Origin of the sequence: Serratia entomophila, assembly GCF_021462285.1 — a bacterium.
GTDB lineage: Bacteria > Pseudomonadota > Gammaproteobacteria > Enterobacterales > Enterobacteriaceae > Serratia > Serratia entomophila.
Window position 1 is genome coordinate 4,373,938 of the sequence record NZ_CP082787.1, and the last position, 461,373, is coordinate 4,835,310.

Annotated in this window: 403 protein-coding genes, 14 tRNA genes, 7 rRNA genes, 2 other RNA genes, 5 pseudogenes and 2 riboswitches (2 of these 433 cut by a window edge); of the genes and pseudogenes, 159 read left to right on the forward strand and 272 right to left on the reverse strand. The window is 59.6% G+C overall.

The genetic code is table 11. The annotated features are described in order from the left end of the window. Together arcB and KHA73_RS24680 are read right to left on the reverse strand one after the other, a co-directional pair. Positions 1–2,083, reverse strand: the 5' portion of a protein-coding gene (gene arcB, locus KHA73_RS20980; RefSeq protein ID WP_234586435.1) for an aerobic respiration two-component sensor histidine kinase ArcB. It extends 257 nt beyond the left edge of the window; only the first 2,083 of its 2,340 coding nucleotides appear in the window; it begins with the start codon at positions 2,081–2,083; its stop codon lies beyond the left edge, outside the window. 104 nt (positions 2,084–2,187) lie between these two features. Next, positions 2,188–2,427 (reverse strand): hypothetical protein, encoded by a 240-nt coding sequence (locus KHA73_RS24680; RefSeq protein WP_380739414.1) that lies wholly within the window; start codon positions 2,425–2,427, stop codon positions 2,188–2,190. 670 nt (positions 2,428–3,097) lie between these two features. Between KHA73_RS24680 and gltB the strand changes: the two genes are divergently transcribed. The 3 genes from gltB to KHA73_RS21000 all read left to right on the forward strand — a co-directional run bounded on the left by gltB (position 3,098) and on the right by KHA73_RS21000 (position 9,639). Next, a complete protein-coding gene (gene gltB, locus KHA73_RS20990) occupies positions 3,098–7,558 on the forward strand; it encodes a glutamate synthase large subunit (RefSeq protein ID WP_234586436.1) in 4,461 nt (1,486 codons plus the stop codon). Positions 7,559–7,572: 14 nt separating this feature from the next. Further along, positions 7,573–8,991, forward strand: a complete 1,419-nt coding sequence (locus tag KHA73_RS20995; RefSeq protein WP_234586437.1) for a glutamate synthase small subunit — start codon at positions 7,573–7,575, stop codon at positions 8,989–8,991. A 168-nt stretch (positions 8,992–9,159) separates the two neighbouring features. Next, on the forward strand, positions 9,160–9,639 hold the full coding sequence (locus tag KHA73_RS21000) for a hypothetical protein (RefSeq protein WP_234586438.1): 480 nt from the start codon (positions 9,160–9,162) through the stop codon (positions 9,637–9,639). A gap of 65 nt (positions 9,640–9,704) precedes the next feature. Here KHA73_RS21000 and sspB read toward each other — a convergent pair whose 3' ends face one another. From sspB to zapE, 5 genes are all read right to left on the reverse strand, one after another. Beyond that, positions 9,705–10,202, reverse strand: a complete 498-nt coding sequence (gene sspB, locus KHA73_RS21005; RefSeq protein ID WP_234586439.1) for a ClpXP protease specificity-enhancing factor — start codon at positions 10,200–10,202, stop codon at positions 9,705–9,707. 5 nt (positions 10,203–10,207) lie between these two features. Next, positions 10,208–10,849, reverse strand: a complete 642-nt coding sequence (gene sspA / locus KHA73_RS21010) for a stringent starvation protein SspA (RefSeq protein WP_049198558.1) — start codon at positions 10,847–10,849, stop codon at positions 10,208–10,210. A gap of 444 nt (positions 10,850–11,293) precedes the next feature. Continuing rightward, complete coding sequence (gene rpsI, locus KHA73_RS21015) at positions 11,294–11,686, reverse strand: 30S ribosomal protein S9 (protein WP_004937080.1); 393 nt, start codon at positions 11,684–11,686, stop codon at positions 11,294–11,296. Between the two features lie 15 nt (positions 11,687–11,701). Next, positions 11,702–12,130: a 50S ribosomal protein L13 gene (rplM, locus tag KHA73_RS21020; protein WP_061797115.1), complete on the reverse strand. Its 429-nt coding sequence runs from the start codon at positions 12,128–12,130 to the stop codon at positions 11,702–11,704. A 264-nt stretch (positions 12,131–12,394) separates the two neighbouring features. Further along, a complete protein-coding gene (gene zapE, locus KHA73_RS21025) occupies positions 12,395–13,522 on the reverse strand; it encodes a cell division protein ZapE (RefSeq protein WP_234586440.1) in 1,128 nt (375 codons plus the stop codon). Positions 13,523–13,801: 279 nt separating this feature from the next. Between zapE and zapG the strand changes: the two genes are divergently transcribed. From zapG to degS, 3 genes are all read left to right on the forward strand, one after another. Further along, positions 13,802–14,203: a Z-ring associated protein ZapG gene (zapG, locus tag KHA73_RS21030; RefSeq protein WP_234586441.1), complete on the forward strand. Its 402-nt coding sequence runs from the start codon at positions 13,802–13,804 to the stop codon at positions 14,201–14,203. Positions 14,204–14,393: 190 nt separating this feature from the next. Further along, positions 14,394–15,767, forward strand: coding sequence for a serine endoprotease DegQ (gene degQ, locus KHA73_RS21035; protein WP_234586442.1), 1,374 nt, complete (start codon positions 14,394–14,396; stop codon positions 15,765–15,767). Positions 15,768–15,856: 89 nt separating this feature from the next. Further along, entirely contained in the window at positions 15,857–16,915 is a 1,059-nt protein-coding gene (degS, locus tag KHA73_RS21040; protein WP_234586443.1) for an outer membrane-stress sensor serine endopeptidase DegS, read from the forward strand. Between the two features lie 69 nt (positions 16,916–16,984). On the opposite strand, the gene murA is transcribed toward degS, so the two are convergent. The 7 genes from murA to mlaF form a co-directional block, all read right to left on the reverse strand. Next, positions 16,985–18,244: a UDP-N-acetylglucosamine 1-carboxyvinyltransferase gene (gene murA, locus KHA73_RS21045; RefSeq protein ID WP_234586444.1), complete on the reverse strand. Its 1,260-nt coding sequence runs from the start codon at positions 18,242–18,244 to the stop codon at positions 16,985–16,987. A gap of 55 nt (positions 18,245–18,299) precedes the next feature. Further along, entirely contained in the window at positions 18,300–18,554 is a 255-nt protein-coding gene (gene ibaG, locus KHA73_RS21050; protein WP_061797107.1) for a BolA family iron metabolism protein IbaG, read from the reverse strand. A gap of 140 nt (positions 18,555–18,694) precedes the next feature. Continuing rightward, entirely contained in the window at positions 18,695–18,997 is a 303-nt protein-coding gene (gene mlaB, locus KHA73_RS21055; RefSeq protein ID WP_234586445.1) for a lipid asymmetry maintenance protein MlaB, read from the reverse strand. Further along, the gene (gene mlaC / locus KHA73_RS21060) at positions 18,997–19,626 is read right to left on the reverse strand and encodes a phospholipid-binding protein MlaC (RefSeq protein WP_234586446.1); all 630 of its coding nucleotides are present in this window, start codon (positions 19,624–19,626) and stop codon (positions 18,997–18,999) included. The genes mlaB and mlaC overlap by 1 nt, the downstream gene beginning before the upstream one ends. A gap of 14 nt (positions 19,627–19,640) precedes the next feature. Continuing rightward, positions 19,641–20,192, reverse strand: coding sequence for an outer membrane lipid asymmetry maintenance protein MlaD (gene mlaD, locus KHA73_RS21065; RefSeq protein WP_234586448.1), 552 nt, complete (start codon positions 20,190–20,192; stop codon positions 19,641–19,643). A gap of 4 nt (positions 20,193–20,196) precedes the next feature. Beyond that, positions 20,197–20,979, reverse strand: coding sequence for a lipid asymmetry maintenance ABC transporter permease subunit MlaE (gene mlaE / locus KHA73_RS21070; RefSeq protein ID WP_234586450.1), 783 nt, complete (start codon positions 20,977–20,979; stop codon positions 20,197–20,199). 4 nt (positions 20,980–20,983) lie between these two features. After that, the gene (gene mlaF / locus KHA73_RS21075) at positions 20,984–21,799 is read right to left on the reverse strand and encodes a phospholipid ABC transporter ATP-binding protein MlaF (protein WP_234586451.1); all 816 of its coding nucleotides are present in this window, start codon (positions 21,797–21,799) and stop codon (positions 20,984–20,986) included. A 362-nt stretch (positions 21,800–22,161) separates the two neighbouring features. Between mlaF and KHA73_RS21080 the strand changes: the two genes are divergently transcribed. The 13 genes from KHA73_RS21080 (at position 22,162) to KHA73_RS21140 (ending at position 31,178) form a co-directional block, all read left to right on the forward strand. Beyond that, a complete protein-coding gene (locus KHA73_RS21080; RefSeq protein WP_234586452.1) occupies positions 22,162–23,139 on the forward strand; it encodes a calcium/sodium antiporter in 978 nt (325 codons plus the stop codon). A gap of 16 nt (positions 23,140–23,155) precedes the next feature. After that, on the forward strand, positions 23,156–24,142 hold the full coding sequence (gene kdsD, locus KHA73_RS21085; RefSeq protein ID WP_234586454.1) for an arabinose-5-phosphate isomerase KdsD: 987 nt from the start codon (positions 23,156–23,158) through the stop codon (positions 24,140–24,142). Positions 24,143–24,159: 17 nt separating this feature from the next. Then, on the forward strand, positions 24,160–24,714 hold the full coding sequence (gene kdsC, locus KHA73_RS21090; protein ID WP_234586456.1) for a 3-deoxy-manno-octulosonate-8-phosphatase KdsC: 555 nt from the start codon (positions 24,160–24,162) through the stop codon (positions 24,712–24,714). Then, positions 24,711–25,289, forward strand: coding sequence for an LPS export ABC transporter periplasmic protein LptC (gene lptC / locus KHA73_RS21095; RefSeq protein ID WP_234586458.1), 579 nt, complete (start codon positions 24,711–24,713; stop codon positions 25,287–25,289). Before kdsC ends, lptC begins: the two co-directional genes overlap by 4 nt. Continuing rightward, positions 25,258–25,797: a lipopolysaccharide ABC transporter substrate-binding protein LptA gene (gene lptA / locus KHA73_RS21100; protein ID WP_234586460.1), complete on the forward strand. Its 540-nt coding sequence runs from the start codon at positions 25,258–25,260 to the stop codon at positions 25,795–25,797. The genes lptC and lptA overlap by 32 nt, the downstream gene beginning before the upstream one ends. A 6-nt stretch (positions 25,798–25,803) precedes the next feature. Further along, on the forward strand, positions 25,804–26,529 hold the full coding sequence (gene lptB / locus KHA73_RS21105; protein ID WP_234586462.1) for an LPS export ABC transporter ATP-binding protein: 726 nt from the start codon (positions 25,804–25,806) through the stop codon (positions 26,527–26,529). A 50-nt stretch (positions 26,530–26,579) separates the two neighbouring features. Continuing rightward, positions 26,580–28,013: an RNA polymerase factor sigma-54 gene (gene rpoN, locus KHA73_RS21110; RefSeq protein ID WP_234586464.1), complete on the forward strand. Its 1,434-nt coding sequence runs from the start codon at positions 26,580–26,582 to the stop codon at positions 28,011–28,013. 23 nt (positions 28,014–28,036) lie between these two features. Then, complete coding sequence (hpf, locus tag KHA73_RS21115; protein ID WP_004937038.1) at positions 28,037–28,324, forward strand: ribosome hibernation promoting factor; 288 nt, start codon at positions 28,037–28,039, stop codon at positions 28,322–28,324. A 159-nt stretch (positions 28,325–28,483) separates the two neighbouring features. Next, complete coding sequence (gene ptsN, locus KHA73_RS21120; protein WP_234586466.1) at positions 28,484–28,945, forward strand: PTS IIA-like nitrogen regulatory protein PtsN; 462 nt, start codon at positions 28,484–28,486, stop codon at positions 28,943–28,945. 131 nt (positions 28,946–29,076) lie between these two features. Then, on the forward strand, positions 29,077–29,931 hold the full coding sequence (gene rapZ, locus KHA73_RS21125; RefSeq protein WP_234586468.1) for an RNase adapter RapZ: 855 nt from the start codon (positions 29,077–29,079) through the stop codon (positions 29,929–29,931). Beyond that, complete coding sequence (gene npr, locus KHA73_RS21130; protein ID WP_234586470.1) at positions 29,928–30,200, forward strand: PTS phosphocarrier protein NPr; 273 nt, start codon at positions 29,928–29,930, stop codon at positions 30,198–30,200. Before rapZ ends, npr begins: the two co-directional genes overlap by 4 nt. 247 nt (positions 30,201–30,447) lie before the next feature. Continuing rightward, positions 30,448–30,759 (forward strand): type II toxin-antitoxin system HigB family toxin, encoded by a 312-nt coding sequence (locus KHA73_RS21135; RefSeq protein WP_234591346.1) that lies wholly within the window; start codon positions 30,448–30,450, stop codon positions 30,757–30,759. Then, complete coding sequence (locus KHA73_RS21140) at positions 30,756–31,178, forward strand: helix-turn-helix domain-containing protein (RefSeq protein WP_234586471.1); 423 nt, start codon at positions 30,756–30,758, stop codon at positions 31,176–31,178. Before KHA73_RS21135 ends, KHA73_RS21140 begins: the two co-directional genes overlap by 4 nt. Before the next feature lie 82 nt (positions 31,179–31,260). Here KHA73_RS21140 and KHA73_RS21145 read toward each other — a convergent pair whose 3' ends face one another. From KHA73_RS21145 to KHA73_RS21200, 12 genes are all read right to left on the reverse strand, one after another. Beyond that, on the reverse strand, positions 31,261–31,656 hold the full coding sequence (locus tag KHA73_RS21145) for a hypothetical protein (RefSeq protein WP_095099419.1): 396 nt from the start codon (positions 31,654–31,656) through the stop codon (positions 31,261–31,263). A 21-nt stretch (positions 31,657–31,677) separates the two neighbouring features. Further along, positions 31,678–32,751: a hypothetical protein gene (locus KHA73_RS21150; protein ID WP_231922104.1), complete on the reverse strand. Its 1,074-nt coding sequence runs from the start codon at positions 32,749–32,751 to the stop codon at positions 31,678–31,680. Positions 32,752–32,813: 62 nt separating this feature from the next. Further along, positions 32,814–34,730 (reverse strand): BglG family transcription antiterminator, encoded by a 1,917-nt coding sequence (locus KHA73_RS21155; RefSeq protein WP_234586473.1) that lies wholly within the window; start codon positions 34,728–34,730, stop codon positions 32,814–32,816. Positions 34,731–34,780: 50 nt separating this feature from the next. Further along, a complete protein-coding gene (locus KHA73_RS21160; protein WP_234586475.1) occupies positions 34,781–35,995 on the reverse strand; it encodes a lactonase family protein in 1,215 nt (404 codons plus the stop codon). Positions 35,996–36,087: 92 nt separating this feature from the next. Continuing rightward, the gene (dagF, locus tag KHA73_RS21165; RefSeq protein WP_234586477.1) at positions 36,088–36,828 is read right to left on the reverse strand and encodes a 2-dehydro-3-deoxy-phosphogluconate aldolase; all 741 of its coding nucleotides are present in this window, start codon (positions 36,826–36,828) and stop codon (positions 36,088–36,090) included. Further along, positions 36,825–37,943, reverse strand: a complete 1,119-nt coding sequence (locus KHA73_RS21170; protein WP_234586479.1) for a DgaE family pyridoxal phosphate-dependent ammonia lyase — start codon at positions 37,941–37,943, stop codon at positions 36,825–36,827. Before KHA73_RS21170 ends, dagF begins: the two co-directional genes overlap by 4 nt. Beyond that, positions 37,927–39,066 (reverse strand): amidohydrolase/deacetylase family metallohydrolase, encoded by a 1,140-nt coding sequence (locus tag KHA73_RS21175; RefSeq protein WP_234586481.1) that lies wholly within the window; start codon positions 39,064–39,066, stop codon positions 37,927–37,929. Before KHA73_RS21175 ends, KHA73_RS21170 begins: the two co-directional genes overlap by 17 nt. A gap of 74 nt (positions 39,067–39,140) precedes the next feature. Next, the gene (locus KHA73_RS21180) at positions 39,141–39,791 is read right to left on the reverse strand and encodes a DUF4310 family protein (protein WP_234586482.1); all 651 of its coding nucleotides are present in this window, start codon (positions 39,789–39,791) and stop codon (positions 39,141–39,143) included. Between the two features lie 11 nt (positions 39,792–39,802). Beyond that, positions 39,803–40,579 (reverse strand): DUF4311 domain-containing protein, encoded by a 777-nt coding sequence (locus KHA73_RS21185; RefSeq protein ID WP_234586484.1) that lies wholly within the window; start codon positions 40,577–40,579, stop codon positions 39,803–39,805. Positions 40,580–40,609: 30 nt separating this feature from the next. Continuing rightward, positions 40,610–40,906 (reverse strand): DUF4312 family protein, encoded by a 297-nt coding sequence (locus tag KHA73_RS21190; RefSeq protein ID WP_234586486.1) that lies wholly within the window; start codon positions 40,904–40,906, stop codon positions 40,610–40,612. Further along, positions 40,906–41,271, reverse strand: a complete 366-nt coding sequence (locus KHA73_RS21195; protein WP_234586487.1) for a glycine-rich SFCGS family protein — start codon at positions 41,269–41,271, stop codon at positions 40,906–40,908. The genes KHA73_RS21190 and KHA73_RS21195 overlap by 1 nt, the downstream gene beginning before the upstream one ends. A gap of 27 nt (positions 41,272–41,298) precedes the next feature. After that, positions 41,299–41,607, reverse strand: coding sequence for a glycine dehydrogenase (locus tag KHA73_RS21200; RefSeq protein WP_380739411.1), 309 nt, complete (start codon positions 41,605–41,607; stop codon positions 41,299–41,301). 469 nt (positions 41,608–42,076) lie between these two features. On the opposite strand from KHA73_RS21200, the gene rnk reads away from it, so the two are divergent. After that, entirely contained in the window at positions 42,077–42,487 is a 411-nt protein-coding gene (rnk, locus tag KHA73_RS21205; RefSeq protein WP_234586490.1) for a nucleoside diphosphate kinase regulator, read from the forward strand. Positions 42,488–42,525: 38 nt separating this feature from the next. On the opposite strand, the gene KHA73_RS21210 is transcribed toward rnk, so the two are convergent. From KHA73_RS21210 to KHA73_RS21220, 3 genes are read right to left on the reverse strand one after another with little or no spacing between them, the layout of a single operon-like run. After that, positions 42,526–43,314 carry a sulfite exporter TauE/SafE family protein gene (locus KHA73_RS21210; RefSeq protein WP_234586492.1) on the reverse strand — a complete coding sequence of 263 codons (789 nt, stop codon included), beginning with the start codon at positions 43,312–43,314 and terminating at the stop codon, positions 42,526–42,528. Continuing rightward, positions 43,307–44,188 carry a formyltransferase family protein gene (locus tag KHA73_RS21215; protein ID WP_234586494.1) on the reverse strand — a complete coding sequence of 294 codons (882 nt, stop codon included), beginning with the start codon at positions 44,186–44,188 and terminating at the stop codon, positions 43,307–43,309. Before KHA73_RS21215 ends, KHA73_RS21210 begins: the two co-directional genes overlap by 8 nt. Beyond that, entirely contained in the window at positions 44,185–45,579 is a 1,395-nt protein-coding gene (locus KHA73_RS21220; RefSeq protein ID WP_234591349.1) for an FAD/NAD(P)-binding protein, read from the reverse strand. Before KHA73_RS21220 ends, KHA73_RS21215 begins: the two co-directional genes overlap by 4 nt. Here KHA73_RS21220 and KHA73_RS21225 point away from each other — a divergent pair. Together KHA73_RS21225 and KHA73_RS21230 are read left to right on the forward strand one after the other, a co-directional pair. Beyond that, complete coding sequence (locus tag KHA73_RS21225; protein WP_234591388.1) at positions 45,472–45,792, forward strand: hypothetical protein; 321 nt, start codon at positions 45,472–45,474, stop codon at positions 45,790–45,792. The two genes, KHA73_RS21220 and KHA73_RS21225, sit on opposite strands and share 108 nt — an antisense overlap. A 126-nt stretch (positions 45,793–45,918) precedes the next feature. Next, complete coding sequence (locus KHA73_RS21230; RefSeq protein ID WP_234586496.1) at positions 45,919–46,725, forward strand: AraC family transcriptional regulator; 807 nt, start codon at positions 45,919–45,921, stop codon at positions 46,723–46,725. Here KHA73_RS21230 and cybC read toward each other — a convergent pair. Together cybC and pmbA are read right to left on the reverse strand one after the other, a co-directional pair. Continuing rightward, the gene (gene cybC / locus KHA73_RS21235; protein ID WP_234586497.1) at positions 46,722–47,108 is read right to left on the reverse strand and encodes a cytochrome b562; all 387 of its coding nucleotides are present in this window, start codon (positions 47,106–47,108) and stop codon (positions 46,722–46,724) included. The genes KHA73_RS21230 and cybC overlap by 4 nt on opposite strands. Before the next feature lie 130 nt (positions 47,109–47,238). Further along, on the reverse strand, positions 47,239–48,579 hold the full coding sequence (gene pmbA, locus KHA73_RS21240; protein ID WP_234586499.1) for a metalloprotease PmbA: 1,341 nt from the start codon (positions 48,577–48,579) through the stop codon (positions 47,239–47,241). A 177-nt stretch (positions 48,580–48,756) separates the two neighbouring features. Between pmbA and yjgA the strand changes: the two genes are divergently transcribed. Next, positions 48,757–49,305 carry a ribosome biogenesis factor YjgA gene (gene yjgA, locus KHA73_RS21245; RefSeq protein WP_234586500.1) on the forward strand — a complete coding sequence of 183 codons (549 nt, stop codon included), beginning with the start codon at positions 48,757–48,759 and terminating at the stop codon, positions 49,303–49,305. A gap of 30 nt (positions 49,306–49,335) precedes the next feature. On the opposite strand, the gene KHA73_RS21250 is transcribed toward yjgA, so the two are convergent. The 5 genes from KHA73_RS21250 to aaeX form a co-directional block, all read right to left on the reverse strand. Beyond that, positions 49,336–49,635: a barstar family protein gene (locus KHA73_RS21250; protein WP_234586502.1), complete on the reverse strand. Its 300-nt coding sequence runs from the start codon at positions 49,633–49,635 to the stop codon at positions 49,336–49,338. A 5-nt stretch (positions 49,636–49,640) separates the two neighbouring features. Continuing rightward, complete coding sequence (locus KHA73_RS21255; RefSeq protein WP_234586503.1) at positions 49,641–50,099, reverse strand: ribonuclease; 459 nt, start codon at positions 50,097–50,099, stop codon at positions 49,641–49,643. 291 nt (positions 50,100–50,390) lie between these two features. Further along, positions 50,391–52,358: a p-hydroxybenzoic acid efflux pump subunit AaeB gene (gene aaeB / locus KHA73_RS21260; protein WP_234586505.1), complete on the reverse strand. Its 1,968-nt coding sequence runs from the start codon at positions 52,356–52,358 to the stop codon at positions 50,391–50,393. Then, the gene (aaeA, locus tag KHA73_RS21265) at positions 52,358–53,293 is read right to left on the reverse strand and encodes a p-hydroxybenzoic acid efflux pump subunit AaeA (RefSeq protein WP_234586507.1); all 936 of its coding nucleotides are present in this window, start codon (positions 53,291–53,293) and stop codon (positions 52,358–52,360) included. Before aaeA ends, aaeB begins: the two co-directional genes overlap by 1 nt. 7 nt (positions 53,294–53,300) lie before the next feature. Beyond that, the gene (gene aaeX / locus KHA73_RS21270) at positions 53,301–53,504 is read right to left on the reverse strand and encodes a p-hydroxybenzoic acid efflux pump operon protein AaeX (protein WP_234591351.1); all 204 of its coding nucleotides are present in this window, start codon (positions 53,502–53,504) and stop codon (positions 53,301–53,303) included. A gap of 307 nt (positions 53,505–53,811) precedes the next feature. Between aaeX and aaeR the strand changes: the two genes are divergently transcribed. Then, complete coding sequence (aaeR, locus tag KHA73_RS21275) at positions 53,812–54,723, forward strand: HTH-type transcriptional activator AaeR (protein ID WP_234586508.1); 912 nt, start codon at positions 53,812–53,814, stop codon at positions 54,721–54,723. Here the strand turns inward: aaeR and KHA73_RS21280 are convergent. After that, positions 54,714–54,998, reverse strand: coding sequence for a zinc ribbon domain-containing protein (locus KHA73_RS21280; protein ID WP_234586510.1), 285 nt, complete (start codon positions 54,996–54,998; stop codon positions 54,714–54,716). The two genes, aaeR and KHA73_RS21280, sit on opposite strands and share 10 nt — an antisense overlap. A 204-nt stretch (positions 54,999–55,202) precedes the next feature. Here KHA73_RS21280 and uriH point away from each other — a divergent pair, with 204 nt between their 5' ends. Together uriH and KHA73_RS21290 are read left to right on the forward strand one after the other, a co-directional pair. Beyond that, the gene (gene uriH / locus KHA73_RS21285; protein ID WP_234586512.1) at positions 55,203–56,144 is read left to right on the forward strand and encodes a uridine-preferring nucleoside hydrolase UriH; all 942 of its coding nucleotides are present in this window, start codon (positions 55,203–55,205) and stop codon (positions 56,142–56,144) included. Between the two features lie 578 nt (positions 56,145–56,722). Next, on the forward strand, positions 56,723–58,405 hold the full coding sequence (locus tag KHA73_RS21290; protein ID WP_234586514.1) for an O-antigen ligase family protein: 1,683 nt from the start codon (positions 56,723–56,725) through the stop codon (positions 58,403–58,405). 61 nt (positions 58,406–58,466) lie between these two features. On the opposite strand, the gene tldD is transcribed toward KHA73_RS21290, so the two are convergent. From tldD to csrD, 9 genes are all read right to left on the reverse strand, one after another. Beyond that, a complete protein-coding gene (gene tldD, locus KHA73_RS21295) occupies positions 58,467–59,912 on the reverse strand; it encodes a metalloprotease TldD (protein WP_234586516.1) in 1,446 nt (481 codons plus the stop codon). A 7-nt stretch (positions 59,913–59,919) separates the two neighbouring features. Beyond that, a complete protein-coding gene (gene nit1, locus KHA73_RS21300) occupies positions 59,920–60,780 on the reverse strand; it encodes a deaminated glutathione amidase (protein ID WP_234586518.1) in 861 nt (286 codons plus the stop codon). Next, on the reverse strand, positions 60,777–64,589 hold the full coding sequence (gene yhdP / locus KHA73_RS21305; protein ID WP_234586520.1) for an AsmA2 domain-containing protein YhdP: 3,813 nt from the start codon (positions 64,587–64,589) through the stop codon (positions 60,777–60,779). The genes nit1 and yhdP overlap by 4 nt, the downstream gene beginning before the upstream one ends. A gap of 88 nt (positions 64,590–64,677) precedes the next feature. After that, positions 64,678–66,147 (reverse strand): ribonuclease G, encoded by a 1,470-nt coding sequence (gene rng, locus KHA73_RS21310; protein ID WP_234586522.1) that lies wholly within the window; start codon positions 66,145–66,147, stop codon positions 64,678–64,680. A 38-nt stretch (positions 66,148–66,185) separates the two neighbouring features. After that, positions 66,186–66,776 (reverse strand): Maf family protein, encoded by a 591-nt coding sequence (locus KHA73_RS21315; protein WP_234586524.1) that lies wholly within the window; start codon positions 66,774–66,776, stop codon positions 66,186–66,188. Between the two features lie 212 nt (positions 66,777–66,988). Continuing rightward, positions 66,989–67,477: a rod shape-determining protein MreD gene (gene mreD, locus KHA73_RS21320; protein WP_234586526.1), complete on the reverse strand. Its 489-nt coding sequence runs from the start codon at positions 67,475–67,477 to the stop codon at positions 66,989–66,991. Further along, positions 67,474–68,487, reverse strand: a complete 1,014-nt coding sequence (gene mreC, locus KHA73_RS21325; RefSeq protein WP_234586528.1) for a rod shape-determining protein MreC — start codon at positions 68,485–68,487, stop codon at positions 67,474–67,476. The genes mreD and mreC overlap by 4 nt, the downstream gene beginning before the upstream one ends. 94 nt (positions 68,488–68,581) lie before the next feature. After that, positions 68,582–69,625: a rod shape-determining protein MreB gene (gene mreB, locus KHA73_RS21330; RefSeq protein WP_234586529.1), complete on the reverse strand. Its 1,044-nt coding sequence runs from the start codon at positions 69,623–69,625 to the stop codon at positions 68,582–68,584. 414 nt (positions 69,626–70,039) lie between these two features. Further along, positions 70,040–71,971, reverse strand: coding sequence for an RNase E specificity factor CsrD (gene csrD / locus KHA73_RS21335; RefSeq protein WP_234586531.1), 1,932 nt, complete (start codon positions 71,969–71,971; stop codon positions 70,040–70,042). 75 nt (positions 71,972–72,046) lie between these two features. Between csrD and KHA73_RS21340 the strand changes: the two genes are divergently transcribed. The 12 genes from KHA73_RS21340 to fis all read left to right on the forward strand — a co-directional run bounded on the left by KHA73_RS21340 (position 72,047) and on the right by fis (position 82,034). Further along, entirely contained in the window at positions 72,047–72,244 is a 198-nt protein-coding gene (locus KHA73_RS21340; protein ID WP_234586533.1) for a hypothetical protein, read from the forward strand. A 16-nt stretch (positions 72,245–72,260) separates the two neighbouring features. Next, a complete protein-coding gene (acuI, locus tag KHA73_RS21345; protein WP_234586534.1) occupies positions 72,261–73,238 on the forward strand; it encodes an acrylyl-CoA reductase (NADPH) in 978 nt (325 codons plus the stop codon). 121 nt (positions 73,239–73,359) lie between these two features. Further along, on the forward strand, positions 73,360–74,361 hold the full coding sequence (gene msrP / locus KHA73_RS21350) for a protein-methionine-sulfoxide reductase catalytic subunit MsrP (RefSeq protein WP_234586535.1): 1,002 nt from the start codon (positions 73,360–73,362) through the stop codon (positions 74,359–74,361). Further along, entirely contained in the window at positions 74,362–74,961 is a 600-nt protein-coding gene (msrQ, locus tag KHA73_RS21355) for a protein-methionine-sulfoxide reductase heme-binding subunit MsrQ (protein WP_234586537.1), read from the forward strand. Positions 74,962–75,247: 286 nt separating this feature from the next. After that, on the forward strand, positions 75,248–75,700 hold the full coding sequence (aroQ, locus tag KHA73_RS21360) for a type II 3-dehydroquinate dehydratase (RefSeq protein WP_234586539.1): 453 nt from the start codon (positions 75,248–75,250) through the stop codon (positions 75,698–75,700). Between the two features lie 32 nt (positions 75,701–75,732). After that, positions 75,733–76,200, forward strand: a complete 468-nt coding sequence (accB, locus tag KHA73_RS21365) for an acetyl-CoA carboxylase biotin carboxyl carrier protein (RefSeq protein ID WP_234586541.1) — start codon at positions 75,733–75,735, stop codon at positions 76,198–76,200. Positions 76,201–76,211: 11 nt separating this feature from the next. Next, positions 76,212–77,561: an acetyl-CoA carboxylase biotin carboxylase subunit gene (gene accC, locus KHA73_RS21370; protein WP_234586543.1), complete on the forward strand. Its 1,350-nt coding sequence runs from the start codon at positions 76,212–76,214 to the stop codon at positions 77,559–77,561. Between the two features lie 239 nt (positions 77,562–77,800). Then, positions 77,801–78,043 carry a YhdT family protein gene (locus tag KHA73_RS21375; protein ID WP_234586545.1) on the forward strand — a complete coding sequence of 81 codons (243 nt, stop codon included), beginning with the start codon at positions 77,801–77,803 and terminating at the stop codon, positions 78,041–78,043. After that, entirely contained in the window at positions 78,033–79,478 is a 1,446-nt protein-coding gene (panF, locus tag KHA73_RS21380; RefSeq protein WP_234586547.1) for a sodium/pantothenate symporter, read from the forward strand. The genes KHA73_RS21375 and panF overlap by 11 nt, the downstream gene beginning before the upstream one ends. Before the next feature lie 11 nt (positions 79,479–79,489). Beyond that, positions 79,490–80,371: a 50S ribosomal protein L11 methyltransferase gene (gene prmA / locus KHA73_RS21385; RefSeq protein WP_234586549.1), complete on the forward strand. Its 882-nt coding sequence runs from the start codon at positions 79,490–79,492 to the stop codon at positions 80,369–80,371. A gap of 379 nt (positions 80,372–80,750) precedes the next feature. After that, entirely contained in the window at positions 80,751–81,716 is a 966-nt protein-coding gene (dusB, locus tag KHA73_RS21390; protein WP_234591352.1) for a tRNA dihydrouridine synthase DusB, read from the forward strand. A 21-nt stretch (positions 81,717–81,737) separates the two neighbouring features. Next, positions 81,738–82,034, forward strand: a complete 297-nt coding sequence (gene fis, locus KHA73_RS21395) for a DNA-binding transcriptional regulator Fis (RefSeq protein ID WP_000462905.1) — start codon at positions 81,738–81,740, stop codon at positions 82,032–82,034. Positions 82,035–82,157: 123 nt separating this feature from the next. Here fis and KHA73_RS21400 read toward each other — a convergent pair whose 3' ends face one another. Then, positions 82,158–82,487: a hypothetical protein gene (locus KHA73_RS21400; RefSeq protein ID WP_234586551.1), complete on the reverse strand. Its 330-nt coding sequence runs from the start codon at positions 82,485–82,487 to the stop codon at positions 82,158–82,160. 255 nt (positions 82,488–82,742) lie between these two features. Here KHA73_RS21400 and lpxO point away from each other — a divergent pair, with 255 nt between their 5' ends. The 3 genes from lpxO (at position 82,743) to KHA73_RS21415 (ending at position 85,681) form a co-directional block, all read left to right on the forward strand. Beyond that, positions 82,743–83,648, forward strand: a complete 906-nt coding sequence (gene lpxO, locus KHA73_RS21405; RefSeq protein WP_234586552.1) for a lipid A hydroxylase LpxO — start codon at positions 82,743–82,745, stop codon at positions 83,646–83,648. Positions 83,649–83,942: 294 nt separating this feature from the next. Then, positions 83,943–84,863, forward strand: coding sequence for a kdo(2)-lipid IV(A) palmitoleoyltransferase (gene lpxP / locus KHA73_RS21410; RefSeq protein WP_234586554.1), 921 nt, complete (start codon positions 83,943–83,945; stop codon positions 84,861–84,863). A gap of 119 nt (positions 84,864–84,982) precedes the next feature. Beyond that, on the forward strand, positions 84,983–85,681 hold the full coding sequence (locus KHA73_RS21415) for a CTP synthase (RefSeq protein WP_449329059.1): 699 nt from the start codon (positions 84,983–84,985) through the stop codon (positions 85,679–85,681). A 40-nt stretch (positions 85,682–85,721) separates the two neighbouring features. Here the strand turns inward: KHA73_RS21415 and KHA73_RS21420 are convergent, their stop codons facing one another. Both KHA73_RS21420 and KHA73_RS21425 read right to left on the reverse strand, forming a co-directional pair. Continuing rightward, positions 85,722–86,411: an LrgB family protein gene (locus KHA73_RS21420; protein WP_234586556.1), complete on the reverse strand. Its 690-nt coding sequence runs from the start codon at positions 86,409–86,411 to the stop codon at positions 85,722–85,724. After that, positions 86,404–86,826 carry a CidA/LrgA family protein gene (locus KHA73_RS21425; RefSeq protein WP_234586557.1) on the reverse strand — a complete coding sequence of 141 codons (423 nt, stop codon included), beginning with the start codon at positions 86,824–86,826 and terminating at the stop codon, positions 86,404–86,406. The genes KHA73_RS21420 and KHA73_RS21425 overlap by 8 nt, the downstream gene beginning before the upstream one ends. Positions 86,827–86,964: 138 nt before the next feature. On the opposite strand from KHA73_RS21425, the gene KHA73_RS21430 reads away from it, so the two are divergent. Then, the gene (locus KHA73_RS21430) at positions 86,965–87,852 is read left to right on the forward strand and encodes a LysR family transcriptional regulator (protein ID WP_234586559.1); all 888 of its coding nucleotides are present in this window, start codon (positions 86,965–86,967) and stop codon (positions 87,850–87,852) included. A 39-nt stretch (positions 87,853–87,891) separates the two neighbouring features. On the opposite strand, the gene KHA73_RS21435 is transcribed toward KHA73_RS21430, so the two are convergent. From KHA73_RS21435 to KHA73_RS21455, 5 genes are all read right to left on the reverse strand, one after another. Beyond that, on the reverse strand, positions 87,892–89,541 hold the full coding sequence (locus KHA73_RS21435; protein ID WP_234586560.1) for a Na+/H+ antiporter: 1,650 nt from the start codon (positions 89,539–89,541) through the stop codon (positions 87,892–87,894). A gap of 187 nt (positions 89,542–89,728) precedes the next feature. Continuing rightward, the gene (locus KHA73_RS21440; RefSeq protein WP_234586561.1) at positions 89,729–91,090 is read right to left on the reverse strand and encodes an NCS2 family permease; all 1,362 of its coding nucleotides are present in this window, start codon (positions 91,088–91,090) and stop codon (positions 89,729–89,731) included. Between the two features lie 350 nt (positions 91,091–91,440). Next, positions 91,441–91,842 (reverse strand): VOC family protein, encoded by a 402-nt coding sequence (locus KHA73_RS21445; RefSeq protein WP_234586563.1) that lies wholly within the window; start codon positions 91,840–91,842, stop codon positions 91,441–91,443. A gap of 46 nt (positions 91,843–91,888) precedes the next feature. After that, positions 91,889–92,557, reverse strand: a complete 669-nt coding sequence (locus KHA73_RS21450) for a glutathione S-transferase family protein (protein ID WP_234586565.1) — start codon at positions 92,555–92,557, stop codon at positions 91,889–91,891. Further along, positions 92,554–92,997, reverse strand: coding sequence for a lipocalin-like domain-containing protein (locus KHA73_RS21455; protein WP_234586567.1), 444 nt, complete (start codon positions 92,995–92,997; stop codon positions 92,554–92,556). The genes KHA73_RS21450 and KHA73_RS21455 overlap by 4 nt, the downstream gene beginning before the upstream one ends. Before the next feature lie 207 nt (positions 92,998–93,204). Between KHA73_RS21455 and bhsA the strand changes: the two genes are divergently transcribed. After that, positions 93,205–93,465, forward strand: a complete 261-nt coding sequence (gene bhsA, locus KHA73_RS21460) for a multiple stress resistance protein BhsA (RefSeq protein WP_234586569.1) — start codon at positions 93,205–93,207, stop codon at positions 93,463–93,465. A 56-nt stretch (positions 93,466–93,521) separates the two neighbouring features. Here bhsA and KHA73_RS21465 read toward each other — a convergent pair whose 3' ends face one another. Next, complete coding sequence (locus KHA73_RS21465; RefSeq protein WP_234586570.1) at positions 93,522–94,439, reverse strand: LysR family transcriptional regulator; 918 nt, start codon at positions 94,437–94,439, stop codon at positions 93,522–93,524. Positions 94,440–94,567: 128 nt separating this feature from the next. On the opposite strand from KHA73_RS21465, the gene KHA73_RS21470 reads away from it, so the two are divergent. Next, entirely contained in the window at positions 94,568–95,317 is a 750-nt protein-coding gene (locus KHA73_RS21470; RefSeq protein ID WP_234586572.1) for a 3-oxoacyl-ACP reductase family protein, read from the forward strand. A 70-nt stretch (positions 95,318–95,387) separates the two neighbouring features. Here the strand turns inward: KHA73_RS21470 and ssb1 are convergent, their stop codons facing one another. Continuing rightward, positions 95,388–95,924, reverse strand: a complete 537-nt coding sequence (gene ssb1, locus KHA73_RS21475) for a single-stranded DNA-binding protein SSB1 (RefSeq protein WP_234586574.1) — start codon at positions 95,922–95,924, stop codon at positions 95,388–95,390. Positions 95,925–96,202: 278 nt separating this feature from the next. Between ssb1 and uvrA the strand changes: the two genes are divergently transcribed. Together uvrA and KHA73_RS21485 are read left to right on the forward strand one after the other, a co-directional pair. Next, a complete protein-coding gene (uvrA, locus tag KHA73_RS21480) occupies positions 96,203–99,031 on the forward strand; it encodes an excinuclease ABC subunit UvrA (protein WP_234586576.1) in 2,829 nt (942 codons plus the stop codon). Between the two features lie 228 nt (positions 99,032–99,259). Next, positions 99,260–100,312, forward strand: a complete 1,053-nt coding sequence (locus KHA73_RS21485) for an NAD(P)-dependent alcohol dehydrogenase (RefSeq protein WP_234586577.1) — start codon at positions 99,260–99,262, stop codon at positions 100,310–100,312. 33 nt (positions 100,313–100,345) lie between these two features. On the opposite strand, the gene maa is transcribed toward KHA73_RS21485, so the two are convergent. The 5 genes from maa to KHA73_RS21510 form a co-directional block, all read right to left on the reverse strand. Further along, positions 100,346–100,903 carry a maltose O-acetyltransferase gene (gene maa / locus KHA73_RS21490; RefSeq protein ID WP_272496161.1) on the reverse strand — a complete coding sequence of 186 codons (558 nt, stop codon included), beginning with the start codon at positions 100,901–100,903 and terminating at the stop codon, positions 100,346–100,348. A gap of 128 nt (positions 100,904–101,031) precedes the next feature. Further along, positions 101,032–101,385: an MmcQ/YjbR family DNA-binding protein gene (locus tag KHA73_RS21495; protein ID WP_234586579.1), complete on the reverse strand. Its 354-nt coding sequence runs from the start codon at positions 101,383–101,385 to the stop codon at positions 101,032–101,034. Positions 101,386–101,389: 4 nt separating this feature from the next. Next, positions 101,390–101,806 carry a secondary thiamine-phosphate synthase enzyme YjbQ gene (locus tag KHA73_RS21500; RefSeq protein ID WP_234586581.1) on the reverse strand — a complete coding sequence of 139 codons (417 nt, stop codon included), beginning with the start codon at positions 101,804–101,806 and terminating at the stop codon, positions 101,390–101,392. Positions 101,807–101,932: 126 nt separating this feature from the next. Next, complete coding sequence (locus KHA73_RS21505) at positions 101,933–103,126, reverse strand: amino acid aminotransferase (RefSeq protein ID WP_234586583.1); 1,194 nt, start codon at positions 103,124–103,126, stop codon at positions 101,933–101,935. A gap of 82 nt (positions 103,127–103,208) precedes the next feature. Beyond that, positions 103,209–103,676: an Lrp/AsnC family transcriptional regulator gene (locus KHA73_RS21510; protein WP_234586584.1), complete on the reverse strand. Its 468-nt coding sequence runs from the start codon at positions 103,674–103,676 to the stop codon at positions 103,209–103,211. 215 nt (positions 103,677–103,891) lie between these two features. Here KHA73_RS21510 and KHA73_RS21515 point away from each other — a divergent pair, with 215 nt between their 5' ends. Next, positions 103,892–104,659 carry a transporter substrate-binding domain-containing protein gene (locus KHA73_RS21515; RefSeq protein ID WP_234586586.1) on the forward strand — a complete coding sequence of 256 codons (768 nt, stop codon included), beginning with the start codon at positions 103,892–103,894 and terminating at the stop codon, positions 104,657–104,659. A gap of 44 nt (positions 104,660–104,703) precedes the next feature. Here KHA73_RS21515 and alr read toward each other — a convergent pair whose 3' ends face one another. Together alr and dnaB are read right to left on the reverse strand one after the other, a co-directional pair. Beyond that, positions 104,704–105,783 carry an alanine racemase gene (gene alr, locus KHA73_RS21520; RefSeq protein ID WP_234586588.1) on the reverse strand — a complete coding sequence of 360 codons (1,080 nt, stop codon included), beginning with the start codon at positions 105,781–105,783 and terminating at the stop codon, positions 104,704–104,706. A 17-nt stretch (positions 105,784–105,800) separates the two neighbouring features. After that, positions 105,801–107,225, reverse strand: coding sequence for a replicative DNA helicase (gene dnaB, locus KHA73_RS21525; protein WP_061799178.1), 1,425 nt, complete (start codon positions 107,223–107,225; stop codon positions 105,801–105,803). A gap of 180 nt (positions 107,226–107,405) precedes the next feature. On the opposite strand from dnaB, the gene KHA73_RS21530 reads away from it, so the two are divergent. Then, positions 107,406–108,389: a quinone oxidoreductase gene (locus tag KHA73_RS21530; protein WP_234586590.1), complete on the forward strand. Its 984-nt coding sequence runs from the start codon at positions 107,406–107,408 to the stop codon at positions 108,387–108,389. 301 nt (positions 108,390–108,690) lie between these two features. On the opposite strand, the gene pspG is transcribed toward KHA73_RS21530, so the two are convergent. Next, positions 108,691–108,909 carry an envelope stress response protein PspG gene (pspG, locus tag KHA73_RS21535; protein ID WP_234586591.1) on the reverse strand — a complete coding sequence of 73 codons (219 nt, stop codon included), beginning with the start codon at positions 108,907–108,909 and terminating at the stop codon, positions 108,691–108,693. 156 nt (positions 108,910–109,065) lie between these two features. After that, on the reverse strand, positions 109,066–110,076 hold the full coding sequence (gene dusA, locus KHA73_RS21540; protein WP_234586593.1) for a tRNA dihydrouridine(20/20a) synthase DusA: 1,011 nt from the start codon (positions 110,074–110,076) through the stop codon (positions 109,066–109,068). A gap of 199 nt (positions 110,077–110,275) precedes the next feature. Here dusA and KHA73_RS21545 point away from each other — a divergent pair, with 199 nt between their 5' ends. The 4 genes from KHA73_RS21545 to zur all read left to right on the forward strand — a co-directional run bounded on the left by KHA73_RS21545 (position 110,276) and on the right by zur (position 112,692). After that, the gene (locus KHA73_RS21545) at positions 110,276–110,809 is read left to right on the forward strand and encodes a tetratricopeptide repeat protein (RefSeq protein ID WP_234586595.1); all 534 of its coding nucleotides are present in this window, start codon (positions 110,276–110,278) and stop codon (positions 110,807–110,809) included. Between the two features lie 38 nt (positions 110,810–110,847). Continuing rightward, entirely contained in the window at positions 110,848–111,348 is a 501-nt protein-coding gene (locus KHA73_RS21550; RefSeq protein ID WP_314725584.1) for an RNA polymerase sigma factor, read from the forward strand. After that, entirely contained in the window at positions 111,345–112,094 is a 750-nt protein-coding gene (locus KHA73_RS21555) for an anti-sigma factor family protein (RefSeq protein WP_234586597.1), read from the forward strand. Before KHA73_RS21550 ends, KHA73_RS21555 begins: the two co-directional genes overlap by 4 nt. Before the next feature lie 85 nt (positions 112,095–112,179). Continuing rightward, positions 112,180–112,692 (forward strand): zinc uptake transcriptional repressor Zur, encoded by a 513-nt coding sequence (gene zur, locus KHA73_RS21560; RefSeq protein WP_234586599.1) that lies wholly within the window; start codon positions 112,180–112,182, stop codon positions 112,690–112,692. 101 nt (positions 112,693–112,793) lie between these two features. Here the strand turns inward: zur and KHA73_RS21565 are convergent, their stop codons facing one another. The 4 genes from KHA73_RS21565 to KHA73_RS21580 form a co-directional block, all read right to left on the reverse strand. After that, the gene (locus KHA73_RS21565) at positions 112,794–113,003 is read right to left on the reverse strand and encodes a CsbD family protein (RefSeq protein WP_234586601.1); all 210 of its coding nucleotides are present in this window, start codon (positions 113,001–113,003) and stop codon (positions 112,794–112,796) included. A gap of 316 nt (positions 113,004–113,319) precedes the next feature. Then, positions 113,320–114,657 carry an MATE family efflux transporter DinF gene (dinF, locus tag KHA73_RS21570; RefSeq protein ID WP_234586603.1) on the reverse strand — a complete coding sequence of 446 codons (1,338 nt, stop codon included), beginning with the start codon at positions 114,655–114,657 and terminating at the stop codon, positions 113,320–113,322. 151 nt (positions 114,658–114,808) lie between these two features. After that, positions 114,809–115,417, reverse strand: coding sequence for a transcriptional repressor LexA (lexA, locus tag KHA73_RS21575; protein ID WP_061799187.1), 609 nt, complete (start codon positions 115,415–115,417; stop codon positions 114,809–114,811). Between the two features lie 101 nt (positions 115,418–115,518). After that, the gene (locus KHA73_RS21580) at positions 115,519–115,887 is read right to left on the reverse strand and encodes a diacylglycerol kinase (RefSeq protein ID WP_234586604.1); all 369 of its coding nucleotides are present in this window, start codon (positions 115,885–115,887) and stop codon (positions 115,519–115,521) included. Positions 115,888–116,036: 149 nt separating this feature from the next. Between KHA73_RS21580 and plsB the strand changes: the two genes are divergently transcribed. After that, complete coding sequence (gene plsB, locus KHA73_RS21585; RefSeq protein ID WP_234586606.1) at positions 116,037–118,502, forward strand: glycerol-3-phosphate 1-O-acyltransferase PlsB; 2,466 nt, start codon at positions 116,037–116,039, stop codon at positions 118,500–118,502. Positions 118,503–118,562: 60 nt separating this feature from the next. Here the strand turns inward: plsB and ubiA are convergent, their stop codons facing one another. Further along, positions 118,563–119,435, reverse strand: a complete 873-nt coding sequence (gene ubiA / locus KHA73_RS21590) for a 4-hydroxybenzoate octaprenyltransferase (RefSeq protein WP_234586608.1) — start codon at positions 119,433–119,435, stop codon at positions 118,563–118,565. Positions 119,436–119,452: 17 nt separating this feature from the next. Beyond that, positions 119,453–119,968: a chorismate lyase gene (gene ubiC, locus KHA73_RS21595; protein WP_234586609.1), complete on the reverse strand. Its 516-nt coding sequence runs from the start codon at positions 119,966–119,968 to the stop codon at positions 119,453–119,455. Positions 119,969–120,338: 370 nt separating this feature from the next. Between ubiC and KHA73_RS21600 the strand changes: the two genes are divergently transcribed. From KHA73_RS21600 to KHA73_RS21610, 3 genes are read left to right on the forward strand one after another with little or no spacing between them, the layout of a single operon-like run. Next, the gene (locus KHA73_RS21600) at positions 120,339–121,721 is read left to right on the forward strand and encodes an MFS transporter (protein ID WP_234586610.1); all 1,383 of its coding nucleotides are present in this window, start codon (positions 120,339–120,341) and stop codon (positions 121,719–121,721) included. A 22-nt stretch (positions 121,722–121,743) separates the two neighbouring features. After that, positions 121,744–122,742, forward strand: a complete 999-nt coding sequence (locus tag KHA73_RS21605) for a LacI family DNA-binding transcriptional regulator (protein WP_234586612.1) — start codon at positions 121,744–121,746, stop codon at positions 122,740–122,742. Between the two features lie 20 nt (positions 122,743–122,762). After that, positions 122,763–123,746 (forward strand): nucleoside hydrolase, encoded by a 984-nt coding sequence (locus KHA73_RS21610; protein ID WP_234586614.1) that lies wholly within the window; start codon positions 122,763–122,765, stop codon positions 123,744–123,746. 55 nt (positions 123,747–123,801) lie between these two features. Here KHA73_RS21610 and malM read toward each other — a convergent pair whose 3' ends face one another. The 4 genes from malM to KHA73_RS21630 form a co-directional block, all read right to left on the reverse strand. After that, entirely contained in the window at positions 123,802–124,707 is a 906-nt protein-coding gene (gene malM / locus KHA73_RS21615) for a maltose operon protein MalM (RefSeq protein WP_234586615.1), read from the reverse strand. A 97-nt stretch (positions 124,708–124,804) separates the two neighbouring features. Beyond that, a complete protein-coding gene (locus KHA73_RS21620) occupies positions 124,805–126,097 on the reverse strand; it encodes a maltoporin (protein ID WP_234586617.1) in 1,293 nt (430 codons plus the stop codon). A gap of 30 nt (positions 126,098–126,127) precedes the next feature. After that, entirely contained in the window at positions 126,128–127,237 is a 1,110-nt protein-coding gene (gene malK, locus KHA73_RS21625) for a maltose/maltodextrin ABC transporter ATP-binding protein MalK (protein WP_234586619.1), read from the reverse strand. Beyond that, on the reverse strand, positions 127,230–128,201 hold the full coding sequence (locus tag KHA73_RS21630) for an alpha-amylase family glycosyl hydrolase (RefSeq protein ID WP_234586621.1): 972 nt from the start codon (positions 128,199–128,201) through the stop codon (positions 127,230–127,232). The genes malK and KHA73_RS21630 overlap by 8 nt, the downstream gene beginning before the upstream one ends. 358 nt (positions 128,202–128,559) lie before the next feature. Here KHA73_RS21630 and malE point away from each other — a divergent pair, with 358 nt between their 5' ends. From malE to malG, 3 genes are all read left to right on the forward strand, one after another. After that, positions 128,560–129,753 carry a maltose/maltodextrin ABC transporter substrate-binding protein MalE gene (gene malE, locus KHA73_RS21635; RefSeq protein WP_234586623.1) on the forward strand — a complete coding sequence of 398 codons (1,194 nt, stop codon included), beginning with the start codon at positions 128,560–128,562 and terminating at the stop codon, positions 129,751–129,753. Between the two features lie 181 nt (positions 129,754–129,934). Continuing rightward, complete coding sequence (gene malF / locus KHA73_RS21640; protein WP_234586624.1) at positions 129,935–131,512, forward strand: maltose ABC transporter permease MalF; 1,578 nt, start codon at positions 129,935–129,937, stop codon at positions 131,510–131,512. Between the two features lie 11 nt (positions 131,513–131,523). After that, positions 131,524–132,414 carry a maltose ABC transporter permease MalG gene (gene malG / locus KHA73_RS21645; RefSeq protein WP_234586626.1) on the forward strand — a complete coding sequence of 297 codons (891 nt, stop codon included), beginning with the start codon at positions 131,524–131,526 and terminating at the stop codon, positions 132,412–132,414. A gap of 130 nt (positions 132,415–132,544) precedes the next feature. Here malG and psiE read toward each other — a convergent pair whose 3' ends face one another. Beyond that, positions 132,545–132,952 carry a phosphate-starvation-inducible protein PsiE gene (psiE, locus tag KHA73_RS21650; RefSeq protein WP_234586628.1) on the reverse strand — a complete coding sequence of 136 codons (408 nt, stop codon included), beginning with the start codon at positions 132,950–132,952 and terminating at the stop codon, positions 132,545–132,547. Between the two features lie 223 nt (positions 132,953–133,175). Between psiE and KHA73_RS21655 the strand changes: the two genes are divergently transcribed. Further along, a complete protein-coding gene (locus KHA73_RS21655) occupies positions 133,176–134,612 on the forward strand; it encodes a capsule assembly Wzi family protein (protein WP_234586630.1) in 1,437 nt (478 codons plus the stop codon). A 61-nt stretch (positions 134,613–134,673) separates the two neighbouring features. Here KHA73_RS21655 and pgi read toward each other — a convergent pair whose 3' ends face one another. Next, on the reverse strand, positions 134,674–136,320 hold the full coding sequence (gene pgi, locus KHA73_RS21660) for a glucose-6-phosphate isomerase (RefSeq protein WP_234586632.1): 1,647 nt from the start codon (positions 136,318–136,320) through the stop codon (positions 134,674–134,676). 228 nt (positions 136,321–136,548) lie between these two features. Between pgi and KHA73_RS21665 the strand changes: the two genes are divergently transcribed. The 5 genes from KHA73_RS21665 to KHA73_RS21685 all read left to right on the forward strand — a co-directional run bounded on the left by KHA73_RS21665 (position 136,549) and on the right by KHA73_RS21685 (position 148,056). Then, positions 136,549–138,357, forward strand: a complete 1,809-nt coding sequence (locus KHA73_RS21665; RefSeq protein ID WP_234586634.1) for a cation:proton antiporter — start codon at positions 136,549–136,551, stop codon at positions 138,355–138,357. A gap of 52 nt (positions 138,358–138,409) precedes the next feature. Further along, positions 138,410–138,603: riboswitch (Lysine riboswitch) on the forward strand. Positions 138,604–138,712: 109 nt separating this feature from the next. Then, positions 138,713–140,080, forward strand: coding sequence for a lysine-sensitive aspartokinase 3 (gene lysC / locus KHA73_RS21670; protein WP_234586636.1), 1,368 nt, complete (start codon positions 138,713–138,715; stop codon positions 140,078–140,080). Positions 140,081–140,204: 124 nt separating this feature from the next. Continuing rightward, positions 140,205–141,122, forward strand: a complete 918-nt coding sequence (gene panS, locus KHA73_RS21675; RefSeq protein WP_234586638.1) for a ketopantoate/pantoate/pantothenate transporter PanS — start codon at positions 140,205–140,207, stop codon at positions 141,120–141,122. 386 nt (positions 141,123–141,508) lie between these two features. Then, positions 141,509–143,185 carry a ShlB/FhaC/HecB family hemolysin secretion/activation protein gene (locus KHA73_RS21680; protein WP_234586639.1) on the forward strand — a complete coding sequence of 559 codons (1,677 nt, stop codon included), beginning with the start codon at positions 141,509–141,511 and terminating at the stop codon, positions 143,183–143,185. Positions 143,186–143,229: 44 nt separating this feature from the next. Continuing rightward, positions 143,230–148,056, forward strand: a complete 4,827-nt coding sequence (locus KHA73_RS21685; RefSeq protein ID WP_234586641.1) for a hemagglutinin repeat-containing protein — start codon at positions 143,230–143,232, stop codon at positions 148,054–148,056. Between the two features lie 45 nt (positions 148,057–148,101). On the opposite strand, the gene KHA73_RS21690 is transcribed toward KHA73_RS21685, so the two are convergent. The 6 genes from KHA73_RS21690 to KHA73_RS21715 all read right to left on the reverse strand — a co-directional run bounded on the left by KHA73_RS21690 (position 148,102) and on the right by KHA73_RS21715 (position 154,400). Next, positions 148,102–149,751, reverse strand: coding sequence for a Na/Pi cotransporter family protein (locus tag KHA73_RS21690; protein ID WP_234586643.1), 1,650 nt, complete (start codon positions 149,749–149,751; stop codon positions 148,102–148,104). 130 nt (positions 149,752–149,881) lie between these two features. After that, positions 149,882–150,874 (reverse strand): ABC transporter ATP-binding protein, encoded by a 993-nt coding sequence (locus tag KHA73_RS21695; protein ID WP_234586645.1) that lies wholly within the window; start codon positions 150,872–150,874, stop codon positions 149,882–149,884. 4 nt (positions 150,875–150,878) lie between these two features. Next, positions 150,879–151,664, reverse strand: coding sequence for an ABC transporter permease (locus KHA73_RS21700; RefSeq protein WP_234586646.1), 786 nt, complete (start codon positions 151,662–151,664; stop codon positions 150,879–150,881). 17 nt (positions 151,665–151,681) lie between these two features. After that, a complete protein-coding gene (locus tag KHA73_RS21705) occupies positions 151,682–152,521 on the reverse strand; it encodes an ABC transporter permease (RefSeq protein WP_234586647.1) in 840 nt (279 codons plus the stop codon). Continuing rightward, complete coding sequence (locus tag KHA73_RS21710; protein ID WP_234586649.1) at positions 152,518–153,327, reverse strand: alkaline phosphatase family protein; 810 nt, start codon at positions 153,325–153,327, stop codon at positions 152,518–152,520. Before KHA73_RS21710 ends, KHA73_RS21705 begins: the two co-directional genes overlap by 4 nt. An 11-nt stretch (positions 153,328–153,338) precedes the next feature. After that, positions 153,339–154,400, reverse strand: coding sequence for an ABC transporter substrate-binding protein (locus KHA73_RS21715; protein WP_234586651.1), 1,062 nt, complete (start codon positions 154,398–154,400; stop codon positions 153,339–153,341). A gap of 193 nt (positions 154,401–154,593) precedes the next feature. On the opposite strand from KHA73_RS21715, the gene KHA73_RS21720 reads away from it, so the two are divergent. After that, positions 154,594–155,304: a UTRA domain-containing protein gene (locus tag KHA73_RS21720; RefSeq protein ID WP_234586653.1), complete on the forward strand. Its 711-nt coding sequence runs from the start codon at positions 154,594–154,596 to the stop codon at positions 155,302–155,304. Positions 155,305–155,348: 44 nt separating this feature from the next. On the opposite strand, the gene metH is transcribed toward KHA73_RS21720, so the two are convergent. Next, positions 155,349–159,059: a methionine synthase gene (metH, locus tag KHA73_RS21725; protein ID WP_234586655.1), complete on the reverse strand. Its 3,711-nt coding sequence runs from the start codon at positions 159,057–159,059 to the stop codon at positions 155,349–155,351. Between the two features lie 182 nt (positions 159,060–159,241). On the opposite strand from metH, the gene iclR reads away from it, so the two are divergent. From iclR to KHA73_RS21750, 5 genes are all read left to right on the forward strand, one after another. Further along, entirely contained in the window at positions 159,242–160,072 is an 831-nt protein-coding gene (gene iclR, locus KHA73_RS21730) for a glyoxylate bypass operon transcriptional repressor IclR (protein WP_234586656.1), read from the forward strand. A 226-nt stretch (positions 160,073–160,298) separates the two neighbouring features. After that, a complete protein-coding gene (gntK, locus tag KHA73_RS21735) occupies positions 160,299–160,838 on the forward strand; it encodes a gluconokinase (protein WP_234586658.1) in 540 nt (179 codons plus the stop codon). Beyond that, positions 160,835–162,172: a gluconate transporter gene (gntU, locus tag KHA73_RS21740; RefSeq protein WP_234586660.1), complete on the forward strand. Its 1,338-nt coding sequence runs from the start codon at positions 160,835–160,837 to the stop codon at positions 162,170–162,172. Before gntK ends, gntU begins: the two co-directional genes overlap by 4 nt. A gap of 112 nt (positions 162,173–162,284) precedes the next feature. Further along, a complete protein-coding gene (gene edd / locus KHA73_RS21745; RefSeq protein WP_234586662.1) occupies positions 162,285–164,099 on the forward strand; it encodes a phosphogluconate dehydratase in 1,815 nt (604 codons plus the stop codon). Positions 164,100–164,141: 42 nt separating this feature from the next. Further along, positions 164,142–164,786 (forward strand): bifunctional 4-hydroxy-2-oxoglutarate aldolase/2-dehydro-3-deoxy-phosphogluconate aldolase, encoded by a 645-nt coding sequence (locus KHA73_RS21750; protein WP_234586663.1) that lies wholly within the window; start codon positions 164,142–164,144, stop codon positions 164,784–164,786. 6 nt (positions 164,787–164,792) lie between these two features. Here KHA73_RS21750 and aceK read toward each other — a convergent pair whose 3' ends face one another. The 11 genes from aceK to KHA73_RS21805 all read right to left on the reverse strand — a co-directional run bounded on the left by aceK (position 164,793) and on the right by KHA73_RS21805 (position 176,542). Further along, positions 164,793–166,547 (reverse strand): bifunctional isocitrate dehydrogenase kinase/phosphatase, encoded by a 1,755-nt coding sequence (gene aceK / locus KHA73_RS21755; RefSeq protein ID WP_234586665.1) that lies wholly within the window; start codon positions 166,545–166,547, stop codon positions 164,793–164,795. Between the two features lie 69 nt (positions 166,548–166,616). Then, the gene (gene aceA, locus KHA73_RS21760; RefSeq protein ID WP_234586667.1) at positions 166,617–167,924 is read right to left on the reverse strand and encodes an isocitrate lyase; all 1,308 of its coding nucleotides are present in this window, start codon (positions 167,922–167,924) and stop codon (positions 166,617–166,619) included. Between the two features lie 47 nt (positions 167,925–167,971). Continuing rightward, positions 167,972–169,570, reverse strand: a complete 1,599-nt coding sequence (aceB, locus tag KHA73_RS21765; RefSeq protein WP_234586668.1) for a malate synthase A — start codon at positions 169,568–169,570, stop codon at positions 167,972–167,974. A gap of 365 nt (positions 169,571–169,935) precedes the next feature. Beyond that, entirely contained in the window at positions 169,936–170,865 is a 930-nt protein-coding gene (gene metA, locus KHA73_RS21770) for a homoserine O-acetyltransferase MetA (RefSeq protein WP_234586670.1), read from the reverse strand. Positions 170,866–171,049: 184 nt separating this feature from the next. Beyond that, positions 171,050–171,165, reverse strand: a 5S ribosomal RNA gene (gene rrf / locus KHA73_RS21775). A gap of 52 nt (positions 171,166–171,217) precedes the next feature. Continuing rightward, positions 171,218–171,293: transfer RNA gene (locus tag KHA73_RS21780), tRNA-Thr, on the reverse strand. Positions 171,294–171,306: 13 nt separating this feature from the next. Beyond that, a 5S ribosomal RNA gene (gene rrf, locus KHA73_RS21785) occupies positions 171,307–171,422 on the reverse strand. Between the two features lie 106 nt (positions 171,423–171,528). After that, positions 171,529–174,436 (reverse strand): 23S ribosomal RNA (locus KHA73_RS21790). Positions 174,437–174,643: 207 nt separating this feature from the next. Beyond that, positions 174,644–174,719: transfer RNA gene (locus KHA73_RS21795), tRNA-Ala, on the reverse strand. A gap of 130 nt (positions 174,720–174,849) precedes the next feature. Further along, positions 174,850–174,926 (reverse strand) — tRNA-Ile (locus KHA73_RS21800). Positions 174,927–175,001: 75 nt separating this feature from the next. Next, positions 175,002–176,542, reverse strand: a 16S ribosomal RNA gene (locus tag KHA73_RS21805). Together the 16S, 23S and 5S rRNA genes with 3 tRNA genes alongside form the textbook arrangement of a ribosomal RNA operon. Before the next feature lie 637 nt (positions 176,543–177,179). On the opposite strand from KHA73_RS21805, the gene purH reads away from it, so the two are divergent. Together purH and purD are read left to right on the forward strand one after the other, a co-directional pair. Continuing rightward, positions 177,180–178,769, forward strand: a complete 1,590-nt coding sequence (gene purH, locus KHA73_RS21810) for a bifunctional phosphoribosylaminoimidazolecarboxamide formyltransferase/IMP cyclohydrolase (protein ID WP_234586672.1) — start codon at positions 177,180–177,182, stop codon at positions 178,767–178,769. 49 nt (positions 178,770–178,818) lie between these two features. Further along, positions 178,819–180,102: a phosphoribosylamine--glycine ligase gene (gene purD / locus KHA73_RS21815; RefSeq protein WP_234586673.1), complete on the forward strand. Its 1,284-nt coding sequence runs from the start codon at positions 178,819–178,821 to the stop codon at positions 180,100–180,102. Positions 180,103–180,149: 47 nt separating this feature from the next. On the opposite strand, the gene KHA73_RS21820 is transcribed toward purD, so the two are convergent. The 6 genes from KHA73_RS21820 to nudC form a co-directional block, all read right to left on the reverse strand. Next, the gene (locus KHA73_RS21820) at positions 180,150–180,821 is read right to left on the reverse strand and encodes a DUF1481 domain-containing protein (RefSeq protein WP_234586675.1); all 672 of its coding nucleotides are present in this window, start codon (positions 180,819–180,821) and stop codon (positions 180,150–180,152) included. A gap of 36 nt (positions 180,822–180,857) precedes the next feature. Next, positions 180,858–181,130 (reverse strand): nucleoid-associated protein HU-alpha, encoded by a 273-nt coding sequence (hupA, locus tag KHA73_RS21825; RefSeq protein WP_004929874.1) that lies wholly within the window; start codon positions 181,128–181,130, stop codon positions 180,858–180,860. Between the two features lie 189 nt (positions 181,131–181,319). Further along, positions 181,320–181,910 carry a YjaG family protein gene (locus KHA73_RS21830; protein ID WP_234586677.1) on the reverse strand — a complete coding sequence of 197 codons (591 nt, stop codon included), beginning with the start codon at positions 181,908–181,910 and terminating at the stop codon, positions 181,320–181,322. A gap of 48 nt (positions 181,911–181,958) precedes the next feature. Then, a complete protein-coding gene (gene nfi / locus KHA73_RS21835; RefSeq protein ID WP_234586678.1) occupies positions 181,959–182,645 on the reverse strand; it encodes a deoxyribonuclease V in 687 nt (228 codons plus the stop codon). 9 nt (positions 182,646–182,654) lie between these two features. Continuing rightward, positions 182,655–183,719 carry a uroporphyrinogen decarboxylase gene (gene hemE, locus KHA73_RS21840; RefSeq protein ID WP_234586680.1) on the reverse strand — a complete coding sequence of 355 codons (1,065 nt, stop codon included), beginning with the start codon at positions 183,717–183,719 and terminating at the stop codon, positions 182,655–182,657. A 38-nt stretch (positions 183,720–183,757) separates the two neighbouring features. After that, positions 183,758–184,525: an NAD(+) diphosphatase gene (nudC, locus tag KHA73_RS21845; protein WP_234586682.1), complete on the reverse strand. Its 768-nt coding sequence runs from the start codon at positions 184,523–184,525 to the stop codon at positions 183,758–183,760. A gap of 99 nt (positions 184,526–184,624) precedes the next feature. Here nudC and rsd point away from each other — a divergent pair, with 99 nt between their 5' ends. From rsd to KHA73_RS21890, 9 genes are all read left to right on the forward strand, one after another. Further along, a complete protein-coding gene (gene rsd, locus KHA73_RS21850; RefSeq protein ID WP_234586684.1) occupies positions 184,625–185,128 on the forward strand; it encodes a sigma D regulator in 504 nt (167 codons plus the stop codon). A 39-nt stretch (positions 185,129–185,167) separates the two neighbouring features. After that, positions 185,168–185,292, forward strand: a riboswitch (TPP riboswitch). Between the two features lie 111 nt (positions 185,293–185,403). Further along, positions 185,404–187,347, forward strand: coding sequence for a phosphomethylpyrimidine synthase ThiC (gene thiC, locus KHA73_RS21855; protein WP_314725592.1), 1,944 nt, complete (start codon positions 185,404–185,406; stop codon positions 187,345–187,347). After that, entirely contained in the window at positions 187,340–187,978 is a 639-nt protein-coding gene (gene thiE / locus KHA73_RS21860; RefSeq protein WP_234586685.1) for a thiamine phosphate synthase, read from the forward strand. The genes thiC and thiE overlap by 8 nt, the downstream gene beginning before the upstream one ends. A 4-nt stretch (positions 187,979–187,982) precedes the next feature. Next, positions 187,983–188,732 carry a HesA/MoeB/ThiF family protein gene (locus KHA73_RS21865; RefSeq protein WP_234586687.1) on the forward strand — a complete coding sequence of 250 codons (750 nt, stop codon included), beginning with the start codon at positions 187,983–187,985 and terminating at the stop codon, positions 188,730–188,732. Next, positions 188,729–188,929: a sulfur carrier protein ThiS gene (gene thiS / locus KHA73_RS21870; RefSeq protein ID WP_234586688.1), complete on the forward strand. Its 201-nt coding sequence runs from the start codon at positions 188,729–188,731 to the stop codon at positions 188,927–188,929. Before KHA73_RS21865 ends, thiS begins: the two co-directional genes overlap by 4 nt. Position 188,930: 1 nt before the next feature. Beyond that, positions 188,931–189,710, forward strand: a complete 780-nt coding sequence (locus tag KHA73_RS21875; RefSeq protein ID WP_234586690.1) for a thiazole synthase — start codon at positions 188,931–188,933, stop codon at positions 189,708–189,710. Next, positions 189,710–190,843, forward strand: coding sequence for a 2-iminoacetate synthase ThiH (gene thiH / locus KHA73_RS21880; RefSeq protein ID WP_234591362.1), 1,134 nt, complete (start codon positions 189,710–189,712; stop codon positions 190,841–190,843). Before KHA73_RS21875 ends, thiH begins: the two co-directional genes overlap by 1 nt. A 304-nt stretch (positions 190,844–191,147) precedes the next feature. Beyond that, a complete protein-coding gene (locus tag KHA73_RS21885) occupies positions 191,148–191,621 on the forward strand; it encodes an acyl-CoA thioesterase (protein ID WP_234586691.1) in 474 nt (157 codons plus the stop codon). A 317-nt stretch (positions 191,622–191,938) separates the two neighbouring features. After that, positions 191,939–192,754, forward strand: coding sequence for a helix-turn-helix domain-containing protein (locus tag KHA73_RS21890; protein WP_234586693.1), 816 nt, complete (start codon positions 191,939–191,941; stop codon positions 192,752–192,754). On the opposite strand, the gene KHA73_RS21895 is transcribed toward KHA73_RS21890, so the two are convergent. The 17 genes from KHA73_RS21895 to KHA73_RS21975 all read right to left on the reverse strand — a co-directional run bounded on the left by KHA73_RS21895 (position 192,740) and on the right by KHA73_RS21975 (position 209,388). Beyond that, positions 192,740–194,014, reverse strand: a complete 1,275-nt coding sequence (locus KHA73_RS21895; protein ID WP_234586695.1) for a sensor histidine kinase — start codon at positions 194,012–194,014, stop codon at positions 192,740–192,742. The two genes, KHA73_RS21890 and KHA73_RS21895, sit on opposite strands and share 15 nt — an antisense overlap. Position 194,015: 1 nt before the next feature. Continuing rightward, positions 194,016–194,480, reverse strand: a complete 465-nt coding sequence (locus KHA73_RS21900) for a molybdopterin-dependent oxidoreductase (protein ID WP_234586697.1) — start codon at positions 194,478–194,480, stop codon at positions 194,016–194,018. Continuing rightward, on the reverse strand, positions 194,480–194,926 hold the full coding sequence (locus KHA73_RS21905) for a GNAT family N-acetyltransferase (RefSeq protein ID WP_234586698.1): 447 nt from the start codon (positions 194,924–194,926) through the stop codon (positions 194,480–194,482). Before KHA73_RS21905 ends, KHA73_RS21900 begins: the two co-directional genes overlap by 1 nt. A gap of 171 nt (positions 194,927–195,097) precedes the next feature. Further along, complete coding sequence (rpoC, locus tag KHA73_RS21910; RefSeq protein WP_234586700.1) at positions 195,098–199,321, reverse strand: DNA-directed RNA polymerase subunit beta'; 4,224 nt, start codon at positions 199,319–199,321, stop codon at positions 195,098–195,100. A gap of 118 nt (positions 199,322–199,439) precedes the next feature. Then, positions 199,440–203,468 (reverse strand): DNA-directed RNA polymerase subunit beta, encoded by a 4,029-nt coding sequence (gene rpoB, locus KHA73_RS21915; protein ID WP_234586702.1) that lies wholly within the window; start codon positions 203,466–203,468, stop codon positions 199,440–199,442. A gap of 333 nt (positions 203,469–203,801) precedes the next feature. After that, on the reverse strand, positions 203,802–204,167 hold the full coding sequence (rplL, locus tag KHA73_RS21920; RefSeq protein ID WP_021182158.1) for a 50S ribosomal protein L7/L12: 366 nt from the start codon (positions 204,165–204,167) through the stop codon (positions 203,802–203,804). A 65-nt stretch (positions 204,168–204,232) separates the two neighbouring features. Continuing rightward, positions 204,233–204,730, reverse strand: a complete 498-nt coding sequence (gene rplJ / locus KHA73_RS21925) for a 50S ribosomal protein L10 (RefSeq protein WP_020828745.1) — start codon at positions 204,728–204,730, stop codon at positions 204,233–204,235. A 338-nt stretch (positions 204,731–205,068) separates the two neighbouring features. Continuing rightward, complete coding sequence (rplA, locus tag KHA73_RS21930; RefSeq protein ID WP_234586704.1) at positions 205,069–205,773, reverse strand: 50S ribosomal protein L1; 705 nt, start codon at positions 205,771–205,773, stop codon at positions 205,069–205,071. A gap of 3 nt (positions 205,774–205,776) precedes the next feature. Then, a complete protein-coding gene (rplK, locus tag KHA73_RS21935; RefSeq protein ID WP_015376316.1) occupies positions 205,777–206,205 on the reverse strand; it encodes a 50S ribosomal protein L11 in 429 nt (142 codons plus the stop codon). Between the two features lie 164 nt (positions 206,206–206,369). Then, positions 206,370–206,915: a transcription termination/antitermination protein NusG gene (nusG, locus tag KHA73_RS21940; RefSeq protein WP_004929914.1), complete on the reverse strand. Its 546-nt coding sequence runs from the start codon at positions 206,913–206,915 to the stop codon at positions 206,370–206,372. Position 206,916: 1 nt separating this feature from the next. After that, the gene (gene secE, locus KHA73_RS21945) at positions 206,917–207,300 is read right to left on the reverse strand and encodes a preprotein translocase subunit SecE (RefSeq protein WP_004929916.1); all 384 of its coding nucleotides are present in this window, start codon (positions 207,298–207,300) and stop codon (positions 206,917–206,919) included. Positions 207,301–207,556: 256 nt separating this feature from the next. Beyond that, positions 207,557–208,741: an elongation factor Tu gene (gene tuf / locus KHA73_RS21950; protein ID WP_234586705.1), complete on the reverse strand. Its 1,185-nt coding sequence runs from the start codon at positions 208,739–208,741 to the stop codon at positions 207,557–207,559. 109 nt (positions 208,742–208,850) lie between these two features. Continuing rightward, a tRNA-Thr gene (locus KHA73_RS21955) sits at positions 208,851–208,926 on the reverse strand. 6 nt (positions 208,927–208,932) lie between these two features. Continuing rightward, positions 208,933–209,007 (reverse strand) — tRNA-Gly (locus tag KHA73_RS21960). A 36-nt stretch (positions 209,008–209,043) separates the two neighbouring features. Then, positions 209,044–209,159: non-coding RNA, RtT sRNA (locus tag KHA73_RS21965), on the reverse strand. A 44-nt stretch (positions 209,160–209,203) separates the two neighbouring features. After that, positions 209,204–209,288, reverse strand: a tRNA-Tyr gene (locus tag KHA73_RS21970). A gap of 24 nt (positions 209,289–209,312) precedes the next feature. Beyond that, positions 209,313–209,388, reverse strand: a tRNA-Thr gene (locus KHA73_RS21975). A gap of 398 nt (positions 209,389–209,786) precedes the next feature. Between KHA73_RS21975 and KHA73_RS21980 the strand changes: the two genes are divergently transcribed. Together KHA73_RS21980 and coaA are read left to right on the forward strand one after the other, a co-directional pair. After that, positions 209,787–210,335, forward strand: a complete 549-nt coding sequence (locus KHA73_RS21980) for a GNAT family N-acetyltransferase (protein ID WP_234586707.1) — start codon at positions 209,787–209,789, stop codon at positions 210,333–210,335. 220 nt (positions 210,336–210,555) lie between these two features. Further along, entirely contained in the window at positions 210,556–211,506 is a 951-nt protein-coding gene (gene coaA / locus KHA73_RS21985) for a type I pantothenate kinase (RefSeq protein WP_234586709.1), read from the forward strand. 42 nt (positions 211,507–211,548) lie between these two features. On the opposite strand, the gene birA is transcribed toward coaA, so the two are convergent. The 11 genes from birA to KHA73_RS22040 form a co-directional block, all read right to left on the reverse strand. After that, the gene (gene birA, locus KHA73_RS21990) at positions 211,549–212,511 is read right to left on the reverse strand and encodes a bifunctional biotin--[acetyl-CoA-carboxylase] ligase/biotin operon repressor BirA (protein ID WP_234586711.1); all 963 of its coding nucleotides are present in this window, start codon (positions 212,509–212,511) and stop codon (positions 211,549–211,551) included. Then, positions 212,508–213,545, reverse strand: a complete 1,038-nt coding sequence (gene murB, locus KHA73_RS21995; RefSeq protein ID WP_234586713.1) for a UDP-N-acetylmuramate dehydrogenase — start codon at positions 213,543–213,545, stop codon at positions 212,508–212,510. Before murB ends, birA begins: the two co-directional genes overlap by 4 nt. A 401-nt stretch (positions 213,546–213,946) precedes the next feature. Then, positions 213,947–214,062, reverse strand: a 5S ribosomal RNA gene (gene rrf, locus KHA73_RS22000). A 106-nt stretch (positions 214,063–214,168) separates the two neighbouring features. Then, a 23S ribosomal RNA gene (locus KHA73_RS22005) occupies positions 214,169–217,076 on the reverse strand. 234 nt (positions 217,077–217,310) lie between these two features. Then, positions 217,311–217,386: transfer RNA gene (locus tag KHA73_RS22010), tRNA-Glu, on the reverse strand. Between the two features lie 142 nt (positions 217,387–217,528). Beyond that, positions 217,529–219,070, reverse strand: a 16S ribosomal RNA gene (locus KHA73_RS22015). 398 nt (positions 219,071–219,468) lie between these two features. Continuing rightward, on the reverse strand, positions 219,469–219,999 hold the full coding sequence (gene hemG / locus KHA73_RS22020) for a menaquinone-dependent protoporphyrinogen IX dehydrogenase (protein ID WP_234586714.1): 531 nt from the start codon (positions 219,997–219,999) through the stop codon (positions 219,469–219,471). Between the two features lie 22 nt (positions 220,000–220,021). Beyond that, entirely contained in the window at positions 220,022–221,473 is a 1,452-nt protein-coding gene (gene trkH / locus KHA73_RS22025; RefSeq protein ID WP_234586716.1) for a Trk system potassium transporter TrkH, read from the reverse strand. A gap of 35 nt (positions 221,474–221,508) precedes the next feature. Continuing rightward, positions 221,509–222,123 carry an IMPACT family protein gene (locus tag KHA73_RS22030; protein ID WP_234586718.1) on the reverse strand — a complete coding sequence of 205 codons (615 nt, stop codon included), beginning with the start codon at positions 222,121–222,123 and terminating at the stop codon, positions 221,509–221,511. Then, positions 222,123–223,454 carry a Xaa-Pro dipeptidase gene (gene pepQ, locus KHA73_RS22035; RefSeq protein ID WP_234586720.1) on the reverse strand — a complete coding sequence of 444 codons (1,332 nt, stop codon included), beginning with the start codon at positions 223,452–223,454 and terminating at the stop codon, positions 222,123–222,125. The genes KHA73_RS22030 and pepQ overlap by 1 nt, the downstream gene beginning before the upstream one ends. 114 nt (positions 223,455–223,568) lie before the next feature. Continuing rightward, positions 223,569–224,765 (reverse strand): MFS transporter, encoded by a 1,197-nt coding sequence (locus KHA73_RS22040; protein WP_234586722.1) that lies wholly within the window; start codon positions 224,763–224,765, stop codon positions 223,569–223,571. Positions 224,766–224,998: 233 nt separating this feature from the next. Between KHA73_RS22040 and fadB the strand changes: the two genes are divergently transcribed. Both fadB and fadA read left to right on the forward strand, forming a co-directional pair. Next, the gene (gene fadB, locus KHA73_RS22045) at positions 224,999–227,188 is read left to right on the forward strand and encodes a fatty acid oxidation complex subunit alpha FadB (RefSeq protein ID WP_234586723.1); all 2,190 of its coding nucleotides are present in this window, start codon (positions 224,999–225,001) and stop codon (positions 227,186–227,188) included. A gap of 10 nt (positions 227,189–227,198) precedes the next feature. Then, the gene (gene fadA, locus KHA73_RS22050; RefSeq protein WP_234586725.1) at positions 227,199–228,362 is read left to right on the forward strand and encodes an acetyl-CoA C-acyltransferase FadA; all 1,164 of its coding nucleotides are present in this window, start codon (positions 227,199–227,201) and stop codon (positions 228,360–228,362) included. Positions 228,363–228,536: 174 nt separating this feature from the next. On the opposite strand, the gene fre is transcribed toward fadA, so the two are convergent. The 3 genes from fre to pepE all read right to left on the reverse strand — a co-directional run bounded on the left by fre (position 228,537) and on the right by pepE (position 231,597). Then, positions 228,537–229,238: an NAD(P)H-flavin reductase gene (gene fre / locus KHA73_RS22055; RefSeq protein WP_234586727.1), complete on the reverse strand. Its 702-nt coding sequence runs from the start codon at positions 229,236–229,238 to the stop codon at positions 228,537–228,539. Positions 229,239–229,288: 50 nt separating this feature from the next. Then, the gene (ubiD, locus tag KHA73_RS22060) at positions 229,289–230,785 is read right to left on the reverse strand and encodes a 4-hydroxy-3-polyprenylbenzoate decarboxylase (protein ID WP_234586729.1); all 1,497 of its coding nucleotides are present in this window, start codon (positions 230,783–230,785) and stop codon (positions 229,289–229,291) included. Positions 230,786–230,871: 86 nt separating this feature from the next. After that, the gene (gene pepE, locus KHA73_RS22065; RefSeq protein WP_234586731.1) at positions 230,872–231,597 is read right to left on the reverse strand and encodes a dipeptidase PepE; all 726 of its coding nucleotides are present in this window, start codon (positions 231,595–231,597) and stop codon (positions 230,872–230,874) included. A 244-nt stretch (positions 231,598–231,841) separates the two neighbouring features. Between pepE and rfaH the strand changes: the two genes are divergently transcribed. Beyond that, positions 231,842–232,330 (forward strand): transcription/translation regulatory transformer protein RfaH, encoded by a 489-nt coding sequence (rfaH, locus tag KHA73_RS22070; RefSeq protein WP_234586733.1) that lies wholly within the window; start codon positions 231,842–231,844, stop codon positions 232,328–232,330. Between the two features lie 40 nt (positions 232,331–232,370). On the opposite strand, the gene hemB is transcribed toward rfaH, so the two are convergent. The 12 genes from hemB to udp form a co-directional block, all read right to left on the reverse strand. Next, positions 232,371–233,393, reverse strand: a complete 1,023-nt coding sequence (gene hemB, locus KHA73_RS22075) for a porphobilinogen synthase (protein WP_234586735.1) — start codon at positions 233,391–233,393, stop codon at positions 232,371–232,373. A gap of 14 nt (positions 233,394–233,407) precedes the next feature. Beyond that, positions 233,408–234,190, reverse strand: coding sequence for a 3'-5' ssDNA/RNA exonuclease TatD (gene tatD, locus KHA73_RS22080; protein WP_234586736.1), 783 nt, complete (start codon positions 234,188–234,190; stop codon positions 233,408–233,410). Positions 234,191–234,244: 54 nt separating this feature from the next. After that, entirely contained in the window at positions 234,245–235,015 is a 771-nt protein-coding gene (gene tatC / locus KHA73_RS22085; protein WP_234586738.1) for a Sec-independent protein translocase subunit TatC, read from the reverse strand. Between the two features lie 3 nt (positions 235,016–235,018). Then, positions 235,019–235,582, reverse strand: coding sequence for a Sec-independent protein translocase protein TatB (tatB, locus tag KHA73_RS22090; protein WP_234586740.1), 564 nt, complete (start codon positions 235,580–235,582; stop codon positions 235,019–235,021). A gap of 3 nt (positions 235,583–235,585) precedes the next feature. Further along, positions 235,586–235,849, reverse strand: a complete 264-nt coding sequence (tatA, locus tag KHA73_RS22095; RefSeq protein WP_234586742.1) for a Sec-independent protein translocase subunit TatA — start codon at positions 235,847–235,849, stop codon at positions 235,586–235,588. A gap of 80 nt (positions 235,850–235,929) precedes the next feature. Continuing rightward, positions 235,930–237,561: a ubiquinone biosynthesis regulatory protein kinase UbiB gene (ubiB, locus tag KHA73_RS22100; RefSeq protein WP_234586744.1), complete on the reverse strand. Its 1,632-nt coding sequence runs from the start codon at positions 237,559–237,561 to the stop codon at positions 235,930–235,932. Next, a complete protein-coding gene (gene ubiJ, locus KHA73_RS22105; RefSeq protein WP_234591364.1) occupies positions 237,558–238,166 on the reverse strand; it encodes a ubiquinone biosynthesis protein UbiJ in 609 nt (202 codons plus the stop codon). The genes ubiB and ubiJ overlap by 4 nt, the downstream gene beginning before the upstream one ends. Positions 238,167–238,179: 13 nt before the next feature. Further along, positions 238,180–238,935: a bifunctional demethylmenaquinone methyltransferase/2-methoxy-6-polyprenyl-1,4-benzoquinol methylase UbiE gene (gene ubiE, locus KHA73_RS22110; protein WP_234586745.1), complete on the reverse strand. Its 756-nt coding sequence runs from the start codon at positions 238,933–238,935 to the stop codon at positions 238,180–238,182. Positions 238,936–239,014: 79 nt separating this feature from the next. Then, the gene (gene rmuC, locus KHA73_RS22115) at positions 239,015–240,568 is read right to left on the reverse strand and encodes a DNA recombination protein RmuC (RefSeq protein ID WP_234586747.1); all 1,554 of its coding nucleotides are present in this window, start codon (positions 240,566–240,568) and stop codon (positions 239,015–239,017) included. A gap of 140 nt (positions 240,569–240,708) precedes the next feature. After that, on the reverse strand, positions 240,709–241,239 hold the full coding sequence (locus KHA73_RS22120) for a DedA family protein (RefSeq protein ID WP_234586749.1): 531 nt from the start codon (positions 241,237–241,239) through the stop codon (positions 240,709–240,711). 88 nt (positions 241,240–241,327) lie between these two features. Next, positions 241,328–242,110 (reverse strand): tyrosine-protein phosphatase, encoded by a 783-nt coding sequence (locus KHA73_RS22125; RefSeq protein ID WP_234586750.1) that lies wholly within the window; start codon positions 242,108–242,110, stop codon positions 241,328–241,330. 158 nt (positions 242,111–242,268) lie between these two features. Next, complete coding sequence (udp, locus tag KHA73_RS22130) at positions 242,269–243,030, reverse strand: uridine phosphorylase (RefSeq protein WP_234586752.1); 762 nt, start codon at positions 243,028–243,030, stop codon at positions 242,269–242,271. Positions 243,031–243,516: 486 nt separating this feature from the next. Here udp and KHA73_RS22135 point away from each other — a divergent pair, with 486 nt between their 5' ends. Next, positions 243,517–244,353 carry a dienelactone hydrolase family protein gene (locus KHA73_RS22135; RefSeq protein ID WP_234586753.1) on the forward strand — a complete coding sequence of 279 codons (837 nt, stop codon included), beginning with the start codon at positions 243,517–243,519 and terminating at the stop codon, positions 244,351–244,353. 114 nt (positions 244,354–244,467) lie between these two features. On the opposite strand, the gene metE is transcribed toward KHA73_RS22135, so the two are convergent. Then, the gene (gene metE, locus KHA73_RS22140) at positions 244,468–246,753 is read right to left on the reverse strand and encodes a 5-methyltetrahydropteroyltriglutamate--homocysteine S-methyltransferase (protein ID WP_234586755.1); all 2,286 of its coding nucleotides are present in this window, start codon (positions 246,751–246,753) and stop codon (positions 244,468–244,470) included. 90 nt (positions 246,754–246,843) lie between these two features. Here metE and metR point away from each other — a divergent pair, with 90 nt between their 5' ends. After that, positions 246,844–247,794, forward strand: a complete 951-nt coding sequence (metR, locus tag KHA73_RS22145) for an HTH-type transcriptional regulator MetR (protein WP_234586757.1) — start codon at positions 246,844–246,846, stop codon at positions 247,792–247,794. 39 nt (positions 247,795–247,833) lie between these two features. On the opposite strand, the gene KHA73_RS22150 is transcribed toward metR, so the two are convergent. Next, on the reverse strand, positions 247,834–248,694 hold the full coding sequence (locus KHA73_RS22150) for a carboxylate/amino acid/amine transporter (protein ID WP_234586759.1): 861 nt from the start codon (positions 248,692–248,694) through the stop codon (positions 247,834–247,836). Between the two features lie 151 nt (positions 248,695–248,845). Here KHA73_RS22150 and KHA73_RS22155 point away from each other — a divergent pair, with 151 nt between their 5' ends. Beyond that, positions 248,846–249,175: a hypothetical protein gene (locus tag KHA73_RS22155; RefSeq protein WP_234586760.1), complete on the forward strand. Its 330-nt coding sequence runs from the start codon at positions 248,846–248,848 to the stop codon at positions 249,173–249,175. A gap of 36 nt (positions 249,176–249,211) precedes the next feature. On the opposite strand, the gene ugpQ is transcribed toward KHA73_RS22155, so the two are convergent. The 11 genes from ugpQ to KHA73_RS22210 all read right to left on the reverse strand — a co-directional run bounded on the left by ugpQ (position 249,212) and on the right by KHA73_RS22210 (position 260,982). Then, the gene (ugpQ, locus tag KHA73_RS22160; RefSeq protein ID WP_234586762.1) at positions 249,212–249,949 is read right to left on the reverse strand and encodes a glycerophosphodiester phosphodiesterase; all 738 of its coding nucleotides are present in this window, start codon (positions 249,947–249,949) and stop codon (positions 249,212–249,214) included. Beyond that, the gene (locus tag KHA73_RS22165) at positions 249,949–251,022 is read right to left on the reverse strand and encodes a sn-glycerol-3-phosphate import ATP-binding protein UgpC (protein ID WP_234586764.1); all 1,074 of its coding nucleotides are present in this window, start codon (positions 251,020–251,022) and stop codon (positions 249,949–249,951) included. Before KHA73_RS22165 ends, ugpQ begins: the two co-directional genes overlap by 1 nt. Positions 251,023–251,037: 15 nt before the next feature. Beyond that, entirely contained in the window at positions 251,038–251,883 is an 846-nt protein-coding gene (gene ugpE / locus KHA73_RS22170; RefSeq protein ID WP_234586765.1) for a sn-glycerol-3-phosphate ABC transporter permease UgpE, read from the reverse strand. Next, positions 251,880–252,767 carry a sn-glycerol-3-phosphate ABC transporter permease UgpA gene (gene ugpA, locus KHA73_RS22175; RefSeq protein ID WP_234586767.1) on the reverse strand — a complete coding sequence of 296 codons (888 nt, stop codon included), beginning with the start codon at positions 252,765–252,767 and terminating at the stop codon, positions 251,880–251,882. Before ugpA ends, ugpE begins: the two co-directional genes overlap by 4 nt. A 148-nt stretch (positions 252,768–252,915) precedes the next feature. After that, positions 252,916–254,235 carry a sn-glycerol-3-phosphate ABC transporter substrate-binding protein UgpB gene (gene ugpB, locus KHA73_RS22180; protein WP_234586769.1) on the reverse strand — a complete coding sequence of 440 codons (1,320 nt, stop codon included), beginning with the start codon at positions 254,233–254,235 and terminating at the stop codon, positions 252,916–252,918. Between the two features lie 248 nt (positions 254,236–254,483). Beyond that, positions 254,484–255,671 carry an aminotransferase-like domain-containing protein gene (locus tag KHA73_RS22185; protein WP_234586771.1) on the reverse strand — a complete coding sequence of 396 codons (1,188 nt, stop codon included), beginning with the start codon at positions 255,669–255,671 and terminating at the stop codon, positions 254,484–254,486. Positions 255,672–255,806: 135 nt separating this feature from the next. Further along, positions 255,807–256,508 carry a high-affinity branched-chain amino acid ABC transporter ATP-binding protein LivF gene (gene livF, locus KHA73_RS22190; RefSeq protein WP_234586773.1) on the reverse strand — a complete coding sequence of 234 codons (702 nt, stop codon included), beginning with the start codon at positions 256,506–256,508 and terminating at the stop codon, positions 255,807–255,809. A 269-nt stretch (positions 256,509–256,777) separates the two neighbouring features. Then, complete coding sequence (gene livG, locus KHA73_RS22195) at positions 256,778–257,548, reverse strand: high-affinity branched-chain amino acid ABC transporter ATP-binding protein LivG (protein ID WP_234586775.1); 771 nt, start codon at positions 257,546–257,548, stop codon at positions 256,778–256,780. Further along, entirely contained in the window at positions 257,545–258,828 is a 1,284-nt protein-coding gene (locus KHA73_RS22200; protein ID WP_234586776.1) for a high-affinity branched-chain amino acid ABC transporter permease LivM, read from the reverse strand. The genes livG and KHA73_RS22200 overlap by 4 nt, the downstream gene beginning before the upstream one ends. Beyond that, a complete protein-coding gene (gene livH / locus KHA73_RS22205; protein WP_234586777.1) occupies positions 258,825–259,751 on the reverse strand; it encodes a high-affinity branched-chain amino acid ABC transporter permease LivH in 927 nt (308 codons plus the stop codon). The genes KHA73_RS22200 and livH overlap by 4 nt, the downstream gene beginning before the upstream one ends. Before the next feature lie 115 nt (positions 259,752–259,866). After that, positions 259,867–260,982, reverse strand: a complete 1,116-nt coding sequence (locus tag KHA73_RS22210; protein WP_234586779.1) for a branched-chain amino acid ABC transporter substrate-binding protein — start codon at positions 260,980–260,982, stop codon at positions 259,867–259,869. A gap of 407 nt (positions 260,983–261,389) precedes the next feature. Here KHA73_RS22210 and panM point away from each other — a divergent pair, with 407 nt between their 5' ends. The 3 genes from panM to KHA73_RS22225 are packed head-to-tail and all read left to right on the forward strand — an operon-like array spanning position 261,390 to position 265,055. Continuing rightward, on the forward strand, positions 261,390–261,782 hold the full coding sequence (gene panM / locus KHA73_RS22215) for an aspartate 1-decarboxylase autocleavage activator PanM (protein ID WP_234586781.1): 393 nt from the start codon (positions 261,390–261,392) through the stop codon (positions 261,780–261,782). Then, positions 261,779–262,996 carry a DUF3142 domain-containing protein gene (locus KHA73_RS22220; protein WP_234586783.1) on the forward strand — a complete coding sequence of 406 codons (1,218 nt, stop codon included), beginning with the start codon at positions 261,779–261,781 and terminating at the stop codon, positions 262,994–262,996. Before panM ends, KHA73_RS22220 begins: the two co-directional genes overlap by 4 nt. A 1-nt stretch (position 262,997) precedes the next feature. Beyond that, on the forward strand, positions 262,998–265,055 hold the full coding sequence (locus tag KHA73_RS22225) for a hypothetical protein (protein WP_234591366.1): 2,058 nt from the start codon (positions 262,998–263,000) through the stop codon (positions 265,053–265,055). A gap of 59 nt (positions 265,056–265,114) precedes the next feature. Here the strand turns inward: KHA73_RS22225 and rpoH are convergent, their stop codons facing one another. The 4 genes from rpoH to ftsY all read right to left on the reverse strand — a co-directional run bounded on the left by rpoH (position 265,115) and on the right by ftsY (position 269,476). Then, on the reverse strand, positions 265,115–265,972 hold the full coding sequence (gene rpoH / locus KHA73_RS22230) for an RNA polymerase sigma factor RpoH (protein WP_061798778.1): 858 nt from the start codon (positions 265,970–265,972) through the stop codon (positions 265,115–265,117). A 318-nt stretch (positions 265,973–266,290) separates the two neighbouring features. Next, positions 266,291–267,244 carry a permease-like cell division protein FtsX gene (gene ftsX, locus KHA73_RS22235; RefSeq protein WP_234586785.1) on the reverse strand — a complete coding sequence of 318 codons (954 nt, stop codon included), beginning with the start codon at positions 267,242–267,244 and terminating at the stop codon, positions 266,291–266,293. Then, positions 267,234–267,905 (reverse strand): cell division ATP-binding protein FtsE, encoded by a 672-nt coding sequence (gene ftsE / locus KHA73_RS22240; protein WP_061798780.1) that lies wholly within the window; start codon positions 267,903–267,905, stop codon positions 267,234–267,236. The genes ftsX and ftsE overlap by 11 nt, the downstream gene beginning before the upstream one ends. A 5-nt stretch (positions 267,906–267,910) precedes the next feature. Continuing rightward, positions 267,911–269,476, reverse strand: coding sequence for a signal recognition particle-docking protein FtsY (gene ftsY, locus KHA73_RS22245; RefSeq protein ID WP_234586786.1), 1,566 nt, complete (start codon positions 269,474–269,476; stop codon positions 267,911–267,913). A 221-nt stretch (positions 269,477–269,697) separates the two neighbouring features. Between ftsY and rsmD the strand changes: the two genes are divergently transcribed. Further along, positions 269,698–270,318 (forward strand): 16S rRNA (guanine(966)-N(2))-methyltransferase, encoded by a 621-nt coding sequence (gene rsmD / locus KHA73_RS22250; protein WP_234586788.1) that lies wholly within the window; start codon positions 269,698–269,700, stop codon positions 270,316–270,318. After that, positions 270,308–270,580, forward strand: a complete 273-nt coding sequence (locus KHA73_RS22255) for a DUF1145 family protein (protein ID WP_061798784.1) — start codon at positions 270,308–270,310, stop codon at positions 270,578–270,580. The genes rsmD and KHA73_RS22255 overlap by 11 nt, the downstream gene beginning before the upstream one ends. Before the next feature lies 1 nt (position 270,581). Here the strand turns inward: KHA73_RS22255 and KHA73_RS22260 are convergent, their stop codons facing one another. Then, positions 270,582–270,947, reverse strand: a complete 366-nt coding sequence (locus KHA73_RS22260) for a DUF2500 domain-containing protein (protein WP_234586790.1) — start codon at positions 270,945–270,947, stop codon at positions 270,582–270,584. Between the two features lie 160 nt (positions 270,948–271,107). Between KHA73_RS22260 and KHA73_RS22265 the strand changes: the two genes are divergently transcribed. After that, a complete protein-coding gene (locus KHA73_RS22265; RefSeq protein ID WP_234586792.1) occupies positions 271,108–271,734 on the forward strand; it encodes a lysoplasmalogenase in 627 nt (208 codons plus the stop codon). Positions 271,735–271,770: 36 nt separating this feature from the next. Here KHA73_RS22265 and KHA73_RS22270 read toward each other — a convergent pair whose 3' ends face one another. Then, positions 271,771–272,148 (reverse strand): AprI/Inh family metalloprotease inhibitor, encoded by a 378-nt coding sequence (locus KHA73_RS22270; protein ID WP_234586794.1) that lies wholly within the window; start codon positions 272,146–272,148, stop codon positions 271,771–271,773. 56 nt (positions 272,149–272,204) lie between these two features. Beyond that, positions 272,205–273,668: a serralysin family metalloprotease gene (locus KHA73_RS22275; protein WP_234586796.1), complete on the reverse strand. Its 1,464-nt coding sequence runs from the start codon at positions 273,666–273,668 to the stop codon at positions 272,205–272,207. Between the two features lie 679 nt (positions 273,669–274,347). Between KHA73_RS22275 and KHA73_RS22280 the strand changes: the two genes are divergently transcribed. After that, the gene (locus tag KHA73_RS22280; RefSeq protein ID WP_234586797.1) at positions 274,348–276,669 is read left to right on the forward strand and encodes a zinc/cadmium/mercury/lead-transporting ATPase; all 2,322 of its coding nucleotides are present in this window, start codon (positions 274,348–274,350) and stop codon (positions 276,667–276,669) included. A gap of 51 nt (positions 276,670–276,720) precedes the next feature. On the opposite strand, the gene tusA is transcribed toward KHA73_RS22280, so the two are convergent. Continuing rightward, the gene (gene tusA, locus KHA73_RS22285; RefSeq protein ID WP_025304890.1) at positions 276,721–276,966 is read right to left on the reverse strand and encodes a sulfurtransferase TusA; all 246 of its coding nucleotides are present in this window, start codon (positions 276,964–276,966) and stop codon (positions 276,721–276,723) included. A 291-nt stretch (positions 276,967–277,257) separates the two neighbouring features. Between tusA and KHA73_RS22290 the strand changes: the two genes are divergently transcribed. From KHA73_RS22290 to KHA73_RS22300, 3 genes and pseudogenes are all read left to right on the forward strand, one after another. Beyond that, on the forward strand, positions 277,258–277,917 hold the full coding sequence (locus KHA73_RS22290) for a 7-cyano-7-deazaguanine/7-aminomethyl-7-deazaguanine transporter (protein ID WP_061798800.1): 660 nt from the start codon (positions 277,258–277,260) through the stop codon (positions 277,915–277,917). Positions 277,918–278,036: 119 nt separating this feature from the next. Further along, positions 278,037–278,252, forward strand: a pseudogene (locus KHA73_RS22295) (GNAT family N-acetyltransferase); the annotation flags it as partial. 80 nt (positions 278,253–278,332) lie between these two features. Then, positions 278,333–278,896, forward strand: a complete 564-nt coding sequence (locus KHA73_RS22300) for a DcrB family lipoprotein (RefSeq protein WP_234586799.1) — start codon at positions 278,333–278,335, stop codon at positions 278,894–278,896. 28 nt (positions 278,897–278,924) lie between these two features. Here KHA73_RS22300 and glpC read toward each other — a convergent pair whose 3' ends face one another. Genes glpC through glpA form a run of 3 tightly spaced genes read right to left on the reverse strand, consistent with a single transcriptional unit; the run spans position 278,925 to position 283,033 of the window. Then, positions 278,925–280,130 (reverse strand): anaerobic glycerol-3-phosphate dehydrogenase subunit GlpC, encoded by a 1,206-nt coding sequence (gene glpC, locus KHA73_RS22305; RefSeq protein WP_234586801.1) that lies wholly within the window; start codon positions 280,128–280,130, stop codon positions 278,925–278,927. After that, positions 280,117–281,394 carry a glycerol-3-phosphate dehydrogenase subunit GlpB gene (glpB, locus tag KHA73_RS22310; protein ID WP_234591368.1) on the reverse strand — a complete coding sequence of 426 codons (1,278 nt, stop codon included), beginning with the start codon at positions 281,392–281,394 and terminating at the stop codon, positions 280,117–280,119. Before glpB ends, glpC begins: the two co-directional genes overlap by 14 nt. Continuing rightward, positions 281,384–283,033, reverse strand: coding sequence for an anaerobic glycerol-3-phosphate dehydrogenase subunit A (gene glpA, locus KHA73_RS22315; RefSeq protein ID WP_234586802.1), 1,650 nt, complete (start codon positions 283,031–283,033; stop codon positions 281,384–281,386). Before glpA ends, glpB begins: the two co-directional genes overlap by 11 nt. Before the next feature lie 364 nt (positions 283,034–283,397). Here glpA and glpT point away from each other — a divergent pair, with 364 nt between their 5' ends. Both glpT and glpQ read left to right on the forward strand, forming a co-directional pair. Next, a complete protein-coding gene (gene glpT / locus KHA73_RS22320; RefSeq protein ID WP_234586803.1) occupies positions 283,398–284,753 on the forward strand; it encodes a glycerol-3-phosphate transporter in 1,356 nt (451 codons plus the stop codon). Positions 284,754–284,952: 199 nt separating this feature from the next. Continuing rightward, entirely contained in the window at positions 284,953–286,035 is a 1,083-nt protein-coding gene (gene glpQ / locus KHA73_RS22325; protein ID WP_234586805.1) for a glycerophosphodiester phosphodiesterase, read from the forward strand. A 32-nt stretch (positions 286,036–286,067) separates the two neighbouring features. On the opposite strand, the gene yigL is transcribed toward glpQ, so the two are convergent. After that, a complete protein-coding gene (yigL, locus tag KHA73_RS22330) occupies positions 286,068–286,865 on the reverse strand; it encodes a sugar/pyridoxal phosphate phosphatase YigL (RefSeq protein ID WP_234586807.1) in 798 nt (265 codons plus the stop codon). Between the two features lie 11 nt (positions 286,866–286,876). Further along, the gene (gene pldB / locus KHA73_RS22335) at positions 286,877–287,914 is read right to left on the reverse strand and encodes a lysophospholipase L2 (protein ID WP_234586808.1); all 1,038 of its coding nucleotides are present in this window, start codon (positions 287,912–287,914) and stop codon (positions 286,877–286,879) included. 145 nt (positions 287,915–288,059) lie between these two features. Here pldB and rhtB point away from each other — a divergent pair, with 145 nt between their 5' ends. Next, positions 288,060–288,680: a homoserine/homoserine lactone efflux protein gene (gene rhtB, locus KHA73_RS22340; protein ID WP_234586810.1), complete on the forward strand. Its 621-nt coding sequence runs from the start codon at positions 288,060–288,062 to the stop codon at positions 288,678–288,680. A 46-nt stretch (positions 288,681–288,726) separates the two neighbouring features. Here the strand turns inward: rhtB and rhtC are convergent, their stop codons facing one another. The 3 genes from rhtC to pldA all read right to left on the reverse strand — a co-directional run bounded on the left by rhtC (position 288,727) and on the right by pldA (position 292,158). After that, the gene (gene rhtC / locus KHA73_RS22345) at positions 288,727–289,353 is read right to left on the reverse strand and encodes a threonine export protein RhtC (protein ID WP_234586812.1); all 627 of its coding nucleotides are present in this window, start codon (positions 289,351–289,353) and stop codon (positions 288,727–288,729) included. A gap of 12 nt (positions 289,354–289,365) precedes the next feature. Next, positions 289,366–291,198: an ATP-dependent DNA helicase RecQ gene (gene recQ / locus KHA73_RS22350; protein ID WP_234586814.1), complete on the reverse strand. Its 1,833-nt coding sequence runs from the start codon at positions 291,196–291,198 to the stop codon at positions 289,366–289,368. Positions 291,199–291,276: 78 nt separating this feature from the next. Next, positions 291,277–292,158 (reverse strand): phospholipase A, encoded by an 882-nt coding sequence (gene pldA, locus KHA73_RS22355; RefSeq protein ID WP_234586816.1) that lies wholly within the window; start codon positions 292,156–292,158, stop codon positions 291,277–291,279. 205 nt (positions 292,159–292,363) lie between these two features. Between pldA and KHA73_RS22360 the strand changes: the two genes are divergently transcribed. Both KHA73_RS22360 and rarD read left to right on the forward strand, forming a co-directional pair. Further along, positions 292,364–292,834: a thioesterase family protein gene (locus tag KHA73_RS22360; protein ID WP_234586817.1), complete on the forward strand. Its 471-nt coding sequence runs from the start codon at positions 292,364–292,366 to the stop codon at positions 292,832–292,834. Between the two features lie 63 nt (positions 292,835–292,897). Then, positions 292,898–293,785 carry an EamA family transporter RarD gene (gene rarD, locus KHA73_RS22365; RefSeq protein ID WP_234586819.1) on the forward strand — a complete coding sequence of 296 codons (888 nt, stop codon included), beginning with the start codon at positions 292,898–292,900 and terminating at the stop codon, positions 293,783–293,785. Here rarD and KHA73_RS22370 read toward each other — a convergent pair. Next, on the reverse strand, positions 293,777–294,835 hold the full coding sequence (locus tag KHA73_RS22370) for an AbrB family transcriptional regulator (RefSeq protein WP_234586821.1): 1,059 nt from the start codon (positions 294,833–294,835) through the stop codon (positions 293,777–293,779). The genes rarD and KHA73_RS22370 overlap by 9 nt on opposite strands. Positions 294,836–294,904: 69 nt before the next feature. Beyond that, positions 294,905–295,855 carry a magnesium/cobalt transporter CorA gene (gene corA, locus KHA73_RS22375; RefSeq protein WP_061798827.1) on the reverse strand — a complete coding sequence of 317 codons (951 nt, stop codon included), beginning with the start codon at positions 295,853–295,855 and terminating at the stop codon, positions 294,905–294,907. Positions 295,856–296,308: 453 nt separating this feature from the next. On the opposite strand from corA, the gene KHA73_RS22380 reads away from it, so the two are divergent. Further along, a complete protein-coding gene (locus KHA73_RS22380) occupies positions 296,309–296,797 on the forward strand; it encodes a WbuC family cupin fold metalloprotein (RefSeq protein WP_234586823.1) in 489 nt (162 codons plus the stop codon). A 141-nt stretch (positions 296,798–296,938) separates the two neighbouring features. Here the strand turns inward: KHA73_RS22380 and uvrD are convergent, their stop codons facing one another. The 6 genes from uvrD to lptM form a co-directional block, all read right to left on the reverse strand. Continuing rightward, positions 296,939–299,101 (reverse strand): DNA helicase II, encoded by a 2,163-nt coding sequence (gene uvrD, locus KHA73_RS22385; protein ID WP_234586824.1) that lies wholly within the window; start codon positions 299,099–299,101, stop codon positions 296,939–296,941. 186 nt (positions 299,102–299,287) lie between these two features. After that, positions 299,288–300,019: a 5-amino-6-(5-phospho-D-ribitylamino)uracil phosphatase YigB gene (gene yigB, locus KHA73_RS22390; protein ID WP_234586826.1), complete on the reverse strand. Its 732-nt coding sequence runs from the start codon at positions 300,017–300,019 to the stop codon at positions 299,288–299,290. Continuing rightward, positions 300,019–300,930, reverse strand: coding sequence for a tyrosine recombinase XerC (xerC, locus tag KHA73_RS22395; protein ID WP_234586828.1), 912 nt, complete (start codon positions 300,928–300,930; stop codon positions 300,019–300,021). Before xerC ends, yigB begins: the two co-directional genes overlap by 1 nt. Further along, positions 300,927–301,631, reverse strand: coding sequence for a DUF484 domain-containing protein (locus KHA73_RS22400; RefSeq protein ID WP_234586830.1), 705 nt, complete (start codon positions 301,629–301,631; stop codon positions 300,927–300,929). The genes xerC and KHA73_RS22400 overlap by 4 nt, the downstream gene beginning before the upstream one ends. Then, entirely contained in the window at positions 301,628–302,452 is an 825-nt protein-coding gene (gene dapF, locus KHA73_RS22405; RefSeq protein WP_234586831.1) for a diaminopimelate epimerase, read from the reverse strand. The genes KHA73_RS22400 and dapF overlap by 4 nt, the downstream gene beginning before the upstream one ends. Positions 302,453–302,523: 71 nt before the next feature. Continuing rightward, the gene (lptM, locus tag KHA73_RS22410; RefSeq protein ID WP_314725589.1) at positions 302,524–302,730 is read right to left on the reverse strand and encodes an LPS translocon maturation chaperone LptM; all 207 of its coding nucleotides are present in this window, start codon (positions 302,728–302,730) and stop codon (positions 302,524–302,526) included. Positions 302,731–302,808: 78 nt separating this feature from the next. On the opposite strand from lptM, the gene cyaY reads away from it, so the two are divergent. Then, the gene (gene cyaY, locus KHA73_RS22415) at positions 302,809–303,129 is read left to right on the forward strand and encodes an iron donor protein CyaY (RefSeq protein ID WP_234586835.1); all 321 of its coding nucleotides are present in this window, start codon (positions 302,809–302,811) and stop codon (positions 303,127–303,129) included. A 31-nt stretch (positions 303,130–303,160) separates the two neighbouring features. Here cyaY and KHA73_RS22420 read toward each other — a convergent pair whose 3' ends face one another. Then, positions 303,161–305,713 carry a class I adenylate cyclase gene (locus KHA73_RS22420; RefSeq protein ID WP_234586836.1) on the reverse strand — a complete coding sequence of 851 codons (2,553 nt, stop codon included), beginning with the start codon at positions 305,711–305,713 and terminating at the stop codon, positions 303,161–303,163. Positions 305,714–306,029: 316 nt separating this feature from the next. Here KHA73_RS22420 and hemC point away from each other — a divergent pair, with 316 nt between their 5' ends. The 4 genes from hemC to hemY are packed head-to-tail and all read left to right on the forward strand — an operon-like array spanning position 306,030 to position 310,056. Further along, positions 306,030–306,971 carry a hydroxymethylbilane synthase gene (gene hemC / locus KHA73_RS22425; RefSeq protein ID WP_234586838.1) on the forward strand — a complete coding sequence of 314 codons (942 nt, stop codon included), beginning with the start codon at positions 306,030–306,032 and terminating at the stop codon, positions 306,969–306,971. Continuing rightward, positions 306,968–307,708 (forward strand): uroporphyrinogen-III synthase, encoded by a 741-nt coding sequence (gene hemD, locus KHA73_RS22430; protein WP_234586840.1) that lies wholly within the window; start codon positions 306,968–306,970, stop codon positions 307,706–307,708. The genes hemC and hemD overlap by 4 nt, the downstream gene beginning before the upstream one ends. A 23-nt stretch (positions 307,709–307,731) precedes the next feature. Then, complete coding sequence (gene hemX, locus KHA73_RS22435; protein ID WP_234586842.1) at positions 307,732–308,859, forward strand: uroporphyrinogen-III C-methyltransferase; 1,128 nt, start codon at positions 307,732–307,734, stop codon at positions 308,857–308,859. A 3-nt stretch (positions 308,860–308,862) separates the two neighbouring features. Next, on the forward strand, positions 308,863–310,056 hold the full coding sequence (gene hemY, locus KHA73_RS22440) for a protoheme IX biogenesis protein HemY (RefSeq protein ID WP_234586844.1): 1,194 nt from the start codon (positions 308,863–308,865) through the stop codon (positions 310,054–310,056). Between the two features lie 825 nt (positions 310,057–310,881). On the opposite strand, the gene KHA73_RS22445 is transcribed toward hemY, so the two are convergent. The 18 genes from KHA73_RS22445 to trxA all read right to left on the reverse strand — a co-directional run bounded on the left by KHA73_RS22445 (position 310,882) and on the right by trxA (position 326,759). Then, positions 310,882–311,010, reverse strand: a non-coding RNA gene (locus tag KHA73_RS22445) — RtT sRNA. A 32-nt stretch (positions 311,011–311,042) separates the two neighbouring features. Beyond that, positions 311,043–311,119: transfer RNA gene (locus KHA73_RS22450), tRNA-Pro, on the reverse strand. 76 nt (positions 311,120–311,195) lie between these two features. Next, positions 311,196–311,282: transfer RNA gene (locus KHA73_RS22455), tRNA-Leu, on the reverse strand. 43 nt (positions 311,283–311,325) lie between these two features. Next, positions 311,326–311,401, reverse strand: a tRNA-His gene (locus KHA73_RS22460). A 59-nt stretch (positions 311,402–311,460) separates the two neighbouring features. Continuing rightward, positions 311,461–311,537 (reverse strand) — tRNA-Arg (locus KHA73_RS22465). Between the two features lie 135 nt (positions 311,538–311,672). After that, positions 311,673–313,076: a bifunctional threonine/serine APC transporter ThrP gene (gene thrP / locus KHA73_RS22470; protein WP_234586846.1), complete on the reverse strand. Its 1,404-nt coding sequence runs from the start codon at positions 313,074–313,076 to the stop codon at positions 311,673–311,675. A 368-nt stretch (positions 313,077–313,444) separates the two neighbouring features. Then, positions 313,445–314,185: a lipopolysaccharide N-acetylmannosaminouronosyltransferase gene (gene wecG, locus KHA73_RS22475; protein WP_234586848.1), complete on the reverse strand. Its 741-nt coding sequence runs from the start codon at positions 314,183–314,185 to the stop codon at positions 313,445–313,447. 14 nt (positions 314,186–314,199) lie between these two features. After that, entirely contained in the window at positions 314,200–315,570 is a 1,371-nt protein-coding gene (gene wzyE / locus KHA73_RS22480; protein WP_234586850.1) for an ECA oligosaccharide polymerase, read from the reverse strand. Beyond that, positions 315,567–316,652 (reverse strand): TDP-N-acetylfucosamine:lipid II N-acetylfucosaminyltransferase, encoded by a 1,086-nt coding sequence (locus KHA73_RS22485; protein WP_234586852.1) that lies wholly within the window; start codon positions 316,650–316,652, stop codon positions 315,567–315,569. Before KHA73_RS22485 ends, wzyE begins: the two co-directional genes overlap by 4 nt. Beyond that, complete coding sequence (gene wzxE / locus KHA73_RS22490) at positions 316,649–317,899, reverse strand: lipid III flippase WzxE (RefSeq protein WP_234586853.1); 1,251 nt, start codon at positions 317,897–317,899, stop codon at positions 316,649–316,651. Before wzxE ends, KHA73_RS22485 begins: the two co-directional genes overlap by 4 nt. A gap of 1 nt (position 317,900) precedes the next feature. Continuing rightward, positions 317,901–319,031, reverse strand: a complete 1,131-nt coding sequence (gene rffA, locus KHA73_RS22495) for a dTDP-4-amino-4,6-dideoxygalactose transaminase (protein ID WP_234586855.1) — start codon at positions 319,029–319,031, stop codon at positions 317,901–317,903. Next, the gene (rffC, locus tag KHA73_RS22500) at positions 319,018–319,749 is read right to left on the reverse strand and encodes a dTDP-4-amino-4,6-dideoxy-D-galactose acyltransferase (RefSeq protein WP_234586857.1); all 732 of its coding nucleotides are present in this window, start codon (positions 319,747–319,749) and stop codon (positions 319,018–319,020) included. Before rffC ends, rffA begins: the two co-directional genes overlap by 14 nt. A gap of 82 nt (positions 319,750–319,831) precedes the next feature. Continuing rightward, positions 319,832–321,094: a UDP-N-acetyl-D-mannosamine dehydrogenase gene (wecC, locus tag KHA73_RS22505; RefSeq protein WP_234586859.1), complete on the reverse strand. Its 1,263-nt coding sequence runs from the start codon at positions 321,092–321,094 to the stop codon at positions 319,832–319,834. Continuing rightward, positions 321,091–322,221 carry a non-hydrolyzing UDP-N-acetylglucosamine 2-epimerase gene (wecB, locus tag KHA73_RS22510; RefSeq protein ID WP_234586860.1) on the reverse strand — a complete coding sequence of 377 codons (1,131 nt, stop codon included), beginning with the start codon at positions 322,219–322,221 and terminating at the stop codon, positions 321,091–321,093. Before wecB ends, wecC begins: the two co-directional genes overlap by 4 nt. A gap of 85 nt (positions 322,222–322,306) precedes the next feature. Next, on the reverse strand, positions 322,307–323,359 hold the full coding sequence (gene wzzE / locus KHA73_RS22515; protein WP_234586862.1) for an ECA polysaccharide chain length modulation protein: 1,053 nt from the start codon (positions 323,357–323,359) through the stop codon (positions 322,307–322,309). A 20-nt stretch (positions 323,360–323,379) separates the two neighbouring features. Further along, positions 323,380–324,477 carry a UDP-N-acetylglucosamine--undecaprenyl-phosphate N-acetylglucosaminephosphotransferase gene (gene wecA / locus KHA73_RS22520; protein WP_234586864.1) on the reverse strand — a complete coding sequence of 366 codons (1,098 nt, stop codon included), beginning with the start codon at positions 324,475–324,477 and terminating at the stop codon, positions 323,380–323,382. 298 nt (positions 324,478–324,775) lie between these two features. Further along, positions 324,776–326,035: a transcription termination factor Rho gene (gene rho / locus KHA73_RS22525; protein WP_037422810.1), complete on the reverse strand. Its 1,260-nt coding sequence runs from the start codon at positions 326,033–326,035 to the stop codon at positions 324,776–324,778. A gap of 397 nt (positions 326,036–326,432) precedes the next feature. Continuing rightward, positions 326,433–326,759, reverse strand: a complete 327-nt coding sequence (gene trxA / locus KHA73_RS22530) for a thioredoxin TrxA (RefSeq protein WP_234586865.1) — start codon at positions 326,757–326,759, stop codon at positions 326,433–326,435. A 131-nt stretch (positions 326,760–326,890) separates the two neighbouring features. On the opposite strand from trxA, the gene rhlB reads away from it, so the two are divergent. Next, positions 326,891–328,177 carry an ATP-dependent RNA helicase RhlB gene (rhlB, locus tag KHA73_RS22535; RefSeq protein WP_234586867.1) on the forward strand — a complete coding sequence of 429 codons (1,287 nt, stop codon included), beginning with the start codon at positions 326,891–326,893 and terminating at the stop codon, positions 328,175–328,177. A 4-nt stretch (positions 328,178–328,181) separates the two neighbouring features. Further along, the gene (ppx, locus tag KHA73_RS22540; protein ID WP_234586869.1) at positions 328,182–329,678 is read left to right on the forward strand and encodes an exopolyphosphatase; all 1,497 of its coding nucleotides are present in this window, start codon (positions 328,182–328,184) and stop codon (positions 329,676–329,678) included. Between the two features lie 34 nt (positions 329,679–329,712). Here ppx and rep read toward each other — a convergent pair whose 3' ends face one another. Continuing rightward, positions 329,713–331,737 carry a DNA helicase Rep gene (gene rep / locus KHA73_RS22545; RefSeq protein ID WP_234586870.1) on the reverse strand — a complete coding sequence of 675 codons (2,025 nt, stop codon included), beginning with the start codon at positions 331,735–331,737 and terminating at the stop codon, positions 329,713–329,715. Positions 331,738–331,845: 108 nt separating this feature from the next. On the opposite strand from rep, the gene ppiC reads away from it, so the two are divergent. After that, the gene (gene ppiC / locus KHA73_RS22550) at positions 331,846–332,127 is read left to right on the forward strand and encodes a peptidylprolyl isomerase PpiC (protein ID WP_234586872.1); all 282 of its coding nucleotides are present in this window, start codon (positions 331,846–331,848) and stop codon (positions 332,125–332,127) included. A gap of 24 nt (positions 332,128–332,151) precedes the next feature. On the opposite strand, the gene KHA73_RS22555 is transcribed toward ppiC, so the two are convergent. From KHA73_RS22555 to KHA73_RS22630, 16 genes are all read right to left on the reverse strand, one after another. Further along, positions 332,152–333,651, reverse strand: a complete 1,500-nt coding sequence (locus KHA73_RS22555; RefSeq protein ID WP_234586874.1) for a M16 family metallopeptidase — start codon at positions 333,649–333,651, stop codon at positions 332,152–332,154. 260 nt (positions 333,652–333,911) lie between these two features. Then, the gene (locus KHA73_RS22560) at positions 333,912–335,198 is read right to left on the reverse strand and encodes a dicarboxylate/amino acid:cation symporter (RefSeq protein WP_234586876.1); all 1,287 of its coding nucleotides are present in this window, start codon (positions 335,196–335,198) and stop codon (positions 333,912–333,914) included. A gap of 336 nt (positions 335,199–335,534) precedes the next feature. Next, the gene (gene hmsP, locus KHA73_RS22565) at positions 335,535–337,541 is read right to left on the reverse strand and encodes a biofilm formation regulator HmsP (RefSeq protein WP_234586878.1); all 2,007 of its coding nucleotides are present in this window, start codon (positions 337,539–337,541) and stop codon (positions 335,535–335,537) included. A gap of 363 nt (positions 337,542–337,904) precedes the next feature. Next, positions 337,905–338,894, reverse strand: coding sequence for a dipeptide ABC transporter ATP-binding subunit DppF (dppF, locus tag KHA73_RS22570; protein WP_234586880.1), 990 nt, complete (start codon positions 338,892–338,894; stop codon positions 337,905–337,907). Next, entirely contained in the window at positions 338,891–339,871 is a 981-nt protein-coding gene (dppD, locus tag KHA73_RS22575) for a dipeptide ABC transporter ATP-binding protein (RefSeq protein ID WP_234586882.1), read from the reverse strand. Before dppD ends, dppF begins: the two co-directional genes overlap by 4 nt. A 15-nt stretch (positions 339,872–339,886) precedes the next feature. Beyond that, positions 339,887–340,789, reverse strand: coding sequence for a dipeptide ABC transporter permease DppC (gene dppC, locus KHA73_RS22580; RefSeq protein ID WP_234586883.1), 903 nt, complete (start codon positions 340,787–340,789; stop codon positions 339,887–339,889). Between the two features lie 11 nt (positions 340,790–340,800). Further along, positions 340,801–341,820 (reverse strand): dipeptide ABC transporter permease DppB, encoded by a 1,020-nt coding sequence (gene dppB / locus KHA73_RS22585; protein ID WP_234586885.1) that lies wholly within the window; start codon positions 341,818–341,820, stop codon positions 340,801–340,803. Positions 341,821–341,988: 168 nt separating this feature from the next. After that, on the reverse strand, positions 341,989–343,596 hold the full coding sequence (gene dppA / locus KHA73_RS22590) for a dipeptide ABC transporter periplasmic-binding protein DppA (RefSeq protein ID WP_234586887.1): 1,608 nt from the start codon (positions 343,594–343,596) through the stop codon (positions 341,989–341,991). Between the two features lie 632 nt (positions 343,597–344,228). Next, a complete protein-coding gene (locus KHA73_RS22595) occupies positions 344,229–345,920 on the reverse strand; it encodes a glycosyl hydrolase family 18 protein (RefSeq protein WP_234586889.1) in 1,692 nt (563 codons plus the stop codon). Positions 345,921–346,403: 483 nt separating this feature from the next. Then, positions 346,404–346,480 (reverse strand) — tRNA-Pro (locus tag KHA73_RS22600). 119 nt (positions 346,481–346,599) lie between these two features. After that, positions 346,600–347,931, reverse strand: coding sequence for an MFS transporter (uhpC, locus tag KHA73_RS22605; protein WP_234586891.1), 1,332 nt, complete (start codon positions 347,929–347,931; stop codon positions 346,600–346,602). Between the two features lie 94 nt (positions 347,932–348,025). Beyond that, positions 348,026–349,567, reverse strand: a complete 1,542-nt coding sequence (uhpB, locus tag KHA73_RS22610; RefSeq protein ID WP_234591369.1) for a signal transduction histidine-protein kinase/phosphatase UhpB — start codon at positions 349,565–349,567, stop codon at positions 348,026–348,028. After that, a complete protein-coding gene (gene uhpA / locus KHA73_RS22615; protein ID WP_234586893.1) occupies positions 349,567–350,157 on the reverse strand; it encodes a transcriptional regulator UhpA in 591 nt (196 codons plus the stop codon). The genes uhpB and uhpA overlap by 1 nt, the downstream gene beginning before the upstream one ends. Positions 350,158–350,279: 122 nt before the next feature. Further along, a complete protein-coding gene (gene eptB / locus KHA73_RS22620; RefSeq protein WP_234586895.1) occupies positions 350,280–351,974 on the reverse strand; it encodes a kdo(2)-lipid A phosphoethanolamine 7''-transferase in 1,695 nt (564 codons plus the stop codon). A gap of 226 nt (positions 351,975–352,200) precedes the next feature. Beyond that, positions 352,201–352,626: an organic hydroperoxide resistance protein gene (locus KHA73_RS22625; RefSeq protein WP_004934114.1), complete on the reverse strand. Its 426-nt coding sequence runs from the start codon at positions 352,624–352,626 to the stop codon at positions 352,201–352,203. A 159-nt stretch (positions 352,627–352,785) separates the two neighbouring features. Then, complete coding sequence (locus tag KHA73_RS22630) at positions 352,786–353,250, reverse strand: MarR family winged helix-turn-helix transcriptional regulator (RefSeq protein ID WP_234586897.1); 465 nt, start codon at positions 353,248–353,250, stop codon at positions 352,786–352,788. Positions 353,251–353,362: 112 nt separating this feature from the next. On the opposite strand from KHA73_RS22630, the gene KHA73_RS22635 reads away from it, so the two are divergent. Further along, entirely contained in the window at positions 353,363–353,962 is a 600-nt protein-coding gene (locus KHA73_RS22635; RefSeq protein ID WP_234586898.1) for an HD domain-containing protein, read from the forward strand. Here KHA73_RS22635 and KHA73_RS22640 read toward each other — a convergent pair. From KHA73_RS22640 to KHA73_RS22655, 4 genes are all read right to left on the reverse strand, one after another. Further along, complete coding sequence (locus tag KHA73_RS22640; RefSeq protein ID WP_234586900.1) at positions 353,959–355,353, reverse strand: carbohydrate porin; 1,395 nt, start codon at positions 355,351–355,353, stop codon at positions 353,959–353,961. The two genes, KHA73_RS22635 and KHA73_RS22640, sit on opposite strands and share 4 nt — an antisense overlap. A 125-nt stretch (positions 355,354–355,478) precedes the next feature. Further along, complete coding sequence (locus KHA73_RS22645) at positions 355,479–356,882, reverse strand: glycoside hydrolase family 1 protein (RefSeq protein ID WP_234586901.1); 1,404 nt, start codon at positions 356,880–356,882, stop codon at positions 355,479–355,481. A 14-nt stretch (positions 356,883–356,896) separates the two neighbouring features. Beyond that, complete coding sequence (gene bglF / locus KHA73_RS22650; RefSeq protein ID WP_234586903.1) at positions 356,897–358,756, reverse strand: PTS beta-glucoside transporter subunit IIABC; 1,860 nt, start codon at positions 358,754–358,756, stop codon at positions 356,897–356,899. Positions 358,757–359,015: 259 nt separating this feature from the next. Then, the gene (locus KHA73_RS22655; RefSeq protein WP_234586904.1) at positions 359,016–359,774 is read right to left on the reverse strand and encodes an SDR family NAD(P)-dependent oxidoreductase; all 759 of its coding nucleotides are present in this window, start codon (positions 359,772–359,774) and stop codon (positions 359,016–359,018) included. A gap of 114 nt (positions 359,775–359,888) precedes the next feature. On the opposite strand from KHA73_RS22655, the gene KHA73_RS22660 reads away from it, so the two are divergent. Further along, positions 359,889–360,752 (forward strand): LysR family transcriptional regulator, encoded by an 864-nt coding sequence (locus KHA73_RS22660; protein WP_234586906.1) that lies wholly within the window; start codon positions 359,889–359,891, stop codon positions 360,750–360,752. Positions 360,753–360,845: 93 nt separating this feature from the next. Next, complete coding sequence (locus KHA73_RS22665; protein ID WP_234586907.1) at positions 360,846–361,595, forward strand: NAD-dependent epimerase/dehydratase family protein; 750 nt, start codon at positions 360,846–360,848, stop codon at positions 361,593–361,595. 58 nt (positions 361,596–361,653) lie between these two features. On the opposite strand, the gene KHA73_RS22670 is transcribed toward KHA73_RS22665, so the two are convergent. Continuing rightward, a complete protein-coding gene (locus KHA73_RS22670; protein WP_234586909.1) occupies positions 361,654–361,890 on the reverse strand; it encodes a DUF4282 domain-containing protein in 237 nt (78 codons plus the stop codon). A gap of 142 nt (positions 361,891–362,032) precedes the next feature. Between KHA73_RS22670 and KHA73_RS22675 the strand changes: the two genes are divergently transcribed. Beyond that, positions 362,033–362,620 carry a histidine phosphatase family protein gene (locus KHA73_RS22675; RefSeq protein ID WP_261144029.1) on the forward strand — a complete coding sequence of 196 codons (588 nt, stop codon included), beginning with the start codon at positions 362,033–362,035 and terminating at the stop codon, positions 362,618–362,620. Between the two features lie 88 nt (positions 362,621–362,708). On the opposite strand, the gene KHA73_RS22680 is transcribed toward KHA73_RS22675, so the two are convergent. After that, a complete protein-coding gene (locus KHA73_RS22680) occupies positions 362,709–363,221 on the reverse strand; it encodes an Mpo1 family 2-hydroxy fatty acid dioxygenase (RefSeq protein WP_234586912.1) in 513 nt (170 codons plus the stop codon). A 36-nt stretch (positions 363,222–363,257) separates the two neighbouring features. Then, positions 363,258–363,468: pseudogene (locus KHA73_RS22685) on the reverse strand (hypothetical protein); the annotation flags it as partial. Positions 363,469–363,856: 388 nt separating this feature from the next. On the opposite strand from KHA73_RS22685, the gene KHA73_RS22690 reads away from it, so the two are divergent. Next, entirely contained in the window at positions 363,857–364,183 is a 327-nt protein-coding gene (locus KHA73_RS22690; RefSeq protein WP_234586914.1) for a hypothetical protein, read from the forward strand. Positions 364,184–364,839: 656 nt separating this feature from the next. On the opposite strand, the gene KHA73_RS22695 is transcribed toward KHA73_RS22690, so the two are convergent. The 7 genes from KHA73_RS22695 to KHA73_RS22725 form a co-directional block, all read right to left on the reverse strand. Further along, a complete protein-coding gene (locus KHA73_RS22695) occupies positions 364,840–365,310 on the reverse strand; it encodes a FidL-like protein (RefSeq protein ID WP_234586916.1) in 471 nt (156 codons plus the stop codon). Further along, positions 365,307–366,128 carry a winged helix-turn-helix domain-containing protein gene (locus tag KHA73_RS22700; protein ID WP_234586918.1) on the reverse strand — a complete coding sequence of 274 codons (822 nt, stop codon included), beginning with the start codon at positions 366,126–366,128 and terminating at the stop codon, positions 365,307–365,309. The genes KHA73_RS22695 and KHA73_RS22700 overlap by 4 nt, the downstream gene beginning before the upstream one ends. Positions 366,129–366,517: 389 nt before the next feature. Further along, a complete protein-coding gene (locus tag KHA73_RS22705) occupies positions 366,518–367,192 on the reverse strand; it encodes a LuxR C-terminal-related transcriptional regulator (RefSeq protein ID WP_234586920.1) in 675 nt (224 codons plus the stop codon). A gap of 76 nt (positions 367,193–367,268) precedes the next feature. Beyond that, on the reverse strand, positions 367,269–368,648 hold the full coding sequence (locus KHA73_RS22710; RefSeq protein ID WP_234586314.1) for a TolC family outer membrane protein: 1,380 nt from the start codon (positions 368,646–368,648) through the stop codon (positions 367,269–367,271). Positions 368,649–368,650: 2 nt separating this feature from the next. Then, on the reverse strand, positions 368,651–369,982 hold the full coding sequence (locus tag KHA73_RS22715) for an HlyD family type I secretion periplasmic adaptor subunit (RefSeq protein WP_234586922.1): 1,332 nt from the start codon (positions 369,980–369,982) through the stop codon (positions 368,651–368,653). Positions 369,983–370,030: 48 nt separating this feature from the next. Then, entirely contained in the window at positions 370,031–371,800 is a 1,770-nt protein-coding gene (locus tag KHA73_RS22720) for a type I secretion system permease/ATPase (RefSeq protein WP_234586924.1), read from the reverse strand. Positions 371,801–371,924: 124 nt separating this feature from the next. Continuing rightward, positions 371,925–374,936 carry a DUF4214 domain-containing protein gene (locus KHA73_RS22725; protein ID WP_234586925.1) on the reverse strand — a complete coding sequence of 1,004 codons (3,012 nt, stop codon included), beginning with the start codon at positions 374,934–374,936 and terminating at the stop codon, positions 371,925–371,927. A gap of 1,096 nt (positions 374,937–376,032) precedes the next feature. Here KHA73_RS22725 and KHA73_RS22730 point away from each other — a divergent pair. The 4 genes and pseudogenes from KHA73_RS22730 to KHA73_RS22740 all read left to right on the forward strand — a co-directional run. Next, positions 376,033–376,272, forward strand: coding sequence for a hypothetical protein (locus KHA73_RS22730; protein ID WP_234586927.1), 240 nt, complete (start codon positions 376,033–376,035; stop codon positions 376,270–376,272). Positions 376,273–376,530: 258 nt separating this feature from the next. Beyond that, positions 376,531–376,674: a hypothetical protein gene (locus KHA73_RS22735; protein ID WP_234586929.1), complete on the forward strand. Its 144-nt coding sequence runs from the start codon at positions 376,531–376,533 to the stop codon at positions 376,672–376,674. Between the two features lie 114 nt (positions 376,675–376,788). After that, a pseudogene (locus KHA73_RS24685) lies at positions 376,789–377,054 on the forward strand (glycosyltransferase family 39 protein); the annotation flags it as partial. Next, positions 377,046–377,243: pseudogene (locus KHA73_RS22740) on the forward strand (integrase core domain-containing protein); the annotation flags it as partial. The pseudogenes KHA73_RS24685 and KHA73_RS22740, both read left to right, overlap by 9 nt. 15 nt (positions 377,244–377,258) lie before the next feature. Here KHA73_RS22740 and KHA73_RS22745 read toward each other — a convergent pair. The 4 genes and pseudogenes from KHA73_RS22745 to KHA73_RS22760 all read right to left on the reverse strand — a co-directional run. Next, positions 377,259–377,552: pseudogene (locus tag KHA73_RS22745) on the reverse strand (Arm DNA-binding domain-containing protein); the annotation flags it as partial. Positions 377,553–377,727: 175 nt separating this feature from the next. Then, a tRNA-Sec gene (locus KHA73_RS22750) sits at positions 377,728–377,822 on the reverse strand. Positions 377,823–377,919: 97 nt separating this feature from the next. Continuing rightward, positions 377,920–379,263 carry an esterase-like activity of phytase family protein gene (locus KHA73_RS22755; RefSeq protein ID WP_234586931.1) on the reverse strand — a complete coding sequence of 448 codons (1,344 nt, stop codon included), beginning with the start codon at positions 379,261–379,263 and terminating at the stop codon, positions 377,920–377,922. Between the two features lie 76 nt (positions 379,264–379,339). Further along, complete coding sequence (locus tag KHA73_RS22760) at positions 379,340–380,539, reverse strand: cyanate transporter (RefSeq protein ID WP_314725590.1); 1,200 nt, start codon at positions 380,537–380,539, stop codon at positions 379,340–379,342. Positions 380,540–380,665: 126 nt separating this feature from the next. On the opposite strand from KHA73_RS22760, the gene KHA73_RS22765 reads away from it, so the two are divergent. From KHA73_RS22765 to KHA73_RS22785, 5 genes are all read left to right on the forward strand, one after another. Continuing rightward, positions 380,666–381,520 (forward strand): LysR family transcriptional regulator, encoded by an 855-nt coding sequence (locus tag KHA73_RS22765; RefSeq protein ID WP_234586933.1) that lies wholly within the window; start codon positions 380,666–380,668, stop codon positions 381,518–381,520. Between the two features lie 126 nt (positions 381,521–381,646). Next, complete coding sequence (gene xylB / locus KHA73_RS22770) at positions 381,647–383,125, forward strand: xylulokinase (RefSeq protein ID WP_234586934.1); 1,479 nt, start codon at positions 381,647–381,649, stop codon at positions 383,123–383,125. A gap of 93 nt (positions 383,126–383,218) precedes the next feature. Next, positions 383,219–384,607: an amidohydrolase family protein gene (locus KHA73_RS22775; RefSeq protein WP_234586936.1), complete on the forward strand. Its 1,389-nt coding sequence runs from the start codon at positions 383,219–383,221 to the stop codon at positions 384,605–384,607. A 100-nt stretch (positions 384,608–384,707) separates the two neighbouring features. Continuing rightward, a complete protein-coding gene (locus KHA73_RS22780) occupies positions 384,708–385,259 on the forward strand; it encodes a cysteine hydrolase family protein (RefSeq protein ID WP_234586938.1) in 552 nt (183 codons plus the stop codon). Between the two features lie 2 nt (positions 385,260–385,261). Beyond that, on the forward strand, positions 385,262–386,185 hold the full coding sequence (locus KHA73_RS22785; protein WP_234586940.1) for a GlxA family transcriptional regulator: 924 nt from the start codon (positions 385,262–385,264) through the stop codon (positions 386,183–386,185). Here KHA73_RS22785 and KHA73_RS22790 read toward each other — a convergent pair. Next, complete coding sequence (locus KHA73_RS22790; RefSeq protein WP_234586941.1) at positions 386,180–387,172, reverse strand: acyltransferase; 993 nt, start codon at positions 387,170–387,172, stop codon at positions 386,180–386,182. The two genes, KHA73_RS22785 and KHA73_RS22790, sit on opposite strands and share 6 nt — an antisense overlap. A 343-nt stretch (positions 387,173–387,515) precedes the next feature. Between KHA73_RS22790 and KHA73_RS22795 the strand changes: the two genes are divergently transcribed. After that, entirely contained in the window at positions 387,516–388,763 is a 1,248-nt protein-coding gene (locus KHA73_RS22795; protein ID WP_234586943.1) for an MFS transporter, read from the forward strand. A 47-nt stretch (positions 388,764–388,810) separates the two neighbouring features. Here the strand turns inward: KHA73_RS22795 and selB are convergent, their stop codons facing one another. The 8 genes from selB to fdnG form a co-directional block, all read right to left on the reverse strand. Continuing rightward, positions 388,811–390,652, reverse strand: a complete 1,842-nt coding sequence (gene selB / locus KHA73_RS22800; RefSeq protein ID WP_234586945.1) for a selenocysteine-specific translation elongation factor — start codon at positions 390,650–390,652, stop codon at positions 388,811–388,813. Beyond that, complete coding sequence (gene selA, locus KHA73_RS22805) at positions 390,649–392,040, reverse strand: L-seryl-tRNA(Sec) selenium transferase (RefSeq protein WP_234586946.1); 1,392 nt, start codon at positions 392,038–392,040, stop codon at positions 390,649–390,651. Before selA ends, selB begins: the two co-directional genes overlap by 4 nt. 69 nt (positions 392,041–392,109) lie before the next feature. Continuing rightward, complete coding sequence (locus KHA73_RS22810; RefSeq protein ID WP_234586948.1) at positions 392,110–392,715, reverse strand: glutathione S-transferase; 606 nt, start codon at positions 392,713–392,715, stop codon at positions 392,110–392,112. Between the two features lie 46 nt (positions 392,716–392,761). Further along, entirely contained in the window at positions 392,762–393,409 is a 648-nt protein-coding gene (locus KHA73_RS22815; RefSeq protein WP_234586950.1) for a DcrB/PsbP domain-containing protein, read from the reverse strand. Between the two features lie 117 nt (positions 393,410–393,526). After that, on the reverse strand, positions 393,527–394,456 hold the full coding sequence (gene fdhE, locus KHA73_RS22820; RefSeq protein ID WP_234586952.1) for a formate dehydrogenase accessory protein FdhE: 930 nt from the start codon (positions 394,454–394,456) through the stop codon (positions 393,527–393,529). Beyond that, positions 394,456–395,091, reverse strand: coding sequence for a formate dehydrogenase cytochrome b556 subunit (fdoI, locus tag KHA73_RS22825; protein WP_234586953.1), 636 nt, complete (start codon positions 395,089–395,091; stop codon positions 394,456–394,458). The genes fdhE and fdoI overlap by 1 nt, the downstream gene beginning before the upstream one ends. Further along, entirely contained in the window at positions 395,088–395,987 is a 900-nt protein-coding gene (gene fdxH / locus KHA73_RS22830) for a formate dehydrogenase subunit beta (protein ID WP_234586955.1), read from the reverse strand. The genes fdoI and fdxH overlap by 4 nt, the downstream gene beginning before the upstream one ends. Before the next feature lie 12 nt (positions 395,988–395,999). Next, on the reverse strand, positions 396,000–399,047 hold the full coding sequence (gene fdnG, locus KHA73_RS22835) for a formate dehydrogenase-N subunit alpha (RefSeq protein WP_234586957.1): 3,048 nt from the start codon (positions 399,045–399,047) through the stop codon (positions 396,000–396,002). Positions 399,048–399,498: 451 nt separating this feature from the next. On the opposite strand from fdnG, the gene sodA reads away from it, so the two are divergent. From sodA to KHA73_RS22855, 4 genes are all read left to right on the forward strand, one after another. After that, a complete protein-coding gene (gene sodA / locus KHA73_RS22840; protein ID WP_234586959.1) occupies positions 399,499–400,119 on the forward strand; it encodes a superoxide dismutase [Mn] in 621 nt (206 codons plus the stop codon). A 123-nt stretch (positions 400,120–400,242) separates the two neighbouring features. Then, positions 400,243–402,171: a methyl-accepting chemotaxis protein gene (locus KHA73_RS22845; RefSeq protein ID WP_234586960.1), complete on the forward strand. Its 1,929-nt coding sequence runs from the start codon at positions 400,243–400,245 to the stop codon at positions 402,169–402,171. Between the two features lie 96 nt (positions 402,172–402,267). Continuing rightward, positions 402,268–402,939 carry a 6-hydroxyaminopurine reductase gene (yiiM, locus tag KHA73_RS22850; RefSeq protein ID WP_234586962.1) on the forward strand — a complete coding sequence of 224 codons (672 nt, stop codon included), beginning with the start codon at positions 402,268–402,270 and terminating at the stop codon, positions 402,937–402,939. 58 nt (positions 402,940–402,997) lie between these two features. Further along, on the forward strand, positions 402,998–403,777 hold the full coding sequence (locus KHA73_RS22855) for a class I SAM-dependent methyltransferase (protein ID WP_234586964.1): 780 nt from the start codon (positions 402,998–403,000) through the stop codon (positions 403,775–403,777). Positions 403,778–403,808: 31 nt separating this feature from the next. On the opposite strand, the gene KHA73_RS22860 is transcribed toward KHA73_RS22855, so the two are convergent. Next, positions 403,809–404,171: a YibL family ribosome-associated protein gene (locus tag KHA73_RS22860; RefSeq protein ID WP_234586965.1), complete on the reverse strand. Its 363-nt coding sequence runs from the start codon at positions 404,169–404,171 to the stop codon at positions 403,809–403,811. A gap of 73 nt (positions 404,172–404,244) precedes the next feature. Continuing rightward, complete coding sequence (locus KHA73_RS22865; protein ID WP_234586967.1) at positions 404,245–405,711, reverse strand: aminotransferase-like domain-containing protein; 1,467 nt, start codon at positions 405,709–405,711, stop codon at positions 404,245–404,247. Positions 405,712–405,850: 139 nt separating this feature from the next. Between KHA73_RS22865 and KHA73_RS22870 the strand changes: the two genes are divergently transcribed. After that, positions 405,851–406,459, forward strand: a complete 609-nt coding sequence (locus KHA73_RS22870; protein ID WP_234586969.1) for a LysE family translocator — start codon at positions 405,851–405,853, stop codon at positions 406,457–406,459. On the opposite strand, the gene KHA73_RS22875 is transcribed toward KHA73_RS22870, so the two are convergent. The 6 genes from KHA73_RS22875 to glyQ all read right to left on the reverse strand — a co-directional run bounded on the left by KHA73_RS22875 (position 406,456) and on the right by glyQ (position 414,785). Then, positions 406,456–407,007: an MltR family transcriptional regulator gene (locus tag KHA73_RS22875; protein WP_061797859.1), complete on the reverse strand. Its 552-nt coding sequence runs from the start codon at positions 407,005–407,007 to the stop codon at positions 406,456–406,458. The genes KHA73_RS22870 and KHA73_RS22875 overlap by 4 nt on opposite strands. Positions 407,008–407,101: 94 nt before the next feature. Continuing rightward, entirely contained in the window at positions 407,102–408,253 is a 1,152-nt protein-coding gene (locus KHA73_RS22880) for a mannitol-1-phosphate 5-dehydrogenase (protein WP_234586971.1), read from the reverse strand. Positions 408,254–408,313: 60 nt separating this feature from the next. Further along, positions 408,314–410,230 carry a PTS mannitol transporter subunit IICBA gene (locus KHA73_RS22885; RefSeq protein ID WP_234586972.1) on the reverse strand — a complete coding sequence of 639 codons (1,917 nt, stop codon included), beginning with the start codon at positions 410,228–410,230 and terminating at the stop codon, positions 408,314–408,316. Between the two features lie 544 nt (positions 410,231–410,774). Continuing rightward, positions 410,775–411,494 (reverse strand): DUF3053 domain-containing protein, encoded by a 720-nt coding sequence (locus KHA73_RS22890; protein WP_234586974.1) that lies wholly within the window; start codon positions 411,492–411,494, stop codon positions 410,775–410,777. Between the two features lie 297 nt (positions 411,495–411,791). Further along, positions 411,792–413,861 carry a glycine--tRNA ligase subunit beta gene (gene glyS, locus KHA73_RS22895; RefSeq protein ID WP_234586976.1) on the reverse strand — a complete coding sequence of 690 codons (2,070 nt, stop codon included), beginning with the start codon at positions 413,859–413,861 and terminating at the stop codon, positions 411,792–411,794. A 9-nt stretch (positions 413,862–413,870) separates the two neighbouring features. Then, positions 413,871–414,785: a glycine--tRNA ligase subunit alpha gene (gene glyQ, locus KHA73_RS22900; protein ID WP_234586978.1), complete on the reverse strand. Its 915-nt coding sequence runs from the start codon at positions 414,783–414,785 to the stop codon at positions 413,871–413,873. Between the two features lie 263 nt (positions 414,786–415,048). On the opposite strand from glyQ, the gene KHA73_RS22905 reads away from it, so the two are divergent. Both KHA73_RS22905 and KHA73_RS22910 read left to right on the forward strand, forming a co-directional pair. Then, entirely contained in the window at positions 415,049–416,389 is a 1,341-nt protein-coding gene (locus KHA73_RS22905; protein WP_234586980.1) for an MFS transporter, read from the forward strand. A 272-nt stretch (positions 416,390–416,661) separates the two neighbouring features. Next, the gene (locus tag KHA73_RS22910; protein ID WP_234586982.1) at positions 416,662–417,336 is read left to right on the forward strand and encodes an acyl-homoserine-lactone synthase; all 675 of its coding nucleotides are present in this window, start codon (positions 416,662–416,664) and stop codon (positions 417,334–417,336) included. On the opposite strand, the gene KHA73_RS22915 is transcribed toward KHA73_RS22910, so the two are convergent. Both KHA73_RS22915 and KHA73_RS22920 read right to left on the reverse strand, forming a co-directional pair. Then, positions 417,283–418,029 (reverse strand): helix-turn-helix transcriptional regulator, encoded by a 747-nt coding sequence (locus KHA73_RS22915; RefSeq protein ID WP_234586983.1) that lies wholly within the window; start codon positions 418,027–418,029, stop codon positions 417,283–417,285. The genes KHA73_RS22910 and KHA73_RS22915 overlap by 54 nt on opposite strands. Positions 418,030–418,661: 632 nt before the next feature. Continuing rightward, a complete protein-coding gene (locus tag KHA73_RS22920) occupies positions 418,662–420,650 on the reverse strand; it encodes an autotransporter outer membrane beta-barrel domain-containing protein (protein ID WP_234586985.1) in 1,989 nt (662 codons plus the stop codon). A 195-nt stretch (positions 420,651–420,845) separates the two neighbouring features. On the opposite strand from KHA73_RS22920, the gene KHA73_RS22925 reads away from it, so the two are divergent. From KHA73_RS22925 to ghrB, 8 genes are all read left to right on the forward strand, one after another. Then, positions 420,846–421,412, forward strand: a complete 567-nt coding sequence (locus KHA73_RS22925; RefSeq protein WP_234586987.1) for a DNA-3-methyladenine glycosylase I — start codon at positions 420,846–420,848, stop codon at positions 421,410–421,412. After that, positions 421,409–421,861 carry an N-acetyltransferase gene (locus tag KHA73_RS22930; protein ID WP_234591373.1) on the forward strand — a complete coding sequence of 151 codons (453 nt, stop codon included), beginning with the start codon at positions 421,409–421,411 and terminating at the stop codon, positions 421,859–421,861. The genes KHA73_RS22925 and KHA73_RS22930 overlap by 4 nt, the downstream gene beginning before the upstream one ends. Before the next feature lie 250 nt (positions 421,862–422,111). Beyond that, complete coding sequence (locus KHA73_RS22935) at positions 422,112–422,774, forward strand: OmpA family lipoprotein (RefSeq protein WP_234586989.1); 663 nt, start codon at positions 422,112–422,114, stop codon at positions 422,772–422,774. A 132-nt stretch (positions 422,775–422,906) separates the two neighbouring features. Further along, positions 422,907–423,923, forward strand: a complete 1,017-nt coding sequence (locus KHA73_RS22940; RefSeq protein ID WP_234591374.1) for a LacI family DNA-binding transcriptional regulator — start codon at positions 422,907–422,909, stop codon at positions 423,921–423,923. Between the two features lie 181 nt (positions 423,924–424,104). After that, positions 424,105–424,857, forward strand: a complete 753-nt coding sequence (locus KHA73_RS22945; protein ID WP_234586991.1) for a sugar phosphate isomerase/epimerase family protein — start codon at positions 424,105–424,107, stop codon at positions 424,855–424,857. 5 nt (positions 424,858–424,862) lie between these two features. Then, positions 424,863–425,822, forward strand: a complete 960-nt coding sequence (locus KHA73_RS22950) for a sugar kinase (protein WP_234591376.1) — start codon at positions 424,863–424,865, stop codon at positions 425,820–425,822. Positions 425,823–425,962: 140 nt separating this feature from the next. Beyond that, complete coding sequence (locus KHA73_RS22955) at positions 425,963–427,231, forward strand: MFS transporter (protein WP_234586993.1); 1,269 nt, start codon at positions 425,963–425,965, stop codon at positions 427,229–427,231. Between the two features lie 43 nt (positions 427,232–427,274). Beyond that, the gene (gene ghrB / locus KHA73_RS22960; protein ID WP_234586995.1) at positions 427,275–428,252 is read left to right on the forward strand and encodes a glyoxylate/hydroxypyruvate reductase GhrB; all 978 of its coding nucleotides are present in this window, start codon (positions 427,275–427,277) and stop codon (positions 428,250–428,252) included. A 1-nt stretch (position 428,253) separates the two neighbouring features. On the opposite strand, the gene KHA73_RS22965 is transcribed toward ghrB, so the two are convergent. After that, positions 428,254–428,418: a hypothetical protein gene (locus KHA73_RS22965; protein WP_234586996.1), complete on the reverse strand. Its 165-nt coding sequence runs from the start codon at positions 428,416–428,418 to the stop codon at positions 428,254–428,256. Positions 428,419–428,617: 199 nt separating this feature from the next. Here KHA73_RS22965 and KHA73_RS22970 point away from each other — a divergent pair, with 199 nt between their 5' ends. Both KHA73_RS22970 and KHA73_RS22975 read left to right on the forward strand, forming a co-directional pair. Continuing rightward, positions 428,618–430,684 carry an alpha-amylase gene (locus KHA73_RS22970; protein ID WP_234586997.1) on the forward strand — a complete coding sequence of 689 codons (2,067 nt, stop codon included), beginning with the start codon at positions 428,618–428,620 and terminating at the stop codon, positions 430,682–430,684. Positions 430,685–430,818: 134 nt separating this feature from the next. Continuing rightward, complete coding sequence (locus KHA73_RS22975) at positions 430,819–432,069, forward strand: valine--pyruvate transaminase (RefSeq protein WP_234586998.1); 1,251 nt, start codon at positions 430,819–430,821, stop codon at positions 432,067–432,069. Positions 432,070–432,171: 102 nt separating this feature from the next. On the opposite strand, the gene ibpB is transcribed toward KHA73_RS22975, so the two are convergent. After that, the gene (gene ibpB, locus KHA73_RS22980; RefSeq protein ID WP_234586999.1) at positions 432,172–432,600 is read right to left on the reverse strand and encodes a small heat shock chaperone IbpB; all 429 of its coding nucleotides are present in this window, start codon (positions 432,598–432,600) and stop codon (positions 432,172–432,174) included. Between the two features lie 108 nt (positions 432,601–432,708). Further along, on the reverse strand, positions 432,709–433,122 hold the full coding sequence (gene ibpA, locus KHA73_RS22985; protein WP_234587001.1) for a small heat shock chaperone IbpA: 414 nt from the start codon (positions 433,120–433,122) through the stop codon (positions 432,709–432,711). 308 nt (positions 433,123–433,430) lie between these two features. Between ibpA and KHA73_RS22990 the strand changes: the two genes are divergently transcribed. After that, entirely contained in the window at positions 433,431–433,775 is a 345-nt protein-coding gene (locus tag KHA73_RS22990; RefSeq protein ID WP_234587003.1) for a YceK/YidQ family lipoprotein, read from the forward strand. A 42-nt stretch (positions 433,776–433,817) separates the two neighbouring features. Here the strand turns inward: KHA73_RS22990 and KHA73_RS22995 are convergent, their stop codons facing one another. After that, on the reverse strand, positions 433,818–435,098 hold the full coding sequence (locus KHA73_RS22995) for a DUF3748 domain-containing protein (RefSeq protein WP_234587005.1): 1,281 nt from the start codon (positions 435,096–435,098) through the stop codon (positions 433,818–433,820). 88 nt (positions 435,099–435,186) lie between these two features. Continuing rightward, positions 435,187–435,921 carry an acid phosphatase gene (locus KHA73_RS23000; RefSeq protein WP_234587007.1) on the reverse strand — a complete coding sequence of 245 codons (735 nt, stop codon included), beginning with the start codon at positions 435,919–435,921 and terminating at the stop codon, positions 435,187–435,189. Positions 435,922–436,141: 220 nt separating this feature from the next. On the opposite strand from KHA73_RS23000, the gene KHA73_RS23005 reads away from it, so the two are divergent. Both KHA73_RS23005 and KHA73_RS23010 read left to right on the forward strand, forming a co-directional pair. Further along, entirely contained in the window at positions 436,142–437,110 is a 969-nt protein-coding gene (locus KHA73_RS23005) for a threonine/serine dehydratase (protein ID WP_234587008.1), read from the forward strand. Continuing rightward, complete coding sequence (locus KHA73_RS23010) at positions 437,097–438,038, forward strand: ornithine cyclodeaminase family protein (protein WP_234587010.1); 942 nt, start codon at positions 437,097–437,099, stop codon at positions 438,036–438,038. The genes KHA73_RS23005 and KHA73_RS23010 overlap by 14 nt, the downstream gene beginning before the upstream one ends. A 26-nt stretch (positions 438,039–438,064) precedes the next feature. Here KHA73_RS23010 and yidA read toward each other — a convergent pair whose 3' ends face one another. From yidA to dnaA, 5 genes are all read right to left on the reverse strand, one after another. Beyond that, a complete protein-coding gene (gene yidA, locus KHA73_RS23015; RefSeq protein WP_234587012.1) occupies positions 438,065–438,880 on the reverse strand; it encodes a sugar-phosphatase in 816 nt (271 codons plus the stop codon). Between the two features lie 173 nt (positions 438,881–439,053). After that, positions 439,054–441,468 carry a DNA topoisomerase (ATP-hydrolyzing) subunit B gene (gene gyrB / locus KHA73_RS23020; protein WP_234587014.1) on the reverse strand — a complete coding sequence of 805 codons (2,415 nt, stop codon included), beginning with the start codon at positions 441,466–441,468 and terminating at the stop codon, positions 439,054–439,056. 18 nt (positions 441,469–441,486) lie between these two features. Then, complete coding sequence (recF, locus tag KHA73_RS23025; protein ID WP_061797816.1) at positions 441,487–442,572, reverse strand: DNA replication/repair protein RecF; 1,086 nt, start codon at positions 442,570–442,572, stop codon at positions 441,487–441,489. Between the two features lie 145 nt (positions 442,573–442,717). Continuing rightward, positions 442,718–443,818 carry a DNA polymerase III subunit beta gene (gene dnaN / locus KHA73_RS23030; RefSeq protein ID WP_061797815.1) on the reverse strand — a complete coding sequence of 367 codons (1,101 nt, stop codon included), beginning with the start codon at positions 443,816–443,818 and terminating at the stop codon, positions 442,718–442,720. 4 nt (positions 443,819–443,822) lie between these two features. Next, the gene (gene dnaA, locus KHA73_RS23035; RefSeq protein ID WP_234587015.1) at positions 443,823–445,223 is read right to left on the reverse strand and encodes a chromosomal replication initiator protein DnaA; all 1,401 of its coding nucleotides are present in this window, start codon (positions 445,221–445,223) and stop codon (positions 443,823–443,825) included. Between the two features lie 685 nt (positions 445,224–445,908). On the opposite strand from dnaA, the gene rpmH reads away from it, so the two are divergent. The 9 genes from rpmH to KHA73_RS23080 all read left to right on the forward strand — a co-directional run bounded on the left by rpmH (position 445,909) and on the right by KHA73_RS23080 (position 453,869). After that, positions 445,909–446,049 carry a 50S ribosomal protein L34 gene (gene rpmH, locus KHA73_RS23040; RefSeq protein WP_003849659.1) on the forward strand — a complete coding sequence of 47 codons (141 nt, stop codon included), beginning with the start codon at positions 445,909–445,911 and terminating at the stop codon, positions 446,047–446,049. Positions 446,050–446,067: 18 nt separating this feature from the next. Continuing rightward, positions 446,068–446,427 (forward strand): ribonuclease P protein component, encoded by a 360-nt coding sequence (gene rnpA / locus KHA73_RS23045; protein ID WP_234587017.1) that lies wholly within the window; start codon positions 446,068–446,070, stop codon positions 446,425–446,427. Further along, the gene (gene yidD, locus KHA73_RS23050; protein WP_004933881.1) at positions 446,391–446,648 is read left to right on the forward strand and encodes a membrane protein insertion efficiency factor YidD; all 258 of its coding nucleotides are present in this window, start codon (positions 446,391–446,393) and stop codon (positions 446,646–446,648) included. The genes rnpA and yidD overlap by 37 nt, the downstream gene beginning before the upstream one ends. A gap of 2 nt (positions 446,649–446,650) precedes the next feature. Beyond that, positions 446,651–448,288 carry a membrane protein insertase YidC gene (yidC, locus tag KHA73_RS23055; protein WP_234587019.1) on the forward strand — a complete coding sequence of 546 codons (1,638 nt, stop codon included), beginning with the start codon at positions 446,651–446,653 and terminating at the stop codon, positions 448,286–448,288. A gap of 98 nt (positions 448,289–448,386) precedes the next feature. Continuing rightward, the gene (gene mnmE / locus KHA73_RS23060; protein ID WP_234587021.1) at positions 448,387–449,754 is read left to right on the forward strand and encodes a tRNA uridine-5-carboxymethylaminomethyl(34) synthesis GTPase MnmE; all 1,368 of its coding nucleotides are present in this window, start codon (positions 448,387–448,389) and stop codon (positions 449,752–449,754) included. A gap of 108 nt (positions 449,755–449,862) precedes the next feature. Further along, on the forward strand, positions 449,863–451,176 hold the full coding sequence (locus KHA73_RS23065; RefSeq protein WP_234587023.1) for a lysine N(6)-hydroxylase/L-ornithine N(5)-oxygenase family protein: 1,314 nt from the start codon (positions 449,863–449,865) through the stop codon (positions 451,174–451,176). Between the two features lie 92 nt (positions 451,177–451,268). Further along, the gene (locus tag KHA73_RS23070) at positions 451,269–451,994 is read left to right on the forward strand and encodes a 4'-phosphopantetheinyl transferase family protein (RefSeq protein ID WP_234587025.1); all 726 of its coding nucleotides are present in this window, start codon (positions 451,269–451,271) and stop codon (positions 451,992–451,994) included. 176 nt (positions 451,995–452,170) lie between these two features. Beyond that, positions 452,171–452,737 (forward strand): NADPH-dependent FMN reductase, encoded by a 567-nt coding sequence (locus KHA73_RS23075; protein WP_234587026.1) that lies wholly within the window; start codon positions 452,171–452,173, stop codon positions 452,735–452,737. Positions 452,738–452,816: 79 nt separating this feature from the next. After that, positions 452,817–453,869 carry a hypothetical protein gene (locus KHA73_RS23080; protein WP_234587028.1) on the forward strand — a complete coding sequence of 351 codons (1,053 nt, stop codon included), beginning with the start codon at positions 452,817–452,819 and terminating at the stop codon, positions 453,867–453,869. 35 nt (positions 453,870–453,904) lie between these two features. Here KHA73_RS23080 and KHA73_RS23085 read toward each other — a convergent pair whose 3' ends face one another. Next, positions 453,905–455,242 carry an NCS2 family permease gene (locus tag KHA73_RS23085; RefSeq protein WP_234587029.1) on the reverse strand — a complete coding sequence of 446 codons (1,338 nt, stop codon included), beginning with the start codon at positions 455,240–455,242 and terminating at the stop codon, positions 453,905–453,907. 223 nt (positions 455,243–455,465) lie between these two features. Between KHA73_RS23085 and yieH the strand changes: the two genes are divergently transcribed. Next, complete coding sequence (gene yieH / locus KHA73_RS23090; protein ID WP_234587030.1) at positions 455,466–456,134, forward strand: 6-phosphogluconate phosphatase; 669 nt, start codon at positions 455,466–455,468, stop codon at positions 456,132–456,134. On the opposite strand, the gene KHA73_RS23095 is transcribed toward yieH, so the two are convergent. The 7 genes from KHA73_RS23095 to pstC form a co-directional block, all read right to left on the reverse strand. After that, positions 456,131–456,871: an amino acid ABC transporter permease gene (locus tag KHA73_RS23095; RefSeq protein ID WP_234587032.1), complete on the reverse strand. Its 741-nt coding sequence runs from the start codon at positions 456,869–456,871 to the stop codon at positions 456,131–456,133. The genes yieH and KHA73_RS23095 overlap by 4 nt on opposite strands. A gap of 1 nt (position 456,872) precedes the next feature. Next, complete coding sequence (locus KHA73_RS23100) at positions 456,873–457,586, reverse strand: amino acid ABC transporter permease (RefSeq protein ID WP_234587033.1); 714 nt, start codon at positions 457,584–457,586, stop codon at positions 456,873–456,875. Positions 457,587–457,664: 78 nt separating this feature from the next. Continuing rightward, positions 457,665–458,504, reverse strand: coding sequence for an ABC transporter substrate-binding protein (locus tag KHA73_RS23105; protein WP_234587035.1), 840 nt, complete (start codon positions 458,502–458,504; stop codon positions 457,665–457,667). 168 nt (positions 458,505–458,672) lie between these two features. Next, a complete protein-coding gene (phoU, locus tag KHA73_RS23110; RefSeq protein ID WP_234587037.1) occupies positions 458,673–459,407 on the reverse strand; it encodes a phosphate signaling complex protein PhoU in 735 nt (244 codons plus the stop codon). An 11-nt stretch (positions 459,408–459,418) separates the two neighbouring features. Next, positions 459,419–460,189 carry a phosphate ABC transporter ATP-binding protein PstB gene (gene pstB, locus KHA73_RS23115; RefSeq protein ID WP_370671129.1) on the reverse strand — a complete coding sequence of 257 codons (771 nt, stop codon included), beginning with the start codon at positions 460,187–460,189 and terminating at the stop codon, positions 459,419–459,421. Between the two features lie 54 nt (positions 460,190–460,243). Next, positions 460,244–461,134: a phosphate ABC transporter permease PstA gene (gene pstA / locus KHA73_RS23120; protein ID WP_234587038.1), complete on the reverse strand. Its 891-nt coding sequence runs from the start codon at positions 461,132–461,134 to the stop codon at positions 460,244–460,246. A 1-nt stretch (position 461,135) separates the two neighbouring features. After that, positions 461,136–461,373: the final stretch of a phosphate ABC transporter permease PstC gene (gene pstC, locus KHA73_RS23125; RefSeq protein WP_234587039.1), read on the reverse strand. It continues 719 nt past the right edge of the window; 238 of the gene's 957 nt are visible here — the last part of the coding sequence; the start codon falls outside the window, past its right edge; it ends in the stop codon at positions 461,136–461,138.

Here is a 461,373-nt window from a genome sequence, read left to right on the forward strand (position 1 = left end):
GCATCATTTGCTCGAACATCTCCAGGCTTTGGTGGATCAGCTGCGGCCCGACCAAATCCATATACTGTTCCAACATTGCGGTATCGAGTAACGACTCATTAATCTGCATCGCCTTGTGCTCCGTTTTCTTTAAGGTGTGAGAAGGTTGATGATCCCAATAATGCTTGATGACCCGGGTCAACGCCGGCACCGACAGCGGCTTGCTCAGCACATCGTCCATGCCCGCATCGAGATACTCTTTTTTGTCTTTCAGCACGTTGGCGGTCAGGGCCACCAGCGGCGGCAACGCCTGCCCGGCATAGCGTTCGCGCAGCTCGCGGGCGATATCCAGCCCGGTCATGTCCGGCAGCTGGATATCCAGCAATACCAGATCGAACTCGTCCGGATCGAACATCGCCAGCGCGTCGTGGCCGTTCATCGCCACCTCCACGCTGTTGCCCAGTTTTTCCAACACCGAACGCGCCACGATCACGTTCAGCTCGATATCCTCCACCAGCAGGATATGCAGCGCCGGCAACGGCAGCTCTTCCTCGGTCCGCGCTTCGCTGACGGCTTCCTGCACCGCCGGCGCCTTGATGGTCAGCGTGAAGCAAGATCCCTGCCCCTGCACGCTGTGCACGCTGATGTCGCCGCCCATGCTCTGCGCCAGCCGTTTGGACACCGCCAGCCCGATGCCGGTACCGGTCGCCGGGCGGCCGCCGTGCTGATCCTTCACCTGATAATACATGGCGAAAATCTTGTCCTGCTCGTCCTGCGGAATGCCCATGCCCGAGTCTTCCACCTCGAACATCAGTTTTTCCTGCGCCTCGCGCCGCACCCGCACGACAATCTGCCCTTGCTGGGTGAACTTCACCGCGTTGCCGATCAGGTTCCACAGGATCTGCCGCAGGCGCGTGCCGTCGGTGATGATCTGCTGCGGCAGCGGCAGCTGCGGCTCCAGAACGAACTGCAGCCCCTTCGGCTGGGCCAGCAGGCCGGAGAGGTTCTCCAGGTCCGCCAGGAAGCCGGTGAAATCCACCGGTTGGTTATCCAGCTGCACCTTGCGCCGCTCGAGCTTGTCCATTTCAATAATGTCGTTGAAGATGTTGCCGAGAGTGATGGCGCTGACGTGAATGGTTTTCAGGTATTTCAGCTGTTCGTCGTTCAGTTCGGTATCGAGCAGGATACGGCTGAGGCCAACGATGCCGTTAAGCGGCGTACGCAGCTCGTGGCTGATCGTTGAGATGAAGGTGGTCTTGTCCCTGCTGGCGTTCTCCAGCGCGTCCTGGTAGCGCTTACGCTCGGTTATATCGCGCCCGAAGCCCATCAGCCCGTGGCGCTTGCCCACCCGATCATAAAACGGCACTTTGCGCAGTTCGAAACAGGCCTTGCGGCCGTCCGGATAGACCAGCCACTGCTCGTAGGTTAGCGAAACGTTGTGGCGGAACACTTTTTCGTCGGTCTCGATCACCTTCTCGGCGATCTCCTGGCCGTAAACGTCGTACGGCGTCAGGCCGATCAGCTGCTTTTCGCTTTTGCCGGTCAGCAGTTCCATCGCCCGGTTGCAGCCGGAAAATTCTTTGTCTTCGTTGCGGTAGTACACCAGATCCGGCGAGGCATCGAGGAAGGAACGCAGCAGCGCCGACTGTTGGCCCAGCTCAATTTGCGCCAGCTCGCGCTGTTCCATTTCTTCCGTCAGCTTTTCCATCACCTGCAGACGCTCTTCTTCCGCTTTGATGCGGTCGGCTATCTCCTGGTTCAGTTGGCTGATGTTGTTCTTGAGTTGCTGGTTCAATTCCAGGTCACGGTGGCGCATCTCTTCCAGTTTGTCCACCAGCCGCGCCAGCCGCTGCCGCGACTCCTCCAGCTGTTCGACCACCACCGACAGAAAGTAAACCGCCCAGGGAGTGATCAGCAGGCCGAAGAAGATCGAGCGCACCACGTCGATGCTTTCCACTTCGCCGCGCAGCAGCATGGTCACCGCCATCTGCACCACCATCGCCAGCACCACCAGCGCCGAAGCCAGCAGCAGCGAGAAACGCACCAGCCCCAGTTTCACCATTAAATCAACGTAGTACTGGGCTAATACCCGGATTTGCTTCATAGCGGCTCCCATCAGACACAATCTTTTGAATCATACCGTAAAACACCGGTGAGATAAGGCGGCAAACGTCGAAGTGTGGCAAAGATTGCAAATCAACGCGGGGTTCAGGGCCGATAGCGCAACTTTTCCTCCAGCGCGCTGCCCTGCCCGCCATGATGCCGCAGATAGCCGCCTACTGCCTGCATGCCGCTCCAGCGGTTCTCGCACCATAATGGTGCCAGCGCCGGCTGTTCGCCGTGCAGGCCGAGCTTATGGATCTTTTCGCCATAGCGCCGCTGGAGATCGGCGCCAAACATATTGACTAATTGCGGCAACTGCATAATCTTGATGTTCTCTGTGTTCAAAGCCCGTGATGCTAATAAGAAACGGCTTTTCCCGCGATGACAGAGATCAACGCCTTCCCCGCAAGGCGCCACCAGGCATAACTATTCATTATAAATGCAAATAAAATCACCAGGGCCGCGATGAATTTTTCTAATTCTCGCGCAACCGTTAACGCCTGTATGACAATGCGATGAAAAATAGTTACAAACGTCAACAAACATATATTTAATAGAATAAAACTCTGACATTCCCACCCGCACTAGCATGGTGCAGAGATTCAACGGTTGCACTATAGTGAGACAGCTCACATTTCTTCCGGGCCCGGCGCTTCTCACCGCATGCGTAAATTCACGTAAAAAACATTAATTATCAAATAAATAACCCCTGTTAATTCAATAAAAATCTCCCTTAAGCCCATATTTGACCTGCGTATTCTTTCTCGCTAAGTTGGAAGTCCGCTGGAAGCTTTCTGGACGGGCAAACGTCTCGTCATATTTATGCAGTAATTTAAGACTCCCTCTTAAAACAAGTCATATACCACTTGTGAGAACCGTCACGAGAGGCCATTAACGGAGGGCGGAAAAGCAGATTGGCGGGGTTAACTTGCCGATCGGACTTCTGCCTGAAGTTGGGAAGCCCCCTCGTAAGTAGGTTGTGAGAGTCACGCAGAGCCTGGGGAGGTTCACTGATATGTTGTACGATAAATCCCATGAGAGGGACAACTGTGGTTTCGGCCTGATCGCCCACATAGAAGGCGAACCTAGCCACAAGGTGGTGCGCACCGCCATTCACGCGCTAGCCCGCATGCAGCACCGTGGCGCCATTCTTGCCGACGGCAAGACCGGTGACGGTTGCGGCCTGTTACTGCAAAAACCCGATCGCTTTTTCCGCATGGTGGCGGAAGAGCGCGGCTGGCGTTTAGCCAAGAACTACGCCGTTGGCATGATGTTCCTCAGCCAGAATGAAGAGGAAGCTCGCGCCAGCCGCCGCATTGTAGAAGAAGAGCTGCAAAACGAAACGCTGTCGATCGTCGGCTGGCGTGAAGTGCCGACCAACCCGGACGTGCTGGGTGAGATCGCACTCTCTTCCCTGCCGCGCATCGAACAAATTTTCGTTAACGCCCCGGCCGGCTGGCGCCCGCGCGATATGGAACGCCGCCTGTTCGTGGCGCGCCGCCGTATCGAGAAACGCGTCCAGGACGACAGCTTCTACGTCTGCAGCTTCTCCAACCTGGTGACGATCTATAAAGGCCTGTGCATGCCTGCGGATCTGCCGCGCTTTTATCTCGACCTGGCGGACCTGCGTCTGGAATCGGCCATCTGCCTGTTCCACCAGCGCTTCTCCACCAACACCGTGCCGCGCTGGCCGCTGGCGCAGCCGTTCCGTTATCTGGCGCACAACGGTGAAATCAACACCATCACCGGCAACCGCCAATGGGCCCGCGCCCGTACCTATAAATTCCAGACGCCGCTGATCCCGGATCTGCAGGCCGCCGCGCCGTTCGTCAACGAAACCGGTTCCGACTCCAGCTCGCTGGACAACATGCTGGAGCTGCTGCTGGCGGGCGGTATGGACCTGATCCGCGCCATGCGCCTGCTGGTGCCGCCGGCCTGGCAGAACAACCCGGACATGGACACCGATCTGCGCGCCTTCTTCGATTTCAACTCGATGCACATGGAGCCGTGGGACGGCCCGGCCGGCATCGTGATGTCCGACGGCCGCTACGCCGCCTGTAACCTCGACCGCAACGGCCTGCGCCCGGCGCGCTATGTGATAACCAAAGACAAGCTGATCACCTGCGCCTCTGAAGTCGGCATTTGGGATTACCAGCCGGACGAAGTGGTGGAAAAAGGCCGCGTCGGCCCCGGCGAGCTGATGGTGATCGACACCCGCAGCGGCCGTATCCTGCATTCGGCGGAAACCGACAACGATCTGAAAAGCCGCCACCCGTATAAAGAGTGGATGGAAAAGAACGTCAAGCGCCTGGTGCCGTTCGAAGACCTGCCGGACGATCGGGTAGGCAGCCGCGAACTGGACGACGCACAGCTCGAAACCTACCAGAAGCAGTTCGGCTACAGCAGCGAAGAGCTGGATCAGGTGCTGCGCGTGCTGGGTGAAATCGGCCAGGAAGCCACCGGCTCCATGGGTGACGATACTCCGTTCGCCGTGCTCTCCAGCCGCCCGCGCATCGTCTATGACTATTTCCGCCAGCAGTTCGCGCAGGTGACCAACCCGCCGATCGATCCGCTGCGCGAAGCGCACGTGATGTCGCTGGGCACCAATATCGGCCGCGAAATGAACGTGTTTTGCGAAGCCGAGGGCCAGGCGCATCGCCTGAGCTTTAAATCGCCGATCCTGCTGTACTCCGACTTCCAGCAGCTCACCACGCTGGAAGGCGAATACTACCGCGCCGAAACGCTCGATCTGACCTTCGATCCGGCCGAGCAGGATCTGGAGCAGAAGATCCACGCCTTGTGCGACGAGGCGGAACAAAAAGCCCGCGACGGCGCAGTGCTGCTGGTGCTCTCCGATCGCGCCATTGCGCCGAACCGCTTGCCGGTACCGGCACCGATGGCGGTGGGTGCGGTGCAAACCCGCCTGGTGGAACAGAATCTGCGTTGCGACGCCAACATCATCGTAGAAACCGCCAGCGCCCGTGACCCGCACCACTTCGCCGTGCTGCTCGGCTTCGGCGCCACCGCCGTCTATCCGTACCTGGCCTATGAAACGCTGGCCAAGCTGGTCGACAGCCAGGCGATCGACAAACAGTACCGCGACGTGATGCTGAACTACCGCAACGGCATCAACAAAGGCCTGTACAAGATCATGTCCAAAATGGGCATCTCGACCATCGCCTCCTACCGCTGCGCCAAGCTGTTTGAAGCGGTCGGCCTGCATCGCTCCCTGTGCGACCTGTGCTTCCAGGGCGTGGTCAGCCGCATCGGCGGCGCCAGCTTCAGCGACTTCCAGCAGGATCTGCAAAACCTGTCCAAACGCGCCTGGCTGAAACGCAAACCGTTGGAACAGGGCGGCCTGTTGAAGTTTGTACACGGCGGCGAATACCACGCCTACAACCCGGACGTGGTCAGCACGCTGCAAAAAGCGGTGCACAGCGGCGATTACGGCGACTACCAGGCTTACGCCAAGCTGGTGAACGAACGCCCGGTCGCCATGCTGCGCGACCTGCTGGCCATCACGCCGCAGGGCGCGCCGATCCCGGTCGATCAGGTTGAACCGGCGGAATCGCTGTTCAAACGCTTCGACACCGCGGCGATGTCGATCGGTGCCCTGAGCCCGGAAGCGCACGAGTCGCTGGCTATCGCCATGAACAGCCTCGGCGGCTTCTCCAACTCCGGCGAAGGCGGCGAAGACCCGGCGCGTTACGGCACCAACAAAGTGTCGCGCATCAAGCAGGTGGCCTCCGGCCGCTTTGGCGTGACCCCGGCCTACCTGATCAACGCCGACGTCATCCAGATTAAAGTGGCGCAGGGCGCCAAGCCGGGCGAAGGCGGCCAGCTGCCGGGTGATAAAGTGACCCCTTATATCGCCAAGCTGCGTTACTCGGTGCCGGGCGTGACCCTGATCTCCCCGCCGCCGCACCACGATATCTATTCGATTGAAGACCTGGCGCAGTTGATCTTCGATCTGAAGCAGGTCAACCCGAAGGCGGTGATCTCGGTGAAACTGGTTTCCGAACCGGGCGTCGGCACCATCGCCACCGGCGTGGCGAAAGCCTATGCCGATCTGATCACCATTGCCGGCTACGACGGCGGCACCGGCGCCAGCCCGCTGTCTTCGGTGAAATACGCCGGCTGCCCGTGGGAACTCGGCCTGGTGGAAACCCAGCAGGCGCTGGTGGCCAACGGCCTGCGCCATAAAATCCGCCTGCAGGTGGACGGCGGCCTGAAAACCGGCGTGGATATCGTCAAAGCGGCGATCCTCGGCGCGGAAAGCTTCGGCTTCGGCACCGGCCCAATGGTGGCGCTGGGTTGTAAATATCTGCGCATTTGCCACCTGAACAACTGCGCCACCGGCGTAGCGACCCAGGACGACAAACTGCGCCGCGACCACTACCACGGCCTGCCGGAGCGCGTGACCAACTACTTCCAGTTCATCGCGCGCGAAACCCGCGAAATCATGGCGCAGCTGGGCGTCAGCCAGCTGGTTGACCTGATTGGCCGCACCGAGTTCCTGACCGAGCTGGACGGCATTTCCGCCAAGCAGAACAAGCTGGATCTGTCGCCGCTGCTGAAAACCGCCACCCCGCATCCGGGCAAGGCGCTGTACTGCACCGAAGGCAGCAACCCGCCGTTCGACAAGGGCCTGCTGAACAAAGAGCTGCTGGCGCAGGCGGAACCGCATATCGAAGCGAAGCACAGCAAAACCTTCTACTTCGATATCCGCAACACCGACCGCTCGGTGGGCGCCATGTTGTCCGGCGCTATCGCCACCGTGCATGGCGATCAGGGCATGGCGGCCGATCCTATCAAGGCGCACTTCTCCGGCACCGCCGGGCAGAGCTTTGGCGTGTGGAACGCCGGCGGCGTTGAGCTGACCCTGACCGGCGACGCCAACGACTATGTCGGCAAGGGCATGGCCGGCGGCAGCATCGCGGTGCGCCCGCCAATCGGCTCCGCATTCCGCAGCCATGAGGCCAGCATCATCGGCAACACCTGCCTGTATGGCGCCACCGGCGGCAAGCTGTTCGCCGCAGGCCGCGCCGGTGAACGCTTCGCGGTGCGCAACTCCGGCGCCATCACCGTGGTGGAAGGCATCGGCGACAACGGTTGTGAATACATGACCGGCGGCATCGTCTGCGTGTTGGGCAAAACCGGCATCAACTTTGGCGCGGGCATGACCGGCGGTTTCGCCTACGTGCTGGATGAAGACGGCGAGTTCCGCAAACGCGTGAACCCGGAGCTGGTGGAAGTGCTGGACGTCGATCAACTGGCGATCCACGAAGAACACCTGCGCGGCCTGATCACCGAGCACGTGCAGGCCACCGGCTCGTCGCGTGCGGAAGAGATCCTGGCCAACTGGCCTGAATGGGCGCCGAAGTTCGCCCTGGTCAAGCCGAAGTCCAGCGATGTCAAAGCATTGTTGGGTCACCGTAGTCGTTCCGCAGCCGAGCTGCGGGTTCAGGCGCAGTAAGAGGTAGGTCATCAATGAGTCAGAATGTTTATCAATTTATCGACCTGCAGCGCGTTGATCCGCCAAAAAAACCGCTGAAGATCCGTAAAATTGAGTTCGTAGAGATCTACGAACCCTTTTCGGAAACCCAGGCGAAAGCGCAGGCCGACCGCTGTTTGTCCTGCGGCAACCCTTATTGCGAATGGAAATGCCCGGTTCACAACTACATCCCGAACTGGCTGAAGCTGGCGAACGAAGGCCGCATCATGGAGGCGGCGGATCTGGCGCACCAGACCAACAGCCTGCCGGAAGTATGCGGCCGCGTTTGCCCGCAGGACCGCCTGTGCGAAGGTTCCTGCACGTTGAACGATGAGTTCGGCGCGGTGACCATCGGCAACATCGAGCGTTATATCAGCGATAAAGCGATCGAAATGGGTTGGAAACCGGACATGTCCCACGTGCAGCCGACCGGCAAGCGCGTAGCGGTCATCGGCGCCGGCCCGGCAGGTTTGGCCTGCGCCGACGTGCTGACCCGCAACGGCGTGAAAGCGGTGGTATACGATCGTCATCCGGAGATCGGCGGCCTGCTGACCTTCGGCATCCCGGCCTTCAAGCTGGAAAAAGAGGTGATGATCAAACGCCGCGGCATCTTCAGCGAGATGGGCATCGAGTTCCAGCTGAATACCGAAGTGGGCAAAGACGTCAGCATGGAAACGCTGCTGAACGAGTTCGATGCGGTGTTCCTGGGCGTCGGCACCTATCAGTCGATGCGCGGTGGCCTTGAGAACGAAGAGGCGCCGGGCGTTTACGACGCGCTGCCGTTCCTGATCGCCAACACCAAGCAGCTGATGGGCTATGAGGCCGAGCAGCATGAGCCGTACGTCAGCATGGAAGGCAAGCGCGTGCTGGTGCTGGGCGGGGGCGACACCGCGATGGACTGCGTGCGCACCTCGATCCGCCAGGGGGCCACCGAGGTGACCTGCGCCTACCGCCGCGACGAAGCCAACATGCCGGGCTCCAAGCGCGAAGTGAAAAACGCTCGCGAGGAAGGGGTAGAGTTCAAATTCAACCTGCAGCCGCTGAGCATTGAACTGAACGGCGCCGGCCGCGTGGCCGGGGTGAAAATGGTGCGCACTCAGCTGGGCGCGCCGGACGCCAACGGCCGCCAGGTGGCCGAGCAGGTGCCCGGCTCTGAACATGTGATCGACGCCGATGCGGTGGTGATGGCGTTCGGTTTCCGCCCGCACCGGATGGACTGGCTGGCGGCGCACGACGTGCAGCTCGACAAACAGGGCCGCATTCTGGCGCCGGAAAGCACCGACAACGCTTTCCAAACCAGCAACCCGAAAATCTTCGCCGGCGGTGACGCGGTGCGCGGTTCGGACCTGGTGGTAACGGCGATCGCCGAAGGCCGCAAGGCCGCCGACGGCATCATGAATTATCTGGAAGTGTAATCCAGCGCTCTCGCCACAGGGCCCGGCATGCCGGGCCCTGTGTTTTTCCGCCAGCCGCCACGCTTTGTAACAACCTCCCCCGCCATCCCCTCGCCAACGCGCTATAGTATTCAGTTAGCATCACTCAGGAGCGCGGCGGCGCCTGACATCTTGATAAGGATAGCCAACATGAAATGCTCAATTTCCTTGCTGGCCGGCGCTTTGCTGGCCGTCAGTTTCGCTTCCTCAGCGCGAGCGCTGGATTCTCAGGAGGTGGGTTACAACATCGAAGCGCGCGGCGCCGCGCCGGTGGTGGCGCAGTTAGCCAAGGCCGGCCAGCTGCAGGCGGTGGAAGACAGCATCAGGCTGGGCGACGACAGCTGGATTGCGCTGGCGCCCAAGCTGGCCAACGGCGGCAACGCCAGGTTCACCACCGGCATAAAGTCGGCCCTGTCTTCAGCCCTGGTCTACAACCCGGCGGCGGTGCTGCATGCGCTCAACAAGGGCAACAACCTGCCAATCAATGACATCTGCACCGCTCCGCCGGAGGTTCAGGGCGACACCGCCATCACCAGCTTCCGCCAGCGCGCCACCCACGCGCTCTCCATGGTGCGCGTCGGCGATCTCAGCGCGCCGCGCGACGCCTGCATTGCGGCGTTGAAAGGCTGATACGCCGGGTAGGGGCAATAAAAAAGGTCCCGCATGCGGGACCTTCTCATTTTGCTGCGGCAGGCTTATTTCACCACGCGCAGCGCCGGGCGGCCACCGCGCGGCGGCTGGGGCGGCTCGTCATCCGGATCCTGGTCATCGCCGATATCCGGGCGGTCGCCGTCAATCACCGACATCAGGCTTTCCGAAGGGAAAGTCTCACTGTCCAGCCCCTCAAAGGTGCCTTCCGCCTCGTAGGCGGCTTCCGGTTCGAACATGGTGCCTGCGCCGTTCTCACGGGCATAGATAGCCAGCACCGCGGCCATCGGCACCGAAACCTGACGCGGCACGCCGCCGAAGCGCGCATTGAAGTGCACTTCTTCGTTGCCCAGCTCCAGATTCCCGACCGCACGCGGCGCAATGTTCAGCACAATCTGGCCGTCGCGGGCGAACTCCATCGGCACCTGCACGTCAGGACGCGTGACGTCCACCACCAGGTGCGGCGTCAGCTGGTTATCAAGCAGCCAGTCATAGAAGGCCCGCAGCAGGTACGGACGGCGCGGAGTCATCTGAGACATGTCCATAATGCTTAGCCCCGGGTCTGCAGGCGCATTTCGCGCTCGGCTTCGGTCAGGGAGGCCAGGAACGCGTCGCGTTCGAACACGCGGGTCATATAGCCTTTCAGCTCTTTGGAGCCTGCGCCGCTCAGTTCAATGCCCAACTGCGGCAAACGCCACAGCAGCGGCGCCAGATAGCAATCCACCAGGCTGAACTCTTCGCTCATAAAGTACGGCGTCTGGCCGAAGATCGGGGCGATCGCCAGCAGCTCTTCGCGCAGTTGGCGACGAGCGGATTCCGCTTCCTGGCCGCTGCTCTGCTCGATCTTGTACATCAGCGAGTACCAGTTTTTCTCGATACGCAGCATCATCAGACGGCTCTCGCCACGGGCGACCGGGTAAACCGGCATCAGCGGCGGGTGCGGGAAACGCTCGTCCAGATATTCCATGATGATGCGGGACTCATACAGGGTCAGCTCGCGATCGACCAGCGTAGGCACCGTTTGGTAAGGATTGAGGTCAATAAGATCCTGCGGCAGGTTGTCCATCTCGACCTGCTCGATCTCGACGCTGACACCTTTCTCCGCCAGTACGATGCGTACTTGATGGCTAAAGATGTCGGTCGGGCCAGAAAACAGCGTCATTACCGAACGTTTGTTGGCAGCGACAGCCATGAAAACCTCCAAGTTATCTAGAAAATACTGCGAATAGCCAACTTCCCTTCTTCTTTCATGCCGCAGCGGTGTTGGCTTCCCTCTCTCACCCCGGTTACTTGGAAATCCAAGCTCCAGGGATGCGTTCGGTTGTCGCCCTGCTGCACCCTGAAATTTATCGGGTTACCAGGCTGCTATCCTGAGTGATCTTGCCGCATACCGGCAGTTAGCAATCAACCTGGGTCATAAAAACCGGCCTCGGAGGTAAACTGCACGGCAAACAGGCGCAAAAGTGGATGATAGTTTACCAGATTTTGCTTGTTTTGTGGGGACCCTGCGGTGATTTCGTATCGAATTGTCTGATATACCACAGATTTTAGTAGGGATATGGGGGATTTCAGGCATAAAAAAACCCGGTGAAGCACCGGGTTTTTTGCGTAAATCGCACTGCCGAAGCAGTAGAAATTAACGCTTGGAGAACTGCGGACGGCGACGTGCTTTACGCAGGCCGACTTTCTTACGTTCAACCTGACGAGCGTCACGAGTGACGAAGCCAGCTTTACGCAGTTCAGAACGCAGAGTCTCGTCGTACTCCATCAGTGCACGGGTGATACCGTGACGGATAGCGCCAGCTTGACCGGAGATACCACCACCTTTAACGGTGATGTACAGATCCAGTTTGCCAACCATGTCGACCAGTTCCAGCGGCTGACGAACTACCATGCGGGCAGTTTCGCGACCGAAGTACTGTTCCAGGCTGCGCTGGTTGATAACGATGTTACCGTTGCCCGGCTTGATGAAGACGCGAGCGGCGGAGCTTTTGCGGCGACCAGTGCCGTAGTATTGATTTTCAGCCATTGCCATTAATCCCGATTAAATGTCCAGAACTTGCGGTTGCTGTGCCGCGTGATTGTGCTCGGTGCCCGCGTAAACTTTCAGTTTACGGAACATAGCACGACCCAGCGGGCCCTTTGGCAGCATGCCTTTAACCGCGATTTCAATCACGCGCTCAGGACGGCGGGCAATCATCTCTTCAAAGGTCGCTTGCTTGATACCACCGATGTGGCCGGTGTGGTGATAGTACACTTTGTCAGTACGCTTGTTGCCGGTTACAGCAACTTTTTCTGCGTTCAGAACGATGATGTAATCACCGGTATCCACATGCGGGGTGTATTCCGCTTTATGCTTGCCGCGCAGGCGACGAGCCAGTTCAGTAGCGAGACGGCCTAAAGTTTTACCATCTGCATCAACAACGTACCAGTCGCGTTTTACGGTTTCTGGTTTAGCTGTAAAAGTTTTCATTAGAAAGCTTACCCAATAATTAGTTACACGTTGGTGAACACCCAAACGCTCGAAAACAGTTGAGGCTCACACGACCATACAAGTCCAGCAAACCTACCCCTTCGAATAGCCATTGCCGGCACTATAAAGTTTTTGGGAAAAAAAACTTTGTTGTAACGTGGGGTCGCAAGATTATAGAGAAGTCGTTCGCAAAGATCGAACGGTTTTTGAATGGAAAATCAATTTATCGCCGGCCGCGCGCCACCGGCGATCCAACGGCGGCCTTCAGGGCAGATGCGGCAGCTTGAGATACTCTTCGCTCTGCATCTCCTGCAGGCGCGACAGGCAGCGTTGGTACTCAAACTTCAGCCGCTCCCCCTGGTAGATCTCGAACATCGACGCCTCGGCGGCGATCACCAGCTTGACGTGACGCTCGTAGAATTCGTCCACCAGCGCCAGGAAGCGGCGCGCGGTGTTCTCTTTCAGCGGGCCCATCACCTGTACATTATACAGCATCACGCTGTGGTACAGGCGCGACAGAGCAATATAGTCGAGCTGGCTGCGCGCTTCTTCGCACAGGGTATGGAAATCTACCGCCAGCACGCCGTCCACAGCGCGTATTGCCTGCAGCGGCCGGTGATTGATCTGCAATACCGGCGCCTCTTCCCCGGCCTTGCCCGCCAATTTCAAGAACATCCGGTCCATGGTTTCTCGCGTCTGCTCATTGAGCGGCGTCAGATACAGGTGCGCCTGCGTTAAGGTGCGCAGGCGGTAGTCGATGCCGGCGTCGACGTTCATTACGTCGCAGTACTGGTTGATAAGATCGATAGCCGGCAGGAAGCGCGCACGCTGCAGGCCGTTGCGATACAAATCGTCCGGCGGAATGTTGGAGGTGGCCACCAGCGTAATGCCACGGGCGAACAGCGCCTGCAGCAAGGTAGCCAACAGCATGGCGTCGGTGATGTCGGAAACGAAGAACTCGTCGAAGCACAGCACGTCGGTTTGCGCTTTAAAACCGTCTGCGACGATCTCCAGCGGATTTTCCTGCCCCTGCAGCTCGGTCAGCTCTTCGTGCACCCGCAGCATAAAGCGGTGGAAATGCAGCCGCAGCTTGCGTTCCCCCGGCAGGCTGTGGACGAACAGGTCCATCAGCCAGGTTTTGCCGCGCCCGACGCCGCCCCACATATACAGCCCCTGCACCGGCCGCTGTTTAGGCGTTTCGCCGCCCTTGCCCAGCAGGCGGCTCAGTTTGCCGCGCAGGCCGACGCTCGGCGCGCTCGCGGCGGGCGCCTGCTGCAGCGCCTGATAAATGCGATCCAACTGCGTGACGGCCTGGCGTTGAACCTCATCGGCCTGATACTCCCCTGCAGCAAGCAGCCGCTGGTAGCGTGATAACGGTGATTGTGCCTGCATCTGTTCGATATTCCCTAAGAACGCTATCCCCTGCTTCTTTCAAACTGCCGCAGCTTGAAATCTATTGGGCATAAGAAATTATTTAACCAATTTTGGCGGCAAGTTGATGCCGTTTCGCACCGTTATCGCCTCAAATGTCCGCGCCGGACAATGCTGAAAAACCCCGTAAACATTAGGTAAAAGCTCATCAGGATTCCACTCGGACAAGGTTAACGGTTATAGTGGATATTATTAAGTGAAAAATCCCTGCGGAACAACGAAGTCAAAATAGGAGTCATCATGACCTGGGAGTATGCGCTGATTGGTTTGGTCGTCGGTATCGTCATTGGTGCGGTAGCGATGCGTTTTGGTAACCGTAAATTACGTCAACAACAAGTTTTGCAACACGAGCTGGATAAGAGCAAAACCGAGCTGGAAGAGTATCGTCAGGAGCTGGTCGGCCACTTTGCCCGCAGCGCCGAGCTGCTGGACAACATGGCGCGCGATTATCGCCAGCTGTACCAACACATGGCGAAAAGCTCCAATAACCTGCTGCCGGACCTGCCGCTCCAGGAAAACCCGTTCCGCTTTCGCCTGACCGAAGCCGAAGCGGACAACGATCAGGCGCCGGTAGAAATGCCGCGCGACTACTCCGAAGGCGCATCCGGCCTGCTGCGCGGCCAGGCGCCGCGCCGCGACTGACGCACCCGCCCGTGGGCCACGCCCACGGGTTCTCACTTTTTCGCTGCTGGTTTATCCCCTTCGCGCCGCGATCCGCCGCCGCAATGATTTACTGAACTTTTCACGCAAATTCACGGTCTTACCCTTCACTATGACGGCGCTGTTGCCTTATCATTCATATTTCATCGGCAGGTATTGAGAGAGCTAATCAATGAAGAAAAAGTCGTTAATTCTTAGTGCACTGGCAATGAGCATTGGCCTGACATTGGCCTCCGTACCGGCGGCCAGCGCCGCGATGCCGGTCGCCGTTCAGGGGCAGCCGCTGCCGAGCCTGGCGCCGATGCTGGAAAAAGTGTTGCCCGCAGTGGTCAGCGTACACGTTGAGGGCACCCAGGTGCAGCGTCAGCAGCAGCTGCCTGAGGAGCTCAAACGCTTCTTCGGCCCCAATTATCCTGGCCAGCAGCCGAGCGCTCGCCCGTTTGAAGGGCTGGGTTCCGGCGTCATCATCGACGCCGCCAAAGGCTACGTTCTGACTAACAACCACGTCATCAACAACGCCGATAAAATCCGCGTGCAGCTGAACGACGGCCGCGAGCTGGACGCCAAGCTGGTCGGCCGCGATGAACAATCCGATATCGCCCTGCTGCAGCTCAGCGACGTGAAAAACCTGACCGCCATTAAAATGGCCGATTCCGATCAGCTGCGCGTCGGCGACTTCGCCGTGGCGGTCGGTAACCCGTTTGGCCTCGGCCAGACCGCCACCTCCGGCATCATCTCGGCGTTGGGGCGCAGCGGCCTGAATCTGGAAGGGCTGGAAAACTTTATCCAGACCGACGCCTCGATCAACCGCGGCAACTCCGGCGGCGCGCTGGTTAACCTCAACGGCGAGCTGATCGGCATCAACACCGCCATTTTGGCGCCGAGCGGCGGCAACGTCGGCATCGGCTTCGCCATTCCAAGCAACATGGCGCAGAACCTCAGCCAGCAGCTGATCGAATTCGGCCAGGTGAAACGCGGCCTGCTGGGCATCAAGGGCAGCGAAATGACGCCGGACATGGCCAAGGCCTTCAATAGCGATGCCCAGCGCGGTGCCTTCGTCAGCGAAGTGCTGCCGAAATCCGCCGCCGCCAAGGCGGGCATCAAGGCCGGCGATATTTTAGTTTCCGTCGACGGTAAACCGGTCAGCAGCTTCGCCGAACTGCGCGCCAAGGTCGGCACCACTGCGCCGGGCAAAACCATCAAGGTCGGTCTGCTGCGCGACGGCAAGCCGCAGGAAGTGTCGGTCACGCTGGACAACAGCGAAAGCGCGTCCACCAATGCCGAAACCCTGTCCCCGGCGCTGCAGGGGGTTTCCCTCAGCAACGGCGCGCTGCCGAGCGGCGACAAGGGCGTGAAGGTCGATAACGTGGACAAAGGCTCAACCGCAGCACAGATCGGCCTGCAAAAAGGCGATGTGATTATTGGCGTTAACCGCCAGCGCGTTGACAGCATCACCGCCCTGCGCAAAGTGCTTGAAGCCAAACCACCGGTCATGGCGCTCAATGTGGTGCGCGGCAGCGAAACCATTTATCTGCTGCTGCGTTAATTTGTTTAAAAACCGGGCTCGGTAACATACTGCGCCCGGTTAACTCATGTTATCCTCCGAGCATCCTTAACCACACCCACTAAAACTCCATGTTTGCTAAGCTCTTGCGTTCCGTCGTTATAGGTCTCGTCGTTGCCGGTCTGCTGCTGGCCGCGCTGCCCATTTTGCGTTCCTCCAATAGTCTGTTCGCAGAAAAGCTTGAGAATACCAGCGACGAAACGCCGTTGAGCTTCAACAAAGCGGTGCGCCGCGCCGCGCCCGCCGTGGTGAATATCTACAACCGCAACCTCAACGGCACTCCTAACATACTGTCGCTGGGTTCCGGCGTGATCATGAACGAACGCGGTTATATCATCACCAACCGCCACGTGGTCAAGGACGCACAGCAGATTACCGTGGTGGTACAGGACGGCCGCCGCTATGAGGCGCTGCTGGTCGGCTCCGACAGCCTGACCGATCTGGCGGTGTTGAAGATCGATCCCGGCAATTTACCGGTGATCCCCATTAACAACGCCCGCACCGCCCACGTCGGCGACGTGGTGCTGGCGATAGGCAACCCGTATAACCTTGGGCAAACCGTCACCCAAGGCATTCTCAGCGCCACCGGCCGCATCAGTATGAGCACCACCGGCCGCCAGACCTTCCTGCAGACCGACGCTTCGATCAACCGCGGCAACTCCGGCGGCGCACTGGTCAACTCGCTGGGCGAACTGATCGGTATCAATACCCTGACCTACGATAAAATCACCGACGGCGAAACGCCTGAGGGCATCGGCTTCGCCATTCCGATCGAACTGGCCACCAAGATCATGGACAAGCTGATCCGCGACGGCCGCGTTATCCGCGGCTATTTCGGCATTCAAGGTAAAGAGATTATCCCGATTCGCTCGTCCAACTCCGGCATCGACCGGCTGCAGGGGATTATCGTCACCGAGGTCACGCCAAACGGCCCGGCGGGCAACGCCGGCTTCCAGATCAACGACATCATCATCAACGTGAATAGCAAGCCTGCGGTCTCTGTGCTCGAAACCATGGACCAGGTGGCCGAAATCCGGCCAGGCACGGAAATTCCGGTCGTGGTGCTGCGCAACGGCAAACGGATCACGCTGAAGATGACGGTGGGTGAATTCCCGGAAGACAATAATTAAAAAAAGGGCCCGGCAAGCCGGGCCTTTGATTCCGCATGCGCCGGCGTTTGCGCGCCGACGGTCAACCGCTTACTCGCCTTTCACACGCTCGATGTTCGCACCCATAGCGCGCAGCTTATCTTCGATACGATCATAACCGCGATCAATATGATAGATACGATCGACCACGGTCACGCCGTCGGCGATGCAGCCGGCGATCACCAGGCTGGCCGAAGCGCGCAGATCGGTCGCCATCACCTGAGCGCCGGAAAGCTGCTCAACGCCGTGGCAAATCACCGTATTGCTCTCGATCTCCGCGTGTGCGCCCATGCGGATCAGCTCCGGCACGTGCATGAAGCGGTTTTCGAAAATGGTCTCGGTGATCACGCCCGTACCTTCCGCCACCAGGTTCAGCAGGCTGAACTGGGCCTGCATGTCGGTCGGGAAGCCCGGGTGCGGCGCGGTGCGCACGGTGACCGCTTTCGGCCGTTTGCCGTGCATGTCCAGGCTGATCCAGTCTTCGCCCACTTCGATATCCGCACCGGCTTCGCGCAGCTTGGCCAGCACCGCATCCAGCGTGTCCGGGCGGGTATCGCGGCACACCACCTTGCCGCCGGAAACCGCTGCGGCAATCAGGAAGGTGCCGGTTTCGATGCGGTCAGGCAGCACGCGGTAGACGCCGCCGCCCAGGCGCTCGACGCCTTCGATGGTGATTTTGTCACTGCCGGCGCCGCTGATCTTCGCCCCCAGCGTGTTGAGGAAGTTGGCGGTATCGACAATTTCCGGCTCACGCGCGGCGTTCTCGATGATGGTGGTGCCGGTCGCCAGGGTAGCGGCGCTCATGATGGTCACGGTGGCGCCAACGCTCACCTTGTCCATCACTATGTGCGCGCCCTTCAGGCGGCCGTTAACCGACGCTTTTACGTAACCTTCTTCCAGTTTGATCTCGGCACCCAGCTGTTCCAGGCCGGTGATGTGCAGATCGACCGGGCGAGCGCCGATAGCGCAGCCGCCCGGCAGGGAAACCTGACCACGTCCGAAGCGCGCCACCAGCGGCCCCAACGCCCAGATAGACGCACGCATGGTCTTCACCAGATCGTAAGGCGCGCAGAACTCGTTCACGCCGCTGGCGTCAACGTAGACCGAACCGTTGCGTTCAATCTTGGTGCCTAACTGGCTGAGTAGCTTAATGGTGGTGTCGATGTCCTTCAGCTTGGGGACATTCTGCAGTTCGACCGGCTCTTCCGCCAACAGCGCGGCGAACAGGATCGGCAGGGCGGCGTTTTTGGCCCCGGAAATAGACACTTCACCGCTCAGGCGGGTCCGACCCTGCACACGAAATTTATCCATTTGACTACTCTCTGTTATCTAATCTGAAGCTGCCCGCCCCTGGGGGCAAACAGCCTTAAAATCCGTTGAGTTTGCGGTCTCGCTGCCACTCTTCAGGGGTGTACGCCTTGATCGACAAAGCGTGAATGCGGTTGTCCGCGATGTATTCCATCAGTGGCGCATAGACCGTCTGTTGTTTTTTGACGCGGCTCATGGCGGCGAACAGCTCGCCGACCACGATCACCTGGAAGTGACTGCCGTCGCCCGTCACATGCGCTTCGTCCAGTGCCAATGCCTGCATCAGCACGTCTTTAATCTCGTTGGTTTCCATAGTATCCAGTTCTGCAGCTAAAGGATCATAAACAGCCTAGTATCTTAGTGGAATACGACGTTTTCTTAAACTAAAGAAAAAGCCCCTGTTCAACAGGGGCTTTGTATGAATTCATCGCATTATGGCAGCGAAAAATGCGGCTAACCAGCGGTATCGACAGGCATTATTGCTTGCAGGTTGTACAGCGCGATCAGCGTTTTCAGCCGATCGGTGGCGCCGGAAATTTTTAACTCCACCCCACGCTGGCGCTGCTGCTCCCGCAGATGCACCAGCAGCGCCAGCCCGGAAGAATCCACCCGCTGCAGCTGCGCCACGTCGATAGCGGTTTTATCCGCCAGTAACTTCTCCCGCTGCTGCCACAGCGGCAGCAGCGTTTCCCGATCCAGCTCGCCGCGCAGGATCAGCGTTTGCTGCTGCGATTCAACGCTGAGCGCCGCCGGCATCAGTTTTTCTGATCCAGGGTAATCGGCTGCGCCGCCGCGCTTTGCAGCTGCTTGGTCAGGCCATCAATGCCCTGGGTACGCAACGTAGACGCCCACTCGTTTTGTTTGGTGGTGATCATGCTGACGCCTTCGGCAATCATGTCATACGCCTGCCAATAGCCGGTTTTGCTGTTTTTGCGCCACTGGAAGTCAAGACGCACCGGCGGGCGGCCGCCGTTGTCGATGATGGTCACGCGGATCGCCACGATATTGGCGTCGCCCAGCGGCTGCTCAGGCGCAATCTGGTAAGTCTGGCCGTGATACATCGCCAGCGCCTGGCCGTAGGCCTGTTCCAGATAAGACTGGAAGGCGGTGAAATAGGCTTCGCGCTGTGCCGGGGTCGCCTCTTTGTAATAGCGGCCCAACACCAGCGCACCGGCGTATTTGACCTGTACGAACGGCATCAGCTCCTGATGGACGATGGTGCGCAGGTAGTTGGGATCCTGCTTGATTTTCGGCTGTTCGGTCTTCAGACGGGTGAAGGTCTTCTGAGCCGCGTCTTGCATCAGGCTATACGGGTTGGTTTGATCCGCCGCGTTCGCCAACGGCGCAATCGCCAGCAGGGCCACCATCAATAAACGTTTAAACATGCAGGTTTCCTCTCTTAATGACTCGGTACAGCGGGTTGCGGTGCTGCTGCGCCGGCAGCCGGCTCGGCGGCCGCATCTCCCGGTTTGGCACTGTCCTGACCGCCGCTTTTATACAGGAACTGGCCGATCAGATCTTCCAGAACCATGGCTGATTTGGTGTCCTGAATGGTGCCGCCGTCCTTCAGAATGGCGGTGCCCATGTCCGGATCTTCAAAACCGACGTTTAACGCCAGATACTGCTCACCCAACAGGCCGGAAGTGCGAATGGCCAGCGAGCTGGTGTCCGGGATCTGGTTGTATTTATCCTGGATGTCCAGCGCGACGCGCGGCGTGTAGGTTTTAGGATCGAGCTCGATGCCGGCCACGCGGCCAATCACCACGCCGCCGATTTTCACCGGCGAGCGCGCCTTCAGGCCGCCGATATTATCGAACGTCGCATAGATGCGGTAGGTCGGCTCATTGCCGATCGACTTAATGTTCGCCACCTGCAGGCAGATAAACACGACGGCGCACAGCGCAATCAGCATAAATGCCCCAACCCAGATTTCACTCTTCTTCGTTTGCATCGAATCAATTCCCAAACATCAGTGCTGTCAGCACAAAGTCCAATCCCAACACCGCCAGTGACGAATGTACCACGGTACGGGTCGTTGCCCGGCTAATCCCCTCGGAGGTCGGAACGGCGTCATACCCGTTGAAGATAGCAATCCAGGTCACGGTAATGGCGAACACCACGCTTTTGATCACGCAGTTGAGCAGATCTTTCTTCCACTCTACGGCGCCCTGCATCGCCGACCAGAAGAAGCCGCTGTCGATGCCCTTCCAGTCCACGCCAACGATGGCGCCGCCCCAGATGCCGACCGCGACGAAGATAATCGTCAGCAACGGCATGCTGATCAACCCGGCCCAGAAGCGTGGCGCCACGATGCGCCGCAGCGGATCGACCGCCATCATTTCCAGGCTGGAAATTTGCTCCGTCGCCTTCATCAGGCCGATTTCCGCCGTGAGTGCGGAACCGGCGCGGCCGGCGAACAGCAGCGCGGTGACCACCGGCCCCAGTTCACGCAGCAACGACAGCGCCACCATCATGCCCAGGCTGGCCTCGGCGCTGTAGGTGGTGAGTACGATATACCCCTGCAGCCCCAGCACCATGCCGATAAACAGGCCGGATACCATGATAATCAGCAGCGACTGCACGCCGACGCTGTGCAGCTGTTTCAGCAACAGCGGCCACTGCTTGCGCGGTTCAGGCCGCCCGACCAGCGCGTTGAACAGCATCAGCCCGGCGCGGCCAAAGCTGGCGCTGGTGTCGATGCCACGGCGCCCTAACGACGCTAACGCCCGTAATAACATGAGCTTATTTACTCCCTAAGCCTAGCAGTTCGGCCTGATAATCACCGGCCGGATAACGGAACGGCACCGGCCCATCGGCAATACCATCCAGGAACTGGCGCACCCGCGCATCAGGATTGTTCTGTAATTGCGGCGTCGTGCCTTCGGCAATCACCCGGTGATCGGCGACGATATACGCGTAATCGGCGATGCTCAGCACCTCCGGCACGTCGTGCGACACCACGATGCAGGTAATGCCCAACGCATGGTTCAGCTCATCGATCAGCTTGACCAGCACGCCCATGGTGATCGGATCCTGGCCGACGAAAGGCTCGTCGAACATGATAAGCGCAGGGTCCAGCGCAATCGCCCGCGCCAGCGCCGCACGCCGCGCCATGCCGCCGGACAGCTCGTTGGGCATCAGCTCGGCCGCGCCGCGCAACCCTACCGCCTCCAGCTTCATCAGCACCGTGCTGCGCAGAATAGGCTCCGGCAGCTTGCTGTGCTCGCGCAGCGGGTAAGCCACGTTTTCGAACACCGTCAGATCGGTGAACAGCGCGCCGGACTGAAACAGCATGCTCATTTTCTTGCGCGCGTCGTACAGCTGGTGGCGAGACAGCGCCGGGATATTCTCGCCGTCAAACCAGATCTCGCCGCGGTCCGGCGTCAGCTGGCCGCCAATTAGGCGCAGCAACGTAGTTTTGCCGATGCCGGACGGCCCCATGATCGCCGTCACCTTGCCGCGGGGAACCGTCAGGTTGATGTCTTCGAATATCAGCCGATCGCCGCGCGAGAAGCTCATATCGCGCACTTCGACCAGATTCTCTGCCTTCTGGTGCATGTTATATAGATCCTTTACGGCTCATTTTTTGCTATGCCCTTCTACCTGAAGCTGCAGCGTTGTTGGCTGCAACCTCGCTCGTTTGGGTACAAATCTACCCGTGATGTTAAAGTAACGGGCGCAATCGGTGTCATCTTTACAAAAACTTACCGCCATTTCGCTACCAATGATGCCATTGGTTTTACTTTTCCGCCTCACCCGGTCAAAATTGGCGCCATAACGAAAAAAACGAAAGCGTTCATATATTAGCCGGGAAAACCCGTCGCTGCGGCTTTAGGCTGCGCGACGGAGGGCAAAGCAAGATAGCCGAATTGCGGCTTTTAACCAACGAACTGGGATAAATACCCGACAAAGGACCCTGCATGTTTCTCGCAATCGCATTATTAATCGTTGGTTTATTTTTACTGGTGTACGGTGCAGACCGCTTAGTTTACGGTGCTGCGGTGATTTCCCGCTCGCTCGGCGTACCGCCGTTGATTATCGGCATGACCATCGTCGGCATCGGCACCTCGCTGCCGGAGCTGATCGTCTCGACCACCGCCGCGCTGAACGGGCAGATAGATATGGCCGTGGGGAACGTATTGGGCTCCAACATCGCCAATATATTGTTGATCCTCGGGGTCGCCGCGCTGATCCATCCGCTGGCGGCGCGTTCGGAAGTGCTGCGGCGCGAACTGCCGCTGATGTTGGCGGTCACAGTATTGTGCGGTTTCGTGCTGATGGACGGCACCCTGAGCCGGCTGGACGGCGTATTGCTGCTGGCCGCCGCTGCCGGGTTCATTCTGCTGATGCTGAAAATCGCCCGGCTGGCGCAGCGCGAAGGCAGCGACAGCCTGACCGTGGAACAGATCGCCGAGCTGCCGCAGGACAGCAGCAATACCGTGGCGGTGCTGTGGCTGGTGCTGGCGTTTATCATTCTGCCGCTGTCGTCCAAGATGGTGGTCGATAACGCCACGGTGATCGCGCACTATTTCGGCATGAGCGAGCTGGTGGTCGGGCTGACCATCATCGCCATCGGCACCAGCCTGCCCGAACTGGCCACCTCGATCGCCGGTGCGCTCAAGGGCGAGGATGATATGGCGATTGGCAATATCATCGGCTCCAATATTTTTAACACGGTGATCGTGCTGGGCGTTCCCGCTCTGCTGTCGCCGGGCAGCGTCGACGCCGCCGCCTTCCAGCGCGATTACTGGGTGATGCTGGCCGCCAGCATCCTGCTCAGCGCCCTGTGCATCGGGCGCAAACATCGCATCGGCCATCTGGCCGGCGCTCTGTTATTATGTGGCTTTATTGCGTATCTTGCGGTGCTGTTCTTTAACCCTTTCAATACTTTCGGCTAAACCGACGGGAATGAGCATGTCGAATATTCAGTTGCAACCTGGCTTCGATTTTCAACAGGCCGGTAAAGAAGTGCTCCGGATCGAGCGTGAAGGGCTGGCTCAGCTCGACAACTACATCGATGCGAACTTTACCCGCGCCTGTGAAACCATCGCCGCCTGCTGCGGCAAAGTGGTGGTGATGGGTATGGGTAAATCCGGGCACATCGGCTGCAAGATCGCCGCCACCTTCGCCAGCACCGGCACCCCCTCGTTCTTCGTCCACCCGGCGGAAGCCAGCCACGGCGACCTCGGCATGGTCACTGCGCAGGACATCGTGCTCGCCATTTCCAATTCCGGCGAGTCCAACGAAATCCAGGCGCTGATCCCGGTGCTGAAACGCCAGCAAATCACGCTTATCTGCATGACCAACAACCCGGAAAGCTCGATGGGCAAGGCAGCGGATATCCACCTGTGCATCAAGGTTCCTCAGGAGGCCTGCCCGCTGGGACTGGCACCGACCACCAGCACCACCGCCACCTTGGTGATGGGCGATGCGCTGGCCGTTGCGTTGCTGAAGGCGCGCGGCTTCACCCCGGAAGATTTCGCGCTGTCGCACCCGGGTGGCGCGCTCGGCCGCCGGCTGTTGCTGCGGGTGAGCGACATCATGCACAGCGGCGACGAAATCCCGCACGTCAGCGCCGACGCTTCGCTGCGCGACGCGCTGCTGGAGATCACCCGCAAGAACCTGGGCATGACGGTCATCTGCAACGATCTGATGAAAATCGCCGGCATCTTCACCGACGGCGACCTGCGCCGGGTGTTCGATATGGGCATCAATCTCAACGACGCCAAGATAGCCGACGTCATGACGCTCGGCGGCGTGCGGGTGCGGCCGGGCATGTTGGCGGTCGATGCGCTGAACCTGATGCAGCAACGCCACATCACCGCGCTGCTGGTTGCCGATGGCGACCAGTTGCTGGGTGTGGTACATATGCATGACATGCTGCGCGCCGGCGTCGTTTAATTAAGGAATAGAACGGAATGAGTCTGGTAGACACCTGCTACGGGCCAGTAGAGCAAGACGTGATGGCGCGTGCCGGTAAAATCCGCCTGCTGATTTGTGACGTCGACGGCGTGCTGTCCGACGGCCTGATTTTCATGGGCAACAACGGCGAAGAATTAAAGGCGTTCAACGTACGCGACGGCTATGGGATCCGCTGCCTGAAGACCTCGGACATCGAAGTGGCGATCATCACCGGCCGCTCCGCCAAGCTGCTGGAAGACCGGGCTAACACCCTCGGCATCACCCATCTGTATCAGGGGCAGTCCGATAAGCTTTTGGCCTTCCGCGAACTGTTGGATACACTGTCGCTGACGGCGGATCAGGTGGCCTATATCGGCGATGACCTGATCGACTGGCCGGTGATGGCGCAGGTGGGTTTGGCGGTCGCGGTCGCGGACGCGCATCCATTGCTGACGCCAAGGGCCCATTACGTTACCCGCATTGCCGGCGGCCGCGGCGCGGTGCGCGAACTGTGCGACATTATTCTTTTGGCTCAGAATAAGCTGGAGGACGCCAAAGGGCTGTCGATATGAGCAAAATCAAACTTTGGATCACCCTCCTGCTGGCGGTGATCGCGTTGGCATTGATCGGTTGGAACATGACGGACTTCAGCGATGACGGCGCCCCGGCGCCGCTCAACGACCAGTCACCTACCTATCAGAGCCAGCATACGGTCACCGTGGTGTACAATCCGGCCGGCAAGCTGAGCTACAAGCTGGTGGCGGAAGACGTGAACTATTACACCACCGACGAGCTGAGCTGGTTTACCCAACCGGTGATGACGCTGTTTGATGAAAATGCGGTGGCAACCTGGTCAGTGCGCGCCGATCGCGCCAAACTGACTAAGGATCGGATGCTGTATCTTTACGGCCACGTCGAGGTGAATAGCCTGACCACCACGTCGCAGCTGGAAAAAATTAAAACGGACAATGCTCAGGTGAATCTGGTAACCCAGGATGTGTCTTCCGATGACGAAGTGACGCTCTTTGGGACGAACTTTACCTCTAACGGCATGAAAATGCGTGGGAACCTGCGGGCCAAAACCGCTGAGCTGATTGATAAGGTCAAGACCAACTATGAAATCCAGAACCAAAAAACCATTCCGTAATCTGTTGATCGGCAGCTTAGTTTTGGCCGCCAGCGCTCCCGCTTTGGCGCTGAAATCCGACTCTAACCAGCCGGTCAGCATCGACTCGCTGAAGCAGGCGCTGGACATGCAGAGCAACGTCAGCACCTTCACCGATAACGTGGTGATCAAACAGGGCACCATCGATATCCGTGCAGACAAGGTGGTCGTCACCCGTCCGGGTGGAGATCAGAATAAAACCTATATTGAAGCGTTCGGCAACCCGGTAACCTTCTACCAGATGCAGGACAGCGGCAAGCCGGTGAAAGGCCACGCGCAGAAAGTGCGTTACGACGTGGCGACGCAGCTGGTGACCCTGACGGGCAACGCCTATCTGGAACAGCTCGACAGCAACGTGAAAGGCGACCGCATCACCTATCTGGTGCAGCAGCAGCAAATGCAGGCGTTCAGCGATAAAGGCAAACGCGTGACCACGGTTCTGGTACCGTCGCAGCTGCAAGACAAAAACGGGCAACAGAAGAGTAACTAATCACCTATGGCTACACTCATCGCAGAAAACCTGGCGAAAGCCTACAAGGGCCGCAAAGTTGTTGAAGACGTCAGCCTGAAAGTGAAGTCCGGCGAGATAGTCGGCCTGCTGGGGCCGAACGGCGCCGGTAAAACCACCACCTTTTACATGGTGGTGGGCATCGTTCAGCGCGACGCCGGGCGCATCGTGATCGACGAAGAAGACATCAGCCTGCTGCCGCTGCACGCCCGCGCGCGCCGCGGCATCGGTTATCTGCCGCAGGAAGCGTCGATCTTCCGTCGCCTGAGCGTGTACGACAACCTGATGGCGGTGCTGGAGATCCGCGCCGATCTCACCAGCGAACAGCGCGAAGACCGCGCCAAAGAGCTGATGGAAGAATTCCATATCGGTCACCTGCGCGACAGCCTGGGCCAGGCGCTGTCCGGCGGTGAACGCCGCCGCGTCGAAATTGCCCGAGCGCTGGCGGCCAACCCGAAATTCATCCTGCTGGATGAACCCTTCGCCGGTGTTGACCCGATTTCCGTTATCGACATTAAAAAAATCATCGAGCACCTGCGTGACAGCGGCCTGGGCGTGCTGATCACCGACCACAACGTGCGCGAAACGCTGGACGTGTGTGAACGCGCCTATATCGTCAGCCAGGGCAAACTGATTGCCCACGGCACGCCGGATGCTATTCTGGCCGATGAACAGGTGAAACGCGTTTATCTGGGCGAAGAATTCCGCCTTTGAGTGCCAGCGCGTCCTGAAGGACGACGGTTAACGGAAGTAGACAGAAGATTATGAAGCAAGGTTTGCAACTCAGGCTCAGCCAACAGCTGGCCATGACTCCGCAGCTCCAGCAGGCCATTCGCCTGCTGCAGTTGTCCACGCTTGAGCTTCAGCAAGAAATACAGCTGGCGTTAGAGAGCAACCCCCTGCTTGAGCAGACCGATCTGCACGAAGAAATCGACGCCAAAGAGTCTACCGAGACCGAAGGCCTGGATACCCGCGAGGCGCTGGAGCAGAAGGACATGCCCGAAGAGCTGCCGCTGGACGCCACCTGGGACGAAATCTACACCGCCGGCACCCCGTCGGGCACCGGCACCGACTACAGCGATGACGAGCTGCCGGTGTATCAGGGCGAAACCACTCAGACGCTGCAGGATTACCTGATGTGGCAAGTGGATCTGACGCCGTTCTCCGACACCGACGCCGCCATCGCCACCTCAATCGTCGACGCGGTCGACGACACCGGCTACCTCACCGTGCCGCTGGAAGACATTCTGGAGAGCCTGGGTGACGAGAATGTGACCATGGACGAGGTCGAGGCGGTATTGAAACGCGTGCAGCATTTTGATCCGATCGGCGTCGCCGCGCGCGATCTGCGCGACTGCCTGTTGGTCCAGCTTTCCCAATACGCGAAAGACACGCCGTACCTGGCCGAAGCCCGCCTGATCATCAGCGAACACCTGGACCTGCTGGCCAATCACGACTTTCGCAGCCTGATGCGTTCAACCCGGCTAAAAGAAGATACACTGAAAGAAGCGATGGTGCTGATCCAGTCGCTCGACCCGCGCCCGGGGCAGTCGATCAATACCGGCGAGTCGGAATACGTCATTCCGGACGTCCTGGTGCGCAAGGTGCAGGATAAATGGACGGTTGAGCTCAACGCCGACAGCATTCCCCGCCTGAAGATCAACCAGCAGTACGCCGCGTTGGGCAACAGCGCGCGCAACGAAGCCGACGGCCAGTTTATCCGCAGCAACCTGCAGGAAGCCAAGTGGCTGATTAAAAGTCTGGAAAGCCGTAACGAGACCCTGTTGAAAGTGACCCGCTGCATCGTCAGCCAGCAGCAGGCGTTCTTTGAGCAGGGTGAGGAATTTATGAAGCCCATGGTGCTGGCGGATATCGCCCAGGCCGTGGAGATGCATGAATCGACGATTTCGCGCGTGACCACGCAGAAGTTTCTGCACAGCCCGCGCGGCATTTTCGAATTGAAGTATTTCTTCTCCAGCCACGTGAATACCGACAGCGGCGGCGAAGCCTCTTCAACGGCGATCCGCGCATTGGTGAAGAAATTGATTGCGGCGGAAAACCCCGCCAAACCGCTCAGCGACAGCAAGCTGGCCACCCTGCTCTCCGATCAGGGGATCATCGTGGCGCGGCGCACCGTCGCCAAGTACCGAGAGTCTTTGTCCATCCCGCCGTCGAACCAGCGTAAACAGTTGGTTTGACCTCTATTGAGAAGGAAGACACTATGCAGCTCAACATTACCGGACACCACATCGAAATCACCGATCCATTGCGCGAGTTCGTGAACAACAAGTTCGCCAAGCTCGAACAGTATTTTGACCGCATCAATCAGGTGTATGTTGTTTTAAGTGTGGAAAAAGTGCAGCAAATTGCGGAAGCAACGGTGCACGTGAATGGAGGCGAGTTGCACGCCACCTCGGAAGACGAGAATATGTATGCGGCAATTGATACGCTAATCGACAAACTGGCGCGTCAGTTGAACAAACATAAAGACAAACTGAAGCAACACTGACACTCTGACCCTCTTCCCGTCAGGGCGCTGCTCAACGCAGCCTCAGCTATCGGCGCGTTACCTGAATGGGTAACGCGCCGAAACGGTAATCAGGGTTAAAACAGGCGAAAAACCGCCTTGCCGGGTTCACCCGCCGGCGCGGTTTTAAGTGAAGATGAGATGAACAACGAATATATGCAATTAAGCTCGGTGTTAAACATCGAGTGCACCAGAAGCTCGGTACACTGCACCAGCAAGAAACGGGCTTTGGAAATTATCAGCGAACTGGCGGCTACTCAGCTTAACCTGCCTGCGCAGGTGGTGTTTGACGCGGTTCTCACCCGGGAGCGCATGGGCAGCACCGGTATCGGCAACGGTATCGCCATTCCCCACGGCAAACTGGAAGAGGACACACTGCGGGCCGTTGGCGTGTTTATCCGTCTCGACCAACCCATCGCCTTTGACGCCATCGACAACCAGCCGGTCGACCTGCTGTTCGCTCTGCTGGTGCCGGCCGATCAGTGTAAAACCCATTTGCATACCCTGTCGCTGGTCGCCAAGCGCCTGGCCGACAAAACCGTATGCCGCCGCCTGCGCGCCGCGCAGAGCGACGAAGAACTTTACCAAATCATCACCGAGTAACGCCCGGCTGGCGTGACTTCCAGCCAGGATAACGATACTGTTTCACCATGATGTATTCCGGCTGCGGCCGGAATAACGAAGTTTCTACCGGTGGCGATGAACGCCGCCGAGATGCCAGGGGGAGTTGCCACATGGTGCTGATGATTGTCAGCGGCCGTTCCGGTTCAGGGAAATCCGTCGCCTTGCGGGCGCTGGAAGACATGGGTTTTTACTGCGTTGATAACCTGCCCGTGGTGCTGCTGCCGCAGCTCGCCAATACGCTGGCGGAACGCAACATCTCCGCAGCGGTGAGCATCGACGTGCGCAACATGCCGGAATCGCCGGAAGTGTTTGAATATGCGATGACCCAGCTGCCGGAGAGCTTCTCGCCGCAGCTGCTGTTCCTCGATGCCGACCGCAATACGCTGATTCGCCGCTACAGTGACACCCGCCGCCTGCACCCGCTATCCAGCAAGAACCTGTCGCTGGAAAGCGCGATCGACGAAGAGAGCGACCTGCTCGAGCCGCTGCGCTCACGGGCCGATCTGATCATCGACACCTCGGAGATGTCGGTGCACGAACTGGCCGAAATGCTGCGTACCCGCCTGCTTGGCAAACGCGAGCGCGAGCTGACCATGGTGTTCGAGTCCTTCGGCTTCAAGCACGGCATCCCGATCGACGCCGACTATGTGTTCGACGTGCGCTTCCTGCCTAACCCGCACTGGGATCCCAAGCTGCGGCCGATGACCGGCCTGGACAAACCGGTGGCGTCGTTCCTCGATCGCCATACCGAGGTGCACAACTTCATCTACCAGACCCGCAGCTATCTGGAACAGTGGCTGCCGATGCTGGAGACCAACAACCGCAGCTACCTGACCGTAGCGATTGGCTGCACCGGCGGTAAGCACCGTTCGGTCTACGTGGCGGAGCAGCTGGCCGATTACTTCCGCTCGCGCGGCAAGAACGTGCAATCGCGCCACCGCACGCTGGAAAAACGCAAACAATGACGGTCAAGCAAACGGTTGAAATCAAAAACAAGCTGGGCATGCACGCCCGCCCGGCGATGAAGCTGTTCGAGCTGGTGCAGAGTTTTGACGCCGAGGTGATGCTGCGCAACGACAGCGGCACCGAGGCCGAAGCCAGCAGCGTCATCGCGCTGCTGATGCTCGACTCCGCCCAGGGGCGGCACATCGAAGTGGAGGCGACCGGCCCGGACGAGGTGAAAGCGCTGGCCGCGGTGGTCGAGCTGTTCAACTCCGGCTTTGACGAAGACTGAGCCGCAAAAAACCATGAACGCGTCGTCCTGACGCGTTCAGCATTCTAAGGCTTCCCCCTGCACAATTGCGTACCCTCTTCCAAACTTCACAGCAACTTAGGGTCCCAGCAAACTTACCCGGGTATAGTTTCCCCGCAGGCCTTACAAAAAACCTGCTATCTCGCCAGCCACAGCGCGGAAAATGAGTTTACAATTTGTAAACCTTATCCGCAGCGGCTACAATGCAACAGGATGGGAAGAGGGAGCGATGCATATTATCTCCAGGGAACCTTTTAACCATGCCGCTAAACAGTATCCCAACGAAGAAGCCGCTCTCGATGCAGTCTATAAGACGCTGCGGCGAGGCAGCTTCAACACCCCGGACGATTTAAAAGCCCTTTTTCCCAGTCTGGACCGCATGAAATATAGAGCTAAATGGTGGGTCATTGATATTGGGGGCAACAATCTGAGGATGCTGTTTTTTGCCAGTTTCGATACCCAGAAAATCTTTGTTAAACACATTGTCTGCCACGCTGAGTACGACAAGCTGATGCAGCTGTATCAAAGGAACCAGGAATGATTTCAGATGCCATCAAGGCCACTCAGGAGCTGCTGCGCGCCGTCCCGTTGCTGCGGGGCAGCACCTCGCAACAGGACTATCGGGAGGCGCTTGAATTGGTTGAGCACCTGCTTGAAACCGACGAACATAATCCGCTGATTGACCTGTTGGCGGCAAAAATTGCCGAGTTTGAAGAGAGCAGCCCCGACTTTGCCGAATTTAATCTGCGGCAGCGGCAGCTGCCGCAGGGCGTCGCCGCGTTGAGCGTGCTGATGGAGCAACACCAACTGAGTCAGCGCGATTTTGAAAACGAGATAGGCAAAAAATCACTGGTCAGCCAAATCCTGAACGGAAAGCGGTCTCTCACCATTCCCCATATCATGGCGCTGGCCAAGCGCTTTAATCTGCCTCCGGCCATTTTCCTGCCGGAAGCCCGCTGACCGAACCATCGCCGCTAAATCCTGCTCAGGCAGAGCCATAAGGCGCTATCGAGGTTATTTTGTTTAAAATTTCAATCTTGGTTTATGCCGTGATCTCAGCCACGCCCCCAACCAACATTGAAATGACTATCAACAACATCCAGACGAAATTGATGTAGTAGTAGTGGATTAGCCATCTCGTTTCTACGCCAGGCAACGATTGTAGAAATTCATAATGGGCTTTGGGTAGCCAAACGCGTTTGCCAGTTTTTATCGGTGTCCCCGCAAGCAATTTTTTAAAATGAGCGGTTATAAAAAAACTGCCAAAATACCCAAGATTGCTAAAAAACTGATACGAGGGATTCAGTGGCCAGCCTTGTGACTGATACTGCTTAACAACGCTTTCGTATTTTCTTTTATTTAGGCCAAAATAAATCACGCTGAAAATAATAATAAACGTCGATATAAAAAACATCACTGCGCCTACGGTCATCAGCATAGAAAAAATCTCATAATCCAGTTACTTGAGCAATAAGTCAGCCATGGAGTCACCAAATTTCTCCCCTCCAGAGCTACCTAGCAAACCGCCAGAAACGCCGCCAATCGTCGAACCAACAATAGCACATGCTAATCCCGCACTACCGGCCATCGGAGCACTAATAATACCCAACGCGACACAGAGACCACCTGCCGCCGCCGTCCCGGCAACCCCACCGGCAATACCTAACCCAGCTCCACCAAAGAAGCCGCCATACCCTTTCAATGCGACTCGAGTACATTCATTTTCGCGTCCGCTAGTACAGGCGTGATAAATATCGTTAGACGTGCTAACTCCGGCCGCTGCCAATCCTATCCATCCTGCTCCTTTCATAAACCTTACCGCCTTACCGGCACCGTCAAGATAAGTCGAGTAGCCTTTTATAGCCCCTACCCCCACCGTTGACCACTCATGAACGATTGAGCGACTCGACAAATTCAACGCACTTTTGATGCTCTCATACGGATGCAAATTCAGAATCTTACGCGCCAGCCGGCTAAGTATCGGTTTATCCAACAGAACCTTCAATTCATTAAACAGCCGCTGTCTTTCAACAAAAAATTGTTGGCCGATTAGAGTACCTTGGGTACGGAACTGGTTCTGGTAGCTCATTTCGATCTTTTTAAGAATCTCATCGATACGAGTGAAGTATTGCTTACCAGCATCACTCGCAATGCCCAACCCAGTGCTACTGCCATTCAGTATGGTTGCAATGGTGGCATAATGACGCTGAAGAAAATCTGCCTGATCGGTGCTGACAGCGTCCATTGCGTGATTGACCTTTCCCTTGGCCAGGCGCAATTGCTGTAACGATGCCTCCTGCTGAGAGTTATTGGGATCGGCGACAAGCAGTATTTGTCCCGGTTTAACCCACGGAGTATCGGCATTAATCTGCATAAAATAACGGGCGGCTTCGCTACGTGGATTGCGAAACAACATGTTTCCTTGGGAAGCCAGAGAACCCGGAGTATCAACAACGCAATACCCAGGTTCAATACGTTGGCGAGAGGGGAATATCATCTGAATGACTCCTGTCATTAAAAAATAAAAATCCATTATTGTCCGTCAATGCGCCCATCAAGTTACTGCAAACAGCATCGAACCACAAACCATCGCCGCTAGATCCTGCTCAGGCAGTCCAGCGCCACCGCCTTAAAGCTGTCGAAACTGTCGCTGCTCAGCAACCGGCTCATCGAACGTTCGCGCACGAAGGTGACGAACAGCTCGTAGATCGCCATCGCCTCTTCATAGTCGCTTTTACTGATCGCCAGCAGGAAGATCACGTGGGCGATTTCGCCCTCGCCCCAGGCCACACCCTGCGGCGCCAGCAGCGTCACCACCACGGTTTTCTTCGCCAGCAATCCCAGCGAATGCGGCAGCGCGATGCCCTCGCCCAGCAGCGTAGAAACTATCGCCTCGCGCTCGACCACCGAAGGATAGAAATCCGCCCCGACGTAACCTTCCCGTTCCAACTGGCCGCAGACCTTGCTGAACAACTCCGCCTGCGTCAGCGGTTCATTGATCACCATAAAATGGTCGGCGTCGAAAAACTTCTCCAGCATGTAGGGCTTGGTGCGATCCACCAACACCAGCTTGCCCAGCTGTTCCAGTTGGTATTCGGTCGGGAACGGCGACATCACCACCACCGGCTTGTTCTTTTCGCCGATGCGGGCGTTGGAAATCACGAAGTCTTCGTCGATATGCTCCAGCATCTCGTAGTCGCGCAGCGAGACGATGCGCGTCATCACCAGCTGCGGATATTTGCGCGCAATCTGCGCCTGGATCATCCGCACCGTGGAGTTGCCGGTGTCGCACACCAGCATCACCTGCGGGTGGCGCTCGTAGCCAATGTTGTAATGCCGCTCCAACCCCACGCCGATATGCAGCACCAGATAGCCGATTTCGTTTTCGCTCAGGGTATAAGGGGTGTACTTGCCCCAGCTGGAGACCGCCGCCAGCGTAACGTCGTAGGCCATCGGATAGTGCTGCTTAATGTTGGCCAACAGCGGGTTGGGAATGTTTATCTGATATTTCACCCGGGTAATCATCGTCTTGATGTGGGTGAGCAGATCGGCCCGCAGCTGCGCATCGCCCTGCAGGTTGTAGTTATAGTGGGCGTTGATGTAGGACAGGATGTAGTCCACCAGCGCCTCTTCGTCGTCGGCATTGATCTCGGTGGGCTGCACCTCCTGCACCCGGCGTGCGGCGATATTGACCCGCAGGTAGGCCTCTTCAGCCATCGAGATCTCTTTGCCGGAGGCCTTGCGCAACTCGCCCGCCAGCCAGGTGGAGGCTTTGCGCACCGCGTCGTCGCCGTCTTCCACCTCGAAGTCCGGCAGCGGATAGCCGTCGCCGATGCGCCGCAGCGCCACCGCGCAGTAGAAGATCAGATATTGCTCGCCTTCGTCGGTCAGGCGAATGGCGTACTGCGACAGCAGCGGATGCAGCAGCCCGGCGAAGGTGGCCACCTGCGGCTGCAGCAGGATCTCATTGTTGAGCAGCGGGTTTTCGGCGTCGGCCAGATGCAGCTGGAACAGCAGATCGGTCAGGCAGGCGCGGATCGCCATCTCCGAGCCGAACAGCTTCATGCCGTAACGCGGCTTGGTTTCAATGGTCAGTTGATAATGCGCCAGACGCTCCCTCACCTCAGCCATGTCATTCTGCAGCGTGCCGCGGCTGACAAACCACTCATCCGCCAGATCTTCCAGCTTCAGAGAAAAGGCTGAGGTCAAAAAACGCACCAGCAAATAGTGCACCCGCTCCTGCGCGCTGCGCGGGGTGGCGTGTTTGCGGCGTTCCTGATGCTGCAGGGCGCTGAACAACGCGGCATCCTCCACCTGCAGGCGATAACCGGCTCCGCGGCTGTGCACAAAGCGCGCGCCGTACTTTTCCAGAATATCGTTCAACGCGGTGATATCCGCCCGCACCGTGCGCGTAGAAACGGCAAAACGCTTGGCCAGCTCATCCTGCGGCAAGGTTTCAGACTGCAAAGCATCGAACAAGTAAGCCAAACGCGGGTAAGGGAATCGCACCATTCTGTTTCCGTCAATCAGGGTGCCCGCCCGAAAATCAGGCGGGCAGCGGGTTACTTCGCCGGCGGCAGGAACACCATTTGTGAAGGGCTGCCTACCGGCGTATAGCCTTCGGCAAAGCTGAGCTTGCCGTTGGCCGGATCCACGCTGAACCGGGTAACGTTATCGCTGCGCTGGTTCAACGCATACAGATAGCGCCCGTCCGGGCTCAGGGCCAGTGAACGCGGGTAGTCGCCGCGCGTCCAGGTTTCCGCCACCGGCTTCAGCTCGCCTTCAGCGCCGACGCTGAATTGTGCAATGCTGTTATGCAACCGGTTGGCGACATACAGATTGCCGCCGTCCTTGCTCAGCGCCAACCCCGCCGCGAAGTTGGTGCCCTTGTAGTCGGCGGGCAACGTAGAAACGGCATGCAACTGTTTCAGAGTACCTTTTTGGCTGTCAAAACGGTAGCTGGTGAGCGTCGAGGCCTCTTCATTCACCAGCAGCAGGGTTTTGCCGTCCGGATGGAATACGAAATGCCGCGGCCCGGCCCCGACGGAAGACGCGGCGATCCACGGCGGATCGTTCGGCGTCAATTGGCCGCCGGCGGCGTCAAACCGCCACTGATAGATGCGATCCAACCCCAGATCGGTAGAGAAGACGAACTTGCCGCTCGGATCGCTGGCGATCATATGCGCATGCGGGCCGTTATGATCGCTGATGGCGAAGCTGCCCTCCACCGCCGCGGCCGGTTTGCCTGCCCCCGCCGGCCCCTGTTGCTGCTGCACCGAACTGGCGGCGCCCAGGCTGCCGTCTGTCGCCACCGGGAACGCCGCCACGCTGCCGCTGACGTAGTTCGCCACCAGCAGGTGACGGCCAGCCGGCGTCAGCGCCAGGAATACCGGCCCCGCGCCCTGCGAGTCCACCTGGTTCAGCTGCGTGAGGCCGCCGTCGCTCGGGTTGACCCGATAGGCGGTGATGCCGCCGTGCTTGCTGCCGTTGAAGTCGGCCACTTCGCTGGCGACGTACAGCGTCTTGCCGCCGGCGTCTAGCGTCAACTGCGCCGGGTTGGGCACTTTGCTCACCAACGTAGCGGCGCTCAGCGCGCCGTTGGCCGGATCGACCTGCACCCGGTAGACGCCTTCACCGTTGGGATTGTAGGTGCCGATATAGGCAAAATGAGATGACGTGGAGTTCATTGCATCCTCAGCGTGCAGCGCCGGGCCGGCCATGGCCAACAGCGCCAGAGACAACGCGGTGCGTAAGGTGGGAGACTGCCAGTTTCGCATAGTTATCCTTATCATAGATAGCGGCGCGGCAAGCCGCGCCTGTGAAGACAAAACCGTTAGCCTCCCTGCCCTACGTCATCCATGGGTGCACATTAACCGACCAGCTTTTTGGTCATCGCCAGCAAGGTCTTCACGTCCTGCGGGCGGGTGTCGCCGCTGGCGGAGTCGATGATCGAGCTGTAGATGTGCGGGATCACTCGCTTCACGCCGGCGGCCAGCGCGATCTCGACGATCGGCTCGAAATTTTCCAGATCGATGCCGCCGGTGGGCTCCAGCATAAAGTCGTGCTCAGCGCAGGCCTTGGCCACGTACTGATATTCGTCCTTGCACTTCAGGCCGCCCATCGGGAAATACTTGATGGAGCTGCCGCCCATGTCCTTCAGCAGCGCGATGGCGGTTTCCACCGGCACGATGCCGTCCGGCGCTGCGGCGCTCAGCGGGCCGGTGGAAATCTTCACCCAGCCGACGCGGCCGGTTGGCGATACCAGGCCGTTCACCACGCTGTCGTTCTGGCCCAGCAGCGCGCGGCTGGCGCCAACGCCGGTGAACACCTGGTTCACGTGCTGCGGTTGAACCTGTTGGGAAATCAGGCTGACCATCGCCGACTGCCGCGGATCGCCGGCGCCCAGGCCGACCGACAGCGCATTTTCAATCAGGCGCGCATAGCGCAGCATGTCGGTCACCGCGCTGTCGACGTCCGGATAGTTCTTGGAGAGAACGCCCACCAGCACGTGCCCTTCCGCCGCGGCGTAGATGTCCTGTGCGTTGCCTTTAGAGCCGGCCAGCACGTTCAGGCACACGCGGTCGTGATAGTAGTTAGGCTGCAGCTTCATGCTTGTTTCTCCGTGAACAGGTTTTTAATGCAGGTGAAGACGGTCATCAGCTGTTGTTCATCAACGCTGCGCACATCGACTTCGATCTTGCCTTCGTTGGCCTTGTAGCCACGAAAATAGATGGCGATATCGCCGGTTTTCAACGCCTGGACGATATCGTAGGTAGAACGCCCCAGCACCGCCTCGTCAAAGGCTATCTCGGCGCGGGCGATGTCGCGGCCGGCGCTGTCCCAGACGGTTTTGGCGCTGACGCCGGTCAGGGTATTCAGGTTATCGAGGAACGGCTGCATGCGCGCCACCATCTGCTGGCCGGTAGTTTTTTCAAGCGTCAGATAGCTTTCAATCGCCTGCGTCAGGCCGAGGATACCCTCTTTGCCGACCTTCATCGCCCGGCCGATGCCGCCGGACTGCAGCTTCACCCACTCGACGTACTGTTTTTTGCCGATAACCAGGCCGCTGGTCGGCCCCTCGATGGCTTTGGCGCCGCTGTATATCACCAGATCGGCCCCCATCTGGTAGTAACACATCAGGTCTTCTTCCGCCGCGGCGTCGACGATCAATGGCAGGTTGTGCTTGCGCGCCACCACGGCCGCCTGCTCAACGGAAAGAATGCTTTTCTGCACGCAGTGGTGAGATTTAACGTACAGGATCGCCGCGGTCTGCGGCGTAATGCAGGCTTCTATCTGTTCTGCGGAACATTCGTTGGCGTAACCTGCCTCCACCACTTTGCCGCCCCCCAGCGCCACCATGGTGTCGACCGGCGCGCCGAAGTTCACGTTGTGGCCGCGCGGCAGCACTATTTCGCGCGGAACGGTAATCGGCGCGGAGTGCAGGTTCACCAGCAGGTTGGCGTTGTCCTTGACGATAATCGCCGCCACCGACTGGGCGATGCCGGCCGAAGCGCAGGAGACGATCACCGCATCCTCGACGTTCAGCAGATCGGCGATGTAGGCGCCGGTCTTGTTGACCAGATCCTTGATTTCAAAATAGTGGTTCAGGCCGTAATCCACCGCGTCGATCACCTCCTGACGCGGGGTGGATACGCCGAGAATGGTCATGCGGCCGGAGGTGTTGATCACCTGCTTTAAATTATATTTTTCATAAATCGAAGACATGAGCAGCTTTCCCTTGTTCGGTTAATAAGATTTCCCCGGCCACCACCGCGGCCAGCGGAACCAGCAGCCGTTCGCCGCCGGCGGATTGCCCTTCTGAATCAACGAATACCTGCGGCCCCTGGCGGAGTTCAAACAGCGTGAAGTCGGCGTCGTAGCCCGGTTCGAGCCGGCCTTTGCCGGCCAGGCGCAGCGCCGAAGCGGCGTTCTCCGTTACGCAGGCGATCACCTGCGGCAGCGACAGGCCGACGCTGAAGAATTTGGACATCACCGTCGCCAGGCTGTGCACCGGCCCGCTCATGCGGTTACGGCAGTAAATGTCGGAGCTGATGGTGTGCGGCAAAATGCCCAGGCCGATAGCCTGGCGCGCCACCTCGAAGCTGAAGCTGGCGGTGCCGTGCCCCACGTCGAGCAGCACGCCGCGCTGCAGCGCACGCTGGATGGACTCGCGCAGCGTGCCCGCCGGGGTCAGGATGCGGTTCGGCTTGCCGTTATAGCAGTGGGTGATGATGTCGCCGCGGGTCAGCAGATCGGCGATCTCGTCCAGATCCGGCGGGTTGTTGCCGATGTGCACCATCAGCGGCAGCTGGTCGTTCTCCCGCTGGATCTCCTTGGCCAGCACCAGCGGCCGGATGCCGTTTTTGCCCACCACGCTGCTGCTCATGCGCGCCTTGATGCCAATAATAAAGCCGGGGTGCCCGCTGATGGCCTGGCTGACCTCCTGCTTGTCGATATCCGCCAGGTCCGCCAGCTCATTTTGCCGCAGCAGGCCGATGCGCGAGATGTTCAGGAAGGCGAATACGTTGGTTTTGGCGCTGCGCGTCAGCGCGTAGAATTCGTCGACGTCATTGGCGCCGGTGCTGCCCGCATCGACCACGCTGGTGACACCGCCGGCGACGCCGACCCGATCCGGATCGTCATGGTAAATCGGCGAAGTGGGGTAACAGTGCACATGGGAGTCGATCCAGCCGGCGCTCAGGCGGCAATTGCCCGCCAGATCCAGCTGGCGCCGGGCGCTGACGTCCGCCGCCAATCGCCCGACGGACGCAATCTTGCCCTCTTTGACCGCCAGATCGATCAGGGTATCGTCCGCCAGCCTGGCGCCTCTGATAACTAAGTCATACATACTGCGTTACTCCTTCTCCGCAGCGCCGCCGCAGATCGCTCGCGCCCCTGCGGCGGCGCCTCGCGGAGGCGTAATTAGGAAATGGCCACCGGGAAAATCGCCCCCAGGATCATCGCGCCGAGGATCGCGCCGCCGGTGATCGGCTTGCCCCAGATGTAGAACAGCAGCGCGCCGAGCAGCGAACCTATGCCGATCGGGATGGATGCGGTCATCGCCGACAGGATGATCAACGGCCCCAGGAAGCGGCCGGAGGAGTTGCCCGCCCCCATCATCACGTCCGCCCCGTAGGTGGAGTTGCTCTGATTGATGGTGAATTTACGCGCCAGGATGATCACGTAACCGATCGCCACGCCGATAATCAGGCCGGTCACCAACGAAGCGGCGAAGTTGGCCACCGGGAAGATGATGCCGGCGCCCAGCAACAGCGCCGGCACGCCCAGCCCGACGCCGGTCTGGATCGCCCCGCCGATGTCCAGGATCCCCACCAGCGAGCCTTCGATGATGCGCGCGAACAGGAAGCTGGCGCCGAACGCCGCCACCGCGCCGTATACGCCGGTGTCCATCCCGGCCCGCAGCATGGAGACGAAGGCCACTTCGTTAAAGGCGCCAATGCCGTACAGGTAGTACATGTGCGTTCCGGCGAACACGCCGGACGAGAGCAGGCCAACAAAAATCGGGAATGACCAGTCGGCGTACCAGAAGCCTTTTTGGGTTTGTTCTTCCATCATCCCGCTCCTTATTTACCGCTCAGGGTATTGTGAATGACGTCCAGCCAGCCCGGCACGCCGAGGCTGAAGGACTCGAGGACTTTCATGTCGAAGCCGCGGAAGAAGCCGCTCAGCACGAACAGCAGCACGATCACCGCCATCATGATCTTGGTGATCTTGTTCCAGCCGCTCTCTTCCACGCCTTTGCCGATCAGGATGCCCAGCACCAGGCCCGGTACGGCGTTGCCCATGATCAGCTGCGCCAGGCCGCCGAAGATGGTGCCCCAGAAGCCGGAACGGCGCCCGGCGTCGATCGCCGCCAGCCAGAAGATCACCGGCATCACGGTGTTCACCAGCAGGTTGGCCGCCGGTACCAGCACCTTGATCGCCGTCACCTGCAGCGCGGCGGGCACTGCGGAGGCGGTGGTATTGAGGAAGGCCACCACCAGCATGCCGATAATGCCGCAGGCGATAGCCATTTTTTTCGGATCGTGCAGCGTTTGCGCCAGATTGCGGTTCTTGACCATCAGCGCCGCCGCCCCCCAGTGCGGGATGATGCGGTGATCAACGTCCTGCGTGAAGGCGCCGGCCGCCACGGAAGACGCCCAGGCGTTGAAGAAGAAGCCCAGGCCGAACGAGAAGTGAGAAGCCGGATCGCCTTCGCAGGAATTCAGCTCGCCCAGGGTGCGGAACGCCCCCATGCCCTGAGTGGTCGGGGCGTGGAACATGCGCGCGGCGCCGGCCCCTACGCCGACCCCCACCAGGCCGCCTATAATAAGCGACTTAAATAAGATGATTAAAAACATCAGTATACCCTTTCATTTATGCTAACGTTTTTATTTCGCGACGAAGACAACCTTTTCTGTATTGATGATTGTCACGTTCACGGTTATTTCCAGAGAAACGGCATAACTTTTTCTTTCACGCGGCAAAAAGAAGAAAAGAAATTTCTCTTTAGTTATTTTCTCTTCCGCTTTCAATACGCTGACGTCCTGCGGCTCGATACGCAGCAGAATATTGTTGGTGGATTTTAATACCGCTCCCTGCACATTAGCCAAAGCGGAAGCAAAAGCTTTCGCTTTGCTGTCGCCTTTACCCTCCACCTTTACCGATGTGGTGTATTGCTCTTTCATTATGGATTGCCATGTTTTTTGATGTAGGCTTCAACCAGCTTCTGGCCCAGCTCTTCTTTATCCATAAAGCCGAAGCCCAGCACGTTACAGCCTTCGTTAATTGCCGTTACGCCTTCTTCAATCGAGCGCATGCCGTATTTCGCCTTGTAACCGTATTTGGTCTGCGCGGTAATAGCGCCTGCGCCGCCGCTGCCGCAAAAAGAGATGCCCAGCTGCGCGTTTTCCGCTTTCATCACGTCGCCCAGCTTCATGTCCGCCGCGACGCCAGGGATGACAATCGCTTTTCCACCTGCATTTTCAATGCCCTGACCCACTTTCTGGCCCTTGCCCAAACGATCGCCGATCACTACGGTAATTTGACCCATGGTATTTTCTCCTGATTAAAATATTCGTTAAGCGCTTTGGTTATTATCTTTCGCCACTTCAAAGTGCACCGACAACAAATAGGCTTCTTCGATAGGCAAGGTATTAAATTGATTTACCACCCGCTCCGCCATTTGCATTGATTCGGCGGAGATTTCGTCAAACAGAGACTTATCCACTTCCGGCAAGGGTTCCCCGGTGATTGATCGCAGCACCATGGCGCTAATATGCGACTCCAGCATCTGCTGTTGCACTTCATTGGTATAAATACCCTCCGCGTTCAGCATCGCGCCAATATCCGCCAGCACCCGCGCGGTGATTGCGCCGGCCGCGCCGATATCCGATCCTTCAGTTTCTTTTAACGAAGCAGATCCGTCATTCACTTTTCAGTACCCCTAGATCCAAGATTAATCTGTAAGCCGCAAAGCGCATCACCTGAATAACCCGCTTTCTTTGATGTCTTTACCCTAACCCCGGGGAGATTTTCTGTGTAGACCGTTTTTTTCCAGTTCGAAGTGGAAATCGCATGACGCTCAGGGATCCATTTCGCAAAATGCGTTGCTTGCCGATAAGTTAATTAGATTACAAAAAGATAGCCCGGTGAACGGTTTCCCTTTCGGCCCGCGGCGCTGAAAAGCTTCGTGATCGGGATCTCTTTCTTTTCACGCCCTAACAGCCTACTATCAACAAGACAAACCGACATTACCCACACCCCCGCTCCTCTGGCGCGGGGGTGTTGCTTTTGTGTTGTTTTTCCGAATTTATGGGCGCGCAGGCTGGCGCCCTTTGATTTGACTGGAGAGTGGAATGACCAAACCAACCATTACTGTTAATGAGCTGGATGCGGAACGCCTGGATGCGCTATTGGAACAACCGGCCTTTGCCAATACCGACGTCGCCGCTGCGCTGAACGACGAACTGGATCGCGCCGAAATCTTGCCGCCGGAGAAGATCCCGGCCAACGTGGTGACCATGAACAGCCGCGTGCGTTTTCGTGATTTGCACACCGCAGAAGAACACGTGCGCACGCTGGTCTACCCGGCCTCGCTGAAAGACAGCCATGAACAGCTTTCGGTGATGGCGCCGCTGGGCGCTGCGCTGCTGGGCATGCACGTCGGCAAGCAGATCACCTGGCAGTTGCCGAACGGCGAAGAAGCGCGGATTGAAGTGCTGGAATTGCTGTACCAGCCGGAAGCGGCCGGTGAATACCACCGCTAAGCGGTTACCAGGGCGGCATCAGGCCGCCCTTTCTGTCTCTACAGGCTGATGGTTATCAGCACCAGGATCAGCAGCAGCACGTAAATTCTGGCGTGCAGCACATCATTCACCTTCGGCAGCCAGGTTTTGGCAAACAGGATGCCGGCAATGCCGGCCACCACCAGCAGACCGAGAATGCTCAGGTTGACGTAACCGAGATACTGCGGCCCCGTCATGACATTCCATCCCAGCGCCACGTACATCAACGCGCCGATCACCGCGACCGGAATCGACAGCGGATTGGCCGCGCTGACGCAGTGCTTCATCTCATAACCATGCCGGCGCAGCAGCGGCACGGTCATCACGCTGCCCCCCACGCCCAGCAGGGTGGCGATCGCCCCTATCAGCGGCCCGCCGACGAACAGCGTGGCGGGGGAAAGCTCGGCGCGCGCCGGCTTGACCAAAAAGCCGCGCCGGAACAGGCAGTCGGCAATGGTCACGACCATATAGACGACAAACAGCAGCCGGATCGCGCTATCCGCCAGCAGGCTGGCGGCGAAGGCGCCCAGCGCCGCCCCGACGCCGATAAAAAAAATCAGCGGCACTATGGTCTCGCGCAGCAGGTTGCCGCTGCGCCAGTTGGTCAGGGTGGCGTAGCTCGCGTTGAGGATCATCACCGCCGTCGACGTCGCCACCGCGATGTGCATCGCCTGGCCAGGCTGTTCGCCCGAAGCGGAGATCAGATGATAGACAAAGGGCACCACCACAAAACCGCCGCCAAAGCCGAACAAAATAGTGGTGATGCCGGTAATGAAACCGGCACCGAGTACGATCAGGATTTCAATCATGGCTATGCGCCCGAATGAAATCGTCAAAGCCCGCGCAGAACTGGCCGGCCAGCGGATGGAACCGATCGCCGACGAACAGCGCCAGGTACTGCTGGCGAACGGCGTCGTGGTCAATCAGCACAATCCCGGCCTGCTCCGCCTGCGCCAGCGTTTGCGCATCCGGGAACCCCCAGTAGCGGTAGCTGCCCTGCCGTTCGACGGCCATCGCGTCCCGCAGCTCCACCCGCATCAGCTGGCGCGCCAGAAAACCGCCGGCCTTCACCCCCAGCAACATCATGTTTTCCAGGAACGACAGCTCGTGGCGCAGCTCGGACGGCAAGCGGGCGATCACCGGGCCGGCGTCCCAGTTTTCGTCCATCTCATGCAGCGTCAGCGCACAGTTTTTCTCGCCGTTCATCATGGCGCGGAATAGCGTCATCACCCCGCGATACTGCGGCAAATCGCCCGGATGCAGGTTCCACAGCAGCTTGCCGCGCTGGCTGAAGGCGCGCACGTAATCGCTGGAAAACTTCTGATAGCAACGCAGTGAAATTACCGCGTCCATATTGCCCAGGCTGCTGATAAAGGCGGCGTCGTTGATATCGGTGATGCGGTGCGCCTTCACCCCGGCGGCGGCCAGACACTCCAGCGGCGCCTGATAGGCGCCCTGACAGGCGCCGGCGTTTCTGCTGATGAACGGAAACACGAAGTCATTCAGCACTTCGCGCTCATACAGGCTCAGTTGGCGGATGGCCGCTTCCTGCGTGCGGCCGGCGGCTTTCGCCAATGGGAAATAAACCGTGAAGGCGCATTCCTTATTTAAGGCGCCAATCACATCCTGGCAGGCTAGCCAGGAAAAAATATCATTTCCGACAAACAGCGCTACGTTCTTCATACTTCCGCCTTCTTTGCATTGAATATACTGTTATTGAAAACTATCTTGCTGATATCCCGAGTGATGGATTCCATCGCCGAGGTATAAAACAGGTCGCCCTTGGCCGGTGCGCCAAGCGAATAAAGATGCTGTTCATTACCCCGCTTGTCCGCTATTTTCAGCGTGAAAGGATCGCACTTCACGCCGCCGAAAATATTTTCCTGCGCCAGACCTTCCTGCAGCAGCTTGTTATTTAAACCGCTGGGCTGCAGTTGATAAGAAGGGGCAGTACAATTCAGTAAATAACGGGTTTTCACCACCGCACTGTGGCAAAGGGTATTAAAGCCTTCACTTCCTTTCTCTATATTCACCACGCCGCCGAAGGCGCGCAGGCGCTGGCTTTCCAACGCCGCGATAATCTTGCGGGCGTTGATTAACGGCATGGCGTGCCGGTTGCGCATCCAGGATGAGTTATAAAAGCGCATAAACACCTGCCGATTATTTTCGTCCATTTTCACCCAGCCCTCGCAAACCTCCGGGTGGATCGCCGCCAGATAGCTGCAGATATGTTCCCGGGCGAAACGCGCCCGATCGAGGCTGGCGGCGAGATCCTGATAGCAATCCACCCCGGAGCCAATCGCCGACAGCACCGCCAGCCGCTCCGGCCCCGGATAATGCTGCTCCAACGCGTCATTGATCGCATGGACCAACTGATGCGCATCGATATAGTCATGACCCGCGATAAAGCGGCTCAGGAGCCGTTTGAATTCCGGCGGCGGCGGGCGCATCAGCGCAGGCTGCACGCTGGGGAACAGCCCGGAGCGCGACAGAGCGCAAATATTGGTCGCTCCCGCGCGCTCCACCAGCTCAATAATGGCGTCTATCGCCGTCAGGCTGCAGCCGAGCACGCCGATGGCCGAGGCCGGATTGATCGCCGGCAACGCCCGGCTGGCCTGATAGGGGATCACCCCTTCCACCGGATAGAGGCATTCCGGCTCATTGTGCCCGGAGCACAGCACCACGGCGTTCATGCAATCGGTGGCGCCGCAGGCGGTGGTCAGCAGATAGCCTGCCGGATGCGGCGCAATTTCATCCACTTCGGCGGTAATAAAATTCAGCTGGACGTTGCTGTCGGCGGCCATAAAAACGGCGATGTCGCGAATGAAATCAAGGTATTCCCGGTATAGCCAGCGCGGTGGATAGCGATCTCTGCGGTACTGCGGAAAATGCATTACGATCCAATCGGCGAAATGCCCGCTGTCGAAAATATCCGCCGACATGTTTTCCGGCGTCATGTTTAATATATGGCTATCGAAATCGCTGCTGTAAGCCATGCCGCCATTGAAGCCCTGCTTGTCAAAAACCTTCAGGGAAAGCGGCTTATTGCAATTATTAACCGACTTATTCTTTATAAAGTTATAGGCGAAAGAAATACCCGCTGCTCCGCCGCCGATCACACCGATCCTATACATGAAATATCACCTTATAGTTACTGCATTAAAATAAGAACTATTGCTTCAGGTGTTGGAATAAATCGTCTTTATTCCTTATTAACTTCTTGTATTATTCAGGCGAGCAAGCTCGCCCTGCCCCGGCGTATCAACGTGAGAGGGTCAAATCATTAATAAAATACCTCGCTGCCAGGCAGCGTTATTTTTCTTCCCCGATAGTAGAGCGACCGGGCTTGGCTTGCTTTATATCAAAGGCCAACTATCATTGCGTTTCGGCCAACCTGCCAGACAGGCGGAATTATGCGCAACGTACGCATCGATGACATCGACCATGTGCCCCGTTCGGTAATCGCCATCGGCACCGATTATCCCCCGGGCCACCTGTTGCCGATGCACAGCCATCGGCGCGCCCAGCTGCTGTACGGCGCCACCGGCGTGATGCACGTCTTTACCCAACAGGGCAACTGGCTGGTGCCGCCGCAGCGGGCGGTCTGGCTGCCGCCGCTGATGCCGCACCAGGTGCGCATGGTCGGCGTCACCACCCGCAGCCTGTATATCGATCCCGCCACGCTGCCCGCCGGCCAACCGCAGGTCTGCCAGGTGGTCAGCGTAACGCCGCTGATGCGCCAACTGCTGATGGCGGCGGTAGACATGCCGCTGGAGTACGATCGCCGCGGCCGGGACGGCGCGCTGGTAACGCTGTTGCTGCATGAGCTGGCGCGCCTGCAGTCGCTGCCTTTGCATATTCCGCTGCCCGCCGATCGGCGGCTGGGCGCGCTGTGCCAAACCTTTCTGCAGCAGCCCGACGCCCATGATTCTGCGCAACATTGGGCTACGCGCCTGTATATGAGCATTCGCACTTTCAGCCGCTTCTTCCGCGCCCAGACCGGCATGTCCTTTACGCAATGGCGCCAGCGGGCCTGCGTGGTGCTGGCGTTGGCCCAGTTGGCGGAAGGGCGCAGCGTTACCCAGGTGGCGCTGGAATTGGGCTATGAAAGCAGCGCGGCGTTTTCAACCATGTTTCGCCGCGTGCTGGGGCAGGCGCCGTCCTCCTATCTGGCGGAGGGCGGCGTGGCGGATGACGGTCGGGTCCGTTCTCCGGCTTAGCGGAATTTCTTGTGGTTGGCATCGCGGGTTTGCTTGAAGCCTTGCGCCACCTGTTTGGCCTCGGCCACCTTGCCCTGATTGGCCAGAGCCAGCGACCGATCGATCTGGCCGATCAACTGGTCCAGCCCGTGGCGGAAATCTTTCATTTCAGGGCTGTCGGCGGCCTTGTCTTCCAGCTTCGGCGGGGTGCCCTGTTTGGCGTCCAGCGCGGCGGTGCGCATGTTCTGCAGGCTCTGTTTGAGGGTATCGGCGGAGTCGGTGCTCAGCACCGTTTTATAGTTGCCGGCAATGGTGTCCATATCATCGGCCAGATCGGCCGCCGCCGCCAATGCGCTGGCGCCCAGCAGCGCCAACGCCGCCAGCGCTTTCAGTGTGTTTTGCATATTCGCTCACCTTCCGGTTATTGTTTTATTTAACTCATAGTTAACATAGGCAAGCGCGGCAAAAACCGAAACCGGAGATTTGTAAGCAAGGTTAAGAAGCGGCCGGGCGAACGCCGGCCGCACGGGAGGATTACTGGCCGGCGATCTTCATTTCCGGCAACAGCACCGAACCGCATTGGATGTTGCTGCGGGTTTCGATATCGCTGCCGACGCTGACGATATTACGCAGCATGTCTTTCAGGTTGCCGGCGATGGTGATCTCGCTAACCGGGTATTGGATCTCGCCATTTTCTACCCAGAAACCGGCGGCGCCGCGCGAGTAATCGCCGGTGACGCCGCTGACGCCCTGGCCCATCAACTCGGTCACCACCAACCCGGTGCCCAGTTGCTTCAGCATGCCGGCAAAGTCGGCGCCCTGCCCTTTGATCCGCCAGTTATGGATGCCGCCGGCGTGGCCGGTGCTGTGCAGGCCCAGCTTGCGCGCCGAATAGCTGGTCATCAGCCAGGTTTGCAGTACGCCGTCCTTGACGATGTCGCGCCGTTGGGTACGCACGCCTTCGCTGTCGAACGGCGTGGAAGCCAGCCCTTTCAGCAGGTGCGGATGTTCTTCGACGGTCAGCCAGTCCGGCAGGATCTGTTTGCCGAGCGAGTCCAGCAGGAAGGTGGATTTGCGGTATACGCTGCTGCCGCTGATAGCGCCCACCAGATGGCCGAACAGCCCGGTGGCCACTTCCGACGCGAACAGCACCGGCGCCTTCATGGTCGACAGTTTGCGCGGCGCCAGGCGCGCCAGCGTGCGGCGGGCGCACTCCTGCCCTACCCACTCCGGGCTCTGCAGGTCGCCCATCGCACGGCCGATGGTATAGGCGTAATCGCGCTCCATATCGCCGTCATGCTCGGCGATCACGCAGCTGGACAGCGAGTGGCGGCTGGAGCAGTAGCTCTGCAGCATGCCGTGGCTGTTGCCGAACACCTTGATGCCGTAGTGGCTGTTAAAGCTGCCGCCTTCGGTATTGGTGATGCGTTTGTCCGCCGCCAGCGAAGCCTGCTCGGCGCGCGCCGCCAGCTCGATGCCGCGTTCGGCGTCCAGCTCGGCCGGGTGAAACAGGTCCAGATCCGGCGCGTCGAAGGCCAGCAGATCTTTTTCCGCCGGGCCGGCGTTGGGATCCGGTGAGGTGTAGCGAGCGATATCCAGCGCCGCCTGCACCGTGCGGGCGATGGCGTCCGGGCTAAGATCGGTGGAGGAAGCGCTGCCCTTACGCTGCTGATGGTAGACGGTAATGCCCAACGCGCCGTCGCTGTTGAACTCAACGTTTTCCACCTCGCCAAAACGGGTGCTGACGCTGATGCCGGTGGATTTGGTAACGGCGACTTCTGCCGCATCGGAACCGGCGCGCGCCAGTTCCAGAGCCTGTGAAACGGCCTGTTCCAGCGCCTTGCGCTGTTCTGCAACTTGAGTGACTACTTTCATCAATCTGCCATAATTAATCAGAAAATCGTTGAGAAAAGTGCCGTGGCGGCGTGGTTGCGCGCGGAGTCACGCGCAAAAATCATGAGATTTATACTTTCGAGTCTAACAGGAACCGCGTTGAATTTCGCATAAAGCCGGCAACCTGTTAGGATTAGCCTCTTTTTAACGGAGCCTACCATGAACAAACAGCCTGAAGACTGGCTCGACGATGTCCCGGAGAATGAAAACGAGGACGATGACGAGATTATCTGGGTCAGTAAAAGTGAGATTAAACGTGATGCCGAAGCGCTGAAAGACCTGGGGGCCGAACTGGTCGATCTGGGCAAAAACGCGCTGGAACGCATTCCGCTGGACGAAGATCTGCGCACCGCCATCGAACTGGCGCAGAAGATTAAAAAAGAAGGCCGCCGCCGCCAGCTGCAGCTGATTGGCAAAATGCTGCGCGCCCGCGACGTAGAGCCGATCCAAACCGCGCTCGACAAGCTGAAAAACCGCCACAACCAACAGGTTTCGCTGTTCCACAAGCTGGAAGCGCTGCGTGACCGCCTGGTGGAAGAAGGCGACGATGCGATCCCGTCTGTCCTGGATCTGTATCCGGAAGCCGATCGCCAGCAGCTGCGCGCGCTGGTGCGCAACGCGCAGAAAGAGAAGGCCGCCAACAAGCCGCCCAAAGCTTACCGCCAAATCTTCCAGTACCTGCGCGATCTGGCCGAGACGGCCGAATGATCGCCGCCGTCACCCAGGGATGAACCTGTTTCATCCCCGGTGATGCGCTACTTCACCGCCGCTTTCGTGAATGTTGAAACGCAGGCTGCCGTCCAGCTCTTCCTCCGCCTCTTCAAACAGCAGGATAATCGCGCCGAAGCGACGCTTGCTGCGTGCGTTGAGGTGGGTGAACTCAATCTCCACCGGCAGGCCTATGTCGCCGGTCACCACGTCCCACAGCGCATCCAGATTGGCGCCAAACTCCTCGCCCAGCGCAAACTTGTGCGCAAAGTCGCGGTAGAAGGTCGGTACATCATGGATCTGCTCAAAATCGAACTCTACTTTTGCCATCAAGTTCACTCCACCCGAATGAAGTTTTTATAATGGTCACGCGTGACGAAAATCAGGCCGTCGCTGGAGTACAGCAGCCGATCGGCGCCCCGCCGGCCGCAGCGATAGTCGATGTCCGCCTCGCGCCATACCCGCTTGCCGGCGCTGGGCAACTGCCCTTCACGGTTGGAGAACCGATCGCCGCCAATCGCCTTGCCCGGCAGCACCGAGCACAGATTGCCGTCGCGCGGATCCCACCCCTGCTCCCGCGCCTGCTTCTTGGTGATGTAATAGTCCGGCAGCCGCTGATGCTGCTGCAGGTAGCTGACCACCGTCTGCTGCTGAGTCAGCCGGTCTATGCTCTGTTTTTGCTCCTGCGCCGCCGGTGGCGCGTTGACGCTAATCGCCCGATCGGTGCCGCGCAGCGCGCTGAATCCGGCTATCACAACGGCGATAACGATCGCCACGAGAATCCGCTTGTTCATTGCTTTCCCTGAATTATCGCCGACAGAAGCGCAGCAGCGCCCCTATGCTAGTTAGGTATATAGATGAAAAGGATGAAACAAAGATGACTGGCGCGTAACGTTTTCGCTGCAGGGATCCGGAGCGCCGGAACCTTTGTCACCCATTCATGCTAATCATGCCATTTTCCAGCGGTTCTGGCACTCGGAGTATCCCTGAAAACGGCCCGATAATGGCGGCCGTTTTCAGCGCCGGATACCGATCCCAGTATAGTCGCGGACGGCGCCGCGTGAGGGGAACGGGGGGTTAGCGCATCAATCGATCAATGCGTGGCGGTAGCGGTGCAACATATCGGCCAGGCGTTTGACCGGCCCGGTGACGCCGAGCGGCGCCTGGTTGTCCACCAGCTTCTGCTGATATTCGTTCATTTCGCTCAGCAAGCGGTCGTAGTAGTAGGCGCGTTTAACCTCGTTCTTCGCCGAAACCACGTGGTCGGCGGTATTGCGGATCTGGCGGTGGAACGCCGACAGCTCTTCGCTGGCCGGGATCTCCGCCCGCTGCATGCGCTGGTGCGCGATGATCAGGTTCAGCGCCAGCCGGTATTTGGCGATGTCGTTCGGGAACATCATCAACAGCTGATTAAGCTGCTGGTACAGCGCCGGCAAATGGTTCTGCCGACGGCGCACCGCCTTGGTGGTCAACGCCGAAACCGCGCTGCTGACGAACTGGTTGAGCAAGGTGCGGCCGGTACGTTCACGCGAGTTGTCGCGGATCAACAGCAGCACCATCAGCCCGACGCAGCTGCCGAGGAACTGGCCCAGAGCCCCATCAAGGAACTGGGTGACGTTGAACTCCATCGGGTTGCTCAACACCAGGATATTGATGGTCCCCGCCAGCAGGCCCAGCGAGCCAAGCCGCCGCTTTTGCACCTCAATGCCGATGAAAAACGCCAGCAGGCCGAGACTGAGGCACAGCAGCAGAATGCTCTGCTGGGTGGCCGGCAGGATCACCATAAAGAACAGCGAGCCGACCGGGATCGCCGCCAGCATGCCCAGCACGAAGTCCATCGCCACCATGCGCGGCGCCGGGGTACGCATCGCCAACGAGGTGATTACCGCGATGATCACCATAAAACCGCTGCCGGAGGTCCAGCCGGTCCACAGCCACAACAGGCAGCCGACCGTGGTCGCCACAAAGGTGCGCAGGCCGTTGATCATCGCGTGGTGGCCTTCCGCCGAGGTCGGTTTAACCACCGCTTCGCCGCTCAGCACGTCTTCTTCCACCGAGCTGATGCTGCTGTTGGTGTGCACGCCCTTCGACAGCAGCAGGTAACGCGTCGCCGCGCCGACCCAGCCGGTCACGGTGGTCAGCGTTTCGTCGGTGCGGTTGGTGGTCAGCACCTGGCGCAGCAGCTTCATGCGCTTGTGGATCTCCTGCGGCGTTTCCGCCGGTACCATCAGCAGTTCGCGGACGTTGTCCTTCACCGCGTCCGGGTGGTTCAGCAGGATCAAATAGGTTTCGCAGGCCTGGGTAATCAGCGTCAGCGACAGGGTATGCAATGCCCGCACCCGGCGGTTGACCTTCTGCCAGCGCGAGGACTCCATCATCAGGTTGCTGCGCATGCCGTTGAGCGCGGTGGTGCTCTTCACCAGGTTGCTCCAGGCGCGGTCGATGTCTTCTTTATCCGCGTTGCTGATGCACATCTGCATCAGCCGGTATTGATCCACCAGCAGCTGATCCACCGCCCGATCGATATCCTGTTTGATCGAACGCGGCGAGAACAGCAGGTCCGCCAGTACGGCGCTGACGATGCCCAGCACAATTTCGCTGCAGCGCTCGATGGCGAACTGCGGCGCCTCCATCAGGTGGGCTTCGCTGGTGGCGACGGTGACGACGATGATCAGCGCGGTATAGCCGGCCAACCCCCAGGCGTAGGAGTTTTCAACCTTGATCAGGGAAGACAGCCAGGTGCAGAAACCGGCCCAAATGCAGCACAGCAGCAGCATCACCACCGGCGCGCGCGCGGTGGTGACGATAATAATCAGGCCGACGAAGCAGCCGATAAAGGTACCGATGATGCGCAGCCAGCCGCGGTGGCGGATGGCGCCGGAGAAGGGCTCGCCGCCGGCGGCGAAGGCCGGGCCGGCGGCGACGATGGCGGCGGTCATCGCCGACCAGCGCGGGGTTTCCAGGTTCAGATGGAAACCGACAAACAGCGCAAACACAATCGCGAAGCTGAGCTTGAAGGCAAACCTCAGCCGGATAAAGGTTGGGCTATTCATTAACCGAACTCACGCAGCCGATGCATCAAGCGCACGAAGGGTGAGCCGCTGTCGGCGTTGCGGTCGCTTTTACCGGTAATGACCACGGTGGCGGTAGTGCCGGCCGGGTACGGATGCTGCTGATCCTTGTCATCCAGCAGGATTTTAACCGGCACGCGCTGCGCCAGACGCACCCACTCCAGGTTGCTGTCGATCGACGCCAGCCCTTTGCTGTTGACGGTGCTGCTGCTGTTGTTCACCGCCGCCGCCACGCTGTCGACGGTGCCGTGCATGATGCGGTTGCTGCCCAACGGGGTGATCTCCACGCGATCGCCCTTGTTCAGGCCGTTCAGCTTGGTTTCTTCCAGGTAGGCCAGGATGTAGAAGGTATTTTTCTTCACCAGCGCCACGGCAACGGAGCCGCGGGTGATGTATTCGCCGGCATGGACGTTCAGGTTGGTGACCCAGCCGTCTGCCGGCGCCCGCACCGTGGTGCGCTCCAGATCCAGCTGCGCCAGCTCACGCGCCGCCACCGCTTTCGCCTGCTGGTGCAGCACGGTTTGCAGCGAGTTGTTCGACTGGTCAATTTCTTCTTGCGACATCGCCTGCACGCCCAGACGCACGCGGCGGCCGGCTTCACGTTTTTTCTCCGCCGCCAGCGTCTGGTAATAGGCCACGTCGGCGGTGGCTTCCGCCAGCGCCTGCTCATAGCGCGGCCGGTCGACCACGAACAGCACCTGGCCCTTTTTCACCAACTGGTTATCCACCACCGGCACCTCGGTCAGCAGGCCGCTGACGTCCGGCGCGATCGCCACCACGTCGGCGGTAAATTTGGCGTCACGCGTCCAGGGCGACTCCGTGTAAAACACCCAGGCCTTGAAAATGGCGACGATCGCCAACAGCACGAGAATCAAAGTGATCGCGATTCGGGTTATTTTTATTGAAAAATTTTTCACAGCGACCTCAAACAAAAAGACATGAAATCAGATAAAACAGACAGCAATACAGCGCGGAATTGAACAGCGCCGGATGCCAGACAAAATCGTAAATCCCGGTGGGTTGCAGCAGGCGACGCAGTAAAAAGAACAGCGCCAGCGAGACCAACAGCTCAAAAAACACCGGCGGAAACGACAGTCCGAAGATGACCATAACCGGAAGCAAACTCATCACTTTTTCCTTATTATTCACTGCGCCGGGGGACAACCTTTCTTCTCATTCACATTCTCTTTACATTTTAGCGGACGCGCACCACAAATCTCAGCCAGGCAGGCCAGGAACCTGAAAAAAGGTTAAACTCTGGGGCATATATCCGCGGCAGGGACTGCGAGGGAGCCGGAAGGATCGGCCAGAATGGCGTTGCCGATCGATCGCGCGCGTTGGTAAGGTCTTTCCACCCGACCACGTTATATTAGCGTGCTTACTATCAACTCATCAACAATCTGTGATCTAAATCACTTTTAAGCCAGAGTGAACAATGGAAAGATTAAAACGGATGTCAGTATTCGCCAAAGTGGTTGAGTTCGGGTCGTTTACCGCGGCCGCGCGCCAGCTGGACATGAGCGTTTCATCGATCAGCCAGACGGTGTCGAAACTGGAAAATGAGCTGCAGGTCAAGCTGCTCAACCGCAGCACGCGCAGCATCGGCCTGACCGAAGCCGGCAAAATATACTATCAGGGCTGCCGCCGCATGCTGCAGGAAGTGAGCGAGGTGCACGAACAGCTGTTCGCGTTCAACAATACGCCCACCGGCACGCTGCGCATCGGCAGCTCCTCCACCATGGCGCAGAACGTGCTGGCGAACATGACCGCCGAGATGCTGAAAGAGTACCCCGGCCTGACGGTGAATCTGGTGACCGGCATCCCGGCGCCGGATCTGATCGCCGACGGGCTGGATCTGGTGATCCGCACCGGCGAGCTGCGCGATTCCAGCCTGTTCTCCCGCCGCTTAGGCTCAATGCCGATGGTGGTGTGCGCCGCCAAAAGTTACCTCAGCCAGCACGGCACGCCGCTAAAACCCAGCGACATGGTTAACTTTTCCTGGCTGGAATACAGCGTGCGCCCCGACAGTGAGTTTGAACTGATCGCACCGGAAGGCATCACCACGCGCATCTCGCCACAGGGGCGCTTCGTCACCAACGATTCCCAGACCATGATCCGCTGGCTGAAGAACGGCGCCGGCATCGCCTACGCTCCGCTGATGTGGGTGATCGAAGAGATCAAACGCGGCGAGATCGAGATCCTGTTCAAAAGCTACCACTCTGATCCGCGGCCGATCTACGCGCTCTATACCGAAAAGGACAAGCTGCCGCTGAAGGTGCAGGTGTGCATCAACTACCTGACCGAGTATTTTGAACGCGTCGCGGCCGTTTACCAGGGCTACCGCTGAGCGCCGGCCGGCTCGCCACACTGCGGGCAAAAACGGCTGCCCGGCGCCAGCGGCGTGGCGCACTGGCGGCAAGCGGCGGCCTGCGCATCGAACGGCTGGCCGCAACGGTGACAATAGCGCGCGCCCGGCAGGTTTGGCGCCTGACACTGCGGGCATTGCGGCCCCTGGCCGCCCTGTTGGTTATAGCGGTTGCCGTGATGCCCGCGGCCGTGCCCCGACGGCTGATGCCCCCCGCCAAAACCGCCTTTGCCCAATAACTTTTTCAACATGCTCATCGCCCTGCTCCTCTGCGTTACGCGAGGTTTTACTGTAAACCCTGGAGCAAACTCCAGGGTAAAGCATAGCGCGACAGATTTACGTTTAATTACACCGAAAAATCGGCAAGACCTTGATGCCGTTAGCAAAAGCACCATCGGCATTACCCTGCTACGCTGCGCTGCGTTATGCTGCGCGAACCTCTCCCTGCATCAGGAATAAAAATGAAAAAAATCATACTGGACTGCGACCCGGGGCATGACGACGCCATCGCGCTGCTGCTGGCCTGGGGCAACCCGGACATCGAGCTGTTGGCGGTCACCACGGTGGTGGGCAACCAAACGCTGGACAAAGTGACCCGCAACGCGCTGGCGGTGGCGCGCATCGCCGATATCACCGGCGTGCCCTTCGCCGCCGGTTGCCCGCGCCCGCTGGTGCGCAATATTGAAGTGGCGCCCGATATCCACGGCGATTCCGGCCTGGACGGCCCGCAGCTGCCGGAACCCCACCTGCAGTTGGATCCGCGCCACGCGGTCGATCTGATCATCGATACCCTGATGGCGCATCCGCCGGGCACGGTGACGCTGGTGCCGACCGGCGGCCTGACCAACATCGCCATGGCGGTGCGTAAAGAACCGCGCATTGCCGAACGGGTGAAGGAAGTGGTGCTGATGGGCGGCGGCTATCACGTGGGCAACTGGAGCGCGGTGGCGGAATTCAATATCAAGATCGATCCCGAAGCGGCGCATATCGTGTTCAACGAGAAATGGCCGCTGACCATGGTAGGGCTGGATCTCACCCACCAGGCGCTGGCCACGCCGGCGGTATGCGATCGCATCGCCGCCATCGGCACCGGGCCGGCCAAATTCGTCGGCGAGCTGCTGGCGTTTTTCGGCAAGATGTATCAGCAGGCGCAGGGCTTCAGTTCCCCGCCGGTGCATGACCCCTGCGCGGTGGCCTACGTCATTAACCCCGGGGTGATGACGGTGCGCAAGGCGCCGGTGGATATCGAGCTGACCGGTACCCTGACGCTGGGCATGACGGTGGCGGATTTCCGCGCGCCGCCGCCGCCGGGCTGCCATACGCAGGTGGCGGTGAAGCTGGATCAGGAGACGTTCTGGGATTTGGTGGTGGACGCATTGGAAAGGATTGGCGAGGTGAACTGAAAGCCGTTAACCGGCTAGCGGGCCGCAAGGGTGCGTTAGCCGGAATAGATAAAAACAGACAAAGAAAATTCTTAATAAAATAAGGTATGATTAAAATTAAAATAATTATTCCTATAAAATAGGCAAGCAGCAGAGATAATATCTCAACTATTTAAGCAGTGTGCCCCCTCGTCGCTTCCCAAGGAAATTCTTAAAAATAGGCGTTCAACGCCCCCGACGCGCGCCCATGGCGGATGTACCCCCTTCTGAAACGCCGACTCAAAAAAGCAAAACATACTGATTTTTAAAGGAATTAAACAACACCCGTAATAAGTTGACTGCGGCATAACCAGTTTGCGAAAATAAAGCCTCTGTAATTAATAATCGCCGCGGCCGCCAACAGGATATTCCTCTCACCGAACGTTTCGGTATCCTAAGATAAAGAGCCGGGGATATTAATAGTAAAGCGCGCCTCCTTCGCCATAAATATCTGGCGAGATTAACACTGTAAAACACCTGGTTTAAAACCAAAATAAAACGACGGGAAATAACCATAATATGTTCTCAGCCAAATACACTTTCACACGGCAGTTTTCCGCATGAACAGCAAATCCGCTTTGGGGGCGGTCGCGTTGTCCCTGCTTCTGGTCTGGATGCTCGCCATCTTACCGATCTATCAGCCCAATATGGGCGGTGTCGGCCTGGCGTTGCCGCAGAATATCTTCGCATGGGGCGCAATGGCGCTGCTGACGCTGATCGTTTCCCTGGCCCTCTGCGCCGGACGCTGGCCTGTGGTCACCACCCCGACGGCACGCCTGCTGTTCATCGGCATGGTGGTGCTGGCGCTACCGCTGCTCTACACCCGCCCGGAGTGGCGTGAGGCCGCCTTATGGCGCTGCGCCGGCTTGCTGGGCGGTTGGCTATTCTATCTGGCCTGTCTGCAGCTCAGGCCGAGCTCCCGACAGCGCTCACTGCTGCTGCATGGACTACTTTGCGCCGTCGCCATACAGGCGCTGCTGGCGTTTCTGCAGCTGTTTGCCCCGACGCTTGCCTGGGTAGCGCCTGACGGTGGCCGGGTGTACGGCATCTTTCAGCAGCCGAACGTGTTCGCCAACTTTATCGCCACCGGGTTGGCGCTGACGCTGCTGCTATTACTGTCGCCGACCTATGCATTAGCGGGGGGTGAACGCCGGCGGCGGGCGCTGCTGTTGGCGCTGGCAACCGGCTTTTCCGCATTGCTGGTGCTGATCCAATCGCGCGCCGGATGGCTGGGCGGGGCGTTGGCAGCGGCATTGCTGCTGTGGCGCTTTGGCCGCTGCCGGCCCGGAAACACCCGCCTGGCCTGCGGCGCGCTGCTGCTGGGCGTTGCCATCGGCCTCGTCGTGGTGTTGAGCGGTTTCGGCCTCAGCGAAAGAACGGGCCTGCTCAACCGCAGCGATTCCAACGGCGCACGCCTGGCCATGTTGCACGACGTCGGCGCCATGATTTTGGCCAAGCCGCTGTCGGGCTGGGGATATGGCGGTTTTGAATACAGCTTCCTGCATTTTCGTCTGGATGAAATGCCCTGGCGTGAGGTGTGGGAAGTCGCCAGCCATCCGCATAATGAAATCCTACTGTGGTGGGTAGAGGGCGGCCTGCCGGCCCTGGCGGGCATCGTCCTGATCCTGGCCGCCGGCGCGCTGCTACTGCGCCAGGCCTGGCGCAGGGATCGCCAAGAATCGACCGGCGACAGGATCGGGCTGTTTTTGGTGCTGCTGCCAATATTGCTGCACACCCAGCTGGAATATCCTTTTTATCTGTCCGCCCCTCACTGGCTGGTATTCCTGCTGCTGTTGGCGCTGCTGGATGGCCAAACCGGCGCGCAGCGCCCGCTGCCGGCCGCCAAAGCGTTGGCCGTTCCGGTTGCCGCGTTAGCGGCCGGCGCCCTGGTGATGCTGAGCTTCGCCTGGGTTGGCGGCCTGGCGTTAACTCAGGCGGAGCGCACCATGCTGGTCAATATCGACAGTATTGAAGCCCTGCCCGAACCGGCCGCCTGGATCCACCGGGAACGCAAGACCTTTGACGAACAGTCGCACGCGCTGCTGGTTTATAACCAAACTCAGGATGAGGGATTGCTGACCAGCCACCGCCAGTGGGCGGACGCTTATCTGCAGCGACGCATCGACGCCAACGTCTACGCCACGCTCATTATGATACTGCGCCATCAGGGTGCAAACGCGGAGGCCGACGCCCGCCTGCGCGAAGCCGCCTTTTTCTTTCCGCGGGATCCGCGTTTCAGGTAGGAACATCGACTCCCACAGCTGACTGGGTGTAGCAGGGGCCGGCTTCCGGCCCCTGTGAGGTTTACGCCGTGCCGCCGACGGTCAGGGTATCCAGCTTCAGCGTCGGCTGGCCGACGCCCACCGGCAGGCTCTGCCCTTCCTTGCCGCAAACGCCCACGCCCTTGTCCAGCGCCAAATCGTTGCCGACCATCGAGATCTGCTGCATCGCCTCGATGCCGGAGCCGATCAGGGTGGCGCCTTTCACCGGCTTGGTGATGCGGCCGTTCTCGATCAGATAGGCTTCGGTGGTGGAGAACACGAACTTGCCGGAGGTGATGTCCACCTGCCCGCCGCCAAAGTTCGGCGCATACAGGCCATATTCGACGCTGGCGATGATCTCTTCCGGCGTCGATTTGCCCGCCAGCATGTAAGTGTTGGTCATGCGCGGCATCGGCAGATGCGCATAGGATTCGCGGCGGCCGTTGCCGGTCGGCGCTACGCCCATCAGGCGCGCATTGAGCTTGTCCTGCATATAGCCTTTCAGCACGCCATTTTCGATCAACAGGTTGTACTGGCCCGGCACGCCCTCGTCGTCGATGGCCAGCGAACCACGGCGCCCCTGCAGGGTGCCGTCGTCCACCACGGTGCACAGTTCGGAAGCCACCAGCTGCCCCATCTGGCCGCTGAACACCGAGGTGCCGCGCCGGTTGAAATCGCCTTCCAGGCCGTGGCCCACCGCTTCGTGCAGCAGCACGCCCGGCCAGCCTGCGCCCAGCACTACCGGCATGTTGCCGGCCGGCGCCGCCACGGCGGTCAGATTGACCAGCGCCATGCGCACCGCTTCTTTGGCGTAGGCGTCGGCGCGCACTTCGCCCTCGACGCTTTCCAGGAAGTAGTCATAACCGAAACGGCCGCCGCCGCCGCTGGAGCCGCGTTCACGCTTGCCGTCCTGCTCCACCAGCACGCTGACGGAAAGGCGCACCAGCGGGCGCACGTCCGCCGCCAGGGTGCCGTCGGTCGCCGCCACCAGCACCTGCTCGTAAACCCCGGTGATGCTGGCGTTCACTTCCTGCACCCGCTTATCGGCGGCGCGCGCCGCCTGGTCAACCCGATGCAACAGGGCGATTTTCTCTTCGCGCGGCAGGCTCTGCAGCGGATCGAGCAGCGGATACAGCGCCTGATGGCGGATTTCACCCAGGGTGTGCGCCCGGCCGTTGCCGCTGTCGCGCACGATGCTGCGCGCCGCCTGCGCGCTCTGCTGCAGCGCGTTCAGGGTGATCTGATCGGCATAGGCGAAGCCGGTTTTCTCGCCGCTGACGGCGCGCACCCCGACGCCCTGATCGATGTTGTAAGAGCCATCCTTGATGATGCCGTCTTCAATCACCCAGGCCTCATGGTAGCTGGACTGAAAATAGAGGTCGGCGTAATCGAGGCGGCGTTCTGCCAGCTGACCCAGTACGTTGTACAGGTCTTGATGACTCAGCTTATTCGCAGCGAGTAACTGCTCACTGACAAACGTCAGGCTCATAATTTTTTCACTCTTTATTGGAGGATTTTTGGTCAGACGGCGCCGTCAGCGACGTCTGGAATCGGTTGTGCTGCAGCACCGGCATCTGCTCGCGAATGTTTTCCAGGCCGGCGGTGTCCACGCGCACCTTCAGCGCCGCCACCGCGTCGGCGTTTTCGGCCAACACCTTGCCCCAGCCGTCGACAGCCAGCGTGTGGCCCCAGGTGCGGCGCGTCGGCCCGTGGCGGCCCACCTGCGCCGGCGCCAGGATCATGCACTGGTTTTCGATCGCTCTGGCACGCAGCAGGATCTCCCAGTGCGCTTCGCCGGTAACCCGGGTAAAGGCCGCCGGCACCGAGATAAGCTCGGCACCCTGCGCCCGCAGCGCCTGGAACAGCGCCGGGAAGCGTAAATCGTAGCATATCGTCATGCCCAGACGCCCAACCGGCGTGTCTACCACCGTCAGGTGCCGGCCGTGCTGGTAGGTGTCAGACTCGCGATAATGGCCGTGGCTGTCCCTGATGTCGACGTCGAACATGTGCAGCTTGTCGTAGCGCGCACGGATCTCGCCCCGGTCGTCGAACAGCAGGCTGCTGGTGGTGATAAGCTGCGGGTTCTCGCGGCTGACCAGCGGCATCGAACCGATCAGCAACCATATGCCGTAGCGGCGCGCCAGTTCACGCACCGCGTTCTGCAGCGGGCCATCGCCCTGCGTTTCGGCGTGCTCGCGATAAGCGGCGGAATTGGCGAACAGCAGCGCGTTCTCCGGCGTCATGACCAGTTTTACGCCGGCATTAAGCTGCTTGATCTGCTGCTCTATCTGGGCCAGGTTATCGCGCACCCGATCGCCACTGCACAACTGCAACAACGCAACGTTAGCATTCCTCATGACGCTTTATCCTCCTTTGGCTTACGCAGCACCTCGTTGATCTTCGGCTGGTCCAAATCGCCGCTGATATGGTAGCGGATCAGGGAAATCTTGTTCCATAGCGGCCCCAATACCTGCGAAGCGGCAAACACCGCCGCACCGACGATCGGGTTGATGACAAACGCCGTGGCCACGCCGACGGTGGCCGAAATTTCCGGCGCCACCACCGCTTCCATATCGATCCGGCGGCGCGCCAGGTCGATTTGGCCACTCATGGCGATATCCGCCGCCAATCCGTCAACCAACAGGTTATCGGTATGCATTATGCCATCTTTCAGCCACGCGGTGCTGCGGATGGAGTCAAAGTAAAAACCTTTGCCGAAGGTGTCGCTGAAATCGAACTGCAGCTTGCGCAGCAGCGCGTCGAAACTCACCAGGCGCAGCAACTGCCCGGCCCGGCCGCCGCCGATGCTGTCGATCTCCCCCTTGCCCATCTTGATCTGCAGCGCACCGCTGAGCGTGTTCACCTGCGGCTGCCAGGGCTGGCCGCGCCAGTACAAATCGAAATCCACATCATAAGGCGCGCCCTTCAGCGGCGTGGTAATGCCGAAGAAGGCGGCGGTTTCGTCGATTTTGGCACCCAGCAGCTTGCCCTTCAGCGAGCTGCGTTCTTCCTGCGCATTCTGCTTCCACAGGCCGCTGGCAGTCATGCGCCCTTTGCCGGTGTCGACCAGCCCGTGATCCAGCGTCAGGGTATCTCCGCGGTTGGTCAGGTCGGCCTCGACCTTGCCGAGGTTCTGCCCCAATACCCAGCACGACGCACAGCGCAACATCAGCGAAGGCCAGTCGCGGAATGAAATTTTCTCCGCCGGGGCCTGCGGCACGGCCTCCGCCTGCGGGCTTTTGCCGCTCGCAAACTGCGGGTTGTAATAAAGATACTTGATATCGGCGCGCCACGGCCCGCGATCCGCCACCCGCAGGCTGCCGTCCACTTCATCGCCCTTGGCGCTCACCAGCGTGCCGCCGAGCTGATTCTCGGCCGACAGCGTCAGCTTATGCCAGGCCTGCCCGCCCAACAGCAACTGCGGCGTGTTCAGCGCCACCTTGGTCGGGAAGCTGAAGCCGCCCATTTGGCCGGAGCTGCCGCCCTGTTTCAGCGCCGGCGCCAGCAGCGCCAGCCACTTTTCGCCGTCCAGCGGCGGCAGGTTGAGGGTTAGCGATTTGCTGGACGGCAGCGGCGGCGTGCCGCTTCCGGCGGTTTGCCATGCGGCGCGCGCCAACGTCACCTGCTTTTTGGCAAACAGCCATTCACTGTTGAAATGATTTTGCTTGCCCGCGCTGCCGGTCAGCATAAAGCCGTTCAACCCGCCGGTGACCTTGACGCTCAGCGGCAGCGCTTCACCGGCCGGTTTATCCAGCGGCGGTGGTAAGTGACTGCTCACTCTCTTGAGATCCGCGTTGATGCCGATATCATAGCTGGCCGAGCCCTGATGCGGCAGCACAATGGCGACCTGGCTCTGCCATGGGGCGCTGCCGCCAAGCTGGGCAGCGACCTCTTGCGGCAGGCCCGGGAATTTGGCCGGCTGCCAGTCCGCTTTCAGACCCACGTTGACCTTGTAGTCGCTGGCGCCTTCCTGCGTAGTGAAATTGACCGCCACCGGCTGCCCGAACCAGTGAGCAGACAAGGCGTCGCTCTCCAGATTGCCGTTGTCGAAGCGGAATTTGCCGCTCAGCTTTTGCAGCTCACTGCCGATAGGTTTAACCAACAGTGAATTGTTGTTTAACGCCACTTCACCGGTGGCGCGCACCTGCTCGCCGTCCAGCGGGATATTCAGGTGTAAGCGCCCACTTACGTTACCGCCAATCTGCAGCTCATCCAGCGCAGCCCCCAGCGAATCCCGCAGCGGCGTCTGTTGGAAATAGTCGTGAATGTCGCCGCCGGCGCCCGCCACCTCGGCATCGACCAGCAACCGCTCCTTCAGGTAGTCCGGGATCACCGCGCTGACGTTTTTGCCATCGACCTTGCCCAACCGGGCCTGCGGCGCATGCATCCACAGCCCTTCATTGGCGAAATCGAGGTCGATAGCCAGATCGGTCAGCGCCGGCCAACCCGGTTGGAACTGGAATGTGGAATGGCGCAACGGAACGAATACCTCAAACTGGCCCTCCTTCTTGCGGTACGGGAAGTGCTGCGGATCGCCGGCATAGATCAGAGTGGCGTTATCCACCTGCCCGCCCTGAATGGCGCCACTGAGGTAATCCACCAGGTGCTTGCCCATCAGCGGTTCGGGGAAGTAGCGCCAGGCGTCTGCGCCGTCATACAGGCGGATGCCCGCCAGAATGCTCAGCCAGGGATCGCCCTTGGCCGGCTGGCGGTAGCGGAAATCGCCGTTGACCCACAGCGATTTGGCTTTAACGTCCAATCCCTTGCTCGCCAGTTCCCAACCCTGATCGTTGTAATTCCAGGTCAGCGCACCCCGTGCGCTGCTGATTTCCAGCGGCGCGCGGAACATCTCGCCGTAGGGCAGCGTGCTGTTATTCAGGCCCAGCGTCAGGCGGCCGTCTTCCACGCCGCCGCTCAGCGCGCCGGAGAAGTGGTCGACGCCCGGCAGCAGCTTCCAGCGCTGCCAGCTGACGTCGCGCCACAGCGCCTGGAAACGGGTCTTTTCCGGCTGCTTCAGCGGGATATCCAGCGCCAGCGCCGCCAGTTGCCCCTGCGGCCGCAGGTCACTCCAGCGATCCAGCACTTCCGGGCTGAGGAACGAGAAGGTCGGCAACAGCGCCGAAAGCCGCTCAAGCTGAATGTCGGTCGCCCGCACTCGCAGCTCTTCATTCTGGCCCGGCCCCATAAATTCGGTATTTTCCGGCAACCACAGCGCGGAAATCGCTCCCTGCGGCCAGGCCTGGCCGTCGGTGCTCAGCCGCAGCTGGGGTACGTCAATCTGCCAACCGGTCCCCTGCCGCTGCATCGACAGCGCCAGATCGTCCACGTCCAACCGATGTTGCCCAGCGCCGGTGCCCCAGTTGGCCGCACCTTGTTTCAGCAGCGCATGGCCGCCGGCAATCTCGCCGTTTTGGATCTGCAGCCAGGCCGCCAGGCTGAAATCGGCGTTTTCCAGCCCGGTGTTGGCGCGCAACCAGCGGGTAAACCAGGGCTTCAGGTCGATATTGTCGGCCTGCAGGTACACCGTGCCGGTGTTCAATAATCCCTGGTTATCGCGCAGGTCCATACGCAGCTGCACCACGCCGTGTTGGCCGTTAAGCGTCGACAGGCTAATTTGCCCTTCGGCGCGGTGGCGGTCACGGCTGTTGAGCCAGGTTAGCTGCGGGATTTCGAATTCGGCGCGTGCGCCGGCGGGCGTCAGGAACGAGATGCGGCTGTCGCGCAGGTCAAAATGGTCGAGCTGGTACAGCATCAAATCGCTGACCTTCCCCGGTTCGAGGGTGCTGCCTTTATGGTCTTCGCTGACGAGCGTGGTGTTCAGATCGAGCTGGAATTGGTAAAAGGTGAGATCGCGAAACTGCCAGCGCCAGTGCAGCAGCGATTGCCACACGTCCAGCGCCAGCGTCACGCGTTCAATATGCAGGTTGCTCTTCGGCAACGTGGCGCGCACGTTGCGCATTTCCAACGTTGGGCCGAAGGTTTCCCAGCGCCCTTGCATGAAATCGACCTGCACCGGCACGCCGGAGAGGCTCTCCACCTTCGCCAGCAGCTGGGGACGGTAGTCGTTCAGTTTAGGCAGCACCAGGCGCAGCCCGCTGATCAGCAACGCCACAACGACAATCAAAGTGGCGCCCGTTGCTAACAGAATCCCAGGCAGTCGCCTCACGCAGTTCTCCTTGCTTCCGCTGCCTGGCAACGGGAATATCTATGCACTGACGGCCCCGGCATGCCGGGCCCTGTCGATTCCGGGCGGGTTACATCATGACGACGTCGAACTGCTCCTGACTGTACAAGGGTTCGATTTGCACCTTCACCTGTTTGCCGACGAAAATTTCCACTTCGGCCAGCGCATGCGACTCCTCGCTCTTCAGCGCCTCACCCACCGCCGCAGAGGCGTAGACCAGGAAACGATCGGAATCGTAGGCATGGTGCACGCGCACGATCTCACGCAGGATCTCGTAACACACGGTTTCCACCGTTTTCACGGTGCCGCGCCCATTACAGGTAGGACAATCGTGGCACAGCACATGTTCAATGCTTTCACGCGTGCGTTTACGCGTCATTTCAACCAAGCCTAGCTGAGAGAAGCCGTTGATCGTGGTTTTTACCCGATCTTTACTCAACGCCTGCTCCAGCGAGTGCAGCACCCGGCGGCGATGTTCCTCGTTATTCATATCGATAAAATCGATGATGATAATGCCGCCCAGGTTGCGCAGGCGCAGCTGGCGGGCAATGGCCTGAGTGGCCTCGATATTGGTGTTGAAGATAGTTTCGTCGAGGTTGCGGTGGCCAACGAAGGCGCCGGTGTTGATATCGACGGTGGTCATCGCCTCGGTCTGATCGATGATCAGATAACCGCCGGACTTCAGCTCCACCTTGCGCTCCAGCGCCCGCTGGATCTCGTTTTCCACGTCGTACAGATCGAAGATCGGCTGGCTGCCGGTATACAGCTCCAGCTTGCTGGTGATGTCCGGAATGTACTCGCCGGTAAACTCCACCAGCAGATCGTGCGTCAGCCTGGAGTCGACGCGAATGCGGTCCAGCGCCGCGCCGGCGAAGTCGCGCAGAATACGCTGCGCCAATGCCAGCTCGCCATAGAGTTTGTATTTGGTCTGGTTGCGTTTTTTACGCTCCATCACCTTGGTCCACAACCGCTTGAGGAAGGCGGCGTCCTGCGCCAACTCTTCTTCGCCGATGCCTTCGGCCGCGGTGCGGATAATAAAGCCGCCCAGCTCATCGCAATGGGCGGCCACGCTGTTTTTCAGCCGCTCGCGCTCGGCTTCGCTCTCAATGCGTTGCGACACGCCAACGTGCGCCGCACCCGGCATAAATACCAGGTAGCGCGAAGGCAGGGTAATGTCGGTGGTCAGGCGCGCGCCCTTGGTGCCGAGCGGATCTTTCACCACCTGCACCATCAGGTCTTGCCCCTGGCGCACCAGTTCGGCGATGTCGCGCACGTGGAAGTTTTTCTGCTCGTCGCCGGCCACGCATTCGGTATGCGGCATGATGTCGGAAGCGTGCAAGAAGGCGGCCTTGTCCAGGCCGATATCGACGAACGCCGCCTGCATGCCCGGCAATACGCGGCTGACGCGCCCTTTGTAAATATTGCCGACGATGCCGCGTTTGGATTCGCGCTCGATATGAATTTCTTGCAGGATGCCGCCGTCGATATAGGCAACCCGCGTCTCAGACGGTGTGATATTAACCAGTAGCTCAGCTGTCATGCCTTCTCCTCAGAGCCGGTCGATAATGGCAGCGCCCATCAACCGGTTCTTACATCACGTAATGCGACAAAATTACTGAGCAGCTCATGTGTTTCGACCAGCGGCAGGCCCATCACCGCATGATAACTCCCGGTTATCGTTCTGACGAAACAACCACCCTTTCCTTGAATTCCATAGGCGCCCGCTTTATCCATCGGCTCGCCCGTTGCAATATAGTCGCGAATATCCTGCTGTGACAGGTTGCGGAACGTCACGTCGGTCACCACCAGCTGGCACAGCACGTCATGGCGATCGGCGATAGCCACCGCCGTCATCACCTGATGCTGCTTGCCCGACAGCGCCGCCAGCATTTCCGCCGCATGGGCTTCATCCCGCGGCTTTTCCAGCACCCGCCCGTTGAGCACCACGATGGTGTCGGCGCCCAGCACCGGCCGTTCCTGCGGCGCCAGCGCGACGCCCGCCTTGGCTTTGTCTTGCGCCAGGCGGCGCACGTAGGCTTCGGCGGCTTCGCCCTCTTGGCGCTGCTCTTCGGTATGCGTCAGCAAAATGTCAAACGACATGCCCAGCAGGGTCAGTAGTTCGCGTCGACGCGGAGAGCCGGAGGCCAGATAAAGCGAAGTCGAAGTCATTGATATACCCTTCATATTTCAAGCTGCAGCGGCGTTGGCTGCCCTCTTTACTCGGCCCATCCGAGGGCCTCGCCCCTCCGGGGCCGCTGCATACAGCGTTCAAATCTGCTCCCGGCAGATTTGTCAACCCAGTCACTTGGCAATCCAAGCTCCTGGGCATTCACTCGGTTGCCGCCTTGCTGCAACTGGAAATCTCTTGGGTATAAATACCCTTACTGTACGGCGAACTGACGGCGGATTTTACGCATCAGCAGGAATAACCACGGCCACAGAATGCCGTTTACCACACTACTCCAGAACACCTCTGGGCGGAAAGAGACGTTGATCACTAAAAACTCAGCCCAGAACACCACTACGTCCATCGCCAGCGAAAGCAGCACCACGATCAGCGCCTGTTGCCATAGCGCCATATTGCGGAACAGCTGGAATTTGAACGCCACCAGATAGGCGATGATACCCAACGCCAGCGCACGCACGCCCAGGGTGGAGCCGAGGATCAGATCCATCACCAGCCCGAGCACGAAACCGGTGCCGACGTTGACGCGATGCGGCAGCGCCATCACCCAGTAGATCAGGATCAGCGCCAGCCAGGACGGGCGGAACATGTAAATTTGCTCCGGCCAGGGCATGATTTGCAGCACCAGAGCCACCAGGAATGACAGCCAGATGATCCAGCGCCCGTGGCTGCGGTAGCGATTCATTGGGCGACTCCTGCAGCCGGCTGCGCCGGTGCGGCGGCCTGCGGCGGCACGGCGCCGGTAGCCGGAGCGGGCAGCGGCAGTTGCGGGCCCACGGCGTCGGCCGGCGGCAGCACCTGCGGCATCATCTGCATCAGGCGCTCGTTGGCCACCCGATGCACCTCGTCCGGCGGCAGCGGCATGTCGCCGTTGCGGTCCGCGCCCCACAGCAGCAGCAGGTAGCGCAGGCGTTGCAGCCCGGCGGTCGGCCGCGCCTGGATTACGGTATAGGCGCGCTGGTTATCCACCTTGACCGAAGAGACCACCGCCACCGGATAACCTTCCGGGAAGCGGCCGCCGAGGCCGGAGGTGACCAACACGTCGCCCACGCGAATATCGGTATTGTTCGGCAAGTGTTCCAGCTGCAGATCGTCGGCGCAGCCGCTGCCTGCGGCTATCACCCGGATGTCGTTGCGCAGCACCTGGATAGGCAGCGCGTGCGACGCGTCGCAAATCAGCAGCACGCGGCTGGTGACCTTGGCCACCGCCACCACCTGGCCGACCACGCCCTTGTCGCTGATCACCGGTTGGCCTTCATAGACGCCATTGTCCGAGCCTTTGTCGATCACCACCTGATCGCTGTACGGATCGGAACCGGTGGAGATCACCTGGGTGACCATTTTGTGTTCGTCCTGGCGCAACGGCGAGCCCAACAGCTCGCGCAAGCGGGCGTTTTCCTGCTTGAATTGGCCAAGAAGAAGAATATCGCTGTTTTTCAACAGCAGTTCCTGCCGCAGAGCGCGGTTTTCCAGCTCCAGCTGTTGGCGGGTGGCCAGCGTTTCTGACACGCTGTCCAAAACTTTACGTGGCCCATTGGCCAGAAAATAGAAAGGACTGACGGCGGTGTCCATGTAGTTGCGTATCTTCACGAACGTACCGAGCCGGCTGTCGGCCACGATCAGGCCAATGGCCACGATCACCGCCAAAAAAAGTCGCAGTTGCAGAGAAGGACCCCTGCTAAAAATCGGCTTCATAAATTATGCGAGTTCCTCGACAACAGAAAAAGGAACCGTACCTGATTCTCGCTATGCGCATGCATCCGATACGATTCCTCCTTCCAGGGGCTGACTATTCTTCGCTGAACAAATCGCCGCCATGAATGTCGATCATTTCCAACGCCTTGCCGCCACCGCGCGCCACGCAGGTCAGCGGATCTTCCGCCACAACCACCGGAATGCCGGTTTCTTCCATCAGCAGGCGATCGAGGTTGCGCAACAGCGCGCCGCCGCCGGTCAGTACCATGCCGCGTTCGGAAATGTCGGAAGCCAGCTCCGGCGGGCACTGTTCCAGCGCCACCATTACCGCGCTGACGATGCCGGTCAACGGCTCCTGCAGGGCTTCAAGGATTTCATTGGAGTTCAGGGTAAAGCCGCGCGGCACGCCCTCAGCCAGGTTACGGCCGCGAACTTCGATTTCACGCACTTCGTCGCCCGGGTAGGCCGAACCGATTTCATGCTTGATGCGCTCGGCGGTCGCTTCACCGATCAGTGAACCGTAGTTACGGCGCACATAATTAATGATGGCTTCGTCGAAGCGATCGCCGCCGATGCGCACGGAAGAGGAGTAAACCACGCCGTTCAGCGAGATCACCGCCACTTCAGTGGTACCGCCGCCGATATCCACCACCATCGAACCGGTCGCTTCAGACACCGGCAGGCCTGCGCCGATCGCCGCAGCCATCGGCTCTTCAATCAGAAACACTTCGCGCGCGCCGGCCCCTTGAGCGGACTCACGGATAGCGCGACGTTCAACCTGGGTGGCGCCAACCGGCACACAAACCAGCACGCGCGGGCTTGGGCGCATGAAGCTGTTGCTGTGAACCTGCTTGATGAAGTGCTGCAGCATTTTCTCGGTCACGAAGAAATCGGCGATAACGCCGTCTTTCATCGGGCGAATAGCCGCGATATTGCCAGGGGTGCGCCCCAGCATCTGTTTGGCGTCATGGCCCACGGCCGCAACGCTCTTCGGAGAACCGGCACGATCTTGGCGAATGGCAACCACCGACGGTTCATTCAGTACAATGCCTTGCCCTTTAACATAAATCAGGGTATTGGCGGTACCCAAGTCGATGGACAAGTCATTGGAAAACATGCCACGAAATTTCTTAAACATAACGAAAGGATAATCCTGCAAGCTGGGGGCGGAAAATAAAATCCGCCTACTTTACCAACCACACGAAGCAGCGACAAGGCGCAAAAACGTTCTACTTCGGTGAAAAATAGTCTGTATTGTTTCTGCTCGAATGCACGGAAATTGGATGAGGCCTGAATTCCCTGAACAAAGGCTCAGTTTACCACCCTGTTAGCGCACGAAACGGCGTAACACAGCTCATAAAATCTAACATATTCCCTGATTGCCGCTGGTGGTAAGTGCCTACCAACGCTCAACAGGAAAGGGCTGACAAGAGCCTATCTCAAATAGCCGTTATTGTCGCAGGCAGTTTGAGAAGAACTCCCAAAAATGACGAAGAAAACGGCCCAGATGAATTAGCGCTCATTCTACGTCAATTTTTGTCCGGCAATCAGGTTAAACACGATAACGACGTGAATATTTTTTACGCCCGACGTCTACCGGCTCCGGCGGTGCGAAAAAGTCGCCCTGCCCGCCGCGGATCCCGCGTTCTTTCAGCGTCTGCCATTCGTTGCGCGTGCGCACGCTAGCGGCAAAAACCTGGGCGCTGGTGCCTTCGCAGGCGCCAGTCAGGCTCTGAACGAACAGCTGGTTTTCGTCCCGCTTGTCAATACTCCGCACCAACCCCGGGTGGAGCTTGACTATCTCCACCTGCAACGACTTGATATAGGAAGTGCTGACCACGGTTAAACCCGCCTGGGAAACGGCAAGACGACAGCCCAGCCCTGACAGCAATCTCAGCACCGGACGCAAACGGTCGATATGTTGACACACATCGGCCTCTGCAAGTTCAATCAAAATTCGCCGCCGATGACTTTTTTCGCACTCTAGCAGGGTATCGCGCAACCAGCGCTGGAAAGTGCGCTGCAATAACGAGTCCACGCACAGCGTAAACGCCAGCGTTTCTTCCGGCCACTGCGCCAGCAGAGGCAGCATGCGGCTCACCTGTTGGCGATCGTAACTTTCCGCCAGCCCCAACTGCTGCACCAGCGGCATATATTCCGAAGGCAGCAACTCCTGCACGCCATCGTATATCCGGCTCATGATCTCGCGGTGGTGAACCTCACCCTCCACGCTGACCGCCGGCTTCTGATACAAACGCGGGCCGCCGCGCGCCAGCACCTGCTCCAGCAAGGTGCGCCACTTCACGCTGCCGCGCCCCATTTCCGGTACCTGGCTGTCGTAAACATACCAGCCGTTGCCGCCCTGCAGCGTGGCGTGGCGCGTCGCCTGCTCCGCGCGATCGATAACCTGTTCGGTGGTCTGGCCGCTGCGGTACGCCACTATGCCGATGTGCAAGAAGGCTTCGCGGTCAATCAATGCCGTGGAGGGCAGCGCATCTATCGCCTTTACCAGCTGCGAGGCGATGCCGTCCGCCTCTTTCAGCGTGCGGTGCGGCAGCAGTACGGTGAAATCGCTGTGGAAATAGCGCGCCAGCAGCGCCGCCGGGTAGCGCATCACAAAGGTGGAAAGCAGGTTGACCAGCGAATACATCAGCTCCTGCACCGCCGCGCTGCCGTGGGTATCGCGCAGGGTATCGAAATCGGGCAGCCGCACCATCATCACAATGCCGTGCGAGCCTTCCTCTTCCAATTGCGTGGTCAGCTGATTGTCGAAGAACAGCCGGTTGTTCAGCCCGGTTTTGGCGTCCTGTGCGGCGAAGGCGCGTATCAGCGTGTCGACCCGGCTGCGCTCCTCGCGGGCCTCCGCCAGATCGGCCAGCAGACGATCGAGCGCGCCGCTGGCGTTGGCCGGCCATTCGCGCACGTCGCCCTGCATGACGTTTTCACGTTCGCCGTTGAGGATGCGCCGCGCACGGCGTTCCAGGCGATCTTCTCCGTCGGCCTGTTCACGCAGCCAGCGCAGGCTGAACAGCAGGATAACCACCATCAGAATGATCGACAGCGTTACGGCGGCGGTGGACTGCAAGGTGCGCACGTCGCTGGCGAAAGGATCGAGGTAGGTAATATTGAGGGCGCTGCCCGGGTGCTGCAGCAGCGGCCGCGACACCTGCCGGTAGCCGTTCAGCGCATCCCAGGGCGCCTTGACCGTCGGCAGCTTATACGCAAGGACGTTGCTTTGGCCGCTGTCCACGCTGATCGCCACAATGCCGAGCGGGCGCATCACCAGCGGCAGCCACTTCTCCTGCTCCTGCGGCGATTCGCGCAGCATCGCCTGATCGAGCGACGTCACCAGCGCGTCAAGGCGACGATCCAACCGGTCTTGGGTGACGTAAAAGAAGCTGTATGAGCACCCCATCAGCATCAAAAACATCGCCAACGCGACCAACAGAGTGATCAGTGCAGAGAGTTTGGTGGTAAATCGCATCCCTGTGCCTTGTCCGCTATGGTTAAGTGAGTGTTCACCCTTTGACTAATAAAGGCGCCGATCCTGCTCGAACGTATGCAACGTAATATTCTGATTTTTATTGAAATCGGATTTTTCGCTCGCGCCCATCGGCGGCAAGAATCGACCAACCTAACAAGCATTGCCGATGAAGAAAACCTGAAAGCATCATTTTTGTCCTTAATCAGGGCTCAGGTTGCTTATTATGCATATAGTCAAGTAAATCTGATTCAGCCATTTATAGCAAAACTGTAAAGAGAGGAAGAGTGACATGCGTGCACTGTTATTGGAACAACAAGACGATCAAACTCTGGCTCATATAAAGGATATCAGCGGCGACCAGTTACCCGAAGGCGACGTCACCGTCGACGTTAACTGGTCCAGCCTTAACTATAAAGACGCGCTGGCGATCACCGGCAAGGGCAAAATCGTCCGCAACTTCCCGATGGTGCCGGGCATCGACTTTGCCGGCAAGGTGCGCCACAGCCGGGACGATCGTTTTAAAGAAGGCCAAAGCGTGGTGCTTACCGGCTGGGGAGTGGGCGAACACCACTGGGGCGGGCTGGCAGAACAGGCGCGGGTTTCCGGCGAGTGGCTGGTGCCGCTGCCGCACGGCCTGGACGAGCGCAAGGCGATGATCATCGGCACCGCCGGCTTTACCGCCATGCTGTGCGTGATGGCGCTGGAAGAAGGCGGCGTGCATCCGGACGACGGCGACATCCTGGTGACCGGCGCCAGCGGTGGCGTGGGCAGCACGGCGATCGCCCTGCTGGCGGCGCTGGGCTACCGCGTGACGGCCATCAGCGGCCGCGACAGCAATACCGATTACCTGAAAGCGCTCGGCGCCAAAGAGGTGCTGTCACGCGACGGCTACATCGAAACGCCGCGCCCGCTGGAGAAACAGCTGTGGGCCGGTGCGGTGGATACCGTCGGCGACAAGCTGCTGGCGCGGGTGCTGGCGCAGATGAACTACAACGGCACCGTCGCCGCCTGCGGGCTGGCCGGCGGCTACCTGCTTCCCACCACCGTGATGCCGTTTATCCTGCGCAACGTGCGCCTGCAGGGCGTCGACTCGGTGCATACGCCGCTGCACCGCCGCCAAACCGCCTGGGAACGCCTGGCCGGCATCCTGCCGGACAGTTTTTATCAGCAGGCCACCCATGAAATCGCGTTGGAAGATGCGCCGGCCACCGCCGCCGCGCTGCTGGCCAACAAGGTCACCGGCCGCACCCTGGTGAAAATCCGCTGATGCACGCCCCCCGGCAACGGGGGGACAGCCCGGCCTGCGAAATTTCATATTTTCCTGCCGCCCCTCGCTTATGGCCCGCTTTAGCGCCATGCTTACGCCATAACCGTGGAGAAAAGTGCCCATGAACAAACACCCCAAACTGACCGAAGCCGACGTCACGCCGGAAAGCGTCTTCCAACAGCGGCGCAAAGTGCTGCAGGCGCTGGGCATTACCGCCGCCTCGCTGGCCCTGCCCGTTAACGCCCGGGCGGATCTGTTGTCGTGGTTCAAAGGCAACGATCGCCCCAAGGCGCCGCCGGGCAAGGCGCTGGAATTCAGCAAGCCCCCAGCCTGGCAGGCCCAGCTGGCGCTCACGCCGGAAGACAAGGTCGCCGGCTACAACAACTTCTATGAATTCGGGCTCGACAAGGCCGACCCGGCCGCCAACGCCGGCGGGCTGAAGACCGAAGGCTGGAAAGTGCGCATCGACGGCGAGGTGGCCAAGCCGATCACGCTGGACATGGACGATTTAATGAAGCGTTTTCCACTGGAGCAGCGCATCTACCGCATGCGCTGCGTCGAGGCCTGGTCGATGGTGGTGCCCTGGATCGGCTTTGAGTTGGGCAAGCTGCTCAAGCTGGCCGAGCCTAACAGCAACGCCCGCTATGTCGCCTTCCAGACGCTGTACGATCCGGAACAAATGCCGGGCCAGAAAGACCGTTTTATCGGCGGCGGTCTGAAATATCCCTATGTCGAAGGGCTGCGGCTGGACGAAGCGATGCACCCGCTGGCGCTGCTGACCGTCGGCGTTTACGGCAAAACCCTGCCGCCGCAAAACGGCGCGCCGCTGCGGCTGATCACGCCGTGGAAATATGGCTTCAAGGGCATCAAGTCGATCGTGCATATCCGCCTGGTGCGCGACCAACCGCCAACGACCTGGAACGAATCGGCGCCGGACGAGTACGGTTTTTACGCCAACGTGAATCCGCACGTCGATCACCCGCGCTGGTCGCAGGCCACTGAGCGGTTTATCGGCTCCGGCGGCATTCTGGACGTCAAACGCCAGCCGACGCTGCTGTTCAACGGCTATGCCGAGCAGGTGGCTTCGCTGTATCGCGGCATGGATCTGCGGGAGAATTTCTAAGTGCGCCTCACCCCTGCTCATATCACCTGGCTGAAGGCGGCCATTTATCTGGCGGCGTTCCTGCCGTTTCTCTGGCTGGTGCTGGCGGTCGATCAGGGCTGGCTCAGCGCCGATCCGGCCAAAGATATCCAGCATTTTACCGGCAGGATGACGCTGAAGCTGCTGTTGGCCACCCTGGCTATCGCCCCGCTGGCGCGCTACGCCCGCCAGCCGCTGCTGATCCGCTGCCGCCGGTTGGTCGGGCTGTGGTGCTTTGCCTGGGGAACCCTGCATCTGATAAGCTACTCCACGCTGGAGCTGGGCCTGAGCAATATTGGCCTGTTGGGGCGTGAACTGGTCACCCGCCCTTATCTGACGCTGGGTATTGCCGCCTGGTTTATCCTGCTGGCGCTGGCGGTTACGTCGACGCGGTGGGCGATGCGCAAAATGGGCGCTAAATGGCAGACGTTGCATAACTTCGTCTATCTGGCAGCGATCCTCGCGCCAATCCACTACCTGTGGTCGGTAAAGACCTTTTCGCCGCAGCCTTTCATCTACGCGCTGCTGGCGCTGGCGCTGTTGGCGCTGCGCTACAAGAAATTCCGCGGCTGGTGGCGGTAAACCGCACCACGGCGCGCATTATTGACGGTAAAAATCGCGCGCCGCGGGCGGGAACTTTTCTGTGTTCTACCCCTCATATTCCAGTAACGATCCCCCTTGTTCACCGATTTGGGGTTGAATATCTTCGCTGATAAGACCAGTATTTAGCTGCGAATTGCTACGATATCGTTATAATGCCCGACCTTGTTTCTGTTCTCAGGGTGAATTTGCCCCTTAACAGGTGACAAATCGGTGACATCGGGTTATTTTCTACGATGATGGTTTTATTGCCGGAGATACCAGCACAATGGCGGATAAGTTTCACATTTTGCTTCTGAACGGCCCCAATCTGAATCTGCTGGGGACGCGTGAGCCGGAGAAGTACGGCAGCACGACGCTGACAGAGATTGTTAACGGATTGGAAAACCAGGCGTCCGCGCTGGATATAACCCTGAGCCACCTGCAATCCAACGCCGAGCATCAGCTGATTGAATGCATTCATCAGGCGCGCGGCAACACGGATTTCATTCTGATCAATCCGGCGGCGTTCACGCACACCAGCGTGGCGCTGCGCGATGCATTGCTGGCGGTGCAGATCCCGTTTATTGAGATCCACCTGTCCAACGTGCACGCCCGCGAACCTTTCCGCCATCATTCTTACCTCTCTGACGTAGCGGTAGGCGTGATCTGCGGCCTCGGCGCGGATGGCTACACTTTTGCTTTACAGGCAGCGGTTAACCGTCTGTCAAAAACCCACTAATTGCTACACAAAAAGAGTACGGAATCACACTCATGGATATTCGTAAAATCAAGAAACTGATCGAACTGGTTGAAGAATCAGGCATTTCTGAACTGGAAATCTCTGAAGGCGAAGAGTCGGTTCGCATCAGCCGTGCCGCACCGGCGCAGGCTTACCCAATGATGCAACAGGCATACGCGATGCCGGCACAGCAGCAGCCAGCCCTGGCGACCGCCGTTGCCGCCGCGCCTGCGGCAGAAGCCCCTGCGGCCCCTGCAGCCATGAGTGGCCACGTGGTTCGTTCCCCGATGGTCGGCACCTTCTACCGCACCCCGAGCCCGGATGCGAAAGCCTTCATCGAAGTGGGCCAGAAAGTGAACGCCGGCGACACGCTGTGCATCGTTGAAGCCATGAAAATGATGAACCAGATCGAAGCGGACAAATCCGGCGTTGTTAAAGCCATCCTGGTAGAAAACGGCCAGCCGGTTGAATTTGACGAGCCACTGGTCGTCATCGAATAACGAGGCGAACCATGCTTGATAAAATTGTTATCGCCAACCGCGGCGAGATCGCGCTTCGTATCCTGCGTGCTTGTAAAGAGCTGGGCATCAAAACCGTTGCCGTGCACTCTACCGCCGATCGCGATCTGAAACACGTACTGCTGGCCGACGAAACCGTGTGTATCGGTCCGGCGCCATCGGTAAAAAGCTATCTGAATATCCCGGCCATCATCTCTGCGGCGGAAATCACCGGCGCAGTGGCGATCCACCCGGGTTACGGCTTCCTGTCCGAGAACGCCGACTTCGCCGAGCAGGTTGAACGCTCCGGGTTTATCTTTATCGGCCCGAAAGCCGAAACCATTCGCCTGATGGGCGACAAGGTTTCCGCGATCAACGCCATGAAGAAAGCCGGCGTGCCTTGCGTGCCTGGTTCCGATGGCCCGCTGACCGACGACATGGATAAAAACCGTGCTTTCGCCAAGCGTATCGGCTACCCGGTGATCATCAAGGCGTCCGGCGGCGGCGGCGGCCGTGGCATGCGCGTCGTGCGCAGCGACAAAGACCTCGAGCAGTCCATCAACATGACGAAAGCGGAAGCCAAAGCGGCTTTCAACAACGACATGGTTTACATGGAAAAATACCTGGAAAACCCACGCCATATCGAAATTCAGGTATTGGCCGACGGCCAGGGCAACGCCATCTATCTGGCCGAGCGCGACTGCTCCATGCAGCGCCGCCACCAGAAAGTGGTCGAAGAGGCGCCGGCGCCGGGCATCACCAGCGAAATGCGCCGTTACATCGGCGAGCGCTGCTCGAAAGCCTGTGTGGAAATCGGCTACCGCGGCGCGGGCACCTTCGAGTTCCTGTATGAAAACGGCGAGTTCTATTTCATCGAAATGAACACCCGTATTCAGGTGGAACACCCGGTTACCGAAATGATCACCGGCGTGGATCTGATCAAAGAGCAGCTGCGCATCGCTGCCGGTCAGCCGCTGTCGATCAAACAGGACGAGGTGAAGATCCACGGCCACGCGGTAGAATGCCGCATCAACGCCGAAGATCCGAACACCTTCCTGCCGAGCCCGGGCAAGATCACCCGTTTCCATGCGCCAGGCGGTTTCGGCGTGCGTTGGGAATCTCATATTTACGCCGGTTATACCGTACCGCCGTACTATGATTCCATGATTGGCAAACTGATCACCTTCGGTGAAAACCGCGACGTGGCGATTGCCCGCATGAAGAACGCCCTGGCTGAGCTGATCATCGATGGCATCAAAACCAACGTTGAGCTGCAGCAGAAGATCATGAGCGACGAAAACTTCCAGCACGGTGGCACCAACATCCACTACCTGGAGAAGAAGCTGGGTCTGCAGGAAACCTAAGGCAGGCAATGCACTTCGCCTGACGGAAGGCCGGTTAATCACCGGCCTTTTTCTTTACTGCTTTGGGTCACTCAAGGGATGATCAAATCCATAATAGTTGTATACCCTAAATAATTGGAGTTGCATCAAGGCGGCAAGGGAGCGCATCCCGATGAGCTTACCGGAGTAAGCGATTCGGGTAAGTGAGCGCAACCAACACAGAGGCAGCTTCAAGTATGACGGGTATATTGGAGAAACGGATGGACACACGTTTTATACAAGCCCACCGCGAGGCGCGCTGGGCGCTGGGCCTGACGCTGCTGTACCTGCTGGCCTGGTCGCTGGCGGCCTATCTGCCGGACAGCGCCTTCGGCGTCACCGGCCTGCCGCACTGGTTCGAAATGGCCTGCCTGCTGGTGCCGCTGCTGTTTATCGGCCTGTGCTGGCTGATGGTGCGCGTGGTATTCCGTGATATTTCGCTGGAGGACGGCGATGCAAACTGAAGTGATCCTGCCGCTGATCGCCTACCTGCTGCTGGTGTTCGGCCTGTCGGTTTACGCCTACAGCCGCCGCCAAAGCGGCAATTTTCTCAGCGAGTACTTCCTCGGCAACCGCTCGATGGGCGGCTTTGTGCTGGCAATGACCCTGACCGCCACCTATATCAGCGCCAGCTCGTTCATAGGCGGCCCCGGCGCCGCTTATAAATACGGCCTGGGCTGGGTGCTGCTGGCGATGATCCAGCTGCCGGCGGTGTGGCTGTCGCTCGGCGTACTGGGCAAGAAGTTCGCCATTCTGGCGCGGCGCTATAACGCCATCACCCTCAACGACATGCTGTACGGCCGCTACCAGAGCCGCCTGCTGGTGTGGCTGGCCAGCCTGAGCCTGCTGGTGGCGTTCCTCGGCGCGATGACGGTGCAGTTTATCGGCGGCGCTCGCCTGCTGGAAACCGCCGCCGGCATCCCCTACGACACCGGTTTGCTGATCTTCGGCATCAGCATCGCGCTCTACACCGCCTTCGGCGGCTTCCGCGCCAGCGTGCTGAACGACGCCATGCAGGGCCTGGTGATGCTGCTCGGCACCGTATTGCTGCTGGTGGCGGTGATCCACGCCGCCGGCGGGTTGCACAGCGCGGTGGACAAGCTGCAGCAGATCGACCCGGCGCTGGTGTCGCCGCAGGGCGGCGATCGGATCCTCAGCCTGCCGTTTATGGCCTCGTTCTGGATCCTGGTGTGCTTCGGGGTGATCGGCCTGCCGCACACCGCGGTGCGTTGCATCTCCTATAAGGACAGCAAGGCGGTGCACCGCGGCATCATCCTCGGCACCCTGGTGGTGGCGGTGCTGATGTTCGGCATGCATCTGGCCGGCGCGCTGGGCCGCGCGGTGCTGCCGGATCTGAAGATCCCCGATCAGGTGATCCCGACGCTGATGATCACCGTGCTGCCGCCTTATGCCGCCGGCATCTTCCTGGCGGCGCCGATGGCGGCAATTATGTCGACCATCAACGCCCAACTGCTGCAATCCTCCGCGACCATCATCAAGGATCTGTACCTGGGCGTGCGGCCGCAGCAGATGCAGAACGAGCGGATGATCAAGCGCTTCTCCAGCCTGACTACCCTGATCCTCGGCCTGCTGGTGCTGCTGGCGGCCTGGCGGCCACCGGAAATGATCATCTGGCTGAACCTGCTGGCCTTCGGCGGGCTGGAGGCGGTGTTCCTGTGGCCGCTGGTGCTGGGGCTGTACTGGGAGCGCGCCAATGCGCAGGGCGCCCTTAGCTCAATGGTGTCGGGTGCGTTATGCTATACGCTATTGGCCAGCTTCAACCTGCAGCCGGCGGGGCTGCACCCTATCGTGCCCTCGCTGTTGCTCAGCCTGCTGGCGTTTTATTTCGGTAACCTCGTCGGCGAAAAGCGCCGGGCGGCGTCATCATTACCTTCTTGAAGAGAATTGCTATGCCTTGGATCCAACTCAAACTCAACACCACCGGCAGCCAGGCGGAAGACCTGAGCGACGCACTGGTGGAAAGCGGCGCGGTATCGGTGACCTTCCAGGACACTCACGATAACCCGGTGTTCGAGCCGCTGCCGGGCGAAACCCTGCTATGGGGCGATACCGACGTGATCGGCCTGTACGACGCCGAAACCGACATGGCCGAAGTGGTGGCGATGCTGGAACAGCACCCGCTGCTGGGCGCCGGTTTCCGCCACAGGGTTGAACAACTGGAAGACAAGGACTGGGAGCGCGAATGGATGGACAACTTCCACCCGATGCGCTTCGGCGAACGCCTGTGGATCTGCCCGAGCTGGCGCGACGTGCCCGATCCGAACGCCGTTAACGTGATGCTCGATCCGGGCCTGGCGTTCGGTACCGGCACCCACCCGACCACCGCACTCTGCCTGCAGTGGCTGGACGGCCTCGATTTGGCGGGCAAAACCGTCATCGACTTCGGCTGCGGCTCCGGCATCCTGGCGATTGCCGCGCTGAAGCTCGGTGCGGCGCGCGCTATCGGCATCGACATCGATCCCCAGGCCATTCAGGCCAGCCGCGACAACGCGCAGCGTAACGGCGTTTCAGAGCGCCTGGAGCTGTATTTGCCGAAAGATCAGCCGGCTGACCTGCTGGCGGACGTGGTGGTGGCCAACATTCTGGCCGGCCCGCTGCGCGAGTTGGCGCCGCTGATCGGCTGCCTGCCGAAATCCGGCGGCCATCTGGGTCTGTCCGGCGTGCTGGCCAGCCAGGCGGCGAGCGTGGCGGAAGCCTACGTCGACAAGTTCAAGCTCGATCCGGTTGCCGAGCGCGAAGAGTGGTGCCGCATCACCGGCCGTCGCAAGTAACGCCTGCGGCGCAGCATCGCGAAATCCATCGGCCTCGCCGGTGGATTTTTTTAGCGGCCAGGTGAAACAAAATTTTATGCAACTTTTTGCCTTCCAGCGACGGATTGCCCTGATAAAGGGCCGAAAATCCAGGCTATCAGGGTAAAAATACGCGACCAATACAGATAATATCCTGTATAACGGTGAATATTTTAGCGCGCATAAAATAAGCACTTTTCGTCAACTCATTGTTAAATATATATAATATTTTTATGAGTCGCCGATATGCGCCTGGTTACCGGCCAATAACGGCCAATTGGTCAAAGTTTGGCCTTTCATCTCAACGCAAAAATGCGTAATATACGCGCCCTTGCGGACACAGTATGGTTACTCTTTGTCTATGCGCATTGGACACCACCAGCTTACAAATTGCCTGATTGCGGCCCCGATGGCCGGTATTACAGATCGCCCGTTCAGAACCTTATGTCATGCAATGGGTGCTGGGATGGCTGTATCCGAAATGCTCTCCTCCAACCCGGAGGTGTGGCGAACGGATAAGTCGCGTCTGCGTATGGTACATAGCGATGAACCCGGGATCCGCTCCGTGCAAATTGCCGGATGCGATCCGGATGATATGGCCGCCGCGGCGCGTATTAACGTGGCCGGTGGCGCGCAGATCATCGACATCAATATGGGTTGCCCGGCCAAGAAAGTGAACCGGAAGCTTGCAGGGTCTGCCTTGTTGCAGCACCCGGATCTGGTCAAACAGATCCTCCACGCGGTGGTTAACGCTGTGGATGTGCCGGTAACGCTTAAGATCCGCACCGGCTGGGCGCCAGAACACCGTAACTGTGTAGAGATTGCCCAACTGGCCGAAGACTGTGGTATACAGGCCCTGACTATTCACGGCCGAACCCGCGCCTGCCTGTTCAACGGCGACGCGGAGTACGACAGCATTCGGGCAGTTAAGCAGAGTGTCTCCATTCCGATTATCGCGAATGGCGACATTACTGACCCGCATAAAGCCAGAGCAGTGCTCGACTACACCGGGGCTGACGCTCTGATGATAGGCCGCGCTGCTCAGGGGAGACCCTGGATCTTCCGGGAAATCCAGCATTATCTGGACACTGGAGAGCTGCTGCCACCGATGCCGCTTGGCGAAGTGAAGCGCTTGTTGATAGGGCATATTCGGGAATTGCACGGCTTTTACGGCCAAGGCAAGGGATTCCGGATTGCTCGTAAGCACGTGTCCTGGTATCTCCAGGAACACGCTCCGAATGACCAGTTTCGGCGCACATTCAACGCCATAGAGGATGCCAGCGAACAGCTGGAGGCGTTGGAGGCATATTTCGAAAATCTTGCGTAACAAAAAAGAGCTGACAGAACTATGTTCGAACAACGCGTAAATTCTGACGTACTGACCGTTTCTACCGTAAACTCACAGGATCAGGTAACCCAAAAGCCTCTGCGTGACTCGGTTAAACAAGCACTGAAGAACTATTTTGCTCAACTGAACGGTCAAGACGTTAACGACCTGTATGAGCTGGTATTGGCTGAAGTTGAACAGCCACTGTTGGACATGGTGATGCAATACACCCGTGGCAACCAGACCCGTGCTGCTCTGATGATGGGCATCAACCGTGGTACGCTGCGTAAGAAACTGAAAAAATACGGCATGAACTGATACTAGTCAGTTAACGTGTTGAAAAGGCGCTTTATCTCATTTGATAAGCGCCTTTTTCTTTTTCCGGATTGCAGGCAATAAAAAAGGCCGGAAGCCCGGCCCTCTTGCAGTGAGGTTAACGAATTACTCGGTAACCTTGTTCTTGAGGCTTTCCGCCCCTTGCTTGGTTTTGTCCCAGGCTTTCTCGGTGCCTTGCTTGGTGCTGTGCCAGGCTTTTTGCGTGCCTTCGGTCACCTTGCTGCCGGCGGTGTCGCTTTTGCCTTCAGCGGCATGCTTGGCCTTAAGCTTCAGCTCTTCGCCTTTATCCTGCGTTTGATGCAGCTTTTCTTTGGCGGTATCTGCGCCCTTGTGGGCCTGCGCGACGGCTTCGTCACTAACCTGCGCGGCGGTGGTTGCAGCGAACACCGGTGAAGCCAGTAACAGTGCGGACAAGGCAAAAATTGATTTCTTCATAATTCCCTCTTTTCAGATACATGCTATTCAGCATGAAACAAGATGGCATAAAAATCCGATAACGCGCTTTAAGAATAGGACTAAAACGCCAAATCTCGGCATAAAACTTCCCCACCATTCAGCTTTGCAAACTTTTATGCCGGCACTGCGCCTGGCCGCTTTTGCCCCGCCGCATGGCACGAAAAATTAAAATTTTCGCTGTCACAAAACTATAATTTATCCGTTTTTGAACTCGCAATGAATAGGATGGATTCTATGGTTGCCGTCATCATCATCGGCATATTTATCATCAGCTTTGCCTACGCGCACTCTCGCGGAAAAGTAAAACAGAAGGTGACAAGGCAGCTTTTTGATCACTCCACATTCATGGGGCCGATCAACATGTTCATGACCGGTTTTTCACGCTTGCCCGCCAAGCAGCCTTATTTCGATGCGCGGACGTTCCCGGAACTGCAAATCCTGACCGACAACTGGCCGACGATCCGCGACGAAGCGGCGCGCCTGCAGGACCATATCAAGAGGGCGCAGTCGCATAACGACGCCGGCTTCAATACCTTTTTCAAACGCGGCTGGAAGCGCTTTTACCTCAAGTGGTACAGCGATAGCCATCCGTCGGCGCAGGCGCTATGCCCCCAGACCGTTGCGTTGCTTAACCGCATTCCATCGGTTAAGGCGGCCATGTTCGCCGAGCTGCCCGCCGGCAGCCATCTGGGCAAGCATCGCGATCCTTACGCCGGTTCGGTGCGTTATCATCTTGGGCTGCTGACGCCTAACGACGATCGCTGTTTCATCGACGTAGACGGGCAGCAACACAGCTGGCGCGACGGCCAGGCGGTGATTTTCGATGAAACCTTTGTGCATTGGGCGCAAAACGCCACCGACCAAACGCGCATCATTTTGTTCTGCGACATTGAACGGCCAATGAAATGGCGCTGGGCGCAGGCGCTGAACCGCTGGGTCGGCGCCACGCTGATGTCGGCGGCCAGTTCACCTAACGATGAACAGGACAGAACCGGCTTCATCAACCGGATATTCAAATACGTCAACGCGGCGCGCGACGCGGGTCAACGCCTGAAAGCCCGCAATCGCCGCTGCTACTATCTGCTGAAATGGCTGGTAATCGCCGCCATCTTCGCCGCTATCATCCTTACCAGCCTCTAAAATTCGGATAATCAACAGAGGGGCAACACGAATGAGAATATTCGCATGCCCCTCTTCCGCCGCCCCCCGTATTCTGTGGTAGAATAGACATTCCTAGAGCCGCCTTCGCTGGCCAACAGCTATCCCCCCGAAGCCTGATAGCAGCGCAAACCGCCCTTCGAATGTAAAGATTTAGTCAATTACGGAATCTGGCTAAACCATAGTCGTACCCGGGTGTCTGAGTAGTTGTATCGCTATCGAGTGGATCCTTTATGCGTTACAGGTTGCTACCCCCTAATGCATAAATGAGTTCATATGAAGCGTCCGCAAAAATTTCAAACGGCCCTGCTGCACCCACGCTACTGGCTAACCTGGTTCGGCCTGGCCTTTTTGTTCCTGCTGGTCCAACTTCCTTACCCGCTGCTGCACCGGCTCGGCGTATGGATGGGCCGCACCTCAATGCGTTTTCTGAAGCGCCGCGTCACCATCACCCGCCGTAACCTGGAGCTGTGCTTCCCCGACATGGACGAAGCGCAACGCGAACGCAAAGTGGTGGGCAACTTCGAATCCCTGGGCATGGGCCTGTTGGAAACCGGCATGGCCTGGTTCTGGTCGGACAAACGCGTCAAGCGCTGGTTCAACGTGACCGGCATCAATCACCTGAAAATGGCGCAGCAGAACGAGCGCGGCGTGCTGGTGATAGGCGTGCACTTTATGTCGCTGGAGCTGGGCGGACGGGCTATGGGCCTGTGCCAGCCGATGATGGCGATGTATCGCCCGCACAACAACAAAGCGATGGAATGGGCGCAAACCAAAGGCCGCATGCGTTCCAACAAGGCGATGCTGGACCGCAAAGACCTGCGCGGCATGGTGCACGCCCTGAAGCGCGGCGAAGCGGTATGGTTCGCTCCCGATCAGGACTACGGCCCGCGCGGCAGCGTGTTCGCGCCGCTGTTCGCCGTCGACGAGGCCGCCACCACCAGCGGCACCTTCATGCTGGCGCGCATGGCCAAGCCGGCGCTGGTGCCGGTGGTGCTTATCCGCCGTGAAAAAGGCCGCGGTTACGACCTGTTGATCCAACCGGCGCTGGAAGATTACCCGATCGCCGATGAGCTCGCGGCGGCGGCCTACATGAACAAAGTGGTCGAGAAAGAGATTATGCGCGCGCCGGAGCAATATATGTGGCTGCACCGCCGCTTCAAAACCCGCCCGATCGGCGCTCCCTCGCTGTACTGAGTCTCCGGCTTACCAGGCCCGGCCAACGCCGGGCTTTTTTGTGCGCTGCGTTTAAAAAATCTGCGGAACGGCGCCGGGCTTTACTGTAATCTCCTTTTTTACCCGCACAGGAAAAGGAAATGATGAAAGCTCAAGTCCGCATTGCTCTGGTCGGTGACTACAAGCCGGAGGCCATCGCCCATCAGGCCATCCCCGTGGCTCTGCAACTGACCGCCGCCCATCTCGGCATCGAGATTCAATCCCACTGGCTGCCTACAGAAACCATCACCTCAACGTCTGTTCTGCAAGATTACGACGCCATCTGGGTGGTGCCCGGCAGCCCCTATAATCATGATGACGGCGCTTTTATGGCGATACGCCATGCGCGCGAGCAGCGGGTGCCGTTCCTCGGCTCCTGCGGCGGGTTCCAGTATGCGGTGGTCGAATACGCCCGCAACGTGATGGGCTGGCACGATGCCGGTCATGCGGAAACCGACAGCGGCGGCCGGCTGGTGATCGCGCCATTGAGCTGTTCGCTGGTGGAGAAATCCGGCGGCATTCTTTTCCAGCCGAACACCCGGGCCGCACGCGCCTACGGGCGCCTCGATACGGTCGAGGGCTACCACTGCAACTTCGGCGTTAACCCGGAGTTTGTCGCCGATTTGCAGCAATACCCGCTGATTATCAGCGGTCACGATCTCGAGGGCGACGTGCGCGCCGTCGAACTGCCGGAGCACCCTTTCTACGTCGCCACGCTGTTCCAGTCGGAACGCGCCGCACTGCGCAACGCACTGTCGCCGCTGGTGGTTGAACTGGTGAGAACCGCCGCCAGCCGCTAAGAAAAAAGCCCTCGAATGAGGGCTGTAAACAATCACCGGCTCACCACATCAACTGGCCAATCAGCGGCGCGGCGATCACCGTGATAATCCCCGCCAGCATCATCACCAGGCTGGAAACCACCCCTTCCTGCTGCCCCATTTCATAAGCCTTCGCGGTTCCGGCGCCATGGGACGACGCCCCCAGCCCGGCGCCTTTCGCCAGGCTGCTGCGCACCGCCAGCCGCAGGAACAGCATATCCCCCACCGCCATGCCGAACACCCCGGTGATCACCACGAACAGCGCCACCAGGTCCGGCTGGCCGCCCATCTGTTTGGCGGCCTCCAGCGCAAAGGGCGTGGTAATCGAACGCACCGCCAGGCTGCGCTGCACCTCTTCCGGCAGCGTCAGCAGCCGCGCCAGCCATACCGAGCTGTACACCGCCACCAGCACCGCAGTCACCACCCCGGCGCTCAGCGACAGCCAGTGGCGACGAATGATGTGCAGGTTCTCATAGACCGGCACCGCAAAAGCGATGGTCGCCGGCCCCAGCAGCCACAGCAGCCAGTGGGTTTCGCCGATGTAGTCCTGATAGGATATATGGGTCACCACCAGCAGCAGCACCAGGATCATTGGCGTCAGCACCAGCGGCATCAGCAGCAGGGTGCGGCGGCGGCGGTAAAGCCTTTTGTTGGCGAAATACAGCGCCAGCGTCGCCAGGAAACAGACCAGGCTGAGAATAAAATCATTCATGATGCTGTTTCCGCCGCTGCAGCCAAACTTCCAATCGATAAACCCGATCCACCACCAACCCGGTGGCGCCCAGCGTCAGCATGGTGCTGACCCCTATCACCAGGAAAATCTTCCAGCCTTCCACCATCAGCAATTGGGCGTAGTTAACCACCGCCACCACCGCCGGCACGAAAAACAGCAGCATTTCGGCCAGCAGCCAGCGCGAACCGGCCTTGACCCAGTTCAGCGGCAGAATGCGCAACAGGATCAGCGCCAGCAGCATCAGCATGCCGACGATGTTGGCGGGCAGCGGCAGGTGGAACTGTTGCACCAGGCGATCGGCAATCAGGAACAGCACCGCATACAAAGCCACCTGGATCGGCACCTGCAGGCGGGTCAGCAGGGATGGCGCAGCACGGCGTAACGCCAGTGACATGGAAGATAACCTCAGGCAGAAAATTTACGATTTACAGTATACGCAGCCGGGTAACCCCGCCTGAAATGAATTAAAATTATCAACATCATGCCGTCACGGAATAGTTTCCCGCCGGTATCGCCCTGAGGAGACCCCAACGTGGATGTTCGCACCCTGCGCTACTTCGTCGAAGTGGTACGCCAGCAAAGCTTTACCCGCGCGGCGGAGAAACTGTTCGTTACCCAGCCGACCATCAGCAAGATGCTGCGCCATCTGGAGGAGGAGCTGGAGTGCACGCTATTGATCCGCGAAGGGCGCAAGCTGCACCTGACCGACAGCGGCCAGGCGGTGTACCAGCGCGGGCTGGCGATCCTCGACGAGTTCCGCCAGCTGGAAGCCGAGCTGGAAGACATCAGCTCGGTGAGAAAAGGCGTGCTGCGGTTGGGCATTCCGCCGATGGTCGGCCGCCAGATAGCCGACCTGATCCGCCGCTTTCGCCAAACCTACCCCGGCATCGAACTGAAGATTTCCGAGCTGGGCGGGCTGTCGGTCGAGCAGGCGGTGATGTCCGGCGAGCTGGATCTGGCGATGACCATCCTGCCCGTCGACTCGGATCAGCCGCTGACCTTTTTGCCGCTGCTGGGTCACCCGATGTGCGTGGTGGCGCCGCGCACGCCGCACTGGCTTAACCGTACCAGCATCGATATCGCCGAGTTGGCCGACTGGCCCATCCTGATTTATAACGAAGATTTCGCACTGTACAAAATGCTGATGAAGGCCTTCCGCCAGGCCGGCATCGAGCCGCAGATCGCGGTGCGCAGCGGGCAATGGGACTTTCTCGCCTCGATGGTGCAGGCCGGCGTCGGCATCGCCACGCTGCCGGAGCCGGTGTGCCAGTGGCTGGATAAAGAGAAGCTGATCTGGCTGCCGCTGGAGCCGCGCATGGAGTGGAAAGTCGGGCTGATCTGGCGCCAGGGCAGCTACCTTTCGCACAGCGCCCAGGCCTGGATCGCCTGCTGCCGCGACTATTGGCCGCCGGTCAGATAGCCCAAACAATCGGGGCCGCTTGCGCGGCCCCGATTGTTGTTACCCTTCGCGCTCTATCAATAGCGCTTCCAGCAGGTCGAGATCGTGCAGCAGCTTTTGCAGCGTCTCGTTGCTGATTTTCTGCGTGGCGCGCAGATGGTACAGCTCGCCGCGTTCGGCGCGCAGCGCCGTCAGACGGAAACGCCGCTCCAGGTTTTCCAGCGCCAACGCATTCTCGATATCGTCCCTAGAGGTGATGCGCCGCCGCAGCGTGCCCACCACCCGCGAACTGATCTCTTTCAGCACCTGCGGGTCGAGGTTCTCTTCGGTGTCGGCGGCCAGGCGCTCTTCCATTTTATTCACGCTCTCGATCGCCACCTCGGCCGCCATGGCGATCGCCATGCGCTCCTCGCTCTTGCTGGCGCTCTTGTCCGCCACCTGCACGCCGCGCAGCAGCAGCGGCAACGCCAGCACCCCGACGATCAGCGACAGCAGGATCACCCCGGCGGCGATAAACACCAGTTGATAACGCGCCGGGAAGGCGGTGCCGTCGCTCAGCAACAGCGGGATAGACAGCACGCCGGCCAGGGTAATCGCCCCGCGCACCCCGGCGAAGGACGCTACCCACAGTTCGCGGGTGCTGTAATCGCTGAACTGCAGCGGGCGCTTTTTCATAAAGCGTTTGCTGGCGTTTTTCATCAGCCACAGCCAGGTGAAGCGCAGCACCAGCAGCGCGGCGTAGATGGTGGCCACGTCGGCGAACAGGTACCAGGTCTGGATGGTCGGGTCCAGTTCGGCCTGCAGAATCGAAGTTTCCAAAATGCCCGGCAGCTGCAGGCCCAACATGATGAACACCATGCCGTTGAACACGAACTCGAGCATCGCCCAGACGCTGTTGGCGCGCAGGCGCATCGCCAACGGCGCATTGCGGATCACCCCGGATTGGCTGATGGTCATCCCCGCCGCCACCGCCGCCAGGATGCCCGACACGCCGATATGTTCGGCAATCAGATAAGAGGCGAACGGCAGCAACAGCAGGAAGACAATCTGCGTGGCCGGATCATCGCCGCTCCAGCGGCTCATCACCCGCAGCGACTTGCTGTAGGTCCAGGTGACCGCCACGCCGGCCAGCAGGCCGCCGATCGCCACCTTGAGGAACTCGAGGGTCGCGCCGCCGACGGTGAACACCATAGTGCCCATCGCCACCGCGATGGCGAATTTGAGCGACACCAGGCCGGACGCATCGTTCATCAGCGCCTCGCCCTCGAGCACGCCCATGATCTGCTTGGGAATACGGCCTTTACCGACGATGCCGGACAGCGCCACGGCGTCGGTCGGCGACAGCACCGCCGCCAGCGCGAAGGCCGCCACCAGCGGAATGCCCGGCACCATGGCGTAAATCAGGTAGCCGACGCCGACCACGGTAATCAGCACCAGAACCAGCGCCAGGCCAAGAATTTCACGTCCGTGGTGCAGGAACTCGCGCGTCGGCGTTTTCCAGCCGTCGGCAAACAGCAGCGGCGGGATGAACAGCACCAGGAACAGTTCGGGATCGAAATCGACGTGCAGGCCGAAATGCGGCCAGGCCAACAGCGCCCCGATGGCGATTTGCATTAACGGCAGCGGCACCTGGAACGGCAACATGCGCGTCACCACCCCGGACAGGGAGACCACCAGGATCAAAATGAGGATTGTAAAAAAGATTTCCATGCTTTCCTTAGACTCTCGGGTTCAGACTGCATCTCTGAGTATGCGCCGATAGTAGATCACTTTTTTTACAGCGGTTAAAGCTTGTTGTGCCTTTCAAAACGCGGCACAGAACAGAAGGAGACTTATCTGAAGAAAGAACGGCGGTCGACATTCCCCCGCCCGACGGGCGGGGGAAAACAGCGGGCGGTTAAATCGCCCAGCCGCCGGCATAGAACCCCACCAGCGCCAGCGCGATCAGTACGGTGCCGATGTTCAGCTTGCGCCATTCACCGGAGAAGATGCGGCCGATAACCAACGAGCTGAAGCCCAGCATGATGCCGGTAACGATGTTGCAGGTCAGCACGATGAACACCGCGCACAACAGGCCGGCCATGGCGTCGACGAAATCGTTGAAGTCCAGCTTGGTGACGTTGCTCAGCATCAGCAGGCCGACGTACATCAGCGCCGGTGCGGTGGCATAGACCGGCACCAGGTAGGCCAGCGGCGACAGGAACAGAATGAGCAGGAACAGCAGGCCGACCACGGTGGCGGTCAGGCCGGTCTTGCCGCCCGCCGCCGTGCCTGCGGCGGACTCGATATACACCGCGGCGGGCGCAGCGCCCACCAGGCCGGAGAAGATGCTGCTCAGGGAGTCTGAAGTCAGCGCCTTGCCGCCGTTGATGATCTGGCCGTCTTTATCCAACAGGTTGGCCTGCCCGGCCACCGCGCGGATGGTGCCGGTGGCGTCGAACACCGCGGTCATCACCAGCGCCAGCACGCTCGGCAGCACCACCGGCTGCAGCGCGCCCATGATGTCCAGGCTGAAGATCAGCGAATTGCCGTTGGCGTCCGCCAGGCTTGGCATGGCGAACAGCCCCTGGTATTTCACCGCCGGATCGAAGATCAGGCCGATAATCGAAATGGCGATAATCACCAGCAGGATGCCGCCGGGCACCCGCAGTTTCTCCAGGCCGAAAATCACCGCCAGCCCGAGCAGCGTCATCACCACCGGGAAGGAGGTAAAGGCGCCCAGCGCCACCGGCAGGCCGTCCAGCGGGTTCTTCACCACCAGGCCGACGCCGTTGGCGGCGATCAGCAACAGGAACAGACCGATGCCGATACCGGTGCCGTGCGCTACGCCCATCGGCAGGTTACGCAGGATCCAGGCGCGGATGCCGGTGACCGAGATAACGGTGAACAGCACGCCCATCAGGAAGACCGCGCCCAGCGCCACCGGTATGCTGATGTGCTGGCCCAGCACCAGGCTGAACGCGGTGAAGGCGGTCAGGGAAATGGCGCAGCCGATGGCCATCGGCAGGTTGGCCCACAGCCCCATCAACAGCGAGCCCAGGCCGGCCACCAGGCAGGTGGAGACGAACACCGCCGCCGGCGGGAACCCCGCCTTGCCCAACATGCTCGGCACCACGATCACCGAGTAAACCATCGCCAGGAAGGTGGTCAGCCCCGCCACCACCTCCTGACGCACGGTGCTGCCGCGCGCGGAAATATTAAAGTAACCGTCAAGCCCGCCTTTTGGTTTTACGGCGTTGTTCGCTTGAGAATTCGACATATGTTGCTGTCCCCTGTGTTTCATTATCGGCCCGTTGCAACAGGCCTGTAATCCCGCCCGCGCCTGGTCGCCACGGAATCGTTTCCGTCACGTTCGCTTCCCTGCCCTTCAGCGGCGCGGCCAATCGGCCTGGCGCAAAAAGGCAAACGTTTAACTCGCAGCGCGTGATGCGGGTGATTTATGGTGGTTTATTCAAGGCAAACGATTATCCAGCCTTCCATACCGTCGGATCAACTAAAGATCGCGGCAAATCATGCAGAAAGGCGCTGGGATCAATCATTGTCGAAAAAGCGGGGTTTGTCACATAGGGAAATCAGATGGGATCGCCCCCGGGCCGGAGGCGATCGCGCTTACTGCGCCTGTGGCGCTTCCATATACATCAGTTCCCAGATATGGCCGTCCAGATCCTGAAAACCGTGGCCGTACATAACGCCGTAGTCCTGCGGCTGATTGTAGGTATTGCCGCCGGCGGCGATCGCCTTGCGCACCATGTCATCCACCGCCGCCCGGCTGGGCTGCGACAGGCAAAGCAATACCTCGGTGGCCTTTCTGGCGTCGCCGATCGGATTGGGGGTGAACATCCTGAACTTGGCGTGGGTCAGCAGCATCACGTAGATGCTGTCGCTGACTACCATGCAGGCGGCGGTATCGTCGGTAAACTGTGCGTTGAAACTAAAGCCCAACCGGGTGAAAAACGTCTTGGATGCAGGCAGATCGTCAACCGGCAGGTTAACAAAAATTTGCGTAGCCATGGGCTACCTCCGATGAAGAGTGACCTCATCGAGTATAGCCCATCCTCTAGCTCAGCAGCTCGTAGGGGCCGCCCTGCTCCAGCGCACGCTGATAGGCCGGGCGAGCGTGAATGCGCTGCAGGTAGCCGCGCAGCTTCGGGCAATCGTCCAGCGCGCCGCGCGCCGCCATCGCCTCCAGCGGGAAGCTCATCTGGATATCCGCCGCGCTGAATTCGTTGCCGACAAACCAGGTGCCCTTGTTCAGGTGCTGTTCAAGATATTCCGCGTGCGTCGCTATCTGTTTGTCGAGGTGCTCGCGCTGCACGCCCTTGCCGATCGCGCCAGCCACCGGCCGCAGCAGCCAGGGGATCGGCGGCTGGCCCAGCCGGCTGAACACCAGCTTCATCACCAGCAGCGGCATCAACGAACCCTCGGCATAGTGCAGCCAGTAACGGTACTGCTGGCGGGCATGGTAGTCGGTGGGCATAAACAGCCCCTGCGCGTCGTAGGCCTCCTGCAGGTATTCGATGATGGCGCCGGACTCCGCCAACGTCAGATCGCCGTCGACAATCACCGGCGATTTGCCCAGCGGATGGATGTTTTTCAGCGCCGGCGGCGCCAGCATGGTCTGCGGATCGCGCTGGTAACGCTGCACCTGATAGGGCGCGCCCAGCTCCTCCAAAAACCACAGGATGCGCTGCGAGCGCGAGTTATTCAGATGATGAACGGTGATCATGAAGCGGCCCCTATCCGTTGCCACACCAGCTCGCCGATCTGCACGCCGTTGCCGATTTGCAGCGGCACGGTGCGCAGCATAAGCCGGTCGCCGATGAAACTGTAGAAGCGCACCTGCCGGCTGCCGATCCAGTTGGGGAACGAACTGCCTTCAACCTGGTGCACCACCCGCTGGTCGCTCTCATCCACCTGATAGCGGCCAAAGTAACAAATCATATTGATAAAGGCGGCGTGGATCTCCCGTTCGGTGCCCTGCGCCAGATCGTCGGCGGCAAAGCGCGGGCGGGTGGCGCCGTAGAGCTGCGCCGCCATGGTGCCGTTGGCTTCGTAACTGATGCGGCCCACCACCTGCTCGCCCAGCGGGTAATTTATCTTGCCGTCTTCACCTTTAAACACGGAAGACACCAGCGACCAGCTGCCGATAAACGCGTTGACTGACATGCTGCTTGCTCCTGTAAGGACCCTCCTTACAGGGTAGTGGCGATTTTTGCAGCACGCCAGCCGGGCTGACGCCGCTCAAAAATAAATCAATTTATTTGACAGAGATACTCAAAACTCTCCGATTTTCTCTCTGCATGCGGCGGTCTATTATTTAACACATCGAGAGATAACGGCCTCTCATCTGACAAATACCCTGAGGATTGAATCATGAAAAACGTCAAAATTTTTGCTACCGCTCTGCTGCTGACCACCGCTTCTTTCGCCAGCGTCGCCGCTGACCTGCCAAGCAGCCAGCCTGCCGCCAACGCCCAGAAAATCGGCGTAGTTTCCGTCAGCGGCGCCGACAACCTGAGCGCGCTGGAAAATGAACTGGCCAGCAAAGCCGCTGCTTCCGGTGCCAGCGCTTACCGCATCGTCGCCGCCGGCGGCCAGAACAAACTGTACGGCACCGCAGAAATCTTCAACTGATCGTCAGACAGCCAGCTGACGGAAGAAAGAAGCCCCGCATAGGGGCTTTTCTCGTTTTAGCGGGCGTCAAAGCGCGCCGCCAGCTTCTGCAGGCGAAACTGTTCGGTAATGTGATCGACGAACACCCGGGTTTTGGTCGGCAGGAATTTGGTGGTGGGAAAATAGAGGTACACGCTGCCGCGATCGACATACCAGCCGTGCAACACCCGCACCAGCCGGCCGCTTTCCAGATAGGGCAAGGCGTTCGGTATGCCGATCAGCGCGATGCCCAGCCCCATTTCCGCCGCCCGCGCCGCCGCATCCGGTTCGTTCACCGTCATCTTTATCGCCATCGCCGGCGCCCGCTGTTCGTTTTCCGCATTGCGCAGCGGCAAGTTGCGAATGCGCCCGGTTTGTGGCGAACGGATGAAAATGCCCGCATGCTGCGCCAGCTGTTCCGGCTGCCGCAGCGGCGGCAGGGTGCGCAGATACTCCGCCGAGGCCACCAGCACCCCGTGCGCCGGCGCCAGCTCCCGCGCGATCATGCCCTGGGCCAGCTCGATGCCGCCGCCGATCGCGGCGTCGAAGTGATCGCCAATCAAATCCACCTGGCGATTGTCGAAATGCCAGTCGGGAACGATCGCCGGATAGCGCGCCAAAAAGTCCGGCAGCATCGGCAACACAAAATGCAGGCCGAAGGTGGTGCCCATACTGACCTTCAGCGTGCCGGCCGCCACGCCGCCGCCGCTGCTCAGCCCTTTCAATGCGCACTGGATCGACAGCAGACCGCCGCTTACCTCCAGCAGGAAACGCTCCCCTTCCTCGGTAAGGATCAGCTTGCGGGTATTGCGCTGAAACAGCCGCACGCCAACCAGCGTCTCCAGCCTGGTGACGTTTTTGCCCACCGCCGCCGGGCTGATGCCCAGCTTGCGGCCCGCGGCGGAAAAGCTGCCGTTTTCCGCGCTGCTGACGAAACATTCCAGATGGCCCAGCATGGTCTCTCCTGTCGATTTAAAACCTTTGGTTTAAGCTGATTATAGCCATTTACGGCTAGTGGCCTGCATGCATTTCTCCGATACTGGTCCGGTAGATTTTTTAACCTCATACATTCTGGAGAAACATCATGTCAGCAACACATCCTCTGCAGGGCAAAGTCGCATTCGTTCAGGGCGGCTCACGCGGCATCGGCGCCGCCATCGTCAAACGGCTGGCGCGCGAAGGCGCCGCGGTCGCCTTTACCTACGCCGCCTCCGCCGAACGGGCCGACGCTGTGGCGAACGAAATCACCGCCGCCGGCGGCAAAGCACTCGCCATCAGGGCCGACAGCACCGATGCGGCGGCGGTGCAGCAGGCGGTGCGCCAGGCGGCGGGCAGCTTCGGCAAATTGGACATTCTGGTGAATAACGCCGGGGTGTTCACGCTGGGCAGCACCGAGGAATTGCCGCTGGCGGATCTGGATCGCATGCTGGCGGTTAACGTGCGCAGCGTGTTCATCGCCAGCCAGGAAGCGGCGCGCCACATGAACGACGGCGGCCGCATCATCCACATCGGCAGCACCAACGCCGAGCGCGTGCCCTTTGGCGGCGCGGCGGTATATGCGATGAGCAAGTCGGCGCTGGTCGGCCTGACCAAGGGCATGGCGCGCGATCTCGGCCCGCGCGGCATCACCGTCAACAACGTGCAGCCTGGCCCGGTGGATACCGAGATGAACCCGGACGAGGGTGATTTTGCCGAACAGTTGAAACAGCTGATGGCCATCGGCCGCTACGGTAAAGACGAGGAAATCGCCGGCTTCGTCGCCTACCTGGCGGGACCGCAGGCGGGCTACATCACCGGCGCCAGCCTGAGCATCGACGGCGGCTTCTCGGCGTAACCGGCCCGCAAACCGGCATAAAAAAACCCCGCCAGAGCGGGGTTTTTTTGCGATATTTTCCAGGCGAACCTTAGAAAGGAATATCGTCGTCGAAGTCCATCGGCGGTTCGTTGCTGCTGGCCGCCGGTGCGCTGTTCTGCGCTGGACGAGCCTGCTGGCCGCCGCTGAACTGGTTGCCGCCCTGCGGCTGCTGAGGCTGGCCCCAACCGCCCTGGCCGCCGGAAGCCTGGCCGCCGCCGGCAGGTGCGCCGCCGCCCTGGCGGCCGCCCAGCATCTGCATGGTGCCGCCAACGTTAACCACCACTTCGGTGGTGTATTTTTCTACGCCGGCCTGATCGGTCCATTTGCGGGTCTGCAGGGAACCCTCGATGTACACCTGGGAACCTTTACGCAGGTATTCACCCGCCACTTCGGCCAGCTTGCCGAACAGCACCACGCGGTGCCACTCGGTTTTTTCTTTCTGCTCGCCGGTCGCCTTGTCACGCCAGCTTTCGGAGGTCGCCAGGGTAATGTTGGCCACTGCGCCGCCGTTCGGCATGTAACGGACTTCCGGGTCCTGGCCCAGATTCCCGACCAGAATTACTTTGTTTACGCCTCTGCTGGCCATGAGCACTCTCCCGATGATTGATTTTTACACAGTATAAACGAGTAAGTTTAACACGCTGAGTCCGAAACCACACCCGTGTTGATTAGTGCGTATTGTATTCCAGAATTGTCCTTTCGATCGACCTTGTTGCATTCATATACTGGATATTCATTCAGGTTTTTTTGTGTCATAATTATGCGTTTCGACCTGGCTGTGCCGGTTTTTTGCGCGTTCGGTCACAAAATCGCCCGCAAAAATCCCCTGACAGGCACGGTGTATCATCAAGACGGGAAGTGTAAATGGACAATATCGAAGTTCGTGGTGCTCGAACCCATAATCTCAAAAACATCAACCTGATTATCCCGCGCGACAAGCTGATCGTCGTCACCGGTTTGTCCGGTTCAGGCAAGTCCTCGCTGGCTTTTGATACCCTGTATGCCGAAGGGCAACGCCGCTACGTCGAGTCGCTCTCCGCCTATGCACGCCAGTTTCTTTCGCTGATGGAAAAACCGGACGTCGACCATATTGAAGGTCTGTCGCCGGCGATCTCCATCGAGCAGAAATCCACCTCGCATAACCCGCGATCCACGGTCGGCACCATCACCGAGATCCACGATTACCTGCGCCTGCTGTTCGCCCGCGTCGGCGAGCCGCGCTGCCCGGATCACCACGTGCCGCTGGCGGCGCAGACCGTCAGCCAGATGGTCGACAACGTGCTCAGCCAGCCGGAAGGCAAGCGCCTGATGCTGCTGGCGCCGGTGGTGAAAGACCGCAAGGGCGAGCACACCAAAACGCTGGAAAACCTGGCCACCCAGGGTTACATCCGCGCGCGCATCGACGGCGAAGTGTGTGACCTGTCCGATCCGCCGAAGCTGGAGCTGCAGAAGAAGCACACCATCGAAGTGGTGGTCGACCGCTTCAAGGTGCGCGAAGACATGGCGCAGCGCCTGGCGGAATCCTTCGAGACCGCGCTGGAGCTGTCCGGCGGCACCGCCGTAGTGGCCGATATGGACGACGAAAAGGCCGATGAGCTGCTGTTCTCCGCCAACTTCGCCTGCCCGATCTGCGGCTACAGCATGCGTGAACTCGAACCGCGCCTGTTCTCGTTCAACAACCCGGCTGGCGCCTGCCCAACCTGTGACGGCCTGGGCGTGCAGCAGTTCTTCGATCCGGAGCGCGTGGTGCAGAACCCCGAGCTGTCGCTGGCCGGCGGCGCGATCCGCGGCTGGGATCGCCGCAACTTCTATTATTTCCAGATGCTGCGTTCGCTGGCGGAGCACTACGAGTTCGACGTCGAAGCGCCGTTCAACAGCCTGAGCGCCAACGTGCAGAAAGCGGTGCTGAGCGGCTCCGGCAAAGAATCGATCGAATTCAAATACATCAACGATCGCGGCGACACCACCGTGCGCCGCCATCCGTTCGAAGGCGTGCTGCACAACATGGAGCGCCGCTACAAGGAAACCGAGTCCAGCGCAGTGCGCGAAGAGCTGGCCAAGTTCATCAGCAACCGCCCTTGCGCCTCGTGTCACGGCACCCGCCTGCGTGAAGAAGCGCGCAACGTGTTCGTCGAAGACACTACGCTGCCGGAAATCTCCGATCTGAGCATCGGCCATGCGATGAGCTTCTTCCAGAACATGAAGCTCAGCGGCCAGCGCGCCAAAATTGCCGAAAAAGTGCTGAAAGAGATTGGCGATCGCCTGAAGTTCCTGGTGAACGTCGGCCTGAACTATCTGTCGCTGTCGCGTTCGGCGGAAACCCTGTCCGGCGGCGAAGCGCAGCGCATCCGTCTGGCCAGCCAGATCGGCGCCGGCCTGGTGGGCGTGATGTACGTGCTGGATGAGCCGTCGATCGGCCTGCACCAGCGCGACAACGAGCGCCTGCTGGAAACCCTGATCCACCTGCGCAACCTGGGCAACACGGTGATCGTGGTGGAACATGACGAAGACGCCATTCGCGCCGCCGACCACGTGATCGACATCGGCCCCGGCGCCGGCGTGCACGGCGGCCAGGTGGTGGCGGAAGGCACGGTGGCAGACATCATGGCGCAGCCGGACTCGCTGACCGGCCAGTTCCTCAGCGGCAAACGCGAAATCGCCATTCCCGAGCAGCGGGTGCCGGCCGATCCGAACAAGGTGCTGAAGCTGAGCGGCGCGCGCGGCAACAACCTGAAAGACGTGACGCTGACGCTGCCGGTCGGCCTGTTTACCTGCATCACCGGGGTATCCGGCTCCGGCAAGTCGACGCTGATCAACGATACGCTGTTCCCGATCGCCCAGCGCCAGCTCAACGGCGCCACCATCGCCGAGCCGGCGCCGTTCCGCGAAGTGACCGGCCTGGAGCACTTCGACAAGGTGATCGACATCGATCAAAGCCCGATCGGCCGCACCCCGCGCTCCAACCCGGCCACCTATACCGGCATCTTCACCCCGGTGCGCGAGCTGTTCGCCGGCGTGCCGGAATCGCGCAGCCGCGGCTACAACCCGGGCCGCTTCAGCTTCAACGTCAAGGGCGGCCGCTGCGAAGCCTGCCAGGGCGACGGGGTGATCAAGGTAGAGATGCACTTCCTGCCGGACATCTACGTGCCGTGCGACCAGTGCAAGGGCAAGCGCTATAACCGCGAAACGCTGGAAGTGAAATACAAAGGCAAGAGCATCCACGAAGTGCTGGAGATGACCATCGAAGAGGCGCGCGACTTCTTCGATGCGGTGCCGGCGCTGGCACGCAAGCTGCAAACCCTGATGGACGTCGGCCTGTCGTATATCCGTCTCGGCCAGTCGGCCACCACGCTGTCCGGCGGCGAGGCGCAGCGCGTCAAGCTGGCGCGCGAGCTGTCAAAACGCGGCACCGGCCAGACGCTGTACATCCTCGACGAGCCGACCACCGGTCTGCACTTCGCCGATATCCAGCAGCTGCTGGCGGTGCTGCACCAGCTGCGCGACCAGGGCAACACCATCGTGGTGATTGAGCACAACCTCGACGTGATCAAGACCGCGGACTGGATTGTCGACCTGGGGCCGGAAGGCGGCAGCGGCGGCGGTGAGATCCTGGTTTCCGGCACGCCGGAAACCGTGGCCGACTGCGAAGCTTCGCATACCGCACGCTTCCTCAAGCCGCTGCTGAACAAGTAACCTCCCTGCTCTGCGGGCCGTCCCTCTGACGGCCCGCGCTTTCACCCGTTTCGCTTGCATTGAACAGAAACAGGCAAGATTTCGACATTTTCAGGCATTTCCCTCCTCGCTCGCTCCTTTTATCATCAATGTTCCCTCGGCGGCCACCTGCATCATTCAGGCCGCGTCTCACCGGCGCCCTGCTGCCGGCAATGACTTATCCCCCATCCACAGATGACTGGAGTGACCATGAACATTACGCATGCCTATGCCGCGCATGACGCGAAGTCAGCGCTGGTGCCTTTCGATTATCAGCCGCGCGCCCTGCGCGACCACGACGTGCAAATCAAGGTGCTGTTCTGCGGCGTCTGCCACTCGGATCTGCACCAGGCCCGCAACGAATGGAGCAACACCCTTTACCCGGTGGTGCCGGGCCACGAGATCGTCGGCCGCGTCAGCGCCGTCGGCAGCCACGTCTCGGCTTATCAGGTCGGCGATTTGGTCGGCGTGGGCTGCATGGTGGACTCGTGCCGCAGCTGCCCAAGCTGCGAGGAAGGGCTGGAACAATACTGCGAGAACGGCTTTACCGGCACCTATAACGGCCAGGATCGCCAGACCGGCGCCGTCACCTACGGCGGCTACTCCACCGATATGGTGGTGGATCAGGACTTCGTGCTGCGGGTGCCGGCCAATCTCGATCCGGCCGGCGTAGCGCCGCTGTTGTGCGCCGGCATCACCACCTATTCGCCGCTGCGCCAGTGGGGCGCCGGCCCGGGGAAAAAGGTCGGCATCGTCGGCCTGGGCGGGCTGGGGCATATGGGGGTTAAACTGGCGCGGGCGATGGGCGCGCACGTGGTGCTGTTCACCACCTCGCCGTCGAAAATCGAAGACGCCAAACGGCTCGGCGCCCATGAGGTGGTGATTTCCCGCAACCCGGAAGAGATGGCGCAGCACGCCAACAGTTTCGACTTCATCCTCAATACGGTGGCGGCCCAGCACGATCTCAATCCGTTCCTCAACCTGCTGCGCCGCGACGGCACCCTGACGCTGGTCGGCGCGCCGGAGCACGACCATCCGTCACCGCAGGTGTTCAACCTGATCATGAAGCGCCGCCGCATCGCCGGTTCGCTGATCGGCGGCATTGCGGAAACCCAGGAGATGCTGGACTTCTGCGGCCAACACGGCATCACTTCGGATATCGAGCTGATCCCGATGCAGCAGATCAACGAAGCCTATGAACGCATGCTGAAAAGCGACGTAAAGTACCGCTTCGTGGTGGATATCGATTCACTGCGGGCCTGACGCTAACGGGCGCCCACTGCGGCGCCCGTTTTTTTACAGCTGCCTGATGACGCGCGCCGGGTTGCCGCCCACCACGCAATTGGCCGGCACGTCTTTGGTCACCACCGCGCCGGACGCCACCACCACGTTATCCCCCAGCGTCACCCCAGGGTTGATCACCGCCCGGCCGCCGATCCACACGTTATCGCCTATCCTTACCGGCTTGCCGAACTCCGCCCCGCCGACGCGGGTCTCGGCGTCCAGCGGATGGGTGGCGGTGTATATATGCACCCCCGGCGCCAGCAGGCAGTTATCGCCGATATGCACTTCGCACACGTCGAGGATCACGCAGTCGAAATTGGCGTAGAAGTTCTTGCCCAGATAAATGTTGTAGCCGTAGTCGCAGCGGAAGGTCGGTTCGATAGTGCCGCCCTGGTAGCGCCCCAGCAGCTCGCCCAGCCACGCTTTGCGCTGCTCGCCCTCTTCCGGCGACGAGTGGTTGTAATGATGCACCAGCTGGCGCGCCCGCTTGCGTTCGCTGCGCAGCAGCGCATCCCCGGCGTCATACAGCTCGCCGGCAATCATCCTGCGTTTTTCTTCGCTCATGCTCATTCGCGGCATCCTTTTTTCAGGCCGATTATCTGTGCATCAGCCTAACTTTTTCGGTGAGCCAATAAAACGGGAACGTTCCCAATACGCATCAGCGATCACAGTTTCAGCGGCAAACAGAGGAAATGAGATCAGGTGCGCAGCTCCTGGCGCACATGTTCGGGCAGCCCTTCCAGCACCAGCTGGTAGGAGCTGTCGATCAGGGTGTAAAACTGCGAGTTAGGCAGATTGCCGTCGAGAAACACCGTATTCCAGTGCGCCTTGTTCAGGCCGTCGCAGGCGACGATTTCCGGATGGTGCTCGCGCAGGCTTTCCGCCAGTTCCGGGCTGGATTTTACCGCCAGCGCCGGCCGGCCCTGCACTTCGCACACCATGGCGAACATGACGTCGCCGACCTTGATCTGGCTGGCCTGCCATTGGTTCTGGTCGCTCTGTTCCGCGCCCGGCTTCGCCATGCAGTACTCCAGCAATGCGGTGTTATTCATTGGCTTACTCCCCCTGTAACGTGGCCACAATACGGCGTGATCCGCCGTGGATGCGGTGCTCCCCCAGCCAAATGCCCTGCCATGTGCCCAGCATCAACCGCCCATGGCTGACCGGCAGCGTCAGGGACGTGCCCAGCAACGAGGATTTGATGTGCGCCGGCATGTCGTCCGGCCCTTCGTAGTCATGCTGATAGGGTGCGTTTTCCGGCACCTGACGCAGGAAATGCTGCTCCATATCGGCTCGCACCCTGGGATCGCAGTTCTCGTTGAGCGTCAGCGAGGCCGAGGTATGCTGCAACAACAGATGCAGCAGGCCGGTTTGCAGGCGGTGTAAGTGGGTTAACTGGTCGACTATCTCTTCGGTAACCAGATGAAAACCACGCGCTTTAGCGCTGAGGATAAGCGTTTGCTGATGCCACATGAGTGAGCGCCCCTCAATCAGTATATTCTCTATCCGATTTGCGGCAACTGCGGCGGCAAACCGACAACAAAAAAGGAGCGATATCGCTATCGCTCCTTTGCGAACTTCAGTTAACCCTAACAGGCTTTACTGCACGGCGGCAAATGCCTCGGCTACCTGATGCACGTTGTTGTGGTTCAGGCCGGCCACGCACATGCGGCCGCTGTGGATCAGGTAAACGCCAAACTCTTCGCGCAGGCGGTCAACCTGCGCCGCGCTGAAGCCGGTGTAGCTGAACATGCCGCGCTGTTCCAGCAGGTAGTCGAAGTTGCGCTGCGGCAGCGCGCTTTTCAGCGCCTCAACCAGCGTTTTGCGCATCTCGAGGATGCGGGTGCGCATATTCTCCACTTCGTCCAGCCATTGGGCTTTCAGCTGCGCGTCGTTCAGCACCTTGGCCACCACCTGCGCACCGAAGTTCGGCGGGCTGGAGTAGTTGCGGCGCACGGTCGCCTTCAGCTGGCCCAGCACGCGCCCGGCCGCCTCTTCGCTCTCGCACACCACCGACAGGCCGCCGACGCGTTCGCCGTACAGCGAGAAGATTTTCGAGAACGAGTTGCTCACCAGGCACGGCAGCCCCGCCGCGGCGATTGCGCGGATGGCGTAGGCATCTTGCTCCATGCCGCCGCCAAAGCCCTGGTAGGCGATGTCGAGGAACGGGATCAGCTCGCGATCGGCAATCACTTTGACCACCTTATCCCACTGGGCGGGGGTCAGGTCCGAACCGGTCGGGTTGTGGCAGCACGGATGCAGCAGCGCGATGCTGTGCTTCGGCAGCTGCTGCAGCGCGCTCAGCATGGCGTCGAACTTCACGCCCAGGCTTTCGGCGTCAAAATACGGATAGGTATTCACCTTGAAACCGGCGCCGCCAAAGATGGCGACGTGGTTTTCCCAGGTGGGATCGCTGACCCACACCTGCGAATCCGGGAAATAGCTTTTCAGGAAGTCAGCGCCCACTTTCAGCGCGCCGGAACCGCCGACGGTCTGGATGGTCGCGATGCGCCCCTGCTGCAGCATCGGGTGCTGCGCGCCGAACAGCAACTGCTGGATCGCGGTGCGATAAGGCTGCAGCCCTTCCATCGGCAGGTAAACCGAGGCGCCATGCTCGACGCTGTTCAACTGCGCTTCCGCCGCAGCGACCGCCTGCATCTGCGGGATGATGCCCTGCTCGTTGTAGTACAGGCCGATACTCAGGTTCACCTTGTGCGCGCGCGGGTCTTTTTTGAATTTTTCCATCAGCGACAGAATAGGATCGCCGGCGTAGGCGTCAACGTTCTGGAACACGGGGTTATTCTCCTGGATTATTGTGGTTTGGGCACAGCGTTACGTTCCTAATATAGACGCAAAACCGCCTGCGGTTTTAGCTTTATCTCGCAACCGGCAATAATCCATTTTCTTTGATCCGGTTAAGCACCACCGCCGTTTTGACGTGCGCCACGCTTTTATGCTGCAACAGCGTCTGGCTGATAAAGTCGCTCAGCGCCGGCAGGTCCGCCACCGCCACCTTCAGCAGATAGTCGGCGTCGCCGGTGGTTTTATAGGCGTCGAGGATGGCGTCCGCCTCTGCCAGCATCTGATGGAAACTGCCGATCTGCTCCTGAGCGTGGCTAATCAGGCTGACCTCGATCAGCCCCACCAGCCCCAGACCAACGGCCTCCGGCGCCAGCCGCGCGTGATAACCGCGGATCAGCTGCGCCTGCTCCAGGCTGATGCGCCGCCGCGAACATTGGGAAGCGGACAATCCCACCAGCTCGCTCAGCTCCTGATTGGTCAGGCGACCGTTGGCCTGTAACAGCGTCAGGATTTTCATATCAAAATCGTCAATGTTGTACATAGCCACCTGTAAACTGTGTTAATAAATGTTGACGTTACAGCCTATCAGCTTTTTTGCCTTTGCCGACAACGGCCCACGGCGGTTATGAAGTGCGCAGCAGCAACGCCGGGCATTTTCGCCGGTTAACGGCATAAAAAACGGGTAACTCATGCAAGCAAACAACAATTAACGGCTAAGTAACGCATAAAACCACGAATGTATAAAAAGGAATATTGATGAAAAAGTTACTCCCTCTGGCCCTGCTGGCCGTCGCCGGGGGCGCCGGCGCCCAATCGCATCTGGACAAGGTGCTGCAGCAAAACACGCTGGAGGTGTGCACCACCGGCGACTACAAGCCTTATACCTTTCAGAAAGAAGACGGCAGCTATGAAGGCATCGACATCGATATGGCCGAGTCGCTGGCCAAAAGCCTGGGCGCCAAGGTGAAATGGGTGAAAACCAGCTGGAAAACCCTGACGCCGAACTTCGTCTCCGGCAAGTGCGACATCGCCATGGGCGGCATCTCGGTGACGCTGGAGCGGCAAAAGCAGGTATTCTTCGCCGACAAGCTGGATACCGACGGCAAGATCCCGCTGGTGCGCTGCACCGACGTGAAGAAATACCGCACCATCGAGCAGATCAACAAGCCGTCGGTGCGCCTGCTGGAACCGGCGGGCGGCACCAATGAAGCCTTCGTGCACGCTTACCTGCCGAAGGCCAAACTGACGCTGACCCACGATAACGTCGGCATTTTCCAGCAGCTGGTGGACCGCAAGGCGGACGTGATGATCACCGACGCCTCCGAGGCGCTGTATCAGCAGAAGCGCTATCCGAAGCTGTGCGCGGTCAACCCTAAAAAGCCGATGCAATACGGCGAGAAGGCCTACATGCTGCCACGCGACGATTTAAGTTGGAAACTCTATGTGGATCAATGGCTGCACCTGGCCAAGGCGACCGGCGAGTACCAGAAGATTATCGATAACTGGCTGGCGGCGAAGAAGTAACGCCGTGATTAACGGGGCCGGTGCGAACCGGCCCCGGCGGCGGCTCAATCGCCGATGTATTCCATCGCCACGCGCTGCGTCAGTTTGGTGATCAGTTCATAGGCGCTGATGCCGGTGCAGGCGGCGATGCGTTCAACCGGCAGTTCCCTGCCCCACAGCACCGCTTCATCGCCGACCTTGTCGCCGGCGTCCGGCCCGAGATCGACCGAAATCATGTCCATCGACACCCGCCCGACAATCGGCACTTCGCGCCCGTTCAGCCACACCGGCGTGCCGGTTGGCGCGCTGCGCGGATAGCCGTCGCCGTAGCCCATCGCCACCACCCCCAACCGGGTGTCGCGCGGGCTCACCCAGGTGCCGCCGTAACCGACCGACTCGCCGGCCTGGTGTTCGCGCACCGCGATCAGGCTGGACTTCAGCGTCATCGCCGGCTGCAGCTGGTGCTGGCTGCCGTTGGCGTTATCCAGCGGCGAAACGCCGTACAGGATAATGCCCGGGCGCACCCACTCGTTATGCGCGTCCGGCCACAGCAGGGTGCCGCCGGAAGCGGCGATCGAACGCTGTCCCGGTTTGCCGCGGGCAAACCGTTCAAAGCAGGCGATCTGCTTCAGGGTGGTATCGGACTCCGGTTCGTCGGCGCGGCTGAAGTGGCTCATGATATTGACCGGCTGCGCCACGTTGCGGCAGGCGCACAGCCGCTGGTAGAAGGCTTCGGCCTGCTCCGGGCGCACGCCCAGGCGATGCATGCCGGTATCCAGCTTCATCCACACCGGCACCGGCCGCGCCAGCTCGGCCTGCTCCAGCGCTTCGAGCTGTTCGATGCAGTGCACCGCGGTGTCGATGTTGTTCGCCACCAATATCGGCAGGTCTTCGGCGGAGAAAAAACCTTCCAGCAGCAGGATGGGTTTGACGATGCCGCCGGAGCGCAGCATCAGCGCTTCGCCGATGCGCGCCACGCCGTAGCAGTCGGCGTCTTGCAGGGTATGGGCTGTTTCCAGCAGGCCGTGTCCATAAGCGTTTGCTTTCACAACGGCAATCAGGCGGCTTTGCGGCGCCTGGCGGCGCACCTGTTGCAGATTATGTCGCAGAGCGCGGCGGTCGATTACAGCGGTTGCCGCTTTCATTTCAGTTCCTTAAGGGATTATTCGTCATCGTATTGCGGCCCCGCGTAGTTGTCGAAGCGCGACCACTGGCCGTTAAAGGTAAGGCGCACGGTGCCGATCGGGCCGTTACGCTGCTTACCCAAAATAATTTCAGCGATGCCTTTCAGATCGCTGTTCTCGTGATAAACCTCATCACGGTAGATAAACATAATCAGGTCGGCGTCCTGCTCGATGGAGCCGGACTCACGCAGGTCGGAGTTGACCGGGCGTTTGTCGGCGCGCTGTTCCAGGCTTCGGTTCAGCTGCGACAGCGCCACCACCGGCACCTGCAGCTCTTTCGCCAGCGCTTTCAACGAGCGGGAAATTTCGGCTATCTCCAGCGTACGGTTGTCGGACAGGGCCGGCACGCGCATCAGCTGCAGGTAGTCGATCATGATCAGGCTGAGGCCATCGTGCTCGCGGAAAATGCGGCGCGCGCGGGAGCGCACTTCGGTTGGCGTCAGGCCGGAGGAATCGTCGATGTACATGTTGCGTTTCTCCAGCAGGATGCCCATGGTGCTGGAAATGCGCGCCCAGTCCTCGTCATCGAGCTGGCCGGTACGAATGCGCGTCTGGTCGACGCGCGACAGCGACGCCAGCATACGCATCATGATCTGGTTGCCGGGCATCTCGAGGCTGAAGATCAGCACCGGTTTTTCCTGCGTCATCGCGGCGTGTTCGCACAGGTTCATCGCGAAGGTGGTTTTACCCATCGACGGACGGGCGGCGACGATGATCAGGTCGGATTTTTGCAGGCCGGCGGTTTTTTTGTTGAGGTCCTGATAGCCGGTATCCACCCCGGTCACGCCGTCATGCGGCTGCTGATACAGCTGCTCGATGCGCGAGACGGTGTCTTCCAGGATGCGTTCGATACCCTTCGGGCCTTCGTCCTTGCTGGCGCGGTTTTCGGCAATCTGGAAAACCCGCGACTCCGCCAGATCGAGCAAGTCTTCGCTGCTGCGCCCCTGCGGATCGTAACCGGCGTCGGCGATCTCATTGGCCACCGAAATCATCTCGCGCACCACCGCGCGTTCGCGCACGATATCGGCATAGGCGCCGATGTTGGCGGCGCTCGGGGTGTTTTTCGACAGCTCGGCCAGATAGGCGAAGCCGCCGACCGAATCCAGCTCGCCCTTCTGTTCCAATGATTCAGACAGGGTGATCAGGTCGATTGGCTTGCTCATCTCCAGCAGCCGCTGCATCTCGGTAAAGATCAGGCGGTGCGGGCGGCTGAAGAAGTCGTTGGCGACCACGCGTTCCGCCACGTTATCCCAGCGTTCGTTGTCCAGCATCAAACCGCCCAACACCGACTGCTCGGCCTCCAGCGAATGCGGCGGCATCTTCAGCCCTTCCATCTGGCGATCTCGTGGCCGTTCTCTGGCTTCGTCAGCGTTTGTTCTGTTGGTTGGTTTTTTTCCTGCCATGAAGCGTATTCTTTATCCGGTTGCGAATGAAGGATCCTGACGCGAGAGTATACGTGATTTTTATTCGTGATTCTTGCGACATAACCGATGCAAAAAAGGTATTGAACCCGGCGCGGGCAAACTGGATCTCCGATACTAAAAAGAATAGGGTGAAATCAGACACCCCAACGAGGTAATGACATGGCAAAGCGCATTCAATTCTCCGCCACCGGTGGCCCAGAAGTGCTGCAATACGTTGATTTCACGCCGCTTGATCCGGCAGCGGGCGAGGTGCAGGTCGAGAATAAGGCGATCGGCATCAACTATATCGACACCTATGTGCGCAGCGGCCTGTATGCCCCCGCCAGCCTGCCGAGCGGGCTGGGCACCGAGGCCGCCGGCGTGGTGGTCAAGGTCGGCGCCGGCGTCAGCGCGGTAAAACCGGGTGACCGGGTGGTGTACGCGCAATCGGCGCTCGGTGCCTATAGCGAGATCCACAACGTGCCGGTAGAGAAAGTGGCGCTGCTGCCGCACAACCTGAGTTTTGAACAGGGCGCCGCCTCGTTCCTGAAAGGGCTGACGGTGCACTATCTGCTGCGCCAGACTCACGAAGTGCAGCCCGGTGAAGTGTTCCTGTTCCATGCCGCCGCCGGCGGCGTCGGGCTGATTGCCTGCCAGTGGGCCAAGGCGCTCGGCGCCCGGCTGATTGGCAGCGTCGGCTCGGACGAAAAGGCCGCGCTGGCCAAACAGGCCGGCGCCTGGGCGACCATTAATTATCACCAGGAAGATATCGCCCAGCGGGTGGCGGAGCTGACGCAGGGCGAAAAAGTGGGCGTGGTGTATGACTCGGTCGGGAAAAGCACCTGGCAGGCTTCGCTCAACAGCCTGAAGCGGCGCGGCCTGATGGTCAGCTTCGGCAACGCCTCCGGCCCGGTGACCGGCGTCGATCTGGCGCTGCTGAACCAGAAGGGCTCGCTGTACGTTACCCGCCCTTCCCTCAACGGTTACATCACCAACCGCGACGAGCTGCAGTACGCCAGCAATGAGCTGTTCTCACTGATCGGCAGCGGCGCCATCAAGGTGGAAGTGAAGGAACAGCAAAAATTCGCGCTGGCCGACGCGCAGCGCGCGCACCAGGTGCTGGAAAGCCGCGGCACCAGCGGCTCCAGCCTGCTGATCCCCTGATGAGCAACCAAAGAAAAGGGCTCCTTACGGAGCCCTTTCAGTTACTGCATTTTGTAGGGGTAGAGCAGAGTTCGCCAGAGACAGGGGGTTGCTTGAGCAACGCTAGTAGTGGATTGTCTCTCGCGGTGATGAAATTGGCCGCATCACTGCATCGGCAAGTATCCTAACAGCCGCCAAAAGCAAAAAACACGCTTTATGTGCCGCGTGCGCATTTAAAACGCCAGGCTGTGATCGCCGCCGCATTCGTCACGCAAACCAGCACGTGAATTTCATTGCGACTGTCTGATTATTCAACGAAAAATCAGTAACGTCTGATCTGCGGCTTCTGCATAGAACGGTAGATCCACACGCCCACCACCGCCAGAATCAGCCACGGCAGCAGCTTGAACACCACGGCGAACAGCCCGCCCAACAGCATAAAGGCCGCCGCCGCCAGCAGCGCTGCGAACACGCCCAGCAGCGAAATGCCGGTTACCAGCAGCATCGCCACAAAGCCAACGAGAAAGAAGAGTTCTAACATGATTGCTCCTTCGCAAAACAAGGTATCTGCAGAGGTATTACAAGAAGCGTGCCAGAACGGCGCGAGAGCTAACCGATTGAAATGTCGAGGCAGGCATGCCGCAGGGTGCAGCATGCCTGGTGAAAAAGACTAACTGTTAGTCAAATTATTTACCAATTACGCCATCTCGGTGCGCGGCAGGCGCACCAGATCCAGCGCCGCTTCCACTACCCGCACGTCGGCGCCCGGCTTGTGGGCGTTCTCGCTCAGGTGGCGACGCCACTGGCGCGCGCCCGGCACGCCCTGGAATAGGCCGAGAATATGGCGGGTGATATGGCCCAGGTAGGTGCCGTTGGACAGCTCGCGCTCGATGTACGGATACAGCGACTCGATAACCGCCACGCTGTCTTTGACTTCGGCTGACGCGCCGAACAATTCGCCGTCGACCCGCGCCAGAATGCCCGGATTCTGGTAGGCCTCGCGGCCCATCATTACGCCGTCCAGGTGCTGCAGGTGCTGCCGCGCCTCTTCCAGCGTTTTCACGCCGCCGTTGATGGCGATGGTCAGCGCCGGGAAGTCGCGCTTCAGCTGATAGACTCGCGGGTAGTCCAGCGGCGGCACTTCGCGGTTCTCTTTCGGGCTGAGGCCGGACAGCCAGGCCTTGCGCGCATGGATGGTGAACATGTCGCACTCGCCGCGGCCGGCGACGGTGGCAATGAAGTCGCACAGAAATTCGTAGCTGTCCTGCTCGTCGATGCCGATACGCGTCTTGACCGTGACCGGAATCGACACCACGTCGCGCATCGCCTTGATGCAGTCGGCGACCAGCGTCGCCTGGCCCATCAAGCAGGCGCCGAACATGCCGTTCTGCACCCGATCGGACGGGCAGCCGACGTTGAGGTTGATCTCGTCATAGCCGCGCTGCTCCGCCAGTTTGGCGCAGTGCGCCAGCGCCGCCGGATCGCTGCCGCCCAACTGCAGCGCCACCGGATGTTCTTCTTCGCTGTAGGCCAGGTAGTCGCCCTTGCCGTGGATAATCGCGCCGGTGGTCACCATCTCGGTGTACAGCAGCGTTTCCTTGGTCAGCAGGCGATGGAAGTAACGGCAATGACGATCGGTCCAGTCGAGCATCGGCGCGATGGAGAAACGATTGGCGGCGTAGGTTGGGGCGTGGTTGTCTTTCGTCATGCGGGTTACTGGCTACCTGAGTCTGTCTGGGTTCAACGAACGGCGTGCTGCCGCAAACGGCTATTATAACGACAATCGGCGCCGTTGGGCAAAGCGCCGTGCTGCCGAAGAAAAAAGAATAAAAAATGAATAAATTCGTCCGCCCGGGTGTTCTCTCGATATGGGCGCCTTTCGCGCCCCTTCCCACGAGGAAACAACCATGAACAGCTTCGTTAAACCTCTGCTGCTGCCGGTGTTCGCCGGCGCACTGTTATTTTCCGGCGCGGCCCTGGCGATGGGCGGCGACAGCAGCGGCCAAACCACGCCAACCTGCCCGAAAGGCCAGATATACGACAGCAAAACCAAGACCTGCATGGTGGACAAGAGCAGCATGATCGATGATAGCGACCGCGCCAACTACGCCTATGCGCTGGCAAAAAGCGGCCGCTATCAGGAGGCGCTCGACGTGCTCAATCAGCTGCGGGATCCCAACACCGCCGTTGCGCTGAATTACCGGGGATACGCCACCCGCAAGCTCGGCCGCACCGATGAAGGCATCGGCTATTATTTAAAATCAGTGGCGCTCGATCCCAAATATCCTAAGGTGCGCGAGTATCTGGGTGAGGCCTATATGGTAAAAGGCCGCCCGGACCTGGCCAAAGAGCAGCTGCAGGTGATTCGATCGCTGTGCGGCACCGGCTGCGAAGAATATCGCGACCTGGCTGCGGCCATCGATCATCACCCCGAATCCTGAGGCTGCACCGCCCGGAGGTGACTATCAGCAGCGACGCGATACGCAATGAGCTTGGCCGATACCTGTCGCGCCTGTGGCGCTATGGGCTGGTGCTGTCACACCGACGGGATATCGCCGATGACCTGGTGCAGTCGACCTGCGTACGGGCGCTGGAGCGCGCCGCCCAGTTTACGCCGGGCACGCGGATGGACCGCTGGCTGTTTTCCATTTTGCACTCCATCTGGCTCAATGAGATCCGCGCCCGGCATATTCGCCAGGGGCAAGGCTTTGTCGACGCCGACCAACTGGCCGGCGCGGAAAACGGCGAAGACCCCATCTGGGCCAATGAAGTGATGCAGCGGGTTAAGCGGCTGCCGGAAGCGCAGCGCAACGCGCTGTTTCTGGTGTATGTGGAAGAGCTTTCTTACCGGGAGGCCGCCGAGGTGCTGGCGGTGCCCGTCGGCACCATCATGAGCCGTCTGGCCGCCGCGCGCCTGACGCTGGCCGGCGATCCTCTGCTGCAAACCCGCGCTCCGCAGTCAAAAGGAGAACGATCATGACCCCCTACTCCGTGACGGACGAGCTGCTGGTCGCCTATCTGGATAATCAGCTGGAGCCGCAGCAGCGCCAAGACCTCGATCGGCGTCTGGCTGAGGAGCCGGCGCTGGCCGAGCGGCTGACACTGCTGGCGCGCAGCAGCCTGCCGTTCAAACAGGCGTTTGCGCCCTTGCTCGACGAAGCGCCGATTGAACGACTGCGGGCCGGCTGGGAGCAACCTCGTTCAACCGGCGTCAGCCGCCGCGGCCTGATTGCCGCCGCCGTCGGTTTCCTGGCGTTGGGCGCCGCGGCGGATCGCGCCTATCTGCTGATCGGCCGGCCGGAGGAAAACTGGCGCAGCCTGGTGGCGCAATATATGGCGTTGTACACCCCGGAAACGCTGGCGGACATCGACACCACGCCGCAAAACATCGGCAATCAACTGCAGCATACCGGTGACAGGTTAGGCATTGCGTTGCCGCAGGAAAGGCTGCTGTTGGGTGGCGCCACGCTGAAAAATGCCCGGTTGCTGGCCTACGACGACCATCGCATCGCCCAGCTCACCTGGCTGGACGCACAGTATGGCCCGCTGGCGCTGTGCATCATCCAGCGGCCAGGCCCGGTTGAAGCAGCCGAGCGCGAGCGGCGTCAGGGCATGAACGTGGTTTATTGGTCCGACGGGGAGCATGCCTTTATGCTGATTGGCCATAATCCACCGGCGGAAATGGACGCGTTGGCGGTGCAGCTGCGCCGCGCTCTGGCGGCCTGAGGCGCGACTCAAGCTGGCGGGCAACTCTCGGCGATTCGCCGTAATCATGTTAAAATCGGCTTTTTTACGTACCGGGATATTTGCGATGAACTCAACCACCCAGGAAAAGCTGCTGGCGCAGGCTGAACAACTCTGCCAGCAACGCAATGTGCGATTGACGCCGCAGCGGCTGGAAGTGTTGCGCCTGATGGCGCAGCAGCCCGGTGCCATCAGCGCGTACGACCTGCTCGATCTGCTGCGCGTCGTCGAACCGCAGGCCAAGCCGCCAACGGTCTACCGCGCGCTGGACTTCCTGCTGGAGCAAGGGTTTATCCACCGGGTAGAATCGGCCAACAGCTATGTGCTGTGCCACCATTTTGAACAGCCGATGCACACCTCCGCGCTGTTTATCTGCGATCGCTGCGGGCAAGTGACCGAGCGTACCACCGAGGGCGTGGAAGACACGCTGCAAAAGCTGGCGAAAGAGTCAGGGTTTGCGCTGCGCCATAGCGTAGTGGAAGCCCATGGCCTGTGCGCAGGATGCGTTGAAGTTGAAGCCTGTGACAGCAAGCATGATTGCGGTGAACACGACCACAGCATCACCATCAAGAAGAAATAAGCGGAGTTAGGTACTTCCCTGTACCTGCGGCCATGGCGCCAAGGGGGGACGCCAGACCGTCAATAGCAACTCATGGCCGCAATCCGCTGCGGCCGATCGCGCTACCAGCGATGCTTGTTGTGCTCTTCCCAGGACTTCACTTCCTTCTCGGCTGCCTCTTTCTGGTAGCCGTAGCGCTCCTGGATTTTACCGACAAGCTGTTCACGCTTCCCTTCAATAACCGCCAGGTCGTCATCGGTCAGCTTGCCCCATTGTTCCTTCACTTTCCCTTTCAACTGCTTCCAGTTACCGTCGGCTTGATCTTTGTTCATAGTCTCTCCGTTAACCCATGGTGAATCAGTTTTAGATGCGGCAGGCAAGGCGTGTAACCAAGAAATTTTTATGGTCTTTTACGTTGACCAAAGGAGCGCCAAATCCCAACTCATTTCGCCAGCCACATGATTAATTGTAGCCACAGATAACGGTAAATATAAAAAAACCAGAATAAAAACCCATATTAAAATTAAATATTAGAAAAAAACGCCATTAAACAAGAAACTAACCTGACCCAATTGACGCTGATGACATGTAACAGAATATAAATAAAAACATAAGAAAATCTAATAAATAAACGGTAAGAACATGGAGCTATCTTGCCGCAAACCAGCTGCCGCGCACCCGGTGGCGATGCCAGAGCCAGCCCAGAGACAGGCCGCGCAGCGAAAGGAATACCGCCAGCGCCAGCCACAGCCCGTGGTTGCCCAGCTGCGGCACGCTGAACAGCGTCAATCCGTAACCGGCCGCCGCCACCGCCATGCTGTTGCGCATCTCCGCCCCACGGGTAGCGCCGATAAACATGCCGTCCAGCAAATAGCACCATACGCCAACCAGCGGCAGCACCGTCTGCCACGGCAGATAATGGCTGGCCAACTCACGCAGCTCGGGCAACGAGGTTAACGCCGCCACGATCTGCTGCCCGGCAACGGCGTAAACCGCGCCAAAGGCCAAGGCTACCAAACAGGCTTGCCGACAGGCGGCGCGCCATATCTTCCTCAGTTGGCGGTCGTCACGGGCGCCATAGGCGTGGCCCGAATGCGCCTCCACCGCGTAAGCGAAGCCGTCCAGCGCGTAAGCGGTGAAGGTCAGCAGGTTCATCAGCACCGCATTCACCGCCACCACTTCGCTGCCAAGCCGCGCGCCAAAAATGGTCAAAGAGGCGAAGCACAGCTGCAGCAACAGCGAACGCAGCATGATGTCGCGGTTCAGCGCCAGCAGGCGCCGCAGGTTGCCGCGCCAGGCCTGTTGCAGCATCGGCAGTGAGATGCCGCGCAGGCGCATCACGCGCCACGTCAGCCACAGCCCGAGCAGCAGCGTGGCGTATTCGGCGATAGCGGTCGCCGTCGCCGCCCCCTGTACGTTCCAGCCCAGCCCCATCACCAGCCAGATATCCAGCGCGATGTTCAGCAGGTTGCCGACGATCAGCAGGATCACCGGCGCGCGCACGTATTGCACGCCGAGCAGCCAGCCGAGGATCACCATATTGGCCAACGCCGCCGGGGCGCTCAGCCAGCGGATCTCGAGAAACAGCCGCGCCTGCTGCAGGACTTCGGCGTTACCGCCGACGATCCCCAGCGCCAAATCAATCAGCGGCTGGCGCAACAGCACAATCGCCAACCCGGCCAGCCCCGCCAACAGCAGCGGCTGCATAAAGGCGCGCGCCAGCGCCTGCGGGTTCTGCGCCCCCAGCGCCTGAGCGGCCAGGCCGGTGGTGCTCATGCGCAGGAACAGCAGCAGCATAAACAGGAAGCTGGTGGCCATGGCGCCGATCGCCACGCCGCCCAGATAGGTTGGGCTATCGAGATGGCCGATCACCGCGGTATCCACCAACCCGAGCAGCGGCACGGTGATATTGGAAAAAATCATCGGCAGGGCAAGACGCCACAGGGCTTTATCGGTGTCGCTGGTGAAGGCGGAAATCAGGCGCATGGTGAAATGTTCCCGTGAATACCCTTCCTGTTCAAGTTGCCGCCGTGTTGGCTACGTCTTGAAATTTCCTGGGTATTACATTGAATCAGAAATGACATCGCCCCAAGGCTGGGGCGATTTAAATCAGGGCGCAAGCGTTCGGGCGCGGCGGTTAAATCCAGTCGCCGTTGCGGATCACGCCAACCGCCAAACCTTCGATGGTGAAATTCTGCTGGCGCAGATCGACCACGATCGGTTGGAATTCGCTGTTTTCCGGCAGCAGTTCAACGACGTTGCCGTGTTTTTTTAGGCGTTTGACCGTGACTTCGTCTTCAATGCGCGCCACCACCACCTGGCCGTTGCGCACGTCTTGCGTCTTGTGCACCGCCAGCAGATCGCCGTCGAGAATGCCGATGTCGCGCATCGACATGCCGTTGACCCGCAGCAGGAAGTCCGCGTTCGGTTTGAACAGGGAAGGATCCACCTTGTAGTGGCCTTCGATATGCTGCTGGGCCAGCAGCGGTTCGCCGGCGGCCACGCGGCCGATCAGCGGCAAACCCTCTTCGTCTTCCATCAGCAGGCGAATGCCGCGTGACGCGCCGGAAACGATCTCGATCACCCCTTTGCGCGCCAGCGCCTTCAGGTGCTCTTCTGCGGCATTTGGCGAGCGGAACCCCAGACGCATGGCGATCTCGGCACGCGTCGGCGGCATGCCCGTCTGCGAAATATGATCGCGAATCAGATCATAGACCTCTTGCTGTCTGGTAGTTAGTGCTTTCATTCCGCCCCCCTGTTTGTTTATACAGTCTTGCTGTGAGTATATACAGGTAAGCTCGGATTGGGAACCGAAGAATGAATAAAAATCAGGGATTAGCGTTCCGCTCAGGCGAAGTGCTGCCACAGCACCGAGCCCCAGACGAACAGCGCCAGCAGGATCGCCAGCGACACCGCCGCCGACCCCATGTCCTTGGCGCGGCCGGACAGCTCATGGTATTCGCTGCCGACGCGGTCTACCACCGCCTCGATCGCACTGTTCAGGATCTCGACGATCATCACCAGCGCTACGGATCCGATCAATAAAATGCGCGCTATCGCACCCACATCCAGCCAAATCGCCAGTATGATAGCCAGCACGGTCGCCACCAGCTCCTGACGGAACGCCGCCTCGTGCTGCCAGGCGGCAGAAAGTCCTTTATAAGAGTAGCCGGCGGCTTTAATAATACGGGTCAGGCCGGTTGCTTGGTTCGCCATGTTTTCAGTGCCTTTCTCAGAGGTAAGTCATAATAAAAAGAGCCCGGATCGGTCAACGCTATCGGCTCTCGGTTTTCCAACACCACAGATCTGCTACCCGGTTTCTGGTATGCTTGCGGCGCATTGCTAACAAGAGGCTTCACGTTGTTATGTCAGGTTGGCGTAAAATTTATTATAAATTATTGAATTTACCACTCAAATTGTTGGTAAGAAGTAAGGTTATCCCTTCAGACCCGGTGACGGAGTTAGGGTTGGATCCCTCACGGCCGATTTTGTATGTTTTGCCTTATAATTCCAAGGCGGATTTGCTGACGCTGCGCACCCAGTGCCTGGCGCAGGATCTGCCCGACCCCCTCAACCCGCTGGAGATCGACGGCACGGTGTTGCCGAGCCACGTGTTTATCCACGACGGCCCGCGCGTGTTCCGCTACTACACGCCGAAGGAAGAGTCGGTCAAGCTGTTCCACGACTATCTGGATCTGCACCGCAGCAACCCGGATCTCGACATCCAGATGCTGCCGGTTTCGGTGATGTTCGGCCGTTCGCCGGGGCGTGAAGGCCACGGCACTCCGCACCTGCGCCTGCTGAACGGCGTGCAGAAATTCTTCGCCGTGCTGTGGCTCGGCCGCGACAGCTTCGTGCGCTTCTCCAATACCGTTTCGCTGCGCAGCATGGCCACCGAACACGGCACGGACAAATCCATCGCGCAGAAACTGGCGCGCGTGGCGCGCATGCACTTCTCGCGCCAGCGCCTGGCCGCGGTCGGCCCAAGCCTGCCGGCGCGCCAGGATCTGTTCAATAAGCTGTTGGCCTCCAAAGCTATCGAAAAAGCGGTCGAGGACGAAGCGCGCAGCAAGAAAATTTCCCACGAGAAAGCCCAGCAGAACGCCATCGCGCTGATGGAAGAGATCGCCGCCGACTTCTCTTACGAGACCGTGCGCCTCTCCGACCGCGTGCTGAGCTGGACCTGGAACCGGCTGTACCAGGGCATCAACGTCACCAACGCCGAGCGCGTGCGCCAGCTGGCGCAGGACGGCCACGAGATAGTCTACGTGCCCTGCCACCGCAGCCACATGGACTACCTGCTGCTGTCCTATGTGCTGTATCACCAGGGCCTGGTGCCGCCGCACATCGCGGCCGGCATCAACCTCAACTTCTGGCCGGCCGGGCCGATCTTCCGCCGCCTGGGCGCGTTCTTCATCCGCCGCACCTTCAAGGGCAACAAGCTGTACTCCACGGTGTTTCGCGAATACCTCGGCGAGCTGTTTACCCGCGGCTATTCGGTGGAATACTTCGTCGAAGGCGGCCGTTCGCGCACCGGGCGTCTGCTGGAACCGAAGACCGGCACCCTGTCGATGACCATCCAGGCGATGCTGCGCGGCGGCGCCCGCCCTATCACCCTGGTGCCGATCTACATCGGCTACGAGCACGTGATGGAAGTGGGCACCTACGCCAAAGAGCTGCGCGGCGCCACCAAGGAAAAAGAGAGCCTGTTGCAGATGCTGCGCGGCCTGCGCAAACTGCGCAACCTGGGCCAGGGCTACGTCAACTTCGGCGATCCGCTGCCGCTGACCGCCTATCTGAACCAGCACGTGCCGCAGTGGCGTGAAGCGATCGACCCGATCGAAGCCCAGCGCCCAAGCTGGCTGACGCCGACGGTCAACGATCTGGCGGCCAAAATCATGGTGCGCATCAACAATGCCGCCGCCGCCAACGCCATGAACCTGTGCTGTACCGCGCTGCTGGCCTCCCGCCAGCGTTCGCTGACCCGCGAGCAGCTGCTCGAACAGTTGGAATGCTATCTGCAGCTGATGCGCAACGTGCCATACGCGCATGACGTCACGGTGCCGACCCAGACGCCGGACCAGCTGCTGGATCACGCGTTGAACATGAACAAGTTCGAGGTGGAGAAGGACAACATCGGCGATATCATCATCCTGCCGCGCGAGCAGGCGGTGTTGATGACCTATTACCGCAACAATATCCATCACCTGCTGGTGCTGCCTTCCCTGATCGCCACCATCGTGATGCATCACCGCCAGGTATCGCGCAGCGAGCTGCTGCGGCAGATCGGCCTGATTTACCCGATGCTGAAGGCCGAGCTGTTCCTGCACAACGACAAGGAGCAGCTGGAGGAAGTGCTGCAGCCGCTGATCGGCGAAATGATCCGCCAACAGCTGATCTGCGACAAAGGCGAAGACCTGGTGCTGAACCCGGCGCGCATTCGCCCGCTGCAGCTGCTGGCGGCCGGCGTGCGCGAGACGCTGCAGCGCTACGCCATCACCATGTCGATCCTCAGCGCCAACCCGAGCATCAACCGCGGCGCGCTGGAGAAAGAGAGCCGCATCATGGCGCAGCGCCTGTCGGTGCTGCACGGCATCAACGCGCCGGAGTTCTTCGACAAGGCGGTGTTCTCCACCCTGGTGGCGACGCTGCGTGAAGAGGGCTACATCAACGACATCGGCGATGCGATCCGCGAGCACACCCTCGAGGTGTACAACATGCTGAGCGATCTGATCACCCCGGAGATCAAGCTGACCATCGAAAGCGTCAGCATGCCGGCGGAAACCGATGCGCTGCCTGAGGCGGCGGCCGAGGAAGAGAAAGAAGGCTGAGCCGCGCAGAGCAGAAATGCAAAAGGCACCCTCGGGTGCCTTTTTTATTGCCCCCGGCGCTTAAGCCGGCAAATAACTCAGCGCGATGCCGATAAACACCACCAGCCCGACGTAGTTATTGTGCAAGAACGCCTTGAAGCAGGCTTCGCGCTCGCGGGTGGCTACCTGCTTCTGCTGATGGATAAACAGCGCGCCCGCCAGCAGCAGCGACCAGTAAAACGCCCCGCCCAGCTGCGCCAGATAACCGACCCACAGCAGCAGCAGCAGGGTGGCGAACTGCAGCAGCCCGACGATCAGCTTGTCATAGCGGCCAAACAGAATGGCGGTGGATTTAACGCCGATTTTCAGGTCGTCATCGCGGTCCACCATCGCATACAGCGTATCGTAGGCCACCGTCCAACAGATGTTGGCCAGCAGCAGCAGCCAGCAGCTCAGCGGCAGCGCTTCGCTGACCGCGGCGTAGGCCATGGGAATGCCCCAGCCGAAGGCGGCGCCCAGCACAAACTGCGGCAGGTTGGTCACCCGCTTCATAAACGGATAAACCCAGGCCAGCGCCAGCGCCGCCAGCGACAGCCAGATGGTCATGGCATTCAACGTCAGCACCAGGCCAAACGAGATCAGCACCAGCACCACGAACAGCACCTTGGCCTCTTTCCCGCTCACCCGGCCGCTCGGCATCGGCCGCCCGGCGGTGCGCTTCACGTGGCCGTCGACCGCACGATCGGCGTAGTCGTTCACCACGCAGCCGGCGGCGCGCATCAGGAACACCCCCAGCACGAACACCAGCAGGATCGACAACGGCGGCACGCCCTGCCCGGCCAACCACAGCGCCCACAGCGTCGGCCACAGCAGCAGCAGGCTGCCGATCGGTTTATCGATGCGCATCAGATGGCTGTAAGCCCGCCATTTACTTTGAGTCACGCTTCCCTCCAAGGTCTTTCCTCTCCTCTCTAAGCGGGATCCGCTGCGTACAGCGGCGAAGCCGGTAAAAACAGCTCGGTCAGCAGCAGCGGCTTGCCCGCCAACCGCAAACGGGAGCGGCGCGCCCACAGCGCGTCCTGCCGGCCGATATGAATATAATCGCGGGTCAGTTCCCCGCTGCCGAACAGATAACGCCCCAGCGGCAACGTGCCCAGATCCACCAGCGCCCGATCGGGGCCGGTCAGGGTTTCCTGCGGGATCACCGTGCGCCCCAGCAGCCAGGGCCGGTTGTCGCCCAACAGCACGATTTCGCGCAGCCAGTAGCGCGGGCTGGCGGGCAGATGTTCCGCCTCTTCCCCCAACTCGTCGCGGGTGACGAAACATTCGCGCTGCGGTTCAACGTGCACCCGCGCGCAATGGCGTTCAAAACGGCGGGTCATGGAGCCTAATTCCATCAGCCAGTCGCTGACGGCGGCGGGCGGCGGCGGATGTCGATCGGATAACCACTCAAGCGGCGGCAGGATGGAGCCCCTATTGCCAGACATTGCTCTACTCCACGCCTGAGGCCGCACGCTGCGTGCCGCGCCAGACGATACAAACTGTTAACAGGCCTCCATTGTAACGCAGAATTGCAAAAGCGGCAGGCTGATTCGTGGGGTCCGAACGGGTTGTTCAGCGATAAAAAAGGCCCGGGCTGTCATCTTTTTGCCATCTGTTTTCTCTAACGTCAGGTGCCGGTACAGCGGTGATTCTGTGATCTCCTGCATAGTTTCGTCTTCGTTGCGTTGTTTTATCTACGCGCGTAGATAAGCTGATATCGCAGCGTTGAATCGCCATTTGTCCGACATTTTCGTCAGCAAACCTTCTTGCCGACACCAGGGAACTCACTGCAGCAAAACAGAGGATATCAATACAATGAGCGAAACAACGCTTGCTACCCCGCAGGCCGCCGAGGATACATTGGCGGCCGAGGAACGCCTGGCGACCAAAGAGGGGCGCAGCCAGTTTTGGCGCGCCACCTTCTCCTGCTGGCTGGGTACCGCCATGGAATACGTCGACTTTGCGCTGTACGGCCTGGCGGCCGGCATGGTGTTCGGCGACGTGTTCTTCCCCGAAGCCACCCCGATGGTGGCGCTGCTGGCCAGCTTCGCCACTTACTCCGTGGGCTTCGTCGCGCGGCCGATCGGCGCGTTGGTGTTCGGCTGGATAGGCGATCGCAAAGGCCGCCGCGTGGTGTTGATCACCACGGTGGCGCTGATGGGCGTCTCCACCACGCTGATCGGCCTGATCCCCTCCTATGCGCAAATCGGCGTCTGGGCGCCCACCTGCCTGGTGATACTGCGCTTCGCCCAGGGCTTCGGCGCCGGCGCCGAGCTTTCCGGCGGCGCGGTGATGCTGGCGGAATACGCGCCGGCCAAGCGCCGCGGGCTGGTGGCCTCGATCATCGCCATCGGTTCCAACAGCGGCACCCTGCTGGCCTCGCTGGTCTGGCTGCTGGTGCTGCAGTTGGATAAGGAAGACCTGATGAGCTGGGGCTGGCGCATTCCGTTCCTCGCCAGTATTCTGATCGCCGGCGCCGCGCTGTATCTGCGCCGCCACGTGCGGGAAACGCCGGTATTTGAACGCGAGCTGCAGCAGAACCACCAGCGCATGCTGGAGGCCGCCGCCGCGCCGGAGGACCACCGCAGCTACCTGCAGCGCACCAAGGCCTTTTGGGTGATGCTCGGCCTGCGCATCGGCGAAAATGGCCCCTCTTACCTGTGCCAGGGCTTTATCGTCGGTTACGTCGCCAAAGTGCTGATGGTCGACAAGTCGGTACCGGCGCTGGCGGTATTGATCGCCTCGCTGTGCGGGTTCCTGGTGATCCCGCTGGCCGGCTGGCTCTCCGATCGTTTCGGCCGCCGCGTCACCTACCGTTGGTTCTGCCTGCTGTTGGTGCTGTACGCCTTCCCGGCGTTCTGGTTGCTCGACAGCCGCGAACCGGCCATCGTCATCTCGGTGATCGTGGTCGGCATGTGCATCGCGTCGCTGGGCATTTTCGGCGTGCAGGCGGCCTACGGCGTGGAGCTGTTCGGCGTGAAGAACCGCTATTCAAAAATGGCGTTCGCCAAGGAGCTGGGCTCGATTTTGTCCGGCGGCACCGCGCCGCTGATCGCCACCGCGCTGCTGTCCGGCTTTGGTCACTGGTGGCCTGTCGCCTGCTATTTTGTTGTAATGGCGGCCATAGGCTTAATCACCACCTTCTTTGCCCCTGAAACCCGCGGCCGCGATCTCAATCTGCCGCAGGACGCGGTGTAATTGAGGCGAACAGGACTCCAACTTGGATAATCAATCCGCGCGGCGCATCACCCGCGCCGACGTGGCCCGCGTGGCGGGTACCTCCGTCGCCGTGGTCAGCTACGTGATCAACAACGGCCCGCGGCCGGTGGCGGAAGCCACCCGTCTGCGGGTGCTGGCGGCAATCGCGCAAACCGGCTACCGGCCAAACGACATCGCGCGGGCCCTGGCCTCCGGCAGCACGCAAACCTACGGGCTGGTGGTGCCGGACATCTCCAACCCGTTCTTCGCCACCCTGGCGCGGGCGCTGCAGCAGGAGGCCTTCAGCCGCGGCCGCGTGCTGCTGCTTGGGGATGCGGGCGATGACCGCCAGCGTGAGTACGAATTGATTAACCACTTGCTGAGCCGGCAGGTCGACGGCCTGCTGTACACCAGCGTCGATCGCCACCCGTGGTTCGATCTGATCCGCGCCTCCGGCACGCCCTGCGTGATGATCGATACCATCGACAGCCGGGCCGGCGTCTGCGCCATCCGGGTCGACGAACGCGACGCCGCCTGTCAGGCCACCCGTCATCTGCTGCAGCACGGCTATCGCGACATCGGCATTTTTATCGGCCCGCTGACCATGCTCAACGCGCAGGATCGCCTGAACGGCTGGCGCGATGCGCTGCTTGAGGCGGGCATCACGCCGCGTGAAGAGTGGATTTTTGAAACGCCCTATACCCGGCAGGGCGGCTACCGGGCGACGCAAAAAATGGTTCAGGGACCTCGCCCGCGCGCCATTTTCACCTCCAACGAACAGCAGGCGCTCGGCTGCCTGTCGGCGCTGGCGGAGCATCAGCTGCAGGCACCGGACGATCTGGCCATCATTTGTTTTAACGGTACGCAGCAGTCCGAATTCAGCGTGCCGCCGCTCAGCGCGGTAGAACAGCCGATCGACGCCATGGCCAAGCGGGCGATCGCCATGCTGGCCGCCGGCGCGGCACCCGAACTGCACGAATTCGCTTTCCAGCTGCGTATCCGCCGCTCCTGCGGCTGCTAGCTGTTTTTCAGGTATTCCTTATGCGTTTGATTATTGATTGTGACCCCGGCAATGGCGTTCCCGGCGCCAACGTGGACGACGGCCTGGCGCTGGCGTTAGCGTTGGCGGCCAAGCCGCAGCTTGATCTTGAGCTGATCGGCATCGTGGCCGGCAACACGCCGCGCGAACTCGGCTTTGCCGCCGCCGGCGAACTGCTGCGGCAAACCGGTTATCGGGTGCCGCTGGCTCTCGGCGCGGCCCGCGCCCTGATCGAACCGCCCGCGCCCTGGCGCGCCCATCTGGACCGCCCGATCGCCGATCCGCATCTGGCCAGCCTGTGGGACGGCGTGCCGCGCCCGCAGGCCGCTGCGCTGCCGGCCCCTGACGCCGCCATCGCCATCGGCGAACTGATCTGCAACAACCCCGGCGAGATCACCCTGGCGGCCATCGGCCCGCTGACCAACGTCGCCCAGGCTCTGCAGCTGTACCCGCAAATGGCGCAGGCGGTGAAGGAGATAGTGATCATGGGCGGCGTGTTCAACGTCGAAGGCTATATCAAAGACACCAACTTTGGCCTGGATCCGGAAGCGGCGCGGCGGGTGTTGAGCAGCGGCGCCAATATCACGCTGGCGCCGCTGGACGTCACCACCCAGACCATGCTTACCCAGGAAGATCTGGCTCGCCTGACGCAGCCGGATACCCCGCTGTGCCGCTACCTGCGCACCACTACCCAACCCTGGATCGACTATTCCCGCCAGACCCGCCATCTGCCGGGCTGCTGGATCCATGATGCGCTGGTGATCGCCTGGCTGCTGGAGCCGCAGCTGGTCACGACCGAGGAATATTTTGTCGATGTGGCGCTGGAGGGGGCGATGACGCGCGGCAGTTCGCGCCGCTGGCAGCCCGGCAGTCTGCGCCTGACGGTCGGCATGCCGGAACCGCAGGGCAAGCCGGTGCGGGTGATGCAGCAGGTGGATAATGCCCGCCTGCTGGCGCTGATCGGCGCGACTCTGGCCCGCGGATGAAAAAAGGTGCGCCGAGGCGCACCAAACATCGAGCCAGCATCGGCAGCGTCGGGTACTACCCCTTGCCTTTCACGCTGCTGATAAAGGTTTTACGCGCTGTGGTGGAACCCAGTTTCTCGGCCTCATTCATCAGCTTCAGCGCTTTATCGATATCTCCCGCCTTCACCGCCTGTTTGATGCCGTTATTGAAATAGCTTTCCGTGTCGTTAAGCATCGGCTCCGCCGGTTTGGCCGGCGCAGGTGCCGGAGCCGCCGTTGCGACAGGCGCGGTTGATCCCACCACCACCGGCGCCGTGGTCGGCGCCGGTTGCAGCATGCCGATCATCACGTTGCCGCTGCCCTGTTCGGCGGTCACTTTCAGCTTGAGCGTACCGCTGGTGCTGTGGCTGGCGACCGGGTCCGGGATATCCGGCACCGCGTTGCCCACGCCGGCGGCATAGGCCTTGGCCGGGTTAGTCAATTGGGTGGTTTTGGCCAGATCCTGGCGGGTGGTGTACACCAGCAGGTAAATTTGCTTTTGCCCCAGCGCCGGGGTCAGCTTGAGCGTGCCCTCCAGCCGATCGGAAGACATCGCGCCCGGCGGCTGATACGGGAAATAGCTGCTCGGGTAATAGGCCGCCGGCCGTTGGTGCTCATCCAGCACCAGCACGCTCGGCGCGTAAAGCGATCTGTTTTTGCTGATGCTGCTCAGCGTTACTTCCAGCGATCCGCGATCGGCCGGCAGCGTATAGGCGGCGATCGCCCCCTGAATATCGCCCTGGTTGATCTGCGGGCTGACGTTATCGAGCTTGATTTCCTGGCTGACCGGCGGCTGCAGCGGTTGCCACGGCAGGCTTTGCAGCGTGGCGGCGCTGATGGCCGGCGCGACGGAGACGTTGGCCGGCGTATCGGCGTTGGCCGCCAGCGGCGCGCCAAGGCTCAGCGCCAGCGACAGGCAGAGTGACAGCAGATTCTTTTTCATTATGGTATCCCCATTCAGCGTCGACGCGAGTCAGGCAAGAGAATCGGCGTCGGCGAATACACGTTGGGGGGAGCCTGCGGCTCCCCCCGTTCTGTCATTACCACCAGATTTCCATCTGGGCGCCGAAGGTGACCTCATCGTCATTGCCGCGGCTGAAGGTGTGCATGCTGTTGTCGTTGTAGGCTGTGCCGGTGTTGTAACCGGTGTCGGTGTCGGTCGCGTAGCCCCACTTCTCGTCCCACTTGGCGTAGGTGGCGAACACGCGGATAGCCGGACGCGACCAGATGCTGTCGCCCGCCTGCCACTGCTGCGCCAGGGTCACTTTGTACTGGCCGTTGCGATCGCCGGTGCGTTGGGATTTCACGTTGTCGTAACCGGCTTCCAGCAGGGTGCTCATGATCGGCGTCCATTTGTACATTGGGCGCACGCCCACGGTGTACCAGGTGGTGCCGTTGTTGTTGTCGCGGTCGATGTCCTGGAACATGCCGACGTACATCAGCGCCCATTTATCGTTGAAGTCGATGGCGCCGTGATCCAGCACGCGGATCATCTTGCCGTTGTTGTCGATGGTCGCGCCCTGGTTGCGGCCGTTGTTCTGCGAGGTCATGGAGTCGGTGGCGTACTGCACCACGAACTTGTTGTAACCGCTCAGGATGCTCTGGGTATGTTCAGCGGTGAACATCCAGCCGTCTTTGCTGGCGCCGTCGGCCAGGCGATAGTTGTCCTGCGCGTTGGCGCGGCCGTAGTCCACGCCCAGCTCCAGGGTGCCGCCCGGGTTCAGCTCCAGGCCCGCCAGGCGCACGTCGAAGGTGTCGTTGACGGTTGGGCGCTCTTTCCATTCGTTATCCAGGTAGCCGTAGGAGCCGCCGGATTCGGAGTTGCGGGTCACCGCCGCGGACAGTTTGCCGAAGCCCAGATCGATGTTTTCCAGACCGGCGCCCGGGCCGGAGATATCCCAGTAGTAGAAGTCGATCATGTGGACGTCATGGCGCTGATAGAAGCGCTTACCGGCCCACATATTGGCGCCCGGCAGCCAGTCGATCAGGTTTTTACCCTGCACGTTCACTTCGCGGAAGCCCGGCGTCACGTCTTCCCAGTCGGAGCGCTGCGATACGGAATAGGCCAGGTTGGTATCGAAGTAGAAGCTCTTATCGCCCTCCTTCCACACTTCCTGCCCCAGCTTCAGCTCGGCGTAGGTTTCACATTCGTTGCCGAGACGGTATTTACTTGCGGCCCCGGTGGCTTTGAAGCACTGTTGCTCGCCGCCGCTACCGGTCCAGCCGATGCCGGAACGGGCGTAACCTTTAAAATCAACGGCCATGGCCTGGGTGGTCAACACACCGGCGGCGACAGCCAGTGCCAGAGGAAGTTTGCGCAAGACGATCATCATTATTCTCCTGTTATAGTCGCTGGATGTGCTTTAAACGCCCGGCTCCTGGTGCAGCCGTTTACATGCCGTACCGTCTTCACGGAACAGATGGCAGCGGTGAGGCGGCAGGCCTATGGCGAATGTTGCACCTTCTTCTACCAGCACCACGTCGTTCTGGCGGTAAACCAGGTTTTGACGAATTGCCGGGATTTGGATGTGGATTTGCGTCTCGTTGCCGAGCTGCTCAACCACCTGTACATCACCGGTAAGCCGAACTTCGGAGGCGTCACCAGGCAGCAGATGCTCCGGGCGAATGCCCAAAGACATGTTGGCGCCGGCCTGAACGTCAGCGCCTTCCACCGGCAGCCACACCAGCTGGCGGTTAGGCAGTTCGACCTGCACTTGTTGCGGTTCTGCGGCGGTCACCTTGACCGGCAGGAAATTCATTTTCGGCGAACCGATAAACCCGGCGACGAAGCGGTTGGCCGGATAGTGATACAGCTCCAGCGGCTTGCCGACCTGGGCGACGCGCCCGGCGTCGAGCACCACTATCTTGTCGGCCAGCGTCATCGCTTCGACCTGATCGTGAGTGACGTAAATCATGGTGCGCTGCAGGCGTTTGTGCAGCCGGGAGATCTCGATGCGCATCTGCACACGCAGCGCAGCGTCGAGGTTGGACAACGGCTCGTCGAGCAGGAACACGTCCGGTTCCGCCACCAGCGTGCGGCCGATCGCCACGCGCTGACGCTGCCCGCCGGACAGCGCCTTCGGCCGCCGATCGAGCAGGTGCGCCAGCTGCAACACTTCCGATACCTGGTTGACCCGCTGATTGATCTCGGCCTTCTTCGCGCCGGCCAATTTGAGGCCGAACGACATGTTGTCCGCCACCGACAGGTGCGGATACAGCGCGTAGGACTGGAACACCATGCCGATGCCGCGTTCGGAAGGCGGCACCTCATTCATGCGTTTATCGCCGATCAACAGGTCGCCGGAGGTGATGTCCTCCAGCCCGGCGATCATGCGCAGCAGCGTCGATTTGCCGCAGCCCGATGGCCCGACAAACACCACAAACTCGCCGTCATCGATGGTCAGATTGACGTCTTTGGAAATCACGGCCTCACCGAAGGCCTTATAAACGCTGCGCAGTGTGACGCTAGCCATGCGTTACTCCCCTGCTTTCGCAGTTAACATTTCGTGTAAAAATGGCGGACGCAAAGCCCGCCAAAACCCATTGATGACCCTCTTGCTGCGCGCCGTGCTGCCATGCCAATGGCAAGGTCGCCTCAGACGGCGCGGCCGCCTGAGTATAAGGCTGCAGGTTAATCAGCGCTTCAAGGCATTGATCCTGATGGGTAATAAGTAAGCGAACTACGCCATTCCGCTGGCTGACCGCGTTCAGCTCGCCGCGCTGGATCAGCGGCGAGCGACGCAATGCCAGCAGCGACTGGCAGTAACGCAACGTGGAGTGGCTATCGTGCTGCTGGCGGCTGATGGCCAGCGCGCGGTGTTCGATCGCCACCTGTTGATACCAGGCAATTTCGCCGGCGGTCACCTGTTCAGGCGCCTCATGCCACGGCATGCGCGTCTGCGCTCCCCGCGGGTCCTGCAGCCCGGCGGCGTGCGGCAATCCCAGCTCTTCTCCCTGATACAGGCAGATGGGCGCCGGCAGCATCGCCAGCAACGTCAAAAAAGCGTCGGCGGAGCGCAGATCGCCCTGCCCCCAATGGCTTACCACCCGCGGCTGGTCGGCATCGCCGGTGCTCCACAGGCTGTCCGCCAGCGTAGCGCGGCGGGCGTGCAGCACCGCCACCAGCTTTTCCACGCTGAAGGGCACCACGTCCAACGCCAGCGGGCTGCGGGCATACTGCTGCGGTGCTACGGCGTGGCGAACGTAGCTGCCGCCGTCGCAATACCACAACGCCAGCCCTTGCGCGGCCACCGCGGCGCCGGCCTCCGGCGGCAGCGCCTGCGGCAGCAGCAAGCCATCCACCGACAGGGCGTTAAGGTAGGGCAACGCCGCCAGCATGCCGTGCACGTCACCCACGCCGTCGCCGTTTCCATCGCGGAAACTGACCGGATGGATCCGGTACAGGGTGGGTTGAACGACGATAGGCGTTGGCGACATAAATCCGGTTTCCTGCTGCGCGTGGCGTTGAAAATCAATGTGGCCGATAGTGCGGGAGTTGCTGGAAAGGGTAATCATCCGTAACAGGATTTTTCATGGGGGAGGAGCTGGGAGGATGAGAGAACGACCCGGGCGATGAGAAGTTCCCCCGTTAAGACAAATCTGTGATCGGCCTGGCAAAAATCGTCCCCCTATTTTGTGCCTGACGCCACAGAATAGAGCGCAATGTTAACTGGATCACAATACGCCGGCATGGGGCGTAGAGGGGGGGAGGATGAGAATGTGTCGCTTTGTGACCCACTATTACCGTGAAACTTCTCTCCTTGATGTCTGTGCCCACAAAAAGAAGGACTGGATTATGACTCGCAGCATTACCACCGCCCGCACGCTGGTGCTTTCGGCTCTGACCACCCTGGTGCTCTCTTCTTCCGCCTTCGCCAAGATCGAGGAAGGCAAACTGGTTATCTGGATCAACGGCGACAAAGGCTATAACGGCCTGGCCGAGGTCGGTAAAAAGTTCGAGAAAGACACCGGTATCAAAGTCACCATCGAACACCCGGACAAGCTGGAAGAAAAATACCCGCAGGTAGCCGCTACCGGCGACGGCCCGGACATCATCTTCTGGGCTCATGATCGCTTCGGCGGCTACGCGCAGTCCGGCCTGCTGGCCGAGATCCATCCTTCCAAGGCTTTCCAGGAAAAACTGTTCCCGTTCACCTGGGACGCGGTGCGCTACGACGGCAAACTGATCGGCTACCCGATCGCCGTTGAAGCGCTGTCGCTGATTTACAACAAAGACCTGATCAAGCAGGCGCCCAAGACCTGGGAAGAGATCCCGGCGCTGGACAAACAGCTGCGCGCCGGCGGCAAGAGCGCCATTATGTGGAACCTGCAGGAACCCTACTTCACCTGGCCGATTATCGCCGCCGACGGCGGTTATGCTTTCAAATATGAAAACGGCAAATACAACATCAAGGACGTCGGCGTAGCTAACGCCGGCTCGCAGGCCGGCCTGCAGTTCATCGTCGATCTGGTGAAAAACAAGCACATCAACGCCGACACCGATTATTCGATCGCCGAAGCGGCCTTCAACAAGGGCCAGACCGCCATGACCATCAACGGTCCCTGGGCCTGGAGCAACATCGAACAGAGCAAAATCAACTACGGCGTGACCCTGCTGCCGACCTTTAAAGGCAAGCCGTCCAAACCCTTCGTCGGCGTGCTGACCGCCGGCATCAACGCCGCCAGCCCGAATAAAGAGCTGGCGACCGAGTTCCTGGAAAACTACCTGCTGACCAACGAAGGTCTGGCGGACGTCAACAAAGACAAACCGCTGGGCGCCGTAGCGCTGAAATCCTACCAGGAAGAGCTGGCGAAAGATCCGAAGATCGCCGCCACCATGCAGAACTCGCAAAACGGCGAAATCATGCCGAACATTCCGCAGATGAGCGCCTTCTGGTACGCCGAACGCAGTGCGGTGATCAACGCCGTCAGCGGCCGCCAAACGGTGAAAGCCGCGCTGGATGACGTGCAGACCCGCATCACCAAGTAATGACGCTGTGCGGGATTAACATCCCCAAATAATTGGCGCTACGCCGCGACGGCGAGTGTGCACATCCCCGGGAGCATAGATAGCTGTGTCCCCGGGGTGAGCGGACGCCGCCGACAAAAGCGTAGCTTCAAGTATGAAGGGGACAAACGCCCCGCTGTCGCTCCACAGAAAGGAACGCCCTATGCAATTAGCCCACGCCGGGTCGCCTGCGCGCAAAAAATCGAAGTGGTGGCAGAGTGACGTGCTGAAATGGCTGGCCATCGGCCTGCTCAGCCTGGTTACCTGCTATCTGATTGTATTGATGTATGCACAGGGTGAATATCTGTTCGCCATCATGACGCTGATCCTGGTCGGTGCCGGGCTTTACGTTTTTGCTAACCGCCGCGCCTACGCCTGGCGCTACGTTTACCCGGGCATCGCCGGTATGGGGCTGTTTGTCCTGTTCCCGCTGATTTGCACCATCGCCATCGCCTTTACCAACTACAGCAGCACCAACCAACTGACGTTCGAACGCGCACAGTCGGTGCTGATGCAGCGCCAGTTCCAGACCGGCAAGACCTTTACCTTCGGCCTGTATCCGGCGGCCAACCAGCAATGGCGGCTGCAGCTGATCCATCCGGACAGCGGCCAGCAGCTGATTTCAGAGCCTTTCCGCTTTGACGCCGCCGCGCCGCAGACGCTGAAACTGACGGCGGAGAGCGCCGAGCCGGCGGGCGAACGCGCCACGCTGCGCGTGATTACGCAGAATCGCCAGGCGCTGAACCAACTGGTCGCCCAACTGCCCGACGGCGGCGAGCTGCGCATGAGTTCGCTGCGCCAGTTCTCCGGCACCAGCCCGCTGTATAGCCTGGATAAAGACGGCAATACGCTGACCAATAATCAAACCCAGGTGAAATACCGGCCGAATGCCGAAATCGGCTTCTATCAGGCCGTCAATGCAGACGGCAACTGGGGGCAGGAAACCCTCAGCCCGGGTTATACCGTCACTACCGGCTGGAAAAACTTCCTGCGGGTGTTGCAGGATGAAGGCATCAAGAAGCCGTTCGTTTCGATCTTCATCTGGACCATCCTGTTCTCGGTGATGACCGTGATCCTCACCGTGGCGGTAGGCATGGTGCTGGCCTGCGTGGTGCAGTGGGAGGCGCTGAAAGGCAAGGCGCTGTACCGCGTGCTGCTGATACTGCCCTACGCGGTGCCGTCGTTTATCTCGATTCTGATCTTCAAAGGGCTGTTCAACCAGAGCTTCGGCGAGATCAACATGATGCTCAGCCACCTGTTCGGCATCAAGCCGGCCTGGTTCAGCGATCCGCTCACCGCCAAGAGCATGATCCTGATAGTCAACACCTGGCTGGGCTACCCGTACATGATGATCCTGTGCATGGGCTTGCTGAAGGCCATTCCGGACGATCTGTATGAGGCTTCGGCAATGGACGGCGCCAGCCCGCTGCAAAACTTCTTCCGCATTACCTTCCCGCTGCTGATCAAGCCGCTGACGCCGCTGATGATCGCCAGCTTCGCCTTCAACTTTAACAACTTCGTGCTGATCCAACTGTTGACCAACGGCGGGCCGGACATGATCGGCACCACCACGCCGGCCGGCTCTACCGACCTGCTGGTCAGCTACACCTACCGCATTGCCTTCGAAGGCGGCGGTGGGCAAGACTTCGGCCTGGCGGCCGCCATCGCCACGCTGATCTTCCTGTTGGTGGGCGCGCTGGCGATCCTGAATCTGAAAGCCAGCAAGATGAACTTTGATTAGGGAGAATAACGATGGCCATGGTTCAACCCAAATCCCAGCGCCTGCGCCTGTGGATCACCCATATTCTGATGCTGAGCTTTATCGCCCTGATCATGTTCCCGCTGCTGATGGTGGTGGCCATTTCGCTGCGCTCCGGCAACTTCGCCACCGGCAGCCTGATACCTGAGCAGATCTCCTGGGATCACTGGCGGCTGGCGCTTGGCCTCAGCGTCACCCACGCCGACGGCAGCGTGACGCCGCCGCCGTTCCCGGTGCTGCTGTGGCTGTGGAACTCGATCAAGATCGCGGCGATCACCGCCATCGGTATCGTGACGCTCTCGACGACCTGCGCCTACGCCTTTGCCCGCATGCGCTTTCGCGGCAAAAGCACGCTGCTGAAAAGCATGCTGATCTTCCAGATGTTCCCGGCGGTGCTGTCACTGGTGGCGCTGTATGCCCTGTTCGATCGCCTGGGCCAGTACCTGCCGTTTATCGGCCTGAACACCCACGGCGGGGTGATCTTCGCCTATATGGGCGGCATCGCGCTGCACGTCTGGACCATCAAAGGCTATTTCGAAACCATCGACAACTCGCTGGAAGAAGCGGCGGCGCTGGACGGCGCCAGCCCGTGGCAGGCCTTCCGCCTGGTGCTGTTGCCGCTGTCGGTGCCAATCCTGGCGGTGGTGTTCATTCTGTCGTTTATCGCCGCCATCACCGAAGTGCCGGTGGCTTCACTGCTGCTGCGCGACGTGAACAGCTACACGCTGGCGGTGGGCATGCAGCAATATCTCAACCCGCAGAACTACCTGTGGGGCGACTTCGCCGCCGCGGCGGTGCTGTCGGCAATACCCATTACCGCCGTATTCCTGCTGGCGCAGCGCTGGCTGGTGGGCGGCCTGACGGCCGGCGGGGTGAAGGGCTAAATTTGTGCCACTGCAATGCGCTTGATGTACTTAGCTTTTTCCAATCAATACCTGTGTCTTCGGCGGCCCTCTGGGCCGCCATTTTTATGGCCCGGTCAACGCGGCCTCAGCTTCAGCCATGAAGGCGAATTTATTCACGCTTTAGCCGGTCGGTGTTGGCCAGATAGAGCGTCACCACCAGCAACAATATCGCGCCGGCATAAATTAGGGTATCAACGGGGTTGTTATGATCCACTATGATCAAACGAATAATCGCGGTAATGCCGATATAAATAAAATAGCGCAGCGGGAAATGATACCCCGACTCAAAATACTTCACAATCAAGGCGATAAATTCAAAGTAAAGGAAATAGATCACAATGCCTTCAATCAATAAATAAGAAGACGACTCCTCATTGTTGAGAAATAACACTTTCGCCAAATGAATGGTTTCCTTCACCAGGAACACCACCAAGATGGCCGCCAACAGCAACAGACCTACGTTCAGCACCCGCTGCAACCCCTTCGCAATCATTATTGAACGCGATGTTTTCGCCATAAAAACTCCCCATCAGTACCGCTAAATTTATCCGCACATCCTAACATAGGCATTATCTTAAAAATGACACCCTCTATAAGTGCACAATAAATTCAATCCAATTCAAATAGTTACAATAGGATATTTCTGGTGGATATATTTGTAGCAAATTGAAATGTCAACTATCATGGGACGTAGATCTTTACATAAAACCAATAACCTCGAATTAACAAGGGAATTCTTTATGCGCGCTAAACTTAACGGACTGGTCGCGGCGGGCCTGTTTACCTGTGCTTTAACCGGCCACGCTGCCGGTTTAGTGGCTCCTGACAACGACCTGCGCAACGATTTGGCCTGGCTGTCCGATCGTGGTGTGATTAACGTCAGCTTGTCCACCTGGCCGTTGAGCCAGGAAGAAATCAACTCCGTCATTGCGCAAGCCAAACCGGTAACCAATACCGAGAAGAATGTCATCGATCGCGTGCAGCGCCGCGTTGATGCCCTGAAGGCCAACGTCCGCATCAGCGGCTACGCCTCTACCGACAAACCCGGCACCCCGCAGGGCTTCGGTCAAAACGAATATGCCGACGACCGTCTGACGGTTGGCGCCGGCGCCAACGGCGACTTCTGGGACGTGCGTCTGCAGGGGTCCGTTGAAGGCGATCAGCGCGTTAGCGATGGCTCTAAATTCAATATGCACGGCTCCTACGGCGCGGTGAAAATCTGGAACCAGTGGCTCTCCTTCGGTGAAGTGTCCCAATGGTGGGGGCCTGGCTATGACGGCAGCCTGATCCGTTCCGACGCCGCACGCCCGGTGGCCGGTTTTATGCTGCAGCGCGCCGACCAGTCGCCGTTTGAAACCCCGTGGCTGTCATGGATTGGCCGCTGGCAGTACCAGCTGACCGCCGGCCAGCTGTCGCAGTACGCGTCGGTACCGCACACCAAACTGATTGGCGGCCGCTTTACCATGATGCCGACCGACTTCGTCGAATTGGGCGCGTCACGCATCATGATGTGGGGCGGCGAGGGCCGCCCGCACTCCTGGAGTTCCTTCTGGGATGCGACAACCGGTAAAGACAACGATGACTCCGGTCAGGGCAACGATCCGGGCAACCAGCTCGCCGGCTTTGACTTCAAGCTGAAAATGCAGCCGCTGATTGGCCTGCCGGTCAGCCTGTACGGCCAGTTGGTCGGCGAAGACGAAGCGGGCTTCCTGCCTTCGCAAAATACCTACCTGCTGGGCCTGGAAGGCCACCCTGAATGGGGCTCCACCACCATCAACTGGTCGATTGAAGGAGCGGATACCCGCGCCGATATGTCCCGTAAAGGGTATGTCTATAGCCATTACACCTATAAAGGTGGCTACTACCAGCAGGGTTACCCGCTGGGCCATGCGATGGGCGGCGACGGCCAGATGCTGTCCGGCCGCGTCGAGCTGGTGCTGGACGACAGCCAGCGCTGGAGCACCCGCCTGGTTTACGCCAAGGTGAACCCGCTGAATCAGAGCACCAACCAGGCGTTCCCGAAATCGGACACGCTGAAAGGCATTCAGCTCGGCTGGGGCTACACCTTCCCTTCCGCGGTCAAGTTCGACACCAGCCTGTGGTACACCAACAGCGACGCCAGCACGGCGGACGACGTGGGCGCCGGCGTGAGCTTCGAAGTGCCGATCAATCTGTAATCGGCAGACGTAAAAAAACCCGCCGCGGCGGGTTTTTTATTGGCTTCAATTCAGCCGGCGGTTAACGCCACTCTTTGAAACGGTTGATCAGCGCATTGGTTGAGCTGTCGTGGCTGCTGACTTTCTCGCTGCCCGCCAGCTCCGGCAGAATGCGGTTAGCCAGCTGTTTGCCCAGCTCCACGCCCCACTGGTCGAAGGTGAAGATGTTCAGGATGGCGCCCTGGGTGAAGATCTTGTGCTCATACAGCGCAATCAGGCTGCCCAGGCTGAACGGGGTGATTTCACGCAGCAGGATGGAGTTGGTCGGGCGGTTGCCTTCGAACACCTTGAACGGCGCTACGTGCTTGACCTGTTCCGGCGTCTTGCCCTGTGCGGCGAACTCGGCCTCCACCACTTCCAGCGATTTACCGAACGCCAGCGCTTCGGTCTGCGCGAAGAAGTTCGACAGCAGCTTGGCATGATGGTCGCTCAGCGGATTATGGCTGACCGCCGGGGCGATAAAGTCGCAAGGAACCAGCTTGGTGCCCTGGTGAATCAGCTGGTAGAACGCGTGCTGGCCGTTGGTGCCCGGCTCGCCCCAGATGATTGGGCCGGTCTGGTAATCGACCGGATTGCCGTTGCGGTCTACATATTTGCCGTTGGACTCCATGTTGCCTTGCTGGAAGTAAGCGGCAAAACGGTGCATGTACTGGTCATACGGCAAAATGGCTTCGGTTTCGGCGCCAAAGAAGTTGTTGTACCAGATACCGATCAGCGCCAACAGCACCGGCAGGTTTTTCTCCGCCGGGGTGTTCGCGAAGTGTTGGTCCATCGCGTGCGCGCCGCTCAGCAGCTGCTCGAAGTTCTCATAGCCCACGGAAAGCGCGATCGACAGGCCGATCGCCGACCACAGAGAGTAACGGCCGCCCACCCAGTCCCAGAATTCGAACATGTTGTCGGTATCGATGCCGAACTCGGCTACCGCTTTGCCGTTGGTAGACAGCGCGGCGAAGTGTTTCGCCACGTGCTGCTGGTCGGCCGCGCTGCTCAGGAACCAGTCGCGCGCGCTGTGGGCGTTGGTCATGGTTTCCTGCGTGGTGAAGGTTTTGGACGCCACCAGGAACAGCGTGGTTTCCGGGTTCAGCGGCTTCAGCGTTTCGGCGATGTGCGTACCGTCGACGTTGGAGACGAAGTGCATGTTCAGATGGTTTTTATACGGGCGCAGCGCTTCGGTGACCATGTACGGGCCGAGATCCGAACCGCCGATGCCGATGTTCACCACGTCGGTGATCGGCTTGCCGGTGTAGCCTTTCCAGTCGCCGCCGATCACCCGGCCGCAGAACTGTTTGATTTTTGCCAGCACCGCATTCACTTCCGGCATCACGTCTTTACCGTCGACGATAATCGGGCTGTTGCTGCGGTTGCGCAGCGCGATATGCAGTACTGCGCGATCTTCGGTGCGGTTGATTTTCTCGCCGGCGAACATCGACTTGATGGCGCTTTGCAGATCGGTTTCTTTCGCCAGCGCCTGCAGTTTTTCCAGGGTTTCTTCAGTGATGCGGTTTTTGGAATAGTCCACCAGCATCTGATCGTCGAAGGTGGCGGAAAACTTGGAGAAACGCTCACTGTCCTGCGCAAACAAATCGGCGATGCGGACGTCTTTCATCTGTGCAAAATGTTGCTGCAGGGCTTGCCAAGCAGCGGTTTGACTAGGATTGATATTTTTCATAGCAACACTCTTAGGCTTGAGAATAAAGATGCGTGGTTGTCCGATTGTAGCCTGTTCGACTGTGATTATGATCTCTTTTCTTGCGATAGGCGCTAACTGTCAACGCGTGCCGCATCGTTTCAGCTTTTCCCCTATACTTTTGGCTAACGGCCTGTTACCAGCGCTGCGGAATTGTCACTGGAATGTGCCATGTTGTTGTTCATACCGTATTTGAAAGGGATCTCCGCTATGGAATTATCTGCCCCATTGATGTTGGTGGTCATCGGCCTGAGCTCGTTGCTGGCCCAGTGGCTGGCCTGGCTGCTGCGCCTGCCCGCCATCTTGCCTTTGCTGCTGTTCGGCATCCTGCTGGGGCCGGCGGTGCACCTGGTGCAGCCGGACCTGCTGTTCGGCGATTTGCTGTTTCCATTAGTGTCACTGTCGGTGGCAATCATCTTATTTGAAGGCGCGCTGACGCTGCGGGTTGAGGAAATACGCGGCCTCGGCGGCGTAGTGCGCAACCTGGTCAGCATCGGCATGCTGGCGACTTTCCTGACCATCAGCGTCGCCAGCTGGTGGTTGCTGGATTTCCCGCCGGAGCTGGCGGCGCTGATCGGCGCGGTGACGGTGGTGACCGGGCCGACGGTGATCGCCCCGCTGATGCGCGTGGTGCGGCCAAACGCCAATATCAATCAGGTGCTGCGCTGGGAGGGCATCGTTATTGACCCGGTAGGCGCCATCTTCACCCTGCTGGTGTTCGAATTTATCGTGCTGAAGCAGAACGCGGAATCTTACACCCACCTGTTTTGGACGCTGGGGATTACCGCCGCCGTCGGCCTGATCGCCGGTGCGCTGTTCGGCTACCTGCTGGGCCTGGCGCTGCGCCGCGTCTGGCTGCCGCGCTATCTGCAAAACCTGGCGGTGCTGGCGATCATGCTGACCGCTTTCGGCGTTTCCAACGCCATCGCCGACGAATCCGGCCTGTTGACCGTCACCGTGATGGGCATCTGGCTGGCCAATATGCGCGACGTGGACACCAGCGACATTCTGGCGTTCAAGGAGGAGCTGTCGGCGATCCTTATTTCGGCGCTGTTTATCATTCTGGCGGCGCGGCTGGACATCAACGCGCTGTGGAACATGGGCTGGCCGCTGCTGGGCCTGTTGCTGGTAGTGCAGTTTATCGCCCGCCCGCTGTGCATCGCGGTGTCGACCTGGCGCTCCTCCCTGCACTGGCGCGACCGTTTGCTGCTGTGTTGGATAGCGCCGCGCGGCATCGTCGCCGCCGCGGTCAGTTCGCTGTTCGCGCTGACGCTGCAGCGCAGCGGCTACCAGGGCGCCGATCGGCTGGTGACCGTGGTGTTCGCCATCATCATCGGCACCGTGGTGCTGCAGAGCCTGACCAGCGGCATGATGGCGCGCTGGCTGCGGGTACAGCAGCAAAAACCGCGCGGCGTGCTGATCGTCGGCGCCAACAGCGTGGCGCGCATGCTGGCGCAGGCGCTGATGAAAATGAATATCCCGGTGCTCGTCACCGACAGCAGCTGGGAATACTACCGCCAGGCGCGCATGGAAGGCATCCCGGCCTATTACGGTCATGCCTACTCCGAACATGCCGAAAACTACCTCGACCTGAGCGATACCGCCCAGGTGCTGGCGCTGTCGCCCAACCGCCACCAGAACGCCTTGGCGGTCTATCACTTCGGGCATATCTTTGGCGACGATCACGTGTTCGCCATCCGCTCCGGCGCACCGCTGAAAGGCCGCGGCAACAGTTCGGAGAGCTCGCGCTTTCGCCGGCATGAGATCCTGTTCAATCAGGAAGCCACCTACGGCCGTCTGAGCAGCCTGATAGCCAAAGGCGCCACCATCAAGGCGACCAAGCTGAATGAGAATTTCGGCTGGCTGGAATATCTGGAAAAACACCAGGGCGTGATCCCGCTGTTTTGCCAACGCGAAGACGGTTCGCTGCAGCCGATCGGCGCAGGCGCCGCGCCGGCCATGCCCTGTACGCTAATCGCCCTGGTGCAAGATGAAAATCCCTCAACGTCTGCCCGTTGACAGAACGGCGATAACCGGCTATTCCTAACAGCCTACTTGCGCACCCGGTGCGCAAGCCAGAAGAGGCGCGTCGCCCAGGTAGAGTGTCAGAGGAGCCGTTTTCCAATGACGGCACATGAGGGGGAGCGACGCCGAGGTAAGATGATCCGCGGCGATCATCTTATCGGCTACAGGGGCTGAATCCCCTGGGTTGTCACCAGGATCGCCCTTTGCGGGCGGTCGGCAAGGTGGGGCGCTTCTGGGTGTATCGTAGCTTTACCTCTACGCCTGCTCCCTGTTTACCGCTCTCCCCTTGTGCCAAGGCTATGGAATAAAGTGCCCTCTGAAGACGGCATCCCTGACACGAGGTTTTTACATGACCCAAGCAGCACCCCATGATTCTACCGTGGTAGCCAAGTTCGGCGGCACCAGCGTTGCCGACTTCGAAGCCATGAACCGCAGCGCCGACGTGGTGCTCTCCAACCCGCAGGTGCGCCTGGTGGTGCTGTCCGCTTCGGCCGGCGTCACCAACCTGCTGGTGGCCCTGGCCGAAGGCTGCGACGCCGAGCAGCGCAACTACCGGCTTGATGAAATCCGCCGCATTCAATACGCCATCCTCGAGCGCCTCAACGCGCCGCAGGTGATCCGCGAAGAAATCGACCGCATGCTGGAAAATATCGCCATGCTGTCGGAGGCTGCGGCGCTGGCCAACTCCGCCGCACTGACCGATGAACTGGTGAGCCACGGGGAACTGATGTCCACCCTGCTGTTCGTCGAGATCCTGCGCGCCCGCCGCGTACAGGCGGAATGGTTCGACGTGCGTAAAGTGATGCGCACCGACGATCACTTCGGCCGTGCCGTGCCGGACAACGCCGCGCTGAGCGAACTGGCCCAGACGCTGCTGAAACCGCGCCTGCAGGAAGCGCTGGTGGTTACCCAGGGCTTTATCGGCAGCGAAGCGAAAGGCCGCACCACCACGCTGGGGCGCGGCGGCAGCGACTACACCGCCGCATTGCTGGGCGAAGCGCTGCACGTCAGCCGGGTGGATATCTGGACCGACGTGCCGGGCATTTACACCACCGATCCGCGCGTAGTGCCGGCGGCCAAGCGCATCGACAAGATCGCCTTCGAAGAAGCGGCGGAAATGGCCACCTTCGGCGCCAAGGTGCTCCACCCGGCGACCTTGCTGCCGGCGGTGCGCAGCGATATTCCGGTGTTTGTCGGCTCCAGCAAGGATCCGGCCGCCGGCGGCACGCTGGTGTGCAACACCACCGAGAACCCGCCGCTGTTCCGCGCGCTGGCGCTGCGCCGCAAACAAACCCTGCTGACGCTGCACAGCCTGAATATGCTGCATGCGCGCGGCTTCCTGGCCGAGGTATTCAGCATCCTGGCGCGGCATAATATCTCCGTGGACCTGATAACCACCTCGGAAGTCAGCGTAGCGCTGACCATGGACACCACCGGCTCCACCTCCACCGGCGGCAGCCTGCTGACCACCTCGCTGCTGACCGAACTGTCGTCGCTGTGCCGGGTGGAAGTGGAGGAAAACCTGGCGCTGGTGGCGATCATCGGCAACAAGCTGTCCCAGGCCTGCGGCGTGGGCAAAGAGGTGTTCGGCGTGCTCGACCCGTTCAACATCCGCATGATCTGCTACGGCGCCAGCAGCTACAACCTGTGCTTCCTGGTGCCCGGCGACGACGCCGAGCAGGTAGTTCGCACCCTGCACCACAACCTGTTCGAATAAGTTATTATCTTTTCCAGCGGGCGCGGCATGCTGCGCCCCTGCGCCAACAATAAGCGGTCTATAACGCGCAGGGACTTCCCGCAACAACCCATCGTTCTTAATTTGGCTAAGGAAACCCACGTCAATGCTGGCAAAACTCACGCGCTTGTTCCCTTTGTGGGCGGTACTGCTGTCCGTCGCCGCCTATTACACGCCGACCACCTTTACCGGCATCGGCCCCTACGTCAGCCCGCTGCTGATGCTGATCATGTTCGCCATGGGCGTGACGCTGCGGCTGGATGACTTCAAACGGGTGCTGTCGCGCCCCGGCCCGGTGGCCGCCGGGATCTTCCTGCACTATCTGATCATGCCGCTGGCGGCCTGGATCCTGGCGATGCTGTTCCGCATGCCGCCGGATCTGTCCGCCGGCATGGTGCTGGTCGGCAGCGTGGCCAGCGGCACCGCCTCCAACGTGATGATCTATCTGGCCAAGGGCGACGTGGCGCTGTCGGTCACCATCTCGGCGGTTTCCACGCTGGTGGGCGTATTCGCCACCCCGCTGCTGACGCGCCTGTACGTCGACGCCAAGATCAGCGTCGATATCATGGGCATGCTGCTGAGCATTCTGCAGATCGTGGTGATCCCGATCGGCCTTGGGCTGATCGTCCACCACGCCTTCACTAAAACCGTCAAGCGGGTTGAACCGCTGCTGCCGGCGCTGTCGATGGTTTGCATTTTGGCTATCATCAGCGCGGTAGTGGCCGGCAGCCAGAGCCATATCGCGTCGGTCGGCCTGGTGGTGATTATCGCGGTGATCCTGCACAACGGCATCGGCCTGCTGAGCGGTTACTGGGGCGGCAAGCTGTTCGGCTTCGACGAGTCGACCTGCCGCACGCTGGCGATCGAGGTCGGCATGCAGAACTCCGGGCTGGCGGCCACGCTGGGCAAAATTTACTTCTCACCGCTGGCCGCACTGCCGGGTGCGCTGTTCTCGGTCTGGCACAACCTCTCCGGCTCGCTGCTGGCGGGGTACTGGTCCGGCCGGCCGATCAAGAAGAAATAATCCTCTCTCCGGGGCGCAAACATTCGCGCCCCGTCATCTCTCTGCGAAATTTCGTATTTCCCACTGGTCGGATTGTCATAATTCCCCGCATCCTCTATTATCCGTGAAAAATAAAAATTCAGATTCTTCCTATGCGTGCCGATAATGCAGGAAGAGCGAAAATCATCACCACTTTTTTTAATTAATTAAGTCGCCAGGGTTGCCCGCCAAAAAAGAAGCAACCTAATTATTATTTAGATATATACCCACCGTCTTATTTGCCTGCGGCGAATCAAGATACCCCGCAATGTTCATGTCGCTCATTATTTCGGGCCGGCTGTTGGTCGCCCGTGGTTAACATCATGGATTGGGTTGTCTGCTCCGGCGAACGCCCATAATGGATTATAATGATTAGAAAAATTTCCACCCTGGCCGTGCTTTTCAGCACGGCGCTGTCCGCCGCCACCCTGCCTGAACCGGAAATGGCCGGCATGACGATGGGCGAGTCCCGCCGCGCGCTGCAGGACAGCTCGCGTGAGATCAACCAGCTGATAGAGCAACGCCGCTACCAGCAGCTTAAGCAGCAACGGCTGCTGGCGGAGCCTGAACCCGCCGCTCCTGCGCTGCCGCAGTCCGCCCAATGCCTGCCGATCGCCGGCGTTTATCTGCAGGGCGTTACCCTGTTGTCAGCTGCGGATCTCTCCGCGCTGAGCGCCTTGCCGCAGCAATGCATCAGCAGTAATGACATCAACCGCCTGTCGCGAGAACTTACCCGCTTATATGTTGCAAAAGGCTATATCACCGCGCGCGTACAGTTTATTCGCCCCAATAAACAGCGGGAGTTGGGATTACGCGTCACCGAAGGGTTTATTGAGAAAATAGAGGGCGGCGATCGTTGGGTAAACAGCCGTTTATTATTTCCGGGGCTGGAAGGCAAACCGCTGAAATTAACCCAGCTCGATCAGGGATTGGATCAGGCTAATCGTTTGCAATCCAATACCACCCGTTTAGATATTTTACCCGGCCAGCAAGTTGGCGGGTCAATTATTCGGCTACGCAATGACCACGCCAAACCCTGGCAGCTGATTGCCGGCACGGATAATTACGGCCAAAAAAACACCGGCCAATGGCTGGCGCGCGCCACCGCCACCCTGGACAGCCCGTTCGGCCTGTCGGACTTCGTCAGCCTGAACGCCAACAGCACCGTGGAAAACCCGGCGCATCGCTACAGCCGCGCTTATACCCTGCTCTACTCGCTGCCCTACGGCGCATTCACTTTCAGCGGGTTCGCCAGCTTTTCAGCCTACGAGAATCACCAGCAGCTGGCGTTCAACAACGTCAAGCTGCACGGCCAAACTCAGCAATACGGCCTGCGCGGCGACTACGTGTTTTACCGCGATCGCGATCAAATCGACAGCCTGAGCGGCCAGTTGACCTACAAGCGTATCGATAACTATTTTGAAAGCGTGCGCCTCGAGATCGGCAGCCCGACGCTGACCCTGGCCGAGCTGGGCGTCAGCCATCTGCAGATCCTGCCCAGCGGCGTGTTCAGCGCCAACCTCAGCGTCGAACAGGGTTTACCCTTGCTGGGGGCCGATCGCCACCCCAACGCGGTTCACCTCGACGGCCAGTTCACCAAGGGCAAAGCCTTCGTCAACCTCAGCCAGCGCCTGAGCCTGGCCGGCGCGACCTACCAGCTCAACAATCTGTTTTACGGCCAATACAGCCGCGACCCGTTGCCGGGCGTGGAGTGGCTGAGCCTGACCGATCGCAGCGCCATTCGCGGCTTCAGCCGCAGCACGCAGTCCGGCGATAACGGTTGGTATTTGCAGAACACCCTGTCACGCAGCGTCAATCTGGGTTCAGTCACCCTCACTCCGCGCCTCGGCGCCGACGTCGGTCGCGTGATGCCGCATCAGGAAAAATCGGGCTGGAACAGCAGCGCCGGGCTGAGCGCCGGCGCCACCTTGCGCTACCGGCACGCGCTGGCCGATCTCGAAGTCAGCCGCGGCTGGATCCTGTCGGAAAGCGCCACTCCGGTGGATCCGATCCAGGTGCTGGCGCGCTTTTCTTACACCTTTTAGTCAGCAGTTTTGCAGGACCCACGGCAATATACGGAGATACATGGATGAAAAATAATAACTTCAGGCTTTCAGCGGCAGGCAAACTGGCCGCCGCACTGGCGATTATTCTCGCCGCTTACGGCACCGCCTTCGCCGGCGAGATAGTCTCGGCCGGCGGCGCCAACGGCCCCGGCGTTTCTACCGCCGGCAGCGGCGCGCAGGTGGTCAATATCGTCAACCCAAACGGTAACGGGCTGTCGCATAACCAGTATCAGGACTTCAACGTCAACCAGCCCGGCGCGGTGCTGAACAACTCCCTCGCTCAGGGCATGTCGCAGCTGGCTGGCCAGTTGGGGGCCAACCCCAATCTGACCGGCCACGAGGCCAGGGTGATCCTCAACGAAGTGATCGGCCGCAACCCTTCACTGCTGCACGGCCAGCAGGAAATCTTCGGCATGGCCGCCGACTATGTGTTGGCCAACCCAAACGGCATCAGCTGCCAGGGCTGCGGTTTTATCAATACCAGCCGCTCGTCGCTGGTGGTGGGCAACCCGCTGGTGGAAAACGGTATGCTGCAGGGCTACAGCACCTTCGGCAACCGTAACGCGCTGGCGCTCGGCGGCGCCATCGACGCCGGCGGCGTGCTGGATCTGATCGCCCCGAAGATCGACAGCCGCGGCCATGTGGTGGTGAAAGACTTCAAGCGAGCGGACGGCACTATCATTCCGGCGACGATTAACGCCATCAGCGGCGCCAACCGGGTAGCGCGCGACGGCAGCCTGATCGCCAGCGAACAACCGCAAAGCGCGCTGGACAGCTACTATCTGGGCAGCATGCAGGCCGGGCGCATCAACATTATCAACACCGCGCAGGGCAGCGGCGTGAAGCTGGCCGGCACGCTGACCGCCGGTGACGAGCTCAAGGTGAAAGCCTACGATATCCGCAGCGAAAGCCGCATTGAAAACGCCGGCAACAGCCGCGACAGCGACAAGAACTATCAGAACTACCGCGGCGGCATCGAAATCAACGATCGCAGCAGCAGCCAGAAACTGGTGCGCACCCGGCTGCAGGGCAAGAATATCAGCCTGCTGGCCGATAACCGCAACCAGCTCACCGCCACCGACGTCGAAGGCGAAAATATCACCCTGCAGGGCGCCAGCCTGACGCTCGACGGGCAACGGCTGAAGCAGACCCAGGGGCATACCGACAACCAGTGGTTCTACTCCTGGCAATACGACGTGACCCGCGAGCACGAGCAGCAGCAGCAGGCGGGCAGCACCGTCGCCGCCAAGGGCACGGCCACGCTGACCAGCACCAAAGAGGACGTGACGCTGCTGGGCGCCAACGTCTCGGCCAAGGAACAGCTGAACGTCAAGGCGGCGCGCGACCTGCACCTCGCCGGGCTGGTGGAGAAGGATAAGTCCAGCGAGCGCGGCTACCAGCGCAACCACACCGCCAGTTTGCGCACCGGCAGTTGGCACAACAGCGACGAAAGCGAAAGCCTGAAGGCCAGCGAGTTGCGCAGCGGCGGCCTGCTGAAGCTGGAGGCCGACCGCAAGGTCATCACCCAGGGCGCCAGGGTGCACGCCGCCGGCAATCTGGACGTCCAGGCCAGGGATCAGATCCAGATCGAGGTGCAAAAAACCGCTAACGCCAAAACCGTGCGCGATGACAAAACCTCCTGGGGCGGCATCGGCGGCGGCGACAATAAAAACAACAGCAACCGCCGCGAAGTCAGCCACGCCTCGGAACTGACCAGCGACGGCATGCTGACGCTCAATGGCCAACAGGGTGTCGCCATTACCGGCAGCAAGGCGAAAGGCAAGCAAGGCGGCTTCGTCGAGGCCGCCCAGGGCGGCCTGCGCATCGATAACGCCCTCAGCACCACCGTGGATAAAATCGACGCCCGCACCGGCACCGTATTCAACATCACCCGCGATTCGCACCAGGCCAACAACCGCTACCAGCACAGCACCGGCAGCGAACTGAAATCCGACACCAATCTGCAGCTGCTCAGCCATCGCGACACCGACGTGATCGGCAGCCGGGTGACCAGCGCCGGCGAGCTGAGCGTCACTTCGAAAACCGGCGACATCAACGTCAAAGCCGCTGAGCAGCAACAAAAAATTGACGAGCAGAAAACCGCGCTCGCCGTCAACGGCTACGCCAAAGAGGCCGGAGATAAGCAGTACCGCGCCGGTTTGCGCATCGAACACGCCAGCGACAGCGAAAAAACCACCCGCACCGAGAACCGGTCTGCAACCCTCAGCGGCGGCAGCGTGAAGCTTGAGGCGAATAAAGACGTCACCTTCAGCGGTTCCAAACTGAAAACCGACAAAGGGGATGCCAGCATCAGCGGCAACAACGTCTCCTTCCTGGCGGCCGACGACCAAACCACCTCGAATACCGAGCAGACCAAGATCGGTGGCGGCTTCTATTACACCGGCGGCATCGACAAGCTAGGCAGCGGCGTCGAAGCCGGCTACGAGAACGGCAAAACGCAGGCGGAAAGCAGCAAGGCGGTCACCTCCGGCAGCGACGTCAAGGGCAACCTGACGATCAACGCCCGCGACAAGCTGACCCAACAAGGCGCGCAACACCGCGTCGGCGGCAGCTATAAAGAGAACGCCGCCAGCGTCGATCACCTGGCCGCCGCCGACAGCGCCAGCACCACCACCAGCAAAACCGACGTTGGGGTGAACATCGGCGCCAACGTCGATGTCAGCGCAGTCACGCGTCCTATCGAGCGTGCAGTCGGCAAAGCGGCCAAGCTGGACGTGAACGGCGTGATTAACGACGTCGGCGGCATCGGCGCGCCAAACCTCGGGCTGGATATCGGCGCCCAGGGCGGCAGCAATGAAAAGCACAGCAGCAGCTCGCAGGCGGTGGTCAGCTCGGTGAAAGCCGCTGACATCGAGATTAACGCCGGCGGCGCGGTGCGCGATCGGGGTACGCAATATCAGGCGGGCAAAGGCGCTATCACCCTCAACGCCGGCAGTCATCACAGCGAAGCCGCCGTCAACCGGCAGGAAGAACGCTCTACCGACACCCGCGGCAGCGCCGGGGTGCGCGTTTACACCACCACCGGCAGCGATTTGGCCGTAGACGCCAAAGGCGAAGGCGGCACCCAACGCAGCGAGAAAACCACCAGCCAGGCGGTGACGGGCTCAATCGCCGCCGGCAATGGCATCAGCATCAACGTCGCCAAAGACGCCACTTATCAGGGCACCGAGCTGGACGGCGGCAAGGGGAAAACCCGGATCGACGCCGGGGGCAACCTGCGCTTCGAGCAGGCCAACGACACGCAGCGTGAAAGCCACAGCGGCTATAACGTCAAGGCCTCGGCAAAAGGCGGTTTCACTGCCGACAGCAAGAGCTTTGGCGCCGGTCTCGGCGGCGGCACCAGCAGCGGTGAAAGCAACGGCCGCACCGCGCAGGTCAGTAAAATCGGCGGTGAGCAAGGGATCGCGCTGAATGCCGGCAATAACCTGGCGCTGCAAGGCAGCGAAGTGGCCAGCCAGGGAAATATCACCCTCGGCGCGGGCAACCAGGTCAAGCTGCAGGCGGCGGAGTCCAGCCAGACGCGCAAGGACAGCAGCCTGTCGGGCAACCTCGATCTGGGCGGCGGCAGTTCGGACAACAAGGAAAAAAGCGGTGGCAACCTCTCCGTCGGCGGGGCTTTCGATATCGCCAGGGTCGATGAATCCGCTACCGCCCGCCAGGGCGGCAAAATCACCGGCGGCGGCGCGGTGACCATTTCCGCCAAGGGCGAAGGGGCCGACGCCCTGCACCTGCAGGGCAGCGAAGTGAGCGGCAAGCGCACCGTCCTTGAGGCGAAAAACGGCGGCATCCTGCTGGAATCGGCGCAAAGCGAGCAGCACAAGAACAACTGGAACCTGGGGATCAAGGCCAACGCCAAGGGCGGCCAGACGTTCAACAAGAGCGACAGCGGCCAGGTGGACCCAACCAGCGGCAAGGATACCCATACGCTGGGCGCCGGGCTGAAGGTCGGCGTTGAGCAGTTGGACAAAACCACCCACGCCAACGCCCATATCAAGGGCGATGAGGTGACGCTGGAGAGCGGCAAGGACACCCGCCTTGCCGGCGCGCGGATCGATGCCGACAGCGTTAAGGGCGACATCCGCGGCGATCTGCGGATCGAAAGCCGCAAAGACGTCGAGCATAGCGTCAAGGTGGATGTCGACGCAGGACTGAGCCACAGCAACGATCCGGGCAGCAGCGTCACCGCCAAACTGTCGAAAGTGGGCACGCCGCGCTACGCCGGTAAGGTAAAAGAGAAGCTGGACGCCGGGGTGAACAACGTGGCCGACGTCACCACCGCCAAGTACAACCGCGTGGCGCATCGCCTCGACCCGCAGCAGGACACCACCGGCGCCGTCAGCTTCAGCAAGGCCAACGGGCAGGTGACCCTGCCGGAAGCGGCGACCGGCGACAAACCGGCCGGTGCGCTGTGGGATCGCGGCGCACGCCGCGCGGGCAACGCCGCCAAAGACAGCCTCACCGGCCCGGCGGGTGTGCAAGGGCAAATCAAGGTCAACGCCGATGTGGTGCGCAACGACGCCGTAACCGAACAGTCGGCCATTACCGGCGACCGCGGTGTAGCGCTGAAGGTGCAAGGCCAGACCCAGCTGACCGGCGGCGAGATCCGCAGCCGGCAGGGTAAGGTGGCGCTGGGCGGCGGCCAGGTAACGCAGCAGGACGTTAGCGGCCAGCGTTATCAGGGCGGCGGCCGCGGCGATGTGGGCCTGTCGGTAGGCGGCTTGCTGGCGGGTGCGGGCAAACAGGGGCTGAGCGGCGATGTGCCTATCGCCAGCGGCCATGCCGCGACGGTTCAGGCCGACGCCAAAGCCGGCGTTTTCAGCGGTAAATAACCGCCCTTAAACCACAACGCCCCCGGCGCAACCGGGGGCGTTGTTTTACAGCGTGCTCGGGGTGTCTTCCCAGTCGCGGTCGTCGTCTTTCTCATCCTGATCCAGCACGTTGTAAGCCACCGCGCAGAACAGCGAATTCAAACGCTTCATATCCCCCAACAGCCCCAAATGCAGCGAACTGGTTTCGATGCTCTGTACGTTTTGCTGGTGCAGCCGATCGACGTGCGCATGCGCATAGCGGCGGTCCAAAATGCGGAAACGGTGCTTGGAACGGCGCAGCCGCTTGGCGCTGGTCACGTCGCCGGACAAGAACACCGACAGGCCCAGGCGCAGGTTGCCGATCAGCCGCTCATGCAACGCATCCAGCTCCGCCAGCCCTTCGGCGGAGAAGGCCCGCCGCGCCGCGTGCGATTTGGCCCCTACGTCGCCAGCCATGCGTTCGATGATATCGCCCGCCTGTTCCAGGTTAAGCGCCATCTCGATAATTTCCGCCCAGCGGCGGGAATCCTCTTCGCCCAGATCCTCTTTCTGGATCTGCGCCAGATACAGCTTGATGGCGGTGTACAGCACGTCGACGTCATCGTCCAACCGACGCACTTCTTTATCCTGCCCCTGCTTGCCGTGCAGCACTTCGCGCTGCAGGATCATCATGTGTTCCACCACGTCGCCCATGCGCAGGGTTTCGCGCGCCGCGTTGGCCAACGCCAGCGTCGGCGTATCCAGCGCGCTGGCGTCCAGGTGCCGCGGCCGCATGCGCGGATCGTCGGCCGCCACGTCGGCGATCAGCGTTTCGCACAGGCGCGCCATCGGCTCGGCCAGCGGGATCATCACCAGACAGCGGATCAGGTTGTAAAACACGTGGAAGTAGATCACCAGCTCTTCATTGCCGCCGGGCAGCCGGCTCATCACGTCCGCCAGGTAGGTGACGAACGGCAGCACCAGCACGCAGCCAATCAGCTTGAACAACAGGCTGCCGAGCGCCACCCGGCGGCCGGCGGCGTTCTGGCCGCTGGTGTTGATCACCGCCAACAGGCCGCTGCCAAGGTTGGCGCCGATCACCAGGCACAGCGCCACCTTCAACGAGATGACGCCGGAGGCGGTCAGGGTGGCGGTCAGCAGCACCGCCGCCAGGCTGGAATAGCTGACGATAGCGAACAGCGCGCCGGTCAGGGCGTCGAGCATCACGTCGCCGGTCAGCGACGAGAACAGCACCTTGACGCCGGCCGCCTGAGTGATCGGCGTAGCGGCGGCAACGATCAGTTCCAGCGCCAGCACGATCAGCCCAAGGCCGATGAACACCCGGCCCATCTGGCCAACCCGGGTCTGCTTGCGGCTGAGGAACAGGAATACCCCGACCAGGATCAGCAGCGGCGACAGCCAGGAGAGATCGAAGGTCAGCACCCGCGCCATCAGCGCGGTGCCGACGTCGGCGCCGAGCATGATCACCAGCGCAGGCGCCAGCCCCACCAGCCCCTGCGCGACAAACGAAGTGACCAGCAGCGCGGTAGCGTTGCTGCTTTGCACCAGCGCGGTGACGCCGATGCCGGAAACGAAGGCCAGCGGTTTTCTTTCAACGCTGTCGCTTAACACGCGGCGCAAATTGGCGCCATAGACCCGCATGATGCCGGTGCGCACGATGTGGGTGCCCCACACCAGCAGCGCCACGGAGGAAAGCAGGTGAAGAAGGGTCAGCACGGAAGATACGCTCCATTAACGCCCGGCTCGATGGCTTATCCTGCCTGCCAGGCGTTAAAAGAACAGGACAGCGGCACGGGCGGCAGACTGTCGCTGAGAAAGGAGTGCCCCTGCTTTCAGCCTGAAAAAGTCATGCAACTTCCCGTAATGTAACAGTTTCCAAGTGTAGCCCAATCTCGCTGCCGTCGGCGTGCAAATCGGCTACCGAGCGGTTCAGCACGTCCACCAGCAGCTCCACGCCACGCGCCTGAACGCGGTAGCGCACCACATTGCCCAGCAGGCTGTGGTTGAGGATCACCGCGGCGATCCCCTGCCCGGCAGGCAGCAAACCGATGGATTCGGGGCGAATAGCTACCTTACCGTGGTAAGGGCTATTGGTCAAAGCCGACGCCTGCTCGGCGCTCAGCAGATTGTAGTTGCCGATAAACCCGGCGGCGAAGGCATCGGCCGGCTGGGTGTACAGGGTTTCCGCATCGCCGCTCTGCACGATCTGCCCTTTGTTCATCAATACGATACGGTCCGACAACGTCAGCGCTTCTTCCTGATCGTGGGTGACGAAGATCGCCGTCAGGTTCAGTTCGCGTTGGATGCGGCGGATTTGTTCGCGCAGGTGTTTACGGATGCGCGCGTCCAGCGCCGACAGCGGCTCGTCGAGCAACAGCAGGCGCGGGCGGGTCACCAGCGAGCGCGCCAGCGCCACCCGTTGGCACTGACCGCCAGACAGCTGGTGCGGATAGCGCTTGGCCAGCTCGCTCAGCTCTACCAGCGCCAGCACCTCCTGCACCCGCTGGCCGATCTGCCCGGCCGCCAGCTTCTGCATTTTCAGGCCGAAGGCCACGTTGCCTTCCACCGTCATGTTCGGAAACAGCGCATAACTTTGGAACACCATGCCGATGCCGCGCTTTTGCGGCGCCAGCGGCACCAGATCCTGGCCCTGCAGCAGGATTTGCCCGCTGTCGACCGGGGTCAGTCCCGCCAGGCAGCGCAGCAGCGTCGACTTGCCGCAGCCGCTCGGCCCCAGCAGGGTGACGAACTCGCCCTCTTCGGCGCTGAAATCGATATCCGCAAACACCTGGGTCTGGCCATAGCGTTTGTTCAAACGGGTGACGTTGAGATAAGCCATCGGGTTAGCCCTTGTTTTTATTCAGCAGGTTCGCCAGCCAGGTGACTAACAGCACCACGGCAAAATAGGAGATAACCAGCGCGCTGGTGAAATGACCGCTGCCGTTGCGCATATTGAACAGATAGACCTGCAGCGTTTCATACTGGCTGCCCACCAGCAGGTTGGCGAACACGAACTCGCCGATAAGAAACGAAAACGACAGCAGCACCGCAATCATCCCGCCCTTGCGCAGGTTTGGCAGCACCACCAGCAGCGCCGCTTGCCAGGTGCTGGCGCCCAGCAGGTGCGCGGCGTCCATCAGGTCGCGCAGGTTGATGGCCTGCAGGTTATTGCTGATGGCGCGATAGATAAACGGCAGCGCGATGGTGAAGTAACAGCCGATCAGGATCCAGGGGGTGCCCAGCAGCGGCAGCGGATCGGCGGCATACAGCTGCATCAGCCCGACCGCCGAGACCACCGGCGGCACGGCGAACGGCAGCAGGATCAGCACGTTCATTACCGCATCGAGCTTAGGGAAGTAGTAAGCGATCACAAACATCATCGGCAAAATCACCACCACCGCCAGCACCAGCGTGCCGAAACAGATCAGCAGCGAATGCCCCAACGCCAACAGGAATCGCGGGTCGCTCCACAGCGCCAGCAGCCACTTCAGGGTAAAACCGTCCGGCAAAATGGTGGCGCCCCACTGGGTGGCCAGCGCGTAAATCAGGGTCGCCGCCAGCGGCAGCAACAAGATCAGCAACAGCAGGCAGGTCACCGTGCGATGGTAGAGGCGTTCAATGGGCGACATGGCCGTCCTCCGGGAAGTTATGAGCGCGCATTGAGGTAGCTCCTGCGCAACAGCCATTGGTGGATCAGGGTGATGAAGGCCATCATCGCCACCAGCAGCATCGCCAGCGCGCTGGCCAGGTTGGGATCGAGGGAAATGTCACCGGCTACCAGCGCCGAGATGCGTATCGGGATCACGTTGAAGTTGCCGGTGGTGAGCGCATACACGGTGGCGTAGGCGCCCAGCGCGTTAGCCAGCAGGATCACGAAGGTGCCCATCAGCGCCGGCGCCAGCACCGGCAAACCTATGTGGCGCCAGTAACGCCAGGGGCTGGCGCCGAGCAGCGAGGCCGATTCGCGCCAGTCCTCGCGCAGCGCGTCGAACGCCGGGTACAACAGCAACACGCCCAGCGGGATCTGGAAGTAGGTGTACAGCACGATCAGACCGCCCTTCGAATAGAGGTTAAAGCTCTCCATCAGGCCGTATTTGCGCAGCAGCAGCGTCAGGCAGCCGTTCAGCCCCAGCAGGATGACGAAGGCGAACGCCAACGGCACCCCGGCAAAGTTGCTGGTCATGTTGGTAAAGGACATCACGAAATCATGAAACCGCGTCTGGCCCAGCTGGCGCAGTGAGTAACTGCCCACTAGGGCGATCAGCAAGCCGTAAACGCTGGACCACCAGGAGATCTCCAGCGAGAACTGAAACGCCTGCAGATAAAACGGCGAGGTCAGTACGTCAACGTAGTTGCCCCAGCCCCAGCCGCTGGTTTCGCTAAAGAAGCTGCTGACGGCGATCCACACCAGCGGCGCGATTTGGAAGGCGCCGAACAGCAGGATAAACGGCAGCAGGCACAGCGCGGCAATCCATTTGGCGCTCATCTTTCACCCTGCGCCAACAACGCCCGGCAGCGCGGTTTGTCATGCGCCACCTGCAGCAGATCGCACAGGGTGCCGCACAGCTCGGTCTGCAGCGGATCGGCGTCGTTCTGGCTGAACGCCGCGCCGAACACGAACAGCGGTACCTGCCGCTCTTCCGGCAGCACCCCGCCGTGGCTGCGATCGTCATTCATGCCGTGATCGGCGGTGACCATCACCTGATAGCCGGCGGCCAGCCAGTCGGGCAGATAGCGCGACAGCGCGCCGTCGGCATGGCGCGCCGCGTTGCGGTACTGCGGCGACGACAGGCCGAAGCGATGGCCGGCGTCGTCGATATTCATCGGGTGAATCAACAGGAAATCCGGCTGATGGCGGCGGCGCAGGTTTTCGGCGTCGTCGAACAGGTGCGTATCGGGGTAGCCGTCGTCGTAATAAAAATGGCCGTGCTGGATCGGCAGTTCGGCGTCGTCGGTATGGCGATCGCGCGCGGCGTCGAACGGCGTGCGGTTATACAGCTCGCTGAACCAATGGTAGGCGGCGGCGGCAGTGGTCAGCCCGGCGGCGCGCGCGTAATGAAACACGCTTTGCTGATGCGAGAGACGCGATACGTGGTTATGCACCACGCCGCTCTCCACCGGCGTCACGCCGGTGAGGATGCATTCATACAGCGGCCGGGAGAGCGAGGGCAACTCGCTCTCCAGCTGATACAACCGTCCACGCCCCGCCGCGCATTCGGCCTGCAGATACCCCATGGCGTCGTGCGCCACTTGATAGTTGAGGCCGTCCAGCAGCACCAGGATCGTTTTCATAATGGCTTGACTCACTGCTGCATATACATGATGACGTTTTCCTGCCACTGGCGCGGCAGCGTTTTGGCGCTCTGCTCCCAGGCCGCCGGATCGGCGATCGGATGGGCATTCTTGTACTGTTCGGCCGGCAGCAGCTTGGCCTTGACGTCATCCGGCAGGGTCAGATGCTCGGCGCGGATCGGGCGGGCGTAGCCGCGCGCCAGGTTGATCTGGCCGGCGTCGGAGAAGATGTATTCACGCGCCAGCTTGGCGGCGTTCGGGTGTTTGGCGTATTTGTTGATGATGGTGGTGTAGCCGGAGGTGATGGAGCCGTCCGACGGGATCAGCACGTCGAAACGGGTTTTGTCGATCTGATCGCGGTAGTTCAGGCCGTTAAAGTCCCATACCACGCCAACCTGCACTTCGCCTTTCTCCAGCGAGGCGATCACCGGGTTGCTCAGGCTCAGGCGCCCGGCCTTGGCCAGCTTGCCGAAGAACTCCAGGCCCGGCTTCAGGTTCTTTTCGTTGCCGCCCATGGCGTAGGTGGCCGCCAATACGCCGCTGGCCGCCTGCGAAGCTGTGCCGACGTCGCCGATGGTGACCTGATAGCTGCCTTTCAGCAGGTCGGCCCAGCTGTGCGGAATGTCTTTGACCTGCTGCTTATTGATAATGAAAGCGATGGTGCCGGTGTAGGCCAGCGCCCAGTGGCCGTCTTTATCCTTCGCCCAGTCCGGCACCTGCTCCCAGGTGGAGGGTTTGTACGGCTGCGTCACCCCTTTTTGCACCGCGATCGGGCCGAATGCCGCGCCCACGTCGCCGATATCCGCGGTGGCGTTGCCTTTCTCCGCATCGAATTTGGCGATTTCCTGCGCCGAACTCATATCGGTATCGACATGCTTCAGGCCGTATTTACTCAGCAGATCCTGCCAGGTGCCTTTCCAGTTGGCCCAGCTGTCCGGCATGCCGACGCTGTTGACGGCGCCTTCTTTCCTGGCCGCCTGCTCCAGCGCCGCCAGATCGGTATCCGCGGCCCAGCTCATCTGGCTGGTCAGTACCATCGCACTGCTTAACACAGAAGCGCACAAACGTTTCATAACTGATGCTCCGGGTGGTAGGGTGTGGGGGCGCTGGACTAGTCCAGCAAGAACCAAGCCAATCTAACGGACGAATGTGATAATTATATGTCAGCCTAAAAATGCAGCGTATTTATCGCACTTGCGTCCCCAAACCCGCGCCGCTGGTCTACCTTAACGGAGGCGAAACGCACTGAAATGGGGCACCTGTTGCATGAATGATGTACCGACCACGGTCGCGACCCTCTGCCGGACGCTGGCCGCCCGTATCGCCAGCGGCGAGTTCAGCGCCGGCGGCAAGCTGCCCTCCGAGCGCGCCCTGAGCGAACAGTTCTCCACCACCCGCATCACCCTGCAGGAGGCGCTCGGCCAGCTGGAGGCGCAGGGGGTGATCTACCGGCAGGTGCGGCGTGGCTGGTTTATCTCGCCGCCGCGGCTGATCTACAACCCGCTGCAGCGCAGCCACTTTCACGCCATGGCGCAGCAGCAGGGGCGTGACGCCCATACCGAAGTGATCGACAGTGGCCGCGTGCAGGCCGACGCCGCCCTGGCGCGGCGGCTGGAGCTGCCGGAAGGCGCCGAGGTTTACCGCATCCGCCGGCTGCGCTCTATCGACGGGCGCGCGGTGCTGTACTGCGAGCATTACCTCAACCCAGCCTATTTTGCCGGTATCCTGGATGAAGACCTGACCCAGTCGCTGACCGGGCTATACGCCGAACGTTACGACATTCGCTACGGCCGGGTGCGCTTCGACATGCTGCCGACCCTGCTGCCGCAGCAGGCCGCCGCGATGCTGAAGGTGACCTACGGCAGCCCGGCGCTGTTCATTACCCGGGTGAACCGCGATCAGCACGATCGGGTGATTGACTGCGATTTGGAGTACTGGCGCTACGACGCGCTGCACATTGACGTGGAAGCGCAGTAGCCGCAAATGACAAGGGCGCATCGCTGCGCCCTTGAAGGAGAGGATCAGTCGGCGTCATAGCCGAGGTTGGGCGCCAACCAGCGCTCCACCTCGCTGACGCTCATGCCCTTGCGCGCCGCGTAGTCTTCTACCTGATCGCGCTGGATCTGCGCCACCGCAAAATACTTGCTCTCCGGGTGGCTGAAGTACCAGCCGGAGACCGCCGCCCCCGGCCACATGGCGAAGGACTCGGTCAGCACCATGCCGGTGTGGCGGTTGACGTCCAGCAGGCGCCAGATCTCCGCTTTCTCGGTGTGCTCCGGGCAGGCCGGGTAACCCGGCGCCGGGCGGATACCCCGGTAGTTCTCGCGGATCAGCTCTTCGTTGCTCAGGCTCTCATCGGCCGCGAAGCCCCAGTGCAACTTACGCACCTGCTCGTGCAGGTATTCGGCGAAGGCTTCCGCCAGGCGGTCCGACAGCGCTTTGACCATGATCTTGTTGTAATCATCGTGCTGCGCGTCGTAAGCCGCCGCCAGCTCGTCTTCCTCCAGCCCGCCGGTGACGGCAAAGGCGCCGAAGTAGTCGGCCTTGCCGCTGCTTTTCGGCGCCACGAAGTCCGCCAGGCAGTAGTTCGGAAAGTCGGTTTTTTCCGTCTGCTGGCGCAGATGGCGGCTGACCGCCAGCACCGCGTCGCGGTTTTCGTCGCGGTACACTTCCACGTCGTCGCCGACGCGGTTGGCCGGGAACAGGCCGTACACGCCGCGCGGGTTGAGGCTGCGGTTGGCGGCCAGCATGTCCAGCATCTGGTTGGCGTCGGCGAACAGCCGTTTGGCCTCTTCGCCCACCACGTCATCTTCCAGAATGCGCGGATACTTGCCCGCCAGCGACCAGGTCATGAAGAACGGCGTCCAGTCGATATACCGGCGCAGGGTGCCGATGTCGGCCTCCACCGGGAACACGCCAAGCTGCTTCGGCACCGGCGGCAGGTAGCTTTCCCAGTCCAGCGCCATGGCGTTGTCGCGCGCCTTCTGCAGGCTGACCGGCGGCGTGCGCGGTTTTTTGCGCGCATGCTGAATGCGCACGGTTTCGTATTCTTTGCGCGTGCGCGCCACAAACTCGTCGCGCTGGCTGGCGGACAGCAGCGCCGAGACCACGCCAACGGTGCGCGAGGCGTTCTGCACATAGGTGGTGGAGCCGCTGTAGTTCTGCTCGATCTTGACGGCGGTATGCGCCTTGGAGGTGGTCGCGCCGCCGATCAGCAGCGGCAGGGTAAAGCCCTGGCGCTCCATCTCTTTGGCCACGTTGACCATTTCGTCCAGCGACGGGGTGATAAGCCCGGACAGACCGATGATGTCCACCTTCTCTTCGCGCGCGGTCTTGAGGATTTTTTCCGTCGGCACCATCACGCCCAGATCGACGATTTCATAGTTGTTGCACTGCAGCACCACGCCGACGATATTCTTGCCGATGTCATGCACGTCGCCCTTCACCGTCGCCAGCAGAATTTTGCCCGCGGTGGAGCCTTTCTGCTTGCTGGCTTCGATGTACGGCTCCAGATAAGCCACCGCCTGCTTCATCACCCGGGCGGACTTCACCACCTGCGGCAGGAACATCTTGCCCTCGCCGAACAGATCGCCGACCACGTTCATCCCGGCCATCAACGGCCCTTCGATCACTTCGATCGGGCGATCGGCATTCTGCCGCGCCTCTTCGGTATCCAGCTCGATAAACTCGGTGATGCCCTTCACCAGCGAGTATTCCAGCCGTTTCTCCACCGGCCAGCCGCGCCATTCGGCCTGCTGCACCGCCACTTCGTCGTCTTTGCTGCCGCGGTATTTTTCCGCCAGCTCCAGCAGCCGCTCGGTGCCGTCGTCGCGGCGGTTGAGGATCACATCCTCCACCGCGTCGCGCAGCTCGGCGCTCAGATCGTCGTAGATAGCCAACTGCCCGGCGTTGACGATGCCCATGTCCATGCCGTTGCGGATCGCGTGGTACAGGAACACCGCGTGGATCGCTTCGCGCACCGGATCGTTGCCGCGGAACGAGAACGATACGTTGGACACCCCGCCGGAAATCATCGCATGCGGCAGGTGCGTTTTGATGTCGGCGCAGGCCTCGATAAAGTCGACGGCGTAGTTGTTGTGTTCTTCGATGCCGGTAGCGACGGCGAAAATGTTCGGGTCGAAAATGATGTCTTCCGGCGGGAAGCCGACGCGTTCGGTCAGGATCTTATAGGCGCGGCGGCAGATCTCGAACTTGCGTTCGCGGGTATCCGCCTGGCCGACTTCGTCAAACGCCATCACCACCACTGCGGCGCCGTAGCGGCGCACCAGCCTGGCGTGGTGGATAAAGGCCTCTTCACCCTCTTTCATCGAGATCGAGTTGACGATGCCTTTGCCCTGAATGCACTTCAGGCCCTTTTCGATCACCGACCACTTGGAGGAGTCGATCATGATCGGCACCCGGGCGATGTCCGGCTCGCCGGCGATCAGGTTGAGGAAACGCACCATCGCCGCTTCGGCGTCGAGCATCCCCTCATCCATGTTGATATCGATGATCTGCGCGCCGCTCTCTACCTGCTGGCGCGCCACATCGAGCGCTTCGTTGTATTTCTCTTCTTTGATCAGCCGCTTGAAGCGGGCGGAACCGGTGACGTTGGTGCGCTCACCGACGTTGACGAACAGGGTCCTGGCGTCGATGTTCAACGGTTCCAGGCCCGCCAGACGACAGGCGACCGGGATCTCCGGCAGCCGGCGCGGCGGCACGCCCTCAACCGCTTTAGCCATCGCCGCAATATGCTCCGGCGTGGTGCCGCAGCAGCCGCCGATGATATTGAGGAAGCCGGCGTGCGCCCACTCGCCGACCTGCTTCGCCATCTCTTGCGCGTCCAGATCGTATTCGCCGAAGGCGTTCGGCAAACCGGCGTTGGGGTGCGCGGTAACGTAGCTTTCCGAGATGCGCGACAGCTCGGCGACGTACTGGCGCAGCTCGTCCGGGCCCAGCGCGCAGTTCAGGCCGAAGCTCAGCGGCTGCACGTGGCGCAGCGAATTGTAGAAGGCCTCGGTGGTCTGGCCGGACAGGGTACGGCCGGAAGCGTCGGTGATGGTGCCGGAAATCATGATCGGCAGCGCCACCCCCAGCGCTTCGAATTCGGTTTCCACCGCAAAGGCGGCGGCCTTGGCGTTCAGGGTGTCGAAGATGGTTTCGATCATGATCAGATCGACCCCGCCCTCCACCAGCGCGCGCGTCGATTCGCGATAGGCTGCCACCAGCTCGTCGAAGGAGACGTTGCGAAACGCCGGATCGTTGACGTTCGGCGAGATTGACGCGGTGCGGTTGGTCGGGCCCAGCACCCCGGCCACGTAGCGCGGTTTCTCCGGGGTACGCGCCGTCCATTCGTCGGCGCAGATGCGCGCCAGACAGGCGGCCTGGTAGTTAATCTCGGCGGACAGCGACTCCATATGGTAGTCGGCCATGGCGATGGTGGTGGAGTTGAAGGTGTTGGTTTCAAGGATGTCGGCGCCGGCTTCCAGGTAGCCGTAGTGAATGGCGGTGATCACTTCCGGCTTGGTCAGCACCAGCAGATCGTTATTGCCCTTCAGGTCGCTCTGCCAGTCGGCAAAACGTTCACCGCGAAAGTCGCTTTCTTCCAGCCGGTAGCTCTGGATCATGGTGCCCATGCCGCCGTCCAACACTAAAATGCGCTGCGCTAACTGGCGGCGCAGTTGTTCTACTCGATTTGTCACTGTAACCCCTTCAATTGCCATCCAGCCCATCGCTCAACTGCCGTAAAAACCAACGACTCATCCTAGCACAGCTTGTAAGGGCAAAGTGGCGCGCGGCAATTGAGAGTTTTTCAGGTTGCCCGTCAACACATCCGATGAGATGACAGACGGCTTGCAATTCATCGGCAAAAAACGAAAATGAATTCCATCATACGGAAAGAGGAACGCACATCATGGCCACCCCCGCTCCCGCCAAACGCGGCAAGAAGCCCCGCGCCGCCGCTCCGGCCGCCAGCGCGGCGACCGGCCAGGTACAGTCGCTGACCCGTGGCCTGAAGCTGCTGGAATACATCGCCGAAGCCCAGGGCAACGTGGCGCTGACCGATCTGGCCCAGCAGGCCGGGCTGCCGAACTCCACCACCCACCGGCTGCTCACCACCATGCAGCAGCAAGGCTTTGTGCGCCAGGTCGGCGATCTCGGCCTGTGGACCATCGGCTCCCACGCCTTTGTGGTCGGCAGCAGCTTCCTGCAGAGCCGCAACCTGCTGGCGATGGTGCACCCCACCCTGCGCCGCCTGATGGAAGAATCCGGCGAGACGGTCAACCTGGCGGTGCTGGACCAGGCCGAACACCAGGCGATCATCATCGATCAGGTGCAGTGCACCGCGCTGATGCGCATGTCGGCACCGATCGGCGGCAAACTGCCGATGCACGCCTCGGGCGCCGGCAAGGCGTTTCTCGCCACCCTACCGGACGATCAGGTCACCAAACTGCTGCACAAGAAAGGCATGCATACCTATACCCAGCACACCCTGACGCCGCACAATCTGAAAGAAGGCCTGGCGCAGATCCGCAAGCAGGGTTTTTCCTTTGACGATGAAGAACACGCGCTCGGCCTGCGCTGCGTGGCGGCCTGTATTTTCGACGAACACCGCGAAGCCTTCGCCGCTATCTCCATCTCCGGCCCGGTGTCGCGCATCACCGATAACCGCGTGATTGAACTCGGCGCGCTGGTGATCCACGCGGCAAAAGAGATCAGCCTGGAATACGGCGGCATACGCTGATGTCGCCCGCCGCAGGGCGCCACCGCTGCGCCCTGCCCCATAGGTTCCCCCCTGTTGCCAACCTGTAAAACGCCGTGAGGATCCTGTTTCTCGCGGCGTAAAAAATCTTGAAGCCGATCACAGTTAACGATCCTCATCGCGAAAGCCCATTGCAACCGGCGGCGCTTCCTTCGACAATGTTACCGATAACATGTTACCGGTAACAACCTACACAAGGTGCCAAGCCATGACCAATAATCAAAACCGAATTTACGTCATCATGGGCGTTTCCGGCAGCGGCAAATCCGCCGTGGCCGCGGCGGCGGCCCGCCAGCTGTCCGCCGGGTTCCTCGACGGCGATTTCCTGCATCCGCGCAGCAACATCCTGAAAATGGCCGCCGGCGAGCCGTTGAACGACGACGACCGCGCCCCCTGGCTGGCCGCGCTCAACGACGCCGCCTTCGCCATGCAGCGCACCCACGGCGTGTCGATCATCGTCTGTTCGGCGCTGAAAAAGCATTACCGTGACCGTCTGCGCGCCGGCAACGGCAACCTGTCGTTCATCTATCTGCACGGTGATTTCCCGGTGATCGAAGCCCGCCTGGCGGCGCGCAACGGCCACTTCTTCAAACCGCAAATGCTGGTCACCCAGTTCGCCGCGCTGGAACAGCCGGGCATTGATGAAAGCGACGTGATGGCCATCGATATCAACCAGCCGCTGGAAGGCGTGATCGCCGATACGGTGCGGCATATCCAGAGCTTCCTGCCACAGGACGTCTGCGCGTGAATACTGTCACTCTGGTCGGTACCGCAGTCGGCTCGGTGTTATTACTGCTGTTCCTGGTGATGAAGGCGCGCATGCACGCCTTCGTCGCGTTGATGCTGGTCTCCATCGCCGCCGGGATCTTTTCCGGCATGCCGCTGGACCGCATCGCCGACACCATGCAAAAGGGCATGGGCGATACGCTGGGCTTCCTGGCCATCGTGGTCGCGCTGGGCGCGATGTTCGGCAAGATACTGCATGAGGTCGGCGCGCTCGATCAAATTGCGGCGCATTTGCTGAAACGTTTCGGCCAAAGCAAGGCGCACTATGCGCTCGGCATCGCCGGCCTGATCTGCGCCCTGCCGCTGTTCTTCGACGTGGCGGTGGTGCTGCTGATCGGCATCGTGTTCGCCGTGGCGCGCCGCACCGACGGCAATATCGTCAAGCTGGCCATTCCGCTGTTCGCCGGCGTGGCGGCTGCCGCCTCCTTCCTGCTGCCGGGGCCGGTGCCGATGCTGCTGGCTTCCCAGATGAAGGCCGACTTCGGCTGGATGATCGCCATCGGCCTGGTGGCCGCGGTGCTCGGCATGCTGATTGCAGGCCCGTTGTACGGTAGCTTTATCAGCCGCTACGTTAACTGGCCAATGCCCGCCGATGAAAACGAACCGACGCTGAATAAGGGCAACCTGCCGTCGTTCGGCTTCAGCCTGGCGCTGGTGCTGTGCCCGCTGGTGCTGGTCGGCATGAAAACCATCGGCGCACGGCTGGTGACGCCAGGCTCGCAGCTGCAGCAGTGGCTGGAGTTTATCGGCCACCCGTTCACCGCCATCCTGCTGGCCTGTTTGATTGTGATTTACGGCCTGGCGAAACCGCGCGGCATGACCAACGAGCAAACGCTGGCCATCTGCTCCGCCGCGGTGCAGCCGGCCGGGATTATTCTGCTGATGACCGGCGCCGGCGGGGTGTTCAAACAGATCCTGGTGGACTCGGGCGTCGGCCCGGCGCTGGGTGACGCCATGATCGGCGCCGGCCTGCCGATCGCCGTGGCCGCCTTTGCGCTCTCCGCCATGGTGCGGGTCATTCAGGGTTCGGCCACCGTCGCCTGTCTGACCACCGTCGGCCTGGTGCTGCCGGTCACCAACCAGCTGGGGTTGGGCGGCGGGCAATTGGCCGCACTGGCGATCTGCATCGCCGGGGGTTCGATCGTGTTGAGCCACGTCAACGACGCCGGCTTCTGGCTGTTCGGCAAGTTCACCGGCGCCAACGAACTGCAAACGCTGAAAACCTGGACAGTGATGGAAACCCTGCTGGGCAGCGTGGGCGGCATTATCGGCATGATCGCGTTCACCATGTTCTAAAAAACCATAACGACATAACACTGCCCCCGGCCATTGCACACCAGGGCTGCAATTCATCACCGGGGGCTCCGCCACCAGGCGGCGTCTATAACAACAGCAATGTGAGGAAGGTATGATTAATTCAACCCTGTCCCGTGTCACACAGCGCATCATCGACCGTTCCAAAACCAGCCGCACCGCCTATCTGGCGCGCATCAACGCGGCGCGTTCACACACCGTACATCGCTCGCAGCTGGCCTGCGGCAACCTGGCGCACGGCTTCGCCGCCTGTCAGCCGGACGATAAGGCCGCGCTGAAAAACATGGTGCGCAGCGATATTGCCATCATCACCGCCTATAACGACATGCTGTCGGCCCACCAGCCTTACGAGAACTATCCGCAGCGGCTGAAGCAGGCGCTGAACGCCGTCGGCGCGGTCGGCCAGGTGGCTGGCGGAGTACCGGCGATGTGCGACGGTGTGACCCAGGGCCAGGACGGCATGGAGCTGTCGCTGATGAGCCGCGATGTCATTGCCATGTCCGCCGCCATCGGCCTGTCGCACAATATGTTCGACGGCGCGCTGTTCCTCGGCATCTGCGACAAAATCGTGCCGGGATTGGTGATGTCCGCCCTGTCCTTCGGCCATCTGCCTTCGTTGTTTGTGCCGGCCGGCCCGATGAGCAGCGGCCTGCCGAACAAAGAAAAAGTACGCGTACGCCAGCTGTACGCCGAAGGCAAAGCCGACCGTCTGGCGCTGCTGGAGGCCGAAGCCGCGTCCTATCACGGTATCGGCACCTGCACCTTCTACGGCACCGCCAATACCAACCAGATGGTGATGGAGGTGATGGGCCTGCACCTGCCGGGCGCCTCCTTCGTGCACCCGGATACCCCGTTGCGCGATGCGCTGACCGATGCCGCCGCCCGGCAGGTGACGCGCCTGACCGCAACCGCCGGCAACTATCTGCCGGTCGGCCAACTGGTGGACGAGAAAGTGGTGGTCAACGGCATCGTTGCGCTGCTGGCCACCGGCGGCTCCACCAACCTGACCATGCATATGGTGGCGATGGCGCGCGCGGCAGGCATCATCATCAACTGGGACGACTTCTCCGAGCTGTCGGACGCGGTGCCCCTGCTGTGCCGCATCTACCCCAACGGCCCGGCCGACATCAACCAATTCCAGGCCGCCGGCGGCGTGGCTTTGGTGGTGCGCGAACTGCTCAAGCACGGCCTGCTGCATGAAGACGTGCACACCGTGGCCGGTTTCGGCCTGCAGCGCTACACCCAGGAACCCTGGCTGGATAACGGCCGGCTGGCCTGGCGCGCAGGGGTGGAAACCTCGCTCGACGCCGGCGTTATCGCCAGCGTAGCCCAACCGTTTGAACACCACGGCGGCACCAAAGTGCTGGCCGGCAACCTGGGCCGGGCGGTGATGAAAACCTCGGCGGTGCCCGCTGATAACCAGATTATCGAAGCGCCGGCGGTGGTATTCGAAAGCCAGCACGACATCGTGCCGGCCTTCGAAGCCGGCAAGCTGGATCGCGACTGCGTGGTGGTGGTGCGCTTCCAGGGGCCGCAGGCCAACGGCATGCCGGAGCTGCATAAGCTGATGCCGCCGCTGGGGGTACTGATGGACCGCGGCTTCAGGGTGGCGCTGGTGACCGACGGCCGCCTGTCCGGCGCCTCCGGCAAGGTACCTTCCGCCATCCACGTTACGCCGGAGGCCTGCACCGGCGGCATGCTGGCGAAGGTGCAAAACGGCGACCCGATCCGCGTCAACGGCCGCAGCGGCGAGCTGGAGCTGCTGGTCGACGCCGAGGAGCTGGCGCAACGCGCGCCTTACCAGCCGGATCTAAGCGCCGAACATATCGGCTGCGGCCGTGAGCTGTTTGGCGCCTTGCGCAGCCAGCTTTCCGGCGCCGAACAGGGCGCCTGCTGCATCAAATTCTAACCAAGAGCATGGCCGCGGCGGCCATAAATGGAGAACGTCATAATGAACAATTGGAAGACAAGCGCTGAGCAGATCATGACCGCGGGCCCCGTGGTGCCGGTTATCGTGATCAACAAGCTGGAACATGCGGTGCCGTTGGCCAGGGCGCTGGTCGCCGGCGGGGTGCGGGTGCTGGAAGTGACGCTGCGCACCGCCTGTGCGCTGGAGGCCATTCGCGCCATCGCCAAACAGGTGCCCGACGCCATCATCGGCGCCGGGACGGTGATCAACCCGCAGCAGCTGCAGGAAGTGACCGAGGCCGGCGCACAGTTCGCCATCAGCCCAGGATTGACCGCCGATCTGCTGAAAGCGGCGACCGCCGGTTCAATTCCTTTGATTCCGGGCATCAGCACCGTTTCCGAGCTGATGCTCGGCATGGACCATGGGCTACGCGAGTTCAAGTTCTTCCCGGCGGAGGCCAACGGCGGCGTCAAGGCGCTGCAGGCGATTGGCGGCCCGTTCCCGCAGGTGCGCTTCTGCCCGACCGGCGGCATTTCCCCTGACAACTACCGCAGCTACCTGGCGCTGAAAAGCGTGCTGTGCATCGGCGGCTCCTGGCTGGTGCCGGCGGATGCATTGGCAAGCGGCGACTACGCGCGCATCACCGAACTGGCGCGTGAAGCCGTGGCGGGCGCTACCGCCTGTTAACCCCGGTTACAGCGCGGTGGAGGTGGCCGGCAATGCCGCCCCGCTGCGCTGGCTGAACCGCTGTTTCTTACGGTAGGCGAACACGTCTTCCACATGCCCCTCGCGGATGCGCCGCTGCAGGCCGCGCCAGTAGTCCGCCTCAAACAGATCGCTGTGCATCTCCTCAAAAACCTGACGAATGCGCCGGTCGCCGCACAGGAAATGCCGGAACTCCTCCGGGAACACGTCGTTCGGTGAAATGCTGTACCAAGGCTCGCTGGCCAGTTCATCTTCCGGGTAGCGCGGCGGCGGAATATCGCGGAAGTTCACCTCGGTCATATAGCAAATTTCGTCGTAATCATAGAACACCACTCGCCCATGGCGCGTGACGCCGAAGTTTTTGAACAGCATGTCGCCGGGGAAAATATTGGCCGCCGCCAGCTGCTTGATGGCGTTGCCGTACTCTTCGATCGCATCGTGCAGCTGCTGTTCGTTGGCCTGCTCCAGATACAGGTTGAGCGGCGTCATGCGCCGCTCCATATACAGATGCTTGATCAAAATGCGGTCACCGAGATCTTCCAGCTTGCCCGGCACCTCGCGCTGCAGCTCGGCCAACAGCTCGGGGCTGACGCGCACTTTGTCGATCACAAAGTTCTCGTATTCCTGGGTATCCGCCATGCGGCCGACGCGATCGTGCTCCTTTACCAGCTGATAGCAAGCCATCACCTGCGCCTGGGTCACTTCTTTCTGCGGCGCGAACTCGTCCTTGATAACTTTGAACACCCGATCGAACGACGGCAGGGTAAACACCAGCATCACCATGCCCTTGACCCCCGGCGCAATGATGAACTGATCATGCGACTGGGCCATGAACGTCAGGTATTCGCGGTAACATTCGGTTTTGCCGTGCTTCTGGCAGCCAATCGCCATGTACAGCTCGGCGGTGGTCTTGCCCGGCAGGATCTCGCGCAGCCATTCGACCATCGCCGCCGGCAACGGCGCGTAAACCATAAAATAGGAGCGCGCAAAGCCGAACACGATGCTGGCTTCGGCCTTGCTGGTCAGACAGGTATCGATAAACAGCGCGCCCGAATCGCTGTGGTGGATCGGCAGCAGGAACGGGTAGACAGCGTCCGCCAGCCGCAGTTTGCCCACCAGCCAGGCGGCCTTGTTGCGATAGAACAGTTCGTTGGCAATCTGGAAAGTCGCCCCCGCCAGCTGCTGCGCGGTGAAGCTTTGCTGCAGCGCGTGGGTGATGTAACGGATGTCGCGCGCCAGATCTTCCCACGGCAGGCGCAAAGGCAGATCGGTCAGCAGGCTGCGCAGCATGGCCGGCAGGTCGCCGTTGGCGGTGAAATCGCGCGCCAGCGGGCGCGGGATGTCGCGAAAACGCCGCTCCGGCTGCGAGCTGAACACAAACAGCTTCTCCGGCGTCAGATCGCGGTGGCGGAACAGGCGGCAGTAGACCGAGTTAAAGAAGCTTTCGGCAATCTCGAAACGCGGGTAGTCCGGCAGCAGATCGATATAGACCGCCTTGACCCGATTGGGGAAATCGGCGTCAAAAACCTGCTGCCCGGTAATGCACTTCAGCTGCTCCACCACCAAACCGACATGATGGTCATACAGGTGAATACGCTTTTTCATCGCCTGCTGCACCGCCGGCCAATCCGCTTGCTCGAAGCGCTGTTGCGCGCCGGCGGTCACCTCGAGAAAGCGGCCGTACTGCGCATCAAAGCCCTGCAGGATCGTCTGTGCGATCAATAACTCCAGTTTTGCCGCCATCCTTACCCCCGCCAGAAAACGAAGCCTGCAAACGCAGGCTCCGGGTTAGAACTTGTCAGCGTTGCCGCCTCAGAACTGCTGTTCTTCCGTCGAACCGGTCAGCGCAGTGACCGATGAAGCACCGCCCTGAATAATGGTGGTGACCTTGTCGAAGTAACCGGTGCCCACTTCCTGCTGGTGCGAGGCGAAGGTGTAGCCTCGCTCCACGGCGGCGAACTCCGGCTGCTGGACCTTCTCGACGTAGTGCTTCATGCCCTCGCCCTGCGCATAGGCGTGCGCCAGATCGAACATGTTGAACCACATGCTGTGAATGCCCGCCAGGGTGATGAACTGGTACTTGTAGCCCATATCCGACAGCGCCTGCTGGAAGCGGGCGATGGTCTGGTCGTCCAGGTTCTTCTTCCAGTTGAACGACGGCGAACAGTTGTACGCCAGCAGTTTGCCCGGGAATTTGGCGTGGATGGCGTCGGCAAAGCGTTGGGCGGCCTCCAGATCCGGCGTAGAGGTTTCGCACCACACCATGTCGGCATAAGGGGCATAGGCCAGGCCGCGGCTGATCGCCTGCTCGACGCCGGCGTGGGTGCGGAAGAAGCCCTCGGCGGTGCGTTCGCCGGTCACGAAGGCGCTGTCGTACGGATCGCAGTCCGAGGTCAGCAGGTCGGCCGCATCGGCATCGGTACGGGCGATCACCAGCGTCGGCACGCCGAGCACGTCGGCCGCCAGGCGCGCAGCGACCAGCTTCTGAATCGCTTCCTGCGTCGGCACCAGCACCTTGCCGCCCATGTGGCCGCATTTCTTCACCGCCGCCAGTTGATCTTCGAAGTGCACTCCGGCGGCGCCGGCTTCAATCATCGCTTTCATCAGTTCAAAGGCGTTCAGCACCCCGCCGAAGCCGGCTTCGGCATCGGCGACGATCGGCAGGAAGAAATCGGTATAGCCTTTGCTGCCCGGCTCGATTTTGTTGGCCCACTGGATCTGATCGGCGCGGCGGAAGGTGTTGTTGATGCGTTCAACCACTTTAGGCACCGAATCCACCGGGTACAGCGACTGATCCGGATACATCGCGGCCGCGCTGTTGGCGTCCGCCGCCACCTGCCAACCGGACAGGTAGATAGCCTCGACGCCGGCCTTGGCCTGCTGCAGCGCCTGGCCGCCGGTCAGGGCGCCCAGGCAGTTGACGTAGCCTTTGCGCGCCTTGCCGTTCAGCAATTCCCACAGTTTGGCGGCGCCGTTCTGCGCCAGCGTGCAAACCGGGTTAACCGATCCGCGCAGGTTGATCACGTCTTCGGCGCTGTAAGGGCGGGTGATGCCTTCCCAGCGGGCCGATTTCCATTCCTGTTCCAGCTGCTGAATCTGTTGGGTACGAGAGGTAGACATAATTTTTATCCTTTTCAGTAATGTAGGGTTAATGGTCAGGAATGGTTTCAAGCCAGCAGTTCATAGCCGGGTAAAGTCAGGAAATCGATTAATTCGTCTTGCGTGGTGATGCGCTCCATCAGGCGCGCAGCCTCTTCGAACCGGCCGGCGTTAAAGCGCGCTTCCCCCACTTCGTCACGCACCACCAACATCTCTTCTTGCAGCATCTGACGGAACAGCGCCTTGGTTACCGGGCGGCCGTCGCTCAGGCTTTTCTCGTGGTGGATCCACTGCCAGATTGAGGTGCGGGAAATTTCCGCCGTCGCCGCATCCTCCATCAGGCCATAAATCGGCACGCAGCCATTACCGGAGATCCAGGCTTCGATGTATTGCACCGCCACACGGATATTGGCGCGCATGCCCGCTTCGGTGCGTTCGCCATCACAAGGCTCCAGCAGCTGGGCGGCGCTGATCGGCGCGTCGCTTTCGCGCAGCACTTCCAGTTGGTTCTGGCGATTGCCCAACACGGCGCTGAACACCTCCATCACGGTATCCGCCAGCCCCGGATGCGCCACCCAGGTGCCGTCGTGGCCGTTATTGGCCTCCAGCTCTTTGTCGGCCCGCACCTTGTTCAGCACCCAGGCGTTTTTCTCAGCGTCTTTGCTCGGAATAAACGCCGCCATGCCGCCCATGGCGAAGGCGCCGCGCTTGTGGCAGGTCTTGATCAGCAGGCGTGAATAGGCGCTGAGGAAAGATTTTTCCATGGTCACCGACTGGCGATCCGGCAATACCCGATCGCCGTGGTTTTTCAGCGTCTTGATATAGCTGAAGATATAATCCCAGCGGCCGCAGTTCAGCCCGACGATATGATCGCGCAGGTGATAGAGGATCTCGTCCATCTGGAACACCGCCGGCAGCGTTTCGATCAGTACCGTGGCCTTGATGGTGCCGCGCGGCAGATCGAAACGATCTTCGGTAAAACTGAACACGTCACTCCACCAGGCTGCCTCCTGCCAGGATTGGGTCTTCGGCAGATAGAAGTAAGGGCCGCTGCCGTTGGCCAGCAATTGACGGTAGTTGTGGAAGAAGTACAGCGCGAAGTCGAACAGGCCGCCGGGGATGGCTTCGCCCCGCCACAGCACGTGCTTCTCCGGCAGGTGCAGGCCGCGCACCCGGGCGATCAAGACCGCCGGGTTCGGCTTCAGCTGGTAAATCTTGCCGGCTTCATTGGTGTAGGAGATGGTGCCGTTGACCGCATCATGCAGGTTGATCTGGCCTTCGATCACTTTGTCCCAGCTTGGCGCCAGAGAGTCTTCGAAGTCCGCCATAAACACCTTCACATTGGCGTTCAGCGCGTTGATCACCATCTTGCGTTCTACCGGGCCGGTAATTTCCACCCGGCGGTCGCGCAGGTCTTGCGGTATGCCGCGGATCTTCCACTCGGAATCACGAATGGAAGCCGTTTCCGAAATGAAATCAGGCAGTGCGCCCTGGTCGATCTTTTGCTGCACGCTGCCGCGCGCGGCCAAGAGTTCGTTGCGCCGTGGCGTAAACTTCCCCACCAGTTCCGCCAGGAATTCGACCGCGCCATCCGTTAACACCTGTCGCTCTGCAGCGGCAAAACCCTGCGTAAACGTTAACTCCGTGCCTACTGTCTGTTGCGTCATGACCTTGCTCCTTCCCATCGTTGCGCGCCGCGATTGCCGCCGCAGCTTAATCAGAAATCACTGTGGATCAGGGCGGGTGAGATCATTGCCAACTGGTCTGATCTCATCCAGATAGATCTAGAATACCCAACTAAAAATAAAAATCAAAAACCATTTCCATTTTAATATTAAATATTTTATTAACACTTATTTATCAATTGGTTAAATAAAATAACAACAAAACCCAGTAAGGAAACCGGTTCCATAAAATTCAATAATGAAAACCAAAGTATTGTTACAAAAGGATTTTTAGCGATTAAAGCGGGATTTTACAGGGGAAACGGCAACGCGGCGGCCTCGATTCAGCCGCCGGCAGGGGCACAAGGTTACTCGAGAGTCGGGTTCATGCGGCGCAGATCGAATGGCGTGATCTGGTAGACGTAGTAGTTAAGCCAGTTGGAAAACAGCAGATGGCCATGGCTGCGCCAGGAAGCTTTCGGAGTGAGTTCGGGGTTATCGTCGGGGAAGTAGTTGAGCGGTACGCTGGGGTTAAGGCCTGCATCGTAATCACGACAATACTCGCCCGCCAGGGTCAGTGCGTCGTACTCCGGGTGGCCAGTCACAAACGCCAGGCGCTTGTCTTTGCTGGCGAACAGGTAAGCGCCGGTTTGCTCGGATTCGGCCAGAATATCCAGATCGGTATAGCGGCGGATAATCTCGGTCGGGAAATCCGCATAGCGCGAATGCGGCGCCAGGAAGGTTTCATCAAAGCCGCGCGTCAGCAATGCATGCTGCTGTAGCGTCTGGTGCTGGTAAACGCCGGACAGCTTCACTTCACGCGTCATCTTGGGAATGCCGTACAGGATGTTCAGTGCCGCCTGTACCGCCCAGCAGACGAACAGTGTGGAGGTGACGTGGTTCTTTGCCCAGTCAATAACCCGTTCAATCTGCGGCCAGTAGGCGACGTCGCAGAAATCGACCAGCCCTAGCGGTGCGCCGGTGACGATCAGGCCGTCGAAGTTTTCCTCCTGGATGTCTTCGAAATCGCAGTAGAAGTTGTTCAAGTGCTCGGCCGGCGTATTCTTCGACTCGCGGCTGTCGATGCGCAGCAGCTGGATATCTATCTGCAGCGGGGAGTTGGAAAGCAGACGCAAAAACTGGTTTTCCGTCTCGATCTTCTTTGGCATCAGGTTAAGGATCAGCACTTTCAACGGCCTGATTTCCTGGTTTTTTGCCCGCGAGGATGTCATCACAAACACATTCTCATTGCGCAAGAAACTGACTGCAGGTAACTCATCAGGCACACGAATCGGCATTGCTTAAATCCTCACACATCCGTTTATATGTTTAGACTTCTAGATGCCCGAAGATAGCGTTTTTTTAACCGGATGTCGAGCCTTCAACGGAAAGGTGAAAATGTTTCATTGCACCAGAGCGCGCGTTTTGGCAGGCACAAAGCAAAAAGGCCATCCTCGCGGATGGCCTCTTGCCTTAATTGATGCTTGGCAGTGTCCTACTCTCGCATGGGGAGACCCCACACTACCATCGGCGCTACGGCGTTTCACTTCTGAGTTCGGCATGGGGTCAGGTGGGACCACCGCGCTATTGCCGCCAAGCAAATTCTTTTGATTCTTTTTTGCCGAACTTCTAAACCCACTTTAAATAAAGTGGTGCTGATACCCAGAGTCGAACTGGGGACCTCACCCTTACCAAGGGTGCGCTCTACCAACTGAGCCATATCAGCACACTAATTTGATGCCTGGCAGTGTCCTACTCTCGCATGGGGAGACCCCACACTACCATCGGCGCTACGGCGTTTCACTTCTGAGTTCGGCATGGGGTCAGGTGGGACCACCGCGCTATTGCCGCCAGGCAAATTCTGTTTCATTCCAACCGCTTCACTTTCGTGTCGCCATTGAAACCAATCTAAGAACTTCGCTGAAAATCTATCGTCTGCTCTAAAACACCTTCGGTGTTGTAAGGTTAAGCCTCACGGATCATTAGTACTGGTTAGCTCAATGCATCGCTGCACTTACACACCCAGCCTATCAACGTCTTAGTCTTAAACGTTCCTTCAGGGGCCTTAAAGGCCCAGGGAAGACTCATCTCGAGGCAAGTTTCGCGCTTAGATGCTTTCAGCGCTTATCTTTTCCGCACTTAGCTACCGGGCAGTGCCATTGGCATGACAACCCGAACACCAGTGGTGCGTTCACTCCGGTCCTCTCGTACTAGGAGCAACCCCTCTCAATCTTCCAACGCCCACGGCAGATAGGGACCGAACTGTCTCACGACGTTCTAAACCCAGCTCGCGTACCACTTTAAATGGCGAACAGCCATACCCTTGGGACCTACTTCAGCCCCAGGATGTGATGAGCCGACATCGAGGTGCCAAACACCGCCGTCGATATGAACTCTTGGGCGGTATCAGCCTGTTATCCCCGGAGTACCTTTTATCCGTTGAGCGATGGCCCTTCCATTCAGAACCACCGGATCACTAAGACCTACTTTCGTACCTGCTCGAGCCGTCACTCTCGCAGTCAAGCTAGCTTATGCCTTTGCACTAACCTCACGATGTCCGACCGTGATTAGCTAACCTTCGTGCTCCTCCGTTACTCTTTGGGAGGAGACCGCCCCAGTCAAACTACCCACCAGACACTGTCCTCACCCCGGATTACGGGGCCGAGTTAGAACATCAAACATTAAAGGGTGGTATTTCAAGGTTGGCTCCACGCAGACTGGCGTCCACGCTTCAAAGCCTCCCACCTATCCTACACATCAAGGCTCAATGTTCAGTGTCAAGCTATAGTAAAGGTTCACGGGGTCTTTCCGTCTTGCCGCGGGTACACTGCATCTTCACAGCGAGTTCAATTTCACTGAGTCTCGGGTGGAGACAGCCTGGCCATCATTACGCCATTCGTGCAGGTCGGAACTTACCCGACAAGGAATTTCGCTACCTTAGGACCGTTATAGTTACGGCCGCCGTTTACTGGGGCTTCGATCAAGAGCTTCGCCTTGCGGCTGACCCCATCAATTAACCTTCCAGCACCGGGCAGGCGTCACACCGTATACGTCCACTTTCGTGTTTGCACAGTGCTGTGTTTTTATTAAACAGTTGCAGCCAGCTGGTATCTGCGACTGGCTTCAGCTCCATCCGCAAGGGACTTCACCTACGCGCCAGCGTGCCTTCTCCCGAAGTTACGGCACCATTTTGCCTAGTTCCTTCACCCGAGTTCTCTCAAGCGCCTTGGTATTCTCTACCTGACCACCTGTGTCGGTTTGGGGTACGATTCTGTGTTACCTGATGCTTAGAGGCTTTTCCTGGAAGCTTGGCATCAACTACTTCTGCACCGTAGTGCATCGTCATCACGCCTCAGGGTTGATAAGCAACCGGATTTACCGGGTCACTCCCCCTACACGCTTAAACCGGGACAACCGTCGCCCGGCTAGCCTAGCCTTCTCCGTCCCCCCTTCGCAGTAACACCGAGTACAGGAATATTAACCTGTTTCCCATCGACTACGCCTTTCGGCCTCGCCTTAGGGGTCGACTCACCCTGCCCCGATTAACGTTGGACAGGAACCCTTGGTCTTCCGGCGAGCGGGCTTTTCACCCGCTTTATCGTTACTTATGTCAGCATTCGCACTTCTGATACCTCCAGCAACCCTCACAGGCCACCTTCAACGGCTTACAGAACGCTCCCCTACCCAACAACGCCTAAGCGTCGCTGCCGCAGCTTCGGTGCATGGTTTAGCCCCGTTACATCTTCCGCGCAGGCCGACTCGACCAGTGAGCTATTACGCTTTCTTTAAATGATGGCTGCTTCTAAGCCAACATCCTGGCTGTCTATGCCTTCCCACATCGTTTCCCACTTAACCATGACTTTGGGACCTTAGCTGGCGGTCTGGGTTGTTTCCCTCTTCACGACGGACGTTAGCACCCGCCGTGTGTCTCCCGTGATAACATTCTTCGGTATTCGGAGTTTGCATCGGTTTGGTAAGCCGGGATGGCCCCCTAGCCGAAACAGTGCTCTACCCCCGAAGATGAGTTCACGAGGCGCTACCTAAATAGCTTTCGGGGAGAACCAGCTATCTCCCGGTTTGATTGGCCTTTCACCCCCAGCCACAAGTCATCCGCTAATTTTTCAACATTAGTCGGTTCGGTCCTCCAGTTAGTGTTACCCAACCTTCAACCTGCCCATGGCTAGATCACCGGGTTTCGGGTCTATACCTTGCAACTAATCGCCCAGTTAAGACTCGGTTTCCCTACGGCTCCCCTATACGGTTAACCTTGCTACAAAATATAAGTCGCTGACCCATTATACAAAAGGTACGCAGTCACACCACGAAGGTGCTCCCACTGCTTGTACGTACACGGTTTCAGGTTCTATTTCACTCCCCTCGCCGGGGTTCTTTTCGCCTTTCCCTCACGGTACTGGTTCACTATCGGTCAGTCAGGAGTATTTAGCCTTGGAGGATGGTCCCCCCATATTCAGACAGGATGTCACGTGTCCCGCCCTACTCATCGAACTCACAGTCAATGCATTTTAGTGTACGGGGCTATCACCCTTTACTGCGCGACTTTCCAGACGCTTCCACTAACACAAGAACTGATTCAGGTTCTGGGCTCCTCCCCGTTCGCTCGCCGCTACTGGGGGAATCTCGGTTGATTTCTTTTCCTCGGGGTACTTAGATGTTTCAGTTCCCCCGGTTCGCCTCGTTAAGCTATGTATTCACTTAACGATAGTGCAACGAATTGCACTGGGTTTCCCCATTCGGGTATCGCCGGTTATAACGGTTCATATCACCTTACCGACGCTTTTCGCAGATTAGCACGCCCTTCATCGCCTCTGACTGCCTAGGCATCCACCGTGTACGCTTAGTCACTTAACCTCACAACCCGAAGATGTTTCCATCGTTCGCATTGCAAACATTTGAGAGACTCTATGACAGGTTACTCTTTACCCCAGTACTTCTACGGAGGGATAAATTTCAGCCGTCATGTTTCAATTTTCAGCTTGTTCCAGATTGTTAAAGAGCAAAATACTTCGCAGCATACTGTCGCCAATATACTCTGAAGTAGTTAAATACCGGACTATATGGTGGAGCTAAGCGGGATCGAACCGCTGACCTCCTGCGTGCAAGGCAGGCGCTCTCCCAGCTGAGCTATAGCCCCATACAGTCACAGCAGAGACCTTTATGGTTACCAACTCAACCAAGAGTTAATTCTTTCTTAGGCCAGGCATGCGGAAGGGATGTTTACTTTTGTAAACGACCGCGCGCATAACGCAGCATAAGGGAGAATTTGGTAGGCCTGAGTGGACTTGAACCACCGACCTCACCCTTATCAGGGGTGCGCTCTAACCACCTGAGCTACAAGCCTATAAAGGTATTTCTGCTCGTTACTTTTTCATCAGACAATCTGTGTGAGCACGCCACGCGAATCAATATCATTAGGTAAGGAGGTGATCCAACCGCAGGTTCCCCTACGGTTACCTTGTTACGACTTCACCCCAGTCATGAATCACAAAGTGGTAAGCGCCCTCCCGAAGGTTAAGCTACCTACTTCTTTTGCAACCCACTCCCATGGTGTGACGGGCGGTGTGTACAAGGCCCGGGAACGTATTCACCGTAGCATTCTGATCTACGATTACTAGCGATTCCGACTTCATGGAGTCGAGTTGCAGACTCCAATCCGGACTACGACGTACTTTATGAGGTCCGCTTACTCTCGCGAGCTCGCTTCTCTTTGTATACGCCATTGTAGCACGTGTGTAGCCCTACTCGTAAGGGCCATGATGACTTGACGTCATCCCCACCTTCCTCCGGTTTATCACCGGCAGTCTCCTTTGAGTTCCCGACCGAATCGCTGGCAACAAAGGATAAGGGTTGCGCTCGTTGCGGGACTTAACCCAACATTTCACAACACGAGCTGACGACAGCCATGCAGCACCTGTCTCAGAGTTCCCGAAGGCACCAATCCATCTCTGGAAAGTTCTCTGGATGTCAAGAGTAGGTAAGGTTCTTCGCGTTGCATCGAATTAAACCACATGCTCCACCGCTTGTGCGGGCCCCCGTCAATTCATTTGAGTTTTAACCTTGCGGCCGTACTCCCCAGGCGGTCGATTTAACGCGTTAGCTCCGGAAGCCACGCCTCAAGGGCACAACCTCCAAATCGACATCGTTTACAGCGTGGACTACCAGGGTATCTAATCCTGTTTGCTCCCCACGCTTTCGCACCTGAGCGTCAGTCTTCGTCCAGGGGGCCGCCTTCGCCACCGGTATTCCTCCAGATCTCTACGCATTTCACCGCTACACCTGGAATTCTACCCCCTCTACGAGACTCTAGCTTGCCAGTTTCAAATGCAGTTCCCACGTTAAGCGCGGGGATTTCACATCTGACTTAACAAACCGCCTGCGTGCGCTTTACGCCCAGTAATTCCGATTAACGCTTGCACCCTCCGTATTACCGCGGCTGCTGGCACGGAGTTAGCCGGTGCTTCTTCTGCGAGTAACGTCAATGTAATGCCGTATTAAGACACTACCCTTCCTCCTCGCTGAAAGTGCTTTACAACCCGAAGGCCTTCTTCACACACGCGGCATGGCTGCATCAGGCTTGCGCCCATTGTGCAATATTCCCCACTGCTGCCTCCCGTAGGAGTCTGGACCGTGTCTCAGTTCCAGTGTGGCTGGTCATCCTCTCAGACCAGCTAGGGATCGTCGCCTAGGTGAGCCATTACCCCACCTACTAGCTAATCCCATCTGGGCACATCTGATGGCGTGAGGCCCGAAGGTCCCCCACTTTGGTCCGAAGACGTTATGCGGTATTAGCTACCGTTTCCAGTAGTTATCCCCCTCCATCAGGCAGTTTCCCAGACATTACTCACCCGTCCGCCGCTCGTCACCCAGAGAGCAAGCTCTCCCGTGCTACCGCTCGACTTGCATGTGTTAGGCCTGCCGCCAGCGTTCAATCTGAGCCATGATCAAACTCTTCAATTAAAAGCTTGATTTGCTTCAACTCGTGAAGCGATGCTCAAAGGTTACTGCATGAATTTTACTTCAGTTAGTCACTCTTCAAGACTTGATATTTTTTCGTACCCGAAGGTACTGGATATCGTCTTGTGGAGTGCCCACACAGATTGTCTGATAAATTGTTAAAGAGCAGTGAGTTAGCCGCTTTCGCTTGTTAACTCGAGGTGGCGTATATTACGCTTTCCTCTTTCAGAGTCAACCCTAATTTTCAGGATTTTTTCTCTGCGACCCCCGGATACTCTGTGAAGTTGTTCACATGTTCCGTGTCGATGGAGGCGCATTATAGGGAGTTCCTCGCAGGCCGCAACAGGTATTTTGGGCAAAAACGATCGTTTGCTGCATTCCACAGCAAAACCCCGCCTTATACCCACTTGCACACAAGGTTATCCACAGAAGGCATTTGCACGGAAAATTTACGAGCGCCACGCAAACGTTTTCGCTACAATTCCCCGCGACGAAACGATCCCCCTTTTATGGGGGCGTTACCTGAATTTGTGCCCCATCGCCCCTTTATAGCGAGAAAAACCTTTCCCTATAAAGAGAAGCGGGTGGAAATTCACGTAACGCTCTTTTATTGCGACTCCAAAAGCCAAGGGATAAAACCATGCAACAACCTCGTCCAATCCGCCGGGCCCTGCTCAGCGTGTCTGACAAAACCGGTATCGTTGAATTCGCCGAAGCGCTGCTAAGCCGCGGCGTTGAACTGCTCTCCACCGGCGGCACCGCCCGCCTGCTGGCCGATGCCGACCTGCCCGTTACCGAAGTCTCCGATTACACCGGCTTCCCGGAGATGATGGACGGACGAGTGAAGACCCTGCACCCCAAAGTTCACGGCGGCATTCTCGGCCGTCGCGGCCAGGACGACGCCATCATGGGCCAGCACGGCATCAAACCTATCGATATGGTGGTAGTTAACCTGTATCCGTTCGCCCAAACCGTGGCGCGCCCGGACTGCTCGCTGGAAGACGCGGTCGAAAACATCGATATCGGCGGCCCCACCATGGTGCGCTCCGCCGCCAAGAACCATAAAGACGTCGCCATCGTGGTGAAGAGCAGCGACTACGCCGCCATCATCACCGAGATGGACAACAACGACGGCTCGCTGCAATACGCCACCCGTTTCAACCTGGCGATCAAAGCCTTCGAGCACACCGCCGCTTACGACAGCATGATCGCCAACTACTTCGGCGCGCTGGTGCCGGCCTACCACGGCGATACCGAACAGCCTGCCGGCCGCTTCCCTCGCACCCTGAACCTGAACTACATCAAGAAGCAGGATATGCGCTACGGTGAGAACAGCCACCAGCAAGCCGCCTTCTATATAGAAGAAGAGGTAAAGGAAGCCTCGGTCGCCACCGCTGACCAACTGCAGGGCAAAGCCCTGTCGTACAACAACATCGCCGACACCGACGCGGCGCTGGAGTGCGTGAAAGAGTTCGCCGAACCGGCCTGCGTGATCGTCAAACACGCCAACCCGTGCGGCGTGGCGATCGGCGGCGACATCCTGGCGGCCTACGAGCGCGCTTACCAGACCGACCCCACCTCCGCCTTCGGCGGCATCATCGCCTTTAACCGCGAGCTGGACGCCGCAACCGCGCAGGCCATCATCAGCCGCCAGTTCGTGGAAGTGATCATCGCCCCAAGCGTCAGCCAGGAAGCCCGCTCGCTGCTGGCGGCCAAACAGAACGTGCGCGTATTGGCCTGCGGCCAGTGGCAGCAACGCGTGGCCGGCCTGGACTTCAAGCGCGTCAACGGCGGCCTGCTGGTACAGGAACGCGATCTGGGCATGGTGACCGAAGCCGATTTGCGCGTGGTGTCCGAACGCCAGCCAAGTGCCCAGGAGCTGCGCGATGCGCTGTTCTGCTGGAAGGTGGCCAAGTTCGTCAAATCCAACGCCATCGTCTACGCGCGTGACAATATGACCATCGGCATAGGCGCCGGCCAGATGAGCCGCGTTTACTCAGCCAAAATCGCCGGTATCAAAGCCGCGGACGAAGGCCTGGAAGTGAAAGGCTCCGCCATGGCCTCCGACGCCTTCTTCCCGTTCCGCGACGGCATCGACGCCGCGGCGGCGGTCGGCATCACCTGCGTGATCCAGCCGGGCGGTTCGATTCGCGACGACGAAGTGATCGCCGCCGCCAACGAGCACGGCATTGCGATGATCTTCACCGACATGCGCCACTTCCGCCATTAATTCCTTTATGTCGCGTGCGCTGCCGCGCACGCTATTCGTGGAGCACCTGATGAACATTTTGATTATCGGCAACGGCGGGCGCGAACATGCGCTGGCCTGGAAAGCCGCCCAGTCGCCGCTGGCGGATAAAGTCTACGTGGCGCCGGGCAACGCCGGCACCGCGTTGGAAGCCAATCTGGAAAACGTGGCGATCGCCGCCACCGACATCCCGGCGCTGGTCGCCTTCGCTCAGAGCCATGATATCGGCCTGACCATCGTCGGGCCGGAAGCGCCGCTGGTGATTGGCGTAGTCGACGCCTTCCAGGCCGCCGGCCTGAAAATCTTCGGGCCGTCGCAGGCTGCCGCCCAGTTGGAAGGTTCCAAGGCGTTCACCAAAGACTTCCTGGCGCGCCACAACATTCCCAGCGCCGAATACCAGAACTTCACCGAGGTTGAACCGGCGCTGGCCTACGTACGCAGCAAAGGCGCGCCAATCGTCATCAAGGCCGATGGCCTGGCGGCGGGTAAAGGGGTGATCGTCGCCATGACCCTGCGGGAAGCGGAAGACGCGGTGCAGGACATGCTGGCCGGCAACGCTTTCGGTGACGCCGGCCATCGCATCGTGGTGGAAGAGTTCCTCGACGGCGAAGAAGCCAGCTTTATCGTGATGGTCGACGGCGAGAACGTGGTGCCGATGGCCACCAGCCAGGATCACAAACGCGTCGGCGACGGCGACACCGGCCCGAACACCGGCGGCATGGGCGCTTACTCCCCCGCGCCGGTGGTCACGGATGAAATCCACCAGCGCGCCATGGATCAGGTGATCTGGCCAACGGTGCGCGGCATGGCGGCGGAAGGCAACACCTACGTCGGCTTCCTGTATGCCGGGCTGATGATCTCCGCCGACGGCCAACCCAAGGTGATTGAGTTCAACTGCCGCTTTGGCGATCCGGAAACGCAACCAATCATGCTGCGCCTGCGCTCAGATCTGGTAGAGCTGTGCCTGGCGGGTGCGGAAGGCAAATTGCATGAGAAAACCTCCGAGTGGGACGAGCGCCCTGCCCTCGGCGTAGTGCTGGCGGCCGGTGGCTATCCGGGCGACTACCGCAACGGTGAAATCATTCAGGGCCTGCCGCAGCAGGAAAGCGCCGACGGCAAAGTGTTCCATGCCGGTACGCGCATGCAGGGCAATGAGGTGGTGACCAGCGGTGGCCGCGTGCTTTGCGTAACGGCGCTGGGGGCGACGGTAGCGGAAGCGCAGCAGCGCGCTTATCAGCTGGCGGAAGGCATTGAGTGGCCGGGCAGTTTCTGTCGTAAGGATATCGGCTATCGCGCCATTGCGCGCGGCAAGTAATCTGCACGCCGTTGCACGATGAAGGGCTCCGCATCGCGGGGCCTTTTTTATAGCTGGTTTTCTTTCGGTTCCCAGCTGCAGAAGTCGTCGTTGGCCACCAGCAGCAGCGCACGCCCTTCCGGCGCGTCCAGCCAGGCGATATTCACCGGTTGGCTGCTGTTGCGCGCACGTTTCTCCACCCAGGCTTCGGCGTTGGCGCTCAGCCCTGGCTTCAGGCGCTGCCCGTCGCAGGTTTGCACTTCACCTCGCAGCCAACGGCCCTGCAGCAGCTTCACCTGGCCTGCACGCAGTGCGTCGCTCACCTCAAGGATGCGCCGCGCCTGGTACTGATACATCGCTATCTCGTCGTTGGACAGCTGTTCGCGCCGGGTCGCCAGCTGGCGCTGCATAAAGCTCACCGTGCCGTCATCGGCAAAGCGCAGTTGGATGGAGTCGCGATCGCCGTCGGCGTCGGTACGTTTAATCTGGCGCAGTGCGCCGTCCTGATAGGTATAAAGCGTGGTGACGGTGCCTGGCCCGCGGTAGGGGCTGTAGACGCTCATCAGCACCTGCGCGCGATGCTGTTCGTCATCTTTTCGCCACAGGCGAATCACGCCCTGATCGGCCGCGTAGCCGCTGGCGGTGAAGCTGGGGATATCGGAGTGAAAACTGCAGGCGCCCAGGCTGACGGCGATGCCGACAACCACCAGCGCCCGGCGGATAAACAAAAGGGGCGCCATCGCCCCCCTGTTAAATCTCTTCACCAACACGCAGTATTACTTAACCGCGTCTTTCAGTGCTTTACCAGAAACGAACGCAGGCACGTTGGCAGCTGCGATTTTGATTTCTTTACCAGTCTGTGGGTTGCGGCCAGTGCGCTCGCTACGATGGTTTACTTTGAAAGTACCGAAACCAACCAATTGTACTGCATCACCTTCTTTCAGAGACTCAGTAATAGCAGCCAGGGTGGATTCCAGAGCCAGTTTAGCTTGTGCTTTGGAAAGGTCAGCCTTGTCCGCGATTACATCAATCAGTTGAGTCTTGTTCATAAGTTATCCTTACAGTGTGTTTATCGTTTGCAAAGCATCGAGTGCGACGGATATGCCGATGGACAGCACTCTCCTGCATACACGCACCGATAGCCACTTTTTTTACGCCCCCCAAATGTAGACCAGACAGGGTGCGGATGTGAAGCCTTAAGGCATGACAAATCAGGCGTTAAATCACGTTTTGTTGCCTTATTGCGCTAAATTTATCCCGATATTACTTACCGCGGCTTCGCGAAGGTCGGATCGCAACCCTTTGATCAGGTCTAAATCCCGCTCCTCGCAGTCAGCCAACAGGCGGAAAATTTCCCATTGGATGTCCCATTCTTCCTCGACCGCAGGCAAAACCTTCAACTCATCGTCGGTCATTTCTCGACCGGCTTGAGTCATTTCCAACATCGCCACGGTGCGAATCGAGGTTTCGCTAATGGCGATGGCGTGCTCCAGCGTCTCCCCGCTGAGCCGCGAATGGATCAGTTCCCCTAATGCGATACAGGCGTCGATCGCCGGGTAAACGCCGTAAAGATCGTAATCTTCTGCCGACGGTATCGCCTCTTCCAACTTCTCCAGCTGGCTGTCGAAGTTGACTTTGGCATCCTTGACCACCAGCGTCTCCCACACCAGATCCAGGATACGGCGGTAAATGGCCGGATCGCCGAACTCGGTTTGCAGGCAGAACATCTGGTAATTCGGATACATACGCTCGCACAAACTGGCCATAAAGGTCAAATGTTGCCAGCTCTCGAGCCTTTCCAGACGTAAATGAATCGGGTTACGTAGCATTGTTTACTCTCTTACGCGTTATCTGCGCCGCAGTGTACCCGAAATCACTCATTGCGACACCTCCGGATGCTGCTGCAGCCAGCGCTGGAAGGCCGGGCGGCGCGAAGCGATGGCGTCTGCCCAACGGGTGGGTTCCGGCAGGCGATAACCCGCCATGCAGCGTTGCACCCAGGCCAGCGCGCTATCGGCGCTGACGCGGTGGCCGGTGGCGATAAACAGTGGGTTGCAGCGCGCCTTGCTGCGCCATACCCAGCCCAACTGCTCGCCTTTGTCTTCCAGCGGCGCCAGCGCTCCCGCAGCGGCGTCGAGCGGCGCAAACTTGCCGCACAGGCGCTTCTTGGCCACGCCGATGGTCGGCACATCGACCAACAGGCCAAAATGGCTGGCGACGCCCAGGCGGCGCGGATGCGAGATGCCATGACCGTCGACGAAGATCAGATCCGGTTTTTGCCCCAGCTGCCGCCAGGCGGCAAGCAGCGCCGGATATTCGCGAAACGACAGAAAACCGGGGATATAGGGCATGGTGGTGGCGATGCGGGCGATCTGATACTCCACCAGCTCCAGCGAGGGATAGCGCAGGATGGCGATGGCGGCGCGCGTCACCGCCCCCTCTTGCTCGAAGCCCACGTCAGCGCCGGCGATGAACGCCGGCGGATCGACCGGCAAATCATCGTGGCGAATGACCTCGGAGGCGCGCCGCAGCTGTTCGGCGCGCAGGGCTTGAGTCTCTATCACGTCCACTCCTTAACGGTGGTATTTCGCCGACTGCGCGTGCACTGCCTCAACGAAGGCGCCGGCATGTTCCGGCGGCACGTCCTGATGGATGCCATGGCCCAGGTTGAACACGTGGCCTTCGCCGTGGCCGAAGCCCGCCAGAATGGTTTCCACTTCCTGGCCGATGCGTTCCGGCGAAGCATAGAGCATCGACGGATCCATATTGCCCTGCAGCGCCACCGTGCCGCCCACGCGGCGGCGCGCATCGGCGATATCGGTGGTCCAGTCCAGGCCCAGCGCGTCGCAGCCGGTGGCGGCCATCGCTTCCAGCCACTGGCCGCCGCCCTTGGTGAACAAGGTGACCGGCACCCGGCGGCCGTCGTTTTCACGCAGCAGGCCGTCGACGATTTTATGCATGTAATGCAGCGAGAACTCGCGGTAATCGCGGCCGGTCAGCACCCCGCCCCAGGTGTCGAACACCATCACCGACTGCGCGCCGGCCTTGATCTGAGCATTGAGGTACAGGATCACGCTGTCCGCCAGCTTATCGAGCAGCAGGTGCAGCGTGGCCGGTTCGGCATACATCATCTTCTTCAGCTTGGTGAAGGCCTTGCTGCTGCCGCCCTCCACCATATAGGTCGCCAGCGTCCAGGGGCTGCCGGAGAAACCGATCAGCGGCACTTCGCCCTTCAGCTCGCGGCGGATGGTGCGCACCGCGTTCATCACGTAACCCAGCTCCACTTCCGGATCGAACAGCGGCAGCTTGTCTACGTCGGCGCGGCTGGCGATAGGGGAAGAGAAACGCGGGCCTTCGCCGGCTTCGAAATACAGCCCGAGCCCCATGGCGTCTGGAATGGTCAGAATGTCGGAGAACAGGATGGCGGCATCCAGCGCATAGCGGCGCAGCGGCTGCAGCGTCACCTCGCAGGCCAGTTCCGCGTTCTTGCACAGCGACATGAAATCGCCGGCCTGGGCGCGGGTGGCCTTGTACTCCGGCAAATAACGACCGGCCTGGCGCATCATCCATACGGGGGTCACATCCACCGGCTGACGCAGCAGCGCGCGCAGGTAACGATCGTTCTTCAACTCATTCATTTATGGGGCTCCCTTAATAATCTGCCCGCCATTGTACATTATTCTGCCCGGCACAGCGCCACGGTGTCCTCTATCAACCGGCGCGCCACGGTGCCGGGCGGCGGCAACAGCGGCAGTTGGTCATAGCGGTACCACCCGGCGTTGAGCAACTCCTTGGGATCGTGGCGCAGCTCGCCCTGATGGTAGTCGGCCATAAAGGCCATCATCAGCGAATGCGGGAACGGCCAGGGCTGGGAGGTGACATAGCGCAGGTTCTTGATTTCAATATTGCTCTCTTCCATCACCTCGCGCGCGGCCGCCTGCTCCAGCGTCTCGCCCACCTCAACGAAGCCGGCCAGCACCGTGTGGATGCCGCCGCGGTGGCGAACGTGTTGCGCCAGCAGGATCTGGTCGTCGCGCCGGATGGCGACGATCACGCAGGGGGCGATCTGCGGATAGTAGCGCTCACGGCAGTGGCCGCACAGGCAGGCGCTTTCGCTGCGGCTGAGGTGCATTTCATGGCCGCAGTAGCCGCAATAGCGATGGGAACGATAGAAATCGGCCAACTGGACGCCGCGCCCGGCGAGCTGGAACAAACCGCGATCCAGTTCGAGCAGTTGCCGCACCGAGCCCATGTCGTGCGGCATCGCCTGCCGAACCAGCCAGACAGGCGCACCGCCCCACTCACCGATAGTGCGCGCCATCTTGCCCTGCAGGGAAAAAGAGGCGGCCGAACCGAACGGCAGTTCACCTTGCGGTAACCAAAGTTTGCTTTCATGGCTGACTATCCACCAGCCATTTTCATTACCCGTTAATGCAAGTTCCATATCGTTGTTGCACAACCTCAGCTTCACTGGCACTCTACAAATCGGCCTTGTTACATTTTAATAACTTACTGTTACTTTTTATTAATGACGGAGTCAAACATGCTCAACCGTTTGGAAAGCCTGACTCAACGCCTTGGTGGTAGTAATGAATTAGTCGATCAATGGCTTCAGGCCCGCAAGCAGTTGCTGGTCGCCTACTGTACTTTAGTGGGCCTCAAACCGAATAAAGAAAAGCATACGCCGCTGAATGAAAAAGCGCTGGAGAACTTTTGCCATAATCTGGTGGATTATCTCTCAGCCGGGCATTTCCATATCTATGACAGAATTATCAAACAAGTGGAAGGTTCCTCCAGTCCGAAAATGACGCTGTCGGTTAACATCTACCCCAAGCTCTGGGCCAATACCGAGCAGATCATGGCGTTCCACGATCGCTATACCGAAGTGGATATCGATCAGGACCTGTGCCTGGAGCTCCACCAGGCGTTGTCGGATATCGGCGAAACCCTGGCCGCACGTTTTACCCTGGAAGACCGGCTGATCCACCTGGCGGCGGAAGCCCCTCAGTCGCCCCTGCCGGACCAGGCGCTGGATCAGGCGCGTTAGAATTTTGTAGTTTTTTTTATTATCCCTCCTATACTGGGGGGCATCTTGTCGGAGTGCCTAGCGCCTGATTTGTTCAACAAATTGGCCAGGCTGAGACCGTTAATTCGGGATCCGCGGAACCTGATCGGGTTAATACCCGCGAAGGGAACAAGAGTAATCTATCGCCACAGGCAGGACTCCTCCCGGTTAGGGACGATCCGCTTTACCGGCCAGCACCATTACTCCCTCCGAGCTCCAGACAAGCAACTTTCCCAACCCACTGGTAGGAACTTGCTATGTCTAACGTTAAGAAACCTCGTGCCCGCAAAGCACAACGCGAAGCCGCCCAGCAGTTTATCGACAGCCTGCAGGGGATGGCCTTCCCCAACTCACGCCGTATCTATCTGCAGGGCGCACGCAGCGACGTGCAGGTGCCGATGCGCGAAATCCAGCTCAGCCCGACGCTGATCGGCGGTGGCAAGGACAACCCGCAGTACCAGCCGAACGAGGCCATTCCGGTGTATGACACCGCCGGCCCCTACGGCGATCCGCAGGCCCAGCTCAACGTTCATGCCGGCCTGGCCAAACTGCGCACCGGCTGGATTGAAGAACGCGGTGATACCGCGCCCCTGAGCGGCGTCAGCTCCGGTTTCACCCAGCAGCGCCTGGCGGACGAGGGGTTGGACCATCTGCGTTTCGAACACCTGCCGCAGCCGCGCAGGGCGCAACCGGGTAAATGCGTCACCCAGCTGCACTATGCCCGCGCCGGCATCGTCACCCCGGAGATGGCGTTTATCGCCATCCGTGAAAACATGGGGCGCGAACGCATTCGCGGCGAAGCGTTGCGCCGGCAGCACCCGGGCCAGGGCTGGGGCGCCAATCTGCCCGACAACATTACCCCGGAATTCGTGCGCCAGGAGGTGGCCGCCGGCCGCGCCATCATCCCCGCCAACATCAACCACCCGGAATCCGAACCGATGATCATCGGCCGCAATTTCCTGGTGAAGGTCAACGCCAATATCGGCAACTCGGCGGTGAGCTCCTCGATAGAAGAGGAAGTGGAAAAGCTGGTGTGGGCGACTCGCTGGGGCGCCGACACCGTGATGGATCTGTCCACCGGCCGCTATATCCACGAAACCCGCGAATGGATCCTGCGCAACAGCCCGGTGCCCATCGGCACGGTGCCGATTTATCAGGCGCTGGAGAAGGTGAACGGCGTGGCGGAAAACCTGACCTGGGAAATGTTCCGCGATACCCTGCTGGAACAGGCGGAACAAGGGGTGGACTACTTCACCATCCACGCCGGCGTGCTGCTGCGCTATGTGCCGATGACCGCCAAACGCCTGACCGGCATCGTTTCGCGCGGCGGTTCGATCATGGCCAAATGGTGCCTGTCGCACCACCAGGAAAACTTCCTGTACCAACACTTCCGTGAAATCTGTGAGATCTGCGCCGCCTATGACGTTTCGCTGTCGCTCGGCGACGGCCTGCGCCCGGGCTCCATTCAGGACGCCAACGACGAAGCGCAGTTCGCCGAGCTGCATACCCTCGGTGAGCTGACCAAAATCGCCTGGGAGTACGACGTGCAGGTGATGATCGAAGGCCCCGGCCACGTGCCGATGCAGATGATCCGCCGCAACATGACCGAAGAACTGGAACACTGCCACGAGGCGCCGTTCTATACCCTCGGCCCGCTGACCACCGATATCGCCCCGGGTTATGACCACTTCACCTCCGGCATAGGCGCGGCGATGATCGGCTGGTTCGGGTGCGCCATGCTGTGTTACGTCACGCCGAAAGAACACCTCGGCCTGCCGAACAAGGAAGACGTTAAACAAGGACTTATCACCTACAAGATAGCCGCCCACGCCGCCGATCTGGCCAAGGGCCACCCGGGCGCGCAGATCCGCGACAACGCCATGTCCAAAGCCCGCTTCGAATTCCGCTGGGAAGATCAGTTCAACCTGGCGCTCGATCCGGCCACCGCCCGCGCCTACCACGACGAAACCCTGCCACAGGAGTCCGGCAAAATCGCCCACTTCTGCTCGATGTGCGGGCCGAAATTCTGCTCGATGAAAATCTCGCAGGAAGTGCGCGATTACGCCGCCGCTCAGGAGGCCGCCAAACCGATAGAAGTGCAGCTGGACGGCATGGAAAAAATGTCGGCCGAGTTCCGTTCACGCGGCAGCGAGCTGTATCACAGCGCCGGTAACCTGCAAGAGGAAATAAGCAATGACTGATATCACCACCCCGTTCCCCGCCACCCCGCACAAGCTGGGGTTGTACCCGGTGGTCGACAGCGTCGAATGGATCGCCCGCCTGCTGGGCGCCGGCGTCACCACTATTCAACTGCGCATCAAGGATCTGCCGGATGAGCAGGTAGAGGAAGACATCGCCGCCGCCATCGCCCTGGGCAAGCGGCATCATGCGCGGCTGTTCATCAACGATTATTGGCGGCTGGCGATCAAGCACGGCGCCTATGGCGTGCACCTCGGCCAGGAAGATCTGAATACCACCGATCTGGCGGCGATCCACCGCGCCGGGTTGCGGCTGGGGGTATCGACCCACGACGACGCCGAACTGGCGCGCGCCATCGCGGTAAAACCTTCTTATATTGCCCTCGGGCACATCTTCCCGACCCAGACCAAAGACATGCCTTCGGCGCCGCAGGGGCTGGCGGAGCTGAAGCGCCACCTCGCCGGGTTGACGGACTACCCGACGGTGGCGATCGGCGGGATCGGTATCGATCGCGTGCCGGCGGTGCTGGCCTGCGGCGTCGGCGGCGTGGCGATGGTCAGCGCCATCACCCAGGCGGCGGACTGGCGCGCGGCCACCACCGAACTGCTCCGGTTGATCGAAGGGGAGGCGTGATCCCATGCTCAACGATCAAGAGTTTCTGCGCTACAGCCGCCAGCTGCTGCTGGAGGACGTGGGCCCGGAAGGCCAGGAAAAGCTCAAACGCGCGACGGTCCTGATCGTCGGCCTGGGCGGCCTGGGCTCCCCGGCGGCGCTATACCTGGCCGCCGCCGGGGTCGGCACGCTGCTGCTGGCCGATGACGATCGGCTGCACGTCACCAACCTGCAGCGCCAAATCCTTTATCGCAGCGCCGACACGGCGCAAAGCAAAGCCGTGCTGGCGCAGCAGCAATTGCAGGCGCTGAATCCCCTGGTGGAGGCCATTCCGCTGGAACAGCGGCTGCAGGGGCGATCATTGCATGATGCCGTCGCCCGCGCCGATCTGGTGCTGGACTGCTGCGACAATATGGCCACCCGCCATGCGGTGAACGCCGCCTGCGTAGCGGCCGGCAAACCGCTGATCAGCGGCAGCGCGGTAGGTTTCAGCGGCCAGCTGCTGGTGATTGAACCGCCCTATGAACGCGGTTGCTACACCTGCCTGTACCCGGAGCAAACCGAACCGCAGCGCAACTGCCGCACCGCCGGCGTGCTTGGCCCGGTGGTTGGGGTGATAGGCACGCTGCAGGCGCTGGAAGCGATAAAAATGCTGGCGGGCATGCCTTCGGCGCTCAGCGGCAAACTGCGCCTGTTCGATGGCAAGCAGCAAAGCTGGAGCACGCTGCAGCTTAGCCAGGCCAGCGACTGCCCGGCATGCGGAGGCACGGCATGAAGATCCGGCTCAACGACCAACCGCTGGAGCTGCCCCAGCCGCTCAGCGTCGCCGCCCTGCTCGAACGGCTGGAACGCCACCAGCCGGGCACCGCGTTGGCGATCAATCAAACCATCATCCCGCGCACCGACTGGGCCAGCCATCTGGTGCAAGACGGCGATGACATCCTGCTGTTTCAAGCGATTGCCGGAGGCTGACATGCTGAAAATCGCCGATACCCTCTTTACCTCCCGCCTGTTTACCGGCACCGGCAAATTCGCCACGCCGGCGCTGATGCTGGAAGCGCTGCAGGCTTCCGGCTCGCAGCTGGTGACCATGGCCATGAAACGCGTCGATCTGCGCGGCGGCAATGACGCCATTCTGGCGCCGCTGCAGCAGCTGGGCGTGCGGCTGCTGCCCAACACCTCCGGCGCCAAGACCGCCGCCGAAGCGGTATTCGCCGCCCGGCTGGCGCGTGAAGCGCTCGGCACCCACTGGGTGAAGCTGGAAATCCACCCCGACGTGAAATACCTGCTGCCGGATCCGATAGAAACGCTGAAAGCGGCGGAAACGCTGGTGAAAGACGGCTTTGTAGTACTGCCCTACTGCGGCGCCGATCCGGTGCTGTGCAAGCGGTTGGAAGAAGCGGGCTGTGCGGCGGTAATGCCGCTTGGCGCGCCCATTGGTTCTAACCGCGGCCTGCGCACCCGCGACTTCCTCGAAATCATCATCGAACAGGCCAGGGTACCGGTGGTGGTCGACGCAGGCATCGGCGCGCCGAGCCATGCGCTGGAAGCGATGGAGCTGGGCGCCGACGCGGTGCTGGTGAATACCGCCATCGCCGTGGCGCGCGATCCGGTGCAGATGGCGCGGGCGTTCCGCCTGGCGCTGGAGGCAGGTGAGCTGGCGCGCACGGCCGGGTTAGGCGGCAGCCAACGCAGCGCCGTCGCCTCCAGCCCGCTGACGGCGTTTCTCAGCCACTCTGAGGAGAGGGCATGATGGCCGATGATTTCAGTAGCCGCTGGCAGCAGCTGGATTGGGACGACATCAGGTTACGCATCAACGGTAAAACCGCCCGCGACGTGGAGCATGCGCTGGATGCGGACAAGCTGACGCGCGACGATTTTATGGCGCTGATTTCCCCCGCCGCCGCCGCGTACCTGGAGCCGCTGGCGCAGCGCGCGCAACGGCTGACCCGCCAGCGCTTCGGCAACGTGGTCAGCTTCTACGTACCGCTGTACCTGTCCAACCTGTGCGCCAACGACTGTACCTACTGCGGTTTTTCCATGAGCAACCGCATCAAGCGCAAGACGCTGGACGCGGCGGAAATAGAACGCGAATGCCTGGCGATCAAAACGCTGGGTTTCGAACATCTGCTGCTGGTTACCGGCGAGCACCAGAGCAAGGTCGGCATGGATTATTTTCGCCGACATATCCCGGCGATCCGCCGCCATTTCAGCTCGCTGATGATGGAAGTGCAACCGCTGGCGCAGGAGGAATACGCCGAGCTGAAGGCGCTTGGGCTGGACGGCGTGCTGGTGTATCAGGAAACCTACCACCCGGCGACCTACCTGCAGCACCACCTGCGCGGCCAGAAACAGGACTTCCACTGGCGGCTGGCGACGCCGGATCGCCTGGGCCGCGCCGGGATCGACAAGATCGGGCTTGGCGCGCTGATCGGCCTTTCCAGCAGTTGGCGCACCGACTGCTACCTGCTGGCGGAGCACCTGTTTTATCTGCAGCAAACCTACTGGCAAAGCCGCTATTCGATCTCCTTCCCACGGCTGCGCCCCTGCACCGGCGGCATTGAACCGGCGTCGATCATGAGCGAGCCGCAGCTGGTGCAGTTGATCTGTGCCTTCCGGCTGTTCGCCCCCGACGTGGAGCTTTCCCTGTCGACCCGCGAATCGCCGTTCTTCCGCGATCACATGATCCCGGTGGCGATCAACAGCGTCAGCGCCGGCTCCAAAACCCAGCCCGGCGGTTATGCCGACGACGTGCCGCCGGAGCTGGAGCAGTTTGAACCGCACGATGGCCGCACGCCGCAGCAGGTGGCGCAGGCGATCGGCGACGCCGGGTTGCAGCCGGTGTGGAAAGACTGGGACGGTTATCTGGGGCGCGGCCCACAATAAGCTGCAACCCTTGCTCCGCTGCGGGAAAATCTATGGGCGGGCTGCGCAAAGGGCGCCAACGCCGCTGGCGCCGAAAATCACGCGGGCTATAGTGCCTCTGCCGGCCGCCAAACCCGGCGCCGGCCGGGGCCGTTACCCTCTCGACGGCTCCGCCTTACCCAACACCCGGATCGCGCCGGATACCCTCCCGCGCGACTCCGGGTTCTTCTTTTTGGTTTGCTCACTCGCAAAACTGGCTTGGGGGTTTTGACAAAACAAACTGGTTGGACCACATTTAACGTCTTATCCCGGCGGAATCATCACTATGAACCTGTACCTGCGACTGCTTTGGATCTTGATCTCGTCACGCTGGAAACCGCGCATGTCGATGGATGCCCTGACCAGCACCCTGCAAACCCGGGTGTGGCTCAACGACATCGATATCAATCTGCATATGAACAATGGCCGCTACCTGACGGTGTGCGATCTAAACCGGGTAGATATGTTTATCCGCACCGGATTGATGAAACTGATGTTAAAACGGCGTTGGTCACCGATCGTCAGCCAGCTGAACATGGATTACAAAAAGGCGCTACGGCCCTTCCAGCGTTATCAGGTCAGCATGACCATTACCCACTGGGACGAGCGTTACTTTTATGCGACCCACACTTTCAGCGTCGGCGATCGGATCGTGGCGCTGGGCACGTCACAGGCAGTGGTTCTTGGGAAAGAAGGCGTGGTACCGCCGGAAGAGGTGGCGAAAAGCGTGCAGGAATATCAGCAGGCAAAAGAAACCTGACCCGCCGCGGTGATGCAATGAGTCCCTGATGCTGTAATGGCCCTGGTGTTGGCCTGGTATCTTTTTGCAGCCTGCGCCCGGCTTGAAACCGGGCGCAGGCTGCTTATTTTGTGAGACAGGCAACTCCCCCCAGGAACGCGAATCACACATATAAGTGCTAATTAATCATATCAACGGTAAAATGTGAATGTCTTTTGAGTGTTTTTTAAATACATATTGAGTGTCTTTTGAGTTTACCCAATAAAATCAAACGGATATATCCGCAGTCATCCTGACTTCATCTATAATCGAGCCAGCAGGCAGCCTCGGGACAGCAAATGCTCGTGGTCAACGTCAGAAGAATCGAGGTGATCATGAAGAAAACGCCAAATTACGCAGAAGCGATCGGTACCTTGCTGACCCAGAAAGGGGTTGGCGACAGAAAGCACGCATCAACCATGGCGAGCATACTCAACCTGCAATACAACAGCGCCAAGCAGAAGCTGGACGGTAAAAGAGGCATCACTCTCGAAGAAGTAAAAAAGGTATTTCAATACTTCAGCGAATCGTTTGAAGGGCGCAGAGCCCACAACTGCGTGTTTATCATGAACAGCATACATAAACGGTGCAATATTGAGGTCGATGACAAGCCGGTAGATAACATTGAGGATGCGGAAACCTATGCGTTCAGAAAAGACGATCTGTTTATCATTAACACCGGCAAGGATAAAAACGCGGGCGCAGAGCTGTATAGGGTCAAAAAAATAGACTTTCTGCCGGCGCCAAGGATAGCCATACTCGACAACGATCAAGACATACTGGAGTTGCTAAAGAAAATCACCACCCGCTACGGAATTGAAACGGAAACCTTCCCAACGGCGGCGGCGATCATCGAGGCCCTGGAGCAACACGCCTACGAGGCCTTCATCCTTGATTGGCTGCTCGACTTCGGCGAGACGTCCGAAAAGGTGGTAGAGAAGATAAAAGACCGGGTGGACACCTCTGCGCAGATCATCATCCTGACCGGTCAGTTAAACCATTATGAAAAAAACATAGGCGATATGATATTAAACTATGACGTACATTTGATCGAGAAGCCGGCCAAGCCGCTGATTATCTCTTCGCTGTTGCTTTCCCATTTATTTTTCAACTGACTTTATTGGCAGGCAAATAAGGAATGATGAACCTTTGCCCTCGGCCGATTTCACTCTGATGCTCCCTTTCATCCTGGTCACATAGTTCTTGATAATGGTTAACCCCAAGCCCAGCCCCTGGCGCGTCTCCCTTTCCACTCCCTGATTAAATGCCTTATATAGCTTGTCAATATTTTTCACGTTAAAACCAATACCATTGTCCTTTACCAGCAGATAAAGGCGGTTATTGCACACCTTCACATTCAGAATAACCCGGCCGCAATGCGTATATTTATCGGCATTGCCCAACAGGTTGACGAGTATCCGATAGAGCTTGTACTTGTCGACATGGATTTCCCCCGCATAAGACGAATGCCGGATAACAAATTGGTTGCGGCCTTCCCCGCTCACTGCGGCGACGGCGTCGTCAACCACCTCATTGAGCGAAAACAGAGAATCATTTACCTTTACCTCACCCATTTCAAGCCGCGAGTAGTCCATCACCTCACGCGTTTGCTCTGCGATTTTATTGCCATGGTGGGAGATGAGCCGGGCTTCTTTCTTCAACTCATCCTGAATCAGTTCATGCTCCATGATGTCTGCCGCAATCACGATAGCCTGCGTTGAACCAGCGATCTCATGGTAGATGGAGGAGATAAATATATTCTTATTCTTAACTATCTCCTTCAGTGAAAACGCATTCTTCAAGATAAGGAACATCATCAGAAAGATCAGCGCCAGCGAGAACATGGCAAACAGTTCGGCCTTGCCTGAATTGTCTTTGATGATGTCTTTAACCTCGGTGAAATTCCTTATCTGTATTTTGTAGATTATCTCTTGAATATCGATCAGGGTGATTTCCATCTCCTCCATAAAGGAGAGTATATCGGCTCTGGTTTTGGTGCCGTTTAGCAGCTCTGCGCCAAGCTGATCCAGCTCGGCATACTGACGCTTCAAAAGCGCGACGGTGTTTAGAAATTCCTTATCATAATAAAAAGAGTCGCTGAATGTAGAACGGCTTTCAAGAATGGCAATCTTCGAGGAAAATATTTTCTTCTTGAGCATAAAACTGTCGTAGCTATCCTCGTCGCCCAACAGCAGTGCGGTTTTCGTTCTTTCAAAGGATAAAAATAGAATTTCAGCGACGGAGTAGTTATCGAGATTGGGCTCAATCTGCTTGTATCGCTCTTTCACATTACCGAAGTTTACGGCAATCAATAAAATCAACAGCACCAGCGCCGCAATCAGGGTGACAAGCGTCCCGATGAATTTCTTGCTCATTTCACTTAACCTCTAGCATTTTTATTTGCCAAACGGTTTTTGCGTTCACATCAATATTGTTCAATTCCGGGTGGCTATCGCGCGGGTAGATAATCGCAAAAGGCCCCAACTGCGCAACATCCATAAGCTCGCCATTTTTCTTATAGGCGATAATCACTTTATATTTAGCCAGCTCGGCGACGGGAATTGAATATGAATAATCATCCCAGGCAAAAGCGCGAACCTTGCTGCCCGTCAGACCATACTCCTTTGCCAGCGCGCTAAACTCAACGCCGGTAAAAACGGCCTCCGGAGTGAAGTTGGTCGAGGTTTTAATCGAAGAGGATGGCATCGCCTCTAACGCCTGCAGCGTAATCTTGACCTTCTCGCCATCGCTCTTTTTAAGATAAAAATAGTCAACGCCCGCATAGAGCGGAGCGCTAAACAAGGAAATCAGCAATAATGCCATCAGTCCTTTGATTTTCATTATTTATTACCTTGGCGCTTAACCAGTTCCGCCTGGCCAAATTCATCCTTGCCGATGGCAACCCAGCCACGCCGCTGATAAAACGCCTCGGCCGTGGAACCCGGATCGGTAGTGAGGTGGATTTCTGCGGCGCCATTCTCGAACAACCATGCGGTTACGGCGTCCAGCAAGGCGGAACCTATCCCTTTCGACTGGTATTCCGGCTTAACAAACAGCCCGCCGATCAATGGCTCGGGAATGAACAGGCCAAAACCGACGCCGGCGTAATCTTCACCGTATTTGCAAATCCAGCCGCCGCCCTGGTTGATATCATCCAGCGCCTGGGTTCTCTGCAGATACTGGATCTGGTGAGGATGAAGCGGGTTCTCTTCGACGGAAAATCTGATTTCATACAGGTAAGGCAGGTGTTTTGCGGTCAACTTTTCGAAGGTGATCGGGCTGTCCATATTTGTACAATCCTTGGTTGTCATAGCGCGCCGGCGATTTCAGCCATTATTGCGGGTTTCTTCATAGTAGCAAAGATTGCCGCCTGCGGAAGCGGGCAAAAAAAAACCGCCCCCGAAGGAGCGGCTTATCTGGCTGTGGGCCCGGCATGCCGGGCCCGCGGGATACGGCGATTACTCGTCGTTGCCGCCCAGGTTGCCTGCATTGAGCAGTTCGGCCAGGTTGGCTGTCGCTTCTTCCGCGCTGACCTGCGGAACAACCGGCGCTTCACCCTGAGCACGGCGGCGCATGCGGTCCTGATGATAAGCGTAACCGGTACCGGCTGGGATCAGACGGCCCACGATGACGTTCTCTTTCAGGCCACGCAGTTCATCACGCTTGCCGGCAACGGCCGCTTCGGTCAGAACGCGCGTCGTTTCCTGGAACGATGCAGCGGAGATGAAGGACTCGGTCGCCAAGGAAGCCTTGGTGATACCCAGCAGATCACGTGAGAAGGTTGCCGGGATCTTGCCTTCAGCTTCGAGCTGACGGTTGGCAATCTTGACGCGCGAAACTTCAGCCTGCTCGCCTTCCAGGAACTCGGTGCCACCAGCGCTAACGATAGTGCCTTTACGCAGCATCTGACGAACGATAACTTCGATGTGCTTATCGTTAATCTTAACGCCTTGCAGACGGTAAACTTCCTGCACTTCGTTGGTGATGTAGCGGGTAACCGCATGCACACCGCGTAGACGCAGAATGTCATGCGGAGACTCTGGGCCGTCGGAAACAACGTCACCACGTTCCACAACTTCGCCTTCAAACACGTTGAGCTGACGCCATTTCGGAATCATCTCTTCGTAAGCGTCGCTGCCGTCCAGCGGAGAGATTACCAGGCGACGTTTGCCTTTGGTCTCTTTACCGAACGAGATAATCCCGCTGATTTCAGCCAGGATTGCCGGCTCTTTCGGACGACGTGCTTCGAACAGATCCGCAACGCGTGGCAGACCACCGGTAATATCCTTGGTACCGCCGGATTCCTGAGGAATACGCGCCAGGGTATCACCCGCACCGATCTGAATGCCGTCTTCCAGCTGCACAATCGCTTTACCTGGCAGGAAGTATTGAGCAGGCATATCAGTACCTGGGATCAACACGTCGTCGCCTTTGGCATCAACGATTTTCAGTGCCGGACGCAGGTCTTTACCGCTACCGGTACGTTCTGCGCTATCCAGTACCACCAGAGAAGACAAACCGGTCAGTTCGTCGGTCTGGCGGGTAATGGTCTGGCCGTCAACCATATCAGCGAAGCGGATGAAACCGCTGACTTCACTGATAACTGGCATGGTGTGCGGATCCCAGTTAGCAACGGTTTCGCCGCCGTTAACTTCTGCACCGTCACCTTTGCCCATCACGGCGCCGTAAGGCACTTTGTAGCTTTCTTTGGTACGGCCGAATTCGTCGATCAGCTTCAGCTCGGTGTTACGTGAAGTAATCACCAGCTTGCCCGCTGCGTTCATAACGAACTTAACGTTGCTCAGCTTCAGGCTACCTTTGTTCTTCACCTGGATGCTGGACTCTGCCGCCGCACGAGATGCCGCACCACCGATGTGGAACGTACGCATCGTCAGCTGGGTACCCGGCTCACCGATGGACTGTGCCGCGATAACGCCGATGGCTTCACCTTTGTTGATGATGTGACCACGTGCCAGGTCGCGACCATAGCAGTTGGCACACACGCCAAAGTCGGTTTCACAGCTCACTACGGAACGGACTTTAACGCTGTCGACAGAGTTCTCTTCCAACAGGTCACAGGTCTTCTCGTTCAGCAGGGTGTTGCGTGGCACCAGGATGTCCGCCGTACCCGGCTTGATGACATCTTCTGCCGTCACACGACCCAGAACGCGTTCGCGCAGCGGCTCTTTAACGTCGCCGCCTTCGATAACCGGAGTCATCAGAATGCCGTTGTGAGTGCCGCAGTCGTCTTCGGTCACTACCAGGTCCTGCGCCACGTCAACCAGACGACGGGTCAGATAACCGGAGTTTGCCGTTTTCAGTGCGGTATCCGCCAAGCCTTTACGCGCACCGTGCGTGGAGATGAAGTACTGGAGTACGTTCAGACCTTCACGGAAGTTCGCGGTGATCGGCGTTTCGATGATCGAGCCGTCCGGCTTCGCCATCAGGCCACGCATACCGGCCAGCTGACGAATCTGAGCGGCGGAACCACGCGCACCGGAGTCGGCCATCATAAAGATGCTGTTGAAGGAAACTTGCTGTTCCACAACGCCGTCACGGTTAACCACGTCTTCTACCGACAGGTTTTCCATCATCGCTTTAGCAACGCGTTCGTTTGCCGCAGCCCAGATATCGATCACTTTGTTGTAGCGTTCGCCGGCGGTAACCAGACCAGACTGGAACTGCTCCTGGATCTCGGCAACTTCGGTTTCCGCTTCTTCGATGATCTCCGCTTTCTTGGCCGGGATAACCATGTCGTCGATGCCTACGGAAGCGCCTGAACGGGCTGCGTAAGCAAAACCGGTGTACATGATCTGGTCAGCAAAGATTACGGTCGGCTTCAGGCCCAGGATGCGGTAACAGGTGTTCAGCATCTTGGAGATCGCTTTCTTGCCCAGAGGCTGGTTAACGATCGAGTACGGCAGACCTTTTGGCACGATCATCCACAGGATGGCGCGGCCAATGGTGGTGTCAACGATGCTGGTTTGCGTCGTCCACTCGCCTTCTGCGGTTTTGACGTCTTCGGTGATACGCACTTTAACGCGCGCATGCAGAGACGCCAGACCGGCGCGGTAAACACGCTCAGCCTCTTTCGAACCGTTCAGCACCATGCCTTCGCCTTTGGCGTTAACACAGTCGCGGGTCATGTAGTACAGACCCAATACAACGTCCTGCGAAGGAACGATGATTGGCTCGCCGTTCGCTGGTGACAGGATGTTGTTGGTAGACATCATCAGCGCACGCGCTTCCAGCTGGGCTTCCAGCGTCAGCGGTACGTGAACGGCCATCTGGTCACCGTCGAAGTCGGCGTTGTATGCCGCACAAACCAGCGGGTGCAGCTGGATAGCTTTACCTTCGATCAGCACAGGTTCAAACGCCTGGATACCCAAACGGTGCAGGGTTGGTGCACGGTTCAGCAGTACCGGGTGTTCGCGGATAACTTCGTCCAGGATGTCCCAAACGACAGCTTCTTCGCGCTCAACCATTTTCTTGGCGGCTTTGATGGTGGTGGCCAGGCCACGCAGCTCCAGCTTGCCGTAGATGAACGGTTTGAACAGCTCCAGCGCCATTTTCTTAGGCAGACCGCACTGATGCAGACGCAGGTATGGACCTACGGTGATTACAGAACGACCGGAGTAGTCAACGCGTTTACCCAACAGGTTCTGACGGAAACGACCCTGCTTACCTTTGATCATGTCGGCCAAAGATTTCAGAGGACGCTTGTTGGAACCGGTGATCGCACGACCGCGACGGCCGTTATCCAGCAGGGCATCTACCGCTTCTTGCAGCATACGCTTTTCGTTGCGCACGATGATGTCAGGCGCAGCCAGATCCAGCAGGCGTTTCAGACGGTTGTTACGGTTGATCACGCGGCGGTACAGATCGTTCAGATCTGAAGTCGCGAAACGACCGCCATCCAGCGGAACCAGCGGACGCAGATCCGGCGGCAGTACCGGCAGCACGGTCAGGATCATCCACTCCGGCTTGTTGCCAGACTGTACGAACGCTTCCAGCAGCTTGATACGCTTGGTCAGCTTCTTGCGCTTGGTTTCGGAGTTGGTTTCGTTCAGCTCTTCACGCAGCTGCTCGCACTCGGCTTCCAGATCCATGTTTTTCAACAGGGCCTGAATAGCTTCCGCACCCATCTTGGCGTCGAATTCGTCACCGAACTCTTCCAGCGCGTCCAGATACTGCTCTTCAGTCAGGATCTGACGGCGCTCGAGGTTGGTCATGCCGCCTTCAACCACCACATAGGATTCGAAGTACAGCACGCGTTCGATGTCACGCAGCGGCATATCCAGCAGCAAACCGATGCGCGAAGGCAGCGATTTCAGGAACCAGATGTGCGCAGTCGGCGAAGCCAGCTCGATGTGGCCCATGCGCTCACGGCGCACTTTGGTCTGGGTCACTTCAACGCCGCACTTCTCGCAGATCACGCCGCGGTGTTTTAAGCGCTTGTACTTACCGCACAGGCACTCGTAATCTTTTACCGGCCCAAAGATACGGGCGCAGAAAAGGCCGTCGCGTTCAGGCTTGAACGTACGGTAGTTAATGGTTTCCGGCTTCTTAACTTCACCGAACGACCATGAACGGATCATGTCTGGCGATGCCAGAGCAATCTTGATCGCATCAAACTCTTCGGTCTTAGTTTGCGCTTTCAGAAACTTCAATAAGTCTTTCACGGATTGGCTCCTGTCGGAGTTAAACCTGTTGGGCACCCACAACCGCAGTAGGTACCCGTGTGACCTGAACAACCACCCTCAGGCTCCCTAAGGCCGGGAGCCTGAGCCGGAACGACGATTACTCGTCTTCCAGTTCGATGTTGATACCGAGCGAGCGGATTTCTTTCAACAGTACGTTGAAGGACTCCGGCATGCCTGGTTCCATGCGGTGATCGCCATCCACGATGTTTTTGTACATCTTGGTACGGCCGTTAACGTCATCCGACTTAACGGTGAGCATTTCCTGCAGGGTATAAGCCGCGCCGTATGCTTCCAGTGCCCACACTTCCATCTCACCGAAGCGTTGACCACCGAACTGCGCTTTACCACCCAGAGGCTGCTGAGTAACCAAGCTGTAAGAACCGGTTGAACGGGCGTGCATTTTATCGTCAACCAAGTGGTTCAGTTTCAGCATGTACATATAGCCGACAGTTACCTGGCGCTCGAACTGCTCACCGGTACGGCCATCGAACAGCGTAATCTGACCGGAGGTTGGGATCCCGCCCATTTCCAGCAGCTGCTTGATTTCAGTCTCTTTCGCACCATCGAACACCGGCGTTGCGATCGGCATACCTTTTTTCAGGTTCTCTGCCAGACGCAGGACTTCGTCGTCGGTGAAGGTGTTCAGGTCAACTTTCTGGCAAACGTCGTCGCCCAGATCGTAGGCCTTCTGGATGAACTCACGCAGCTTGGCCACTTCCTGCTGCTGCTTCAGCATTTGGTTGATCTTCTCACCAATGCCTTTCGCAGCCATACCCAGGTGGGTTTCCAGGATCTGACCGATGTTCATACGTGATGGTACGCCCAGCGGGTTCAGTACGATGTCTACCGGCGTGCCGTTTTCATCGTAAGGCATATCTTCGATCGGGTTGATCTTGGAGATAACACCCTTGTTACCGTGGCGACCCGCCATCTTGTCACCCGGTTGGATCTGACGTTTAACGGCCAGATAAACCTTAACGATTTTCAGCACGCCCGGTGCCAGATCGTCGCCTTGGGTGATCTTGCGACGCTTGGCTTCCAGCTTCTTCTCGAAGTCGGATTTCAGTTCGTCGTATTGCTCCGCCAGCTGTTCCAGCTGGTTTTGCTTCTCTTCGTCGGTCAGGCCCAGTTCCAGCCAGCGATCGCGTGGCAGCTTGCTCAGCTTCTCAGCTTCAACGCCGCCGGCGACCAGCACCGCGTGGATACGCGCAAACAGGCCGGCTTCCAGGATCTGCAGTTCTTCAGTCAGATCTTTCTTCGCCTGCTTCAGCTGCATCTCTTCGATTTCCAACGCACGCTTGTCTTTTTCCACGCCATCGCGGGTGAAGACCTGCACGTCGATAACCGTACCGGAAACGCCATTCGGTACGCGCAGAGAAGAGTCTTTAACGTCAGACGCTTTCTCACCGAAGATCGCACGCAGCAGCTTCTCTTCCGGCGTCAGCTGGGTTTCGCCTTTCGGCGTGACCTTACCAACCAGAATGTCGCCACCGGTCACTTCAGCACCGATATACACGATACCGGATTCATCCAGTTTGGAGAGCGCTGCTTCACCCACGTTAGGGATGTCGGCGGTGATCTCTTCAGGCCCCAGCTTGGTGTCGCGAGACACGCACGCCAGTTCCTGGATGTGGATGGTGGTGAAGCGATCTTCCTGCACCACGCGCTCGGAGACCAGGATGGAGTCTTCGAAGTTGTAGCCGTTCCAAGGCATGAAGGCTACGCGCATGTTCTGGCCCAGCGCCAGTTCGCCCAGATCCGTAGATGGGCCATCCGCCAGCACGTCGCCGCGCTCGATTGGCTCACCCAGGTTCACACACGGCATCTGGTTGATGCAGGTGTTCTGGTTAGAACGGGTGTACTTGGTCAGGTTATAGATGTCGATGCCTGCTTCGCCCGGGTACATCTCGTCTTCGTTAACTTTGATAACGATACGGGAAGCATCCACGTACTGGATCACGCCGCCGCGTTTGGCCACGGCGGTAACGCCGGAGTCAACCGCTACAGCACGTTCCATGCCGGTACCTACCAGCGGCTTGTCAGCGCGCAGGGTTGGAACCGCCTGACGTTGCATGTTCGCGCCCATCAATGCACGGTTGGCGTCATCGTGTTCCAGGAATGGAATCAGTGAAGCACCAACGGAGACAACCTGCTGGGTGGATACGTCCATATAGTCAACCTGGTCGCGGCTGAACAGGCTTGATTCGCCTTTGCTACGACAGGTGACCAGGTCTTCTACGAAGCGGCCGTCATCATCCAGGTTGGAGTTCGCCTGAGCGATAACGAAGTTGCCTTCTTCAATAGCAGACAGGTAGTTGATTTCATCGGTCACCACGCCGTCGCGCACGCGGCGGTACGGGGTTTCCAGGAAGCCATACTCGTTAGTCTGTGCGTACACGGACAGGGAGTTGATCAGACCGATGTTCGGGCCTTCCGGCGTTTCGATTGGGCACACGCGACCGTAGTGAGTCGGGTGTACGTCTCGAACTTCAAAGCCGGCGCGTTCACGGGTCAGACCGCCCGGGCCCAGTGCGGAGATACGACGCTTGTGCGTGATCTCGGACAACGGGTTGTTCTGGTCCATAAACTGGGACAGCTGGCTGGAGCCGAAGAACTCTTTCACCGCCGCCGAAATCGGCTTGGCGTTGATCATGTCCTGAGGCATCAGGGTATCCAGATCGCCCAGGGACAGACGTTCTTTCACCGCACGCTCAACGCGCACCAGACCTACACGGAACTGGTTCTCGGCCATTTCGCCGACGGAACGGATACGACGGTTGCCCAAGTGGTCGATGTCGTCCACTTCGCCTTTACCGTTACGGATATCGATGAGCTTCTTCATCACTTCGATGATGTCGTCTTTGCTCAGGATGCCCGAACCTTCGATCTCGTCGCGCAGCAGAGAACGGTTGAACTTCATACGGCCGACCGCGGACAGATCGTAACGGTCTTCGGAGAAGAACAGGTTCTCGAACAGGCTTTCGGCGGCTTCGCGCGTTGGCGGCTCACCAGGGCGCATCATGCGGTAGATTTCTACCAGCGCGCTCAGACGATCGTTGGTTGGGTCGACACGCACGGTTTCAGAGATGTACGCACCGTGGTCCAGATCGTTGGTGAACAGCGTTTCGATACGCTTGTGGCCTGACTGGCTCAGCTTGGCCAGCAGATCCAGCGACAGCTCCATGTTGGCTGCGCAGATCAGTTCGCCGGTATTGGTATCGATATAGTCCTTCGCGACCACTTTGCCCGCGATGTACTCAACCGGTACTTCAATACTGTGAATTTCGTCTTTTTCGAGCTGACGGATATGACGAGCGGTGATACGACGGCCTTTCTCTACATAGATCTTGCCGTTGGCTTCGATATCGAACGAAGCGGTCTCACCACGCAGACGCTCTGGAACCAGCTCCATCTGCAGCTTGTTATCGCGGATCTCGAAAACAATTTTGTCAAAGAACAGGTCAAGGATCTGTTCAGTGGTGTAGTTCAGCGCGCGCAGGATGATGGTCGCCGGCAGTTTGCGGCGGCGGTCAATACGCACGAACAGGTTGTCTTTCGGGTCAAACTCGAAATCCAACCATGAACCGCGGTAAGGGATGATGCGTGCGTTGTACAGCACTTTACCCGAGGAGTGGGTTTTACCCTTATCGCTGTCAAAGAATACGCCAGGACTACGGTGCAGCTGAGATACGATAACCCTCTCAGTACCGTTGATCACAAAGGTACCGTTTTCGGTCATGAGCGGAATTTCGCCCATATAGACTTCTTGTTCCTTGATGTCTTTGACCGTACCTTCCGGAGCTTCACGCTCATAGATTACCAGACGCAGTTTTACGCGCAGCGGTGCAGAGAACGTCACACCACGGATCTGGCACTCTTTGACGTCGAAGACCGGCTCACCAAGACGGTAGCTAACGTATTGCAGCTCCGAATTGCCACTGTAGCTCTGGATAGGGAAAACAGAACGGAAGGCGGCTTCTAAGCCGTACTGCCCTTCTGGATCTTGCTCGATGAACTTCTGGAACGAGTCAAGCTGGATAGAAAGGAGATATGGTATGTCCAGAACTTGTGGACGCTTACCAAAATCCTTACGAATACGTTTTTTCTCGGTATAGGAGTAAACCATAGGGTTCCTCAGCTCGCTGGAAAGTCGAACCTATCTGTCCGTCCGGATAGGGGACGGTTCATGCAACACCGTTTTGTCGACCGGAAAGCGGGAACACTTTCCGCAATACCCGTTTCTATCACGCTTAAATCATTTCATTGCGCTGTGCGGCAGATGCTCTGCGGCAGGGAGGGCAGTATATTAAGTCGTCGATAGAAAAAGATATTGGGGTTAGCCAGTAGCCAAACAGTGTGAAACTCTACTGACGCCCTACAGCGCAAAAAGGCTGGTGACCAAAAAGTCACCAGCCATCAGTCTGTTAGTTAAAACAGACTGCACTCAGAAAGCAGTGGCTTATTTAACTTCAACTTCAGCGCCAGCTTCTTCCAGAGCTTTTTTCAGTGCTTCAGCGTCGTCTTTGCTGATGCCTTCTTTCAGTGCTGCTGGTGCAGACTCAACCAGGTCTTTAGCTTCTTTCAGACCCAGGCCAGTTGCGCCACGTACTGCTTTGATTACTGCAACTTTGTTCGCGCCGATACCTTTCAGTACAACGTCGAATTCAGTTTTTTCTTCAGCAGCTTCAACAGCAGCAGCAGGACCTGCAGCTACAGCAGCAGCAGAAACACCGAACTTCTCTTCCATAGCGGCGATCAGTTCAACGATTTCCATTACAGACAGAGCTGCAACGCCTTCGATAATTTGGTCTTTAGTGATAGACATAACAAAAGTTCCTAAAATTCAGAAATAGTTTAAATACGTAAGCAAAGGCTAAGAAAGAGTGTGGCTTATGCCGCTTCTTTCTGATCGCGCAGTGCAGCCAGAGTGCGAACCAGTTTGCCGGCAGCGGCTTCTTTCATGGTTGCCATCAGGCGTGCGATTGCTTCATCGTAAGTAGGCAGAGTTGCCAAGCGGTCGATTTGTGCCGCAGGGATCAGCTCACCTTCAAAGGCCGCAGCTTTAACCTCGAATTTTGCATTCGCTTTCGCGAACTCTTTGAACAGACGAGCAGCAGCGCCCGGGTGTTCGTTAGAGAATGCAATCAAGGTAGGACCGACAAACGTGTCTTTCAGGCATTCGAATGGAGTGCCTTCAACTACGCGACGCATCAGGGTGTTGCGAACAACACGCATGTAAACGCCAGCTTCACGACCTGCTTTACGCAGTTCAGTCATTTTATCAACGGTAACGCCGCGGGAATCCGCAACAACCGCAGACAGCGCGCCTTTGGCTACTTCGTTGACTTCAGCAACAATCGCTTGTTTGTCTTGAAGATTTAATGCCATTAGCTTTTTGCTCCTGGATTAGCCGGGGAAAATCCCCGGAACTCACTTCACTCAACACCTTGTGAAACACGCGGTGCGAGCGCTGAAACACGGTGAGCAGAATCCAGCAAAGACCATTCTTTTTAAAAAAGAAAAAAATTCTTTAGGCTCTGTCACCGTCTACGCAGGAAAGATTAAGTACCTTGCGATACACCTGCGGTCTTGGACGGAGGCCTGGATAGGCCAGGCTCCAACCGAAAATTCTGTTGTTTCGCCTTGGGCAAGCCAATAGCAAAACCTTGGGGCATAAGATTCTAGACAAATCTCAGCCCCAAGTCAAAGCGATAATCGCAGGGCGATTAGTTCGCTGCTGCAGACAGGCCGCTCTGATCGATAGCAACGCCAGCACCCATGGTGGTGGAGAGGCTAACTTTCTTGATGTACACGCCTTTCGCCTGAGATGGTTTTGCTTTTTTCAGCGCAACCAGCAGGGCTTCCAGGTTTTCTTTCAGCTTGTCTGACTCGAAATCAACCTTACCGATAGTGGTATGGATGATGCCGTTTTTGTCGTTACGGTAACGAACCTGACCTGCTTTAGCGTTTTTCACTGCTTCAGCAACGTTCGGAGTAACGGTACCCACTTTCGGGTTTGGCATCAGGCCGCGTGGACCCAGGATCTGGCCCAGTTGACCGACAACGCGCATTGCATCCGGGGAAGCAATAACAACGTCGAAGTTCATTTCGCCTTTCTTGATCTGGTCTGCCAGATCTTCCATACCTACCAGCTCTGCGCCAGCAGCTTTAGCTGCTTCAGCGTTAGGGCCCTGGGCAAATACGGCAACGCGAACGGAACGACCGGTGCCGTGTGGCAGAACGGTAGCGCCACGAACGTTTTGGTCAGATTTACGAGCGTCGATACCCAGGTTAACGGATACGTCAACGCTTTCTACGAATTTAGCGGTGGCCAGCTCTTTCAGCAGAGCAACAGCTTCGGTGATGTCATACTGTTTAGTAGCATCAACTTTGTCACGGATCACGCGCATGCGCTTGGTCAGCTTAGCCATCTCTTAATCCTCCACTACCAGGCCCATGGAACGAGCAGTACCTTCGATGGAGCGAGTCATCGCTTCAACGTCAGAACCAGTCATGTCCGCAGCTTTGGTTTCTGCGATTTCACGTACCTGAGCACGAGTCACTTTACCTACTTTGTCTTTGTTCGGCTTGCCGGAACCAGACTTGATACCAGCCGCTTTTTTCAGCAGAACTGCTGCCGGCGGGGTTTTGGTAACGAAAGTGAAGGAGCGATCAGAATAAACGGTAATAACAACCGGGATCGGCAGGCCTTTCTCAACGCTGTCAGTCTTAGCGTTGAATGCCTTACAGAATTCCATGATGTTAACACCTTGCTGACCCAGAGCTGGACCGACTGGCGGGCTCGGGTTAGCCATACCGGCTGCAACCTGCAGCTTGACGTAGGCTTGTACTTTCTTGGCCATTTAAATTTCCTCGGTTTGGGTAGTATCGCCTCGCGAGAGGCTCCCCGTGTTTCGCCCCGCTTAATGCAATCAAGCAAGGCATCTAAAAACAAAAGGCGCGAAATTATAGTTCAATTTCGCGCCTCTGACAAGTGGCAAAACGCCGCTCGTTGCTGATTAATTGATCAGCCTTTTTCGACCTGGCTGAAGTCCAGTTCCACCGGCGTTGCACGGCCAAAGATGGAAACGGACACTTTCAGGCGGCTCTTCTCGTAGTCCACTTCTTCGACCACGCCGTTGAAGTCGGCAAACGGGCCATCGTTAACGCGAACCAGTTCACCCGGTTCGAACAGCGTTTTCGGACGCGGCTTATCACCTACCTGCTGCAGGCGGTTCATAATCGCATCGACTTCTTTGTCGCTGATCGGCGCCGGACGGTCTGAGGTACCGCCGATGAAGCCCATGACGCGCGGAACGCTGCGCACCAGGTGCCAGCTCGCGTCGTTCATCACCATCTGCACCAGCACGTAGCCAGGGAAGAATTTACGTTCGCTCTTGCGGCGCTGGCCGCCACGGATTTCAACCACTTCTTCCGTAGGCACCATGACTTCGCCGAACAGCTCTTCCATATCGTGCAGTTTGATATGTTCACGCAGCGATTGCGCTACGCGACCTTCAAAACCGGAAAACGCCTGAACGACGTACCAACGTTTTTTTGGAGCTTCAGACATTTTAGAACCTCAGGCCAGTAATAAACGATACCAGACGGACCAGAATACCATCCAGCCCCCACAGAATCAGTGACATCACGGCGGTTACCGCGGCAACGATCAACGTGGTGTGTAGCGTTTCCTGACGAGTTGGCCAAATCACTTTGCGTACTTCGGTACGCGCTTCGCGAGCAAACGCGACGGTGGCTTTGCCTTTGGTGGTCATCAGAGCCACTGCGCCTGCAACGGCGATGATCAGTACAACTGCCAGCGCGCGCAATGGCAGGCTTAAATCACGGTAGTAATAGTTACCGACAATAGCCACAACCAACAGAACGGCGACGATCAGCCACTTAGCCGCTTCCAGGCCGCGCCCGCTCCCTTGAGCCTCGGTATTCGCACTCATAAACCAACCTGTCACAATGATTCAGAACAAACAACTTTGCCTCGCAGTGCGAGGCAAACCAAACCGATCAGATGCCGTTCGCCGGCATCTCGGTGTTTTACGCTATGACGTATTTCAGTCAATACGGTTTAAGAGCCCATCTCACCAATGATTATGACTGCAAAATCGCTGATGAGATAGGTTCTAGTTCACAGCGTAGAAAAAGGGCATCAAATGATGCCCTTTTACCGCGTGTCGCGTCAAACGTTATCAGCGATTAAGCGATAACTTTGGCAACAACACCAGCGCCAACGGTACGGCCGCCTTCACGGATTGCGAAACGCAGACCGTCGTCCATCGCGATTGGGTGGATCAGGGTGACTTTCATGTTCACGTTGTCGCCTGGCATTACCATCTCAACGCCTTCTGGCAGTTCGATGGTGCCGGTCACGTCAGTTGTACGGAAGTAGAACTGTGGACGGTAGCCTTTGAAGAATGGAGTGTGACGACCACCTTCTTCTTTGCTCAGGATGTACACTTCTGAGTCGAACTGAGTGTGCGGCTTGATGGAACCTGGTTTAGCCAGAACCTGACCACGTTCGATGTCTTCACGCTTGATACCGCGCAGCAGAACGCCCACGTTCTCACCGGCACGGCCTTCGTCCAGCAGTTTGCGGAACATTTCAACGCCGGTACAGGTAGACTTAACGGTGTCTTTGATACCAACGATTTCAACTTCTTCGCCAACTTTGATGATACCGCGCTCAACGCGACCGGTAACAACGGTACCACGACCGGAGATGGAGAATACGTCTTCGATTGGCAGCAGGAACGGCTTGTCGATAGCGCGCTCTGGTTCTGGGATGTAGGAATCCAGCGCTTCGGCCAGCTCGATGATTTTAGCTTCCCACTCGGCTTCGCCTTCCAGCGCTTTCAGCGCGGAACCGCGGATTACCGGCAGGTCATCACCAGGGAAGTCGTAAGCGGACAGCAGTTCGCGAACTTCCATTTCTACCAGTTCCAGCAGCTCTTCATCATCAACCATGTCGCATTTGTTCATGAATACGATGATGAAAGGAACGCCAACCTGACGACCCAGCAGGATGTGCTCACGGGTCTGAGGCATTGGGCCGTCAGTCGCAGCAACAACCAGGATAGCGCCGTCCATCTGAGCAGCACCGGTGATCATGTTTTTCACGTAGTCGGCGTGCCCTGGGCAGTCAACGTGCGCGTAGTGGCGAGTCGGGGTGTCATACTCAACGTGAGAAGTGTTGATGGTGATACCACGAGCTTTTTCTTCTGGCGCGTTATCGATCTGGTCGAAAGCGCGTGCAGAACCACCGTAGGTTTTAGCCAGAACGGTAGTGATAGCTGCAGTCAGGGTAGTTTTACCATGGTCAACGTGGCCGATAGTACCGACGTTAACGTGCGGTTTTGTACGTTCAAACTTTTCTTTAGACATCGATTGTCCCTCTAAGACACGGATAAATCGGTGGTATCACCACATCAACCAAGCATTTGCTCGTTGAATCCAGAACAGAAAGAAAATCAGGGGGCGAGAAAATAAGAAGTGGTGCTGATAGGCAGATTCGAACTGCCGACCTCACCCTTACCAAGGGTGCGCTCTACCAACTGAGCTATATCAGCACATCTTGGAGCGGGCAGTGGGAATCGAACCCACATCATCAGCTTGGAAGGCTGAGGTAATAGCCATTATACGATGCCCGCATCCTGGAACTCGGCTACCTGATTTTTCTGTAGAATTTTGGGATGGAGAAGGATTGTTCGTCGCTTGGCTCTCATCCTTCGGGCCGGCTGCGCTTAGCGCTGCACAACTCGAACCTTGCCGAAGACTTTCGTCTTCCCCTTCCGCATTAACCGCCGCGAGGTTATCGCGCTTCAGTTAGCTGCCGAAGGCAAGATTTGGTGGTGGGGGAAGGATTCGAACCTTCGAAGTCTGTGACGGCAGATTTACAGTCTGCTCCCTTTGGCCGCTCGGGAACCCCACCAGATTTTAACTACTGTGACTTGAATGGTGCCGGCTACCGGAATCGAACTGGTGACCTACTGATTACAAGTCAGTTGCTCTACCAACTGAGCTAAGCCGGCATCAAGTGCAGCGCATTCTAGGTAGAGCTGGCGGGGTATGCAACAAAAAAATTGCGTTACGCGCACTTTCGCTCATAAATCAGTCAATTTTGCATGCTGCCCGGCAATTCACAGCCTGCAGCGTGCAAACATTCATCAATCGCGGACATCATTCTGTACAATTTCATTCACTTTTTGCAAGCGTTGACCCGCCTTTTCTCCGTGCCCGCGGTCGCAAATCGGCTAACTCAGCCAGCCAAACTGTGAGCCGGATCGATGCACCAAAAAAGGGAAAGAGGCCCGCGCCCGGAGCATAAACTACACGCTATCCTCACCCCTTTCGCCGCCAGGCGCACTCCGCCGCTCTGGCGCAGTTATTGCTTATCTTCATTACCCCCTTCATCCAGGAGGAATGACCGATGAAAATTGTGCTGATAAACGCCGCTACGTTACCCATTTACCGAGATGAGCTGGCCCGGCTGTTGACCGATGCCGTCACCCACGGCGCCTCCGTCGGCTATGACACACTGATCCCGCATGAAGATGCCGAAAGCTATTTCCACAGCCTGCGGCCCGCGCTGGCCAAAGGGGAGTTGTTGCTGTGGATCGCCAGGGATGAGCGCGGCGTCATCGGCACCGTGCAGCTCGAATTGTGCCAGAAACCCAACGGCCGCAACCGTGCGGAAGTACAGAAGCTGTTGGTGCATAGCCGCGCACGCCGCAACGGCGTCGGCCAGGCGCTGATGAAAATGCTGGAGCAGGCGGCGCTACAGCAGCATCGCGGCCTGCTCTATCTCGATACTCAGGCGGGTTCCGCCGCGGAAGCGCTGTATCGTTCTCTCGGCTACCGTTGTCTTGGAGAGCTGCCCGACTACGCCGCCGCCCCCGATGGTTACTATCATCCGACGGTCATTTATTACAAGCGGCTGTTCGCGGTTAACCAGCCTTCCCGCTCCATCGCCAGCTAGCCGGCGAGCGGTATCATCACCCGGTGATACCGCTTTGCAACGCCTCTGCAATCAACTGCGCGCCGCTTCTCACAATTGACATAAACTGCTGCCAATCGACAACTTTTGCGAAAAAAGTCTACGCCAAAAACGAAGCTGTCTATAATATGCAGCTTGTTTATTATCTGGAGTTGGCGTCCGGCGCCTTTCCCAACCTGCGTTAACAGGCAGAATTTGGCTTATGATAAAAAGAGATCAATCTTTGGCGACGCCTTACCTTCAGTTCGATCGTACCCAATGGGCTGCGTTGCGAGATTCGGTGCCGCTGACGTTGTCGGAAGAAGAGATCGTTAAACTGAAAGGGATTAACGAAGATCTCTCTTTGGAAGAAGTAGCGCAGATTTACCTGCCGCTGTCACGACTGCTGAACTTCTATATCAGTTCTAACCTGCGTCGCCAGGCCGTACTCGAGCAATTTCTCGGCACCGACGGGCAAAAAATCCCTTACGTCATTGGCATTGCCGGCAGCGTAGCCGTGGGCAAAAGCACCACCGCGCGTTTACTGCAGGCGCTGCTCAGCCGCTGGCCGGAACATCGCAGCGTAGAGCTGATCACTACCGACGGTTTCCTGCATCCGAATAAGGTGCTGAATGAACGCGGCCTGATGAAGAAAAAAGGCTTCCCGCAGTCTTACGATATGCACAGCCTGGTGAAGTTCGTTTCAGAAGTGAAGTCCGGCGCTAAACGCGTTACCGCTCCGGTTTATTCCCATCTGATTTATGACGTGGTGCCTGAAGGCAATAAGGTTATCGAGCAGCCGGATATTCTTATTCTGGAGGGGCTCAACGTATTGCAAAGCGGAATGGATTACCCACACGATCCGCACCGCGTATTTGTTTCCGACTTCGTTGATTTTTCAATATATGTCGATGCGCCGGAAACACTGCTGCAAAGCTGGTATATCAACCGTTTCCTGAAATTCCGCCAGGGTGCATTCTCTAACCCTGATTCTTATTTCCATAATTACTCAAAACTGCCGGAACCTGAGGCGATCAACATCGCCACGCAGCTGTGGAATGAAATTAACGGATTGAATTTACAACAAAATATATTACCAACGCGCGAGCGCGCCAGTCTGATTATGACCAAAAGCGCCAATCATGCAGTGGACAGCGTGCGTTTAAGAAAATAAGTTGAATAAAAAAGGGGGCACCAGCTCCCTTTTTTATTACTATTATTCCGCGCTTCGTAAAGATATTTCCCCACCAATAAAAGGTTTAATGACCCCGTCTTGATCGAGTAATAATGCGCCCTGCTGATCGATGCCGCGAGCAATGCCGAAGATCTGTTGTTCACCAATCAACAGCTTGACCGGCCGATCGCTGAAGTTATCCAGTGCGCGCCAGCGGCCGATAAATGGCACCAACCCGTCAATTTCAAACTGCGTCAGCGATTGCCGCAGCTCATTAAGCAAGGTCGCGGCAAGTTCGTTGCGATCGATGCTGATCCCCGCTTCCTGCAGGTTGATCCAACCCTGGTTAATCGCGCCGGCATTAGTATCGCGCATCGCCAGATTGATCCCGGCCCCCATCACCAGCTGCGCCGCATCACCGGTTTTTCCCGTGAGCTCGACCAGGATGCCCGCCAGCTTACGGTCATTCAGATACAGGTCATTCGGCCATTTAACCCGTACATCCTCTGCGCCAAGACGCTGCAAGACTTCGGCCATCACGATGCCAATCACCAGGCTCAGCCCCATTGCCGCTGCAGGCCCTTGCTCTAGACGCCAGAACATCGACAGATAGAGGTTGGCGCCGAAAGGTGAAATCCACTGCCGCCCACGGCGGCCGCGGCCAGCTTGCTGGTACTCGGCAACGCAGGCGTCACCGGACTGCAGCTCACCGATGCGGTCCAGCAAGTACTGATTGGTGGAATCCACGACCGGCAACACAGTGACGCGCTTGTCTTCCAGCAGCTTGAGAATGCGCTCGGCCTCCAGCAGTTGGATAGGAGCAGGGAGGCTATACCCCTTACCCGGGACGGTGAAGACATCCAATCCCCATTCGCGGATAGTCTGGATATGTTTGTTGATTGCCGCTCGGCTCATGCCCAGCTTCTCGCCCAGATGTTCCCCGGAGTGGAAACCGCCGTCGGCTAGCAGGGAAATCAGTTTCAGTGGCACCTTGGTATCTTTCATGCCAATGCCTCTACCGCGTTGAGCTCACCGGATGCGCCGATAAAGCGCACCTCAGGCTCCAGCCATACGTCAAAGCGAGATGCTACGGTGTTGCGCACGTGGCGCGCCAGAGCGACAACGTCTTCGCTGACGGCATTATCCACATTGACCAGCACCAACGCCTGCTGGCGATGTACGGCAGCACCGCCGATCCGATAACCTTTCAGCTCACATTGATCGATCAGCCAGCCGGCAGCCAGCTTAACCTGGCCATCCGCCTGTGGGTAGTGCGGCATTGCAGGGTACTGGGCGATCAGCTTTGCAGACTTCTCCGCACTCACCAGCGGGTTTTTGAAGAAGCTGCCGGCGTTGCCGGTTTCGCGCGGATCGGGCAGCTTACTGCGGCGCATTGCACAGACGGAATCGAAAATTTGGCCTGATGTAACGGTCGCCGGATCCAGCTTGGTCAAATCGCCGTATTCCAGCATTGGCCGCCACTGCTTGCTCAGGCGCAGACCAAGGCCAACAATGATATGCCCGGTCTGGAACTGATGTTTGAAAATGCTTTCCCGGTAGCCAAAGCCGCATTCGGCCGCAGGAATGCGGTCTATAGCGCCGGTAGAGAAATCAAGCAGGTCGACATATTCACAGACGCTTTTCAATTCTATACCGTAGGCGCCGATATTCTGAATAGGCGCGGAGCCGGCTAAACCTGGGATCAAAGCCAGATTCTCCAAGCCGGGAATGCCGGCCTGCAGCGTATAGCACACCAGATCGTGCCAGTTTTCACCCGCACTAACATGCAGGTGCCAAGCATCCCGCTCTTCTCTGATGTCGATGCCTTTCAGCTGATTGATCATAACCGTACCGGCAAAGTCTTCAAGAAACAGGACGTTACTGCCTTCGCCGAGCACCAGCAGTGGCTCCTGCCGCTTGCGCGTCTGTTGCCAGACCTTGAGCATGAGTTCAATTCTATCTGCCATGATCAGATGCGCAGCGTTGACCGGGAGCGCAAAAGTATTGTGGTTTTTTAAAGACGCACTTTCAGTAGACATAACGTTCAATACCCATACGGAAATAATCTTCCACCTAGTCTACTCGATTCGACGCGGCTGGCTAATATTTGTTTTAACTCATGCTGCGTTAATCGGACTATTACCCGAAGAAATAAAGATTTTTCCTGTTTAATCCGCAAGTTCTTATATAAGGAGTGGGGTTTTACCCGAGTGAAAGGCAAAGAATCTATTACTTAATCAGTTTATCAACTACGCTATATATATACTTCACTTTATTTACCATCGTTAAACATTTTATGTTGGTAAATAAATATGTGAGCTGATATTTCCCGAAAGGATTATTCAGTAACAGGGGCGCAGCCTAGCTGCGCCAGATTGTGCTTTTTCGCGCACAGCAAAAAGCCCTGAACTCGCGTTCAGGGCTTCTTACTTTGTTTGATGCCTGGCAGTGTCCTACTCTCGCATGGGGAGACCCCACACTACCATCGGCGCTACGGCGTTTCACTTCTGAGTTCGGCATGGGGTCAGGTGGGACCACCGCGCTATTGCCGCCAGGCAAATTCTGTTTCATTCCAACCGCTTCACTTTCGTGTCGCCATTGAAACCAATCTAAGAACTTCGCTGAAAATCTATCGTCTGCTCTAAAACACCTTCGGTGTTGTAAGGTTAAGCCTCACGGATCATTAGTACTGGTTAGCTCAATGCATCGCTGCACTTACACACCCAGCCTATCAACGTCTTAGTCTTAAACGTTCCTTCAGGGGCCTTAAAGGCCCAGGGAAGACTCATCTCGAGGCAAGTTTCGCGCTTAGATGCTTTCAGCGCTTATCTTTTCCGCACTTAGCTACCGGGCAGTGCCATTGGCATGACAACCCGAACACCAGTGGTGCGTTCACTCCGGTCCTCTCGTACTAGGAGCAACCCCTCTCAATCTTCCAACGCCCACGGCAGATAGGGACCGAACTGTCTCACGACGTTCTAAACCCAGCTCGCGTACCACTTTAAATGGCGAACAGCCATACCCTTGGGACCTACTTCAGCCCCAGGATGTGATGAGCCGACATCGAGGTGCCAAACACCGCCGTCGATATGAACTCTTGGGCGGTATCAGCCTGTTATCCCCGGAGTACCTTTTATCCGTTGAGCGATGGCCCTTCCATTCAGAACCACCGGATCACTAAGACCTACTTTCGTACCTGCTCGAGCCGTCACTCTCGCAGTCAAGCTAGCTTATGCCTTTGCACTAACCTCACGATGTCCGACCGTGATTAGCTAACCTTCGTGCTCCTCCGTTACTCTTTGGGAGGAGACCGCCCCAGTCAAACTACCCACCAGACACTGTCCTCACCCCGGATTACGGGGCCGAGTTAGAACATCAAACATTAAAGGGTGGTATTTCAAGGTTGGCTCCACGCAGACTGGCGTCCACGCTTCAAAGCCTCCCACCTATCCTACACATCAAGGCTCAATGTTCAGTGTCAAGCTATAGTAAAGGTTCACGGGGTCTTTCCGTCTTGCCGCGGGTACACTGCATCTTCACAGCGAGTTCAATTTCACTGAGTCTCGGGTGGAGACAGCCTGGCCATCATTACGCCATTCGTGCAGGTCGGAACTTACCCGACAAGGAATTTCGCTACCTTAGGACCGTTATAGTTACGGCCGCCGTTTACTGGGGCTTCGATCAAGAGCTTCGCCTTGCGGCTGACCCCATCAATTAACCTTCCAGCACCGGGCAGGCGTCACACCGTATACGTCCACTTTCGTGTTTGCACAGTGCTGTGTTTTTATTAAACAGTTGCAGCCAGCTGGTATCTGCGACTGGCTTCAGCTCCATCCGCAAGGGACTTCACCTACGCGCCAGCGTGCCTTCTCCCGAAGTTACGGCACCATTTTGCCTAGTTCCTTCACCCGAGTTCTCTCAAGCGCCTTGGTATTCTCTACCTGACCACCTGTGTCGGTTTGGGGTACGATTCTGTGTTACCTGATGCTTAGAGGCTTTTCCTGGAAGCTTGGCATCAACTACTTCTGCACCGTAGTGCATCGTCATCACGCCTCAGGGTTGATAAGCAACCGGATTTACCGGGTCACTCCCCCTACACGCTTAAACCGGGACAACCGTCGCCCGGCTAGCCTAGCCTTCTCCGTCCCCCCTTCGCAGTAACACCGAGTACAGGAATATTAACCTGTTTCCCATCGACTACGCCTTTCGGCCTCGCCTTAGGGGTCGACTCACCCTGCCCCGATTAACGTTGGACAGGAACCCTTGGTCTTCCGGCGAGCGGGCTTTTCACCCGCTTTATCGTTACTTATGTCAGCATTCGCACTTCTGATACCTCCAGCAACCCTCACAGGCCACCTTCAACGGCTTACAGAACGCTCCCCTACCCAACAACGCCTAAGCGTCGCTGCCGCAGCTTCGGTGCATGGTTTAGCCCCGTTACATCTTCCGCGCAGGCCGACTCGACCAGTGAGCTATTACGCTTTCTTTAAATGATGGCTGCTTCTAAGCCAACATCCTGGCTGTCTATGCCTTCCCACATCGTTTCCCACTTAACCATGACTTTGGGACCTTAGCTGGCGGTCTGGGTTGTTTCCCTCTTCACGACGGACGTTAGCACCCGCCGTGTGTCTCCCGTGATAACATTCTTCGGTATTCGGAGTTTGCATCGGTTTGGTAAGCCGGGATGGCCCCCTAGCCGAAACAGTGCTCTACCCCCGAAGATGAGTTCACGAGGCGCTACCTAAATAGCTTTCGGGGAGAACCAGCTATCTCCCGGTTTGATTGGCCTTTCACCCCCAGCCACAAGTCATCCGCTAATTTTTCAACATTAGTCGGTTCGGTCCTCCAGTTAGTGTTACCCAACCTTCAACCTGCCCATGGCTAGATCACCGGGTTTCGGGTCTATACCTTGCAACTAATCGCCCAGTTAAGACTCGGTTTCCCTACGGCTCCCCTATACGGTTAACCTTGCTACAAAATATAAGTCGCTGACCCATTATACAAAAGGTACGCAGTCACACCACGAAGGTGCTCCCACTGCTTGTACGTACACGGTTTCAGGTTCTATTTCACTCCCCTCGCCGGGGTTCTTTTCGCCTTTCCCTCACGGTACTGGTTCACTATCGGTCAGTCAGGAGTATTTAGCCTTGGAGGATGGTCCCCCCATATTCAGACAGGATGTCACGTGTCCCGCCCTACTCATCGAACTCACAGTCAATGCATTTTAGTGTACGGGGCTATCACCCTTTACTGCGCGACTTTCCAGACGCTTCCACTAACACAAGAACTGATTCAGGTTCTGGGCTCCTCCCCGTTCGCTCGCCGCTACTGGGGGAATCTCGGTTGATTTCTTTTCCTCGGGGTACTTAGATGTTTCAGTTCCCCCGGTTCGCCTCGTTAAGCTATGTATTCACTTAACGATAGTGCAACGAATTGCACTGGGTTTCCCCATTCGGGTATCGCCGGTTATAACGGTTCATATCACCTTACCGACGCTTTTCGCAGATTAGCACGCCCTTCATCGCCTCTGACTGCCTAGGCATCCACCGTGTACGCTTAGTCACTTAACCTCACAACCCGAAGATGTTTCCATCGTTCGTGCTGCAAACATTTGAGAGACTCTATGACAGGTTACTCTTTACCCCAGTACTTCTACGGAGGGATAAATTTCAGCCGTCATGTTTCAATTTTCAGCTTGTTCCAGATTGTTAAAGAGCAATATCTTAAACACGACTCGCAAGAGTCATCTTTAAGATTTTAGGTTACGAATAACCGGTGATAATGTCTTTCACTCATTATCGGAATGGCGTCCCCAAGGGGATTCGAACCCCTGTTACAGCCGTGAAAGGGCAGTGTCCTAGGCCTCTAGACGATGGGGACACAAAATCCGATTAAACCAGGGTTTAACCGTTTCTCGTATCAGCATGAGTCGCAGACTCATTACATCAACAGGTAGCGCTTTGCTCGTTACTTTCTATCAGACAATCTGTGTGAGCACTTCACTCGAATCAATATCATTAGGTAAGGAGGTGATCCAACCGCAGGTTCCCCTACGGTTACCTTGTTACGACTTCACCCCAGTCATGAATCACAAAGTGGTAAGCGCCCTCCCGAAGGTTAAGCTACCTACTTCTTTTGCAACCCACTCCCATGGTGTGACGGGCGGTGTGTACAAGGCCCGGGAACGTATTCACCGTAGCATTCTGATCTACGATTACTAGCGATTCCGACTTCATGGAGTCGAGTTGCAGACTCCAATCCGGACTACGACGTACTTTATGAGGTCCGCTTACTCTCGCAAGTTCGCTTCTCTTTGTATACGCCATTGTAGCACGTGTGTAGCCCTACTCGTAAGGGCCATGATGACTTGACGTCATCCCCACCTTCCTCCGGTTTATCACCGGCAGTCTCCTTTGAGTTCCCGACCGAATCGCTGGCAACAAAGGATAAGGGTTGCGCTCGTTGCGGGACTTAACCCAACATTTCACAACACGAGCTGACGACAGCCATGCAGCACCTGTCTCAGAGTTCCCGAAGGCACCAATCCATCTCTGGAAAGTTCTCTGGATGTCAAGAGTAGGTAAGGTTCTTCGCGTTGCATCGAATTAAACCACATGCTCCACCGCTTGTGCGGGCCCCCGTCAATTCATTTGAGTTTTAACCTTGCGGCCGTACTCCCCAGGCGGTCGATTTAACGCGTTAGCTCCGGAAGCCACGCCTCAAGGGCACAACCTCCAAATCGACATCGTTTACAGCGTGGACTACCAGGGTATCTAATCCTGTTTGCTCCCCACGCTTTCGCACCTGAGCGTCAGTCTTCGTCCAGGGGGCCGCCTTCGCCACCGGTATTCCTCCAGATCTCTACGCATTTCACCGCTACACCTGGAATTCTACCCCCCTCTACGAGACTCTAGCTTGCCAGTTTCAAATGCAGTTCCCACGTTAAGCGCGGGGATTTCACATCTGACTTAACAAACCGCCTGCGTGCGCTTTACGCCCAGTAATTCCGATTAACGCTTGCACCCTCCGTATTACCGCGGCTGCTGGCACGGAGTTAGCCGGTGCTTCTTCTGCGAGTAACGTCAATGCAATGCCGTATTAAGACATCGCCCTTCCTCCTCGCTGAAAGTGCTTTACAACCCGAAGGCCTTCTTCACACACGCGGCATGGCTGCATCAGGCTTGCGCCCATTGTGCAATATTCCCCACTGCTGCCTCCCGTAGGAGTCTGGACCGTGTCTCAGTTCCAGTGTGGCTGGTCATCCTCTCAGACCAGCTAGGGATCGTCGCCTAGGTGAGCCATTACCCCACCTACTAGCTAATCCCATCTGGGCACATCTGATGGCGTGAGGCCCGAAGGTCCCCCACTTTGGTCCGTAGACGTTATGCGGTATTAGCTACCGTTTCCAGTAGTTATCCCCCTCCATCAGGCAGTTTCCCAGACATTACTCACCCGTCCGCCGCTCGTCACCCAGGGAGCAAGCTCCCCCGTGCTACCGCTCGACTTGCATGTGTTAGGCCTGCCGCCAGCGTTCAATCTGAGCCATGATCAAACTCTTCAATTAAAAGCTTGATTTGCTTCAACTCGTGAAGCGATGCTCAAAGGTTACTGCATGAATTTTACTTCAGTTAGTCACTCTTCAAGACTTGATATTTTTTCGTACCCGAAGGTACTGGATATCGTCTTGTGGAGTGCCCACACAGATTGTCTGATAAATTGTTAAAGAGCAGTGAGTTAGCCGCTTTCGCTTGTTAACTCGAGGTGGCGTATACTACGCTTCTCACCCCAGAGAGTCAAGCGATTATTTCGCTTTATCTCGCTGACCCGGCGGCTTGTCAGTCGTTGTTCCCGGTCAGTGGAGGCGCATTATAGGGAGTTCTCCGAAGGCCGCAACCCTTAAATGCAAAAAACTTTTCAAGCGCGTTTTTTTTCGTCAAAACGCTGCTCAAGCCAGCATTTCTGTCACTTTTCGTACGCAAGCTGGCTAAATTCCTGGGCGAAACGGTCGACCTGCTGCCAATCTGTGTACTCAACTTCCTTACTGGTATCCGTCTCGCCTCCGGTCATACGCATAATAAATTGAATCATGACGCGGTCGAACCAGCGGTAACGCGGATAACGCAGCGCGCCGGCAAACACCGCGCAGAGTTTTGGCTGCCAGGGTGAGGCCAACAGAAACTTGCGGGTATAGGCGTTGGTCTGAGGTGAACGCTTCTCTGGTTTGCGCGCTGTCAGGTTGACGGCGAAGAAGGCACTCGGCATGTGGTTTAACCGATCGGCATGCCGCTTGACGAACTTATCCAATACCGGGTTGAAATGGCCATAGCGTATGGAGGCACCGATCATCACCAGCTGGTACTGGCCGAGGTCCAGGTTCTCCGCCTGCAGCAGATCGATAACGTCACAACGCCGGTCCTGCAGTTTGCTTGCTATATAAGAAGCGATGGAACGTGTCTGCCCGTCGCGGCTTGAGTAAAGTATCAGTGCCTTCACGGCGTTACTCCTTATATCAGAATCACTCACGCCAGAACGTCGGCGTGAACAGGACCAGCAGCGTAAAGACCTCCAGGCGCCCGAACAGCATAGTCACCACCAGGATCCACTTGGCCGCCGCAGGCATGGTGGTAAAGTTATCTGCCACCACGCCCAGCCCCGGTCCGAGGTTATTCAGCGTCGCCGTTACGGCGGCGAAAGCGGAGAAATCGTCGACGCCGGTGGCGATAATCGCCAGCATGCTGACGATAAACACCAGCGCATAAGCGGAGAAGAACCCCCACACCGCCTCCAAAATCCGTTCCGGCAGCGCCCGGTTACCCAGTTTGATGGTGTAAACCGCATTCGGGTGCACCAGCCTTTTCAACTCACGCGAGCCCTGCAAATAAAGTAACAGTATGCGGATAACCTTCAGGCCGCCGCCGGTAGAACCGGCGCAGCCGCCGATAAAGGCGGAACACAGCAGCAACATCGGCAGGAACAGCGGCCACTTGGAAATACTGTCGGTGGTAAAACCGGCGGTGGTCGCCATCGATACTACCTGGAAGAACGCCTGATTGAGCGTTTCCATACCGCTCTTATAGACGCCGTGCCCCCAGAGCACCAGCGTACACACCACCACCAGCGTCAGCTGCACGAAGATGAACATGCGGAATTCAGGATCGCGCCCGTAGACTTTCAGGCTGCGGCCGCTCAGCAATGCGAAATGCAAACCGTAGTTACAGCCGGAGATCAGCAGGAAGACGGCAATGATGGTGTTGATGGTCGGGCTGGCGTAATAGCCGATGCTGGCATCGTGCGTGGAGAAACCGCCGATGGCGATGGTCGAGAAACTGTGGCCGATGGCATCGAACACCGACATTCCGGCGCCCCACAGCGCCAGCGCACAGGCGACGGTCAGCAATACATAGATCAGCCACAGGGTTTTGGCGGTTTCGGCAATGCGCGGACGCATTTTATTGTCTTTCAGCGGGCCGGGCATTTCCGCCCGATACAGCTGCATGCCGCCGACCCCGAGGATAGGCAGTATCGCTACCGCCAACACGATGATCCCCATCCCGCCCATCCACTGTAGCATCTGGCGGTAGAACAGAATGGCTTTCGGCAGCGAGTCCAGCCCCACCAGCGTGGTGGCCCCCGTCGTGGTCAGACCGGAGAATGATTCAAAGAAGGCGTCGGTCAACGACAAGTTTGGCCGCTCAGAGAACAGGAACGGCAAGGCCCCGACGCTACCCAACACGGTCCAGAACAGCACCACGATCAGAAAACCTTCACGCGGCTTCAGCTCATGCTTTTGCTTGCGGTTGGGCCACCACAGCATCAACCCTATGGTCACCGCCACAAAGAAGGTCTGGCTGAACGCCCGCCCCGCCCCATCGCGGTATATCAATGCCACCAAACCAGGAATAAACATCGTCCCGGAGAACAGGATGACCAGCAGACCAACGATACGGGTTATGGCGCGAAAATGCATTTCAGCACGATCCTTAGCAATTCAGTTGGGAGGAATTATTGCGAAATAGGGGTTAATTGCAAATTACCGCGACTGAGATCACGCAATTTATTCCCAAACAGCTCAACGCCGGTTGCCGGCAAAGCCAGATGCAGCATGACGGCAGCGCCATATTCGCCCTGCAGGATCCGGCCTTCAGTTTGCTGTAACAGATTCTCCACCAGCGCCAACTGTGCATAGTCGCACTGCAAAGTATATTCGACCTGCGGCACCTTGTAGTCCACGGGCAACTGTTTTAATGCCTGCTGCACGCCGCTGCCATAGGCCTTCACCAGGCCGCCGGTACCCAGCTTGATGCCGCCGTAATAACGCACCACCACAGCGGTGATCTCGCCGATGCCGCTGCCCATCAGCTGGGCGAGGATAGGTTTGCCCGCGGTGCCGGAAGGCTCGCCATCGTCGGAGAACCCCAGCTGCTGCGAATCGTCCGGTGCCCCGGCGACGAACGCCCAGCAATGATGCCGGGCCGCCGGGTGCTCATCACGCACCTGCTGAATGAACGCCTTCGCCGCCGCTACCCCGCTGGTCAGCGCCAGCAGGGTGATAAAGCGGCTCTTCTTGATTTCTTCGCTGATGCTGATAGAAGCGGCCGGTATCGGGTAAGGCTGCATCAGGCCAGGTTCAGATCGCGCGTCATGTTCTCGATACGCTTCTCGTGGATCACGATATTGTCCTCAATGCGAATACCGCCGTAAGGCTTCAGCGCATCGATGCGATCCCAGGCAAAGTGCCGGCTGAACTCGCCGCTGCGCCACGGCGCCAGCAATGACTCGATAAAGTACAGGCCCGGCTCGATAGTCAGCACCATACCCGGCTGCAATATCCGGGTGCAGCGCAGGAAGGGATATTTGGCCGGCGCCGCCAAATGCGTACCTTGCTCATCCTGCATAAAACCAGCGGCGTCATGCACCTGCAGGCCCAAAGGATGGCCCAGCCCGTGCGGCAGGAACGGCGTGGTGATGCCCTGTTCAACCATCGCTTCTTCGCTGATGTCATTGACCAGCTTGTGATTCTTGAGCAGCTTGGCGATACGCTGATGCATCTGCACGTGATAATCGGTGTAACGTACGCCGGCTTTGACGGTATCGATCAGCGCCAGCTGTTCGTCGTTGAGATCTTGCACCAGATGCGCGAACGCGCTGCCGCTCTGCGCCGCGTAGGTGCGGGTCAAATCGGCGGCATAGCCGTTATATTCCGCACCGGCGTCGATCAGGAAGCTCAGCGACTCGGCCGGCGGCTGGTGATCCAGCTGGGTGTAGTGCAGCACCGCCGCGTGTTCGTTCAGCGCGACGATGTTGCCGTAAGGCACGTCGGTATCGCGATGGCCGGTGGCGGTCAGGTAAGCCAGGTTGATATCGAACTCGCTCATGCCGGACAGGAAGGCTTCATGCGCCGCACGGTGGCCCATAACGGCGGTCTTCTGTGCCTCGCGCATACAAGCCAGCTCATAGCCGGTCTTGATTGAACGGTGGAAATCGAGGTAGTTCAGCACCGCTTTCGGGTTGACGTTCTCCGAAGCAATGCCGAGATCGCGGGCACGCTGCTGCGCATAACCGATATAGCCCACGCGTTCGCGCTGCGCCGGAAGCTGTTGAGCGATATCATCGGCGTTGGCCAACGGCATCATCTCGAAGGATTTGCTCCAGAAACTGTCCGGCAACGGCTCCACGCTGTGCCAGTAATCGATCGGTGAATAGAACCACAGCTTCGGTTTGTTAACGCCGTCGACCCACAGCCAGCAGTTCGGCACCGTCGTTACCGGCACCCAGGCTTTAAAATTCACGTTCACTTTGAACGGATAGCTATGGTCGTCGAGAAAGACCTTTTGCAGCTCGCCGGAGTGGATCAGCAGCGCATCCAGCTTGTTGCGCTCCAGCACTTCGCGCGCGCGCTTTTGTAGCTCTGCCAGGTGGTCGTTATACAAAGAAGCCAGCGTTTCCATCACAATTCCCTTATAGCCTTAGCACGAAAAAAATCATCTTAACACAGCGCTCCGGCGCACCAACCCCCATAGCGTTGGGCATGCGGAGCAGTTCGCAATTCAATGCAAATGCCGTTACATCCGCAGCTTAACAATCAGCCAGGCGAACAGGCCGAGCAGCGCTATCGTCAGTGACCACAGCCCGTGATGCTCGAGCAGCACCGCGCCGGCGGCGGCGACGCCTGCCAGACATTGCTGCAGAAAACCGCACAGCGCCATCGCGTAAGCACCGTACTCCTTGGCATCGCTGACGGCCAGCGCCATGCTGTTGGGAAACAGCACCGCCTGGCCAAAAATCGTCAGGCAGTAGAGCGCGATAAACAGCGTCATGCCGGAAAGGTTCACCAGCACGCCACTCCACCACAGCACCACGATCGCCGCCGTTGCCAGCGCGACGATACTACTGCCCGCCAGCATCAGACGTTTGCCGCCGAAGCGCGCCACGGTGCGGTTAACCGCCATCGCGCCGCTGAAATAGGCAATGCCGATCACCAGCCCCAGCGCGCCGAAGGCGGTAGCATTGAGCCCAAACCCCTGCTGCATTACGAATGGGCTCACTTCCTGCAGCGTCACCGTGGCGGCGAACCCCAGGCCGCCGACGCAGGCCGGCCAGAAAAACCCCGGGCGGCGCAGAATGGCGAAATAGGTCGCCGCCATTGCCGGACGCGGCCCCTCAGCACGCCCGGCCTCCAGCGGCAGCGTGGTCATCAGCAATAGGATTGCCAGCCCGATCAGGCCCATCAGCACGAAGCCCATTTGCCAGTGCGAATACTGGCTGAGCAGGCCGCCGATAAACTGTCCGCCGCCCAGCGCGGTGATAAAGGCTATCGACAGCACCGACAGCCGCCGCGCCAGTTCGTCGCCACTCCAGTTGTCCCGCACGATGATGCGCGCGATGATCGCCGCCCCGCCGGCGGCGACGCCCTGCAACGCACGCAACGTCAGCAGTTGGGCGCCATTATGGCAAAAGGCCAGCAGCGCGCTGCAAACGATGAACAGGGTCAAAGAAAGGATCAAAGGCAGGCGTCGGCCAAAGCGGTCGGCCGCCGCGCCCCAAAACAGCACCGGCACGGCGGCGCCAATCACGAAGAGGGAAATGGAGAGCTCGGTGGCGCGCCGGCTCATCGCCAGCTCTTGCATCACCGTCGGCAAGGAAGGCAGGTACACCGTGGTCGCCATCTGCGCCATAAACACCAACAGGCACGCCAACGTCATCGTCCTGGCGGGGATGCTCCATACGCCACTCTGCTTAACACATGCCGCCTTAGCCATCCTGAACCCCGTGTAGGTGATGAAGCGCGTCGGGCCAGTGTAGGTGGGGCGATTGATTCCGGCAAATGCCGATAGCACATAAAATATAACTTCGTTTTGAATCAAAAAATTAACACTACGACATGTGATCCGACCAGCAAAAACGCAATCTCTTATTTGCATATTGTTAACATAAAAACCACACTCCTCTTCATCTGGTCATACCAGATCAAACGCTGATTCAGGAGATACACATGCTCTACCAAGGCGAAACATTACAACTGCACTGGCTCGACAACGGCATCGCCGAGCTGGTGTTCAACGCACCGGGCTCGGTCAACAAGCTGGATACCAGCACCGTCGCCAGCCTGGGCGAAGCGCTCGACGTGCTGGAGAAGCAGACCGAGCTGAAGGGGTTGCTGCTGCGCTCCAGCAAAGCCGCATTTATCGTCGGCGCCGATATCACCGAATTCCTCTCACTGTTTGCCGCCCCGGCTGAAAAACTGCTGGAATGGCTGGCCTTTGCCAACTCGGTCTTTAATCGGCTGGAAGATTTGCCGGTGCCGACCATTTCGGCGATTAACGGCTACGCGCTCGGCGGCGGCTGTGAATGCGTTCTGGCGACCGATTTCCGCATCGCCTCCCCTGACGCGCGCATCGGCCTGCCGGAAACCAAGCTGGGCATCATGCCGGGCTTTGGCGGTTCAGTGCGTCTGCCGCGCCTGCTGGGCAACGACAGCGCGCTGGAGATCATCGCCGCCGGTAAAGACGTCAGCGCCAAAGACGCGCTGAAGGTCGGCCTGGTGGATGCGATTGTCGCACCGGAAAAGCTGGCCGACGCCGCGCTGAAAATTCTGCAGCAGGCGATCGACGGCAAGCTGGACTGGCGCGCCGCCCGCCAGCCAAAGCTGGAACCGCTGAAACTCAGCCCAATAGAAGCGGCGATGAGCTTCACCACCGCCAAAGGCATGGTGCTGCAAACCGCCGGCAAACATTATCCGGCGCCGATGACCGCGGTGAAAACCATCGAAGCCGCCGCCAAACTGGGCCGCGACGAAGCGCTGAAGCTGGAAACCGCCAGCTTCGTGCCTTTGGCCCGCTCCAACGAAGCGCGCGCGCTGGTCGGCATCTTCCTCAACGATCAGTTTGTGAAGGGCCAGGCGAAAAAGCTGGCGAAAAACGCTGAAGCGCCGAAACAGGCCGCCGTGCTGGGCGCCGGCATTATGGGCGGCGGCATCGCCTATCAGTCCGCGCTGAAGGGCGTGCCGGTGATCATGAAAGACATCAGCGACAAATCGCTGGCGCTGGGCATGAACGAAGCCGCCAAGCTGCTCAACAAGCAGCTGGAACGCGGCAAGCTGGACGGCCTGAAAATGGCGCAGGTGCTGTCGACCATTCAACCGACGCTGGACTACGCCGGCATCGAGCGCGCTCAGGTGATCGTCGAAGCGGTGGTGGAAAACCCGAAGGTGAAGGCCGCCGTGCTGTCCGAGGTGGAAAATCTGATCGGTGAAGATACCGTTCTGGCGTCAAACACCTCGACCATTCCGATTAATCACCTGGCAAAAGCGTTGAAACGCCCGCAGAACTTCTGCGGTATGCACTTCTTTAACCCGGTGCACCGCATGCCGTTGGTGGAAATCATCCGCGGCGAGCAAACCAGCGACAGCACCATCGCTGCGGTCGTGGCCTACGCCAGCCGCATGGGCAAGACGCCTATCGTGGTGAACGACTGCCCGGGCTTCTTCGTCAACCGCGTGCTGTTCCCTTACTTCGCCGGCTTCAGCCTGCTGCTGCGCGATGGCGCCGATTTCCGCCAGATCGACAAAGTGATGGAAAAGCAGTTCGGTTGGCCAATGGGGCCGGCCTACCTGCTCGACGTGGTGGGCATCGATACCGCGCACCACGCGCAGGCGGTGATGGCGGCCGGTTTCCCGGATCGCATGAGCAAAGACTACCGCGACGCCATTGACGTGATGTTCGACAACCAACGCTTCGGCCAGAAGAACCAGCTGGGCTTCTACCGCTACAGCCAGGACAGCAAAGGCAAGCCGCGCAAAGACAACGACGAGCAGACCGACGCGCTGCTGGCCGCAGTCAGCCAGCCGCGCCAGACCATCAGCGACGAAGAGATCATCGCCCGCATGATGATCCCGATGATCAACGAAGTGGTGCGTTGCCTGGAAGAAAACATCATCGCCAGCCCGGCGGAAGCCGATATGGCGCTGGTCTACGGCATCGGCTTCCCGCCGTTCCACGGCGGCGCGTTCCGCTACCTGGATACGCTCGGCACCGCCAACTATGTTGAGCTGGCCCAGCGTTACGCGCACCTTGGCGCCCTGTATCAGGTGCCGGCCGGCCTGCGCGCCAAAGCCGAACGTAACGAAAGCTACTACCCGGTAGCCGCGCCGTTGTCCGACGTCGCCACTCGCCAACCGGCATGAGGTCATAAAGATGGAAAACGTAGTTATTGTTGATGCCGTACGCACGCCGATGGGCCGCTCCAAAGGCGGCGCCTTCCGCCAGGTACGCGCTGAAGATCTTTCCGCCCACCTGATGCGCGCGGTGCTGAGCCGCAACCCGGCGCTGGATGCCGCCGAGATTGATGACATTTACTGGGGCTGCGTGCAGCAAACGCTGGAGCAGGGCTTCAACATCGCCCGCAACGCGGCGCTGCTGGCCGAGATCCCGCACCGGGTGCCGGCGGTAACCGTCAACCGCCTGTGCGGTTCTTCGATGCAGGCGCTGCACGACGCGGCGCGCGCCATTATGGTCGGCGACGCGCAGGTGAGCCTGATCGGCGGCGTTGAACATATGGGCCATGTGCCGATGAATCACGGGGTGGATTTCCACCCGGGCCTGAGCCGCAGCGTGGCCAAGGCTGCCGGCATGATGGGCCTGACCGCCGAGATGCTGGCCAAGATGCACAACATCAGCCGCCAGATGCAGGATGAGTTCGCCGCCCGTTCACACCAGCGCGCGCACGCCGCCACCCTAGCCGGCTACTTCAAAAACGAAATCATCCCGACCAGCGGCCACGACGCCGACGGCGTGCTGACCCGTTATGACTTCGACGAAGTGATCCGCCCGGAAACTACCGTTGAAAGCCTGGCCGCGCTGCGCCCGGCGTTCGACCCGGTCAACGGCACCGTCACCGCCGGCACCTCTTCGGCGCTGTCGGACGGCGCTTCCGCCATGCTGCTGATGAGCGAATCACGTGCAAAAGCGCTGGGTCTGAAAGCGCGCGCGCGCATCCGTTCGATGGCGGTAGTCGGCTGCGATCCTTCCATCATGGGTTACGGCCCGGTGCCGGCCAGCAAGCTGGCGCTGAAGCGCGCCAGCCTGAGCGTGCAGGATATCGATCTGTTCGAACTGAACGAAGCCTTTGCCGCCCAGGCTCTGCCTTGCATCAAGGATTTAGGGCTGATGGACAGCCTCGACGACAAGATCAACCTGAACGGCGGCGCCATCGCGCTTGGCCACCCGTTGGGCTGTTCCGGTTCGCGCATCTCGACCACTTTGCTGAACAACATGGAACGCCGCGACGTGCAGTTCGGCCTGGCGACCATGTGCATCGGCCTGGGTCAGGGCATCGCCACCGTGTTTGAACGCGTTTAGCTGTGTCTATCTTGGGATGACTGCGTAACCCTTTAAACCGCAGCATCCCGACAAGTTTAGTTGCCGTACTTCCCGCCTGTCAGGGGCGGGTTTTTTTATGCCCGCCATTCGCCGGTGCGCCAATAAAAACGGGGCGACCACTGGCCGCCCCGTTTTTATCGCGTCTCTCGCCTGTCAGATAAACGAGAAAGCGTCGCCAAACATATGCGCTTCCTGCGCGCCGCGTTCGGCGCAGAAACGTTCGCGGGCGATTTTCGCCATCTCGAAACGGCCGGCAATGTAGATATCGTGCTCCGCCAGGGTGCCGAAATCCTGCAGTACCGCGCTGAGCACGGTGCCGCTGCGGCCGCGCCATTCGTCTTCCGGCTGCTCCACCACAGGGATCACCTTCAGGTTCGGGTGCTGCAGCGACAGCGCTTCCAGCTCGCTCAGATCGTACAGGTGCTTGAGCTCGCGCCCGCCCCAGTAGATGGAGATGTCGCGATCCGGCTGCTGCTCCAGCGCGGTCAGCAAGATCGAACGCGCATAGGAGAAGCCGGTACCGCCGGCGATCAGTACCAACGGGCGGCTGCCCTCTTCGCGCAGCCAGGCGTCGCCGTGCGGAATATCCACGGTGATCGCCTGCTCTTTCAGAATGCGATCCATCACCGCCATAGCGTACAGATTCAGTTCCGAGGCGCCGATGTGCAGCTCGATGTAGTCCTGCTGCGTCGGCGTAGATGCCAGCGAGAATGGGCGTTTGTCGCGCTCATCCATCACGACCATCAGGTATTGCCCTGCCCTAAACGAAAACGGTGCTTCTGGCACCAAACGTACCCGATAAACCGTATCGGTAATGGCCTCTACCGAGGTCACTTTACAGCTCAATATTGTCATGCGTTCCCTCTGTCGGGTCATCAATGCAAAACTGAGAACAGAGCCTGACGTTAGAGCGTCGGTTCCCTGTCACTGAAGATTGCGAGCTCATCCCAGATTTCGTCGACGCGCGCACGCACCTTTTCATCCATCTGAATCGGACGGCCCCATTCGCGCTCGGTTTCACCCGGCCATTTATTGGTGGCGTCCAGCCCCATCTTCGAACCCAGCCCGGAAACCGGCGAGGCGAAGTCCAAATAGTCGATCGGCGTATTCTCCACCAAAACGGTATCCCTTGCCGGATCCATTCGGGTGGTAATCGCCCAGATCACATCATTCCAGTCACGCGCGTTGACGTCGTCGTCACAGACAATAACAAATTTGGTGTACATAAACTGGCGCAGGAACGACCAAACGCCCATCATCACCCGCTTGGCGTGGCCGGCATACTGCTTTTTGATGGTCACCACCGCCAGGCGGTAGGAACAGCCCTCTGGCGGCAGATAGAAATCAACGATTTCCGGGAACTGCTTCTGCAGGATCGGCACAAACACTTCGTTCAGCGCCACGCCCAAAATCGCCGGTTCGTCTGGTGGACGGCCGGTATAGGTCGAGTGATAGATGGCATTGCGACGCTGGGTAATGTGGGTGACGGTGAACACCGGGAAGCTGTCGATCTCGTTGTAATACCCGGTGTGATCGCCATACGGGCCTTCCGGCGCCATTTCCCCCGGCTCGATGTAGCCTTCCAGCACGATCTCCGCGCTGGCGGGCACTTCCAGATCGTTGGACAGGCATTTGACCACTTCGGTTTTGTTGCCGCGCAGCAGCCCGGCGAAGGCGTATTCGGAGAGGGTATCCGGCACCGGCGTGACCGCGCCGAGAATAGTGGCGGGATCGGCGCCCAGCGCTACCGCCACCGGGAAACGTTCGCCGGGGTGCGCCTGGCACCATTCCTGGTAATCCAGCGCGCCGCCGCGATGCGACAGCCAACGCATGATCACTTTATTTTTGCCCAGCACCTGCTGGCGGTAAATGCCCAGGTTCTGCCGTTCTTTGTGCGGCCCGCGGGTTACCGTCAGCCCCCAGGTGATCAGCGGCGCTGCGTCTTCCGGCCAGCAATGCATCACCGGAATACGGCTGAGATCGACGTCATCGCCCTGCCACACCTGCTCCTGGCACGGCGCGGAGCCCAGCACCTTGGTCGGCATATTCAGCACTTGCTTGAACTTCGGCATCTTGTCGAACAGATCGCGGAAACCCTTTGGCGGCTCAGGCTCTTTGAGGAACGCCAGCAGCTTGCCGACTTCACGCAGCGCGCTGACGTCTTCCTGCCCCATGCCCATCGCCACGCGATTGGCGGTGCCGAACAGGTTGCACAGCACCGGCATGTCGTAGCCTTTCGGGTTTTCGAACAGCAGCGCCGGGCCGCCCGCACGCAGGGTGCGATCGGCAATTTCTGTCATTTCCAGATAAGGATCAATCGGCTGGCTGATGCGTTTTAGTTCCCCTCTCTTTTCCAGCAACGAGAGGAAATCGCGTAAGTCACGGTATTTCATGCTGATCATTATAACGGCCAGTGAGGAGGGCATTATAAGCCCTCTTCACGCTTGTTGCTGCAATTTTGTTAAACGCCGCCCAATACGGGCGGCCCTCAGCGGCAGATAAAAGGCACCAGCGAAGCCAGGGCGCGCGTATCCTGATATTCGCGGATCTCTTCGCCGTGGCGGAAAACCTTGAAGCCCTGCTGCCTGGCGCTGAAATAACGCAGCTCATCGCCTTCGACGTGCAGCAGGCTGCCTTCGCGCAACGCCACCACCGACTCGCTCGGGTTGACCACACAGAACTCCGCCAGGCGCTCGTCGCGGGTTTCCCCCATGTGGCCGCTGATGTGGGCGTCGATATAGTGCGGATTAATCTGCACCGGGAACAGCCCCAGCGCCGAGAGCACCACGCTGCAACGCACCGGCATATCATTGGTGGTGCGAATGCTCGGCGTCGCCACGTTGCAGCCGGCGCTCCAGCCGACGTAGGGTACGCTGCGCTCACGCACCGCACGTTGGATCGGCACAATCAGCCCTTGCTCATGCAGCGCCTGGTTCAGCATCCAGGTATTGCCGCCGCTAACCAAAATGCATTCTGCTTCGGCGATCGCCGCCGCCGGAGAGGCCGCGCGGTGAATGCTGGTGACCTCAATGCCCAAGGTCTGCGCCAGCTCCTGCGCACGCTGGTCGTAGTCATTGCGGAGCATGGCGTAAGGGATAAATACCGCGGATTTGACGCCGCGGCGCTCAATCATCGCCAGCAGCTGGCTTTTGGCATATCCCAGCAGTTCGGCTTCGCCGGACAGCTTGCCGTTGCTCAACAGAAATAACTCCATTTCACCCCCTCAATCAAAAACGATGAATAGCGTCACATCCGGCGGCGATGGGCCTTGCCATACTGTGACGGCAGCAAATTTTTAGCCCCCTGTTATACCCGAGCCGGGCGGATAAGTGTGTGACCCTCCGCTAATAGCCAACTATTCATGGAGATAGCCCCAGTTACAAGCTGAAAGCCGCATCACTATGTATCCGTAATAGCTTTTGATATGCTTACCGGCTGACAGAAAGGCATGTGAAATTATGGAATCCTGGTACTTACTTTATTGCAAACGCGGCCAGATGTTACGGGCGCAGGAACATCTGGAGCGGCAGGAAGTCAACTGCCTCAGCCCGATCATCACGCTGGAAAAAATCGTGCGCGGCAAACGCCTTGCGGTCAGCGAACCCCTGTTCCCCAACTACCTGTTCGTGCAGTTCGATCCGGAGCGCATTCACACCACCACCATCAGCGCCACCCGGGGCGTCAGCCACTTTGTGCGCTTCGGTTCGTTGCCGACCACCATCCCGCATAAGGTAATCGAAGAGCTGCAGGCTCACGCCAGCGAAACTTACGTCGATCCGGAAACCCCACAACCGGGGGATACCGTGCTGATCGTCGACGGCGTATTCGAAGGGCTGCAGGCTATCTATACCGAGCCGGACGGCGAAGCGCGTTCGATGTTGCTGCTGAACCTGATCAACAAACAGATCAGCCAAAGCCTGGACAACCGGCAGTTCCAGAAGCTGTAATGCAAAAAGGCGCCCGCGGGCGCCTTTCTTTATCGGCGAATTAACGCCGCATCGCGTCGTCATGCAGCCACTGGGCCACACGCTTGGCGAAGTAGGTCAGCACGCCGTCGGCGCCGGCGCGCTTGAAGCACATCAGCGATTCCATCACCGCCGGTTGCTCCTGCAGCCAACCGTTTTGAATCGCTGCCATGTGCATGGCGTATTCGCCGGACACCTGATAGGCAAAGGTTGGTACCCCAAAGGTGTCTTTCACCCGGCGCACTACGTCCAGATACGGCATACCCGGTTTCACCATCACCATATCCGCCCCTTCCTGCAGATCCTGCGCAATCTCTTGCAACGCTTCGTCGCTGTTGGCCGGATCCATCTGGTAGGTTTTCTTGTTGCCGCCCTTCAGGTTGCCGCTGGACCCCAGCGCGTCGCGGAACGGGCCGTAGTAGCAAGAGGCATATTTGGCGGAGTAAGCCATGATTTGGGTATTCACCAGGCCCTGCAGCTCCAGGCGATCGCGGATCGCACCGATACGGCCGTCCATCATGTCGCTTGGCGCCACGATTTCCGCGCCGGCTTCGGCATGGGACAGCGCCTGACGCACCAGGATATCCTTGGTGACGTCGTTGATCACATAACCTTGTTCATCGATCACCCCGTCTTGCCCGTGGGTGGTATAGGGATCGAGCGCCACGTCGGTGAGGATACCCAGTTCCGGTACCGCGTCTTTCAACGCACGCACCGTGCGCTGCACCAGGCCGTCCGGGTTGTAGGCTTCTTCCGCATGCAGCGACTTCAGGCCCGGCTCGATAACCGGGAACAGGGAGATCACCGGCACGCCAAGCTTGGCGATGGCTTCCGCTTCCTTGATCAACAGATCGATAGACATGCGCGATACGCCGGGCATCGAGGAAACCTCTTCCTGACGGTTGCTGCCTTCCATGACGAATACCGGATAAATCAGGTCGTTGACCGTCAGCTGATTCTCGGCGACCAGCCGGCGGCTGAAGTCATGACGGCGCACGCGGCGCATACGGCGACCAGGGAAGGTGCCCGGAAATGCATAGCTCATAGTTTTCTCCTAGCTCAGACCAGCCGGAATAGCCGGCGGGCGTTCTCATCGGTTTTTTGCCCCAGCCATTCAGGATCTTCCTGGCGCCAGGCAGCCACCTGGCGCAGGATATGGGGCAGAAAACAGGGTTCGTTGCGGCGAGATGCAGGTTTAGGGTGTAAATCCCGGGGCAACAGATAGGGGGCGTCAGTTTCCAGCAACAAACGCTCCGCCGGGATCTGCGGCAGCAAGGCGCGCAGTTCCAGGCCACGCCGCTCATCACAGACCCAACCGGTAATACCGATCGACAGGCCCAGCGACAGGCAGCTCTTTAATTCTTCGGCGGTGCCGGTGAAGCAGTGCACCACGGCCGCGGGCAGTTTATCCAACCAGGGCGCGAGCAGCGCGGCAAAACGTGCGTGTGCCTCGCGGCAATGCAGGAAAACCGGCATCGCCAGCTCCGCCGCCAGCGCCAGTTGCGCGCTGAACGCCGCCTCTTGCTGCGCGGGCGTAGAGAAGTTGCGGTTGAAATCCAGCCCGCATTCGCCGATCGCCACCACCTCGGGGCGCGCGGCCAGCGCATAAATCTGCCCTGCCGCCTCGTCATCCCAGCCGCTGGCATAATGGGGGTGCACGCCGGCGGTTGACCAACAATAGCCGCCATCCTGCTGAGCCAACTCACTGGCCGCGCGGCTCTCCTGCAGATCGGTGCCGGTGATCAGCAGCCCGGTCACGCCGGCGGCACGAGCGCGCGCCACCACCTGCTGCTGGTCTTTGGCAAACTGCGGGCTGGTGAGATTCACGCCGATATCAAACATGGTTTTTCCCAAAGCAAAAGCCGCCCAACGGGCGGCTCAGAAACAAAACGCAGATTAGGCTGCCGGGGGTTCGTCACCCTCGTCTTCTTCTTCCGGTTGCGGACGACGTTTACCGGTATAGAAGCGGGCGAAGAACACCCCAACCTCGAACAACAGGTACATAGGTATCGCCAGCAGGGTTTGTGAAAACACGTCCGGCGGCGTGAGCAGCATGCCGACCACAAAGGCGCCAACCAGCACGTAAGGCCGCTTTTTCTTCAGATCCTCCGGCGAGGTCACGCCGCTCCAGCACAGCAGGATAATGGCCACCGGCACCTCGAAAGCCACGCCGAACGCCATAAACAGCGCCATGACGAAATCGAGATAGTTATTGATGTCGGTGGCGATCATCACCCCTGCCGGCGCAGTTTTGGCAAAGAAACCAAAGGCCAGCGGGAACACGACAAAGTAGGCGAAGGCCATGCCGAGATAAAACAGCAGGCTGCTGGAAACCAGCAGGGGCATCATCAGCCGGCGTTCATGTTTATACAACGCCGGGGCGATGAAGGACCAAACCTGATACAGGATCACCGGCGCCGAAACGAACACCGAGACGATCATGGTCAGTTTGATTGGCGTAAAGAACGGTGACGCCACGTCGGTGGCGATCATGCTCGCCCCGGCGGGCAGCTGTTTGATCAGCGGCGCAGAAACCAATTGATAGATATCGTTGGCGAAATAGACCAGCACCAGGAAGATCACCAGCACGCTGATAATCGAGTTTAACAACCGCTTACGCAGTTCTATCAGATGACTGATAAGGGGTTGGGTATCTTCAACAGCCATGTTTTAACGATCGCCACTAGGTTGGTGAGACGCGGGGGTTTTATCCGCAACGGGTTCAGGAGCCGCTTCGGCAACGACAGCAGCCGGCGCGTTGGCCGCCGGTGTGTCCGCCTGCGGCAAAGCCGCCGTGGGCTGGGTTTCCGGCGCCGGTTTAGGCGCGGCAGCCGGCGCAGTGGCGGTGGTCGCCGCTTCAGCCGGCGTTACACCGTCGTGGATGGCTTCCGGATCGGTAACCAGCGGGTTATGGATGGTGTTCGCCAGCTCGTCTTTCTCGCCCTGATAAGTGCGCTTCAGCGACGCCGCCGCTTCTTTCAGCTCATCCATCGACGCCTTCAGCTCCGGCGTCAAATTCTGCAACCCGGCCTGCTCGGCTTTTTTCAGGCTGTCCTGCAGCTCTTGCAGCTTCAGCTCCTGCGAAAGCTCGTGCTGGACCGAAGCCGCCAGCGAACGCAGCGCGCGGATCCAGCCCGAAACTGTTCTGACCGCTACCGGCAACCGTTCCGGCCCAAGGACCACCAGGCCGATAACCAGCACCAACAGCAGCTCACTAAACCCAATGTCAAACACGGTTTATACCTGCTCTTTGTTCTTCGACTCTTCCGTTTTTACTTCCGGCTGCTTATCAGTAATAGGCTTGGCCGCGAAGTCAGCGTCGTCCAGGCTGCTTTTTTCAGCCGTGTTGGCCGGCGGTGGCGTTTCGTCGCCGATCGCCTTTTTGAAACCCTTGATGGATGCACCGAGATCGGAGCCCAGCGTACGGAGCTTTTTGGTACCGAACAGCAGCACCACGATCACCGCGATGATCAACAATTGCGTAATACTAATACCGCCCATTCCAATTACCTCTAATTTTAAAAGGGTATTTTAAAGCCAGCCGTATTATAGGGCAGGCTTTGCCAGAGTTTCGTGTCAATTCAGGTGGTTCGCTTCCAGCCAATCACCCAGCAGACGATGCCGGCGGCCATCATCCAGGCCGGGAACACCTCGACCTGCCCCAGCAACAGCAGCGTGCCGCTTACTAACAGTGTAGCGCCAACGCCGAACAAATAGCGCGATTGCCCCTGGCGCACCCGCTGTGCCTGCATCTGGCCAGTCAGCTTATCAACGCTTTGTTGCAGCAGTTTATGCTGCTGCAGGCTGTCGTAAAATAATTCCGGCAATTCGGGCAGCTTTTCCGCCCAGAACGGCGCTTTTTCTTTCAGCGCGCGGATCACCGCCGGGATGCCGACCTGATCGCGCAGCCAGCTCTCGAGGAACGGCTTGGCGGTGGTCCACAGATCCAGCTGCGGGTAGAGCTGCCGGCCCAGACCTTCAACATACAGCAAGGTCTTCTGCAATAACACCAGTTGCGGCTGCACTTCCATATTGAAGCGGCGCGCCGTATTGAACAGGTTCAACAGCACGTTGCCGAACGAAATCTCCGCCAATGGCTTCTCGAAAATCGGCTCGCAAACGGTGCGGATGGCAAACTCGAAATCTTCCACGTTGGTGTCGCGCGGCACCCAGCCGGAATCTACGTGCAGCTCCGCCACCTTGCGGTAATCGCGGTTGAAGAAGGCGATGAAGTTTTCCGCCAGATAGCGTTTGTCGTCCTTGTTCAGCGAGCCGACGATACCGCAGTCGATGCCGATGTAGCAGGGATCTTCAGGGTGCTCGTAGCTGACGAAAATATTACCGGGATGCATGTCCGCATGGAAGAAGCTGTCGCGGAATACCTGGGTAAAGAACACCTGAACGCCGCGCTCCGCCAACAGCTTCATGTTGGTACCCTGCCGCTCCAGCGTGGCGATGTCCGAAACCGGAATACCGTAGATCCTTTCCATCACCAACACGCTTTCGCGGCAGTAATCGGAATAAACTTCCGGCACGTACAGCATCGGGCTGTCTTCAAAATTGCGCCGCAGCTGGATGGCGTTGGCCGCCTCGCGCAGCAGATTCAGCTCGTCCAGCAGGGTCTTCTCGTACTCGCGTACCACTTCACGCGGGCGCAGCCGGCGGCCGTCCGGCATCAGCATAGGCACCCAGCCTGCCAGGCGGTACATCAGCCGCACGTCGGCCTTGATGATCGGCCCGATATCCGGCCGAATCACCTTCAGCACCACTTCCTGCCCGGTGGTTTTCAGCCGGGCGGTGTGCACCTGCGCAATGGAGGCGGATGCCAGCGCCTGCTGGTCAAAATCGTCGAACCAGGTCTCCAGCGGGCCGCCCATCGCCAGTTCGATATGCTTGCGCGCCAGGGCGCCGTCAAAAGGCGCCACCCGATCCTGCAGCAGCGTCAGCTGATCGGCAATGTGCGGTGGGAACAGATCGCGGCGGGTCGACATCATCTGGCCAAACTTGATCCACACCGGGCCCAACTCCTGCAGCGCCAGCCGCAGGCGCTCGCCCAAGGGTTTATCCTTGTGGCGGTTCGGCATCCAGAAAAGCAGCCGGCGGCCAAACCGCAGCGGCAGCGTCAGACGCATTTTAGGGATCAGTTCATCCAGGCCATAACTGAGAAAAACGCGGACGATAAAATACAGGCGGCGTAGTTCGCCAGGGGTCATCGCTTGCCCTCCAACTTGTCCATGCGGGCGATCAACGCTTGCGCGCTGCGGGTGACGGCGTCAACTTCCTCGTTGAACCACACCACTTCCAACGGCCCCGGCGCCAGGCGCCACTCTTCGGTCAGGGTTTCCGCCATATCATGCTGCCGACGCAGCAAACCGGCCTTCAACAGCCCGGCGCCTTTGCCCAGCGCCTGAGTAATCCCCTGAGCGGCGATGTCGCCAACGTAGGGCGCCAGCCATTCAGCCGGATCCCACTCCGCCAGATCGAGCAACCCGACCAACTGCTGCACCACCTGGATGTCGCCTTCCACCGTCAGCTCGCCGCTGCGCATCAGCACCGGCAGCTGCTGGCGATCGCGCAGCTTGAGCAGCGCCGGGATGCGGCTGCGCACCTTGCAATCGGCGCTGTCTTCAGACTGCCCCAGCACGTCCACCCGCAGTTCGCTGAATACCAGCACCAGCGGCGCGGCCAGCTCTTCCAGTTCGATACGCAGCACCTTGCCCGCCAGGCGTTGCCGGGCGGCTTTCATGCTGCGATCGCGGAACAACAGGCTGTTCAGCGAGGTTTCCAGCGCGCCGGTCAACAGCGGGGTAAACAGCATCGGCATATTCATATCAGAACTTGAAGCCCCGGTGCAGGGCCACAATGCCGCCGGTCAGGTTGAAATAGGTCACGTTATCAAAGCCTGCGTTGCCCATCATGCCCTTCAGGGTTTCCTGATCGGGGTGCATGCGGATCGACTCGGCCAGATAGCGGTAGCTGTCCGGATCTTTCACCACCAGCTCGCCTATCTTTGGCAGCACGTGGAAAGAATAGGCGTCGTAGGCTTTGCTCAGCGGCGCCAGCAGCGGCTTGGAGAACTCCAGCACCAACAGGCGGCCGCCCGGCTTCAGCACGCGGAACATCGAACGCAGCGCCTTGTCCTTGTCGGTCACGTTGCGCAGGCCGAAGGAAATGGTGATGCAATCAAAATAGTTATCGGGGAACGGCAATGCTTCGGCGTTGGCCTGCACATAGCTGATGTTGCCGACGATGCCGCGATCGCGCAGCTTTTCGCGCCCCATCTTCAGCATGGAATCGTTGATATCCGCCAGCACCACCTGCCCCTGCTCGCCGACCATGCGGGAGAACTTGGCGGCCAGATCGCCGGTGCCGCCGGCCAGATCCAGCACGCGCTGCCCGCGGCGCACGCCGCTGCAGTCAATGGTGAAGCGTTTCCAGATGCGGTGAATGCCGAACGACATCAGGTCGTTCATCACGTCATACTTGGCCGCTACCGAATGAAAAACGTCCGCCACCATGGCCTGTTTTTCGTCTCTCGCGACGGTGCGAAAACCGAAGTCGGTGGTTTCCTGCGGTTGATCTGCCATTGTCCTGCCTGCTATTCAGTCAATTTTGTGTGGTTGATTGTACCAGAACCCCACGGAATACCCCACCTCGCAGCGGCGTTCAGCCGTGCGAAACAAAGCCCGGTTCCCCGGCGGGATCGTCATCCTGCTCCGCCTGCGGCAGCGCGCCGCTCTCGTCGTCGCCCGCCGTTTCCTCTGTTTCTTCGTCCTGCTGCGCGCCGGCCTGCTGAGCCAGCAACGGATTGATCGGCCGCTTCACCTCAACCCCCAGCGCGCGGAAGCCCTCGGTCTGGCCGATAAGATTACCACGGCCTTCGCTCAGTTTGTTCATTGCCTGGCGATAACTGCCCTGCGCCTTGTCCAGGCTCTGCCCCAGCGCGGACATGTCGTCCACGAACAGCCGCATCTTGTCGTACAATCGCGCCGCCCGGTCGGCGATGCGCTGCGCATTTTGGCTCTGGTGCTCATAGCGCCACAGGTTGGTGATGGTGCGCAGCGCCACCAGCAGCGTGGTCGGGCTGACCAGCATAATGTTGTGTTTGAGCGCTTCGCCGATCAATTCTGGCTCGCGGTCGATCGCCAGCAGGAAGGCCGGCTCGACCGGAATGAACATCAGCACGTAATCCAGCGAACGCAGGCCGGGCAACTGCTGGTAGTCTTTGCGCCCCAGCAGCCGGATATGGCCGCGCAGCGAGGCGATATGCTCGTTCAGCGCCGCCTCACGCTCCGCCTCGTCTTCGCCGTTGAAATAGCGCTCATAGGCGATCAAGGACATCTTGGCGTCGATCACGACGTCCTTGCCCTGCGGCAGCCGGACGATAACGTCTGGCTGCATGCGGCTCTGGTGATCCACCCGCACGTTGACCTGGGTTTCATACTCGTGCCCTTCGCGCAGGCCCGAGGCTTCCAGCACCCGGCTCAGCACCACCTCGCCCCAGTTGCCCTGGGTTTTGTTGTCGCCTTTCAGCGCCTTGGTCAGGTTGATGGCTTCGCGCGCCATCTGCGCATTGAGCTGCTGCAGATTACGTATTTCGTGCGTCAGCGTATGGCGTTCGCGCGCTTCCTGGCCAAAGCTGTCCTGCACCTGCCGGCGGAAACCGTCCAGCTGTTCGCGCAGCGGCAACAGCAGGCGATCCAGGCTTTGCTGGTTCTGCTCGTCCACCTTGCGCCCGCTGTGTTCGAATATGCGGTTGGCCAGGTTCTCGAACTGAGTGGTGAGGCGCTGTTCGCTGTTGATCAGCAGGCGCTGTTTCTCTTCCGCCGCCATGCGGGTCTCCTCCAGCCGGATGGTGACCTCGCGCAGCTCGGCTTCCTGCGCGCTGTTGACCTCGCGCTGGGCGCGCAGCTCCTGATTGAGCAACTCGCACTCGTTGCGCCAGTGGTTCAGCTGCTGCAGCTTTTCGTGCGCGGCGGCCAACTGGCTGTGCAAATTGCGCAGCTCCAGCTCGCCCTGGCGCATCTGCTGTTCCTGGCGCTGCAGCGTTTCCTGCCGGGCAGCCGCCTCCTGCTGCGCCTGTTGCAGCGCCTGCTCCAGCAAGCGCAGCTCGGTTTCATGCTGCGCACCGGTCTGCTGCGCGCGCAGGCTGGCAATCAGCCACCCCAGCAGCATGCCGATAACTACCCCACCTATACCGTAAACCAGACTGGTATCCACCCTGCCTCCTGTTACCCCTAACCGTTCCGGCGTTTCACGCGCCTGTTGCCCGTCACGTTAAGGGGATGCTGTATGGATGTCCAGCCTGATTTTGCACCTCACAAACAATAATGCGCAGCGGCGCGCAACTCAGGCAAAAGTCAGCCCAGCCATTGGCTTAACCACTTGATGCCGAATGCGCCAGGCGCCAGAATGCCGAACGCCCAGATCATCGCCGAGCTGACGTTCGCCAGTTGGAAATAGCGCTGCGGCATGCCGCAGATCCCCCCCACCAGCGGCACCACCGCCCGCAGCGGGCCGAAAAAGCGGCCGATGAAAATGCCCAGCACGCCCCAACGTTCAAAAAACGCGTGGCCGCGCGCCAGCAGCTGTGGGTTGCGCGACAGCGGCCACATATGCGCCACCCGGTCCTGGTAGTGGTAACCGATCCAGTAGGAAAGCCAGTCGCCGAAGAAGGCGCCGGCGGCGGCGGCGGCCCAGATCGGCCAGAAAGCGATGCCGCTTTCGCCAATCAGCGCGCCCAACGCCAGCAGGATCACCGTGGCCGGCAGCAGCAGCGATAAAAACGCCAGCGACTCGCCGAACGCCAGGAAAAATATGATGGGGATGGCCCAGCCCTCGTGCTGTTGCACGACGTCGCTGACCCAGTGGATAACGTCATTGAGGCTCAATATCGGGCTCCTGATTCGCGATGTTCACCGCCAAGGTTAGGCACAATGCTGACCGGGGCGGGTTAAACCCCGGCTAAACATGCGGCGGTTACTCGAGATAAAACGCCTGCAGCGTTTCGCGCTGGGCCGCGCCCAGGCCGTACTCCGCCTCCAGCCAGCGGTCGGTCGAGCCGTATTGAGCGCGGATGCAGCTCAGGGCGGTCATCAGGAACTCTTCGCGCGCGCTGAGCACGTAGGCGAACTGCTCCAGCGCCTTGGCATTCAGGCGAATCGACAGCTGATCCAGCATTTGCTCGCGGAAGCCGGCCAGGGTGGTTTCGGTCAGCAGGTAATCTTCGGTCACCGTGGCTTCGTCGGCGCCCAGCGCGAACAGCACCAGCGCCGAACCGATCCCGGTGCGGTCCTTACCCACCGCGCAGTGCTGCACTATCGCGCCGTCGCCGGGGTTGCTCAGCAGTTGCGCCAACCGTTTATAGGCCGCATTGCCGAACGGCAGGCGGCGATACAGCTCCAGCATGAATGCCCGGGCGTCGAAGCCGGCCAGCGTTTCGCTGGTGAGCTTTTCCAGGTTGGCGTTAACCTCGTTGCTCAGCGGGTTGGCCGGCACATGGTGATAATCGGCGCCGCGCCACAGGATATCCGGCTTGGCCTGCACCTCGTCGGCGTCGCGGTAGTCCAGCACCGAACGCACAGGTACGCCGGCCAAAAACTCGCAGTCCTTTTCCGTCAGCCGTTCGAGCGAGCCGGAACGGAACAGCAGGCCGCGCTTGATACGGCGCCCATCGGCAACGCCGTTGCCGCCAAAATCGCGAAAGTTGATGCCGCCATCAAGCGGCGCAAGTGAAGGATGAAGCAGGATCCGGGCGGTCATAAACGTCCTCATTGTTATCATGTGGCTGGGCGTCGCAGGCAAACCGCCGCTCGGGCAGCACCCTGCGGCCCTCGGCGCGACGCCGATAGCTATAACCGTAACAGATTAACCGCGAATGGAAAAACGGGCCGCAGAGCGACCCGTGGTACTGAAGGGGATTACAGCAGGCGGCGCGCGGCGTCCACCACGATCTGCACCGCTTTGCTTTCGGTGTTTTTCATGGTTTCCGCGTTCGGGATCTCTTGCTGGGTGCGGTTGACTATCACCCCGGCCACCATGCCGGCGCGCAGGCCCTGGCTGGCGCACATGGTCAGCAGGGTGGCGGATTCCATTTCATAGTTCATTACGCCCATTGCCTGCCACTCTTCCATCGAACCCTTAAAACGGCTGACTACGCGGCCGGAGTAGGTGTCGTAACGCTCCTGGCCCGGGTAGAAGGTGTCGGAAGAGGCGGTCACGCCAATATGGGTGGTGGCGCCGCTGGCTTTGGCCGCTTCCACCAGCGCGGTGGTGCAGGCGAAGTCCGCTACCGCCGGGAACTCCATCGGCGCGAAGTGCAGGCTGGCGCCGTCAAGGCGCACCGCCGCGGTGGTCACCAGCACGTCGCCGACGTTGATGTTGGACTGAATAGCGCCGGTGGTGCCGATACGCAGGAAGGTGCGAATGCCCAGCTGCGCCAATTCTTCCACCGCGATAGAGGTAGAGGGGCCGCCGATGCCGGTAGAGCAGACGATCACCGCCTTGCCGTCCAGCTCTGCGCGCCAGGTGGTGAATTCACGATGGGAGGCCAGATGCACCGGATTTTCCATCAGCTTGGCAATTTTCTCTACGCGCTGCGGATCGCCCGGCACGATGGCAAGCTGGGCCCCTTGCAGATCTTTTTTGGTGAGGCCGAGATGAAAAACGTCAGATTGAGACATACGAGACTCCTCATGGATCATGTTTATTGGGAGGAACAAAAAAGCACTCTACTGAAAATTGTCGCCAAATTTCGTGATGACAATCACTTTGATAAAAGAAACAGAACTCAATCTACATAATAATTGTGATTATTATCACAAAAATAAACTTAGCGCTGCCAACCGGCCCGCAGATGACACAAGTCTAGCCGACAAACCGCCCGTTCAGTTTCGTTATGGCCCAACCGAAACCATTTAGCCGTCCGAACAGAAAATAGCCTTATTTTATCGGCGACTTAGCGACAAAAAAGGCGCCTAACGCACCTTATGGCACTTACAGGACTCAAAACACGCAATAGCATGATAAAAACCGCTTAAAAACGGTGAAAAGCCAGATAATTAGCCGTTTTTTGCCGACTTGGCTGAAAGTGCTCCACGCGGTGCCCATAACGGGTAATCTTTCCTATAGTTATTCTCAGCGCTTTTCTCTATTGCACGGAGACCGCAATGAAAACCGAACATGTGATGACATTAAAACAGGCCCAGGGGGGATTCGCCCCGGCCGCTGCGCCGTTGGCCGCTTCTGCTATCCTCACCGACGAACAGGGCATCCACGCCGGGCAAACCACCATCCCCTCTCAGGGCGATGAGCTGCCGGCCTACATCGCCAAACCCGCCGACCACAGCGGCCCCTTCCCGGTGGTGCTGGTGGTGCAGGAAATCTTCGGCGTGCACGAACATATTCAGGATCTGTGCCGCCGCCTGGCCAAGCAGGGCTATCTGGCGATCGCGCCCGAGCTCTATTTCCGCCAGGGCGACGCCAACGATTACACCGACATCGCCGAACTGTTCCAGCAGCTGGTGAGCAAAGTGCCGGACCGCCAGGTGCTTTCGGACCTGGATCACGCCGCCCACTGGGCGACACGCCACGGCGGCGACGCCGGCAAGCTGGCCATTACCGGCTTCTGTTGGGGCGGCCGCATCACCTGGCTGTATGCGGCGCACAACCCGCAGCTGAAAGCCGCTGTCGCCTGGTACGGAAAGCTGGTGGGTGAAAAAACGCTGAATTCGCCGAAGCAGCCGGTCGACGTGGCTATCGATCTATCGGCCCCCGTGCTGGGGCTGTATGGCGGGCAGGACAGCAGCATTCCGCAAGAGACGGTGGAAACCATGCGCCAGGCGATCCGCGCCGCCAACGCCGAAGCGGAGATCGTGGTCTATCCCGAGGCGGGCCACGCGTTCAACGCCGATTACCGCCCAAGCTATCATGCCGAAGCGGCGGCGGACGGCTGGCAGCGCATGCTGGACTGGTTCGCGCAGCACGGCGTGGCCGGCGTCAAATAGCCCCTCCTCTACGGCAGCCGCCTGCGGGCATAAAAAAGGGCGCCGCAGCGCCCAACATAATCACACCAGAACCTTGATGCACGGCGGCCCCGATGGCAAGCCGCCGTGCGTCGATTAAGCCTGCCGCAGGCGTTGCGCCGCCAGCACCATGTTGGCCAGCGACTGGCGGGTTTCCGGCCAGCCGCGGGTTTTCAGGCCGCAGTCCGGGTTTACCCACAGGCGTTCCGCCGGGATGTTCTGCGCGGCTTTGCGCAGCAGCGCTTCAATCCATTCCACGCTCGGCACGTTCGGCGAATGGATGTCGTACACCCCCGGGCCGATTTCGTTCGGGTATTCGAACTCTTTGAAGGCTTCCAGCAGATCCATATCGGAACGTGAGGTTTCGATGGTGATCACGTCGGCATCCAGCGCCGCGATGGAGTCCATGATGTCGTTGAACTCGCAGTAACACATATGGGTGTGGATCTGGGTACCATCCTGCGCCACAGCAGCGTTCAGTTTAAAGGCCTCCACCGCCCAGTTCAGGTACGCGGCCCAGTCGGATTGACGCAGCGGCAGGCCTTCGCGCAGCGCAGGCTCGTCGATCTGGATGATGCCGATGCCGGCTTTTTCCAGATCTTCCACTTCGTCGCGCAGCGCCAGCGCAATCTGCTTGGCGATGGTTTCACGGGTCACGTCTTCACGCGGGAACGACCAGCACAGGATGGTCACCGGCCCTGTCAACATGCCTTTCACCGGCTTGTCGGTCAGCGATTGGGCGTATTTCGCCCACTCGACGGTAATGGCTTTCGGGCGGCTGATGTCGCCGATGATCACCGGCGGCTTCACGCAGCGGGAACCGTAGCTCTGCACCCAGCCGTTCTGGGTAAAGACGAAGCCGTCGAGGTTCTCGCCGAAGTATTCCACCATGTCATTGCGCTCGGCTTCGCCGTGTACCAGCACGTCCAGCCCAAGGCGTTCCTGCTCGACGATCGCCTGTTTGATGTGTTCGCCGATGCTGGTGCGGTAGGTATTACCGTCCAGGCGCCCCTGCTTGAAGTCCAGCCGCAGGCCGCGGATCTCGGTAGTCTGCGGGAAGGAGCCGATAGTGGTGGTCGGCCAGGCCGGCAGGTTGAAGCGCGCACGCTGCGCCTGAGCGCGCTCGGCGTAAGGGCGCTGGCGCTCGCTGTCCCGTGCGGTGATCGCCGCCAGGCGTTTTTCCACCTGCGCATTGTGTACGCGGCTGGACTGGCGGCGGGCGCGGATCGGCGCGCTGTAGGCGCTCAGCTCCGCCTGTTTTGCCGCGCCGGGGGCGTTCAGCGCCGAGCTCAGCAACGCCAGTTCGGCGCATTTCTGCAGCGCAAAGGCGAACCAACTCTTCACTTCTTCGTCCAGGCGGCTTTCCACGCTCAGGTCGATCGGACTGTGCAGCAGGGAACAGGAGCTGCCGATCCACAGCGGGCGGCTGCCCACCAGCGGCTGCAAGCGTTCGAACCAGCTGCTCAGATCGGCGCGCCAGACGTTGCGGCCGTTAATCACGCCCAGCGACAGCAGCCACTCTTTTGGCAGCGCCTGGTTCAGCCTGGCGATGTCGTCATGGCCGGCGACCAGATCGACATGCAGCCCATGAACCGGCAGAGCGCGGATAGCGTCGAGATTATGCCCGACGCTGTCGAAATAGGTGGTCAGCAGCAGTTTGACCTGGCCCTGCAGCGCGTCGTAAGCCGGTTTGAAGGTACTCAGCCATTCCTGCGGCAGCTCCAGCACCAGCGCGGGTTCATCGATCTGCACCCATTCAACGCCGCGCTTGGCCAGCTCGGCCAGCACCTGCCGGTAAACCGGCAGAATATCTTTCAGCAGCGACAGGCGGTCGAACGGCTCGCCCTTCACTTTGCCCAGCCACAGGTAGGTCACCGGGCCCAGCAGCACCGGCTTGATCTTGTGGCCCAGCGCCAGCGCTTCGTCCACTTCGTCCAGCAGTTGGGTCCAGCCCAGTTTGAACTGCTGGCCCCGGTGGAATTCAGGCACCATGTAGTGGTAGTTGGTGTTAAACCACTTGGTCATTTCCGCCGCCGCCGCCGGTTCACCGGTCGGTGCGCGGCCACGGCCGATGCGGAACAATGTGTCCAGATCGACAGAACCGTCCGCATTCTGATGGCGCGCCGGCACGTTGCCCAGCAGCAGGCTGGTGGTCAAAACATGGTCGTACCAGGCGAAATCGCCGACCGGCACCAAATCCACCCCGGCCTGTTGCTGCTGCTGCCAATGGCGAGCACGCAGCTCGCGGCCAACCGCCAACAGTTCTTCCTGCGTTGAGTTGCCTGCCCAGTAGCTTTCCTGAGCTTTTTTCAGCTCACGTCGCAGCCCAACGCGTGGAAAACCCAGAGTGTGATTTAAAATTGCCATCGTCATATCCCCCATTTAGCCGTCCAGATGTTTACACATCCATAATCCGCAGGTACTGTATTAACCACAAGCGCAATTTATTCACTGTCACTGTGAAGGACTCTCATGATCGAACTGAAACACTTACGCACGCTGCAGGCCCTGCGCAATACCGGCTCGCTGGCGGCGGCGGCGGCCCAACTCCATCAGACACAGTCTGCCCTGTCGCATCAGTTCAGCGATCTGGAGCAGCGTCTGGGCTTTAAGCTGTTCGTTCGCAAAAGCCAGCCGCTGCGCTTCACTGCGCAGGGCGAGATCCTGTTACAGCTGGCGGAACAGGTGCTGCCGCAGATCCAGCAGGCGCTGCAGGCCTGCCATGAACCGCATCAGGCTCAGCTGCGCATCGCCATTGAATGCCACAGCTGCATCCAATGGCTGACGCCGGCGCTGGACAACTTCCGCCTGCGTTTCCCGCAGGTGGTGATGGATTTCAAATCCGGCGTCACCTTCGATCCGCAGCCGGCGCTGCAGCAGGGTGAACTGGATCTGGTGCTGACCTCGGACATTCTGCCGCGCAGCGGTCTGCACTATTCGCCAATGTTTGATTTTGAGGTGCGGCTGGTGCTGGCGCCGGATCATCCGCTGGCCGGCAGGCTGCACATAGAGCCGGAGGACCTGAGCGACGAAACGCTGCTGATTTACCCGGTACAGCGCCAGCGCCTGGATATCTGGCGGCATTTCCTGCAGCCGGCGGGCGTCAGCCCGGCGCTGAAAAGCGTCGATAACACCCTGCTGCTGATCCAGATGGTGTCGGCGCGGATGGGGATTGCGGCGCTGCCGCATTGGGTGGTGGAGAGTTTTGAACGCCAGGGTCTGGTGGTAACCAAAACCCTGGGCGACGGCCTGTGGAGCCGTCTGTATGCCGCAGTGCGCGACGGCGAGCAGCGCCAGGCGGTAACGGAAGCCTTTATTCGTTCGGCCCGCCAGCACGCCTGCAACCACCTGCCGTTCGTACGCGACGCGGCGCGGCCGGGCGCCGGCGTCGCCAGCGTCAAGCCCGTGGCTTCTCAGCCATAGTCATCATGGCGGCCGCCTGCGCTTGGGCGGCCCGTCACCCTAGCCAGCCTGCTTCGGCGCCACCCAGCGGCGGTGCACCCACAGCGACGCGACAATCACCGCCCCGCCGATGATAAAGCTGGGCCAATGCGGCTGCTGCTGCCAGATGGCCAGGTTCACCAACAGCCCGGCCGGCACATGCATGTTATTCATGATGCCTAACGTCCCGGCATCCACCTGGGTCGCACCGTAGTTCCACATGAAATAACCCAGCCCGGAAGCCACCACGCCCAGCCAGACCAGCACGCCCCACTGCAGGTTGGTGGTCGGCAGGTGCTGCGCATTGCCCCACAGGCACCAGGCCGCCACCGCCACCGCCAGCGCCCCCAGATAGAACCAGGAAAAGGCGGTGTGCTGCGGCAGCGGATGCACTTCCATCAGGCGCTTATAGCCGACCATACCTATGGCGAAGCTGATGTTGGCCGCCTGGACCAGCAGCAGCCCCCACCAGAAATGCTCGCTCAGCTGATGGTAACGGATGATAGCCGCCCCCAGCACCGCCAGCAGCGCGCTGAACACATAGCCCCAGCGCAGGCGCCGTCCGCTGATCAGGTCATAGATCAGCGTAACGTACAGCGGGGTCAGCACGGTGAACAGCAGGAACTCCGGCACCGTCAGGTACAGATAGGCGCGGAAGCTGAACAGGTACATGATGCCCAGCTGGCAGGCGCCCACCAGCATATACAGCAAGATCACCTTCGCCCGGATGTTGCGCCAGCGCAAGAAGGGGAGGAATACCAGCGCCGCCAGCCCGATGCGCATCAGCACCGAGAACCAACTGTCGACGTGGCCCGCCAGATATTCGCCGATCAGGCTGAAAGAAAACGCCCACAGGATGGTAGTTATCACCAAAAGCAGCACGATGGGTTCACCCTAAAAATTCAGAAAGGGCGATTGTAACGGAAGGCGCGGCAGGGGGTGACGAAAAGGCGGTTTACCACTGTGCAAAATAAACACTATCGGCAAATTTTCACCGATGGAGTAGGCTTAATAAAAAGGCGAGGTAAACATCATGAAGACGCATCACATTCTGTTTGGCCTGCTGTTGCTGCCCGGGCTGGCCGCGGCGGCCAATGGCGTGACCGAGCTCAGTTCGCAGCAGCAGTTCCTCAACCAACGCAGCCAGCAGGCGCAACAGCAGCGCCTGCTGAATAACCAGCAGCTGGATCAGCGCCGCCTGCAGCAACAGCGGCAGTTCGACAATAACCAACAGCGGCTGCTGAAAACCACGCCAAACGGCGGGCAGCTGCTGCCGAACGGCAATCAGCCGCGCGATCCGTTCAATCGCACCGCGCCGGCGGTGCCGCAGGCGCCGTTGCCGGCAACGCCCGTGCGCCCATAACCGCTCACCCTCGGGTGGCGTTATTGGCGCAGGCAATTAGAAGTCGGGACCGATCAGGTCTATCCGGTCGGTGCAGATGCTGTCGACGCCCCAATCCAGCAGCAGGCGTGCGCGCTCCGGCCGATTGACGGTGTACACCAGAATGCGCAGCCCGGCGCCTTTCAGCGCCGCCACCCGTTCGGCGCTCAGCGCTTTATGGTTGATATGCAGGGAGACGCAGCCCAGCCGTTCGGTAAGTTCGCGCCAGCTGTCGTCCCATTCGTCCAGCAGCAGGCCGCGCGGCAATTCCGGCACGGTGCGCTGCGCCGCCGCCAACGCCTCTACCGAGAACGAGGACAGCAGCGGATCGGTCTGCCCCTGCCACAGCAGGCGCGCCGCCAGCGCCACCACTCGGCCGGTTTCGTCATCGCTGCCGGTGGTGGGTTTGATTTCGATATTGGCCATCAGCCCGTGCTGCCGGCAGCGCTCCGCCACGTCCGACAGCAGCGGCAGCCGCTCGCCCTTGTAGGCCGGGCTGTACCAGTTGCCGGCGTCGAGCTGCACCAGCTTGTCCCACGGCAGCTCGCCCGCCACGCCCCAGCCGTTACTGGTGCGATCCAGCGTATCGTCATGCAGCAGGAAGATTTGCCCGTCCTGCGCCAGCTTGGCGTCAAACTCGATCATTTTGTGGCCGTGGCGCGCGCCGACGTCGATCGCCGCCAGGGTATTTTCCGGCGCCAGAGAACCGCCGCCGCGGTGGGCGACGATATGAGGATAAGGCCAGGCTGTGGTCATCATTCCATCCGTAATCCGCTGTGGGTGTCAAAAAAGTGCAGCGCCTGTGCAGGCAGCTGCAAATATAGCGTACTGCCCGCCGCCGGCAAGCTTTCGTGCGACAATCGCGCAATCACCCCGTGGCCGCCCCACTGCCCGTGCGCCAGGTTATCGGCGCCCAACAGCTCCAGCGTTTGCAGCCGCAGCGGCACGCCGCCCTGCTCAGGCGTGGTCAGTTGAATATGCTCCGGGCGGATGCCCAGCGTCAACTGGCGCCCCGCCCACTGCGCTTTGGCCTGCGGCAAGACCAGCGTCATGCCGTCCGCCAGCTGCAGTTGGCCGCCGTCGGCGCTCAGGGTGCCCGGCAGCAGGTTCATCGCCGGCGAGCCGATAAAGCTGGCGACGAACAGCGACGCCGGGCGCTGATATACCTCGCTCGGGGTGCCGATTTGTTCCGCCACCCCTTTGTTCATCACGATCACCCGCTGCGCCAGCGTCATCGCCTCCACCTGGTCGTGCGTCACGTACAGGCTGGTGGTTTTCAGCCGGCGATGCAGCTGCTGCAGCTCGAGGCGCATCTGCACCCGCAGCTTGGCGTCTAGGTTGGACAGCGGTTCGTCGAACAGGAACACCGCCGGCTCACGCACGATGGCGCGCCCCATCGCCACCCGCTGGCGCTGGCCGCCGGAAAGCTCGCGCGGCTTGCGCTGCAACAGCGGCTCCAGCTCCAGAATGCGCGCCGCCTCCTCAACCCGCTGGCGGATATGATCCTTGCCGAACCCGCGGATCTTCAGGCCATAGGCCATGTTGTCGTACACGCTCATGTGCGGGTACAAGGCGTAGTTCTGGAACACCATCGCGATGCCGCGATCCTTCGGCTCCAGATCGGTGACCCTTTGGGTATCGATGTAAATATCGCCGCTGGTGGTGCGCTCCAGCCCGGCCACCATGCGCAGCAGCGTGGATTTGCCGCAGCCGGACGGGCCGACCATCACGATAAACTCACCGTCCGCCACGTCGAGGTCGATCTGTTTGATCACCGGCGTTTTGCCGTCATAAGACTTGGTGACCGCCTGTAGTTTTAAACCTGCCATGTGAAATTTCTCTCGTTACTTCTCGCTGTCGACGAGACCGCGCACAAACCAGCGCTGCATCAGAAGAACCACCGCCAACGGTGGGATTAAGGTCAAAATCATCGCCGCCATTACCTGGTTCCACTGGGTCGGCGCGCCGGAGGTGGAGATCATGCTCTTGATGCCCGCCACCGCGGTGCCCATCGAGGCGTCGCTGGTGATCAGGATCGGCCACAGGTACTGGTTCCAACCGTAGATAAAGGTGATGACGAACAGCGCCGCCAGGTTGGTCTTCGACAGCGGCAGCACGATGTCCCAGAAAAAGCGCATCGGCCCGGCGCCGTCGATGCGCGCCGCTTCCAGCAGCTCGTCCGGCAGCGTCATGAAAAACTGGCGCAGCAGGAAGGTGGCGGTGGCCGAGGCCATCAGCGGCAGCGTCAGGCCGGTGTAGCTGTCCAGCAGGTTGAGGTTGGAGATCACCTCCACCGTTGGGAAGATGCGCACCTCTACCGGCAGCATCAGGGTGAGGAAGATCAGCCAGAAGAACAGGCTGCGCAGCGGAAAACGGAAGTAAACGATGGCGTAAGCCGACAGCACCGATACCACAATTTTGCCGAAAGTGATCGCCAGCGCCATGATCACGCTGTTGAGCAGCAGCAGCGAGAACGGCACCTTGAGGTTGCCCACGCCGCCCTGCCAGATGTTGCGGATGTTCTCCCACAGGTGGCCGCCCGGCACCAGGGTCATCGGCACCTGGAACACCTGTTTGTCGTCCAGGGTGGCGGCGACAAAGGCCACGTACAGCGGGAACAACACCACCAGCACGCCGATTATCAGCATCACATGGCTGAAGATATCCAGCCCCCGTCGATTCTCAATCATTGGTAACGCACCTTACGTTCTACGAAACGGAACTGGATCACCGTCAGGCCAATCACCAGCAGCATCAGGATCACCGACTGCGCGGCGGAGCTGGACAGATCCAGGCCGGCGAAGCCTTCGCGGTAGATCTTGTAGATCAGCGTGGTGGTGGACTGCACCGGCCCACCGCCGGTGGCGGCGTCGATCACCGGGAAGGTATCGAAGAAGGCGTACACCAGATTGACCACCAGCAGGAAGAAACTCACCGGGGTGATCAACGGCAATACCAAATTGAAGAAGCGCCGTACCGGGCCGGCGCCGTCGATGGCGGCGGCCTCCACCAGCGAACGCGGGATAGACTGCAGCGCCGCCAGGAAAAACAGGAAGTTATAGCTGATCTGCTGCCATACCGAGGCCAGCACCACCAGGAACATCGCCTGCCCGCTGTTTTGCGCGTGGTTCCAGCTGTAGCCCAGCCCATTGAGGAAATGGGTGATCAGCCCCAGCCCCGGGTTAAACAGGAAGATCCACAGCACCGCCGCCACCGCCGGCGCCACCGCGTAAGGCAGGATCATCAGCGTGCGGTAGATGCGGCTGCCGCGCAGCACGTAGTCCACCAGCGCGGCGAAGAACAGCGACACCGCCAGCCCGATGCCCGCCACCAGGAAGCTGAAAATCAGCGTGGTGTAGAAGGAGTCGAGGTAGTAAGGGTCGTGGAACAGCTGGGTAAAGTTATCCAGCCCGACGAACTGGCTGGACAGGCCGAACGGATCGAGGCTCTGCACGGAGTACCACAGCGCCTCGCCGGCGGGCCACAGAAAGAAGATTGCGGTAATCAGCAGCTGCGGCAGCACCAAAACATAGGGCAGCCAGCTGCAGCCGAAACCGGGACGATGTGAACTCATAATCTAGGACTCATTGAAGGCAAAGATGGGCGAATCAGCGCAAGGCGTCGCGAGCAAAGGCAGCCTGGGTGCGGACAGCGCACGACTCCCGGCGTGGAGAGCGTGCGCTGCCCAATCCCAATCTGGCAAGCGCAGCAGTCAAATGGGATTATTGCGTCGAAGATTCGAAGCGGCGCAGCAGCACGTCACCGCGCTGTACGGCGGCGTCCAGCGCCTGCTGCGGCGTTTTCTTGCCGGTCCATACGCTTTCCAGCTCTTCATCCACCACGCTGCGGATCTGCGGCATGTTGCCCAGGCGCAGGCCTTTGGTGAACGGCAACGGCGGCTTGTTCAGCATCTGGCGCGTGGCGACGTCGGCGCCCGGGTTCTTGTCATAGAACCCCTGCTGCTTGGTCAGGTCGTAAGCGGCGGTGGTGATCGGCAGATAGCCGGTCTTCTGGTGCCACTCGGCGGCGATTTCCGGCTGCGCCAGATACTGCAGGAACTCGGCCACGCCCTTGTAGGTGGCGGCGTCTTTGCCGCTCATCACCCACAGGCTGGCCCCGCCGATGATGGCGTTCTGCGGCGCGTTTTTGGCGTCGGCGTCGTACGGCATCATGCCCACGCCGTAGTTGAACTTGGCGTAGTGCTTGATATCCGCCAGCGAGCCGGACGATGCGGTCGTGATGGCGCAGTCGCCGCTGTAGAACTTCTCGGTGGACTCGTCTTTGCGGCCGAAGTAGGTGAAATCCCCCTTCTTGTTCATGTCTTCCAGCAGCTGAATGTGCTTCACCTGCAGCGGCTTATTGAATTCCAGCTTGGCGTTGGCGCCGCCGAAGCCGTTGTTTTCGGTGGCGAACGGCACGCCGTGCCAGGCGCTGAAGTTCTCCAGCTGGATCCACCCCTGCCAGCCGCTGGCGTAGCCGCACTTCATGCCGGCCGCGCGCAGTTTGGCGGTGTCCGCCGCCAGCTCCTGCCAGGTTTTCGGCGGTTGATCCGGGTTCAGGCCGGCCTTCTTGAAGGCGTCTTTGTTGTAGTACAGCACCGGGGTGGAGCTGTTGAACGGTTGGGACAGCAGGTGGCCGCTCTTGTTGTCGGTGTAATAACCGGCCACCGTCGGCACGAACACCGACTCGTCGAAGTTGATGCCGGCGTCTTTAAACACCTCGTACACCGGTTTGATCGCTTTGCTCGCCATCATGGTGGCGGTGCCCACTTCGTACACCTGCAGGATGGCCGGCGCCTTGCCGGAGCGGTAAGCGGCAATGCCCGCCGCCAGGCTCTGTTCATAGTTGCCTTTATAAACCGGTACGATCTTGACGTCGCCGTGGGTCTGGTTGAAGCGGTCCGCCAGGGAATCCACTTCCTTACCCAGTTCGCCCTCCATTGAGTGCCAGAACGGGATCTCGGTCGCCGCCAGTGCCTGGGTGCTGACCGCCAGGGTCAACGCGACGCACAGCGTGGTTTTGCGAATAGCGTAGGTGAGCATGCCTAACTCCTGAAAAAAGCTGGTGTATCCCCTGCATCTTTCAAGCCGCAGCCGCGTTGCTGCAACGTGAAATCTATTGGGGCAATAAGCGCGTGAGCGAAAAGGATCAGTTTTTTGTTCGGAAGCTAACATGCCATGCGCGGATGACAGAAAAATAACCGTTAGATGACAGCCAGATGACGGGAGGGTGAAGTACAGATTGCGTTTTGATGTCGGCGGCGAGGCTGTGCGCCCCGCCGCCGTGGAAGTTACAGCGAACGACGCAGGCGAGCGACCGCTTCCTGCATTTGCTGCTCGGTGGCGGTGGCAAACGACAGGCGGAAGGTCGAGCGATCCGGATTATCGGAGAAGAAGTATTCCCCCGGCACGAACACCACGCCCTGCTGCAGGGTGGTATTCAACCATGCGGTGGCGTTGAACGGCTGACGGAAGCGCGCCCACAGGAACATTCCGCCCTTCGGCATATCGAAGGTGATGTAGTCGCCCAGCTCTTTTTCCACCAGCCCGGCCAGGATCTCGCCTTTATGCTTGTAAGCGGCGCGGATCTTTTCGATCTGCGCCGGCAGGCGATCCAGCCCCAGGTAACACTCGACGATGCTCTGCGACAGCGCGCTGGCGTGCAGATCCGCCGCCTGCTTGATGATCGCCACCTTGTGCAACAGGAACTCGGGCAGGATAGCCCAACCCAGCCGCAGGCCCGGCGCCAGGATCTTGGAGAAGGTCGAGGTGTAGATAATGTTATCGGTATGGCCCAGCACCTGCTGCGCAACCTGATGCAGCGTAGCGTTGCGCTCATCGGTAAAACGCAGCTCGCCGTACGGGTCGTCTTCGATAATCAGGAAGTTGTGCTCGACCGCCAGCTTCACCAGCAGCTCGCGCCGCGCCGCGCTCAGGGTGATGCCGCTCGGGTTGCCGAAGTTCGGCACCACGTACACGCCCTTGATGCGTTGGGTTTTCAACAGCTCGGCCAGTTCCTCCACCACCATGCCGTCGCTGTCGGAGGAGACCGACATGATATTGGCTTCCGCCAGTTCCAGCGTCTGCAGCGCCGCCAGGTAGGTCGGGCGCTCCACCACAAACACGTCGCCCGGGTTGACGATGGCGCGCATCACCAGATCCAGCGCCTGCTGGGAGCCGGCGGTCACCATCACCTCTTCCGCGCGGGCGGAAACGCCGCGCTCGGCGCACAGCGCGCAGATGCGCTCGCGCAGCAGCGGGCTGCCCTCGGTCAGGCCGTACTGGAAGGCGCTTTTCGGCTGCTCGGTGATCGCCTGTTGGGTGGCGATGCTCAGCCCTTCGAAGTCAAACAGGGCATCAGAGGGGATGCCGCCCGCCAGCGAAATGACGTTTTCCATCTTACTGTGCTTGAGCAATTCACGGATTGCCGAGCTTTTTACATTGACGATGCGCTGCGCGAGTAACCCTTCTGTCTTCATTTCTTATTCTCGTAATCGTTATACATTTTGTAGGGGCGCGGTACACGGCCACCAGGCTACTGGGGGCGACGCTATTCGCCCCCACAGGAAAGTGAGTTCAGCCAACAACGCTGTAGCCTGAAAGACGACGGGTATTTAGCCGCCCAGATACGCCGACCTTACTGCTTCGTTTGCTAACAATGCGGCTCCCGTATCTTCCAACACCACGCGGCCATTTTCCAGCACATAACCGCGATCCGCCAGTTTCAGCGCCTGATTGGCGTTTTGCTCCACCAGGAAGATGGTCATGCCCTCTTCCCGCAGTTGCTGAATGATGTCGAAGATCTGCTGAATGATGATCGGCGCCAGCCCCAGCGACGGTTCGTCGAGCAGCAGCAGCTTCGGCTGGCTCATCAGCGCGCGGCCAATCGCCAGCATCTGCTGTTCGCCGCCGGACATGGTGCCGGAACGCTGATTGCGGCGCTCCAGCAGGCGCGGGAACAGGCTGAACACCCGCTCGATGCGCTGCTGATACTGCTGACGATCGGCGAAGAAGCCGCCCATCGCCAGGTTTTCTTCCACCGTCATGCGCGAGAACACCCGCCGCCCTTCCGGCACGATCGCCACCGCCTCGCGCATGATGCGCGAAGTTTGCCACTGGGTGATCTCCTGCTCGAGGAAGGTGATGGTGCCTTCAGTGGCACGCGGTTCGCCGCACAGGGTGCCGAGCAACGTAGTTTTACCGGCGCCGTTGGCGCCGATCAGGGTGACTATCTCGCCCTGTTTGATGTTCAGGCTAACCTGATGCAACGCCTGAATTTTGCCGTAATGGGCGGAGACCTGATTAAATGACAACATAAAGACTGTGCCCCATCATTGTGCGTGAGCATCGCTGGTGGTTATTTCGCTGCGCAGCAAGGCGCGAGCCGTGAGGTTTGGTGGGCCAAATAAACGGTGAGTAACGCAGCGGCGCGGCGAAATAGCCCCAGCCCAGCGGGTCGCGCCCCAAAAAACCCGCTCTCTGCGTTGTCAGATTTGAACATAGTCCCGCTATGTTCTTCATCTTCCGCCTTGATAGCGGGCTTTTGGGTCTGCGACGATGCCACGAACAATGATGGGACACAGTCTTAAGCCTCGCCCAGATAGGCCCGGATGACGTCCGGGTTGTTGCGGATTTCGGCCGGCGTGCCCTGCGCCAGCGGCGTGCCCTGATTCACCACGTAGATGCGGTCCGAAATGCCCATCACCAGCTTCATGTCGTGCTCAATCAGCAGTACCGAAACCTGATGCCGGTCGCGCAGTTCGACGATCAAATGGTCCAGCTCGTCGGTTTCTTTCGGGTTCAGGCCGGCGGCCGGTTCGTCGAGCATCAGCAGCTCCGGGCGGGTCACCATGCAGCGGGCGATCTCCAGCCGCCGCTGCTGGCCATAGGCCAGGTTGCCCGCCGAGCGGTTGGCCATCTCCAGCAGGCCGACGCGCTCCAGCCACACCGCCGCACGCTCCAGCGCATCGGCTTCGGCGCGGCGGAAGGCCGGGGTTTTCAACAGCCCGGCGAACAGGCCGCTTTTCAGATGCTGATGCTGCGCCACCAGCAGGTTCTCAATCACCGTCATTTCGCGGAACAGCCGCACATGCTGGAAGGTGCGCACCACGCCCATGCGGGCGATGGCCTGCCCCGCCAGCCCTTCAAGGTGGCGATCGCGCAGCCTGATGGTGCCGCCGGTCGGGCGATAAAAACCGGTCAGGCAGTTGAACACCGTGGTCTTGCCGGCGCCGTTCGGGCCGATCAGCGAGACTATCTCGCCTTCGTTCAGCTGCAGCGCCACGTTGTTGACCGCCAGCAGGCCGCCGAAGCGCATCGACAGCCCTTCGACCTGCAGTAAAGGTTGTGCGCTCATGCCTGTTCCCCCTTGCCTGGGTGAATATCCGCCGCCTTCAGCTTGAGCTGCGGCCGTTTCATCGGCAGCAGGCCCTGCGGCCGCCAGATCATCATCAGCACCATCAGCGCGCCCAGCAGCAGCATGCTGTACTCGTTCAGATCGCGCATCATCTCACGCGACACCACCAGCAGGATCGCCGCCAGGATCACCGCGAACTGCGATCCCATGCCCCCCAGCACCACGATCGCCAGCACGAAGGCCGACTCGACGAAGGTAAAGGATTCCGGGCTGACAAAGCCTTGCCGTGCGGCGAACAGCGTGCCGGCAAAGCCGGCGAAGGCGGCGCTGATGGTAAAGGCGGTCAGCTTGATGCGGGTTGGGCTAAGGCCCAGCGAACGGCAGGCGATCTCGTCTTCGCGCAGCGCTTCCCAGGCGCGCCCCAGCGGCATGCGCAGCAGGCGGTTGATGACGAACAGCGTCAGCACCACCAGCAGCAGCGCCACCAGGTACAGGAACACGATGCGATCGCTCGGATCGTATTGCAGGCCAAAGAAGTTGTGGAAGGTGTCCCAACCGCCGTCGCGCGCGCTGCGGTTAAACTCCAGGCCGAAGAAGGTCGGTTTCGGGATCTGGCTGATGCCGTTCGGCCCGCCGGTGATCTCGGTGTTGTTCAGCAGCAGAATGCGCACGATCTCGCCGAAGCCGAGCGTGACGATCGCCAGGTAATCGCCGCGCAGCCGCAGCACCGGGAAACCGAGCAGAAAGCCGAAAGCGGCGGTGACGATGCCCGCCAGCGGCAGGCTTTCCCAGAAGCCGAGGCCGTAATAGTGGTTCAGCAGCGCATAGGTGTAGGCGCCGATGGCGTAAAAGCCGCCGTAACCCAGCACCAGCAGGCCGGACAGCCCGACCACCACGTTCAGGCCGAGGCCCAGCATCACGTAGATCAGCGTCAGGGTGGCGATATCCACCGTGCCGCGCGACACCAGGAATGGCCAGGCGACCGCCGCGACGAGAAGCAGAACCGCCAGCAGCTTTTGCCGCGGCGTGGTGCCGTCAAAGCTCGGCAGCACAAAGGCGGGGCCGGAGATTTTTTTCAGCCCCTGCTGCATCAGCGGGCGCAGCAGCTGGAAGAAAAACACGATGACGCAGCCGATGCCGATCCACATCCAGCGCACTTCCGCCGCGCCGTGCACCACCAGTTTGGTGCCGTCCAGGCTGAGTTGCATGCCCATCAGGAACGACGCCATCACGAACAGCACCGCGGTGGCGATCAGCGCATTAAGCAGATTGAGTTTCATACCTTCTCAACCTCCGGGCGCCCAAGAATGCCGGTCGGCATGATCAGCAGCACCACAATCAGCAGGGCGAACGACACTACGTCTTTATATTCGGTGCTCAGATAGGCCGAGGTCAGCGCCTCCGCCACGCCCAGCACCAGGCCGCCGATCATCGCGCCGGGGATGCTGCCGATGCCGCCCAACACCGCGGCGGTGAAGGCTTTCATGCCGGCCATAAAGCCGATATAGGGGTTGATGACGCCATAGAACTGGCCGAGCAGCACGCCGGCCACCGCCGCCATCACCGCACCGATCACGAAGGTCAGCGAAATCACCCGGTCGGTGTTGATGCCCAGCAGGCTGGCCATCTTCAGATCTTCCGCACAGGCGCGGCAGGCGCGGCCCATGCGCGAATAGCGAATGAACAGCGTCAGCGCCAGCATCGCCAGGAAGGTGACGACCCAGATGATCAGCTGCATGGTGCTGATGGTGGCGGCAAAGCCGTTGCTTTCGCCCAGCACCCACTGGCCGGTGACCAGGCTGGGTAGCGCCAGATCGCGCGAGCCCTGCGTCAGGCTGACGTAGTTTTGCAGGAATATCGACATGCCGATGGCGGAGATCAGCGCAATCAGGCGCTTGGAGTTGCGCACCGGCTTGTAGGCCACGCGCTCGATGCTCCAGCCGTAGGCGCTGGCCATCACGATCGACACCAGGAAGGCGGCGCCGATCAGCAGCCAACCGACGTCGATGCCGAGCATCATCAGGGCGGCGATAACGATAAAGGAGACATAGCTGCCGATCATGTACACCTCGCCATGGGCGAAGTTGATCATGCCGATGATGCCGTAAACCATGGTGTAACCGATGGCGATCAAGGCATAGGTGCTGCCCAGCGTCACGCCGTTGAACATCTGCTGCAGAAAATAGAGAACCTGCTCTGACATACTCTGACCCTTGGCTGCGAAACCTGAACGCGAATAACGTTCAGGTAAAGGGATACGGGGCCGGCAAGCCGGCCCGCGGGCGCAGCGGACTGCGCCCTACCCTGATGATTATGGCTTATTTAATCGGTGTTGATGTGCCGTTGGCGTGCCACTCGAATACGCCGAATTCGAAGCCTTTCAGGTCGCCCTTGTCATCCCAGCTCAACGGCCCCATCACCGTCTCGACCGGCTTGCCGGTTTTCAAATCCTTGACGATGTCCGCCGGTTCCTGGCTGCCGCTGCGCTCCATGCCGGTAGTCAGCGACTGCAGCGCGGCGTAGGTGGTCCAGACGAACGGGCCGGTCGGGTCCAGCTTCTTGCCCTTCAGCGCGTCGACGATCGGCTGGTTGGCCGGCACCTGATCGTAGCGTTTCGGCAGGGTCACCAGCATGCCTTCAGAGGCGGCGCCGGCGATGTTGGACAGCGAAGAGTTGCCCACGCCTTCCGGCCCCATAAAGCGGGTGGTCAGGCCGGCCTGCTTGGCCTGGCGCAGGATCTGGCCCATTTCCGGGTAGTAACCGCCGAAATAGACGAAGTCGATATTTTCTTTCTTCAGGCGCGCCACCAGGGTGGAGAAGTCTTTATCGCCGGCGGTGATGCCCTCAAACATCGCCACTTCGGTACCCTGTTTTTTCAGGCTGTCGCGCACCGAGCGCGCCAGGCCTTCGCCGTATTGCTGCTTGTCGTGCACCACGGCGATGCGTTTCGGTTTGATTTCACTGAGGATGTATTTAGCGGCGGTCGGGCCCTGATCGGAATCCAGGCCGGTGGTGCGCATGATCATCTTGTAACCGCGGGTGGTCAGATCGGCGTTGGTGGCCGCCGGGGTAATCATGATCACCCCTTCATCTTCATAAATGTCGGATGCCGGCTGGGTGGATGAAGAACACAGGTGGCCGATCACGTAGCGGATGCCGTCGTTGATCACCTTGTTGGCGACCGCGACCGCCTGTTTCGGGTCACAGGCGTCGTCGTATTCCACGCCGACCAGCTTGTCGCCCTTGATGCCGCCTTTGGCGTTGATGTCGGCGATCGCCTGGCGCGCGCCGGTAAACTCCATATCGCCGTACTGCGCCACCGGGCCGGACATCGCCCCAACGATCGCCACCTTGATGTCTTTCGCCATCGCCGAATGGCCGATGGCCATCGCAATACAACCTGCCAGCAACGCCTTACCTGTTGTTAATTTCATCCGCAAATTCCCCATTTGTCGTTGTGAACGTACTTGTTGTGTTTGCCTGCACCTGACCGTTATTTACTGCTTTTATTCATAAGTAATAATGATTTAGGTGTTTTGACGGCAATATTTTCTAATAAGACTTTATTTTTCATATCATTAAACAGGAATTTTCTGCTGCAAATCAACTTCATCAGTCAGAAACAAGCGGTGTAAACAGGATAAAATTCGAATTAAATCTGCGCTGTTTACCCGGAGGCGTAGCGCGTTGTGCTGGTTAACAATCGCTTTACTAACTATTTACTCGGAAAATGACCCATGCAAAAAACATTTTGCGCAGTAATCGTACAGAAAAACTTACACAACGCTCTGCGCAAGATCTATTACACTGTCGGCATCATTTAACTGCGCGGAAATTCTGCATGAAACTGACCATTGAGCGCCTGACCAGCCTCTCCCCGCAAGACCTCATCGACCTCGGTAAAATCTGGCCGCATCAGCAGCCGGAACAATGGCAAAGCTGGCTGAACAACGGCAAAGCGCTGTTCGCCGCCCGTTTTAACGAGCGGCTGCTGGGGGCGGTGAAGGTGGTTTTGCAGGACGAGCAGGCCGAATTGCAGGATCTGCTGGTGCGCGAAGTGACGCGCCGCCGCGGAGTGGGGTTGTATCTGGTGCAGGACACGCAGCGCCAGCTGCCGCAGGTAGCCCACTGGCGGCTGTCGACCGCCGGCCTGGCGCCGCGCCAACGCGGTGAGGTCGACAACTTCATGCGTGCCTGTGGTTTCGCCCCACAGGGCGAACTCTGGCAAAAATGAAACGCCGGCTGGCGGCGCTGTTGCTGATTGCGCTGGCGCTGGCCGCCTGGTGCGGCGGTCGCCAGCAGGCCGTGCGGCTGCAACAGCCCTGGGATCAACAGATCTACGTCTGGCAGCGGGTCTGGACGCCGCAGCACGCCGACGCGCTGGCCCACAGCCGCGGCTTGTTCAGCGAACTGAGAGTGCTGGCGCTGCAGGTACACCCGCGCGAAGGCTGGCGGGAGATTCAGGTCGATATCCCTTTGCTGAAACAGGACGGCCGCCCGCTGTGGCTGGTAGCGCGCCTCGACGGGCAACTGCCGCAGCTGGATACAACCGCCATCATTCAGCGCCTGTTAACGCTGGCGCAACGCTGGCAGGATGCCGGGCTGCAGGTCAGCGGCGTGGAAATCGATCACGACGCCGCCACCGCACGCCTGCCGGATTACCAGAACTTCCTGCATCAACTGCGCCGCCAGCTTCCCGCCTCTTGGCAACTCGGCATTACCGCCTTGCCGGCCTGGATCGGCTCACCGGCGCTGCCCGGCGTGCTGCAACAGGCCGACAGCTCGGTGCTGCAGGTACACGCCGTGCTTTCCCCACGGCAAGGGCTGTTCGACGACGCGCTGGCGCTGCGCTGGGTGCGGCAGTATGCCGCCGTCACGCCGAAGCCGTTCCGCGTCGCGCTGCCCGCCTACGGCATGGGGTTACTGGGATTCGATGCCCAGGGCGCGCAGGTGGAAAGCGAATCGCCGCTGCGCGTGGCGGGCGGCGGGCGCGAACTGACGGTGGCGCCGCAGCAAATTGCCGACTTTCTGCAGCAGTTGGGCAACCAGGCCACGCCGCGGCTGCGCGGCATCATCTGGTTCCGCTTGCCGCTGGCGGACGATCGCCGCGCCTGGTCGCTCGCTACCCTGCGGGCGGTGATCGAGCGACGGCCGTTGACCACAAACTGGCAGGTGAAATTTAGGCCCCTGCCACAGCAAAACGGGCTCTATGACCTGATAATTCACAATAATGGGCCGGTTGACGCCCCGCTGCCTCGGCAGATCGTCATCGCCGCCGGTGGCTGCCTGGCGGCGGATGCGGCGGGCAACTACCGGCTGGAAACCGCACCTCAACAGCAGCGCTTTATCCGCATTGGCGGCGATCAAGTCCGCGCCGGGCAATCCCGGCCGCTGGGTTGGCTGCGCTGCCAACAACTGACGCCAGGAGGCACCCTTGTCACACCTTGATATGCGCGCCATAAGCCACACCCGTCGCTCTCTCCCGTTGGCCGCGCTGATTGGCGCCGCGCTGGCGCTGCCGCTCAACGGTTACGCCTGTGGGCCGGACTTCCCCAATCGCCTGTTGACCGACCGCAACGGCACCCTGCTGTACATGCCGGAAGGCAGCTTCGCCTTTGAGGCCAGCCGCCTGGTGGCGCAGGATAAGCAGCTGCCGCTGTGGCAAGCGCCGCCGCCGGTCACGCCGCCAAAACCGATGCCGCTTTCGCCGGAAACGCTGATCGTCAATAAGATGCGCGCCGCCAAAACTGTCGAAGAGGCCGATGCGGTCAATACTCAGGGGCTGTCCGACGCCGCACGCCTGTATCAACTGGGCGCCGTCGCCTTCGCCGCCGAAGATCCGCGGGCGGCGGAATATTTCCGGCAGGTGCTGGCGCTGCCGGTGGCGGAGCAGGCCGATTGGGGGCTGCGGGCGCAATATTCGCTCGGCAGGCTGCTGATGGGCGATCGCGGCGCGCCGGAACAAGAGGCCGAAGCGCCGGCGGTAAAACACCCGCCGAAAGCGCAGCTTGAGCAGGCGCTGGCGGCGTTCCAACGGGTGATTGAACACGTGAAGGGCGGCGCGGGCGACCCGGACCAGCTGGCGCTGAGCAGCCTCGGCCAACAGGCGCGCATTCATTTGTGGCTGGGCGACGTTGCGCCGGCGGCACAGCTGTACGCTCAGCAGGCGGCGCAGGGCGATCCGGGCGGTGGCCTGTCGCTGCAGTACGTCTCCAGCTATCTGGTCAATCCTGACCATTACGAAACCCTTAAGCGGGCTATCGACAATCCGCTTATTCAGCAGTTGGTCACCATCGAACTGTTCGCCCGCAGCAGCAACCTGCAGCTGGCCGATACCGACGGCAGCGGCAGCCGCCCCGCGCAAATCATCAGCCAGATCCTGACCCTGCTGAACGCTTCGGTGAAGAGCGGCTTCCCCGGCAGCGATCGGCTGGCGGCGCTGGCGTACCGTTCAGGGCAATACCCGATGGCGGCCAGCCTGCTGAAAAACGCCGGCGACAGCGGCCTGGCCTGGTGGCTGCGCGCCAAAATGGCGCTGCGCGACGGCGACGTCAAAGCCGCCACCGCCGCCTACGCCAAGGCGGCAAGCGCCTTCCCCGCCAGCGAAAGCTGGGGCGAACAGCGCAATGCCGACTTTGTCGCGGAAACCATAGTGCCGGAATGCCGGGTAGCCGGAGAACAGGCGATACTGGCGCTGAACCGCGGCGACTACCTGCAGGCGATGGATCTGCTGTATCGCGGCAAGGCGCTCTACTGGGCCGATGTGGCGGACGTCGCCGAGCGGGTGTTGACCCTCGACGAGCTGAAAGGCTTTGTCGACCAGCATGCGCCGGCGCCGGCCGCGCCGCTGAAGCCGGTCGCCCCGGACGAGTACGGCGGCCAGCAAATCACCCCGGAAGTGCAGCTGCGCGAGCTGCTGGCGCGGCGGCTGATGCGCGCCGGGCGCCCTCAGGAAGCACAGGCCTATTTCGATATCCCCAACTACCGCCAGGCGGCGCAGCAGTACGCCGAGACGCTGAAAGCGGCGCAGGATAAAACCGCCAGGCCGCTGGCCCGCGCTGCGGCCTATTATCAGGCCGCGAGCCTGCTGCGCTCACAGGGGCTGGAGTTTACCGGCTACGAGATGACGCCCGACTACGCCATTTATGGCGCCGGCTATTCCTATCTGGGGGATGCGTTCGATACCCGCGAACTGAAACACAAGAGTTGGATCGGCAACGCGGAAGCGGCGCGCGCCAAGGCGGCGCTGCCGCCGCAGGACAACCGCTTCCTGCACTATCGTTGGCAAGCGGTCGATCTGGCCCAGCAGGCGGCCAATCTGCTGCCGCCGAAGAGCCAGGCCTACGCCGCAGTGTTGTGCAACGCCGCCAGCTGGGTGATTAAGCGCGACGCCAAAACCGGCCAGGCGCTGTACCAACGCTACATCAACACCGGCACCCGCTACGATTGGGCCAGCAAGTTCGGCTATGACTGCCCGGCGCCGGACTTCGCCGCCGTCACGCCATAGCGGCGAATTGCAGGCACAAAAAAGCCCGGCTCGCCGGGCTTTTCTCTTTATGAATAAACTTAGGCTTCGATCGCCATTTTCAGCTTTTTCATGGCGTTCTTTTCCAGCTGGCGCACGCGCTCGGCGGAAACGCCGTACCGATCGGCCAGTTCCTGCAGCGTGGACTTGTTGTCGTCGTCCAGCCAGCGGGCGCGAATGATATGCTGGCTGCGCTCGTCCAGACCTTCCAGCGCATAGGCCAGTTTGTCTGCGGCGTTGCTTTCCCAGTTATCTTCCTCGATGCCTTCGGCGAAATCGGAGCTTTTATCCTGCAGATACAGCACCGGCGCCATCGACTGACCGTCGCGGGCTTCGTCGTCCGGGGTCGGGTCAAAGGTCATGTCCTGCGCCGCCATGCGGGACTCCATCTCGCGCACGTCTTTACTGGTCACACCCAACTCGCGGGCCACCAGTTCTACTTCGTCCTGATTGAACCAGCCCAGACGCTGCTTGGTTTTGCGCAGGTTAAAGAACAGCTTGCGCTGCGCCTTGGTGGTGGCAACCTTGACGATGCGCCAGTTGCGCAGCACGTATTCGTGAATTTCCGCCTTAATCCAATGCACCGCAAAGGACACCAGACGCACGCCAACCTCCGGGTTGAAACGGCGAACGGCTTTCATCAGGCCGATATTACCTTCCTGGATCAGGTCCGCCTGCGGCAGACCATAGCCTGAATAGTTGCGGGCAATATGAGCGACAAAGCGCAGGTGAGACAGGATTAGCTGCTTAGCTGCTTCCAGATCGCCCTGATAATGCAGCCGTTCAGCCAGCTCCCGCTCTTCCTCTGCCGTCAGCATCGGATAGGCGTTGGCTGCCCGGATATAGGCTTCCAAGCTACCTTGGGGTACTAAGGCTAAAGTTTGCATTTCTTTGGTCATTCAAACCCTCTCTATGAGAAACAGATCATGCAGGTGATAATTTACAGCGGGGAAATAATTGATTCTACGGCAGTTGCTGTTGCAAAAGCGGTTCCACACGCCGGGCACCTTAACATTTGCTGCAATTTTGGACCCTGTTCCGCCCTAAAAGTTCACTGTTTTTTCGACACCATTGGGCAATGACAATACGTGACGAAGATGCAGGGCGATAGGGAATTTGTGCGCAAAGAAGAAGAGAACGGTGCTCGCTGTGCCCTAAGGCAGCTCTTCTTCCGCAACACGTTCAGAGCAGCAGAAGAAGAGTATACCAAAAAAATTTTATTGTGGTGTAAATCGGCGTAAATGTTGCACCGTCGCCAGCCAGGCGGCGATCCAGCCGATCATCGCGGAGATGAGCAGCAGCAGCAGCGCCTCGTCCCAGCCCAGGCCATGCAGCGTAAAGGTGGTGCCGAACACCTTGGCCACGTCGGTCACGACCGACTCCAGCTTCCACACCAGCGCCCCGGACAGCACCAGCGACAGCAGCGCGCCGGTAAAGCCGAGCATCGCGCCGCCGTTGAGGAACGGCCGCAGGATAAAGCCGTCGGTGGCGCCGATCAGCTTCATGACGTTGATGGTATCGCGGCGGCTGAAGATGCTCAGGCGCACGCTGTTACCGATCACCAGGAACACCGCCACCACCATCAGCACGCCGATGATCGCCGCAACCTGGCCCACCAGCCCGGTCAGCGCCGCCAGGCGAGCAAACCAGCTGTCATCCATGCGCACTTCGCCCACGCCCTGCACCGCCGCCACGCGATCGCGCAGGGTGTTGAGGGTTTCGGAACTCTGGAAGCTCAGCTTCGGCGTGATAATTGCCACCGCCGGCAGCGGGTTCTCTTCCAGCATGTCCAGCGCGCCGCCGAAGCCTGACCAGTTGCGGAACTCGCCCCGGGCCTCTTCGCGCGACAGGTAATTCACCTTCTCCACGCCGGCCTCCGCCTTGATGGCGTCGAGCACTTTCACCGCGGCGTCGTCGTCCAGCGACTTGTCCAGGTAGACCGTCAGCTGCGGCGTCGGGTACCACTGGGTGGCCGCGGTGCTGACGTTTTTCCACACGATGTAGCACAGGCTCGGCAGCGTCAGGGAGATGGCGATCACCATCACCGTCAGCAGCGTCGCCAACGGCTGGCGCAGCATATCCTTGATGGCGTTCGCCCAGGCGTAACGCCACTGTTCGCGCCAGCCGCCGCGCAGCGCCTTGCTCTTGGCGGTTTTTGCATTATTCGCCATGGTGCGCTCCTCCCAGCATGCGGCCCTGGCTCAGCGTCAGGATACGGTAATTGCGGCGGGCGATCAGCCCGGTGTCGTGGGTCGCCATCAGTACGGTGACGCCGACGCGGTTAAACTCTTCAAACAGGCGCAGGATGCCTTCCGACAGCGCGTCATCCAGGTTGCCGGTCGGTTCATCCGCCAGCAGCACCGCCGGTTTGTTCACCACCGCGCGGGCGATACCCACGCGCTGCTGCTCACCGCCGGACAGCTGGATCGGGAAGTTTTTCGCTTTATCCAGCAGCCCGACTTTGTCCAGCGCGGCGGAAACGCGGCGGCGGATGTCTTCGGTGCTGGCGCCGGCGATAATCAACGGCATCGCCACGTTGTCATACACCGTGCGGTCCAGCAGCAGGTGGTGATCCTGGAAAATCATGCCGATCTGACGGCGCAGGAACGGCACCTCGCCGTTTTTCAGGCGGCTGATGTCGTGGCCGCCAAACCAGATATGGCCGGCGCTGGGCCGTTCAATGCCGCAAATCAGTTTCAGCAGGGTACTTTTACCCGCGCCGGAATGGCCGGTCAGAAACGCCATCTCCGCCGGGCGCAGATGGAAATCTACCCCCTGCAGCGCCTGTCGTCCGCCCAGATAAGCTTTACTGACCTGTTCAAAGCGAATCATCCGTATTAATCCTCTCGGGCAAAAAGTGCCTCAATAAAATCGTCGGCCTTAAACGGCCGCAAATCTTCGATGCCTTCCCCGACGCCAATATAGCGAATCGGGATACCGAACTGATCGGCGATGGCGAAGATCACCCCGCCCTTGGCGGTACCGTCCAGTTTAGTCAGCGTGATGCCGGTTAAGCCCACCGCTTCATTAAACAATTTCGCCTGGCTGACAGCATTCTGTCCGGTGCTGGCATCAAGAGTCAGCATAACCTCATGGGGGGCCTGGTCGTCCAGTTTTTTCATGACGCGGACGATCTTCTTCAGCTCTTCCATCAGGTGCGCCTTGTTCTGCAGGCGGCCGGCGGTGTCGGCGATCAGCACGTCAACGCCGCGCGCCTTGGCGGCCTGCACCGCATCGAAGATCACCGAAGCGGAGTCCGCGCCGGTATGCTGCGCCACCACCGGGATGCGGTTGCGTTCGCCCCATACCTGCAGCTGCTCGACCGCCGCCGCGCGGAAGGTATCGCCCGCAGCGAGCATGACCGATTTGCCTTCGGCCTGGAACTGGCGCGCCAGCTTGCCGATGGTGGTGGTCTTGCCTACGCCGTTGACGCCCACCATCAGGATGACATACGGGGTTTTGCCGCCAACATCCAGCGGCTGGTCAACTTTGGCCAAAATTTCAGACATTTCCTCCTTCAGCTTGCCGTACAGCGCTTCGGCGTCTTTCAGCTGCTTGCGGCTGGCGTGCTGGGTCAGGGAGGTAATGATTTTACGCGTGGTTTCCACGCCGACGTCGGCGATCAGCAGCTGCTCTTCCAGCTCGTCAAACAGATCGTCGTCGATCTTTTTGCCGCGGAACAGGCCGATAAAACCGGAGCCGAGGTTCTGCTTGGTCTTCACCAGGCTGCGCTTCAGGCGGGCGAAGAAACCTTCTTTGGTCGGGCGCTCCTGTTCCTGAGTCACGGCCGGGGCCGCCAGCGCCGCAGAGCCTTCTGTCTCTTCTTCTTCCTCTTCTTCTGCTTCTGCCGGGGCAACAATCACCGGCTCCAGCGCTACGCTGGCAGGCAAAATTTCTGGCTCTGGCTCTGGCTCTGGCTCTGGCTCTGGCTCTGGCTCTGGCTCTGGCTCTGGCTCTGGCTCTGGCTCTGGCTCTGGCTCTGGCTCTGGCTCTGCAATAACCTCGATCGCTTCAGGTTCGGCCGCAACCGCTTCAGGCTCGGCCACCCGGGCTGGTTCCGGTTCGGCAACGGCCTGCGGTTCGACAACGCGTTCAGGTTCTGGCTCGGCAACGGGTTCAGCGATCGCGTCCGCCGCCGGGTGTTCGGCCAGCGCCGGCACGCTTTCCGCAATCTGCTCGCCGGTCAGGCTGCTGTCCCATTCCCCTGGGGTGTCAACGGAGGCGGCAGGTTCAGATTCCTGGGCGGGGAGCTTGTCGTCCAGCTTGGGAGCCGCCGGTTCAGCCGGTGTCTCCACGGCCTGATTTTCCGTCTGTTCTACCGACGGCTCAGGTTGCTGTTGCTCTTCTTCCTTCTGGCCGAAGCCCAGCCAGGAGAAAAACCCACGTTTCTTATCTTTTGCCATGTTATGACTCTACTCCGTACCTAAGGCGTGTTTATGCTGCCAATAAAGTGCCGAGTCTATCACTTTCCCTCGCGCAGCAACACGCATCCGGCATGCTTTCCGGTGTGAAATCAGGCAACAAAGTTTTACCGTTCCCCCCGAGGCCCGTCACCGGTAGAATAGGGGCAACTTTTCGTTAACCTGTGCGGCCGCGCGCCGCAGAAAGAAATCAAATACGGCTTATGACAAGACTATCGCCACGGGCGTCGGCAAAAAAACCGTCTCAGGCTGCGGCCGGGCAGATCCGCATCATTGGCGGCCAATGGCGCGGGCGCAAGCTGCCGGTGCCGAACAGCCCGGGGCTGCGCCCGACCACCGATCGGGTGCGTGAAACCCTGTTCAACTGGCTGGCGCCGGTGATCCAGGGGGCGCGCTGCCTGGACTGTTTTGCCGGCAGCGGCGCGCTGGGGCTGGAAGCGCTGTCGCGCTACGCCGGCAGCGCCACGCTGTTGGAATATGAACGCCCGGTGGCGCAGCAGCTGGAAAAAAACCTGGCGCTGCTGCAGGGCAAAGGCAGCGTTATCAATACCAATACGCTGAACTGGCTGGCCGGCAGCGGCGAACCGTTCGACGTGGTGTTCCTCGATCCGCCGTTCCGCAAGGGGCTGCTGGCCGAAACCGTCGCACTGCTGGAACAGCAGGGCTGGCTGGCCGATGAAGCCTGGATTTACGTAGAAGCCGAAGCGGAAAGCGCCGCGGCCGATGTGCCGGCCAACTGGCAGTTGCACCGCGAGAAAGTCGCCGGTCAGGTGGCTTACCGTCTTTATATCCGTTCGCAAGAGAAAACCAATCATGCTGATTAATCTGGGCCGCCTGCTGATGCTGTGCGTGTGGGGCTTCCTGCTCTCCAACCTGTTCCACCCTTTTCCCAAGCCGCTGAAGTATTTCATCGACGTGGCGCTGTTCTTTATGGTGGTGATGCACGGCCTGCAGCTGGTGCTGCTGAAATCCACCCAGCCGAAAGATCAGCCGATCAGCTACTGGCAGGAAGCCAAGATCTTCGTTTTTGGCGTGTTTGAGCTGCTGGCCTGGCAGAAAAAGCAGCCGCCGATCAAAAAGAAATAGCCTATTGCGGCGCCGGCTGAGCGGTAAAGGAGAGGTAGCGGCTACCCTGCATGCTCAGCGTACCCTGCGCGCCCTTTTCGATCGGATTGTACTGCCACTGCTTCAGCCGCAGCAGGATCTCTTCACCGCCGTCCAACGGGCTGAACACCACTTCATAGCGCATGGGTTCGTTGACCAACGGCTCGCGCTGCGGAGCGCGGGTCTTGGCGACCGGAAACTCGCGCTTGTCGCTCACCTTAACCTGCAGGCTGCGAACCGGCGCGCGGTCGTTTTCCGCCTCCAGCCGGCGCTGGTTGAAATAGCGGTGCGTCGCCAACACGGCGATCAGCGCGACCACGGCGATAAAAAACAGCGGCGGTTTGCTCATCTTAATTTCCATTCCATTCACGGATAAATCAGCGTAAACATAGCATTCTCAAGAAAGCATTGTCGATTGCAGGCAGGCTACCTACACTGCAATGAAGAAGTGACGTTGGTGACAATTTGGAGCCGATCGCTGCGGTTCCCCTCATGAATAAGGAAGACATATGAGTTGGCCGTTCCTTGCCGTATTCTTTTCCGGCTGGCTGTTCGTCGACGCCTCCTACCGGGGGCCTCGCTGGCAGCGCTGGGTATTCAAACCCGTAACCCTGCTGTTGCTGCTGCTGTTAGCCTGGCAGGCGCCGGTGCTCGGCCCCGCCGGCTATTTGATCGTGCTCGGCCTGCTGGCGACGCTGATCGCCGATGCCCTGCTGTTGCTGCCCCGCGAGCGGGTGCTGTATGCGATCGGCGCGTTTTTCCTTTCCCATCTGCTTTACACCCTGAGCTTCGCCAGCCAGATGACCTTCAGCCTGTTCTGGCCGCTGCCGCTGGCGCTGCTGGTGATTGGCCTGCTGTTGCTGGCCACTATCTGGACGCGGCTGGAGGAAATGCGCTGGCCGGTCGCCACCTACGTGGCGATGACCCTGCTGATGGTCTGGCTGGCGGGTGAACAATATTTCATGCGCAGCACCGATTTCGGCTTCTCGCTGCTGGCGGGCACCTCACTGCTGCTGCTGGCCAACGTGGTGTGGTTGATTAACCGCTATCGCTTCACCTTCCGCGCGGCCGATGCCCTGGTGGCGTTTTGCTATTTCTCCGGCCACTTCCTGATTGTGCGTTCGCTGTATTTGTAAAAAGGCTGCGGGTTCGGGCCGCCGAACCCGTTTACGCTAGGCCAATGCCCGCAGCGTCAGGCCGTCATCGGCGCTAAGCTGGTTGCGGTACACCTCGCCGTCGCGCGAAAAGAACGCCAGCGTGCTGCCGTCCGCCTGCAGCAGGGCAATGCCGTCCGGCGCCGGACGCCAGCCGACCACCTCGGCCGCGAACAGGCTTTTCAGACAGCGCTGCTTATCCACCAGTTGATAACCGTTGGTTTCACTCTGCTCGCTGGCCAGAAATTCGATCCGGCACTGCTGCTCGCGATCGGCAACCTGCCATTGCCCCGCCAGCGACTGCGCGGTGGGAAGAACCAGACTGCCGGCCATCACTGCCCCCGTTACCATCATGCCGCCCGCCGTCAGGGCGGTGCGCGTTAAAGTGCTTTTCATCTTCGGCTCCCGCATAACGCCCGGCCGAACCGCGCCGGGCGTTACAACCCGTTGCGTTACACGATAAAGTCGGTGGCGACGTCTACCTGACCGACAATTTTCACCAGGAAGTCCGGCGCCTGATGGCCGCCGATATTCAGCGCCAAATCGCTGACGTTGTTTGATGCATTGTAAGACAGCAAGGCTTCGCCCGCCGCGCCGCTGAAGTGATCGACGAAGTGGATCTGATCGCTGGCCGGTGCCCCCTTGTTGAAGTACGACAGGTCAATCTTGTCGACGCCTTTCTGGAAGTCGCGGATCCAGTCCGATGCGCCCGGTGCGGAATCGCTGGCGGCGGAGAACACGAAGGTGTCCTTGCCGGCCCCGCCCCACAGTTCGTCCGCCCCGCCGCCGCCGAACAGCACGTCGTTGCCCGCACCGCCTTTCAGCACGTTGTTGGCCGCGTTGCCGACGATAACGTCATCGCCTGAACCGCCGATGGCGTTCTCAATGGTGACGCCTGCGGCGATCGACACGTTGCCCTTCAGCCCGCCCACGTCGGAGAACGACTTCTCGTTCAGGTTGATACGCTGATTCGCCGTGTAACCGGAGAAGTCGAAGGTGTCGTTGCCGCCCGCATCCCAGGCCGCAAAGATCACTTTCTGCGCGTTGCTGGTGGTGCTGAGGAAGTCACGGCCGGTATTGGAGTTGAAGCCGTACACTGTGTCGCCGGTGCGGGTGGAGAGGTTCGCGCCATACAGATGCTGAATGGCGGAAATGTCATCCAGCAGCGGAGCTGCAGCGTAGTGGCCGCCGTTGTCGCCGCCGGTATTGGTTTCACTCCAGTAGCTCATCAGGCTGAACTCGCGGGTGTCTTCTGCATAGCTGGCGTCGTTGTAGGTCGGGTTGCCCTCACCGGCGTTGTAGTCGCCCGGGTGGCTCAGGCCCAGCGCATGGCCAATCTCGTGGGTGAAGGTCTGGCGGCCGTAGTCTTCGGATGCCGGATGCTTCACGTTGGATTGGTTGACGTTGTACCAGGTCTGGCCGCCCAGATCCTGGCCCTGATAAATGGTGTTCGGCAGGAAGGCATAGGCCTGGGTGCCGTAATCGTAATGGCCGGGACGATCCTGGCTGTAGTTACCGAAGGTGATGTTGGCCTTCTGATTGGCAGCCACTTCGGTGAAGGTGATATTGGCCACATCGGACCAGGACTGCAGCGACAGTTTGGCCTGCTGCTGCTGTTCCGCGCTGAACTTGCTCAGCCCGGTGTCGCCGGCGACGTTGGTGGAAGAGAACTTATAGTCCGGGAAGGAAAACGTTAATTTGACCGGCTGGCCAAAAACTTTATAACCATTCCAGGTTTGGTTCTCACGGGTAATAAACAGCCCAGCTTGTTCGGTAGAAAATGAGTCCTTGCCATTAACCTGGATCCCATTACCGCGCTCGTGGTAATGCAACAGATCGTCTACTGCATCGTAGCCGGTGGTTGCAGCCGCAAGACTGGATTCAGTAACTTCAATTGCCTTTTTAGTAGATTGCATTGGTTCGATTCCACTCATTACCTGATCGTTATCAATCAGACAGATAGACATAACCTCCCTGTAAGCCACGACGAACGAATCCTGAGCTTGCGGGAAGGGGCTTATGCGCCGTTAACGGCAGTGTTTTTGATAGAATTAATGCATATATATCAGCAAATAAGATTACCACCGAAAATGGTAATCGATTCCAATTATAGGCAGGGCGATAAAACTGAACATAAAATAATCAACTATTTATTTTCTCAACGAAAGATTGTTATGCTGCTTTTATGGCTTCTTTACAAAATAAAGGAAACTCTCGGCGGATAAGTTGGCGACAAACTTCAACAAGAATGCGGGTTGCAGACACAAGCGAATCATGCTGGTTGTTTTTAGCAAAAAAGATAAATTTGACTGAAGAGTTATAGATTAATAACTCTTTATTATTAGCCGGCGGGACTTTTTAGCTTCTATAGGAATAATATTTTCTTATTTCGACTAACGGCAGTTAGTTAAATAGGCAAAGCAGGTAATAAGGAAAACAAATAGATTTAATTTCTTATTATTAGCATTTGAATAAACCCTATTCATTCTCCCCTTTCCGTTAGCAATAATTCTCATCCCGGGCTTGACTCTGGAGTTGGCTCCAGGGTGTAGAGTCTGGCCAGCGAAGCTCATTAACTGCCCGGAGGGGGACGTTATGCACAACCATCAAAACCATAATCATCAAGAACATAACCATACGGAAGGCCACTGCGGCTGCCATCACAGCCACGGCAAAACCCAGCACGGCTGCAGCAGCGAAAAGAAAGACCATGCCGCACCAAAGGAACACGCCCAGGCGCACGAGCACGGCGCCAACTGTTGCAGCACCGGCGATACGGCCGATCCGGACGAGGAAAGCGACAGGCTGGCCGCCGCCCCTCCTTCCGGCAGCCAACGCTTTAGCTGGAAAGTGACCGGCATGGATTGCCCCAGCTGCGCTAAAAAAATTGAGAATGCCGTGACCGCTATCCCCGGCGTCGACAGCGCGCGCGTGCTGTTCGCCACCGAAAAGCTGGTGGTGGACGCGCAGTCCGACATCAGCCTGCGCATTCAGGATGCGGTAAAACAGGCCGGCTTCACCCTGCTCGGCGCCCAGGCGGCGGCAGAAAAGGCCGCCGCGCCGCAGGGTTCGCGCTTCGGCGAATTTGGCCCGCTGCTGCTGCTGGCTGCGCTGATGGCGGTCAGTTGGGCGCTCGACAGCCTTAACCCCGCATGGGGCCGCATCGCCTTTATCGCCACCACCCTGGTGGGCCTGGCGCCGGTCGCCGCCAAAGCGCTGCGCCTGATCCGCTCGGGCACGCCGTTCGCTATTGAAACCCTGATGAGCGTGGCGGCCATCGGCGCGCTGTTTATCGGCGCCACCGCCGAAGCGGCGATGGTGCTGCTGCTGTTTATGGTCGGCGAACTGCTGGAATCCTACGCCGCCAACCGGGCCAGACGCGGCGTGACGGCGCTGATGGCGCTGGTGCCGGAAGATGCGCTGCTGCTGCAGGGAACGGAGCGCAGGCGCGTGCCGGTCGCCGGCCTGCGCCCCGGCGACGTCATTGAAATCGCCCCCGGTGGGCGTTTGCCGGCCGACGCCGAGCTGCTCAACCCGTTCGCCAGCTTCGACGAAAGCGCGCTGACCGGCGAATCGGTGCCGGTTGAGCGTCAGCAGGGGGAAAAAGTGGCCGCCGGCAGCCTGTCCGTCGATCAGGCGGCGCAGATGAAGGTGATCTCGGAGCCAGGCAAAAACGCCATCGACCGCATTTTGCAGCTGATTGAAGAAGCCGAGGAGCGCCGTGCACCGATCGAACGTTTCCTTGACCGCTTCAGCCGCTACTACACTCCCGCCATCATGCTGCTGGCCGTGGCGGTGATCCTGGCGCCGCCGCTGCTGTTCTCGCAGCCGTGGGACACCTGGATCTATCGCGGCCTGACCCTGCTGCTGATCGGCTGCCCGTGCGCGCTGGTGATCTCCACCCCGGCGGCCATTACCTCCGGGCTGGCGGCGGCAACCCGGCGCGGCGCGCTGATTAAAGGCGGCGCGGCGCTGGAGCAACTCGGCCAGGTGCAAACTATCGCTTTCGATAAAACCGGCACCCTGACGGAAGGCAAGCCGACGGTGACCGACGTGCTGCCAATTGGCGGTATCGGCGAACAGCGGCTGTTAACGCTCGCCGCGGCGGTTGAGGCCGGCTCCCATCATCCGCTGGCGCAGGCCATCATCAACCGCGCCGCGCAATACGGTGCGGAACTGCCGCCGGCACAGGCCCGTCGCGCGCTGGCCGGTGTGGGTGTAGAAGGCACGGTCGACGGCAAAACCCTGTTGATCAGCGCACCGGGCAAGCTGGCGCCGGGACTGCTTGGCGGCACATGGCAGAGTCAGGTAGAAGCGCTGGAAAGCGCCGGTAAAACGGCGGTGGTGGTGCTGGAGGATGGCGCGCCAATCGGCCTGCTGGCGCTGCGCGATACGCTGCGCAGCGACGCCAAACAGGCGATCGCCGAGCTGAACGCGCTGGGGATCCGCGGCGTAATGCTGACCGGCGATAACCCGCGCGCCGCGGCGGCGATAGCCGGTGAGCTGGGCCTGGATTATCGCGCCGGTCTGCTGCCGGAGGACAAGGTGAAGGCGGTAACCGAACTGAGCGAGCTGCGCCCGACGGCGATGATCGGCGACGGCATCAACGACGCCCCGGCCATGAAGGCCTCGAGCATCGGCATCGCCATGGGCAGCGGCACCGACGTGGCGCTGGAAACTGCCGACGCGGCCCTGACCCACAACCGGCTGCTGGGCGTGGCGGAGATGATCCGCATCTCGCGCGCCACCCATGCCAACATCCGGCAAAACATCACCATCGCGCTGGGGCTGAAAGGGGTATTTCTGGTCACCAGCCTGATGGGGCTGACCGGCCTGTGGCTGGCGGTGCTGGCGGACTCCGGTGCCACCGCGCTGGTGACCGCCAACGCGCTGCGTCTGTTGCAGAAACGCAGCTAGGCAACGGCATATCAGGGGCGCAGAATTTGCCCCTGATATCCCTTGCAGCGGTTATACGCCCTTGCGCAACAGGTAGCGGTAAGGCGCCTGCTCGGTTTCCTGCGCCACCAGCGTATGCTCCATAAAGCGGCAAAAGCCCGGAATATCGCGGGTGGTGGCCGGATCGTCGGCGATAATCAGCAGCGTTTCGCCGTTATCCATGTGGCGCACGGTTTTACGCACCATCATCACCGGTTCAGGGCAGCGCAGCCCCAGCGCGTCGAGCGTCTGGTCTGCCTGGGCAAATAAATCAGTCATGCGATTTTTCTCGAAAAAAACGACCGGCGAACGCTCGCCGCATCTCATTAGCGCCTAGTTTACGCCGGTAGTTTTTCTGCGCAAGATGCGTTAACGTTTGCGTTAAAAGAGGCTGCGCCACCCGATGAAATGTGGTGCCTTCACTGCCCCCAACGGCCGTTATCACGGGGGAGGCACAGCCTAACCATTGCATTGGTTGCGCAAACGCGTATTATGCGGCCGCGCGGCATGTTTTACCGCTGTGACGACAGATTCTGGGTTCCCTCACCCCACGACTAAAAAGGCTACATCATGTATTCGTTTACCGCTCAGCAGCGCTTCACCGCGTTGGTCTGGCTATCGTTGTTCCATATCGCCATCATTACCTCCAGCAACTATCTGGTGCAGCTGCCGATCACCGTTTTCGGCTTCCACACCACCTGGGGCGCATTCACCTTCCCGTTTATCTTTCTGGCGACCGATCTGACGGTGCGCATCTTCGGCGCGCCGCTGGCGCGACGCATCATTTTGTCCGTGATGGTGCCAGCGCTGTTCATTTCCTACGTGATTTCCACCGTCACTTACCAGGGGGAATGGCAGGGGTTCGCCGCACTGGGCAGTTTTAACCTGTTTGTGGCGCGCATCGCCATCGCCAGCTTTATGGCCTACGTGCTCGGCCAGATCCTCGACGTACACGTCTTCAACCGCCTGCGCCAACGCAGCGCCTGGTGGGTGGCGCCCGCCGCGGCGATGTTCCTCGGCAACATCAGCGATACGCTGTCGTTCTTCTTCATCGCTTTCTACAAGAGCAGCGACGCCTTTATGGCCAACAACTGGGTGGAGATCGCCCTGGTGGATTACAGCTTCAAGGTGCTGATCTGCATGCTGTTCTTCCTGCCGATGTACGGCGTGCTGTTGAACATGCTGCTCAAACGCATCGCGGCGCGCGCCGGCGGCCTGCAGCCGGGCTAAGCCGTGCTATCATTGGCGGCCCGCACCCTTCCGGAGGCCGCCAATGAGTTTGACCGTCCGCACCGCCACCCTTGAAGACATCCACCGCCTGTATCAAGAGATCCCCGAATTCGGCGTGCTTGCCCGCGTTTCGCCGCCACGGCGCGGCGCAGGCGCTGCTTGCCGGGCAGGAACGCTGGGCGCGGGCGCAGGGCTACCGGCAACTGAGAGTGAAAACCCGCAATCAGTTCCGCGCCATGCTGATGATGCTCATCGCCCATCACTATCAGATTGTTCAGCTGGAAAAGAAAGGCGAAGTGGCTGATTATCGGCTATTACTTGAGAAAACCTTGTGACAACGTCTGCCTTGCATTTCAACCTGGAATAGGTTGCGATAGGGCAGTGAAACCCTACCGGAAAGGAAGAAGGAAGCCCGATGCGTAAAGTAGCAAAATTGATGGGTATCAGCCTGCTGGTGCTAGGCCTCGCGGCCTGCGACGGCAACAGCAAAGACACCAAGGCAGCGCCAGACGGCGCGGCGGCCAGCGCCCCGGCCGGACAGCAAGTCAGCCTGCTGGACGGCAAACTGGCGTTCACCCTGCCGAACGGCATGGCGGACCAAAGCGGCAAGCTGGGCACCCAGGCGAACAATATGCACGTGTATGCCGACAGCACCGGCCAGCGCGCGGTGATCGTGATCCTCGGCGACAAAACCGCCGACAGCCTGGAGACCCTGGCCAAGCGCCTGGAGGACACCCAGCGCGCGCGTGACGCCAACCTGCAGGTGATCACCAACAAGGCCATCGACGTTAACGGCGTGCCGCTGCGTCAGCTGGACAGCATCATCACCAGCGGCGGCGAGAAAGCTTACTCCTCCGTGCTGATCGGTACGCTGAACAACGACATGCTGACCATTCAGATCACGCTGCCGGCGGATAACCAGCAACAGGCGCAGAACGAAGCCGAAGGCATCATCAGCAAGCTGAAGCTGAAACCATAACCCTCTCGGGGCCGGCGTGCCGGCCCCGTCAGCCCTGCGACAACGCCTGCGCCAGCAGGGTAATCGGGTGTTCGCAGCGCTTGCTGGTCGACATCTCGATCTGCCATTTGCAGGTTTCACAGTCGGTCACCACCAGATCCACCCCGCTCTCCTCAATCTGCCGGAACAGCGATGCGCCGATGCCTTGTGCGGTGGCGTAGTTCTCCGATTTGAATCCGTAGGTGCCGGCGATGCCGCAGCACTGCGGATCCAGCACCACCAGCTCCAGCCCCGGGATCTGCCGCAGCAGTTCCAGCGTATAGGCGGTCCAGCCCATTTTCTCCATATGGCAAGGCGTGTGATAGGCCACGCGCAGCGGCGTGCGTTTCAACGGCAGGCTGCGCCCCTGATTGATTAGCCTGTACAGGTAGCGCGTCGCCAGCTCCACCCTATCACGCACCCCCGAGGTGTCCACCTCCAGCAGATGCGGGTATTCGTCGCGCAGGGTAAAGGTGCAGCTTGATGAGGTGGCCACCACGGGGATGCCGCGTTCCAGCACGGCGTCGCTCAGGGATTCGGCATTCACCCTGGCCTGCTTTTTGGCCTGTTCGATAAAGCCGTTGGCGATCAAGGGCACGCCACAGCATTTCTCGCGCTTCAGCAGCTGCACGCCGATATCCAGCGCGTTGAACACCCGAATCAGATCCTTGCCCAGCTGCGGGTGATTGTAATTGACGAAGCAGCCGTGGAAAAACGCCACCTGTTCGGCATAGCGCTGCTGCGCCTGCGCCCGTTGGCGGTACCAGCGGCGGAAGGTGCCGAACGAATACTTCGGCAGCGCGCGGCGATGGTCAATTTTCAGCGCCTTATCCAGCAAGGCGCGCACCGGCTTCAGGCCGGTGGCGGCGTTGACAATCGGCGCAAACGGCGTCGATAGCGAGCCCATCACATCGGTGTGGCTGAGAATGGCGTCGCGCAGCGTTGGCTTGCTCTGGGCGTAGTCGGCACGCGCGCGCTGGATGATGTCGCCGATTTTAACCTCGGACGGGCAGGCGACCTCGCAGCGCTTGCAGTTGGTACAGTACTTCAGCGCCTCATCGTACAGCGCCGGATCCTTCAGCCGCAGGCGCTCGCCGTCCGGCCCCGCCTGCTTCGGCCCCGGGTACAGGGGGTTCACTCTGGCTACCGGGCAATAGGTGGTGCAGACGGTGCACTTGATGCAGCTTTCGAAGCTGTTGTCTTTATGCAGGCTCATGCGTTTCCTCCGCGGCTATCTGCTGGGCGACGTGCAGCGCGCCGATCAATGACACTCCGGCGCCGCAGCCCTGCTGCAGCGGATCGTAACCGCCGGTTACGGCGCCAATGGCGTACAGGTTGGCGAACGCTTCCCCGTGCCGCAGCGCCCGCAAGCGGCGGTCGGTGCGCACGCCAAACTGCAGATAAGGCTGCGGCGCGAACAGATCGCGGTGGCTCCAGTCGGCGCGCTCCGCCCGGCTGTCGACGTCCAGCCCGAACACCGGCTCACGCACGCCGTCGAACGCCGCCGCCAGCCCGTTGCTGAAGAAACTGCCGCTCGCCAGCACCACCTGCTGCGCCCGCAGCGGAATATCGCCGTGGTTGCGGGTGTAGAGGCCGATGATCCGCCCGGCTTCGCTCTCCGCCTGCAGCACGCTGTCGCCCGGCATAAAGACTCCACCCAGCCGCTGGAAACGCTGACGCAGCGCCTGGTGCAGACGCATGCCGGGCACCGAAGGCGGCAGCGTCGGCAGCAGGCGGATCGGTTTGCCGACCGCCGCCTGCAGCGCCGCCAGCGGCGCATCGTCCTCCAGCCCCAGGCAGGCCGGCATAAATATCGCTTCGGCGTTGCCCGCCAGCCGTTGCAGCTCAGCGGCCATCGGCGTCAGGTTCTCCGCCAGATCCAGCACCCGGGCGATATTCACCGCGCGGAACTCACTGGGATTGTTGCGCAGCCGGTCCAACGCCGGCAGGTGCAGCTCAGCCACCTCGGCCCGCACGCCCAGCTCACGCGCCAGAGAACTGGCGGCCAGCTGCGGCTGAAAATCGAGGAAGCCTTCGATGCCGATCACCGCAATGCGCCGCCACGGCAGCGCGCCGGCCAGCGGCAGCGTCGGGATCGCCTGCGGGCTGAGCCAGGTGGCGCGGCGCGTGCCGAGCGGCGTCACCCGCTGATGATTGCGTTCGCAGTCTCCCTGCAGGCTGAGGCCGCAGCGCTGCAGCAGCCGCTGCGCTTCGGCCGCCATCGCCGCGACCCGATCTGTGCCGATCAGCGCATAAGGGTGCTGTGGCGCCTGGCGCGCCAGCTCGGCCAGCGCCGCCAGGGGCGCGTCAACCGCGGTGCCGTCGGGCAGCTGCGCCAGCAGATCGAGCGAGCCGGACGAGAAATAGAGCGCGCTTTGCCCGGCGCTGACCACTGCGCAGCGTTTGCCGCGTTCGGCAACCGCAATAGCACAACTCAGGCCCGCCAACCCGCCGCCAATCACTACCGCGTCAAATCGCATCATCCGCCTCCTGTTCCTGATCACCGCGGGCATCGAGCCCGCACAGGCCCTGATAAACCCAACTGGTGAATTCAGTTTCGCGCAGCGCATCGCCCCAGGCGATCGGCCGCACGCCCTTCCAACGTTCGTTGAGGAAATGCGACAGCTGATCGATCGACTGCTGCGGGGTGCTGATCTTAAAGCGCGCCAGCAGCCCGGCGGCGCGGCAGGCACAAAGTTCGCCCTGGCAGGTGCCCATGCCGACGCGGGTGCGGCGGCGCAGATCGACCAGGTTGTTGACCGTCAAAGAATTCACCGCATAGCGCACCTCGCCGGCGGTCACCGCTTCGCATTCGCACACCAGGCTGTTGTCGAGCCGATCGCCGGCCGGCACCTGCCCGGCGCGATCACCATGGCGATACACCGCCGAGCCGCGAATGCTGGCCGGCAGAGAAACCACGCGGCGCACGGTCTCTTCCGCCGATTGGCGTGAACCGGGCAGCGCCTCTTGCGCGGTGGTGCATGGGCTGTTCAGCCCCAGCTTTTCACACAGCTTGTCGGTGGCCCATTCCGCCATCAGCCGGTAGGTCATCAACTTGCCGCCGGTGATGGTGATAAACCCTTCCAGGCCGTCGCGGGCGGCATGGTCCAGCAGCACAATGCCGCGGCTGACGTTGCGCCCGCTCGGGTCGTCGTCGCTGGCCACCAGCGGGCGCACGCCGGCATAGGCGCGCAGTATGCGGGTCTGCGCCAGTTCGGGCGCCAGCAGCGCGCCCTCGCGGATCAGGATGTCCACCTCCTGCGGCGTCACCTGCATGTTGTCGATCTGGTCGTAGTCGATATGGGTGGAGGTGGTGCCAATCAGCGAGATGGTATCGCCCGGCACCAGAATGTCGGCGTCCGCCGGCTTGCGGCAGCGGTTGATCACCCGGTTATTGATGCGGTGGCCGAGGATCAGCAGCGCGCCCTTGGCCGGGAACATGCGCACCCGCAGGTCGGCGTACTCGGCAATCTGCTGGCCCCAAATGCCCGCGGCGTTGACCACCGCGGCGGCGTGCAAATCGTATCGTCTCTGGCTTTGATGGTCGAAAACGCGCACGCCGGTCACGCGATCGCCCGTGCGCAACAAACCCACCACCTGATGGTAGGTGAGGATCCGCGCGCCGTGCTCACGGGCGTCCAGCATATTGGCGGCGGTGAGGCGGAACGGATCGACGGTGCCGTCCGGCACCCGCACCGCGCCAATCATCGCCGGATTGGCCGCCGGTTCCAGGCGCAGGGCCAGCTGCGGGTCGATCGCCTCGGCGCCGATGCCCGCCGCGCGGCAGGCGGCGACAAACTGCTGCTGATAGTCCAGCGAATCCTGCGGCAGGGTGATGAACAGCCCGTCGGTCGCTTCGATGCAATGGTGGGCAATGCGTTTCAGAATGCGGTTTTCTTCAATGCATTCACGCGCCGACTCGCCGTCGGTAACCGCATAGCGCGCGCCGCTGTGCAGCAGGCCATGGTTGCGGCCGGTGGCACCGGTGGCGATATCGTGGCGCTCCAGCAGGATGCAGCGCAGCCCTCGCCGGGCGCAATCGCGGGCGATGCCTGCGCCGGTGGCGCCGCCGCCAATGATGATCACATCCGTTTCGTCGTCCGCTGAAAGACTGCTCATAACGCTCCCCCTGGATCCGTGGTTATGCCCCTATTGGGCCACGCTTATTGGGGTTTTTGTTTGATAAGGAACAATAACGAACCTAAAACGAAAGAAAAATGTCCACAAAAAACCATGTATGTGATCATAATCACGATTTTTGGGCCTTTTTCTATTTCATAACGTTAACGAATCGCTCAAAATCCGCGTTAGTTTCATAAAAGTGTAACATTTGCGCCATTCATCACAGCGACACCAGGCGTATTTGACTAGGATGGCGCTCGTTATGGAACAAAAAAACACCACATTCGATATCCGCTCAATCATCAAATGAACGTAAAAGGTCATATTGATGTGATAACAGATAAAGCCATCGGAGGCGCTCATGTTGAGTATTTTTAAGCCGGCAGCACACATTTCCCGTGTGCCGGTCGACAAAGTCGACCCGCTCTACCGTAAATTGCGCTGGCAAATTTTTATGGGGATCTTCTTCGGTTACGCCGCCTACTATCTGGTGCGTAAGAACTTCACCCTGGCGATGCCGTACCTGATCGAGCAGGGCTTCAGCCGCGGCGACCTCGGTTTCGCGCTGTCGGGCATTTCCATCGCCTACGGTTTTTCCAAATTCATCATGGGGTCGGTCTCCGACCGCTCCAACCCGCGGGTATTCCTGCCCGCCGGCCTGATCCTGGCCGCGGCGGTGATGCTGTTCATGGGCTTCGTGCCGTGGGCCACCTCCAGCATCGCGGTGATGTTCGTGCTGCTGTTCCTGTGCGGCTGGTTCCAGGGCATGGGTTGGCCGCCGTGCGGCCGTACCATGGTGCACTGGTGGTCGCAGAAAGAGCGCGGCAGCATCGTTTCGGTGTGGAACTGCGCCCACAACGTGGGTGGCGGCCTGCCGCCGCTGCTGTTCCTGCTGGGCATGGCCTGGTTCAACGACTGGCACGCGGCGCTGTACATGCCGGCCTTCGGCGCCATTCTGGTCGCCCTGATCGCCTTCGGCCTGATGCGCGACACCCCGCAGTCCTGCGGCCTGCCGCCGATTGAAGAGTACAAGAACGACTATCCGGACGATTACAGCGAGAAAGCCGAAGAAGAGCTGACCGCCAAGCAGATCTTCATGCAGTACATTCTGCCGAACAAACTGCTGTGGTACATCGCGGTCGCCAACGTGTTCGTTTACCTGCTGCGCTACGGCATCCTCGACTGGTCGCCGACTTACCTGAAAGAAGTGAAGCACTTCGCGCTGGACAAGTCCTCCTGGGCTTACTTCCTGTACGAATATGCCGGTATCCCGGGCACCCTGCTGTGCGGCTGGATGTCGGACAAGGTGTTTAAAGGCAACCGCGGCGCTACCGGCGTGTTCTTCATGACCCTGGTGACCATCGCCACCGTCGTTTACTGGCTTAACCCGGTCGGCAACCCTGGCATCGACATGGCCTGTATGATCACCATCGGCTTCCTGATCTACGGCCCGGTGATGCTGATCGGCCTGCACGCGCTGGAGCTGGCGCCGAAGAAAGCCGCAGGCACCGCCGCAGGCTTCACCGGCCTGTTCGGTTACCTGGGCGGCTCGGTCGCCGCCAGCGCCATCGTCGGCTATACCGTGGACTACTTTGGTTGGGACGGCGGCTTTATGGTGATGATCGGCGGCAGCGTCGGCGCAGTACTGCTGCTGTTGCTGACCATGCTGAGCGAGAAGAAACACCACGCGGAAGTCGCCGCCAGCAAACGCGGCTAAGCATTATCGCATCATCTTTACCCTATGAATTTCGAGTTGCGGCCAGGCGGCCAGCTCACTCATCCCCAGGCGCTGACTTTAGTAAGTAACTGGGGTGAGTGAGCGCAGGTAACAACGCTGCAACTTGAAAGGCGACGGGTAAAAAGGCCGCCCTGCGGCCTTTTTATTACCCTGCACCAACAACATGGAGAACCACAGAATGCGGACTCAAGTTAAAGCCCTGCTGACAGGGATTATCCTCGCCACCTCAATGGCCGGCGCCGCCCATGCCGCCGACGATAAAGTGGTGATCGCCCACCGCGGCGCCAGCGGCTACCTGCCGGAACACACCCTGCCGGCGAAGGCGATGGCCTACGCACAGGGCGCCGATTTCCTCGAGCAGGATCTGGTGATGACCAAGGATAACGAGCTGGTGGTGCTGCACGATCACTATCTCGACCGCGTGACCGACGTGGCCGAACGCTTCCCGGACCGCGCACGCAAGGATGGCCGTTACTACGCCATCGACTTCACCCTGGCGGAAATCAAATCGCTGAAGTTCACCGAAGGCTTCGAGATTGAAAACGGCAAGAAGGTGCAGGGCTACCCTGGCCGCTTCCCGATGGGCAAATCCGACTTCCGCGTGCACACCTTCCAGGAAGAGATCGAGTTCGTGCAGGGCCTGAACCACTCGACGGGCAAGAACATCGGCATCTATCCGGAAATCAAGGCGCCGTGGTTCCACAAGCAGGAAGGCAAGGATATCTCCAGCAAAGTGCTGGCGGTGCTGAAACAGTACGGTTACACCGGCAAGGGCGACAATGTCTACCTACAGTGCTTCGACGCCAACGAACTGAAGCGCATCAAGACCGAGCTGGAGCCGAAAATGGGCATGGATCTGAAGCTGATTCAGCTGATCGCCTATAACGACTGGCAGGAAACCTACGAGCAGAAGGCCGACGGCAAGTGGGTGGAATACGACTACGACTGGATGTTCAAGCCGGGCGCGATGAAGAAAATCGCCCAGTACGCCGACGGCATCGGGCCGGACTACCACATGCTGGTGGTAGCGGAACAATCCAAACCGGGGCACGTCGTGCTGACCGACATGGTGAAAGAGGCGCATGCCAGCAAGCTGGCGGTGCATCCGTTCACCATCCGCGCCGACGCGCTGCCGAAATACGTCACCGACGTGAATCAGCTGTATGACGTGATTTACAACCAGGCGGGCGTCGACGGCGTGTTCACCGACTTCCCTGACAAGGGCGTGCAGTTCCTGCAAAAGCAGGGCCAGCACAAGTAACAGCAAGGGCGCCGCAGGGCGCCCTTGTTATTTCAGAGGTACATCTTGCGCAGGTAGTGCGGCACCGCGTCGTCGACGTTGGAGCCGATCACTTCCAGGTTCGGCAGCTTGTCCTTCAGGCGCTGGTGGGCGTCGCGCATGATGCAGCCCTTGCCGGCCATCGACAGCATTTCCAGATCGTTCATGCCGTCGCCGAAGGCGATGCATTCTTTCAGCGTATAACCGATGATCTTGGCCACTTCTTCCAGCGCATGCCCCTTCGACACCCCACCGGCCATCACTTCCAGGCAGGTCGGGAACGAGAAGCTGACGTTGACCCGATCGCCCCAGCGCGCGTTGATGGCGTCTTCCAGCGGCAGCAGCTTTTCGTGGTCGTCACAGGTGAAGTACACCTTGCAGACGCCGTCGGTTTCCAGCAGGCCCGGCTCAAACAGCTGATAGGTGAAGACCGACTCACGGAAAAACTCCGCCTGCTCCGGGCTTTCGCGGTTGATGTACCAGTCGTCGTTGCGGTAGACGTTGGTGGTGATGTCCGCATCGTCGTGCATCATGCCGTACAGATCGCGGGCGATGTCCGCGTCGAGGTTGTGGCTGAAGATCAGTTCACCCTCGGTGTTGTGCACCCGGGCGCCGTTGGAGGTGATCATGAAGGCGCTGATTTCCAGGTTATCGCGGATCTGCGAAACGTCGATATGGTGGCGGCCGGTGGCGAAAACAAAGTGCACATCGCGCTGGGTCAGCAGCTTGAGCGTTTCTTTGGCGTACGGCGACAGAGTGTGGTCGGGAGACAGCAGCGTGCCATCTAAATCGGAAGCGACGACGTGATACATAGCGTTATGTTCTAACCTCTGATGGAGTTGTCGGCGGTAGGGTTACCACCTAAGTGTTGAGCAAAGAAGCGCAGGATTGCGTTCAGTGCTTCGGCGCGCATCGCGTCCCGCTCGAACAGGATCTCATGGCGTGCGCCTTCGATAACCCGCGGTTGTCCCCCTTCACAGGGGTGCCCCGCGTCTGACAGTGCCTGACAAAAAGCCTGATGCGAACGGTTGTCGACCACCCGTTCTTCACCGGCCTGCAATAATAACAGCGGCGTGTTGATGTTGGCGGCCTGAGCGACGACTTCGCGCCCGGCCTGAATGCTTTCCCGCACCCAGTGATAGGTCGGCCCACCCACCTGCAGCTCGGGGTAATCGGCGTAATAACGCAGACAGCGCCGATAGCGCTCGCGGCTGTGGGTCAGTACGTTGACCACGTAGGGCAGCGGCCGCCACTGGCCGGTCCCCACCGCGTAATACTCGCGCACCGCCGGGCGTTTCTCCGCCCAATCCAGAATGCGCCTGGCCATCCAGCCCGGCATCGGCAAATAGATGCCGAACATCGGCGCGCAAAACGCCGCCGCGTCGAACGCCTGCGGCCGGCGCAGCAGGAACTGCGCCAGGATCGCGCCGCCCATCGAATGGGCCAGGGCGAAGCAGTGGCGGTAGCCGCGCGGCGCCACTTCACGCTGATAGAACTGCTCGAAATCATCAACGTAATCGCTGAAGTTTACCACATGACCGCGATGCGTATCTGCCAGTAAACGGCCCGAACGCCCCTGGCCGCGATGGTCGACGATCATCACGTCGTAGCCGCAATGGAACAGATCGTAGGCAACCTCAGGGTATTTCACGTAGCTTTCGATGCGGCCGGGGCTTACCACCACCACCCGCCGGTGGCGCGGCGAACAGATGCGCACGAAGCGGATCGGCACGCCGTCCACCCCGCTGAACTCGCCTTCCTCGCGCAGCCGCCAAAAATCCAGCAGCGGCCCGGTGGCGAAAGCAGCGAACTGCGTTTCACGCGCTAACCAGTCATCAATGCTGAGAGTGAACGAGGTCATCGAGAGCCTTTTCCCTGTGTGGCCGGCGGAAAAATGTGACCGCTGGCACAAGAAATAATACTAGCGTATTGTGATTTAATTCTGACAAAAATGGCGCCATATCGGCGCATTGTGGCACAAAACGACGCTTTCAGGGAGCTGCGCAATGACCTTGGACTGGTGGTTAACCTATCTGCTGACAACCCTCATTCTCAGCCTGTCCCCCGGCTCCGGCGCCATCAACACCATGAGCACCGGCATCAGCCATGGCTACCGCGGCGCGGCGGCGTCGATCGCCGGCCTGCAGATCGGGCTGAGCACCCATATTCTGCTGGTGGGCATTGGCCTTGGCGCGCTGATCTCTCAATCGCTGTTGGCGTTCGAACTGCTGAAGTGGCTGGGCGCCGCCTATCTGGTGTGGCTAGGCATCCAGCAGTGGCGCGCCGCCGGGGCGTTGGATCTGCACGCGCTGGCGGGCAGCATGCCCCGCCGCCGCCTGTTCCGCCGCGCGGTGCTGGTCAACCTGACCAACCCGAAAAGCATCGTGTTCCTGGCCGCGCTGTTTCCGCAGTTCATCCTGCCCAATCAGCCGCAGGCCGAACAGTACCTGGTGCTCGGGGCCACCACGGTGGCGGTGGATATTTTGGTGATGATCGGTTACGCCACCCTGGCCAAGCGCATTGCCGGCTGGCTGAAGACGCCGCGCCAGATGCAGCTGCTGAATCGCATCTTCGGTTCGCTGTTTATCCTGGTGGCGGGGTTGTTGGCGACGGCCAGAAAGGCCTGAGAATTTGGTTTGGGCTGCCCGTTTGCACCCGGGCAGCCCAAATAGCCTAACGGGTAAAGATCAGGTGCAAGCCGAAACCTGTGAACAGCACGCCCGCCAGCCCGTCGATCCATTTGGCCAACCGCTGGTAGCCGCGGCGCATCGCCGGCAGCGCAAACACCATCGCCACCAGGCTGAACCAGACGAAGGTCTCGGCGATAATCAGCAAGAACAGTCCCCAGCGCGCACCGGCGCCGACGTCGTCGCCGACAAACAGCGAGAACACGCTGCCGAAGTAGATCACCGCTTTCGGGTTGGAGAGGTTGGTCAAAAAACCACGGATAAAGCTACGCCCAGCCTTCGGCAACGCGACCTTCACCTCCGCTTCGGCCGCCGGCCGGGCATTTTGCGCCCGCGCCGAACGCAGCAGCTGCCAGCCCATCCAGCACAGGTAAATCCCGCCGCCGACCATGATCACCTGATGCAGCCAGGCCATTTTCTGCAAGATCAGGTGCAGCCCCATCAGCGCCACCCCGGCCCACACCACGATGCCGAGCGAGATGCCGAGCACCCCCATCATCGCTTCGCGGCGCGAACGGCTGGCGGCGGTTTGCGACACAAAAAAGAAGTCCGGCCCCGGGCTCATCAGCGCAATCAGGTGCACCAGCGCCACGGTCAAAAACAGCATCAGCATGATTTATTGCCCTTAGTCTTCGTCATTATCCAGGTGGTCGCGGATCATCGCCATAAAGGGCGCGCCGAAACGTTCCAGTTTGCGTTGGCCGACGCCGTTGACGCTCAGCAGATCGCCGGCCTTGATCGGCATCTGTTCGGCCATTTCCAACAGCGTGGCGTCGTTGAACACCACGTAAGGCGGAATATTTTCTTCGTCGGCGATCGATTTGCGCAGCTTGCGCAGCTTGGCGAACAGCTTGCGATCGTAATTGCCGCCGTAGGATTTTTGGTTGGCGCTGCTGCGCGGTTTCAGGCTCTGAATGCGCGGCACCGCCAGCTGCAGCGCCACTTCGCCGCGCAATACCGGACGCGCCGCTTCGGTCAATTGCAGCGCCGAATGCATGGCGATGTTCTGGGTAATAAAGCCCAGGTGGATCAGCTGGCGCAGCACGCTGGTCCAAAATTCGGTGGTCTGATCGCGGCCGATGCCGTACACCGGCAGCTTGTCGTGGCCGTATTCGCGGATGCGCTGATTGTTGGAACCGCGCAGCACCTCGACGATATAGCCCAGCCCGAACCGCTGGCCGACGCGGTACACGCAGGACAGCGCCTTGCGCGCATCTTCCAGACCGTCGTAGCGCTTGGGCGGATCCAGGCAGATGTCGCAGTTGCCGCAGTTCTCGTGCTTGCCTTCGCCGAAATAGTTGAGCAGCACCAGCCGGCGGCAGGTTTGCGCCTCGGCGAAGGCGCCCATGGCGTTCAGCTTGTGGCGTTCGATATCCAGCTGCTGCCCGGCGGGTTTCTCCTCCAGGCAGCGGCGCAGCCAGGCCATATCAGCCGGATCGTACAGCAGAATGGCTTCGGCGGGCAGGCCGTCGCGCCCGGCGCGGCCGGTCTCCTGGTAGTAGGACTCGATATTGCGCGGGATGTCGAAGTGCACCACGAAGCGCACGTTGGGCTTGTTGATGCCCATGCCGAAGGCGACGGTGGCCACCACCACCTGCAGATCGTCGCGCTGGAAGGCTTCCTGCACCTGCGCGCGGCGGTCGTTATCCAGCCCGGCGTGATAGGCGCCGACGCTCAAGCCGCGGCTCTGCAAGCGCGCGGCGGTGTCTTCCACCTTGGCGCGGCTGTTGCAATAAATAATGCCGCTCTTGCCGCGCTGGTCCTGCACGAAGCGCCACAGCTGGTCGAGCGGTTTGAATTTTTCCACCAGCGTATAGCGGATGTTCGGCCGGTCGAAGCTGCTGACCTGCACCAGCGGATCCTGCAGCGCCAGCAGGCGCACGATGTCGCCGCGGGTGGACTCGTCGGCGGTAGCGGTCAGGGCAATCACCGGCATCGCCGGGAAGCGCTGCTTCAGCTGGCCCAGCGCACGGTATTCCGGACGGAAGTCGTGGCCCCACTGCGAGATACAGTGCGCTTCGTCCACCGCCAGCATCGCCGGCGGGCAGTGATCAAGCAGGTCGAGGAAGCTGTCCATCATCAGCCGCTCGGGGGCGATGTACAGCATCTTGATTTGGCCGTTGCGGCAGCCCGCCATCACTTCCAGCTGCTGCTCGCGGGTCTGCGTCGAGTTGTAGCAGGCGGCGGAGACGCCGTAGGCCAACAGCTGATCGACCTGATCCTTCATCAGCGAGATCAGCGGGGAGACCACCAGGGTCAGGCCGTCCATCACCAGCGCCGGGATTTGGTAGCACAACGATTTTCCGCCGCCGGTCGGCATCACCACCAGGCAATCCTGCCCGCCGATCGCTGCGTTGATAATCGTTTGTTGGCCCGGACGGAACTGCTGGTAGCCGAAGGTATCGCGTAATACCTGTTCTGCCAGCACCTCTCGGTTTATCACTGCTGCGGTTGACACACACTTCCCCATTTTTATCGGCATAGACCCACGGCGCAGCGGCCGGCTCGGCCACCGCTGAAAATACCCGGGATATGATTACATAATATCGTTAAGCATGACACCAACGCCCACCCGTGTCTGCCGGAAGTTGTAATCAATCAGCGATTCGCCGTAGCCGCTGAACACCTGAGTGTAGAAACGCACGTGCTTGCCGAGCGGGTAACTCCAGCCCAGCTCTGCGCCGCCGTAGCCGCTGTTCCAGTTGTAGTGGCTGTCGACGCTGAACACGCTGTCGCCCCAGGCATAGCCGACCTTCAACCGGTAATAGCCCATGTATTTGGTGATGTCCGGGTTGTCGTCGCTGCTGTCGCTTTCCGAGAAGCGGAACCAGGGTTTCAGATCCACCTGCCAGTTGCCGTTCTGCGCCATAAAACGCGCATAGCCGCGGTTCCAGCTGCGCGAAGTCGGATCCGAACGGCCGTTGGACTGGTGGTTCAGGCCCACTTCCACGTCGCGCAGCGTCCAGCCGGCAAAGCGGTAATCGGTCGCCCAGCCGAGGAACACCTGCGGTTCGTAGTTGGTTTCGCGAAACGGCGAAGATTCGCCATGGTTGGACAGCTGCCACCAGGAACGCTGAGTATAAGAGGCGCCGAGCACCGAGTTGTCGCCGGCGATGCCGCGCCACAGCGGGAACGCCAGGCTGAGCTGGTATTTCACCTCATCCTTGCGCGCGTTGTCGGCCCAATTATAGGACTTGATGGCCTCTTTGTTGATATCGCTGGTATAGGTGTAAAGCACGTAGTTGGTTTCGTACGGATACAGCGTGAACGGGTTGTCGTGATCCTGCAGCAGGTTGGCAATAATGCTGCCGCGCACCGCCGGTTTATCATGAATTTGCTGTTCTTTGGCTTCCTCAGCCTGCACCAACGCCGGCAGCAGCAACAGCGTGGTAGAAACGATCCCTGACAAAATGCGCATAACGTTCCTCACTCCAACAAAAAGGACATGCCTTGAAATAAAAACAGGCCATTTTACACACAAAGGCCGGTTTACAGCAGCAGACAACGCTTTTATTGGATTAGTCTGGAAAGCAACAAAGGTTAAGCATAAAATCAACAATCTGTTAACCTGGACTGACCAGTTCATTTCCCTTAAAACGCCATAGCAAAAGAAAACGGAAACTATGTCAACCACACCTCACACACTCGATACCGCCCGCCAGAGGATCGGCGAGATCTTTGTCTACCATATGCCGTTTAACCGCGAGCTGGGTCTGGAACTGCGCCGCTTCGACGACGACTACGTCGAGCTGAGCTTCACCAACCAGCAGAAGCTGGTGGGCAATGCGACGCAAAAAATCCTGCACGGCGGCGTGATCGCTTCGGTGCTGGACGTCGCCGCCGGGCTGGCGTGCGCCGGCAGCGTGCTGATGCGCCTGGATCCGCTGATCGAAGAGGAAATCGCCGCGCGCCTGTCGCGCATGGGCACCATTGATCTGCGGGTCGACTACCTGCGCCCCGGCCGCGGCGAGCATTTCATCGCCTCCGCCAGCGTGCTGCGCAGCGGCAACAAGGTGGCGGTCGCCCGCGCAGAACTGCATAACCACGACGGCCTGCACATCGCCAGCGCCACCGCCACTTATCTGGTCGGGTGATTGTGCGCGGTGAGTGTCTTAAGTACACTCACCGCATCTTCTTTTCCCCATCAGAGTAACGTCATGGACGCACAGCAAACGCGGCAGGGCATCTTCTTTGCCCTGGCGGCCTATTTTATTTGGGGCATAGCCCCAGCCTATTTCAAACTGATCCAGCAGGTGCCGGCGGACGAGATCCTCACCCACCGGGTGATCTGGTCTTTCTTCTTTATGCTGGCGCTGATTTCGCTGGGCCGCAACTGGCCGCAGGTGCGCGCCGCCTGCCAGAACCGCAAACGGCTGCTGCTGCTGGCGGTCACCGCGCTGCTGGTCGGCGGCAACTGGCTGCTGTTTATCTGGGCGGTGAATAATCACCATATGCTGGAGGCCAGCCTGGGTTATTTCATCAACCCGCTGGTTAACGTGCTGTTGGGAATGCTGTTCCTCGGCGAGCGTTTCCGCCGCATGCAGTGGCTGGCGGTGGCGCTGGCGTTCGCCGGCGTGCTGATCCAGCTGTGGCAGTTCGGCTCGCTGCCGATTATCGGCCTGGGGCTGGCGTTCAGCTTCGCCTTCTACGGCCTGCTGCGTAAAAAGATCGCCATCGACGCCCAGACCGGCATGCTGATTGAAACCCTGTGGTTGCTGCCGGTGGCGGCGGTTTACCTGTTCCTGATCGCCGACAGCCCGACCAGCCACCTGGGCGCCAACCCCTGGTCGCTGAACCTGCTGCTGATCGCCGCCGGGGTCGTCACTACCGTGCCGCTGCTGTTCTTCACCGCCGCGGCCACCCGCCTGCGCCTGTCGACGCTCGGCTTCTTCCAGTACCTCGGCCCGACGCTGATGTTCCTGTTGGCGGTCACCTTTTATGGCGAAACCGTCGGCCAGGACAAGCTGGTGACCTTCGGCTTTATCTGGGCGGCGCTGGTGCTGTTTACCCTCGACGCGCTCTACACCCAACGCAAGCTACGTTGATGCCGGTGCGGCGCGGCTGGAAATAAACCGCGCCATCGCCGGGCCGGTCAGCAGGATGGTGAACAGCCGCAGCGTCTGCATCGCCATCACGAACGACATGTCCACCCGGCTGCCCGCCGCGATGATCGCCACGGTATCCACCCCGCCCGGGCTGGTCGCCAGATAGGCGGTCATCATATCTACCGGCAGGAAATGGGTCAGCATCCACGCCAACAGTCCGCAAAACACCATCAGCGCCAGAATGGACGCCAGCATGTGCGGCAGGGTGCGCAATGCCAGCAGGAAGATCGGCCGGGTGAAGCGCAACCCCACGCTCCAGCCGATTAAGGTGTAGGCCAACGCCAACAGCCATTCCGGCACCTGCAGCGCCATGAGGCCGCCCGAATGCAGCGCCGCGCCAAGGATCATCGGCAGCAGCAGCGCGCCTGAAGGTATGCGCATCCGCGGCCCGAGCCAGGCACCGGCGGCGGCGACGCCAAGGGTGGCGAGAAAACGCCAGTCCAGCGGCGGGAACCACTGCAGCGCCGCGCCGCCCTGTCCGGCCTCATCCCCCAGGCCAACCCGCGCCACCACGGCGGCGGCCGTCGCCACGAACAGCACCCGCAGGTACTGCATAAAGGCCACCAGCCGCACGTCGGCGCCAAAGTCGCCGGCCATCGCCACCATAGCGGACGCGCCGCCGGGCGAAGACCCCCAGGCGCCGGTCGGGCCCGGCAATCGGCTGAAACGCACCAGGCACCAGCCGGAAACGCCGCTGGCCAACAGCGTGGCGATCAACACCAGCAGCACCAGCGGCCAATCGGCGAGCAACGGAGTCAGAATCGAAGGGGAAAGGCTCTGGGCGATCATGCAGCCCAGCACCGCCTGCGCGGCGATAAACAACGGTTTGGCAATGCGCACCGTGGCGCCCAGCAGCCCCATGGCGACGCCGACGATCATCGGCCCCAGCAGCAGCGCGGCCGGTATATGGAACCTCTGCAGGCCAAATCCCAGCGCCAGCGAAGCCAGCAACAGAATCGACCACTGTATCAAGCGGGGCAACCTCTCCATCAACGCGCGCCTTACCAACAGATTAAACTGAAGGCCATTCTACCTCCAAGTTGGCAAAGCGCGTTTCGTTTAAAGCCAGTTCTTGCGCTTGAAGTACAGGTAGGGAGCCAGCCCCGCCAGGATCATCAGGCTGATGGCGCCCGGGTAGCCGAACGACCATTTCAGCTCCGGCATAAACTCAAAGTTCATCCCATAGCTGGACGCCACCAGCGTGGGCGGCAGGAACACCACCGACACCACCGAGAAGATTTTGATGATACGGTTCTGCTCGATGTTGATAAACCCCATCGCCGCCTGCATCAGGAAGTTCACCTTCTGGAACAGCGATTCGTTGTGCGGCAGCAGGGATTCGATGTCGCGCAGCACTTCGCGCGCTTGCTCCAGCTGGCCGGTCGGCAGCCGCGCCTTGCGCACCAGGAAGTTCAGCGCGCGCTGGGTATCCATCAGGCACAGGCGCACCTTCCAGCCGATATCCTCCAGCTCCGCCAGCGTCGACAAGGCTTCGTCGTATTCGTCGCCCTGGTGTCCTTCCATGATCACCCGGCTGAGCTTTTCCAGATCGCTGTAGATATTCTCGATCTCGTCGGCCAGCTGTTCGATTTTGGTCTCGAACAGGTCCAGCAACAGCTCGTAGGCGTTGCCGTCGACCATGGTCAGGTTGCGGGCGCGCATACGGTACAGCCGGAAGGCCGGCAGCTCGCGTTCGCGCAGGGTATACAGCCGGCCGTCGCGAATGGTGAATGCCACCGTCGAGTTGCCGGCATGATCTTCCGCATCCTCAAAGTAGAAGAAGGAGTGAATATGCAGGCCGTCTTCGTCTTCGAAGAAGCGGGCGGAGGCTTCGATGTCGTCCAGCTCCGGACGCGTCGCCAGGCTTTGGCCCAGCTCGTTTTGCACGCGCTCGCGCTCGCCTTCTTCCGGCTCAACCAGGTCGACCCACAGCGACGTGGTGAGATCATCTGAGTCATCCAGCTCCAGACGGGACAAGCGGCTGTTATCTAATTTAAAAGCGCTTAGCATGTGCCAAAACTCCCTAATGGTGACGGGTGCAGACAACGCGTTGAAGCACAGAAACAGAGGGGGTGCGTATCACCGGCTTGTTTCAGACCATGAAGAGATCTGACTCGTAGCGACGCTTTGCGGGGTCGCCGACAACCACGAAGGCTATCGGCAGAATGGGATAGCCTTAGAAGTTGTACCTGCGGCGCAGGTCAGTGAGCCAGTATCTACTGGGTGTGTCCAAGGCGTATGTCCTCATTGATAATAGTGCGCGCATGTTACGCCGAGACGAAAAAGTCTGTCAACACGTTAGACAGGATAATTGCGCAACAATTCATCACTATGACAAATGAGGAAAAACGCGCTTAACCCGGCCTCAACGATGCAGAAAAAGCCGCGGCGATCCCTGACCGCGCCGGGGATTGTTGCTAAGATTACGGCCCCTAAGGTACAACAAGCTTGCGGATTTAAACGATGAAACAGATTACCGCCCATGAACTGACTGCGATGAGCGAACAGGCCGCCAACGTCGCCCGCCTGCGCGCGCACCGCACCCTGCACGAAGAGTTAAGCGACCCGGTACAACGCCTGGCGATCGCCATGGAGCCCGGCACCTACATCCGCCCGCACCGCCACCCGCAAACCTGGGAGCTGCTGACGCCGCTGCGTGGCCGTTTTGTGGTGCTGCAGTTCAACGATGACGGCGTAGTGACGCAGCGCACCCTGCTCGGCGAAGAAACCAAAGTGCTGGAGATGCCGGCGTTTACCTGGCACGCGGTGCTGTCGGTCGATCCGGGCGGCGTGGTGTTCGAGGTGAAGCAGGGCCCTTATCAGGCGCTGACGGAAGAAGACTGCATGCACTGGGCGCCGCAGGAAGGCGGCGAAGGCACCGAAGCGGTGATGCGCTGGTACGCCACCGCGCAGATCGGCGACCGCTATAGCCCGTCGTCTTTCAAGCCGTAGCGTTGTTGACTGCGTTCATTCACCCCGGTCACTGGACTTCCGTAAGCGCCTGGGGATGAACGAACCGGCCGCCTGGCTGCAACCTGAAATCCATAGGGTATAGTTACAGCGCTGTTGCCCACAGAGGTTCTGCTCTGTTTATTATACCGTTTCCAGCCGGGCGTAGGCCGCCACTAGCCACTTGATGCCTTCGCCCGGGAAGGCTACCTGCAGCCGGCTGTGTTCGCCGCTGCCTTCCAGATTCACGATGGTGCCTTCGCCGAACTTGGCATGACGCACGCGCTGGCCCAGCTTGTAGCCGGTGTCGTTTTCACTGATTGGCGTGCCCATGCGGCGGTGATTCACCGGGCGCGAAACGCTGGCGCGCAAGCGCACCTCTTCCACGCAGTCTTCCGGCAGCTCGCCGATAAAGCGCGACGGCCGGTGATACACCTCTTTGCCATATAAGCGGCGCGTTTCCGCGTAGGTGAGCGTCAGCTTCTGCATGGCGCGCGTCAGGCCCACGTAGGCCAGGCGGCGTTCCTCTTCCAGCCGGCCGCCTTCATCCAGCGACATCTGGCTCGGGAACATGCCCTCTTCCATACCGACGATAAACACCAGCGGGAACTCCAGCCCCTTGGCGGAGTGCAGGGTCATCAGCTGCACCGCGTCCTGATAGGCGTCGGCCTGGCCTTCGCCCGCCTCCAGCGCCGCGTGCGACAAGAACGCCTGCAGCGGCATCAGATCCTGATCTTCTTCCTGGTAGCTGAACTGGCGCGTCGCCGTCACCAGTTCCTCCAGGTTTTCGATGCGCGCCTGGCCCTTCTCGCCCTTCTCTTGCTCATACATGATGAACAGACCGGAATCGCGGATCACCCGGTCGGTCTGCACATGCAGCGGCATCTCGGCGGTTTCGTGCGCCAGCGCATCCACCAGCTCGGTAAAGCGCTGCAGCGCCGAGGCGGCGCGGCCCGCCAGCACCTTGTCCTGCAGCAGCGCGCGGGTGGCCTGCCACAGCGTCAACTGGCGATCGCGCGCGGCCTGGCGTACCACGTCGAGGGTGCGATCGCCGATGCCGCGCGTCGGGGTGTTGACCACCCGTTCAAAGGCCGCGTCGTCGTTGCGGTTGGAGATCAAACGCAAATAGGCCAGCGCATCCTTGATTTCCTGACGTTCGAAGAAGCGTTGGCCGCCGTAGATGCGATACGGCATCGCGGTCTGCAACAGCGCCTCTTCCAGCACCCGCGACTGGGCGTTGCTGCGGTACAGAATGGCGCAGTCGTTCAGCGCGCCGCCGTTGTCCTGCCAGGTCTTGATGCGGTTGACCACGAAGCGCGATTCGTCGAGCTCGTTGAAGGCGCAGTAGATCGAGATAGGCTCGCCTTCTCCGCCCTCGGTCCACAGGTTTTTGCCCATGCGCCCGTCGTTGTTGGCGATCAGGGTATTGGCCGCCTTCAGGATGTTGCTGGTCGAACGGTAGTTCTGCTCCAGGCGGATGGTCTCGGCACCGGGGAAGTCCTTCAGGAAGCGCTGAATGTTCTCCACCTGCGCGCCGCGCCAGCCGTAGATCGACTGGTCGTCGTCGCCGACGATCATCACGTTGCTGTTGTTGCCCGCCAGCAGGCGGATCCAGGCGTACTGGATGCTGTTGGTATCCTGGAATTCGTCCACCAGTACGTTGGTGAAGCGCTCGCGGTAATGGTTGAGGATATGCGGCTTGTTCAGCCACAGCTCGTGGGCGCGCAACAGCAGCTCGGCGAAGTCCACCAGCCCGGCGCGGTCGCAGGCCTCCTGATAGGCCTGATAGATGCGCAGCCAGGTGGCTTCCACCGGATTGTTGTAGGTTTCGACGTGCTGCGGGCGCAGGCCTTCGTCTTTCTTACCGTTGATGTACCACATCGCCTGGCGCGGCGGCCACTGCTTCTCGTCGATGTTCAGCGCCTTGACGATGCGCTTGAGCAGCCGCAGCTGGTCGTCGCTGTCGAGGATCTGGAAGTCCTGCGGCAGATTGGCTTCCATATGGTGTGCGCGCAGCAGGCGATGCGCCAACCCGTGGAAGGTGCCGATCCACATGCCGCCCTGGCTGGTGCCGATCAGGTGCTCGATGCGGTGGCGCATTTCCGCCGCCGCCTTGTTGGTGAAGGTTACCGCCATGATCGAATACGGCGAGCAGTTCTCCACCGACAGCAGCCAGGCGATGCGATGCACCAGCACCCGGGTTTTACCGCTGCCCGCGCCGGCCAGAACCAACAGGTTGCAGCGCGGCGCCGCCACGGCTTCGCGTTGTTTTTCATTCAGGCTGTCGAGCAGATCGGAAACGTCCATAGGCACCATCATAGGTAAGGGAAAACGCAACCAAAACGCGTTTTCCACTGGGAATTTATACAGAGTCAGTCTGGGATTATACCCGAAATAATTGAAGTTGCAGCAAGGCGGCAAGTGTGCGAATCCCCAGGCGCTTACGCAAGCAAGTGACCGGGGTGCACACAGGCAGCCAACGCGGCTGCGGCTTCAAGTATGAAGGGGATGCAGCAATGCCGTCAGCGATGCCAACTGCGAAATCTCAAGATGCGGCAGCAGGCGGCCGTCGGCGGCCTGCATCAAATCACGCTGACGATCGTTGATCCAGCAGGCCTGCAGCCCCGCGCGCAGCGCGCCGGCCACGTCGGTGGTCAGGTCGTCGCCGACGTGCAGGATCTGCCCGGGCGCCACGCCCAGCCGTTCGACGGCCAGCCGATACATGTCCTGATAGGGCTTGGCGCGCCCGTCCGGCCCGGAGCGCAGCACGAACTGGAAGTAGCCGTCCAACCCGCACAGCGCCGGATCGGCATTGCCGTTGGTGATCGCCACCAGCGGATAACGTTCACCCAGCGCCTTCAGGGTGGCGTGAGTCGCTTCCGGCACCTCGATGCGGCTGCGCCACAGCGCAAAGTTCTGCATCGCGGCGTCGGCGCCGACGGCGGCCTCGGCGTCGCGCAGCCCCTGACGGCTCAGCGCCAAATGGATGGCGCGCCAACGCCACTGGGTAACGTCGTGGTAAATCTCCGGATCCTGTTCGCGCAACTCCTGCCGCAGGCGGTGAAAATCCGCCGACTGGAAGCCGCTCAGCCCGGGATGGTAGCTTTGCAGAAAAGCCACCGACTGCTGCTCGGTTTGCCGGATGACCGGACGGTTGTCGTACAGCGTGTCGTCCAGATCGAAGGTCAGCGCCGCCAGCGGGCGCAGCGGACGGTAAAAATGCATCAGGATTTCCCCCGTTTGGCGCGTGGATGCGCGGCATCGTACACGTTCGCCAGATGTTGAAAGTCGAGGTGGGTATAAATTTGCGTGGTGGTCAGGTTGGCGTGGCCGAGCAATTCCTGCACCGCGCGCAGATCGCCGCTGGACTCCAGCATGTGGGTGGCGAACGAGTGGCGCAGCTTGTGCGGATGAATGTGGCTGTTGACGCCCTGCTTCACGCCCCATTCGGCGAAGCGTTTTTGCACGTTGCGGGTCGAAATGCGCCGCCCCTGATTGGACAGGAACATCGCGTCGTCCTCCGGCCCGAACAGTTCACGCATCGCCAGCCAGTGCTCCAGCCAGGTGACGGCGGTGCGCCCTACCGGCAGCTTGCGTTCCTTGCTGCCTTTACCCATCACCCAGATTTCACCGGCGGCCAGATCGACGTGGCGGCAGTCCAGCCCCACCAGTTCAGACAAACGCAAACCGGCGCCGTACATCACCTCCAGCATGGCGCGATCGCGCACCGCCAGCGGATCGTTGAGGTCGATCTCCAGCAGCTGATTCATTTCGTCGACGTCGATATTTTTCGGCAGGTGGCGGCCGCTGCGCGGCGTGCGGATACCCTTGGCGGGGTTGGCGTGCAGCACGCCCTGGCTGACCAGCCAGTCGAGAAAGCTGCGCAGAGACGACAGCCGCAGCGCCAGGCTGGCAGACTGCAGGCCGGCGCGTTTGCTGCGCGCCGCCAGCATGCGCACCCGGGCGGCGTCGAGCGCCGTCCATTCGGTTATGCCGATGTCCTGCGCCAGCAGCATCAGCGCCTGCAGCTGGCGCGAATAGCTGATTTGGGTCAGCGGGCTAAGCTGGCGTTCCACCTTCAGATAACGCAGGAAAGCGTCCACCGGCTGCTGCAGGCTGGCCGCTATCGGGGTCATGCGCGTTCGATCCAGCGTTCCAACAATTCCGGCAGCATGCGCGCCAGCTGGTTGAGCATCACCGTGCCCATGCCTTGCTGATAATGTTGCGTGTCGCGGCTGCTGAAGATCACCATGCCCAGTTCGCCGTCGTCGCCCAGCATCGACAGCGCCACCGAGCCCACCTGCTTGGCCTGCGGCAACAGCAGCAGCAGCTCGGGGCCATTCAGGCTGCCGAGGAAATGCTGCTCACTGCCCAGGCGCTGAATGCGCAGCGGTTCGAACGCCGAACGCGCCAGGGCCAGATGGGTGAAGTCGGAAGGCGCACCGATGTTCCAGCGATCGGCAAACAAGCGGATGTTGGCGCCGGCCAGGCCGAAGCCGCGCGCCCAGCGCTGCAGACGATTGAGCATGTCCTGCAGGCTTTCTGCGGTGGCCAGGTTGGCCTGCAGGTGCAGCAGGCTGGCGAACAGCGTTTCGTTGGCGCTGGCCTGCTCCATCAGCAGCGTGATTTCTTCTTCCAGCCGATCGATATGGTTGCGCTGGCGCGCCAGATGCCACTCCACCAGCGACACGGTGCCGCGAACGGGATGGGGGACGCGCATCTGTTCAACCCTGCGCGCGTTGCGAATAAAGAAATCCGGATTTTGCAGCAGATACTGCATTACGGTGTCGTCATCCAGCTCAACGCCTGCGACGCTCTGTTCTTCTACGCTTTTCATAGGTGAATAAATCCGTCATATACATGGGTTGCCGGACCGGTCATAAACAGCGGGCTGCCCGGCCCTTTCCAGCGAATATGCAGGCTGCCGCCCGGCAGTTCTACATGCACCTCTTCTGACAGCAATTCCTGTTGAATGCCCACCGCCACCGCCGCACAGGCGCCGCTGCCGCAGGCCTGCGTCTCGCCGGCGCCGCGCTCATAGACGCGCAGCTTGATGTGTTCGCGGCTGACGATTTGCATAAAGCCGATGTTGGCCCGCTCCGGGAAGCGCTCGTGCCCTTCCAGCACCGGCCCGAGCAGCTCTACCTTGGCGGTTTTTACATCATCTACCTGTAAAACACAATGCGGGTTGCCCATCGATACCACGCCGCACAGTACGGTATGTTCCGCCGCGCGCATGATGTAAGTCTTCTCCGCCTTGGTGGCGCGAAACGGCACCGCCTGCGGATCGAAATTCGGCTCACCCATATTGACGCACACCAGGTCATCGTCGGTGACGCTGAGCACCATACGCCCGGTCTGGGTGCTGACGCGAATATCCCGCTTGTTGGTCAGCCCTTTCAACCGCACAAAGCGGGCAAAACAGCGCGCGCCATTGCCGCACTGCGCCACCTCGCTGCCGTCGGCGTTAAAGATGCGATAGTGGAAATCCAACTCGGGATCGTAAGGCGGTTCTACCACCAACAGTTGGTCAAAGCCGACGCCCAGGTGCCGATCGGACAGCCTGCGGATCAGCTCAGGTGAAAAATAGACATTCTGTGTAACGGCATCGACCACCATAAAGTCGTTGCCCAGACCGTGCATTTTGGAGAACTGCATATCATACTCCGCTATCTGGACGCGCTATCCGTCTTGGTTTTGCGGCGGCGCCCGCCACCGCAAATAAGGTATTACTGGCCGGTCATCGACGGTTTCTGCTGAGAGCCAGAAAGCTCTTGCTGGTTTTTTTGCACCTGCTCACCCGTTTGCACTGGCGCCGCAGCCGGCTTTTTGTCGGCGGGATCGGCAGGAGGGAAGTACAGCGGGCCCTTCAGGCCGCAGCCGGCAAGGCCGGTGAGCATAACTGCCAGCAGCGCATAGCGTAGTTGTTTTTTCATTTGCATTAATGCCTGTAATTCATGCGTCCAAGGTCTCTATAATCGCAGGTGGATCATGAAAAGCAATAGGAATTGAATATGAACGACAGTGAGTTTCACCAGTTGGCTGACCAGCTGATGCTGAATATAGAAGAGACACTGGACGATTTTGACGGTGATGCGGATGTCGATTACGAAACCAATGGCGGCGTGATGACCCTAAGCTTCGAGAACGGCACCAAAATCGTCATCAATCGCCAGGAGCCGCTGCACCAGGTCTGGCTGGCCACCAAGGCCGGCGGCTACCACTTCAACTATCGCGACGGCGTATGGCTGTGCGACCGCAGTGGGCAACCTTTTTATCAGTTGCTCAGCGAAGCGGCCAGCGCCCAGGCCGGGGAAGAGATCGGGTTTTCCTGATGCTGCAGGGCTCGGTGCGCCGGGCCCTGAATCAATGCAGCTGAAACTGCTGCTTCAGCGGCGGCGCGGCGCCATCGGCGACCGTAACGCACAGGCTGGACAGCACGTTGCTGCGGAACGGGATCACCTGCGTGCGGCCGTCGAGCTGCACGATTTGGTAGAACTGCGGCAGGTTGAAGTTGATAAAGCTGGAGCCGTAGGTGAAGCGGTCGTGTGAAGAAGAGTAGAAGCGGCTGACGTCGCGCACCAGTTCCTCTTTGCTGCCCTCACAGTGGTGGTAAACCTCCACCCGGTTCGACTCATCCAGAATATAGATGTTAAAGCCCTTATCGTCCGAGGTGTCTTCAAAGAAGAACTGGATAATCCCCTCGCTGGCGAACCCATCCACCACCGGCGGCAGGTGCACCTGATCGGTTTCCACTTTAATCGACAGGCCGTGCAGCTTGTTGTTGGAGATGGCGCCGTAAAATTCCACCGCGTTTTCCAGCTTCTGCACCGACACGCTCAGCCGTTCGAAGAACAGGCCCCAGGTCTGGCCCGCCACGCGCACCGCTTTGAAACGGCCCGGCTCCAGGCGCGTGCTGGACAGGCGCAGCTCGATGCATTCCGAAACCAGCTGCTGGATGCGGGTGCGGATCAGGCCGCGCAGGTGCTGGCTGTAGCAGAATACTTCCACCGACTCCGGCGGCGCGGCGTCCTGGTGCATTTTGCCGAGGATGGTCTTCAGCGCTTCCAGCACCGATTGCTCGCCGCTGAAATGCAGGGTGCGCACCTCGTTCCACGAGTTGCGATACAGCAGATCGATGCTGCCCACCAGGCACTGCTGCTGCTGGCCGAAGCTGAACACGTCGAGCTTGCGGAAATCGAAATGCACCACCTGATTGCGGAAGGCGGCGGTCGGATCGTTTTCCAGGTTGACGATAATCGCCAGATGGCGGATTTCGCACGGGCTATACAGCGCTTTTGGCGTCGGCGCCGCCAGGCGCAGCGGGAAATGATGGGACACGTCGGCCACCAGCTCCTGCAGCTTGGCGGTGTCGCACAGGTTGCCGCTCTTGATATGCAGGCGGGTCTGCGGCGTCAGCAGGCCGTTGAAATAGGCCCAGGCCACCAGCTTGTTCAGGTAGCGGTTATATTCCAGCGGCTGATGGCTGACGATAGAATCCATGGCCGGCGCCTGGTTGTACAGGTACCAACCGGTGCGGTTGGCGCGGCCAACCGGCACGTGAATAAAGGTTAAATCGCTTTCCGACAGGTCCGGCGAGATCTGCGGGTTCACCAGCGTCACCTTGCCGGGCAGCGCTTCAAAGGCTGCATACAGCTTGCGGGTCAACACGCCGATGTCCTGCGGGCTGGCGCTCACGCTGAGGTTGTTGCGGCGGGCGAAGCGGATCAGGTTGCGATAGCTCTGCATCATCGCGTCCAGCAGTTCGTTGTGCGCTTCGCGCACCCGTTCAATCTTCCAGTTGGCCCGGTTGTCCAACATGGCCAACCGCTCTTCGTCCCAGCCCCATTCGCTGACCAGTTGGCTGAGGATCTCCCGGCGCCAGCCGACGCAGGCCTTGGACAGCGACAGTTTTTCACAGACTTTGAGGTAGAAACAGCGGCGGACCAGATCGAGGCGGGTAGTGTCGTTGATTTGGGTCAGATAGTGGGTGACCCGTTCGAGCATCATACAGTAGGCGTCGAGCCCGAAGCAGACAATCTCGCCCTGATGCAGGCGCTGCTTGATGCCCATAGCCAGCAGTTGAGTATTGGGGTATTCCCAGGAATAGGCTTCCAGCAGCAGGGTTTTCAGCACCGCCTTGTACGGCGAGTCGATGCTTTTGTACAGTTGCCACAGGCTGGCGCCGAAGTATTCTTCCGCCGACAGCGTGCTCAGGCCGCCCAGATCCAGCCATTCGTTCGGCGTTAGCGCACCCTGCGAATACAGCGACAGCACATATTCGTCGTAATGCGCTTCTTCTTCGCCCGGCACCATGTTCCACAGAATGCGTTTGCCGGCCAGGCGCACCGCGGTGCGGTAGAATTCATCCAGCAGCAGGATATGTTGGGTGGAGCCGCAGTCTTCGCCGCCCAGGTTGCCGCTTTCGTTGTGGCGGAAGCGGTTTTCATCGATCAGGAAGAAGCTGACTTCCACTCCCATCGACGCCGCCCACTTTTCCAGCAGGCTGCACTTTTGCTGCAGGCGATTGCGCTCTTCGTTGTCCAGCCAGGACTGGTGGCAAACCCAAATATCAAGATCCGAGCTGCAGCTCTGGCCGATCGAGGACGTGCTGCCCATCGAATAAACGCCGGTAATCGGCAGCTCACCGCTGGCCAGCTTGTCAAACGGGCTGCCCCATTTGTCTTCTAAATCATTAAGGTAATCTTGCTGGATTTCATCGGGCGTGTAGAGGCAAACGCCGTGGGGAACGTTACCGTTCAGGTAACCCGGCATCAGAGGGTGGTGGTGGTGCAGTAAGGTAGGCAGCAGACTGTATACCCGTTGAAACGCGGGCTTCATGGCCGCTAGGGCGCGATCGACTCGAAGTTGATTGATCGCATCCAGTCTCTGCTTCAGTGTCTCGATGTAGAGGTACAAGACGTCTCGCCTGATTATCCCGGTGTTTAGAAAAAAACCCGTATTCCATAAGCGCCGTTAGTGTTGGAAGAATATTTGGCGACTTATTGCTGGAAACGTGATCAATTTAACACCTTGCTGATTGACCGTAAAGGAGGTAGCGCTCCACTATTATTGTAGCGCCACTCTAAACGATTTACCCGCAGTGTTAACTGCCCCAAAACACATCACACGTCCCGTTGATTCCGTTGTCCTTTTTCCGCCTCTCCCTTCTTGCACTGACAGTATTGACTCTCGGTGGTAGGATGGATGGCGAATTATAAAAACGGTAACAAGCATGTTAGACAAAATTATTCGAATTGCCACCCGACAAAGCCCACTTGCTCTCTGGCAAGCACATTATGTGCAGCAACGCCTGATGGCCAGCCACCCCGGTTTGCAGGTTGAACTGGTGCCGATGGTGACCCGCGGCGACATTATTCTTGATACGCCGCTGGCGAAAGTCGGTGGTAAAGGACTGTTTGTTAAAGAGCTTGAGCTGGCGCTGCTGGAAGGCCGCGCGGATATCGCCGTGCACTCGATGAAAGACGTGCCGGTGGATTTCCCGGCCGGCCTGGGTTTGACCACTATCTGCGAACGCGACGACCCGCGCGACGCCTTCGTCTCCAACCGCTTTTCCTCGCTCGATCAGCTGCCGCAGGGCAGCGTGGTAGGCACCTCCAGCCTGCGCCGCCAGTGCCAGCTGCGTGAGCGCCGCCCCGATCTGATCGTGCGCGATCTGCGCGGCAACGTCGGCACCCGCCTGGCGAAGCTGGATAACGGCGACTACGACGCCATTATCCTGGCGGTAGCCGGTTTGAAACGCCTCGGGCTGGAGCAGCGCATTCGCTGCCCGCTGAGCGCCGAAGAGTGCCTGCCGGCGGTCGGCCAGGGCGCGGTGGGCATTGAGTGTCGCCTTGACGATGACCTGACTCGCGCACTGCTGGCGCCGTTGAATCATGCCGCCACCGAAACCCGGGTGCGCGCCGAACGGGCGATGAATACCCGGCTGGAAGGCGGTTGCCAGGTGCCGATCGGCAGCTATGCCGAACTGGACGGCGACAGCCTGTGGCTGCGCGCGCTGGTCGGCTCGCCGGACGGCAGCCAAATGGTGCGCGGCGAACGCCGCGGCCCGGCGGCCAATGCCGAACAAATGGGCATCGAACTGGCGGAAGAACTGCTGGCGCGCGGCGCGCGTGAGATCCTGCGCGACGTTTACCAGGGAAACCCGCCGGCATGACCATCCTGGTAACCCGCCCTTCTCCTTCCGGAGAGCTTCTGGTGAGCCGACTGCGCGCGCTCGGCCGGGTTGCCTATCATGCGCCGCTGATCGACTTCGCCCCCGGCGGCGATCTGCTGAAGCTGCCGCAGGCGTTGCGGCAGCTCAGCGCCGGCGACCTGGTGTTCGTGCTGTCGCAACACTCGGTGAATTACGCCGACTCGGTCATTGGCCGCGCCGGGCTGACATGGCCCGGCCATTTGGCCTATTATGCGATAGGCCGGGCCACCGGGCTGGCGCTGCACCGCATCAGCAGCCTGCCGGTGGAATACCCGCGCGAGCGTGAAATCAGCGAAACGCTGCTGATGCTGCCGGCGCTGCAAAAGCTGGACGGCAAGCGGGCGCTGATCTTGCGCGGCAACGGTGGGCGCGAGCTGCTCGGCGATTCATTGCGCGAGCGCGGCGCCGCCATCAGCTATTATGAATGTTATCAACGCAGCCCGGTGCACTATGACGGCAGCGAGCAAAGCGCCCACTGGCAGCGGGCCGGCGTCGATACGCTGGTGGTGACCAGCGGTGAAATGTTACAACAGCTCTATAATTTAGTTCCTGATTACTATCGTTCCTCGTGGCTGCTGAAGTGCCGCCTGGTAGTAGTGAGCGAACGTTTGGCTACCCTCGCCCAGGACTTGGGCTGGAATACGGTTCGGGTAGCCGATAACGCCGATAATGACGCGCTGATCCGCGCGCTAAAATAAACCTGACTATGGGATGTGCCACTATGACGGAACAAAATACCCCATCCGCCCCGGTTGAAGAGCCGACCCCAGCGGTTGAGAGCGCCCGGCAGCCAGACGCCGAGCGCCGCAGAGGGAAAAATACCGGTCCGGTACTCGGCGCGATCGCCATTGTGCTGGTTATCGCACTGGGCGCGGGCGGTTACTACCACACGCACAAGCAGGCTCAGGCCCTGATCGCCGCCAACCAGGCGCTGCAACAGCAGCTGGATGGGCTGAAACAGAGCCAACAGCAAGAAAGAAGCGCGCTGGAAGGCCTGCTGCAACAACAGGGCAAAACCCTGGACGCCGCCGATCGCGAGCAGGCGACCCTGGCGCGCCAGCTGAATGAACTGCAGGAAAAAGTCGCCACCATTTCCGGTAGCGACGCCAAAACCTGGCTGCTGGCGCAAGCCGATTTCCTGGTGAAAATGGCCGGCCGCAAGCTGTGGAGCGATCAGGACGTCACCAGCGCAGCGACCTTGCTGAAAAGCGCCGACGCCAGCCTGGCGGACATGAACGATCCCAGCCTGATCGACGTGCGCCGCGCCATCACCGAAGACATCAGCACCCTGTCCACCCTGACTCAGGTCGATTTCGACGGCATTATTCTCAAGGTCAATCAGCTGTCCAACCAGGTCGATAACCTGCGCCTGGCGGACAACGACACCGATGAAGCGCCGATGGATCAGGACAGCGGCGAGCTTTCCAGCTCGATCGGCGAATGGCGGCAGAACCTGACCAAAAGCTGGCACAATTTTATGGCCGACTTCATCACCATCCGCCGCCGCGACGCCAGCGCCGAACCGCTGCTGGCGCCGAACCAGGACATCTACCTGCGCGAAAACATTCGTTCGCGCCTGCTGGTAGCCGCGCAGGCTATCCCGCGCCACCAAAACGAAACCTACAAACAGTCGCTGGAAACCATCTCCACCTGGGTACGTGCCTATTTTGACACCACCGACCCGGCGACCAAGGCCTTCCTCGAAGAGCTGGACACGCTGAGCCAGCAGTCGATCGCGATGGACGTACCGGAGCAGCTGAAGAGCCAGCCGCTGCTGGAAAAAGTGATGCAGACCCGGGTGCGCAATCTGCTGTCGCAGTCTCCTGCCGCCGCTCACCAGGAGGGATAAGCCATGTTACGCGTGTTATTTCTATTCCTGGTGCTGATCGCCAGCGTGGTGCTCGGGCCAATGTTGGCCGGGCACCAGGGCTACGTGCTGATCCAGACCGACAACTACAATATCGAGACCAGCGTCACCGGCCTGGTCATCATGGCGGTGCTGCTGTTTGTGGTGCTGCTGGTGATCGAATGGATCCTGCGCCGCATTTTCCGCACCGGCGCCCGTACCCGCGGCTGGTTTATCGGCCGCAAACGCAGCCGTGCGCGCAAGCAAACCAAGGCCGCGCTGATCAAGCTGGCGGAAGGCGATTACAAGCAGGTTGAACAACTGCTGACGCGCAATGCCGATCATGCCGAACAGCCGGTGGTGAACTACCTGCTGGCCGCCGAGGCCGCCCAACAGCGTGGCGACGACTTCCGCACCAATCAATATCTGGAGCGCGCCGCCGAGGCCGCAGACACCGATCAATTGCCGGTGGATATCACCCGAGTGCGCATTCAACTGGCGCAGGGCGAGAACCATGCCGCACGCCATGGCGCCGATCGCCTGCTGAACCAGGCGCCGCGCCATCCGGAAGTGCTGCGGTTGGCCGAACAGGCCTATCTGCGCACCGGCGCCTACGCCTCGCTGTTGGAGATCCTGCCGTCGATGCGCAAAATCGATCTGCACAGCGAAAGCGAGCTGCAGGCGTTGCAACAGCAGGCCTATATCGGCCTGATGAACCAGGCGATGGCGGATGAAGGCAGCGACGGGCTGAAGCGCTGGTGGAAAGATCAGAGCCGCAAAACACGCCACGAAGTGCCGCTGCAAATCGCCATGGTGGAACACCTGATCGAATGCAATGACCACGAGCTGGCGCAGGAAATCGTGCTGGATAGCCTTAAGCGCCAGTACGACGAGCGCCTGGTGCTGCTGATCCCACGCCTGAAATCCGGTAACCCGGAGCAGCTGGAGAAGGCCCTGCGTCAGCAGGTCAAACAGCATGGCGCGACGCCGCTGCTGAACAGCACCCTGGGGCAGCTGTTGATGAAGCATGGCGAATGGCAGCAGGCGGCCGACGCCTTCCGCGAAGCGCTGAAGCAGCGGCCGGATGCCTATGACTACGCCTGGTTGGGCGACGCGCTGGAAAAACTGCATCGCTCGGACGAAGCGGCACAGATGCGGCGTGAAGGGCTGATGCTGACGCTGAAGCAAAACGGCGAGTAGCGCAGCAATGCATCGTCTTCAAGGCGTGCCCCCTGGGCGCGCCTTTTTTATCCGCTTTATTCTCCGGCCAGGGCATACAAACGCAGCCAACACTGATACGGCTCCAAGTATGGCAATTATATATACCCAAAATAATTGGAGCTGAATCAAGGCGGCAAGTTTGTAAATCCCCAGGAGCTTACTCAGGTAAGTGACCGGGGTGCACAAACGCAGCCAACACAGATACAGCTTCAAGTATGAAGGGGATAGGCAAAAAAAACACTTGCCGCGGTGGCAAGTGTATAAAAAAGCAATCAGGTCTAGGACAACAGGGGCGGTGCCTCACTCAACGTTACGCCCTGAGTGTGATGACGGCTTGTGTCATCGTTCTCGTGGGCCATAGGCACCCTAAATCGGCTCTGCGTCATTCCCAGGGTTTATGAGGCCATAAGGCGAACATAAGAGGTGGAATGAGCATCTACGATATAGATATTGCACTTGGCGTGCCAACTTTTGCACCCAAGCTGCCACAAGGGTAAAAAAATCACACCACGTTGAAATAAAAAGACTTTTATTTTCGAGGCTTTTTATTCCTCCTCCGGGCCCTCCTGCCGGCGAAGACCTGCCGCGGCAAAATATGTCGCCTTATAACGACGACTTAAGCCAAAGTGATTTTTATCTATAAAAATCATTTTGTTATATGTCTCAAACTGACGACAAAGCCTGATACGATTGTCGCTGAAAACCAACGCCGGGCGCAGAAAGCAAAAAGCCCGCTCATTGCTGAACGGGCCTTGCTTGAACTGCAGACGTAAAAAAACCGACTTTCGTCGGTTTCTTTGAATGTGGTCGGCGAGAGAGGATGACGCGCATCTGCGATGCTTGCCCTACGGGCCGTTGCTAAAGCAACGTGGTCTCGCTGCGCTCGGCTCAAACCTCCTTCGGAGGTTCTCATCCTCATAAACTACGGGCGTAAAAAAACCGACTTTCGTCGGTTTCTTTGAATGTGGTCGGCGAGAGAGGATTCGAACCTCCGACCCACTGGTCCCAAACCAGTTGCGCTACCAAGCTGCGCTACTCGCCGATTTCTTGATGCTGATACTACCGATTTATATCGCTTATGTCTATGTAAATATTATATTTATCAGACATTTTGTGTGTGGTGCGAAGAGAGGGACTTGAACCCTCACGTCCGTAAGAACACTAACACCTGAAGCTAGCGCGTCTACCAATTCCGCCACCTTCGCACAATCACAAAACAGCTTACAAATCTTCACTTCTCTTAGGAAGTGGGGTGGCTAATGGGACTCGAACCCACGACAACTGGAATCACAATCCAGGGCTCTACCAACTGAGCTATAGCCACCATTACTTCTTAACTTCACGCGGTAATACTACCACCGCAGCTCTTGCACACAAACTTAATGGTGCGCCCGACAGGATTCGAACCTGAGACCTCTGCCTCCGGAGGGCAGCGCTCTATCCAGCTGAGCTACGGGCGCGTAGCGCCGTTGCGGGAGGGGATACTACGGATTTACACCAATCCTGTCTAGTGCTTTTTCGCAGAAATGACGCGTTTGATTACGCTTTGCTCACTCCTGCACAGGAAAGCGTGCCCCGCAGCCCCTTTTTCCCTTTTACCGCGGCGTTTCCGCCTGTTTTTCAGCCGGATGATGCTTCTTGTGCATGCCCAAAGCAAAGTAGCACAGGCTGACGCCCGCTAAGAAAATCGCTCCGACCAGCAGAGAAACACGCGTATCCGGGTTAATTCCCATGCCAACCAGCACGCACAGCAGAAAAGCGATGGTCAAATAGTTCACGTAAGGGAACATAATCGACTTGAAGCTGTGGGTTTTAATCGCTTCCTTGTGGGCGCGACGGAAGTACAGCTGGCTGATCAGCACCACAAACCACGGCACCATGCCCGGCAACACGCTGGCGCTATAGACATAGACGAACACCTGCTGCGGATTGGGAATGATGTAGTTCAGCCCGGAGCCCACCAGCAGGCAGCCGATGGTTACGGCGATGCAGTTCACCGGCACGCCGCTGGCGGACAGCTTGGTCAGGGAGGCCGGCAGCTGGCGGTTCTTGGCCAGCGCGTAGAGCATGCGGCCGCCGCTGTACATGCCGCTGTTGCAGCCGGAGAGCGCGGCGGTGAGCACCACAAAGTTGATAATGCCGGCGGCGGCCACGATGCCAATCTTGGCGAAGGTCAGCACGAACGGGCTGCCGGCGGTACCGATACCGTTCCATGGGAAGATGGTGACGATGACAAAAATAGCGCCGACGTAGAAGATCAGAATGCGCCACAGGATATTGTTGATTGCGCGTTTCAACGTAATCTGCGGGTTTTTGGCCTCGCCGGCGGTAATGCCCACCAGCTCAACCCCCTGATAGGACGCCACCACGATGCACAGCGCGAAAAGGAAGCCTTTCCAGCCGCCGGCAAAGAAGCCGCCGTGGGCCGTCAGATTGGCGAAGCCAACCGGCTCGCCGCCGTTGCCGAAGCCGAATAGAATTACCCCCAGCCCCACCAGGATCATGACGATGATGGTGGTGACCTTGATCATGGCGAACCAGAACTCCAGCTCGCCGTACAACCGCACCGCCGCCAGGTTGGCCAGCGCCACCATCGCTACGGCGATCAACGCCGGCACCCACTGCGGGATCTCCGGAAACCAGAACTGCACATAAACCCCGATGGCGGTGATCTCGGAAATGCCGACGGCGATCCACATAAACCAGTAACCCCAGGCGGTCAGATAACCAAAGTAGGGATTCATATACTTATGCGCGTACACGGCGAAGGAACCCGCCACCGGCTCGAGGAACAGCATTTCGCCCATCGAACGCATAATGAAAAACACGAACAGGCCGGCGATGATATAAGCCAGCAGCACCGACGGGCCCGCCCATTTCAGCGTGCTGGCGGAGCCCATAAACAGGCCGACCCCGATAGTGCCGCCCAGCGCAATCAGCTCAATGTGCCGGGCCTCAAGCCCCCGATGTAGTCCTTGCGGTTTTTCTTTGTGTGCCATACATCCTCAATAGTTTTTTTCGGGTTGTGCTTGCCTGCCGGCCGCTGCCGGTCGTTATTGTTTTTAATGGAAATAGTGTAAATCATCCCCCGCCGTTCTGGCTGGCATCAACTTGTGATCGGGGCGATCTTACGGCGAGAAAAACGTCGTTCAGCGCTGTCGCATCGGGCGCCAGCGGCCAGGGATAATTTCCGGACGGTATCGTTTCGCATTTTGGCGCTATAAGCAAACCGCAATTTAAAACTTTATGGAATAAACAACGAAGGGTTTGCCGCCGGGGGTTATAGATACGTAGGCAAAACGCGCGAAAAGCAGTTTTTTTGTACACTCAGGCTGGCCGACGCGGTATTTTCCGCCCCGGCCAACGCTTACATTTTACCGCGGTAGTAGTAGCCGACGAATTTCAGCAGCTTCAGCTGGCGGCGAATGCGGCTGGGCTGGCTGAGCAGCCGGTAGAGCCATTCCAGACCCAGGTTTTGCCACACCTTGGGCGCACGCTTCACATGGCCGGTAAACACGTCGTAGGTGCCGCCTACGCCCATATACAGCGCCTTTGGATGCAGCTTGCGGCAATCGCGCATCAGGATCTCTTGTTTCGGCGAGCCCATCGCCACGGTGACGATAGCCGCCCCGCTGGCGCGGATGCGTTCAAACAGCGCCTCGCGTTGTTCCGGCTTGAAATAGCCGTCCTGGCTGCCCACCAGGTTGACGTTCCATTGGCTGCGCAGCTTCTGCTCGGTTTCCGCCAGCACCTCCGGTTTGCCGCCGATCAGGAATACCGGCGTGCCCTCGCGGCCGGCGCGCTGCATCAGCGCTTCCCACAGATCGGCACCCGCCACGCGCGAGACCTCGGCCCCCGGGTATTTGCGGCGGATAGAACGCACCATGCTGATGCCGTCGGCGTATTTGTATTCCGCCTCGTCCAGCAGCGCGTGCAGCGCCTGGTCTTCTTCCGCTTTCAGTATCTTTTCGGCGTTCATCGCCACCAGCGTGCCCTGCTTTACGCGGCCACCGTCGAACAAAAAGTCCATGCAGTGCGCCATGTCGCGAAAGCCCCACAGGCTGAAACCGCGCAGTTCATACTTAGGAACCGACATCTTTGCTTCCATCGTTACTCTTATCCTTACAAAAGGCCGTTAGCCTGCGGGGAAGGCGGTGCAAGCCGGCGCGAACGCCGCAGGCGCGCCCTGATCAACCCCGCGGTATCGAACAGCCAATACAGCAATTTCGCTATCACCAAACAGGCGCCGAAAATAATGCAGAAGAACACCACGCGCGAGACGAACGAATCGACCCCTTCACGCGCCAGCACAATCATGTTGAATACCGCCCCGAAGCAAAAGCCCTGCAGAATGGCCGCCTTATAGCGGTTCGGTTCGGTTTTGCCCATCTCGTACAGCCAGTCGAACCACTTGATAATCATGCCGACCAGCACCGCGCCAAGCGGGATAAACAGCACGCCCCCCATCACCACCAGCGAACCGATCAGCGTCGGCGAAATCGCCAGCCCCGAGTGGTTGTTCAGCACTTCCCAGGTAAAGTAGTTGGCGGAATTCAGCACCACGTCCGGCCGGCCCGGCCACAGCCAGGAAGGAATGAAGACGTAGAAATCACGCAGGATAGGCGCCAGCCCCTGGAAATCTATCTTGTCGTAGTTCTGCAACAGCAGCGCCAGGTTTTCCCACGGCGAGAAGGTATCGCGCGTCAGGTAGAGGAAAGTGTAGAAGGCTTCCGCACCGCTGACGTCGAGGCTATAGCGTTTCAGCGCCAGCCAGAACATGCCGACGATGCCAAATACGCCCGCCGCCGCCAGCATCCACAGGGTGATCCAACCGCGGACAATGCCGATAAACAGAAACAGCGCGAAGGCGATGATGATGTTGGCGCGGGTGCCGCCGACGATCACATAGGTCAGAATGCCGAACGCCACCGTCGCCGCCAGGAAGAAGAACCAGGCGCGCAGATCCTGCCGCAGGAAATACACCACCAGCATCGCCGGAATAAAGAAGTAAAAGAAGCGCTTGAGCGCCACGCCGGACACGTCGCTGGAGAAAATCTGGCTGTAGGAATTCAGCTTGAACAGCAGGAAGCCGTTCTGCATAAAGAAAATGCCGACGGTGCCGATCGCCACCAGCGCCAACAATATCCAGGTCAGGTGGGTTTCCACCCGATTCATGGTGAACAACGGCGCGCGCGGCCGGGTGCTGCGCTTGCGCAGCCGCGTTTTATAGCTGACGTAGTAGATGGCGTAGAACGCCGTGGCGGAAAGGACGGCGTAGAGCAAATACTCTACCGGCACCACCTCGACGTCGAACTGGAACACCAGCAGGCAGGTCAACGGGAAGCCGAAATAAAACGTCAATAAATACAGCACCGAGAAAAATACGTTGAAGTTAAAGCGAATGCGCCGGAACTCCTGGTAGGTCAGGGTGAGGATAAACAGCACGCTGACCAGATAGACCACAAACAGGCCGCCAAACTGCGCCAGCGTCATGAGCCTTCTCCCGCCGCCAGCATCAGCGCCTGTTGCCAACCATCGATGTAATTCGGATTAAAGAAGGCAATCGCCTGCTTATCCACCGAAGCCAGCTGGCGCTGCGCTTCGCGCACCACCGCTTCGTCCAGCGAGTCGCCGTAAAACAGCACCGGCAGATGCTGCTCCGCCAGATCCTGCCAGAACGGGTTCTGCCGGCTGAGCACAAAAGGCACGCCGAACTGGATCAGCAGGCACAGCGTACCTATGCCCTGCTGACGGTTGAAGATGAAGTAGCCGAGATCGCATTCGCGCAGGATGTTCAGATAATCCTCGAACGCCACCTGCTGCGTCAGCAGCTGCAGGTTCTTTTCATTGAACAGCTGCAGCCCGGCGGCCCGCACCTGCTCGATATAAGCGTCGTTGTTGGCCGGATAGCCCATCGGCAGGATCACGCGCACCTCGGCGCCGAACTGCTGATGAATCGCCTTCAGCGCTTCGATATGCCGGTTGGTGCGATCGCCGGAGTTGCCCACCAGGATGGTCAGCGGCCCGGCCAGGTTTTTTTCCACGCGGATGCCGGTTAACGCCGGGTCCATGCGCGTCGGGAAGTACAACAGCGAAGCCGGTACGCGCGCATGGCGCTGCTGGTAATGGGTCACGTCGCCGCGGGTGGCGAAGACGTTGGCCACCCGCCCCTGCGCAATGCGGCGCAGCAGGTAGAACAGCCGGTATTTCCAGCTCGTGGCGTCCTCGTACAGGTCGGCGCCCCAGATATGCCAGCTAACCTGGCGAGCCTTGATTTTGCCGCTCAGCAGCGCCAGCCACAATCCGGGATTAAACTGGCCATGCAGGAAGAAGCGCGCGCCGCGATCGGCCTGAGCGCGGGCGATGACCGCCTCCGCCAGGCTTTTTTTATCCGCAAACGGCTCGATGCTCAGCGCGGGGAAATCGCCCAGCGCCGCAACGTCTTTAGCCGCCACCATAAAATGGCGCGTCTGCTCTGCAGGCAGGCGCGGCGCCAGCACGTCGTTGAAGAAGCGCAGCACCGTCTGATTATGATGCGGGATGTCAGATCCCAGTACGTGAATCAGTCTGGTCATACTCGTCTACGATAAAGAAGAAATACACAGCTACAGAGCGTGAAATACACGATGTAGGTTGCCATATAGGCCTGAGCCGCCCCCAATGCGCCGTGCAGCGGTATCAGCCAGTGTGCGAACAGCGTCAGCAGCAGAAACTGGCTGACTTCCGTCAGGATATAAAAACGCAGCGACGCCTTGGCGATGACCAGGTAGCCGAACACGTAAGCGCCAACCTTCAGCACGTCGCCCACCAGCTGCCAGGCGAACAGGTCGCGCATCGCGACAAACTTGTCCGAGAACAGCAGCCAGATAGCGAAATCGCGCAGCAGCCACACGGTGAAGCTGGCCGCCGCTACCGCCGGCAGCACGAATTTCAGCGAACGCACAATCTCCCGCGAGATGGCGCCCTTATCCGTCAACCGCGACAGCGTCGGCAGCAAATACACGGTGAACGAGGCGGTGATGAACTGCAGGTAAGCATCCGAAATGCTGCTGACGCCCTGCCAGATCCCCACTTCGTCCCAGCTGTAATGCTGCGCCAGCAGGTTCCGCATCATCACGTAGGCCACCGGCAGCGTCACCGAAGTGATCAGCGCCATAATGGTGAACTTGCTGAGATTGCCGGCCACCGCTTTATCCCACGCCAGCGCAAAATAACGCAGCGGCAGGGTTTTGCGCCGCCACAGCATCAGCCCGGCCGGCAGCACCGCCAATGCTGGCACCAGCGCCAGGCCGGCCAACGCGCCCTCATAGCCGCCCAGCTTAAAACACAGGCAGTAAGCCACCACGCCAATCAGGCTGCCGCCGATCACCGCCAGCGCATTGCCCATCGCATCGCGATAGCCTTTCAGCACCGCCATAAACAGGTTGGCGTAGGCGATGCCCATCTGAATAAAGCCCAGGGCGCGCACCACGTCGACATACCCGGCATGCCCGAACAGCCCTATGCTGATGGGTTCCGCGGCGAACAAAAACACCAGCGCCAGCAAGGTCGAGAAACCCAACACGATGCTCGACCCAGTGCCCACGGCCAAACGCAGCCGTTGCGGGTCCTGGTGGTATTCCGCCACATACTTGGTGATGCCGTTAAAAATCCCAGCGCCGGACAGCACGCCCAACACGGTGATCAGCTGGCGAAAGTTGCCCGCCTGCCCTACGCCACTGGGGCCGAACGCCACCGCCAGCAGTTTAACCACCAGCAGCCCCACGCCGATTTTAATCAGCGTGGAGCCGGCGGTCCAAATAGACGCTTTTGCCAACGACATATCAGGCGAAGAAGCTCAGTATCGTATTAATCACCGTACGTTGATTGGCATCGGACATGTTGTAGAACAACGGCAAGCGCACCAGGCGTGCGCTGTCCTGGCTGGTATAGCGGTCTTCACCGACAAAGCGGCCGAAACGCTCGCCGGCAGGGCATTCATGCAGCGGGATATAGTGGAACACCGCCATGATCTCGGCTTCTTTCAAATAATTGATAAAGGCCGTGCGGTCGTCGATATCGCGCAGCTTGATATAGAACATATGCGCATTGTGCACGCAGTCCGCCGGAATGCTCGGCAGCGCGATGCGCCCAGCCTTGGCCAGCGGCAGGAAGCTGTCATAGTATTTGCCCCACAGCGCCAGGCGGCGCTGGTTGATGCGATCGGCCGCTTCCAGTTGGCCCCACAGATAAGCGGCCTGCAGGTCCGCCATCAGGTAGCTGGAGCCGATATCGCGCCAGGTGTATTTATCGACCTGGCCACGGAAGAACTGGCTGCGGTTGGTGCCCTTCTCGCGAATAATTTCCGCCCGGTCAATCAGCGCCGGATCGTTTATCAGGGTCGCGCCGCCTTCACCGCCGGCGGTGTAGTTTTTGGTTTCATGGAAGCTGAAGCAGCCGATATGGCCGATAGTGCCCAACGCCTTGCCTTTGTAGGTAGACATCACGCCCTGAGCGGCGTCTTCCACCACGAACAGGTCGTATTTCTTCGCCAGCGCCATGATGGTGTCCATCTCGCAGGCGACGCCGGCATAGTGCACCGGGACGATAGCGCGGGTCTTGTCGGTGATCGCCGCTTCGATTTTGCTTTCGTCGATATTCATGGTGTCCGGACGCACATCGACAAACACCGCCGTCGCGCCGCGCAGCACAAAGGCGTTGGCGGTGGAGACGAAGGTGAAGCTCGGCATGATCACTTCATCGCCCGGCTTGATGTCCAGCAGGATCGCCGCCATCTCCAGCGAGGCGGTGCAGGATGGCGTCAGCAGCACCTTCGGGCTGTTGAAACGCTGCTCCATCCACTGCTGGCTGCGGCGGGTAAAGCCGCCGTCGCCGCACAGCTTGCCGCTGCCCATCGCAGCCTGCATATACTCGAGTTCCGTGCCAACAACCGGTGGTGCGTTAAATGGAATCATGTCTACCTCTGTATAACCAGTACGCGGTGCTTTCGATAACGGCACCGTGCCGTTGATAGAGCCGTAAAGCGGCGATATTGCTTATCTGGGTCGCGACGCGCAGCCGCGCCAGCTGCTGCCGGCTGCACCAGGCGATGGCGGCAGCCATCAGCCGTGCGCCAATTCCTTTGCCTGAGGCCCCTGGAAACGCCGCCAACAGGCCAATGCGCGCTTCCTGGTCACCGATGTTCCGCAGGCTGACAAAGCCTTCAGGCTCCCCCTGGCTGCCCAACGCCAGCAGGCATTGGTGATCGAACGTGCCCAGCACCGCCTTTTCGCTCCACAGCGCATAAAACCGGCCGCTGTCCTCCGCCTGATACCAAGGGGCGCGAAAACGGCTGGCGGAAAATGTCTTGCTCGCCGCAGCGCGCAGCGCAGGGATGTCGTCTTGCGTGGCGAGGCGGATCCCCGCCGGGAAAGCATCATTACCCGAAGCATGTTTCATGCCAATCGTCAGCAGCAGGTCAATTTCGCCCTCCGCCAATTGAAAGCCGAACGCCGCCAAAGCGTCGGCCAAATCGAGGCGGGCGGCGGGAATTTTGGCCTGAACCAGAGAAAAAGCGTCCAGCGCAGCGGCGGTCAGCACCGGAGCGGACTCATGAACATGAAGCTTGGCGCTATTCAGCTGGAAGAATTCACTCTCCCACGCCAATGGCTCAACCGAGGCATGCAGCAGCATATGTTTAACCTTTCAGTTCCTGGCGTTGCCGCCAGGCCAGGTTCCGCAGAGGGGCTAGCCCCTCTGCGCCAACGGCTTTCGATTAACGCCAAACGCCCTTGGTATCAACGATCCAGGACTGTTTGACCTCTTCCGGCTTAATCGCCTTGAACTGCTGGTGATCGACCAGCATCACGATCACATCGGCTTGCTGCAGCGCCTCGTCGATATTCTTCAGCGTCACGTGGCCCGCCAGCGATTTCGGCAGCTGCTCGACGTTCGGCTCCACCGCCAGGGTTTCGCCCGCATGCCATTCGGCAATCAGATGCGCCACTTCCACCGCCGGGCTTTCGCGCAGATCGTCGATGTTCGGTTTGAAAGCCAGGCCAAAGCAGGCAATTTTCACTTCTGACGCGCGTTTGTCGGTCGTCGCCAGGCAATCTGCCACCGCCGCCTTCACCCGGTCGACAACCCACAGCGGTTTGCCGTCGTTAACCAGGCGTGCGGTATGGATCAGGCGCGCCTGCTGCGGGTTCTGCGCCACGATAAACCAGGGATCGACGGCAATGCAGTGGCCGCCCACGCCAGGGCCTGGCTGCAGAATATTCACCCGCGGGTGGCGATTCGCCAGGCGGATAAGTTCCCAGACGTTGATGCCCTGATCGGCGCAAATCAAAGACAGCTCATTAGCGAAAGCGATGTTCACGTCGCGGAAGCTGTTTTCCGTCAGCTTGCACATCTCTGCGGTGCGCGAATTGGTGATCACGCATTCGCCCTCGAGGAAAATCTTATACAACGCGCTGGCGCGTTCGGAGCATTTCGGCGTCATGCCGCCGATCACGCGGTCGTTCTGAATCAGCTCAACCATCACCTGCCCCGGCAACACACGCTCCGGGCAGTAGGCGATATTCACGTCGGCCGCTTCGCCGGCCTGCTGCGGGAAGCTGAGGTCGCTGCGCGCTTGCGCCAGCCATTCCGCCATCTGTTCGGTGGCGCCTACCGGCGAGGTGGACTCGAGGATCACCAGATCGCCTTTTTTCAGCACAGGCGCCAGGGATTTCGCGGCAGCCTCCACATAGGCCAGATCCGGCTCATGATCGCCTTTGAACGGGGTGGGCACCGCAATCAGAAACGCATCCGCCGCCAGCGGTTTGGTCACTGCCTGCAGATAACCGCCTTCGACCGCGGCCTTGACCACCTTGTCCAAATCCGGTTCCACGATGTGAATCGCGCCGCGGTTGATGGTGTCGACCGCATGCTGGTTAACGTCTACACCCACCACTTTCTTTTTGCGGGAGGCAAAGGCCGCCGCCGTTGGCAGGCCGATATAGCCCAGGCCGATAACCGAAATAGTGTTAAAACTCATAGTGTCACCTGACGATTCTTTAAAGCTGTGAGAATACGCTGGCAGGCATGCCCGTCACCGTAAGGGTTATGCGCCCGGCTCATGGCGTGGTATTCGTTCTCGTCCACCAGCAAACGGGTGACCGCATCAACGATTTTTGCCACGTCGGTGCCGACCAGGCGCACCGTGCCCGCATCGACCGCCTCCGGCCGCTCGGTGGTGTCGCGCATCACCAGCACCGGCTTGCCTAACGACGGCGCCTCTTCCTGAATGCCGCCGGAGTCGGTCAGGATCATATAAGCGTGCGCCATCAGGTAGACGAAGGGCAAATAGTCCTGCGGGTCGATCAACATGATGTTGTCGATGCCTTTCAGGATGCGATTGACCGGCTCGCTGACGTTGGGATTGAGGTGTACCGGGTAGACCACCTGCACATCCGGGTGGTTGCGGGCGATTTCTGCCAGCGCGCTGCAGATCCGTTCAAACCCGCCGCCAAAGCTTTCGCGGCGATGGCCGGTGACCAGGATCAGCTTTTTATTGACGTCCAGGAACGGGTAGCGCTGCGCCAGGCCGTCACGCAGCTCGGCGTCGCCCATGACGCGATCGCGCACCCAGAACAGCGCGTCGATCACCGTATTGCCGGTGACGAAGATATGGTCGTCCGGCACCAGCTCGCGCAGCAGGTTCTGGCGTGAGTTTTCCGTCGGCGCAAAATGATACATCGCCAGATGGCCGGTCAGTTTGCGGTTGGCCTCTTCCGGCCACGGCGAGTACAGGTCACCGGTGCGCAGGCCCGCCTCCACATGCCCGACGGGAATGCGCTGGTAGAAGGCCGCAAGGCTGGTCGCCAGCGTCGTGGTCGTGTCGCCGTGAACCAGTACCACATCCGGTTTGAAATCTTCCAGCACGCCTTTCAGGCCTTCGAGGATCCGGCAGGTGATTTCGCTCAATCCCTGCCCAGGCTTCATGATATTCAGGTCGTAATCGGGAACAATCTCAAACAGGCGCAATACTTGATCCAGCATCTCTCGATGCTGTGCCGTCACGCAGACTCTTGATTCAAAGGCCTCGTCCTGGGCCAGGGCATGTACCAGCGGTGCCATTTTGATGGCTTCAGGTCTGGTGCCGAAAACTGTCAACACTTTCACAGCGAATCTCTTTTGGTCGGTTAACCGCAGGTGTTCCTGCGATATTGGGCGCTTACGCACCCATCAGCGAATTATTATAGTATTTTTAATCACGCGGCCGACGCGCCAGGGCAATGCCAGCGCCAACCAAGGCGCCCATCGCGCCCCATAGAATCAACCAGAATACCCGTCGTGGGCTGTCGCGTTTTACCGGCTCTTCCGGCGTGCGAAGATAGCGGTAAGTTTGAAACTTCTCGTCGAGCGTCGGCCCCACGTTCAGGGTAGACAGCATGGCCCGATTCTGGTCGTAATCCAGATCGTACGCCGGGCCAGAGGCCTGCAAGCCCTCCAGCCGCGCCTGCAGCATCGGTTTGCCCAACAGGAACAGATCGGAATCGCGCAGCTGTTCGGCCGGCGTATCGGTCTGCGTGCGGCTGATGCCTTGCGTTTCGGCAATTTTCAACGCTTGCTGAATGCTGTTCAACTCACGCTTGTAAACCGCTTCGGCCACCGCTTCCTGCCGCTTGACCTGCGCTTTCATCGACGTGGTGCGAGCCGCCCAGGCCCCCTGTATTTCTTCGTTCAAATGCAGGGCCGCGCGATGGCTGGCGAAGGCCACGTACTGGCGCAGCAGGCGGTTAGCGTCCGCCGCCGTTTCCGCCGTCAGCTTAACGCCGTCGTTAGGCGTTTTTTTATCGTCACGCGGCGTGAACTGGATGTTATTGATCAGCTCGTCGAGTTTAGCCGCATCAGCACGGGCATCGCCTTCCTGACGCTGCTTGTAATAATCGCTTTGCAGCCAAAAATCGCGCCGCGTATCGTAGGCCGCCAGCTGCATGATGAATTCATTGTAAGCTTCGTCAGCAATGCCCGGTTGTTCAGTGGCCACCGCCGGCAGGGTGCGCACGTCAAGATTGCGCAGGAACTGCTGCTGTGAATAATAGCCCCCCAACGCATTCACCGTCGGCCGGTCGGTAATGGCCGTGGCGCTCCACTCTTGTTTAACCAGATAGGAAACGATCAGCGCAACGGCGGCAAACAGCGCCGCAATGCCGATAATCCACCGTTTGCCACGCCATAAAGTACGGCACAGACCGCGGATATCAAGCTCGTTATCCACCGCCGGGATATTCTTGTCAGACGTTGTTTCTGGATTCATCACTGCCCAAAAGCCTCTGGTTAAGATACTTGCTTATTGCCAGTCGAACGCCGCAGACGCCGCTTGATACGTTTAATGTAACGCGCGACGCGCCAGGCACGCTTGATGCAATAACCGTAAAGGAAGAAAGCAAGCAAGAATAATGCCAACATAACCCATTCAGGGATAAAAGTCAGGAGCTCGCCGGCCACGCCAATGGCCGCCAGCAGCGCTGCCGCCAGAGTGATCAAGACGAAAGCCTGCCGCGGCGTAAAACCGGCGCGCATGATCAAATGGTGAATATGCTGGCGATCGGGAGAGAAAGGGCTCATCCCTTTGCGTAAGCGACGATACATGATCGCAATCATGTCCATCAGCGGAATAGCGATGATCCACAGGGCGGTAACCGGGTTGATCGAGTGAACTTCCCCCTGCGAGCTTTGCAGCAGCAGCCAGATAGCGGTGAAGCCAATCAGCGTGCTGCCGGCATCGCCCATGAACACTTTGTAACGGCGGCCCAGCAGGCCAAGGTTAAGCAGGATATAAGGCACTATGGTGGCGATCATGGCAAAGCACCAGAACGCCATATCGGCGTGGCCGCTCAGATACAGCAGGATGCCCAGCGCGCCGAAGGAGACGCACGACAAACCGCCCAGCAGGCCGTCGATGCCGTCGACCATATTGAAGGCGTTGATGGCCGCCCACACTGCAAACAGCGTCACCAGATAGCCAAACGGCCCCAGCAGCATTTCCCAACTGCCCAGCACATGGCCGAAACTGCGCAGGTAAAGGCCGGCAAACACCATCATCGCCACGCCGACCAATGCCTGAACCAGCGCGCGAATTTTAACGCTGATGTCGAAACGATCGTCCAGCGCGCCGACAAACACCAAAATACCCGCGCAGATAAGGTAGAGCTTACCGTGCACAATCGTTTGTTCAGAGATCAAAAAGGCAAAGCACAGCCCGGCGTAAACGGATATACCGCCGACCAGAGGGATCAGCCCCTGATGGCGTTTGCGGTAATTGGGTTTATCAACCAGACCAATACGTTTTGCTACCTTACGGGCAACAAAAAGAAAAACCAGGGAAAACAGGAAAACAAATAGGATTTCAGTACTCATAGTGAGTAAGTTCACAATTAACAGATCTCTGTAGAAGATAAGGCAGCTTAACATGGGCGACAGGTTGTGCCATGGGTCCCCGTTACCTTTCAGTCATTTCCTATGACAACAGCGATTCATTCTCATCCCTGCCTTCGCTGCTGCCCGATAAATCGGAACAACCTAACGCGAACAGCATAGTAACGATCTAAACAAGATGAATTCTCAATAAGCCGAAGAAACAACTTACTTTTCCATTACTGCCACTTATCGTATCCGCCAAAAGCAAAAAACGCCACGTTTAGGCGTGGCGCTTGGCGAATTTTTTGCTGAATTATGAGCGTTTCATCATATCGAAGAATTCGTCATTGGTTTTGGTCATAGCCAACTTATTAATGAGGAACTCCATCGCGTCGATCTCACCCATCGGATGAATGATTTTGCGCAGGATCCACATTTTTTGCAGCTCTTCAGAGGTGGTAAGCAACTCTTCTTTACGGGTACCGGAACGGTTGTAATCGATGGCTGGGAATACGCGCTTCTCGGCGATTTTACGCGCCAGGTGCAATTCCATGTTGCCGGTACCTTTAAATTCTTCGTAGATAACCTCGTCCATTTTCGAACCGGTATCCACCAGCGCAGTGGCGATGATGGTCAGGCTGCCGCCTTCCTCAACGTTACGCGCCGCGCCGAAGAAACGCTTGGGACGATGCAGGGCGTTGGCGTCCACACCACCGGTCAGCACCTTGCCTGAGGCCGGTACCACGGTGTTGTAGGCGCGCGCCAGGCGGGTGATGGAGTCGAGCAGGATGATCACGTCTTTCTTGTGTTCAACCAGGCGCTTGGCCTTCTCGATAACCATTTCCGCAACCTGAACGTGGCGAGAAGCCGGTTCGTCGAAGGTCGAGGCGATCACTTCACCTTTCACCAGACGCTGCATCTCGGTCACTTCTTCCGGACGTTCGTCGATCAACAGCACCATCAGCACGCAGTCTGGGTGGTTGTAGGCGATGCTCTGCGCGATGTTCTGCAGCAGCATGGTTTTACCGGCTTTAGGCGGCGCGACGATCAGGCCACGCTGGCCGCGACCGATCGGCGATGCCAGATCCAGCACGCGCGCCGTCAGGTCTTCGGTCGAACCGTTGCCGCGCTCCATCCGCAGACGCGAGTTGGCGTGCAGCGGGGTCAAGTTCTCGAACAGGATCTTGCTGCGGGCGTTTTCCGGTTTGTCGTAGTTGACTTCGTTAACTTTCAACAGGGCAAAATAGCGCTCGCCTTCTTTTGGCGGTCGAATCTTACCGGAAATGGTGTCACCTGTGCGGAGGTTGAAACGGCGGATTTGGCTAGGGGATACGTAGATGTCGTCGGGGCCGGCGAGGTAGGAACTGTCTCCAGAGCGGAGGAAACCAAATCCATCCTGCAATATCTCCAGCACGCCGTCGCCGAAGATATCTTCTCCGCTTTTCGCATGCTGCTTCAGAATGGAGAAGATGATGTCCTGCTTGCGCATGCGGGCAAGGTTTTCCAGCCCCATATTTTCGCCGAGAGTAATCAGCTCAGAAACCGGCGTATTCTTTAATTCGGTAAGATTCATAGTGGTGGGTTCTTAAACTCGGGGTGTGTCTCGAACTTGTATCGTGAATGGTATGGCAGCGTGATACGTGCCTGTTTACTGGACGTTCGATCACCGGGCGCTGAGCCGTCGCGGTAAGAAATGGCTTACATCGGGCGCACGCATTGACGGTTTAAGATCGAAGGTACCTTAAAATTGATTTTGCAAAACCGTTTGATTGCTAAAACACGGGTTGGGTTCATTTTACTTTCAACACCAGTGCTTCAACACAGAGTAAAGCTTAGATTCAAACTCTTTAGATTTAAAACTTCGGGCAAGTTCTATATGCAGTGTGGTTAAACTTAACACGCTTCTTGGCAGGCGTCTAGCGGTGAATTGAACATCGCCGCCAGACGCCGCTGCCGGGCTTCCCGCCCGATTACAGATTCGCGTTCAGGAAATCTTTGAGCTGACCTTTGGACAACGCGCCAACCTTGGTCGCGGCCACTTCACCGTTCTTGAACAGCAACAGCGTAGGGATACCGCGGATACCGTACTTAGGCGCGGTAGCCGGGTTCTGATCGATGTTCAGCTTGGTGATGGTCAGTTTGCCTTCGAATTCTTCGGCAATCTCATCCAGAATCGGAGCAATCATCTTGCACGGACCACACCATTCAGCCCAGAAATCGACCAGGATTGGCCCTTCAGCTTTCAGCACGTCGGCGTCGAAGCTGCCGTCAGTCAGGTGAATAATTTTATCGCTCATGTTCTACTCCACAGGATTATGTCTACCTTGTTGGTGTAGCATTAACCAACTCAAGGTGATTTTATTTCACCGCGTTTATTTCAACGGATGTGCTTTCGTAAAGCAATAGTTAGCTGATATTCTACCACACTATGAGCAAAACACACTTGACCGAACAGAAGTTTTCCGACTTCGCCCTGCACCCGTTAGTCCTTGAAGCCCTTGAGAAAAAAGGGTTTCACCATTGCACGCCCATCCAGGCGTTAGCATTGCCGCTCACGCTCTCCGGGCGTGACGTCGCAGGTCAGGCGCAAACCGGTACCGGAAAGACGCTGGCGTTTTTAGCGTCTACTTTTCACTATTTGCTTAACCATCCGGCGAAACAGGATCGCCAGACCAACCAGCCGCGCGCCTTGATCATGGCGCCAACGCGTGAACTGGCGGTGCAGATCCATTCCGATGCGGAATCCCTGTCCCAGTCCACCGGCCTGAAGCTGGGCCTGGCCTACGGCGGCGACGGCTACGACAAGCAGCTGAAAGTGCTGGAAAGCGGCGTGGACATCCTGATCGGCACCACCGGTCGCTTAATCGACTACGCCAAGCAGAACTACATCGATCTGGGCGCCATCCAGGTCGTGGTGCTGGATGAGGCCGATCGCATGTACGATCTGGGCTTTATCAAAGATATCCGCTGGCTGTTCCGCCGCATGCCTGCGGTTGACCAACGTCTGAACATGCTGTTCTCTGCCACCCTGTCCTATCGCGTGCGCGAACTGGCCTTCGAGCAGATGAACAACGCTGAATATGTTGAAGTGGAACCGGAACAGAAAACCGGCCACCGCATTAAAGAAGAGCTGTTCTACCCGTCCAACGAAGAAAAAATGCGCCTGCTGCAGACGCTGATCGAAGAAGAATGGCCGGATCGCGCCATCGTCTTCGCCAACACCAAGCACCGCTGTGAAGACATCTGGGGCCACCTGGCCGCCGACGGCCACCGCGTTGGCCTGCTGACCGGCGACGTGGCGCAGAAAAAACGCCTGCGCATTCTCGACGACTTCACCAAGGGCAACCTCGACATTTTGGTCGCCACCGACGTCGCCGCGCGCGGCCTGCACATTCCGTTGGTCACTCACGTGTTCAACTACGATCTGCCTGACGATTGCGAAGACTACGTGCACCGCATCGGCCGTACCGGCCGCGCGGGCGAAAGCGGGCACTCCATCAGCCTGGCCTGTGAAGAGTACGCGCTCAACCTGCCGGCGATCGAGACCTATACCGGCCACAGCATTCCGGTGAGCAAGTACAACAGCGATGCGCTGCTGACCGATTTGCCGGCGCCAAAACGCCTGTCGCGCCCGCGCGGCGGCAACGGCCCGCGCCGCAACTCCGCGCCACGTCGCGGCGGCGCGCCGCGCAGCAACCGTAAACGTTCAGGCTGATTGCATGCTCAGTTCCAGCACGCTCTATGCTGCCATCGACCTCGGCTCCAACAGCTTCCACATGCTGGTGGTGCGCGAAGTGGCCGGCAGCATTCAGACCCTGGCGCGCATCAAGCGCAAAGTGCGCCTGGCGGCCGGGCTGGATCGGAACAATCACCTGTCGCATGAGGCCATGCAGCGCGGCTGGCAGTGCCTGAAGCTGTTCTCCGAACGGTTGCAGGACATCCCGCGCGAACAGATCCGCGTGGTCGCCACCGCTACGCTGCGCCTGGCATGCAACGCCGATGAGTTCCTGCACACCGCCCAGCAAATCCTCGGTTGCCCCGTCCAGGTGATCAGCGGCGAAGAAGAAGCCCGGCTGATTTACCATGGCGTCGCGCATACCACCGGCGGGCCGGATCGGCGTCTGGTGGTCGATATCGGCGGCGGCAGCACTGAGCTGGTGACCGGTACCGGCGCGCAGGCCTCCCAGCTGTACAGCCTGTCGATGGGCTGCGTCACCTGGCTGGAACGCTTCTTCAGCGATCGCAACCTCGGGCAGGAAAACTTCGAGCGCGCCGAACAGGCCGCACGCGACATGGTGCGCCCGATCGCGCCGCAGCTGCGTCAGCACGGCTGGCAAATCTGCGTCGGCGCCTCCGGCACCGTGCAGGCGCTGCAGGAAATCATGGTGGCGCAGGGCATGGACGAACGCATTACCCTGTCCAAGCTGCGCCAACTGAAACAGCGCGCCATCCAATGCGGCAAGCTGGAAGAGCTGGAAATTGAAGGCCTGACGCTGGAACGCGCACTGGTATTCCCCAGCGGGTTATCCATCCTGCTGGCGATTTTCCAGGAGCTGGGCATCGAAAGCATGATGTTGGCCGGCGGCGCACTGCGCGAAGGGCTGGTTTACGGCATGCTGCACCTGCCGGTGGAGCAGGATATCCGCAACCGCACTATCCGCAATCTGCAGCGCCGTTATCTGCTTGATACCGAACAGGCCGAACGCGTCAGCCAGCTGGCGGCCAATTTCTCGCAGCAGGTCAGCAACGAGTGGCAGCTGGATGCGCGATGTCGCGAGCTATTGCACAGCGCCTGTCTGATCCACGAGCTCGGCCTCAGCGTCGATTTCAAGCAGGCGCCGCAACACGCCGCCTACCTGATCCGCCATTTGGACTTGCCCGGTTTCACCCCGGCGCAGAAAAAACTGCTGGCGACCCTGCTGCAAAACCAAAGCAACACCATAGATTTGCCGCTGCTGAGCCAGCAAAACGCGCTGCCGCCGCGCATAGCGCAGCGATTATGCCGCATCCTGCGGTTGGCCATCATCTTCGCCAGCCGTCGCCGCGACGATACGCTGCCGGCAGTGCGGCTGCGCGCCAGCCAGGATGACGAACTGACGGTGATCCTGCCGCCGGGTTGGCTGGAACAGCACCCGCTGCGCGCCGAGGCGTTGGAGCAGGAAAGCCACTGGCAAAGTTATGTCCACTGGCCGCTGATGCTGGAAGAACAGCAATAATGATCTGACAAGGGCGCAAACTGCGCCCTTTGTTTTACCCTTCGCCTTTGGCCTTGGCCAGCTGGGCGCGAATATTGGCCAGATGGCTCTGGCCCTTCTGCATCCGTTCTTGCGGGCTGACCACCTTGCGCTCGCTTTCCCACGCCAGATCGTCCTGCGGCAGCTCCAGCAGGAAACGGCTCGGCTCCGGCCGCACCAGTTCGCCATACTGACGGCGCTCCCGGCACAGGGTGAAAATCAGCTCTTTCTGGGCGCGGGTGATCCCCACATAGGCCAGGCGGCGCTCTTCGTCGACGTTATCCTCATCGATGCTGCTCTGGTGCGGCAACAGCCCCTCTTCCATCCCCACCAGGAACACGTAAGGGAACTCCAGCCCTTTAGAGGCGTGCAGCGTCATCAGCTGCACCTGATCCAGCTCTTCTTCGCTTTCGCCCCGCTCCATCATATCGCGCAGGGTGAAACGCGTGACCACCTGCGTCAGCGTCATCGGCTCGTCCAGTTCGCTGCCTTCCAGCATTTCCGTCATCCAGCCAAACAGCGTATTGACGTTTTTCATGCGCATTTCCGCGGCTTTCGGGCTGGGGGAAGTTTCGAACAGCCAGCTTTCGTAATCCACGCCGCGGATAAGATCCCGCACCGCCGCCACCGGCTCACGCTCGGCCAGTTGGGCGATGCCGTCCAGCCAGTGGGTAAAGCGCTGCAGCGACTCCAGCCCGCGGCCGGTGAGGTGCTGGCTCAGCCCCAGATCGAAGCTGGCGCGGAACAGGCTCTTGTTGCGCTGGTTGGCCCACTCCCCCAACTTCTGCAGCGTCGCCGGCCCGATCTCGCGCTTGGGCGTATTGACGATGCGCAGGAAGGCGCTGTCGTCGTCTGCGTTGGTCAGCACCCGCAGATAGGCCAGCAGATCCTTGATTTCCGGCCGCGAGAAGAACGAAGTGCCGCCGGATATTTTGTACGGGATGCGGTTTTGCATCAGCATCTTTTCAAACAGCCGCGACTGGTGGTTGCCGCGGTAGAGGATCGCGTAATCGCCGTAGTGGGTCTTTTTCACGAAGTGATGGGCGATCAGCTCCCCCACCACCCGCTCGGCCTCGTGGTCCTCATTATTGGCGGTGACCACCTTCAGCTCCTCGCCGTAGCCCAGCTCGGAAAACAGACGCTTTTCAAACACGTGCGGGTTATTGGCGATCAAAATGTTGGCCGCCTTCAAAATACGCTCGCTGGAACGGTAATTTTGCTCCAGCTTGATCACCTGCAGCGCCGGGAAGTCTTCCTTCAACAACACCAGGTTCTGCGGCCGCGCGCCGCGCCAGGAGTAGATCGACTGGTCGTCGTCGCCCACCACGGTAAAGCGCGCGCGGTTGCCCACCAGCAGCTTCACCAGTTCGTACTGGCTGGTGTTGGTGTCCTGATATTCGTCCACCAGCAGATAGCGAATGCGGTTCTGCCAGCGCTCGCGCACCTCTTCGTTGCGCTGCAGCAACAGGGTCGGCAACAGAATTAAATCGTCGAAATCCAGCACGTTGCAGGCGCGCATATGGGCGTGATACAGGCCATAGCAGTGGGCGAACAGTTTGTCGCGCTCGGAGCGGGCCAACGCCATCGCCCGGGCGGGGTCGACCAGGTCGTTTTTCCAGTTGGAGATGGTGGAGATCAGCTGCGCCACCAGCGTCTTGTCGTTTTCCAGCCACTTTTCGGTCAGTTCTTTCAGCAGCGCCAGCTGATCCTGATCGTCGAACAACGAAAAGTTGGATTTCATCCCCAGCGCGGCGTACTCCCGCTTGATGATCTCCAGCCCCAGGGTGTGGAAGGTGGAAATCATCAGCCCGCGCGCCTCTTTGCGCCCCATGGTTTGCGCCACGCGCTCTTTCATCTCGCGCGCGGCCTTGTTGGTAAAGGTCACGGCGGCGATGTGCCGCGCCTGATAGCCGCACTGGTGGATCAGGTGGGCAATCTTGTTGGTGATGACGCGCGTCTTGCCGGAACCTGCACCGGCCAGCACCAGGCAGGGCCCGGTAACGAATTCGACGGCTTGTTGTTGGCTGGGGTTTAATCGCATGGCGCTTTATTGCTCGACTTTATGACGTGGAAGGGGATTGTAGCAGAAAGCGCCGGGGAGATTTAACGGGTATAATCGGCCCAATTTCGCATTGATAAAGGCAATACCATGGCAAAGACGGCGTGCGCCCTGCACATTCTGGTGGACAATGAAAATCTGGCCAACGAGCTGCTGGCCAAGCTGAAGCGCGGCGTCAGCTTCGATACGCTGGCGCGCAAATACTCGAGCTGCCCGTCAAAACGCAACGGCGGCTCGCTGGGGGAGTTCAACAAAGGCACCATGGTGGCCGCTTTTGACAAAGCGGTGTTCAGCATCCCGCTGCTCAAGCCCTATGGCCCGGTCAAAACGCAGTTCGGTTACCACATCATCAAGGTGCTGTACCGCAACTGAGGGGGGCCGAAGCCCCCGCCAGAGTTACTGCGCGCTGGTGTCCGCCGGCGCGGCGGCCGCGGTATCCGCCGGTTTTGGCTCTTCCGTCACCACGGCGGGCGCCGGCGACATGATGCCTTCGTAGGTTTCCTGCAGCTGCTTCATGCTCATTTCCGGCTCGCCCTTCGGCTGCATCAGCACCAGGGTCGCGTCCTGAGAAAGTTGCAGCTTCAGTTCCTGGTTCAGCGATTCCAGCGTCAGGCCGGACAAGAACTCCTGGCGCAGCTTCTGATACTGTTCCGGCGCAATATCCACCACACCGCTCTGTTGGGAACGCAGGCGTTGGCTCATCAATACGTCGGTGTCGGTGCGCGCATAGGTGGCGAACAGCTTGCTCAGCTGATCGTTTTTCTGCGCCAACAGGCCATCGAACTCTTCCTTGGACAAACCGTTATTACGCACGCTAACCAACTCGCGGGCGATAAACGCCAGGCTGGCGTTCAGATTGTTATTCGGCGTGTCCAGATGGATAGCGCACTGCGCGCGCTGGTATTGCACCCGGCAATCAAAGCCCAAATGCAGGTTCTTTTGATCGCTCTTTTCCAGGGTTTGCTGCAAATGCCAGAACAGCGCCTCGCGGGCGAGATCGCTGCGCCAGTAGCGGCTCAGGCTCTGCGAATCGCGAATCGGATGCCAGGGCGCATCCCACATGATAGACAGCGTATCCTGCTTCACCTGATCGTTGATCAGGCTCACCGGCTGCGGCGGCAACGGCGTTAACGTCGGCATGGTGGCCGGGGTTTCACGTTTGCCTTTCAGCGGCGAGAACGCCTTGCCTATCTGCTCGGCCAGGCTGCGGCTGTCGACCTTGCCAACCACGTACAGCGTCATCGCGTCCGGGGTATACCATTGCTGGTAGAATTTCTTCAGCTGGTCGATATTGACCGGCCGCTTCACCGGCTGGGCCGGATCGTGCGCCAGCAGCGTCGACCCCTTCAGGCGGTAGCGCCACCAGGCGTCTTTCGGATTGGGCGGGAAGGTGCCGATCGGATCGGCGCTGGAGTTCATCACCGCACGCACCGTGTGCTCGTCGATCGCCAGCTTGCCGGTGGTATCGGAAAGCCACGCCAGCGCCTCTTTCAGCAGGTCTGGGCGGCTATTTGGCAGACTGAGATTATAAATGGTGAAGTCGTAAGAGCTGATGGCCGGCGGCAACGGCCGCTCGTTGTCCACGCTCTGCTGCCACAGCGAACGCAGCTGCGGCGCGGTAAAGCTCTCGCTGCGCGCCAGAGACAGGCGCGGCAGCAGATGGGCGAAACCAATCTGCTGCGAAGACTCCGCCAGGGAGCCGGTATTGACCATCAACCGCAGTTCGACGCGGTCACTCGGCCGCTGCGGCGTATCAAGGATCTGCCATGAAAACCCGTTGTCCAACTTACCTTGCTGCCAGGCGGGATCGGGTTGTAGTGCTTCAGCCTGCACGCTGCCGTTGGCTGCAGCCAACAGCAGCCCACCAACTATAAGATGAATTCTGGTGCCCTGCATGTGAACCCCTACTTAATTACTATCCAATTTCTCTATGCAAATACGGATATTCCATTCAATGGAATCATAAAAATACGCCCTGAGTTTCACAGTGGGGCGGAAAGCAGAAAGTGTACCATCCTGTTAGACCGCGCGCCTTTGCGGATGTCACTCATTGGCGTGAAAAATAATGGATAGCGTGGTTTTAAATGCAAGAAATCGTTACGTGGGGGAATAAAGCGTCACCGGCCGCGGTTGCGGCCGGTGTTTTAGCGTAGGGATCAGGCGGAAGGCAGCGTTTTATCCGCCGCGGCGTTTTTGTTATTCAGGGTGTCTTTCAGCTGTTTTTCATCCAGCTGGTTACACCACTTCGCCACCACCACGGTAGCAACGCCGTTACCCACCAGGTTGGTCAGCGCACGGGCTTCAGACATAAAGCGGTCGATGCCCAGAATCAGCGCCAGCCCGGCCAGCGGCAAATGCCCGACGGCGGAAATGGTGGCGGCCAGCACGATAAAGCCGCTGCCGGTCACCCCCGCGGCCCCTTTGGAGGACAGCAGCAGCACCACCAGCAGGGTTATCTGATGCATGATATCCATATGGGTGTTGGTGGCCTGCGCAATAAACACCGCCGCCATGGTCAGGTAAATCGAGGTGCCGTCGAGGTTGAACGAGTAGCCGGTCGGAATAACCAACCCCACCACCGACTTCTTGCAGCCCAGCTTCTCCATCTTGTCCAGCATGCGCGGCAGCGCGGACTCGGAAGACGAAGTGCCGAGCACGATCAGCAGCTCTTCCTTGATGTAGTTGACGAACTTGAAGATGCTGAAACCGTTGGCGCGAGCAATCGACCCCAGCACCACCACCACGAACAGGATACAGGTGATATAGAAGCAGACGATCAGCTGGCCGAGCTGCACCAGGGTGCCAACGCCGTATTTGCCGATGGTGAACGCCATGGCGCCGAACGCCCCCAGCGGCGCCAGGCGCATAATCATGTTGATGATGCCGAAAATCACCCGGGAGAAGCTGTCGATCACGTTGAAGATCAGCTGCCCCTTCTCGCCCAGGCGATGCAGAGCGAAGCCGAACAGCACCGCAAACAGCAGCACCTGCAGAATATTGCCGCTGGCGAAGGCGCCAATCACGCTACCGGGAATAATGTCCAACAGGAAGGGAATGATGCCCTGCTGCTGCGCCTGCTCGGCGTACACCGCCACCGCCTTGGCGTCCAGCGTGCCGGGATCGACGTTCATGCCGGCCCCCGGCTGCACCAGGTTAACGATCACCAGGCCGATAATCAGCGCGATGGTGCTGACGATTTCAAAATAGAGCAGCGCAATGGCGCCGGTGCGCCCCACCGCCTTCATGCTTTCCATGCCGGCGATGCCGGTCACCACGGTGCAGAAAATCACCGGTGCGATGATCATCTTGATCAGTTTAACGAATCCGTCACCCAGCGGTTTCATCTGGGCGCCAATGTCAGGGTAGAAGTGGCCAAGCAAGATACCTAAGGTAATCGCCGTCAGTACCTGAAAATAGAGGCTTTTAAAGATAGTTATTTTCATATGGACATCCTATGGGGGGAGACACGCACCAGGCGGCAGTCCATTCCCGTCATACCCGAAGCGGCATCATTGAGCGCTTTGCCGTAGTGATGCCGTTCTGATTATTTAGGGTATAAATAGCCGACCTGTTCATCGCTTGCGCGGAAAATAACACCCACATAACAACATGGAAATAATTTGTTGCACCCTACCCCTGGGGTTGATGTGAATTTAAGAGCTGAAACGCGTCAGTCGGGATGCAAGGCTGAGAATTGCGTAAGCCTTTGTTTGCACTAACGCAAAAGAGGTAGGCGGAGATCGGCGGTTTTCGGGCGCGGTCAGGGAAGGCGGTGCGGCTTAGCCGGCATGGCGGCAGAACTGCGCCTCAAAGGCTTCGCGCGGCAGCGGGCGCGCAAACAGGTAGCCTTGCCCGCAGTGGATGCCGTGCAGCAGCAGCCAGTCGCGCTGCCCGGCGTTTTCAACGCCTTCGGCCATCATCGGCAGGTTGAGCACCTCGGAGATGGAGCTGACGATGCGCACCATAGCGTCATCCGCCGGCAGGCCCTGAATAAAGCTCTTGTCGATTTTAATCAGATCGATCGGCAAAGACTTCAGCCGGTTCAGGTATTCCAGGCTGGCGTAGCCCATGCCGAAGTCGTCCAGCGCAATCGAAAGCCCCAGATCATGCAGTTCGCGCAACAGCATCAACGCCCGGTCCAGGTCGTCGATGCGTACCGTTTCGGTGATCTCCAGCAGCAGCTTGCTTGGATCGATCCGGTACTGCGCCAGAATGCTCTTCAGATGCGGCACAAAGTCCTCGTGCTGCATCTGGATGCCGGAGATATTGACCGCCAGCGGCAGCGAGATGCCCCGCTGCTGCCAATCCGCCAGGATGCGGCAGGACTCTTCCAACACCCAGTTGCCAAGCGGCACGATCACGCCCAGCTCTTCGGCCAGCGGGATCACGTCGGCCGGCAGGGTAAAGCTGCCGTCATACTGCTGCCAGCGCAGCAGCGCCTCGGCGCCAATCACCACATTGGACTGCATGTCGAGCTGCGGCTGCAAAAACAGCGTGAAGTGGCGCTGCTCGATGGCGTGCAGGATCTCGCTTTCCTGCGTCAGCCGCTTTTGGGTTCTTTCCGTCAGGCGAGGTTCAAAAAACAGGATCTGATTTTTGCCTTCGCGATGCGCGGACATCATCGCCGAGGTGGCGCAACGCAGCAGCTGTTCGGCGTTTTGTTCCGGGCTGAGGTAGTGCGCAATGCCGATGCTGGCGCTCGGCCGCAGCGCCATACCTTCCAGGATCAGGGGCGCGTTAATCTCCGCCATAATGCGGTGCGCCAGCTGCATGGCGTGAAACGGCCGGGCGGTGCCCTTGGCCAGTATGGCGAACTCGGTGTTGCTCAACTGCGCCAAAACGCCGTTTTCGTCGATACAACCGCGCAATTTCTTCGCCAGCGCCAACAGCAGCGCTTCGCGCATCGCCGGTTTCATCACCCCGGAAGCCTCGTACAGCGTTTCAATACCGATAACCAGCAGGTTAAACCGTTCAGGCCGCAGGCTGGAGGCAATGTGTTGCTCCAGCAGGGCGGTAAACAGCGCCGGGTTCGGCAATTCGGTCACCGGGTGGCGGGTGCTGAGGCGGCTCATATCGGCGTGCGCCTTGGCCAAAATCTGCTGGTTGCGGTTGTAATTGCGCACCAGCAAACCCAGTTCGTCGTCCTGGTGCAACGCCGGCAGCATCAGCTGATGGTAGGGCGCCTCGTCCTGGCCGATATTTTCCAGCTCTTTGGCTATCGCGCGCAGCGGATGCACCATCAGCCGGTTCATGCACCAGGTGATGGCTATCGACAGGATCAGCGCCAACAGCAGGTAGGTCGACAACATGGTCGACAAGATACTGAGAATAAACTGATACATGCGGAACGAATCGGCCTGCAGTACCAGATAGGCCAGCGGCTGCGGATTGGTCGGCACGCGTTCCAGCGAGTAGAGCGGAACGGAAATCTGGATCGGCAGTTCGAACAGCCGGGCGATCAGCGGCGGCACCGGGCGTTCCGGCGGGAAGTTAGCGTGCAACGCCTGGAACTCGTTGGGCAACACGATATCTGCCCGGGTCAGGATCCCCACCGGCAACAGCGTATTCAGCACCCTTTTGGTTTCCGGCACGTCCATACGCAACACGGCGTCTGCCAGCGGCTGACGCACCGAATGCGCGATGTTTTCCAGTTGCTGGGCGTAGTCATCCCTGCGCTGCTGCACAAAATGGAATAACTGAATCACGATAAATATGCAGATTGTCACCAGCGCCACGCCGGACACCGTCGCCATCTGCTTAATCGTTAATGAACGCCTGACCCGCAAACCTGCTCTCCGTAAAATCGGGCTGAAATAAAAAAGGGGGCCGTATAAGACACTCCCCCTCGAATCGGACTGAGTATACGCGATTGTCTGGGGTTTTTATCTTGTCATAGCCTTGGCAAAACCAAGAAAAGCGCGGGTTTCAGTCTTTTCCTAACCAACCGGTATGCTGCCTCAACACAGGGTAGCAAAACTCCCCTATGTCCGACACTCCGAATCTTGCAGATTCAGGTGACTTAAGGCCTTGCAAGGCGTTAACGGCTGCGGCGCAAGATCGAAAATAAGCCTTTATCCGGGCGGGGGCGCCATAAAAGAGAAAACGCCGGCAAAATGCCGGCGTTGGTGTTGTCGGTTCAAGCCCGGTGATCAGGCGCCGGGATGCTCGTCCTGATCGACCGCGAAACAGGCCACCATCTGCTCGCCATACTGCTTCAGCTGCGGCTGCAGCTGGGTGCAGGTGCCGAAGGCGCGGCGGCAGCGGGCGTTGAACGCACAACCCGGCGGCGGGTTCATCGGGCTCGGCAGCTCGCCGGTCAGCTTGATGCGCTCGCGGCGCATATCCGGGTTCAGCCGCGGCGTCGCCGACAGCAGCGCCTGAGTATACGGATGGCGCGGGTTGTTGAAAATCGCGTCTTTGCTGCCCTTCTCCACGCAGCGGCCGAGGTACATCACCATCACCTCATCGGCGATATGCTCCACCACCGACAGGTCATGCGAGATAAACACGTAGGACAGCCCCAGATCCTGCTGCAGGTCCATCATCAGGTTCAGCACCTGAGCGCGCACCGAGACGTCCAGCGCCGACACCGGCTCATCGGCGATCACCACGTCCGGGTTCAGCATCAAACCGCGGGCGATGGCGATACGCTGACGCTGCCCGCCGGAGAACATGTGCGGATAGCGATCGTAATGCTCGGTTTTCAGGCCGACCTTCGCCATCATCTCCAGCGCCTTCTCGCGCCGTTCGGCGCCGCTCAACGAGGTGTTGATCAACAACGGCTCCTCGAGGATCTGCCCGACCTTCTTGCGCGGGTTGAGCGATCCGTAAGGATTCTGGAACACGATTTGGATCTTCTGCCGCCGCAGCTTCTCGGCGGTAACGTCCGGCTTCAGCAGATCCTGCCCCTGATAATACAGCTCGCCGCCGGTCGGCACTTCGATCATCGTCAGCAGGCGGCCGAGGGTCGATTTGCCGCAGCCGGACTCGCCGACTACCGCCAGCGTTTTGCCGCGCTCCAGGGTGAAGGAAACGCCGTCCAGCGCTTTCACCAGCCGCTCCGGGGCGAACATGCCTTTTTTGACCGAGTAATGCTTTTTCAGGTCGATCGCCTGCAGTAAAGGTTGATTCTGGCTCATACGGTCGGCCTCCCCGCATCATCCAGCGGCGTGTGACATTTAACCTGACGGCCGGGAATGCTGCGCAGTTCCGGCTCTTCATTGCGGCAGCGCTCATTGGCGTAAGGGCAACGCGGGTTGAGCAGGCAGCCGTTCGGGCGATCGTACTTGCCCGGCACCACGCCCGGCAGCGAAGCCAGCCGCGCTTTGTCGGCGGCGAACTCCGGCAGCGCGCGCAGCAGCGCCTGGGTATAGGGGTGGCGCGGCGCGCGGAAAATCTCCGCCGCCTTGCCGGACTCCACCACCTGGCCGGCGTACATCACGATGATGTGGTGCGCCGCTTCGGCCACCAGCGCCAAATCGTGGGTGATCAGCAACAGCGCCATGTTTTCGCGCTGCTGCAGGTCCAGCAGCAGTTCGATGATCTGCGCCTGGATGGTCACGTCGAGCGCCGTGGTCGGCTCATCGGCGATCAGCAGCTTGGGCCGGCAGGCGATCGCCATGGCGATCATCACGCGCTGGCTCATGCCGCCGGAAAGCTGATGCGGGTAGACGTCCAGCCGCGAGGCCGGATCGGGGATGCCCACCTGGTTCAGCAGGTCGATGGCCCGCTGACGCCGGGTGCGGCGGTTGCCGCCCTGGTGCACCTTCAGCGCTTCCATAATCTGGAAGCCGACGGTGTAGCAGGGGTTCAGGCTGGTCATCGGGTCCTGGAAAATCATCGCCACTTCGGACCCCACCAACTGGCGGCGCTCCTTTTCGGAAATTTTGCGCAGGTCCCGGCCGTTGAATTCCAGCTTGTCGGCCATCACCTTGCCGGGGAAATCGATCAACCCCATGATCGCCAGCGAGCTGACGGATTTGCCGGAGCCGGACTCGCCGACGATACCCACTACCTGCCCTTGCTCCACGCTGTAACTGATGCGGTCTACCGCGCGGAACGGGGCGCCTTCGTCACCGAAGTGCACCGAAAGCTTGTCTACATTCAATAACGCCATCTCTCTCGTCCTCTGTTACTGCTTGAGTTTGGGGTCGAGAGCGTCACGCAAACCGTCCCCCATCAGGTTAAATGCCAGCACCGTCAGCAGGATCGCCACGCCGGGGAAGGTCACCACCCACCAGGCGCTTTGCGCGAACTGCAACACGTCGGAGAGCATGGTGCCCCACTCCGGCGTCGGCGGCTGCGCGCCCATGCCGAGAAAGCCGAGAGCGGCCATATCCAGAATGGCGTTGGAGAAACCGAGAGAAGCCTGGACTATCAAAGGCGCCAGGCAGTTTGGCAGAATATTGATGAACATCTGGCGCAGCGCGCCGGCGCCCGCCACGCGCGAGGCGGTGACGTAGTCGCGGTTCACCTCCACCAGCACTGCGGCGCGCGTCAGGCGCACATAGTGCGGCAAGGCGACGAAGGTCAGCGCCAGCGAGGCGTTGACGATCGATGGCCCGAATATCGCCACCAATACCAGCGCCAACAGCAGGCTCGGCAACGCCAGCATGATGTCGACGATACGCATGATGATGGCGTCTACGACGCCGCCGAAGTAGCCGGCCAGCAGGCCCAGCACCACGCCCATGATCAGCGACAGCACCACCACCAGGCAGCCGACCAGCAGCGAAAGCCGCGCGCCGTACATCAGGCGCGACAGCACGTCGCGGCCCACGTCATCGGTGCCGAGGATATATTGCCAGCTGCCGCCCTCTTGCCACACCGGCGGCTTGAGCAGCGCGTCGCGGAACTGGTCCGCCGGCGCGTGCGGCGCCAACACCCCGGCGCCGATGGCGATGACGAACATCAGAATGATATACACCAGGCCGATCACGGCCCCTTTATTGCGCCTGAAATAGTGCCAAAACTCCTGGAGCGGGGTCATCGGCTTCGGCGCACCTTTAACTGCAGACTCAGTGACTTGAGACATGAGAGCGCCCCTTATTTCTTGTGGCGAATACGCGGGTTGACCACGCCGTAGAGCACGTCTACCAGCAGGTTAACCAGAATGATCATACAGGCGACCAGCAACACCCCGCCCTGCACCACCGGGTAATCACGGCGTTGCAGCGCATCCATCAGCCAGCGCCCCAGGCCCGGCCAGGAGAAAATGGTTTCGGTCAGGATGGCGCCGGCCAGCATGGTGCCGACCTGCAGGCCGATCACCGTCACCACCGGCAACAGCGCGTTGCGCAGCGCATGCACCACGATCACCCGCATGCGGCTCACGCCCTTGGCGCGCGCGGTGCGGATGTAATCTTCGCCCAGCACCTCCAGCATCGAGGAACGGGTCATGCGCACGATCACCGCCAGCGGAATGGTGCCCAGCACGATGGCCGGCAGGATCATGTGCATCACCGCGTCGGCGAAATCGCCCGGCTCGCCCCAGATCAGGGTGTCGATCAGCATAAAGCCGGTCAGCGGCAGGGTATCGTCCAGGAACACCGTATCGCTGACCCGCCCCGACACCGGCGTCAGGTTAAGCTGCACCGACACCAGCATGATCAGCATCATGCCCCACCAGAAAATCGGCATCGAATAGCCGGTCAGCGAAATGCCCACCGCGGTGTGATCGAATATCGAGCCGCGTTTGACCGCCGCCAGCACCCCGACGGGTATGCCGACCAGCACCGCGAAGATCATGGCGCAAAAACCCAGTTCCAGCGTCGCCTTGAAGCGCGGCACAAACTCGGCCCACACGGAAATGCGGCTCTTGAGGGAGGTACCCAAATCGCCGTGCAGCACGTTGGATACGTAAGTGAAGTATTGTTGATAGAGCGGTTTATCCAGCCCCATCTCCGCCATCAACTGCGCGTGGCGTTCTGCGGAGATCCCGCGTTCCCCGGCCATGATGGTCACCGGGTCGCCGGGGATCATATGGACGAATGCAAAAGTCAGCAACGTTATGCCGATAAACGTTGGGATAACTAACCCCAAACGTCGGAGTATGAACTGCAACATATCCCGAACTCTCTGTATCAATGCCCGGCAGCTCATCGTCCGCCAGGCTTATTAAAGCTCACACACTTTGAACCTTCTGCCGCCATACGCCGGAGACTGGTCAGCAGGAGCGCAACATGTTGCGCCCCTGCGAGTCCATTCGTGCATCCCCGGCCAGGCCGGCCAGAATTAATCTAAAGAGACGTTCTCAAAGTGATGCTTACCAAGCGGATCCACAACGTAGCCCTTCACTTCCTTACGAACAGGTTCGTAAACGGTGGAGTGAGCGACAATCAGCGCCGGAGCCTGATCGTGCATCACCACCTGAGCCTGTTTGTACAGTTCGATGCGTTTGTCGTGGTTGGATTCGGCGCGCGCCGGTTGAATCAGGTCTTCAAACGGCTTGTAGCACCAGCGGGAGTAGTTCGAGCCGTCTTTCGCCGCGGCGCAGCTGAACAGCGTGGCGAAGAAGTTATCCGGATCCCCGTTGTCGCCGGTCCAGCCCATCATCACCGTCTGATGTTCGCCCGCCTTGGCGCGCTTGAGGTATTCACCCCACTCGTAGGTCACGATTTTGGCTTTCACGCCAATCTTGGCCCAGTCGGACTGAATCATCTCGGCCATGCGGCGCGCGTTCGGGTTGTACGGGCGTTGTACCGGCATCGCCCACAGATCGATAGTGAAGCCGTCGGCCATGCCCGCTTCTTTCAGCAGCGCTTTGGCCTTGGCCGGATCGTAGGCGTAATCCTGCACCGCGTCGTTATAGCCCCACATGGTCGGCGGGATCAGGTTCTTGGCCGCCTGGCCCGCACCCTGATACACCGCGTCGATGATCGCCTGTTTGTTGACCGCCATGGTCAACGCCTGACGCACCTTCAGGTTATCCAGCGGTTTTTTCTCGGTGTTGAACGACAGGTAACCCACGTTCAGCCCCGGCTGCTCCATCAGGTTGATGGTTTTGTCCTGCTTCATGCGGGCGATATCGGCCGGGTTCGGGAACGGCATCACCTGGCATTCGTTTTTCTGCAGCTTGGCGTAACGCACCGAGGCGTCCGGCGTGATGGAGAACACCAGGCGATCGATCTTCGGCTTGGTGCCCCAGAAACCGTCAAACGCCTTGTAGAGGATCTTGGAATCTTTCTGGTATTGCAGCAGTTGGAACGGACCGGTGCCGATTGGGTTCAGGTCCACTTTCTCCGGGGTGCCGGCCTTCATCATCACGTCGGCGTATTCGGCGGACAGGATGGAAGCGAAGTCCATGCCCAGGTCAGCCAGGAACGGCGCTTCCGGGCGGTTCAGCACGAAGCGCACGGTGTTGTCGTCCACCTTCTCGACTTTGGCGATCAGCTTCGGCATGTCCATGCCTTCAAAGTACTCGTAGCTGCCGCCGGAGACTTTGTGGTAGGCATTGTTCGGATCCAGCTGGCGTTCGAACGAGAACACCACGTCGTCGGCGTTGAAATCACGGGTCGGTTTGAAATCTTTGCTGCCCTGCCACTTCACGCCCTTGCGCAGGTGGAAGGTGTAGGTTTTGCCGTCTTCGCTGACGTCCCACTTTTCAGCCAGGCCCGGCTGCAGTTCGGTGGTGCCGATTTTGAACTCGACCAGACGGTTGTAGATCGGCACCGAGCTGGCGTCATAGGTGGTGCCCGAGGTGAACAGCTGCGGGTTGAACCCTTCCGGGGACCCTTCAGAACAGTAGACCAAGGTCTTGGCCTGCACGCTGGCCGCCACGGTCAACGCTACCAGCCCAATACCGAATTTCAGAATCCCTGATTTACCCAAGGAACTTGTCATCGTTAGTGCTCCATTGTGTGATGTGATGTGTGTATACCCTGCGCCTTGAAAGCCATGGGTAGTGACTGCCAGAACCCTATATTTTTTATTGCGCGGCCTGTGCAGTCGGGCGCCCGAAGGCAGAAGGGGCAATGGCGCGAGAACGCCGGATGGAACGCATCGCAGCGGGGACGTCTGAGCGCGTGGAATTCACTCAAACTGCTCTCGCTCTTGCCCCTGAGGCTATCAAATTGCCAACTGTTTGGGGTGTCGTCAATATAACCAGTGGGGATTTACGCAGACTGTGAGAAACAGCAAACAAACATAAAAAAAACGTTTTCTTAACAGTTACAGCATTAAAATTTATGCTAAGCGGTCATTTTCAGCTCAATGGTCTGACCAACAGAAATTTACTGGTTTTTAACTCCGCTAAAAAACTAAAAAAGTTTGTTGCTGAATGATGAATATCTGAACGGTTATTTTTGTGATCGCCGTAAAAGACAGGAGGAAATGCTGACTCATTACCCAAAAGAGTGAGCCTTTTGGGCTAATTTCGATCGTCGCCTCAACACAATCTGTGCGGCGTGAAAGAACTTTCGGCGGAGAAAAAGCCGGGGGCGAAAGGATATCCCCCGGCAAGGTGCTGCAACCGATTATTGAACGCCGGCGCTGTTGCCCAGGCTGGTGTTCATATTGTTGAGAATATCGCCGTTGTCGGCGTCAATTTCCCAGGAGAACAGGCCGCCCAGCTGTTTGTCCAACACATACTTGCCCTTGGCCTGCACTGAACGCGCATCGTCGAAGGTGATCAGGTCGCCGGTAGAAGGTTTGAACACGTAGGGCGCTTCCGCCGTGGCGTCGTAGCTGTACTGCCATTCGCCGCTCATAAACTCGTTGGCGATTTGGCGATAATCCACGATGCCGTTCTCCCAGGTGCCTTTAACCGGCCCGGTGGCGGTGCCGGTGAACGGAATGTTGTTCTGGTAACCGTTCACGCCGGTCCAGCCGCGGCCGTACATGGCGGTGCCGACCACGATCTTGCCCGGCTTCACGCCCTGCGCCAGCAGCGCGTTGACGCCGTTCACCGTGGTGTAGGCGGTGTCCGGCTTCCAGGACGGCGCCTTCAGCGCGGTCTGATGCCCCAGGTTCTTCAAATCGAAGGCGCCGTAGAAGTCGTAGCTCATCAGGAAGATGTGGTCCATCGAGTTCTGCGCGGTGTTGTAGTCCACCTTGTCGATTTTGTCTTTGCCGGCGCTGATGGCGGAGGTCAGCTCATACTTACGGCCGGTTTCCGCCGACAGCTGATCCAGCATCGCCCGCAGCTCTTTCATCAGTTGCACGTAGGTCGCCCCATCCTGCGCGCTGCCCAGTTTCGGGTTGGCGCCCTGGCCGCCCGGGAATTCCCAGTCGATGTCCACGCCGTCAAAGAATTTCCAGGTCTGCAGGAACTCCTTCACCGAACCGACGAAACGGTCGCGCTTCGCCTTGTCGCCCATGAAGAAGAACGGGTCGGACAGGGTCCAGCCGCCGATCGACGGCAGGATTTTCAGGTCGGGCCGCGCCTGTTTCAGCGCCATCAGCTGGCCGAAGTTGCCCTTGTAGGGGTCGTCCCAGGCGGTCACGCCTTTTTGGCCTTTCTGCAGCGCCGCGAAAGGATCGTGGATCGACACTTTGAAGTCTTCACGGCCCTGGCAGGAACGCTGCAGCGCCTGGAAGCTGCCCTCGATCTCTTTCAGGCTGTCGTTGATGCCGTCGCCGCCGCAGATCGGGATAAAGCCGTACAGCAGGTGCGTCAGGTTCTGCGCCGGGATCTTATCGACGGTGAAATTACGGCCGTACACGCCCCACTCCACAAAATAGGAACCGACGACTTTGCCGGAGTCTTGCTTATAGGGCTTATTCTTTTCCAACAGCGGCTCTTTTAACGGCGCCAAATGGCTGCCGTCGGTATCGGCGACCACAATTTCGGTCGCGTCGCTGGCGGTACAGCCGTCGGCATTGCATAACGCCACCTGCATTTGATAACGGCCGCCTTTATTCACTTTAAAATTAGCCGTGCCGGAAGCGCCGGGCGAGGCGCCGCTCCACACTTCTTTGCCGTTTAATAATACTTTTGCCGTGGTGCCGGTATCGCCATTCCATAAATTCCAGGAAACCGAAACGTCGGCGGCATTTTTTACCTTCACCAAATTGTTATAGGCGGTAGCCGCCTGATCGACTTCCACGATGGCGAACTTGGTATTGCCCCAGGCCAGCGTCGGCTTGCCCGGTGCGGCGGCCTGCGCCGCAGAACACAGCGTGCTGCCGATCAGCAACGCCAACAGCGGTTTATTAAATTTGCGCATAACTGATTCCTTTATTCCGAGAGGATAAACGTAAAAGCTTTAATCATCGCCGCTCACTACCGGATAAAATAATCCCGCAATAATCCGGCAAGATTAAAGTGAATAAATGACCGTTCGTTTTTCCACGCCACGGAAATTAATCATTCCCGTTTCGTGTACTCAGACTATAGATAAAAGCTCGGTTAAAACAAGAGCACCATCAACCGGGTTTTATTGTTCAACAATGAATTTATTTAAATATAAAAATAAGAAGACAGGATAAATAAGGAAAGTGAATTCATTAATGAGGAAGGATAAATATATTTCAACAAGGGGGCGATTTCCAGGAGGAATGAGGCAAACGCAATCTGCAGGCGAAAAAAAACCGACTTTCGTCGATTTCTTTGAATGTGGTCGGCGAGACTCAAACCTCCTTCGGAGGTGCTCATCCTCATAAACTGCAGGCGAAAAAAAACCTGCTTTAAAAAGCAGGTTTTTCGAATGTGGTCGGCGAGAGAGGATTCGAACCTCCGACCCACTGGTCCCAAACCAGTTGCGCTACCAAGCTGCGCTACTCGCCGATGCGGGGCGCATCTTACTGCTGGCGGTTATAGGCGTCAATCACTTTTTCGCCCCGGCGTTTCAAGTGCTGATAAAAGCGCCATAATGCGCTGCGCCGGGGTTGCGCAGCGCAGTTTACTCAGGCTTTGGCGGTTTTCAACGCCGGCGACTGGGCGCGCAGGAACGGCAGCAGGAACAGCGCCGACAGGCAGGCGGCGATGGAAATCACCACGAAGAAGCCGTTCCAGTGCCACACCTCCATCACCCGGGCGATCGGGTAGCCGGACAGCGCCGCCCCCAGGTAAGCGAACAGGCCGACGAAGCCGGTGGCCGCCCCGGCCGCATCTTTATGCGAACATTCCGCCGCCGCCATGCCGATCAGCATCTGCGGGCCGAAGATAAAGAAGCCGATGGCGAAGAAGCAGGCGGCCTGCAGCAGGTAGCTGAAGCCCGGCATGATCCACAGCGCCGCAACCGACAGGAAGATGCCGATGGCGAAGATCAGGTTCATCGGGCCGCGGTTGCCGCGGAACAGCTTGTCGGAGCCCCAGCCGGCCACCAGAGAACCGATAAAGCCGCCCACCTCAAACAGCGAGATGGCCGAGTTGGCGGTCATCAGCGAGTAGCCTTTTTCCTGCGTCAGATACAGGTTGCCCCAGTCGTTGATCGCGGTGCGCACGATATACACCAGCACATAGGATACCGCCAGCAGCCAGATGTACTTGTTGGTCAGCACGTAGCGTTTGATGATTTGGCGGTTGGTCAGCCCCTGGCCTTCCGATTCCTGCACCAGCTCCATGGCGTCGTTGCGCCATTTGCCGACGCTCGGCAGCCCCATGGTGGACGGCTTGTCACGCAGGCGCCAGCACATCAGCAGGCCCAGCGCCACGCCGATGATGCCCGGGATGATCATGCCGTAGCGCCAGCTGAAATGCAGCGAGATAAAGCCCACCAGCAGCGGGATCAGCGCGCCGCCAAAGTTGTGCGAGGTGTTCCAGACGGCCCACCAGCCGCCGCGTTCGGAGCGCGAGTACCAGCTGGTGAGGATTTTGGAGCACGGCGGCCAGCCCCAACCCTGGAAGAAGGCGTTGAGGATCCACAGCGTGCCCAGCATCAGCAGCGACGAACTGAGGCCGAAGAAGATATTCAGCACCCCGGTCATGATCAGGCCCAGCCCCATAAAATAGCGCGGGTTAGAGCGATCGCTGATCATGCCGGAGATAAACTTCGAACAGCCGTAGGTGATGTAGAACAGCGTACCGAGAATACCGACGTCGGACATCGTCAGGCCCAGATCGCTCAGCATCGCCGGCATGATGAAGTTGAAGCTTTTACGCGTGAAGTAAAACGCGGCATAGCCGATGTACATCGTCCACATCAGTTGGATACGCCAGTATTTATAGCTGGCGTCGATCTGTTTTTGATCGGTAACCTGCGGCGCATCCGGGCGGCTTTTAAGGAAAGACCACATGTGAAACCTCAGAGAATGAGAAAAGTGCCGCTATCATGCTGCGCGCGCGTGCCAATGGCTTACGCCGGATTCCCGGCGCGGCTAGGACATTTTCCTAGTTTTGCCCTCCCTCCGGTGAAACTGTGGGTAAGATCACACTCAGGCAGGCACCCTGCCCGGAGGTCAAGCGCAGGCTGCCGCCCAGCGCGCTGATACGCTCCTGCATGCCGCGCAGGCCGTAGCCCGGCTCATGGGTGGCCAAATCGACGCCCACGCCGTTGTCGCGGATGGTCAGGGCAATCTGCGGCGGCCGGCCTTTGCGCTTGTCCAGCCGCGCATCCAGCTCAATCCGGCTGGCGCCGGCGTGGCGGCAGACGTTGGTCACCCCCTCCTGGCACACCCGGTACAGCGTGATCTTCAGCGTCTCGTCCAGCACCTCGTCCGGCACCCGCCACTGCATGCTGCTCACCAACGAAGCGTCCTGCGGCAGCGATTCGCGCAGCATCGCCGCCACCGCCGCCGACAGCGGCAGATTATTCAGCGCGGCCGGCCACAGCTGGGTCAGCACGTCGTGCACGCCGTCATAGACCCGCAGCGCCAGCGCGTCGATGGTCTCGGCGCAGCCCACCACCCGCGGCTCCGGCGCCAGGCGCTTCACGATGCTGGCCTGGGTGCGGATCACGGTAATGGTCTGGCCGACCTCATCGTGCAGCTCGCGCGCTACGCTGCGGCGAGTTTGCTCCTCCGCCGTCACCAGCGCGCGCGCCAGTTGGCGGTTCTCCGCCAAGCGCAGCCGCAGCTGCTGGTTGAGTTCGCGCTGCCGCTGAATGCCGGCGCCGAGCAGCAGGCCGGTCAGGCTCTGGGCCAGCAGCGAAAGCAGCAGATCGCGGTGCGAATCCGGCTGCGGCGGCTCGTTGGCCACCAGCACGACGCCGTTGAGCAGGGTCGCCAGCAGCGCGCCCTGCCAGCCGTAACGGTAGGACATGAAAACGATTGGGATAGCCAGGCAGAAAGGCGCAAAGCGGCGCAGCTCGGCGACGTTGACCTGCTGCTGCAGCCAGATGCTGAGCGCAAACAGCAGCAAATAGCTGGCCAGATGGCGCAGGCGCAGCGTCACCGGCTTATGGATCAGGCCCGGCTCCAGCGGCACCCAAATCTGGCGCGCCAGATAGTGCCACAACAACAGGCAGGTCGGCGCAATGGTGAACCCGCCCGCCAGGCCCAGCAGCAGCACCCGCGCGCCGTCGCCGCTCACCAGCTGCCACACCAGCGCCTGCAGCGCCGCCGCCACCGCCACTACCGCCCCCTGCAGCAGCGGCCAGCGCCATTCGCTGTCGCTTTGTTGGTGGCGCAGCAGCCAGGGCGAAGCCAGCAGGCTGAGCAGCACCGTCAGCGCCAGCACCGCCACGGAGGCCCACAGCGCCGGGCCGTAGCCGAACTGATCGGCCAGCAGCAGCATCAGCAGCAGGTCGGCCAACAGGATGCCCGGCCAGAAGCGGTGCGGGCTTTGCAGCAAAATGCCCATCCGCAGACCGAACGGGAACAGCAGCAGCGCCTGCCACGGCGGGTCGATCAGCGCGGTGCCGACACCCCACAGGCAAAAGGCGCTGGTGGCGTAGATGAAAAACAGCGCCAGCTGGGTGATCAGGCGCTGCATCACAGGCTGAGCACCCGCTTCGCCAGCTCGACATTGTTATTGATGCCCAGTTTGGCGAACAGGTTGGCGCGATGCACGTGCACCGTCTTTGGCGACAGCCCCAACGCGGCGGCAATCTCCCGCACCTCCTGCCCTTGCGCCAGCAGCAGCGCGACTTCGCGTTCGCGGCGGGTCAGCGGATCCACCTTCACCCGCGCCAGCTGCTGGGCGATTTCCGGCATCAGGTACACGCCGCCGCCGGCGACGGTACGCACTGCGGTGATCAAATCTTCCGGCTTGCAGCGCTTGGAAAGAAAACCGCTGGCGCCGCGCTCCAGCGCCATTTCCACCAGCGCGGGGTTGTCATGCATCGACAGCATCACCACGCGGATGCCGGAGGGAATGTCCGCCAGCAGATCCAGCCCGCTGCCGTCCGGCATCGAAATATCGCAAATGCAGATCTCCGCCTCCAGCCCAGGCAAACCGGCGCGCGCCTGGGCCGCGCTGCTGAATTCGCCCACCACCTGGATGTCCGCTTCCAGCGACAGCAGCTGCACAAAGCCCGAACGCACAATGTCATGATCGTCAATAAACGCCACGCGCAGGGTCATGGAAATCTCCGGTCTGAGGGGGAAAGTGCGCAAGTATACCGCATGCACGCGCCGGATTAATTGATGGAGGGAATGTATTCGCGCGAATTGCCGGGCGTCGGGTACGCCCGGCAGGGGGAAAATTACAGCTTGTCCGGCGCCGCTTTATCCTGCGGGATATGGCACCAGTTGTTTTTGTCGACGATGCCGCCGTCCGGCGAGGTATAGCCGAGGCAACCGAGGATAGTGTCGAACAGCTCGACGTGACGGTGGGTCTTGCCGACGCGCTGCTGCGCCTGCAGCTGTTCAAAGGCGCTGAGGTGCTGCGGATCTTCCAGGAACTTGTCCGACGCCCACACCATCATTGGCACGCGGAACTGCTCAGCCGGCGCCATTTCGCGCGGCGTGCCGTGCAGGTGCGAGTTCTCGCCGATAGATTCGCCGTGGTCGGACGAATAGAACAGGATCGCCTTCTTATCGCGCACCTGGTCGATCACGTTGGCGATAAAGCTGTCGGTATACAGCACCGAGTTATCGAAGGCGTTAATCAACTGCTCCTTGGAGCAGAAGTCGTCCACCCCCATGCATTCCGGCTGATAGCGCGCATAGCTGCGCGGGTAGCGCTGGGAGTACAGGTAGTGCGAGCCTTTGGTATGCAGGATCACCAGATGCTTACCGCGCGGGTAGCGCGCCAGCGACTCCTTCATTTCGTCCACCAGCAGCATATCGTCGACGGATTTACCGTCGTTGCGCTTCTCGGAGGCGATCATCTCGCGGAACGAATAGTTGTCCACTTCGGTGTTGTTGTAGAACCACACCTCGCTCTGCATGGCGAACAGTTCAGAGGTGAAGCCCAAATCCTTCATCACCGCAAACACGTTTTGTTCTTTCAGCGTGCGCTGCGGGTTGTCGGCGGTGCCGCCCTCGCGCACGAACATGCAGCGCAGCGACAGCTTGGTGGCGGTATCGCAGGATTCACCGCGGAACGCCACCAGGTTCTTCTCTTTCGACAGCCGCGGCGTGGTGTCGCGATCGTAACCCAGCATGCCCATGTGATCCCAACGCGTGGTCTCGCCGATGATGAACACCACGTAGGTGTCGTCGATATCCGCCGGCGGCACATAGGTGAAACTCTTGCCCGGATCGAACATGTTGGCCTGATCCTGGCTCTCGTCATAGCGGGTGTAGGCGAACAGCCCCAGCGCCGACAGCCAGTTGGACGGCAGATAAGAGTGCGCCACCACGCCGCCGTAGCTCGGCAAATCGACGTTGGTGATTTTTTCCTGCGCGCTCTGCTCGTTGTCCAGCATGCGCAGCGGCAGCCAGACCAGCGCCACCACCGCCAGCAGCACCAGCAGCGGCTTCAGGCGGTGGCCGGGGGTTTTCAGCTGTTCAATCAGCGTGTAACGCAGGTTGTTCTTCCAGATAAACAGCAACGGCAAGGCGCTGACCACCGCCATCCACAGGAAGAAATGCAGGCCGATGACCTCTTTGGAGAGATCGATATCGGTGGTCATCACCGACACCACGATGCCGTAGCCGATCACCACGTTGAAGAACGTCATGTAATAGCTGGCGGCAACCGAAATCAGCACCAGCAGCGAGGCGACGATGCGATAAAACAGCCGGCCGCCCAGCGACACCAGCCGCATGATGAAGAAGGTGAACAGAACGATGGCGATAACCTCAGTTACCGCGGAAATAACCTTAATGCCCTGAATGCCGTGCGAAAATGAATCAAAACGACGATAAAAAACGGAAAGGTTCAAAAAGATGCCGATATAGATCGCTAACAATAACGATAAATTCTGCTGCGATAGCGATTTCACTTTGTTCATGTAACGCGGTGGCTCCGGGGACGGTGTAGCTGTTCTGAATCTGTCAGACATTTATTGCGGCTGCTGGTTCAGCCGAACGGCAATAAGCGTTATTTTGTGGGCAATAATCAAGAGAATTCTCACAAAATGGGCATTTTTTACCATTTTTTGTGAACTGCGGGCGAGGAGTATTGAAAATAAAATGGAGGGGCAGCCCTCCATTTTTCCGGGGGATCGGCAAAAAACGTTATTTAACGTTGAGGGTGACGTCAATATTGCCGCGGGTAGCGTTGGAGTATGGGCACACCACGTGGGCTTTCTTCACCAGATCTTCCGCCACGCTGCGTTCGATGCCCGGCAGGCTGATGTCCAGCTGCACTTCGATACCGAAACCGTTAGGGATTTCGCCAATGCCGACGGTGCCGTCAATTTTGGCTTCGGCCGGGATTTTGACCTTTTCTTTCGCCGCGACAAACTTCAGCGCGCCGAGGAAGCAGGCCGAATAGCCGGCCGCGAACAGCTGCTCCGGGTTGGTGACTTCGCCACCGGCGCCGCCCATTTCTTTCGGCACGCCCAGTTTCACATCCAGCACGCCGTCGGATGAGGTCGCACGGCCGTCGCGGCCACCGGTTGCCGTTGCATGAGCGCGGTAAACAACTTTTTCAATGGACATAGTTCATTCCTTCTTGCTGGTTGGAGGCATGACGGCGGCTGCATTCACGCAGCGCCGACCACAGGTTTATCTTTCGCGATTAAATCGCACACTACTTATATTCGCCACGTCTAATCAGTGTAGACCACCCGCGCCGATCTTGCGTCCGGCGCCGAGGGATCAAACCTGGTCGTTCAGGCTGCCGCGCAGTTTTTCCAGCTGCTGTTTGAGCGTGACTATCTCGTCCAGGCTGCAGTCGGTCGCGCACATCACCGCTTCTGGCACCGCCTGCGCCTTTTCGCGCAGCGTGCGGCCGGCGGCCGTCAGCGCAATGATCACCTGCCGCTCGTCGGCGGTGCCGCGATAGCGCGTCAGCAGGCCGGCGGCTTCCAGCCGTTTCAGCAGCGGGGTGAGCGTGGCGGAGTCGAGGAACAGCCGCTCACCGATGTCTGACACTCTGAGTTCATCCCGCTCCCACAGCACCAGCATCACCAGATACTGCGGATAGGTCAGATCGAGCTGGCTCAGCAGCTTGCGATACACCTTATGCAGCGCCAGGTTGGCGGAGTACAGGGCAAAACACAGCTGCTGATCGAGCTGCAGCATGTTTTTCGCAATGGGTTGTTCGGCGCTTTTACTTTTCATATTCCGAATATAGGTAGTGCACGATGTAATCGCAAGCTATTTTTTAAACGCTGTGCTACATTTTTTCTATGCAGAGGATGCCACAGCAGGGTGCTGTGCGGAGGAAATGGATATGACAAGCACACTGGCGGAACGCGCGCGCCGCTACGCCACCAAGGCGCATGCGGCCATCGATCAGCGCCGCAAATACAGCAACGCGCCCTACATCGTCCACCCGCAGGCGGTAATGGAAATCGTCAGCAGCGTGCCGCACACCGAAGAGATGCTGGCCGCCGCCTGGCTGCACGACACCGTGGAAGACACGCCCACCACCCTCGGCGATATCGAAAGCCATTTCGGGCCGAAGGTGGCGGAACTGGTAGGAATGCTGACCAACGTCAGCAGCGCCGGCGACGGCAACCGCTACGAACGCAAGAACCGCGATCGGCGCCACAGCGCCAGCGCCTCGCCGCAGGCCAAAACCATCAAGCTGGCGGATCTTATCGACAACACCCGCTCGCTGCTGGAGTTCGACAGCCACTTCGCTCAGACCTACCTGATCGAAAAACAGCGGCTGCTGGAAGTGCTGACCGAAGGCGATCCGACTCTGTGGCGCCAGGCCAGCCACATCGTCGAACAGGGGCTGGCCAGGCTGCAACAGCCGCCGCATAACGTCCCGGCCAGCTGGTTCGAGCACGCCCGCCAGCGCTACCGGGAAAACGACGCGGCCTAGAAGGTCACCACGGTTTTCAGCGCCGTCACCCAGGCGTCCTGGGTTTCGCTGACCCCGGCCGGATGGTGCCAGTATTGCAAACCGGGCTGCAGCTGCAGCCACGGCGTGAGGTTAACGCGATAATACAGCTCCGCGGTCAGCGAACGGCCCGGCACCGGCCGGTAATTTGGATCGCCGTAGTCGCTGATGCCGTTGATCTGGTTGATATAGCGCTGGTTATCCCGATAGCTGTCGCTCAGCTTGACCACCGATACGCCCAACCCCAGCCAGTCGTCCGGCCGCGCGTCGAACGGGCCGCGATAGCGAATGCCGGTCGAGGTGGCCCAGTGCATATAGTTGCTGCGCCGATCCGCCAGCCCCAGGCTGTAGAACAGGCTCAGGCCGCGGTTGGCGTCATCGGCATGACGCGTCACCTGCTGGTTGAAACCGGAATACAGGAACCAGGTGCGGTTATGGCTGCGGTACCCTTGCGGATCGCTGGCACCCGGCCCGCCGGACGCCCCTTCATAGAGATCGCTCTGGCGCGCGTTGGTGAACAGCACGCCCAGGTTATACACCCCCGGCAGCTGGTTGACGGCGTGGGTTTTCAGCTCCAACTCCATCGGCAACAGGAAGCCTTTGCTGCCCCTGGTAGACCCGCTCCAGGCATGGCTGCGGCTGGGCGCATCCGGGTTTTGCTCCATAATGCCGCCCTTCAGCGTCAGGCCGTCGGTCAGCTTGTACTGCAGCGTGGTACCCCAGTAATGCACGTTCCAGTTGTACCAGGTCATGGAGTTGGCGGACTTGCCGCCGCACAGCGTCAACGTCTGGAAATCGCAGGGGATGATCTGATCGAAATCCTGCACCTTGTTCATCATGCCGATGCGCCACTGCAGCCGGCGCTCGAGGAAGCTGCGGCTGAAGGTCAGCCAACCCAGGCGAGTGATCGACTGGCCGCCGTAGCTCTCCTGCGACAAATCGGTAAAGCCGACGCGCGGATCCTGCAAACGATCGCGGGTCAGGTTGTTGTCGTGGTTGCGGTTGACGATATTGCCCTCAATCGCCGCATCCGGCATGCCGGTCAGCGCCTGCAGATCCTGGCTGAAGGTCAGTGAGAACTGATCGATATACGAAGCCTGCTTGTCGTGGTTATAACCGCCGCCGGCGTTATACGACAGCTGGCTGAGGTAGCCGAGGTTGTAGTGAAAGCCGTGATCTTCCAGGATCGGCCGGATCCCCAACATATCGCCCAACAGCCCAGGCTGCGGCGTTTCGAAGCCGAGCGCCACCCCTTGCCATTTGGCGGTTGGCGCCTCGACGTCCTTGGCGGTTTGCAGCGTTTCGGCCTGCGCCTGGCCGCACAGCAGCGCGAGCGCCGCCAGGGTTAACGGATTAGGTATCGGGTATTTCATTATTATATTTCTCCGCACAATGGCTGATTGCGGGCAACAGCATTCCCTGGGGGAAATTCCCCATAATTTTCAGCAGTGGTTCAAGGTGATTGCCCGGCGCTTGCCGCCGGGCTGATTTATGCCAGTTAGCCTTTCTGTTTCAGGCTGTTGCCGTTGCTGTGGATCACATCGCGGTACCAATAGAAGCTCTTTTTGCGGCGGCGTTCCAGGCTGCCGTTGCCGGCGTCGTCGCGGTCGACATAAATAAAGCCGTAGCGCTTCGACATTTCGGCCTTCGAGGCGCTGACCAGATCGATAGGGCCCCAGCTGGTGTAGCCCATCACCTCGACGCCGTCGTCGATCGCCTCGGCCACCTGTACCAGATGGTCATTGAGGTAGTTGATGCGGTAGTCGTCGTTGATGCTGCCGTCAGCCTCGACGCGGTCCTTGGCGCCCAGGCCGTTTTCGACGATAAACAGCGGTTTCTGGTAGCGGTCATACAGCACGTTGAGCAGGTAGCGCAGGCCGACGGGATCTATCTGCCAGCCCCACTCCGAGCTGGCCAGGTGCGGGTTCGGCACCATATCGAGAATGTTGCCGCGCGCCGTTTCGTACTGCTCCGGGTCGGCGGTGGCGCAGCCGCTCATGTAGTAGCTGAACGAGATGAAGTCGATGGTTTCGCGCAGCGTTTGCCGATCTTCCTCGGTGATCGCCACCTGAATACCGTTTTCGCGGAAGAAGCGCTGCATGTAGGCCGGGTAATAACCGCGTGCCTGCACGTCGCCGAAGAACAGCCAGTCGCGGTTTTGCCGCTGGGTTTCCAGCAGATCTTCCGGCTTGCAGCTGAGCGGGTACAGAATGCCGCCCAGCAGCATGTTGCCGATTTTGCCCTGCGGCACGATCTCGTGGCAGGCCTTCACCGCTCTGGCGCTGGCCACCAGCTGATGGTGGATCGCCTGATAGATGGCGCTTTTGTCGCTGTCTGCCGGCAGGCCGACGCCGGTGAAGGGCGCGTGCAGCGACATGTTGATCTCGTTGAAGGTCAGCCAGTGCTTGACCTTGTGCTTATAGCGTTCGAACACGGTGCGCGCATAGCGCTCGAAGAAGCCGATGGTCGCGCGGCTGCCCCAGCCGCCGTATTTCTGCGTCAGGCCATAGGGCATTTCGTAGTGCGACAGGGTGATCAGCGGCTGAATGCCGTATTTCGCCATCTCGTCGAACAGCCGATCGTAAAACGCCAGCCCGGCTTCGTTCGGGGTCTCTTCGTCGCCCTGCGGGAAAATGCGCGCCCAGGCGATCGAGGTGCGCAGGCACTTGAAGCCCATTTCGGCGAACAACGCGATATCTTGCGGATAGCGATGATAAAAATCGATCGCCAGGTCCTTGATGCCGCTGTCGCCCTCATGGCGCGGCGTGATGGCGCCGAAGATGCCCTGCGGCTGCAGATCGGAGGTCGATAAGCCTTTGCCGTCGGTCAGATAAGCGCCTTCGACCTGGTTGGCCGCTACCGCGCCGCCCCACAGAAAATCGTGTGGAAATTTGCCGTTCATCGCTTGCTCCTCAGTTAACGTAATAAAGTCAGCAGCGGCGCCCGTTCCTGCACCGGAGACAGGCCGCTGGTCAACACGTCCACGTAGTCATCGCTGTTGCTGACGATGATCGGCGTGGTGGTGTCATAGCCGGCGGCATGGATCGCCGCCTGGTCAAACTCAATCAGCAGATCGCCCGGCGCCACCCGGTCGCCGACCTGCACGTGGGCGGTAAAATGCAGCCCGTCGAGCCGCACGGTATCGATGCCGACGTGGATCAGGATCTCCGCACCGTCGTCCGATTCGATGCCGATGGCGTGTTTGGTTTTGAACAGCGACACCACGCTGCCCGCGGCCGGTGCCACCACCCGCCCCTGCTGCGGCGCTATCGCCACCCCTTTGCCCAGCAGGCCGCTGGCGAAGGTCGCATCCTTCACCTGCTCCAGCGGCACGATGTCGCCGGCGATCGGGCTGAGGATCTGTTCTTTACGGTTGAGCGGCTCGGCGCCGGCCGGTTCAGCCTCCGCCGGCTTCACGCCGAACAGATAGCTGGCCAGCGCGGCGAAGCAGAATGACAGCAGCGTGCCGCCGATCGCGCCCCATACCGTGGCGTCGAAGCCGCCGGCGGGTATGATCTGCGCAAAGGTGAATATATTGACCAGCCCGAACGAGTAGACCGAGGTATGGAAATAGCCGATCACCGCGCCGCCCAGCGCGCCGCCGACGCAGCCGAAGATAAACGGCCGCTTGTTCGGCAGCGTGACGCCGTACACCGCCGGTTCGGTGATGCCGAAGATGCCGGCGCCGAGGGCCGAAGCGGACAGCGCCCGCAGCCTGGCGTCGCGGGTGCGCAGCATCACGCCCAGCGTGGCGCCCACCTGCCCCATCACCGCCGGCAGCAGCAGCGGCACCATGGTGTCGCGCCCCAGCACGCTCAGGTTATTGATCATTAGCGGCACCAGCCCCCAGTGCAGGCCGAAGATCACGCACACCTGCCACATCGCGCCGATAAAGGCGCCGGCGACGATCGGGTTAAAGGCGTAGATGCTTTGGTAGCCGTGCGCCAGCAGCTGGCTCAGCCAGGTCGCCGCCGGGCCGATCAGCAGGAAGGTCAGCGGCACGGTCACCACCAGGCACAGCAGCGGGGTAATGAAATTGCGCACCGCGCTGTGGATCACCTTGTTAAACAGCGGCTCCAGGCGGCAGGACACCCAGGCGGCGAAAACGATCGGGATCACCGACGAGCTGTAGTTGATGAAGGTCAGCGGAATGCCGAAGAAATATTCGCGCGCCGCGCCCGGCTGCTGCGCGGCTTCGAACGCCGCCATCATCAGCGGATGGGTCAGCGCGCCGCCGATCGCCATGGTGACGAACGGGTTGCCGCCAAACTTTTTCCCGGCGGTATAGCCCAGCATGATCGGGAAGAAATAGAACAGCGCATCGCTGGCGGCGAACAGCATTTTAAAGGTGCCGCCGCTCTCCAGCAGCCAGCCGCAGGCCAGGCTCAGCGCCAGCAGCCCCTTCAGCACCCCCGAAGCAGCCATCACCCCCAACAGCGGGGTAAAGATGCCGGAAACCACGTCGATAAAGCGGCTGAGCAGGTTCTCTTGCTTATCGTCCGCGTCGTCCGCCGCCGCGTCGCCCTCGCCCAGGCCGCCAACCTGATTGACCGCGCGGTACACCTCCGCCACGTGGTTGCCCACCACCACCTGAAACTGCCCGCCGCTTTCCACCACCATGATGACGCCCGGTTTTTTCTTCAGCGCCGCCGCATTGGCGCGGCGATCGTCGCGCAGCTTGAAGCGCAGGCGGGTGGCGCAGTGCACCAGGCTTTTTACGTTGTCGCGGCCACCGACGCCGGCCAAAATCTCACTGGCTAATGCTTCATATTTCATACGGTTATCCTTAAAATCCGCGTTCTACCGATCCCACCCGGCGCTGGCCAAGCGCCGCGGCGGAATTCAGCGCAAAAAAAAACCTAAACCTCGCGGCCTCTGCCCCTTCGGGGAACAGAAACGCGAGGTTTAGGTTTTGCCTGCCGGAGCAGTAACAACCCTAAAGCGGCTGAGTTATGACGTTACCACCCAGGTTTTCGCCCCGGCAAGGCTTTGCGCCGGCAAATTGCGGAACTGTGATCCACCGGGCAAAAGCGGCTCAGTGGGCAAAATAATGCAGCCCGCCGTCTACCGGGATCACCGCGCCGGTGATATAGCGCGCGAGCGGGGAACAAAGAAACGCCGCCAGATAGGCCATGTCTTCCGGCTCACCGAAATAGCCGATCGGAATATGCTGTGCGATATAGGCCTGCCGCGCCGCGTCGGTCGGATACAGCCGTTCGCGGATCTGCTCGCTGTTGATGCGCCCGGGCTGCAGCGTATTGACGGTGATGCCCTGCGCCGCCACGTCGCCGGCCAATCCTTTGGCCCACAGGTGCAGCGCCCCCTTGGCCGCGCTGGCGGCGCTCAGGCTGCGCGGCTCCATCGACCCGCTGATGTTGATCACCCGCCCCCAGCCCTGCGCCTGCATGCGCGGCAGCAGCGCCTGCGTCAAGCGGCGCGCCGGGGTAAAGTTCAGGGCGAAGGCCGCATCCCAACCGCGATCGTCTTCGTCGAGCGCCGTTGGCTGAAAGGCGCCCACCGCGTTGATCAGGATATCAATCGTCCCCATCAGCCGCAGCGCCTGCGCCGCCAACCCGGCCAGCGCCGCAGCGTCGGTGATGTCCGCCGTTATCACCTGCGGCCGCACCGCGCCCTGCCGTTCAACTTCGTCCGCCAGCGCCTGCAGCCTGTCGCCGCGCCGCGCCGTCGCCACCACCCGCACGCCCTGAGCCGCCAGCACCCGCACCATGCCGGCGCCGATACCTTCGCTGGCGCCGGTCACCAGCGCGGTGCGTTGTTGAAGCTGTAAATTCATAAGATATCCTAATTGAATAATTCAATTTTGCGGAAAGAATGTACGCATTGAATCACGCCGCGCTCTGTGTGAATATTCCTTAAAATCGCATCGATACTGTGCAGGAATTCACTGATGTTCGACTGGCAGGATTTAAAACACTTTATGGCGCTGGCGCGCACCGGTTCACTGTCGGCGGCGGCGCGGGAGCTGGGCTGCGATCACGCCACCGTCGGGCGGCGGGTGGCGGCGCTGGAAAAGGCGCTGGGCCTGCGTTTGATCGTACGGCTGCCGCGCAGCACGCCGCTGACCCAGGACGGGCACGCGATAGCCGGGCTGGCGATCGATATCGACGCGCAAAGCCAGGCCATCATCCGCTATGCGCGCAGCGCCGGCGACACCCCGCAGGCCAGCGTGCGCGTCAGCGCGCCGCCGTCGATTGCCGCCGAGATAATCGCCCCGCGCATCGCCGAATTCCACCGGGCTTTCCCGCAGATAGCGCTGGCGCTTTCCGGCGAATCGGCGATTGCCGAGCTGGATCGCGGCGAGGCCGATATTGCGGTGCGCATGGTGCGGCCGCAGCAGCCGGACTTGCTGGTGCGGCGCATCGGCATGATGCGTTACGGGCTGTACGCTGCGCCGCAGCACGCCGCGCTGCCGGAAGCGGCGCGCCGTTTTATCGCCTATGACCATCACTACCGGCACCAGCCGCATCAGCAATGGCTGCAGGCACTGTTGCTGGGGCGCCCGATAGTGTTTCAGGCCAGCGACCTGTTTTCGCTGCAGCAGGCGGCGCGATCGGGGCTGGGCGCCGTGGTATTGCCGACGTTCGTCGCCGATAACGACCCGCTGCTGGTGCCGCTGCCCACGGCTGTCGCCCCGCCGACGCGCGAGCTGTGGCTGGTCACCTATCCCGATTTGGCGCGCACCGCCGCCGTGCGCGCGGTAATGGATTTTCTGGAGGAATCGCTCGAAAAACACTGCCCATTGCCGACGTAAAACATCAGTACCGCTAATTGAATGCTGGACAAAAGTCACGCGGGGGATTATTACTGATCGCCGGGTAATCTACTTTTAGGGACGACAACAATCATGACGTTACGTACGGAGTTTGGACGAATTTTGATTACCGGCGCGGGCGGCCGGGTCGCCACGGCATTTCGTCAATCGGTGGGCAATCGCTATCAACTGCGACTGGCGGAAAGAGACATCAGCCTGTTGACCGACCTGCAACCCGACGACGAAGTCATCAGCTTCAACATTGCCGATCTTGACGCCTGCCGCGCGGCCTGCGCCAACATCGACACCGTGCTGCACCTGGCGGCCGATCCTTCCCCCGACGCCGATTTTTGCGGCTCGCTGATGGACAATAACATCCTCGGCACCTTCAATATCTTCCGCGCGGCGAAAGACGCCGGCTGCAAACGCGTGGTGTTCGCCAGCAGTGCGCAGGCGGTGGAAGGCTACCCGCTGGATCACCAGATCCGCCCGCAAGACGCGCCGAAGCCGAAAAACCTGTACGGCGCCAGCAAGGCGTTCGGCGAAGGCATCGCCGCCTACTTCGCCCATCAGGAAGGGCTTTCCGCGCTGTCGGTGCGCATCGCCAACTTCACCACCCTGGCGGCCGGCGAACGGCTCAGCGCGCGCGACATGAGCGCTTTCCTCAGCCACCGCGACGCCGCCGATCTGCTGGAGCGCTGCATTCGCGTCGAAGGCGTGCAGCATGCGGTGGTGCACGGCGTTTCCAACAACCGCTACAAACGGCTGTCGCTGGACGAAACCAGCCGCCTGCTCGGCTACTACCCGCAGGACGACGCGTTCAGCATTCTTGGTTTTGAATAAAGCGGACGAGCGGCGGGCGAGAGAACAACGCCGGGCGTAACCCGGCGTTTTGGGCCGATTACGGCTTTTCGGCGATTTTGCGCAGGTATTCGTTATTTTTGAACGCAATAATGACCATTTCAAACGCCACGCGCACGAACACGCCGCCAATGATGATGCCGAACAGGCCACGGAACACCTCGCCGTAAAACATCATGCCGATGCCGCTGATCAACACCCCCAGCAGCGCCAGCCAATAAACGACGGTAATAATTTTCGGCGTCAGCATGGCGTCAAAGAAGAAAATATTTCTCATGGTAAATCTTTCCTTAATTCGTTATTTAATTATCCCAGAGGCGCCACAGAGCGTGGCGGCTATTTTTGTACGCAGCTAATCATAGCGAGTAACCTCGCGAATAGAATAGAAAAATCCACTTACCTTTTGAAATAGGTTAATCATGATCAATTCAGTGGCACGTACCCTTTCCGCCGCCTTGCTGGCGCTGCTGCTGTGCAGCCAGAGCGCATTGGCGCAGGAAACGCTGATCTTCGTGCGGCACGGTGAAAAACCCGCCGATAACAGCGGGCAACTGACCTGCAAAGGATTAAACCGGGCACTGGCGTTACCGGAGGTGCTGTTGAAGCGCTACGGAAAACCCGACTTTATCTTCGCCGCCGGACCGAAGGAGAATAAGCTCGGCAGCTCGCTGCGGGCGCTGTCGACCATCATGCCCACCGCGGTGCGCACCGGATTGCCGATCGGCATTCAGTTCCATGCCGACGACGTGGCCGGGCTGCAGCAGGAATTGCTCAGCGATAAATACCAAAATTCACGCATTTTCATCGCCTGGGAGCACAAGAACCTCGACAAAGCAGTGAAGAGCATCGTGGCAGCACGCGGCGGCGACGCCAATCAGGTACCCGAATGGCCAGGCAGCGACTTCGACAGCATCTTCGTAGTGACGCTGGATCAGGGCAAAGTGGCCTTCAGGCAGGAGAGCGAGGGGCTGACGCAGCTGGCGGACAGCTGCCCGGGTGCGGGCTGAACGCGGCGACCCCAATCGCCAAAGAAAATATTTAAATACGCATAAACCCTGAGTTATTGAGCCCCTTCCTTTGGAACGGGGCTTTTAGCTATTTTCTTCCGTTGCGCACTTTGCCGGCGCGCGCTTCAATGCTTAGCGCCAGCTCGCGGAACCCTCCCGCCAGGAAGCAGGCCTCCGCCAGCACAAACAGCGGGCCGATGATCAACCCAGCCAGATCGTCCATAAAAGCCGGCTTCCGGCCCTCCCAAAAATGCCCGATAAACTGAAAGATCCAGCCGATGACAAAGCCGCCGAGGCCGAGGGTTAACCACCACGCCGTCGATAACGACGCCGCCCAGGCGCCAAACCAGGCAAAGCACACCAGCAGCAGCGCCATGATCGAGCCAAGGCTGGCCGACAGCCGCAGATAATAAATGGCTAAAACCACAACCACGGCCAGAGCCGGAGACAAAGGCAGCGCAAAATCCCCCAGCGACGGCCGGGAAAGCAGCACCAACAAGCTGATGACAATCATGGGTATGCCGATGAAATGCGTCACGATATTACGCGCATCGCGATGATAGGCGGCATACGCGGCAAGCCGTTCTTCCAGTTTTCTCATCCTGACCTCCGGTGCAATAACCGAATCTCTTTAATGCATTAAAGGTAGCCGATAATGATAATTCAGAATATTACGGCTCACCTGACGAGCCCTTTCCTGCTGAACTTGTCAGTAAGACTTACAGGTTGCATTTTGTTCAAGTTCGCCTTCTTCGTAGATCGCTTTGATGTGCTGCGTAATCGCCTGGGGGCCACCTGATAAAGATGCGCGGTGGTCGCCACAGCGTTTCTTGCTCAAAACGACATTGACTGGCACCACTGCGGCAAAGATGCGGTGAGGTTTAACGAGCGGGCTGGTCAGAGTTTGGCGCTGTTACTCATTTTGCGGGCCAGATTCCAATCCTTGCAACAAATCCCTGTAAATCCATCCAGGCTATTTCCTGTGCGTTATCACCGGGATAGAGTCTTCTTGCTGCGGCAAAATCCGCAGTCGGGATTGGAACCCCGTCCCCTTCAACGCTGAAAATACTTGTGTTTTTTCAGCGCCTACGTGCACACTCAGTTCGGTGGCTCAGGCAGGACAACCGCAAGGTTGGCCGGTGATTGAAGGGCCGGAGTTCCAAACCTGTCTGGGCCACCACCAAAGCTTGGAACTCTTTGGCAGTGGTGATAACCATCCTTCAAGGGAACATCATCATGACTGAAATGAATCAAACACTCACTGACAGCTCCATCTCCATCTTCCGCAATCTCATTGCCGATCTACAATTTTGCAAACTCAGCGATATTCAATTGTGCGATCTCAGCGCCGTGGCTCAGGAATCCGCAGAAGGGTTATGTCATGGCTTATTGTATCTGGCAGAATCGCTGGAGAATGGGGAACAGAGCTCAACAAGCAGCAAGGTGCAAATCAGCGCCTGGCTCAAAGCCTCTGCGCATCTGCTCCCTGCCCTGTCGGAACTTAGCGAGCAGGCGAACAACCACCTGTTGCAGATGTATGAAGGCGGTGTTTATCCGTCGTAGTTTGCCCGCTATGCGTTATTTATTTGATGGCGAAACCTGCAAAAAGACACCGACCACGAGGGTCTTTTTGCAGACCAAATTTACTGTGCCACTACAGGTGAGTCGATGCGTAAACTAGCGTAAACCGATCAGACGAGTTAAAAACAAGAGTAAGAAATAAACAGTGCGAGAAGAGCGATCGGAGTCGCCGGAATCACTGATCGAAATCATCGGAATACACAGGCAGAGGAACGCCTAAGAACGCTGAAAAATTTTGATAAATCAGCATTAGAACTGGCACATATCTGCTCGGTACTTCTGGATGAAAATATTGAAAGTGAGTTTCTTCGTTCGACAATATTTGAAAAACTTCCTCCGGCCAGGCTGGCCGATACCATCACATTTATAAACGCTATTGCCCGGCCTCCTGATGCCAGACACGTAGAACGGCATGCTGTAATCGGCGTTTTGGTGACATACAGCTTGCAGTGAGCGGCCTTCGAGTAGGTATCCACGAACGTTTACTGATAAATACGCCGACACATTTCAGGTTTACCATGGTGATCCTCTGGATATTAATTTTAGTAGCGGATAACAACCCTGTTAAAACTTAAGCTCCAATTGCGGTAGGAGGTGTGGTTGAACGGGTGTATCTACGTAATGTGTTTTTTTCTTTGTCACCAGCCTATTTTAGGACAGATGAAATAACCAGAATCTACAGATTTAAATAAAATAAGGTTGTCTTTTAAACGCCAAATCTCTATTGGGAATGCATTATCTGTTTTTCCTGGTAAGATATCCCCAGTCCAGATTTCTTTGGGGGTGTTGTCGTCGGGTTGAACCACTACATTGGTTATTTTTGTCATTTTAACATTGTCGAACTCATTAGGTTTAAAGGTGAAGTAGCTTTGTCTTCTTAAAAAATAGGCACTATCTTTTGTTTTTATTGTGCCTGTCATATTGAAAAAGCCACCCTGCTCATTTTCAATAAATAATGTTAAATTACCACTAAACAAGGTGTAGTTATTTTCTTTCTCTATAAATGTAGTGAATTGCGTTGCGCATTTATATGGTCCATCATGGTTTTTGAAAACCAAAATAAAAAGAAATAAAAAAACGAGATTAAGAGCAATCAATATTTTTTTCATTTTATGATGTTCCGCTGTTTTTTCATGCTGAAACAATGGTCGTAATTACTACCTTGATGCTTATCGCAGATCGATATCAGACTGACTCTTGGTACACTTTCTCCTATCCTGTCTTCCATGTAGAAAATATCATTCTTGTTTTTTAAACAATCGACACCGTCCTTTTTTATTGCTTGCATAAGATCAGCGAGCAAGGAGGGGGTAAACCTCACCTTCCCTATGGAGTAAATATCACAATTATCTACTGACTGTATTAGGCTGTATGAGATTAGGTTGGGTTTTCCGTTGTGGGAAAAAGTGAAAAAAGCACACAGAGAGATAATGAGGATCAGGCTCACGACCAGCGGTTGTCGCCAGGAAAAAAAATGCTTTCTTTCAGTATGGGTAACGACTATCTCATGATTTTTCTGTTCTACCACTGTGTCTTCGGTATGGGGGACTAGGGGGATTTCAACAGCATTTTCCGGCTCTGGTGTCTGAATGCGTGCTTCTGCAGGCTGTATTTCACCTTCGAGTTTGAAGCCCAATTTTGGAATGGTAACAATAATGTTGTTATCCATGCCTATCGACAACAGCGCTTTACGTATTTCGCGAATGTAATTATTTAGTCCGGCATTTGATGCCGTGGGACTATAGTTGATCCAGACACGTTGCAATAGTTCATCACGGGAGACGCTGTGATTATTTTTTTTAATTAATTCCAGAAGCAACCGACAAGCAGGTTTGCTTAATTTGACGGGTGTCTCCGCGCTTTCATAAACCGATAATGTTCCTTCATCAACGCTGAAGACAATTTTGCTATTTATTATATACTTCATTTTTATTATTTTCCTCAGACTGAGGTAGGAAGTTTATTTTTCAAGTATAGCATAATATTTCAGCGTTAGTTTAAAATTTAAAGATAATCTTATGTTTTTTTATGGAGTAATTATCTCATTTACATTTAATTGTCAACTTCATAACTCTTCCTTATTTGCGTTTTCATTGGGACAAAAAAGAACCCTGCCTAGCAGGGTTAAGTGGCTTCTACTTTCCATGTGTTAATCTTCTATCCATGAATTATTATTGAACACTGGGGTTCTTATTTTTATCTACGCGAACTTTTTATACTGGTCCGGTTTCTAAAAAAACAACAAAAGTGAAAAATAATAAAGATGTTGTCAATAATAACTTTCCATGGCTCCTCTTTAAGGATTGGTTGCGAATCTTATTTCTTAGGTTGTGATTTTATCGCTCTGATAACCTTGTGTAAATCGAAAAGCCCTCTAACTCCTAGCTTGTTCATTATGTTGCTTTTGTGTGAGTGTGCAGTTTTATAGGATATTCCCAATATGTCCGATATTTGTTTAATGCTTTTCCCGTGGCTCAAGAAATAGATGATGGCAGATTCTCGTCTGGTCAGCGCCGTATCGAATTTGCTGTTTACCCCCCCCCATTCCCGTGGGTATGGAAACGTTTCTCTGGAAAATATGGTTTCTATTTTTTGTTTTATTTTTACCAAGTTGTCGTGTTTGTTAATGATCGCGATGGCGCCCGCTTTTCTTGCAAACTCGATAGTATAAACGTTAGTTATGGAGGTAAATAGCACCAAGTCTATATGGTGCCAATGCAAGGCGTTCTTTGCGAGAAACGACAGGCCGGCGGTATGGTCGTTATTCACATCGACCAGATCCATAAAAACCATATGGATTTTCTTTTCATCAAGTATTTCTTGTAGTGTATCAAATCTCTGGGTGTCAAAAATATCCGTTACCTCCGGGACCTCCAGAAAAAAACTCATCAATACGTTTGATACATAAGGAAAAGGCTCGAGCACGGCGATGCTGCTTACTGCTTTGTTTTTCAGGGGGAGGCTCTTATTCAGCATGTTCATGATTGTCATTTCGTGGATATCCCTGCAAATTTTTAATATTCCATGACTAACCGCATCTGGTATTGTTAAAAAACTCATGATCGCATTAGAAGTATTTTGCTATTTGTTGGATATGCTCCCGATCCAATGTGCCCGCATCGTTTAACAAACTGACCCACGCCTTGATGTAGGTATATTTTGCCGACGCGAGGTCGCGCTTCGCGCTGTAGAGCTGCTGCTCCGCATTCAGCACGTCGACGTTGACGCGCTGCCCGGCGAGCACGCTTTTGCGCGTCGCTTCCACCTGCGTCGTCGCCGACTTCACCGCCAGTTCGTAGGCGGCAAGCTTGGCGCGGCTGCTGAGGCACAGATTGAACTGCTTGCGCAAATCATTCAGCGTGGTGCCGACCTGCGCGTCCATCTCATACATCGCCTGGCCATAGCTGGCCGCGGCCTGCCGGGTCGAGGCGGCAACGCCGCCGCCGGCATAAATCGGCACGCTGACCTGAATGCCGATACTGTTGGTCCGGTACTTCTGGTTGACCGTGTTATCGCTGCTGGAATCGTTTTCAGAGTGAGACGCATAAAGCTGCACCTGCGGGAAAAACCCGCCCCGGTTGCGCTCCACCTCATACTTCGCCACGTCCACGCCCTGGCGGGCCGCCGCCAGCGTCGGGTTGCTCGCAATGGCCATTTTCCGCCACTCTTCAAAGCTGGCGGGCAGCAGCGGCGCCACTTCAAACTTGCCCGGGCGCAATACCCGCAGTGTTTCCAGCTGCTCCAACGGCAGGCCGATCATCACCTCCAGCTCGCGCTGGGCGGCGTCCAGCGCGTCCCGCGCCTCTATCGCCTGCGCCTCCGCCAGGCTGAAACGCGCCTGGGTTTCAGACACGTCGGTCACCGTGCCTTCCCCGGCGTTCAGCAAACGATCGTTCAGCGCCAGCTGCTCCTGGTAGGCGGTTTTTTGCGCTTCGGCCAGGGCAATCTGATCCCTGGCGTAGGCGACGTCCACGTAAGCGCTCACTACCCGTACCGCCAGATCCATAAACTTGCCGCGAAAACGCTCATCGGACATCAGCGTCTGCGCCACGCCGGAGCGGTAGCGCGCATAGGCCGCGTAGTCAATTAATGGCTGGGTCAGCGTGACCGAGCCGGAATAGCTGCGGTATTGCTGCCGGGTGGTGACGTCGATGGTCTCATTGCTGAAAATATTCACCGCCTGCGGGCTGGTCACTTTTTGCCAGTTTTTCGGCGAATTTTGGTAACTCAGCGACACCTTCGGCAGCAACCCCGCCAGGCCGATATTTTTGTTTTCATCCCCGGCCTCTTTCTCCTTTAAGGCTGCCAGGAAAGTCGGATCCTTTTGCAATGCCAGCGAGTAAGCGTCCAGTACGCCGATCGCCAGCGCCGAAGCCGGTGCGAACAGCACCGACAACGCCACCCCACCCAGGGCTATACCGGCTATTTTTCCTTTGAATCGGCTCACAATCACTCCTCAGACAACGACGTGCGGGCGCGGTCCATAATCGGCTTGAACAGATAGCTCAGCATCGAACGCGAACCCGTTTTAACGAACACCTCAACCGGCATACCGGGTTTGATATCCAGCCCGGACAACATTTTCATTCCCTGCGGCGTCACCGTCGCCTGCATCTGGTAATAGGGTTCGCCGGTCGCCTTATCCACCAGGCGGTCGGCCGAAATCAGCGTGACCTCGCCCGGAATTTTCGGCGTTTTGTTTTGGTTGAACGCCGTGAACATCAGATCCACCGGCAACCCTTGCCCAACCTTGTCGACCAGCTCCACCTTCAGCCGGGCGTCAACCACCAGCGAAGCCTCGCTCGGCACCACATCCATCAGGTGGTCGCCGGCGCCGACCACGCCGCCCAGGGTAAAGATGTTCAGCCCCACCACGGTGCCGTCCACCGGAGACGTGATCGAGGTATTGCCCAGATCAAAGGTGGCGGTGTCCAGACGGTTGCGGTATTCGCTGGCGTCCATCTGGGTTTGTGCCAGCTGGGTGCGCACCTCGCGCTGATAGTCGGCGTTGCGCTGATCGATACGCTGCTGCGATTCCTGCAGCTGTTTTTGCAACTGACCGATCTGCCCCAGAGTTTCATCAATGCTGCTGTTCACTTCGGCAAACTGCCGCTGAATTTCCAGGTAGCGGTTACGCGGTAAATAGCCTTCATTGGCCAGCTGCTTCATGCTGTTCATCTGCTCGCGCAGACTCGCCTGTTGGATAGCTTTGTTGGCTCGCGAGTCCTGCAGCCCTTTTAACTGATAACGCATGCCCTCGATCGACTGCCGATAACCGTCGATCTCGCTTTTCAGCCCCTGGCGGCGGGAGGTGAACAGCTGCTGCTGCAGCGTCAGGATCTCGGCCACCCGCGGCTGGTTGCGCAGTTTTTCCAGTACCGGAGAAAAAGTAATGGCGTTCAACCCATCCCGCTCGGCGATCAGACGCGCCTCGCTGGCCAGCGTGGTGTAATACTGATCGCTTAACGAATCCACCTGAGCCTGAGCCTGGATCTGGCTGAGCTGAACCAGCACTTCGCCGGCCTTGACCTTGTCGCCTTCTTTAACCTTGATGCTTTTGATAATGCCGCTGGCCGGTGCCTGCACCGTTTTGCGGTTGCCGGAAACGATCACCGAACCGGCGGAAACCACACCTTTGTCCAAAGGCGCAAAAGCGGCCCAAATGAAAGAGCCAAACAGCCCGATGGCCAGCACCAGCCAACCCATACGGGTATATTTCCGCTCATCCTGGGGGAGCTTTTCTTCCAAAGAAGAAGCCGGCACGCTAAGTGGCGTAGACATACAGGTACCTCTGGCATCAGGCGGCCGGGCCGCCTGATTAGCCTGTAATTAATGAGTTTGAGTTTTTACGAAGTCGCCTTCGTTTTTTACCGGCGCATTGACCGCCGCTGCGGCTTGCTGCTGTTTTTGCGCATTAGCCAGCGCCGTCAGCACCTGCTGAGTCGGACCAAACGCATTCACCACGCCGTTGGTCAGCAGCAACAGCTTGTTGGTCATCGACAGCAGGTTGGTGCGGTGGGTGATCAGGATCACCGTTTTGTTGCGCTGCTGCAGGAACTGGATCGCCTGGTTGAGCGCCCTCTCGCCGGCATCGTCGAGGTTGGAGTTGGGCTCATCCAACACCACCAGAGCAGGATCGCCGTACAGCGCCCGCGCCAGGCCAATGCGCTGTTTCTGCCCGCCGGACAACCCGGCGCCGCCGTTGCCGATCAGCGAGTCGTAGCCCTGCGGAAAACGCAGGATCAGCTCATGCACCCCGGCCAGCTTGGCCGCCTCGATCACTTTTTCCGCGTCGATGTCGTTGAAACGCGCAATGTTCTCGGCGATGCTGCCGGCAAACAGCTCAATGTCCTGCGGCAGGTAGCCGATGTGCGGCCCCAGCTCGTCCTTGTTCCACTGGTAAATGTCCGCCGTATCCAGGCGCACGATGCCTTCCGATACCGGCCAGATGCCGACCAGCAGGCGCGCCAGCGTGGATTTCCCCGAGGCGCTCGGCCCGATGATGCCCAGCACGTCGCCCGGCTGTACGGCAAAGCTGACGTTATGCAACACCGCCTCCCCCTTCGAGCCCGGCGGCGTGGCGGTAATGCCTTCAACCGACAGCGCGCCGGCCGGACGCGGCAGAGACATGCCGGTGCCGCGTTCAGGGTGCTGTTCCAGCAGCTTGACCAGCCGGTTGTACGACAGCTTGGCCGCGCTCCAGCTTTTCCAGACGTTGATCACCTGTTCGATCGGCGCCAGGGTGCGCCCCATCAGGATCGAACCGGCGATCATCATGCCGGGGGTGATGTGGCCGTCGATGGCCAACCAGCCGCCCAGCCCCAGCACCAGAGACTGCAGGGAAAGGCGCACGAACTTGGTGATCGAGGTGACGGTCGCGGCGCGCTCGCTGGCGACCCGCTGGCTGTTCAGGAAACGGCTGTGCAGTGAAAACCAGCGGCGTTTCAGGTTCGGCAGCATGCCCAACGCTTCGATCACTTCGGCATTGCGCAGGTTGGCGCTGGCCAGCCCGCCGGACATGATCGACAGCTTGCTGGCTTCGCCCAGTGGTTTTTTGGAAACCATCTCATTGGCGACAGCCAGGGCTATCAAGATCAAAGAACCCACCAGGGCGAACAACCCAAGCCAGGGGTTGAACAAAAAGATCACCAGCAGATAAATCGGGAACCAGGGCGCGTCAAAAAACGCGAACAGCGCATTGCCGGTCAGGAACTGGCGCACCGTAGTGAGATCGCCCAGCATTTGCCCGGCGTCTGACGAGCCGTTTTTTAAATTGGCCTCAAAGGCTGCGGTATAGACGCGCGTGTTCAGCCGCATGTCCAGTTGGCTGCCGATGCGGATCACTACCATGCTGCGCACATATTCCAGCAGCGACATCATGGCGTACATCGCCAACATGATGAGGGTCAGCATCAGGAGCGTTATCTCGTTCCGGGAAGGCAGCACCCGGTCATAGACTTGCAGCATATAGACAGAAGGGACCAGCATTAATAAGTTGATGAATGCGGTAAATATGCCGACGGTCCAGAAGACTTTACTGCGAGTTCGTATAACATCTGAAATTTCATTACTGCCGATATATTGACGCGCCAAACTCATATGCGACATTCTCATTTGCGTTTATGTGACCAGGAGTCAACACAACGCTGAATCCATATAAATAAAAATGATTTGATAAAAGGTAAGGGCCGAAACCCTTACCTTAAGCTGACTTATTGCTTAATTAACCGTGAACCAAATCGCCAACGTTTTGTTGTACCCCGTTGGTTGTCACTTCTTGGCTATACACCAGTTTCTGCGCATCCGCATAGCTGACGCCTTTCAGGAACACGAGAGTGTCGTCTGCATCCAGTGATTTGTTGCCATTATTGTCGAATGCAACATAAGAACCACTATCGGTACCGCCGACACCAACCTTTTCCATTTTACCGTCTTCAATATTGATGACTTTTTTCAGTGAGTCGATACGTACCAGAACATTGCCCAGCACGGCCTGGCCGAACGCCAGGAAAATATCCTTCAGCGCATTGGTGCCGGTAAAGCCATAAGCTTTTACCTGAGTCTGCTCTTGCCCTGCAGGCAATTGGCTGCTGATAGTGATGCCGCTTGCCTGGTCCACAATTGTGTCACCCGCGCTGAAGTCGGTAATGGTGGAGAAATCCTTGGCCGTACTCTTCGTCAGAGTAACCACGTCTTTGCCCGCGCCAGTGGTGACGAAGGTATTATTGCCGATGGTAAAGTTGTCATCATGTGCCGAACCTATAATGTCATAGCTTTTGGCGACATCTGGCACATGGCCACCGGTGAATAACCCGCCAATCCAGCCGATAACGCTGCCGAGCCCGTTGATAACACCACCGATGATATCGCCGGCGACGGCGATCAGCGACAGCCCTGGGATTGGCTTAAGGAAGTCCAAGAACCCGGCCCCCCCGGCAGCGCCTGAAGCACCAGGGGCATTGATATTGGAAACAATATCGACTCCTGCAGTGTTGGCCGATGCGTCAATTTTAGTCAGGAACAAACTGTCGACGTTGTTTTCCAGCGTCAGAGCCAGGCGATGGTCGCCGTCGATCTTGATATTGCTAATAAGGTTAGAATCACTTTCTTGGCCAACCAGTGTCATTTTATTGGTGAAGTTACCTTGACCGTTAGAATGAATGTTGAGATCTGTCAGGGCGTCGCCGCTATAGAGGAGGCCCGCAACCGCATGGCTTTTTACCGTAATGGCACCGGCGTCCAGGTTTTTATCTCCTTTGCCGGCAAAGTTGAGATCAAACGTTCTGCTAGTGTTTTTATAGAAATCAAAAGTGACATGGCTATCCGCACCTGCATTGCCAGTAATTTCCAGCGCAGCTTTGGTACGGTTGCCATACAGCATGCCATGAACCGTGACATTATCGGCTTTCTTCGAAAGAACGTAACCATCGTTTGACAAGTCATTTTTATTGGCATCGGCGAACATGCCACCATTAAATACGCCACGTTCGCCTTGATACGAACCGACATAACCACCGAGATCTATTTTGCTGAAATTGGTAAAATTCTTAATACTGCTGGTTGTCAGGAAGTTGGCGGACAATGTATTCACGCCCGAGCCACCTTGCGCTGAAATACCGGCGTTCAGGATATTGTTGCCGCCCGCGACCGCATTGCCATCCCATAACAGCTGATCGTTGCCGTTGCCCAGATTGAATTTTCCTAAGCCGTTAATGAGGTTGGCATCCGCAGTTACGGTAACGGCATCATCGCCGGAGCTGGCGTTCAGGGTCACATTGCCGTTGTTCACAGTAACGGCAACACCTGAGTTGACGCCATTGTCAGACAGGTTAACGGTAGCCGCGCTACCGCCGTTGATAGTCAAGTTGGCCAGATGATCGGCAAACTTCAGATTGACGGTGGTGGCTGCGTTAGCATCCAGCAGCGCGTTGACCAGCACCGCGGTTTCCGCATTGCTCAGTACGTGGCTGCTGCCGCTGTTCACGGTGCCGGTGGCGTTGCCGCCCGACGCAGAGGCAGACAGCGAAGCCGCAGTTTTATAGGTCAGGCTGGTGCCGATGTCATACTCAAAAGTATGCTGTTGGGTGACGGTTGCCGCATCCGTTGCGGTGGAAGTGCGCAGATCGTTGATAATCATGGTGGCGATCAGCGCCTTGTCCGCACCCAATTTGGCATAGTCTGCCAGTTGCTTTGCGGTGGCCGCGATGCCGTGCACAGCGGTGTAAACGTGCTGGATATAGTCGTTGCCGGTCAGTTGCGCGCCTTTTTTCTGGAACTCTGCGGACGTGATCAGTTTGGCCGTCAGCGCATTGATCTTGGTTAAATCAGGATTGCTGCCTAAATAGTTGCTCCAGTCGCTCAGACCCTGGGCATCGACGTTGCGCTCCGGAAGGGCCAGGAAGATAGAGGCGACCTGTTCCTGGGTTGCTAGCGCGGCGATAAAGCCGGGAGCATTAGGGGTTGTTGCCGCCAGAAAATGTTGCTGGGCAGCGGTGTCTGCCGGTGCAACGCTACCGCGCAGGTCGTTGATGAGGTCAACGATCATCTGCCCTTTGCTGCCCCCGTTAGCCAGGAAGGAAGTCGCAGAAACCAGCTCGCTATCGGTAGGGGCGCGGCCATACGCTTCGGTGTACACCAGCTTCACTAAAGAGCTGTTAGACAGCGCTTTCAACGCGGCCCGATCGTCAATAAACTTTGTCGCAACCTGAACAAAGGTTTTGGAACCGGAGTTGATCTGGCTGCCGAGGTTATTCACCGTAGAGGTTACCGGATCAATGCCGACCAAATAGTACAATGCCTGGATATCCGATACGCCTTTTGCGCCGCCGGCGGCGTTATAGGATGGAAACATGATCTCGTTCAACTGCTGGTCGTAGTTGTTTTGCGCATCTTGCATGCCTGCTTCAAAACCGCTGTAGTTAAGCAGATCGTTGACGATAGTGGTAATGGATTCTTCCAGGCTGGAATGTACCAGCAAGCTTGACAAATAATCTGCAGGAGCTGTTTTTCCGTAGGTAGAGGCGTAAATACTGCTAAGAATATCAAAGTCGCTTTTGCCGTTATAAAGGCTCTTGCCTTCGGCAGAATTTAATAAGGAACCAACATAGTCTTCAGCCGAAAGCAGATTTTTCTCTATACGGTTACCAATAGAGTCAAATGTGGCTGCATTGGCTTTTTGACCAAGGACAGAGAACAACAGCGCTGCAGCTTCTTTTTGAAAGTTTAAAGATGCCATATGAGATTCTTCCTATTAATGAATTATAAGGGTGCACTTGCCGCCTGTAACAGCATTATTAGGCAGCTTTAGAGTTTGATTAAAAGTGTTTTCAGGCTTATTGAGAACAAAGGGAGGCCTGCCAGAATATGATCTGACATTAACGGCACACTTGAGTTCTTATCGGCCAGGTAAAAGTGAATTAATCAGTCGTGCAATATACTCACCATAGAGATGGTTTTATTAACGAAGATGTCTGCTTTCACGAAATCGATACTATCCGAAAATAAAATGGCGGTCAAAAAGCCGCATTTTTATTTAAATTACACTGTATAGTGGTTATTTGTTAGTTTTTTATTCTTAATTTACTTTTTATTTTAGTTTTTTACTCCAATTTTTATTATTTTATTAGTTTTTAATGAATTTTTGGTGATTGGTTTTTTTATTATAATTTTTCAGTGATTAGCGCTGCGTTGAAAAAATTGCGCGATTCTTATTGTACCTTTTTCGATAAAAACCCATATAAAACAAGCTTTAATTTGATACTTTTTTAAGATCTTTCTTGTTCTTTATCTGCTTGTGTTTGTTTTTAAATGAGAAGCTTGCATTAGGTTTTTTCCCGGTAACTTTACTTTTTATGCCGCTTCATTCGATGGTTTTTTACAAAAAACGCCCCAACTTGTTTACACTTTCAGTTTATAGTGTTGTTTTTATGCTTTCAGTTAGAATAATATTCTGTCGTGTTATTTGTTTTTGGATTAAATTTCTGGTTTGTGCCTTTTTGATAGCCGCTGACTTGCTCGTTGTTGTCATTGATTTGAATTTTCTATTTTTAGTTTTTGACTGGTTGATGTAGCCCTCTGGAAGCAAAAAATCATTGTTATCCAGCCAATTTTTAAATCGATGTCTTATAGTACCTAGGGAAATCATCATCTTCTTGACAGGTCTGGGAATTACTTCAATATAAACCATCACGATCTTGGAAAATTGGTAATCGCTTTTTTTACTTACATATATACATATAGATGGTGCTTGGATGGGCTGACGAAGCGATGGGGATATGTGAGGTCAGCGATTTTATTTTCGCTACGGTAAAAAAGGTTGGGGAGATTTGGCTATGAGCAAAAAGGTTATAGTGCAAACGTTGATTCTTTTATCTGCCGCACAAAATTTTTCATTTGCAAATACTGTCGATAAAGAAAATGGCAAGGCGGTGCCCGCAGTACTTTACCTTAAAAAAGGGATGACTACCGATGAGGAGAAAAAAACTTGTCACCATGGTGATAAAGACCATGATTTTGGCAAAGGGAGTGAATGTAGCATTTGGGCTTATGAACCGAATGAGAAAAAATTTTAACCGGGTCAGATTTTCGTGACGTAGAGATTTTATCATTTTCTAGGTAATACGCAGACATGAGCGGGCTGGTCAGTATTTGAGGAGACGGCGGCTATCGGAGGGCGTTTCAATTTGGCCTGCCGCTAACGTAATCCCAGGCGGAGGCAAAGGCCGCCGCCGCCGCGGTTTTTTCTCGGTGTGGTTTACAAGAGGGCAGTTGAGCTTTGGTTGATCCCGGCGGGTTAATATATAGCCAACTATCCATTGGGGGAGCTTCTCATGCGCAACGCTAAATTCTTGCTGGTTTCCTTTGTCTACCTGTGCGCCGCTACCGTGCTCTATGTGTTGGCCTACCGTGCTTTGGGGCATTACCTCAGCGGCTGTGAAAAGACCTACTCGAGCATCGGCATTGCAATGCGGTAATGCAGACGGCGGCCGCTGCGACTTTTTCACGATGATTTAGCTGCTATTTACCCGGCCTCGGCAATGATGGCCTCGCATCTCCACATTGTGTGGATCCTTCGGCGGAATGCGGCTATGTCTCTGCAACAGATATCAAATGCGCCTCTTGTGGGCAACCGGTTGAAAGGTATCGGCTATAAACATTACGTATTGCTGATCCTGCTGTTATCGGCCACGATCCGCTTTACTTCCCTGACCGACACGAAGCCTCCAGCGTGTTGACCAGCCGCTATGACCTGGCGGCGTTGTTGTACCATGCTTCTTTCGACGTTCATCCTCCGCTTTATTATTTGCTGTTGCATGGCTGGATGGTGCTGTTCGGCGACAGCATCCTGGCGATGGCGTTCGAGCATTACAACGAATGGCATCCGCACAGTGCGTTAGGCTACCGTTCGCCGCGGGAAATTACGGAACGCTGGCTGACTAAATATAACAGCGAGAGGCCTCATGAATCACTGAACAACCTGACGCCAGAAGAATACCGGCTGATGGCTGAAAAACCGAAACTCTCAAAAAGTGTGTGGAACTAAAACAGGTGTGTTTACATTCTCTGCTGCTATTTTTTTAGCCTGTTTCTCCGCCTTCTTTATGGCCCCGGGATCATTACCCTGTGCAAGGGCACGCCTCGCCTCGTCTCTTTTCTGACGGGCTACCGCTTAGGATATGTCGGGGTAGACACCAATGGACAACAATTTTTCACGCCCCATCACACGATACTTCATGCGTCAATAGCGGGAGCCGTTTGTGTTTACCAACAGATATAATCCCCCGCCATCAGTGAGCTTGTAGGGTTTGTCTTGGGGTTTTGCTGTACGCACCTTTACGTCAGTCAAAGGCATTGCGTCTCCTTCTGGGGGTATCAATTTTTAGGGGTACTTTTTAACCCCCAAAAACACCCCTTAATGGGGGTAGATTTGAGTAGACACAGGTTGACATCAGAAGAGATAAATTTCAATTTAACCATTTGTTTTTAATGAAATATATAGACTTGAGTTGACATGAAAAGATGCGTTTTGGCGGAAGATCACAGGAGTCGAACCTGCCCAGGACCGCTGGCGGCCCCAACCGGATTTGAAGTCCGGCCGCCCCACCGGGGACGAGGATCTTCCTTAGAGGAGAGAAGAAGCAAGGCGCTGATTATAGCGCAGTTTGTCCCTGACGCTAAGCGGGAAATAGCGGCCGCCGACGGCGCCGGCGGCCGGTGGTTTACTTCAGCAGGCCCTTCACGTCCAGCAGGATAAACTCGTTGTCGTCCGCCACGTTGGGCTGGCGGCTGGAGGAGAACGGGAAGTTGTTGTCGTTGCCGACGATGATGTGGCTGGCGTCCACCACGTCGACGTTCTCGATGGTGAAGAACGGGAAGGTCAGCACGCCGTCGTTCAGCGGTTTGCGCGCCAGCTTATTCGGATCCTGAATTTTCAGCAGGTCGATATAGGCCTGTTTCTCCACCGGTTTGCCGACGTTATCGTCAGAAAAGGCGATTTTGTATACCCGTTTGAACTTCGCCACCTGGCTGAAGCAGTTGTCGGTCGGTGCGCCGGCGGCGCAGGCTTTGTCCGGCGTGCCTTCACCGTTGTCGCGCTCGATAACCAGACCGTGGGTGGCGTCGATCATATTGAAATCGCCGATGGCATTCTGGTTGTCTTCCAGCACGTACTGCCAGCTGCGGCCGGTCCAGGCCTGTTTTTTCACGTCAAATTCCAGCACCCGCAGATAGCGTTTGCCGTCGAGGTTTTCGAACTTCTCGCCGTCCCACAGCGCGCCTTCCAGCAGCGGATACAGCTTACTGCCGTCCGGTGCCGCCGCCATGCCTTCAAAGCCTTTGGAGCGCGCCACCTGGAAGTTCTGCTTGCCGTCCGGCGCCCCCGGCAGGGTCAACGTCGGGTTGTCCGGCGATTTCACCACTTTGCCGTCCACCCTGGTGTCGAACACCGCCAGCACCTTGCCGTTCAGATCGGCCTTAATCAGATAAGGGCCGAATTCATCGCCGATCCACAGGGCATCATCGGCGAACTGGAAGCTTTCCGGATCGAAATCGCTGCCGGTCAGATAACGCTGCGCGGTGCTTTCATTGACGATGTGGAAAGGCACTTTTTTGTCCGGGTCCTGCAGGAATACCGTTTTCAGCGGCGTGACCGTGCCTTCTTTGAAATCGATGCTGTAGTGATTGAGGTACAGCATGGCGTCCGGCGAGTTGGCCTTGCTGCCGAAACCGTTATCGGTCAGCACCCAGTAGCTGCCGTCGGGCATGTGCTTGATGCCGGAATGGCCCTGCAGCGGCTGGCCCTCTATCGGCAGGCCGATGCCGGTCATGCGATCGGCGGATTTGCCCGCCACGCTGCCCAGCGTGGTGACGCGTGCGCCGCCGGTGTATTTGCCGCTTTGCTGCAGATCGCTCGGCGCGTCCTTGGGCGCGGAAACGGCGGATTTCACCGGCAGCAGCGCATGCCCGGCCAGCGTCGCCGGTACCGGCTGCGCCTCGGCCCACAGGTTGGCGCTCAGCGCCATGCAGCCGACCAGCAGCGCCAGACGGGTTTTGGTGTTGTGCATGTCATGGTTCCCTTATCGTTGTTATCGCCCAGAAGTAAAAGCAACGTCACTATAGGGAGCCGCAATGACAGAAATATTATTCGGCGAATGCCCGCCGGTAGCTGTGCGGATGGAACCGCCAGGTAATGGCGATCAATACCGCGACCAGCAGCGCGTGTAGCTGCCAGTCGAGCACAAAGCCGCCGCTGTAGTCGCGCAGCAGGCCGGAAAGATAAGGCGTCACGCCCGCCAGCAGAAAGCCGATGCCCTGCATAAAGGCCACCAGCCGCCCGGCGGCGGCCGGCTGATGAAGATGATCGAGCGCCAGCACCAGGCACAGCGGGAAGGCGCCGCCCAGCCCCAGGCCGGAGATCAGCACCCACAGCCACGGCAGGGTCTGCGGCAGGTAGATCAGGCCGATAAAACCGACCAATTGCATCAGCAATGCCAGCAGCAGCAAGGGCCGCCGGTCCTGCCCGCGCGCCAGCGCCGGCAGCAGCAGCGCCCCCACCACCTGGCCGAAGGTCATCAGCGCCAGCAGCGAACCGCTGGCCTGCGGCTGCCAGCCGAGCTGCATATAGTACGGCGGCAGCCAGGCGATCAGGCTGGTGTAGCCGCCGTTGATCAGACCGAAATAGGCACCGAGCAGCCAGGCGCGGCGGTTGAACAGCAGGCTCGGCCCCTTGGCCGCACCGGCAGCGGACAGGCGCGTCAGCCCGCGGCTGACCGGCCACCAGGCGAGCAGCGCCACCAGCGCCGGCAGCGCCCACCAGGCCAGCGCGCTGTGCCAGCCGTGGCCGAGGTTCATCAGCCAGGGGGTAAAGGCCGCCCCCAGCCCGCCGCCGCCCATCAACGCCGCCGACCACAGCCCGGCCACCAGCGCCATTTGCCTGAGGAAATGGTGTTTGATAATGCCCGGCATCACCGCCTGGATCACCCCGATGCCCAACCCGCCGAGCACCGCGCTCAGCAGCAGCTGCGTGCTGTCCGGCGCCAGTTCGCGCCAGGCAGCGCCGAGGCCGATGGCCAGCAGGCTCAGCGCCACGCTGCCGCGTTCGCTGCACAGGCGGTTGATCGCCCCGCCCGCCAGCGCCATCAGCCCCATCATCAGCACCGGCAGCGTGGTCAGCAAGGCCGCGCCGCCAAAGCTCAGCCCGGTGGCCTGGCGCAGCGTCGGCAACAGCGGGCCGATCGAGGTCAGCAACGGGCGCATGTTCAGGCCGATCAGCACCAGCGCCAACAGCAGCGGGTTGAACCCGCGGCGCGGCGAGGTAGGATTAATAGAATGATTTTGCACGATATATTCCTGGTACTGCGCGAGAAAGAGTGCGGCGTCACAGAGGATGCGCCGCAGCGTTGCGTTACTCTAGGCAACGCCGCTAGTATTGGGAAATTAAATAATAAAATAGCCAACAGTGGGAAAATGAATCGTTACCCGATGTTCAATCCGCAGCTGCTGCTCAGCTTCGTGGCGGTGTGCGACAGCAACAGCTTCACCCGCGCCGCGGAACGGGTGTTTTTGTCGCAGTCCACCGTCAGCCAGCAGGTGCGCCGGCTGGAGGAGATGCTGGGCAAACCGCTGTTCGAACGCTCGTCGCATCAGGTACTGCTGACCGAAGAAGGCGTGAAGCTGTTGAGCTACGCGCGGCGCATTATCGCGCTGAACGAAGAGGCGCACGACGCGCTGACCGGCGTCTGGCGCGACGGCGTGCTGCGGCTCGGCATGCCGGAGGATTTCGCGGTGCCGACCACCGGGCTGCTGGCCGAATTCAGCCGCGAGCACCCGCACCTGCGGCTGGACGTCACCAGCGGCCTGAGCGCCGATCTGCACAGCGCCTATGCGCGCGAAGAGCTGGATCTGATCCTGGTGAAACAGCGCCGCAGCCAGCCACCGCGCGCCGCCAGGCCGGAACCCTTGCTGTGGCTGGACAGCCAGGCCTTCCCGGCCATCGAGCAGTCGCCGGTGCCGCTGGCGGTGTTCCCGCTCAACGGCCTGTACCGCGAGGAGCTGTGCCAGGCCCTGGACAACCTCGGCAAACGCTGGCGCATCGGCTACAGCAGCGCCAGCCTGGCGGCCCTGACCGCCGCCTGCGCCGCCGGGTTGGGCGTTACCCTGCTGCCGGCCGGTTGCAGGCTGCCGGCGCACCGGGTGCTGGGCGCCGCCGAAGGCCTGCCGCCGGTAGAGAGTTTCGAGCTGGCGCTGTATTACCGCGACGGCGCGCCCGCCGCCACCCCGACGCTGGCGGCGCGGCTGCAGGCATTTTGCGGGTTGGTTTAATCGGCACCGTGAACCGGGCTGCAAATTTGACGCGCTGCGCTGTTATGGCCACCTGTTGAGCAGTAGGCTCATTCTCCCAACCTTTTTATCGCGGCCCTGCGCCGCGCCGCACAGGACCCGTTCGCCATGTATATCGGCATCGATCTCGGCACCTCCGGCGTTAAAGTGATTTTGCTCGGCGAACAGGGGCAACTGCTCGCCAGCCACAGCGAGCCGCTGGCCATTTCCCGCCCTCATCCGCTGTGGTCCGAACAGGCGCCGCAGGACTGGTGGCGCGCCACCGACAGCGCCATGCTGGCGCTCGGCGGCAAACACCCCCTGCAGCAGGTCAAAGCCATCGGCCTGAGCGGCCAGATGCACGGCGCCACGCTGCTGGACGAACACCAGCAGGTGCTGCGCCCGGCCATCCTGTGGAACGACGGCCGCAGCTTCGCGCAATGCCTGGCGTTGGAACAGGCGGTGCCGCGGTCGCGCCGCATCACCGGCAATCTGATGATGCCGGGTTTTACCGCGCCGAAGCTGCTGTGGGTGCGGCAGCATGAACCCGAGCTGTTCAGCCGCATCGACAAGGTGCTGCTGCCTAAAGACTATCTGCGCTGGCGCCTGACCGGCGAATTCGCCAGCGACATGTCAGACGCGGCGGGCACCCTGTGGCTGGACGTGGCGCAGCGCGACTGGAGCGACGAGCTGCTGGCCGCCTGCGGCCTGAGCCGCCGCCAGATGCCGCAGCTGTTCGAAGGCAATCAGGTAACCGGCCGGCTTCGCCACGAACTGGCGAAGCGCTGGGGCATGCCGCCGGCGCCGGTGGTGGCCGGCGGCGGCGATAACGCGGCCGGCGCGCTCGGCGTGGGGCTGTATCAGCCCGGCCAGGCAATGCTGTCGCTCGGCACCTCCGGCGTTTATTTTGCGGTCAGCGACGGCTTTCTCAGCAACCCGGCCGGCGCGGTGCACAGCTTCTGCCACGCGCTGCCGAACCGCTGGCATCTGATGTCGGTGACGCTCAGCGCCGCTTCCTGCCTGGACTGGGTCTGCCGGCTGACCAACGTCGACGGCGTGGCCACCCTGCTGCGCAACGTCGAACAGGCCGCACCGGCGGAAACGCCGCTGTGGTTCCTGCCCTACCTGTCCGGCGAGCGCACGCCACACAACAATCCCAACGCCAAAGGCGCGTTCTGGGGGCTAACGCACCAACACGGGCCGAACGATCTGGCGCGCGCGGTGCTGGAGGGCGTGGGGTTCGCCCTGGCCGACGGCATGGATGCGCTGCACGCCGCCGGCCTGCAGCCCACCGCCGTCCGGCTTATCGGCGGCGGCGCGCGCAGCCCGTTCTGGCGGCAAATGCTGGCGGACATCAGCGGCCAGCGGCTGGAATACCGCACCGGCGGCGACATTGGCCCGGCGCTGGGCGCGGCGCGGCTGGCGCAGATCGCGCTCAACCCGCAGCGGCCGCTGGCCGAACTGCTGCCTGAGCTGCCGCTGGAACAGCTGCACGCGCCGGATGCCGAACGCCACCGGCAATACGCCGGGCGGCGCGCCACCTTCCGCGAACTGTATCGCTGCCTGCTGCCCTTGATGCAAGCGGGCGGTCATTGCCAAATCGAATAGTCACTATTGGCAAATGTCGCTGCCAACCCGCCGGTTCCTCTCCTAAATTGGGGGTGTTTTGATGCATCCCCCCTCTGGATTAAGGAACCGAACGTGGAAAAAGCCCAACAACAAAGCCGCAGAGCCTTCCTCAGCCAAACCGGCAAAATCACCACCGCCTGCGCGGTGATCGGCCTGACCGGCGGCGTGGCGCAGGCCGCCCCGGCCGCCGCCGGCCAGTGCGATCCGCAGCCGATGAGCCTGACCGACCGCCACTACCTACTGAGCGAGGTGCGGCTGGAGGACGGCTTCGAATACGACGGCGAGACGGTGATCGGCACCCGCACCGCGCTGTATCAGCTGGAAATCAAAGACGGCAAGATCGCCGCCATCCACGCGGCGGACGCCGCACCGCCGGCCGGCATTCCTCGCTATAAGGCGCGGGGCCAACTGCTGCTGCCGGCGTTCCGCGACATGCACATCCACCTGGACAAAACCTTTTACAGCGGCCCCTGGCAGGCGCCGCGCCCACGCCAGGGCAAAACCATCATGGACATGATCGCGCTGGAGCAGACGCTGATCCCCAAACTGCTGCCCACCTCGCAGCAGCGGGCGGAAAACCTGATCGCCCTGCTGCAGTCCAAAGGCAGCACGGTGGCGCGCAGCCACTGCAATATCGATCCGGTCAGCGGGTTGAAGAGCCTGGAGCACCTGCAGCGCGCGCTGGAAAATCACCGGGCGGATTTCAGCTGTGAGATTGTCGCCTTCCCGCAGCACGGCCTGCTGCATTCCAAAGTTGACGGCCTGATGCGCGAAGCGATGCAGATGGGGGTGCAGTACGTCGGCGGGCTGGATCCGACCAACGTCGACGGCGCGATGGAGAAGTCGCTGGACGCGATGTTCCAGATCGCCCTCGACAGCGGCAAGGGGGTCGACATCCACCTGCACGAAACCAGCCCGGCCGGGGTGGCGGCGATTAACTACATGATCGCCACCGTGGAGAAAAACCCGGCGCTGCGCGGCAAGGTCACCATCAGCCACGCCTTCGCCCTGACCACGCTCGCCCCGGGCGAACTGGCGGAAACCGCCACCCGGCTGGCGCAGCAGCAGATCACCATCGCCTCGACGGTGCCGATCGGCGGCCTGATGATGCCGCTGCCGCAGCTCAGCGAAAAGGGCGTATTTGTGATGACCGGAACCGACAGCGTGATTGACCACTGGTCGCCGTTCGGCAGCGGCGACATCCTGGAGAAGGCCAACCTCTACGCCCAACTGTATCGCGGCTCCGACGAATTCCATCTGTCGCGCGCCATGGCCATTTCCACCGGCGGAGTGCTGCCGCTCAACGATAAAGGCCAGCGCGCCTGGCCCAAGGTGGGCGATGGCGCCGAGTTTGTGCTGGTCAACGCCAGCTGCTCCGCCGAAGCGGTGGCCCGTCTGCCGGCGCGCAGCGCCACCTTCCATCAGGGCCGCCTGGTGGCCGGGCAGGTCAGCAAAGCCTGAGGCTGGTCCGCCGGCGCCACCATGATGGCCGTTTTTGGCCTTCTTCCTTATCGGTTAGCGGCGCAGTATGGCGCTATACCTGATTGGCGGAGGGCCGAAAATGTCACATAGCGCGTTATTGATCATCGATGTTCAGCAATCATTCCAGCATCGCCCATTCTGGCGGGAAGAAGACCTGCCCGCTTTCCAGCAGGCGTTAACGCGCCTGATCGACGGCTGCCGGCGCCAGGGCGCGGCGCTGGTCGACGTGCTCCACGTTTCGCCCGAGGGGCCTTTCTCGCTGGCTTCCGGCCACGTACGGCGCCTGCCGTTCCTCAGCCACCAGGCGGATGTTACCCTGCACAAGCGGGTGCACAATGCGCTGACCGAATCGGGGCTGGACGCCTGGCTGCGCGAGCGGCGGATCGATCATCTGATTATCTCCGGCATTCGCACCGAGCAGTGCTGCGAAACCACCGCCCGGGTGGCTTCGGATCTCGGCTATCGGGTGACCTTCGTCACCGAGGCGACGCTGACCTTCCCGATGCAACACCCCGACGGCCAGGCCTTTACCACCGAACGGCTCAAGCGGCATACTGAGACCGTGCTGGTCGATCGTTTCGCCCGCATCGCCAGCGTGGATGAGGCGCTGGCGCAACTCGCACAGGAGTAATCATGCCGCAGGCGGTCTATTTTCTGCTGTTGCCCAACGTGCTGTCGCTGGACGTCAGCGGCCCGGCGGAAACCCTGCGCCTGGCCGGGCAGTTCAGCTTGCGCTACCTCGGCCCGACGCCGCAGATTGTCTGCTCCATCGGCATGACCCTGGGCGGGCTGCACCCCCTGCCCGATCGGCTGGAGGACGGCGCCATTCTGGTGGTGCCGGGCGTCAGCGATTCGCAGCATTTTCTGGCCGGTGAAGAAGCCGGCCAGGCCCGGCGCTGGCTGGCGGCGCTGCGGCCCGACCTGCAACGGGGGCGCATCACGCTGGTCTGCATCTGCTCCGGCGCGCTGCTGGCGGCGCAGGCCGGGCTGCTCGACGGCTATCAGTGCACCACCCACCACGACGTCATCGAACGCATTCGGCTGCAGGCGCCCGCCGCGCAAATCAAAGAAAACCGCATCTTCGTCGAAGATCGCAGCGTCTATACCAGCGCCGGCATCACCGCCGGCATCGATCTGGCCTTGCACCTGATTCACCGCCACTGTGGCGCCGCTGCGGCGCGCGACGTCGCTCGGGAGATGGTGGTGTATTTTCGCCGCTCCGGCGACGATCCGCAGCTTTCGCCCTGGCTGCGCTATCGCAACCACCTGCACCCGGCGGTGCACCGCGCGCAGGACGTGATGGCCGCCGAGCCGGAGGCCGAATGGACGGTGCCGCAGGTGGCGGAAAAAGCGCACGTCAGCGGCCGCCATCTGGCGCGGCTGTTCCGCAACCATGTCGGCATCAGCGTGCGGGAATATCATGAACAGCTGCGGCTGGCGGTGGCGCAACAGCGCTTGCAGCAGGGCTATGGGCTGGAGAAGGCCGCGCTGGCGGCCGGTTTCTCCTCGGGCCGCCAGCTGCGGCGCGCGCAGCGGCGCCAGATGCCGGCGCTATGACACCAGGCGGCGGGTATCCAGCCGCTGCAGGCCCGCAGACAACAGCAGGCTGAGCGCCAGCGCCACGCCGAACACCCAGAAAATATCCAGCAGCGGATGCGCGGTAAACTCCAGGTGCCGGCTGCGCATAAAGTTGACGATAATGGCGTGAAAACCGTAGATCGCCAGCGAATGGCGGGAGAACAGGCTCAGCCAGCCGATCGGCTCCGGCAGGCAGTTTTTAAACCATATCAATAGCGATACCGCGGCGATAAACACCAGCGGACCGCAGTAGATGTAATAGGTATCGGCGAAGTTGCCGTTGATAAACAGCTGGCTCTTGGTGCCGCGCACGATCAGCGCCACGCTGAGCGCAAACCCCGCGGCCGCCAGCCAGCCGACGCCGCGCCGCCCGGTATCCATCATGCCAATCGCCCGCCCGGCCAGCGCATACAGCAGGTAGTAGAAGGTATCGCCGTAGATATACAGGTTGACCGGCAACAGGTGAACGTTGCCGAACGCCAGCTTGCCGGTATTGGGGTTGGCGACCACCGCCAGCACCGCCAGCACGGCGGCCAGATAGCGGCGCGACGCCGGTTTGACGCTAATCAGCGGCGACAGCAGGTAAATGACGGCGATGGCGTAGAAGAACCACAGGTGATAAAACACCGGCTTCAGCAGGATACCGCGCAGCGAGGGCCAAAAACCTATCCTGGTGAAGGCCGCGATGTAGATAAGCGCCACCGCGCTGTAAAACAGAATGCAGCAGGCGATGCGAATGAAGTGCTTGCGGCCGGCGCTCTTCTCGCCGAAGAACAGGTAACCGGAAATCATGAAAAACAGTGGCACCGACACGCGCGACATCGCGTTCAGCAGGTTGGCGGTATCCCAGCCGTGCAGCCCCACCGCCGTGCCGCTGGTGACGTAATAGGTGGTGGCGTGGATCATCACCACCATCATGCACGCCACCGCGCGCAGGTTATCTATCCAGCCGATTTTATTGCTCAAACGCTCGTCCAATAGGATGCCTACTACTCAAAATAATTGGAGTGGCATCGCGGCGGCAACTGAACGAATCCCCAGGCGCTGACGCAAGACAGTGACCGGGGTGAACGAAGGCAGCCAACAAAGATGCAACTTCAAATATGACGAGTATATTTATATGTTAATAGAGGTTATAGAGCACGGCGGCCGGCGACAACCCCCAAGCGCAATATCAGAATGTGCTGAAACAACACCTTATGATTGCTATGGTGAACAATTGGCGGCAAAATAGCCGGCATAACTCGCTCAGTTTGCGCTTCCCGCCCTGGCAGTTCCTTTTTTCTTCTTTACTATCAGTACAATAAATATGAAAACGACTTTACCACCTGCGGCACGTCTGGGCCGACAGGCGCTTTTATTCCCTCTTTGTCTGGTGCTGTTCGAATTCGCCACCTATATCGGCAACGATATGATCCAGCCCGGCATGCTGGCGGTGGTGGCGGACTTCAACGCCGGCGAAGAGTGGGTGCCGACCTCCATGACCGCCTATCTGGCCGGCGGCATCTTCCTGCAGTGGCTGCTCGGGCCGCTGTCGGATCGCCGCGGCCGCCGCCCGGTGATGCTGGCCGGGGTGGCGTTCTTTATCGTCTCCTGCCTGGCGATCCTGCTGGTGACCAACATCGAGCAGTTTATCTTTATGCGCTTCCTGCAGGGCATCGGCCTGTGCTTTATCGGCGCGGTCGGCTACGCCACCATTCAGGAGTCCTTCGAAGAGGCGGTGTGCATCAAAATCACCGCGCTGATGGCCAACGTGGCGCTGATCGCCCCGCTGCTCGGGCCGCTGGCCGGCGCGGCGCTGATCCACGTCGCGCCCTGGCAGAGCATGTTCGTGCTGTTCGCGGCGCTGGCGGCCATCGCCTTTTACGGGCTGTGGAAAGCCATGCCGGAAACCGCCACCCTGCAGGGCGAGGCGTTTTCCGCCGCCAACCTGTGGCGCGACTATCGCCAGGTGCTGAGCAACCGTCGCTTCATCTGCGGCGCGCTGGCGATAGGTTTCGCCAGCCTGCCGCTGCTGGCCTGGATAGCCCAGTCGCCGGTGATCCTGATCAGCGGTGAGTCGCTGTCGACGCTGGATTACGGCCTGTTGCAAATTCCGGTGTTCGGCGCGCTGATCCTCGGCAACCTGACGCTGGCCCGCATGACCGGTAAAAACAGCGTGGAGCGCCTGATCAAGCTGGGCGCCGGGCCGATGATGCTGGGGCTGCTGGTCGCCGCGCTGGCGACCCAGTTCTCCAGCCATGCCTACCTGTGGATGACCGCCGGGCTGAGCCTGTACGCCTTCGGCATCGGCCTGGCCAACGCCGGCCTGTATCGCCTGACGCTGTTCTCCAGCGCCGTCAGCAAAGGCACGGTGTCCGCCACCATGGGCATGCTGAGCATGCTGGTGTTTACCGTCGGCATCGAGCTGGCCAAGGTGGCCTACGTTTGGGGCGGCAGCGGGTGGTTCAACCTGTTCAACCTGCTCAGCGGCCTGTGCTGGCTGGCGCTGGTGGCGCTGTTCCTCAGCAAGCGCCGCAGCGGCGGCGTAACGCCCGCGACGAGCGAAGCGCTGTAACCGTCAACGGGGCTAAGGCCCCGTTTTTCTTCTGCTATTTATCGCTATCAACCGCCAAACAGCCCGCTGTCGCGCAGCAGGTGTTGGTTGCCCTTGCGGCGGGTAAAACCGCTGCGATCGAAGAATTCCAGCACCTGGATCGCCAGCTTGCGGCCGACGCCGAGCCGGTCGCGGAAGTCGGCGGCGTTGGCGCTGCCCTGCTCCGCGTCGAGCTGGCGGATCAGCGCGGCAAACTGTTCGATGCGGCTGCTGAGATAGTAACGATCCACCACTACCGCCGTCACGAGCCCCAGCTGGGCCGCCTTGCGCAGCAGCGCCCGCACCTGCGCCTCATCCTCGCCCAGTTCGGCGGCCAGATCGCGCACCCACCAGGCTTCGTCGCCGAACAGCGGTTCAATCCGCTGCCATAGCGGGGTTTCTTCGGCGCTGAACGCCAGGCCGTGCTCCGGCAGATGCAGCCAGCCGCGCGTATTGCGCAGCGCGCCGGCCTTCAGCAGCCGATCGATCATCATAAACACCAGCGCTTCAGGCAGCTGCGGCAGCGCCATGCGCCGCAGACGCGCGCGCCCCAAGCCGAGCTGATCGGCATGCTGTTGATGGTATTCCGCCAGTACCTGCTGCAGGCGGCTTTCGGCCTGCCGCACATTGCCCATCGCCAGCGCGTCATCGCCGGCGATCAGCAGTTGGTGCTCCGCCAACAGCGCCGCCAACCCGCCTTCGCTCAGCTGACGCGCCCAGGCGAACGCCGCCAGCGGCAATGGCCCGTGCGGCAGCTGCAGCGCCAATGCCTGACGATCGTCTTCGGCCTGCGCCAGCGCCGCCAGCCGGGCCAAAAACGCCGGCTGCCGCTTGCCGCGCTTTGGCGCGCTCAGGCTCAATACCCGGGCGGCGCCCAGCGTCTGGCGCGCGCCGATGTCGCGCAACACCAGCCGATCCTGTTCCGCCAGCCACAGCGGGCGATCGAGGATCAGTTCCGCCAGGCCGCTGTTCAACAACGAAACCCGTCCGGTGATATGGCTGGCGGCATGGTGCAGATGCACCGGCTGCCAATGGCGGATCGGCGCATCGGCTTCCAGCGCAACCAGAATGCGCTCTGCCGCCGCCAACGGCCGCTGCGCCAGCAGCCAGTCGCCGCGGGCAATTTGCGCTTTGCCGACGTCGCCGCTGAGGTTCAGCGCAATGCGTTGGCCGGCCTGCGCCCGTTCAACCGGCTGGTTCTGGGCATGCAGGCCGCGCACCCGCACCGGGACGTCGGCACCGGTCAGCCACAGCGTATCCCCCAGCGCCACCTGGCCGCCGAGTGCGGTGCCGGTCACCACCAGCCCGGCGCCCTTGACGCTGAAGGCGCGATCCACCGCCAGGCGAAACCGCCGCGTCAGCCCATGTTCGCCAGGGCGCAGCGCCAGCAGATGCGCGCGCAGCGCTTCGATGCCGGTTCCCTGCGCCGCCGCGGTGACGAACAGCGGCGCATCGGGCCAACCCTGCCGGGCCAGCTCTTCCTGCACCTGGCGGCGCACCTCGCCGAGCCGCGCCTCGTCCACCCTGTCGGCCTTGGTGAGCGCGACCGTCAGCGCCGGGCGCCCGCTCAGGCGCAGGATCGCCAGGTGTTCACGGGTCTGCGCCATCACGCCGTCATCGGCGGCCACCACCAGCAACGCATGGTCAATGCCGCCAACGCCCGCCAGCATATTGGCGAGAAACTTTTCGTGGCCGGGCACGTCGATAAAGCCCAATACCCGGCCGTCGGGCTGCGGCCAGTAGGCGTAGCCCAGATCGATGGTCATGCCGCGGCGCTTTTCCTCCGGCAGGCGATCCGCATCGATCCCGGAGATCGCCTGCAGCAGGGTGGTCTTGCCATGATCGACGTGGCCGGCGGTAGCGATAATCACGCGTTCAACGCCTCAAGCAGCGCGCCTTCCTGCTCCAGGCAGCGCAGATCCAGCCATAACCGGCCTTCGCTGATGCGGCCGATCACCGGCTGCGGCAGGCGGCGCCAGCGTTCAGCCAGCGCTTCCAGCGTCGCGCCGCGGCCGTCGAGCGGCGCAAAGGTCAGCGCATAGCTTGGCAGGCGATCGACCGGCAGCGAACCGCTGCCAATCTGCGACCAGCAGGGTTCGGCGCGCAGCTGGAAATGCGCGCCGTAGCGCGGCGCCAGCGCCGGCAACAGGCGGTCGGCCATCTCCTGCATCGCCCACTGCGGGCGGGTCAGCAACCGCAGCGTCGGCAGCTCTCGCGCCAACAGTTCCGGCTGCTGATACAACCGCAGCGTGGCTTCCAGCGCCGCCAGGGTTATCTTGCCGACGCGCAGCGCGCGTTTGAGCGGGTGCTGCTGCAGGCGGGCGATCAGCGCCTTTTTGCCGACGATGATGCCGGCCTGCGGGCCGCCCAGCAGCTTATCGCCGGAGAAGGTCACCAGATCCACCCCGGCCGCCAGCAGCCGCTGCGGCATCGGCTCGGCCGGCAGGCCGTATTGCGCCATGTCGATCAGCGAACCGCTGCCCAGATCGGTGGCGGTCGGGATGCCCAGCTCCGCCCCCAGCTGCGCCAGCTCGGCCTCGTCCACCGCTGCGGTAAAGCCCTGGATGCTGTAGTTGCTGGTGTGCACCTTCATCAGCAGCCCGGTCTGTTCGCCGATGGCGTTGCGGTAATCTTTCAGGTGGGTGCGGTTGGTGGTGCCCACCTCCACCAGCTGGCAGCCCGCCTGACGCATCACGTCGGGGATGCGGAACGCGCCGCCGATCTCCACCAGCTCGCCGCGCGACACCACCACCTGCTTGCCGGGGGCGACAGCCGCCAGCATCAGCAGCACCGCCGCCGCGTTGTTATTGACGATGCAGGCGTCTTCAGCGCCGGTCAGTCGGCACAGCAAATCCGCCACCGCCCGATCGCGGTGGCCGCGCCCGGCGCCGTCCAGATCGTATTCCAGCGTCACCGCCGCGCCCATGGCGCTCGCCACAGCCTCCATCGCCGGCTGCGCCAGCAGGGCGCGGCCGAGGTTGGTATGCAGCACCGTGCCGCTGAGGTTGAATACCGGCAGCAGCGCCGAACGCTGCTGCCTGGCCAGTTCGGCGGCCAACGCCTGGGGCCAGTCGCCGCACCAGTCCGGCAGCCGTTGTTGCCGTTTGATCGCTTCGCGCGCCTGCGCCTGCAGCCGGCGCAGCAATTCGCCGATCAGCGTTTGGCCGTGCTGCGCCACCAGCGGTTCAATGGCGGGCTCGCGCAGCAGGCGGTCGATAGCGGGTAACTGGCTGTAAAGAAGGTGGGATTCAGTGCTCATGGTCGCTCGGTTTTCAGTTTAGAGGTATCGGCGTAACACCACCCCCGCGGCAGCGGGGGTAAAGGATAATCAGGGCGGCAGGGTGCGGGCGAAGCTCTGGCGGGCGAACAGGCGGTCGGCCAGCTTGACCAGCGCCGGGCGTTCGACGCACCAGTTGGGCAAAATGCGGCGGAAGTTCAGGTAGCCCAGCGCGCAGCCGGTGGCGATATCCGCCAGCGTCAGCTGCTCGGCGTTCAGCAGCGTTTTTTCCCGCGCCAGCTTTTCCAGCGCGTCGAGCCCGTGCGACAGTTTGTCGCGCTGGCGCAGTATCCAGTTTTCATCCTGCTTTTCCGGCGCGCGCTTGCTTTCGCGAAACAGCGTGGCGGCCGCCTCTGTGACGCCGTCGGCCAGCGCCTCCACCTGCCGAATGCGCAACGCCGCGCCACGGTCGGCGGGTAAAAACGCCGGCGCCACCGCCAGCAGCTCAAGGTATTCGGCCACCACCGGCGAGTCGTAGAACACCTCGCCCTCGTCGGTCACCAGCACCGGCACCTTGGCGAGCGGATTGTGCTCAACCACCTTGCTGCCCGCCTCGTAGGGCACGTCGTTAACGAACTCGAAGGCGATGCCTTTCTCCAGCAGCAGCACGGAGATCTTGCGAACAAAAGGACTGGTGTAGGTGCCGATAAGCTTCATCCGTCTTCCCTCGCGTGTTTGGAACTGCGGCGTTGGCGCAATCGCCTTATTTCACCGCCAGGGTGTCAATAACCCGCTGCACCAGCGCCTGGTGCACCTCCGGCGCTTTGGCCGGCGACAGCATTTGCAGCGTGACGACGCGCTTGTTGATCACCGTCAGCATAATGGTGGACACCACCTTTTGCCCGCTGATGGTCTGCTCGGTATCCACCCGATGGAATTTCTGTTTGCCGACGGTGAAATTCTCTTCTTTGGTGGTCTGGATATTCTGATAGCGGTCGGCCAGCACGCTGAGGGCGCTCTGCGACAGCTCCTTCAGCATCTTGTCGCTGCCGTTGAGCTTCATGCCGTCCGGCGGGATCACTTCGGAAGACACCGCGCTCTGGCGCGACCTGCCGTCGAGGAAGCGCTGAATGGTGGACATGCTGTCGTTGATGATGCCGCTGTTCTCGGTCTGATCGCTGAAGCCCGGCGGCAGTTCAAAGGTGATTTTGCCCTTTTGCAGCGACACGCTCAGCCCTGGCGGCGGCGCAGGTTTGGTTTCCACCATCGGCGGCGGCGGCGCAGGCTGCGCTACGGTCGGTTTGGCGTCGGGCTTCGGCACCTCGGGCTTGGCGTCGTCCTTGTTGTCGCAGGCCGCCAGTCCGATCGCCAGCACGGCAACCGCGGTCAATTTTGCAATGGTCTTCAACATCGTCTTCCCTTTCCTATCGCTTGGCGCGTCATTGCGTAAACGTAGCAACTCGCCCGGGCGAATGCCAGAAGCCCAGTCTGAAATAATGAACCTTCCCGGCAGCGCAGCAGCCGATCGTCATTCCGCCGGGAACAGGAACGGATTAATGCTGCTGCGGCCAAAACCTTCGTCTTCCATTCTGGCGTCCAGCACCAGCGACGCCAGATCGTCGGCCACCGCTTCCACCTTGGGATCCTTTTCCTGATACAGGATTTTCAGGTAGGTGCCGCAGTCGCCGCAGCTTTCCGCCTTCACCGCCGCCTGCTCGCTGTCCAGCGACCAGTAGTTGAGATCGCGGGTTTGTTCGCAGTTGCTGCATTTAATCCGCACCACGTGCCATTCGCTCTCGCACAGGTTGCAATGCAGGTAGCGCAGGCCGTTGACGGTGCCGATATGCACCATGCTGGCAACCGGAATGCTGCCGCACACCGGGCAAAACTGGCGATTTTCGCCGTATTCGGCGCGCGCCTTGCCGGGGATCAGGCTGGCCATCTGCGCCCAATAGAGCGACAGCGCGGCCCAGATAAAGGGCGCCTTCTCGCTGCCGACCCGGCTGAATTCGCGGTTGAGCAAGGCGTCGGCCATCAGCTCCAGCTCATGCACCGAGGCTTTTTCCAGGTTGTCCAGCACTGCCAGAATGTGCTCCGGCGCCTGCGGGCGCAGCTCGGCGATCAGCGAGGCGAGCAGCAGCCGCCAGTGTTCGCTGCGCGGGTAAACGCTCAGATCGAGCGGCGGCTTGCCGCTGGCGGCGCCCTGCTGCAGCGCTTCGGTCAGATCGAGCTGCAGCGGGTTGTCGTGCAGCGCATGGTGCTGCGCTTCGGCCAGTTGGGCGGCGAAGTTCAGGTAGTCGCCCAGCGGGTTGTCGAGCGCCAACTGGCGCAGGCGTTCCGCCCGGCGGCTGTACAGGCTTTTCAAATTGGCGAAAAGTAACGGCGGGATGGTTTCCGCCGTTGTGGACTTCTCGCGCTGTGCCCCTAACTGCTCTTTAGGAACGATGCGGATGCTCATCAGGGTTTGTCTTCCTGTTGTTTCTCGCGGACCTCACGGTACCAGCGCGGATGATGTTTCTTGGCCCAGGCCGCCGGCACCCAGCCTTCGACCATCGCGGTAATGGTGCCTTTTACCCAAAGCGCGGCGTAAATGTGCACCATAATCACGATGATCAGGCCGACCGCCGCCAGCGAATGCACCAGCAGCGCGATGCGGATCAGCGGTATCGGGAACGACGGCGCGAAGTACGGCCGCCAGATCACCACGCCGCTGGCCAGCAGCAGCACCAGGCTGATGATTGCCGCCCAGAATACGCATTTCTGCCCGAAATTATAGCGCCCGGTGTCACCCACTTCCTCGTTCATGGCGATTTTGTGGATGTTCTTGGCCCAGAGGATATCCTCGCGGTTGATCAGGTTTTCCTTCCAGTAACGCAGGAACATGATCAGGAAGGCGGCAAACATGATAACCCCGACGAAGGGGTGCAGAATGCGCGCCAGCTGCGGCGTACCGAAGATGTTCATCAGCCAGTTGAAGGACGGGAAAAAGAACCCCAGCCCGCTGATGGCGGCGAACACGAAACAGAACGCCACTATCCAGTGGTTGATCCGCTCCGGCGCGCTGTAACGCTGAATGCGCTTTTCCTTTCTCATTTGCGCGTATCCTCATCGTGCGGCTCGTCGTGGTCTTCCTCTTCGACGCGGTTGGGGCCGACGCCGACGTAGTGGAACACGCTGGCTGCGAAGGTGGCGGCAAAGCCGATGGCCGCCAGGGGTTTCCACACGCCCTTCCAGAAGGTCACCGCCGGGCTGATGCTCGGGTTATCCGGCAAACCGTGGTACAGCTGCGGTTTGTCGGCGTGGTGCAGCACGTACATCACGTGCGTGCCGCCCACGCCCGCCGGATCGTACAGGCCGGCGTTCTGATAGCCGCGGGTGTTCAGCTCGCTGACGCGATCGGCGGCCACCTGCTTCATCGCTTCCTTGGTGCCGAAGTGGATGGCGCCGGTCGGGCAGGTTTTCACACAGGCCGGCTCCTGGCCGACGTCCACGCGGTCGACGCACAGGGTGCACTTGTACACCCGGTTGTCGTCCTTGTTCATGCGCGGCACGTCGAACGGGCAGCCGGCGATGCAGTAGCCGCAGCCGATGCAGTGCTCGGACTGGAAATCGACGATGCCGTTGGCGTACTGGATGATCGCCCCTTCCGACGGGCAGGCCTTCAGGCAGCCCGGATCGGCGCAGTGCATGCAGCCGTCCTTGCGGATCAGCCACTCCAGCTTGCCGTTTTCCTCCACTTCCGAGAAGCGCATCACCGTCCACGACTTGGCGGTCAGATCGGCGGGGTTGTCGTACACCCCGACGTTGTGCCCGACCTCGTCGCGAATGTCGTTCCATTCGGAACAGGCCACCTGACAGGCCTTGCAGCCGATACAGGTGGTGACATCGATCAGTTTGGCCACTTCTTCCTGGTGATCACGGGCGCGCGGCGCCGGCGTGAAGCCATTGGTGGCGGATTTACGAATGATGTCCTGAGATTGCATTGCCATAATTCGTCTCCGTTACACCTTTTCCACGTTAACCAGGAACGCCTTGAACTCCGGCGTTTGCGTGTTGGCATCGCCGACAAACGGCGTCAGCGTGTTGGCGATAAAGCCTTTCTTCGCCACCCCTTCGTAACCCCAGTGGATCGGGATGCCGATGGTGTCGACCTCCTGGCCGTGCACCTGCAGCGTGCGGATGCGCTTGGTCACCACCGCCTTGGCCTTGATATAGCCGCGGTTGGAGCTGACCTTCACGGTATCGCCGTGCTTGATGCCTTTTTTCTCCGCCAGCTTCTCGCCGATCTCCACGAACTGTTCCGGCTGCGCGATGGCGTTGAGCAGCGCGTGTTTGGTCCAGTAGTGGAAGTGCTCGGTCAGACGGTAGGTGGTGCCGACGTACGGGAACTTGTCGGATTTGCCCATCGCCGCCAGATCGTCCTTGAACACGCGCGCCGCCGGGTTGGACACCACGTTCGGGTGCAGCGGGTTGGTGCCGAGCGGCGTTTCGAACGGCTCGTAGTGTTCCGGGAACGGCCCTTCCGCCATCTTGTCGGTGGCGAACAGCCGGCCCATGCCTTCGGGCTGCATGATGAACGGCCCCACGTCGCTGCCCGGCGCGGCGGTGCCGTAGTCCGGGATATCCACCCCGCCCCACTTGGCGCCGTCCCACTCCAGCAGCTGCCGCTTGGCGTCCCACGGCTTGCCCTGCGGGTCGGCCGAGGCGCGGTTATACAGGATGCGGCGGTTGAGCGGCCACGCCCAGGCCCAGCCCAGCGTGTTGCCGAGGCCGGACGGATCGGCGTTGTCGCGCCGCGCCATCTGGTTGCCGGCCGGCGTCCAGCTGCCGGCGAAGATCCAGCAGCCGCTGGCGGTGGTGCCGTCGTCGCGCAGCTGAGCGAAGGAGCTGAGCTGCTCGCCTTTTTTCACCAGCACTTTGCCGTCGGCATCCAGCAGGTCCGCCAGCGCCTTGCCGTTGCTTTCCTGCGCCACTTCTTCGGCGGCGGGGTTGTCCGGCGTCAGGTAATCCCAGGTCATGTTCAGCACCTGTTCCGGCACCGCGCCGCCGTCGCGCGCGTACATTTCGCGCAGGCGGGTGAAGATGCCCGCCAGGATTTCCCCGTCGTTCAACGCTTCGCCCGGGGCGTCGGCGCCCTTCCAGTGCCACTGCAGCCAGCGGCCGGAGTTGACAATTGAGCCGTTTTCTTCGGCAAAGCAGCTGGACGGCAGGCGGAACACTTCGGTCTGGATCGTCGACGGATCGACGTCGTTGAACTCGCCGTGGTTCTGCCAGAAGTTGGAGGTCTCGGTGTTGAGCGGATCGATGGTCACCAGGAACTTCAGCCTGGACAGCGACGCCACCACCTTGTTCTTGTTCGGGAACGAGGCCACCGGGTTGAAGCCCTGGCAGAGGTAGCCGTTGACCTTGCCTTGCGACATCATCTCGAAGTACTGCAGCACGTCGTAGCCTTTGTCCCACTTCGGCAACCAGTCGAAGCCCCAGCCGTTGTCCTTCTGCGCCTTGTCGCCGTAGAAGCTCTTCATCATGCTGACGAAGAATTTCGGGTAGTTGCCCCAGTAGTTCACCTGGCCCGGCAGCAGCGCCTTCGGCGTGTTGGCCTTCAGGTAGGTGTCGAGATCCGTCTGCTTCTCCGACGGCAGCGTCATGTAGCCCGGCAGGCTCTGCGACAGCAGGCCCAGATCGGTCAGGCCCTGAATGTTGGAGTGGCCGCGCAGCGCGTTGACGCCGCCGCCCGCCATGCCCATGTTGCCGAGCAGCAGCTGGATCATCGCCATGGTGCGGATGTTCTGCGCGCCGACCGAGTGCTGTGTCCAGCCCAGGGCGTACAGGAACGACGCGGTTTTATCCGCCACGCAGGTTTCGGCGATGTATTCGCACACCTGCAGGAAATCTTCCTTCGGCGTGCCGCAGATGTTGGTCACCACCTCCGGCGTATAGCGGCTGACGTGCTGCTTGAGCAGGTTCCACACGCAGCGCGGATCCTGCAGCGTGACGTCGCGCTTGGCGTAGCCGTTCTCGTCGAACTGGTAGTTCCAGGTGGTTTTGTCGTATTTGCGGTTTTCCGCGTCGTAGCCGCTGAACAGGCCGTCGTCGAAGGCAAAGTCTTCCCGCACCAGCAGGCTGGCGTTGGTATAGGCCTCGACGTACTCGCGGTTGATCTTGTTGTTGGTCATCAGGTACAGCAGGACGCCCGACAGGAAAGCGATGTCGGTCCCGGAACGGATTGGCGTGTAGAAATCCGCCACCGATGCCGTACGGGTAAAGCGCGGATCGATGACGATCAGCTTGGCTTTATTGTGAATTTTGGCTTCCATCGCCCAGCGGAACCCCACCGGATGCGCTTCCGCCGCATTACCGCCCATGACGATAATCAGATTCGCGTTCTTGATATCAACCCAGTGGTTGGTCATCGCACCGCGACCAAATGTTGGAGCAAGACTTGCTACCGTTGGTCCGTGTCAGACACGCGCCTGGTTGTCTACGGCAAGCATGCCGAGAGCGCGACTAAATTTTTGCGACAAATAACCGGTTTCGTTGCTGGCGGCAGAGGCGCACAGCATGCCGGTGCTCAGCCAACGGTTGACGGTAACGCCCTGTTCGTTGGTTTTGATGAAGTTGGCGTCACGGTCTTCTTTCATCAGCTTGGCGATGCGGCTGAAGGCGTCGTCCCAGCTGATGCGCTGCCATTTGTCTGAGCCTGGCGCGCGGTATTCCGGGTACTTGAGGCGGCTTTCGCTGTGGATGAAGTCGACCAGCCCCGCGCCTTTCGGGCAAAGCGCACCGCGGTTTACCGGGTGATCCGGATCCCCTTCAATGTGGAAAATGCTTTCTTTGGCGTTTTTGGCGCCATCACCAAGGCTGTACATCAACAGCCCACAGCCGACGGAACAATACGTACAGGTATTACGGGTTTCGCGGGCGCGCAGCAGTTTGTACTGCCGGGTCTCCGCCAACGCCACTTCCGGGGCAAAGCCCAGCGCGGCTACCGTCGTTCCTGCCATACCGCCAGCGCAGATCTTAAAGAACTGCCTTCTGCTGACCTGCATGGGGTCTCCTTTCACTCTCGATTGTCACATTGTTTCAAATGGCGCTCTCCCCCAAAAGCGGGAAGCGCGAATGTCACTGTTGTTATGGTTGCTGCAAGCGGCGATAATATTACCACAGCGTGCTTGTGGTTGTTACAAATCGGTGCGGCTAAAGTGAAGGCTATCGCCCTGAGAGCGCACATAAATGTGACCACAGTCACATCTTCTCCCTGCCGCCTGCCGCACGATACCTACAGTATAGAGATTAACCAAAAACCCGCAGGAGGCGTGGGGCAAATAGAGCTGTGCCGAGAGACATCAGGCGGTTGCCTTCCCTTCTCCGCGCAGTTAACCACACTCTTAGTAGGGCATTGATAATCATTTTCAATATCATTTAATTAACTATAATGATCCGACTGCTTACGCGGTGCTCGCACCTTGCGCCGCCCATACACCACTGGAGATGATGATTATGAGTTATTCACTGCCATCCCTGCCGTACGCCTACGACGCACTGGAACCGCATTTCGACAAGCAGACGATGGAAATCCATCACACCAAACACCACCAGACTTACGTCAACAACGCCAACACCGTGCTGGAAGCCTACCCAGAGCTGACCAAATACAGCGTTGAAGAACTGATCCAGGATCTGGATAAAGTGCCAGCCGACAAGCGCACCTTCATGCGCAACAACGCCGGCGGCCACGCTAACCACAGTCTGTTCTGGAAAGGCCTGAAAACCGGCACCACCCTGGGCGGCGATCTGAAAGCGGCCATCGAGCGCGATTTCGGCAGCGTTGAGAAATTCCAGGAAGAGTTCGAGAAAGCGGCAGCCACCCGTTTCGGTTCCGGCTGGGCCTGGCTGGTGCTGAAAGGCGACAAACTGGCCGTGGTCTCTACCGCTAACCAGGACAGCCCGCTGATGGGCGAAGCCGTTGCCGGCGCTTCAGGCTTCCCAATCATTGGCCTGGACGTGTGGGAACACGCTTACTACCTGAAATATCAGAACAAACGCCCAGACTACATCAAGGCATTCTGGAACGTGGTTAACTGGGACGAAGCCGCCGCACGCTTCGCCGCGAAGAAGTAATTCGCGCCATTCCCTGCAGATGCCCGCTGATGCGGGCATTTTTTTGCCCAAAATCCGCTAAAGTTTGACCGCCCTTTGCCGATGGTTTGTTCAATTGACGTTCGCCCGAAAAGGAAAAACATTATGGCGGCATTGCAAACATTGGCAGGAAAATTCACCCACCTCACCGTAGGTAAAAAGCTCGGCCTCGGCTTCTCGCTGATGCTGTTGCTGGCGATTATCATCGCCGGCACCGGGGCGCAGTACCTGCACATCATCGAGTCCCGCTCCGATCGCATCGACTTCAGCAACCGGCTGAACGACGAGATCAATCAGGCCAAATATAACCGCGCGATGTTCGGCCAGACCTATAAGCCGGAATATCTGAAGAGCAACCGCGCCAACATCGAAAACGCCGTCAACCTGATCGGCCAGGGGCAAAACCTGGACTGGGACCCGCAGAGCCGCAAAGATCTGCAGCGCCTGGTGACGCTGATCGGTGAATACCAGCAGCAGCAAAACGCCTTCGAGCAGGCGGTAACGGCAAAAGACGCGGTGCGCCAAAGCTGGAACATGTCCGAGGTGCAGGCCAGCCTGAGCCAGGTCGAGCGCCAGCTCACCAACGGCGATCTGCAGCTGGCCTTTATCCAACTGAACCAAAAGCTGACCCAGGTGCGCTACGGTGCGCGCGGCCTGCTGTTGAGCCTGAGCCCGGAGTCCGAGGCGCCGCTGATCGCCGCTATCGATGAGGCGCGCGACGCCGCCGGCGCCCTGAGCCGCCGGGTCAGCGATGCGCAACGGCCCCAGCTGCAGCCGCTGCTGGCCGCACTCGACGATTACAAAAGCCGCATTGCCGCCTATCTGCCGGCCTATCAGCAGGAACAGCAGATCAGCCGGCAACTGGGCGAGCGCGCCCAACAGATCGGCACGCTGGTCAACGCCTTTATGCAGGATGAGCTGGCGCAAACCCATAACGACATCAATCTGGCGCAGTTGCAGATGGGCGTCACCACCCTGATAGCCATCATCGCCGGGGTGCTGATCGCCTGGCGCATCACGCTGCAAATCACCCGCCCGCTGCACAGCACCCTGGCGATGGCGGAACGCATCGCCAACGGCGACCTGCGCCAGGCACAGACCAGCGACCGCCGCGACGAACTGGGCCAGTTGCTCAACGCGGTGGCGGCAATGAGCCAAAACCTGCGCGACATGATTGAGAAGATCCAGATGGGGGTCAGCCAGGTGTCCACCGCCGCGGCGGAGATCGCCGCCGGCAATACCGACCTGTCTTCACGCACCGAGCAACAGGCGGCCGCGGTGGAAGAAACCGCCGCCAGCATGGAGCAGCTGACCGCCACGGTGAAACAGAACGCCGACAACGCCCACCACGCCAACCAGCTGGCTACCGACGCTTCACAGACCGCACAACAGGGCGGCACGCTGGTGGAGAACGTGGTCAGCACCATGCGCGATATTTCCAGCAGTTCTCAGCGTATCGCCGAAATTACCACCCTGATCAACGGCATTGCCTTCCAGACCAACATTCTTGCGCTCAACGCCGCAGTGGAAGCGGCGCGCGCCGGCGAACAGGGGCGCGGTTTCTCGGTGGTGGCCAGCGAGGTGCGCAATCTGGCGCAGCGCAGCGCCCAGGCGGCCAAAGAGATTGAAGGGCTGATCGCCGAATCGGTCAGCCGGGTGCAGACCGGCACCGAGCTGGTGGAGAACACCGGCAGCACCATGGAACAGATTGTCCGTTCGGTCACCCACGTGCGCGACATCATGGCCGAGATCGCCGCCGCCTCCGACGAGCAGACGCGCGGCATCGCCCAGATTGGCCAGGCGATCGTCGAAATGGACCATACCACCCAGCAGAACGCCGCGCTGGTGGAAGAGTCCGCCGCGGCCGCCGATTCGCTGGAGGAACAGGCGGAAATGCTGCTGCAGAGCGTCTCGGTATTCCGCCTGGCGGAGCAGGCCGAACCGGCCGCCGCCCGGGCCATCGCGCCTAAGGCACCCACGGTTAAACAACCGGCCGCCAACCCGGCGACGGAAGATAACTGGACCACCTTCTGACGCCGCTCCCGCCCGGCGCGTTTCGGGCGGGTTATTCTGTTCCTGCCGATCAACTCAGGCTATGCTGAACCTTCGACGCGAGACACGGAGGCGCATATGCATCACCCAGAGGTTTACATCGGCAGCATCCAACCCTACGCAGGCGGGCGCCCCAGCGCCATCGCCAAACGCCAGGTGGATGGCGCCGTCAGGCTGACGCCGCTCGGCCTGGAAGGCGACGAGCAGGCGGAGAAAAGCTACCACGGCGGGCCGGACCGCGCGCTGTGCCACTACCCGCGCGAGCACTACGCCCACTGGCGCCGGCAGTTCCCGGCGCAGGCGGAGCTGTTCAGCGCGCCGGCCTTCGGCGAAAACCTCTCCACCGAGGGGCTGACCGAACGCAACGTGTTTATGGGCGACATCTACCGCTGGGGCGAGGCGCTGATCCAGGTTACCCAGCCGCGCTCTCCGTGCTTCAAGCTCAACGACCATTTCGCCATCGACGACATTTCGGTGCTGATGCAGCAGAGCGGCCGCTGCGGCTGGCTGTACCGCGTGGTCTCCCCCGGCATGGTCAGCGGCGATCGCCCGCTGGAGCTGGCGGCGCGCACCAGTGACCTGTCGGTCGCCGACGCCATCGGCATCGCCTGGCATATGCCGTTCGATGAAGAGCAGTACCGCCGTCTGCTGGCGGTGGCCGGGCTGTCGGCCAGCTGGAGCAAAACCATGCTGACGCGCATCCGCGAAGGCCGCCTCGAAGACTTTAACCGCCGCCTGCTGGGGCGCTGAAAAACACCGACCGGGTATAATACCGTTGTGCAACTTCTTTCAGGCAGGAGCAGAAGCTATGAACACCCCTTCCCATTCGATTCATCACGCCGCCGCCGTGGGTTATCAGGCCAACGCCGACCGCTACGTGAAAGGCCGGCCGGACTATCCGCCGGAAATCGCCGTCTGGCTGCGTGAGGTCATCGGCCTGCACGCCGGCATGACGGTTATCGATCTCGGCGCCGGCACCGGCAAATTCACCCCGCGCCTGCTGGAAACCGGCGCGCAGGCGATCGCCGTTGAACCGGTGGCGCACATGCTGGAGAAGCTGTCGGCGGCGCTGCCGCAGGTGAAAACGCTGGCGGGCACCGCCGAATCCATCCCGCTGCCGGATGAGTCGGTCGATGCCGTAGTGTGCGCGCAGTCCTTCCACTGGTTCGCCACGCCGCAAGCGCTGACTGAGATCCAGCGCATTCTCAAGCCCGGCGGCAAGCTCGGCCTGGTGTGGAACATGCGCGATGCGCGCGTCGGCTGGGTACGTAAACTGAATCAGATCGTCGACCGCCATGAAGGTGACGCGCCGCGTTTCTACACCGGCGAGTGGCGCAGGCTGTTTCCGTTCAAAGGGTTCGAACCGCTGCAGGAACAGGTGTTTATGCTCGGCCACCAGGGGGCGGTGGAAGACGTGATCTACAATCGGGTGCGCTCCACCAGCTTTATCGCCGCGCTGCCGCAGCCGCAGCAGGAACAGGTGATCGAGCAGGTTCGCCGGCTGGTGGCGGAAGAAGAGGATTTGCGGGGCAAGGAAAACGTCACCGTGCCTTATCAGACCAAGGCGTACTTCACCACCAAGCAATGAAACTCGGGCGCCGCACAGGCGCCCGGGTGGATCAGAAGGCTTTCTTGGCGTAGCCGGTGACCGCTTTCAGGCCCATTTCACGGCCCAGCGCGGTCATCGGGTGCACCACGATCAGGCCGCGCACGCTTTTCTTCAGCGAGCCCATGTCGGCCTGCTCTTTCTTGGTGATTTCACGGCTGAACGGCAGCTGGCTCAGCTTCTGCGCTTCCGCGCTCAGCTTCTCGACGCGCACGCCTTTCAGGCGCTCGATTTCCGCCGCCAGCTTCTCTTTCTCTTTGGTGTGCTGCGCGATCAGGTCAGGGTTGCCCTGCTGGATCACGGTGGCGTCTTTGTGGTTCAGTGCGTCCAGCAGGTCGCTAAGGCGCTTAATCTCTGCCTTTTCTTTCTCTTTCATGGTGTCTGGCCTGTTGTGCTCAATATGGCACGCTAATCAATGATGCCCACATTGTAGCAAAATGCGCGCGCCGTTACCCGTCTTGCGCAATGCCCGGCGGCAGGCCGCTCATCTCGCAGGCTTTGGCGCCGACGCGGGCCAAAGCCTGGGTATAGCGCGCATTGAACGGATAGCAGCAGGACAGCCGCAGCGCGTTGCGATAGCGGCCGCTGGGCGAATAGAGCGTGCCCGGCGTCAGGCAGATTTGCTCCTCCAGCAGCTGGTGAAACAGCGTCACGCTGTCGACCCCGGCCGGAAACTCCACCCAAAACACGAAGCCGCCGGCCGGCTGCGTCGCCCGGGTGCCGCGCGGGAAATGCTGCGCGATCAAGGCTCGCGCCTCGTCGACCTGTGCAGCATAGCGCTTGCGCAGGTTGCGCAAATGGTGATCGTAGCCGCCGCTTTCCAGGAAGGTGGCCAGCGTTTCCGACAGCAGCTGCGATTCGGACATCGACGAAACCGCCTTCAGCTTGCGCAACGCCTCGTTAAAGCGGCCGCCGCTGATCCAGCCGATGCGAAAGTCCGGCGCCAGCGTCTTGGTGAAGCTGGAGCAGAACAGCACCCAGCCTTCGCGATCGAAAGACTTCACCGCCGGCGACAGCGCGGAACCGAACTGGATCTCGGCATACAGCCCATCTTCAATCAGCGGCACCTGATGATCGTTCATCAGCCGCGCCAGCCGTTTTTTCGCCGCCAGCGGCATGGTGCAACCCAGCGGGTTCTGCACCGTCGGCATCACAATCACCGCGTTCAGCCGCCGTTCGTTCAGCAGCAGCTCCAGCGCGTCCAGCGACAGCCCCAGCTGCGGATCGGTCGGAATTTCCAGCGCCTTCAGCCCCAGGCTGGCCAGCAGCGGCAGCAGGTAGAAATAGGTGGGCGACTCCAGGCCGATGCAGTCGCCCGGTTTGGTGGTCGCCCGCAGCGCCAGCTGCAGCGCTTCCATGCAGCCGTGGGTCAGGGTAATGTCCCCCGGCTCCAGCAGCATGCCCAGCGTCATCGCGCGGCGGGCTATTTGCTGGCGCAGCCGCAGGCTGCCGGGCGGCAGCGCGTATTGGCCGATCAGGTTGGGCTGCCGGCGCAGCTGCGAAGACAGCATGCGGCCCAGCTTGCCGCCGGGATAGAAATCGGCGGTCTGCGGGCAGGCGAGGGAAATATTGGTGAACGCCGGGTTCTGCTGGGCGGCGAACACGGTATCGATCAGCGCCAGCACGTCGTCCGCCGGCGGCTCGATGCGCCCGCTGGGCTGGCTGGTCATTTTCAGCGCCGGCAGCGTGCTGCGCACGTAGAAACCCGACTGCGGCCGCGCCTCGATCAGCCCGCGGTCTTCCAGCGTGCGATAAGCCGCCACCACGGTGTTGATGCTGACGCTATGGGTCTGCGCGCAGCGCCGCACCGAGGGCAGGCGGCTGCCGGGCAGCAAGGTGCCGCGGCGGATGGCCTCCGCCAGCGTATCCGCCAGCTGCAGGTAGCGGGTTTCCGGTGTTTCATCGAGCAGGGTCACAGTTTCTCTCCAGGCAAGGGGTACAGTTTTAATTTCATGCAACTGTAACCATGACAATAGCTGATTTTTGGTTCTGTCACCATCCACTGCGACAGATTATGCTGACACCTTGTTATTCAGCCATTGCAAGGAACCCGTCATGCTGGACTCCGCCTTTGTCAGTTACGTCACCGTGATGTCGATCACCCCCGGCCCCAACAACCTGCTGCTGGCCTCGTCCGGCGTCAACTTCGGCCTGCGCCGCACCCTGCCGATGCTGTTCGGCATCAGCCTCGGCTGCGCGGTGCAATTGGCGCTGACCACCAGCCTGCTGGCGTTGGTGCTAAGCTGGGCGGGATCGATACGCTTTCCGCTGGCGGTGGTGGGCTGCGCCTACCTATTGTGGCTGTCGTGGAAACTGTTCCGCGCGGGTTCGCCGGACGCCAAACAGCAGGCGCGGCCGATGCGGCTGCTCAATGGCGCGCTGTTCCAGGCGGTCAATCCCAAAGCCTGGCTGATGGCGATTAACGTGGCGATCCTGTTTACGCCGCGCGAAGGAGCTAGCCTGAGCCATACGCTGATGACCATCGCCGCGTTCACCGCCCTGAACATCCCCTGCGTGCTGCTCTGGGCGATACTGGGCGACCGCCTGCGCGATGCGCTGCGGGTCGCCTGGAAACTGCGGTTGTTTAACGGCGTGATGTCGGGGCTGATGGCGGCAACCGCACTGTGGCTGCTGTTTGACGAATGGCGCGCGGCTGTTGCCTAACCGCGGCCAAGAGGGGACAGCCGGGAGGGCTGTTTGGCGCCGATGCCGGCGATCAAGTCGGTGACCGACAGCACCATGGTGGAACGCACCATCTGCTGATAACGCTGGCGCTGCATGGCGATCAGCGATTCATCCGCTTCGCCGGGCTGCAGGAAAGCAGGCGCCGGCGGCAGCGCGGCCACGCAGTGCAGCTCGCCGAACGGCCCGAGAATTTCGTCATCGACAAAGCGGTATTCCGTGCCGTCGTGGTTAAGCTCTTCACGCAACGCCATCAACAGCTCGGCATCTTCATATTCATGCCGTGAAATCACCCCCAGCCCGTACATCAGCTTCAGGCGCACCGACAGCTCACCCAGCGGCCCGGCGCCGGACAACAGCGGTTCGACGGCATATTTCACCGCGTAATCATCCTTGCGGAATACCTGCACCACCAGCACATTGAGCGCTTCCGCCAGCAGCTCTACCGCCGCGATCAGGAAACTGCGCACCGTCTTGCCTGCGTTCAGCTTTTCCAGAACCTGGTTTTCAAATGCCTGTGCTTCTTCCATCGTCGCTTTTCGAATGGCGTGGGGAGGGCCGTCGATGCCGAACCCGGGTTGCAGGAGCGCAGCAGGCTGCGCTCGGGTGTTCATCATCACGATCCTACTTGTGCATGGCGTTATACACAGCAACGGCCTCTTCTACAACCTCGCTTTCCGCCGGCAGGCCGGAAATTTGCGCCAGCGCGGCTTTCGGCCCAAGCTGGTTCAACAGTTCCGCCAACTCCAGCGCCTGCGGATCCTGTTCGCTGCGATAGCGCATGGCGGCGGCGATGCCCTGGATCAGATTGGCGTGCGGCAGGCCGTATTCCAGCGTGCCCAGCAGCGGTTTGATCAGGCGGTCGCCGGCGCTCAGCTTGCGCAGCGGCTGACGCCCCACGCGCTCGACGTCGTCGTGCAGATAAGGGTTTTCAAAGCGGCTGAGGATCTTGTCGATGTAGGCGGCATGCTTGTCGGCGTCGAAGCCGTAGCGTTTGATCAGCACCGCGCCGCTCTCCTCCATCGCCCCTTTCACTACCCGACGGATCGCCGGGTCGAGAATGGCATCGCGGATGGTTGGCGCGCCGGCCAGCTGGCCGAGGTAAGCGGTGATGGCATGACCGGTGTTGAGGGTAAACAGCTTGCGCTCGACGAACGCCATCAGGTTGTCGGTCAGCTCCATGCCGGCGATGGCCGGCGGTTGGCCTTTGAACTGGGTCTGGTCGACGATCCACTCGCTGAAGGTTTCCACCGTGACTTCCAGCGGATCGCTGCCGCCCGTTTCCGCCGGCGGCACGATGCGGTCCACCGCCGAGTCGACGAAGCCGACGTGCTGCTCGACCCAGGCCTGCTCGTCCTGCGGCAGCGCGTCGAATACGTGCTGCTTCAGCTGGCTGGTGCCGCGCACCATGTTCTCGCAGGCGATGATGTTCAGCGGCTGCTCGTTACCCTGCTGGTGGCGTTTGATCAGCCCCTTGGCGATAGTGCCGGCGATTTTGCCGAGGATCTGCGGGCCGACGGCGGTGGTGACGATATCGGCTTCAGCGATCAGCGCCACCGCCTCTTCACTGCCGCTGTTGACCGCGCTGACGTTGTTGACGCTCTCCACCCGCGCCTGTTCGCCCACCACGTGCACCTGGTAGCTCTTGCGGCTGTTCAACTGATCCAACACCGCCTGGTTGACGTCGGCGAACGTCAGTTCGGCGTGCGCGTCCGCCAGCAGTTTGCCGATAAAACCACGGCCGATGTTCCCGGCGCCGAAATGTAATGCTTTCATAACCCTACCTTCCTAATGTCGAAGGGTGCAGCAAGCTGCACCCTTAAAATGATTCCGTTATCAGGCTTTTTTGCCGCCGAGCAGATCCAGCACTTCCTGCACGCTTGTCGTGTGCGCCAACCGTTCGATGACGCTATCGTCGTCCAGCGCGTTGGTCAGGCTGGTAATCACCTGAATATGCTCGTTGTTGCGGGCGGCGATGCCGATCACCAGGCGGGCCACTTCATCCTCTTCGTCGCCAAAACGCACGCCCTGAGGATACTGGCAGAACACCACGCCGGTGCGCAGCACCCGATCCTTGGCTTCGATAGTGCCGTGCGGCACGGCGATCGACTCGCCCAGATAGGTGGAGGTGAGTTTTTCACGCTCCAGCATCGCCGCGACGTATTCCGGCTCGACGTAGCCGCCCTTCACCAGCTGCTCGCCGGCGAAGCGGATCGCCTGTTCTTTGTCGCTGGCCTGCAGGTTGAGGAACACGTTGCTCTCGCTCAGCTTGAACAGGTTCTGTTCGCTGGCTTCAAAGCTGTCGTCGGGCGCGCCGATCACCTTCTGCTGGTGGTCGGTGGTTTTATTGGCCGCCAGCAGGCGCTCGACCAGATCGCTGTACAGCTTGCTGTCGAGGAAATTGGTCAGCGAAATATGCTGCGCCTGCGGCGCATGACGCATGGCGCGCTCGGTCAGATCGCGGTGAGTGATCACCAGGTCGACGTCGTCCGGCAGGTTATTGATGGCGCTGTTGGTCACCGAGATGTTGTTCAGCCCGGCGTCGGCCACTTTCTTGCGCAGCACCCCGGCGCCCATGGCGCTGGAGCCCATGCCGGCGTCGCAGGCAACGATGATTTTGCGCACGGTGGTCAGGTCGCCGTCCACCGCTGCGTGCGCCGCTGCGCCGCCTTTAGACTGAGACTTCATCTCCTGCATGCGGCGTGTAGCTTCTTCCAGATCGTCGTCCTCTTTCACCTTCGAGGTTTTCAACAGCAAGGCGGAGACCACGAAGGATACCGCGAAGGCCGCGACCACCGCCGCAATGTTGGCGAAGTAGGCGCCTTTCGGCGTCATCGCCAGAATCGCCAGAATAGAGCCTGGGGAAGCCGGGGACACCAGGCCGCCGTTCAACAGGGTGAGCGTGAATACGCCGGTCATGCCGCCCAGAATCACCGCCAGCAGCAGGCGCGGGTTCATCAGCACGTACGGGAAATAAATTTCGTGAATACCACCCAGGAAGTGGATGATCGCCGCACCGCCGGCAGACTGCTTGGCGCTGCCGCGGCCGAAGAACATATAGGCCATCAGCACGCCCATGCCCGGGCCCGGGTTGGCTTCAATCAGGAAGAACACCGACTTGCCGGCCTCTGTGGCCTGCTGAATGCCCAGCGGCGAGAAGATGCCGTGGTTGATGGCGTTGTTCAGGAACAGGATTTTCGCCGGCTCGACGAAGATGGACGCCAGCGGCAGCAGGTTGTTCGTCACCATCACGTGCACGCCGGCCGCCAGCAGTTTGGACAGCACCTCCACCAGCGGCCCGATGCCCAGGAAGGCCAGGATCGCCAGCAGCATGCCGATGATGCCGGCGGAGAAGTTGTTCACCAGCATCTCAAAGCCGCTTTTGATCTTGCCGTCTACCCAGCGGTCAAAATGCTTGATAGCCCAGCCGCCTAACGGGCCGGCAATCATGGCGCCGAGGAACATCGGCATATCGGCGCCGACGATCACGCCCATGGTGGTGATGGCACCGACCACGCCGCCGCGATCGCCGCCCACCAGACGCCCGCCGGTATAACCGATCAGCAACGGCAGCAGGTAGGTGATCATCGGGCCGACCAGCTTGGCCAGGGTTTCATTCGGCAGCCAGCCGGTAGGAATGAATAACGCGGTTATGATACCCCAGGCGATAAAGGCGCCGATGTTGGGCATCACCATGTTGCTCAGAAAGCGGCCAAAGTTTTGCACTTTAACCTTGATGTCTGGTGAAAACATAAAACACACCCCTATTGTTACGCGCTGACAATAGAGCGCGCGATTATTGTTGTGACGATCCGGCCGTGTTTGTTGCCGTATGCGGGATGGACTCTATCACGCTGTTTTTACCGCGCGAACCTCACGGGATTTTTGTGATCACCATCACGCACAACACCCCCACACCTCGTCATTTATAGTGACAAAGATCACATTATTGCCGTGTAAATAAACCACAACGAGAACAAAATGGCGCTATAACGCGCAAAAACGTGATTAAAATCTCACTTTTAGACTGAGAGTTTGTTTTTAAATTGTGACAAATATCACAATTTATTTTGCCCGTGCTGGCCGAATCCAGGCCATGAAGCGATCTTCCCTGTGGACATTCATCTCGCCGGGAAATAGCAATGCGATGAATGAAAGAAAACTACATGACGGAACAGAATGATTAATTGAAGTGTAGTACAAGAAGCGTGGCGCAAGACGCAAGCAAGCTATTGGAAAGGCTGGAAGGAAAGAGCTCAGGCCGGCGAGCCGGCCTGAACTTTAAACAAGAAAAAGCTTACTGAGTCACGCTCTGAATGGTCTTCTGCGCGTTCAGCAGATCCTGCTGCTTGGCCACCAGGTTCGACATCATGGTGTTGTACTGCGTCGCCTGCTGAGCGGTGCGGAACTGAACGCCATTATTGTTGAAGCTGACCTGATTGCCCTGGGTCTGCAAGAAATCGCCAACCTGCACCAGATCCTGCACGAAGCCGGCGGTGGTCGGGATCGCCGGCATCAGCGCGTTAGCCGGTGCGGTGACGATTTTGTCATACGCCTGGTTATACACCGCTTTCAGATCGTCCGGCAGTTTCAGCGCCGCGCGAGCGGTATCCGCCTGCGATTTGGCCGACTGAATCTGCTGCCCAAGCAGGTTCAACGCCCCTACCGACTGCTGCAGGGCGTCGCGCTTGGTCATATAATCCTGCGCGGTGCGGATCTGGTTAATCTGATCCAGCGCCGGCGTCAGGCTGGCGCCGACGGATTTGGACAACTGCTGGGAAAAGCCGACTAAAATGGCGTAATCGCCGGCATAATTGCCGAACTTCTGTTTCTGATCTTCGCTCAGCGTAGGGATGCTCGCCCCGCTGCGCATGACCGTATTCTGTAAGTAATCAATGAACGCTTTGCGTTGTTCCGGCTCTTTATCGCCGCAGGCGGTCAACTGCATGACCACCAACAATGCCAATACCGGTGCCAACCAACGCGCGAAGCCTCTGCTCTGGATCCCTACCGCCATGTGACATAACTCCTGTTATAAACCTGCTTTTTCATCGGACTCCGTCCCTTTTTCTGCACTCCGTGCGCCTATAAGAATAGATCAACTGACGGCGATCCGATACGCGATTCCGCTTGCGATGAACATTACCGGGCCGGACGCGGCAAAATGCCGTGAACAAAACGCGCTTGCCTTCATCAGCGTCGAGCTATCAGGCGCTTCGTGTCGCCCCCCAAGTCGCCAGGCGACCTTACCTTTGAATTGCGCCTGCGGATATAAAAAAGGCGCCCGCAGGCGCCTTTTCAGGGTGAACAACGATTACTGCAGCACGGAGATATCCGCCACCTGCAGGAACAGCTCGCGCAGCTTGCTCAGCAGCGTCAGACGGTTCACGCGCACTTCCGCGTCGTCCGCCATGACCATCACGTTGTCGAAGAACGCATCCACCGGCTCGCGCAGCGCGGCCAGCTCCACCAGCGCTTCCTGGTAGTTGCCCGCCGCGAAGTACGGCTGCAGCTTGTCGCGCAGCACCACCAGGTGAGTCGCCAGCTGGATCTCAGCCGCGTCCTTCAGCACCGAGGCACGCACGCTGTCGTTCAGCGTATCGGTCGACTTGGCCAGAATATTGGAGACGCGCTTGTTGGCCGCAGCCAGCGCGGCCGCCGCTTCCAGGGTGCGGAAGTGGGTCACCGCCTTGACGCGGGCGTCGAAGTCGGCCGGCCTGGTCGGACGGCGCGCCAGCACCGCCTGAATGGTGTCTACCGCGTGGCCTTCTTCCTGATACCAGGCGCGGAAACGGCCCAGCATGAACTCCACTACGTCGTCGACCACCTTGGCGTTGGTCAGCTTGCTGCCGTACAGGCGCACGGCCTCTTCGGTCAGGGTTTGCAGATCCAGCGGCAGGTTTTTCTCCACGATGATGCGCAGCACGCCCAGCGCGGCGCGGCGCAGGGCGAACGGGTCCTTGTCGCCTTTCGGATGCTGCCCGATGCCGAAGATGCCGGCCAGGGTGTCCATTTTGTCGGCGATCGCCAACGAGCAGGCCACCAGCGACTGCGGCAGCGCATCGCCGGCGAAGCGCGGCTGATATTGCTCGTTCAGCGCAACCGCCACGTCTTCCGCTTCACCGTCGTGGCGCGCATAGTGCATGCCCATCACGCCCTGGGTGTCGGTGAACTCGAACACCATATTGGTCATCAGGTCGCACTTCGACAGCAGGCCCGCGCGGGTAGCGTGGTTGACGTCGGCGCCGATCTGGCCGGCAACCCAGCCCGCCAGCGCCTGAATGCGATCGGTCTTGTCGCGCAGGGTGCCCAGCTGCTGTTGAAACAGCACGGTTTCCAGGCGCGGCAGGTTGTCTTCCAGACGTTTCTTGCGGTCGGTATTGAAGAAGAACTCGGCGTCGGCCAGACGCGGGCGCACCACTTTCTCGTTACCGGAGATGATTTGCTGCGGATCTTTCGACTCGATGTTCGCCACGAAGATAAAGTTCGGCAGCAGTTTGCCCGCGGCGTCGTACACCGGGAAATACTTCTGGTCGCCCTTCATGGTGTACACCAGCGCTTCCGCCGGCACCGCCAGGAATTTCTCTTCGAACTTCGCGGTCAGCACCACCGGCCATTCCACCAGCGAGGCCACTTCTTCCAGCAGGCTTTCGCTCAGATCGGCCTTGCCGCCAATCTGCTGCGCCGCCAGCTCGGCGTCGCGCTTGATCAACGCCTTGCGGGCTTCGTAATCGGCGATCACCTTGCCGCGTTCCTGCAGGATCTGCGGGTATTGGTCGGCGTTGTCGAGGCTGAACTCGGCTTCGCCCATAAAGCGGTGGCCGCGCACGGTGCGCGCAGATTCAATGCCCAGCACGGTGCCCGGGATCAGTTCTGAACCCAGCAGCATGGTGACGGTGTGAACCGGGCGCACGAACTGCACCTCGGAATCGCCCCAGCGCATCAGTTTCGGGATCGGCAGTTTGGACAGCGCGGTGCTGACCATACCGGCCAGCAGCAGCTGGGCGGACTGGCCCTTGACGTGGGCGCGGTACATCAACCACTCGCCTTTGTCGGTCACCAGGCGCTCGGCCTGATCGACGGTGATGCCGCAGCCGCGCGCCCAACCTTCGGCCGCTTTGCTCGGCTTGCCTTCGGCGTCGAACGCCTGGGCGATAGCCGGGCCGCGTTTTTCAACTTCGCGATCGGCCTGCGCCGCGCTCAGGTTGGCCACTTTAAGCGCCAAACGGCGCGGCGCGGCAAACCAGCTCACTTCGCCGTGTTCGAGGTTGGCGTTATCCAGCTCGGCGGTAAAATTGGCGGCGAAGGATTCCGCCAGTGAACGAAGAGCCTTCGGCGGCAGCTCTTCCGTGCCGATTTCCACCAGGAAAGTCTGTTGAGTCATGGCTGCCTCTTAGTTCTCGTTCTTTTTGCACATCGGGAAGCCCAGCGCTTCGCGGGAAGCGTAGTAGGCCTCGGCAACGGCTTTGGTCAGCGTGCGAATGCGCAGAATATAACGCTGGCGCTCGGTCACCGAAATCGCCTTGCGCGCATCCAGCAGGTTAAAGGTGTGGCCGGCCTTCAGAATGCGTTCGTAAGCCGGCAACGGCAGCGGTTTTTCCAGCGCCAGCAGCGACTGAGCTTCTTTCTCGTACTGCTCGAAGCAGGAGAACAGGAAGTCCACGTCGGCGTATTCGAAGTTGTAAGTGGATTGCTCCACCTCGTTCTGATGGAACACGTCGCCATAGGTGGTGACGCCCAGCGGGCCATTGCTCCATACCAGATCGTAAACGCTGTCCACGCCCTGGATGTACATCGCCAGGCGCTCCAGACCGTAGGTGATCTCGCCGGTCACCGGTTTGCACTCCAGGCCGCCGACCTGCTGGAAGTAGGTGAACTGCGTCACTTCCATGCCGTTCAGCCACACTTCCCAACCCAGGCCCCAGGCGCCGAGCGTCGGGTTTTCCCAGTTGTCTTCAACGAAACGGATGTCGTGAATGGTCGGATCCAGACCCAGCTCTTTCAGCGAGCCCAGGTAGAGTTCCTGAATGTTGTCCGGCGATGGCTTAATCACCACCTGGAACTGATAGTAGTGTTGCAGACGGTTCGGGTTTTCGCCGTAGCGGCCGTCGGTCGGGCGGCGGGATGGCTGCACGTAGGCGGCGGCCATCGGCTCCGGGCCCAGTGCGCGCAGGCAGGTCATCGGGTGAGAGGTGCCCGCGCCGACTTCCATGTCCAATGGTTGAACGATGGTGCAGCCCTGGCGCGCCCAATAGTCCTGCAGTGTCAGGATCAGGCCCTGAAAGGTCTTGGTATCAAACTTTTGCATGTTGAATTCGCACGCGATACAAGTGGATTTAGATGGAATGCGCCAGTATACCCGTTGACCGTAAGATATACAGCCAGAATCCGGCAACAAGTGCGAATCGGTCAAGAAGCGTTGAACTTTTATGCACCCAAATGAGGCAACTGCGCCCGCAGAGTGCCGCCCTGCCGCAAAATTGCGCCGGATACCCGCCCCCTGCCGGCAAAAGCGCCGCTGGCACCGATCTTGCTGCTTCCTGACATCCAACCTGCCCAGGAGGCCTGCTGATGACCCACGCCCTGACCGACAGCCGCTATCGCTACCGCATTTTCGCCATGGTATTCCTTATCGCGCTGATCAATTACGTCGACCGCGGCGCCCTTTCGTTCGCCGCCAACGATATTTCTCATGAATTCAACTTCGACAAGGCGCAGCTGGGCGCCGTGCTCGGCTACTTCGGCTTCGGTTACCTGTTCGGTTCGCTATGCGGCGGTTTTCTCGCCGACCGTATCGGCACCAAAAAAGTCTGGCTGCTGGCCGGCGCCCTGTGGTCGCTGCTGGAGATTGCCACCGCCTGGGCCGGCGAGCTGGGCGTGGCGCTGTTCGGCGGCTCGGCTATCCTGGGTTTCGCCGCGCTGCGCATCATGTTCGGCTTTGCCGAAGGGCCGGCCTATGCGCTGATGAACAAAACCATCGCCCACTGGGCGCCGCGCAAAGAGCGGGGATTCGCGCTGGGCATAGGCCTGCTCAGCACCCAGGTCGGTGCGCTGCTGACCGCGCCTTTGGCGGTCGGCCTGCTGCTGTTGACCGGCGACTGGCGCAGCATGTTTATGCTGTTGGGGTTGTTCTCGCTGCTCGCCATTTTGCTGTTCGCCCGCGGATTCACCGATACCCCGCAGCAACACCCGCGGGTCAACGCCGCCGAACTGGCGGCAATCGAAGCGGGGCAGCAGCCCGCAGGACCGCAGCCTCGCCTGCCCTGGTGGGCGTTTTTCACCAACCGCACGCTGGTGTTCAACGCGCTGGGCTACTTCTCTTTCCTGTACGTAACCTTTGTGCTGGTCACCTGGGGGCCCAAATACCTGCAGGATACCTTTAACTACGACCTGCGCTCGCTATGGTACGTGGCGATGATCCCCTGGAGCGGCGCCTGCTTCACCGTACTGCTGGGCGGGCGCCTTGCCGATGCCCTGCTGCGGCGCTTCGGCAATCTGCGGCTGGCGCGCAATCTGTTCGCCGCGGTGACGCTGTTGCTGACCGCGATATGCTTCCTGTTGATCCCATTTATGCGCTCGCCGGCAGAAATCATTTTGCTGATGACCCTGGGCAATGCGCTGAATGCGTTAGTGAATAACGTCTATTGGTCGGTAGTGATCGATGTCACGCCGAAAGCCTCGGTAGGCGCCTACAGCGGCATGACGCTGGCGATAGCCAACGTGGCCGCCATCACCGCACCGATGCTGAGCGGGTGGTTGGCGCAACACCACGGCTATGGCGCGATGTTCTTTGCCACCGCCGCCGTCTCCTTCTGCAGCATGCTGTGCATGACGCTGCTGCAACCGGAAAAGAAAATAGCCATGCCCCCGACGGCGCCGGGAACCTCCAAGCTGCAGCGAACCTCCTACTGAACGCCCACCCGCGCCGTTCGTCTCTGCCTGAAACCGTTCGCGCTTCAGGCAGAGAATAATTCCGCTGGTTTTTATCACGGGAATATCTTGCCGGTGTTGAGAAACCTCCCTACAAGTAAATAGAATGAAAAAAACGATAACTCAGTGTTATATGATGCCTTTATCAGTAGCGCGCACCCGTCGGCTAAAATTTACTTGCCATAGTGACTCTGTTAGGATAAATAATTGGAGTTGCCTGGCGGTTGAAAATTTAATTAGGGAAAATATTTAAAATGATAGAGCTCTTTGACGTAAACTATAATCTCCTGTCCGATAATAGATCAAGAGAGTTATTCTCTCTTAGAAAGAAAACGTTTAAAGATCGTCTCGATTGGATCGTCAGTTGTGAAAACAACATGGAATTTGATGAGTATGACGATCGCCACACCACTTATGTTTTTGGCACCTATAAAGACCAGGTTATTTGCAGCCTGCGATTTATCGAAACCAGAAACCCTAATATGATCAGCGGCGGCGAATTTAACGCTTATTTCAATAATATCAGCCTGCCCGAAGGCAATTATGTTGAAGCCAGCAGATTATTTATCGATAAAGAACGCGTTAAAGCCCTGCAGCTTCGTCGGCAGCCAATCAGCGCGATCCTTTTCCTTTCCATGATTAATTACGCCAGAAGTTCGGGTTATCAGGGCATTTACGCCATTATCAGCCACCCTATGTTGGTTATTTTCCAACGCTCGGGGTGGGAGATATCGGTGGTGGAAACCGGTTGTTCCGAGAAAAACCAAAATATTTATCTGGTTTATATGCCAATAGACGATGCCAACCAGCAGCGGCTGATCGCGCGCATCGCTCAGCAAACTCGCCTGCCGGACAACCCTATGAGCGCATGGCCGTTATCGTTCCCCGTCCGGGAGCAGCGGGCGGATCAGCTGCAGCTCAACGCCTAACCTGATGGCGTGCTTGGCATTGGTAACGCCCAACTTCTTGACCGCATTGCCAATATGATATTTTACTGTGGTGAGCTTTATCCCCAGGATAAGCGCGATCTCCTGATAGGATTTCCCCATGCTTGCCCAGTAAATAATCTCATTCTCACGCTTCGAAAAGAACTCCCGCTGATTCATTCGTTCAAAGTCCGCTGAAGTATTCACGCTCTGATAATTTTCCGTGAGCTTTTCATGCGTAGTAATCAACAGCATCTGAATTTTTTCTTTGTTGTTTTCGAGCTGTTCTTCTATATCCTCGTCACAATGCTCATCCAGCATAATGGAGAGCACAACCAAATTATGATTATGATCGTGCAGCACGAAAGTATAGCCATTTATCACATTGTAATTTTTAGCCATATCAAAAATTTTTGGCAATTTAAGCCCGGAACCGATCTTGAGATCTTTATCCCAGGTGAATGGCGTTATTCTGTGCGATGCGGTAATCAATACGGGATCGATAAATTGATAGTTGTTTTTAATATAAAACTCAAACCATTCCGTTCTATTTGAAATGATGGAAAAATTGGCCGGATTCCTTTTATTCATTATCGCATAAGCATATTTTATATTATTGTATACGCTCAGCTGCTCTTCCAAATGATTTTTTATGGAGGTGTTAATGACTTCGTTATTGAAAAATAAATTAGACACGCATCAATCCTCTTAAAAAACCAAGATTCCATCATAAATAGCGAGCGAATTATAACATAGAGTTATTCCCTAGCATAATCATATTAAAAAAACCCTGTATATTTACATGGTTAATATAATAATTCATAACGAAGAAAACCGCAGATGCAAATAAACCAAGTTTATTAGCGCTGATGAAATAAAATCTTATCTTCGATTGCGGGATATTAAGGCGGAACGAACGGGCGGCAGGGACAAAGTAACCTTGAGTTAACGCTTATTAAACATAACTTTAATAATTGCGCAGCGTTTTATAAACACTATGGCGAAATGGCATTTTGACGAGGCGGGGTCGATCGGTACGCGGAGCCGCTGACAACGGGCTTTACACCCGAGACTGTGCCGCCACGGGAGAAACAAATTGACAGTGAATATTTGGTTATACAATAATAAGTAAAATTTTCCCTGGTGTTGGCCAAATGGCTACCTGATCCTTTATAGGATCAGTTTTTTTTTGTGCTGCAGAAGCTTCTTGTTATACAACAACAATAAGCACTTTTATTCGCGAATGATAGTTGTACTAAAGTACAGTTTTGCCTGCACCTTTCCCCCCGAACGCTCCCTCAACGCCCGATAGCCCCCTTGCCACAGGCTCAGAAACGCGCGCTGACGCCGACGTTGTACATAAACTGCTCGCCGCTGCTCAGCCCGCCGGTTTGCGATACCGTCGCGAAAGCCGCCACCCGATCGGTCAACGGCATATTAGCCCCCAGGGTAACGTCCACCCAGTTTTTATCCTGGTCGGCGCTGTCGCGGGTAAACGAGGTTTGCGTCGATTTCAGGCCGCCGCCGGCGCGATAGACGTCGTCGCCGAACTGGTGCTGATAGCTCACTTCCGCATAGGGGTTAAACAGGCCGAAGCGGGTATCCAGGCGCCATCCCAACGCGCCAATCTGTGAGTGGTAGGTCTGATCGTTGAAGCGCATGGCGGTGCTGTCGTCACCGTTTTCGCTGTACCCCGCAACCCGGCTGTAATCCCAGGCAAATTGCGCCATCGGCCCGGTCGTCAGATAAGACGTGATGGGGAAATCATAGCCGGCGGCAATGCGCGCTCCCCACTGCTTGCCGGAGGTCGAGCCGGTCTCGGTGCGGGCCAAAGGCCCAAGCTGCATGCTGCGGCGAATATCGTCATAGTCCATTGCAGCATAGTGCAGATCGGCATTCACCCACCCCCGCTCGAAGAACGCCAGCGAGGTAAACGCCGATAGCAGCAGGCCGCGCGCCTTATACTCGTAACGGCCGGACGGTTGCTGATCGTCGTTGGAGCCGGAAATCAGCGCACCGAACAGCCAGCCGTCGGTCAGCTGATAGTCCACCCCCAGCGTCAGATTATGCGTCGTGGCGTTGCCGTCCCCCGCTGCCAGGTTGGCGGAGTAATCATAATGCTGGCCGGCATAACCACCGAACACGCCCAGCGAACCCTGAGGGTTCCCGCCGTAGCGCAGCTGCTGGAAGCGGCTGTCGAGCGTCGCGCGGCTGTCACGCGCCATCGCCGCCGTCGCCTGATTCAACGCCACCACCTGCGCCGGGCCGTCCAGCACCGCCTGGATATAATCGGCAATCAGCAGATGCGCCTGCGGGCTGGGGTGGAAATGGTCGGAGAACAGATAGGACTGGTCGCCGTCGAAGCCGGGCATGCCGGAACGGCACACCGCCGAGGAAACGCCAGCCGGGCAGGCCATGCCGGCGGTATTGGCGAAGCCGAACTGCGCCGGATTGGCGATAGCCTCACCGAACAGTTTATTCACGTCCACCCGCACGATATTGCCGCCGCCCTGCGCCAGCAGGCGGTCTTCACTCTGGTTATAGAAATCGGTCAGCTGTGCCGCCTGCGCGCTCAGGCTGTCGTAGGCGGCAATCAACTGAGCAGCGATCGCCTGCTGCACCTGCGGAATGGCGCTGCCTTGCCGGGCGGCGGCGGCCAGCGCCTCATGGATCGCCTGGGTGCGCGACGCGTTGTCCGGGGTGGTTAACGAATTGAGGCTGGCATAGGCTGCCTGTATCGCAGCGCCCTGCACCGGCGGCAGCGCCTGTTGAATGATGAGCTCCATCAGCTGCGGCGTTGAGCCGATATTCGGCACCGTCGGCACAATCACCGTGCCGGCGCCGGCGTTCAGCAAGGAGTGCACCTGTGCGGCCGCCGCAGCCGCGCTGTTGTAGGCGACGCCGGGCGCAGTGGCCGGGTTCAGCGCCGCCGCCGCCAGATCGTTGCCGCCAATCCAGTGGATATACAGCCCATCGCCGTCGGCCCGGCCATCGACCCGATTCAGGTAGCTCTGCACCTGATCCTGCGTATTGTCCGCCGGATTCAGAGCAGGCACCGCCACTCCGCCGCCTGCGGCATAGTTGTCCCCACCGTTGTCGGACGCCGCCAGCGCGGCGCCAATGCGCTGCGCCAGCACCTCGTCATACAGCAGGTGCCGATCGCCATCATAGGTAAACCGACCGTTATTGCCGGTGTCGCTCAGGCTGTCGCCAAACACGTAGAGCTGGTCGTAAGCCTGAACCGGGGTAGCCATAGAACATAATATTGCCACTGCAAGCGCCGCCGGGCGCGGCATGCACGTTATTTTTAGAGGCATGAATCGACTCCTGAGAGCCAGCAAAAAGGAAGCGTCGTTTTTATCATTGGCCTTTTTCAGTTCCGGCCATGTAGTAAATATTGCTGGCTTTTTCGCCACGTCAAGTCAGGCGATGATAAAACAATCAGAGACTTGCCAAGCACGCCGCTTCGGGCGATGATTACTGTAAATAAACACAGCATAGGGACGATCAATATGGCAGATGAACGTTGCGGTTGGGTGACGGCAGATCCGTTATATCTCGAGTATCACGATAAGGAATGGGGCGCACCGACCACCGATGCGCGCGAGCTGTTTGAGATGCTGTGCCTGGAAGGCCAGCAGGCCGGTTTGTCCTGGATCACCGTGTTGAAAAAACGCGAAAACTATCGCCGCGCCTTCCACGATTTCGATCCGCAACGGGTGGCCGCCATGACCGAACAGGACGTGGAAAGGCTGCTGCAGGACAGCGGCATCATCCGCCACCGCGGCAAGATAGAAGCCATCATCACCAACGCCCGGGCCTATCTGGCGATGGAGGCGGCCGGTGAAGACTTCGTCGCCTTCATCTGGCAATTTGTCGGTGGCCAGCCGCAGCTTAATGGCTGGCAAGCGCCGAACCAGGTGCCGGCCAAGACCGAGATCTCGGACGCCATGTCCAAGGCGCTGAAAAAACGCGGCTTTAAATTTATCGGTTCCACCATTTGCTATGCCTTTATGCAGGCCAGCGGGCTGGTGAACGATCATCTGACAGGGTGCCTCTGCTACCCAAAGCCGCACTGATCCGCCCCTGCGGCCCGGCCGATGTCGAACGGCTGATGGCATTGTGGCTGCCCAGCACCATCGCAGCCCACCCGTTCGTGGCGGAAGAATACTGGCGGCAAAGCGCCACGCTGGTACGGGAAAATTACCTGCCGCGAGCGCAAAGCTGGGCCTGCTGGCAGGGGAATGAGATCGTCGGTTTTATCAGCGTGCTGGATGAGCAGTTTATCGGCGCGCTGTTTGTCGAGCGCCAGTTTCACGGGCGCGGCGTCGCGGCGGCGCTGATGACGCATGTGCAACAGCGCTATCGCCGATTGAGCCTGGAGGTCTACCAGCAGAACCTGCGTGCCTGCGCCTTCTATCATAAGCTGGGCTTTCGCACTGCACAGCGGCTGTTCAACGAGGAAACTCAGGCCTATACGCTGATCATGAACTGGCCATCGATCGAAAACCCCGCACTTTACGGTTAAAAAGGGCGCATCCGGCCATCGGGTGCGCTCAATTCGGAATTCGCTGCATGGTGCAGCCCCGCGTTTTGCCGCATAACAAACTCCAGCGCCTATGCACTTATAATTTGTCACCTTTTTCTCCGGAACTGCCGGTGATTAAAGGCGTCATAGTTGCGCGGCCGTGCGGTTTGGGCTGCACGTCCAACGGATTTTAGCGCCCCCCGCGATTGGATTGGCGCACACCGATTTTGATGCCATTAAGGAAAAAAACATGAAAAAACGCATTGCGATTATTGCCGGCGCGGTGAGCATGGCGCTCACGCTGTCGGCCTGTACCACCAACCCCTACACCGGCGAATCAGAAGCCGGTAAATCCGGCATCGGCGCAGGCATCGGCGCCGCCTTGGGCGCCGGCGTCGGCGTGCTGTCCTCCTCCAAAAAAGACCGCGGCAAAGGCGCGCTGATCGGCGCGGCCGCCGGTGCGGCGCTGGGCGGCGGCGCGGGCTATTACATGGACGTGCAGGAAGCCAAGCTGCGCGACAAGATGAAAGGCACCGGCGTCAGCGTAACCCGTCAGGGCGACAATATCGTGCTGAATATGCCGAACAACGTGACCTTCGACAGCAGCAGCGCCACCCTGAAACCGGCGGGCGCCAATACCCTGACCGGCGTCGCCATGGTGCTGAAAGAGTACCCGAAAACCGCGGTTAACGTGGTTGGTTACACCGACAGCACCGGCTCCCGCACGCTGAACATGAACCTGTCGCAACAGCGCGCCGACGGCGTCGCCAGCGCGCTGATAACCCAGGGCGTCGCGGCAAACCGCATTCGCACCTCCGGTGCCGGCCCGGACAACCCGATCGCCTCCAACAGCACCGCGGAAGGCAAGGCGCAAAACCGCCGCGTCGAGATCACCCTCAGCCCGCTGCAGTAATCCCGTGCGGCGGGGCGCTACGCCCCGCCGTCTCATCTTCTTACGCCATTCAACATTCCCGGCTCCGCGCCCGGTGTGATAGTCTCCTTGGCAATTAACCAGGGGAGATCGGCTGTGAGCAGTGTGAAAGCGATGCGTGCTTCAGGGCGCGCCACCATCAGCGATGTGGCAAAAACCGCCAAAACCGGCAAGACCAGCGTGTCGCGCTACCTGAATGGCGAGCAGCATCTGCTTTCTGACGATCTCAAACGGCGCATCGAGCAGGCTATCCAGCAGCTCGACTATCGGCCAAGCCAGATGGCGCGCAGCCTGAAGGGCGGCCAAACGCGGCTGATTGGCCTGATCCTCGCCGATATCACCAACCCCTATTCGGTCGACGTGATGCGCGGCATCGAAGCCGCCTGCCGCCAACATGGCTTTACCCTGCTGGTGTGCAACACCAACAACGAGGTCAACCAGGAGCAGCATTACCTGCAGCTGCTCAGCAGCTATCGGGTAGAGGGCATCGTGGTTAACGCGGTCGGCATGCGCGAAGAAGCGCTGTCGACGCTGCAGCAATCGATGCTGCCAATGGTGCTGATCGACCGTAAAATCCCCGACTTCGCCTGCGACGTGGTGGGCCTGAACAACCACGAAGCGGCGACCACCGCCACCGAACACCTGCTGCAGCAGGGTTTTGAGGCGATCCTGTTTCTCAGCGAACCGATCGGCACGGTCAATACCCGGCTGGAGCGTCTGCACGCCTTCAATCAAACCATGGCCAAACACTCCGGGCTGCTGGCCGAACAGGCGGAAATCCCGCTCAACGACCAAGCGCAGCTGGAGCAGGTGCTGAGCGATTTCAGCGGCCGCCATCGCGGCATGCGCAAGGCGGTGATCTCGGCCAACGGCGCACTGACGCTGCAGGTGGCGCGCGCCATGCGCCGGTTGGGCATCCAGTGGGGCGGCGATATCGGCCTGCTGGGGTTCGATGAGCTGGAATGGGCCGAACTGGCGGGCGTCGGCATCACGACGCTGAAACAACCGACCTACCGGATGGGCCATGCGGCGTTGGAGCAGCTGGTGCAACGCATTCAGGGTCTGGATACGCCTATCGGCGAACAGATGTTCTCCGGCGAACTTATCGTGCGCGGCTCCACCACCCGCTAACCTCCCACAATGGGCGCGCTCTGCGGCGCTCCCTCCCTCTCGCCTAAGATTTGCGGCTATTTTTTGCGCAGCTTCGTGATTGCGATCATATTTTTACACTCTGTCGCTTTTGATTGGAACCGGTTCCATTTAACGTACCGGTAACAGCATCGGTGGCAGCAACGCCGCCTCAGGAGCAAAAATGAAAAAAGAAATTATCGTGGTGACCGGCGCATACGGCACCGATACCGTCCACCAGCACGGCGGGCAGGCCGCTTTACTGCCGATCATCGCCGGCGCGGGCGCCGACGGCGTGGAAATTCGCCGTGAACTGTTTTCCGAACCGGAGCTGGCCACCCTGCCGGCCCTGGCGCAGGAGATTGAACGCCAGCAGCTGTTCGCCGTCTATTCCGCCCCTGAGGCGCTGTTTACCGAACAACACGCACTCAATCCCAACCTGCCGGCGCTGCTGGCCGAGGCCCAGACGCTGAATGCGCGGCAGCTGAAGCTGTCCCTCGGCCACTATCAGCCGGGCTTTGACTTCACCGAGCTGAAGGTGGCGTTGGAACAACACCCGGTCAAGCTGGTTGTGGAAAACGACCAAACGCCGGACTGCGGCATCCTGTCGCTGCTGAACGCCTTCTTCCACGCGGCGGAAGATAACCATCTGCCGGTCAGCATGACCTTCGATATGGCCAACTGGCACTGGGTGGGGCAAGACGCCTTCGCCGCCGCGGAACGCCTGGCGCGCCACGTCAGCTATGTGCACGTTAAAGCCGCCACTCAAGGCCCGCGCGGCTGGCGCGCAATCGCGCTGGACGATACCGACGGCAGCTGGCGCGATCTGCTGGCCCGCCTGCCGCAGGAGGCGCCGCGCGGCATCGAGTTCCCGCTGCAGGGCGACAGCCTGGAAGAGGTCACCCGTCACTACGTTAACCTTCTGCGTGCGGAGTAAGCATGATGACAATGCTGACAACGGCGCCTGACGCGCCATTAGACGTGGTCACGCTGGGTGAAGCCATGGCGATGTTCGTGGCGACGCAAACCGGCGATCTGGCCGAGGTGGAAAGCTTCACCAAACGCATCGCCGGCGCCGAGCTGAATGTGGCGATTGGCCTGTCCCGCCTGGGACTGAACGTGGGCTGGGTCAGCCGGGTCGGCAACGACGCGTTCGGCCGCTTTACTCTGCAGCAGCTGAAAAAAGAGGGCATCAACCACCGGCAGGTAACGGTCGACGGCCGCTACCCGACCGGTTTTCAGATCAAGTCCAAAACCACGGATGGTACCGATCCCAATGTGGAGTACTTCCGCAAAGGCTCCGCGGCCAGCCACCTGTCGACCGCCGATTTCAACCGCGACTACTTCGGTTCCGCGCGCCATCTGCACCTGAGCGGCGTAGCGGCGGCGCTGTCCGGCCAGTCGCTGGCGCTGTGCCACCATGCCGCCCGCGAAATGCGCGCCATGGGCAAAACCATTTCCTTCGACCCCAACCTGCGGCCGGTGCTGTGGTCCAGCCAACAGGTGATGATCGAGCAGCTGAACCAGCTGGCGTTCGCCGCCGACTGGGTGCTGCCGGGGTTGAAAGAGGGGCAGATCCTCACCGGGCAATCCACGCCGGAGGGCATCGCCGATTTCTATCTGGAACGCGGCGTGCAGGCGGTGATCATCAAAACCGGCCCGGACGGCGCCTGGTTTAAAACCGCCGCCGGCGATCGGGCCGCGGTAGACGCCATCAAGGTCGACAACGTGGTGGATACCGTCGGCGCAGGAGACGGCTTTGCCGTCGGTACCCTCAGCGCCCTGCTGGAAGGCAAAACGCTGAAACAGGCAGTGCAGCGCGGCAACAAAATCGGTTCGCTGGCGATCCAGGCCATCGGCGACAGCGAAGGATTGCCGACCCGCACGGCGCTGGCTGAATAACAATAAAAAAACGACTTCTCCGCAAGACGTCAGCCTCTGGCCCTACAACCAGATCGCGTCGGGAGAGCCTCTATCCCAACGGCTTTTACGTTGCAGTATGAAAGGCGTTGGGTATGCAACACCACTGAAGGAATCTGAACATGAATAAAGCGACTATCGCGGCCAAACGCTGGTGGTACATCATGCCCATCGTGTTTATCACCTACAGCCTGGCCTATCTCGATCGCGCCAACTTCAGCTTTGCCTCGGCCGCCGGCATCAACGACGATCTGGGCATCACCAAAGGCATGTCCTCGCTGCTGGGCGCACTGTTTTTCCTCGGTTATTTCTTCTTCCAAATTCCCGGCGCGATCTATGCCGAACGCCGCAGCGTGAAAAAGCTGATCTTCTGGTGCCTGATCCTGTGGGGCGGCTGCGCCTCGCTGACCGGCGTGGTGAGCAATATCCCGATGCTGGCCGCCATCCGCTTTATTCTCGGCGTGGTGGAAGCCGCGGTGATGCCGGCGATGCTGATCTACATCAGCAACTGGTTCACCAAATCGGAGCGCTCACGCGCCAACACCTTCCTGATCCTCGGCAACCCGGTGACGGTGCTGTGGATGTCGGTGGTGTCCGGCTACCTGATCCACGCCTTCGGCTGGCGCGAAATGTTTATCATCGAAGGCATTCCGGCGGTGATCTGGGCTTTCTGCTGGTGGGTGCTGGCGAAAGACAAACCGGCGCAGGCCAAATGGTTGAACGAAGAAGAAAAACTGGCGCTGCAGCGCCAGCTGGATGAAGAACAGAAAGGCATCAAAGCGGTGCGCAACTACGGCGAAGCCTTCCGCTCGCGCAACGTGATCCTGCTGTGCGCGCAATATTTCGCCTGGAGCATCGGCGTATACGGCTTCGTGCTGTGGCTGCCGTCTATCCTGCGCAGCGGCATGCAGATGGGCATGGTGGAAGCCGGCTGGCTGTCTGCGGTGCCTTATCTGGCGGCGACTATCGCCATGATCGTCGTGTCCTGGGCCTCCGACAAACTGCAAAACCGCAAGCTGTTCGTCTGGCCGCTGCTGCTGATCGGCGCGCTGGCGTTCTTCGGTTCTTATGCCGTCGGCCCCAACCATTTCTGGATTTCCTACGGCCTGCTGGTGATCGCCGGCGCGGCGATGTACGCCCCGTACGGCCCGTTCTTCGCCATCATCCCGGAAATGCTGCCGAAAAACGTCGCCGGCGGCGCGATGGCGCTAATCAACAGCATGGGTGCGCTCGGCTCGTTCTTCGGCTCCTGGTTCGTCGGCTATCTGAACGGCGCCACCGGCAGCCCGGCCGCATCCTATATGTTTATGGCCATCGCGCTGGTGGCGGCGGTGGTGCTGACGCTGATCGTCAAGCCCGCCCGCAACGAGGTTCAGCCGCAACTGGCTTGATTTGGTTATACTTTATTTATATCTAACCCAATGGATGTTCGTGATGAAGCCTTCTATCGTATTGTACAAAAGCCTTCCCGCCGACCTGCGCGAGCGGCTGGAACAGCACTTTACCGTGCACGCCTTCGACGGCCTGAACCCGGATAACCGCGACGCGCTGCGCCAGGCGTTGCAGCAGGCGGAGGGGATCATCGGTTCCGGCGGTAAAATCGACGAGGCATTCCTGCAGCAGGCGCCCAAGCTGCGCGCGGCCTCCACCATTTCCGTCGGCTACGACAACTTCGACGTCGCGGCGCTCAACGCCCGTAACGTGCTGCTGATGCACACGCCAACGGTGCTGACCGAAACCGTCGCCGACACCATCATGAGCCTGGTGCTGGCCACCGCGCGCCGCGTGGTGGAAGTGGCCGACCGGGTGAAAGCCGGTGAATGGCAGGGCAGCATCGGCCCGGACTGGTTTGGCGTCGACGTGCACCATAAAACCATCGGCATCCTGGGCATGGGCCGCATCGGCCTGGCGCTGGCGCAGCGCGCGCACTTCGGTTTCGGCATGCCGGTGCTGTACAACGCCCGCCGCACTCACGCAGAAGCCGAGGAGCGCTTCAACGCCCGCCGCTGCGATCTGGACACCCTGCTGGCCGAGTCCGACTTCATCTGCATTACGCTGCCGTTGACCGACGAGACCTTCCACCTGATCGGCCGTGAACAACTGGCGAAGATGAAAAAGAGCGGCATATTGATCAACGCCGGCCGCGGCCCGGTGGTTGATGAACAAGCGCTGATTGAGGCATTGCAAAACGGCACCCTTCACGCCGCCGGGCTGGATGTGTTCGAGAAAGAGCCGTTGCCGGCGTCTTCAGCGCTGCTGACGCTGCCGAACGTGGTGGCCCTGCCGCATATCGGCTCGGCCACCCATGAAACGCGCTACGGCATGGCGGAATGTGCGGTGGATAATTTGATCGCCGCGCTGAGCGGCACGGTGAAAGAAAACTGCGTGAATCCGCAGCTGCTGCAGCGGTGATTTAACGGGGCCGGTTATCTGCGGATAGCCGGCTCGAATTGTCTTCCGGCATAGCGCCGCGCCGCGGGTGAAACAGCGCCTGCAGCTGGTGCTCTTCGGCGAAGTCTCGCAGTTCGGCTTCCTGAATCGCCTGCACGATCTCTTCCCGCCATCCTTTATCCGTCATTCGTCGTCTCCTTATTCCGTTGAACGCATCCAATCTGACCCAGGACGCGCATAAAACCAAGCGGTATCTGTCCGAAAAAGCTCCCCCTGCGCCCTCCTCCCCTAAAAATTAGCGGCGGGATGAGGCCGTTTTTTTCGCCTTTGTCACACTGAGCGCTACCTTAGGATAGATACGCTTCCCGCCGCACGTAAGGAGAGCCATGAAACGCCCGATCCTTCCTCTGTTAATGTTGCTGTCGCCGCCGGCAATGGCCGGCTGGGCGCTGCAAGGCCTGCCGGCTTTTGAGGAGCCCGCCGCCGGCCTGTTCGTCAGCCAGGCGACGCTGGCCAAAGGCCAACTGCCGCTGCAGCTGTATAAGGATCGGCAGTGCTGGCAGCCGACGACGGCGGTGAAGCTGAACCAGAGCCTGTCGCTGCAGCCCTGCGGTACAAATTCGCCGGTAAACTGGCGGCTGTTCCGCGACGGCGATTATCAGGTGCGGATCGATACCCGCAGCGGCACGCCGACGCTGCAGCTCAGCCTGAAGAGCGCGCCGCAGACCGCCGCGGCCGCCGTCACCCGCAGTTGCCCACGCTGGGACGGCAAGCCGGTGACGCTCGACGTCTCCGCCACCTTCGCCGAGGGCGAAACGCTGCGCGACTTCTATTCCGGCCAGACGGCGCAGGTGCGCCAGGGCAAAGTCACCCTGCAGCCGGCCGAGGGCAGCGGCGGGATGCTGCTGCTGGAACCCGCCGGGGTAAGCCAGCCGGCGGCCTTCAGCTGGCGCAACGCCACGGTGTATTTCGTGCTTACCGACCGCTTTGAAAACGGCAATCCCGCCAACGATCACAGCTACGGCCGCCGCAGCGACGGCATGCAGGAGATCGGCACCTTCCACGGCGGCGATCTGGCCGGCCTGACGCAGAAGCTGGATTACCTGCAGCAGCTCGGCGTCAACGCCCTGTGGATCAGTTCGCCTCTGGAACAGATCCATGGCTGGGTCGGCGGCGGCACCAAGGGCGATTTCCCGCACTACGCCTACCACGGCTACTACGCGCTGGACTGGACCCGGCTCGACGCCAATATGGGCAGCGAGCAGGATTTGCGCACGCTGGTCGAACAGGCGCACCGGCGCGGCATCCGCATACTGTTTGACGTGGTGGTGAATCACGTCGGTTACGCCACGCTGGCGGATATGCAAGAGTTCCGGTTCGGTTCGCTGTACCTCAAGGGCCAGGAGCTTGAAAAAACGCTGGGCAAACGCTGGAACGACTGGCGGCCTGGCCCCGGCCAAAATTGGCACAGCTTTAACGATGTCATCAACTTCAGCGACCAGGCAGGCTGGAGCAAATGGTGGGGGAAAAACTGGATCCGCACCGATATCGGCGACTACGACTCACCGGGCTATGACGATCTGACCATGTCGTTGGCTTTTCTTCCGGACATCAAAACCGAGGCGCCAGGCGCCAGCGGCCTGCCGCTGTTCTATCGCCACAAGCCCGACACCGCCGCACATGACATTCCCGGCGCCACCACCCGCGACTACCTGACCACCTGGCTCAGCCAGTGGGTGCGCGATTACGGCATCGACGGCTTTCGCGTCGATACCGCCAAACACGTGGAAAAACCGACGCTGGCGCTGCTGAAACAGCGCGCTGCGGCGGCGCTGGCGGCGTGGAAAGCCGAAAATCCGCAGCAGGCGCTGGACGATGCGCCGTTTTGGATGACCGGCGAAGCCTGGGGCCACGGCGTGATGAAAAGCGACTATTATCAGAACGGCTTCGACGCGATGATCAACTTCGATTTTCAGGACCAGGCGTCGCAGGCGCTGGGCTGCTTCGCAGATATCGACGCCACCTACCGCCAGATGGCCGATAAGCTGCAGGATTTCAACGTGTTGAGCTATCTCTCCTCGCACGATACCCGGCTGTTCTTCGCCGACGACGCCAAAGGCTCTCTGCCGCTGCAGCAGCGGGCGGCGGATCTGCTGCTGTTGGCGCCGGGGGCGGTGCAGATTTACTACGGCGATGAAAGCGGGCGGCCGCTGGGGCCAACGGGGTCTGACCCTCTGCAGGGTACCCGCTCCGATATGAACTGGCGCGAGATTGCGGGCGACAAAGCCCCGCTGCTGGCCCACTGGCAACGGCTTGGCCAATTCCGCGCCCGCCATCCGGCGATCGGCGCCGGGGTGCAGCAGCCGCTGCCAAACCCAGGCTACTACGCCTTCAGCCGCCGGCTCGGCGAAGACAGGGTGATGGTGGTGTGGGTTGGCGATCGGTCACAATAATCCAGAGGAATATGCTAACAAACGGCTATTGAGCAACCTTTATGCCCAGTAGCCGAATTGTCCGCCGCATTGCACCGGGGTTTGTCTGGCGGTATGGTGGGCCATTACCCGCTAAAAACATTACTGCTGCACCTATGACTTTTTCACTTTTCGGCGACAAATTTACCCGTTACGCGGGCATCACCCGCTTGATGGACGACCTGAACGAAGGCCTGCGCACCCCCGGTGCCATCATGCTCGGCGGCGGAAATCCCGCGCAGATCCCCGAGATGGAAAGCTACTTCAAACAGCTGTGCCAGGACATGCTCGATCAGGGCAAGCTGACCGAGGCGCTGTGCAACTACGACGGCCCGCAGGGCAAGGACGCACTGCTGAAAGCGCTGGCCAATATGCTGCGCGACGAGCTCGGTTGGCAGATCTCGCCACAGAATATTGCACTGACAAACGGCAGCCAAAGCGCGTTTTTCTACTTGTTCAACCTGTTCGCCGGCCGCTACGCCGACGGTTCACGCCGCCGCGTGCTGTTCCCGCTGGCGCCGGAATACATCGGCTATGCCGATGCCGGGCTGGACGAAGGGCTATTTGTTTCGGCCAAGCCGAACATCGAGCTGCTGCCGGAAGGCCAGTTCAAATATCACGTTGATTTTGAACACCTGAATATCGGCGACGATATCGGCATGATCTGCGTGTCGCGCCCAACCAACCCGACCGGCAACGTGATCACCGACGAAGAGCTGATGAAGCTCGATCTGCTGGCGCAACAGCGCAACATCCCGTTGGTTATCGACAACGCTTACGGCGTGCCCTTCCCCGGCATCATCTTCAGCGACGCCACGCCGTTGTGGAACCCGAACATCATTCTGTGCATGAGCCTGTCGAAGCTCGGTCTGCCGGGTTCGCGCTGCGGCATCGTGATCGCCGACGAGAAGGTGATCGGCGCGCTGACCAACATGAACGGCATTATCAGCCTGTCACCGGGCAGCATGGGGCCGGCGATGGCGGCGGAAATGATCGAACGCGGCGATTTGCTGCGCCTTTCCAACGAGGTGATCCGCCCGTTCTACAAACAGCGCGTGGAACACACCATCGAGATCATTCGCCGCTACCTGCCCCCGGAGCGCTGCCTGATCCACAAGCCGGAAGGGGCGATTTTCCTCTGGCTGTGGTTCAAGGATCTGCCGATCACCACCGAGCTGCTGTACCAGCGCCTGAAAAAGCGCGGCGTGCTGATGGTGCCTGGGCACTACTTCTTCCCGGGGCTGGAGCATGAGTGGCCGCACACCCACCAGTGCATGCGCATGAACTACGTGCCGGACCCCGAGAAGATTGAACGCGGGGTGGCGATCCTGGCGGAAGAGATCGAGCGCGCTCATCAGGAAGGCTGACCCGAGCCGTTTGAAAATCGACCGCGAAAGAGATGCGATGCATAACGCAACGGGGGAGGCCCATATGGACCTCCCCCGTATCATTATCGCCGTTTTAGACGGTTATTTGGCTTCCAGCTCCGGCGTGCCGCCGATGGCGATGCGTTGCGGCTGCAGCGCCTCCGGCACCTGACGCACCAGATCGATATGCAGCAGGCCGTTTTCAAATTTCGCTTCGGAAACCTGCAGGTGTTCCGCCAGGGTAAACGTCAGCTGGAATTCTTTGCACACCAGCCCCTGGTGCAGATACTCGACCTGTTTTTCCGGCGGGGTCGGCTTGCCGCTGACGGCCAGCCGCGGGCCTTCCACCTCGATATCCAACTCACTCTGCCGGAAACCGGCCAGCGCCAGGGAGATGCGATAATGGTTGTCGTCGCTTTTCTCAATATTGTAAGGCGGGAACCCCTGAGGTTCCTGACCACCCATAGAACTGGCTAATTTATCAAAACCAATCCATTGACGCAGAAGCGGGGATAAATCGTAATTACGCATAGGGACAACTCCTTCTATTTAAGCGAGATGTGTTTATTCAGCCCCCTGACGGCAGGCTAACGACTATTGCAGATTCACCGGCGCGACGTCGTGCCGGTAAAATAAGAATTATTTAATTTCTATGCGGCGCGGTTTTAGTGTTTCCGGCACGATGCGTTGCATATCGATATACAGCAGGCCGTTTTCCAGTTTGGCGCCCTTAATGTGAATATGTTCGGCCAGCTGGAATTTACGCTCAAAATTTCGCTCGGCAATGCCTTGATACAGGTAAGTTTTTTCTGCCGGCTCATTATTATGGGCACCGCGTACAATCAGCAGATTGTCTTGCGTGGTGATCTCCAGCTCCTGCTCGGCAAACCCGGCCACCGCAATGGCGATACGATAATGATTTTCATCCACCAGCTCGACGTTATAAGGGGGATAGCCGCCGTTACCCTGGCTTTGTCCAGCCTCCAACGCATTAAACAGACGGTCAAAACCGATCGCGGAACGGTATAGCGGGGAAAGATCAAAGTTGCGCATAAAACGGCCTCCTAAGGCACTTCAGCGAGGTTTTAATAAATAAGCCTTCCACTCTGGACAGGCTAATTGGCCAGAATTCCCTTACGGCAAATTCTTAATTTGGCCTTGCTAACAAAATGGGGGTCAGTTTCATCATTTCAAGCCGACGGCAGGCAAAAAATTGACAATCAATGCTGCGAATGTTTTTTTATCACTTACACTAAAGTGAGAGAACCGCCACAGAGCGGGACTTTACTTCTTTTAAAACATCAACGGGATGTTATAAATCAGGATATTTTAGGGGCACAGCAACCCTGCAGGATGGATTAATGACAACGATAAAAGTGATAGCGACCAGCTGCATGCTGTTAGCGACCAGCGGTTGCTCCAGCGTAATGAGTCATACCGGCCCGAATCAGGGCTACTATCCCGGCACCCGCGCCAGCGTGGATATGCTGAAAGACGACAATACCAGTTGGGCGATGATGCCGCTGGTGGCGTTGGACCTGCCCTTCTCGGCGGTGATGGACACCGTGCTGCTGCCTTACGACTACCTGCGCTCCGGCAGCGACGGCACGGCAGACTCCCCGAAAGCGCGCATCCTGCGCAGCGAACAGCAAAACCTGGCGACCACCGGCAATCCGGGCCAGGGCGCCGATACCACGACCCACTAATTTTGCCGGCAGCGGGCGGCGTATCGCCCGCCGCCGCAACGCCTAGGCTTCAGCGACAAAAATCTGGCTGAAGCCCGCGACTTCACGCATAAACGCCACTTTTTTACCATCAGGCGAAAACACCACCGCGTCGCCCGACGGCGGCTGCACGCTGCGCTGCGTCAAACGCCGCATGCGCCCGCCGGCGATATCGCACAGCATCACGCTGTTGTCGCTCACCAGCGCCACCCTGTCGCCCTGCGGGTGCCAACTGAACGCCGACTGCACGCCATGCTCACTGCGGGTGACCTGGCGCGGTTCGCCGCCGTTCGGCGACACCGTCCACAGTTGCACCACGCCGTTATCGTCTTTCATCAGGAAAGCTATCTGGCTGCCGTCCGGCGAGCTGCGCAGCCAGTGGCGAGGCGCGGTGGCCACGCCGGGGTAGCGCCGCCCGCCGGTAAAGGTCAGGCGCCGTTGGCGCACCCCGAGCGGCGGAGCCGGCAAGCCGTGCTCGGTGCCCTGAATCGGCCGCCCGCCCGCTTTGGCGTAGTCGGCGTCGTGGTGCGGCAAATCGACTATAAACACCTCCGGCAGCTTCTCGCCGGCGGCCGACAGCGTGTCGCCGATAAACGCCAGCGCCCAGCGTTGCCGCTGGCCGTCGGGCTTCAGGTAGCCATTGCCGCCAATCCAGCCTTCCTCATAGGCGCGCGTGATCTGATCGCTGCCCGGCTGCGGTTGCGGCGTGGTCTCGCTGACCAGCACGCAATAATGGCTGCCGTCGTATTCACGCGGATGCTGCTTGGGTGGATTCACCCCCTGCAGCGGCACGGCAATGCCGACGTTGCGCAGATCCAGCGCCGGATCGCGCTCATGCATCACGTGGTCGTTATAGGTAAAGCTAAGCCGGCTGCCGTCCGGGCTGAATACGTGCACATGGCTGCCGCCGCGCAGCGCGCCGGGAGTGTAAGGCGCGGTAATGTCCAGCGCATCGAGGGTGATGGCCAACTCGCGGTCCGGTTCGCTGACGATCACCCCGCGGCGATGGTGAAAATCGTAATGCCAGGCGCTGTCCGGGTGTTCCGGGCCATGGATAAAGACGTAACGGGCAGGCGCATCGGGGCTGACGGTGACCACGCCGACGTGCGCGCCGTGCTGGGCGCGGTACACCACCTCGACCTCGCCGCTGGCGACATTGACCCGCTCGATGCTCAGGCCGGTGAAGGAAGCGCCGCTCGGGCGCACGTCGTAGGCCAGCCACTGGCTGTCCGGCGTCCAGACGTTGATGTTGGTTAACTGATGTCCTCGCGGATCGAAAGTCAGCTGTGTTTCCCGATGGCTCATGGCGGCTCCCCTGCGCATGCTGGCACGAGCCGCCATCTTACCGGATCGGCCGGCGCGTTTCATTGCGCCGGCCGGGGATGGGAAAAGATTAGTTTTTCAGGCTGCCGAATTCGTCCTTGGCCTTTTGCAACTGGGCGATAAAGGCGGGTTCGGCATGCAAACGCGCCACGATGGCCGACGCCACCATGCGCGCCGCAGTCACGTCGCTTTGCCAGTGATAACCGCAGATAACCCGGCTTTGGCCCATATCATAGCCGCGCTGCAGGATTTCGCCCTGCCTGGCGGGGTTGATTTCAGCCAGCACCAGCGCGGTCGCCCAGCCGATGGTGGTATGCCCGGAAGGGTAAGAACCGTTCTTCGACAGGGTGCTTTCTTCGTCCGGCCGGCAGGTCGATTCGTTATAAAAAGCAAAAGGACGAATGCGCATATAGTGATTTTTTGCGCTGCGGGTCGCCAGATCGCCGGCGTCTTCACGCATTTTCATCACCAGCTTAAACAGCTCCGGCGCTTTCTGCTGGGTTATTTCCACGCCGAAGGCGTTGGAAAATGCGGCGGCGACGCCGTCTCCGGCAACGTGGGCGTCATCATAAGCCTGCTTGCCCCTGGCGGTATTGCGCACTATTTTCCCGGCGTCGTATTGCGCCTTGTCATTAAGGAAATCAATGCTGTCCATCGCCGGTGGCGGCGGCAGCAATGCCAGGCTATCTATGGACTGCGACTCTTGCAGAAAATACACCTCAGGCTGGGTGGTGACATCTTTGGCGGCAAATGAAAACGGCGTTAACGCGGCACTGGTTAACGCGGCTAATAATATTTTTTTCATATTTATTCCCTAATTAAAATAATTAATTTTGATGCGACTTCCTTGAAGCAAATAATTTAAAGATATGGCCGGTTAACTATAAATTAATAAGAACTTTTCACCTCAATAGCGATCACAGAACGCAACATTGCTTTTCTGACCGAATCTGGGGTTTACAAAGAATACTAAAAAGTACAAACTGGATTTTTAAGTCTACAAACAACCGCCTACAGGAGCCGGTATGAGCCACCTCTTCGATGCCATCGTTTCCGCCCATCAACAGCTGCGCCCACAGGTTTCCGTGACCCCGCTGGAGCGCAGCGTGCTGCTCTCGCAGCAGCTGGGCTGCGAGCTGTATCTGAAATGCGATCACCTGCAACCGACCGGTTCCTTCAAATTCCGCGGTGCCAGCAACAAGCTGCGGCTGCTGAACGACGAACAGCGCCGCCGCGGCGTGATTGCCGCCTCCTCCGGCAATCACGGCCAGGCCATGGCGCTGGCGGGCCGGCTGATAGGCGTGAGCGTAACGGTATACGCGCCGGAAACCGCGGCGGCGGTCAAGCTTGAGACCATCCGCGCGCTGGGCGGCCAGGTGGAGCTGGTGCCGGGCGATGCGCTGAACGCCGAACAGGCGGCCGAGAAAGCCGCCCATGAACAAGGCAAGGTCTATGTCTCCCCCTATAACGACGAGCAGGTGATTGCCGGCCAGGGAACCTGCGGCATGGAGCTGGTTGAGCAGCAGCCCGATCTGGATGCGGTATTCGTGGCGGTGGGCGGCGGCGGCTATATTTCCGGAATAGGCACCGTTCTGAAGCGATTGTCGCCAAAAACGCAGCTTATTGCCTGCTGGCCGGAGAACGCCACCAGTATGTACAGCGCGCTGGAGGCCGGCCATATCTTCCCGGTGGACGAACAAGATACCCTGTCCGACGGCACCGCCGGCGGCGTCGGGCCAGACGCCCTGACCTTCCCGCTATGCCAGCGGCTGATCGATCGCAAAGTTTTAGTCAGCGAAGCGGAAATCAAAGCGGCGATGCGCCAGATAGCCGCCAGCGAACGCTGGATTATCGAGGGCGCGGCCGGGGTGGCGCTGGCGGCGGCGATCCGGCTGGCGCCGGAATTCCAGGGTAAGAAGGTGGCGGTGGCGCTGTGCGGTAAAAACATCGTGCTGGAGAAATACCTCAAGGCAATCGCCGATGAAGACCGTTAACCGCCGGCAGATCCTCGAGGTTTTCGATGCCGATAGCCTCACCTTACTGCAAAAAGAAGGCTTTATCGCCCATTCACAGCAGCGGGTGCAGCAGCCTCCGGTGCAGCATTTCCTGTTCGCGCAGGCCGGCGGCGACTGCTGCGTCAAATCCGCCTGGCAGGAGGGGGATGAGCAGTTTGTCATCAAGGTTTCCACCGGCTTTTATCGCAACCCGGCGCAGGGGCTGGCCAGCAATCAGGGGCTGATGATGGCCTTTTCCGCCCAGACCGGCGAGCCGCAGACGCTGCTGCTGGACGAGGGCTGGCTGACGGCGCTGCGCACCGCGCTGGCCGGGCGCATCGCCGCCGAACTCTGCGCCCCGCCAAATATTCAGGCAATCGGCATTATCGGCTGCGGCATGCAGGCCAGGCTGCAGCTGCAGCAGCTGAAAGCGGTGACCGCCTGCCGCGAGGCGTGGCTATGGGGCCGCAGCGAGCCGGCGCTGCGCGCCTTTCGGCGCGACGCCGAAGCCGAGGGCTTTCGGGTGCAGATTACGCAGGATGCGGCGCAGCTGGCGGCACACTGCCAACTGATAGTCACCACCACCCCCAGCCGCGAGCCAATTCTGCAGGCGGCGGACATCCGGCCCGGCACCCATATCACCGCGGTGGGCGCCGACGCCGACGGCAAACAGGAGCTGGCGACCAATCTGGTGGCCAAAGCGGATGTCATTGTGGTCGACGCGCTATCGCAATGTTCGCAATACGGCGAGATAGCCACGGCTTATCGCCAGGGTTTGCTGGCATCGACGCCGATCGTCGAACTGGGCGCCGCGCTGCAGCAGGGGGGAAAGGCACGCAGCGACCCGCAGCAGATCACCCTGGCCGATTTAACCGGGCTGGCGATTCAGGACGCACAGATAGTGAAAGGCATTTTAGCCGCGCTGTGAAGGGGCGCCAAAGCGCCCCGCCGGAATCAGGCGTTGAGCACAAACTTCTCGATGGCGCGCGCCACGCCGTCTTCGGTATTGGTGGTGGTGACAAACTGCGCCACCGCCTTCAGTTCGGGAATGGCGTTGCCCATCGCCACCCCGAGGCCGGCGTACTCGATCATCGCCGTGTCGTTAGCCTGATCGCCCAGCGTCATCACGTTTTCCCGCGCCACGCCGAGATGCTCGGCCAGCATTCTGACGCCGGCGCCCTTATCGACGTTTTTGTGCAGAATTTCAAGGAAATAAGGTGCGCTCTTCAGGATAGTGTAACGCTCCCGTGTCTCGGCGGGAATGTGCGCAATGGCGCGATCCAGCAGCTCCGGCTCGTCGATCATCATCACCTTCGGGAAGCGGATCTGGCGATCCATCTCCTCCACGCTGCGGTATTTCAACGGGATACCGGTCATTTCCGACTCGTGCACGGTGTATTTGCCGATATCTTTGTTCGGGGTGTACAGGGTATCGAAATCGAATGCCTGGAAGTGGACGCCAAACTCCCGCGCCATCTGCTCAAAATGAAGGTAGTCCTCGAAGCCCAGGGTTTCCTGCAGGATGCAGGCGCCGTCGACCGCCTGCAGCACCAGAGCGCCGTTATAGGTAATGCAGTAATCACCAGGCCCCTGAATGTCCAACTGACGCAGGTAGTCCTGCACGCCGACGTAAGGCCGCCCGGTAGCCAGCACCACGTACACCCCTTTGCGGCGCGCTTCGGTGATGGCCTGCTTTACCGCCGGCGTAATCTGGTGCTGCGGGTTGAGCAGCGTGCCGTCCATATCGATCGCAATCAGTTCAATAGCCATTCAAGCTTCTCCCAGTGGTTTTTTCCCATGCTAACGCGTTTCAGCCCGCGTTGTCAGCGCCAAAAAAGGCGTAAAAAAATCCGCGCAAGTCACCCGGCGCGGATTTTCAACGATCCCCTTCATACTTCAAAGTCGCCTTGATGCAACTTGAATTATTTTGGAGGATAAGGACGTTAGATATCGATATTCGCCGCTTTCAGGGCGTTTTCTTCGATAAAGGCGCGGCGCGGCTCAACCGCATCACCCATCAGGGTGGTGAACAGTTGGTCAGCGGCAATGGCGTCCTTCACGGTCACGCGCAGCATGCGGCGGCTTTCCGGATCCATGGTGGTTTCCCACAGCTGCTCCGGGTTCATCTCGCCCAGCCCTTTATAACGCTGTACCGACAGGCCGCGGCGTGACTCTTTCACCAGCCACTCCAGCGCCTGTTCGAAGCTGTCTACCGGCTGACGACGCTCGCCGCGCTCGATGTAGGCGTCTTCTTCCACCAGGCCGCGCAGTTTCTCACCCAGTTGGCAAATTTTGCGGTATTCGCCACCGTGGATGAAATCGAAGTCCAGCTGATAGTCGGTATCCACGCCGTGGGTACGGATGCGCAGCACCGGCTCAAACATCTGGCGTTCGCGGTTTTCATGGATCACGAAGTCATAGCTGCTGCCGTGCTGCTCTTTCTCGTTCAGCAGCTGCACCAGCGAACCGATCCACGCCTTCACCTTGGCTTCGTCGCTCAGATCGGCTTCGTCCAGGGTGGGCTGGTAGATCAGGCTGTTCAGCAGCGCGCGCGGGTAGCGGCGCTCCATGCGGCCGATCAGCTTCTGCACGCCGTAGTGCTCGGCCACCAGCTTTTCCAACGGCTCGCCGGCCAGGGCCGGAGCGCTGGCATTGGTGTGCAGCGTTGCGCCGTCCATCGCGATGGCGATTTGGTACTGATCCATCGCCTCGTCGTCTTTGATGTACTGCTCCTGCTTGCCTTTCTTCACCTTGTACAGCGGCGGCTGAGCAATGAACACGTGGCCGCGCTCAATGATTTCCGGCATCTGACGGTAGAAGAAGGTCAACAGCAGCGTACGGATGTGCGAACCGTCGACGTCGGCGTCGGTCATGATGATGATGCTGTGATAACGCAGCTTGTCCGGGTTGTACTCGTCGCGGCCGATGCCGCAGCCCAGCGCGGTGATCAGCGTCGCCACTTCCTGCGAAGACAGCATCTTGTCGAAGCGCGCCTTCTCCACGTTGAGGATTTTACCCTTCAGCGGCAGGATAGCCTGGTTCTTGCGGTTGCGCCCCTGCTTGGCAGAGCCGCCCGCCGAGTCCCCTTCCACCAGGTACAGTTCGGACAGCGCCGGGTCGCGTTCCTGGCAGTCCGCCAGCTTGCCCGGCAGGCCGGCCAGATCCAGCGCGCCTTTACGGCGGGTCATTTCACGCGCTTTACGCGCCGCTTCACGGGCACGCGCCGCATCGATGATCTTGCCGACGACGATTTTCGCGTCGCTTGGATTTTCCATCAGGTAATCCACCAGCTTCTCGTTCATCAGCGTTTCAACCGCGGTTTTCACCTCGGAAGACACCAGCTTGTCTTTGGTCTGGGAAGAGAACTTCGGATCCGGCACCTTCACCGATACCACGGCGATCAGGCCTTCACGCGCATCGTCGCCGGTGGCGCTGACCTTGGCCTTTTTGCTGTAGCCTTCCTTTTCCATGTAGCTGTTCAGCGTACGGGTCATCGCGGTGCGGAAGCCGACCAGGTGGGTGCCGCCGTCGCGCTGCGGAATGTTGTTGGTGAAGCAGTAGATGTTTTCCTGGAAACCGTCGTTCCACTGCAGCGCCACTTCCACGCCGATGTCGTCTTTCACGGTCGAGAAATAGAACACGTTCGGGTGGATCGGGGTTTTGTTCTTGTTCAGGTATTCGACAAACGCCTTGATGCCGCCTTCGTAGTGGAAGTGGTCTTCTCTGTCGGAACGCTTGTCCTTCAGGCGGATAGACACGCCGGAGTTCAGGAAGGACAGCTCGCGCAGGCGCTTGGCCAGAATGTCGTATTCGAAATCGGTGACGTTGGTGAAGGTCTGATGGCTCGGCCAGAAACGCACCATGGTGCCGGTCTGCTCGGTTTCGCCAACCACTTTCAGCGGCGCCTGCGGCACGCCGTGGCCGTAGGTCTGCTCATGCACCTTGCCTTCGCGGCGGATAACCAGCTCCAGCTTCTCCGACAGGGCGTTAACCACCGAGACGCCCACGCCGTGCAGGCCGCCGGATACCTTGTAGGAGTTGTCGTCGAATTTACCGCCGGCGTGCAGCACGGTCATGATGACCTCTGCGGCGGAAACCCCTTCTTCCGGGTGAATGCCGGTCGGGATACCGCGGCCGTCATCCTGCACCGAAACCGAGTTGTCGGCGTGGATGGTCACCTGAATGTCGCTACAGTGGCCAGCGAGTGCTTCGTCGATAGCGTTGTCCACAACCTCGAATACCATGTGGTGCAGACCGGTGCCATCATCGGTGTCGCCGATATACATGCCCGGGCGCTTACGCACCGCATCCAGCCCTTTTAATACCTTGATACTTGAGGAGTCATAAGAATTCGACATCAACGTTTCTCGCTCATTTTAGTCCTGTGGTTGAACCTCTATTTTACCTTGTTCCACGCGGAACATCTTGCCCTTTTCACCGGCCATGTCGGTCACTTGTTCAGCGCTGACTGCGCTGACAAAGACCTGGGCCTGGGTGGCTTTCAGGCGATCGGCCAGCAACCGGCGACGGCCGGTGTCCAGCTCGGAGGCAAAATCATCAATCAGATACAGGCAACGCCGCCCGCTCTGCCGGGTGAGAAACTCACCCTGCGCTAAGCGCAACGCGCACATCAGCAGCTTCAGCTGACCGCGCGATAACAAATCCTCTACCGGCGTGCCGTCGGCACGAATGCGGAAGTCCGCCTTATGCGGCCCCACCGCGGTATAGGTTAACGCCCTGTCGCGCTCAAACTGGCGCTCCAGCAGCTCTCCGTAGTCGCTCTCTTTGTCCCAGCCGCGCTGGAAAGAGAAACTCAGGGCAAATTCGGGCAGAAACTGCGCGCAGGTCGCGGTAATATCCGCGGCGATCGCCTCGCTGTATTCTGCCCGCCACTCGCTGATGCGCTCGGCCAATGGGATCAGTTCCTGATCCCAGGCGCGGATCTGCGCATAGCGACTGACCTGGCGCAGCGCGGCATTGCGCTGCTTCAGTAACCGTTTCAGGTTGCTCCAGGCGGTGAAAAAACCGGGTTCGTTATGGAAACATCCCCAGTCCAGGAAAGCGCGCCGGAATTTCGGCCCGCCGTTTAGCAGGGTGAAGCCTTCGGGGGTGATCAGCTGCATCGGCAACAGCTGCGCCAGTTCGGCCACTTTGTGGCCGTCGCTGCCATCGATACGCACTTTGCTGTCACCCTGACGGCTCTTGCTCAATCCTACGGATATTTCACGTTCTGCGCCTTCGATGCGGCCGTGCAGCACGAACTCCGGCTGGTCGTGGCGGATCACTCGCCCGGCCTGCAGGCTGCGAAACGCGCGCCCGTGGCCAAGGGTATATACCGCCTCCAGCACGCTGGTCTTGCCGCTGCCGTTGGCGCCCACCAGGAAGTTGAACCCCGGCGCCAGCGCCAAATCCGCCGCTTCGATATTGCGAAAATCTTTAATCAGTAAACGCGTTAATGCCATACGACTATTTCTTATGATCGAGGGCGTAATTGTCGCAGACAGGTTGGGTGCGGACAGCGCACAGCCACCGGAGCGTACTTAATGTACGTGAGGATGGCGAGCACTGCCCAATCCCAAGCTGGCAAGTAAAATAGCCCGCCATAGATCAGAGACGCATTGGCATGACGACATAGGCCGCAGACTTGCTGGCGCCGTCCTCGATCTGCACGCTGGAGACCGAGTCGGTCAGCAGCAGGCGCACATCCTCGCACTTGAGCGCGTTCAACACGTCGAGCACGTAGCTGACGTTGAAGCCAATTTCCATCTCGGTGCCGTCATAGCTGACATCCAGGATCTCTTCCGCCTCTTCCTGCTCGGGGTTGTTGGCGGTGATCTTCAGCTGGTTCTGGCTAACGTACAGGCGCACGCCGCGGAACTTTTCGTTCGACAGAATGGCCGCGCGGGCAAACGCCTGCTTGAGCAGATCGCAGCCGGCTTCCAGCGTTTTGTCGGGGTTCTTCGGCAATACGCGGCGATAATCAGGGAAACGGCCGTCAACCAGCTTGGAAGTGAAGATAAAATCACCGACGTGGGCGCGAATGTTGTTGCTGCCGATCTGCAGCTGCAGCGGGGTATCGCCGCCGTCCAGCAGGCGCACCAGCTCCATCACCCCTTTACGCGGCACGATCACCGAATGCGACGGCAGCTGCTGGCCGATCGGCATCGAACACACCGCCAGGCGGTGGCCGTCGGTCGCGACGGTGCGCAGCTCTTCGCCTTCGGTTTCGAACAGCATGCCGTTCAGGTAGTAACGCACGTCCTGATGCGCCATCGAGAACTGGGTGGCTTCGATCAGGCGCTTCAGCGTCGCCTGCGGCAGGGTGAATTCCACCTCGCTCTGCCAGTCGTCCAGGTTCGGGAAGTCCGCCGCCGGCAGCGTGGACAGCGAAAAACGGCTGCGGCCGGAACGCACCAGCATGCGCTCGCTTTCCAGCGTTACCGCGATCTCCGCCCCTTCCGGCAGGCCACGGCAGATATCAAAGAATTTACGCGCGGGCACGGTGGTCGCGCCCGCCTCATGCGGCTGGGACAGGGCGACGCGCGCCACCATCTCCATCTCCAGATCGGTACCTGTCAGCAGCAGGGAGCCTTCCGTCACCTGCAGCAGCAGGTTACCCAGAATCGGCAGCGTTGGGCGGCCGCCCAGCGGGCTGCTCACCTGTTGCAGCGGTTTTAGCAGATGCTCACGTTCAACGATAAATTTCATAGCGCTAGGAAGATAATGTTCTGATTAAATTGGAGAAATCTTCTTTGATGTCGTGACTTTCCTCACGCAACTGCTCGATCTTCCGGCAGGCGTGCAACACCGTGGTATGGTCGCGGCCACCAAACGCATCGCCGATTTCTGGCAGGCTGTGGTTGGTGAGTTCCTTTGCCAGCGCCATCGCCATCTGGCGCGGGCGGGCAACCGAACGCGAACGCCGCTTAGACAGCAAATCCGCGACTTTAATTTTATAGTACTCGGCCACCGTCTTTTGAATATTGTCGATGGTGACCAGCTTTTCCTGCAGCGCCAACAGATCGCGCAGCGCTTCACGCACGAAATCGATGGTGATGGCGCGGCCGGTAAAGTTGGCGTTGGCTATCACGCGGTTCAACGCCCCTTCGAGCTCACGCACGTTGGAACGCAGGCGTTTGGCGATAAAGAACGCCACTTCGCCCGGCAGACGGATATCGTTCTCGTCGGCCTTTTTCATCAGGATCGCCACGCGGGTTTCCAGCTCCGGCGGTTCGATCGCCACCGTCAGCCCCCAGCCGAAGCGGGATTTCAGACGATCCTCCACCCCGTTAATCTCTTTCGGGTAACGGTCCGAGGTCAGGATGATCTGCTGATTGCCTTCCAACAGGGCATTAAAGGTATGGAAGAACTCTTCCTGCGAACGCTCCTTGTTGGCAAAGAACTGGATGTCATCGATCAGCAGCGCGTCGACCGAACGGTAATAGCGCTTAAATTCTTCAATGGCGTTGTTCTGCAAGGCTTTGACCATGTCTTGCACAAAGCGTTCCGAGTGCATGTAAACCACTTTGGCATTGGCCTTGCGCGCCATGATGCCGTTGCCGACCGCGTGCAGCAGGTGAGTCTTACCCAGGCCGGTGCCGCCGTACAGGAACAGCGGGTTATAGGCGCCGCCCGGGTTGTCCGCCACCTGGCGAGCCGCCGCGCGCGCCAGCTGGTTGGATTTACCCTCAACGAAGTTATCGAAGGTGTGCTTTGGGTTTACGTTGGAGCGGTAAGAGAGTTCAGGCTGCGGCGCCGCGTTGTCCCAGCTCGGGCGCGAAGGCGCCGCGGTGCGCGCCACCGGCGCCGCAGGGGCGCTGCTGCTGCTGACGCTGGCGGTGACGGTCTGGCTGATGATTTGGCCGATCGGTTTGCTGCCCACTTCGAAACGCAGCAAAGGAGCATCCGTACCGCAGAAATCGTTCAGCAGACCATTGATATTGTTTAAGTACTTATCGCGAACCCAATCCAGCACAAAACGGTTAGGCGCATACAGCGCCAGGGTGTTGTCACTCAGTTCCGCCTGCAATGGGCGTATCCACATACTAAATTCTGTGGCAGGTAACTCATCCTGCAATCGGGCAAGACACTGCTGCCAAAGCGAAAGTGACACGGCGGACTCCACTCGAACAAGATCAATAATAAAGAAAAGAATCAGGCTACTTTTTATGACTCATGATTTTTTGACACATACCCGGCATCGGCTGTTTGCCTGTGGGGGATGCGAACCGCCTTTCACGGTTTATGTCCCTCGGGATCCCCGCTTGAGGGATCGCGATCGGAATGACGGATCATAGCGCAATCCGCGCAAGAGATCCTCCCCTTCATCACAGATTAGATCCATTTTATCCACAGGCCGCGGCAGGCGGCGATCTTTTCGCCGCCGTCGCCGAATTACAGGCAAGATCCCGGCCGCTGCGGGCTGATTTTTACATTGTCAACCGGTTATACCCTGTTATCCACGGCAGATCCTGCGCGATAACGCAAAGGATCGCTCCGGGATCCTTGCGATTTCACCCCGAGTCCGTATAATCTTCGCCCTACGTGTGATACCTGGTTCCTTAACGGTGCATCATTGGCCAGACAGGATTCTGCGGTGACCACGGGCCAAAACCGGATTTTACTCCGTATTGGCAGACAACCAGGTAGGCTAGCGCAATGTGAATTGACTCAGGACTGTACAATTATTACAATCCCGCCTCTTTATGTATTGCGATTGAGGCGTCGGTCATCTTCACGCCGAGTAGCCAAACGCGTTTACTGATCAGTAATTATTTTAAGTTTAGGTAGAAATCGCTATGAAACGCACTTTCCAACCGTCCGTACTGAAGCGCAACCGTAGCCACGGTTTCCGTGCTCGTATGGCCACCAAAAATGGTCGTCAAGTTCTGGCCCGCCGTCGTGCGAAAGGCCGTTCTCGTCTGACTGTTTCTAAGTAATAAAAGCTAACCCACTGAGTGGTTAAGCTCGCTTTTCCCAGGGAGTTACGTTTGTTAACTCCCACTCATTTCACTTTCGTCTTCCAGCAGCCACAACGGGCTGGCACGCCGCAAATCACCATCCTCGGCCGCCTGAACCAGCTGGGGCATCCCCGCATCGGTCTTACCGTCGCCAAAAAACACGTCAAACGCGCGCATGAACGCAACCGGATCAAACGCCTAACCCGCGAAAGCTTCCGCCAGCGTCAGCATGAGTTACCGGCGATGGATTTTGTGGTGGTGGCCAAAAAAGGGATAGCGGATTTGGATAACCGCGCGCTGACGGAAGCTTTGGAAAAATTATGGCGTCGCCACTGTCGCCAGGCTCCCGCATCCTGATCGGGCTGGTGCGAGCCTACCAGCTCGTCATCAGTCCGCTGCTTGGGCCTCGTTGTCGCTTCCAGCCGACATGCTCTCATTACGCAATTGAGGCATTAAGCAGGTTTGGCATGATAAAAGGCAGTTGGTTAGCATTGAAACGCGTATTAAAATGCCACCCCTTGAACCCAGGTGGCGATGATCCCGTGCCGCCAAAAACCGACGATAACAGAGAACACTAACGATGGATTCGCAACGCAATCTTCTCCTCATCGCTCTGCTGTTCGTGTCTTTCATGATCTGGCAGGCATGGCAAACGGACAACGCTCCGCAGCCGGCCGCTCAGACCACGCAACAGACTTCGAACGCAGCTACCGGTGATGCCGCCAGCCAGGCTGTGCCAGCCAGTGGCCAGGGTAAACTGATTACCGTTAACACTGACGTGCTGTCGCTGACCATCAACACCCGTGGTGGCGATATCGAGCAGGCTAAACTGTTGGCCTACCCGGATACTCTGGGTTCATCGACTCCATTCCAACTGCTGGAAACCACCCCGTCATTTGTTTATCAGGCGCAAAGCGGCCTGACCGGCAGAAACGGCCCGGATAACCCGGCAAACGGCGAACGTCCTCTGTTCCAGGCGGCGCAGGACAGCTACACCCTGCCGGAAGGCCAGGACGAGCTGCGCATTCCGCTGACCTTCACCGGTAAAGACGGCGCAATCTACACCAAGACTTTCGTGCTCAAGCGTAACCATTATGCGGTCGGCGTTGATTACAGCATCGACAACAAGAGCGCCACTCCGCTGGAACTGACCCTGTTCGGCCAACTGAAGCAGACCACCGAGCTGCCTAAGCACCGCGATACCGGCAGCAACAACTTCGCTCTGCACACCTTCCGCGGCGCGGCGTATTCTTCCAGCGAAGACAAATACCAGAAGTATGCGTTCGACAAGGACGAGAACCTGAACGTCACCACTCAGGGCGGTTGGGTTGCCATGCTGCAACAGTACTTCGCCACCGCGTGGGTGCCGGCGACTCAGGGCAGCAACACCTTCTATACCGCTAAACCGGGTGACAACCTGTCTACCATCGGCTTCAAATCGACGCCGGTCGTGGTGCAGCCAGGTGCGCAACAGCAGCTGAACGCCACCCTGTGGGTCGGCCCGGAGCTGCAGGATCAGATGGCCCAGCTGGCGCCGCATCTGGACCTGACCGTGGATTACGGTTGGCTGTGGTTCATCTCCCAGCCGCTGTTCAAACTGCTGAAGTTCATCCACGGCTTTATCGGTAACTGGGGCTTCTCCATCATCATCATCACCTTCATCGTGCGCGGCATCATGTACCCGCTGACCAAGGCGCAGTACACCTCGATGGCGAAAATGCGCATGCTGCAGCCGAAGCTGCAGGCGATGCGTGAGCGTATCGGCGACGACAAACAGCGCATGAGCCAGGAAATGATGGCGCTGTACAAGTCGGAGAAAGTGAACCCGCTGGGTGGCTGCCTGCCACTGATCATTCAGATGCCAATCTTCCTGGCGCTGTACTACATGCTGATGGGCTCGGTCGAGCTGCGCCATGCGCCGTTCGCCCTGTGGATCCATGACCTGTCGGCGCAGGACCCGTACTACATCCTGCCAATCCTGATGGGCGTGACGATGTTCTTCATCCAGAAGATGTCGCCGACCACCGTGACTGACCCGATGCAGCAGAAAATCATGACCTTTATGCCGGTGATCTTCACAGTGTTCTTCCTGTGGTTCCCGTCCGGTCTGGTGCTGTACTACATCGTCAGTAACCTGGTGACCATCCTCCAGCAGCAGCTGATCTATCGCGGCCTGGAAAAACGTGGTCTGCACAGCCGCGACAAGAAAAAAACCTAAGCGTATTGTAGGGGCTCGGCGCGCCGGCCCTGGCAGTAACACCAAGAGGCGGTCATTAGACCGCCTTTTTGCATATTGAATTGTCAGAGAGAACCGTTATGAGCAGCACTACCGATACCATCGTAGCCCAAGCCACCCCGCCGGGACGCGGCGGCGTCGGCATTTTGCGCATTTCCGGCAGCAAAGCCAAAGAGGCCGCTCTGGCGCTGCTCGGCAAGCTGCCGAAGCCGCGCTACGCGGACTATCTGCCGTTCCGCGACGCCGCGGGCGCCACCCTCGATCAGGGCATCGCGCTGTGGTTCCCGGGCCCGAATTCCTTTACCGGCGAAGACGTGCTGGAACTGCAGGGCCACGGCGGGCCGGTGATCCTCGATCTGCTGTTGAAGCGCGTGCTGGCGCTGCCCGGCGTGCGCATCGCGCGGCCCGGCGAGTTCTCCGAGCGCGCCTTCCTCAACGACAAACTCGATCTGGCGCAGGCGGAAGCGATTGCCGACCTGATCGACGCCAGCTCCGAGCAGGCGGCGCGCTCGGCGATGAACTCGCTGCAGGGGGCGTTTTCCAGCCGCATCCACCACCTTGTGGAAGCACTTACTCACCTGCGAATCTATGTGGAAGCAGCGATCGACTTCCCGGACGAGGAAATCGACTTCCTCTCGGACGGTAAAATCGAGGCGCAGCTCAACGGCGTGATGGCCGATCTGGACAGCGTGCGCGGCGAAGCGCGCCAGGGCAGCCTGCTGCGCGAAGGCATGAAGGTGGTGATCGCCGGGCGGCCAAACGCCGGAAAATCCAGCCTGCTCAATGCGTTGGCCGGCCGCGAGGCGGCGATTGTTACCGATATCGCCGGCACCACCCGCGACGTGCTGCGCGAACATATTCATATCGACGGCATGCCGCTGCACATTATCGACACCGCCGGCCTGCGCGAAGCCAGCGACGAAGTTGAGCGTATCGGCATCGAACGCGCCTGGAACGAGATCGAACAGGCCGACAGAGTGCTGTTTATGGTGGATGGCACCACCACCGGCGCCACCGAGCCGGCGGAGATCTGGCCGGAGTTTATGGCGCGGCTACCGCAGCGTTTGCCGATCACCGTAGTGCGCAATAAGGCCGACATTACCGGCGAAACGCTGGGTATGACAGAAGTGAATGGTCACTCACTTATTCGTCTGTCGGCACGCACCGGCGAAGGTATCGACCTGCTGCGCGATCACCTGAAACAAAGCATGGGCTTCACCAGCAACATGGAAGGCGGCTTCCTGGCGCGCCGCCGCCACCTGCAGGCGCTGGAACAGGCGGCGCAGCATCTGGTGCAGGGCAAAGAACAGTTAGTGAGCGCTTACGCGGGGGAGCTGCTGGCCGAAGAATTGCGCCTGGCGCAGCAGGCGCTGAGCGAAATCACCGGTGAATTCACCTCCGACGATCTGCTGGGGCGTATTTTCTCCAGCTTCTGCATCGGTAAATAACCGCCTGCGGGCGCCGTATCCCCCGGCGTCCGCGTTTAGTTCCTCCTCCTGCGCCAAAACTCTCCTAAGCTTATCTCAGCGATTTCAGACCGGGAGAGATAAGCAAAAATGAACGAACCTCTGGACCTGCTTGGCGTGGGGCTGGGCCCTTTCAACCTCAGCCTGGCCGCCCTGGCCTCTGAAAGCGGCGCCGTTAACTACGCCTTTCTCGACCGCAACGCCAGCTTCCGCTGGCATCCCGGCATGCTGCTGCCTTCCGCCTATATGCAGACCTACGTCCTGCAGGACCTGGTTACCGCCGTCAGCCCACGCAGCCAGTTTTCGTTCATCAACTACCTGGTAGAACAGAAAAAGATTTATCGCTTCTTAATCACCGAGCAGCAAATTATCAGCCGCGAAGAATTCTCCGACTATTTAAGCTGGGCCTGTGACAGATTAGACGGACTACAGTTTTCACAATCCGTGGAGAGCATTGATTTTGACGATGAACAGGGGCTGTTTGAGGTGCGCACCATCAATCAGACGCTGTGGGCGAAGAACATCTGTCTCGGTACCGGCCACGATCCCTGGCTGCCGAAAGCGTTTTACCCGGCGCTGGGCGACAACTGCATGCACGCCGCCGAGATAGCCCTTCGTAATCCGGATCTCAGCGGCAAACGGGTTATGGTGGTGGGCGGCGGCCAAAGCGGCGCCGATGTGTTTCTGAATGCGCTGCTCGGCCACTGGGGCGAGCCGGCGCAGCTGGATTGGCTCTCGCGGCGCCCCAACTTTCAGCCGCTGGACGAGTCCGCTTTCACCAACGAATATTTTACCCCCGAATACGTCGACTATTTCTATACGCTGCCGCCGGAGATCCGCGCACGTGAAATCAAGACCCAGAAACTGCCGGCCGACGGCATCAGCAATCATACGCTGCGCACCCTGTACCGTGAGCTCTATATGCGTTTTGACGTGATGCACCAGGCGCGCAACGTGCGTTTACTGCCCCATCGCACCCTGCAGGCCATCGAACCGGCAGGCGAAGCTTTTCGGTTACGCACTCTCCATGGCCTGGAAAACCGCCAGGAAGGTTTCAGTGCGGACGTCATCATTCTGGCCACCGGCTATCGCCCTTCACTGCCGGCCTGCCTGGAACCCTTGCTGCCGCGCATCCCGCTCGACCATCAGCAGCATCTGCCGCTGCTGCCGGATTTTAATTTGGCATGGCGCGGGCCGGAGCAAAACCGGATTTATGCGGTTAATGCCGGCATACACAGCCACGGCAGCGCCGAAGGGGGGCTGAGCCTGATGGCCTGGCGTTCCGCACGCATCCTCAATCACCTGCTGGGCACACCCCATTTTGATTTGGCGCCGAACGCATCCATGATCCAGTGGTGGAGCGGCGCCGCGCCGGACGATGACCTTGCCGGGGTTGATAAATAAGATAAAACGCATACCTTTTTTTGATGATAAATCCTCGGCTTATGCTTAATCTAACACTCTTGAGTTATCCCCCCTCGGTTACGGAGTGAATAATGGCGTGTCATTTTGCCCGATGGAACCCAGCCTCCACCGTTCTGGATACCCGGAGATTATCCGCCGAGGTGATCGCCACCACCGCCACATTCTCCATTAAGCGCCGCCAACGCTTTTTGCAAGGGCGTATTTTGCTCGCCGAGCTGATGTTTTACCTGTATGGGCTGCCGACGCTGCCTCCGATAGCCACCACGCCTACCGGCCGCCCCTGCTTTGCCGATCACCACCTGCCGGACTTCAGCCTGGCTTATGCCGGCAATACGGTGGGGGCGTTGTTGAGCGCTGAAGGCAAGGTGGGGCTGGATATTGAAGTCATGCGCGCGCGCGGCGGGCGGCAAAACAAACTGCAGACGCCGCATCAGACGCCGGCGGAAAGCGCCTGGATCGGCGTGCAGGACGATCGGCTGGAAGCGGAGACCCAGCTATGGAGCATTCGCCAAAGCGTGCTGAAGATTTCCGGGCTGGGCAACAGCGGGCAATCGACGCTGCGCCTGCATCCTTTTTCCGGCCACCTGCGCTCCAGCGCCACACCCGAAGTGCAGGTGATGAGCGATGCCGACGAATACCTGAGCTGGGCCTGCGCCCGGGCACCCGGGCTGGAACGGCTGGTGTGCTGGCAATACGAGGAATGCCAGGGCCTGCAGAAAGAGGGTGAGATCTCACCGCGCAGCCCGGCCGTCTCTACCCGCTTCGTCAAACTGACCAACCTCACCACGTCCGGCTGAAAACCCCTTCAGTAGCGCAATGCGCTGAGATAAAACTTTCTTTAACCTATTAATTTCTGAATAAAATTGTAAAGTCAGCTAAATATTCAGCAATGGCCTATTCTCCCCTGCACGTTTGGCCTACTATTTGTTCATGTTCTACGCTGAATCTGTTCATTCGAAAAGGGAGAATCTCCATGTCAGGCCAAGCATTAAAAATCGTCACCCTGCTCGGCAGCCTGCGCAAAGGCTCCTACAACGCCATGGTAGCCCGCGCCCTGCCAGGTCTGGCCCCGCAAGGCGTCACCGTCGAAGCTCTGCCCTCTATCCGTGATATCCCGCTGTACGACGCTGACCTGCAACAGGGCGAAGGCTTTCCCGCCGCGGTTGAAGCCATTGCCGCGCAGATCCGCCAGGCCGACGGCGTCATCATCGTCACCCCCGAATACAACTATTCGGTACCGGGCGGGCTGAAGAACGCCATCGACTGGCTCTCCCGCTTGCCTAACCAACCGTTGGCAGGCAAGCCGGTCGCTATTCAAACCAGTTCAATGGGGCCGATTGGCGGCGCGCGCTGCCAGTATCACCTGCGCCAGATCCTGGTGTTCCTCGACGCCATGGTGATGAACAAGCCCGAGTTTATGGGCGGCGTGATCCAGAATAAAGTCGATGAACAGGCGGAAGAAGTGATCGATCAAAGCACGCTGGACTTCCTGACCGGCCAGCTTGCAGCATTCAGCGATTTTATCCGTCGCGTGAAATGATCTTTCCTGCGGCGCCCGGCGGGTGCCGCAGCAGGACACGATGTCCATTAATTCATTAAAAAATCAAAGTTATACCATTATGCGTTTTTTTATTTTAACGATATTTTTCACTTTCATCACCAGCCCCTCATTCGCCGCAGAAATGCGCTATCCGGCCGGAGAAGTGCCGGTGGAACTGCCCGCACACAGCCCGCTGAACGCCCAGCGGCCGCGTTCCGCCCAAAGTCAGGAAGATAAAAAGATCGAAGCCATGTCGCTGTACCTGACGCTGATGCGCGAAGACGGCCGCAACGTCTGGGCGCCCTATCAGCTGGCCGCCTCCTCGGCGGAAAAAGGGCAAACTGAACTGGCGGAACGCTATCTGCAGCTAAGCGCCAAGCGCGGGCTGTGGTACTACTACAATCTGCTGGAGGACGAGGCTTTCAACAGCATCCAGCACGGCGCAGCCTATCAGTCGATCCTCGCCGCCACCAAGGCCCGCTATCAGCAACACGCCCATCAGTTCGAAGGCAAGGCAAGCGTTGCTCTGCCCGACGGCCCCCCGCCGCAGGAGGGCTGGCCGACGGTGGTATTTCTACACACCTACGGCAAAGCCGCCACCATCAGCCCGCAAGAGCGGCTGCTGTTTGGCGAGATGGGCGTGGCCTATATCGAGCTTAACGGTACGCAAATGCTATCGGAAAACAGCTTCCGTTGGTCTAACTACAGTGACGAAAGCACCCATAGCGCCATTCAGCGTGCGGTTCAGCAACTGGCGCCGCAGCTGAAGCTGAATACGCAGCGGGTTTACCTCAGCGCGCGCGGGCAGGGCGCGCTGCACGCCGCCAACCTGATCGCCAAATACCCGCAGCACTACGCCGGCGGCTTGCTGATCGCCCCCAACGGCGGCATCAAACCGGCGCAGCAGTCGCTGGCGGCGCGCAAACGTATGGTGGTGGCGTATTACGATCGGCAAAACTTCAGCGATCGGGCGCTGGCGCTGCACTTCGCCAATTTATTCGGTGAGGAGAATCAGGTACAGACGCTGCATTTCGCCCAGGGAGAGGACGCCGCCGGCAGTTGGCAGGCGCGTTTCAAACGTCCGTTGCAGTGGGTGTTGAATCAGGCGCCGGACGCGACGCCGGGAGCATAAAGCAGCGGGGCCGACCAACGTCGGCCCCGTTTGCATCAATGGCCGTCTACGAAGACGATTTTCAGCACGAACAGCAGCGCCACCACGATCACGCAAGGGCCTATCTCGCGCCAGCGGCCGGTGCCGAGCTTCATCACGCAGTAAGAGATAAAGCCGAGCGCGATGCCTTCGGTGATCGAGAAGCTGAACGGCATCATCACCGCGGTGACAAACGCCGGCACCGCTTCGGTCAGGTCGTCCCACTTCACCCGCGCCAGGCTGGAGGTCATCAGCACCCCCACGTAGATCAGCGCGCCAGCGGCGGCATAGGCAGGCACCATGCCCGCCAGCGGCGACAGGAAGATAACCAGCAGGAACAGAAGGCCGGTCACTACGGCGGTCAGGCCGGTGCGGCCGCCAACGGCCACGCCGGACGAGCTTTCGATGTAGGCGGTAACGGAAGAGGTGCCCGCCAGCGAGCCGGCCACCGAGCTGATGCTGTCGACGTACAGCGCCTGCTTCATGCGCGGGAACTTGCCGGTCTCGTCGGTCAGGCCGGCCTTATCGGTCACGCCGATCAGCGTGCCGGAAGAGTCGAACAGGTTAACCAGCATGAAGGAGAAGATCACCCCGGCCAGGCCAAGGTTCAGCGCGCCGGCCAGATCGACCTGGCCCACCACCGAGGTGATGCTCGGCGGCATGGAGAACACGCCGCCGTATTTTACGTCGCCCAGCGCCCAGCCGATCAGGGTGGTCACCACGATGGAAACCAGCACCGCCGCATGGAAATTGCGCGAAGACAGCACCGCAATGATAAAGAAGCCGAGCGCGCCCAGCAGCACGTTGTGCGACGTCAGGCTGCCGATGGTCACCAGCGTATCCGGGTTGGCCACTACGATGCCGGCATTCTTCAGCCCCATCATGCCGATGAACAGGCCGATGCCGCTGGTGATGCCGATCCGCAGGCTGACCGGGATATTGGCTATCATCCAGTAGCGAATGCGGAAAATGGTCAGCAGCAGCAGGCCGACGGCACCCCAGAAGATCGCGCCCATCCCCACCTGCCAGGAAATGCCCATCGCCCCGACCACCACGAAGGCGAAGAAGGCGTTCAGACCCATCGCCGGCGCCAGCGCCACCGGCAGATTCGCCAGCAGGCCCATGAAAATGCTGCCGAAGGCGGCGATCAGGCAGGTTGTCACAAACACCGCCTGCGTATCCATGCCCGCCGCGCCCAGGATTTGGGGGTTAACGAACACGATATACACCATGGTCAGGAAAGTGGTGATACCGGCAATCGTTTCCGTACGCGCCGTGGTTCCATGCTGCTTGAGTTTAAACACGCGCCCAAGCAAGCCTTGCTCTGCGGCAAGGCCAGATACTGGTTTGGTCATTATCAGAATTCCGAAGAGAGGAATGGACAGTCGCCGGCTATCCTATAACAAAAAGTCAGGCTTTTGACGCCGCTCACAGGTTTTTTTCGCCGTCTTTACGGCTATAAACCCCAACAGGTTGTATTTGCTGATATTCATCGGAAAACCAGGATTCAGGAGTCGCAATCCTGCCCGATGGGGTTAAAGTGGGGTATCTCCCCTTTAACCAAGGACCCTTATCCCGATGGATCAGATCGACTGCATTTTATTTGATTGCGACGGCACGCTGGTGGACAGCGAAGTGCTGTGCAGCAAGGCCTATGTGCATATGTTCGCCCACTATGGCATTCAGCTGCCGCTGGAAGAGGTGTTCAAGAAGTACAAAGGGGTGAAGCTGTACGAGATTATCGATCGGGTCAACGCCGAACACGGCGTTGCGCTGGAGAAAGAAGAGCTGGAGCCGCTGTACCGCCAGGAAGTGGCGCGGCTGTTCGACAGCGAGCTGCAGGAGATCCCCGGTGCCCGCAACCTGCTGGCGCAGGTGACTGCGCCTATCTGCACCGTTTCCAACGGACCGGTCAGCAAGATGCAGCACTCGCTTGGCCTGACCGGCATGTTGCCCTATTTTGATGACCGGTTGTTCAGCGGCTATGACATCCAACGCTGGAAACCGGATCCGGCCATCGTATTTCACGCGGCGGAAAAGATGCGGGTGCCGGTGGATCGCTGCATTCTGGTGGACGACTCCCCTGCCGGCGCCCAGGCCGGCATCGCCGCCGGCATCCCGGTGTTTTACTTCTGCGCCGATCCGCACAATCCGCCGATAGACCACCCGCTGGTAACCCCCTTCGACGATTTGAGCCAGCTGCCCGCGCTGTGGCGCGAACGCGGCTGGCAACTCACCCGCGATTAGCTGGCCGGCAGCGGCGGCTTGTTGCGCCACCAGCGCCAGGACCGCTTCAGCGCCCGGGTTTGCGCGCTGAAGCGGCGGTTGACCGCATTGGCCAGCAGATCGAGCGCCAAACAGAAAATGAAGTACACCAGCGCGACGAACAAAAACATTTCCATCGGATACACCATGCTGCGATTGTTGACCTGGGTCGCCAGGAAGGTCAGCTCGCCGACGCCGACGATATAAGCCAGAGAGGTATCCTTGATCAGGGAGATCCACTGATTGATGAACGACGGCACCATCATGCGCAGCGCCTGCGGCAGCACTATCATGCGCAACGTTTGCCAACGGGTCAGCCCCAGCGACAAGCCGGCCTGCCACTGCCCGGGGCCGATAGCGGCGATGCCGGCCTTCACCGCATGGGCCAGATAGGCCGAGGCGATCAGCGCCAGCGCGCACACCACGGTGGTAATTTCCGGTATATCGACGCCAAATACGATGGGTAGCAGGAAATAGGTCCAAAAAATCAGCATGATCACCGGAATGGCGCGAAAAAATCCCAGCCCCGCAGCCAGCAAACCGGCCGCCACGCCGCGCGACATCGCCAACGCCACGCCGAGCAGCGTGCCGAGAATGGCCGAGGCCACGCCGGCCATCAGGCTGATCGCCAGCGTCAGCGCCGCGCCGCCCAAAGGGCCATCCGGCCAGGTGCCCCACAGCAGATAGCCCAGGTTGTCGTAAATTACGCTGAAATCCATCTTAATGCCCCCTCAGCGGCTTGCGCTGCTGGCGCCACATGCCCCAGCCTTCCAGCAGCGCAATGATGGCGATGTACAGCACCGTGGCGACGCCGAACGCCTGGAAGGTGCGCAGGGTTTCGGTTTCCACCTGGCGCGACGCATACGACAGCTCGGCGACGCCGATCGCCATGGTCAGCGACGAATTCTTTATCACGTTCATGTACTGCCCCAGCAGCGGTGGCAAGGCGATTTTCAACGCCTGCGGCAGCACCACATAGCGCATCGCCTGCCAGCCGGTCAGCCCCAGCGCGTTGGCGGCGTATTTTTGCCCGCTGGCGACGCCGCGGATGCCGGAGCGGATCTCTTCGGCGATAAAGGCGGTGGAATACAGCGTCAGGCCGAAGAAGCCGGCAAGAAACTCAAACGACGGCCACTCAAGCGGGCCGATGTGGTGCGAGGCGTTCAGCCACTGCATGGCGCCGGCAGGCAGGATCTGCCCCGCGGCGAAATACCAGAAAAACAGCTGTACCAGCAGCGGCGTATTGCGAAATAGCGAACTGTAGGCCACCGCCAGCCAGCGCAACGGGCGCAGGCCGCTGTCGCGCATCGCCGCCAGCAGGAAACCGAGCAGCGTAGCCGCCAGGCCCGCACAGGCGGAGAGCCATAGCGTCAGCAAAAACCCTTGCCACAGCCAGCTCAGGTATTGCGGCGCCAACAGCCAGTCCAGATTCATGGTCATTCCTTGTCTTGCAAAATGCGTCAGGGGCGCAGCAAGCTGCGCCCCTACTCTCACCTGTCAGCCTGCCGGTAATCAGGCCTTGGGCTGTTGATCCAAAGGCGCGATCTTGAAGTCGCCGCGCGGCTGGGCCGATTTGGTTTCCGGGCCGAACCAGCGATCGTAGATCTTCACCGCTTCACCGTCTTTTTCAAGCTTGACCAGCGTGTCGTTGATGGTGGCGGTCAGACGATCTTCGCCTTTCGGGATCCCCACCCCCTGATATTCTTTGGTGATGCTGAACGGCGAGATCTCGAAGTCCGCCTTCTGCGCCGCCGGCAGGTTGCCGAGCAGGCCCACCAGCTTGGCGTCGTCCTGAGTGATCGCCTGCACGTTGCCGTTGCGCAGCGCCACAAACGCCAGCGGGGTGTCGTCGTAAGAGATCACCTTCGCCGTCGGGTAGTGTTCGCGCAGCGTGATCTCCTGCACCGTGCCCTTGTCCGCGCCGATGCGCAGCTTTTTGATGTCTTCCGGGGTTTTCAGCACGCCCTTATGGGCGATAAATTTCTGGCCGGTAGCGAAATACGGCACGCTGAAGTTCACTTCCTTGGCGCGCTCGTCGGTAATGGTGAAGTTGGCGGCGATCAGATCGACCTTCTTCGACACCAGCAGCGGAATGCGGTTGGCCGGGTTGGTGGCGCGCAGTTCTACCTTCACGCCCAACGCCTTGCCGATAGCCTCCGCGACGTCAACGTCGTAGCCCACCAGCTTTTTACTTTGCGGATCGATATAACCAAACGGCGGATTGCTGTCGAACACCGCGATGCGCACTACGCCGGCTTGCTTGATATCGTCGAGTTTGTCCGCGTGCGCGGCGCCGGCGGCGAGGCCGGTCAGGCTGGCTAACAGGGTTAAGGCCAAAGCGCGATGTTTCATAAACAGCTCCTAAGTGGTTGATGTCCTGCTGGCTGATAAGCTAGCAAGAGCCACATAGGTCAGGAAATAATATAAAAAGCTATATTTATAACCTTTATATCTTTAGGCGTTTCAGATGGAATAAAGGCGCAGAATACTGCGCCTTCAGAGGACAACGCCCGGGGAGGATTAGGCTTTTTCTTCGCCCTTGCCGTCGGAAGACAGCAGCTTTTCCAGCGCGTCGCCGCCGATATGGCGGAAATCCTGGCCTTTAACGAAGTAGAAGATAAATTCGCAGATGTTCTGGCAGCGGTCGCCGATACGCTCGATCGAACGGGCGCAGAACAGCGCGGTCAGCACGCTCGGAATGGTGCGCGAATCTTCCATCATGTAAGTCATCAGCTGGCGCACGATGCCTTCATATTCCTGGTCGACCTTTTTATCTTCGCGATAAATACGGATTGCCTCGTCCAGATCCATACGCGCAAAGGCGTCCAGCACGTCATGCAGCATCTGCACGGTGTGGCGGCCCAGCGACTCCAGGCTCACCAGCAGCGGCTGGTGCTGGTGCGAAAACTTCTCCAGCGCAGTGCGACAGATCTTATCCGCCACGTCGCCGATGCGCTCCAGCTCGGAAATGGTCTTGATGATCGCCATGACCAGGCGCAGATCGCTGGCGGTCGGCTGGCGTTTGGCGATGATGCGCACGCAGGCTTCGTCGATCGCCACTTCCATCATGTTGACCTTGGCGTCGCCTTCGATCACGCGCTTGGCCAACTCGCCGTCCTGGTTATGCATGGCGGTGATGGCGTCGGTCAGTTGCTGTTCCACCAGCCCGCCCATGGTCAGCACCTGGGTGCGGATATGTTCGAGCTCTGCGTTGAACTGGCCGGAAATGTGTTTATTTAAGTTCAGGTTATCCATGATGCGTCCTATCAACCATAACGGCCAGTGATGTAATCTTCAGTCTGCTTTTTCTGCGGCGCAGTGAACAGGTTATCAGTATCACTGAACTCGATCAGTTCGCCCAGATACATAAATGCGGTGGAGTCCGAACAACGCGCCGCCTGCTGCATATTGTGAGTCACGATCACCACGGTGTAATCGGACTTCAACTCGCTGATCAGCTCTTCAATCTTACCGGTGGAGATCGGATCCAGCGCCGAGCACGGCTCATCCAGCAGCAGCACGTCCGGGCGAATGGCGATGCCGCGGGCGATGCACAGGCGCTGCTGTTGGCCGCCGGACAGGCTGTAACCGCTCTGGTGCAGCTTGTCCTTGGTTTCGTTCCACAACGCCGCCTTGGTCAGCGCCCACTGCACGCGCTCGTCCATATCGGCGCGCGACAGCTTTTCAAACAGGCGAACGCCGAAGGCGATGTTGTCGTAAATAGACATCGGGAACGGCGTCGGCTTCTGGAACACCATGCCGACCTTGGCGCGCAGCAGGGCGATATCCTGGTTATCGGTCAGGATGTTCTGGCCGTCCAGCAGAATGCCGCCTTCCGCGCGCTGCTCTGGGTACAGCTGATACATCTTGTTGAAGGTGCGCAGCAGGGTGGACTTGCCGCAGCCGGATGGCCCGATAAACGCGGTGACCTTGTTCTTGGCGATATCCAGCGTGATGTTCTTCAGCGCATGGAATTTGCCATAGTAGAAGTTCAGATCGCGTACCTGAATTTTGCTGCTGGAAGCGTCAGTAACCATACTCATCAAGACTTCTCTCTTTTCATCAGCGCCGCCACGGCAGCGCTCAACATTTTATGAATGCTTTTTCTTGGCGAAAATCACACGCGCCAGAATATTCAGTAACAGTACGCACAGGGTGATCAACAGCACCCCGGCCCAGGCCAGCTGCTGCCATTCGGCGAACGGGCTCATGGCGAATTTGAAGATGGTCACCGGCAGGTTGGCGATCGGCTGCATCAGGTCGGTGCTCCAGAACTGATTCGACAGCGAGGTGAACAGCAGCGGAGCGGTTTCCCCGGCGATGCGCGCAATCGCCAGCAGCACGCCGGTAATGATGCCGGATACCGAGGCTTTCAGCGTGATGGCGGAGATCATGCGCCATTTCGGCGTGCCCAGCGCATAGGCGGCTTCACGCAGCGTATCCGGCACCAGCTTCAGCATGTTCTCGGTGGTGCGGATAACGATAGGCACCTGCAGCAGCGCCAGCGCGATAATGCCGGCCCAGCCGGAGAAGTGCTCCATCTTCGCCACCACGATGGTGTAGACGAACAGCCCCACCACGATCGACGGCGCAGACAGCAGAATATCGTTGATAAACCGGATGACTTCCGCCAGCCAGGATTTGCGGCCATATTCCGCCAGGTAGATGCCGGCCATGATGCCCAGCGGCGTGCCGAATATCGTCGCCCACAGGATCAACAGGCCGCTGCCGGCGATGGCGTTGGCCAGGCCGCCGCCCGCGGTGTTCGGCGGCGGGGTCATTTCGGTGAACAGCGCCAGCGACATGCCGTCGACGCCTTTGGTTACGGTGGAGAACAGGATCCACACCAGCCAGAACAGGCCAAACACCATGGTCGCCATCGACAGAAACAGCGCCAGGCGGTTCTTCTGCCGGCGCCAGGCCTGCATTTTGCGACGGCTTTCCGCCAGCGCTACGTTGTTTTGCATATCCATCGTCGTCACCTTAGCGGCCCTCGTTCTTGGCCAGACGCATGATCATCAACTTCGACAGCGCCAGGACGATAAAGGTAATCACAAACAGAATCAGGCCCAGCTCCATCAGCGCGGCGGTATGCACGCCGGATTCGGCTTCGGCGAATTCGTTGGCCAGCGCCGAGGTAATGCTGTTGCCCGGCATATACAGCGAAGCGCTGTCGAGTTGGTAGGTGTTGCCGATGATGAAGGTCACCGCCATGGTTTCC

Coding starts and splice junctions, on each gene's coding strand:
- accB (WP_234586541.1), top strand. CDS start 75,733: ATGGATATTCGTAAAATCAAGAAACTGATCGAACTGGTTGAAGAATCA.
- rffA (WP_234586855.1), bottom strand. CDS start 319,031: ATGATTCCATTTAACGCACCACCGGTTGTTGGCACGGAACTCGAGTAT.
- rplK (WP_015376316.1), bottom strand. CDS start 206,205: ATGGCCAAGAAAGTACAAGCCTACGTCAAGCTGCAGGTTGCAGCCGGT.
- KHA73_RS22680 (WP_234586912.1), bottom strand. CDS start 363,221: ATGAGAAAACTGGAAGAACGGCTTGCCGCGTATGCCGCCTATCATCGC.
- tldD (WP_234586516.1), bottom strand. CDS start 59,912: ATGAGCCTGACGTTTGTCAGTGAGCAGTTACTCGCTGCGAATAAGCTG.
- ugpE (WP_234586765.1), bottom strand. CDS start 251,883: ATGATTGAGAATCGACGGGGGCTGGATATCTTCAGCCATGTGATGCTG.
- panM (WP_234586781.1), top strand. CDS start 261,390: ATGAAACTGACCATTGAGCGCCTGACCAGCCTCTCCCCGCAAGACCTC.
- KHA73_RS22875 (WP_061797859.1), bottom strand. CDS start 407,007: ATGGAAGAAGCACAGGCATTTGAAAACCAGGTTCTGGAAAAGCTGAAC.
- ssb1 (WP_234586574.1), bottom strand. CDS start 95,924: ATGGCCAGCAGAGGCGTAAACAAAGTAATTCTGGTCGGGAATCTGGGC.
- KHA73_RS21900 (WP_234586697.1), bottom strand. CDS start 194,480: ATGAAAATCAAAGGACTGATGGCATTATTGCTGATTTCCTTGTTTAGC.
- zapE (WP_234586440.1), bottom strand. CDS start 13,522: ATGCAGGCACAATCACCGTTATCACGCTACCAGCGGCTGCTTGCTGCA.
- KHA73_RS23100 (WP_234587033.1), bottom strand. CDS start 457,586: ATGAATCTGGACTGGCTGTTGGCGCCGCAATACCTGAGCTGGCTGTGG.
- KHA73_RS21455 (WP_234586567.1), bottom strand. CDS start 92,997: ATGTCAGTCAACGCGTTTATCGGCAGCTGGTCGCTGGTGTCTTCCGTG.
- KHA73_RS23095 (WP_234587032.1), bottom strand. CDS start 456,871: ATGGATTTCAGCGTAATTTACGACAACCTGGGCTATCTGCTGTGGGGC.
- KHA73_RS21215 (WP_234586494.1), bottom strand. CDS start 44,188: ATGAAGAACGTAGCGCTGTTTGTCGGAAATGATATTTTTTCCTGGCTA.
- KHA73_RS22885 (WP_234586972.1), bottom strand. CDS start 410,230: ATGTTTTCACCAGACATCAAGGTTAAAGTGCAAAACTTTGGCCGCTTT.
- rapZ (WP_234586468.1), top strand. CDS start 29,077: ATGGTGCTGATGATTGTCAGCGGCCGTTCCGGTTCAGGGAAATCCGTC.
- yieH (WP_234587030.1), top strand. CDS start 455,466: ATGGATCAGATCGACTGCATTTTATTTGATTGCGACGGCACGCTGGTG.
- KHA73_RS22945 (WP_234586991.1), top strand. CDS start 424,105: ATGAAAAAAGAAATTATCGTGGTGACCGGCGCATACGGCACCGATACC.
- KHA73_RS22645 (WP_234586901.1), bottom strand. CDS start 356,882: ATGAACGGCAAATTTCCACACGATTTTCTGTGGGGCGGCGCGGTAGCG.
- secE (WP_004929916.1), bottom strand. CDS start 207,300: ATGAGTGCGAATACCGAGGCTCAAGGGAGCGGGCGCGGCCTGGAAGCG.
- KHA73_RS21875 (WP_234586690.1), top strand. CDS start 188,931: ATGCTGAAAATCGCCGATACCCTCTTTACCTCCCGCCTGTTTACCGGC.
- KHA73_RS21750 (WP_234586663.1), top strand. CDS start 164,142: ATGAACAATTGGAAGACAAGCGCTGAGCAGATCATGACCGCGGGCCCC.
- thiE (WP_234586685.1), top strand. CDS start 187,340: ATGACTGATATCACCACCCCGTTCCCCGCCACCCCGCACAAGCTGGGG.
- rsd (WP_234586684.1), top strand. CDS start 184,625: ATGCTCAACCGTTTGGAAAGCCTGACTCAACGCCTTGGTGGTAGTAAT.
- KHA73_RS22555 (WP_234586874.1), bottom strand. CDS start 333,651: ATGCAGGGCACCAGAATTCATCTTATAGTTGGTGGGCTGCTGTTGGCT.
- KHA73_RS22700 (WP_234586918.1), bottom strand. CDS start 366,128: ATGAAGTATATAATAAATAGCAAAATTGTCTTCAGCGTTGATGAAGGA.
- livG (WP_234586775.1), bottom strand. CDS start 257,548: ATGAGCGCACAACCTTTACTGCAGGTCGAAGGGCTGTCGATGCGCTTC.
- rpoH (WP_061798778.1), bottom strand. CDS start 265,972: ATGACCAAAGAAATGCAAACTTTAGCCTTAGTACCCCAAGGTAGCTTG.
- glyS (WP_234586976.1), bottom strand. CDS start 413,861: ATGACTCAACAGACTTTCCTGGTGGAAATCGGCACGGAAGAGCTGCCG.
- mlaD (WP_234586448.1), bottom strand. CDS start 20,192: ATGCAAACGAAGAAGAGTGAAATCTGGGTTGGGGCATTTATGCTGATT.
- msrP (WP_234586535.1), top strand. CDS start 73,360: ATGAACAAACACCCCAAACTGACCGAAGCCGACGTCACGCCGGAAAGC.
- KHA73_RS21000 (WP_234586438.1), top strand. CDS start 9,160: ATGAAATGCTCAATTTCCTTGCTGGCCGGCGCTTTGCTGGCCGTCAGT.
- KHA73_RS22975 (WP_234586998.1), top strand. CDS start 430,819: ATGACTTTTTCACTTTTCGGCGACAAATTTACCCGTTACGCGGGCATC.
- KHA73_RS22705 (WP_234586920.1), bottom strand. CDS start 367,192: ATGACAATCATGAACATGCTGAATAAGAGCCTCCCCCTGAAAAACAAA.
- ghrB (WP_234586995.1), top strand. CDS start 427,275: ATGAAGCCTTCTATCGTATTGTACAAAAGCCTTCCCGCCGACCTGCGC.
- KHA73_RS22725 (WP_234586925.1), bottom strand. CDS start 374,936: ATGGCATCTTTAAACTTTCAAAAAGAAGCTGCAGCGCTGTTGTTCTCT.
- pldA (WP_234586816.1), bottom strand. CDS start 292,158: ATGCGCATTTTGTCAGGGATCGTTTCTACCACGCTGTTGCTGCTGCCG.
- dusB (WP_234591352.1), top strand. CDS start 80,751: ATGCGCATTGGACACCACCAGCTTACAAATTGCCTGATTGCGGCCCCG.
- KHA73_RS21705 (WP_234586647.1), bottom strand. CDS start 152,521: ATGAGCGCCAAATGGATTGCCGCGCTGTGCCTGCTGCCGTTTATCCTG.
- iclR (WP_234586656.1), top strand. CDS start 159,242: ATGGCCACCCCCGCTCCCGCCAAACGCGGCAAGAAGCCCCGCGCCGCC.
- KHA73_RS22925 (WP_234586987.1), top strand. CDS start 420,846: ATGGCAGATGAACGTTGCGGTTGGGTGACGGCAGATCCGTTATATCTC.
- KHA73_RS22870 (WP_234586969.1), top strand. CDS start 405,851: ATGCTGGACTCCGCCTTTGTCAGTTACGTCACCGTGATGTCGATCACC.
- fdxH (WP_234586955.1), bottom strand. CDS start 395,987: ATGGCAATGCAATCTCAGGACATCATTCGTAAATCCGCCACCAATGGC.
- metR (WP_234586757.1), top strand. CDS start 246,844: ATGATCGAACTGAAACACTTACGCACGCTGCAGGCCCTGCGCAATACC.
- KHA73_RS21580 (WP_234586604.1), bottom strand. CDS start 115,887: ATGGCGAACCAAGCAACCGGCCTGACCCGTATTATTAAAGCCGCCGGC.
- KHA73_RS21630 (WP_234586621.1), bottom strand. CDS start 128,201: ATGTCGCCAACGCCTATCGTCGTTCAACCCACCCTGTACCGGATCCAT.
- purH (WP_234586672.1), top strand. CDS start 177,180: ATGCAACAACCTCGTCCAATCCGCCGGGCCCTGCTCAGCGTGTCTGAC.
- KHA73_RS21530 (WP_234586590.1), top strand. CDS start 107,406: ATGGCAAAGCGCATTCAATTCTCCGCCACCGGTGGCCCAGAAGTGCTG.
- KHA73_RS21500 (WP_234586581.1), bottom strand. CDS start 101,806: ATGTGGCATCAGCAAACGCTTATCCTCAGCGCTAAAGCGCGTGGTTTT.
- uvrA (WP_234586576.1), top strand. CDS start 96,203: ATGGACAATATCGAAGTTCGTGGTGCTCGAACCCATAATCTCAAAAAC.
- npr (WP_234586470.1), top strand. CDS start 29,928: ATGACGGTCAAGCAAACGGTTGAAATCAAAAACAAGCTGGGCATGCAC.
- KHA73_RS21555 (WP_234586597.1), top strand. CDS start 111,345: ATGACCCCCTACTCCGTGACGGACGAGCTGCTGGTCGCCTATCTGGAT.
- KHA73_RS22665 (WP_234586907.1), top strand. CDS start 360,846: ATGACGTTACGTACGGAGTTTGGACGAATTTTGATTACCGGCGCGGGC.
- degQ (WP_234586442.1), top strand. CDS start 14,394: ATGAAGAAAAAGTCGTTAATTCTTAGTGCACTGGCAATGAGCATTGGC.
- KHA73_RS21830 (WP_234586677.1), bottom strand. CDS start 181,910: ATGCTACGTAACCCGATTCATTTACGTCTGGAAAGGCTCGAGAGCTGG.
- KHA73_RS22955 (WP_234586993.1), top strand. CDS start 425,963: ATGAATAAAGCGACTATCGCGGCCAAACGCTGGTGGTACATCATGCCC.
- ftsY (WP_234586786.1), bottom strand. CDS start 269,476: ATGGCAAAAGATAAGAAACGTGGGTTTTTCTCCTGGCTGGGCTTCGGC.
- KHA73_RS22165 (WP_234586764.1), bottom strand. CDS start 251,022: ATGGCAGGTTTAAAACTACAGGCGGTCACCAAGTCTTATGACGGCAAA.
- eptB (WP_234586895.1), bottom strand. CDS start 351,974: ATGAACAAAGTGAAATCGCTATCGCAGCAGAATTTATCGTTATTGTTA.
- rng (WP_234586522.1), bottom strand. CDS start 66,147: ATGACAGCTGAGCTACTGGTTAATATCACACCGTCTGAGACGCGGGTT.
- metE (WP_234586755.1), bottom strand. CDS start 246,753: ATGGGGGATATGACGATGGCAATTTTAAATCACACTCTGGGTTTTCCA.
- dppC (WP_234586883.1), bottom strand. CDS start 340,789: ATGTCTCAAGTCACTGAGTCTGCAGTTAAAGGTGCGCCGAAGCCGATG.
- wzyE (WP_234586850.1), bottom strand. CDS start 315,570: ATGACGCTGGCGCAGTTTGGCGGCCTGTTTGTGGTCTATCTGGTCAGC.
- ibaG (WP_061797107.1), bottom strand. CDS start 18,554: ATGGAAACCAACGAGATTAAAGACGTGCTGATGCAGGCATTGGCACTG.
- KHA73_RS22290 (WP_061798800.1), top strand. CDS start 277,258: ATGTATTCGTTTACCGCTCAGCAGCGCTTCACCGCGTTGGTCTGGCTA.
- fadB (WP_234586723.1), top strand. CDS start 224,999: ATGCTCTACCAAGGCGAAACATTACAACTGCACTGGCTCGACAACGGC.
- KHA73_RS21440 (WP_234586561.1), bottom strand. CDS start 91,090: ATGTCGAATTCTCAAGCGAACAACGCCGTAAAACCAAAAGGCGGGCTT.
- mlaB (WP_234586445.1), bottom strand. CDS start 18,997: ATGCCGGCGGCGCTCAGCGTTGAATCGCAGCAGCAAACGCTGATCCTG.
- ugpQ (WP_234586762.1), bottom strand. CDS start 249,949: ATGACCACAGCCTGGCCTTATCCTCATATCGTCGCCCACCGCGGCGGC.
- hemX (WP_234586842.1), top strand. CDS start 307,732: ATGACGGAACAAAATACCCCATCCGCCCCGGTTGAAGAGCCGACCCCA.
- aaeX (WP_234591351.1), bottom strand. CDS start 53,504: ATGAGTTTGCTTCCGGTTATGGTCATCTTCGGACTGTCGTTTCCGCCG.
- ppiC (WP_234586872.1), top strand. CDS start 331,846: ATGGCAAAGACGGCGTGCGCCCTGCACATTCTGGTGGACAATGAAAAT.
- pldB (WP_234586808.1), bottom strand. CDS start 287,914: ATGACCTCGTTCACTCTCAGCATTGATGACTGGTTAGCGCGTGAAACG.
- mlaF (WP_234586451.1), bottom strand. CDS start 21,799: ATGCACCAGAAGGCAGAGAATCTGGTCGAAGTGCGCGATATGAGCTTC.
- pgi (WP_234586632.1), bottom strand. CDS start 136,320: ATGAAAAATATCAATCCTAGTCAAACCGCTGCTTGGCAAGCCCTGCAG.
- hemY (WP_234586844.1), top strand. CDS start 308,863: ATGTTACGCGTGTTATTTCTATTCCTGGTGCTGATCGCCAGCGTGGTG.
- purD (WP_234586673.1), top strand. CDS start 178,819: ATGAACATTTTGATTATCGGCAACGGCGGGCGCGAACATGCGCTGGCC.
- KHA73_RS22920 (WP_234586985.1), bottom strand. CDS start 420,650: ATGCCTCTAAAAATAACGTGCATGCCGCGCCCGGCGGCGCTTGCAGTG.
- dppD (WP_234586882.1), bottom strand. CDS start 339,871: ATGGCGTTATTGAATGTAGACAAGCTTTCGGTGCACTTCGGTGACGAA.
- KHA73_RS22400 (WP_234586830.1), bottom strand. CDS start 301,631: ATGAAAAGCGTAGAAGAACAGAGCGTCGCAGGCGTTGAGCTGGATGAC.
- KHA73_RS22670 (WP_234586909.1), bottom strand. CDS start 361,890: ATGAGAAATATTTTCTTCTTTGACGCCATGCTGACGCCGAAAATTATT.
- KHA73_RS22715 (WP_234586922.1), bottom strand. CDS start 369,982: ATGTCTACGCCACTTAGCGTGCCGGCTTCTTCTTTGGAAGAAAAGCTC.
- ftsE (WP_061798780.1), bottom strand. CDS start 267,905: ATGATTCGCTTTGAACAGGTCAGTAAAGCTTATCTGGGCGGACGACAG.
- gltB (WP_234586436.1), top strand. CDS start 3,098: ATGTTGTACGATAAATCCCATGAGAGGGACAACTGTGGTTTCGGCCTG.
- KHA73_RS23080 (WP_234587028.1), top strand. CDS start 452,817: ATGCGTTTTTTTATTTTAACGATATTTTTCACTTTCATCACCAGCCCC.
- KHA73_RS22935 (WP_234586989.1), top strand. CDS start 422,112: ATGAAAAAACGCATTGCGATTATTGCCGGCGCGGTGAGCATGGCGCTC.
- KHA73_RS23010 (WP_234587010.1), top strand. CDS start 437,097: ATGAAGACCGTTAACCGCCGGCAGATCCTCGAGGTTTTCGATGCCGAT.
- pspG (WP_234586591.1), bottom strand. CDS start 108,909: ATGTTAGAACTCTTCTTTCTCGTTGGCTTTGTGGCGATGCTGCTGGTA.
- KHA73_RS22370 (WP_234586821.1), bottom strand. CDS start 294,835: ATGGAGAGGTTGCCCCGCTTGATACAGTGGTCGATTCTGTTGCTGGCT.
- dppB (WP_234586885.1), bottom strand. CDS start 341,820: ATGTTGCAGTTCATACTCCGACGTTTGGGGTTAGTTATCCCAACGTTT.
- hemD (WP_234586840.1), top strand. CDS start 306,968: ATGACCATCCTGGTAACCCGCCCTTCTCCTTCCGGAGAGCTTCTGGTG.
- KHA73_RS23075 (WP_234587026.1), top strand. CDS start 452,171: ATGTCAGGCCAAGCATTAAAAATCGTCACCCTGCTCGGCAGCCTGCGC.
- yigB (WP_234586826.1), bottom strand. CDS start 300,019: ATGCATTTTTACCGTCCGCTGCGCCCGCTGGCGGCGCTGACCTTCGAT.
- yigL (WP_234586807.1), bottom strand. CDS start 286,865: ATGTATCACGTCGTCGCTTCCGATTTAGATGGCACGCTGCTGTCTCCC.
- dusA (WP_234586593.1), bottom strand. CDS start 110,076: ATGACGAAAGACAACCACGCCCCAACCTACGCCGCCAATCGTTTCTCC.
- livF (WP_234586773.1), bottom strand. CDS start 256,508: ATGTTGTCATTTAATCAGGTCTCCGCCCATTACGGCAAAATTCAGGCG.
- KHA73_RS21145 (WP_095099419.1), bottom strand. CDS start 31,656: ATGCTGATGACCGTAGGCGCAGTGATGTTTTTTATATCGACGTTTATT.
- rfaH (WP_234586733.1), top strand. CDS start 231,842: ATGGAATCCTGGTACTTACTTTATTGCAAACGCGGCCAGATGTTACGG.
- KHA73_RS22995 (WP_234587005.1), bottom strand. CDS start 435,098: ATGAGCCATCGGGAAACACAGCTGACTTTCGATCCGCGAGGACATCAG.
- dppA (WP_234586887.1), bottom strand. CDS start 343,596: ATGACAAGTTCCTTGGGTAAATCAGGGATTCTGAAATTCGGTATTGGG.
- KHA73_RS21315 (WP_234586524.1), bottom strand. CDS start 66,776: ATGACTTCGACTTCGCTTTATCTGGCCTCCGGCTCTCCGCGTCGACGC.
- ubiJ (WP_234591364.1), bottom strand. CDS start 238,166: ATGCTGTTTACCCCGCTGTTGACCGGCGCGCTGGAAACCTCGCTGAAC.
- KHA73_RS22815 (WP_234586950.1), bottom strand. CDS start 393,409: ATGTTGAAGACCATTGCAAAATTGACCGCGGTTGCCGTGCTGGCGATC.
- KHA73_RS23000 (WP_234587007.1), bottom strand. CDS start 435,921: ATGAAAAAAATATTATTAGCCGCGTTAACCAGTGCCGCGTTAACGCCG.
- KHA73_RS21280 (WP_234586510.1), bottom strand. CDS start 54,998: ATGAGCATGTTGAAAAAGTTATTGGGCAAAGGCGGTTTTGGCGGGGGG.
- hemB (WP_234586735.1), bottom strand. CDS start 233,393: ATGAGCTATGCATTTCCGGGCACCTTCCCTGGTCGCCGTATGCGCCGC.
- hupA (WP_004929874.1), bottom strand. CDS start 181,130: ATGAACAAGACTCAACTGATTGATGTAATCGCGGACAAGGCTGACCTT.
- KHA73_RS21620 (WP_234586617.1), bottom strand. CDS start 126,097: ATGATGATCGTCTTGCGCAAACTTCCTCTGGCACTGGCTGTCGCCGCC.
- tatD (WP_234586736.1), bottom strand. CDS start 234,190: ATGTTTGATATCGGCGTGAATCTCACCAGCCCGCAGTTTGCCAAAGAC.
- uhpB (WP_234591369.1), bottom strand. CDS start 349,567: ATGCAGCGCCTGATCACCCAGCTGGCGCTGTTTTTCATCTACGCCACC.
- KHA73_RS21450 (WP_234586565.1), bottom strand. CDS start 92,557: ATGATCACCGTTCATCATCTGAATAACTCGCGCTCGCAGCGCATCCTG.
- panS (WP_234586638.1), top strand. CDS start 140,205: ATGCTGGCAAAACTCACGCGCTTGTTCCCTTTGTGGGCGGTACTGCTG.
- mreD (WP_234586526.1), bottom strand. CDS start 67,477: ATGAATCGCTACCGCAGCCACGGGCGCTGGATCATCTGGCTGTCATTC.
- thiS (WP_234586688.1), top strand. CDS start 188,729: ATGAAGATCCGGCTCAACGACCAACCGCTGGAGCTGCCCCAGCCGCTC.
- ibpA (WP_234587001.1), bottom strand. CDS start 433,122: ATGCGCAACTTTGATCTTTCCCCGCTATACCGTTCCGCGATCGGTTTT.
- KHA73_RS22845 (WP_234586960.1), top strand. CDS start 400,243: ATGGCGGCATTGCAAACATTGGCAGGAAAATTCACCCACCTCACCGTA.
- bhsA (WP_234586569.1), top strand. CDS start 93,205: ATGAAAAACGTCAAAATTTTTGCTACCGCTCTGCTGCTGACCACCGCT.
- rhlB (WP_234586867.1), top strand. CDS start 326,891: ATGAGCAAAACACACTTGACCGAACAGAAGTTTTCCGACTTCGCCCTG.
- nit1 (WP_234586518.1), bottom strand. CDS start 60,780: ATGAGGAATGCTAACGTTGCGTTGTTGCAGTTGTGCAGTGGCGATCGG.
- KHA73_RS21250 (WP_234586502.1), bottom strand. CDS start 49,635: ATGGCAAAAGTAGAGTTCGATTTTGAGCAGATCCATGATGTACCGACC.
- KHA73_RS21495 (WP_234586579.1), bottom strand. CDS start 101,385: ATGAATAACACCGCATTGCTGGAGTACTGCATGGCGAAGCCGGGCGCG.
- zapG (WP_234586441.1), top strand. CDS start 13,802: ATGACCTGGGAGTATGCGCTGATTGGTTTGGTCGTCGGTATCGTCATT.
- dnaB (WP_061799178.1), bottom strand. CDS start 107,225: ATGGCAGGAAAAAAACCAACCAACAGAACAAACGCTGACGAAGCCAGA.
- gntK (WP_234586658.1), top strand. CDS start 160,299: ATGACCAATAATCAAAACCGAATTTACGTCATCATGGGCGTTTCCGGC.
- KHA73_RS22135 (WP_234586753.1), top strand. CDS start 243,517: ATGAAAACCGAACATGTGATGACATTAAAACAGGCCCAGGGGGGATTC.
- KHA73_RS21980 (WP_234586707.1), top strand. CDS start 209,787: ATGAAAATTGTGCTGATAAACGCCGCTACGTTACCCATTTACCGAGAT.
- KHA73_RS21510 (WP_234586584.1), bottom strand. CDS start 103,676: ATGTACAACATTGACGATTTTGATATGAAAATCCTGACGCTGTTACAG.
- KHA73_RS21665 (WP_234586634.1), top strand. CDS start 136,549: ATGGAATTATCTGCCCCATTGATGTTGGTGGTCATCGGCCTGAGCTCG.
- yjgA (WP_234586500.1), top strand. CDS start 48,757: ATGAACAAACAGCCTGAAGACTGGCTCGACGATGTCCCGGAGAATGAA.
- KHA73_RS23085 (WP_234587029.1), bottom strand. CDS start 455,242: ATGACCAAACCAGTATCTGGCCTTGCCGCAGAGCAAGGCTTGCTTGGG.
- KHA73_RS22360 (WP_234586817.1), top strand. CDS start 292,364: ATGTCAACCACACCTCACACACTCGATACCGCCCGCCAGAGGATCGGC.
- yidD (WP_004933881.1), top strand. CDS start 446,391: ATGGCGTCGCCACTGTCGCCAGGCTCCCGCATCCTGATCGGGCTGGTG.
- wzzE (WP_234586862.1), bottom strand. CDS start 323,359: ATGAATCCAGAAACAACGTCTGACAAGAATATCCCGGCGGTGGATAAC.
- ftsX (WP_234586785.1), bottom strand. CDS start 267,244: ATGGCGAATAATGCAAAAACCGCCAAGAGCAAGGCGCTGCGCGGCGGC.
- degS (WP_234586443.1), top strand. CDS start 15,857: ATGTTTGCTAAGCTCTTGCGTTCCGTCGTTATAGGTCTCGTCGTTGCC.
- KHA73_RS22030 (WP_234586718.1), bottom strand. CDS start 222,123: ATGCAGCCTTACCCGATACCGGCCGCTTCTATCAGCATCAGCGAAGAA.
- KHA73_RS21890 (WP_234586693.1), top strand. CDS start 191,939: ATGCTCGTGGTCAACGTCAGAAGAATCGAGGTGATCATGAAGAAAACG.
- xylB (WP_234586934.1), top strand. CDS start 381,647: ATGTATATCGGCATCGATCTCGGCACCTCCGGCGTTAAAGTGATTTTG.
- aceA (WP_234586667.1), bottom strand. CDS start 167,924: ATGTCTACCTCTCGTACCCAACAGATTCAGCAGCTGGAACAGGAATGG.
- KHA73_RS22765 (WP_234586933.1), top strand. CDS start 380,666: ATGAATCGTTACCCGATGTTCAATCCGCAGCTGCTGCTCAGCTTCGTG.
- KHA73_RS21515 (WP_234586586.1), top strand. CDS start 103,892: ATGAAAAAGTTACTCCCTCTGGCCCTGCTGGCCGTCGCCGGGGGCGCC.
- KHA73_RS22720 (WP_234586924.1), bottom strand. CDS start 371,800: ATGAGTTTGGCGCGTCAATATATCGGCAGTAATGAAATTTCAGATGTT.
- ugpA (WP_234586767.1), bottom strand. CDS start 252,767: ATGAGTTCACATCGTCCCGGTTTCGGCTGCAGCTGGCTGCCCTATGTT.
- KHA73_RS21230 (WP_234586496.1), top strand. CDS start 45,919: ATGCGCAACGTACGCATCGATGACATCGACCATGTGCCCCGTTCGGTA.
- KHA73_RS21655 (WP_234586630.1), top strand. CDS start 133,176: ATGCGCGCTAAACTTAACGGACTGGTCGCGGCGGGCCTGTTTACCTGT.
- KHA73_RS21885 (WP_234586691.1), top strand. CDS start 191,148: ATGAACCTGTACCTGCGACTGCTTTGGATCTTGATCTCGTCACGCTGG.
- KHA73_RS21445 (WP_234586563.1), bottom strand. CDS start 91,842: ATGGCTACGCAAATTTTTGTTAACCTGCCGGTTGACGATCTGCCTGCA.
- KHA73_RS22255 (WP_061798784.1), top strand. CDS start 270,308: ATGCTGATTAATCTGGGCCGCCTGCTGATGCTGTGCGTGTGGGGCTTC.
- tusA (WP_025304890.1), bottom strand. CDS start 276,966: ATGACTGATTTATTTGCCCAGGCAGACCAGACGCTCGACGCGCTGGGG.
- KHA73_RS22880 (WP_234586971.1), bottom strand. CDS start 408,253: ATGAAAGCATTACATTTCGGCGCCGGGAACATCGGCCGTGGTTTTATC.
- rpoN (WP_234586464.1), top strand. CDS start 26,580: ATGAAGCAAGGTTTGCAACTCAGGCTCAGCCAACAGCTGGCCATGACT.
- KHA73_RS22485 (WP_234586852.1), bottom strand. CDS start 316,652: ATGACCAGACTGATTCACGTACTGGGATCTGACATCCCGCATCATAAT.
- malK (WP_234586619.1), bottom strand. CDS start 127,237: ATGGCTAGCGTCACACTGCGCAGCGTTTATAAGGCCTTCGGTGAGGCC.
- prmA (WP_234586549.1), top strand. CDS start 79,490: ATGCCTTGGATCCAACTCAAACTCAACACCACCGGCAGCCAGGCGGAA.
- KHA73_RS22275 (WP_234586796.1), bottom strand. CDS start 273,668: ATGCAATCTACTAAAAAGGCAATTGAAGTTACTGAATCCAGTCTTGCG.
- mreC (WP_234586528.1), bottom strand. CDS start 68,487: ATGAAGCCGATTTTTAGCAGGGGTCCTTCTCTGCAACTGCGACTTTTT.
- hpf (WP_004937038.1), top strand. CDS start 28,037: ATGCAGCTCAACATTACCGGACACCACATCGAAATCACCGATCCATTG.
- KHA73_RS23005 (WP_234587008.1), top strand. CDS start 436,142: ATGAGCCACCTCTTCGATGCCATCGTTTCCGCCCATCAACAGCTGCGC.
- rplJ (WP_020828745.1), bottom strand. CDS start 204,730: ATGGCATTAAATCTTCAAGACAAACAAGCGATTGTTGCTGAAGTCAAC.
- nusG (WP_004929914.1), bottom strand. CDS start 206,915: ATGTCTGAAGCTCCAAAAAAACGTTGGTACGTCGTTCAGGCGTTTTCC.
- panF (WP_234586547.1), top strand. CDS start 78,033: ATGCAAACTGAAGTGATCCTGCCGCTGATCGCCTACCTGCTGCTGGTG.
- xerC (WP_234586828.1), bottom strand. CDS start 300,930: ATGACCCCGATAGCGGCCAGCCTGCAGCAGCCGGTGGACGCTTTCCTG.
- KHA73_RS22125 (WP_234586750.1), bottom strand. CDS start 242,110: ATGACCGCCCGGATCCTGCTTCATCCTTCACTTGCGCCGCTTGATGGC.
- rho (WP_037422810.1), bottom strand. CDS start 326,035: ATGAATCTTACCGAATTAAAGAATACGCCGGTTTCTGAGCTGATTACT.
- yidA (WP_234587012.1), bottom strand. CDS start 438,880: ATGGCTATTGAACTGATTGCGATCGATATGGACGGCACGCTGCTCAAC.
- mnmE (WP_234587021.1), top strand. CDS start 448,387: ATGAGCAGCACTACCGATACCATCGTAGCCCAAGCCACCCCGCCGGGA.
- KHA73_RS21080 (WP_234586452.1), top strand. CDS start 22,162: ATGTTTCTCGCAATCGCATTATTAATCGTTGGTTTATTTTTACTGGTG.
- KHA73_RS21700 (WP_234586646.1), bottom strand. CDS start 151,664: ATGTCGCCCATTGAACGCCTCTACCATCGCACGGTGACCTGCCTGCTG.
- glpQ (WP_234586805.1), top strand. CDS start 284,953: ATGCGGACTCAAGTTAAAGCCCTGCTGACAGGGATTATCCTCGCCACC.
- KHA73_RS21210 (WP_234586492.1), bottom strand. CDS start 43,314: ATGATTGAAATCCTGATCGTACTCGGTGCCGGTTTCATTACCGGCATC.
- ubiB (WP_234586744.1), bottom strand. CDS start 237,561: ATGACCCCTGGCGAACTACGCCGCCTGTATTTTATCGTCCGCGTTTTT.
- csrD (WP_234586531.1), bottom strand. CDS start 71,971: ATGCGATTTACCACCAAACTCTCTGCACTGATCACTCTGTTGGTCGCG.
- wzxE (WP_234586853.1), bottom strand. CDS start 317,899: ATGTCGTTGGCAAAAGCGTCTATTTGGACCGCCGGCTCCACGCTGATT.
- lexA (WP_061799187.1), bottom strand. CDS start 115,417: ATGAAAGCACTAACTACCAGACAGCAAGAGGTCTATGATCTGATTCGC.
- KHA73_RS21685 (WP_234586641.1), top strand. CDS start 143,230: ATGAAAAATAATAACTTCAGGCTTTCAGCGGCAGGCAAACTGGCCGCC.
- rpmH (WP_003849659.1), top strand. CDS start 445,909: ATGAAACGCACTTTCCAACCGTCCGTACTGAAGCGCAACCGTAGCCAC.
- metA (WP_234586670.1), bottom strand. CDS start 170,865: ATGCCGATTCGTGTGCCTGATGAGTTACCTGCAGTCAGTTTCTTGCGC.
- uhpA (WP_234586893.1), bottom strand. CDS start 350,157: ATGACCCTGCGCGTGGCGTTTATTGACGATCATGACATTGTGCGTTCG.
- KHA73_RS21135 (WP_234591346.1), top strand. CDS start 30,448: ATGCATATTATCTCCAGGGAACCTTTTAACCATGCCGCTAAACAGTAT.
- rsmD (WP_234586788.1), top strand. CDS start 269,698: ATGACAAGACTATCGCCACGGGCGTCGGCAAAAAAACCGTCTCAGGCT.
- KHA73_RS22695 (WP_234586916.1), bottom strand. CDS start 365,310: ATGAAAAAAATATTGATTGCTCTTAATCTCGTTTTTTTATTTCTTTTT.
- ubiE (WP_234586745.1), bottom strand. CDS start 238,935: ATGGCAGATCAACCGCAGGAAACCACCGACTTCGGTTTTCGCACCGTC.
- thiC (WP_314725592.1), top strand. CDS start 185,404: ATGTCTAACGTTAAGAAACCTCGTGCCCGCAAAGCACAACGCGAAGCC.
- KHA73_RS22265 (WP_234586792.1), top strand. CDS start 271,108: ATGAGTTGGCCGTTCCTTGCCGTATTCTTTTCCGGCTGGCTGTTCGTC.
- KHA73_RS21155 (WP_234586473.1), bottom strand. CDS start 34,730: ATGGTGCGATTCCCTTACCCGCGTTTGGCTTACTTGTTCGATGCTTTG.
- maa (WP_272496161.1), bottom strand. CDS start 100,903: ATGAGCATGAGCGAAGAAAAACGCAGGATGATTGCCGGCGAGCTGTAT.
- KHA73_RS22630 (WP_234586897.1), bottom strand. CDS start 353,250: ATGAAAAGTAAAAGCGCCGAACAACCCATTGCGAAAAACATGCTGCAG.
- KHA73_RS22950 (WP_234591376.1), top strand. CDS start 424,863: ATGACAATGCTGACAACGGCGCCTGACGCGCCATTAGACGTGGTCACG.
- KHA73_RS21720 (WP_234586653.1), top strand. CDS start 154,594: ATGAATGATGTACCGACCACGGTCGCGACCCTCTGCCGGACGCTGGCC.
- KHA73_RS22910 (WP_234586982.1), top strand. CDS start 416,662: ATGATAGAGCTCTTTGACGTAAACTATAATCTCCTGTCCGATAATAGA.
- KHA73_RS22905 (WP_234586980.1), top strand. CDS start 415,049: ATGACCCACGCCCTGACCGACAGCCGCTATCGCTACCGCATTTTCGCC.
- KHA73_RS21190 (WP_234586486.1), bottom strand. CDS start 40,906: ATGAAAGAGCAATACACCACATCGGTAAAGGTGGAGGGTAAAGGCGAC.
- KHA73_RS22795 (WP_234586943.1), top strand. CDS start 387,516: ATGAAAACGACTTTACCACCTGCGGCACGTCTGGGCCGACAGGCGCTT.
- aaeB (WP_234586505.1), bottom strand. CDS start 52,358: ATGAATAGCCCAACCTTTATCCGGCTGAGGTTTGCCTTCAAGCTCAGC.
- rhtB (WP_234586810.1), top strand. CDS start 288,060: ATGACCTTGGACTGGTGGTTAACCTATCTGCTGACAACCCTCATTCTC.
- KHA73_RS22300 (WP_234586799.1), top strand. CDS start 278,333: ATGCGTAAAGTAGCAAAATTGATGGGTATCAGCCTGCTGGTGCTAGGC.
- KHA73_RS21150 (WP_231922104.1), bottom strand. CDS start 32,751: ATGGATTTTTATTTTTTAATGACAGGAGTCATTCAGATGATATTCCCC.
- KHA73_RS21415 (WP_449329059.1), top strand. CDS start 84,983: ATGATGAAAGCTCAAGTCCGCATTGCTCTGGTCGGTGACTACAAGCCG.
- KHA73_RS22560 (WP_234586876.1), bottom strand. CDS start 335,198: ATGAAAATAACTATCTTTAAAAGCCTCTATTTTCAGGTACTGACGGCG.
- KHA73_RS21545 (WP_234586595.1), top strand. CDS start 110,276: ATGAACAGCTTCGTTAAACCTCTGCTGCTGCCGGTGTTCGCCGGCGCA.
- KHA73_RS22655 (WP_234586904.1), bottom strand. CDS start 359,774: ATGAATTTACAGCTTCAACAACGCACCGCGCTGGTGACCGGCGCCAGC.
- dppF (WP_234586880.1), bottom strand. CDS start 338,894: ATGAGCCAGAATCAACCTTTACTGCAGGCGATCGACCTGAAAAAGCAT.
- fdhE (WP_234586952.1), bottom strand. CDS start 394,456: ATGAGCATCCGCATCGTTCCTAAAGAGCAGTTAGGGGCACAGCGCGAG.
- ugpB (WP_234586769.1), bottom strand. CDS start 254,235: ATGCTCACCTACGCTATTCGCAAAACCACGCTGTGCGTCGCGTTGACC.
- KHA73_RS22780 (WP_234586938.1), top strand. CDS start 384,708: ATGTCACATAGCGCGTTATTGATCATCGATGTTCAGCAATCATTCCAG.
- KHA73_RS21435 (WP_234586560.1), bottom strand. CDS start 89,541: ATGGAAATCTTTTTTACAATCCTCATTTTGATCCTGGTGGTCTCCCTG.
- sodA (WP_234586959.1), top strand. CDS start 399,499: ATGAGTTATTCACTGCCATCCCTGCCGTACGCCTACGACGCACTGGAA.
- KHA73_RS22220 (WP_234586783.1), top strand. CDS start 261,779: ATGAAACGCCGGCTGGCGGCGCTGTTGCTGATTGCGCTGGCGCTGGCC.
- malE (WP_234586623.1), top strand. CDS start 128,560: ATGACTCGCAGCATTACCACCGCCCGCACGCTGGTGCTTTCGGCTCTG.
- sspB (WP_234586439.1), bottom strand. CDS start 10,202: ATGGACATGTCTCAGATGACTCCGCGCCGTCCGTACCTGCTGCGGGCC.
- aaeR (WP_234586508.1), top strand. CDS start 53,812: ATGGAAAGATTAAAACGGATGTCAGTATTCGCCAAAGTGGTTGAGTTC.
- pepE (WP_234586731.1), bottom strand. CDS start 231,597: ATGGAGTTATTTCTGTTGAGCAACGGCAAGCTGTCCGGCGAAGCCGAA.
- yidC (WP_234587019.1), top strand. CDS start 446,651: ATGGATTCGCAACGCAATCTTCTCCTCATCGCTCTGCTGTTCGTGTCT.
- glpT (WP_234586803.1), top strand. CDS start 283,398: ATGTTGAGTATTTTTAAGCCGGCAGCACACATTTCCCGTGTGCCGGTC.
- KHA73_RS21180 (WP_234586482.1), bottom strand. CDS start 39,791: ATGGAAGAACAAACCCAAAAAGGCTTCTGGTACGCCGACTGGTCATTC.
- KHA73_RS21565 (WP_234586601.1), bottom strand. CDS start 113,003: ATGAACAAAGATCAAGCCGACGGTAACTGGAAGCAGTTGAAAGGGAAA.
- murB (WP_234586713.1), bottom strand. CDS start 213,545: ATGTCTACTGAAAGTGCGTCTTTAAAAAACCACAATACTTTTGCGCTC.
- KHA73_RS22755 (WP_234586931.1), bottom strand. CDS start 379,263: ATGCACAACACCAAAACCCGTCTGGCGCTGCTGGTCGGCTGCATGGCG.
- KHA73_RS23070 (WP_234587025.1), top strand. CDS start 451,269: ATGGCGTGTCATTTTGCCCGATGGAACCCAGCCTCCACCGTTCTGGAT.
- ibpB (WP_234586999.1), bottom strand. CDS start 432,600: ATGCGTAATTACGATTTATCCCCGCTTCTGCGTCAATGGATTGGTTTT.
- dinF (WP_234586603.1), bottom strand. CDS start 114,657: ATGCGCCTGATTTCCGCCTTCACCAGCGACACCGATAAAGCCCTGTGG.
- kdsC (WP_234586456.1), top strand. CDS start 24,160: ATGAGTCTGGTAGACACCTGCTACGGGCCAGTAGAGCAAGACGTGATG.
- rhtC (WP_234586812.1), bottom strand. CDS start 289,353: ATGCTGATGCTGTTTTTGACCGTGGCGCTGGTGCACCTGATTGCGCTG.
- udp (WP_234586752.1), bottom strand. CDS start 243,030: ATGTCTCAATCTGACGTTTTTCATCTCGGCCTCACCAAAAAAGATCTG.
- KHA73_RS22635 (WP_234586898.1), top strand. CDS start 353,363: ATGACAAGCACACTGGCGGAACGCGCGCGCCGCTACGCCACCAAGGCG.
- tatC (WP_234586738.1), bottom strand. CDS start 235,015: ATGGCTGTTGAAGATACCCAACCCCTTATCAGTCATCTGATAGAACTG.
- KHA73_RS22735 (WP_234586929.1), top strand. CDS start 376,531: ATGCGCAACGCTAAATTCTTGCTGGTTTCCTTTGTCTACCTGTGCGCC.
- fadA (WP_234586725.1), top strand. CDS start 227,199: ATGGAAAACGTAGTTATTGTTGATGCCGTACGCACGCCGATGGGCCGC.
- KHA73_RS22270 (WP_234586794.1), bottom strand. CDS start 272,148: ATGAAAAGCACTTTAACGCGCACCGCCCTGACGGCGGGCGGCATGATG.
- rplA (WP_234586704.1), bottom strand. CDS start 205,773: ATGGCTAAGCTGACCAAGCGCATGCGCGTGATCCGTGACAAAGTTGAT.
- lpxO (WP_234586552.1), top strand. CDS start 82,743: ATGGTTGCCGTCATCATCATCGGCATATTTATCATCAGCTTTGCCTAC.
- KHA73_RS21695 (WP_234586645.1), bottom strand. CDS start 150,874: ATGGCTTATCTCAACGTCACCCGTTTGAACAAACGCTATGGCCAGACC.
- psiE (WP_234586628.1), bottom strand. CDS start 132,952: ATGGCGAAAACATCGCGTTCAATAATGATTGCGAAGGGGTTGCAGCGG.
- KHA73_RS22225 (WP_234591366.1), top strand. CDS start 262,998: ATGCGCGCCATAAGCCACACCCGTCGCTCTCTCCCGTTGGCCGCGCTG.
- KHA73_RS21175 (WP_234586481.1), bottom strand. CDS start 39,066: ATGTATGACTTAGTTATCAGAGGCGCCAGGCTGGCGGACGATACCCTG.
- dagF (WP_234586477.1), bottom strand. CDS start 36,828: ATGAAGCTGCAGCCTAACTACTATCACGACCGCGTGTGCCTGAACGTG.
- KHA73_RS21895 (WP_234586695.1), bottom strand. CDS start 194,014: ATGAGCAAGAAATTCATCGGGACGCTTGTCACCCTGATTGCGGCGCTG.
- KHA73_RS22380 (WP_234586823.1), top strand. CDS start 296,309: ATGAAACAGATTACCGCCCATGAACTGACTGCGATGAGCGAACAGGCC.
- KHA73_RS21255 (WP_234586503.1), bottom strand. CDS start 50,099: ATGAACAAGCGGATTCTCGTGGCGATCGTTATCGCCGTTGTGATAGCC.
- KHA73_RS21680 (WP_234586639.1), top strand. CDS start 141,509: ATGATTAGAAAAATTTCCACCCTGGCCGTGCTTTTCAGCACGGCGCTG.
- cybC (WP_234586497.1), bottom strand. CDS start 47,108: ATGCAAAACACACTGAAAGCGCTGGCGGCGTTGGCGCTGCTGGGCGCC.
- KHA73_RS22640 (WP_234586900.1), bottom strand. CDS start 355,353: ATGAAATACCCGATACCTAATCCGTTAACCCTGGCGGCGCTCGCGCTG.
- KHA73_RS22965 (WP_234586996.1), bottom strand. CDS start 428,418: ATGACGGATAAAGGATGGCGGGAAGAGATCGTGCAGGCGATTCAGGAA.
- acuI (WP_234586534.1), top strand. CDS start 72,261: ATGCGTGCACTGTTATTGGAACAACAAGACGATCAAACTCTGGCTCAT.
- KHA73_RS22810 (WP_234586948.1), bottom strand. CDS start 392,715: ATGAAGCTTATCGGCACCTACACCAGTCCTTTTGTTCGCAAGATCTCC.
- mreB (WP_234586529.1), bottom strand. CDS start 69,625: ATGTTTAAGAAATTTCGTGGCATGTTTTCCAATGACTTGTCCATCGAC.
- nudC (WP_234586682.1), bottom strand. CDS start 184,525: ATGGAACTTGCATTAACGGGTAATGAAAATGGCTGGTGGATAGTCAGC.
- lptM (WP_314725589.1), bottom strand. CDS start 302,730: ATGAAAAAACAACTACGCTATGCGCTGCTGGCAGTTATGCTCACCGGC.
- murA (WP_234586444.1), bottom strand. CDS start 18,244: ATGGATAAATTTCGTGTGCAGGGTCGGACCCGCCTGAGCGGTGAAGTG.
- KHA73_RS22200 (WP_234586776.1), bottom strand. CDS start 258,828: ATGAAACTCAATCTGCTTAATGCGCTGATCGCCACCGCGGTGCTGTTC.
- malG (WP_234586626.1), top strand. CDS start 131,524: ATGGCCATGGTTCAACCCAAATCCCAGCGCCTGCGCCTGTGGATCACC.
- KHA73_RS22155 (WP_234586760.1), top strand. CDS start 248,846: ATGAAGACGCATCACATTCTGTTTGGCCTGCTGTTGCTGCCCGGGCTG.
- uriH (WP_234586512.1), top strand. CDS start 55,203: ATGAAAAAAATCATACTGGACTGCGACCCGGGGCATGACGACGCCATC.
- KHA73_RS23065 (WP_234587023.1), top strand. CDS start 449,863: ATGAACGAACCTCTGGACCTGCTTGGCGTGGGGCTGGGCCCTTTCAAC.
- coaA (WP_234586709.1), top strand. CDS start 210,556: ATGATAAAAAGAGATCAATCTTTGGCGACGCCTTACCTTCAGTTCGAT.
- KHA73_RS21140 (WP_234586471.1), top strand. CDS start 30,756: ATGATTTCAGATGCCATCAAGGCCACTCAGGAGCTGCTGCGCGCCGTC.
- KHA73_RS22970 (WP_234586997.1), top strand. CDS start 428,618: ATGAAACGCCCGATCCTTCCTCTGTTAATGTTGCTGTCGCCGCCGGCA.
- KHA73_RS23105 (WP_234587035.1), bottom strand. CDS start 458,504: ATGAAACATCGCGCTTTGGCCTTAACCCTGTTAGCCAGCCTGACCGGC.
- fdoI (WP_234586953.1), bottom strand. CDS start 395,091: ATGAGAAAGGAAAAGCGCATTCAGCGTTACAGCGCGCCGGAGCGGATC.
- rplM (WP_061797115.1), bottom strand. CDS start 12,130: ATGAAAACTTTTACAGCTAAACCAGAAACCGTAAAACGCGACTGGTAC.
- rep (WP_234586870.1), bottom strand. CDS start 331,737: ATGCGATTAAACCCCAGCCAACAACAAGCCGTCGAATTCGTTACCGGG.
- KHA73_RS21160 (WP_234586475.1), bottom strand. CDS start 35,995: ATGCGAAACTGGCAGTCTCCCACCTTACGCACCGCGTTGTCTCTGGCG.
- KHA73_RS21485 (WP_234586577.1), top strand. CDS start 99,260: ATGAACATTACGCATGCCTATGCCGCGCATGACGCGAAGTCAGCGCTG.
- rffC (WP_234586857.1), bottom strand. CDS start 319,749: ATGCTGCTGCATGCCTCGGTTGAGCCATTGGCGTGGGAGAGTGAATTC.
- lptA (WP_234586460.1), top strand. CDS start 25,258: ATGAAATCCAGAACCAAAAAACCATTCCGTAATCTGTTGATCGGCAGC.
- KHA73_RS21340 (WP_234586533.1), top strand. CDS start 72,047: ATGCAACGTAATATTCTGATTTTTATTGAAATCGGATTTTTCGCTCGC.
- KHA73_RS22730 (WP_234586927.1), top strand. CDS start 376,033: ATGAGCAAAAAGGTTATAGTGCAAACGTTGATTCTTTTATCTGCCGCA.
- ptsN (WP_234586466.1), top strand. CDS start 28,484: ATGAACAACGAATATATGCAATTAAGCTCGGTGTTAAACATCGAGTGC.
- metH (WP_234586655.1), bottom strand. CDS start 159,059: ATGGGCTGGATGGCAATTGAAGGGGTTACAGTGACAAATCGAGTAGAA.
- tuf (WP_234586705.1), bottom strand. CDS start 208,741: ATGTCTAAAGAAAAGTTTGAACGTACAAAACCGCACGTTAACGTCGGT.
- corA (WP_061798827.1), bottom strand. CDS start 295,855: ATGCTAAGCGCTTTTAAATTAGATAACAGCCGCTTGTCCCGTCTGGAG.
- KHA73_RS22040 (WP_234586722.1), bottom strand. CDS start 224,765: ATGGCTAAGGCGGCATGTGTTAAGCAGAGTGGCGTATGGAGCATCCCC.
- cyaY (WP_234586835.1), top strand. CDS start 302,809: ATGAACGACAGTGAGTTTCACCAGTTGGCTGACCAGCTGATGCTGAAT.
- aceK (WP_234586665.1), bottom strand. CDS start 166,547: ATGGCGGCAAAACTGGAGTTATTGATCGCACAGACGATCCTGCAGGGC.
- KHA73_RS22260 (WP_234586790.1), bottom strand. CDS start 270,947: ATGAGCAAACCGCCGCTGTTTTTTATCGCCGTGGTCGCGCTGATCGCC.
- ppx (WP_234586869.1), top strand. CDS start 328,182: ATGCTCAGTTCCAGCACGCTCTATGCTGCCATCGACCTCGGCTCCAAC.
- fre (WP_234586727.1), bottom strand. CDS start 229,238: ATGACAATATTGAGCTGTAAAGTGACCTCGGTAGAGGCCATTACCGAT.
- KHA73_RS22185 (WP_234586771.1), bottom strand. CDS start 255,671: ATGAAGACAGAAGGGTTACTCGCGCAGCGCATCGTCAATGTAAAAAGC.
- uhpC (WP_234586891.1), bottom strand. CDS start 347,931: ATGTGGTCTTTCCTTAAAAGCCGCCCGGATGCGCCGCAGGTTACCGAT.
- uvrD (WP_234586824.1), bottom strand. CDS start 299,101: ATGGACGTTTCCGATCTGCTCGACAGCCTGAATGAAAAACAACGCGAA.
- KHA73_RS22890 (WP_234586974.1), bottom strand. CDS start 411,494: ATGGCGGTAGGGATCCAGAGCAGAGGCTTCGCGCGTTGGTTGGCACCG.
- KHA73_RS21225 (WP_234591388.1), top strand. CDS start 45,472: ATGGCTATCGAAATCGCTGCTGTAAGCCATGCCGCCATTGAAGCCCTG.
- KHA73_RS22940 (WP_234591374.1), top strand. CDS start 422,907: ATGCGTGCTTCAGGGCGCGCCACCATCAGCGATGTGGCAAAAACCGCC.
- alr (WP_234586588.1), bottom strand. CDS start 105,783: ATGAAAGCGGCAACCGCTGTAATCGACCGCCGCGCTCTGCGACATAAT.
- KHA73_RS21610 (WP_234586614.1), top strand. CDS start 122,763: ATGCGTTTGATTATTGATTGTGACCCCGGCAATGGCGTTCCCGGCGCC.
- hemE (WP_234586680.1), bottom strand. CDS start 183,719: ATGAATGAGTTGAAGAACGATCGTTACCTGCGCGCGCTGCTGCGTCAG.
- pepQ (WP_234586720.1), bottom strand. CDS start 223,454: ATGGAAACGCTGGCTTCTTTGTATAACGACCACCTGGCAGAGCTACAA.
- malF (WP_234586624.1), top strand. CDS start 129,935: ATGCAATTAGCCCACGCCGGGTCGCCTGCGCGCAAAAAATCGAAGTGG.
- aceB (WP_234586668.1), bottom strand. CDS start 169,570: ATGACGCAACAGACAGTAGGCACGGAGTTAACGTTTACGCAGGGTTTT.
- KHA73_RS22990 (WP_234587003.1), top strand. CDS start 433,431: ATGACAACGATAAAAGTGATAGCGACCAGCTGCATGCTGTTAGCGACC.
- selA (WP_234586946.1), bottom strand. CDS start 392,040: ATGAGCACTGAATCCCACCTTCTTTACAGCCAGTTACCCGCTATCGAC.
- KHA73_RS22785 (WP_234586940.1), top strand. CDS start 385,262: ATGCCGCAGGCGGTCTATTTTCTGCTGTTGCCCAACGTGCTGTCGCTG.
- pstB (WP_370671129.1), bottom strand. CDS start 460,189: ATGGTTACTGACGCTTCCAGCAGCAAAATTCAGGTACGCGATCTGAAC.
- thiH (WP_234591362.1), top strand. CDS start 189,710: ATGGCCGATGATTTCAGTAGCCGCTGGCAGCAGCTGGATTGGGACGAC.
- dnaN (WP_061797815.1), bottom strand. CDS start 443,818: ATGAAATTTATCGTTGAACGTGAGCATCTGCTAAAACCGCTGCAACAG.
- wecG (WP_234586848.1), bottom strand. CDS start 314,185: ATGGAAGCAAAGATGTCGGTTCCTAAGTATGAACTGCGCGGTTTCAGC.
- phoU (WP_234587037.1), bottom strand. CDS start 459,407: ATGGATAACCTGAACTTAAATAAACACATTTCCGGCCAGTTCAACGCA.
- KHA73_RS21195 (WP_234586487.1), bottom strand. CDS start 41,271: ATGGGTCAAATTACCGTAGTGATCGGCGATCGTTTGGGCAAGGGCCAG.
- KHA73_RS22660 (WP_234586906.1), top strand. CDS start 359,889: ATGTTCGACTGGCAGGATTTAAAACACTTTATGGCGCTGGCGCGCACC.
- KHA73_RS22675 (WP_261144029.1), top strand. CDS start 362,033: ATGATCAATTCAGTGGCACGTACCCTTTCCGCCGCCTTGCTGGCGCTG.
- rpoB (WP_234586702.1), bottom strand. CDS start 203,468: ATGGTTTACTCCTATACCGAGAAAAAACGTATTCGTAAGGATTTTGGT.
- KHA73_RS21600 (WP_234586610.1), top strand. CDS start 120,339: ATGAGCGAAACAACGCTTGCTACCCCGCAGGCCGCCGAGGATACATTG.
- KHA73_RS21425 (WP_234586557.1), bottom strand. CDS start 86,826: ATGTCACTGGCGTTACGCCGTGCTGCGCCATCCCTGCTGACCCGCCTG.
- lysC (WP_234586636.1), top strand. CDS start 138,713: ATGACCCAAGCAGCACCCCATGATTCTACCGTGGTAGCCAAGTTCGGC.
- dapF (WP_234586831.1), bottom strand. CDS start 302,452: ATGCAGTTCTCCAAAATGCACGGTCTGGGCAACGACTTTATGGTGGTC.
- kdsD (WP_234586454.1), top strand. CDS start 23,156: ATGTCGAATATTCAGTTGCAACCTGGCTTCGATTTTCAACAGGCCGGT.
- rpsI (WP_004937080.1), bottom strand. CDS start 11,686: ATGGCTGAAAATCAATACTACGGCACTGGTCGCCGCAAAAGCTCCGCC.
- lptB (WP_234586462.1), top strand. CDS start 25,804: ATGGCTACACTCATCGCAGAAAACCTGGCGAAAGCCTACAAGGGCCGC.
- malM (WP_234586615.1), bottom strand. CDS start 124,707: ATGAAAAAGAATCTGCTGTCACTCTGCCTGTCGCTGGCGCTGAGCCTT.
- fis (WP_000462905.1), top strand. CDS start 81,738: ATGTTCGAACAACGCGTAAATTCTGACGTACTGACCGTTTCTACCGTA.
- ubiC (WP_234586609.1), bottom strand. CDS start 119,968: ATGTCTGGCAATAGGGGCTCCATCCTGCCGCCGCTTGAGTGGTTATCC.
- KHA73_RS21710 (WP_234586649.1), bottom strand. CDS start 153,327: ATGAAAACGATCCTGGTGCTGCTGGACGGCCTCAACTATCAAGTGGCG.
- KHA73_RS21715 (WP_234586651.1), bottom strand. CDS start 154,400: ATGAAACGTTTGTGCGCTTCTGTGTTAAGCAGTGCGATGGTACTGACC.
- bglF (WP_234586903.1), bottom strand. CDS start 358,756: ATGAAATATGAAGCATTAGCCAGTGAGATTTTGGCCGGCGTCGGTGGC.
- trkH (WP_234586716.1), bottom strand. CDS start 221,473: ATGCATTTTCGCGCCATAACCCGTATCGTTGGTCTGCTGGTCATCCTG.
- plsB (WP_234586606.1), top strand. CDS start 116,037: ATGTCAGGTTGGCGTAAAATTTATTATAAATTATTGAATTTACCACTC.
- lpxP (WP_234586554.1), top strand. CDS start 83,943: ATGAAGCGTCCGCAAAAATTTCAAACGGCCCTGCTGCACCCACGCTAC.
- tatA (WP_234586742.1), bottom strand. CDS start 235,849: ATGGGCGGTATTAGTATTACGCAATTGTTGATCATCGCGGTGATCGTG.
- KHA73_RS21170 (WP_234586479.1), bottom strand. CDS start 37,943: ATGTCTTCGATTTATGAAAAATATAATTTAAAGCAGGTGATCAACACC.
- KHA73_RS21465 (WP_234586570.1), bottom strand. CDS start 94,439: ATGCTGGGCCATCTGGAATGTTTCGTCAGCAGCGCGGAAAACGGCAGC.
- birA (WP_234586711.1), bottom strand. CDS start 212,511: ATGAAAGATACCAAGGTGCCACTGAAACTGATTTCCCTGCTAGCCGAC.
- wecC (WP_234586859.1), bottom strand. CDS start 321,094: ATGAGTTTTAACACTATTTCGGTTATCGGCCTGGGCTATATCGGCCTG.
- hemC (WP_234586838.1), top strand. CDS start 306,030: ATGTTAGACAAAATTATTCGAATTGCCACCCGACAAAGCCCACTTGCT.
- glpC (WP_234586801.1), bottom strand. CDS start 280,130: ATGAGCCTGCATAAAGACAACAGCTTCGAAAGCTGCATCAAGTGCACC.
- KHA73_RS22625 (WP_004934114.1), bottom strand. CDS start 352,626: ATGTCCATTGAAAAAGTTGTTTACCGCGCTCATGCAACGGCAACCGGT.
- KHA73_RS22690 (WP_234586914.1), top strand. CDS start 363,857: ATGACTGAAATGAATCAAACACTCACTGACAGCTCCATCTCCATCTTC.
- KHA73_RS21290 (WP_234586514.1), top strand. CDS start 56,723: ATGAACAGCAAATCCGCTTTGGGGGCGGTCGCGTTGTCCCTGCTTCTG.
- rarD (WP_234586819.1), top strand. CDS start 292,898: ATGGACGCACAGCAAACGCGGCAGGGCATCTTCTTTGCCCTGGCGGCC.
- KHA73_RS22855 (WP_234586964.1), top strand. CDS start 402,998: ATGAACACCCCTTCCCATTCGATTCATCACGCCGCCGCCGTGGGTTAT.
- accC (WP_234586543.1), top strand. CDS start 76,212: ATGCTTGATAAAATTGTTATCGCCAACCGCGGCGAGATCGCGCTTCGT.
- zur (WP_234586599.1), top strand. CDS start 112,180: ATGAACTCAACCACCCAGGAAAAGCTGCTGGCGCAGGCTGAACAACTC.
- trxA (WP_234586865.1), bottom strand. CDS start 326,759: ATGAGCGATAAAATTATTCACCTGACTGACGGCAGCTTCGACGCCGAC.
- KHA73_RS21420 (WP_234586556.1), bottom strand. CDS start 86,411: ATGAATGATTTTATTCTCAGCCTGGTCTGTTTCCTGGCGACGCTGGCG.
- KHA73_RS20995 (WP_234586437.1), top strand. CDS start 7,573: ATGAGTCAGAATGTTTATCAATTTATCGACCTGCAGCGCGTTGATCCG.
- rplL (WP_021182158.1), bottom strand. CDS start 204,167: ATGTCTATCACTAAAGACCAAATTATCGAAGGCGTTGCAGCTCTGTCT.
- KHA73_RS22280 (WP_234586797.1), top strand. CDS start 274,348: ATGCACAACCATCAAAACCATAATCATCAAGAACATAACCATACGGAA.
- KHA73_RS22860 (WP_234586965.1), bottom strand. CDS start 404,171: ATGAAAGAGAAAGAAAAGGCAGAGATTAAGCGCCTTAGCGACCTGCTG.
- aroQ (WP_234586539.1), top strand. CDS start 75,248: ATGGCGGATAAGTTTCACATTTTGCTTCTGAACGGCCCCAATCTGAAT.
- KHA73_RS22595 (WP_234586889.1), bottom strand. CDS start 345,920: ATGCGCAAATTTAATAAACCGCTGTTGGCGTTGCTGATCGGCAGCACG.
- glpA (WP_234586802.1), bottom strand. CDS start 283,033: ATGAGCAGTCTTTCAGCGGACGACGAAACGGATGTGATCATCATTGGC.
- KHA73_RS21820 (WP_234586675.1), bottom strand. CDS start 180,821: ATGGCGCCCCTTTTGTTTATCCGCCGGGCGCTGGTGGTTGTCGGCATC.
- KHA73_RS21185 (WP_234586484.1), bottom strand. CDS start 40,579: ATGTTTTTAATCATCTTATTTAAGTCGCTTATTATAGGCGGCCTGGTG.
- KHA73_RS21905 (WP_234586698.1), bottom strand. CDS start 194,926: ATGGACAGCCCGATCACCTTCGAAAAGTTGACCGCAAAACACCTGCCT.
- rnk (WP_234586490.1), top strand. CDS start 42,077: ATGACCAAACCAACCATTACTGTTAATGAGCTGGATGCGGAACGCCTG.
- thrP (WP_234586846.1), bottom strand. CDS start 313,076: ATGGCACACAAAGAAAAACCGCAAGGACTACATCGGGGGCTTGAGGCC.
- lptC (WP_234586458.1), top strand. CDS start 24,711: ATGAGCAAAATCAAACTTTGGATCACCCTCCTGCTGGCGGTGATCGCG.
- recF (WP_061797816.1), bottom strand. CDS start 442,572: ATGGCATTAACGCGTTTACTGATTAAAGATTTTCGCAATATCGAAGCG.
- KHA73_RS21375 (WP_234586545.1), top strand. CDS start 77,801: ATGGACACACGTTTTATACAAGCCCACCGCGAGGCGCGCTGGGCGCTG.
- sspA (WP_049198558.1), bottom strand. CDS start 10,849: ATGGCTGTCGCTGCCAACAAACGTTCGGTAATGACGCTGTTTTCTGGC.
- mlaC (WP_234586446.1), bottom strand. CDS start 19,626: ATGTTTAAACGTTTATTGATGGTGGCCCTGCTGGCGATTGCGCCGTTG.
- glpB (WP_234591368.1), bottom strand. CDS start 281,394: ATGCGATTTGACGCGGTAGTGATTGGCGGCGGGTTGGCGGGCCTGAGT.
- KHA73_RS21400 (WP_234586551.1), bottom strand. CDS start 82,487: ATGAAGAAATCAATTTTTGCCTTGTCCGCACTGTTACTGGCTTCACCG.
- yiiM (WP_234586962.1), top strand. CDS start 402,268: ATGCATCACCCAGAGGTTTACATCGGCAGCATCCAACCCTACGCAGGC.
- pmbA (WP_234586499.1), bottom strand. CDS start 48,579: ATGAAAGTAGTCACTCAAGTTGCAGAACAGCGCAAGGCGCTGGAACAG.
- edd (WP_234586662.1), top strand. CDS start 162,285: ATGATTAATTCAACCCTGTCCCGTGTCACACAGCGCATCATCGACCGT.
- ubiD (WP_234586729.1), bottom strand. CDS start 230,785: ATGATCAGCATGAAATACCGTGACTTACGCGATTTCCTCTCGTTGCTG.
- KHA73_RS21865 (WP_234586687.1), top strand. CDS start 187,983: ATGCTCAACGATCAAGAGTTTCTGCGCTACAGCCGCCAGCTGCTGCTG.
- glyQ (WP_234586978.1), bottom strand. CDS start 414,785: ATGCAAAAGTTTGATACCAAGACCTTTCAGGGCCTGATCCTGACACTG.
- livH (WP_234586777.1), bottom strand. CDS start 259,751: ATGTCAGAGCAGGTTCTCTATTTTCTGCAGCAGATGTTCAACGGCGTG.
- gyrB (WP_234587014.1), bottom strand. CDS start 441,468: ATGTCGAATTCTTATGACTCCTCAAGTATCAAGGTATTAAAAGGGCTG.
- mlaE (WP_234586450.1), bottom strand. CDS start 20,979: ATGTTATTACGGGCGTTAGCGTCGTTAGGGCGCCGTGGCATCGACACC.
- KHA73_RS21470 (WP_234586572.1), top strand. CDS start 94,568: ATGTCAGCAACACATCCTCTGCAGGGCAAAGTCGCATTCGTTCAGGGC.
- KHA73_RS22210 (WP_234586779.1), bottom strand. CDS start 260,982: ATGAAATTAACAACAGGTAAGGCGTTGCTGGCAGGTTGTATTGCGATG.